Source organism: Bradyrhizobium sp. BTAi1 (assembly GCF_000015165.1).
Lineage (GTDB): Bacteria > Pseudomonadota > Alphaproteobacteria > Rhizobiales > Xanthobacteraceae > Bradyrhizobium > Bradyrhizobium denitrificans.
The window spans coordinates 506,380-967,752 of sequence record NC_009485.1 but is presented as its reverse complement, the minus strand read 5'-3'; the positions used below and the strand labels follow the sequence as shown (position 1 = coordinate 967,752).

Below are 461,373 nucleotides of genomic sequence, written 5' to 3'. Positions count from 1 at the left end.
CGCCGGCATCGCAGCGTCCACCCGGCAGCGCCCATTGGCCGCCATGGCTGCGCAGGACGGCGGCGCGCAAGGTGAGCAGCAGCGTGGTAGCGCCGGTCTCGTGATCAGGGGCCAGCGCGATCGCCACCGCCGCGCGCTTCAGCGCCGGTGCCGACACATCGTCGCCACGACGTGCAAAGCCGGCGCAGCAGCTTGCAATTTTCCGCCTTGTGGCATCGTCGAACGGCAGCAGCATGTGCCTTGACTACACCAGGGCCGCGGCGGATGAAACGACCTGCAGCCGGAACCGGCGACGCAGCGAAGGCGAACAGGGAAGGTGTGACAGATGACCAAATCGGCCGCCGCAAGGATGACGTCCGACGGCTGGGACATCGTCGACACGTCCGGCTTCCTGCATCTGATCGGTCCGCTCTGGCAACGTGTCCTCGATGGCGCCCACGAATATGCCATCGTCACCGAGGACAAGCATCACAATCGTCGCGGCCTCGTCCAAGGCGGCGTGATCATGACCTTGGCCGACCGCAGTTGCGGCATGACCGCCCGCTACGCCGCGGGCAAGGAGCACATGGCGACCGTCCAGTTCGACACCCATTTCGTCGAGGCCGGCAAGATCGGTGAGACCTTGGTGTCGCGGCCGCATGTGGTGCGGATCACCCGCAGCCTGGTGTTCATCACCACCGAGGTCACGGCAGCCAGCCGGGTGATCGCGATGGCCTCGGGCGTGTTCAAGATCTTGAAGAGCGAGTGAGGCTGCGGCCTCTCCACGTCAGGGCGAGGCGCGCAGCGACGAATCCGTCCGGAGTCCCTCCGCGGACGCGATCCTGGATTGCTTCGCGGCGCTCGCAATGACGCGCTGAGACGGCTATCGTAGTTCCCCGTCCGCGGACGGTGAGGGTCTGTCAACGAGGCAAGAATGCAATATCGCCAGCTCGGCCGTTCCGGCCTGAAAGTGTCGCCGATCTGCCTGGGCACGATGATGTTCGGCGGCCCGACCGACGAGGCGACATCGGCGCGGATCATCGCCACGGCGCGTGACGCCGGCATCAACTTCATCGACACGGCCGACGCCTACAACAAGGGCGCATCGGAGGAGGTCGTCGGCCGCGCCATCGCCGCCGAGCGCGACCGCTGGATCGTCGCCACCAAGCTCGCCAATCCGATGGGCGATGACCCCAACCGCGCCGGCCTGTCGCGGCGCTGGGTGCTGCAGGCCGCCGACGAGAGCCTGAAACGGCTCGGCACCGGTCACATTGACATCTACTATCTGCACAAGGAGGACCACGCGACACCGCTGGAAGAGACCGTGCGCGCGATGGGCGACCTGCTGCGCGCCGGCAAGATCCGCTATTTCGGCGTCTCCAACTATCGCGCCTGGCGCGTCGCCGAAATCTGCAATCTGTGCGACAGGATGGGCATCGACCGCCCGGTGGTCAGCCAGCCTTATTACAACGCGATGAACCGGATGCCGGAGGTCGAGCATCTGCCGGCCTGCGGCTATTACGGCCTCGGCGTGGTGCCCTACAGCCCGCTGGCGCGCGGCGTTCTCACCGGCAAATACAGCCCCGATGCACCGCCGGACAAGGAGACGCGCGCCGGCCGCAACGACACCCGGATGATGCAGACCGAGTGGCGGCCGGAATCCTTGCGGCTGGCGCAGGAGATCAAGCGCCATGCCGAGGCCAAGGGTTTCACGGCTGGGCAGTTCGCGGTCGCCTGGGTGCTGAACTCCGCTTTCATCAGCTCGGTGATCGCAGGTCCGCGGACCGAGGCGCAATGGGACGACTACATCCGCGCGCTGGACTATCCCTACGCCGCCGACGACGAGTCGCTGATCGACGGCCTCGTCGTCACCGGCCATGCCTCGACGCCCGGCTATAACGATCCGGCCTATCCGATCGAAGGCCGCAAGCCGCGGAGAAACTGAGATGGAGGAGGATCGCTACGGCCTGGAGCTGTCGACCGCCTCGGCCGAGGCAGCAACCGCCTATCGCGACGGCGTCGATCTGCTGCTCGCATTCTGGCCCGGCGCAACGGACGCGTTCGAGCGCGCGATCATGCTTGATCCGGATTTCGCGCTGGCGCATGCGGCCCGCGCGCGCATCCATGCCATCTATCAGCAGCGCGGGCCGGCGCTGCAGACCATCGCGCGGGCGCGTGAGCTTGTCGCGAAACGCGGCACGGCGCGCGAGCAGAGCCATGTCGCGACATTGGCGCTGGCCATCGAAGGCCGCGGCGCGGAGGCGCTGACATCGACCTTGACGCATCTTGCGAGCTGGCCGCGCGATGCCATGGTCATGGCGTTGCCGCTCGGCGCGTTCGGCCTGCTGGCCTTCTCCGGCCGCATCGATCACGACGCCGCCCGCCGCGACCTCTGCGAGCGCTTCGCCGCCGAATACGGCGAGGATTGGTGGTTCCTGTCCAATCACGGCTGGGCCCTGACCGAGGCCGGCGAGGTTGCGAAGGGCCGCGCCATCACCGAGCGCAGCTTTGCGCTGCGCCGGCACAATGCCTATGCCGTGCATGCGCTGCTGCATGCCATGTTCGAGGACGGTGCGCTGAACGAGGCCGATGCGCTGGTCGAGAATTGGATCGGTGACTACGACCACACGGGCATGCTGCACGGTCACATCCGCTGGCACCAGGCGCTTGGCGCCCTGGACCGGGGCGATGCCGCGAGCGCGGTCGCGATCCACCTGAACGTGCTGAGCCCCGCCGTGAGCGCCGCGCCGCCGCTGAACACCCTGTCCGACTGCGCATCCCTGCTGTGGCGCCTGAGCATCGAAAACCATCCGATCGCCTTTGAGCTGTGGGAGGAGATCGGCACCTATGCGAGGACGGGGTTTCCGACCTCGCGGCTGCCCTTCGTCGAGATGCATCGCGCGATGGTCTCGGCGGTGACCGACGACGATATCGCCCTGAACCAAAGGCTGCGCTCGTTCAAGGCGCCGCCGGCAGGCGGGAGCTCGCCGGCTGCCCCGCTGCTGCCGCGGCTCTACCTGGCGTTCCAGGCGTTCTACAACGAGAACTATCGGGTTTGCGCCGAGCAGCTCGCACCGGTTCAGGCGGAGATGGCCCGCCTCGGCGGCAGCCATGCGCAACGCCAGGTGATCGAGGACACCTACATCCTGGCGCTGATCCGCAGCGGCGCGCTGGCGAAAGCGCGCCAGCTCATCGATGCCCGCCTGCATCGCCGGCCATCGGCGCGCGATACGCGCTGGCGGGCGCTCACCGAGGCCTGAGCCGCCTACCCCTCGGTCTCCAGCCCCGTCGGCATCGGCACGTTTTCGGGCTGCAGCTTCACGCCGGCAGCGAGCGCCACGGTCTCAAGCAGCGCCGCAAAATCCTTGTCCAGATAGCCGGCGGGATCAGCCTGCAGCGAGGCGGCGCCGACATGGGCCTGCAGCGCTTCGCGTGTCGCGGCCGCGACCGGCATCGCGACATCGAGCTGGCGCGCCGCCGACAGGCCGAGATCGAGATCCTTGCGCAGCAGCGTCGGCGTGAAGGTCGTGGTCCAGTCGAGATTGACCAGCGCGTTGCTCTTGTATTTCGTGAAGGTCGATCCCATCACGCTGGCATTCATGAAATCCAGAAAGGCATGGCGCGGCACGCCGGCCTTCTGCGCCAGGATCGTGATCTCGGCGAGATTCTGGATCACGACGCCGAGGAACACATTGTGCGCGATCTTGCAGATGCGCGCGAGCTCGCCCTCGCCGACATAGGACACGCCGGAGACGGCGATCTTGGCGAGATAGGGCGCGATGATCTCGAACGCCGATTCCGGCCCGGAGACCACCGACGACAGCTTCCCCGCCTTGACGCATTTGCCGTTGCCGGACACCGGCGCACGAACGAACGCGCAGTCGAGCCGCTTCAGTCTGGCGGCGATCGCCTCCGACTGCTCGATGCCGATCGAGGAGCAGTCGACCAGGATCCTGGGCCGCGGTCCGAGGCTCGACGCCACGAGGCCGTTGTCGCCGAAATAGACCTGTTCGAGATCCTTGCCGGTCGACACCATCGAGAACACGATGTCGCACGTCGCAAGATCGCTCGGACGGTCGACGATCACGCCGCCCTTCGCCGCCAGCGGCTCGGCCTTGGCGCGGGTCCGGTTCCAGATCGAGAGCTTCAGGTCAGCCTTCAAGAGACGTTCGGCCATCGGATAGCCCATGCGCCCCATGCCGATCCAGCCGAGCGAATGCGTTGCAGCCATGTGTCGTCTCCCCGTTGCTTCGCTCAATAGCGGTTGGCGATCGGCAGCTCTTCCGCGGGGAACAGCGTGATCACCTGGCAGCCTCTATCCGTCACCACGACCTCTTCCTCGATCCGTGCGGCCGAAAACCCGTCGGTCGCGGGACAGTAGGTCTCCAGCGCGAACACCATTCCCGTCTTGATCTCCATCGGATTGTCAAGCGAGACCAGCCGCGAGATGATCGGGCGCTCATGCAGCGCGAGGCCGAGGCCATGGCCGAATTGCAGGCCGAACGCCGCCATCTCCGAGGGGAAGCCGAACTCCTCCGCCGCCGGCCAGACCTTGGCGACGGTGTCGGTCGAGACGCCGGGCTTGATCAAGGCGATCGCATGGTCGAGCCATTCGCGGCAGCGCTTATAGGCGTCATGCTGCGCCGGGGTGGCGCGGCCGACATTGAAGGTGCGGTAATAGCAGGTGCGGTAGCCCTGGTAGGATTGCAGGATGTCGAAGAACGCCTGATCGCCAGGGCGCAGGATGCGGTCGGTGAAATTATGCGGATGCGGATTGCAGCGCTCGCCCGAAATGGCGTTGATCGCCTCGACGTCATCGGAGCCCATCTCGTAGAGCAGCTTGTTGGCGAGCGCGACGATGTCGTTCTCGCGCACTCCGGGCTTCAAATTCTCGTAGATCGAATGATAGACGCCGTCGACCATCGCGGCCGCCTGGTTGAGCAGCATGATCTCGTCGATGTTCTTGATCTCGCGCGCATCCAGCATCACCTGCTGACCGTCGACGACCTTCATCCCGGCCTTCTGCAGTTCGAAGAACATCGCGGTCTCGGCGAGGTCGACGCCGACCGGCATGTCGGCGACCCCTGCTGATCGCAACAGGCTCATCACCTCCTCGGCATGCGCCTTCATCAGGCCGACGGCGGGCGGCACGGTGCCGCGCATGCCGAGCATGCCGGCGCGGCAATTCTCCGGCGCCAGCCAGTCGCAGAACATCCGGTGATGCACGGCAGCCGAGCCGAAATCCCATACGATCGGCTCGCCATCGCCGGCGAGCAACGCGAACCGGCACAGCTTGTCGCGTTCCCATTCGCCGATCTTGGTTCCGGACACGTAGCGGATGTTGTTGACGTCGAACAGCAGCAGCGCGCCGCAGCCGGACGCCTTCAGCGCCGCGCGCGCCCGCGCCAGCCGATAGTTCCGCAGACGATCGAAATCGACGCGGCGTTCGAAATCCACCGAGACATGGCCATGCGCCGGGATGGCGCGGTTCCAACGCCAATGCGGATCGAGATGCTCCGGGCTGACCAAATGCGGCTTCAGCGCGCTTCCTGTCATGTGGACGCTCCTTCCCGAGGATTGCAATCGATTGCACGAGAGATTAGTGCATCCGCGAGAAATGTGTCAAGGTATTATAGGCAGGATTTGTCCAAGGGTGTGGCACCACGGAGCGGGAATGAGACACGGGGACCGCCGATCACTGACGGGCCGCGGGGCGACGGCGCCACGTCCCACCATCAAGGACATCGCAGCGCGCTGCGGCGTGCATCCCTCGACCGTGTCGCGGGCGCTGAGCCCGGCCATGAAGCATCTGGTCGCTGCCGACGTCGCCGAGCGGATCCAGGCCGAGGCCAACGCGCTCGGCTACCGGTTGAACATGGCCGCCAAGGGCCTGCGCACCGGCCGCAGCGGCCTGATCGGCGTGCTGGCGCCGGACATTGCGGATCCCGGCTTCCCCCCCGTTCTCTCGGGCCTGGCGGAACATCTCAACGCGGAGGGATATGCAACGATCGTCGTCGATGTCGGCACGGGTGGCTCGCAGCAGGATCTCGTCGACAGCCTGATCGCGCGCGGTGTCGACGGCCTGGTCCTGGCGACGGTGAGGCTGCACGACGACGTCGTGGCGCACTCCGTCGGAGCATCGACGCCAGTGGTGCTGGTCAATCGCGTCGATGCGGCCGGGGAGTTGCCGTCGGCGGCCAGCGACGATGCGGCCGGCATGCGGCTGGCGGTCGATCATCTGGTCGCGCTGGGCCATCGGCGGATCGGCCATGTCGCGGGCCCGCAGGAGATCTCGACCGGCGCGCGGCGACGCGCAGGCTTCGAAGCCAGCATCGCAGATTCCGGCTTGTCCCTCGGCGATGCCCCGATCGAGGCCGCCACCGCCTATACGCGCGCCGCCGGCCGCGAGGCGGGACTACGGCTTCTCGGCCGCAAGGCGAGGCCGACCGCCATCGTCGCCGCCAACGATCTGCTGGCGCTCGGCGTCTATGATGCGCTCGCCGCGAGCGGCCTCACCTGCCCGGCGGATGTCTCCGTCGTCGGCCACAACGACATGCCCTTCGTCGACCTGGTCTCGCCGCCGCTCACCACCGTACGGATCGCGCAGCGCGAGATGGGCGCGACCGCAGCGCGGCTGCTGCTCGCGCGCATCCGCAGTCCCGACGCCGCCAACGAGCATGTCGTGCTGCAGCCGGAGCTCATCATCCGCGCATCGACGGCGCGGCCGCGCTCCTGATCATCGCCGCGTAGCACGCGTGATCACCTGCCCGGCGCGCGCGTTCTGGTGCGTGCCCTGCCACCAGGTCAGCGCGCCATTGACGATGACGGCCTCGATGCCGGCGGCCGGCACGCAGGGGTCATCATAGGTCGCGGCGTCGCGCACGCGGGATGCATCGAAGATCGTGATGTCGGCGTGGTTGCCGACCGCGATCGTGCCGCGCTCCTTGATGCCGAAATTGCGCGCGGTCAGGCCGCTCATCTTCCAGACCGCGGTCTCCAGCGAGAACAGCTCGAGCTCGCGACAGTAATAGCCGAGCACGCGGGGGAACGTGCCCCACAGCCTGGGATGCGGCCGCTCGCCGAACGGCAGGCCGTCGGAGCCGATCATGGTCGGCTCGAAGGCCAGGATGGTCCGCACGTCGGCCTCGTCCATCGCGAAATAGATCGCAGAGGCGGGTTGCAGCCGCTTGGCCGCCTCCAGCCGGTCGACGCCCCAGGCGGCAGCGATCTCAGCAAGATCGCGGCCGGCGACCTCGGGATGCGGACCGGACGCCGCGACGACCACCTTCACCTGCAGCTTGGCCGGATCGGTGTGCAGCATCGTCGACGAGGCATTATAGGGATAGCAGTCGAGCGCGACGCATTGGCAGCTCATCGCCTTGCTGATCAGCGGCAAGGTCTCCTTGGTGCGGCCGAAATTGGCCGGCCCCACCACCTTGTGGTGCGAGATCACGACCTGGACATCGAGCGCCTTGCCGATCGCGAAGCTTTCCTCCAGCGATTGCGTCACCTGATCGGCCTCGTTGCGCATATGCGTCGCATAGACGCCGCCGCTGCCGGTCAGGGGACGGCAGACCTCGATGATCTCCGCGGTCGGCGCCGCCTCGGCCGGCGGATAGAACGTTCCGGTCGACACGCCGATGGCCCCCGCGTCGAGCGCCTCCTGAACATGGCTGCGCATCGCGCCGATTTCGCTGTCGGTCGCGGCGCGGCCGAGATCGCTCACGACGGACGCCCGCAGCGAGGTATGGCCGACCATCGGCGCGACATTGACCGCTGCGGGTGCCGCGCGCAGCGCCGCGACGTAGCCTGCAAACGACGCGAACTCGGCAACCTGGCCGCCGCCGGGCGACAGCAGGCCGAGCGGCATCGGCCGCGGCGAGCCGGGTTTCAACGGCGCGATGCTGACACCGCAATTGCCGGTCACCACCGATGTCACGCCCTGCGAGACCTTGCAGGTCATGCCGGGATCGACCAGCACCGCGCTGTCGTCGTGGGTGTGGGAATCGATGAAACCCGGCGCGACGATGCGGCCGGTGGCGTCGATCTCCCGCGCAGCCGTCCTGTTGTCCAGCGGGCCGATGACAGCGATGCGACCATCCGTGATGCCGACATCCGCCTGAAAGCGCGGCGCCCGCGTGCCGTCGATCACGGTGCCGCCGCGGATGATGAGATCGAAGGCGGGAGAAGTTGTCGGCAGGTCGGTCATGAGGTCACAGTCTCGCAGGGAACCGCAGGACTATCCGTGAGCCGTGCCGATGCGTCCAGCCGGATCGGCATGTGATCGGCGCCGGGCTGGGCTGCAATAGGACGCTGCGCGGCACCGTCGGCCTCCGCGCCCCCTGCAACACAGGATAGTGATAGGAAAGGCGCCCTGGCTTGATACGCCTCAATCGACGGCAACCTCGTTCGCGTGATGCTTCGCCAACAACTTGCGGAGGAACATCATGAAGGCCCTGGTCTATCATGGTCCCGGCCAGAAATCCGTCGATGAGCGGCCGAAGCCGACGATCCTCGAACCCGGCGATGCCGTGGTCAAAATCCTGAAGACCACGATCTGCGGCACCGACCTGCACATCCTCAAGGGCGACGTGCCGACCTGCACGCCGGGCCGCATCCTCGGTCACGAGGGCGTCGGCGTGGTCGAGGCGGTGGGCAGCGCGGTGCGCGCCTTCAAGCCCGGCGACCACGTCATCATCTCCTGCATCTCGGCCTGCGGAACCTGCGACTATTGCCGCCGCGGCATGTATTCGCATTGCCGCCATGGCGGCTGGATCCTCGGCAACAAGATCGATGGCACGCAGGCGGAATATGTGCGCACGCCGCACGCCGACACCAGCCTTTACCACGTGCCCCCGGGCACCGAGGAGGAGGCGCTGGTGATGCTGAGTGACATCCTGCCGACCGGGTTCGAATGCGGTGTCCTCAACGGCAAGGTCGAGCCGGGCTCGACGGTCGCGATCGTCGGCGCCGGTCCGATCGGCCTGGCGGCGCTGCTGACCGCGCAGTTCTATTCGCCGGCGGAGATCATCATGATCGATCTCGATGACAACCGGCTCGAGGTCGCCGCCCGCTTCGGCGCCACCAGCACCATCAACAATGCCGACGGCAAGGCGGTCGAGAAGGTGATGGCGCTGACACATGGCCGCGGCGTCGACACGGCGATCGAGGCGGTCGGCGTCCCCGCGACCTTTGTGACCTGCGAAGACATCATCGCCCCTGGCGGCACCATCGCCAATGTCGGCGTGCACGGCGTCAAGGCCGACCTGCATCTGGAGAAACTGTGGGATCGCAACATCGCGATCACGACGCGGCTGGTCGACACCGTGACGACGCCGATGCTGCTCAAGACGGTACAGTCGAAGAAACTCGAGCCGAAGCTGCTGATCACCCATCGCTTCAGACTGGACCAGATCCTCGATGCCTATGAGACCTTCGGCGCCGCGGCCAGGACCCATGCTCTGAAGGTTCTCATCGAGGCATAGGTCGGCTGATCAGGCTGTCCACGCTCACCCGGCCGGGCGCCGCTGCGCGACGATCTGCCGGTAGAGCTCGGCGTAGCGGCCAGCGCGATGACGCCAGGAGACGTCGGTCAGCATCGCGTTGAGCTGCATGCGGGTCCAGTTCGAGGCGTTGCTCCGCGCGGCGTAGAACGCGGCTGCGGCCCGCCGCAGCGTCTGATCGAGCGCCTCCGCGGTGACCGAGGCACATTTGAAGCCGGTGGCGGCGACGCCGGCTTCGGTCTCGTCGATCACGGTGTCGGCAAGCCCGCCCACCGCGGTGACGATCGGCAGCGCGCCGTAGCGCAAGGCGCAGAGCTGCGTCAGGCCGCAGGGCTCGAACCGCGACGGCACGACCAGCGCATCGCAGCCGGCCTGGATGAGATGTGCAAGCCCCTCGTCGTAGCCGATGACAACCCCGATCTGGCCAGGATAGCGCTGGGCCGCGGCGTGAAACGCGTCCCGCAGTTCGGCCTCGCCGTCCCCGAGCAGCGCCAGCTGGATGCCGCTGCCGACCAGGGTCGGCAGGCAGGACAGCAGCAAATCGAGCCCTTTTTGCGAGGTCAGGCGGCTGACGACGCCGAGCAGGAAGGTCTCAGGCGACACCTGCAGGCCCATCCGCGTCTGCAGCGCGGCCTTGTTGGGCGCGCGGGCCTCGAGCCGCTCGATGCCAAAATGCGATGCGATCGCCGGATCGCTGCCGGGATCCCACACCGCGGTGTCGATGCCATTCAGGATGCCGACGAGATCGGAGGCGCGCTGGCGCAGCAGGCCGCCCAGGCCCATCCCCTGCTCGTCGCTCTGGATCTCCCGGGCATAGGTCGGCGACACCGTGGTGATCTTGTCGGCGAATTGCAGCCCCGCTTTGAGGAAGCTGATGTCGCCATAATATTCGAGGCCATAGATCGAAAAGGATTCCGGCGGCAGCCCGAGCGGCGGCAGGAAGTGACGCGGAAAGCGGCCCTGGAACGCCAGATTGTGCACGGTCATCACCGTGCCGGGATGCGGCCGATGGCTGTAGAGCAGATAGGCCGGCACCAGGCCCGCCTGCCAGTCATGGCCGTGAACGATATCGGGCACGAAGGCCGGCACCGCGCCGAGCCCGATATAAGAGGCCGCACGCGCCAGCGCCGCAAAGCGGAAGGCGTTGTCGGGCCAATCCTTGCCCTCGGGACCCAGATACGGATTGCCGGGCCTGTCATACAGATGCGGCGCGTCCAGCACGAACAGATCGAGCGCGCCATGGCTGCCGCCGAGCAGCCTTGCATTGCCGCCGAAGAAGTTCGGCAGCGAGCTGATCTCGCTGACCTGCTCCAGCGCCAGCATCACGGCGGGATAACCGGGGATCAGGGTGCGGACCTCGACATCCTCGGCCATCAGCGCCCACGGCAGGGCGCCGACGACGTCGGCGAGGCCGCCGGTCTTGACGATGGGATAAACCTCGGACGCGACCGACAGAATGCGCAACGGCGTCATGAATTGAGCCCGTCGATCATCGGCTGGGTGATCAATGTGACCCCGTTCTCCGTCGTCCTGAATCGTTTGGCATCGAATTCCGGATCCTCGCCGACGACCAGGCCTTCCGGAATCTGCACGCCGCGATCGACCACGACATTCGTCAGGCGCGCATGGCGGGCGACGTTGACATAAGGCAGCAGCACCGCATTGTGGACCTTGGCGTAGGAATGCAGATGCGAGCCCGTGAACAGCAGCGAGCGTTGTACCTGGGCGCCAGAGACGATGCAGCCCCCTGAGACCAGCGAGCAGGTCGCCTCGCCGCGGCGGCCGTCGGTGTCATGGACGAACTTGGCTGGCGGCGTGATCTCGGAATAGGTCCAGAGCGGCCAGGAGCGGTCGTAGAGATCGAGCTCGGGCACCACATCCGTCAGGTCGAGATTGGCGGCCCAATAGGCATCCACCGTGCCGACGTCCCGCCAGTAGCTGGTCTGATCGTGACCGGCACGGACACAGGAGCGCGAGAACTGGTGGGCGACGGCGCGGCCGTTCTTGACGATGTAGGGAATGATGTCGCGGCCGAAATCATGATTGGAGTTTGGATCGCCGGCGTCGCGCTTCAGCTCCTCGAACAGGAATTTGGCGTCGAACACATAGATGCCCATGCTGGCGAGCGACTTGTCCGGCTTGCCCGGCATCGGCGGCGGATCGGCCGGCTTCTCGATGAAGTCGCGGATCGTGTCGTCCTCATTGATGTGCATGACGCCGAAGCCCGAGGATTCCTCGCGCGGCATCTCCAGGCAGCCGACGGTGACATCGGCGCGCTGGTCGACATGCTGCTGCAGCATCAGCTCGTAGTCCATCTTGTAGATGTGGTCGCCGGCCAGCACGACGATATATTTCGTGTTGTAGGTCTCGAGGATGTCGATGTTCTGGTACACGGCATCGGCCGTTCCGACGTACCACATCGTCTCGGAGACGCGCTGGCTCGCGGGCAGGATGTCGAAGCTCTCGTTGCGCTCGGGGCGGAAGAAGTTCCAGCCCATCTGCAGGTGTCGGATCAGGCTGTGCGCCTTGTATTGCGTGGCGACTGCGATGCGGCGGATGCCGGAGTTGACGGCGTTGGACAGTGCGAAATCGATGATGCGCGACTTGCCGCCGAAATAGACGGCGGGCTTGGCGCGCCGGTCAGTCAGCTCAAGCAAACGGCTGCCACGCCCTCCGGCCAAAACAAACGCCAGCGCGTGACGGGACAGCGGCTCGGTCCTGGCGGCGGGTGCCATCGTTCTCCTCCCTGCAACTCTTTGTCGCGTCATGGCTTCGGCGGCGGCCTCGGCTCCTCGCGCCGCGACCGGTCCTCTCATATGACGGGGGAACAGCCAACCAGTTCCCAATGACGAGTGCAATGGGTTGCTTCAACCCAGGTCATTCTCAGCCCAGGTCATTCCATGTCGCGGTCATGTCGGCCCATCGTGGCGGATCGGCGCCTTCGCGTGTGCAGGTCACGGCCGCGCAGGCCGCGGCAAAGGCCAGCACCTTGCGCAGCTCGGTGGCGGTCAGCTCCGCGAGCGCCGCCTTGCCAAGCCGGCCGAGCCGATGCAGCGCGAACAGGAGCCCGGCCTGAAAGCTGTCGCCGGCGCCGATCGTGTCGACGACCTCGACAGCGGGCGCCGCGACCTCGGCCGCACCGGCGCCGGCATGCCAGCCGAGCGCGCCTTTCGGCCCGCGGGTCACCACCACGAGCTTGGCGCCGCGCGCCAGCAGCGCTTCGGCGCGCGCCGCATAATCGTCATGGCCATGCAGATAGTCGAAATCGACATCCGACATCTTGATGAGGTCGGCCGACGCCGCAAAGCCGTCCATCTGCACGCGATAGGCCGCCTTGTCCTGCACCAGGTTCGGGCGGCAATTGGGATCGAAGGAGATCGTGACCCCGCCTTGCGTCGCGGCGATCAGGGCCCGGGTCTCCGCGGCGCCCAGATCATGAATCAGCGTGGTCGAGCCGACATGGATGGCGTCAATGCTGGTAAACGGAATGCTACCGTGACGGTAGGTCCATTTCCGGGCAGCCGTCTCCGCGTCATAAAAGGCGTATTGCGCTTCGCCACCGACGTGCCGCACGAAGGCCAGCGTCGTCTGATCGGCACTGCGGGTGGCATGGCTGAGATCGACGCCCGAGGCTTGCGCATGCGCGGCGATCATGCTGCCGAACAGGTCGGTCGAGATGCCGCCGACGAAGCCGGCCGGCGCGCCGAGCCGCGCCAGGCCGACAGGGACGTTCAGGCAGGACCCGCCGACCACCGGCCTCAGGCCATCACGCCCATCAGCCAACCGGGCCGGAACGAAATCGATCAGCGCGTCACCGCAGCTCAGGATCATCAGCGTGCCTCCAAACCGCCCCCATGCATCACGGAACGGCTGTCGCGATCAAGTGTCCGCAACAGGTCATGGACACGGCGCTTGCGGCGATGAAAGGCCGCAATGTCCGGATCGGTCGGATCGCTGAGGCGGCCGAGCGAGGACATCGACGCCATCGTCTCGCCGATGGACCGGAAGGTGCCGCTGGCAACCGCGCCGAGCATGGCCGCGCCGAGCAGCACCGGCTCCTGGGTGCCCGGCAGCGCCACCGTCAACCCGGTCGTGTCGGCCATGATCTGGCGCACCAGCGGGCTGCGGGAGGCGCCGCCGGCCATCACCAGAATCCGGCTGGTGACGCCATTGGCCGCAAAGGCATCCATCACGTCGGCGAGCCCATAGGCAAGGCCACAAAGCCCGGCCACGAACAGCCGCTCCATCGCGCCGATATCGGCGTCGAGATCAAGACCGGCGATGACCGCGCGCGAGGCGGGATCGGCATAGGGAGAGCGGTTGCCGAGGAATTCCGGAAGGATGTGAATGTCGCGGGCCAGTAGCGCCGCAGCGCCGACCTGGGGCGTGCGCGCCAGGATGCGCTTCTCCAGGAAGCTGATCAGGTCGAGCCCTTCGCCACGCGCGGCGGCGGTCGCGTCGGCAGCCGCGGGGTGTGAGCGCAGGAGATGGTCGACAGCCGCCCCCGCCGCAGACTGGCCGCCCTCGTTCAGCCAGAACCCCGGCACCATGCCCTGATAATAAGGTCCCCACACACCCGGCACGAAGGACGGTGCCCGCGTCGTCGCCATGATGCAGGCCGAGGTCCCCATGATGTAGGCCAGGCGATCGCAGACATCGACCTCGCCGCCATCCGACGCGCGGCCGCCGATGGCGCCGATCCCACCGGCATGAGCGTCGATCAGCGCCGCGCCGACTGGCGTGCCGGTCACGAGCCCGAGCTCCGCTGCTGCGTCCCGCGACAGGCCGTGACCGAGCGCCGTCCCCGGCGCAACGATCTCGGTGCCGATCCGGGCGTAGTCCTCCTTGACGAACTCATCGAGCCCGATGCGGTGGAAATAATCCGCGCTCCAGCGCGCCTCATGCGCAAGATAATTCCACTTGCAGGTGACGGTGCACATCGAGCGCGCCACGGCGCCCGTCGCACGCCAGGTAAGAAAGTCAGCGAGATCGAAGAAATGCCCGGCGCCGTCGAAGCTCGTCCGCAGATGCCGCTTCAGCCAGAGCAGCTTCGGCATCTCCATTTCCGGTGAGATCGAACCGCCGACATAGCGCAGGACCTCGTCCTTGGTCGCATTGATGTCGCGCGCCTCTGACAGAGCGCGATGATCCATCCAGACGATGACGTTGCGGGTGGGGTCGCCGGAACTGCTGACCGTGACCGGCGCGCCTTGGCGGTCCAGCACGACCAGCGAGCAGGTCGCGTCGAAGCCGATGCCCTTGATCAGCTCCGGCGCGATCGCTGCTTCTGCCAGCGCCGCTTTGACCGACGCACAGCACGCGCGCCAGATGTCGTCGGACGATTGCTCGACGACATCGCCGGCCTCATGCCAGGTCCTGATCGGATGCCGCGCCGCGGCAAGGAGGCGGCCGGCTGGGTCGAAGATGCCGGCGCGCGTGCTGGTTGTGCCGACATCGACACCGATAAAGGCCTGACGCATGTTTCACTCCCGTCTGTCGTTGACGGGAGTTTACCAGCAAGTATAGCCGCCATCGACAACGACGACGCTGCCGGTCATCAAACTTGCAGCTTCCGAAGCCAGGAACAGCACGACCGAGGCGATCTCCTCGACCTGGCCCATGCGGCCCATCGGGGTCCCACCAATCCAGGCATCATACATGCGCGGATTGTTCTTCACGAAGGCATTCAGGGGCGTCTCGATATAGGTCGGTGCGACCGCATTGACGCGGATGCCGCGGGCGCCCCATTCGGCCGCCAGCGACTTGGTCAGATGGTGCACCGCGGCCTTCGATGCGTTGTAGAAGCATTGCTCCTGCGGCTTGTTGACGATGAAGCCGGACATCGAGCCGATATTGACGATCGTGCCGCTCTTGGCCGCCAGCATGTGCTTGCCGAAGGCGCGGCAGCACCAGAACGTGCCATTGAGATTGACATCGAGCACGTTCAGCCAATGCTCGTCGGTGACGGTCTCGGCCGGCGTCTCGCTGCGCGCGATGCCGGCATTGTTGACGAGGATATCGACCTTGCCGTGGCGCGCGGCCAGATCGTCGGCGATCTGCGTCACCTGGGCAGAATTGGTCACGTCCATCAGCGCCGTCGCGGTGTCGAAACCCCTGGCCTTCATCGCCGCCTGCGCATCCGCCGCGGCTTTCGCATCGCGATCGGCGATCACCACATGCGCGCCCGCTTCGGCCAGCGCCTCGACGCAGGCCAGCCCAATGCCCTGCGCGCCGCCGGTGATCAACGCGGTCTTGCCGTCGAGTTTGAATTTTTCGAGATACATGGTCGTCGTCCGTTGTTGTCACTGACGTCCGGAGGGGACGTCACCTCTCATGCGAAGATCGCAAGTCCATTGTTGTCGAAGCGGTAGATCCGGCCCGGCTCGGGCCGCAGCGTCACGGCGTCGCCTGCGCCGAGCCGCTTCTCGCCGACGCAGCGCACGGTCAGCGTGCCCAGCGCACCGGCATCGACATAGAGAAAGGTGTCGCTGCCGAGATGCTCGGCAATCAGCACCTTGCCGGACCAGCCCTCGCCGCCGTCATCGACGACGGCGATGTGCTCGGGCCGCACCCCGATCGTCGTGGCGCCGCGCTGCGCAGCCTCGGGGCCGGTGATGAAGTTCATCTTCGGCGAGCCGATGAAGCCGGCCACAAACAAATTGGCGGGCTTCTGATAGAGCTCGATCGGCGAACCATATTGCTCAATCCGGCCGGCGTTCAGCACCACGATCTTGTCGGCCATGGTCATGGCCTCGACCTGGTCGTGAGTCACATAGATCGCCGTGGTGCCGAGTTGCTTCTGCAGCCGCGTCACTTCGAGCCGCATCTGCACGCGCAGCGCGGCGTCGAGATTGGACAACGGCTCGTCGAACAGGAACGCCTTCGGTTCGCGCACAATGGCGCGGCCGATCGCGACACGCTGGCGCTGGCCGCCGGAGAGTTCGCGCGGCTTGCGGTCGAGATAGGGCGTGAGGTTCAGGGTCGCGGCGGCCGCCTCGACCTTCTGGTTGATCTCGGCCTTCGGCAGCCCGGCCATTTTCAGACCGAAGGCGATGTTGCCGCGGACGCTCATATGCGGATACAGCGCATAGGACTGGAACACCATCGACAGGCCGCGCTTGGCCGGCGGCACGTCGACGACATTATGGCCGTCGATCAGGATGCGGCCGCCCGAGACGTCCTCGAGCCCGGCGATCAGCCGCAACAGCGTGGTTTTGCCGCAACCGGAGGGGCCGACAAACACCACGAAGGCGCCGTCGGGAATGTCGAGGTCGGCGCCCTTGATGATGTGGACCGGCCCGAACGATTTCTGCACACCTTCCAGCGTGATCCGTCCCATGTGAACCCAGCCCTTTCGTTACTTCACTGCGCCGAAGGTCAGCCCGCGCACGAGCTGCTTCTGGCTGAACCAGCCGATGATCAGGATCGGCGCGATCGCGAGCGTGGAGGCCGCCGACAGCCGCGCCCAGAACAGGCCCTCCGGACTCGAATAGGAGGCGATGAAGGTCGTCAGCGGCGCCGCATTCAGGGTCGACAGGTTCAAGGTCCAGAACGCCTCGTTCCAGGCCAGGATGAGATTGAGCAGCAAGGTCGAGGCCAGACCGGGGATCGCCATCGGCGTCAGCACGTAGATCAGCTCGCGTCCGATCGTCGCGCCATCCATCCGCGCCGCTTCCAGGATGTCCTTCGGGATCTCCTTGAAGTAAGTGAACAGCATCCAGATCACGATCGGCAGATTGCCGAGGCAGAGGATGAAGACCAGGCCGGTCCGCGTATCGAGCAGCCCCATGTTCTTGTAGATGAGGTAGATCGGCACGAGCACGCCGACCGGCGGCATCATCTTGGTCGAGAGCATCCAGAGCAGGATGTCCTTGGTGCGCTTGGTCGGCGAGAACGCCATCGACCACGCCGCGGGAATGGCGATCAGCATGGCAATGAGCGTCGAGCCGCCGGCGACGATCAGCGAGTTCAGCGCGTGATGCAGATAATCGCTGCGCTCCTGCACGGTGGCGTAGTTCTCGGTGGTCCAATGGAAGAACAGGAACGAGGGCGGCGTCGCGAACGCCTCCAGCTCGGTCTTGAAGCTTGCCAGCACCATCCACAGGATCGGGAAGAAGATGACGAAGCCGGCGAGCCATGCAGCCAGCGTGGAGATCGCGACATGACGTCCGGTGACCTTGCGCGCCATGCTGTTACGCCTCGAGGTTACGGCCGACGATGCGGACCAGGAAGAAGGCGACGATATTGGCGATGACGACCGCGACGAGGCCGCCCGCCGAGGCAGTGCCGACATCGAACTGGATCAGCGCCTGCGAATAGACCAGGAAGGCGATGTTGGTGGTCTGCAGCCCAGGTCCGCCGCCGGTGGTGACGAAGATCTCGGCAAACACGGTGAGCAGGAAAATGGTCTCGATCAGGATCACCACCGTGATCGGCCGTGCCAGGTGCGGCACGGTCAGATAGATGAAGCGCGACAGCGGACCGGCGCCATCCATCTCGGCAGCCTCCTTCTGCTCCTCGTCGAGCGACTGCAGCGCGGTGAGCAGGATCAGCGTCGCAAACGGCAGCCATTGCCAGGCGACGATGAAGATCACCGCAAGCAGCGGCGCATCGGTGAACCAGTCGATCGGCGTCATCCCGAGTGAGGTCGCGATCCACGCGAACAGGCCGGACACCGGGTGCATCAGGAGGTTCTTCCACACCAACGCGCTGACCGTCGGCATCACAAAGAACGGCGCGATCACCATCAGGCGGATGATGTTGCGGCCGATCACCGGCTGGTCGAGCAGGAGCGCCAGGGGGATGCCGAGGCCGATCGTGAGCAGCAGGACCGAGCCGACCAGGACCAGCGTGTTCTGCAGCGAGGCGAGGAAGGCGGGATCGGTGAGGAAATACTCGAAATTCTCTAAGCCGACGAAGCTCTCGGAGCCGGGATCGAGCAGGCTGTAATGCAGGGTCGAGAAGTAGACGGTCAGCGCCAGCGGCACGATCATCCAGATGAACAGCAGGATGACCGCCGGCGACAGCAGCGCCCGGGCGAGCAGTTGAGTCTGTCTGGTGGCCATGGTCACGGTCCTCGTTCACACAGTCAGCTGCATCGTCATTGCGAGCGAAGCGACTTGTCCGCCGTAGCTCGAAGAGCGAAGGCGGAAGCAATCCAGAGTCGTGGGAGGGGCTCTGAATTGCTTCGTCGCTTCGCTCCTCGCAATGACCCGGTGATCGCTTGGGGGTCCAACAAATAGACTCTCATCGCGACGCTCGGGCGAGGTGCCCGTGAATGTGCCCTCTCCCCTTGCGGGAGAGGGCATCACCGGCCCTTCCGCGTACGCAGTCGGGTGAGGGGTATCTATCCGCGAGCGATGCTGCTGGAGACATACCCCTCACCCAACCGAGCCTGTTGCGAGTTCCTACATGCCCTCTCCCGCAAGGGGAGAGGACGAATTCACAAGCACCGGCGTCGCGGCTGGCGCTCGGCGGTGTGCACTCTGCGCTTTGCCCACCCTACGCAGCTCGTATGCCGACCCCATCGGAGAGAAAATGCGGCCATCCCTGTGGGGAGGGATGGCCGCCAGTGATCAGCTCGGGAGGAGTTTCAGGTCGAGCTGATGCCGTGACGCGCCTACTTGATGTAGCCGGCGCGCTTCATCTCGCGTTCAGTGGAGGACTGCGCCGCTGCGAGCGCCGCATCGACCGTCATCGAGCCGGCGAGCGCCGCGGAGAACTGCTGGCCGACCGCGGTGCCGATGCCCTGGAATTCAGGGATGGCGGCGTATTGCACGCCGACATAAGGCACCGGCTTCACCGTCGGATGGCTCGGATCGGCCGCATCGATCGAGGCCAGGGTGATCTTCGCGAACGGGGCGACTTTGAGATAGTCCTCGTTCTTGTAGAGCGAGGTCCGGGTGCCCGGCGGCACGTTGGCCCAGCCGTCCTTCGACGCCACCAGCTTGGTGTAGTCCTTGCTCGTCGCCCAGGCGATGAACTTCTCGGCGGCGTCCGTCTTCTTCGAGCCGGCGGGAATCGCGAGATTCCAGGCCCACAGCCAGTTGGCGTTCTTGCCGAGGCCAGTGTTCGGCGCCAGCGCGAAGCCGACCTTGTCGGCGACCTTGGATTCCTTGGGATTGGTCACGAACGACGCCGCCACGGTGGCGTCGATCCACATCGCGCATTTGCCGGAGTTAAACAGCGCGAGGTTCTCGTTGAAGCCGTTGGAGCTGGCGCCGGGAGGTCCTGCGTCCTTCATCAGATCGACATAGGTGGTCAGCGTCTTCTTCCATTCCGGGGTGTTGAACTGCGGCTGCCATTTCTCGTCGAACCAGCGCGCGCCGAACGAATTCGACATCGCGGTCAGGAACGCCATGTTCTCGCCCCAGCCGGCCTTGCCGCGCAGGCAGATGCCGAACACGCCGCCCGGCTTGTCGGTCAGCTTCTTGGCGGCGTCGATGACGAAGTCCCAGGTCGGGCTCTCCGGCATCTTCAGCCCGGCCTTGTCGAACAGATCGGTCCGGTACATCACCATCGAGCTCTCGCCATAGAATGGCGCGGCGTAGAGCTTGCCGTCGACGGACACCGCGTCCTTGATCTTCGGCAGGATGTCGTTGGCGTCATAATCGGCGCCGAGCTTGTCGAGCGGCACCAGCCAGTTCTTCTTGGCCCAGATCGGCACCTCATAGGTGCCGATGGTGAGGATGTCGAACTGGCCACCCTTGGTGGCGATGTCGGTGGTGACGCGCTGGCGCAGCACGTTCTCTTCCAAGGTCACCCATTTCACCTGGATGTCGGGATTGGCCTTGGTGAACTCGCCGGTCAGGCCCTGCATCCGGATCATGTCGCCATTGTTGACGGTGGCGATGGTCAGGGTCGTCTCGGCCCATGCGGGCGCGGTGGTCAGCAGCGTGGCGGCGCCCATCAGGGCGGCGAGCGTGCGCGTCCGGGTGAAGATGGTCTTCACGGTGTCCTCCCTTCCCGTGTCTTTTGAACATATGCTCACGGGCTGAGCTGATGTTCACAACACTGGTCAGACTTTGTCAAGCATGGCCCGGCGCCCACAGGTTGCGCGCTGCAGCAGATCGATGATCAGGAATTGAAAAACAGCGTGATCGGCGCGGCGATCCGGCCATCGGATCGCCCGGCGGGTCAGCTCCCGGGGCCGGTCTCACTCATCCAGGATGGCGCGGGCCGTGGCCTCGTCCGTGATCAGGCCGTTGATCAGCCGCCCGACCAGCGCTGCCCGGATCGCCGGAATCTTGCCCGGCCCGACCGCCGCCGCGATCGTCATCGCGCGCGCGGGGACCTCCGGCGGAATGCTGGTGAGCCGGCGGTTGGTGCCGCCATCGATCAGCTTGCCCTTGGCATCATAGGCCCAGCCGGTGATCTCGCCGATCGCGCCAAGCCGCATCATCTCGGTGAGCTCGTCGCGGGTGACGAAGCCGTCGACATGCATCTGCGCCTTCTGGTCCATCTGGCCGATCCCGACCAGCTTGAGGTCGGCCTGATCCGCGACCGCCTTGACCTTGCCGATGGCATCGAGCCGGACCATGCGGTCACGCTCCTCTTCCGACCCCATCAGGAACGGCAGCGGCATCGGATAATGCCGCGCGCCGGTGCGGTCGGCGAGCCGGCCGACGGTATCGAAGAAGCTGGCCGAGCCGTCGGCGAGGATATTGCCGACCAGCGACACGATCTGGTGCTCCGGCCGGTCGATCGGCGTGACGCGCTCGACAGCGGCACGCACCGCCCGGCCGGTGCCGAGCGCGATGATCACCGGCGTCTCGGTCCGCAACGTGGTTTCCAGCAGGTTGGCGCAGCGCTCGGCGATGCCGGCGGCGCCCGATGGCGCGGCCGGATCGGTCGGCACCACCTCGCAATGCACCAGCGCGAAGCGATCTTTGAGGCGGCCCGCGAGCGCCATGCAGGAGGCGATGGGATGCTCGAGCCGGAAGGTGATCAGCCGCTCGGCGAGGCACAGCGACACCAGCCGCTGCGCCGAGGCGCGCGACACCTGCAGCATCCGCGCGATCTCGTCCTGGGTATGGCCGGCAATGAAATACAGCCAGCCGGCGCGGGCGGCATCGTCGAGCCGGGATTTGTCGCTGTCGCTCGCCGCCATGACCCCGCACCGTCTCCTTTTTTCTATCCGTCACACGCCTGAACGCGCGTGACCTGGATCGTCCGTCACTATGACATGGCCGTCACGCCGTCCGGAACCGGCCGCTCAGGCCATCCCCAGGCGACGCCGACGATCACCGCCAGACCAGATCATATGCCCCGTCGGTGAGCAATAGCTCGAGGGTTACGCTGGGTGAGGGCTCCTTAACGTCCGGCTGTCAGGCTTCTCGCCATGAAGATCGTCGACGTTCTCGGGTTGCTCCTTGCGCTTGCCGGTGTCGTGCTGGCGGCCGGCCTTCCCTATTGGCGGCTGTCCTCTGCCGAGCTCAACAGGGGGCAGTTCGCCGTCCTGCCCGGCGCGCTGCTGCTCGCGTTTCTGTCGCTCGTCCTGGTCCTGATCGACATGGCGCCGGTCCGGCGCATCGTCCAGGCGATGCTGCTCGCCGTCCCGATCATCGTCGGCGTCTCCATCGCCAAGGACACGGCGACCGACCCGACCTCGCACAATCTCTGGCCGCTCGAATTACTGTTCGCCGCGCTCGCCGGCGCCGCCATCGTGCTACCGGCGGTCGGCATCGGCCTGTCGGTGCGCTGGGCGCTGGCCCGGCTCAGCCCGCGCTGACGCGGTCGGCGCGGAACCCCGCCAGCCGCACACCGGCCGCGCATTCATGAGGGATGCCGGCGCGCATGCGACGCCCTAGCTGCAGAGCCATGGCTTCCCCCGCTCTCGTCAAACCCCGCCGCCCCGCCCCCGTGTTCGTCTGCCGCAAATGCCTCAAGCGCAGCGACGATGCGAAGGACATCAAGACGGCCATCAAGCGCGCGGCCGGACACGCCGCCTCGGCCGGCGGCAAGCCGCCGCGCGTGGTGATGACGAGCTGCTTCGGCCTGTGTCCGAAGCGGGCCGTCGTCGTCACCGGCGGCGTCGGCGCCGCGCGCGGAGACTATGCGCTCGTCTCGTCCCCGAACGACGTCCCCGGCGCGCTGCGGCTGCTGCAGCTCTCCCCGCATCGCTCGCCCTGAGCGCGGTGGATAGTGAACAAGACCTTTCGGAACTCGATCAAGTCTGACCGTCTGGCTTGACGCTTGCTTGAGGGGCCCCGGGCTTAGGTGAGGAGGCATCATCAGCAGCAAGCATCATGAGCCCGATCGCTTCCAACGCAGTCTCCGGCATGAACGCGGCCACGCGCCGGCTCGAAGTGTCGGCCTCCAACGTCGCCAATGCCAGGAGCACGGGCGCGCTGCCGGATGCGAATGGCAAGCTGCCGGCGGGCGCGCCGAAGGCCTATGACCCGCTCGAGCTGGTGCAGAGCGACGTCGCCGGCGGCGGCACCCAGACCACCATCACCAGAGCGAGCCAGGGCACGTCGGCGAGCTACGAGCCATCGGCGCCGTTCGCCAACAAGGATGGCCTCGTCGCCGCACCCAATGTCGATCTCGCCCAGGAGATGATCAGCCAGCTGGTCGCCAAATACAGCTTCGCCGCCAATGCGCGCGTGCTGAAGGCGAGCGACGAGATGAGCCGCATCGTCGTCGACATGAAGGTCTAGATGTCCGCTCCGAAACCGACGAGCAGCCGCGCCGAGGCATGACCGCCCCGCCCTCACGCATCCGTGATGGCCAGCTGAAATCCGACGCCCGACGCGCCGCGTAGCCAAGATGTGAGCAACCCGGCCGATCTCTCCCACTTGACCCGCCTCACGGCGCTGCTGCGATCCGCACGGGCCGCGCCACCGGGCGCAGGTCGGATTGCGACGGCCGTCCTGACCGGCCTCGTCTGCCACGCGCTGTTTGCGCTGGCCGTGCTGGCGATGATCGGCGCGATGTTCTTCGGCATGAGCGAGAGCTTCGGCCGCGTGCCGTGGCCGTGGGCGATCGTCGCAAACACCGCGCTGCTGCTGCAATTTCCGCTCGTCCATTCGCTGCTGCTCGGACCGGGCCGCCGCTGGCTGGCGCGCCTGGGACAGCATGGCGCGACGCTCGCCACCACGCATTATGCCGTCATCGCCGCGCTGCAGCTGCTGTGCCTGTTTGCGCTGTGGACGCCGAGCGGCATCGTCTGGTGGCGCGCCCAAGGCGGCGCCTTCGTGGCGCTGTGCCTCGCTTACGCGACCAGCTGGCTGCTGCTGATCAAGGCGAGCTGGGATGCCGGCGTCGAGGTGCAATCCGGCGCGCTCGGCTGGCTGTCGCTGGCGGCCGACCGGCCGCCGCGCTTTCCCGACATGCCCGAGCGCGGCCTGTTCGCGATCATCCGCCAGCCGATCTATCTGGCCTTTGCGCTGTCGCTGTGGACGGTGCCGGTGTGGACGCCTGACCAGCTCGCGGTCGCGCTGGTGCTGACGGCCTATTGCCTGCTCGCGCCGCGGCTGAAGGAACGGCGTTTCACGCAGATCTACGGCGCGCGCTTCCAGGCCTATCGCGCGCGCGTTCCTTATATCCTGCCGCGCTGGCCGGCGCGCGGAGAGCCCACGCCATGATGAACGCCGCCGCATTGCTCGTCACCGCGCTGCTGTTCGGCGGCATGACCCTGTTCGCGTTCGGCTTCGCGCCGTTCCTGTTCAGCGCGCTGCCCGCCGACACGACCCGCGCGGTGATCCGCCGCGCCTTCCCGCATTTCTATCTGTTCGTCATCGTGACGGCCGCCGCCGCCGGCGTGACGGCGCTCGCCGGCGACGAGCTCGCGGGCGGCGCCCTGGTCGCGGTCGCGCTCACCGCCGTGCTGGCGCGGCAGATCCTGATACCCGCGATCAACCGCGCCACAGATCATGGCGAAAAGCGCCGCTTTGCCCGCCTTCACGGCGCCTCGGTCGTGCTCACCTTGGTCCATATCGTGCTGAGCGGCGGCGTGCTGCTGCGTCTCGCGCAATGAGGACCGCAGCGGAGAAAGGACGACGACGATGCTCTACAAGGATGCCGTGAAGCCCGCCTTCGCTGCGACCGCCGAAGGTCCCTCGACCGTCGATCCGGCGGAGATCGCGCGGTTCTCTCGCCTGGCCGAGGAATGGTGGAAGCCGGACGGCGCGTTCAAGCTGGTGCACGCCTTCAACGCCGCGCGCGTGAGCTATCTCTGCGATCGCCTGCCGGCGCTGGTCGGCCGCGATGCCGCGGCCAACCTGCCGCTGGCTGGCCTGGAAATCATCGACGTCGGCTGCGGGGCCGGCATCGTCACCGAGCCCTTGTCGCGGCTCGGCGCGGACACGCTCGGCATCGACGCGTCGGAGCGCAACGTGCTCGTGGCGGCCGATCATGCGCGCCGGCAGAGCGCACTCGTCGCCTATCGTCACGCGCTGCCGGAGGACCTCGTCGCGGAAGGCGAGCGCGCCGACATCGTGCTGACGCTCGAAGTGGTCGAGCATGTCGCCGATCTCGGCCGCTTCGTCGGGCATGTCGCCGAGCTGGTGCGGCCCGGCGGCATCCTCGTGATCGGCACCTTGAACCGCACGCTGACCTCGTTCGTGAAGGCGATCATCGGCGCCGAATATATCCTGGGCTGGCTGCCGCGCGGCACGCATGATTGGCGCCGCTTCGTCAAGCCGGCCGAGCTGGAAGCGCTGCTCGCGCCGCATCGCTTCAGTCCGCTCGAGACGGTGGCCGTCGAGCTCAACCCGCTGACGATGCGCTGGCGCATCGGCGGCCGGCCCTCGACCAACTATCTGCAGATCTATCGCCGCATGCCGTGACATCTCCAAAAAGACAGACTCGCAGCCCGGATGCGCGAAGCCCGGAGGGCGGAGGCGGACGCGACATCCGGGTTCTCACGCGCTGTCGCCGGTGGACCCGGATGTCGCTATCGCCGACGCCGAAGCGGCGTCGGCTGGCGCTCATCCGGGCTATGAGGAGCCAGGTCGGAACCGGCGCTGCCACGCCTCGTCCTCAAATGCGTTGGCCTGCGGCAGTTGAAGGCGTCGTCCCACGCAGGAGCCGTACGGACCTGACGCAGGGGCAAATGCTTCACTCATCATCAACGCGACAGCACGGCCACCAGCCAGTGGATCAACGTGACGCCGCCGACCGGCGCCACGACCAGCAGCATCATGTTGAGGCCGATCAGAGCCAGCAGCAGCCTCTCCCCGCCGACCGACAGCCGCCGCTTCGGCGGTTCCGGCTTCGGTTCATGCGGCCAATAGCCGGGCAAGTCGACGAACATTGCGGCCTCCTCCATCGGTCCTGAACGCCAGGGCGCGCGCCTCGGATGATCTCATTCGCACCATGAGCATCCTGGCGCCGCGGAGCCATGGCCCGATCCGCCGGCGAGAGGAGATGTCCCTAGGCGCGTTTCGGGATCACGGTCTGCCCGGTCACCTCGGCCGCCGGCTCCCGGCTCAGCCAGCGATAGATGAAGCCGCCCGCGGCGCCGCCGAGCAGCGGCGCCACCCAGAACAGCCAGAGCTGCGCCAGCGCCCAGCCGCCGACGAACAGCGCCGGCCCGGTGCTGCGCGCCGGATTCACCGAGGTGTTGGTGACGTGGATGCTGATGAGATGAATGAGCGTCAGCGCGAGCCCGATCGCCAGCGGCGCAAATCCGACCGGCGCCTTGCCATGGGTCGCCCCCATGATCACGAACAGGAACATCATCGTCAGCACGAACTCGCTGAGCAGGCAGGCCCCTAAGCCGTATTTGCCGGGCGAATGCTCGGCATAGCCGTTGGCGGCAAAGCCGCCGGCGAGGCTGAAGTCCGGCGCGCCGCTGGCGATCGCATACAGCACGGCCGCGCCGACGACGGCGCCGATCACCTGCGCGATGACGTAGGGCAGGATCAGCCCGGTCGGGAACCGCCCGCCGCAGGCGAGCCCCACGGTGACAGCCGGATTGAGATGACAGCCCGAGATGTGCCCGATGGCATAGGCCATGGTGACCACGGTGAGCCCGAACGCAAGCGCCACGCCGAGCATGCCGATCCCGACATCCGGCACCCCGGCCGCGATCACCGCGCTGCCGCAACCGCCGAATGTCAGCCAGAAGGTGCCGATCGCCTCCGCCACGAGCTTATTGCTGTTGCCGTTCATCATCGCCTCCCTGGGTCGCGCGTGATTGGCTTGCGTCGCTTTCCCGACACGAGCAGATCAGCACTTCCGCAACCCAGAGTCAAAGGCGCTGTCACGGCTGCAGCGAGGGCGTTGCCTGCCTGGAGCCTTGGTCCCCCGGAGGAGACGAACATGGCGGCGCCGGGGAGATCGGTCCGGCGCGCTCACATCGCAAGTGGTCTTCCTCGTCGCGCGGGTCTTGGACCTTGACGCACAATCAGTCCCGTCTCGAGCACTCAGTCAGAGGCTCGCGCAGGATCGCCGCAGCGGCTCTAATGAAGCCCGAGCTCAAAGTTCATGTGCGATCGCATCGGGCGAACATCGGAGAAACAACAGGTCGTTCGTATGATGCACATCATCTCACGTAGAAATACGTAACATCGACAATCCTTCAATCGCCTTAGTGATCCCGAAACGACTCGCGTGAAGAGTCCGCCCGTCGGTTCCATGAGGCCTGATCGATCGACGCTTGATCGGCTCGTCAAGGCCCGCCTTCGGCAACGGCGCCGCCCTTCCCCCCCATCAACTGAGATCCGAAGTCAGCGCAGATCGAGCAGAGGTCTCGATGCGGGCTTTGTCACATGGAGATGCCATCGTGTTCCGCTCGAAGACCACTTCCGCCGCCGAAGCCCAGCTCGCAGCCCTGAGCCGTGCAATGGCCGTGATCGAGTTCAAGCTCGACGGCACGATCATCACCGCCAACCGCAATTTCCTCGATGCGGTGGGCTATGAGCTTGCCGAGATCGCGGGCCAACACCATTCGATGTTTGTCGCCCCCGCAGAACGCGACCATGCCGCCTATCGGGAGTTCTGGACATCGCTGAACCGAGGCGAATTCCACGCCGCCGAGTTCAAGCGCGTCGCCAAAGGCGAGCGCGACATCTGGATCGAGGCGTCCTACAATCCGGTCATCGACAGTTCGGGACGGCCGGTCAAGGTCGTCAAATACGCGACCGACATCACCCAGAAGAAGCTGCGGGCCATGACGGACTCCTCGAAGCTCGCCGCCATCGACCGGGCGCAGGCCATCATCGAATTCGATCTCGACGGCACGATCATCCAGGCCAACCAGAACTTTCTCGATAGTCTCGGCTATCGCCTTGCGGAGATCCAGGGCAAGCATCACAGCCTGTTCGTCGAGGCGGCCGTGCGCGACACGCCGGCCTACCAGGAGTTCTGGGCCGCGCTCGGGCGCGGCGAATACCAGAGCGGCGAATACAAGCGCATCGGCAAGGGCGGCAAGGAGGTCTGGATCCTGGCATCCTATAATCCCGTGCTCGACGACAAGGGCCGGCCGTTCGGCGTGGTCAAGTTCGCCAGCGACGTAACCGCACAGAAGCTGCGGAATGCCGATCTTGCCGGCCAGATCGACGCCATTGAAAAGTCGCAGGCCGTGATCGAGTTCAACATGGACGGCACGATCATCACCGCGAACGACAACTTCCTGGCGGCGGTGGGCTATGGCCTTGCGGAGATCCAGGGCAAGCACCACAGCCTGTTCGTCGAGCCGCAGGAACGGGACAGCGACGACTATCGCGCGTTCTGGGCTGGCCTGAACTGCGGACAATATCAGTCCGCCGAATACAAGAGGATCGGCAAAGGCGGCCGCGAGGTTTACATCCAGGCCTCCTACAATCCGATCCTCGACCTCAACGGCAAGCCGTTCAAGGTCGTCAAATACGCCACCGACGTCACGCCGCAGGTGCTGGTCCGCATGGGCAACGAGCGCGTCCGCGCGATGATGGAATCGGTCGCCGCCGGCGCCGAGGAGCTCAACGCCTCCGTGCGCGAGATTTCCGAGGCGATGACCAAATCCCGCGACACGGCGATGAGCGCCGTGGACCGCGTGGCCACGGCCGACGCACAGGCCCAGCGCCTGTCGGAGGCCGCCCAGGCGATGAGCGGAATTGTCGAGCTGATCAACGGCATCACCGGCCAGATCAACCTGTTGGCGCTCAACGCGACAATCGAATCAGCCCGCGCCGGCGAGGCCGGTCGCGGCTTTGCCGTCGTCGCCTCCGAGGTCAAGAACCTCGCCAATCAGGCCAAGCGGGCGACCGACAAGATCGGCGACGAAATCGAGAGCCTGAACGGCATCTCCGGCGACGTCGTCACCGCACTCGGCTCGATCAAGCAGGCGATCGTCAATGTCAGCGAGTATGTCACTTCGACGGCCGCGGCGGTCGAGGAGCAGAGCACGGTGACGAGCGAGATGTCCTCGAGCATGCAGCGCGCCGCCGCCGAGGCCCAAGCCTTGTCCGCCCGCGCCGCCTGATCGGACGTCGGCTGGGACGCGGCCGCCTGGCGGACGCGAGGGGCTGAGGCCACGGTGGCAGCGTGGTCCAAATGCATGCCGCTATTCAAACCGCCGGCCAGGCGATACCGTCGAGACCAGATTGGCGGCTGTCTTTGGCTGCTGTGGCCCGCGTCAGTCGACAACGCGGCCGTCAGGGGACGAGCGCGCATCTAGCTATCATATCACTAGATGGAGAGGAGCAGCGTGGGGTAGAGTTACAACTGTCTGAGCGGGGAACAACGATGAAATATGACGTTGAGGCCGACTGGCAGCTCTTGAACACCTGCAATTATCGTTGCCCTTATTGCTTTTTTGACAACGACACGCTCGGGGAAAAGATCAAGCCGGCGGCCTCGAACGAAGCCTGGCAGCACGCGTTCGACCGCTCCGGACTCACCTGGCTCCTCCATATGACGGGCGGCGAGCCGAGCGTCTATCCTGACTTCGTTGATCTCTGCGCGCGATTGACCGGTCGACATCTGCTCTCCATCAACTCGAACATGACATACAAATCGTGGCAGGATTTCGCGAGGAGGATCTCGCCGCGCCGCGTCAGCTTCATCAATGCGGGATTTCATCTTGCCGAACGCGAGCGCAAGAACGGATTGAAGCCCTATTTGGACAACGTTGAAAATCTGAAAGAAGCCGGCTTTCAGATCATGTCGTCGCTGGTCGCCACGCCCGAGGCCCTGGCGCGATTCGAAGAAGCGATCGATCTGCTTGCACCGATCGGAATGTTTCCGATTCCGAAAGTGCTGCGAGGACACCACGAGGGAAAGTCGTATCCAGGCGCCTACACGTCAACCGAGCGACGGACTTTCAGGCATTATAATGAAGCAGCGCGCGCCTTCTATGCACCAGCACTGAAGGACCGTGACGAACGCCCAACCGTCGACATGTTCGGCGACGACCGCATGCTCCACGGGACTCCCAACTATGATGGCTTGCGATGCGGAGCCGGCCGGCTTTTCTTTAAGATCGAACCGAACGGAGATGTCTTCAGGTGCGGCAATTCCCGCGCCTATGGCAATCTCTTGGACGGCACGTTTTGGCGCGAGGATCGAGCAGAACCGTGTGATAGCGTCCACTGCTATTACTTCTGCGAGAAATACAGCGAACGCCCTCCGCTCAGCCGTCGCCTGCATCGGCTGGCCAGAACCACCGTGCGGGAAGTCCTGCGCTAAGCTGCTGATCCCGCCACATCCGATCATGATCATTCGAGGCTGACTTCAAGATCGCAAGACACGCACCGTCATGTTGAATGCTCTTCTTCCGTAGCAGGCAGTGCAGCAGACAAGAACTTTCGCGTTAGCTCTGCCAACACGCCGCAACCGGTGCAGTCCATGCGACCCATGCCGAGGATTACGGGTCCGCCGCACCGTTCTCGCATTGGACAAGGCAATCGAGCCCCGCAAGCCGCAGCGCGACGGCGTCATCCATCACGCCGATCGCGGCGTGCAATGCGTCTCGGTCGCCTATCCGATTGCGCGAAGATGATAACAACACACGCTTCTTCGCGCTCACTGATGAGCGTAATTTAGTGCAGTCCAGTGCAAAAAACTCTTTGACGGCTCGACCCGGACCCGGTGCGCACCAGCGGCAGGTCACGCCGCCCGTGGCTTGTTCACCGTCTCGATCCGGTCGAGCGTCTTGCCGAGGCTGCGTTTCGCGACCTGGACGTCGTAGTCCGTCTGCAGGTTGAGCCAGAGCTCTGGTGTCGTATCGAGCGCCTTGGCGAGCCGGAGCGCGGTGTCGGCGGTGACGCCGGTCTGCTCGCTCGCGATCCGCTCGATCCGCGTCCGCGGCAGCCCGCACACTTTGGCAAGCGCGCCAGCGGACATCGCGAGCGGAATGAGAAACTTCTCGCGCAGAACCTCACCGGGATGCATCGGCTTCAGCTTCTTCGTCATCGCAGCGCCTTTTCTATGATGGTCCACGATCTCGACGTCCGCCGGGCCGTCCGCCGTCCAGATGAAGCAGACCCGGAATTGATCGGTGATGCGGGTCGAATGCTGCCCCTGGCGATCTCCCGTCAGCGCCTCCAGACGGTTGCCAGGCGGCGATCGCAAGTCGCCGAGACCAGCTGCAGCGTTGAGGTAGCGCAACTTTCGGCGGGCCATTTTCAGCAGATCGGATGGAAAGCCCTTCGGGTTCTCGCCGTCGAAGACAGCCTCGGTGATCTTGTCCCGGAAGCTTCTGATCATCCGCAATGATGTATCAATCCATGATACATTCGTCAAACAATGGCGATGTCTCGGAGTTGCTCGCGCTGATTCTACTAGCCCCCTGTCATCGGCCAGAGCATCTCAGCTCTGCACAAACTGCCCGTCGTGCTGATTCCCCTTGCGCCGTCGAGCAAATCACCTCCACGTTTCCGGCCATCCCGCCCGCACTGAGAGGGGCGTATCGCGATCGTCACGGGACGTTGCGGCGGGGAGTGGTGGCCGCGGGGCGACGCAGCACCTCAATGGGGTGCGGACGAACGTCGTCGTGCGGACGGTCAAGCCGTGTGGTCCCGACACCCCGACGCTGGTGTCTTGGTCGGCGACGATGCCGATGACGGGGGCAAGCAAGCCCGGTCCCCTGGGAGAGCGCGGAGCAGCCGTTCAAACCATCGCGCAGGGAAGGCCGGGTTGTTTCCGGCTGAGCCTGTGGTTCCTTCCCCGTGCTTATCTTTCGCACGGGGGCCGCGGGTGCCAGTCGGCACTCGGCCTTCCCTGCGCCCTCTCCATTGATGAGGACGCCCACATGCAGCAGAGCTCGGGCTGATCGGCCGCGAGGTTGCGGGTGCATGGGCGTCAACAAGGCTAAGGCTGCGACGAGCGGCGGGCTGTTTGACAGGGTTGATCAGGAGATCAGAGAGCGTGCCTCAAGCGAGACTTGGGGGGCTCAAACGCCCGGCTTCGCGAAGACGCTACGCCGGGCACGCTTCGCCCTTCGGGCTACGGCGCGGCTGCGCCACGCGTAGCCCGAAGGGCGAAGCGTGGTGCCCAGGGGCGGAATCGAACCACCGACACTGCGATTTTCAGTCGCATGCTCTACCAACTGAGCTACCTGGGCAGGTCTCGTGAAGGGCAAAAAAGCCCGGCGAGCCGGCGGGTTATAGTGGGACCGGACGGCGCTGTCTACCGCCCTGAGCGGAAGTTTTCACATTCCTTTTGCAGATGCGCAGCGGCGCCGTAAGCGCGCGGCCGTCAGCCGGCAGTGCCGGCGCAAGATCTTGAAAATACGGATCTATTCGACGTCATCCTCGTCGCCCTCGGTGGCCGGGATGACATAGGAACCGCTCAGCCAGCGATGGAGGTCGACGTCGCGGCAGCGCGACGAGCAGAACGGGCGCGACGCGTCCGCGGCGGGCCGGTTGCAGATCGGGCAGCGGCGGAGGGGCTTCGCGGTGGCGGTCTTGGAGCGGGTCGATTCGTCGGGCATCGGCGGCTATTTAGGCGGTGACGGCAGCCAATGCACCCCCCCTTGGGGAGAGGCTAGACGCCGACCGTGTTGAGCCAGCCGAAGCGGATCGGGAACCCCTCGCCGGCGAGCAGGGTCGTGGTCTCGTAGAGCGGCAGGCCGACGACGTTGGTGTAGGAGCCGACCATCTTCACCACGAACGAGCCGGCGATGCCCTGCACGGCATAGCCGCCGGCCTTCCCGCGCCATTCACCGGAGCCGATATAGGCCTGGATGTCGTCCTCGCTGAGCCGCTTGAAGCGGACGCGGGTCTCGACCAGCCGCTGGCGGAACGCCTCCTTCGGGGTCACCAGGGTGATCGCGGTGTAGACGCGGTGGTTGCGCCCCGACAGCAGCCGCAGGCACTGCGAGGCCTCGTCGACCAGATTGGCCTTCGGCAGGATGCGGCGGCCGACCGCAACCACGGTGTCGGCGGAAATGATGAAGGCGCCGCGCAGTTCGTCGTCGAGCTGGACGGATTTCAGCGCTGCATCGGCCTTGGCGCGCGCCAGGCGGTTGGCGCAGGCGCGCGGCAGCTCGCCGCGCTTCGGCGTCTCGTCGACATCGGCGGGACGCAGCGCATCCGGCTCGATGCCGGCCTGGTTGAGCAGCGCCAGACGCCTCGGCGAACCGGATGCAAGAACGATTTTGGGACGGCCGAGCATGCTGATTTCGCTAGGGGATTCGGAGGCTGTGGGGCGGGCGCGCGGAACCTATCGGAAGGGCTGCCATTCCACAACCCGCAGGGTGCGACAAGGCTGCGACGGCCTGCTCTACGAGCTCAGTTTGAGCGGGAGACGACGTTGGTATTTCGGTTCGATGACACCTGTGCTGGAACCGGGACCCTACAAGCCTGCCGGTCCCGGCTTGGCGAAGCGTTTGCGGATCCGCGCGAACAGGCCGTCGCAGACCTCGCGATAGGCGGCGAGCTTCTGCGCGCGATTGCCGTCGGTGGTGGTCGGGTCCGGCGTCGGCCAATATTCGACGTCGGCGGCGATGGTGCGGGTCAGCTCCAGGGCCTTGTGATGCGCCTCGGGCGAGAGGGTGATGATGAGGTCGAAGTTCAGCCCTTCCCAGTCCTCGAGCTCCTCGAAGGTGGTCGGCTTGTGCTGCGAGATGTCCTGGCCGAGTTCGGCCATGACGGAGACCGCGAACGGGTCGAGCTCGCCCTTCTTGACGCCGGCGGAGCGGACATAGACGGCCTGCGGGAACATCTGGCGCAAGAGGCTCTCGGCCATCGGCGAGCGCACGCTGTTCTGGCCGCAGGCGAACAGCACCGCCTGCGGCTGGCGGGCGCGCGGCGGCACCTCGGCCATGGGTCTAGGCGCCCTTGGCCGAACGGCTGGACGCGTGGCGGCCGGCCCGCCGCATCACTGGCCCTCGCCCTTCCAGTGCAGCACCGTGATCAGGGTGAACAGCCGGCGCGAGGTCTCGAAATCGACCCGCACCTTGCCCTTGAGCCGCTCCTGCAAGGTGCGCGAGCCCTCGTCATGGATGCCGCGGCGGCCCATGTCGATGGCCTCGATCTTGTCGGGCGTCGCGGTGCGGATGGCGTTGTAGTAGCTGTCGCAGATCATGAAATAGTCCTTCACGATCCGCCGGAACGGCGACAGCGACAGCAGATGCGTCACCACCGGCGTGCCGTCCTCCTTGCGGATGTCGAACATCAGCCGGTTGGCGGTGATGCCGAGATGCAGGGTGAAGGGGCCCTGGCCGTCGGCGCCCTCGGGCGCGAACAGGTTCTCCTCGACGAGGTCATAGATCGCGATCGCCCGCTCATGCTCGATGTCCGGACCGGAGCGGCCGATCGACTCCTCGTCGAGCGTCACCGCCACGATGCGATTGGTCCGGTCGTCGCCTGGCGGGTGCTGGGTCATGGCAGATTGAGGCGTATTCCCACGGAGCGTGAATGGGCGTCGAGACCCTCGGCCTTGCCCAGAGTCATCGCTGCTGGTCCCAGCGCGCGCAACTGCTCCGGACCGCATTTCAACAGCGACGTGCGCTTCATGAAATCGAGCACGCCGAGACCCGAGGAGAACCGCGCCGAGCGCGCGGTCGGCAGCACGTGATTGGAGCCGCCGACATAGTCGCCGATCGCCTCCGGCGTGTGCGCGCCGAGGAAAATGGCACCGGCATTGCGGACCCGGGCGGCGAAGGCATCGGGATCCCTGGTCATGATCTCCAGATGCTCGGCGGCGATGGCGTCCGCCAACGGCACGGCCTGGTCGAGATCCTCGACCTCGATGATGGCGCCGAAATCGGCCCAGGACGCGCCGGCGATCTGAGCGCGCGGCAGCGTCTTGAGCTGGCCTTCGACGGCGCGGGCGACGTCGTCGGCCAGGCGGCGGCTGTCGGTGATCAGGATCGATTGCGCGCTGGCGTCGTGCTCGGCCTGGGCCAGGAGATCGGCGGCGATCCAGTCGGCATTGCCGCTGTCGTCGGCGATGACCAGCACCTCGGACGGGCCGGCGATCATGTCGATGCCGACCTTGCCGAACACCAGCCGCTTGGCGGCGGCGACATAGGCATTGCCGGGCCCGACGATCTTGACGACCGGGGCGATCGTCGCGGTGCCATGCGCCAGCGCGGCGACCGCCTGGGCGCCGCCGACGCGGTAGATCTCGGAGACGCCGCCGAGATGCGCGGCGGCGAGCACCAGCGGATTGAGCTTGCCGTCGGGCGCCGGCACCACCATCACCAGCCGGCTGACGCCGGCAACCTTGGCGGGGATGGCGTTCATCAGCACCGAGGATGGATAGGCCGCGGTGCCGCCGGGCACATAAAGACCGGCGGATTCGATCGCGCTCCAGCGCCAGCCGAGTTCGACCCCGGCGGCGTCGGTGAAGCGCTGGTCCTGCGGCAGCTGCTTGAGATGGAAGGCTTCGATGCGGTCGCGGGCGAATTTCAGCGCGTCCAATGTCGCAGCATCACAGGCCGTCACCGCGGCCTCGATCTCGTCCGCGGTGACGCGCAGCGAGGCCGCGGTCAGCTCCAGCCGATCGAACTTGCGGGTCGCCTCGAGCAGCGCCGCGTCGCCGCGTTTGGCGACGTCATCGACGATGGCGCGGGCGGCGGCTTCGACGTCGGCGGAGGTCTCGCGCTTGGCGGCGAGAAACTGCCGAAACTGGGCGTCGAAATCGGCGTGAGCGCGGGACAGGCGAATGGGCATCTCTGGCACTTTCCGAAGGGGTGGCTGCCCCCGACCCCCTGCTCAATGGCGCGGCAGCGCGGGGCCGTCAACCCTTTGAAACCGCCCTACCCGGTCAGCGGCGGACGTCGTCGAGACCGTCTGACGTGCCGAGGTCATCCTCGCCGAGATCGGTCAGCTCGCATTCCAGGCATTCGACATCGAGTCGCAGCGCGCCGCCATGAGCGAACAGCAGCAGGGCGCTGCCGGCCGGCGGCTCGGCACCGATATGAAATTCGATGCCGATCAGCTCCAGCACCGTCTCGGGCGCGGCAAGGTCGATCCGGCGCGACTTGCAGGCCTGCACGCGGTCGAAGCGCAACGCGGCCAGGAGGCGGCGCGGCTCGCTCTGGCCGTGCAGCGCCTGGGCCCAGTCGAGCCGGTTCATGCCGATCACCAGCCGCTTCTCGGCCTGGCGCCAGATGATGTCGGCCGGCTGCACCCGCGCGTCCTGCACATGCGCGGAGATCACCGCGAGATCGTCGGCATCGAGCGCGATCAGTTTCAGCCGGTCGGTCACGGTCTCATCCTCTTGGCCCAGCCCTCACTCGCGGATGCGCTCGATCGTGGCGCCGCAGGCCTTCAGCTTGTCTTCCAGCCGCTCGAAGCCGCGATCGAGATGGTAGACGCGGTTGATCATGGTTTCGCCTTCCGCCGCCAACCCGGCGATGACCAGCGACACCGAGGCGCGCAGGTCGGTCGCCATCACCGGCGCGCCGCGCAGGGTCGAGATGCCCTCGATCCGCGCGGTCTCGCCATCCAGACTGATACGCGCGCCGAAGCGGGCGAGTTCCTGGACGTGCATGAAACGGTTCTCGAAGATGGTCTCGGTGATTTCAGACGCCCCCTGCGCCCGCACCATCAGCGCCATCAGCTGGGCCTGCAGGTCGGTGGGAAAACCGGGAAATGGCGCGGTCGCGACCTGCACCGGGCGGATGCCATGGCCGTTTCTGACCACGCGGATCCCCTCGGCATCGCTCGAAATCTCGGCGCCCGCTTCCATCAGCACGTCGAGAGCGGATTGCAGGAGCTCCGGCCGGGCGCCGGCGAGATGCACGTCGCCGCCGGTCATCGCGGTGGCGATCGCATAGGTGCCGGCCTCGATGCGATCGGGCAGCACCGTATGCCGCGCGCCGTGCAGAGCGTTGACACCCTCGATCTCGATCCGGGGCGTGCCGGCGCCGCTGATGCGCGCGCCCATCTTGTTGAGGCAGTCGGCGAGGTCGGTGATTTCCGGCTCGCAGGCCGCGTTGGTGATGACGGTCGTCCCCTTGGCGAGCGCCGCGGCCATCACCGCGACATGGGTACCGCCGACGGTGACCTTGGGGAAATCGATTCGACCGCCGCGCAGCCCACCCGGTGCCTTGGCGACGACATAGCCGGCGTCGATGTCGATGCTGGCGCCGAGCTTTTCCAACGCCATGATCAAGAGATCGACCGGCCGCGTGCCGATGGCACAGCCGCCGGGCAGCGACACCCGCGCCTCGTGCATCCGCGCCAGCAGCGGCGCGATCACCCAGAAGCTGGCGCGCATCCGCGACACCAGTTCGTACGGCGCGGTGGTGTCGATGATATTGGCGGCCGAGATCTGCAGCGTCTGGCCCTGGTACTGACCGTCGCCCGGGCGCTTGCCGACGGCCATGATGTCCACGCCGTGATTGCCGAGAATGCGCTGCAGCTGGGCAACGTCGGCGAGGCGGGGGACGTTGTCGAGGATCAGCGTTTCCGGCGTCAGAAGACCGGCGATCATCAGCGGCAGAGCGGCGTTCTTCGCGCCCGAAATCGGGATGGTGCCGTGAAGCGGGTTGCCGCCGACGATGCGAATGCGATCCATGCTGATCCTGCTGGGCTGATCGGGAAATTTGGCTGAGATGGGCGCAACAGGACCGACATTACGGCGATTTGATGAGTTCGCAACGGCAGGTGGCAGCCTCCGGGAATTCATCCCCCGGACTGTGCCATCGACCGCAGCGAATCACACCGGTGGCACCAGCGGATCGGCGAGAAAACCGTGCAACGCCGCCACCACCTGGGCGCCCTCGCCGATGGCGCCGCCGACCCGCTTGACCGAGCCGGAGCGGACATCGCCGACCGCATAGACGCCGGGCACCGAGGTCTCCAGCGGCGACACCATCCGCCCCGCATTCTGCTCCGACTGCGCGCCGGTCACGACGAAGCCGGCGCGGTCGAGCGTGACACCGCAATCGCCGAGCCAGCCGGTCGCTGGATCAGCGCCGACGAACAAAAACAGGTTGCGGATCTCGGCCGGTGCGTCTTCGCCCGACAGCCGGCTCCTGAGGGTGATGCGCTCCAGCCCCGTATCCGGACCACCGTCGAGCGCGACCACCTCGGTATTGAACAGGAGCTCGATGTTCGGCGTCGCCTCGATGCGCTCGATCAGATAGCGCGACATCGAGGCGGCAAGCCCGCCGCCACGGATGATCATCCGCACTTTCTTCACGTGGCCAGACAGAAACACCGCGGCCTGCCCCGCGGAGTTGCCGCCGCCGACCAGGGCGACCTCCTGGCCCACGCACAGCCGCGCCTCGATCGGCGAGGCCCAATACCAGACGCCGCGGCCCTCGAACTCCTTGATCCGGGCGAGATCCGGGCGCCGGTAGCGCGCGCCGCTGGCGACCACGACCGCGCGCGCCCGCACCTCGTCGCCGCCCTCGAGCGCCAGCACGAAGGCGCCGTTCTTGCGCTCGCAATCGAGCGCCGTCACCGACACCGGGATCATGATCTCGGCGCCAAATTTCTGCGCCTGGTTAAAGGCGCGCGCGGTCAGCGCGAGCCCGGTGATGCCGGTGGGAAAGCCGAAATAATTCTCGATGCGGGCGCTGGCGCCCGCCTGGCCGCCGAAGGCGCGCGAATCGAGCACGGCGACCGACAGGCCTTCGGAGGCGCCATACACCGCAGTGGCCAATCCCGCCGGCCCGCAGCCGACGACGGCGACGTCGTAGATCTTCTCGCCACGCGGACCGCCGATCATGCCGATGGCGCGCGCGAGCTCGGTCTCGCTCGGATTGCGCAGCACGCTGCCATCGGACACGACAACCAGCGGCAGGTCCGCCGGCGTCGGCGAATAGCGCGCGATCAGGTCGGCGGCATCGTGATCGACGGCGGGATCGAGCAGATGATTCGGAAAGCCGTTGCGGGTGAGAAAGCTCTGCAGCCGCGCGATCGCCGCGGATTGGGGCGAGCCGATCATCACCGGACCGCCGGCGCCACCCTGGATCAGGTTGACCCGGCGCAGGATCAGCGCCCGCATGATGCGCTCGCCGAGCTCGGCTTCGGCGATCAGCAGCGCCCGCAGCTTGTCGGGAGGAATCAGGATCACCTCGACATCGCCTTCCGCCTGGCCATCGACCAGCGCGACGCGGCCGGAGAGCTGGGCGATCTCGGCCAGAAACTGCCCCGGCCCCTGGTCGATCACCGGCGTGACGTGACCGAGGCCGTCGCGCTGGGTGATGGCAACATGACCACTGAGGATCACGAACATGCCGGGGCCAGGCTTGCCGGTCTCGAACAGCAACTCGCCGTCGCGATAGTTACGGATCTCGCCAAAGCCGCGCAGCCGGGCGATCTCCTGCGCCGTCAGCTCCGGAAAAGTCTGCTCGAATCGGGCAAAGCTCTTTGCCAGATCCACCCGCTGCGCCTCGGCCGCCGTCCCGTCATCCGCCTGCATCACGCACCCCTCTTCAAACTTGGCTCAACGCTTCGATTCGTCGGGGCCGCGCACGCCGGCCTTGTCCAGGCCGGCATCGGGCGCGGCCAGGATCTGGCTCCGTTCGCGGCTCTGCGCCTTGCGCCGCTTCAGATTTTCGCGCAGCGCCTGCTTCAGCCGCTCCTCGCGCGATCCCTTCGGCATTGGCTTGCTGGTCTGATCCGTCATCCCCTCCTCCGGTCCCTGACGTGGGGGCACAATTGATGCGGCGGGCGCGAAAGCCAAGAGGCGATGCGGCGCAGACGGTAAGTTCCGCGCCATCCGGCGTCGCCTGCCCGAATGGGGAGTTGCGGCGACAGCCACCGCCGGCCCGTGAATTCGGCGGCCGAGCCGAAAAATGTAGCCCAGACAGGCCATTTCGAACCGAATCCGGGGCCCTGAGCACGATTTTGACGAAGGCGCCCTGCGTCTTTCCCCGAAAACCGGGCGAGCCGCGCTTGCGCCCGCGGGGACCTTGTGGCAAGAACCGCCCGCGTTCGGGCGCGGCCTTCGGGCCTGATCCCCGCGAGTCCCTTCTGCTGCCGTAGCTCAGTGGTAGAGCACTCCCTTGGTAAGGGAGAGGTCGACAGTTCAATCCTGTCCGGCAGCACCATCCATGTTCCCCAAAATACCTGTCGCACCATCTCGGCCGCATGGTTCAAGACGCGCCGTGCTTGGGACTGCGAACGCCCACCGACCCGGGCGCGGCGCTCCTCACCATGAGACGCCGGCTCCGAAGCCGGCGCTGCACATTGGCCATGAGCAGCGTGCTCATGGAGAGCGGCGACGGGTCCATGAGGGACGACGGCGTCACTGCAGTTTTGAATCGGGACGCTCGCCACACCGGCGGAGCGCCCCCTCCCCCGCAAGCGGGAGAGGTGCACCGGGGTCGTGGCACGGGGCGCGCGTCCAACCGCAACATGGCCCTCACCCCTCAGCTCCGCTCTGTACTCTCAGCTCACCTCCGCCCCTCACCGCGGCAGCAGATTCTCCTTCGCCAGATCGATCACCTCGTCGCCGCGGCCGCTCATGACGGCGCGGATCAGCCAGACGCTGAAGCCCTTGACCTGTTCGAGGCCAATGGTCGGCGGCATCGACAGCTCCTGCCGGGCGGTGACCACGTCGAGCACCGCGGGGCCATCATGCGCGAGCCAGTCGGCGACCGCGCCCGGCAGTTCGCCGGGATCCTCGACGCGGCGGCCGTGGATGCCCATGGCCTGCGCCATCGCGGCGAAATCCGGATTCTCCAGATCGGTACCGTGCTCGACGAAGCCGGAGGCCTTCATCTCCAGCGCAACGAAACCGAGCGTGCCGTTGTTGTAGATCACGACCTTCACCGGCAGCTTCATCTGCTTCAGGGTGATGAGATCGCCCATCAGCATCGCGAAGCCGCCATCGCCGGACAAAGAGATCACCTGCCGCCCCGCTTGCGCGGCCTGGATGCCGATCGCTTGCGACATCGCATTGGCCATCGAGCCGTGCACCAAGGAGCCGACCAGGCGGCGGCGGCCGTTCATGGCGATGTAGCGCGCGGCCCAGATCGTCGGCATGCCGACGTCGAAGGTGAAGACGGCATCGTCCGACGCCGTCTCGCTGATCAGCCGTGTCAGATATTGCGGATGGATCGGCCGGCGGCCGGGCGTGCCGACGGCGAGATCATCGAGGCCCTTTCGCGCCGAGGCGTAGCGCGCGAGATTGTCGTCGAGGTGACGGCGATCGGACTTGGCCGTGAGCTTCGGCAGCAACGCGCGGATGGTCTCACCGACATCGCCGACCACGCCGACATCGAGCCGGGCGCGGCGGCCGAGCTGGCCCGGCCGGATGTCGACCTGCGCGATTCTGATGTCGTTCGGGATGAACTGCTTGTAGGGAAAATCAGTGCCGAGCATCACCAGCGTGTCGCAGCTGTGCATGGCATGATAGCCCGAGGAGAAGCCGATGAAGCCGGTCAGGCCGACATCGTAGGGATTGTCGTATTCGACATGCTCCTTGCCGCCGAGCGCATGCACGATCGGGCTCTGCAGCGTCTCGGCGAGTTGCATCAGTTCGGCATGCGCGCCGGCACAGCCGCGGCCGCAGAACAAGGTCACGCGCTCGGCGCCATTGAGCAGCGCCGCGAGTGCAGCGAGCTCCGGCTCGGCTGGCCGCACCACCGGCTTCGGCGGCACCAGGCCGACAGCCGGCGGCAGCGCCCGTTTCGGCGCAGCCTTCAACGCGACATCGCCGGGAATGACAATCACGGCGACACCGCGCTCGCCGGCTGCGGCGCGGATCGCGTTTTCCAGCACGAACGGCATCTGCATGGGATCGGAGATCAGCTCGCAATAGACGCTGCATTCGCGGAACAGGTTCTGCGGATGCGTCTCCTGGAAATAGCCGCCGCCGATTTCGCTCGATGGAATGTGCGCGGCGATTGCCAGCACCGGCGTGCGGCTGCGCTGCGCGTCATAAAGACCGTTGATCAGATGCAGATTGCCGGGACCGCAGGAGCCGGCACACACCGCGAGCTTGCCCGTGATCTGCGACTCCCCCGACGCCGCGAAGGCCGCGGCCTCCTCATGCCTGACATGCACCCAGTCGATCGTCTGGCGCACGCGCAGCGATTCGGTGAGCCCGTTGAGGCTGTCGCCGACGACGCCATAGATTCGTTTCACGCCCGCGATTTCAAGCGTCTCGACGATCTGGTCTGCAATGGTGGCCATGAGCGAATGAGTCCTTTCTAAAAGCCTTGGAGAGATGGGCTGGAGAGATGAGAAGCGCGCGGCTGATATCGGACATCACATCCGCCACGGCCCGCGCCGGCCAATCAAAAATTCGCGGCTAGGAAAGTTCCCGGGGATCGCCGCGCAGCGGCTTGGGGAAACACGGCAGGATGTCGAACGCGTGACATCGCCTCCTCGCGGCGCGCATGGCGTCCGAGCTTTGCTGCAGGACCGCCCTCTTTGAACATCAAGGGCGCAGGGAAGGCCGGGAGCCTGCCGCTCCCATGGCCCGCCTGCAGAAAAAGAATGCAGGCGGCAGTCACCACAGGTTCGGCTGGGGCATCCCGGCCCTCCCTGCGCGATGGGCTTACGATTTATACGCGCTCTCCCTGGGGACCGGGCTTGTTTGCCCCCATCGCCCGCGATGCGCCGAGCACATCAGCGAGCTTGACCTCAGCATCGGGAGGCCAGGACCACGCGACTTCGTCGTCCGGCATGTCACCAGCCGTCTCGCGCTGACGCGCCTTGGCGACACACCGGCCATCGCATCCCACACCCAACGCTCGTGACGACTCGCGAAGCGCCCCTCTTCGATGAGCGCGGGACGCCGGAAAATCTGGACGCGATTTGCCCGACGGGGCAAGCCGAAACTGTGCGACAAACTGGCACGACGGGCAGTTTGGGCATGGCGGGTATGCGGGACTACGGAGCCAAGGGAGGATTGAGCCGGCAGCTGAGCGGCGCGATAGCGTGTTACTCGACAGGCAGCCGCCCACACCATCCGAGTTGCGAGACTGACAAATGCTCCTGATCGATCACCTTCTGCCGAACTATCAGTTCTCCGAGCGGCACGAGACGCGCTTGCGCTCGTCCGTATTGCTCACTCAACAGCCAGGACAAGGAGAGAAATTCCTGCCCAGTCAATCACGACGCACGCCAAAACCACCGTGCTGCACAAACCGACCCGAGCTATCCGCCTGATGTTGGCTAGAATTGCGATCAACACAATGTTAAGAGGCGAGAACACGAGGACAAAGTAGATGGCCCAAAGATACTGCGATGATCCGTCCATCACGGTCCCCATGATCGTTACAATCCACGTTGAGAGTCCGATGACGATCCCGACGAACAAGGTCCATCGATAAGCCAGCGGGTGCAGGTCAAGAAAATACGTCGGGAACACGCATCCGATCGCAGCGATTGTCGAAAGATGATTCACCATCGGAATCGCGTTGAAAAATTCAGAGGCGCCCATGGGTCGTTTCCGAGCTGGCTCTTGCAGTCTCAAGGCGCAGCCAAAAACCATTGGGCGGCGACGTCGTCCGGCGGCACGGCACATCCCTGCAGCTCACGTCAGCTCCTTCAGGCCGGCCGGTGTTTCAATCTGCGCACGATAGCGCAATTGCGGGCCGGGCCTGATCTCAGGCGGACGATCCACCGGAAGCGCACGATAGATGGCTTGCAGCGCCGTTGGGTCCGGATATTCGAGCGTGAAAGACCTCAATCGCGCGCCGAGATCCGCGATGCCCGCCATTGCACGTGGCTTGCCGCGCCTGTCGATGATGGAGGGGACTGCACCATCGTGCGGTAACGAGCCATCCTCGGGAATGGTGAAATCGAATGACGGGTCGGCGTCCGGCAGCGCCACCTTTGCGCCGAACACATCTGGATGTCCGACCATGACCACATCAATTAAATCCGTCCGCGCGACCCAGCCGCGCAGGCGGCGCCCGTCGTTCCAATCCTCACGCACCCTCTTCTGATCATCCAGACCAAACCAGCGCGAGCGCCGCGGCATGGCCGCCTCGGGATCGACGGCCACGATTTCCAAATAGACCCCGTCGCCGAGCTGAAGCAGGTGATTGTGAGTCCCCATATAGTCATGGCGCCGCCCGAACGGAACATTGAGACCGAGGCAATAGCGAACATGCGCAACGCCCTCGGCGAGGCTCGGCGCGATGACCGTGAGATGATCGAGCTTCAGCATTCCTTCTTGCCTCACCGTCTCACAAATCAAAGTTCGTTGCAGCGACGTCGATAGCAGGCAGGCACTTACGTTGTCCGCTCAATGCGAGGGGATGGCGCGATCTCTTGCGCAGGCCATGTCGTCACATCTGAATGCGGCGTCCCATGAAAATTCTCGATCTTCTGGTCGATTCGCTTCTCGTCGATTCCGAGACATCTCCAGCGATCCGCCTGCAGCCCGCTATGCCTACATGTTCATCAGCTCTGCTGCCATGATGCCGGATCGTCACCCGAACGTCACTTGCTCCGCTGTGCCGCTGAAGTAGCATAGGGCATCGCAACAGGAGATATTCATGCGCCTTCCCATTCTCAGCCCGGACGCGTTGAGCGACGAGCAGAAGCCGCTCTATGCCGATATGAAGCAGGGCATTCAGGCGAGCTTCAAGGGCTTCGTCAACATCCGCGACGACGGCGCGCTGCTGGGCCCATGGAACCCGTGGCTGCGCGAGCCGAAATTCGGCAAGGCGGTGTGGGAGCTGGTGAAGACGATGGTGGACAAGCCGTCGCTGCCGGCGACGGTGCGCGAGGTCGCGATCCTGGTGACCGGCGCGCATTTCCGCTCCGCCTATGAGCTCTACGCGCATGTGCTGGTGGCCGAGCAGCGCGGCCTGTCCGACGACAAGCTCGCGACCATCGTCGCCGGCCAGCGGCCGGCCGATCTCACGAGGCCCGAGGCCGTCGCCTACGACTTCGCCTCTGCCCTGGTCAATGGCGGCGTGCTACCGGAGCTGACCTACAAGGCCGCGGTCGAACAGTTCGGCACCCATGGCGCCGCCGAGCTGTCCTATCTGGTCGGCCTGTATTGCATGGTGTCGGTCACGCTCAACACCTTCGACGTGCCGGTCCCGGAGTAAGCGAAGCTCGTTGCGTATCAAACGGCGGGGCGAACGCAAATGATGCCCGGCGTGTCCAGATCGTCATGGCCGGGCTTGTCCCGCCTGCGCGGCCGGATGACGTATCAAGCTCGCGTCAAGCCGCCCGCACCGAATCCAGGAAGCGGCTGACCTCGTCGCGGAGGCGGCAGCTCTGACCGGACAGCGACTTGGCGGCGGACAGCACCTGGGACGAGGCGGAGCCGGTGGCATCGGCGCCCTGGCGGACATCGGCGATGTTCGCCGACACCTGCTGGGTGCCATGGGCCGCCTGCTGGACGTTGCGCGAGATCTCGCGGGTCGCCGAGCTCTGCTCCTCGACCGCGGAGGCGATGGCGGACGCGATCTCCGACATCCGGGCGATGGTCTCGCCGATCTCCTTGATCGAGCCGACCGATTCCTGGGTCGCGCTCTGGATGCCGCCGATCTGCTGGCCGATCTCGCCGGTCGCCTTCGCGGTCTGCTCGGCCAGCGCCTTGACCTCGGAGGCGACGACCGCAAAACCACGGCCGGCCTCGCCGGCGCGGGCGGCCTCGATCGTGGCATTGAGCGCGAGCAGGTTGGTCTGTCCGGCGATCGCATTGATCAGTTCGACGACGTCGCCGATCCGCGCGGCGGCCTTGGCGAGCTCCGCGACATTGTCATTGGTCTTGCGCGCCTGCGCCAGCGCCTCGCTGGCGATGCGCGCGGAATCCTGCACCTGGCGGCTGATCTCGTTGACCGAGGAGCTCATCTCCTCGGCAGCTGCGGCGACCGAATGCACGTTGGTCGAGGCCTCCTCGGAGGCCGCGGTCACCACCGTTGCGAGCTCCAATGACCGGCCGGCCGTGGTCGTCAGCGAGGCAGCTGAGCGCTCCAGGTCGGCCGACGCCGATGACACGACGCCGACGACCTCGCCGATCGCCATCTCGAACTCGCGCGTGAAGCGCTCGACCCGCTGGCCGCGCTCGATCTTCGCCTGGGCTTCGGCGGCAGCCGCCTGCTCCGCGCGCTTCTTCTCGAGCAGGGCCTCCTTGAAGGTCTGCAGCGAACCGGCCATCGCGGCGATCTCGTCGTCGCGATCGCTGGTCGGCACGACGACATCGTCGTTTCCGGCGGCCATCTGGCCGATCAGCCCGGTGAGGCTCACGATCGGATTGATGACTCGGCGGCGCAGCAGAGTGGTAACGAGCACGAGAATGCCGAGCAGCGTCACGACCACGATCGTCGCCAGCGCGAGCATCATATAGGCCGTGTCGCGCGCGGCGACCGCCCGGTCGCGCGCCTCGGCGATCGCGGCGTCGCGCACGATGAAGAATTTCTGCACGGCCGGGACCACGGTCTCAGCCAGCTGATCCGCATTGAGAGAATAATTGAGGTCGCCGAGACCGGCCGCGATGTCCTTGTCGACGATCGGGATGGCGCGTCCAAAATAGGATTCGCGCGCGTCCTTGAAGGCGGCAAGCAGGCGCTCCGGATTGCCGAGCTGGTCGATGCCGGCCTCGAGACGCTCGCGATCGACCTCGGTGCGGCCCTGAGCGCGGTCCATTGCCGCCTTCTCGGCCGGGGTCACAGCCCGCCGCGCGCTGAGCGCGGGCGACAGAGCCGCGGCGCGGCCTCCGGCGGTGACACGCAGATCCTGCGCGGTGCGGGCCACGTCGAGCAGCGTGGTCAACGACGCGTCGGCATTGGCGATGTGGTTCTGCAGGCGGTTGAGGATCGGCTCGATGGCGAGGGCCACCTGGGTGACACCGGGGAGAAATCCCTTGATCACGGCCTGGTCGCGCGCGTTGAGCGGCACGTTCAACGCGGGGTCCACCTTGGACAGGATCTCGGACAGCTTGGATGAGGCCTGCTCCAGGCTGCGCATGATCTCCTCGCTGTCAGACACGTTGGCGAGCTGCGCGCGGGCCTTGGCGAAAGAGGCGTCCGCCGACTGCCTGATCTTGCGCACGCCCTCGAGCTGCGCGGGGGAGGCAGGACCCTCCTGGAAGATCGGCGTGATGTAGGGGGCGCGATGGCCGACGACGTCCTGCGCGAACAGCAGCACGGCGCCGAAGGCCTCGACGGTCTTGATGGCTTCAGCCTTGTCGTTGACGGCCCTGACCTGCTCGATGACCACTTGCGCGGCGGGCAGAATGGCCAGCGCGGTCACCGACAGCATGGATATTGCGAACAGACGGCCGATTTTCATCGTTGAATCCCGGTTTCGATCCGGCGACGCTACGGGCCGATCGCTTAAGTTTATGCTTAATTTAACCTCCGTATTTCCACGGGGTTTCCGGGCGAAGCCCGTGCCTGGGGCTGGCCCGAATCGCCCTACAGGTCGAAATTGGTCGGCAGCATCACGACGTCGCGGATGGTCATGCCGCGCGGACGGGTCAGCATGAACATGATGACGTTGGCGACTTCGGCGGGCTCCAGCAGGCTGCCGGACTCCCGCGCCTCCTTGAGCTTCTCGGCCGGCCAATCGGCGATCAATGCGGTCACCACCGGGCCGGGCGAGATCGCGCCGACGCGGATGCCGTGCTTGAAGACCTGGCGGCGCACGGTCTGCACGAAGCAGTCGATCGCCCATTTCGAGGAGGCATAGACCGGCTCCCACGGCGTCGGGTAATGCGCCGCCAGCGAGCTGGTGACGATGATGTCGCCGGAGCCGCGGTCGATCATGTGCGGCAGCGCGTCACGCACGTTTTTCATGACGACATTGACGTTGAGGTTCAGCATGCGGTCGATCGCATCCGTCCTGGCATCGACCAGATCGCCGCCAATGTAGCTGCCGGCATTGGCATGCAGGATGTCGAGCCGGCCGGCGGCATCGAGGATGCGCGGCAGCAGCGTGGCGCAATCGGTGGAATCGAGCAGGTCGATCACCACGGGGATCACGGCTTCGCCATGCCGCTCCCGCAGGCGAGCCAGCGCCGACGCATCGCGGTCGATCATCACGACGCGGGCACCGGCGGCCAGCATCGCCTCGCTGCTGGCGAGGCCGATGCCTGATGCGGCCCCGGTGACGGCGGCCACCTTGCCTTCGAGTTCCCTGGTCATCGCGTCCTCCCTGTGAGCGCGCACCCTAGCGCAATTCGCGCATGGCCGCCGCGTCTCTTTGGAGCCAATCCAAGGCCCGCGCGTTGCATTCCGGCCGCACGATGAAGAGTCCGATGGAGACGATCGACGCCTACCTCACCCGCAAGCATCAGGAGCTGCAGCTCTTGAACGCCTGCCTGCGCCGTCCCCATGCCGTGCCGGCGCCGCGCTCGGTCAGCGAGGTTGTCCGGCACAAGTTTCAGCTTGCCGCGGCGCTGAAGGCCGAACATGTGCTGACCGACTGGAGCGCAACCGAGACGGCCTGGGCCGATACGGATGATCACCACACCGGCCCGTTCGCGTTCAGCTATGACTATCAGCGCGCCGATCTCGACGTGCGCGGCCCGTCATTCTATGCGCAACAACAGAGCTCGGAATCCACCATCTACACGATTTCCGGCATGGCGGCGATCGCGGCGCTGCTGCTGGCGACGCGGCCGGTGCTCGGCGAGGCCGACCTGATGATGCTGCCGGGCTCCTATGGAGAGACCCAGGAGCTGATCGACGCGCATGCGCGGCATCTGCGCTCGGCGACGCTCCCAGACGACCTCGCCGACACTTTGGCGCGGCGATCGTCCGCGCCGCGGCTGCTGCTGCTCGATTCCAGCGCGACGGCGGCGCGCTTCGAGGCCGTGCTTCGCTGCGCACGCCCGGCGATCGATCTCCTGATCTTCGACACCACCTGCTTTGCCAATGGTTCGGGACGCATCCGCCGCGTGCTCGCCTGGGCGCGGCGCTGCAACGTGCCGGTCGCGATGCTGCGCAGCCACACCAAGCTGGATTCGCTCGGCGCGGAATATGGCCGGCTGGGCTCGGTGGTGTTTGTCGATTGGACGACCATCGCGCCCGGTCGCGTCGCGCTTCAGGCACTGACCGGAGAAACGCGCAACGCCGTCAGGCTGCTCGGCGGCGCGGCGCTGCCGGCGCATTTTCCGCCCTATGTCGGCATGGCGCCCTACCGGGATCTGACCAATAGACGAGTCGCCGCCATCCTGCGCAACAGCCGCCGCGCGCGGCGCCAATTCGCGCGGACGCTGCGCGGCCTCACCGCGGAGCTCGATTTCGCGCACGGGCTCTACGTGACCCTCGACAGTGACGCGCCGCTCGACGAGGCCAGCGCGCGGCGCGCGGCAGCGGCCATGAGCGAGGATCTGCGCCGCGCCGGCCTGCCGATCCGTCACGCCGGCAGCTTCGGCTTCGATTTCGCCGCGACCGAATGGTTTCACGACGCCACCACCGATCGCTACAGCGTGCGCGTCGCCGTGCCCGATCTGCCCGGCGCGCTCTGGGACGAACTGACGGATGCCATCGCGACCTGGTGGTCCCTGCATCAGGGACGATCTGCCGCGGCGTGACCGCGCGCGATGGCACGTGGTTTGCCTCTTCGACGGCACGCGATCACGCCGCAGGGGGTCCCATGAGCAGCTCGAAAACTCATCTGTCACGCCGGATCGTCCTCGGCGGATTGGGGGCTGCCGGACTGAGCGCATGGGCGCCGCGCGCGGGCTGGGCGCAGGGACGCGCCGAGACGCTGCTGGTGGTGCAGGAGCTCGGTCCCAATTCGCTGGACATGCAGGGCGTCGGCGCGAACCAGACCGTCAACGGGCTCGCCTGGAACTGCTACGACCGGCTGCTCAGCTACGCGGCCAAGACCCTGCCCGATGGCACCACCTCTTACGACCGCGCCGTGCTGGCGCCGGAGCTCGCCGAGAGCTGGGAGGTCGCCCCCGACGGCCTGTCCTGCACCTTCAAGCTGCGCAAGGCCGCGACCTTCCATGACGGCACCCCGGTCACGGCGAGGGACGTCAAATGGTCGTTCGACCGCGCCGTCTCGGTCGGCGGCTTCCCGACGTTCCAGATGTCGGCGGGATCGCTGGAGAAGCCGGAGCAGTTCGTCGTGGTCGACGATCACACCTTCCGCATCGACTACATCCGCAAGGACAAGATGCTGCTGTTCAACGTCGCGGTCGTCGTGCCCTTCATCATCAATTCGGAGCTTGCGAAGAAGAACGCCACGGCGGAAGACCCCTGGGCGCTGGCCTGGCTGAAGGCCAACGAGGCCGGCAGCGGCGCCTACAAGGTCGAGAGCTGGAAGCCCGGCACCGAGACCGTGCTGAGCCGCTTCGACAATTGGACATGCGGGCCGCTGCCGAAGATCAAGCGCGTGATCGCGCGCGACATCCCCTCCGCCGGCACCCGCCGCGCCATGCTCGAGCGCGGCGACGCCGATCTCTCCAGCGGCTTCGCGCCGCGCGATTTCGACCAGCTGATCAAGGAGGGCAAGGTCAAGGTGACGGGCGTGCCGATCCCCAACGCGCTGTGGTACGTCGCGCTCAACACCGCCAAGCCGCCATTCGACAATGTCAAGCTGCGCCAGGCGATCGCCTGGGCGATGCCTTATGAGCAGATCCAGTCGAGCGCATTCTTCGGCCGCGCAGTGCCGATGTATGGCGGCGCGAGCGAGGTGAGCAGGCCGGTGTGGCCGCAGCCCTTCCCCTATGTGACCGATCTCGACAAGGCCAAGGCGCTGATGAAGGAGGCCGGCTTCGAAGCAGGACTGGAGACGACACTGTCGCTCGACGCCGGCACCGCCACGGTCGGCGAACCCACGGCGATCCTGATCCAGGAGAACCTCGCCAAGATCGGCATCAAGGCCGCAATCGACAAGATCCCCGGCGCCAACTGGCGCACGACGCTGAACAAGAAGGAGCTGCCGATGGCGCTCAATCGCTTCAGCGGCTGGCTCGATTATCCCGAATACTATTTCTATTGGAATTTCCATGGCCGTAATTCGATCTTCAACATCTCGTCCTATCAGAGCAAGGACATGGACGCGCTGATCGAGACGGCGCGCTTCACCAATGACGCCGCGGAATATGAGGCGACCTTGAAGGCGTTCATCACGCTGTGCATGCGCGAGGTGCCGGTCGTGCCGCTCAACCAGCCGATCCACGACGTCGCGATGCAGAAGAACGTGAGCGGTTATGAATTCTGGTTTCACCGGGAGCCGGACTACCGGCAGTTCGCGAAGGGGTAGCTGTCAGTCAGGCGGAGGCTGACGGATGACCGGCGATGTGGCGACACCTCTCGCCACGGGGACGCTGCACCCTCTCTCTTTTAGAAGAGGGTGCGCCGTCGCTTTGGCTTGCCTATTCGCGTCACCGATATCATCGCTCCCTCGATGCGCGTCCCTTCACAGCCAGCCGCGCTTTCTGAACTGCCAGTACAGCACACTGCACACCGCGACGATGAAGCCGAGCACGGCGTAGTAGCCATATTGCCATTTCAGCTCCGGCATATGCTCGAAGTTCATGCCGTAGATGCCGGCCACCGCGGTCGGCACGGCGAGGATCGCGGCCCAGGCGGCGAGCCGGCGGGCGATGTCGGTCTGCTGCGCCTGGCCGGCCATCATGCTGGCCTCGAACACGAAAGCGAGGATCTCGCGCAGCGAATCCGCATCCTCCTCGGCGCGCTTGGCGTGGTCGAGCACGTCGCGGAACAACGGTGCCATCTCGGCATCGATCGCGACATTGTCGGCGTGCTCCAGCCGCTTGCAGACGTCGACCACGGGACCGACGGCGCGGCGCAGCCGCAACAGGTCGCGCCGGAGGCGATAGAGCCGGTCGACCTCGTGACGCGCCAGCGGGCGCTGCAGCACGACTTCCTCCAGCGTCTCGACCTCGGCCATGATGCTCTCGGTCACCGGGCGATAATTGTCGACGATGAAATCGAGGATGGCATAGAGGATGTAGTCCTCGCCCTTGGCAAGCGAGCCCGGGCAGCTCTCGCACCGCTCGCGCACCGCGCCATAGGAGGTCGAGGCGCCGTGGCGCACCGACACGACGAAGCCCGGGCCGACGAAGATATGCGTCTCGCCGAACACGATGTGATCCTGCACCAGCTGCGCGGTGCGCGCGACCACGAACAGCGCGTCGCCATAGCGCTCGACCTTGGGCTGCTGATGCGCCTTCGACGCGTCCTCGATCGCCAGCTCATGCAGGTCGAACTGGCGCGCGATCCGCTGCAATAAAGCGGCATCCGGCTCATGCAGCCCGATCCAGACCACGTGGCCGGGCCGCTTGCTCCAGGCGCCGGCGTCCTCAATCGCGATGTCAACGACGCGGCGACCGCCGGCGTAGACGCCGGCCGCGACCACCCCCGGCTCGCGTGGCCGACCCCGCCCCTGTGGGGCTGGGGCTTCGGCCGGCGCTGGCGTGGTTACATGGCGCATGCTGGCTCTCCGCTGTCGCCGGCAATTTTCCGCGCCCGGACTGGTCCGGTCAAGCTGCGCATCAGGTCACGCCGGTGGGGCCGTCGAGCAGCTGCCTGACGCGGCGGACCAGGTCGGTGCGGCGGTACGGCTTGTTGATGATCTCGAACTCGCCGATGTTCGCATCGGCCCGCTCCACCGCCGCATCGGAATAGCCGGTTGTGAGCAGCACCTTCAGCTTGGGCTGGCGCTTGCGCGCCTCGCGCGCCAGCACGGTGCCGTTCATGCCGCCGGGCATCACAAGATCAGTGAACAGCAGATCGAAGCGGATCTCCGAATCCAGCAGCTCGAGGGCGGTCGGCGCATTGGCGGCGATCTCCGTGCGATAGCCGAAATCCTCCAGGATCGAGCGCGCGAGTTCGGCCACGTCGGCGCGGTCCTCGACGATCAGGATACGCTCGCTGCCGGTGCGGTCCATCGCCATCTGCGGACGGATCGCGGGCGCCGCGATCTCCTGTTCGGTCGCCGGGAACAACAGCTGGACGGTCGTGCCGAGGCCGACCTCGCTGTAGATATAGGTGCTGCCACCGGACTGCCGGGTGAAGCCATAGACCATCGCGAGCCCGAGCCCGGTGCCCTTGCCCTCTTCCTTGGTGGTGAAGAACGGCTCGGCGACGCGAGCGAGAATGTGCGGCGGAATGCCGACGCCGTCATCGGACACTTTCAGCGCCACGTAGCGGCCGCCCTTGGGCACGCCGAACTGCACCACGTCCTCCTCGGAGATCTCCTTGTTCTCGGTGCGGATCGTGAGCGTGCCGCCATCGGGCATCGCGTCGCGCGCATTGACGAACAGGTTGAGCAGCGCGACCTCTGCCTGGGTCTGGTCGATCCGGCTGTTCCACAGGCCTGGCTGCGCCTTGACCGCAATGCGAACGCTTTCGCCGAGCGTGTGCCGCGCCATCTGCACCAAGGTTTCGATCATGTTGTTGAGGTTGATCGGCCGGCTGTCGAGCCGCTGCTTGCGCGCGAACGACAACAGCTGCTGCGTCAAGGTGGCGGCGCGGTTGGCGGCGGAGCGGATGTTCTCGACCGCGCGCCGATGCCGCGGCGCAAGCTCGCTTACGGCGCCCTGCAATGTCTCGGTATAGCCGATGATGACCTGCAGGATGTTGTTGAAGTCGTGCGCGATGCCGCCGGTGAGCTGTCCGATCGCCTCCATCTTCTGCGACTGCACCAGCGCGCTCTCGGCATCGCGCCGGCGCGACACGTCGAGCTGCGAGCCGAAGAAGTAGACCAGCTCGCCGGCGCGGTTGTAGACCGGGCTGATGAACAGCGCGTTCCAGAACGCCGCGCCGTTCTTGCGGTAGTTGAGGATCTCGACCGCAATGTCGCGACGACTCGCGATCGCGCTGCGGATCGCCGCGATCGTCTCCTGGTCCGTATCGGGCCCCTGCAGGAAACGGCAATTGGTGCCGACGATCTCGTTGAGCTCGTAGCCGGTCATTTCCAGGAACGCGCGGTTGGCGAACAGGATCGGATTGTCGCTCTGGCGCGGATCGGTGACGATCATCGGCATCCGCGTGGTCTCGACCGCGGCAAAGAAGATGTCATGGCGCTCCGACGACAGATCGGACGCATCGCCGCGGTCGACGACCGCGCGCGCCCGCTGCGGCTTCTCTTCTGACATGCTTCCCAGCTCCGCCTTTCCTTCTGCATGACGCGCACGGCCGCGCCGGACATCCGATGCAGCGCACCTTTTGATATGCCGCCCGAGGGGATCGGGTTCCCACTTGCGCCAGCGTGGCGCATATGCAGGGACGTGCTCACGAAATCGCGACGACCGGTCGCGGGAACGAAACCTGAGAAAGCCGCCGCCTCCTGCTCCGCTCGCGCCCATTCACGCCGGCCGCTGCTCGACGCGCCCGATGCAGACGCGCTACACCATCGTCTCGATCATCATCAACGGCAGGACTCATCATCATGGCAGAACAACGGGTCGCGCTGGTCACCGCCGGCGGCAGCGGCATGGGTGCGGCAGCAGCCCGCCGCTTGGCCGCGGACGGCTTTCAGGTCGGCATCCTCTCTTCCTCCGGGAAGGGCGAGGCGCTGGCGACCGAACTCGGCGGCCTCGGCGTCACCGGCTCGAACAAGTCGAACGACGATCTGAAGCGGCTCGTCGACGGCGCGATGCGCCGGTGGGGCCGCATCGACGTGCTCGTCAACAGCGCTGGCCACGGCCCGCGGGCGCCGATCCTGGAGCTGAGCGACGAGCAGTGGCACACGGGGCTCGACACCTACCTGCTCAACGTGATCCGTCCGTCGCGTCTGGTGACTCCGATCATGCAGACGCAGAAGAATGGCGCGATCATCAACATTTCGACCGCCTGGACCTTCGAGCCGTCGGCCATGTTCCCGACCTCGGCGGTGTTTCGCGCGGGGCTGGCCTCCTTCACCAAGATCTTCGCCGACAGCTATGCGGCAGACAACATCAGGATGAACAACGTGCTGCCAGGCTGGATCGACAGTCTCCCCGCCACCGAAGAGCGCCGCAGCAGCGTGCCGATGGCCCGCTACGGCAAGGCCGAGGAGATCGCCGCGACGATCGCCTTCCTCGCCTCGGATGGCGCAGCCTATATCACCGGCCAGAACATCCGCGTCGACGGCGGCCTGACACGCAGCGTGTGAGCCGGCCGTTGCGCAACACGGTCGGATACCACAGCGTCAGCGATCCCGACGACCGAGCCCGCTGGTGAGTTACGGCGTCGTGGCCAGGCTTGTCCCGGCCATGACGACGGAGGGGCGGGAGATTCTATCTCTGCCGGCCGTCGCTTGTCTCCGACCGCTCGAGCCTCAGAACATCTCGAAATATTCGCGCTGCTCCCAGTCGGACACTTCGGCGTTGAAGCGATCGATCTCGGCGGTCTTGATGAAGGTGTAGTAGTCGATGAAGGTGGCGCCGAACGCGTTGCGGAAGAAGGCGTCGGCCTTCAGCGCGTCGACGGCCTCGTGCAGCGATTTCGGCAGCAGGCTGGCCTTGGTCTCATAGGGCACGTCGGCGGATGGCCCCGGATCGAGCTTGCGGTCGACGCCGTCGAGGCCGGCCGCGATTTGCGAGGCCATGTAGAGATAGGGATTGGCGGCGGGCTCGCCGATGCGGTTCTCCAGCCGCGTGGCGCGATCGCCGGGTCCGCCGAGCACGCGGATCATGACGCCGCGATTGTCGCGGCCCCAGATCGCGCGGTCCGGCGCCAGCGAATAGGCGCGATAGCGCCGGTAGCCGTTGATGGTCGGGGTCGAGAACACCGCGGCGGCGCGCGCATGCGCGAGCAGGCCGGCCATGTAGTGACGGCCGAGCGCGGACAGCCCGTCCGTTTCCGACGTCATAAAGGCGTTGCTGCCGTCGCGCGCGACCAGCGACTGGTGCAGATGCCAGCCCGACGACATCACGTTGGGGATGCGCGGCCGGCACATGAAGGTGGCGTGATAGCCATGGCGCTGCGCGATCTGCTTCACGGCGCTGCGGAACAGCACCATCGTATCGGCGGGCTCCATCCCGATGCCGGGCTGCAGCACGAACTCGCATTGGCTCGGGCCATATTCAAGCTCGATCGAGCGCAAGGGCAGACCGAGCGCGGTGAGATTGGCCCGGATGGTCTCCAGCGCCGGCTGCATCTGATCGAAGCGCTGCTCGGTGAGGTACTGATAGCCCTGCGTCAGCAGGCTGACTGTTGGCGGCACGCCGGGCTGTCCGGGCGAGCCGGCATCACCCGGTGCAAGACGCGGATCTTCGACCTTGAAGATGTGGCACTCGACCTCGAGCCCGGCCTTGAACTGATAGCCGCGCTGATCGAGCGCCGCCAACGCGGAGCGGTAGAGATTGCGCGTGGCGAAGGGAACGGGCGCACCATTGGCGAAGTAAAGATCGCACAGCACCCATCCTGTCCCGGGCGCCCAGGGCAGCACGCGGAACGTGGTGGGATCGGCGACCATCAGCGCGTCGCTGCCGCCCTGCATCTCGCTCATGCCGAAGCCGCCGCCGGCCGTGAACACCGGAAACACCGTGCGATGCGAGGTGTCCTTGGCGAGCAAGGTCGTCGTGATCGAGCAGCCATCCTCAAGCGAGGACAGCGCGGCATCGACGGCCAGCGCCTTGCCGCGCAGGATGCCGTGCTGGTCGGGAAAAGAGAAGCGGATCGTCTTGAGCCCCTGCTCCTCGGCGATCCGGCGCATGCGCAGCGCGGCCTCCGTCTGCTCGGCCGACCACAATTGATGCTTTTGGACGAAACTCAACGATGGCTCCTGATCACGATGGCGATGCGTGTGAGCGAGTCCGCAGCCGTGCGGCAGGCTCGGTGCCGGCGTCGCCACGCTGGCGCAGGGCGATCGCATAGGGTGCTCCGGGTATAGCGCCCGTCTGTTTCCACGTCGTTATGGCCGGGCCTGTCCCGGCCATCCACATCGGCCAGCACCCTCGGAACGACGTGGATGCCCGGAACAAGCCCGGGCATGACGGAGCAACTAATCGACAAGCGTTGGTGGCACGATTGCCGCACGTCGTCAGAGGCGATCGCCCTGCCGCCCGCAGCGGAGATGCAATCCGGGTCTTGGGGTACAGGTCCGACCACTTGCTCGTCCCATGCGGCGGCCCCTCACCTCGACCCTCTCCCCGTGAAGAACGGGGAGACGGAGGGCAGTTCGGCCGGGGCCCGTGCGCGCCAGCTAATGCGGCTGATCGTCTTTCGAACACGTCCTCTCACTCCGCGGCGCTCAGATGCGGCGCGAGGCGGATGATATCGGCGGGCACCGGGGCCGCCCAGGGCGCGTTGCGGCGGCGACGGACGTCGACCTCCATCCAATAGGTCTCCCAACCGCGGGTCGGGCCGATGCCGTCCATCGTCGCCGGCCCCTGCACGCTGCGCGCCTCCGCCGCATCGAGAAACAGCATCGGCTTGTCGCCGGTCGCGACAGCCTCGATCTGCTCGCGAAGCAGACGACGATACTGAATGATCGCCTTGTCGGACTGACCGAGATGCTCGCGGGTGCGGTCCTGGATCCGGCCCATCGACTCCACCGCCCACTGGTCGTGCACGTTGATGTCGTTGCCCATGCCGGTATAGGTCGCGGTCGCCTGTTCGCGCGGATCAAAGCCGTAGTCGTTGCTCTTGTTCTTGCGCGAGCGGTATTCCGGCAGCTCATAGAGCTCCAGCCGCTGCGCCCGCATCTTCGCCTTGTCGACCGGCGCGCCATAACTGGTGAAGATCGCATACCAGTAGCAGGTCTCGTCATCGACCGGCACGTGCCACTGCGTGATCGTCATCTCCGTGCTCATCGGGATCACGAAGGCATGGGGGAACAGCTGATTGGTCACACGCACATGGGTGCGCTCGGCGTCGATCTCGCGCAGCGCGATGATGCGCAGGCCATATTCGGTGCGTTCGACATTGAGGATGGGGCGATCATACTCGCGCAACACCTTGGTCATCGGCAGTTCGCTGTCGGCGGAGGCGCCGCGGAACTGCTTGCCATAGGCGGTGGATGTATCCTCGTCCTCGAAGAAGCGATGCAGGAACGACGCATGGGCGGGATCGATGCCGACCTCGAGCGCCTGCAGCCAATTGCACTCGATCAGGCCCTTGAAGGCGAACGTATAGGCCTCCGGCGCGGTGAAGCAGTCGAGATCCGGGAACGCCGGCGCAGCACCGTTGCCGAGCCAGGCCCACAGGATGCCGCCCTTCTCGACCACCGGATATGCGCGCTGCTTGACGTTCTTGCACAGGGCAGAGCCGGCGGGCTCGGCCGGCGTCTCCAGACATTGCCCCTCGACATCGAACAGCCAGCCATGAAAGGCGCAGCGCAGGCCGCCATGCTCCAGCCGGCCAAAAGCGAGATCGGCCCCGCGATGCGGGCAATCGCGGTCAAGTAGTCCGTAGCGGCCCTGCTCATCCTTGAAGAGCACGAAGTCCTGGCCGAGCAGCTTGACGGCGCGAACCGGCCGATCGCCCGTGAGCTCGTCCACCAGAGCGGCCGGCTGCCAGTACATCCTCATCAGTTTACCGGCGGGCGCGCTGGGCCCGATGCGGGTGATGAGATCATTCTGCTCCTTGCTCATCATGATGGCCGTTCCTCCTGTGTCGTCGCATGTCGGGCGTTGAGCATCACGCGAACATCAAATATTGTGCGCTAGACGAACATATGTTCGCCAAGATTAGATTCGCTTTAAACGGGGAGAAGCGCAAGTGAAAAAGCTACAACCGAAGCCCAAGGGCCGACGTCAGGCAGCATCACTGCGGCCCAAAACAACAACAGCGGATCGTGTCAGGTCGATGCCGAAACTTAAGCGGACTGATGAGGAGAAGAAGCAGGCGCGCGGCGACGGGCCTGAGTTCGTGGAGGCGCTCGATCGCGGTTTGCGGGTCATACAGGCCTTCAGCCGCGAGGGGCGTCCAATGACACTCAGCAAGGCGGCGGAGCTCACTGGGCTTGCGCGCGCGACCGTGCGGCGCATCCTGCTGACGCTCAAGGCCTCGGGGCTGGTGCATGGCGACGACCGGCTGTTCTCGCTGACACCACGCGTCCTGCTGCTGGCATCGAGCTATCTCGCATCGAACCAGATCAACACGGTGATGCAGCCGTTGATGGATGCGACGGCCGCAGAGGCGCGCGAGGTCTGCTCGCTCGCCGTTCTCGACGGCGACGAGGTCGTGTTCATCGCGCGCGCGACCGCGACGCGGATGTTCTCCACGGGGCTCGAGATCGGCTACCGGCTGCCCGCTCATTGCACCTCGGTCGGCCGAGCGCTACTGAGCCGTTTGCCGGACGATCAGTTGCGCCAGACGATCGAGCGCACGGAGCTCAAAGCGATGACGCCGCAGACGACCACCGACAAGGAGGCACTGATCGCAGCGATCGACGCCGTCCGCAGCGAGGGCTATTCCGTGGTCGATGGCGAGGCCGAGCACGGCTTCCGCTCGATTTCCGTGCCGATCCGCCGCTATGACGGCGGCATCGTCGCCGCCGCCAATATCGGCGGGCATGTCGACCGCATCACGGTCGACGAAATGAAGGAGCGCTTCCTGCCGCTCCTGCAGCAGCTGGCCACGACCGCGCAGCCGCTGCTGGTGTAATCCCATCCGAACGGCGCCGGCCTCTCGCGGGGCGGCGCCGCCATCTCCTATCTGCACCTGCCGGGCGGCGTTGCGGACGAGAGCCGCGGCCGCCGCCGCACGCGTCGGATGTCCGCGTCGACCACGCCCGAGCGGCGGGTCCACGCGCTCCGGCGCCCTCCTGTCGGATCACACGCGCCGCAACCATGCTGATGCGGGAGGCGCGGCATGCGCGCCGTGACCGGCGCCGCGACCCGCTGCTGCACCATGAGCCAAACTCGGGCATGGCGTGATGACGACCGCGGACGTCGCCATCGCAGCGAACCTTGAGTAGCCCGACCTCATCACAGCCATCTATTAGTTGCGGATCGACATGTGGTCGAATTCTGTTCCTGGCCACCCGATAGCCACAACTAATAAATTGGACGCCGCCGCGCGCGCTGCCGGAGGCCGCCCGCCATGAACGTGATATTGTCGTGACGCCCGGAACCGATTGCCACGATTGCCACCGAGCTGCAGGTAATATGACGCTGATCATCCGAAGGTCGCGTCCGACACCGACGTCATCAGCTGCGTCGCGCCGCCAGCGAATGCGGTCGCCGCCACCAGAAAGCCGCGAGCCGCGCGGCCGCCCTTCATTCAGCATGCAACTGACGATCACCCACTCTCTCTGAGAGCATGCGCCGGCGCGCACGATCTCAAGGCGCAGAACAGCGCGCCCCTCTCTTAGTCCAGATGCACCAGGCTATAGACGTACGACTTCGCGCCTTTGCGGCTCACCCAATCGCCCTCCGGCGGCGCTGGGCCCTGCTGCGCCGGCAGCACGTTCCAGGGGCGGCCCATGCAGGAGTGGGACGGCTCATCCCACGCGACCCAGCCCCAGTCCGGCTTCCACACGATCCAATAGTCACCATCAGCGCGCTTGAAGCCGCTGCTGCCGTCCGGACGGCGGGCGCGAACAAAGCTGTAGACCAGATCGTCGCTCTGGCGGCGAAGCTCGAAGCGAACAACTTCGTTGGACATCGGCGGCATCTCGCGCGTAAATGGCACATCCGGCGAAAGACACCCTATTTGACGAGGGTCATGCCGCTCCAGGGGAAAAGCCATGGCTGAAACGCTGCCGCTCGTGCTGGTGCCCGGATTGATCTCCTCGCCGCGGATCTACGCGCCGGTCATCCCGGCGCTGTGGCGGCTCGGGCCGGTGATGGTGGCCAATCACATCCGCGATGACAGCATGGCCGCGATCGCACGCCGCATCCTCGTCGAGGCGCCGCCGCGCTTCGCGCTCGCCGGGCACTCGATGGGCGGCTACATCGCCTTCGAGATCATGCGCCAAGCGCCGGAGCGGGTCGCCAAGCTGGCCCTGATCAACACCCAGGCGCGGCCCGATACGCCGGAGGCCAGTGCCCGCCGCCGCACCATGATGACACGCGCCAAGGATGGCGACTATCACGGCGTCGTCGACGAGCTGTTCGCGGGTTTCGTGCATCCGTCGCGCCAGGACGATCCGCGGCTGCGCCAACTGGTGCACGACATGGCCGAGGAGGTCGGCGTCCTCGGCTTCATCCGGCAGTTGACGGCCATCATGTCGCGCCCGGATTCGCGACCGACCTTGACCGCGATCCGCTGCCCGACCCTGGTGCTGACCGCCGACACCGACAACACCATTCCGAACAGCCTGTCGAAGGAGATGGCCGACGGCATCAGCGGCAGCTGGCTGGTCGTGCTCGACAATTGCGGTCACCTGCCGCAGCCCGAGCAGCCGGAGGAGACCGCACAGGCGTTGATGGAATGGCTGCGGGGATGAGATGGCAATGCAGCTCACGCATCGCGTGAGGCACGCTCACACCTGCGCCTTCCCGACCCTTAGCCCATCCACGAACACATCGAGCAGCCGCAGCACGCTCTGCTGCCAGCCGGTCTGGTCGTGCATGTAGCACATGCCGATCAGGGCGCGGAGGACGTCGTCGGCGCTGATGTCGCTGCGGATCTCGCCGGCCTCGACGGCGCGGGCGAGCAAGGCCCCGATCGAGCGGGTGAGATGGCCATGCGAATAAGCGGCGAGTTCGGAGTTCGCGTTCATCACGATCGCCAGCGCCGCCATCATGCCCTTCTTGGTGGCGACGAACTGCACCGTCGAGCGTAGCCAGCGCCGAAGCGCCTCGACCGGAGACGGCTCGCTCTTCAGCGCCTCGGCCAGCTCCGAGAGCTGCTCGACCTCGCGGCGATACACCGCCTCGAACAGGTCCTCGCGGGTGGGGAAATGCCGGTACAGCGTGCCGATGCCGACACCGGCCTGGCGCGCCACGGCCTCCAGGCTCGCCTCGGCGCCGCCGACGCTGAACACCGCCTTGGCCGCCTCCAGCACGCGCTCGCGATTGCGCTGGGCATCGGCGCGCGGCTTGCGGCTGCGCTCTTGTGGTTTCGTCTCCATCTCACCAGCTCTTGATGACGGACCGTTCATGTCCCCTTGCTAAGCGGAGGAGCCCTCCGTATAACTAGACCTGCCACCCGGGACAGCCAACCTCTCCTTGCCGTCGTCCCGCGGTCGCTGGATCTGGACGGAGCCCCCGCCCGTAAGGCGGGTTCCGCTGCGATCCGATTAGGCCATCGCTTCGATCGGAACAACGCATGAATTGGACTGTCAGACTCACCGTCAACGGTGAGCCGCGAACGCTTGCGCTCGACGACCCCCGCGTCACGCTGCTCGACCTGCTGCGCGAGCGCCTCCACCTCACCGGCACCAAGAAAGGCTGCGACCGCGGCCAATGCGGCGCCTGCACCGTCCTCGTCGACGGCCGCCGCATCAATTCCTGCCTGACGCTCGCCGTCAGCCTGGACGGCGCCGCGATCACCACCATCGAAGGCCTGGCGCAGGGCGACCAGCTGCATCCGGTGCAGGAGGCCTTTATCGCCCATGACGCCCTGCAATGCGGCTTCTGCACGCCAGGCCAGATCATGAGCGCCGTCGGCCTGATCAGCGAGGGCCACGCCGGAGATGATCCGGAGCGCGTGCGCGAAGGCATGAGCGGCAATCTGTGCCGCTGCAGCGCCTATGTGGGCATCGTCGAAGCGGTGCTCGATGCGCAGGACAAGCTCACGGGCAAGACGGAGCGCGCGGCATGAACCGGTTCGATTATGTGAAGCCGGCGAGCGTCGCCGAAGCCATCGCGGCGGCCAGCGCGCCGGGTGCGGCCTATCTCGCCTCCGGAACCAACCTGCTGGATTTGATGAAGGGCAATGTCGTCAGGCCGGCACGGCTGGTCGACATCTCGCATCTCACCGAGCTCACACGCATCGAACATCGCGAGAACGGCGATGTCAGGATCGGCGCCCTGGTGCGCAATGCTGACCTCGCCTGCGATCAGAGCTTCGCACGCGACTTTCCAGCGATCGCCGAAGCGCTGCTGTCGGGCGCCTCGGCGCAGTTGCGCAACGCCGCGACCGTCGGCGGCAATCTGCTGCAGCGGACACGCTGCGCCTATTTCTTTGATCCGGCATCGGGCTGCAACAAGCGCACGCCCGGCGCCGGCTGCGACGCGCGGGAGGGCGACAATCATCAGCATGCCGTGCTCGGCTGGAGCGAGGCCTGCATCGCGACCAATCCCTCCGACTTCTGCGTGCCGCTCGCGGCGTTCGATGCGGTGGTCGAGATCGAAGGCCCGGCCGGCCGGCGCGAGATCGCGCTGGAGGCGCTGCATCTGTTGCCCGGCTCGACACCGGAGCGCGAGACGGTGCTTGACCCCGGCGAGATCATCGTCGCGATCCGGCTGCCGGCCGAAGCGCGCGCCTTCGCCAGGCATGCCCGCTATCTGAAGGTGCGCGAGCGCAATTCCTACGCCTTCGCGGTCGTCTCCGCCGCCGCCGGCCTCGTGATCGAGAACGGCACGATCAGCCACGCGCGTCTCGCGCTCGGCGGCGTCGCGGCCAAGCCGTGGCGCGCGCGCGAAGCGGAGGCGCTGCTCGCAGGACAGCCGGCCGGTCCATCGGCGTTTCAGCAGGCCGCCGCAGCGGCGCTGCGCGACGCCAGGCCGTCCGGGGACAACGCCCACAAGATCCCGCTCGCGCGCAGCCTGATCGTGCGCGCGCTGGCCGCTGCAGCACAGGGCACGCCATCGCGCATGCCGGCGCTGCCGGCCTCTCCCTTCTCCTCCGTTCCAGGAGTGCATCAATGACACCTGAGCTCAATCTCTCCCGCGATCCCGCCCATCTCCGTCACGGCTCCACGATCGGCCAGCCGCTGTCGCGCATCGACGGCCTGGCGAAGGTCACGGGCCGCGCGCGCTATGCCGCCGACAACAATCCGTCCGGCATGCTGTATGCGGTGCTCGCCGTCTCCAGCATTGCGCGCGGCCGGGTCGTGTCGCTCGATGTCGACGCCGCCAAGGCGCATCCCGGCGTGGTCGCGGTGATGACCTCGGCCAACCGGCCGCCGCTGCAGGCCGATCCCGACGGCAAGCCAAACCCGTTCGCGTTCCGCTTCGAAGCGCTGCAGAACGATCGCGTCCGCTACGCCAATCAGCCGATCGCAGTGGTAATCGCCGAGAGCCTCGAAGCGGCCACCGAGGGCGCCGCGCTGCTGGCGCCGCGCTATCAGGCCGAACCGGCGCGCATCGGGCTCGACACCGGCGAGGCCTATGTGCCGCCCGTCGTCGGCATGGGCTTTCCGGCCGAGAGCCATCACGGCGACGCCGCGGCCGCGCTCGCCGGCAGCGACAAGCGGATCACGGCGACCTATGAGACCCCGGCGCATTATCACAATGCGATGGAGCCGCATGCGATCGTCGCGGAGTGGCAGGGGGATCGCCTCATCATCGACACGCCGACCCAGGGCCTGGTGATGATGCGCGCGCGCCTCGCCGAGCTGTTCGGCATCGCCCCCGAGAACATCTTGATCCGCAGCCCCTATCTCGGCGGCGGCTTCGGCGGCAAGGGCCTGATGGCCGGCGCGCAGGTGCTCGGCATCCTCGCCGCCAAATTGGTGGACCGTCCGGTCAAGCTGGTGGCGCGCCGCGAGCAGCTCTACGGCCCGTTCGGCCATCGCTCCCCGACGCGGCAGACGCTGAAGCTCGGCGCGAATGCGGCGGGACAGCTCTCGGCCATCCATCATCATGCCCGGATCGCAACCTCGAGCTTCGAGGATTTCTACGAGGCAGCGGCGCATGTGACGCACACGCTCTATGCCGCGCCGGCGATCAGCACCACCTATGACGCCGTGCGCATGGACACGGGCACGCCGCTGTTCGTGCGCGCGCCGGGCATTGCGCCGGGATCGATCGCGCTGGAGAGCGCGGTGGACGAGATGGCCGAGGCCTGCGGCCTCGATCCGCTGGCGTTCCGCGTCAAGAACTACGCCGAGGTCGAGCCCGCCACTGGCAAGCCGTTCTCGTCCAAGGCGCTGCGCGACTGCTATACGCAGGGCGCGGAACGGTTCGGCTGGTGGGAGCGGCCGCTGAAGCCGCGGACGATGCGCGACAAGGACGGTTTCCTGGTCGGCTGGGGCATGGGCACGGCCACGTTCCATGCGCTGATGTTCGCCGGTCAGGCCCGCGCGGTGATCCGGCGCAACGGCAGCGGCGTGGTGGAGAGCGGCGCGCATGACATGGGCCAGGGCGCCTGGACCGCCTTCGCGCAGATCGCCGCCGACGCGCTCGCGCTCGATCTCGACCAGGTGACGTTCAAGGCCGGCACCTCCGACCTGCCCGATGCCGGCATCGCCGGTGGCTCGGCCCACACCGCAACCGTCGGCACCGCGATCCACAATGCCGGCGCCGCCGTGATCACCAAGCTCGCCGAGCTCGCCACCTCCGACCAGCGCTCGCCGCTGTTTGGCGCCGGCAATGCCGGCGTGATCGCGCGCAATGGCCGGCTGCTCCGGCGCGACGATGAGGGGCGCGGCGAGAGCTACGCCGAGATCCTCGCGCGCGCCGGCCTCGACGAGGTCGAGGGCTCCGGCGCGGGCATGCCGGACCCGGCTGCGAACGAGCACTACGCGATGCATTCGCATGGCGCCGTGTTCGCGGAGGTGAAGGTCGATCCCGATCTCGGTCAGGTGCGTGTCACCCGCATGATCGGCGCCTTCGCCGCCGGGCGGATCATCAATCCGAAGCTGGTGCGGAGCCAGCTCATCGGCGGCATGATCTGGGGGGTCTCGCTGGCGCTGCATGAGGAGGCAATCATCGATCACCGCTCGGGGCGGATCATGAACGCCAATCTCGGCGAATATCATGTGCCGGTGAATGCCGACATCCCCGCGATCGAGACGTTCACGGTCAACGAGCACGATCCGTTCGTAAACCCGCTGGGCATCAAGGGCGTCGGCGAAATCGGCATCACCGGCTCGGCGGGCGCCGTGGCCAATGCGGTGGCGCATGCCACCGGCATTCGGGTCCGACGCTTCCCGGTGCGGATCAGCGACCTGGTGCCACCGGTGAGCTGACACGCGACAGCGTGGGATGCGCCCTCCGCTCGCGAGCGCGCATCCCATTCTCAAGAAAATGATGCGATCGGCTCATGCCGCCTGTCGCGTGACCGACCGTCTGAACCAGTCGAGAAAAGCCTCGCGATTGGCGCCGGGGTCGAACTCGACATGCAGGGCGTCGTTGTCCCTGGCGCGAACAGAATACGCCACGCTGCCGGCGAAGCCGCTGAACTCCAGGGTGCCGCGATCGCCGATGCCCGGCTCAGGCTCGAGACGGAACCAGGCGCCGCCCTCGGAAATATCGACCAGATCGGCCTTCAGCGGGCCCTTGCGGTCATCGACCACCTTGATCGGCAGGTTCGATCTCAGCCGTGGCGAGCGGCGGCGGTCGGCTTCGTTGGTCGTCGTCCTGACCAGCTTCACCAGCGTCGCCCGCAGCGCGGTCAGACTCGATGCCACCTCGCCGATCGCGCCGCGCACCTCGACGGCCCGATCATTGACCATGCCGGCGTCCTTGCCGACATTGCCGATCTTGGCCGAGACATCGCGCGCCGCGTCAGCCGAAGAGCCGACCGACCGGCTGATTTCCTGCGTGGCCGCGTGTTGCTGCTCCATGGCGGCCGCAATCGAGGCGGCGACTTCGTCGATCTCCGAAATCTGGCTGCCGATGCCTTCGACCACATCCACGGTCGCCTGCGTCGTGGTCTGTACCTCGCCGATCAGGCGCGAGATCTCCTCGGTCGATTTGGCCGTCTGATCCGACAGCGACTTGACCTCGGCCGCCACCACGGCGAAGCCGCGGCCGGCATCGCCGGCGCGCGCGGCTTCGATGGTGGCGTTGAGCGCCAGCAGGTTGGTCTGCTCGGCGATGCCGCCGATCAGGTTGGAGACCTCGGCGATCTTGACCACCGCCTGCGACAGCGAGGCGATGGTGGTCTTGGCCTTCTCGCGCCCCGTCACCGCCGATTTGGTGATGGCGCTGGCGCGCGCGACCTGGCTGGAGATCTCGCGGATCGCCGAGCTCAGCTGCTCGGCCGCCGAGGACACTGTCTGTGCATTGGTCAGCGACTGTTCCGACGCCGCGGCGACGGACTGGGCATCGGCGGACAATTCATGCGCAAGTTCGGACAGGCCGCTGGCCACCGCCTCGACCTGGCGCGAGGCGCCTGCCGCCGCCTCGACCGACGTGCTGGTCTCGCGCTCGATCACATCGGCCATGTCGAGCATGGCCTTCTTCTTCAACCGGGCGGCCTCCTCGCGGTCGCGCTCCTGACGGTCGCGCAGGCTCGCATTCTCCTGCGCGTTGGTCTTGAACACCGCGAGCGCGCGGGCCATGGCGCCGATCTCGTCACCGCGTTCGGAATAGGCAATCTCGGCGGATAGTTCCCCCTGGGCAATCCGCCGCATCAGGCCGGTCATCCGCGAGAGCGGACGAACCACGCCGATCACCAACCCCGATATGCCGGCAACGACCAGGATCAGCACGATGCCGGCGACGCTCCAGACCACCGCGGAGATGCTGCGATCTTGCGCTGCCGCGGCGGCCTCCATGTCCGAGTTGAGCTTGTTCGCCTTCTCGACCAGGCGATCGATCAAGGCGCGATGCGCTGTGTAGGAATCGCTCAGCCGATCATAGGCCACATCCGCTTTGGCCATGTCGCCGGCGCGCAGCGCCGGGATCAGCTCGGCTTCCGCCGTCTGCCAGAACTTCCGGACCTCGCCGTCGGAGCGCTCGACCAGCAGCGACTTCAGCTCGGGCTCCAGCGCCGAACCGGTCCAAAAGGTCTTGCGATCCTCATAGTCCTTCTTCAGCTGCGCCAACCTCTTCGCATGCGCCTCCACGTTCTTGGAATTGCGCAGCGCCAATGTCGCCTCGAGATAGGCCTCGAGCACATATTCGGGCGGCGGCAGGATGTCGGCAACGAGATCATTGCCGAGTTTGATCTTGTCATAGAGCGGGCCGCCGACCTTCAACTCCCGCAAGGCATAGGCGCTGGTCAGAACGACCGCCCCGAAGCCGATGGCGAGCACGAGACCGAACGCTGCAATGACGGCGGAGATGGAGAGGCGCATCTTCATGTCGAGCGACACATTTCCGTTGGGGGATCCGGACGACACAAACGGCCGGTCCGTCCCCACCGCCCCCGGCGCAATCACCGCGAATGGTCGGTCCGGAACGGCCGGCGCCTGCCGAGAATGCGAACAGCTTGCAGAGCGATCGCTCAACGGAAGTAAATTTTAAGCTCCGTAGGAATGCGGCCCTACGCCGGTCAACGGTCCCGCATGGTTGCGGACGCGGCGGAGTTGGCGGTGGCAGTGCCGACAACGTTGGTCAACGCCGACTGCAATGACGACATGGTCGAGACGACTTGCGTGATCGCGGTACGAACCTGGACGGCACGATCGTTCACGGCCTGAGCGCCGCGACCGACATTGGCGATCTTGGTCGAGACGTCCTTGGCCGCCGCTGCCGACGCCGCCACCGAGCGGCTGATCTCGCCGGTCGCCGCGCGCTGCTGATGCATCGCGGCTGCAACCGAGGCCGCGACGACGTCGATCTCCGAGATCTGGCCGCCGATGCCTTCGACGGCCTCGACCGTCGCATTGGTGGCGCTTTGCACCTCCGAGATCAGGCGCGAGATCTCCTCGGTCGATTTGGCGGTCTGGTCGGAGAGCGATTTGACCTCCGCCGCGACAACCGCGAAGCCGCGTCCCGCGTCGCCGGCACGCGCCGCCTCGATGGTCGCGTTGAGCGCAAGCAGGTTGGTCTGCTGCGCGATCCCGCCGATCAGGTTGGACACCTCGGCGATCTTGTCGACGGCCTTCGAGAGCGATTGGATCGTGCTCGTCGCCTTCTCACGACCGGTCACGGCCATCTTGGTGATCGTCGTCGCGCGCGCAACCTGGCCCGCGATGCCGGATATCGCCGCGCTCAGCTGTTCGGCGGCGGTGGCAACCACATGCGCGTTGGACAGCGACAGCTCCGAGGCCGAAGCCACCGCGTTCGCATCGGCCGAGAGTTCGTAGGCCAGGCCGGACAGTCCGCCAGCGGCCGATTCCACATCGCGCGAAGCACCGGCCGCAGCGCTCACCGACGTGCTGGTCTCGCGCTCGATCGCCTCCGCCATGGTCATGAGCGCGCGCTGCTTCTCCTTGTCAGCCTCACTCCGGTGGATATCCTGCTTCTGCAGCCGGTCCTTCTCCAGCGCGTTGGTCTTGAAGACATCAAGCGCCCGCGCCATCGCGCCGATCTCGTCACCCCTTTCGGCATACGGAATCGCGGCCGCGAGGTCGCCGCCCGACAGCTGGCGCATCGTGCGCGTCATGCGGGCCAGCGGGCGGACCACACCATTGATCAGGCCGAACAGGCCCGCACCAACGACCGCAAAGACCAGGGCCGACAGCACCCCACCAAACCACATGATCCCGCTGTCGCGGCTCGCCGCCGTCGCCTCCATCGCCGCGATCATCTGATTGGCCCGCTCGACGATGCCGTCGATCACGGCCCGATGGCCGGAATACGCCGCGGTCAGACGCTGATAAGCGAGCTTCGCGGCCGGCATGTCGCCGCTGCGCAGCGCCGGCATCAGCTCGACCTCCAGCACCTGCCAGAACTTGCTGACTTCGGCATCGGACCGCTCCACAAGCTCGGCCTTCAGCCCAGGCTCCAGCCCCGAGCCGGTCCAGAACGCCCGGCGTCCCTGATACTCCTTCTTGAGCGTCGCCAGCCGTGAGGCCCGCGCATCCAGCGTGCTCGGATCGAGCACCGCCAGCGTCGCCTCCAGATAGGATTCGATCACGTATTCCGGCGGCGGCAGGATGTCGGCGACGAGGTCGTTCCCGAGCTTGATACTGTGATAAATCGGCCCGCCGACCTTCAGCTCCTGGACCGCGTAGATGGCGGTGGCGACCACCGCCCCCAGACCGATGGCCACGACCAAGCCAAAGGCCAGGATCAGCGCAGAGATCGAGAGCCGCGTTTTCATCGAGGTCGTATCCTTTGTGCGGAGAGATGTGCCGCCACGCCTCGGGGCGCCGTGCGGTGAACGGATGCAGAGGCAGCTCATGCTGCGGCGCATCAAGTCGACCGCACCATACGGAACCCTCTCTAATTTATGGTAAATAATAGGTTCCGTACAAACTCGCGATACTACGGGAATCGCAGCCTGCGATTGCAGATCTCTGACCTGGCGCAAGGCGCCGACAGGCATCTGCGAGCATCTATCGGAGATCCGCAGGAGCCTCCAGGAGATCCCATGTCGAAGCCCATTCCGGACAAAGCCGAGATCGCGCTCGAATATCCCGACAAGTTTTATGCCGGCACGTTCGAACGGTCGTCGCGTTTCGAAGCCCATCTCGAACCGACCGGATTGGCGCTGACCCTGGAACGGCCGGGAGCGGAGGACGTCCGCAAGTCGATCCACATGCACCTGAACTACGGGCTGCTCGCGGCGATCCTCACCGATATGGCCGCCGGCATCGGAGCGCTTCCCAAGGACGACGTTCATCGCCGCCAGCTCGAGGATGCGGTCGCCACGCTGCAGCAGGCTCTTAACGGGTCTTAACCCGTTGTGCCGCAGCGGCACAGATCTGCGCGTCGTCCCGACTTGCCACGGCCTTTGTTAGCGCTTTGCTAACTACGCGAAGATGTTGGATCGCGAATGGGGTGGGTTGGAAGGCACTGTGCTGCGCGAGTGACAGCATTTGATTCAAATTCGATCTATCTCCAACGCATCGACGGCGCGCAATGCGCGAGCCTTGTTAGTTGAGTGTTGGAGACCGCCATGAAGAAGATCCTGTTCGCAACCGTTGCGCTCGCCGCGTTGGCCTCGGCCCAGTCCGCCTTTGCCGCCGATCTCGGCGCCCGCTCCTATCCCTACGCCACCAAGGCACCGGCCTATGTCGCGCCGATCTACAACTGGACCGGCTTCTATCTCGGCGCGCATCTCGGCGGCGCGTTCTCGAGCGACAACAATTTCTCGGGCCTCGCCACCGGCAACAATTCGAACGGCCGCTTCCTGGGCGGCGTGCAGGTGGGTGCGGATTGGCAGTTCGCACCGACCTGGGTGATCGGCGCCGAAGGCCAGTACAGCTGGTTGAGCGGCAATGTCGGCGCGGCCTTCCCTGGCGGCTTCGTCTACACCAACAGCCAGCGCGGCCTCGGCTCGATCACCGGCCGCTTCGGCTACACCTGGGGACCGGGCCTGCTGTATGTGAAGGGCGGCTACGCCTATTCGGACAATAACGAGAAGGTGACGCTCGCCGGCAATCAGATCGGCTTCGCCACCAATGGCGACCACCGCAACGGCTGGACCGTCGGCGCCGGCATCGAATACATGTTCGCACCGAGCTGGTCCGCCAAGGCCGAGTACCAGTACTACAATTTCGGCAGCGCCACCTTCACGGCGCCCGCCGGACTGGTGCCGACCGGCAGCTTCACCACCGACGACCACACCTTCAAGGCCGGCGTGAACTATCGCTTCAACTGGGGTGCTCCAGTCGCCAGCCGCTACTGAGATCAAGGCGTCTAACAACAATAAGAAAGGGCCGGCAGCGATGCCGGCCCATTTGCTTGAGGACCATCGGCATGGAACTAATAACCGTTGCCACGCCGTTAATTCCCGCGCGACGAAATGCAAAAATGCACATATTTTCGGCGGGAACCGGGTGATTTCCCGGATTTGTTAACTGCCAGCCGCGATACTGCCCGCAAAGTTCAGCTCAAAGTAGCACGTAGCGGGGGAACCGGAGATGGCAGGTCGTTTCAGCTTCAGCACTGCGCTTGGTCGTCTGCGCCCCAGATGGGGCGTCCGGGGCAGTCTGTTCGCAGCCTTCGCCGTCATCGCCGGCATGGCGATCGCCATCAGCGTCGCGGCCGGCCTGATGCTGCGTCATATCGGCGGCACCATGGTCGAGCTGTCGAGCCGCGACATTCCGCGCCTGACTTCCAGCCTGCAGCTGCTCGCACAGAGCTCGAGCCTGGCCAGCCTTGGTCCCGCGTTGCTGGGATCGCAGAGCGAGGATGCGCTCAACGATCGGCTGAAGAAGATGCAGGAGATCCAGAAGGTCACCCAGCAGCGCCTCGCCGAGATCAGCGCGCTCGGCGCCGACAAGAGCGTGGTCGCCCCGCTGGCCGAAACCATCAAGAACATCAACGAGGCCAATCAGAGCCTGGTGTCAGCCGCACGCGAGCGCCTGACCGTCGCGGCGACCCACAACCAGCAATATGATGCGTTGCGCAAGGCGCAGGAGGAATTCACCAAGGCGGCGAACGAGCCGATGCTCGACGCCCAGACCCAGCTCAACGCCGTGCTCGGTGCGGCAGAAGTCTCGGCAGACGACGCCACAGCGGCAGCTCGGTTCGTCGAGCAACTCGGTAACGTCACCGCTTCCGGCAATCTGATCGTGGCACAGATGGCAGCGGCGCTCTCGGCCAATGACAGCGAGACACTTGATGCGATCGAGCGGCAGTTCAAGGACGCACTCGCCCAGTTGAAGTCGAATCTCGAATTGCTGCCGAGCGGCCGCGGCACCAAGGCGATCCAGGACGCTGCGCTGAAGCTCGCAGCGCTCGGCGAGGGCAAGGGCCGCGTGTTCAAGACGCGCGAGAAGGAGCTCGACTCCAACGACTACGGCCAGACGGTGCTGGAGGAGACCCGCAAGCTCAATGTCGGCCTCGAGATCAGCGTACAGCAGCTGGTCGAAGGCGTTCGCAAATCGACGGAAGTCGCCACCAGCACGGCGGGCCGCGACATCGAGCTGGCGACGCTCGGCATGGCCGCAGCCGGCGCCGCCACCCTGCTCGGGTCGGTCCTGTTCGTCTGGCTGTATGTCGGCGGCAACATCCTGCGCCGGATCAAGCGGCTGCAGCAGGCGATGCAGCTTCTGTCGAGCGGCGACCTCGATACCGAGATCCAGGCCTCGAAGCAGCACGACGAGATCGGCGCGATGGTCGATACGTTGCAGGTGTTCCGCGAAAACATGGTGCGTGCCCGCACCCTCGCCGCCGAGCAGGATCGCGAGAATGCCGCCAAGGCCGAGCGCGCCACACGCATGGAGACCCGGATCGCCGAGTTCGAGGCGACGGTGCGCAGCGCGCTGGCCAATCTGCAGAGCTCCGCCACCGCGATGCAGACGACGGCGCAGAGCATGTCGCAGACCGCCGATCAGTCCAATTCACTGGTCAACGCGGTGGCGGCTGCCGCCGAGGAGACCTCGGTCAACGTGCAGACCGTTTCGGCCGGAACCGAGCAGCTGTCGTCGTCGATCGCGGAGATCGGCCGCCAGGTCGTGACCTCGGCCCAGATCGCCAAGAAGGCGGTCGAGGAAGCGGGCGCCACTGACTCGACGATGCAGGGACTCGCCGATAATGCGAGCCGCGTCAGCGTCGTCGTCGACCTGATCCAGGCGATCGCCTCGCAGACCAACTTGCTGGCACTCAACGCCACCATCGAGGCGGCACGCGCCGGTGAGGCCGGCCGCGGCTTCGCCGTGGTCGCCCAGGAGGTGAAGAGCCTGGCCAGCCAGACCGCCAAGGCCACCGACGAGATCCGTACCCAGATCGCGGGGATGCAGCAGGTCGCCTCGACCGCCGTGTCGGCGATCCGCAACATCGGCGAGACCATCGCCGAGATCGACAACGTCACCACCGCCATTGCCGCCGCCGTGGAGGAACAGGGCACCGCGACCCGCGAGATCGCCCGCAACATCCAGCAGGCGGCCTCCGGCACCACCGAGGTGTCCAACAACATCACCGGCGTCTCCAGCGCTTCCGCCCAGGCCGGAACCTCCGCCAACGAGGTGTTGAGCGCCTCGGAGGCGCTGCGCCGCGAGGCCGACACCTTGCGCGCCGAGGTCGACGCGTTCCTGACCAACATCAGGGCGGCGTAGTCAGCATCCGGACCTCGCGCTTCGAGACGCCCGCCTGCGGCCGGGCTGATCAGGGTGAGAAGGGAAGGTCGTCGGCCCCGGCCTGCCGCGTCCCGGAATGCCGTCCAGCCATGTCTTTTTCGGCTGGCGCTCGCCCGCGGCGGCCGTTAATCGATGAGCATGACCAAGACCGAAACTGTTCATTCCTCCGCCGAGGCCCTGCGATATCCCTGGGAGCAGCATCCCGGAGAGGATCAGGTCGTGGAGGTCGCGACCGGCGTATTGTGGCTGCGGCTGAAACTGCCGTTCCGCCTCAACCATGTGAACATCTATCTGCTTGCCGACGGCGACAACTGGGTGGCGGTGGATTCCGGCTTCGGCAATGAGGAATCGATCGCCGCCTGGACGCGGCTGCTCGACGGTCCGCTGAAGCATGTGAAGATCAGCAGGCTGATCGTCACCCATTCGCATCCCGACCATGTCGGACTGGCGGGCTGGATCGTCGAGCGCTTCGCCTGCCCGCTGGTCATGTCGCAGGTCGAATATCTGCAATCGGTCTACCACCAGAATCGCGGCACCGAGGAGCGCCGCAACGCGCAGCGGCTGTTCTTCCGCCGCCACGGCATGGACGAGACCCTGACCGACAAGCTGCTCGGCCGCGGCCAGGAATATCTGCAGCGCGTCTCGGTGCTGCCGGCGTCCTACCGCCGCATCTCGCATGGCGACGAAATCCAGATCGGCAGCCGGCGCTTCAAGGTCATCACCGGCGGCGGTCATGCGCTCGACCAGGTCATGCTGTATTGCGCCGCCGACAAGCTGTTCCTCTCCGCCGACCAGGTGCTGAGCAAGATCTCGCCCAATGTCAGCGTCTGGGCGGTCGAGCCCGACCAGAACTCGCTCGGCGAATATCTGGCGTCGCTGGCGAGCCTCACCACCACCCTGCCCTATGACGTGCTGGTGCTGCCCGGTCATGGCGTACCGTTCTACGGCCTCAAGACCCGCATCAAGCAGCTTGCCGACCATCATGAGGAGCGCTGCCGGATGATCGCGGACGCCTGTCGCGAGCAATCCAAGACCTCGGCACAGCTGGTCCCGGTCGTGTTCCACAAGCATGTGCTCGACCCGCACCAGATGGGCTTCGCCGCCGGCGAGTTGATCGCCCATGTCAACTACATGCTGGTCGAGGGCCGCCTGACCAGCCAGGAGATCGACGGCGTGCTGCATTACCGGACGACCTGAGACCCGGCGCGCGGTCCGAAGATCCCCTTTCATCCACCGCTCAACCCGAACTAGAATGATCGGGTGGAGCGATCATGATCCATATTGCGCATATTTCAGACATTCATTTCGGACTGAATTTCAGCGCGGCTACGTGGCAGGCGGTCGTCGGCTGCGTCGTCGACTTCGATCCCCATATCATCGTGGTATCGGGCGACCTCGTCGACGATCCCTCGCCGGAGCATCTGCTGACCGCCAAGGGAGCGCTCGACACATTGCTGCGGCGAACCCAGGAAAGCTCGGACAAGCGTTGGGGCGATGGCCGCGGCCGCAAGGCCGAATTGGTCGTCGTGCCCGGCAACCATGACGTATTCGAAAGCGGCATCGCGATGGGGATGCCGCGGTTGAATTGGTTCGAGCGGATATTCTCCGGCGGAAACACGGCGCGGGCCGAGCAGGCGCTGCAGACGAAGCTCAGGACTGCGGTGCTCGATTTCGGCCCGCAGCCACTCGGACTGCCGGCCGGCACCCGCCCGCAGGACGCCGGCTGGGCCCGGAGGGCATGGGCACGAACCGTGGCCCTGTTCGGCGGGCGGGCCATCATGCCCTGGGACCAGGCCGATGACTTCGCCCGGCTATTGCCTGCCGCAGCGCCGCTGCCGCTGGTCCGCGTCGCCCGTTCGGCGCCGATCCTGCTCGCGATGTTCGACTCGAACGGGTCCGGCGGCAATCTCGGCGTGGCGACCGGCATCGTCGACAATGACGTGCTGCTGGCGCTGCCCAGCAAGCTGCAGCAGGCCAAAGAGAACTATGTGGCGCGCGTCGCCATCGTGCACCATCACGTCCTGCCGATCGCCTTTGCACCGAACGGGCACAAGACGACCGGCGAGCCCATGATGGTGTTTCGCAATGCCGGTGCCTTGCTGCGGATTCTCGCTAATCATCAGTTCGACCTCATCCTGCATGGCCATTGGCACAAGACGCAATTTGCCCGCATCGATTTCGGCGACGATTCGAGCGATGGCTACCCGATGGCGGTGGTTTCCGCCGGCAGCGCCGCCATGGCCACGCCGGACAACACAAACCACAACAGCATCAATCTGATCAGGATTGCGCCGACCGGCCAGATCGAGGTCAAGAGCGTGTTCTATGGTGCTGGCCAGTCGCCACGACCGGACGGCACGGCCGGTGCCGACTACCGCGTCTACAAAGAGCCGCTCGCGGCCGCGAAGCGACGCGCCCATGCTCGTGCCCGCGAGCGCCACCCGATCGAATGCGAGGCGCGCGAGCAGAGCTGTGAGATCACCGAGAATGGCGATCTCTGGGTGACCCATCGGATCAAGGGATTGCGTGTGCAGGGCGATATCGGCCGCTACGACAAGCGCCCGCTGGTCATGTATCTGCCGACATACGGCCATTTCGTGCAGGACACTCTTACCCTGGCCCCGGAGACGGCCAAGGCAGGTTTTGAGATCGTTCCGGCGTCCGACTATCCGAGGAGCGCGAGAGACGACCGGCAATGCGACTACTACTGGCTCAAATTTCCTGGCGGCGGCATCTCAAAGGGCGACAAGCCGGTGCCCTACGAGTTCAGCCATGGCTGCGCCAACTGCATGATGATGACGCAATGGGAGGCGGTCGAGCGGCTGGAACGGGGCACCCGAAAGCCGCGGCCGCAAGGCTTCGACCACGAATGGGTGGGGGTGCGCGTCACCTTTCCGGCGCGGACATTGATCCTGAAGGTGCGGTTTCCGCGGAGCCTGGGCCAGGTGCAGCCCGATGTCGAATGCCGGCGACCGCCGCGTTATCCCAACTACGAGATCGATCAGTGGGGCGATGCGAAGCTCGACGACACCACCGGCGCGCCGCCCGGGCTGGAGATCGACTCCGACACGTTGCACGAAGAAGCGCACGCGCTCAGCTACGATGCGCCATCGCAGACATGGAAGCTGGTGATCGAGCACCCGCTGGTCGGCTACCAATATTCGCTGCGCTGGCAGGTGCCGGGAGAGCCCGAGAATCGCACGATCGCCGGCAATACGCGGGAATGGCACCGCACGCTGCTCAATCTGGGCGATCGGATCGATGCGGGGAACACGACGGCTGACGACCGCGAAGCGATCAGGCAGTTCGACCTTCTGGTGCAGACCCTGGAAACGGAGCTGAAACTCGGCCGCGTCAGCCGGGACGAGAAGTGGACGATCGCGCTGATGGTCCACGACGCCGCGGATCTTGTCCTGAGGCCCGTCCTCAGCCGGCGCTCCGGGCCGCGGCGCGAGGAGTTGCCGCGGAGCTTCAGCATCCCTTATGGCGATGGCGTCAGCGGCGCCGCCTTCCAGCAGCGCCGGACCATCGCCTGGAGCCATGGTGGCGTCATCAGCGACCCCGAAGGTGTCGCAAAGTCGTTGATCACGCCGGTGCCGTATCCGCCGGCCGAGGCTGACGACGAGGCGGTCCACGTTCTCGCTTTGCCAGTCTATCATACCGGCACCGAGGACGCCCGGCGGCCTCCGCCCTGGGCAACGATCGGCGTGGTTACCGTCGATTCATCCTCCTATGCTTCTTCTATCAAGGACATGGACGATAAGCAGCGGTTGTGGCTGCGCACGCTGGCGCAGGCGCAGACAGACAAGATCATCCGGGCGGTGCGCGGCGAGCGCGACGAGACGGAGAGTTCATCACCTTGCGGCGCAACGGATAGACCACTATCGTAAAGGTCGTAAGCTGCGGGTGCACGACGCGTATCGATCCACGGGCTTTCGGGAGAAACCATGTTTCGTCTCAATCTTGGCGGCGGAGCCGTCGCCTTCGAAACCGAAGGCGAGGCAGATCGCATCGGCAGCGTCGATCCGGCCGAGCTGACCCGACGCGAATGGCCACCCGAGGTGGTGGCAAACATCCGGCGTTACCAGGAGCGGCTCGCCCATCCGGCGGTGACTTCGGTCGCGGATGAGCCTGAGAGCGGCGGCTGACAGATCGACCGGCGCCGCTCCGCAACGTCGCCACTCCGCAACGTCGCCACAATGCAAGCGCGGTTCGGCCGACATTGCCCCGCTTCGCGGCGGCCTTGGACAAATCGCCCAACTCCTGCCGTGGGATTCCGGCTCGACAGCCGCTCTGGAAACGCTCTAAGAAGGCTTTAGAACCCCGTCGCTTAGAGGGTCCGTTCCAGGCGCTGCGCTGCAGCGCAGCACGTCAGGTTTCGTGATGGACTACAGCCAGTACTTCAGTGCCGCCCTCGGTCGTCTGCATGATGAACGTCGCTACAGGGTTTTCGCCGATCTCGAACGCATCGCCGGCCGGTTCCCGCACGCGACCTGGCATTCCCCGAGCGGTCCGCGCAATGTCGTGATCTGGTGCTCCAACGACTATCTCGGCATGGGTCAGCATCCGAAGGTGGTCGGCGCGATGGTCGAGACCGCAACCCGCGTCGGCACTGGCGCCGGCGGCACCCGCAACATCGCCGGAACGCATCATCCGCTGGTGCAACTGGAAGCCGAGCTCGCCGATCTCCACGGCAAGGAAGCGGCGCTGCTGTTCACCTCGGGCTATGTCTCCAACCAGACCGGCATCGCTACGCTCGCCAAGCTGATCCCGGACTGCCTGATCCTGTCGGACGCGCTCAACCACAATTCGATGATCGAGGGCGTGCGCCAGTCCGGCTGCGAGCGCCAGATCTGGCGCCACAACGATCTCGCCCATCTCGAGCAGCTGCTGATCGCCGCCGGCCCCGACCGGCCGAAGCTCATCGCCTGCGAGAGCCTGTATTCGATGGACGGCGACGTCGCGCCGCTCTCGGCGATCTGCGATCTCGCCGAGCGCTACAAGGCGATGACCTATGTCGACGAGGTGCATGCGGTCGGCATGTACGGCCCGCGCGGCGGCGGTATCGCCGAGCGCGACGGCGTCATGCACCGCATCGACATCCTCGAAGGCACGCTTGCGAAGGCGTTCGGCTGCCTCGGCGGCTATATCGCCGCCAAGGGCGAGATCATCGACGCCGTGCGCTCCTACGCGCCGGGCTTCATCTTCACGACCGCGCTGCCGCCGCCGATCTGCTCGGCGGCCACTGCTGCGATCAGGCACCTGAAGTCGTCGAGCTGGGAACGCGAGCGCCACCAGGACCGCGCCGCACGCGTCAAGTCGATCCTCAATGCCGCCGGCCTGCCGGTCATGGCCAATGACACCCATATCGTGCCGCTGTTCGTCGGCGATCCCGAGAAGTGCAAGCAGGCCTCCGACCTGCTGCTCGAAGAGCACGGCATCTACATCCAGCCGATCAACTATCCGACGGTCGCCAAGGGCACCGAGCGCCTGCGCATCACGCCCTCCCCCTATCACGATGACGGCCTGATCGACCGCCTCGCCGAGGCCCTGCTGCAGGTCTGGGAACGCCTCGGCCTCGCACTGCACAAGAAGCCGCTGGCGGCGGAGTAGTTTTCGCTTCTGCTTTGGTGAGCGCACAGCCCCCCGCCGCCAAGGCGGTGCGCTCCCCTCCACGCAAGGGGGAGGGGAGCCGACCGGCCGAGCCGTAAGAGCTCGGCTCTCAACACGATGACGCGCGACATCCCTATTCCAGCGTCCGCCGCCACATCGCTATCGCCCCGCCTCCGGCAAAGCGCTAAGTTCGCATCCCGATCCACAGGGTGGAGCGACCGAGGAGTTCGCGCAAAGCCATGCTGCATGACTGGGGCGTGATCGCCGCTGCGTTCGGCTATATCGGCTTTCTGTTCCTGGTCGCCAGCCGTGGCAACCGGGCCGGCGACCGGCGGCCGTCGCGCTTGGCCGGGCTGATCTACCCGCTGTCGCTCGCCATCTATTGCACGTCCTGGACCTTCTTCGGCTCGGTCGGCTTCGCCTCGCGCAACAGCGTCGACTTCCTCGCGATCTATCTCGGGCCGATCCTGATGGTCGGCGCCTGCACGCCGCTGCTGCGCCGGGTGATCCAGCTCGCCAAGTCGCAAAACATCACCTCGGTGGCCGACCTGATCGGCGCCCGCTACGGCAAGAGCCAGGCCGTGGCGGCGACGGTGGCGCTGATCGCGATCATCGGCTCGGTGCCCTATATCGCGCTGCAGCTCAAGGCGGTGGCGTCGTCGCTCGAAACCATCATGGTCGACGACCGCGCCTTCGCTCATATCCCGATCGTCGGCGACATGGCACTGATGGTGACGCTCGCAATGGCGATCTTCGCGGTGCTGTTCGGCACCCGCCAGACCGACGCCACCGAGCATCAGCACGGGTTGATGCTGGCGGTCGCGACCGAATCGATCATCAAGCTGATCGCCTTCATCGCGGCAGGCGCCTTCGTCACCTTCTGGATGTTCTCGCCGGTCGAGCTGATCGAGCGCGCGATGAAGTCTCCCGAGGCCGAGCGCGCGCTGGAATATGTGCCGGGCATCGGCAGCTTCCTGACCATGACGCTGCTGTCGTTCTGCGCCGCGATGCTGCTGCCGCGCCAGTTTCACGTCAGCGTGGTCGAGAATGCCGACGACGCCGAGGTGTCGCGGGCGCGCTGGATGTTCCCGCTATATCTCGTCGCGATCAATTTGTTCGTGATCCCGATCGCGCTCGCCGGCCTCATCACCTTTCCGTTCGGCGCGGTCGACAGCGACATGTATGTGCTGGCGCTGCCGATCGAGGCCAACTCGCAATGGCTGTCGGTGCTGGTCTTCGTCGGCGGCCTGTCGGCCGCGACCGCCATGGTGATTGTCGAATGCGTCGCGCTGTCGATCATGGTGTGCAACGACATCGTCGTGCCCCTGGTGCTACAGCGCCAGCAGGAGCAGCGCGAGATCGGGCGCGACTTCGCAGGCTTCCTGCTCGGCACAAGGCGGATCGCGATCTTCGCCATCATGGTGATGGCCTATTTCTACTACCGCGCGCTCGGCACGACCCAACTCGCCGCGATCGGCCTGTTGTCCTTTGCCGCGATCGCGCAGCTGGCGCCGAGCTTCTTCGGCGGCCTGTTGTGGCGGCGCGCCACCGCGCGCGGCGCGATGGGCGGCATGCTGGTCGGCTTCGCCGTCTGGCTGTACACGCTGTTCATCCCGAGCTTCCTCGACACGTCCACGTCGGGCATTCTGTTCTTGCAGCATGGTCCGTTCGGGCTCGAGGCGCTCAAGCCGCAGGCGCTGCTCGGCACCGATCTGCCGCCGCTGCTGCATGGCGTGCTGTGGAGCCTGTCGCTCAACCTGCTCACCTACATCGTGCTGTCGCTGGCCCGGCAGCCGTCGTCGATCGAGCTGTTGCAAGCCGACCTGTTCGTGCCGGCAGAGCTGACGCCCAGCGCGCCGAGCTTCCGGCGCTGGCGCTCCACCGTGACCGTGCAGGACATCCAGACCACGGTCGGCCAATATCTCGGCCCCGACCGCGCCCGCGCCTCGTTCGAGGCGTTTGCCGCCCAGCGCAACCTGCCGCTCGATCCGGCCGCGCCCGCCGATTTCGAACTGCTGCGCCATGCCGAGCACCTCATCGCCTCCTCGATCGGCGCGGCGTCGTCGCGCCTCGTGATGTCGCTCTTGCTGCGCAAGCGCACGGTGTCGGCGAAGGCGGCGCTGAAGCTGCTCGACGACTCCCACGCCGCGCTGCATTTCAACCGGGAGATCCTGCAGACCGCGCTCAACCATGTGCGCCAGGGCATCGCCGTGTTCGACGCCGATCTGCAGCTGATCTGCTCCAACGGCCAGTTCGTCGATCTGCTCGGCCTGCCGCCGCATCTGGTGCAGATCGGCAGCCCCTTGAGAGAAATCCTCGAATTCATGGGCACGATCGGCGCGCCGACCTATGAGGACAGCGAGGCACTGCTGGCACGCCGGCTCGCCGCCTACACCACCGAGGGCGAGCCCTATCTCGAACGTCTCGCCGACCGCCACATGGTGATCGAGGTCCGCACCAATCGCATGCCGGATGGCGGCCTCGTCATCACCTTCACCGATGTGACGCCCTCCTTCGAAGCCGCCGAGGCACTGGAGCGCGCCAATGCGACGCTCGAAAAGCGCGTGCGCGACCGCACCGAGGAGCTGACGCGGCTGAACTCCGAGCTCGCGCTGGCCAAGAGCGCCGCCGAGGATGCCAACATCTCCAAGACCCGCTTTCTCGCGGCGGCCAGCCACGACATCCTGCAGCCGCTGAATGCCGCGCGGCTCTACATCACAAGCCTGGTCGAGCGGCAGACCGCTGGCGAGGAGTCGCGCCTGGTCGAGAACATCGACGACTCCCTTGAAGCCATCGAGGAAATCCTGGGCGCGCTGCTCGACATTTCCCGGCTCGATGCCGGCGCGATGACGCCACAGGTCTCAAGCTTCAAGATGGCCGATCTGATGCGCTCGTTGGAGATCGAATTCGCGCCGGCGGCGCGCGCCAAGGGCCTCGCGCTGACCTTCGTGCCGTGTTCGCTGCCGGTGGAATCAGATCGGCTGCTGCTGCGCCGGCTGCTGCAGAACCTCATCTCCAACGCCATCAAATACACGCCCAAGGGCCGCGTGCTGGTCGGCTGCCGCCGCCGCGGCGCATCGCTGCAGATCGGCGTCTGGGACACCGGCGTCGGCATCCCGCCGGTCAAGCGCGGCGAGATCTTCAAGGAATTCCACCGCCTCGAACAGGGCGCGCGCATCGCCCGCGGCCTCGGCCTCGGCCTTTCGATCGTCGAGCGCATCGCGCGCGTGCTCAATCACGGCATTGCGCTGGACTCGCAGCCCGGCCGCGGCTCGGCCTTCTCGGTGACGGTGCCGATCGCCAAGGCGGTCAATCACACCGCCGCCGTCACCAGCGCCACGCCGCTGGCAACGACGCCGATCTCCGGCGCGCTGATCGTCTGCATCGAGAACGACCCGGCCATTCTCGACGGCATGCGCACCCTGCTCACCGCCTGGGACGCCGAGGTGATCGCCGTCCCTGATCCGGAATCCGCCGTCGAGGCCATCGCCGCCCGCAACGGCGCCATCACGGGGCTCCTGGTCGATTATCACCTCGATCGCGGCAACGGCATCGCCGCCATCCGCGACATCCGCCGCCGCTTCGACGAGGCGCTGCCGGCGATCCTGATCACCGCCGACCGCAGCCCCCATGTCCGCGCCGCCGCCCGCGACGAAAACATCGCCGTGCTGAACAAGCCGCTGAAGCCTGCGTCGCTGCGCGCGCTGCTCGGGCAATGGCGGATCCAGCAGATGGTGGCGGCGGAATAGACCCGACCTGGCCCACGTCACCAAGCGAGATCTCGCCCCTGGTGGTGAGGAGCACCGCCTGCAGTGCCTCTTGCCCGCGGTCGCGGCGTGTCGGCGACCTCGTCAAGGCTGACCCTACAGCCAGGACGCGCAGAGGTGGCGCGTGACCGTCCCCTTCGCCGCTGGAACCTTGCCGCCCCGTCAGCCGTTTTTCGGCTGGGAGCGAACCATGACGATTGATCCATTTGCACCTTTGCTCAAGCGCCTGCGCCTGACGTCCGACCTTTCGCCGGAGGTCGAGCAGAGCATCCGGCGGCTTCCGATCACGATCAGGCGGATGGAGGGCGGGCAGACGATCGTCGCGACCGGCGACCGGCCCGCCGTCTGCTGTCTTATCGTCGACGGCTTCGTGCAGCGCTCGAAGATCGTCGGCGAGGGCAGCCGTCAGATTCTCGCGTTTCATCAGCCGGGCGACATCCCCGATCTGCAGAGCCTCTACCTTCACGTGCTCGACCATGAGGTCACGACGCTGGGGGATTGCACGCTGGGTTTTGTTCCGCACGATCCGCTGCGCGCAGTGGTCAGGAACAATCCGGACGTGGCCGAAGCGCTCTGGCGGGACACCCTGATCGATGCCGCGCTGTTCCGGGAATGGATCTGCAATGTCGGGCGGCGCGAGGCTGCGAGCCGGCTCGCACATCTGGTCGTCGAGGTCTACGAGCGGCTCGCCGCGGTGGGGCGCGTGACCGGATTGTCCTTCAAGTTCCCGGCGACCCAGGTCGTTCTCGCCGAAGCCATAGGAACAAGCACGGTTCATTTGAATAGAGTTCTACAGGAGCTTCGCACGAAGGGGCTGTTGGAGATCGAGCGTGGCGCGATCACGATTTTCGACCTCGAAGGACTGCGTCACGCCGCCGATTTCGACCCTCTGTATCTTCATCTGGATCCGGCTCTCTGATGCGCTACTTCTTCGACATTCGGGACGATTTCTACGCTGCGAATGACGATGACGGCGCAGACTTTCTTGACCCCGCCGCCGCCCGCCGCGAGGCGCTGAGGGCCGCGACCACCATCGCCGAGGACCTCTTCATCGCCAACGGATCGGCGATCAAGGTGACGGTGCGGGATGACGACGGCCCCTTGTTCGAGATCGTCGTCTACTTGAAGATGAAGGATCTGCGGTAGGCGCTGGCGGCCAGGGCATCATCACCATGGGCGATGCGGGCGGCCGCCGAACGCCTGCCCCGCCGTCCCGATCACCACCTGTGCGCGCCGGTTCAATGCCTGCCGGACGTCAACAAGGTCCGGAGCACGTTGTAGACGAACCAGAGAACCAGAAACGCGACATACACCGAGATATTCAGGTTCAGGTTGGACCGGAAGCCGGGCGCACGGACCTTGTCGTGCTTGGCCGAGGCTTGGATCGAGAGAATGTTCTGCTGCGCACATTTCACGAGGAGATCATAATCCTCGGCCTTGGCGCGCGGCAACGTCCACGTCTCGACGGTCAGCTCCTTGAAGCTGTCGACATGACGGCCGTCCACGCCGTACCGGCTGGTCAGCGTCAGCCCGGGCAAGGCATGGGTTTCGTCAGCTTTCGCTCGCGGCCAAGCGCGGGGCAGTTCGACGTGAAGCAGCCAGGAGAGCCGTCGGGGGCGTCCAACATAGATATCGTGCTCGCGGGCGGCCAGGCCGGCGCCCGACAAGTCCGTGCTGATATTGGATTCGACGAACTGCAGTTGAATCTTGTCCGGCGTGTCGGATGCTCGCCAGCAGTCACTGATCGTATATCGGGCATCCACGACGATCTTGTTCTGCAACTGATCATCCTGGATCGCGATCGCCGCGGACTCGGCCGCCGCCGGCCAGCTCGCCTGCAACTGACGCAGCAAGGCTCGCGAGAAGCCGGCCTCGCCCTCATTCGCAATCAGGTTTCTGATGTGGTCGGCGCCCCAGGCCGAAAACTCGAGGCTGCGATGCAGCGAGGCCGGAGATTGGCGCGAAGGACCGATGCGCCAATCATCGTGGCAATGGATGATATGCCTGACGGCTTGCTCGGGCAGCTTTTCCAGCTGCGAGGCGTCTGCGGCCAGCGGCAAGGCCCATCCGAGATGGGGCAGCTCGATCTGGTCGAGGCCACCGCCTTGCAGCGGCAGCGTCGGATCGAGCCAGTAGCTCTTGCCGTCGAGCCGGACACGCACGATGCAGTGATCGAACACGGCCGGGCTCGGCAGCACCCGGTCGAGCGTACGGCCATGCGTCGTGGAGACCAGGGCCGCGCAAGCCTCCAGGCCGAGGCGGCGCGCGCCAGCCACATAGAGGCGCGCTTTGTCCTTGCAGTCGCCGAACCGACCGGCCCAGATCGCATCGAGCTCGCGCGGCACCAGGCCGCCCTCTCCCAATGCGAGAAAGAAATAGCGCAATTCGCGCTGCACGAAGCGCAGCCACTCGGCCGCGCGTTGCGCCGGATCGGGATGGGCCGCACCGATCCGGTCGATCTCGTCGGCCAATGTCGCAGGAATCTCGGCGCTGTCATAGGCCGCCACCATCAGGCCCGCGACATCGCTCCATCCAACGAACTCGCTGAGCTGAAAGGCTGGGTCTTCGATCTCCCAGGACGGCGTCAACGGTGCGCTCGGGCCGCGCTTTCTCTGGCCGCGCAGACGTCGACAAATCTCCTCGATCTCGCCGGTCACGCTCACCGTTGCAGGCGGCGGATCGTTGAACTCCCTGCTGGCGATGGCGCGATCACGCCGCTTCAGCAGCCGATGGCGATAGTCGAAGCTCGGATTGGTCCCGTCGAAGGCCACCCATGATTGGTATTTGCCCTTGAGGATCGGCGTCTCGCCATAGAGTGAGCAGCTGAACTCCAGGATGTCGTTCGCCCTGACGTCCGGCACCAGGAAAGAGGCAGTGAGACGCCCGTTGAGCATCAGGCGCTCAATGTCCCGCTCGCGGCGAAAGACCTGGAAGCAACCAGGCCGTGCATGATCGACAGACTGATCGCCGCGCCGGATGCGCACCGCATGGACCTCGAGCCTCTGGTAGCCGGGATCGAACTCGATGACGATGTGGGACGCCCGCTCGGCGCCCTCCTTGGTCAGGATCCGCTGCGCGGTCCGGTAGCTCCAGCACAGCTCGGGGCCGGTGAGGTCGACCTGCATGTCGGAGAGCAGCCGGCAAACGCCATTGGCGATGGCCGACTCCTGATCGGGCGACGGCTCCGTCTCGTAGGGGACAAGGTCGACCCACGCCGGCACGGGTGCATAGCGAACCTCATCGACGCTGACCGTCGCCGACCCGCCGCGACCGCTCTCCCCGATATCGTTCACGACAACACGCCCCCAAACACGCCCGCTTGAGGTACAATCGTTCACGAAAACGTTCAAGCAAAGGCCGTGGGCAAAGGCGCCGAACGATCATCCGCTCATCGCTGCGGACTCGTCAGCCGCGCATCTCACTTCGCCGTGGGGACGAGCCATGTCCGGAAGAACGCAAGCACCTCGGCGTTGAACTCAGCGTGGAAGGCCGTACGGTCGAAACCCGGTGCATCGACGCAGAGCTCGGACTGCCCCTGGACCAGCGCCGGCGGACACAGGAAGAACGCGAAGTGGCCGGAGTTCGGCACCACGCGATAGTCGTGTGCTGCCGGAAGATTGGCGTCGACGAAAGCGACATGGCTGGGCAGCACGCCGTCGCCGCCGCGACTCGAGGCCCAGAGCTGAACTGGCGTCTTGATCGGGGCGAAGCTCGCGGGCGAGAGGAAGATCGCCAAGGGATCGGCGAGCACCGCAGCCTTGATCCGCGGATCATGCGTCAGCGGTTGCGATGGCGTTCGTTTGTCCAGGATCTCCTGGCAGAACAGTCTCCGGATTGGCTGACAATAATCGGACGCCGCTCCCGCCCAATCCGGATCGGCACCGAGCAGCACGAGCCCGGTGTAGCCGCCGCGCGAAAAGCCGAAGAAGCCGATGCGGTCGCGATCGATGTCGGCCGCGAAGGGCGACGGGCCGACCATGAAGTCGATCAGCCGCTTGATGTCGGCGGGCCGCTCGACGAACACCGAGAGATCGCCCGACCTGCTCCGATCCCGCGCGGTATCGCCAGGATGATTGATCGCCGCGACCACGAAGCCGTGGTCGGCAAGCGCCTCGGCCGTATCGCGATTGCTGAGCAGCGAACCGCCGCGCCCATGCGAGGCGACAACGAGCGGCAGATGCCCGCCCATGAGGGGGCAGTCCTTCACCCCCGTCAACGTGAAGCCGCCGCCGATGGGGATCTCGGTCGGCTGTTCCGCGCATGGATACCAGACCATGCCATGGATCTCCGGACCGTCGGACGCCGCGGCAATGTCGATCGCTCGCAGACCGGCGGCGTGCGTCAGCGTGGCAGTGAGACAGACGGCGAGGATCGAGAAGACTTGGCAGGCGCGGATAACAGCGAACATCGGGGTCCTCCTTGGCTGATGCATCTCGGGCGATGAGCCTACGGCACCTGCTTGACCTGTCCTGATCCCGAGACGTGCGAGTTGATCCGCGCCACCGTGCCGTGCAGCCGCACGACGGCGCTCCCGGAAACGGAGATGTCGGCATCCTGGCGCGGCGCGAGGTCGACGTCGCCGCTGCCGCGGACCGTTGCGCTGGCGCGATCGGCGACCAGCCGGCCGAGATCGGCACGCCCGGAGCCCGACGAGTCCAGCGACACCTCATGCGCCGTTCCGCCGGCGCTGACGGCGCCGCTGCCGTGCAGCGTGAGGCGCAGCGACTCCTGCTTGGCGTCGGCAAGCCTGAGATTGCCGCCGCCGTGCAGGTTCGCCGTGGCTGTCTGGGTGACCAGACGGCCGAGGTCTACCTGGCCGGAGCCGGCCGCTTCGACGGCGACGTCGCGGACGTCGCCGCTGGCCGTCACGGCACCGCTGCCACGCGCCGTGATCCGCACCACGTCCTGGTGGAGATCGGAGAGATCGAGGGCGGCCGATCCACTCACGGTCCATGCGGTGACCGCAGGGCCGGAGAGCTGGACGACGAGATCGTCCGGCTGGAGACAGTCGATCGCGTGGCCCCACTCGGCCGTGTCCCATGCGAGCTGGCCGTCCCGCAGGCGGACGTGCTCGACGATGTCGGCGTCACCGGTCACGCTCGCCTTGGGCGATGGCCCCGGCCTGAAATGCACCTGCGCCGGAATCCTGATCATGACGGCGTCGCTGCCTGACCAGGCCAGATCGGCCGTGCGACGCTCGCGCGAGCCGGTCTTGTTCGCCCCCGGCAGCGCGGTGCAGCTGCGCGATGCGCCCGCCCAGGAGGTTCTGACCCAAGAGAGGCCTGTCCAGGGCAGATCACCACCCTCGACCCAGTCCTGCGCCGAGGCCAGCGCGGTAATGACCCCGCACAGCCCGGCGACGCTTAGTGACACCATGGCAATTCGTCCGAGTCGTCCACTCATCGCGCACCCCTCTGATCTATGATTGAGCCAGGTCGTGTTCCGGCCTGAGCAGCCGGTAGTGCAGCCGGGCATAATTTCCGAGCATCCTCACCGCGGCATTGAGCGCCAGCAGCAGCAGCGCGCCGCAGCCGATGCTGCCGGCGACGAGCCCGATGCCAGCCACCGCCCGCAGCGCCATCGCGGCGATCGAGGCGAAGTGCCCAATCTTCAGGAGACTGAGCAGCAGCCCGAGGCCGACGATTCCGAGCACGAAGACGATGAGGCCGAGCGCCAGGGTCACCAGCAGGACGGCAAACAGCAGCGGCAACAGCAATAGGATGTCGACGGTGGCCAGTCCGCCCAGCGCCAGCAGCACGGCAGCGGAGTTGCCCAGGCTGCGGTGCGTCTCCCAATGGCGCAGCCCGGTTTCGGCGCGCAGCTCGCGCGCCAGCCGGCGCGGGTCGCCCAACGCCGCGGCCACCTCTATTTCGTCGCGCCCCGACGCGGCGGCTTCATCGAAATAGGACATGTAGTCCGCGACGATCTCGTCGATATCATCAGCAGGCAAACCGGCGAGACCATCCTTGAGGAGGCCCAGGAAGGCTGCGCGGTCCATCAGCGTTCTCCCAGCAACGTGTTGACGGCATCGGAAAACATGCGCCACTCGCGCTTCTGCGCCGCGAAGGCGGCACGGCCGGCGGGCGTGAGCCGATAATATTTGCGCGGCGGGCCGCTATTGGATTCGGCCAGACGGGTTTCGACCAGCTTGTCGTCCTGCATGCGCCGCATCAAAGGATAGATCGTCCCCTCGCCGATGCCCACGCCGGCGGACAGCGAGCTGGCAATCTCGTAGGCATAGCTCTCGCCCCGCGCCAACAGCGCCAGCACGCACAATTCGAGCGCCCCCTTCTTGAGCTGGACCTGCATCTGCTCTGTCATGACAGTAAGGTATCGCAAGGTACCTTGTTTTACAAGGTACCTGTTTATGAATGATCGAACGTTCGTAGGACGTACAGCCTGCAGCTCCCGAGGTCGCCCAGCGCATCGAAATCCCCGGCTCAGCAGACAGACATCCATTTCTGTTTTCCAGAAATAATGCTATCCCTGCATCGTCCCGTGCCCGCCATGAGGGGCGCTTCGCGATCGTCACGAACGTGGGGCGCGGGATGCGGTGGGCGCGCCGGGGCGCAGCGGACTTTGGCCTGCGGACGAACGATCCGGTGCGCACGGTCAAGCCGTGTGGTCCTGTCATCCCGGTGCTGATGCCAAGTCGGTGACGACGATGTTGCTGACGACGGGTTGAGCCCGCCGATGTGTTCGGCCAGACCTGTGGTGACTGCCGCCTGCTTTTTTTGCTGCAGGCGGGCCACGGGCGCGGCCAGCGCCCGGCCTTCTCTGCGCCCTCAGTTTTCCGGAGGGCGAATGATTGGCAAAACTCGGACGCTGATTGCGCCGCGAGGCGGGAAAAGCGTGGCGCGATGGATCGACCGAATGACTTGGTTTCGCGCTCAGCTCCGAGCCTGTGGCTTTCGCGCCGACGATGTCGCTCCTCACCCTGGGGAGCCCGCCGCGCGGGCGGGCGTCTCGAAGGGCGAGGCCCGGACAGGGGGCCTCATGGTTCGAGACGCGCCTTCGGCCGCTCCTCACCATGAGGGGGAGTTCTGCAACTCGCGCTACAGAGGACCAGGAACAGCGTGGCGTTGGAGAGGACCAGCGATCCCGCCGTGGAGACAGACCTTTTCCTCACGGACCGTCGCAAGCCACGTCCCCAGGACGGCCGCAAACAATTCGCCGAACTCAATCACTCGGTCGCATACCATGCATGCGGTTCAAGGTTGGCGACCGCCGAGATCAACAGGCGATCATCTCCTCACTTCCCCGTCGGCGCGTCCTGCCGCCAGGCGGAGCCTGCGATCTTCGCCGCGGCGATCACCGCCTGCGTCCGGCTCTCGACGCCGAGCTTCTGCAGGATGGCCGAGACATGCGCCTTGATGGTCGCCTCGGAGACGCCGAGCTCATAGGCGATCTGCTTGTTGAGCAGCCCCTGGGACAGCATCATCAGCACCCGCACCTGCTGCGGGGTCAGGGTGACCAGGCGGTCACGGAGCCTGGTCATCTCCGGATCGGCGCCGGCGGCAAGGTCGGTGTCGGGCGGCACCCAGACGTCGCCATCCATCACCTTCGTGATGGCGTCGCGCAGCGTGTCGACGCCGAACCGCTTCGGGATGAAGCCGGAGGCACCGAAATCGAGCGAGCGGCGGATTGTCGCGCCATCGTCGCTGGCCGAGACGATGACGACCGGGATCGCCGGATATTGCGCGCGCAGGTAGATGAGCCCGGAAAAGCCGGAAATGCCGGGCATCGTCAGGTCGAGCAGCACGAGATCGACCTCGGAATCCTTCTCCAGCAGCGTGGTCAGGTCTTCGAAGGAGCCGGCCTCGTCGACCACGGCCTCCGCGAGCACGCTCGTGACCGCCTGCCGCAGCGCGTTGCGGAACAGCGGGTGATCATCGGCAATGACAAGGTGGGTGGTGGCAGCCGCCATGAATTCTGACTTGACCTTACGACGCCGGCCACGCGCCTCAGCTGCACGCCGCCCGGCTTTTGTGAAATACTCGCCCGGCGACTGGTTGCATGCAAGCATGCAATTCCACTTGCAGGAAGAGCGGTTAATCTGCGCCTTGTGCGGCGCAACATCGGTAACGCGGCGACCGTTAGGCGAACTTGATCCGCCGCAATGTCCCCATGTTTCCGTGCGCCGCAGCCGCCAGGGCCGAAAGTCGTATTGGGCCGGGTTTCACTGCAATGTTACTTAAGCGCCAAGGTCTCCGCGACCAGCGCCGTCCAAGTCCGGCATGCGGGGACGAAACCATCAGCACAACGATCTTGGGGAGCGAATGCCAATGTCAACAATGGTCGCCACACAAGCGAGATCGGGAGGCATGACGAAGGACGAGCGCTTCGTCATTCTGGCGTCCTCTCTCGGCACTGTCTTCGAGTGGTACGATTTCTACCTTTACGGGTCCCTCGCCTCGATCATCGGCGCACAGTTCTTCAGTAGCTATCCGCCGGCCACCCGCGACATTTTCGCGCTGCTGGCCTTCGCCGCCGGCTTCCTGGTCCGCCCGTTCGGCGCCATCGTGTTCGGCCGCATCGGCGACATCGTCGGCCGCAAATACACCTTCCTGGTCACGATCCTGATCATGGGTCTGTCGACCTTCATCGTCGGCATCTTGCCGAACGCCGAGACCATCGGCTTCGCCGCGCCGGTGATCCTGATCGGTCTACGCCTGTTGCAGGGCCTCGCGCTCGGCGGTGAGTATGGCGGCGCCGCCACGTATGTCGCCGAGCATGCGCCGATGGGCAAGCGCGGCTACTACACCTCCTTCATCCAGACGACAGCCACGATGGGCCTGTTCCTGTCACTGCTGGTGATCCTGTTCACCCGCACCATCATCGGCGAGGCCGACTTCGCCAAATGGGGCTGGCGCGTGCCGTTCCTGGTGTCCGTGCTGCTGCTCGGTGTCTCCGTCTGGATCCGTCTGCGCCTCAACGAATCGCCCGTGTTCCAGAAGATGAAGGAAGAGGGCAAGAGCTCCAAGGCGCCGCTGACGGAAGCGTTCGCGAACTGGGGCAACGGCAAGATCGTGCTGCTCGCCCTGATCGGCGCCACCATGGGCCAGGGCGTCGTCTGGTACACCGGCCAGTTCTACGCGTTGTTCTTCCTGCAATCGATCCTGAAGGTCGACGGCTACACCGCCAACCTGCTCATCGCCTGGTCGCTGCTGCTCGGCACCGGCTTCTTCATCGTGTTCGGCATCCTCTCCGACAAGATCGGCCGCAAGCCGATCATCATGGGCGGCTGCCTGATCGCGGCGCTCACCTTCTTCCCGATCTTCAAGATGATCACCAGCAACGCCAACCCGGCGCTGGAGAAGGCGATCGAGTCGGTGAAGGTGGAGGTCGTGGCAGATCCGGCCGGTTGTGGAGACCTGTTCAACCCGGTCGGCACCCGCGTCTTCACCGCGCCTTGCGACACCGCCCGCGCCTTCCTGGCCCAGTCCTCGGTCAAGTACTCGACCGTTCCTGGCCCGGCCGGCTCCGGCGTGAAGGTCACCTTGAACGGCAAGGAAGTGCCCTACACCGACGCCAAGACCAGCAATCCGGCCCTGACGGCTGCGATCGCCGACGCCGGCTATCCGAAGGCCGGCAACCCGGGGATCGTGAAGATGGCGCATCCGTTCGACGTCTTCCGTCCGCAGGTCGCCGCGATCATCGGCCTGCTGTTCATCCTGGTGATCTTCGTCACCATGGTGTACGGCCCGATCGCCGCGATGCTGGTCGAACTGTTCCCGACCAAGATCCGCTACACCTCGATGTCGCTGCCCTACCACATCGGCAACGGCTGGTTCGGCGGCCTGCTGCCCGCAACGGCCTTCGCGATCGTGGCCTCGACCGGCGACATCTATGCCGGCCTCTGGTACCCGATCACGTTCGCCGTCATCACCGCGGTGGTCGGCTTCCTGTTCCTGCCGGAGACCAAGGACGTCGATATCCAGTCGACCTGATCACGATGCGAGCGGCGACCCCGCTCGCCTCTCTATTGCAGAGAACGGCCGCGGATCACTCCGCGGCCGTTCCGCATTTCAGCCGATGGGTCTTGTCTTTTGACTTCAGACCGCGCCGATGAACTGCAGCACCACCTCGCGCCGATGCGGACGCGCGCGATGCTCAATGAGATAGATCGCCTGCCAGGTGCCGAGCAGCATCCGGCCGTCCTGCACCGGTACCTGGAGCGAGACAGCGCTCAGCATGGTCTTGATGTGGGCCGGCATATCGTCGGGACCTTCGGTGTCATGCACCCAGCCGGCATTCTCCGGCGCCAGCCGCGCCAGCGCCGAGGTGAGATCGCGCAGCACGGTCGGGTCGGCATTCTCCTGGATCGTCAACGACGCCGACGTGTGCCGGATGAAGACCGTCACCGCCCCTTCTTTCGCGGAGATATCGCGCAGGAAGGCGTCGACCTCGCGCGTGAGATCACTGAAGCCGCGGCCCGGCGTCTGCACGGCCAGTGTCGAGGTCACGACCGTGGTGATGGGCACCGCCGCAGGCGCCGTCCGCGTGATGGATCGTGCGATCATGCGTCCAGCCTCCTCGACGCGGGGTCAGATCTTGCCCGAGACGTCCTTCTGCACCCGCGCGGCCATGTCGAGCAGCCGGCGCCAAGCCTGCTCCAGAAAGCCCATCATGCGCTCCATGTCCTGGTCGCTGGGCAACGGGATCTCGAGCTTGCGCGTTCCATCGGTCGATTTCGATTCGCCGGCTTTCGGCTCGGCCTTCTTCAACTGATCGGACTTTGGCAGCGCCTGGTCCTTCGGCAGCGGCTCGTCGATCTTGCCGGAGACGCTCTGATCGCGCGAAGCCAGCTGGGCTTTCAACTTTTCGTTTTCTGCCTGCAGCCGGCCGATCTCAGCATCCAACGCGGCCCGCTCGTCGGGAACGGCGTAGCACGCCCAGCCGGAACCGGCGTTGTTGTTGCAGGTCGAGACCGCACCGGTCCTGGTGTCGAGCCGGACCACGCCGTCCGGCGTCGTCGACATCGTGTAGCGCCCCTTGTCGCCATCGGGCGTGGTCTCTTCCGCAGCCCAGGCCTCTCCGCCCAGGCAGCTCAACGCCAGGAGCGCAATGAGGGGCCGCCGGTATGGCTTCGTGAGACTCATGGCTCGCTCTCCAGAATGCGGTCGCGATGGCCGCCATGCACGCTCATTTTGTGTCGCCGCCATGATGTTGCGCGAGGTGCGGTCACCTGCCACAGCTCGCACCTATGGCTCGGACGTATAGGCGGAGCGGCCGGATTTCAACGCGTCGGCCAGGAGCTCGAGCCGGTCCTGGCCCCAGAAGATCTCGCCGTCCAGCACATAAGCGGGCGAGCCGAACACATCGGCGGCGATGGCATCCTGGCGATTCTGCTCGTAGACCGCCGCGACCGCGTCCGACCCCGACTTGGCGACGAGATCGCGCCCGGGCAGTCCGGCCGCATCGGCCAAGCGCGTGATCACCTCGGCGTCCCCGAGATTGAGCTGTTGCTCCCAGATCGCCGGGAAGGCGCGCTGCAGATAGGGCTCCGGATCAAGCCCCGCCTGCATTGCGGCGATGACCACCCCATCCGCGAGCCGGGCGTTGAACGGCCAGTTCCTGGGCTGGAGATGAAAATCGAGCCCCCGCTTGTCGCGCCAGCGCTTCAGCTCGACGATACGGTAGCGCTGCCGCGCCGGATGACGCCGCGCCAGCGGCAGGCCGCCGGTCTCGGCGAACAGATCGAGCAGCATCACCGGCTTGACGGCCACGGCAGCGCCATGGCTGGCGGCAATGTCGCGGAACAGGCGATGACCGATATAGGCCCATGGGGATTGCAGCGAGAAATAATAGTCGATGTGGCGCGGCATGCGGAGTCCCACCCCGGTTCGGGTTCAGCGGCATCGGATCAGAGGGCTCCGGAGGACGCAAGATCGCAACCGCCGAGAACGCTGTTGATGCGGCGCGGTGACACCCGCGACCGATCTGACGAAAAAGCCGAGAAAACGAGCAAATTCAGGCATCTAACAGATCAACACGCAATCTTGACTTGGGGGGATGCGGTCAGTATGGTCCGCGCGGCTTTAAAGGGCGATGGGGCGCTATTTCCTGAAACTCGCAGCAACGGATCGGGTCTCCACAGATGTCGGATGGCACGAACGAGCGCAGCGGACCCGGAGATCGCGACAAGTCGCCTGATGAGGTTGCGCTTTCCGCAAGGCTCGGAAGTCTCGACCAGCGGTTGTCCCAAATGCGGGACGGCCGAAAGATCGGGGCTGATCAACCTGGAAACGGCAGCGGTGACACAGCAGCCCGGGCTTCGGCCATGGCGCGTGGACTGCGACTGTCCTCCGAGTTGATTGCCGGTGTCCTCGTCGGCGCGGTGCTTGGCTGGGGCTTCGACCGCTTGCTGTCGACATCGCCCTTCGGATTTATCGTGTTTTTCCTGCTCGGCTTCGCCGCCGGCGTGTTGAACGTGGTGAGATCTGCAGGCATAGCTCCCGACAGGTCCCGCCAATGAGACATGTGCGGCAGACCTCAGCGCGGAAGACAAACGAGTGAATTGCAAAGCGCCGGCGTGGCCGGTGAACAACTGAGACGCCACGCGGATGATCGATCCGATCCATCAATTCCACCTCAACAAGATCTTCACGATCGGCCATATCGGCAATCAGGAGATCGCCTTCACCAACTCCACCGCGTACATGCTGCTCGCGGTCGTCCTGATCGCCGGCATGATGCTGGCCGCCGGGCGCGCGCTCGTCCCGGGCCGGTTCCAGTCGGTGGTCGAGCTGTCCTACGAATTCGTCGCCAACACCCTGAGAACCAGCGCCGGCTCGCACGGCATGACGTTCTTCCCGCTGGTGTTCTCGCTGTTCATGTTCATCTTCGTCTCGAACATCGTCGGCATCATCCCCTACACCTTCACCGTCTCCAGCCACATCATCGTCACCTTCTCGCTGGCGCTCTTGGTGTTCCTGACGGTCATCATCTACGGCTTCTACAAGAACGGCCTGAAGTTCTTTAAGCTGTTCGTCCCCTCCGGCATCCCCGCGGTGATCCTGCCGCTGGTGGTCGTGATCGAAATCATCTCCTTCTTCTCCCGCCCGATCTCGCACAGCGTCCGTCTGTTCGCCAACATGCTGGCCGGCCACGTCACGCTGAAAGTGTTCGCGAGCTTCGTGACCATGCTCGGCGCGCTCGGCTTCGTCGGCAAGGTCGGCGCGCTGCTGCCGCTCGGCCTCACGGTCGCCCTGACCGGCCTCGAGCTGATGGTTGCGTTCCTTCAGGCCTACGTCTTCACGATCCTCACCTGCATCTATCTCAACGATGCTATCCATCCGGGCCACTGATCCGGCCCTCTCTACCAAACCCCTCAAAGGAGTTCGTTTCATGGATCCGGTTGCAGCGAAGTACATTGGCGCAGGCATTGCTTGCATCGGCATGGGTGGCGCAGGTGCCGGCATCGGCATCATCTTCGGCAACTACCTGTCGGCCGCTCTGCGCAATCCGTCCGCCGCCCAGGGCCAGTTCGGCAACCTGATTTTCGGCTTCGCGGTGACCGAAGCGCTCGGCATCTTCTCGCTGCTGATCGCACTGCTCCTGCTGTACGCCGTCTAAGACGGCCTGAGCCGGAGAGGAGAAGCCCGTGGCTGAAAGTCATGGCGAGGCCAAGGGCACGGCAAGCGCCCATACCGAGGCCGAAGGCGGGCACGGTTTCCCTCCCTTCCAGAAGGAAACCTTTCCCTCCCAGATCGTCTCGCTGGTGATCACCTTTGTTGCGCTGTACGTGATCGTCTCGCGTCTGGCGCTGCCGAAGGTGGGCGGTGTCATCGACGCCCGCCAGAAGGCGATCGACGGCGATCTGGCCGAAGCGCAGCGGCTGAATGATGAATCCGAAGCCGCGATGAAGGCGTATGAAAGCGAGCTGGCGGCAGCCCGCGCCCGCGCCCAGGCGATCGGCGCCGAGACCCGCGAGAAGCTCGCGGCCTCTTCGGACGCCGAGCGCAAGGCGCTGGAAGACAGCCTCGCGGCCAAGCTCGCGGCGGCTGAGAAGTCCATCGCCACCACGCGTGCGACCGCAATGAGCAATGTCCGCGGCATCGCCGCTGACGCCGCCAGCGCGATCGTGCAGCAGCTCACCGGTAAGGCCCCTGCGGGCAAGACGGTCGAGGCTGCGGTCGATGCATCATTGAAGGGAACAGCCTGATGCATTTGCTCGCTGATCCGGAGACCTGGGTTGCGATTGCCTTCGTGATCCTGATGGGCCTGTTCGCCTATCTCGGTGTCCACCGCACGGTCCTGAAGGCGCTCGACCATCGTGCCGAGCGCATCAGGAACGAACTGGAGGAGGCCAAGCGGCTGAAGCAAGAGGCGGCCAAGGTGCTCGCCGATTACAAGGCCCGCCGCGCCAGTGCCGAACGTGAGGCCGAGGAGATCGTCACCAGCGCCAAGGCGGAAGCTGAGCGCATTGCGGCGGACGCCAAGGCCAAGATGGAAGACTTCGTCGCCCGTCGCACCAAGGCCGCCGAGAGCAAGATCGCCCTCGCCGAGGCCCAGGCGCTCGCCGACGTGAGGTCCGCTGCGGCCGATGCCGCCGTCCAGGCCGCCGCGACCGTGCTGTCGCAGTCGGTCAAGGGCAGCCTCGGCGAAGACCTGGTGGCCAAGGGCATCGCCGAAGTCGGCCGCAAGCTGAACTGAGCCGCAGCCCGTCATCAAGCCAAGCTTTCGAAGGGCCGGTGCGATCCAAGCGCACCGGCCCTTCGCTTTTGAAATCCAAATCACGCGATCGACCGCAGGAAATCAAGATCGCGGTCGCCGCCGGCAAGCGCCGACGCGAGCCTTACTTCCGCTTCTTGCCGTGCGGCCGCTCGGGGGTCAGGGCCTGCGGGTCGAACCCGATATAGAACACGTAATTGTCGGCATTGGCGCCCGGTGGCGGCACCGGATAGACCATGTCCTCGGCCACGATCGTGAACGGAACGCTGCCGTCGCCGGTCATCTGGACGGTGGTTCGATAGGATTTGGTGGCGATCACCTTCTCGCCGATGCCCCCCTGGACCACAGCGATGCGCATCGGGATGTCGACCGTCGCGGGGGCACCGGCGGGACCGGCCACGACCCTGCCCTGGATCCCGATCTTGCCGACGATCTCGGCGCCGTTGAGATTGCACTCGCGCGCCGTCTTGGTGATGGACGCCTGGAAACGCACGTCGTTGCCGACCGCCTGCTTGCCGGGCGCTGCGACCGCATAGGTCGAGGCACCGGCGCGGATGCTCACCGGCGGGCAGCTCAGGCCCTCGGTCGGATCAACCGGCGGTCCGCCGCTCGCGGGCAGATTCTGCTGCTCCTTGTCATCGGAGCCGCCACCAAACAGGCTCTTGAAGCGGTCGGTCAGGGATTGGGCTGCCACCGGCGGGGCGGTCCCGGCCGCTCCCATCGCCAGCAGCACGGCTGCCAATGTCCCAACTCTCACCACGCTCGTCTGTCGCATCGTCTGATGTCCTCGGCTCTCGCCCGCCTCGCCCGCCAACGCCACACCGCCAAGCTCGGGAGCCTGACGGGACGGCGGCTGCACACCGGCGTCTATACCCATTTCAAGGCGCGGAACCAGTCCCCCTCCGCCACTCCTGCGTCCCTGTCGATCACATTCGCTAGCCGCGGAAATCCTCGTGCAGCAGGCCGTAGAGATAATGGTCCTGCCAGACCCCGTTGATGCAGAGATAGCGGCGCGCCAGTCCCTCGCGGGTGAAGCCGCACTTCTCCAGCACCCGAATCGACGGCGTATTGGTGGGGATGCAGGCGGCCTCGACCCGGTGCAGGTTGAGCTCGCCGAACAGCGTCGGCAGCAAGAGCCGCAACGCCGCCGTCATGTAGCCGCGATGCGCATGCGGCTGGCCCATCCAATAGCCGATGGTGCCGGCCTGGACGATGCCGCGCCGAACATTGGCGAGCGTGATGCCGCCGAGCATGGCGCCATCCTGCTCGCGGAATACGATGAACGGGTAAGAGCGATCGGCCGAGATGTCCTCCGCATAGCGCCGCAGCCGGCGGCGGAAACCGGACCGCGTCAGATCATCGGACGGCCAGATCGGCTCCCACGGCGTCAGGTAATCGCGGCTGAGCTCACGAAGCTGCGCCCATTGCGCGTAATCGGCCATCTGCGGCGCGCGCAGCATCAAGCCATTGCCGCGCGGCGCCAGCGCGGCCGGCCCGTTGGATGGCAAGCGAAACAGGGCCATCAGTGATGCTCCCCCTGCTCTTCAGCCCCCGACTCTCAGCGCCGGTCCGGCACACCACGTCGCGGCGAGCCGCACGAGGCTCGGCCTGTCCGGACTGGTGCTCAATGCAGCTGGGCCTTCGGCTTCGACCCGGTGAGAGCTTCGGCGAAAGTCACCGCCGTGTCCAGACCCCTGCCGCTGCCGAGCGCGACCACCGCAGGCTTGCTGCGTGCGAGCAGCGCACGAGCCGCATCGCGCGTGCTCTCGACACTGACGGCCTCGATCTTGTCGACCATCTCCTGCAAGGTCTGCGGCCGTCCATAGGCCAGGATATGGCGCGCCAGCTGCTCGGCGCGGGCGCTGCAGCTCTCCAGCGCCATCAACAAGCCCGCCTTCATCTGCGCCTTGGCGCGGGCCACCTCGGCCTCGCTCAGCGTTTCCACCGCGTTGCCGATGATGTCGACCACGACCTCCATCATCTCAGGCGCGTCGGCCGGATCGGTGCCGGTGTAGAGGCCGAAAAAGCCGGTGTCGCTGTAGGGCGCGTGGAACGTATACACGGAGTAGCAGAGCCCCCGGTTTTCACGCACCTCCTGGAACAGCCGGGACGACATGCCGCCGCCGAGGATGTTGGTGAACACCTGCAGCGAGAACAGCGACGGATCGGCCTGCGGCACGCCCTCGAGCGCCAAGGTCAGATGCGCCTGCTCGAGGTCGCGATGCACGACCCGCGAGCCGCCTTTGCCGAACGCGGCGGGCAGCGGTTTCGGCGCCGGAGCGCCATTGAAGCTGGCAAAACGCCTGGTCACATCCTCGACCACCTGCTGATGGTCGACGGCGCCGGCGGCGGCCACGACCATGTCCGGTCCGCGATAATGCGTGGCGAGATAGCCATGCAGCTTGTCGCGATCGAACCCCTGCAGCGTCTTGGCGGTGCCGAGCAAGGAGCGCCCCATCGGCTGATCCGGAAAGCACAGCTCATTGAGATGTTCGAACACGACATCATCAGGGGTGTCCTGGGCAGCGCCGATCTCCTGCACGATGACGTTCTTCTCGCGCTCCAGCTCCTCCGGCACGAAGGACGGATTGGCGAGGATGTCGGAGAGCACGTCGAGCGCGAGCGGCACGTCGGCCTTCAGCACGCGCGCATAATAGGCCGTGGTCTCGGTCGAGGTGCCGGCATTGAGATCGCCGCCGACCGCCTCGATCGCCTCGACGATCTCGCGCGCGCTGCGCGTGGTCGTCCCCTTGAACGCCATGTGCTCGAGCAGATGCGAGATGCCATGCTCATCCGGCTTCTCGTCGCGGCCGCCCACCCCGGCCCAGACGCCGAGCGCCGCCGTTTCCAGATGCGGCATCGTATCGGTGACGACGGTGAGCCCGGTCGGCAGCTTGGTGACTTCCACGCCCATCATGCAATTCCCTGCTTGGCGGCCCGGCTGACCGAACGGATGAATTTCTCTACCTCGGCCTGGTCGTTCCGCATGATCCTGATCTCCTCGCGCTTGGTCATCAGCCCGTCGAGCCAGACCGGCAGATGCGGCCGCATTCCGCAGGCGGCCTCGACCGCATCGGGGAATTTGGCCGGATGCGCGGTCGCCAGCACGATGTTCGGCACGGAGGTGTCGGTCCCGTCGCGGTCGGCCACGGCCAGCGCGACCGCCGTGTGAGGATCGACGAGATCGCCGGCCTCGCGGAACGCGGCGCGAATCGCGGCCGCCGTCTCGGTCTCGTCGGCGCGGCCGGCCTCGAAATCGGCGCGAACAGCCGCCAGCATTGCGTCGGGCAGCACGAAGCGGCCGGATTGCTTCAGGCCCTCCATCAGCCGCCGCACCGTGCCGGCGTCGCGGCCCCCGGCCTCGAACAGGAGCCGCTCGAAATTCGAGGACACCTGGATGTCCATCGAGGGCGACGCCGTCGCATGCACCTCGCGGACCTCGTAGATGCCGGTCGCAAGCGTGCGCGCCAGGATGTCGTTGACGTTGGTCGCAACGCGCAAGGTGCGCACCGGCAGGCCCATGCGCTTGGCGACATAGCCGGCGAAAATGTCGCCGAAATTGCCGGTCGGCACGGTGAAGTCGACCGCGCGGTGCGGCGCGCCGACGGCGACCGCCGAGGTGAAGTAATAGACGACCTGGGCGACGACGCGCGCCCAGTTGATCGAGTTGACGCCGGACAGTGCCACCGAATCACGGAAGCCGTGATGATTGAACAGGCCCTTCACGATCGCCTGGCAGTCGTCGAAATGGCCTTCGATCGCGAGCGCATGCACGTTGGCCGCGCCCGACGTCGTCATCATCCGCCGCTGCACCTCGGAGATGCGGCCATGCGGGAACAGCACGATGAGATCGGCATTGTCGCGACCGGCGAAGGCATCGACCGCGGCACCGCCGGTATCGCCCGAGGTCGCCACCACGATCGTGGTGCGCTCGCCGCGCTTGGCCAGCACATGGTCCATCAGCCGCGAGATCAGCTGCATCGCGACGTCCTTGAACGCCAGGGTCGGGCCGTGGAACAGCTCCAGCACGAACTGATGCGGCGCGATCTGGTCGAGCGGCACCACGGCCGGGTGGCGGAAGGTGGCGTAGGCCTCGTTGGCCATGCGGCCGAGCTCGGCGTCGGAGATCTCGCCGGCCACGAACGGTTTGATGACCTCGACCGCAACCTCCCAATAGGGACGGCCGAAAAAGCCGGCGATGGTCTCGGCCGACAGCTGCGGCCAGGTCTCGGGCACGTAGAGGCCGCCGTCCCGGGCGAGCCCGGTCAGCATCACATCGCAGAAGGTGAGCGCGGGGGCCTCCCCGCGGGTCGAAACATAGCGCGTCAAACCGCTCTCCTGACCTGCGTCATCAGGCCATAACCCGTTGATTGAACTCGAAATCGGAACTGCCTGGCGGCAACATGGTCCGGCACCATAATGGTTTTGGGCAGGCTGCGAAACCGGTTGTTGGGCCAGGAATGGTCACGAGGGCGGGTTACGGCGGGGTTACGGGCGAGTACAGGACGGGTGGCAGGCAACCTGTCGCGAGTCGACCGATGCCACTTCCCCGCTTCACTGTCATCGCCCGGTTCGACCGGGCGATCCGGTACGCCGTGCCGCCAATGGTCGACCGCACCGCGCCGCGGCGTCCTGGAGCCCCGCCTGCGCGGGGATGACTGCGGTAGATGTGGTAACCATGCGGGCCCCCGTCGAGATTGATCGTCGAAAGCACTGCTGGGTCCTCCGTCATTGCGAGCGCAGCGGCAAAGCGAATCAATCCAGGGCGGTGCGCGGGACTCTGGATTGCTTCGTCGCTGCGCTCCTCGCAATGACGTGGAGAGAGCCGACGACTTCACAGATCACCCGCCCGCGGCACGGTCTTATCCCGGTCCGCGCAGCTTTACCTTCTCGCGGCGCGATCGGCGCCCGAGCTTTGCGTCAATTCTCCCTCCGGATGTGGAGGGCGCAGGGAAGGCCGGACCTCGACTGAGGCCCGTGGCCCCCGTGCGAACAACAATGCACGGGGCAGGAACCACAGGTTCAGCCGGAGCGACCCGGCCTTCCCTGCGCGATGGTCTTCACACTTATAGGCAGTCTCCCTGGTGCGCCGGGCTCTCTGGCCACCATGATCCGCGCGGCGCATCGGCGCCGTCGCGAACGTAACACCAGCATCGGGGTGTCAGGACGCTGCCATTTCATGTCCGTACCGACACGCGCTCGTCTGGCGCATCCGGTCGCGGCCATCGCATCCCCCCTCACGTCCGTGACGACGCGTACGCCCCTCGCAACGAGGCGGGACGGCGACAGACAATCACGATTTCGGAAAAAATGAAACCAAAAATTTCTGCCCGGGCCGGCTGGAGAGGCCGAGCGCGTTGGACAGGCTGGCAAAAAGAGCATTTCGGCACAGGCGGATTTGTTAGTTCGCGATGCAGGCCGGCGCAGGTCCTGACGGCCCGTCGGGCGACTCAGGTCCGACGATGAGGGCAGCAGGCCTCGTCTTGCGATGCGAACCACGGAGCATCCCCAACCTCGGTGTCGTCCCGGGCAAGTTCGACAATGCGCCAGCGTTGTCGAACGCCGACCCGGGACCCATAACCACCGACCTCCGTGGCAAGCACGCCGTTGCTCCAGCCTGCCGCCCCACAATCGATCGGGGGTATGGGTCCCTGCGTTCGCAGGGACGACACTGGTGTGCAGGGCGACATCTCACACCGCACCGTCATTGCGAGGAGCGCAGCGACGAAGCAATCCAGACTACCTCAACTGAGGGACCTCGATTGCTCTGGCGCAACGGCGCCTCGCGGCTACCAGCGCCTGCGACATGCTCTCTCCAACGCAACGTTCTTCACTTGCATGCGCCGGAGGCTTAGACCTTCGCAGGCCCACATCCAGCGTGAGACACCGAATGATCATCCAGCACATCGCCGCCTTCACCGACGGCCCATGCGGCGGCAATCCGGCGGGTGTGGTCATCTGCGAGACGTTGCCCGAGGCCGCCACCATGCAGGCGATGGCGGCTGACATCGGCTATTCGGAGACGGCGTTCGCGGCGCCCATCGGCGACACATGGCGGGTGCGCTATTTCGCGCCGCAGGCCGAGGTTGATTTCTGCGGCCACGCGACCATCGCGCTCGGCGCCGCGCTCGCCAGGCATCAAGCCTCCGGCACGTTTGCGCTCACGCTCAATCATGCCGACATCACCGTCGATGGCCATCTCACGGCAACGGACTGGAGCGCATCGTTCCAGTCGCCGCCGACGCAGACGCGCGCCCTGCCGTCGGCGGCGCTCGACGAGACCCTCGCGCTGTTCGGGCTATCACAGGGCGACCTCGATCCGCGCATCCCGCCTGTCATCGCCCATGCCGGAATGGATCATCCCATCCTCGCGCTGCGCGACCGCAGCCGCCTCGGCGCCATCAGCTACGACTTTGCCCGAGGCGAGGCGCTGGCGCAGCGCGAACGCTTCTGCACTTTCGCCCTGGTGCACGCCGAGACGCCGCAACTCTTCCATGCCCGCAACCCGTTCCCGTTCGGCGGGGTCTACGAGGACCCGGCGACCGGCGCTGCGGCCGCAGCGCTCGCCGGCTATCTGCGCGAGCTGTCCTGGACGGCCGCAGCACCGATCGTGATCCGGCAAGGCGAGGACATGGGCGTGCCGTGCAGCCTGCAGGTCGATCTCGATGGAGCGCGTGGGGCGCCGGTCAGGGTGTCCGGCAGCGTGCGATCGATCCAGCCCGCGGCATAGTCCCGGCGGCTTAGACCGATCTGGCCTCGTCGGCCTTTGCGTCGGCCTCGGCGAACACCGCCTTGGCCGCAAACAGGCCGTTGAGCGCGGCGGGAAAGCCGGCATAGACCGCCATCTGCATGATCACCTCGGTGATCTCCTCGCGGCTGAGGCCGACGTTGAGCCCCGCTTGGATGTGCACCTTGAGCTGCGGGCTGGCATTGCCGAGCGCCGTCAGGGCCGCGATGGTCGCGATCTCGCGGCTGCGCAGATCGAGGCCGGGACGCGAATAGATGTCGCCGAACGGAAACTCGATCACGTAGGTCGCGAAATCCGGCGCGATGTCGGCGAGCGCCGCGATCACGTTGTGACCGGCTTCGCCGTCGATCCTATCGAGCGCGCGCCGGCCGCGCGCCAGGCGATCCTGATCGTGGTTGGCGCCGGATTGCGTGCCGCTCGTCGTCGTGGATTGGCCGGGCGCTGATTGCGTCATCGTCGTTCGTCCTCTCGCTGCTGCCGGCATAGCCGGCGATCTTGCCGTCGAGAACAAGAAGGCAGTCCTGCAACGCGGTGACATGCGCCCGGACCGCCTCGCGATGCCGCTCCAGCAGCCGACGCCGCTTCGGCTCAGTGGCGACGCCGCGCGCACGCAGCTCGGCATAGCGCAGCATGTCCCGGATCGGCATTCCCGTGGCCTTGAGACGGCCGAGGAATTCGATCCAGGAGAGGATCGTGGCGTCGTAGTCTCGCTGCCGGGCATGATCCCGAGCGGCCCTGGGCAGCAGCCCGATCCGCTCGTAGTAGCGGATCGTATGGGGCGTCAGCCCCGACTGCTTGGCCAGTTCGCCGATCTTCATGCGCGCCCGTCTCCATTCACGACGCCCGGCAGGCTACGGGTTCGAGCGCGCTCTAAGTCAAGCGTGAAAAATCAAGCGCCGTTCCGGCGCGTCCTCGCCCACACGGCGAATGCCGCGATCAGCGCGGCGGCGAGCGAGAACCAGGTCAAAGCGTATTGCATGTGCTCGTCGCGCAGATGCGGCGACAGCGGGCCGGGCTTGGGGATGCCGTTGTCGGGCACCGGCGTTTCGAGATCGATGTAGAACGGCGCGACCTCGCCCCAGCCCAGCGTCTTGGCCATCGCGAGGTGGTCACGGGTGAACCAGAGGCGCTTGTCGCGGCTTTCGGCGGCGGTCAGCCAACCGGCGGCTTCGGGAAAGCGCAGATAGCCGGTCAGCGTGGCCGGCTCGCCGGTGACGAGCTTTCCGACCTGGCGGTCCTGAATGCTGCGCTCCTGCATCGTGTTGGCGACAAAGCCGGCATCGATCACGATCGTTTCGCCGGTCGGCAGCCGCGCGGGGAGAAACGCCCAGGTGCCCGGCCCGGAGACATCCTCGCGCACGGCCGAGCCGGCGCTGTAGACCATCGCGTCCGGCAGCTTCGCGTAGGTGGCGGTGAAACTGACGCGGCGGAATTCGTCGCGCTCCGGCGTCAAGTTGCGCCAGTCGCTTTGCGGCGGCAGCGGCGCGGGCGCCGCGGTGACGCGGTCGGTGAGCGCGGCGATCAGCGCATGCTTGGCCGAGCGGCGTTGCAACTGCCAGACGCCGAGGCCGATGAACAGCGCGACCATGACGACGGTGAAGGCGGCAAAAGCGCGCGACGAGGTGGGGGAGCGGGTGGAGGTCATGAGGCGAGTCCGACGCTGCGCGCCTGCTTGAAGGCAAATGCGTTGACGCGGGTGAGGGAGCCCACTGACTTTGCCAAGCAGACGGTGCGCCCGCCTCCCCCTTGCGGGGAGGGGTTGGGGGTGGCCCAGCAAAGACTGCCGTTGGGGCTACCCCCCTCCCCAGCCGTCCCCCACGAGGGGGGAGGGAGCGCAGCGTGCGTGCGGCAACGGCCTTTGTCCCATTCAAGCGTGGTCAGCGGCGTGGCCCGCCTCACACGGGACGGACCGCCACGGCGGGACCCGAGCAGCGCTTCAAAACCGGGGCGAGCGTCCGCGGATGCCCGACACCTCATCGCGGCGTCTTGTCCACCAGCCGGCCGGGGGCGGCCTTGTGGTGGAACTGCAGCGCGATCAGCAGCGACTTCATGGCGCGCAGCGGCAGCAGGGTGGTGATCAGGATCAGCGGGCCCCACAGCGCGGCATGGACCCAGAATGGCGGCTGATACTTCACCTCGACGATCAGCGCGGCGCCGACCACGATCGCACCGGCGAGCATCATGATGAAGATCGCCGGGCCGTCACCGGTGTCGATGAAGGCATAATCGAGATCGCAGGCCTCGCAGCGCTTGCGCAGAGTGAGGAAGCCGTCGAACAGCTTGCCCTGGCCGCAGCGCGGACAGCGGCAGGCGAGGCCGCGCAAAATGGTCTGGGTCAGGGTGACGGGCGGATGCGTGATCATGATGACTTGCCTGCGTCGTGGCGGCCGTAACGAAAGGGGCGGCCGAACGGCCGCCCCTTTGTAACATGTTTCGCTGCAACCTGCGCGCCGCCGGCGCGCGCGGATGCGTCAATGCGCGCCGTGCGCCATCGTCTCGGCGCCGTGGCCCCAGACGTAGATGCAGACGAACAGGAACAGCCAGACCACGTCGACGAAGTGCCAGTACCAGGCGGCGAACTCGAAGCCAAGATGCTGCTTCGGCGTGAAGTGGCCGGCATAGACGCGCACCAGGCAGACCAGCAGGAAGATGGTGCCGACCAGGACGTGGAAGCCATGGAAGCCGGTCGCCATGAAGAAGGTGGCGCCGTAGATGTGGCCGGCGAACGAGAACGTCGCGTGGCTGTACTCATAGGCCTGCACGCAGGTGAAGGTCGCGCCGAGCAACACGGTCAGGATCAGGCCGTATTTCAGGCCCTTGCGGTCGCCCTCGAGCAGCGCATGGTGGGCCCAGGTCACGGTCGTGCCCGAGGTCAGCAGGATCAGCGTGTTGAGCAGCGGCAGGTGCCAGGGATCGAAGGTCTCGATGCCCTTGGGCGGCCAGACGCCACCGAACAGCGCATCGCGGGTCGCCTGCACCTCGTAGCCCGGATACAGCGCCGAGTTGAAATAGGCCCAGAACCAGGCCACGAAGAACATCACCTCCGAGGCGATGAACAGGATCATGCCGTAGCGGTGATGCAGCTGCACGACGCGGGTGTGGTCGCCCTTGTACTGGGCTTCCTTGATGACGTCGCCCCACCAGCTCGCCATCGTGTACAGCACGCCGATGGTGCCGATGCCGAACACGATCGGCGCGCCGGAGAACATCTTGTGCATCCAGGCGATCGCGCCGAAGGCCATGATGAAGGCCGAGACCGAGCCGACGAACGGCCAAGGGCTCGGATCGACGAGGTGGTAGTCGTGGTGCTTGGCGTGCGCCTCAGCCATGTCAAGTCTCTCCCCAGATCGGTGCCGGTCGCCCCAGCACATATTCGTGTACAAGCACAGGTCCCCGGATCGTGGACATCCGCGCGGTCAAAGGTTGCCCCGCGGTTTGTCCGGCTCGCCCGCGGCGACCGGCTTGGGCGCCTCACGGACGGGATAGAACGTGTAGGATAGCGTGATCGTCTTCAGCGAGTCGTTCTCGTGGTCGGCGGTGATCGCCGGATCGACATAGAACACGACCGGCATCTCGCGGGTCTCGCCCGGTGCCATGGTCTGCTCGGTGAAGCAGAAGCAGTTGATCTTCTGGAAATAGACGCCCGAGGTCAGCGGCGTCACATTGTAGGCGGCCTGCGCCATCGTGGTGCGCGCCGACTGGTTGGTGACCGTGTAATAGACCGTGACCACCTCGCCGATCGCGACCTCGATTTCGGTCTTCTCCGCCTCGAACTTCCAGGGCAGCCCGCCGGCGACATTGGTGTCGAAGCGGACGGCGATGCGGCGCGCCAGCGGCGCCGATGTCGGCGCCGAAGTTGCGACCTGGGTGGTGCCGTTGAAACCGGTGGCGCGGCAGAACCAATTGTAGAACGGCACTGCCGCATAGGACGCCCCGACCATCAGCACCACGACGGTGCCGCAGATGCCGCCGACGACAGCGTCACGGCCAACGCCACGCCGCAATGCCGGCGCCGCGGCCTGCTCGGCCGGTACGCGCGTCGGGGAGGTCTGATCGGTCTGCGCCATTGCGTCGTCCTGCATCACACCAGCATCTACATCGGCCGCTTCAGCACAGCGGGGCCCTTCACCATCGTCACCGCGAAGAACAGCACCACGAGCACGCCGAGCGCCAGGGCGATCGCGATCGAACGCCGCCGGCGGCTGCGCAGCTGCGCCTCGGTGAGGACGATGCCCTCTGGCTCATTCGGATCGGCCATCGCGGTCGCCATGCTTTCCAGTCTCGCGCCCCTTACCAGATCAACGGCGCGATCATGCGCGCGACCGCCTCGAGCCCGAGCGTCGCGAACAGCGCGAACAGATACAGGATCGAGAAGGCGAACAGCTTGCGGTTGGCGCGCAGCGATTGGCTGCGTTCGCGCTTGCGGAACACCTCAATCGCAAACCACAGCATGCCGGCGCCAAGCGCCAGCGAGACGACGCCGTAGACGGCGTCGAAATAGCCGAGCGGCCAGGGCGCGGCGGCAATCGCCACCAGGAGGATCGTGTAGAGCAGGATCTGCAGCCGGGTCGCATCAGGACCGGCAACGACGGGGAGCATCGGCACGCCGGCGCGGGCATAGTCGTCGCTGCGGAACAGCGCCAGCGCCCAGAAATGCGGCGGGGTCCAGAAGAAGATGATCAGGAACAGCAGCAGCGGCTCCGGCGCGATCGACCCGGTCGCCGCGACCCAGGCCACCACCGGCGGCAAGGCGCCGGCGGCGCCGCCGATGACGATGTTCTGCGCCGTCCAGCGCTTCAGCCACAGCGTGTAGATGACGACATAGAAGAAGATCGTGAACGCCAGCAGCGCGCCGGCATACCAATTGACCAGGATGCCGAGCGTCAGCACCGAGAAGAACGACAGGGTGATGCCGAAGGCCAGCGCCTCCTGGCGGGTGACGCGGCCGCGCGGGATCGGGCGGTTGGCGGTCCGCGACATCAGCGAATCGATGTCGCCTTCCAGCGCCATGTTGAGCGCGCCGGAGGCGCCGGCGCCGACCGCGATGCACAGCAGCGAGGTGATCGCGAGCACCGGGTGGAAATGGCCGGGAGCGATCAGCAGGCCGATCAGCGCCGTGAAGATCACGAGCGACATCACCCGCGGCTTCAGCAGCGCGAGATAATCGCCGACATCGGCTTCGGAGATCCGCGGACCGACGGCAATGGCGTTCTGATCAATGACCGACACAGCGATTCCAGACTTCAATTCAAAGCAGGTCTGAAGCGTTTTGCTTCACGGCAGCGGCGCGCGGCCATGCGCGCCGATCGATAGATCGACGCGGCGCCCGAGACGGTGCCGCGTCGCAAGAGTCGGGATCACTGCACCTTCGGCAGCACCTCGAACTGGTGGAACGGAGGCGGCGACGACAGCGTCCATTCCAGGGTGGTCGCGCCCGGTCCCCACGGGTTGGCGGCGGCCTGCTGCTTGCGCATGAAGGCGTCGACGACACCGTAGATGAAGATCAGGACGCCGACCGCCGAGATGTAGGAGCCGATCGACGACACCAGATTCCAGCCGGCAAAGGCATCGGGATAGTCGACGTAGCGACGCGGCATGCCGGACAGGCCGAGGAAGTGCTGCGGGAAGAACACCAGGTTCACGCCGATGAAGGTGACCCAGAAGTGCAGCTTGGCGATGCCCTCATTGTACATGTAGCCGAACATCTTCGGGAACCAGTAGTACCAGCCGGCGAAGATGGCGAACACGGCGCCGAGCGACAGCACGTAGTGGAAGTGCGCGACGACGTAATAGGTATCCTGCAGCACGCGGTCGACGCCGGCATTCGCCAGCACGACGCCGGTGACGCCACCGACCGTGAACAGGAAGATGAAGCCCACGGCCCACAGCATCGGCGCGCGGAACTCGATCGAGCCGCCCCACATCGTGGCGATCCAGGAGAAGATCTTCACGCCGGTCGGCACAGCGATCACCATGGTGGCAGCGACGAAATAGGCCTGCGTCGCCGACGACATGCCGACCGTGTACATGTGGTGCGCCCAGACCACGAAGCCGATGCCGCCGATCGCGACCATGGCGTAGGCCATGCCGAGATAGCCGAACACGGGCTTGCGCGAGAAGGTCGACACGATCTGGCTGATCATGCCGAAGCCGGGCAGGATCAGGATGTACACTTCGGGGTGACCGAAGAACCAGAACAGATGCTGGAACAGCACCGGGTCGCCGCCGCCTTCGGGAGCGAAGAAGGTGGTGCCGAAATTGCGGTCCGTCAGCATCATGGTGATCGCGCCGGCGAGCACCGGCAGCGACAGCAGCAGCAGGAACACCGTCACCAGCACCGACCACACGAACAGCGGCATCTTGTGCAGGGTCATGCCCGGCGCGCGCATGTTGAAGATGGTGGTGATGAAGTTGATCGAGCCCAGGATCGACGAGGCACCGGCGAGATGCAGCGACAGGATCGCGAAGTCGACCGCGGGTCCCGGATGGCCTGACGTCGACAATGGCACATACATCGTCCAGCCGGCGCCGACGCCGTTGGCACCCGGCTCGCCCTCGACGAAGGTCGACAGCAGCAGCAGCGCGAACGAGGCTGGCAGCAGCCAGAACGAGATGTTGTTCATGCGCGGGAACGCCATGTCCGGCGCGCCGATCATCAGCGGCACCATCCAGTTGCCGAAGCCGCCGATCATCGCCGGCATGACCATGAAGAAGATCATGATCAGACCGTGCGAGGTCACGAACACGTTGTAGGTGTGGCTCTCATGGAAGAGCTGCACGCCCGGATACATCAACTCGATGCGGATCGCGACCGACATCGCGCCGCCGATCAGGCCGGCGAACACGGCGAAGATCAGGTACATCGTGCCGATGTCTTTGTGGTTGGTCGAATACAGCCAGCGCCGCCATCCGGTCGGATGGTCGTGCGCGTGATCGTCATGGCTGCTATGGGTCGCTACGTTCGTCGCCATTGTCCAATCCTCAGTGTCCCCGGTGGACCGCCAGAGGCGGCCCTCAATTTCGCGTTTCGTCCCCGCGCTACTGCGACACGCCTGCGGCTGACGCGTAAGTGCTGGTCGGCGCGCTGGCGAATTTCTTCTTGGCGTCTTCGACCCAGGCGGTGAACTCCTGGTCGCTCACGACCCGCACCGCGATTGGCATGAAGGCGTGATCCTTGCCGCACAGTTCGGAGCACTGGCCGTAATACATGCCGACCTTGGTCGCCTTGAACCAAGTCTCGTTGAGACGGCCGGGAATGGCGTCGATCTTGACGCCGAAGGACGGGATCGCCCAGGAGTGGATCACGTCGGCGCCGGTGGTCTGAACCCGGATCACCTTGTTGACCGGCACGACCATCTCATTGTCGACCGCGAGCAGGCGGGGCTTCTTGTCCTGCGCCATCAGCGAGTCGAACTCGAACTTGCCATTGTCCGGGTAGGCGTAGCTCCAATACCACTGCTTGCCGGTGGCCTTGATGGTGATGTCCGCCTTCGGCACGTCGAGCTCGAGGAACAGCAGCCGGAACGACGGCACCGCGATGGTGACCAGGATCAGCACCGGGATCAGCGTCCACGCCACTTCCAGCAGGGTGTTGTGGGTGGTGCGCGACGGCACCGGATTGGCGCGCGCGTTGAACTTCACCACCACGGCGACGAGCAGCGCCAGCACGAACAACGTGATCAGAGTGATGATCGTCAGCAGCAGGCCATGAAACCAGGTGATGTTCTCCATCACCGGCGTGGCAGCTTCCTGCAGCTTGTACTCCCACGGCGCCGGCTGCCCCGTCTCCGCGAACGCCGACCCACCCCCGACGAGCGTCACGCCCGCCATGGCCAAGCCCAGCAAACGGGCACTCAATTGGCCTTTCGACACCTTCATGTCGTCGCGCTCCCTTCAGAACTTTCCCCCTCAGCGCACGCGCTGTTGAAGCGGTACGCTGTTGTGATCCGCGCTCCTGACAAATGGCCTTCGGGCGGATGCATAGAGAAGCACCTGGGCCAGTTCACTGGAATGACGAAATCTTTCTTCTCAAACCATAATTCTTGATCTATCGCAATGCAGTCTTGAGCCGGATTTCGCCGGGGGCAGGATCTGCAGCAACGCGCGGATTTTCCGAGAAATTGCGACGTTGCGCGATTTCGCCGACAACGAGCGCTTGACAGGCAAGCTGCGCGATGTAGGCAACGCGCAGCGGCCGTCTGCGAGGCTGATTCGGTGAGGCGCGGCGGCGCGACCGGGTGCGGCCATATTTCGTCGCGGTTCGTGCCGTAGGCTTCCGACGCTGTCCTCAAGACGCCATCATTGCCGTATCTTGGCGTCAGACGCGCAGATCACCCACAGGAAATTGGCATGGCACCGACCCGGATCAGGGTTTCAACGGACAGGACAGCTGACATGTCCACCCCAGCTGCGAATGACTCGCGCCGTTTGAGCACTGTTTGGGCCCGACTCACCACCGGCATGGTTGCCGCTGGCGCGGCGCTGAGCTTGGCGATGAGCCTGACCCTCACCACGTCCGGCGCGGCGCAGGCACAGGGCGCGGTGCGCTCGGTGCATGGCGATTGGCAGATCCGCTGCGACACGCCGCCGGGCGCGCAGAGCGAGCAATGCGCGCTGATTCAGAGCGTCGTCGCCGAGGATCGCTCCAATGCCGGCCTCACCGTGATCATGCTCAAGACCGCCGACCAGAAGAGCCGGTTGATGCGCGTGGTGGCGCCGCTCGGCGTGCTGCTGCCGTCCGGCCTCGGCCTCAAGCTCGACAACCAGGATGTCGGCCGCGCCGGTTTCGTGCGCTGCCTGCCGAATGGCTGCGTCGCCGAGGTGGTGCTGGACGACAAGCTGCTCGGCCAGCTCAAGACGGCGAAGACCGCGACCTTCATCATCTTCGAAACGCCGGAGGAAGGCATCGGCTTCCCGCTGAGCCTCAACGGCCTCGCCGACGGCTTCGACAAGCTGCCCTGACACCAAGCCGGCCTGACACCAGCAAGCGCTATCGCCGAACGCCTGACACATTGCCGTGAACGACGGCGATCGTTGGCGCGCGCCGAGCGACCGTATCGATCAGCGTCCCGTGTCGAGCGCCAGCGCCATCACCAGCAGCGTCTTGTCGAACCCGTCGTCGCGAGCCTCGCGCGGCTGCACCGCCTTCAGAACGAATCCGGCCTTTTGATACAGCCGGATCGCATCCGTATTGCTGCGGTAGACATTCAGCTCGACGCGCGAGAACCCGACCCGCCGCGCTGCCTCCAGCGTCGCCGCCATCAGCCGGGTTCCATTGCCCTGGCGCCGGAACTGCGGCAAAAGGCCCATGCCGAGCACGCCGACCCGGGCATCGATTGGCCCTGATTTCGGCGTCACATCGCACCAGCCGACCACATCGCCTGCCGACAACGCCACGAATTGCGGATATCCCTCCTGGATATTGTTCAGGATGAATGCCCGCGTGGAGTCGAGCGGTGGCGCCTGCACAAAGGACAGGTAGCGCCGTTCACGCGCGACAAAATCCAGCGTGCGGTGAAAGCTCTCGATGTAAGCGGCCGTGATTGGAACGATCTCAACCATGTCAATTCGGTAATCATCCAGCCCCTCGCGCCCCGACGTCAAAACAACTATCTTGGAATGACCGCTCCGACAACGGATTGACCCATGACGAATCCCGCCACCACCTCCCTGCTCGATCGCGCCAGTCTGGATCGTGACGCGGTCCGCAGCGAGATTGCGCGCGGCCTGGCCGGCGCCGACGACGGCGAGCTGTTTCTCGAATACAGCCAGACCGAGGCGCTGACCTTCGACAATGGCCGCCTGAAGCAGGCGACCTATGACACCAGCCAGGGCTTCGGCCTGCGCGCCGTCAAGGACGATGCGGTCGGCTACGCGCATTCCTCCGACGTCTCGCTGCCGGCGCTGATGCGCGCGGCGGACGCGGTGAGCGCGGTCAGGGGCGGCTATTCGGGCAACTTCGCCAGCCCGCCGCCGCATACGAATGTGCGGCTCTATGGCGACGACAATCCGCTCGACGCGCCGGGCTTCGAGAGCAAGGTCAAGCTGCTCGGCGAGATCGACGCCTATCTGCGCGATAAGGATCCGCGCGTGCGCCAGGTGACCGTGAGCCTCGGTGCGACCTGGCAGGTGGTCGAGATCATCAGGCCCGACGGTGAGAGCTATCGTGACATCCGCCCGCTGGTGCGCGTCAACGTCTCGGTCGTCGCTGGCCAGGGCGACCGCCAGGAGAGCGGCAGCAAGGGCTATGGCGGCCGCGAGGCCTATGCCCGCTTCATCGAGACCAAGGCATGGCGCGAAGCCGCTGATGGCGCGCTGCGCGAGGCGCTGGTCAATCTCGAATCCGTCCCCGCGCCGGCCGGCGAGATGGACGTCGTGCTGGGCGCCGGCTGGCCCGGCGTGATGCTGCACGAAGCCGTCGGCCACGGCCTCGAAGGCGACTTCAACCGCAAGAAGACGTCGGCTTTCGCCGGGCTGATGGGCAAGCCGGTCGCCGCCAAGGGCGTCACGGTGGTCGATGACGGCACCATGTCGTCGCGCCGCGGCTCGCTGTCGATCGACGACGAGGGCACGCCGACCAGCCGCACTGTGCTGATCGAGGACGGCATCCTGGTCGGCTACATGCAGGACCGCCAGAACGCGCGGCTGATGAACATGGCGCCGACCGGCAATGGCCGCAGGCAAGGCTATGCGCATGTGCCGATGCCGCGCATGACCAACACCTACATGCTGGCCGGCGACCGCGATCCGGCCGAGATCATCGCCTCCGTCAAGAACGGCATCTACGCCGTCAATTTCGGTGGCGGCCAGGTCGACATCACCTCGGGCAAATACGTCTTCCAGTGCACCGAGGCCTATCGGATCGAGAACGGCAAGGTCGGTGCGCCGGTGAAGGGCGCGATGCTGATCGGCAATGGCCCGACCGACCTCAACCGCATCAGCATGATCGGCAACGATCTGTCGCTCGACACCGGCATCGGCACCTGTGGCAAGAACGGCCAGGGCGTGCCTGTCGGCGTCGGTCAGCCGACGCTGCGCATGGATCGCATCACGGTGGGAGGCACGGGCCGATGAGCCTCGACAAGATGTCGGCCGAGAAGACCCTGACCAAGCCCGCGCGCAAAGACACCACCACCTGGGGCGGACAGCTCGCACAGCTCGCCGCCGTAGTCCTGGTCGTGTTCGTCGCCAAGGGCGCGATCGCCGAGCCGTTCTACGTGCCCTCGGGCTCGATGGAGCCGACGCTGCTGATCGGCGACGCGCTGCTCGCGTCGAAATTCCCGTATGGCTATGGCACGTCGTCGCTGCCGATGCAGATCACCTTGCCCGAGACCGGGCGGCTGTTCGGCGAGACGCCGAAGCGTGGCGACGTCGTCGTGTTCCGCTGGCCGGGCGACACCTCGCAGGCCTGGGTCAAGCGCGTCGTAGGCCTGCCCGGCGACCGCATCCAGATGCGCCAGGGCCAGCTCTACATCAATGGCGAGGCCGCCGCGCTGAAGCCGGACGGCATCGGCGACGCCGAGGACGACACCGGCCGCAACGAGCCCGCCTATCGCTATGTCGAGACGCTGCCGAATGGCGTGTCGCACCTGATCTTCAAGATGCGCGACAATGGCCGGCTCGACAACACGCCGGAAGTCACCGTGCCGCCCGGCAAACTGTTCGTGCTCGGCGATAACAGAGACAACTCCGCCGACAGCCGCGTCTCGTTGCGCGATGGCGGCGTCGGCCTGCTGCCGATCGACAATCTGGTCGGCCGCGCCGACGCGGTGGTCGGCTCGTGGGATCTCGGCTTCAAGAACCAGCCGGTGTGGGCCTGGCTGTCGGGCTTCCGGCTGGATCGTTTCTTCACCGCGGTGCGCTGAGCGCGCCGCACCGTGACCTTCGACGACGTCAGGGCCTTGGCGCTGGCGTGGCCGGAGGCCGAGGACGGAAAATCCTACGGCACGCTGGCGCTGAAGGTGCGCAACAAGATGCTGGCGCGGCTGAGGGAGGACGGCGCCAGCCTCGTCCTTCCGGGCATCCCTGCAGACGAGCGCGAGCTGCTGGTCGAGAACCGGCCAAGGCTGTTCTATTTCACCGACCACTACCGCGACCATCCGATCGTGCTGCTGCGCCTGTCAAATGCGCAGCGCGCGGACGTGGAGCCGCTCTTGCGCCGGCAGTGGCGAGCACTGACGTCGAAGAAGGCGCTCGCCGCGATCGATCGCGGCTGAAACCGGCTGCCCACCGGCGTACCTTTCGTGTATGAGACAGCGGCCGACAAACGCCCGTTCTCGACGTCATCGACGACCATGACCGAAGACGAATTCATCGCAGCCGCGCTGCGCAATCCCATCAATACGGCGATCATGCACGTGCTGCGCGAAACGGACTTGCCCGATGCGTGGATCGTCTCCGGCTGCCTGGTCCAGACCGTCTGGAACGTCCGAACCAGCCGTCCCGTCGACCACGGCATTCTCGACTACGACGTCTTCTACTCCGATCCCGACACGTCCTGGGAGGCGGAGGACGCCGTCATCAAACTTGTGGCGTCACTGCTTGCCGGCATTGACGCCAAGGTCGAGGTGCGCAACCAGGCCCGCGTCCACCTCTGGTATCCCGCCAAGCACGGCCGCCCCTACCCGCCGCTGACGCGCTCCACCGACGGCATCGACCGTTTCCTCACCACCAATACGCAGGTCGGCCTCCGGCCTGTGGCCGGCGGATACGAGGTCTATGCGCCCAAGGGCTTCGATGACATCGCGCAGATGATCGTACGACCGAATATCACGGCCAATTTTTCGGCGGCGAACTACGCGGCCAAGGCGTCGCGCTGGAAGGCGCTATGGCCGGAGATCACCGTGATCGCCGCAGAGGAATGATTCACACTTGGCTATGCGGAGCCACCGCTCTCCCCGCTTGTCATTCCGGGCGCGCGGTTTGTCCGCTGTAGCTCGAAGAGCGAAGCCCCGAATCCGTAACCACCAGCGTGAGTAATGATTCCGGGCTCGCGCCGCTGCGCGTCACACCCCGGAATGACACTGAGTTTGGTGCACTGTCGGTGCCCGAAGCGTCACCGTCGTAACGGCTTCCATCGGCAGATCGACGCTCTCCGGACGCTACCGCACCACGCCCGAGGTGAAGCCGGCCCGCCGCCGCGGCGGCTTGATCTCCTTTTTCAGGAAGCAGTGCGCCTCCTTGCCGGCATAGCCGGGCCGGGCGAAGGTCCAGGCGCGGCATTTGTTGTCGCCGGTGCAGGCGGCCTTGCAGATCTCCTCGGCGTCGGCGGCCTTCTCGTCTTTCTTGTCCGGCGCCTTGTCGCTGCTCTTGTCTGCGCCTTTGTCGACGGGCTTCTCGACCTTGTCGTTGGCCTTCAGGTCCGTGGTCTTGATGTCGAAGCTGCGATAATCGCCGCCGGGACGGTCGATCGAGGTTTCGACGGCGTCGTTGCGGATTTCGACGACGCCGGCGCCGCGCACGCCGGAGACGCAGCAATTGTCGGGCACCCGTGCCGGCACGCTGTTCTTCAGCCAGCACACCGCGCCCGCTTCCATCACGGTCGGATAGTTGAAGCTCCAGGCGCGACAGCGCCGGTCGTGCTCGCACAGCAGCGCGCAATCGGCCGGGTCGCCCGAGGCGATCGGCGCGCTCATATAGTCGCCGCCGGGACGATCGGAATAGGTCTGGGCGTCAGCTGGCTCCGGACGCGCGGCCGCGAGCAGGCACGCCAGTGCCCACAGCCACACCCCCATGAGGCGCCCCACGCGCCGCCGCTGAACCATCAGACCCATTGTTAGACTTGAGGTTTTCTTGAGTATTTTGAAGCGTCATTTGATCGCCACGAACCTGTATGGCGGATGAACGGCTCTCGCGGACACGACGCGCCCACGGCCACACCGGGGCGCGCCGGCGCCAGACCGGGCCGAAGACACAAACTGCAACAAAAAAGCCGGGCCCATCCGCCAATTCCGCCAAGCTTGGAACTCCGGCCCGGACGAAGAGCGGCGCGACGACGCTGCGGCATCCGAGCGGCCGGATGCGCCGAGCCCGCCCGGCTCAGCCAGGGCTGCGTCCGTCAGAACGCGTATTCGTCATAGGCCGGCTCGACCGAGCCGTGCCAGGGACCGTTGAACTTCTCCAGCATTTCCTCGGCCGGCGAACGGCCGGAATCGATGATCTGGTCGAGCGGCTCAAGATAGCGGCTTTCGTCGCGGCCGAGATGGTCGATGCGGCCGCGCCGGCGCAGGCCGTGATGCGCCAGGGTCAGGCATTCCTTGGCGACTTCGAACACGTAGCGATTGCGGATGCGCGCCTTGAAGCCCAGACGGGGCACGTCGTCGCGCAGGCTCTGGCGCTCGAACGCGGTCCAATCCTTGACCAGGTCCCAGGCGGCATCGAGGCTGACATCGTCATAGAGCAGGCCGACCCAGAACGCCGGCAGCGCCGGCAGGCGGCCCCACGGCACGCCATCGGCGCCACGCATCTCCAGATAGCGCTTCAGGCGGACTTCCGGGAAGATCGTGGACAGGTGATTGGCCCAGTCCGACAGGGTCGGGCGCTCGCCGGCCATCGCCGGATTCTTGCCCGCGAAGAAGTCGCGGAACGAGGTGCCGGAGACGTCGATATAGGTTTCGTCGCGCTTGACGAAATACATGGGAACATCGAGCGCGTAGTCGACCCAGCGCTCGAAGCCCATGCCGTCCTCGAACGCCCAGGGGATCATGCCCGAGCGCTGATTGTCGGTGTCGCGCCAGATCTCCGAGCGGAACGACAGATAGCCGTTCGGTTTGCCTTCAGTGAACGGCGAGTTGGCGAACAGCGCGGTCGCGATCGGCTGCAGCGCGACCGAGACCCGGAGCTTCTTGATCATGTCGGCTTCCGAGGAGAAGTCGAGATTGGTCTGCACCGTGCAGGTCCGGAACATCATGTCGAGGCCGTAGTGACCGACCTTCGGCATGTAGCCTCTCATGATCTTGTAGCGGCCCTTGGGCATCACGGGAATGTCTTCGCGCGACCAGGATGGCGTCATGCCGAGCCCGAGAAAACCGATGCCGAGCGGGGTCGCGATCTCGCGCACCTGCGCCAGATGCGCCATCAGCTCGGAATGTGTCTGGTGCACGGTCTCGACCGGCGCGCCGGACAATTCGAACTGACCGCCGGGCTCCAGCGAGATCGCGCCGCCGCCGGTCACGTCATAGAGCCCGATGATGTTGCCACGCTCCATGATCGGCTCCCAGCCGAGCAGGAGCTTCATGCCTTCAAGCAACGCACCGATGCCGCGCGGCCCCTCGTAAGGAACGGGACGGTGACCGTCGAGCGTGAACGGCGTCTTCTCGTGCTCGGTCCCGATGCGGTAGGCGGACGGCGGCTTCACGCCGGCTTCGAGCCACGCCACGAGCTCGTCGCGCGACTGCAGCGGGGTCATATCGATCTGGTCACGCGCCATGTGAGTCTCGGAGGAAGCGCGCGTCAAGGATCGCGCGTGGTGACAGGAAGGGCCGCGGACCCGAGGGGACCGCGGATGTGAAAGGGTACGAGTAACTCATCGGGTCGACGCGCCCTCTCCGGCAGAATAGGGAACGGCCTGACCGCAGGAGCAGCCGAGCCGATCGAGCAGCGCGCAGAGCTTGGCGGCGTCGGCATCCGACAGCTTGGAGCCGACATGCTTTTCGATCGCGGCCGAATAGGCCGACCACATCCGCTTCTGCAGCTCGCGCCCCGCCTCCGTGATCTCCACGAATTGGCCGCGCTTGTCCATCTTGCATTCGCGCCGGACAACCAGGCCTTCATCGACGAGACGGTCGATCAGCCGCGAGGTTGAATATTGCGGCAGCAGCATCTGCCGTTCGAGCTCAACCGGCCGCAGCTCCCCGGTCGGCGCGCGGGACAGCTCCAGAAGCGCATCATACCAAGCGAGCGGCGGGAAACCGGCCTTTTTCAGCTCCTGCTCGACGGCGTCCAGCACCCGGCTCTGGACCCGCATCAGGCGGATCCAGGCGGCGGTCGCCTCGGTCGATGGTTTGCGTTTCATGGGCCGGCTCGTATTCTCGATGTCCTCGTTCTAGCGCATTCGATGCAGCTGCATCAATCTTGACTATTCCATGCAAGTGCATTTAAGGGCCGTGTGTGAAGCCCGGTTCCACGAAAAACAACGGTCTCACGGAGGGAATACAAGATGAAGCTTTATTATTCACCCGGCGCATGCTCGCTCTCACCCCATATCGCCCTGCTCGAGGCCGGCCTGCCCTACGACCTCGTGAAGGTCGATCTCCGCGCCAAGACCCTGGAAAATGGCGACGATTATCTTAAGGTCAATCCGAAGGGCCAGGTACCGGCCCTGGGGCTGCCGAGCGGCGACATCGTGACCGAGGGACCGGTCATCGTCCAGATCATCGCCGACCAGGCTGCGGACAAGCAGCTCGCTCCCGCGCGCAACAGCGGCGAGCGTTACAAGCTGCTGGAATGGCTGAACTTCATCACCTCGGAGCTGCACAAGAATTTCGGCCCGCTGTTCTCGCCGGTGCTCGCCGACGACGCCAAGGCGTTCTTCAAGGACCGCGTGATGGGCAAGTTCAAGTATATCGACAGCCAGCTCGCGGGGCGCGATTACCTGATGGGCAGCCAGTTCACGGTCGCCGACGGCTATCTGTTCACCATCCTGACCTGGGCCGACCGGATGAAGTTCGACCTGTCGGCGCTGCCGAACCTCGTCGCCTACAAAAACCGCGTCGCCGCCCGGCCGAAGGTGCAGGAGGCGCTGGCGAAGGAAGGGCTGATGCAGGCGCGGTGAGCTGGCCAGACCTTTAAGAAGCGATCATTCAGCCGCGAAGTCAGTAAACTCCCCTCCCCCTTGCGGGGAGGGGAGCGCACCGTCGATGCGGTGCTATCGAGACTTCATCAGGCAGGCCGCAATCGTCAGGCCGCCGCCTTCTTCGGCGGGAAGCGGCCGTAGAAGGTTTCGCCCTTGGCGGCCATTTCCTCCAGCAGCTTCGGCGGGGCGAAGCGCGAGCCGTATTTCGCCGTGAAGGTGTGGCACAGCTCGACGAACTTCTTTGTCCCCATGAAGTCGATATAGGACAGCGTGCCGCCGGTGAACGGCGCGAAGCCGAAGCCGAGGATCGAGCCGACATCGGCCTCGCGCACGTCGGTGATGACATGGTCCTCGACGGTGCGCGCGGCTTCCACCGCCTGCACCACCAGGAAGCGCTGCTTCAGCTCCTCGACATCCAGCGTATCCGGATCGAGATGCTTCGGCTGCAGCTTGGCCAGATCCGGCCACAGGCTCTTCTGACCCTTGCCCTTCTCGGGATAATCGTAGAAGCCCTTGCCGTTCTTGCGGCCGAAGCGGCCCTGCTTCTCGACCAGCTCGACCATCAGCTTCTTGTGGTCCTGGTTGATCGCGTTGGGCCCGAGATCGTGCTCGGTCGCCTTCATGATCTTCAGACCGAGGTCGAGCGCGACCTCGTCCGACAGCGACAGCGGTCCGACCGGCATACCGGCCATCTTGGCGGCGTTCTCGATCAGCGCCGGCGGCACGCCTTCGAGGAACATCTCGTTGCCCTCGGCGATGTAGCGCATCACGCAGCGATTGGCGAAGAAGCCGCGGGAGTCGTTGACCACGATCGGGGTCTTACCGATGGAGCGGACATAGTCCAGCGCGGTCGCCAGCGCGACGTCGCCGGTCGCCTTGCCCATGATGATCTCGACCAGCATCATCTTCTCGACCGGCGAGAAGAAGTGGATGCCGATGAAGCGACCCTGGTCCTTGAACTCCTCGGCCAGCGAGGTGATCGGCAAGGTCGAGGTGTTGGAAGCGAAGATCGCGCCGTCCTTCAGATAGGCCTGTGCCTTGGCGTAGGTCTCGGCCTTGACCTTGCGGTCCTCGAACACGGCCTCGATCACGAGGTCGCAATCCTTCAACGCGGCGTAGTCGGCGGTCGCGGTGATGCGGCCCATGATCGCCTCGGCCTCGCTTGGCTTGGCGCGGCCCTTCTTGACCAGGCCGTCGATCACGCTCTGCGCATGCGCTTTGCCCTTGTCGGCGCTCTCCTGGTCGCGATCGATCAGCACGACATCGAGGCCGCCGCGGGCCGAGACGTAGCCGACGGAGGCGCCCATGAAGCCGGCGCCGATCACGGCGATCTTCTTGAGCTTGGTCGCCGGCACGTCCGCGGGGCGACGCGCGCCCTTGTTCAATTCCTGCATCGACAGGAACAGGCTGCGGATCATGGCCGCGGCTTCCTTCGAGCGCAGGATCTTGGTGAAGTAGCGCGATTCGACGCGCAGCGCGGCGTCGATCGGCAACTGCAGGCCTTCATAGACGCAGCTCATGATGGCGCGCGCCGCCGGATAATTGTCGTAGGTCTCGCGGCGGTAGATGGCGTTGCCGGCCGGGAACATCATCATGCCGTTCTTGGAGAACACTGGGCCGCCGGGCAGCTTGAAGCCCTTCTCGTCCCACGGCTGAACCGCCTTGCCGCCGCCCTTGATCCAGTCCTTGGCCGCCTTGATGAGATCCGCCGCCGGCACGATCGCGTCGACCAGCTTCAGCGCCTTGGCCTTGTCGAGCGTGAGCGCCTCGCCCTTCAACAGCAGGTTCATGGCGTCCTGCGGCTGCACGATGCGCGGCACGCGCTGGGTGCCACCGGCGCCGGGGAACAGGCCGACCTTGATCTCGGGCAGGCCGAGCCGCGTCTTCGGATTCTCGGCCGCAACGCGGTAGTGGCACGACAGGGTGATCTCGAAGCCGCCGCCGAGCGCGAGGCCGTTGATCGCGGCGACCCACGGCTTGCCGGACGTTTCCATCGCCCGGTTGATCTGCGAGAAGCGCCGGCTGGTGTCGAACAGCATCTGGTTGGCGGCTTCCTCGCCCTTGCTCTTCAGCACGTCGGCATAGAGGCGGTTCATGCCCTCGAGCATCGACAGATCGGCGCCGGCGCAGAACGCCTCCTTGGCCGAGGTGATGACGACGCCCTTGATGGCGGCATCGGCGGTGGTTTCCTTCACGAGAGCCTCGAGCTCATTCGTCGAGGTCTCGTCGAGCACGTTCATCGAACGGCCCGGAATGTCCCAGGTGATCAGCGCAATGCCGTCGGCATCGGTTTCCAGTTTGAAGTTCTTGAAGGCCATGTGGTGCTCCCTCGGTGCCAGCAGCCGGTCGGCGCGGCGTTGTCCTGTATTCGTAGGGTGGGCAAAGGCGCCCTTGCGCCGTGCCCACCCACAGTGTGGATGAAGAAGGCGGTGGGCACGCTTCGCTTTGCCCACCCTACGTTTGTTCGTTGCGCGTCATTGCGAGGAGCGAAGCGACGAAGCATTCCAGGGCTCGGGTCGGACTCTGGATTGCTTCCGCCTACGCCCAAGATGGCTTCGGCGGACGCGTCGCTTCGCTCGCAATGACGGCTTAGACCCGCTCGATGATGGTCGCGGTGCCCATGCCGCCGCCGATGCACAGCGTGACAAGCGCAGTCGCCTTGCCGGTGCGCTCGAGTTCGTCGAGCACGGTGCCGAGGATCATCGCGCCGGTGGCGCCCAGGGGATGGCCGAGCGCGATGGCGCCGCCATTGACGTTGATCTTGTCCTTGTCGATTTCGAACGCCTGCATGTAGCGCAGCACGACCGAGGCGAACGCCTCGTTCAGCTCGAACAGGTCGATGTCCGACGCCTTCATGCCGGTGCGCGCGAACAGCTTCTCGGTGACGTCGACCGGGCCGGTCAGCATCATCGCCGGCTCGGAGCCGATATTGGTGAAGGCACGGATTTTCGCACGCGGCTTCAGGCCGTATTTCTCGCCCGCCTCCTTGCTGCCGAGCAGCACCGCGCCGGCGCCGTCGACGATGCCGGAGGAGTTGCCGGCGTGATGCACGTAGTTGACGCGCTCGATCTCCGGGTGCGACTGGATCGCGACCGCGTCGAAGCCGCCCATCTGCGCCATCGCCGCGAAGGACGGCTGCAGCTGCGCCAGCGACTGCATCGTCGTCGACGGGCGCATGTGCTCGTCCTTGGCCAGGATGGTCAGGCCGTTGATGTCCTTGACCGGCACGACGGATTTGTCGAAGCGGCCCTCTTCCCAGGACTTGGCGGCGCGCTGCTGGCTCTGCACCGCATAGGCGTCGACGTCGTCGCGCGAGAAGCCGTATTTGGTCGCGATCAGGTCGGCCGAGACGCCCTGCGGCATGAAATAGGCTGGCACCGCCATCGACGGATCCATCGGCCAGGCGCCGCCGGAGGCGCCGATGCCGACGCGGCTCATCGATTCCGCACCGCCGCCAATGACGAGCTCATGCTGGCCGCTCATGATCTGCGCGGCCGCGAAGTTGACGGCATCGAGGCCGGAGGCGCAGAACCGGCTGATCTGCACGCCCGGGACAGCCTCGCCAAGGCCGGCATTGAGCGCGGCGAAACGGGCGATGTCGGAGCCGGCCTCGCCGACGGGGTCGACGACGCCGAGCACGACGTCATCGACGGCATCTTCCGGAATGTTGTTGCGGTCCTTGAGCGCCTTCAAGGGCACGGTGGCGAGCGCGAGCGCGGTCACCTCATGCAGCGCGCCGTCGGCTTTGCCGCGGCCGCGGGGAGTCCGTACGTGGTCATAGATAAAGGCCTCAGGCATCACGCCCTCCTCATCTGGTCATCTTCATGTGTTGTCAGTAGCGACGAGGGCCGGCGCGCGACGCATCGGCTCTCGTCTCGTCCTCAGAAGGCTTCCGCCGGCAGTTCCATCACAGTCGCGCAGCCGGCCTGCAGGCGGGCGAGATGCGCCGCCGTCTCGGGCAGGATGCGCTCCATGAAGAAGCGGCCCGTCACCAGCTTGGTGGTCAGATAGGTCGAGCTGTCACCCGCGGCAATCTTGTCCTGCGCCACCTTGGCCATCTTCGCCCACATGTAGCCGAAGGTGACCAGCGCAAAGAGATGCATGTAGTCGGTCGCGGCGGCGCCGGCATTGTCCGGCTTGGTCATCGCGTTCTGCATCAGCCAGGTGGTGGCCTGCTGCAGATGGCCGAGCGCGGTCGACAGCGGCGCGACGAACGGCTTCATCGCATCATGGCCGCCCTGCTCCTTGGCGAAGCTGCCGACCTCGTTGAAGAACGCCATCACGGCGCGGCCGCCGTCCCGCGGCAGCTTGCGGCCGACGAGGTCGAGCGCTTGGATGCCGTTGGCGCCCTCGTAGATCATGGCGATGCGCGCATCGCGCACGAACTGCTCCATGCCCCATTCGGCGATGTAGCCGTGGCCGCCATACATCTGCTGCGCGGCGACCGCATTGGCGAAGCCCATGTCGGTCATGTAGCCCTTCATGACCGGGGTCATCAGACCCATGTGGTCGTCGGCGGCCTGGCGGTCCTTCGGATCCTGCGAGCGGTGGGCGACGTCGCTCTTCAGCGAGGTCCACACCACCATGGCGCGCGCGGCCTCGTTGAAGGCGCGGATCGACAGCAGCGTGCGGCGCACGTCGGGATGCACGATGATCGGATCGGCGGCCTTGTCCGGCGCCTTGGGCCCGGTCAGCGAACGGCCCTGGATACGCTCACGCGCATAGGCGACCGCGTTCTGATAGGCGACCTCGGACTGCGCGAGCCCCTGCACGGCGACGCCGAGCCGGGCCTCGTTCATCATCACGAACATGCCCTGCATGCCCTTGTTCTCTTCGCCGATCAGCCAGCCGGTGGCATTGTCGTAGTTCATCACACAGGTCGAATTGCCGTGGATGCCCATCTTGTGCTCGATCGAGCCGCAGGTCACGCCGTTGCGCTGCCCCACGCTGCCGTCCGGATTGACCAGGAATTTCGGCACCACGAACAGCGACACGCCCTTGATGCCCGCCGGCGCACCCTCGATGCGGGCGAGCACGAGATGGATGATGTTGTCGGCGAGATCATGCTCACCGGCGGAGATGAAGATCTTGGTGCCGGAGATCTTGAAGCTGCCGTCGGCCTGGCGCACCGCCTTGGTGCGCAGCAGGCCGAGATCGGTGCCGCAATGCGGTTCGGTCAGGTTCATGGTGCCGGTCCATTCGCCCGCCACCATCTTCGGCACGTAGGTCTTCTTCTGCTCCTCGCTGCCATGCACGATCAGCGCCGCGGTCGCACCCATGGTGAGGCCGCCATACATCGAGAACGCCATGTTGGCGGAGCACTGGAATTCGTTGACCGTCTGGCTCAGCGTCACCGGCAGGCCCTGGCCGCCATATTCGGTCGGCGCCGACAGGCCGAGCCAGCCGCCCTCGGCGACCTGCTTATAGGCCTCCTTGAAGCCCTTCGGCGTGGTGACGCTGCCGTCATCGTGACGCTTGCAGCCTTCGAGATCGCCGACGCGATTGAGCGGTTGCAGCACCTCCTCGGCGAGCTTGGCGGCTTCGCCGATGATCGCCTCGCGGACGTCGGCCGAGGCATCGGAGAAGCCCGGCAGATTGTCGTAGCGATCGATCTGGAACACATCGTTGAGCAGGAAGGTCACATCTTCCACGGGGGCTTTGTAGATGGGCATCGGCGTCTCCGGCAGGAAGGCTGAAGTTTCAGACGGAATGTTTGGCGGACGCGGCGGGCAATGCAGGCCGCGGACTGTAGCGAGTTCTAAGGGCTTGCGGCAGCCGTAGCTTTGCGGCCGGTGGTCGCGTCACGATGGTTTGTTCATGGCGGCGAGCTGTTCGCCCATCAGGCGGTGCAGCAGATTGATCGCCTTGAGCGGGCGCACCATGACCTTGAAATGCGTGATCAGACCGGCGTCATCGAAGGTGATGATGTCGACTCCGTTGAGCTTGATGCCTTCGATCTCATTCTCGAATTCGAGCACGGCGCCCGTGGCGTTACGCCACTCCCCGACATACTTGAAGCCGGGACCGCCTAAGACTTTCTCTGCACTCGCGAGATATTTGAAGGTGATGTCGCGGCCGCGCTGCGGGGTATGCACGACGGGACTTTCGAACACGGCGTCCGGGTGCAAGAGCTCCCACAACCCGCCGAGATCGTGAGACCTCATATAGCCGTACCATCCGTCGAGGCCGGTCTTTGTCATTGGGCGTCTCCTCGGGGTGGAACAGGCCAGCACCACAACCACCCCATATGCACATTGACGCATATGCGTCAGTGTGCATAATGTCAAGCGTGGAACGGGGCAGACAACGATCAGAAAAACGGGAGCAGTTTCCGGCCATGGCCCTCGGCGACGCCATCCTTGCCTGCCTCACCGAACATCCCATGACGGGCTACGAGCTCGCCAAGACCTTCGATTCCTCGATCGGGTTCTTCTGGAAGACCGACCATCAGCAGATCTATCGCGAATTGTCGCGACTGCGCGATCGCGGCTATATCCAGGGCCGCGAGGTGGTGCAGACCGGCAAGCCGAACAAGCTCGTCTACACGCTGACGCCCGAAGGGCGCGCAGCCTTCCGCAGCTGGGCGGCACGGCCGAGTACGCCGGCCTCGGTCAAGGACGATCTCCTGGTTCGTCTCTATGCGCTGGGCGCGGCCGACATCGCTCCGATCCGGGCCGATCTGATGGCGCGGCTCGAACATCATCGCGACCGCGCCGAGCGCTACGATCGCATCCTCAAGAAGCATTATGCGGACGGCAGCGTTGCGCCGGCCGACATGGGCAAGCTGCTCAATCTGCGCCTCGGGCTGCGTCACGAGCGCATGGTGGCGGAATGGTGCGAGGAGGCGATCACCGCCCTGTCGGCCATCTCCAACAGCGGCAGCGTGCGGCCGCTCGATCCCCCCTCACGGGAAACTGCGGGCTGATGCGCCGGGCTTACGTGCGCCTGCAAAACTTATGACGGTGACGATGGTAAACTTAACCCGATATTTACCGTAAAAGCCAAAAGTCCGGACCTGGAGCAGACGATCTGCGCGGTTCCGTTCATCTTCTAATCCGGGACGCGTGGGGAGGCTGGAGGCGCTGGGTGGAGCGCTGGAAGCGGAACCGGACGAGACATGAATTCGCGCGTACCGTGGAGTAATGAAGGCATCGACCCAACCGTCCGCGAGAGGGCCGAGGCCGCGGCGCAGCGCGCCGGGATGACGCTGAACGACTGGATCAACTCCACGCTCGGAGCATCTGCTCCGCCCGATTTCCGCAGCAGCTATCCGCCGCGCGCCACGCCGCCGGCGAATCGCGATGCCCGTGAAGTCACCGACATTCATCAGCGGCTCGACTCCATCGCCCGCCAGATCGAGCAGATGTCGCGCCCGGTCGCGCGCAAAGACACGCCCCGCGACGAGCAGGGCGTCGCCCGTCAGCTCAACGAGGCCATTTCCCGGCTCGATGCCCGCCTGTCGCAGATCTCGACGCCGCTGCGCAAATCGGCCACCGAGGAGCGCTACCGCGGACCGGACGGCGTGGAGCGCGCGGCGTCGCAGCTCTATCGCCCGGCTCAACCATTGAACCCCGGCGCGTTCGACATCGCCGTCGCCGAGATCAGCGCCCGGCAGAGCGAGCTCGACAATGCGCGCGCCCTGCCGTCGCATCAGGCGCCGCCGACCGTTCCCGCGATGACTCCCGCCGCGGCACCGTTGATGACGCCACCGCCGGCCGCCGCGCCCGGCCCGGATTTTTCGCAGCTCGAACGCCACCTCCTCAAGATCACGAGCCAGATCGAGTCGCTGCAGCGGCCTGAGGACGGCATCGAACAGTCGATCGCCGGCTTCCGCAACGACCTCGCCGAGATCCGCCACGCCATCACCGAGGCAATGCCGCGGCGCGCGATCGAATCGCTCGAGAACGAGATCCGCTCGCTGTCGCGCCGCATCGACGAGAACCGCCAGAGCGGCGTCGACGGCCATGCGCTGGCCGGCATCGAACGCGCGCTGACGGACATTCGCGAGGTCGTGGGCTCGCTGAAGCCGGCCGAGCAGCTCGCGGTCTATGACGAGGCGATTCGCAATCTCGGGACCAAGCTCGATCTGATCCTGCGCGCCAATGACGACCCCGGCACGGTGCAGCAGCTCGAAAGCGCGATCACTGCCTTGCGCGCGATCGTGGCCAACGTCGCCTCCAACGATGCGCTGGAGCGGCTCTCGGACGATCTGCGGCAATTGTCCTCGAAGGTCGACCAGGTCACGCAGGCCCGCGACACGCACGACTCCTTCCACGATTCGTTTGCGGCGCTCGAGCAGCGCATCGCGGCACTGACCTCGACCTTGGAGAATCGCGAGCGGCCCGCCGCGGCACCTGACAATTCCGCCCAGATCGAGGACGCGCTGCGCGGCCTGTCGGACCGCATCGACCGGCTGCAGGTCGGCAATGACGGCTCGTCGGCGATCACCCATCTCGAGCAGCGGATCAGCTTCCTGCTCGAGCGGCTCGAGGCGGCCAACGATCCGCGCGGCGGCAATATGACCCGCGTCGAGGACGGGCTGCAGGACATCCTGCGCTATCTGGAGCGTCAGCAGGCGACCTTTGCCGCACTCGCCGAGAGCAGGTCGCAACGCGAGACGTCGCAGGACGGCGGCCTGATCGACGTCGTCAAGCGCGAGCTGTCGGATATCCGCTTCAGCCAGACCGAAACCGATCGCAACACCCAGGACTCGCTGGAAGCGGTCCACAATACGCTCGGCCACGTCGTCGACCGGCTCGCCATGATCGAGGGTGATCTGCGCAATGTGCGCGCGACCTCGAGCCAACCCGCCGCCATTCTGGCTCCCCCGATCGAGGCGCCGATGCCGGCGGCGCGCGCGCCTGCGCCGCAGACCTATGCCGAGCCGGCCCGGCCCGAACCGGCTTATCGGCCCGAACTGCCGAACCCGGCGACCGAGCAGCCTTCGGCGCAGATCGTGAGCCCGGCTGCCAACCAAGCGGCCTTCGCGGCAGCGCCGCGCGACTTCCATGCGGCGGCCGCCCCGGCCGCGCCTCCACCGCCGATCCCGCCCAAGGCGATCGCCGAGATCCTGGAGCCCCACGCGGCCCAGGCGGCGCGCCCGACCCCCATCGTCCCCGAATTGCCGCCGGATCATCCGCTGGAGCCCGGTACGCGTCCGCTCGGCCGCACCGCCTCCCCTGCGGAACGGATCGCGGCCTCCGAGGATGCGCTCAGCGAGCTTCCGGCCGGCAAGCGCGAACCGGTTTCGACCTCGAGCTTCATCGCGGCGGCCCGCCGGGCCGCCCAGGCGGCAGCCGCAGCCCAGCCGGTCGACGCGAAGAAGGCGGACAAGGCCAAGAAGGACAAGCCGAAGGCCAAGGAGCCCCCCAAGGAAGCCGTCAAGGACCTTCCAAAGGAAGCTGCAAAGGCCAAGATCAAGGACAAGCCGACGGTCGCCCTCACGGCTGAAGGCGACGAGGAGGTCTCGACGATCGGATCGAAGATCCGCTCGCTGCTGGTCGGCGCCAGCGTCGTCGTGATCGTGCTCGGCACCTTCAAATTCGCGATGTCGCTGCTCGACTCCGGCAGCACGCCACCGCCGATCACCCCGATGGAGAGCCAAGGTGAGGCGCCGCGCGCACAGATGCCGTCGGCGACACCGAGCCTCTCGCCGCGGCCGGCGACACCGGATCAGAGCGTCCCGTCATTGACCTCGCCGACGCCGATGGACCGTCAGTCCTACAACAGGTCGATGCCGACCGAGGCCGAGACCATCGCGATGCTCGCGATCCCGCAGGATACCGACAAGCAGGCAGCCGCTGCCGCCGCGCCCGACGTCACCGGCACGGTGCCGACCGCGGCCAACGGCCAGAAGCTCGGCCTCGTGCAGGTGCCGACGTCCGAAAAGCTGCCCGACGGCATCGGCGGGCTGGCGCTGCGCAATTCCGCCCTGAAGGGAGACCCGACGGCGGCCTACGAGGTCGGCGTGCGCTTCGCCGAAGGCAAGGGCATCGCCGCGAACTACGAGGAAGCGGCGAAATGGTATGACCGCGCCGCGCAGGCCGGACTCATTCCGGCGGTGTTTCGTCTCGGCACCTTCTACGAGAAGGGCCTCGGCGTGAAGAAGGACGCCGACATCGCGCGCCGCTATTATGTCGTCGCCGCCGAACGCGGCAACGCCAAGGCGATGCATAATCTCGCGGTGCTCGACGCCGATGGCGGCGGCAAGGGCGCGAACTACAAGAGCGCGTCGCAGTGGTTCCGCAAGGCGGCCGAGCGCGGTGTGGCTGACAGCCAGTACAATCTCGGCATTCTCTATGCCCGCGGCATCGGGGTCGAACAGAACCTCGCTGAATCCTACAAATGGTTCAGCCTCGCGGCGGCACAGGGCGATGCCGATGCCGGCCGCAAGCGCGACGATGTCGCCAAGCGGCTCGATGCCCAGTCGCTCGCCGCCGCGAAGCTCGCGATCCAGACCTTCACCGTCGAGCCGCAGCCGGACGACGCAGTCAATGTGCCGGCGCCCGCCGGTGGCTGGGACGGCGCCCAGACCATCGCCAGGGCGGCAGCCGCCAAGGCCGCCATGGCGAAGCGGACCGCAGCAGCGGCGCCACGCTGAGCGCCGTGCTCCGAGCCGCCGCCGGACATTGGGATGAAGACCGCCCGGCCGGGCGGCAAGATTCTGAACGCCCGCGCTCGCCCGCCATAGTGTCGCGCCGCCCATCCGTATAGCTAGGTGGGCGGACCATCATGGGGCGCCCGAGGGAGTGCGAGCGTGTCAGCCGAAGACGGACAGCAGGACGGGGCGCGCTTCCGGCAGTCGCCGACGGGTCCCCGCGTTGCGCCGCGGCCGGCCTCGACGGTGACCTCCGCTCCTCCGCCGCAGCCGCCGGACATGACCGACCGCCTTCCGTCAGGGGTCCGGTGGCGGCGGATCGGCTCGGTGATCTTCTTCGTCGCCATCGTGCTCGGCACCGGCATTCGCGCCTATCGCGACCTGTCGCGTCCCGATGCCTGGTCGTTCTGGAAGGATCAGTATGTGTCGCCCAGCCTGTCGTCGCGACTGATCGCCGACGCCGCGATTCCCGGACTGACGCCAAAGCGCGCCGTGCTCGCTGTTCGCGGCAGCATCGGTCCTGCGGCGGCGGGCTGGCTGCGCGCGCGCATCGACGAAGCGCAGCTGAAGCCCGGCGACATCGTGCTGCTGGCCTCGCCCGGCGGCAGTCTCGACCAGGGCGTGCTGATGGGCGAGATCCTGCGCGCTCATGGCCTCGCCACCGCCGTGGGGGCCGTGGACGATGCCGGCCGGATTCGCCCCGCCACCTGCGCCAGCGCCTGCGTTTTCGCCTTTGCCGGTGGCCAGACCCGGTACGGCCTCGATGGCTCGGCACTCGGCGTGCACCGGTTCACGTCTGCCGCCCAGGGCGAGGACGCCGTGGCCGATACGCAGCGCGTGACCGGCGCAATCCTCGGCTACATGACGCGGATGGGGGTCTCATCCCAGGTGATCGAGGCCATGTCGCAGACTCGCGAGATCCGCTGGCTCGACCCGAAGGACGCGGAGGCGATGAAACTGGTCAGCGTCCAGCTCAAGCCTCTGTGATCGCCGGCCGTCATCGGTCAATATATTCCATAAAATCAGATACTTAGGATGTCGCTGGATGATGAGCAGCGGCCGGAACATCTCTTGACGTATTGAAAAACACGTTTAATAAACATCAATAATAAACGCGTTTACGACTGTTTGGAGATGGCATGGCCCGGCCCGCGCTCACACCCGACGAACTCGACAGCACAAGGCGCCGCATCCTGGCGGAAACCGCGGCGATCGTTGCCAGCGAGGGCTATGCGGCGCTGTCGATGCGCCGCATCGCCAGCGCGATCGGACTGACGGCGGGAGCCCTCTATCGCTATTTTCCGACCAAGCAGCACGTGCTGATGGCCCTCTGGTCGGATGCCATTGCCGAGCTCGACGCCCGGATCGTCGCCATGGACGCCGCTCATGACCACGATGTCGATGCGATTGCCGGCATACTGAGGGCCTATGCGGAATTCGCCCTCGCCGATCCCGCCCGCTTCAGGCTGATGTTCCTCGAAAACGATCTCGGGCAGTTCGACGAACTCGCGCGCGAGCAGGACTTCTTCGCCTCCTATCTGCGGCTGCAGGCGCGCGTCGAGCAGGCGATCCGCGCCGGAGCGTTGCAGGCGATGCCGGCAGAGGCTGCGACGCAACTGCTGTGGGGCAGCGTCCACGGCATCGTCACGCTCGGGGTCACCGTCAACCAGATCGATTTCGGCGACCTGCTTCGGCTGGCCGCTACCGCCGCGGACACGATGCTCCGCGGCTTGTCTGTCCCTCCCTCAACGACGAGGTAAACTCCCCATGACGTTCAGTCGGCACGCGCCTTCAGGCGCCACCCTGTTGCTTGCCCTGTTCACACTGGCGGCCTGTCAAGAGCCGCCGCCGGCCGCTGAAAAGCCCCGCCCGGTCAGGACGGTCAAGGCAACGCCCATCGACGGCGGTGAAGAGATCACCCAGACCGGCGAGGTTCGTCCCCATGTCGAGACCGATCTCGGTTTCCGGATCGACGGGCGCGTCACCTCCCGCCAGGTCGAGATCGGAGCCAGCGTGCAGAAGGGCGAGTTGCTCGCCACGCTCGACGATACCAACGTCGCCAACGAGCTGCGTGCGGCGGAAGCGGATCTTGCCAGCGCCACGGCAGCGGAAAGCCTGGCGAAGACCACGCTGGAACGACAGCAGATCCTGCTCGACAAGCAGATCGTCGCCCAGGTCCGGGTCGATGAGGCCGACGCGAATTGGCGCTCGGCCAAGGCGCGCCTCGACGCGGCCGCCTCCGCGCTCGCCAATGCCAAGGCGCGGCTGAGCTACACGCGGCTGCTCGCGCCGGAGACCGGCGTGATCACCGCCATCGGCGCCAATGCGGGGCAAGTCGTGCCCGCCGGCCAGATGGTGGTCCGGCTTGCCTCGTCGCTCGAGCGCGACGCGGTGTTCAACGTCGCCGAAAGTGTGATCAACAACGCGCCGCCCGATATCGAGGTGAAGGTCACGCTCGTGTCCGATCCATCGGTGGTGTTGAGCGGACGCGTGCGCGACGTGAGCCCGACCGCCGATCCCTCGACCCGGACCTACCGCGTCCGCGTTGCCCTCCCCGACACGCCGCCGCTGTCCTATGGCGCCGTCGTGACCGGCTCGGTGCGCTATCTGGCCGGGCGCAGCATCGCATTGCCCGCCTCGGCGCTGACCGCTGAGAACGGACAACCGGCGGTCTATGTCGTCGAGCCGCGCAGCAAGACGCTCAAGCGCAAGCCGGTGACCGTCAGCCGCTACACGGCTTCGACCATCTACGTCACCTCCGGGCTTGCGGCCGGCGACGACATCGTCACCGCCGGCGTCAGCAAGCTGCGTCCCGACCAGATTGTCGCCTTTGATGGAGATGTGAAATGAGCGCGCCCGACACCCACTCCGGTCACGGCTCCGGCTTCAACCTCTCGGCCTGGGCGCTGCGCCAATCATCCCTCGTCATCTTCATGATGATCGTGGTGCTGCTGGCCGGCGCGTGGAGCTACACTAAGCTGACACGCAACGAGGACCCGCCCTTCACGATCAAGACCATGGTGGTGTCGGTGATCTGGCCCGGCGCCACCGTCGCGGACACGACCAACCTCGTCACCGACCGCATCGAGCAGAAGCTCGAAGAGACGCCCTATCTCGATCGGCTCGACAGCTATACGCGCGCCGGCGAGTCCGTGATCATGGTGAACCTGCGCGACGATACGCCTCCGCAGGCCGTCTCGGACGTCTGGTACCAGGTGCGCAAGAAGGTCGGCGACATCGCCCCGATGCTGCCGTCAGGCGTGCGCGGCCCGTTCTTCAACGATGAGTTCGGCGATACGTTCGGCATCATCTATGGCTTCACGGCCGAAGGCTTCTCCGATCGCGAGCTGCGCGACCGGCTGGACACGATCCGCGCCGAGGTGCTGCGCGTCAAGGATGTCGGCAAGGTCCAGCTGCTCGGCGTGCAGGAAGAGCAGATCGCGGTCGAATTCTCGCCACGCAAGCTCGCCGCCTTCGGCCTTAATGCGCAGCAGGTGATGAACGCGCTGGCGGCGCAGAACGCGGTGCAGCCGGCCGGCGTCACCCGCACCGGCGAGGAGAAGATCGCACTGCGCGTCAGTGGCGCGTTCGCCTCGGAGGCGAGCCTTCGGGCGGTGACCCTGCACGTCGCGCAGCGCTACGTGCCGCTGACCGACATCGCCACGATCAGCCGCATTCCAGTCGACCCGCCGGCGGCCGCGTTCCGCGTCAATAGCGAGAAGGCGCTCGGCCTCGCGATCTCGATGGCGCCGACTGGCAATCTCTCCGAATTCGGCGCGGCGGTCCGCGAGCGCATGACCGAGATCGGCGCCCGCCTGCCGCACGGTATCGACATGGTGGCGGTCGCCGATCAGTCGAGCGTCGTGAAGGATGCGATCTTCGGCTTCCTCAAGGTGCTGGTCGAGGCGATTGCGATCGTGCTCGCGGTGTCGTTCCTGTCGCTCGGCGCGCGCGCCGGCCTGGTCGTGACCTTCTCCATTCCGCTGGTGCTCGCAATGACCTTTGTCGGCATGGAGCTCGCCGGCATCGGGCTGCAGCGCATCTCGCTCGGCGCCCTGATCATCGCGCTCGGCCTCTTGGTCGACGACGCCATGATCACCGTGGAGGCGATGGTGTCGCGGCTGGAGGCCGGCTGGGATCGCGCCCGCGCAGCGTCCTATGCCTACGACTCCACCGCCTTTCCGATGCTCACGGGGACGCTCGTGATGATCGCGGGCTTCATTCCGGTCGGCTTCGCCGCCTCCAGCGCCGGCGAATACTGCTTCTCGCTGTTCATGGTGGTGCTGATCTCGCTGTCGGCGTCGTGGATCGTCGCGGTGCTGTTCTCGCCGATCATCGGCACCTGGATCCTGCCGAAGAGCATGGCCGCGCACGGCCATGAAGACGGCCGGATCGGACGCGCCTACAACCGGCTGCTCGAGCTCGTGCTGCGCCGGCCGGCCGCCACCATCATCGTCTCGCTGACGGCGCTTGTCGTCTCGGGCCTTGGCGCGATGCGGCTGGAGCAGCAGTTCTTTCCGCCGTCGGACCGGCCCGAGCTGCTGGTCAGCCTGACACTGCCGCAGAACGCCTCGTTCGAGGCAACCGATGTGCAGGCCAAGCGGCTCGAAGCCATGCTGAAGACGGATCCGGACATCGACCGCTTCTCGACCTATGTGGGCGCCGGCGCCATCCGCTTCTATTTGCCGATGGACGTGCTGCTCAGCAATGACAACGTGACTCAGATGGTGGTCGTGGCCAGGGATCTGGATGCCCGCGACCGGGTGAAGGCCAGGCTCGATGCCGCGTTCCGCACCGAGTTCGCCGACCTGATCACCCGCGCCAACCCGCTCGAATTGGGGCCGCCGGTCGGCTGGCCGCTGAAATATCGTGTCACCGGCCCCGATGTCGGCAAGGTGCGCGAGATCGCCATGCAGCTTGCGAACATCGTGGCCGGCAATGCCGAGACACGCGACGTCAATCTGAGCGCCGGCGAGCCGCAGAAGAGCGTCGAGGTCAAGGTCCGCCAGACCGAAGCGCGCGCCGTCGGCCTGTCGTCGCAGGACGTCGCTGCCGCGCTCGCCACGATCTTCTCCGGCAGCCCGGTCACGACGGTCCGCGACGCCAACCGGCTGGTCGACGTCGTCGTCCGCTCCGCTGGGCTCGAGCGCAACGATCTGGCGACCGTGGCCAATCTGCAGATCACCGGCCCCGACGGCGCGGCGATCCCGCTGCGCCAGATCGCTGACGTCGCCTATGGCGTCGAGGAGCCGATCATCTGGCGCCGGCAGCGGCTGCCGATCATCACCGTGCAGGCCGACGTCGACGCAGCCGTCCAGCCCGCCACCGTCTCGGAGGCGCTTTCGCCTGCCGTGGCCAAGTTCGCGGCGGGGCTGCCGGACGGCTATCGCATCGCCGAGGGCGGCGTGGTCGAAGAGGCGGCCAAGGGCAATGCGTCGATCTTCGCCGTCATCCCCTTGATGCTGCTGGTCATGGTGTCGCTGCTGATGGTCCAGCTGCGCAGCTTCTCGCGGACCGGCATTGCGCTGGCCATGGCACCGTTCGGCTTGATCGGCGTGGTCGGCGCGATGCTGCCGACCGGCACCGCGATGGGCTTCGTCGCCCAGCTCGGGGTCATCGCGCTTGCCGGCATGATCATCCGCAACGCCGTGATCCTGATCGAGGAGGCGGACATCAATGTCGCAGGCGGCATGGCCACCGATGACGCCATCAAGGCGGCCGCAAGGCACCGCGCGCGACCGATCCTGCTGACGGCGCTCGCCGCCATCCTCGGCATGATCCCGATCGCGCCGCAGGTGTTCTGGGGACCGATGGCCTTTGCGATCATCGGCGGACTGGCAGCAGCGACCTTGCTGACCCTGACCCTGCTGCCGGTGATCCTCTCGCTGCTGTTTGCGGCCGAAGCCCGCCGCCAGGAGGGCGCAGACCGGGCCGCCGCGCCGTCGGGACAGGCCGTCTGACCGGCGCGGCGAAAACTTCAGCAGCCGCGCTCCCGACCGGGCGCGGCTGCACCGTTTCTGACGCACAAAACCGACCGGGAATCCCTGATCCATTTGCCGCGGTTTTCGGCTATGCAGGATCACGGCACCTGCTTCGGACGCGCGGGATGCTCTAATGGACCGTTCGCAGGGCCGCGCGAATGCAGATTTACCTCCCGATCGCCGACATACCCGTCAACATCTTCCTGTTGCTGGCGATGGGCGCGGCCGTCGGCTTCGTTTCCGGCATGTTCGGGATCGGCGGCGGCTTCCTGATGACGCCGCTCTTGATCTTCGTCGGCATCACGCCCGCGGTCGCCGTCGCCTCGGTGTCCAGCCACATCGCCGCATCGTCGTTTTCCGGCGCGCTGTCCTATTGGCGGCGCCGCGCGATCGATCCCTCGCTGGCTTTGGTGCTGATGATCGGCGGCACGCTGGGCACCGCGCTCGGCGTGTCGACCTTCACGCTGCTGCGTTCACTCGGCCAGCTCGACCTGATGATCGCGCTGTCCTATGTCGCGCTGCTGACAAGCGTCGGCGGCGTGATGTTCTGGGAAGGCCTGCGCGCCATCATGCGGGCGCGCCAGGGCGCGCTGCCGACGGTGCGACGGCCGGGCAGTCACGTCTGGATACACGGCCTGCCGCTGAAGATGCGCTTCAAGCGATCCAAGATCTACGTCTCCGTCATTCCCGTCATCGGAATCGGGCTGCTCATCGGCTTCCTCGGCGCCGTGATGGGCATTGGCGGCGGCTTCATCCTGGTGCCGCTGCTGATCTATATCCTGCGTGTGCCGACCTCGACGGTGATCGGCACCTCGATGGTGCTGACGCTCGCGACCATGATGATTGCGACCATGCTGCACGCGGTGAGCAACCATCTGGTCGACGCCGTGCTGGCGCTGATCCTGATGGTCGGCGGCGTCACCGGCGCGCAATTCGGGGCCCGCGCCGGCCAGATGATCCGCGGCGAGCAGCTGCGGCTCCTGCTCGGCCTGCTGATCCTCGCGGTCGGCATCCGCTTCGCGGTCGAGCTCGTGATCCGCCCCGCCGACCTGTTCACGATCCGTGAAACCGAGCAGAGCCAATGAGGCCGCTTCGCACCGCCAGCACGACGCTGCTGCTGCTGCTTTCGGGAGCGGCGGGGGCCCACGCCGAGCGCCTGATCGCCTCCGTCTCCAATCACCGCGTCACGGTGACGCCAAATTATTCCGGCGAAGAGCTGGTGCTGTTCGGCTCGGTCGAGAAGGACGCGCAGACGCCAGCGAGCCGGTCCGCCTATGATCTCGTGGTCACCGTGCGCGGGCCGCGCGCCGACATGGTGACCCGGCGCAAGGAGCGCAAATTCGGCATCTGGATCAACACCGATTCCCGGCAATTCCTGAAGGTGCCCGGCTATCTCGCGCTGTTCGCCAACCGTCCGTTCGACGCGATGGCCGCGCCTGAGGTGCAGCGCCGGCAGCAGCTCGGCCTGAACAACGTCCTGCTGACCCAGCGCGTCGGGCCGGATTACGCCGACGTGGTGCCGAACGATGCGTTCCGCAGCGCCTTCATCAGGCTGCAGTCCCAGCATGGATTGTATCGCGAGGACACATCCGCCGTGACCTTCCTGACGCCGACCTTGTTCCGCACCGGCATTCCGCTGCCCGCGGCGGTGCCGATCGGCACCTATGAGATCGAGATCAAGCTGCTCGCCGACGGGGCGCTCGTCACCAAGTCCGAGACGGCGTTCGAGATCGTCAAGGTCGGCTTCGAACAGTTCGTAGCGACGTCGGCGCGGCAGAACGGTCTGGTGTACGGCCTGGTCACCACGGCAATGGCGCTGCTGACAGGGTGGATGGCGTCGATCGTGTTCCGGCGGGATTAGCCATTCTTCGGCGCCGGCGTGCGCGTCACCAGATAGATGCCGATGGCGACGGGGACGACGCCGAACAGGTCCTGCAACGCGACGTGCTCGCCGAGCACGACAAAGGCGAAGATCATCGCCAGCGGCGGCATCACGAAGTGATAGGCGCTGGCGGCGGTCGCGCCACACACTTTCAGGAGATGGAACCACAGCACATAAGCGAGGATCGAGCCCCCGAGCACGAGGAAGGCGAAGGCGCCGAGCAGTTGCGGATTCGGCACGATGTCATGAACGCTGGAGACGCTGAGCGCGACCGGCCACAGCACGAGGCCGGCGGAGAGGTTCTGGATGCCATTGCCGACCCACAGGCTGCCCTTCGGCGCGAGCTGCTTGAACAGGATGGTTCCGGTGACGATCGAGGCCAAGGCCGCCAGCGTGTAGAGAATGCCTTCGAGCTGGTCGGTCCCGACCGACATGCGGTGCCAGACGATCATCGCAACGCCGATGGTGCCGAGCGCCAGCCCTGCGACCTTGCGCAGGGTCAGCGGCTCGCCGAGCAGCAACGCGGCGAACACCGCGGTGAACACCGGATTGGCCGAGACGATCAGGCCACCCAGCCCGGCCGACACCGTCTGCAGCCCAGTGTAGCCGAGGCCGAGATACAGCGCGTTGTTAGCGATGCCGATGATCGCAAACACCGCGGCATCACGAAAGCCCATGCGCAGCTCGCCGCGAATGACGGGGACGAGCAGGATCAGGACGCCGGCGAGCGAAAAACGCGCTGCGAGCAGCAGCAAAGGCGGGCAATAGGTGACGCCGATCTTGCCGGCCACGAAGGCGAAGCTCCATAACAGGCAGAACAGGCCGATCTCGAGCGGCAGCAGGGTCGACTTCATCGGGGTCACGGCAGCCGGGGACGAAACAGACGACATCGGGGAACTCCTCTGGCGCCGATGTAGGGCTGTTCTTTCGCATTTGGAAATTAAATGATAGACTGAAACTCAGTGGATTTTTGAATGACGGTTCCCGATGCTCGACCTGGAGCTCTTGCGCAGCTTCGTCTCGGTGGTCGATGCCGGCGGCTTCACCCGGGCCGGCGAGCGCGTCCACCGCACCCAATCGACCGTCAGCCAGCAGATCCGGCGGCTGGAGGAGGACCTCGGCCAGACGCTGCTCAATCGCGACGGCCGCGCGGTGACGCCGACCGAGGCCGGCGAGCGGCTGCTGTCCTATGCCCGCCGCCTGCTCGCGCTCGCCGAGGAGGCCCGCGATGTCGTGGCGCGGCCGGGACCTGACGGCGCGGTGAAGCTCGGCATCCCCGAGGATTTCGCCGCCTACCGGCTGGCCAAGCTGCTCGCCGCGTTCTCGCGCGCCCATCCCAATCTGCGGCTCGACGTGCGCGCCGACCAGAGCCTCAACCTCAAGCGCGACATCGAGCGCGGCGAGCTCGACCTCGCCCTGCTCAAGCGCGGCGTCGACGACACCAGGGCAGCGATCGCCGCGTGGCCGGAGCAGGTGCATTGGGTGACCAGCAAGAGTCATCCCGTCAATCTCGACAGCGGCTCGCTGCCGCTGATCGGATTTCCGCTCGGCTGCATCTACCGCACCCGCGCGATCCATGCGCTGGAGAGCGCAGGGCGCGCCTGGCACATGGCCTACACCTCGTCGAGCCTCGCCGCCATCCAGGCCGCGGTCGCGGCCGGCATGGGCCTCAGCATCCTCTCGGAGATGTCGGTGCAGTCAGACCATCGCGTGCTGACCGCCCGCGAAGGCTTCGCGCCGATCGACCGCACCGAGGTGGCGCTGGTCGCCTCGCCCGATGCCAGCCCGGCGACGTTGCGCCTCGCCGACCGGCTGGCCGAGTTCTGCGACAAGGTGCAGGCGAAGGCGGCTTGACGGCTAGCGTCCGCGGCTTCTCTGACCATCGCGCCACGCGCACGGTACATGCCCTCCCCCGCTTGCGGAGGAGGGCTAGGGAGGGGGCCGCTCCAACGGCGGTGCCCGTGGCGCCCCCCCTCTCCAACTCTCCCCCGCAAGCGGGGCAGAGGGCGCAGCAGAAGTCTTGGCGGGCATGGTCGCGTCAGATTCAGACGTGCCGGCGCAAGATCACGAATCCAACTAATAACACCTCGCCGCGGCGATGCTGTGCAGGCGAGTATCCCCTAGCACGTGCGCGATGAAGGCGCGCTTCGGGAACAGTTTTGCGAACGCGGCGTCGCGCACGCTCAAGCCCCCGACATAGGCGCCGAAGGCCGGCATCACCGCGCGCTCGCCGTCGGAGACGAAGCAACGGCGCTCCAAGGTGCGCGCCCGCGTCGCCACCCGCGCCTTCGGATGCAGATGGCCGGCGATCTCGCCGCGCGCACCGGTCGGCTCGTGGCGGAACGTCACGGCACCGAGCGTGATCGCGTCTGCGACCTCGCCGCCGACGCCGCGTGGCGCCGGATCATGATTGCCGGTGATCCAGATCCAGTCGCGGCCGACCTGCAGATTGGCGATGCAGGCCCGGTCGTCGCCGGTGAGACGCTGATGTGCCTCGCGGTCATGAAAGCTGTCGCCGAGCGCGATCACAGTGCGGGGATCGTAGTGCGCGATCACGGCGGTAAGCCGCTGCAAGGTCGCAACCGTGTCGAACGGCGGCAGGAGGGTGCCGCGCGCGGCGAAGCTCGACCCCTTTTCCAGATGCAGGTCGGAGACGACGAGCAGGCGCTGCGCGTCCCACACCAGCGCACCGGAGAGATCGACCCGCAGCGCGGTCCCGGCGACGTCCATCATCCCCGATGAGCAGATCGTCCCCCGCAATTCCGCCTCGCTGCTGCTACCCCATCGCCTCCTTGACGAGTTCCTCGGCGGCCTCGGCCAGGAGTTCGTCGGCGGCCTCGCCATAGACGGATTCGCGGCCGATTTCCAGCATCACCGGCACCGCCAGAGGCGAGACGCGATCGAGCGGACGATGGGTGATTCGGCCCTCGATGCGCTTAAGCATATCACCCAGGCGGCGCAGATCGAGCAGGCCGGTGGCGGCATCGGCGCGCGCGGCGCGCAACAGCATGTGATCGGGCTGGTGCCGGCGCAGCACGTCGTAGACGAGATCGGTCGAGAACAGCACTTGGCGGCGCGTCTTCTCCTCGCCGGTGAAACGGCGCGGAATCAGTCCGGAAATGATGGCGCAGGAGCGGAAGGTGCGCTTCATCAGCGCGGATTCAGCGAGCCACGCTTCGAGATCGTCGCCCAGCATGTCCGGATCGAACAGCGCGGCGAGATCCAGCCGGCCTTGGCTCACCATCAGCGACATGTCGCCGAGCCCCCACACCGCCAGCGCATATTCATTGGCGACGAAGCCAAGCGGCCGGGCGCGCGCGCGCTCCAAGCGGCGCGTCAGCAGCATGCCGAGCGTCTGATGCGCGAGCCGGCCTTCGAACGGATAGCAGACGAGGTAATGCTTGTTGGAGCGAGGAAAGGTCTCGACCAGCAGCTCGCGCCGGGCAGGGATCCGCGAGACATCGGTCTGCAGCGCGAGCCAGTCGCGCACCTGCTCCGGCAATTGCATCCACGCCTTGCGATCGTCGAGCAGGCCGCGGACGCGCTCGGCGAGATAGGTCGACAGCGGGAACTTGCCGCCCATGTAGGATGGCACTTTCGGATCGGCGTCGTTGGCGCGCGACACGTAGACCTGATCCTCGGCCAGCGCCTCGTAGCGCACGATCTCGCCGCCGAACACGAAGGTGTCGCCCGGTGTGAGACCCTCGATGAAGTATTCCTCGATCTCGCCGAGCAGCCGGCCGCCGCGCGCGATCGCGCCGGTCGTCCCTTTGGCCCCGCCGCGCGAGCGCACCAGCCGCACCTTCAGCATCGCCTCCTCGACGATGGTGCCGACGTTCAAGCGATAGCTCTGCCGCACCTTGGGATTGGCGACGCGCCAGCGTCCCTTGGCGTCCTGCTTGATGCGCGCGAAGCGCTCATAGGTCTTCAGCGCGTAGCCGCCGGACGCGACGAAGTCGACGACATCGTCGAAATCGGCACGCGACAGCTGTGCATAGGGCGCGGCCGTGATCACCTCGGCATAAAGCTCATCGCTGGCAAACGGCTCGCCGCAGGCGCAGCCGAGCACGTGCTGGGCCAGCACGTCGAGCGCGCCGGTGCGCAGCGGCGGCGTATCCTGCGCATTGTCGGCGATGGCCTCGATCGCGACCGAGCATTCCAGCACCTCGAAGCGGTTGGCCGGCACGAGCACCGCGCGCGAGGCTTCGTCGAGCCGGTGATTGGCGCGGCCGATGCGCTGCATCAGCCGCGAGCAGCCCTTGGGCGCGCCGACATTGATGACGAGGTCGACGTCGCCCCAATCGACGCCGAGGTCGAGCGAGGATGTGCAGACCACGCCGCGGAGCCTGCCGGCCGCCATCGCATCCTCGACCTTGCGGCGTTGCGCAACGTCGAGCGAGCCATGATGCAGGGCAATGGCGAGATTGTCGTCGTTGATCCGCCAGAACTCCTGGAACAGCATCTCGGCCTGGCTGCGGGTGTTGACGAAGACGAGCGTGGTCTTGTTCGTCTTGATGAGCTCGTACATCTCGGCCAGCGCGTGCCGGGCACTATGGCCGGCCCAGGGCAGGCGCTCCTGCGTGTCCAGCATCTCGACCAGCGGCGGCGCAGCGCCCCCGGCGACGACGACGTCGGCGGCGACGCTGCTGCCATTCGGCTGCGGCACCAGAAAGCGCGCGAGCTGCTCCGGCTGCGCGACGGTCGCCGACAGGCCGATCATGCGCAGACCGGGCGCGAGGCGCCACAGCCGCGCCAGCCCGAGGGACAACAGATCGCCGCGCTTGGAGGTGACCAGCGCATGCAGCTCGTCCAGCACCACGCGCTGGAGCGAGGAAAACAGATGCGGCGCGTCGTCCGACGACAACAACAGCGCCAGCTGCTCGGGTGTCGTCAGCAGGATGTCGGGCGGATAGCGTCGCTGCCGCTGCTTGCGTGACGCCGGCGTATCGCCGGTCCGGGTCTCGACCTTGATCGGCAGGCCCATCTCGGAGATCGGCGCCTGGAGATTGCGCGCGATGTCGACGGCGAGCGCCTTCAAGGGCGAGATGTAGAGGGTGTGCAGGCCGGCGGGGCGGGCGATGGATCTGGCGGGCTGCTTCGCTGCGGTGTCGGCAGTTGCCGATTGCTGAGAAGCGGGCTGTTGCGGAGCGGATTCCACCATTGGCGCCGCCGCCGGCGGCCCCCCTCCTCGCCCCTCCCCCACGAGGGGGAAAGGAGTGGAGAGAGCGGCTTGCTTGGCGAGAGCCGATCGGTGCGGTGTCGCAACCGCGGAGCCGAGCTCCACCAGGGTCGGCAGGAACCCGGCCAGCGTCTTGCCGGCACCGGTGGGGGCGATCAGCAGCGCCGAGCGCTGCGCGCGCGCCTTGTCCAGCAGCGCCAGCTGATGCGCACGCGGCGCCCAGCCGCGCGCCGCGAACCATCTATTGAAATGGTCCGGCAGCGCGGCGCTGTCGTCAGGCGGGACTGGTGAGATGCGGGGCGGCACCGGGGGAAGGTAGGCAGTCGCCCGCGGTTCGTCGAGGCCCGAGGCAGCCGAGCCGCCGCGGGAAACACCGCTGGCATCCGGCCCTTGCTGGGGCGGACCAGCGCCTCCCCGATTTCCGCCGTCGTCCCTGCGAACGCACGGACCCATACCGCGGAATCCATCCGTGAGGCGCAACTGCAGTCATCGTCCCACCACGGCCGGTGGTTAGGGGGTCCTGCGTTCGCAGGGACGACAGCAGAATGTCAGGCTGCAGCTCTGCCCACCTCGTCACTGCGAGGAGCGCAGCGACGACGAAATCCAGGCTCTATCCGTAGAAAGACTCTGGATCGCGTCGCTGCGCTCGCGATGACGACTAAGCGCGCCCCCTACTCCGTCATCGGCTTCTCGGAGATGCTCCAATCCTTGCCGTCGAAGATCGAGATATAGAGCGTCTTCATCGGCGTGTAGTCATCGGGCGTATAAGCGAAATTGACGCCGTCGAGGAAGAAGGGCGAGTGGAAGCCGGCCAGCGTGGTGGCCTGCTTCAGTACATTTTCGCGGGTCAGGGTGTCGCCGCAGCGGCGCAGGATCTCGCCCATCGACACCGCCTGGCCATAGCCGGCATAGGCGATGGTGTTGTCGGGGTCGATGTTGGGCAGGTACTTGGCGCGCAGTGCCTCGAAACCCTTGACGTCCGGATCGTCCTTCCATTGCGGCACGCCGGCATCCTTGGAATAGCGGATGGCGACGATGTCCTTGGCGTTCTCGAGACCGGCAGCCGACAGGATCGAACGGCCGGTCGAGCCGGCAGACAGCAGCTGCAACGGCTTCCAGCCGAGCTCGGCCACTTTCCGGATCGACTGCGACGTCGCCTTGCCGGTGGTGATGTTGTAGAACACGTCGGCGCCAGACTTCGACAAATTGATCAGCTGCGAATCGACCGTCGGCTCGGTGAGATCATAGGTCTGCTCCATGATCACCTGGGCCTTGCCGCCGGCATCGGCCAGCACCTTCTTGAAGGGGCCGAGGAAGTCGCGGCCGAAATCGTCGTTCTGATAGAGGATGCCGATCTTGGCCTCGGGCTTCACGCTCAGCACATGCTTGGCGAGGATGCGCGCCTCAGTCGGATACAGCGGCAGTCCGGCCATGGTCCATTTGTAGTTCTTGGGATCGTTCCACTTCGAGGCGCCGGTGTTGAGGAGCAACTGCGGCACGCCCTTCGAATTGAGGTATTTGTGGACCGCAGTCTGCGGCGCGGTGCCGAGCGAGCCGTACAGAGCGAGCACCTCCTCCTGCTCGACGAGGCGCCGCGTCGCCTCGACGCATTTCGGCGCGCTGTAGGCGTCGTCCATGGTGAGGAACTTGACCTTGCGGCCGTTGATGCCGCCCTGCTCGTTGAGCATCTGGAAATAGGCTTCGCCGACGCGACCGAGCACGCCGTAGAGCGAGCCTGGGCCGGAATGCGGCACGGTCTGGCCGAGCTTGATCTCGGTATCGCTGGCGCCGGGATCGTATTTCTTTTCGGCCGCCCAGACATAGGGCGAGGCCATCGTCGAGGCACCGATGGTCGCAAGCGCGGTGGCGCAGAAATCGCGCCGCGTGAGATGTTTTTTCATTGTTGTCTCTCCCTGGACTGCCGGCATTTTTTGGCATCGGGAGAGCTGCGGCAAGAGCGAAGTTGCCGCATTCGACGCTGCGTGCAGCGCATTCAATAGCGTGTAGACTCAAGTCCTGGTCGCGACCACCGCAAGCCCGCGCACCGGCAGCTGTTCCTCGGTGCGCGGCGAGGCCGGTTCGAGATGCTTGAGCTGCAACCCGGTCGATTGGATGACGCCGCGGACATATTCCGCACCATGGGCATAGCGCAATCCCTTGCCCATGATCACCCCCTCACCATCATGGGTCTCCACGGTGAAGGTCACGAGCCCGCTGGGTCTCAAAACACGATGGGCCTCGGCGAGCACCGGGGCGAGATCGCCGACATAGACCATCGCGTCGGCAGCCAGGACGAGGTCGGCTGACAGGTCGGGCTGCCGCTGCAGGCCTGCCGTCATGTCGTCGACTTCGAGCGCGGCATAGAGCCCTGTTTCGCGCGCTTGCGCGATCATTCCGGCTGACAGGTCGATGCCGATGAAGCTGTCGACATTCTTGGCGAAGGCCGCGGCGCCAAGGCCCGTCCCGCAGCCGAGATCGATGGCGCGCTGAAAATAAGCCGGCTTCTTCTCGGCAACGCGCACCGCGAGCACCGCCTTGAACAGGATCGCCGGCGCGCGGTAATTGAGCCGCTCGATCAGCTCGGCCTCGAAGCGCGGCGCATATTGGTCGAACAGCGACCGCACATAGGCCTTGGGCATATCCGACAGCGGCGCGGCACCGAGCTGCATCAGCCGCACGCCGGCGCCGTGGCGGTCATCCGGATCGGCGGCGCAGGCGTTCTGGAAGGCGGTGATCGCCTTGTCCGTTTCGCCGAGCGCGATCCTGATCTGGCCGAGTTCGAACCATGCGGAAGCAAAGTTGGGGGCGACTTCGATGGCCTGCTCCATCACTTCGGCGGCCGCGGCCAGATCGCCCTTGAGCTGCAGGTCGCGGGCAAACTCGTAGCGGCGGTCGGCGATCAGGTCGCCGGAGGAGAGGAAGAAGCGGTGGGGCATTGGGGAACCACGGAGTCGTCATGGCCGGGCTTGCCCGCCCGCCGTAGCTTCAGCGAAGGCGGGACCCGGCCATCCATCATCGAACGAGTCATTCCAAAAGATGGATGCGCGGGTCAAGCCCGCGCATGACGAGTGGAGCGTTGAGAGGCTGAATTCTTCCAACGCGAGACCTATATGACCGCCATGCGTCCGCAAGACATCCTGCTGCCGGTTCCCGCCGGCCTGTGCTGCAAGGCCGGCGGCTTCCACATCGATCCCGTGCGCCCGGTCGAGCGGGCGCTGATCACGCATGGCCATTCCGACCATGCGCGGGCCGGCCACGGCGCGGTGCTGGCGACGCAGGAGACGCTGGACATCATGCGACTGCGCTACGGCGAGAATTTTGCCGGCAGCACGCAGGCGATCCGCTATGGCGACGAGATCCGGCTCGGCGAGGTCACGGTCAGCTTTTATCCCGCAGGCCACGTGCTCGGTTCAGCGCAGATCAAGGTGTCCTCCGGCGGCACCTGCATCGTCGCGTCCGGCGACTACAAGGATGCGCGCGATCCGACCTGCGCGCCGTTCGAGCTGGTGCAATGCGACGTCTTCATCACCGAGGCGACGTTCGGCCTGCCGGTGTTCCGCCATGGCGACGCCGCGGCTGAAGTGAAGAAGCTGCTGGCGTCGGTCGCGCTGTTTCCGGAGCGCGCGCATCTGGTCGGGGCATATTCCCTGGGCAAGGCGCAGCGCGTGATCGCGCTGATCCGCGAGGCCGGCTACGATGCTCCGATCTACCTGCATGGCGCGATGGAGAAGATCACGCGCTACTACCAGGACAAGGGCATCGCGCTCGGCGAGCTCAGGCCGGTGAAGGGCGTCAAGAAGGCGGAGCTTGCCGGCACCATCACGCTCGCACCGCCAAGCGCGACCTCCGATCTGTGGACGCGGCGTTTTCCCGATCCGGTGACCGCCTTCGCCTCGGGCTGGATGCGGGTGCGCGCCCGCGCGCGGCAGCGCGGCGTCGAGCTGCCGCTGGTGATCTCGGATCATGCCGACTGGGACGGGCTGACCGCGACCATCGCGGCGACCGGCGCCGGCGAAGTGTGGGTCACGCATGGCCAGGAGGACGCGCTGGTGCATTGGTGCCGGAGCAAGGGCCTCGCGGCACGGCCGCTCGACCTGGTCGGCTATGGCGACGAGGAGGAGAGCGAGGCGGCGGCCACGGAGGACGCCGAGGCATGAACCGCTTCGCCGAGCTGCTCGACCGCCTCGCTTATGAGCCGGGCCGCAACAACAAGCTGCGCCTGCTGACCGCATATTTCCGCGAGGCCGAGGACCCCGACCGCGGCTACGCGCTGGGCGCGCTGACCGGCGCATTGTCGTTCAAGCACGCCAAGCCGGCGCTGATCCGCGACCTCATCGCCGCCCGCACCGACCCGGTGCTGTTCGCGCTGTCGTATGATTACGTCGGTGACCTCTCCGAGACCGTCGCGCTGATGTGGCCGAAGGGCGGTGCGCATCAGCAGCAGCATGTCGCGGGGTCCCCCCCTCCCCAGCCCTCCCCCACAAGGGGGGAGGGAGCGCAGTTGCGCGTGGCGCTTGCACCTGGGATGCCATCGGCAATGGGACCAACGGCATCGACAGGACGTGCGGCATCCACCGCCGGCACGGCCTCGAACGTGGCTCCAACAGACATCCTCCGTTCCTCAGCGCCCGCCCTCTCCATTCCCTCCCCCCTTGTGGGGGAGGGTCAGGGAGGGGGTGTCCCCACGGGCAGTCTCCCGGAAGCGCTCCCACCAGGAGCTCACGCAGCAGGACACAACAATCCGCCACCCCCGACGCTCACCGAGGTTGTCACCACCTTGCGCACGCTCGGCAAGACCGAGATGCCGCGGCAGCTGGCGCAATGGCTCGACGAGCTCGACGAGACCGGACGCTGGGCGCTGCTGAAGCTGGTCACCGGCGCACTTCGCATCGGCATCTCGGCACGTCTCGCCAAGACCGCGGCGGCCGCGCTCGGCGACAAGGACCCGCATGAGGTCGAGCTGGTCTGGCCGGGGCTGTCGCCGCCTTATCTCGACCTGTTCGCCTGGCTCGAGGGCCGCGGCGACAAACCCGTCAACAGCGATCCCGCGCCGTTCCGGCCCGTGATGCTCGCGCATGCCGTCGAAGACGACGATTTCGAAAGCATGAATGCGGCCGACTACATCGCCGAATGGAAATGGGACGGCATCCGCGTGCAGGCGGTCAGCGGCCGCGACAGCGACGGATGCATCGTGACGCGGCTGTATTCGCGCAGCGGCGAGGACATCACACCGAGCTTCCCTGATCTGTTGCCATCCCTGCATCTGCCCGGCGCGCTCGACGGCGAGCTGCTGGTGGTGCGCGAGAAGCGCGTGCAGAGCTTCAACGTGCTGCAGCAGCGGCTGAACCGCAAGACCGTGTCGCCAAAGCTGATGAAGGAATATCCGATCCATCTGCGCGCCTACGACCTGCTCAGCGACGAAGGCAGCGATCTGCGCGAGCGGCCCTTCGCCGAACGGCGCGAACAGCTCGAGGCGTTCATCCGGCGGTTGGACGATCCGCGCGTCGACCTGTCGCCGACGATCGCCTTCGCGAGCTGGGACGAACTGAAAGCGGCGCGCGCCAATCCCGCATCGGCCGGCGCCGGCGACGATGCCGAAGCGGTCGAAGGCGTGATGTTGAAGCGGCGCGACGCGCCCTATCTGCCGGGCCGGCCCAAAGGACAATGGTGGAAGTGGAAGCACGATCCGCACATCATCGATGCCGTGCTGATGTATGCGCAGCGCGGCCACGGCAAGCGCTCATCCTACTACTCCGACTACACGTTCGGTGTGTGGACGGCGGGTGAAGCCGGCGATCAGCTCGTCCCTGTCGGCAAGGCCTATTTCGGCTTCACCGACGAGGAACTGCTGCAGATCGATCGTTTCGTCCGCCGCAACACCACCGAGAAGTTCGGCCCTGTCCGCCATGTCGTGCACGAGCCCGAGCAGGGGCTGGTGCTGGAGGTTGCCTTCGAGGGCCTGCAGCGCTCGCCGCGGCATAAATCCGGCATCGCGATGCGCTTCCCGCGCATCAACCGCCTGCGCTGGGACAAGCCGCCGCGGGATGCCGACCGGCTGGAAACGCTGGAACGCCTGCTGAAAAGCGAGACGGCGGGGTGACGCGGTGCCGCGTCTTCCGTGCGACACCGTCCCTGAATGGACAGGGCGCCGTCTTGTTTCTCGTCATGCCCGGGCTTGACCCGCCTGCGCCGCCGAAGCCGCTTCGGCGCGGCGAAGGCCCGGGCATCCATCCGTCAAGCAAGATGGTTGGCCGGGGCAAGTCCGGCCATGACGACAATTCACAGCCGAAGGTCCAACATCGCGGGAACATTAAATGCAAGTAACCCGCTTGCGGCGCTGAGGCGGGTTCCCCACCTGCCCTGCCGTGCTTTATAATCGCGGCACGAATCCGCCGGCGAACCGGCATTGGAGACGATGACATGTCGAATGACATCAGGGACTATCCGGCCCGCGCGCGCAGCTCGGATGGCCTGTATCGTTTTCTCGGCGGCTCGCCGCTGTCGGTGGCGTTCCGGCTGGTGCTGCTGTCGATCCTGGTCGGCGTGGTGCTGTCGGCGATCGGCTTCGATCCGCTCAACATCATCCACAGCATCCGGCTGCTGTTCATCCGGCTCTATGAGCTCGGCTTCGACGCCTTCAACTGGCTGTGGCGCTACTTCCTGCTCGGCGCGGTGATCGTGATCCCGCTCTGGTTCCTGTCGCGGCTGTTCGCTCCGCGCGGCAGATGACAAGACGCAGCCGATGCAGCTCCGCTTTGTCGGCTGTGGTGACGCGTTCGGATCGGGTGGCAGGTCCAACACCTGCTTCCACCTGACGGGCATCAGCACCAATCTGCTGATCGATTGCGGCGCCTCGTCGCCGCCGGCGCTGAAGCGGCTCGGCATCGCCTGCAACGATGTCTCGCTGATCCTGATCACGCACTTCCATGGCGACCATTTCGCCGGGCTTCCGTTCCTGCTGCTCGACGCGCAGTTCTCGAAGCGGACGCAGCCGCTGGTGATCGCGGGCCCCGCCGGCATCGCGACGCGGCTGACGCAGGTGATGGAGGCGCTGTTCGAGCATTCCTCGTCGACGCCACGGACATTCGAGCTGGCGGTGATCGAGCTCGCGCCGGAGTGCACGACGCGCTTCGGCGACATCGGCGTGACGCCGTTCGCGGTCGTGCATGGCGGTTCGGGCGGGCCGTTTCTCGGCTATCGCATCGCGGCCGAGGGACGCGTGATCGCCTATACGGCCGATACGGAATGGACCGACAGCCTGATCCCGCTGGGCCGCGATGCCGACCTGTTCATCGCCGAAGCCTATACGTTCGACAGGCCGGTCAAGAACCATCTCAGCCTGGCTGCGCTCGCGGCGCATCTCGACGCGATCAGGCCGAAGCGGCTCGTGCTCACCCATCTGGGCCCGGACATGCTCTCCCGGCTGGAGACCCTGCCGCATGCGGCGGCGCATGACGGTATGACGATTGATCTATAGCCTCATACCGGGAAGGCCGGCTAAGCTCGGGTCCTGACCGAGGCTGAGATCCGCCGCACCAGCGCGACGCATTGCGGGCCGGCCAAGCGAGCGAGCAGTCCGTTGCATTCACCGGGATTCAAGAGGCCGGCCATCACCAGCCGGCAGGTGTTCGACATCGCAGGGCCTGCGATGATCGCGAACCTGACCACGCCCTTGATCGGCATTGTCGCGACCACCGCGATCGGCCGGCTCGGCGCGCCCGCGATGCTCGGCGGCGTGGCCATGGCCTCGGTGATCTTCGACTGCCTGTTCTGGCTGTTCGCATTCCTGCGCGCGAGCACGCTCGCCTTTACCGCGCAATCGCTCGGCGCCGGCGAACGCGACGAGATGCTGATGGTCCTGATCCGCGGCCTGGCGCTGGCGGGGCTGGTCGGGCTCGGGCTGATCGCGGTGCAGGTGCCGCTCGCGGCGGTGCTGTTCGAGCTGATGGGCGGCAGCGAGGCCGTGCGCGGCGCTGCCCGGACCTATTTCATGATCCGGATCTGGTCGGCGCCGCTGGCGCTCGCCAACTATGTCCTGCTCGGCTGGCTGGTCGGCCTGGCGCGGGCCCGGCTCGCGCTCGCGGTGCAGGTCGCGATCAATCTGATCAACATGGCGGCGACCATCCTGCTGGTGCAGGTGATGGAGACCGGCATTGCCGGTGCGGCGATCGCCGCCGTGATCGCGGAGACCTTCGGGGTCGCGATCGGCCTGCTGCTGGCGCATCGGCTGGTCAGGCCCGCGGCTGCGCTGTCGCGGCGCGCGCTGTTCGACCGCGCCAAGCTGATGCACATGATGGCAGTCAACCGCGACATCATGATCCGCACCGCGGCGATGATCGTGGCATTCCTGTTCTTTACCTCGCAGGGCGCGCGCGCCGGCGACACGACGCTCGCGGCCAACGCAGTGCTGAACAATTTCCTGCTGGTCGCGGCCTTCTTCCTCGACGGGCTCGCCAACGCCGCCGAGCAGCTCTGTGGCTATGCCTATGGCGCGCGCAACAGAGACGCGTTTGCCGGCGCCACCCGCCTGGTGCTCGCCTGGGGCTTCGGCTTCGCGCTCGTTGTCGCCGTGGTGCTGGCGCTGTTCGGACCGGCGCTGATCGACGTGATGACGGCGAGTCCAGCCGTGCGCAGCGCCGCGCGCGACTATCTGCCCTATGTGGTGGCCTCGCCGCTGCTGTCGGTGTTCGCCTTCGCGTTCGACGGCGTCTATATCGGCGCCACCTGGGCCCGCGACATGCGCAACCTCATGGTGGCGGCGCTGGCCGTGTTCCTCGCGATCTGGTTTGCGCTGCGCGGCTTCGGCAATACGGGGCTGTGGATCGCGATGCTCGGCTTCTACGCCGCCCGCGGCGGCTTCCAGGCCGCGCGCTATCCAGCGCTGCTGAAGGCGTCGTTCGGCAAAGGCCCGGCTGGCCCAGCATCGTAAACTGTCATCGTCCGCAGGCGGACGATCCAGTACGCCGTGCCGTCTCGGTTCAATAACGGCCGCCGCGGCGTGCTGGATCCCCGGCTGCGCGGGGATGACAGCGGACAATGCCGCGACCGCTCGGCCACACCTAAACCGGCCAGTCCTCGGCGGTGATGGTCGCTGCGTCGGCGCCGACGATCTCCGAGAGCGAGTCACGCCCCGTGCGCAGCAAGGTCGAGGTCAGGTCGGCCTTGATGCTCTCGACCAGGCCGAGCCCTTTATAGACCAGCGAGGAATAGAGCTGGATCAGGCTGGCACCGGCGCGGATCTTGGTCAGTGCGGCGCCGCCGCTGTCGATGCCGCCGACGCCGATCAGCGGGAAGGCGCCTTCGACGCGGACGAAGGTCTCCGCCACCATGCGGGTCGACAGCCGGAACAGCGGCCGGCCGGACAGGCCGCCCTGCTCCTTGGCGCGCAACTGCTCGCGCAAACTATTCGGCCGCGCCAGCGTGGTGTTCGAGACGATCATGCCGTCGACGCCGCGCGAGCGCGCGACATGGACGACGTCGTCGAGTTCGGCCAGGCTGAGATCGGGCGCGATCTTGAGCAGCACCGGCGTGTCGCCAGCCTTGCGCCGGACGCGGTCGCGCGCCTCCAATACCTTGGACAAGAGCTCATTGAGCTGCGCGGCCTGCTGCAGATTGCGCAGGCCCGGCGTGTTCGGCGAGGAAATATTGACGGTGAAATAGCTCGCGACCGGCGCGAAGGTCTCGATCAGCCGGACGTAGTCGGCGACGCGGTCGGCCGAATCCTTGTTGGCCCCGACATTGACACCCACGATGCCGCCCTGATTGGCGCGGCCGGCAAGCCGCCGCAGCACGATCTCGGCGCCGTCATTGTTGAAGCCCATGCGGTTGACGACGGCCTCGTCACGCTCCAGGCGAAACAGCCGCGGGCGCGGATTGCCGCTCTGCGGCCGGGGCGTGACCGAGCCGATCTCGACGAAGCCGAAGCCGAGCCGCAGCAGCGCGTCGGGCACCTCGGCGTTCTTGTCGAAGCCGGCGGCCATGCCGACCGGGTTCGGAAAGTTGAGCCCGAAGGCGCGCACCGCGAGCTTGGCATCGTCCGGCCGTGGCTTGATCGCCGGCAGCAGCTTCAGGCCCTGAATGGCGAGCCGGTGCGCGTCCTCGGCGTCGAGCCAGCGCAACAGCGGCAGCGAGAGCTGATCGAAGGCGCGAATCACGGCGTGAGTTCCGGAATGTCGTGGCCGCCATCGGCCCGGCTGTGCATCTGGTGAACCGCAGTCACGGCGCCCACATCGAGCTCGCCATACAGATGCGGGAACAGCTCGTCATTGCGGGACCGCTCCCAGCGCAGCGCGGCGCCCAGCGCGTCGGCCTCGACCTCGACCAGGAACAGCGCGTTCTGCCCGAAGAAGTGCTTTCGCGCGGTCTCCGGTACCTGGGCCGCGGTCGAGAAATGGATGAATCCGTCGCGCAGATCGTCGGCGCTGCCGCGATAGACGCCCGACCGCTCCGCCTCGCGCCAGGCCGAAGCTGAGCAGATTTTGTAGATTTTGGGCACCTTCGCGCGATCCTGCTCGATCTTGAGTTTGCTGATGTTTTTCGGGATGCGGACGACCGTATCGGCAGGTGTCGGCGAACTCAAGCATCGATTGTCCCGCGGCGGCCGGCGCCGGCTCGGTGAAGCTGCCCCGTGTCATCACGGGTTCACCCGGATGTGGCCCGTTCCTCAGCAAGGATTAACCGAATTCGGCTCTTCTGAGGCTTGCGATTCGCGCTCGCGCTCAACGCTGCGCCGACGCCCCGCACCGATTGCATGCATCACACCCGTCGTTTTTGGAGATTGCCATGAACCGCCGCAACGCCTTGAAGGCCCTCGCCGGGCTCGCTCTCTGTCCTGTCTGCGCCCAGCCGGGCTTTGCCGCCGAGGGCGCGCCGCATTGGAGCTACGAGGGGGCGACTGGCCCCGCAAAATGGGGCGATCTCGATGCGGCCAACAAGGTCTGCAGCATCGGCAGCCAGCAATCTCCCATCGACATCGAGCACGCGACCCAGGCCCGCTTGCCCGACTTCAAGCTGAGCTGGGCGAAGACCGCCGACACCATCGTCAATAACGGCCACACCATCCAGCTCAACTTCGCCGACGGCAGCGGCACCCTGAAGCTCGACGGCACCACCTACAAGCTGCTGCAGGTGCATTTCCATCGGCCGAGCGAGCACCAGATCGGCGGCAAGAATTATCCGATGGAGGCGCATTTCGTGCACCGCGCCGCCTCGGGCGGGCTCGCCGTGGTCGGCGTGCTCATGACGACGGGCCGTCCCAATCCTGCCTTTGCGCAGATCGTGGCGACGATGCCCGACAAGGAAGGCCCCGCGGTCAAGGCCGATGCGCGCATCAATCCGAACCAGATGCTGCCCAACCGCCGCTCGTATTATCGCTATGCCGGCTCGCTGACGACGCCGCCCTGCTCGGAAGTGGTCGAGTGGCTGCTGCTGGCCGATCCGATCCAGGTGGCGGAAGCCGACGTGGCGAAATTCGCCAAGCTCTATCCGATGAACGCGCGTCCGGTGCAGAAGCTCGACCGCCGCTTTGTGCTGCAGGGGGTGTAGTCGACCGCCCGTGCGGGGCAAAGGGCACCGCCAAACATTACGCTCTCGTCCCGGCTCAAGGCCGGGACGACACCTTTTTTGAGGCCAGCAGCATGGCCATCACGCGGAGCGCGCCAGCGCGCCGTCGATCATCGCCACCGCGTTGTTGAGGCCGTAGACCGCGACGAAGGAGCCGAAGCGCGGGCCCTTCTCCTGGCCGAGCAGCACCTGATAGAGCATGTTGAACCAGTCCAGCGACACGCCGGGCCGGCCGTCCTTGCCCTTCTTGGCGTGGTCGAGGAACGGCTCGCGGCGGCCGATCTCATAGACCACGTTCTGGATGTCCTCGGCCGGCGCCTCCGCCGGCAGGTTCGACAGCGCATCGCGCAGGTCCTGCAGCGCCACGCGCTCGCCTTCGGTCGGCTCGCGGAACGTCTTCGTCGGCGCAACGAAGTCGCGGTAATAATTGATGGCGTAGCCGACCATCGCGTCGAGCTTGGGATGCGTCTGCGGCGTCACGCCCGGCCGGTAGCGGCCGATGAAGCCCCACAGGGTCTCGGCATTCTCGGCATTCGACGACGACACCAGCGTCAGCAGCAGTTGGAACGTCACCGGCATGTCGGCCTTCGGCGGCGTCCCGGAATGGATGTGCCAGACCGGATTGCCGAGCTGCTGCTTGGGGTCCTGCTTCGCAAAGCCTTCCAGGAACTGCTGGTAGTCGTCGACATTGCGCGGGATGACGTCGAAATACAGCCGCTTCGCCGCCTTCGGCTCGCGATACATGAACAGCGACAGCGATTCCGGCGACGCGTAGCGCAGCCATTCGTCGATGGTCAGGCCATTGCCCTTCGACTTCGAGATCTTCTGGCCCTTCTCGTCCAGAAACAGCTCGTAGTTGAAGCCCTCCGGCGGCGTGCCGCCGAGCGCCGCGCAGATCTTGCCCGACAGCTTCACCGAGTCGATCAGGTCCTTGCCGGCCATTTCATAGTCGACGCCGAGCGCGTGCCAGCGCATCGCCCAGTCCGGCTTCCATTGCAGCTTGCAATGCCCGCCGGTCACCGGAACGGTCATCCGCTCCTTGGTCTCGGGATCGTCATAGGAGATGGTGCCGGCCTTGGCGTCGTGCGCGACGATCGGCACGTACAGCACGAGGCCGGTGCGCGGGCAGATCGGGAGAAACGGCGAATAGCTCGCCGCGCGCTCCTCGCGGAGCGACGGCAGCATGATCGCCATCACCTTTTCCAGTCGCTCCAGCATGCGCAACAGCGCCGCATCGAACTTGCCGGAGGTGTAGTACTCGGTCGAGGACGCGAATTCGTAATCGAACCCGAACCTGTCCAGGAAGGCGCGCAGCCGCGCATTGTTGTGCGCAGCGAACGACGGATACTCGTTCGAAAACGGATCGGGGATGCGCGACAGCGGCTTGCCGAGATGGCTCGCCAGCATCTCCTTGTTCGGCACATTGTCCGGCACCTTGCGCAGGCCGTCCATGTCGTCGGAGAACGCCAGGAGCCGGGTCTTGATCTTGTCCTCGGTCAGCACGCGAAAGGCATGGCGCACCATCGTGGTGCGTGCGACCTCGCCGAAGGTGCCGATATGCGGCAGGCCGGACGGGCCGTAGCCGGTCTCGAACAGCACCTCATCCTTAGGGGTCTTCTTCAGCCGGTTGACGATCGCTTTCGCCTGTTCGAACGGCCAGGCGTTGGAGTTTTCGGCGAGCGCGCGCAGATCGCTCGGGCTGGTTGGGACAAGGTCGATCGTGGACATCTGAACTACCGGTTCTTCAAAGGAGCAGAAAACTAACACAAGGCGTCATCGCGAGCGAAGTGTTCAGCCCGGGGACATAGCTTACACCTGTTCGGGGACATAGTTGACACTTTTGGGGTCGCGCAAATCGATCGCTGCGATCTGATGCGCGGCAAAGAAAATTCCGAATTTTCCGTCCTGACTGAGCGGGCGAATAGCGAGCCGCTCGCTGCGAAAGGCTTGCGGGACTTTCCAGAGCCGTCCCTCGAAACTGACATAGGCCTTGGTGCTCGACACCGAACGGACGATCTCACCCTCGTCGTATTCCACCGTCGGAAGGCGATCCGGCATCGTTCGCGGGCTCGGCCGGTAGCGGCTCGCCGGCACATCGAAGTCGAGAGCCTCGTGGGGCCGGTCGAGATTGTAGACGGCCCGCCATTCGTCGAGCGCCCGCTGGACGTCGTCAAGGTCCCTGTAGCGCTTGAAGGCAAAGACTTCGGCCTTCAGGCTGCGGTGGAAGCGTTCGTTCTTGCCGCGGCCCTGAGGATGATACGGCCGGCTGTGGATCGTTCGAATGCCGAGCTTCAGAAGCCAGACCGTCAGCGCGGTCCAGGGGTCTTCGAGAGTAAAGCCCCAGGGACCACCATTATCGACGAACATCGCATCCGGCAGTCCATAGCGGCGGAACGTCGTCTCCAGATGTCCTTTGACCGTAGAGCCGCGCTCGTTGTCACACGCCGCCAGGCACACGGAGAAGCGCGAGTGGTCGTCCAGCGCAGTCAGCGGGTGACAGGACACGCCGTTCTCCAGCGCACTGTGCCCCTTGAAGTCCATCTGCCACAGCTGATTGGGCGCATCCTTCTCGAAGCGCCTGTACGGCTGCCCCGGCGTGCCTGCAGGCTCGCTCACGCGATCGTAGCGGCGCAGGATGGTGTGCACGGTGGATATCGCCGGGACAGTTTGCCCGTCGCGCGCGAGACGACGTGCGAGCTTGCGCGCGCCCCAGGTCGGGTGAGCGTCGCGCAACGCGACGATCTGCTGCTCAGTCGCAGCCGCCGTGCGCTCCGGGCTCCGATGCGGCCGCCGCGACCGGTCCGCCAGCGTCGTATCGCCGGCGTCATACCGCTGGATCCACTTGTAGCCGGTCTCGGCGCTGATGCCGAACTGACGGCACAGCTTCCGCCGGTTCACGCCCTCCTGCTTGGCAAGCATCACAAACTCTCGTCGCTGGTCCATGACAGACACCTCTCGCCACGGCATCGCTCGCCCCTTTGCTTGACGAATCGAGCCGATTTTGAGGTGTCAACCATGTCTCCGAACACCTGTCAGCCATGTCCCCGGGCTGAACAGAAGCGAAGCGATCCAGTCTTCGTCAGACCCTTGGATGGCTTCGTCGCTCCGCTCCCGCAATGACGGTGGATGCGCAGCGAAGATGGGCCCGGCGCGATACGCCTTTGCCCACCCTGGCGTGGAAACATCAGAACGGGCTGATCGAGAAATAGCGCAGCCACAGATCGGTGTAGCGGCCTTTTTCCCAGACCCGGAACAGCGCCCAGTTCAGGGCCTGGCGCAGCAGGTCATTGCCCTTGCGCACCCCGATCCCGACGCCCTCGCCGAAATAGCGGCTTTCGACGAAAGGTCCACCAGAAAAGGCGCAGCAATCGGCGGAATCAGTGCCGTTGACCCAGAACGCCAGCGAAATGCCGTCGCCGAAGATCAGATCGACCTCGGCCCGCCGCAACGCCTGCCGCAGCGCCTCATCATTCGGATAGGTCTTGATCTCGGCGTCGGTGAACATCGCCTTGAGATAGGCCTCATGGGCGGTGCCGGCGATCGCGCCGATCTTCTTGCCCTCGAGAAATTCCGGGCGGATCTCGGTCATGACGGCGTCGCGCCGGGACACGAAGCGCGCCGGCGCCCGGTAATAGGGATCGGAGAAATCCAGCCGCGCCCGCATTTGCGGCGTCACCGCCATCGACGCGATGATCGCATCGCCGCGGTTGGAGGAGAGCGCGTCCAGCAGGGTTTCGAAGCGGCGCATCTGGACGGTGCAGGTCACCTTGATCTCGTCGCAGATGGCTCGCGCCAGATCGACGTTGAAGCCGGCCGGATTGCCATCCGGACCGGTGAAGTTGAACGGGGGATAATCGGTCTCGGTTAGGAAGCGGATCACGGTGAGGCGGGAAAGATCCGGCCGCTCGGGACGGCGGCGCGGATCCCAAAAGCCGGGCACGGCCTGCGGCGCAGCCTCGACCGGCGGCTTGATCGGTGCCTGGGCATGCGCGTCCGACGCGGCACCGGCCACGCCAAGACAGAGCAGCAGGCCCGCAATGGCGGCGCGGGCGGTCCAGATCGACTTCGCAGCTTGTGACAAGACGGTCGGCATTTGCGGTCCCGAGGTCAGCGCGCCTTATAGACCATCCAAGCGCAAATTCGAGGCTGGATTCGGCTGGAAGACAACCCTCCGCCCTAAGCGTTAATGCTCAGAGGTATTTTTTCAGGTCGGCTGCCGCTTCCTCCGGGGTCCGCTTCAGGTTGAAAGGCGCAACGAACCGGCCATTGCGATCCATCAGATACACCAGGGCCGTATGGTCCATGGTGTAGTCGCCGTCCTTGAGCGGAACCTTCTTGGCATAGACGCGGTATTCGGTGAGCACCTTGGCGAGCACCTCGGGATCGCCGGTCAGCCCCTTCAGATGCGGATCGAAGCTGGAGAGGTAATCCTTCATCGTCGCCGGATTGTCTCGCTCGGGATCCACCGAGATGAAATAGGCGTTGACGCTGTCGGCGTCCTTGCCCATGGCGCGCAGCACCTCGGAGATCTCGAACAGCGAGGTCGGACAGACGTCCGGACAATGGGTGAAGCCGAAGAAGATCAGGGTTGGCCGTCCCTGCAGGCTCTGCTCGGTGACGACCGCGCCGCTCTGATCCGTCAGTTGAAACGGGCCGCCGATCGCGGCCGGCGCCGCGATATTCCGCCCGCCCCCCATGATCAGGAACATCAGTGAGAGCCCGACCACCAGGCTGGCGGCAAAGGCGCCGACGATGACGAGCGGGCGCGTGACATTACGCGGCATGCCGAGTTCCTTCACTCTCTTTCAGAAGCAGGCCCGAAGGCCGGCAGCCATGATCTCGAAGAACACAGCCGTCCCATACTTCCCCCACAGACCGACCGCCCCCGTCAGGAGAGCGAGCCCCGCAACGCCAGCCAGCACCGCCGTCAGGCGGCGGCTAGCCGCTGCGGACACGCTTCCTTGCGGTGCTGATTCTTGCGGCGCTGAAAGAGGCTGCATGATGGCCTGCTCATTCGGCGGGGCCACTGCCCCAGAATGGCACAAGCAGCCGCCCGCCTCTCGCCCTCTCAGATAGGCCGCAGCGACGAGCGAGGCAAGCGCTACGGGACCGAGGACGGTGACTTGGCCGGGGGAGAGGACGTCCGTTTAGTGCGCGGCGGACGCCTTGGCAGCCGCCGGCGACATCGCCGGGGCGTTCGGCGCCACCTGAGCCGGAGTTGGCGAGGAGGCCTGGGCATCCATGTAGCAGGGCTTGTACATCGCCTGCAGCTCTTTGCCCTTCAGAAAGATCATTCGCGGGGTCAGGCCGCCGCGCTGTGAGATCCAGCGGCGAATCGGTGACGGATACATCGAGTAGAGCATCTGGGTCGCCTCGGGATTGGTGACGGCCCGGCCGTTGGCACCGAAATCCCAGGCAGCATGGAAGCCGAGATTGGCATGCGAGGTGACGCAGATCTTCTCGTGGGGGATGGCACCCAGGACGATGGTGCAGGCCGAGGCGCACAGACCGTCGATGATGACGTACTCACCGGACGAGCGCAGCCCCTGATATTTGTCGACATAGGTACCGATCCGGCCACCGCGGTCATCGGCGATTCTGACAACGGCATGGCTCGCACCGACGCCGGACAGCAACAGAACAACCGCGAGCAACCCCGTCCAGAATTTCATGTCGAGCCCCAGTTCAACCCGGCGAAGCCGATCTGACCGACTGTGATGCGCTTCTTGTGATGCTTGGATTGCGCCGACCTTACCGACGCACCCCGCTCCCCAGAACCGGAACACGACAGTCAGATCCAAATCGCTAACGCAGCGTGTTTCGAGATCGCGTTTTTGTCCAGGACAGCGCAGCCAACAGAGCCAAATTCAGAGCAAGTGTTGCAAGCCGGCTGCACCAGCGGTTGCCGTAGCAAGAAAATCGCCCCACCCGGGTTCCGAGCATGGCCGGCGCGCCACGAGCAGGGCGGGAGCCCGCCATCATCGCCATATTGCACGACATGCGGATCACGGAGCGCAGAGCACCGGGGAATTACGGGCTTCGAAGCTCATGTCGGCCGCCCAGCGAGCGACGTGCGATCTCCGTTATCGCGCGCTCATGATGATCACGCTGCGGACAATCGTGCGTTGACGACATTTGCGCGGCCTGATCGCCGCACGGCGATTGCCGTCCTGCGGATCGACGACCCGACCGTCACCAAGCGCGAATCAGACCGACGCGCAGCCCGTCACGCTTCGTGGCCTGAGTCGCGGCACATTGCCGGCTGCAGTCGGTTGCAGCGCAACGCAGCCGACTTGCGCGGGCCAGGAGCGCGCAGCCGCAGCTCGGGGTAGACCTCGCTTGGACGGGACTCACTCGGACAGGAATCACTCGGGCTGGAATCGTCCCAACCTCCCGCCGAGGTCGTGGCTGAGGATGCAGTTCCCAACCATATGTCGCGCAGCGACTAATCGTTCGGCAAACGAATGCGTGCACCGAAGGTCACGAGTGCAGCATCGGCAGACCCGAGCTGGATCTGCCGGTCGGGGACTTCCTGGTAGCTACCGTCTTCAGTTTTCCTTAACGCATATTGCCAGACCGTTAACGTCTCTCCACGCGCCAACGCGTCGCGGATGCGGCTCGCGCCGGTGCCCGGCAGCTTGCGCAAATCATCGCGCATCATGCCGATCACCGTCGGGCTCTCGCCCCGATGCAGCTCGAAGAACACCATGCGATTGGGCTTGTCCTGCGGTTTGAGCACCGTATCGGCCGTGAACAGCACGAGACAGATCGCAACTGCGATCAATTTCCAAGTGTCGGACAACATGCAACGCGATCTCCGCACCGTCTCTGCGCGCTCGTATGCGCGGCGCAGCAGATCGGCAACTTACAGTTTCGTCATGCGATATGAGATGACTTCCGACGTAATCGATTCGCGACACGGCGGGCGCGATCATCGCCTCATCATCGTTCACAACATGGAGAGCACCGATGACCGACATCGCCGCCATCGCCGATAGCTACATCGCGCTGTGGAATGCGCGCACATCCGCACAACGGCGCGAACTGCTCGCGCGGCATTGGACCACCGACGCGACCTATGTGGACCCGCTGATGCGCGGCGATGGGCACACGGGCATCGAGGCGCTGGTGGCCGGCGTGCAGCAACGCTTCCCCGACTACAGCTTCAGATTGATCGGGGCGGCCAATGGCCATGGCGATTATGTCCGCTTTCGCTGGGAGCTCGGCCCGACAGGCGAGAGCGGTCCGATCGAGGGCAGCGACGTCGCGGAGCTGAAGGACGGCCGCATCCATCGGATCATCGGCTTTCTCGACAAGGTGCCGGAAGGCGCCTGAGACTCGTCGGCGACCGACAGCGCTCCGATCCGGAGCGCTGTCGCATCCGGATGCGATCGAGCCGTCCCGCTGGCGCCGATCTCCCATGCCCGAGCGCGGGGGCTGGCCATGCGCAATTGCGCTACGTCAAGGTCGGCCGCGATGCGCCGCTGCAAGAGCGGCGCATCGCGACACCTTCAGATCGCCGGAGACGGGCGTGCAGCAATCAGGTCCCATCGATCATCCCCCCGTGGCGGCCGGCGCGCTGGCCGACATCGCGACGCTGCCCGAGCTGTGGCGGTGGCGGTGCCTGCGGAGCCCCGACACGCAGGCCTATCGTCATTTCGACTCACGTCGCGGCGAATGGACCAGCCTCTCGTGGCGCGAGATCGACGCCGTCGTCGATCGCTGGCGGCAGGCGCTCGCGGCAGATGGATTCGGCCCGGGCGAGCGCGCAGCCATCCTGATGCCGAACGGCGTTGCGCATCTCGCGATGGATCAGGCGGCGCTGTCGCTCGGCCTGGTGCCGGTGCCGATGCACGCCGTCGATAATGCCGACAGCATCGCCTACATTCTCGCCGACTGCGGCGCCCGGCTGCTGCTGGTCGATTCGGACGAGCGCTGGAACGAGATCGCCGCCGTCGGCCAGGCGCTGCCCGACCTGAAGCGGATCATCTGTGCCGAGCTGCGCGCCAGCCCCGGAATGGCCGGCGACTCGCGCCTCAAGGCTCTGGACGCGTGGTTGGACGCGGCTGGCGACACCATGCCGCGCGACAATACCGTTCCCGTCGCGCCGCACGACCTCGCCGCCATCGTCTATACGTCGGGCACGACAGGCCGGCCGAAAGGCGTGATGCTGTCGCACGACAATGTCGTCTCCAACCTCAAGGCGATCCATCAGCGCCTCGCGGCGCGTCAGGACGATGTGTTCCTGTCATTTCTGCCATTGTCGCATACGTTCGAGCGGACCGCCGGCTACTACTACCCGATCGCGATCGGCGCCTGCGTCGCCTATGCACGCTCGGTGAAGCAGCTGGCGGAGGATCTGGTGGAGGTCCGCCCCACCATCCTCATTTCAGTGCCGCGCATCTATGAGCGGATCTTTTCCCTGGTCATGCACCACCGCGCGCTCGCCAACCCGATCGAACGGGCGCTGCTCGATCTGACGATCGCAATCGGCAACCGCCGCTTCGATGCGCAGCACGGCGGCGCGCAGCTCGGGACCTTCGATCGCCTCGCATGGCCGTTGCTCAAGCGCGTCGTCGCCGACAAGGTGCTGGCGCGGTTCGGCGGACGCCTGCAGGTGGCGGTCAGCGGCGGCGCGCCGATCGCCGAGCCGGTGGTGCGGCTATTCCTCGCGCTCGGGCTCGAGGTGCTGCAGGGCTACGGCATGACCGAGACCTCCCCGGTGGTCAGCGTCAACACGCCCGACGATAACGACCCGCGCACGGTCGGCCGCGCCCTGCCGGGCATCGAGGTTCGTATCGGCGACAATGACGAGCTGATGGTGCGCGGACCCAACGTGATGCTCGGCTATTGGCACCGGCCGGAGGAGACCGCGCGGATCAAGCAGCCCGACGGCTGGCTGCATAGCGGCGACCAGGCGCGCATCGACCACGGCCGCATCACGATCACCGGACGGATCAAGGACATCCTGGTGACGTCGACCGGCGAAAAGATCGCGCCGGCCGATCTCGAAACCGCGATCCTGACCGATCCGCTGTTCGAGCAAGCGATCGTGATCGGCGAGAACCGGCCGTTCCTGACCGCGATCGTCGTGCTCAACCCGAAGGGCTGGGCCGAGCAGCAGGCACGGCTCGCCGCCCATAGCCAGCGCGGGACCGAGGCCGAGGCAGCCTCCTTGTTGCGGCACATCGCGCGCGCGGTGAAGGCCTATCCGTCCTATGCGACGCCGAAAGCGGTGCATTGGACGCTGGAGCCCTGGACCGTGCAGGCCGGCCTGATCACGCCGACGCTGAAGAACAAGCGCCCGGCCATCGAGCGCGCCTTTGCGAAGGAGATCGAGGCGATCTATGCGAGGCGGCCGGTCGCGGCCGCGTAGCCACCGGCGCGGGTCGCCGCGAAAGCCGAAGCCAGAACGATCCGATCCATCCGACCATCGCAACAGGCTGATCCGAGGCTGGCGCTTCATCGCGCGATCGATCAAAGCGCCGTGCAGGCTGCCGCTGCAGGCGATTGTTATCGATATCACTGGCGATGTATCCTGGCGCGGAAGCGACCCCGCGCTGCCGCGCTTGCAACTCAGGCATGCGGGCATCTCACGTCCACCCCGGAACAAGCGCATGCAATGAAGCAGACCCGGACGACGATCAACCGGAGCCCGAGGCGGCCGGCGACCATGGCGGAGGTCGCGGCGCGGGCGGGGGTGTCCACGATGACCGTCTCGCGTGCCTTGAAGCGAGACGGGGCCGTCTCCGAGGAGACGCGGCGCCGCATCCTCGCCGCCGTCGAGGAGCTCGGTTATGTGCTGGATCTGTCGGCCGGCGCGCTCTCGTCGAAGCGGACCGGCTTCGTGGCCGTGCTGGTGCCCTCGATCAACAATTCCAACTTTGCCGACACCGCCCGCGGCATCACCGAGGTCATCGAGGACCAAGGGCTACAGGTGCTGCTCGGCGCCACGGACTACGACATCGAGAAGGAGGAGCATCTCGTCCAGACCATGCTGACGCGCCGCCCCGACGGCATCATCGTCACCGATGGCCGGCATACGCCCCGGGCACGCCGGATGCTGCAGGCCGCCGGCATTCCGGTCGTGGAGATCTGGGACCTGCCGGCTGAGCCGATCGATCACGTCGTCGGCTTCTCCAATGCCGAGGCGTCGCGCGCGCTCGTCCGTCGACTCTATCAGAAGGGCTACCGCAAGATTGGCTTCATCGGCGGCGCAAGCCGGCGCGACAGCCGCGGCGCCGATCGCAGGCTGGGCTATTTGCGCGCGATCGAGGAGCTCGGCCTGCCTGTCGGCCGCACCATCGCGTTCGGCGATCCGCCGATCTCGATGGAGCAAGGCGGTCAGGCCATCGTCCATCTGATCGAGCAATGGCCCGATGTGGACGCCGCCGTCTGCGTCTCCGACCTCTCCGCATTCGGCGCCATCATGGAGTGTCATCGCCGCGGCTGGGCGGTTCCGGGCCGAATCGGCATTGCCGGCTTTGGCGATTTCGAGGTGTCGCGCTGGGCCTGGCCGCGGATCACGACCGTCGCCGTGAATTGTCGTACCATCGGGCTGGAGGCCGGCCGCATCCTGCTGGGCGCACTCGACGACGTGCAGAGAAAGCGCACGCCGATGCCGGCGACGCTGATCGTGCCCTTCGAGGTGATCGAGCGCGAAAGCACCTGACCCTCATGATTCAACAGCGTTGACGACGCCGCTCAAAGCGAGGCGGTGATGCCGCCGTCGACATAGAGCACGTGCCCGTTGACGAAGGACGATGCAGCCGAGGCGAGGAAGATGCAGGCGCCGACGAGCTCTTCGACCTTGCCCCAGCGCCCCGCAGGGGTGCGTTTTTCCAGCCAGGCAGAGAAGGCCGGATCAGCCACCAGCGCCGCGTTGAGCGGCGTGTCGAAATAGCCAGGCGCGATCGCGTTGACCTGGAGGCCATGCTTCGCCCAATCGGTCGCCATGCCCTTGGTCAGGTTCGCCACTGCGCCTTTCGTTGCCGTGTAGGGGGCAATCGAGGGACGGGCGAGCGCGGACTGGACCGAGGCGATGTTGATGATCTTGCCGGCGCGCCGCCCGATCATATGGCGGGCGCAGGCTTGGCCGACGTTGAACACCGAGGCGATGTTGGTCTGCAGCAGGCGCTGAAACGCCTCGTCCGGAAACTCCTCGAGCGGCGCCCGATGCTGCATGCCGGCGTTGTTGACGAGAATATCGATCGGGCCGATCTCAGCCTCGAAACGATCGACCGCGGCTCTCGCAGCCGCATGATCGGTGACATCGAAAGCGAGCCTGCGTGATCCCGCAATCGCGCTTTCAGCGCGGGCGAGCTTCGTCTCGTCGCGGCCATTGAGCACGATTTCGGCGCCGGCCGCGGAGAGACCGTGCGCGAGCGCAAGGCCGATTCCTTGAGAGGATCCGGTCACCAGAGCACGACGCCCCGTCAGATCGAACAAGTCGACCGCCACCTGTGTCCTCCCGCCAATCGAACGCCGATGAGCCTCAACTATGTTATCGATAACAGGAGCTGTCAATCTCGCCTGGCGACGACCAGTGGCGGGGAATATCTTGGGCTGCCGGTTGGCGCCGCAGCAGGAGGAATCGGGGAAGGCTCGCCGCAAACCAGGAAATCAACTCTGAGGCGGACGCCGGACCGGTCGATGTCGACTGGAGCGGGCGAAGGGAATCGAACCCTCGTATGCAGCTTGGGAAGCTGCCGTTCTACCATTGAACTACGCCCGCACGGGCTCATGATTAGCCGAGAGCATGCGTTTCGCCAAGCGGCTTCTTGTCACCTGCCCCGGGCTTTCGCCGGCCGGCGACATCCCGCCACGCCACCTTTGCGTCTCGCCATTGTGATCGACAGTCCCGTCCATACTGGGAACGAATCGCGCCGATCACGCTTTCCCTGTCGAATTCGGCGCCGTCGCTCGCAACGGCGCGGCCGCCCGAGTCCCTCGGAGGGACGATCATGCGAATCCACAGCCACACCCTCACGGCCCACAAGGCAGACATTCTCGCGATCATGTCGCGCCCCGCCGCACTCGATCTTTATACGCTCGGCTGTGGTCTCTTTCTGATCGGTGCTCCCTGGCTGTTCGGCTTCGCCCACACCGCCGGCCGAGTCGATGCAGAGCTCGTCGGCGCAGCCGTGATCGCATTGTCGATCGCCGGGCTGGTCGCGTTTGCCGATTGGGAGGAGTGGTTGAAGGTCGCACTCGGCGTCTGGCTGATCGCAGCACCGTGGCTGCTCGGCTTCGTCCATAGCTCGGCGATGCATGTGAGTATCGCGATCGGAATCGCGGTCATGTTCCTGAGCCTGCTGGAACTGTGGCTGGCGCATGATCCTGATTTCGCTGATACGACGACCATATAGCTCGCCACGCTGCGCACTCCGCCTTGCAAGCAGATGAATGCGCGCCGCTCTTGCGCGAGCCAACAGACGTCTTCTCTCAGCGCACTTGACAACCACGACCCAAATCAGGGCAAACCCGCCTCCGTCGTGCCGCGCTGTTAACACGTTGTTAACACCATCAAGGCGGCGGTCGCGACAGGGTGTGGCGTGGGTTGGGGTGGCGTCATGAGGCTTGGGTATACGATCTTTGATACGGCGCTCGGCCGCTGCGGCATCGCCTGGAGCGACGCCGGGATCACCGGCGTGCAATTGCCGGAGGCGCGGGAAATCGAGACGCGGCGGCATCTGTTTCGACAATTCCCGGAGGCGCGGGAGCAGCGCCCTTGTGCGAACACCGAACTTGCCATCGAGGGCATCGTCGCCACGCTGCGCGGACGCGATGTCGACTTTTCCGACGTCGTGCTCGACCTCGAAGGCGTGACACCGTTCAATCAGCGCGTCTATGATTGCGTTCGCGGTATCCCGCGCGGTGAGACCCGCAGCGCCGAAGATATCGCGGACGAGTTGCACGTCCCCGAAGCGTTGCATGAGATCGCGCAGGCTTTGACCAACAACGCGTTCGTCCTGATCGTGCCCTGCCATCGCGTGCGCGACATCGGAGGCGGACTGGACAAGCCGTCTCCTAACAGCGGCATCATCTCCAAGCGGCGCCTGCTCTCGCTCGAAGGTGCACGGCCACATGCCGGCCTGACCCTGTTCGACGCCCTGCTCGCAGCCGATCGGCCGCGCGCGTCCTAGAGCCGGTCTCGCGCGCTTCGCCAGATTATCTCGCAGAGGCCCTGCTCTTTTCGGCCTGATGCGCTAGATTGGCGCCATGGCCGCGACCATCCTGTTCGAAAGCCGAGACGTAACCGTATCCGAGTTCCGCTGTGAAGCGGCCCGGGGCGCGCGTCCTTTTGTCGAGCAGTATGGCGGCTACTCGCTCTCTTATGTGCGCAAGGGCAGCTTCGGCTGTCATCATCGCGGCCGCCTCTTCGAGCTGGTGACCGGCGCGCTGCTGGTCGGATATCCCGGCGACGAGTTCATGTGTACACATGATCACGTCTGCGGCGACGAATGCCTGTCGTTCTCCTTCGATGGCGCGGTCATCGATGACATCGGTGGCGGCCAGGCATGGCAGGCCGGAGCGATTCCGCCGCTCCCGGAGTTCATCGCACTCGGCGAGCTTGCCCAGGCCATTGCCGCCCAGAAGCAGACGTTAGGGCTTGACGAAGTCGGTCACATGATCGCTGGCCGTTTCGTGGCGATCGTCACTGGCCGGGAGGAACGGCCGGCCCGCCCAAGCCTTCGTGACCGCCGTCGTGCCGTCGAGAGCGCCCTGTGGATCGACGACAACGCTCACGAAGACATCAATTTGGCGGAGACGGCGCGGGCCGCCGGCATCAGCCCGTTCCATTTCCTGCGACTCTTCGCAGCCACGATCGGCGTGACGCCGCACCAATATCTGATCCGGTCCCGGTTGCGGCGCGCGGCCCAGCGCCTGAGCGCCGAGGATACTTCGGTCACCGATATCGCTTACGATGTCGGCTTTGCCGATCTGTCCAACTTCACCCGGACGTTCACGCGTGCCGTCGGCGTGTCGCCGCTGAAGTTTCGCCGAGCCTCGCGTGGCGAGCGCAAGATTCTCCAAGAACGGCTCCGCCGCCATTGATTAGCTGATCCCGGAGCGTGCGCTGGCGCATGCGAAACACGGGAGACCAGCGATGTACGATCATATTGGACTCAAGGTCGGGAATCTCGACGCCAGTGTCCGCTTCTACGCGGCCGCCTTGGCCCCGCTCGGCCATATTCTCTGCTGCAAGGACGAGACCTCGGCCGGCATCGGACCGAAGGGCGAGCCGCGACTGTGGCTCTATCTCAACGGCAGCGCGGCCAAGGGCCCTGTCCACGTCGCGTTCCGCGCCGCCGACCAGGCGGGCGTCGCCCGATTCCACAGCGAGGGACTGAAGGCCGGCGGCCGCGACAATGGTGGTGCCGGGCCGCGCGCGGATTACAGCCCGACCTACTACGCGGCATTCCTGATCGATCCGGACGGCAACAACATCGAAGCCGTCTGTCCGTGAGACCGAAGCCAAGGCATCCATATAAGGGCATCCATCCAATGGCATCCATCTGCAAGGATATCCCGATCTCCGCATCGGCAGCCGCGGTCTGGGACGCCGTCCGCGACTTTGGCGCGGTGCATACGCGGCTGGCCCCCGGCTTCGTGATCGATACGAAGCGCGACGGCGACGTCCGCATCGTCAGCTTCGCCAATGGCAAGGTGGTTCGAGAGCATCTCATCGACTGCAGCGACGCACGACGGCGTCTCGTCTATGCCATCGACGATGCGCGCATGCAGCGGCACAATGCCTCGATGCAGATCATCCCCGACGGCGAGCAGCGCTGCCGCATGATCTGGATCACCGACGTTCTGCCGCACGACATCGCGCCCTCTATCGAGCAGCAGATGGAGCTCGGTGCGGCGGTCATGCAGAGGACGCTTGCCGATCCGGGCCGCTAGACGCCGATCAGCGCGATGACGGCGGAACGCCCTTCAGCTCGGCCGCCACGACGGCCGGGCGCAGTTCGGCGACCACCGGCTTCGGCCCCCAACGCGTCAGCATGACGCTGGCGAGAGTGAGCACGCCGAGCAGCACCATCGAGGAGGCTGCCAGCAGGAAGAACCCCGTTTCAGTCGCCGCGCCCGCCAGCAGATAGCTGCCGCCCGCGGCGATGAACACCAGCCGCACCGTTTGCACGAGCACGGGGCCGATCACCTTCGCCGCCCCCTGAGAGGCGAAATACAGCGCGATCGCGAGACCGATGAAGGCATACATCGGCGCGGCGATTCTCAGATAATGCGCTCCCGCCGCCCGCGCGCTCGGGTCCTGCGTGAAGATGTCGACCCACAATTGCGGAAAGATCGCGATCACGGTCGAGAGCGCCCCCACGGTGACGAACGAGACGAGCGCCGCCGTCCAGGCAATCCGGCGAGCCCTTGCGATCCGCTCGGCGCCGACCGCCATGCCGACCATCGGCACCGAGGCCATGCCGAACGAAAACGCGACGGTTGTCATCATGAATTCCAGGCGCGCGCCGATGCCGTAGCCGGCGAGCACGGCCGTGCCGAACGTCGCCAGCATATGCGTGAAGATCGCGATCGACAGCACCGATTGCAGCGGCGAGAAACAGGCGATCGCGCCGACCTTGAGGATATCGGCAAACATCGCGCGGCTGATCTTGAGACCGTACAGCTTCGGCCGCACACGGGCGCGTCCCGAGAGCAGATACCAGCCCATCACCGAGATGCTGGCGCTGAACGCGAGCAGCGCACCGGCCGCGACGCCGCGCATGCCGAGCCCGAGGCCCAGGCTCAGCGTTCCACCCAGCACGATCTGCAACACCGCCGCGTTCAGGATCATGAACGATGGCAGCTTCATATTGCCAGTGCCGCGCAGAATGCCCGCCATCGCGTTCATCAGCCACGGCAGGATGGCCCCACCAAAGAACACCTGCAGGTAGGCCGCGGCATGTTCGAGCACCGCACCGCGGCCGCCAAGCACTTGGAGCAGGCGGGGACCGAACATCAGCATCCCGACCATGAAGGTTGCACCGAAGCACAACGCGATCAGCAGCGCATGCGCCGCAAGCGTCGAGGCCCGCTCGGTGTCGCCGGCGCCGAGCGCACGCGCGATCGCCGAAGCGACGCCACCGCCCATGGCGCCGCCGGACATGGTCATCGTCAGGATCACCAAGGGGAAGACCAGCGCCATCGCGGCGAGCGCCTCGATGCCGAGCCGGCCGATATAGGACGTCTCAGCGATGACGACGCAGGTGCCGGCCGAGTTCGCAATGATGTTCGGCCATGCCAACGACAACAGTGTCCGCAGGATCGGTCCGTCAGACAACGCGCTGCGCGGCTGTCGTTCCGCTTGCTTCGGTGTGGCCCGCTCGACCGAACTTTCGGCGAGGCTGTATTCGGACATTTCGTCTCCCAATCCGATCCGCCGTGAAGAGCTGAGTTGTCATCGGGGCCGGAGCAAGGGTGTCTGTAGCACGACGCAGCAGAGCGCCACACGCGAGCTCGCTCATGGGGCTCTGACGAGGACGCAGACACGCGATGCAACTCTCGCAGATATCGCGCTGCAGCGAGGCATGCCTGATGCCATAGCGGCGCGCTCGGATTTGTGCGTGAGCATCGCACTCTCAGTCGATGTCGCAACTATGTGCGCACTTCACGCGCGCAAGACGCCGTCCTGCATGTCAGTCACCAACCCGCATCGGAGAATGACTCCTCATACAACCACAACGTTTGTTGACCAAATTCTATGCGGAGAGGCTCAAACATTTTGCTCGGCAGAAATGACCTACGGCCCCTATGATCCTACCGTGCAATGTTTACGGAGGAGCGCCGACATGCCGCCAAAAATACAACCTAAGGATGTTTTTCTGCCCGCTGAACTCGATATCTTTCGATCGACCGATTCGATCTTCGATCTGTGGGGCGACGGATTGGACTCGCTGCGGCAACTGATCGAGCTACAAAGTACCGCAACCGCGTCCACAGCGCTGACGGCCAGCTCCAGCAACCTCAGCAACGCCAGCGGCGCGGCTGCAGCTGGTGGCCTTTATTCGACCTATCTCGACCTCAGTGGCGCTGAACTCACGCCTTGGCACTGGGGCCTTCGGCTCCCGAGCACCGCGTCACGCGAACACACGTCCTTCGTCCACGACGGTGATCAAACGCTGCCCTCCGCCTTCGAGCAGAGCGCGGGCAACTATGGTCCCGGATGGTCCGTCAGCGCGCTGGCTGCGTCTTCGGGCGAGACGTCTTCTCCGCTCACCGCCTTGATGGACGCCCTTGCCGGCCCCATCCCCAGCACCACGGCTAAGGCCGGCGAAACGTCAGGCATCTCAATCCTTGCCCCCTTCACCGACAACTGGACCTTCTTCGCCGCTGAAAGGGAAGCACCCGCAAATAGGCATGATGCCGTTGCCGTCGCGCCGCATCACGACGTTGCCGCGCACACCGATACGGTCGGCGCGCCAGCCCTCGACACGGCTCCGAGTGTATCCAAAATCTCGGCCGGAAGCCCGACGCCGGCAACGCAAAGTCAGACATCGCTCTTGCACCAGGCGTGGTCGAACGGAGACACCATCGACACCACCGGCAAGGTCGGAGCCACGCCTCAACAGCTGCGTCAAGCGATGGACCAGACTGCGGCCAGCGGGGACGGAAAGGGAATCAAGATCGGCCTGCTGTCGGACAGCTTCGATTTCCTGAAAGGTGCCGATGCTGACAAAGCGAGCGGCGCGCTGCCATCGTCGGTCGAGATCCTCAAGGAGGGGACGTCCGGAATCGACGAGGGCCGCGCGATGCTGCAGATCGTGCATACGATCGCGCCGGGCGCGAGCCTCGCCTTCTACAGCTCACCTGGGAGCGAGCAGGACTTCGCGGACGGAATCCGCAAGCTCGCGGATGCCGGGTGCAAGGTCATCTGCGACGACATCTTCTACTATCACGAGCCGATGTTCCAGAACGGCCCGATCGCCAAGGCGATTCAGGAGGTCGTCGCGAAGGGCGTGACATACGTGACCCTTGCCGGGAACAATGACGGCGCCGGCTATCAAGGTGCCTGGAAAGGCGTATCGGGTGCATACGGCGGCATGACGTTCAAGAACGCCATGAGCTTCAATGGCAGCATTGTTCAGAATATCACCGTCGATCCCAAGCCAGGGAGCGAGACGCCGCTCCTGCTGTGGTGGGACGAGGCTTACGGGCAGGCGAAGGCCAACCTGCAGATCCATGTTTTCCAGGACGGCAAGTGGCAGGGAACGACCAATCATATTCGCTTCGGCGTTCCCAACGATCCATGGACTGAGTACTTTTTCGACAAGCCGGGCACCTACCAGGTGGTGATCGACAACGCCTCCGACGTCGATCCGGGCATCATCAGGGAGGTAGCGGCTCACAACGGCCGCCACTACGCCACGCTGCAATATTCCAACATCGGAACCGTCTACGGCCATTCCATGGTGCCGGGCGCGATCTCGGTGGGCGCCGTCAACAGCGCCAATACGCCGCCGTTCGGAAGCGAGCTCGTCAATGAGCGGTTCTCGTCGTCAGGCCAGGGCACCCAGCTTCTCTTCGATGATCACGGCAACCGGCTGCCATTTCCCATTCAGCTCCATCCGGTGACTGTCTCGGGCGTCGACAATATCGCGACCACTGTGACAGGGCCGCTCAGCGACTTCTACGGCACCTCGGCCGCGACACCGACGGTCGCAGCACTCGCCGCGCTGATGCTGGCGGCAAACTCTCAACTGACGCCCTTCGCAGTGTCGGACGTCATGCAGCAGACCGCGCTGGAGATGAAGGACACGGATAAGGCCGGCGCCGGCCTGGTCCGCGTCGACCCCGCGGTCGCCGCCGCCAAAGCCTATGCCGACGTGCTGATAGAGTTCAGCGGCAACACCAGCCTGTCGCAGCACGGCATCAACTACTTCATCACTCAGATCGGAGGATGGGGCAGCATCGAGCTGAAATCCAACGGCAAACCGGTCATCGCCGGGCTACAGCAAGGCTGGGTTCCGATCGGCGCCGAAGCGACAGCGAACGGCTATCAGGTCGCGTGGAAGCTACAAGGGTCTGAACTCTACAGCGTCTGGACCGTCGACCCGCTCGGCAATCTCGTCAGCAAGCCGTTCGAGAAAGTGGCCGGCACGAGCGCCGAGCTCGAGACGGCGGAGCTGGCCTTCCATCAGGATCTCAACCATGATGGCGTCATCGGCGTGCCACTGAACCTCAATGCAGCCGTGGTCTGGTCGACCGGCTGGCGGGACAAGGCGCCCGCAAGCTATGACGGCCATAGCCTGACATTGAGCGCCTCGGCGAGCTATGATGGGCTGCACACGCTGGACCGCTTCCACTTCGCTGGCGACGGCAAGGGTGGAGCCACGATCAGCGTGGCGGGCGCAGGCACGGCGTCGGCCACCGCAAGCGTCGGCGATCCGTTGGTGCGATTCGACGCCGGGCATGATGCGTTCGTCTTCGCCTCGCATTTCGGGGATATCCGCATCACCGACTTCGATCCGGCGCGCAATACGATCGCATTCAGCCCGGGCCTGTTCGCAAGCCAGCAGGCTCTGCTGGCCGCGATCCATGACGATGGCCACGGCAACGCCGTGATTGCGGACGCGGCGCACGACACGTTGACGCTCGATCACGTTTCGGTCGCGGCGCTGCTGGCACATCAGTCGCAGCTGCATATCGTCTGAGGCAGAGAGCCGACAGCACAGCCCGGCGTCAATGGCGCCGGGCGTGCTCTTGACCAAGAGGACGATCTTCAGCTGCGGAAATGCTTGGAGAGCTTGAGCCCCTGGGCCTGGTAGTTCGAGCCGATGCGACTGCCATACATCGCATCCGGGCGCGCCAGCATCTTCTCATAGACGAGACGGCCGACGATCTGGCCGTGCTCGAGAATGAACGGCACCTCGCGCGAGCGCACCTCGAGCACGGCGCGCGCGCCCTGCCCGCCCGCACCGGCATAGCCGAAGCCGGGGTCGAAGAAGCCGGCATAATGCACGCGAAACTCGCCCACCAGCGGATCGAACGGCACCATTTCCGCGGCGTAGTCCGGCGGCACCTGGACGGCCTCTTTGGAGGCCAGGATGTAGAACTCGCCGGGATCGAGGATCAGGCTGCCATCGGGCCGCGCCTTGATCGGCTCCCAGAACTCCTCGACCGCATAGCCGCCACGGCGGTCGACATCGACCACGCCGGTATGACGCTTGGCGCGATAGCCGACATAGCCATTGGCATTGGCGCCCGACAGATCGACCGACAGCGCCACGCCGCCGGCGAGATCGGCATCATCGCGATCGACCAGCCGCTCGGCCCGATGCAGCGCGTTCAGCTCCGCCTCCGTCAGCACCGCGTCGCGGTAGCGGAAGCGGACCTGGGACAGGCGGGAGCCTTCGCGCAACAAGACGGGAAACGTCTTGGGACTGATCTCGGCATAAAGCGGGCCATGATAGCCGGCGCCGATCATGTCGAAGCGGCGGGTGCCGTCGGCGATCACGCGGGTGAACACGTCGAGGCGGCCGGTCGAGCTCTTCGGATTGGCCGCAGCCACGATATCCTTCGGCAGCGCCAGGCTCTCCAGCAGCGGCACGATGTAGACGCAGTTGGTCTCCAGCACCGCGCCATCCGCGAGCGCGAACTCATGCAGCTTCAGCTCGTCGATGCGTTCGGCCACCGTCGATCCCGGCCCCGGCAAAAAGCTCGCGCGCACCCGGTAGGCGACGTCGCCGAGCCGCAGGTCCAGGCTCGCCGGCTGGATCTGGCTCTCGACGAAATCATATTCGGGGATGATCAGGCCGGCCTCTGTCATCGCCACGATCATGCGATCGGGCAGGATGCCATGGGCGTCGGGAGGGAGCGAAAACGGCAAGACCTGATCCTTTGCAGGCGCCGGAACGGCGGCTTATCGAGCCTATATAGGGTCTTTTTACCGGTTATCCGATGGCTGGCTTGACGGAAAGGTCGGTTACGACTAAGAGCAGCACTTATCCCGTGGTGATTTGAGCCGGCCGGCTTGCAGCCACGTTAAATAAGTCGCTAAACAGGCCGGGGACGAATGTGATCCCGGCCGTGAGGAGTTATCCCAGGCCGGTTTTTTTGTGCCCGTCGCCGGAGGCGGCGGTCACGATGGAGGTCACATGTCGAAGTCCCCCGCGAAGGCGCCCGCGTCGTTCGCCCAATATCGCCCCGAAACCCGGCTGGTGCATTCCGGCAGCTTGCGTTCCGAATTCGGCGAGACCGCCGAGGCGCTCTACCTGACGCAAGGTTTCGTCTACGCCACCGCCGAGGAATGCGAGGCGCGCTTCAAGGGCGAGGATCCCGGCTTCATCTATTCGCGCTTTTCCAACCCGACCACGGCGATGTTCGAGCGCCGCATGATCGAGCTCGAAGGCGCCGAGGCCTGCCGTTCCGCGGCCACCGGCATGGCTGCAGTGACCACCGCGATCCTGGCCCCGCTGCGCGCCGGCGACCACGTCGTTGCCGCGAAGGCGCTGTTCGGCTCCTGCCGCTACGTCGTCGAGGACCTGCTGCCGCGCTACGGCATCGAGTCGACGCTGGTCGACGGGCTCGATCTCGACCAGTGGCAGAAGGCGGTCCGGCCGAACACGAAATCGTTCTTCCTGGAGAGCCCGACCAATCCGACGCTCGACGTGATGGACATTCCGGCGATCGCCGAGATCGCGCATGCCCACGGCGCGCGGCTGATCGTCGACAATGTGTTCGCAACGCCGATCTGGCAGAGCCCGCTCGCGCTCGGCGCCGATGTCGTCGTGTACTCCGCGACCAAGCATATCGACGGTCAGGGCCGCTGCCTGGGCGGCGTGATCCTGTCGTCGGAGGCCTTCATCGCCGAACACATCCACAATTTCATGCGCCAGACCGGCCCGTCGATCTCGCCCTTTAACGCCTGGGTGCTGCTCAAGGGCCTGGAGACGCTGGCCGTCCGCGTTCGCGCGCAGACCGAGAACGCGGCGAAGGTTGCGGATTTTCTCGCGACGCATCCGAAGATCTCGCGGCTGATCTATCCGGGCCGCGAGGACCATCCGCAGGCCGCGACCGTCAGGAAGCAGATGCGCGCCGGCTCGACCCTGGTCGGCTTCGAGGTCAAGGGCGGCAAGGCCGGCGCGTTCCGCACGCTTAACGGCCTCAAGCTCGCGCGCATCTCCAACAATCTCGGCGACTCCAAGACGCTGGTCACGCATCCCGCGACGACGACGCATCAGCGGCTGTCGCCGGAGGCGCGCGCCGAACTCGGCATCAGCGAAGGCTTCATCCGCTTCTCCGCAGGCCTCGAACATGCAGACGACCTGATCGCGGATCTCGACGCCGCCCTGGGGGCGGCGTAGCGAATGGCGAATAGGGAGTAGCGAAGAGCAGGATAGGACCTCTTCCCTATTCGCTACTCGCGATTCCCTATTCGCCGCTCATCACATCGGCCGGTAGGTCGGCACATTGGCCGGGGCGTTGACGCCGAGCTTGACCTGACCGACCGAACGGATGATGTCGTCGCCAAGCAGCTGGGCGAAGCAGGCATAGCCCCAATCGCTCATGTGCAGGCCGTCCGAGATCACGAACTCATTGATCGGGATCGCCTGGCGCTCGTGCCAGTCGCGCATCACCTCGAAGCGCGGGAAGATGCCGGCGTGATGCAGCTCGGCAATGCGGCCGAGCAGCTTGTTCATGCGGCTGGCATTCTCGGAACGCTCATTGACGCGCGGCGAATATTGCAGATCGACCAGCACGACGTCGGAGGCCGCCGCCTGAAGCTTGGCGACGCCATCCTCGACCAGCTTTGCGGTTTCGGCCGGATCGAGATCGCGCAGCACGGCATTGGTCCCGACCTGCCAGATCACGAGATCGGGATGATGATCGATCACCGACGTCTCGAGCCGCTTCATCATCTCCGGCGCGTCCTCGCCGCCGACGCCGGCGTTGATGACGCTGATGTCGGCCATCGGATATTGACGGCGCAATTGCGCCGCGAGCCGGTTCGGATAGGTGTAGTCCGGCGCACTCGCACCATAGCCCTGCGTGGAGGACGAACCGAACGCGACGATGACGACCGGCAGTCCCGAAGCCAGCTTGTTGGCCACGTGCGGCAGCGAGATGAAGTTCTTCTTGGCCACACCCTTCGGCGGCAGGCACGGCACGCGGTTGAAGATGTCGGTCGCCGACTTCGCGACCTGCTTGACCTTGTCGATCGCCCGATCGGTGATGCTCCTCTGCTGCGACGCGGGTTGCGTGGCCGCGACAGGCTGAGCGGGCGTGCCCGGCGCGCTGATCTCCGGCGTCGCGGGCTGGGTCGGCGGCGACGATGGCTGAGCGGCGGCCGACGGGCGCACCGCGGCGATCTGGCCGGATCCCTGGCTGCCGGCCTGGGCCAGCGTGATGTGGCCGATGGTCGGCCGGAGCTCACCGATCGAAACGGTCTCTGCGTCAGGCGCAGGCGGGGCAGCGCCGTCGGCACGCGCCAGTTGCGCGCTCATCGAGAGCGCGAGCACCGTAGCGACGACGGCGGACAGCGTCTTCCAATGTCCGGATACGCGGTCTTTACAGGGGGAAGTCATGAACAAGACGGATCCTAGTTCTGCTGTGCCGGCCCGAGATGAGCCGCGTCGATGATGAACTTCGACAGCGCCCGGCCGAGACAGTCGTGAACCTGCTTGGCCAGCTCGATCCCGTGCGTCGGATTGAACAGGTCGAAATCGCCCTGCTCGTTCCATTGCCGCATGATGGCAAAGCGATCGAACAGCGGAATGTCGCGCTGCTGCGCCACCACCCGCATGTTGTCGATATAGGGCGGCACGGAGATCAAGGTCTCCGTGCGCGGGCTGTATTGCAGGTTCATCAAGATGACATCAGCCCCCGCATTCTGCAGCGTCGCGACACCGTCATTGACTGCCTGACGAAACTCATCAGGATCGATGGACCGCATGGCGTCGACCGTACCGGTTTGCCAGATGACCAAATTAGGCCTTTTTCCTTCCACCAGTTTAACAAAATTGGCAGCCGTTTCCTCTGCTGTTTTCTTCGGCTGCAGCTCGACGCTGATATTGACGGGGACGGACGGCAGCCTCTCTTTCAGGGCCGCCTGCAGCCGGGCGGGGTACGCATTGGCGTCGGAGGCGCTGACAATGGCGGATGAGCGGCTCCCCACCACCAGAATATCAAGCGGACGGCCATTCTTCACGGCATCTGCAACTTTTGAGAGTGGGCTCTCGGTCGTCAGCAGGTAGGCCGGCACCTCGCAGTTTTGCGGCGCATCTTCGGCCCGCGCGACTCCGGCCAGCGAGATCGCCAGCGCCGCGACACCAAACCTTAACCACGAGACGGACTTCATCAGCCCCCTCCCGCCATATCAGCGTTGCTGCGCGCACCCTTCCGCGCCGCACCCTTATCGGCCTCACGCTTGTACCACGAAATCAGCGAGGCAACTCCCCACATGGCGAGAATGCCACTCAGACTGATCAAGGCGTGCATCATGGCGCCGCCGGACACTTCGGCAAGTACGAAGTGTCCGGCAAACGCCAGAAACACGCCGAGACAGAAGATCTCCAGCGAGTGTTGCCCACAAACAATCAACGGACGCAGCCAGCGCGACTTCAGCGGCGGCCAATCCTTGGGCAGATAATGGACGGTGAGCGCTGCGAGTGCGAGGAAATGGGCAAAACGCAACACGTCAAGGTCTGTTTTGTCGATCGGATACATCCATTGCTCGATTCGCCGTGGCATCAGATGGCCGAGCTGCGGGATGTACCAGGTCAGCGTGACGAAGAACGCCGCCACCAGATAGGCGACGCAGATGCCGAGCGTGACCGGGGAGTTCAGGATGCGTGACATACGCTTGGCACCGCCCAGCGCACACCACGCGCCGAACACGAACAGCAGCTGCCACGCAAACGGATTGAAGGCCCAGAAGCCGTTCGGATAGGCCGAAAGATAGAGATCGAATTCCCAGGTGACCGCGTAGAGCACGACCGATAGCCCGAGCGTCACGTCAGGGCGCCAGCGCATCAGCCACAGGATCAGCGGCAAGAACAGCATCAGCACGATGTAGAGCGGCAACACGTCCATATTGACCGGACGGAAGCGCAGGATCAGCGCCTGGACGATCGTCACGTCCGGCTGCTTCAGGAAGTCCATGATCCCCATCTCTTCGGTGTAGAGCGGGTTCTCGAAGCTGGTCGCGACGTAGGAGATCTCGGCGAGGAAGATCGTGAACAGGAAGACGTGGGCGACGTAGATCTGCCAGACCCGGCGCAGGATGCGCGCGGTGGCGACGATGAAGCCGGCATCCTGCATCGCCCGCCCATATACGAAGGCCGCGGTGTAGCCGGAGATGAAGATGAAGATCTCGGTGGCGTCGGAGAAGCCGTAATTGCGGATCGTGAACCAGGTCAGCAGGTTCGGCGGCAGATGGTCGATGAAGATCAGCCACAGGGCCAGCCCGCGAAACAGGTCCAGCCGCAGCTCGCGCTCGCCGACCGCCGGGAAGGTGATCGCGGGGGCCGCGACGCTCGCGGGCGCAGCCGTCTCTGCCGGCGCAGGCGGGGCAGCGGCTCCGGGGACGGACGGTCCGGCAATGCGATCGGCAATCGACGTCATCAGGCACCACGTCAAGGCTGCCCGCCCGGGAGGCACGGCAGAGGGAATGTAGGGCTGCGCAATTTTTGCGCAAGCGATGAAGGACTTATCAGCTCGGCCGTGCCCCGGTTTTTGATCGACGCCGGGGCCTGGCCCGGGGGCGTCAATTCAAGATCCGGTTCCGGTTCTGATGGCGACCGCGTGACGCACAACCCGATCGCTTCGCCACCCCATACAACCTGCGCCGGACGTCACGGTCTCCGGTCCCGACCAAGGACCGGCGTGCGCGAACGGCGGAGTCCGCGATTCTGGTGCCATAATCTGGAACTGTGTTGAAAGCTGGGTGGGCCCCGGATTGGTTCCCCGGCAAGTTTCCGCTACAATGCATTCATGTACCGCGCCGTGACTCGCCAGATCGAAGTGACCGTCGAACCGAACTTTCTGCCCGAGAAATCCTCGGTCGCGGATGGCCGCTGGTTCTGGTCCTATACCGTCGTCATCACCAACACCGGCGAGGACACGGTGAAGCTGCGCAGCCGGCACTGGATCATCACCGACGGGGTCGGCCGGCAGCAGGAGGTCCGCGGCGAGGGCGTGGTCGGCGAGCAGCCAGTGCTCGCGCCCGGCGAGCGCTTCGAATACACCTCCGGCGTTCCGCTCACCACCGCGTCCGGCTTCATGGCCGGCTCCTACCAGATGGAGAGCGCGAGCGGCGAGCAATTCGATATCGCGGTGCCGGCGTTTTCGCTCGACAGTCCGGATGGCGGCAAGAGGGTGCTGAACTAGCCGCAGCGGGATCCGGTTCAGTTAACGCCCGATCGTGCGCCCCCGCGTTTTCCAGATCAGCGCGACGGGCAGATTGATGGCGCGCCGCGGCGGATTGCACACCGACGATGACGAATTCACGAGCTCTGTCCGGCGCGGGCGGGACGCTTCACATCACGCGGATCGGCGCGGTGAAGCGTACGGCGCGGCCGGCCGGCCAGAACGCCTCGATCACGACCATGTCCATCCCTGTATAGCCGCGTTGGGAGACGTAGACGGCCTGCACGCCGGGCACACGGCGGCGATTGCAGGCGCTGCGCACATTGTGGTCGGGGAAGGTTGGATAGAATCCGGCGCGGCGGATAGTGACCTTGCCATGCTCGGGCTCCTGGATCACGCGCAGCACGACCTCGCCGGCGGCGGTGCAATCCGGGTTGGTAGCGCCGGCCTGATACAGGATCACCGGCCTGCCCGACAGGACGAACTTCGTGGCGGCTTGCGCTGCGCCCGGCGACGCGAGCAGACCGGACACGAGCAGACCCATCACGACCAACACCACACGCATTCAAATCCCCCGCACTGACTTTCGCGTGGAACTTAGCCGCGGAGGTTGCGTCCGTCGAGGGTGTTCGGACGATGTGAGATCGCGTGCGAACGACGAACGATCCGCGACGTTCGAGGCTATCAGAGCGGCTGACTGCTCAGACGACGCGAATGGCGATGGTGGTGCGCTGGGCGCGGCCGTTCGGAAAGAACACCTCGATGACAACGAGATCGTCGCCGACATAACCGCGCTGCGACACGTAGGTCACGAGCACGCCGGCCACCCGGCGCGCGTTGCACGCGCTCCGCAGATTGACCGCCGCGTAGTTCGGAAACACCCGGGTCCTGCGGATCGACACCTTGCCGTGCTCAGGTCCCTGCGCGACGCGAACCTCGACATTGCCGAGCGCGCTGCAATCGGGATTGACCGACGTCGCGTTGAACAGGATCAGTTGCTTGCCGGATGGGATGACCCTCTCGGCATGCGCCGCCACTGCGGACAGCAGCAGCCCGACCACGACCAACAAGATGCGCATTCTGTGATAGCCCCCGGCACGCCATTCCCCGGCCGAACTTAGCCGCAGAGGTTGAGTGCGTCGAGAGCCGTTTCAATGCCGCGCGATGCGCGCGAACGAGGGACCCTCGCGCATATCGCATAGACAGAGGGCCCCGTTGCGTCGGAAGCATTGGGTCAAGCGCCGCGCCCGCCGCATCCGGGCCGCATGTTAGTTCTCCGTCACGCCCGCTTCATGCGGGGTGAACTGATAGACCGAGGAGCAGAACTCGCAGGTAACGACGACCTTGTCGTCCTTGACCATGTCGGCGCGGTCCTGCGCGGAGAAGCTCTTCAGCATGTTGGCCACGGCATCGCGCGAGCACGAGCAGCGTGCCTGCAGCGGCACGAGGTCGAACACGCGGACGCCGCGCTCGTGGAACAGGCGATAGAGCAGACGCTCGCCGGACAGCGCCGGATCGATCAGTTCGACATCCTCGACGGTGGCAACCAGCGACTGGCCCTCGACCCAGGCCTCGTCCTCCTCGACAGCGTGCAGTTCGGTGCCCTCGGGCGCATCGCCGGGATGCAGATCGGCCTGACGCAGACGCTCGGGCGCCTGCGGCAAAAACTGCGTCAACAGACCGCCGGCGCGCCAGCGCAGCTTGCCGCCGCTCCACTCCTCGCCGACGGCGAGGCGCACACGGGTCGGGATCTGCTCGGAGCGCAGGAAATATTCATGCGCGGCCTCCTCCAGGCTGCCGCCGGTGAGCGCGACGAGGCCCTGGTAGCGGCTCATGTCGGGCCCCTGGTCGATGGTCATCGCCAGATGGCCCTTGCCGAGCAGTGCGCCGGAGTCCTTCGCCTCCGAGAGGCGCGCCTGGTCGTAGCGCGCATAGGCGCGCAGGCGGTCGGGCGCCTGGAAGTCGACCACCAGGAACGACACCGGCCCGTCGGTCTGGGTCTGCAGGATGAAGCGGCCGTCGAATTTCAGCGACGAGCCGAGCAGGGTCGTCAGCACGATGGCCTCGCCGAGCAGCTTGCCGACCGGCGCCGGATAGGCGTGCTTGGTGAGGATGTCGTCGAGCGCCGGCCCCATGCGGGTGAGGCGCCCACGCAGATCGAGGGCGGACACTTCGAACGGCAGCACGGCGTCGTCGACCGGCACGGCCGAGGGTGCCCGGCCGGTATCGAGATGGATGTCGTTGTCGGGGGAATTGGATGTCATCGGGCGTATTTGGGGATGATGCGGGCAAAGTGAAGGGGGTTGTGGAACTAGCGCATATGGCGGGCTCCGTAGGTAGAGGGTGCACCGAGTATGCCGCAACGTCTCTCGAACCAACATTGAACTGCTCGATTGGCAAATGCGATCGATCAGCCCCAACACGGCGCTCATGACTGCGTCCTCTCCCCCCTGTGGGAGAGGGCTACACCGGCAGAAGCTCCAAGCTCGCGCGGGTGAGGGGTTCGTGCCGCAAACTCAGGCCTGCGCTCGGGGCAACCCCTCACCCGCATTCGCGGCTGCTCGCTTCTCACGCCACTAGCACGCTATGATCAGCACCCTACGCCCGTTCGCCGAAGCACCAGGCCAGAATGCCCTTCTGCGCGTGCAGGCGGTTTTCGGCTTCATCGAAGACGACGGACTGCGGGCCGTCGATCACCTCGTCGGTGACCTCCTCGCCGCGATGCGCGGGCAGGCAGTGCATGAAGATCGCTTCAGGCTTGGCCAACGACATCAGCTTGGAATTGACCTGATAGGGCTTCAGCAGATTATGTCGGTGCTCGCCGTCCTTGTCGCCCATCGACACCCAGGTGTCGGTGACGACACAGTCGGCGCCGGTCACCGCCGCCTCCGGGTCGTGGCCGAGATGGATGTCGGCCTTGGTGGCGCGAATGAAATCCTTCATCGGCTTGCCCGGCGACAGCTGCGGCGGCGTGGCGACGTTGAGGCGAAACTTGAAGCGCTCGGCGGCGTGCGCCCAGGAGGCCAGCACGTTGTTGTCGTCGCCGGTCCAGGCGACGGTGCGCCCCTCGATCGAGCCGCGATGTTCCTCGAAGGTCATCACGTCGGCCATCACCTGGCAGGGATGCGAGCGCCGCGTCAGGCCGTTGATGACCGGCACGGTGGCGTGCGCAGCCAGCTCGAGCAGCGCCTCATGGCTGAGGATGCGGATCATGATCGCATCGACATAGCGCGACAACACCCGCGCGGTGTCGGCGATGGTCTCGCCGCGACCGAGCTGCATCTCGGTGCCGGTCAGCATGATCGCCTCGCCGCCGAGCTGGCGCATGCCGACATCGAACGACACGCGGGTGCGCGTCGAGGGCTTGTCGAAGATCATCGCCAGCACCTTGCCCTCGAGCGGCTTCTTCGCGGGCTCGTTGGCCTTCAGCGTCTTCTTCATCCGGCTGGACAGCGCCAGCATGTTGCGCAGCTCCTCGACCGGCATCTCGGTGAGATCGAGGAAGTGACGCGGCGTATTGGCCATGGTCTTGCTCATGATGCGGCCGCCTGCTTCGCAGGACCGCCCGACAGCGCCGCGCAGGCGCGATCGAGCATCTCGACCGACTGTTCGATTTCAGCTTCGCTCACGATCAAGGGCGGCAGGAAGCGCACCACATTGTCGCCGGCGCCGACGGTGAGTAGCTTCTGCTCGCGCAAGGCCGCGACCAGATCACCGGACGGCACCACCGCCTTGACGCCGATCAGCAGGCCCTCGCCGCGGATCTCGGAGATGATGTCGGGATGACGATCGACCACGGCGGCGAGCTTCTGCTTCAACAGCAGCGACATTCTGCGGACATGCTCGAAGAAGCCGGGCGCCAGCATCACATCGAGCACGGCATTGGCTGCGGCCACCGCCAGCGGGTTGCCGCCGAAGGTCGAGCCGTGCGAACCCGGCGTCATGCCCGAGGCTGCCTCGGCCGTTGCCAGCACCGCGCCAATCGGAAAACCGCCGCCGAGCGCCTTGGCCAGCGACATCACATCAGGCGTGACACCGAGCCAACGATGCGCGAACAGGTCGCCGGTGCGCCCCATGCCGGTCTGTACCTCGTCGACAACGAGCAGGAGGCCGTGATCGTCGCAGAGCTGGCGCAGCGCCTTGTAGAAGGACAGCGGCGCCGTGCGCACGCCGCCCTCGCCCTGCACCGGCTCGATCAGGATGCCCGCGGTGTGCGGACCAATCGCCTTCTTCACGGCCTCGAGGTCTCCGAGCGGAACCTGATCGAAGCCATCCATCGGCGGACCGAAGCCTTCGAGATATTTCGCGGAACCGGTGGCGGCGAGCGTCGCCAGCGTCCGGCCATGAAACGCACCCTCGAAGGTGATGATACGATAACGCTCGGGATGCCCCTTGGCGGCGTGATATTTGCGCGTGATCTTGATCGCGCCTTCCATCGCCTCGGCGCCGGAATTGGCGAAGAACACGTAGTCGGCAAAGCTCTGTTCACACAGCCGTGCTGCAAGTCGTTCGCCGTCGGGGCTCTTGAACAGGTTGGACATGTGCCAGAGCTTGGTCGCCTGCTCCTGCAGCGCCTTCACCAGATGCGGATGCGCATGGCCAAGCGAATTGACAGCGACGCCGGAGGTGAAGTCGAGGTAGCGATCGCCATTGGTCGCGATCAACCACGCGCCCTCGCCACGCTCGAAAGCAAGATCGACCCGGGCGAATACGGGGAGCAGATGCGTAGCGGCAACACTGGTCATGACAATCACATGAGCTGACGGGCTGGCCGAGACACGCGCCCTGCGGCGCCATCGCATCAGGGACCCCACCCTGGAAAACAAAATGTGCCGCCTTTTCAAGGCGGCACGTGCACCTATTGTATGCGGGCGGCGCTTGGAGTCAACTACGCGTCAGCTGATCCGCGCCATGGTGACCGTGACATTGCGGATGCATGACACAGCTCAAGACGGATCACAGGGAACCACGGAATGTGTGGACTGTGGCCTCCGACTCTTGCGCGGGAGTCACGCCATATTGTAGCGTTTTCAGCGTCGAGTACGACATCTCGTGCGGCAGTTCCGATCCCTCTAGAAGTTCTTTGTTCGCGTAACGTCCGGGTGCTTCACGCGCTCCCGGCGAGGGATAAGGGATTCTGCCGTCAGGGATTTTCTTGAGACAGATATCGCAGCGCCGTCCCAGAATTGGCCGGCGCAACGCGAAGGGAAAGGTTCGATGACGGTACTGACCTGGTCCGACGATCGCGTCGAGCAACTGAAAAAACTCTGGGAAGCCGGGCTTTCGGCCAGCCAGATCGCCGCGGAACTCGGAAACGTGACGCGCAACGCCGTGATCGGCAAGGTGCACCGGCTGGGTCTGTCAGGCCGCGCCAAGAGCCCGGCGACTGCAGCCCCGCGCCAGCGCAAGGCGGCCCGTCCGGCTCAACCGATGATGCGGGTGGCGCGTCCGGTGGCACGCGGCAACACCGCGCTCGCTCAGGTTTTCGAGGTCGAGGCAGAGCCCGATCCAGTTGCATTCGACAACGTCGTGCCGATGAACCAGCGGCTGTCGCTGCTGGAGCTCAACGAGGCCACCTGCCATTGGCCGGTCGGCGATCCGTCGAGCCCGGATTTCTTCTTCTGCGGCGGCAAGGCGCTGGCCGGCCTGCCCTATTGCGCGCAGCACTCGCGCGTCGCCTATCAGCCCGCGGCCGATCGTCGCCGCCAGCCGGCGAAGTCAAGCCCACGCTGAGAGCCCGGCACGCACGGGCGATGAGGTTGGATCCGCATCGCCCCACGCGCTTCACCTCCCCGGCCTCAATTCACAATGGCCGATGAGGATCGACCCGGCACACGCCGGCTGGGCGCGCCTCGGTGGACTACGCCGCTCGCGCGGGCTTCGACTGCGGGAAGCACGCCGTGAAGGCAGCGCCCTTGCGCGGAACGCTTTCGATCAGCAGCCGGCCGCGATGGCGGTTGAGAATGTGTTTCACCAGCGACAGGCCGAGCCCGGTGCCGCCCTGCGCGCGACTGTCACCGACATCGACGCGATAGAACCGCTCGGTCAGGCGCGGCAGATGCTCAGGCGCGATGCCCGGGCCGAAATCGCGGACCTTGACCCGGATTTCCGGCGTCCCTTCGCCGGACACCGCCTGCTCCAGGGACACGATCACGCGCCCCCCCGAGGCGCCATATTTCAGCGCGTTCTCGATCAGGTTCTCGAACACGCGCAGCAGCTCCTCGCGATCGCCGGCGATCGTCACCGGCGCGTCCGGCAGGCTGGTCTCGATCTCCACCTGCCGCTCGCGCGCCAGCGGCTCGAGCCCATCGGTGACCTGGCGAATGATGGCGACCATGTCGACCATGGTGTGGGGCTGAACATGCGCCGACAGCTCCACCCGCGACAGCGACAGGAGGTCGTCGATCAGCCGCGCCATGCGGGTGGCCTGGGTATGCATGATGCCGAGGAAACGCTCGCGCGCCTTGGCATCATCCTTGGCCGGCCCCTGCAGCGTATCGATGAAGCCGGACAGCGCCGCGAGCGGCGTGCGCAGCTCGTGGCTGGCATTGGCGACGAAATCGGCGCGCATCTCCTCGACCCGCCGCAGCGGCGTCAGATCGTGGAACGTCATCAGCATGCATTTGTCGGTGCCGCCAAACGCCGTGGGCACCGGGACGGGGGTGATGATCAGCTCCGTCCAGCGATCGACCGGCACGTGATCGTGATAGGTGGCGCGCCTCAGCTCGGTCGAAGCAATCGCCTCGCGCAGCGCGGTGATGATCTCGGGCGTACGCAGCGCGAATTGGGCCAGCTCGCCCTTGCGCAAGGCGGGCGCGAGTTGCGCCGCCGCCGCATTGAGATGGATGACGCGTCCGGCGCGGTCGAGCAGCACGGCCGGCACCGGGATGCCGGCCACCACGGCGCTGACCGCGGCGGCCTCGACCGGGTTGGCGTGGCGCTCCTCCTCGCGTTTGGCCACGGCGCTGTGCAGCCGCCACGGCACCAGGGCCGCCCCCGCAATGCATAGGAATACCGCCAGCGCCCGGAACGGCAACAGCTCGTCGAGCAGCACCAGCCCGGTCAGGGCCAGCGCGGCCGCGAGCAAGATGATCGCGGAATGGCGCAGCCGGTCCGGCCAAGGGGCGAAGAATGTCGGGGGAGCGTCCGAGGGAGAGTCAAGAGCCATCGCGTCCTACTCGTCTCCCATTGTTGCTTTCAGGCTCCGGAATCGCTGCGCTTCCTCACATAAGCGGCTTCGGGCGGGGGGCTCGGATCGAGGCTGAGCGCCGCCTGACGCAACCGCTTCGACCTCGCGCTGATGATGACCTCCCGAAACGTCAGCAAGATTACAGAAATGAGGAAGGGCGCCAAATAATACAGCATCCGGAACAGCAGCATTCCGGCCAGCAGCTCCTCACGGTCCATCTGCCAGAGCCCGACCAGCATCGCGGCGTCGAACACGCCGAGCCCGCCGGGCGAATGGCTGGCGAAACCGAGCAATGTCGCGGAGACGAAGATGACCGCGACCACGACGAAGCCGAGATTGGGCTCGTCCGGCACCAGCACATACATCGCGAGCGCGCAGAAGCCGAGATCGACAATGCCGATCGCGATCTGCAGCAGGGTCAAGGGGCCGCCCGGCAGCACCACGGTCCAGGGCCCGCGACCGACGACGCGCGGCTTGGTCCAGACCCAGGCGACATAGCCCATCAGCCCGACCAGGATGGCGATGGCCGCCAGCCGGTTGACCCAGGGCGGCAGCTGGTCGATCGAGGCCGCCGCCTCCGGATGGTAGCTGATGCCGAGGCCGAGCACGGCCGCATTGCCGAGCCAGAAGGTGAGGCCGGCGAGAAAGCAGATCTTGGCGACATCGATCGCGTTCAGCCCATGCGCCGAATAGATGCGGTAGCGCACCGCGCCGCCGGTGAAGACGCTGGCGCCGACATTGTGGCCGATCGAATAGCTGGTGAACGCGGCGAGCGCATTGACGCGGTACGGCACATGGTCGTGGCCGATCGTGCGCACCGCGAACAGATCGTAGAATGTCAACGTGAAATAGCCGGCCGCGACGAACAGCGCGGCCAGCGCGATCTGATGCGGCTCCGTGCTCTTGATGGCCTCGAGCACCTCGTAAGTGTCGATGCCGCGCAGCATGTGATAGAGGACGTAGCAGGCAATCGCGATGACGGCGATGCTGATCAGCACACCGAGCTTGTGCAGGACTTGCTTCTCGCGCAGAAACGTGGCCGCTCCGCGTATGGCTTCAAGCATCTACACCTCTAACCGTGACAACATCACGATGACTGGGCTCGGCACGGGGCCCGAAAGCCGCCGCATCACCTGCGCATACAACGCCCTGGTAGCGCGTTTCGACGCATTGGGGAACACGGGCCATGTGAACCGAAACCACCGCATGGCTATACTTAGCAGGCTTCGCGGAAATGCGATGCACCGTTTTGCCGCACATGCGGCGAAGCTGCGGCGCCGACCAACTTGCGGATCCCCGGTTAAACTTCGGTGAGGAGCACCGCTCTCCGGGCTTTCCGGGGGGACGGGGATGGCCATGATCAGACGATAAGCGTCCGCTGCCGCTTTGACAGGCTCGGACGTCGTCAAACCTTCGTGTCTGCAGAGCACCGTCGGCCTTGCGCCCGCGATGACGCGGCGCAGCGCGAGCCGGGGCGCGACGCCTCGCCGGAGAATGGTCGCACGTCCCGCGGCGGCCGGACGGAGGGGATTTGCCGTCCCGAGGGGCTCAGGCAGCGGATTTGGTCCGCATGCTGCGGACCACGACCAGGGCGCGCAGCCAGGTGCCGATGGCGCAGCCGACCAGATAGGGCACGAACAGCAGCAGCAGCAGCTCGAGCCAGTAGCCGGCCCGGCCGGGGATCAGGCAGGCCACGGCGGCACCGACCAGGATGGCCGCGAGCGCCGACAGCAGCAGCATGACCGGGCGCGACACGCCGGGAGCCCGATGCACCACGGCCACCCACCCCATGGCGAGCCCGATGGCGAAGGCGCCGGCCAGCCAGCCCCAGTGGAAGGCAACAAGATAGGCCATGTCGTCACCTCACCAGGAATTCGATGCGCCGGTTCTGCGCCCGGCCGTCGCCGGTGTCGTTGGAGGCGACCGGCTGGGCGCTGCCATAGCCGACCGCCGTGAAACGCTCGGCCGGCAGCCCCGCCTTGACGAGATAATCCACCACCGCCTGGGCGCGCTTTTCCGACAGCGCCTGATTGGCCGCCGCGTCGCCTTCGGCATCGGTATGGCCGGCGATCTCGACATTGGCCGCGGGACAGCGCATCGCGATCTCGACCAGGCGGTCCAACAGACCGGTGGAGTCGCGATCGAGATCGCTGCGGCCGGTCTCGAAGCGGATCCGGGCCTTGCCGAGCAGGTCGGCGAACAGCTGCTGGCACACCGTCGGATCGACCGGGGCCGCAGCGGGCTTGACGGTGATGTCGGCCTTCACCTGCCAGCCCTGCGGCACGTCCTTGGCGAGCCCGGTGCGGATCTGCCCCGCGGCCGCATCGTACAGCGCATCGCCGGAGATCTTGATGTCGCGATCCGACACGACCAGCGTGCCGGTCGACAGCCGCGACAGCGCGCCAAGCGCCGGCACCACCGCATTCACGAAATTCGCCGGCGCACCGACGCTGTTCTTGAGATTGTCGACGACCTTCTCGCTGAAGAATTTGCGCGACGACGAGCCGACCACGACAGCATGGATGTTCTCGTCGGGCACATTGCCCGACAAGGTCACCGTGACCGCCACCGGGTCCTTATAGGCCTGGAAGATGTAGGGCGGCGCCTTGACCTCATTGCTGGCGACCTTGAAGCCGTCCGGCAGCTTGGCCAGCGCCGCCGCGATGGCCTCGCGGCCGCCGAGCTCGCGCGCCATGCCCGTCAGCGACACCTCGCCATCGGAGATCGTGAACTTGCCGTCCTTCAGCCGGCCGATCTGGCCGATCAGCAGCAGCGCGGCGTCCTCGAAATGCGGCGGCGCGCCGCGCGCCAGGCTCATCTGATCCGCGACCTCACCGCCCTGCAGTGCGGAGCGCGTCGCCTCCACCAGCTTGCCCTTGAGCGCCGGCAGCGGCGCATTGCCGCCCAGGGTGACGCGGACGACATCGCGTTCGACCGACCACACGAAGGGCTTGGCTTCCGGCACCAGCCGGGTCTCGTCATTGACGAGGCGCACGCCGGGCACGGCATCGACGGCCGCCACCGCGTCACGGCGACCGGCCTCCGAGAATGCATTGGCACGCAGCGCCACGTCGCGGCCGTCGACCGTGATGCTGGTCTTGTCGAGCACGGAGCCCTTCAGTGCGGCTGAACTGCGGCCGGCGAGATCATTTTCCAGGGGAACGGTGCTGGTCCAGGCCGCGAAGCCCCAAAGCACGACAAGCGGGATGACGCCGGGCCACCATTTGCCGCTCCACCTGAAAAGTCCGCGCATTCGTCATCCGTCGCATCGAGGAAGCAGAGAGAAAACAAACCCTTGCATGCCTGTCAAACCGAAATGAGACGAGATTTCCGGTATCCTGTAAGGCCGCGGCTAAGGTTTTCTTCAGCGGTTTGTCGGTAACGTTGTCCCGACCACCCACCGGGCCGCTTATTTCAGATGAGGCGATTTCGCAAAAGTTTTATTCGCGCCGGCCTGGAAGCGCTGTATCTCAGCGGCGCGCATGTCTGGTTGCGCCCGATTTTCTCCGGCGTGGGCGCGATCTACACGCTGCATCATGTGCGGCCCCGCCGCACGGCAGAATTCCAGCCGAACTGTCATCTCGAAGTCACGCCCGAGTTCCTGGGCCAGATGCTGTCGCATCTGCGCGACCATGAGATCGACATCGTCACGCTCGACGAGCTGCACCGGCGCCTCGTCTCGCAGGATTTCTCGCGCCGGTTCGCCTGCTTCACCTTCGACGACGGCTATCGCGACAACCGCGATTTCGCACTGCCGGTCATGCGCGCTTTCGGCGCCCCTTTCACGATCTATGTGACCAGCGATTTCGCGGCCGGTGTCGGACGGCTCTGGTGGGTCGCATTGGAACGCCTGGTGGCCAAGGCGCAGCAGATCGAGGTCGAGATCGGTGGCCTGCGGCTCCGGCTCGACGCGTCCACCCAGAGCGCCAAGTGCGCGACGTTCCAGCGCCTGCACGATTGGCTGCGCTCGCTGCCGAGCGAGCATGACATCCGGCGCGAGATCAGCGCGCTGTGCGCCGAGCACGGCATCGACGAAGCGGCGATTTGCCGCGAGCTCTGCCTGTCCTGGGACGAGCTGCGCGCGCTGTCCGCCGAGCCGCTCATCGAGATCGGCGCGCACACCGTGAGCCATTGCAGCCTCGCCAAGCAGACCGAGGAGATGGCCCGCAGCGAAATCACCGAGAGCCGCGCGCGGATCGAGGCCGAATTGCAGCGGCCGGTGCTGCACATGGCCTATCCCTATGGCGACCGCGCGGCGGCCGGGCCGCGCGAATTCGTGCTCGCCGCGGCGAGCGGCTACAAGACCGCTGTGACGACCCGTCCAGGCATGATCTTCCCGGAGAGTGCCGATCACCTCACGGCGCTGTCGCGCGTGTCGCTGAACGGCCACTACCAGGACCCCCGCGTGCTGCCGGTGCTCACCTCCGGCGCCGCCACCGCGATGTGGAACGGCTTCCGCCGCATCGACGCGGCTTAGACCGTCCAGCGTTCAGCACGACCGCGCCCGTCTTCTCGCGACTGCGTCTCACTTGACAGTGGTGACAGGCAGCCTCCACAAGCGCAGCCGATAAAGAAAGGGAGGCACCATGCTCAAGAACCTGTTCTCACTCGATGGGCGCATCGCGCTCGTCACCGGCGGCTCGCGCGGCATCGGCAAGATGATCGCAGCCGGCCTGCTCGCGCAGGGCGCTGCGCGGGTCTACATCACCGCGCGCAAGGCCGGCCCGTGCGAGGAGACGGCCAAGCAGCTGACGGCCGAATATGGCGGCGAATGCATCGCGCTTCCGATCGACATCTCGACGATGGCCGGCATCGATAGGCTGGCGGCGGAGATCAAGCAGCGCGAGCCGAAGCTCGACATCCTGGTCAACAATGCGGGCGCGGCCTGGGGCGCGGATTTCGACGAATTCCCGGAGAGCGGCTGGGACAAGGTGATGAACCTCAACGTCAAGACGCCGTTCTTCCTGACCAAGGCGCTGGCAGCGCCCTTGCGTGCAGCCGCGAGCGCGGAGCGTCCGGCGAAGGTCATCAACATCGCCTCGATCGACGGCATCTTCGTCAATCCGCTGGAGACCTATTCCTACGCGGCCAGCAAGTCGGGGCTGATCCATCTGACGCGGCGCATGGCGGCGAAGCTGATCCACGACCACATCGTGGTGACCGCGATCGCGCCAGGACCGTTCAAGTCGGACATGAACAAGGCCGCGCGCGACCATGAGGACGAGGTCGCCAAGCGCGTTCCGGCGGGGCGCATCGGCACCGACGAGGACATGGCCGGCACCGCGATCTTCCTCGCTTCGCGCGCGGGCGACTACGTGGTGGGGAATACGATCGCAGTCGACGGCGGCATCGTCTACGCGAACCCGGGCATTCCGGGTGCGGGCTGGGATAGTTGAAAGAGGGCGATTAGCGATTAGCGATTAGCGATTAGCGATTAGGTCATATCCCTATTCGCTACTCGCCACTCCCTATTCGCACCTCATCAGGTCTCGATCTTCACGTATTCGAAATCGCCCGGCTTGTTGTCGATGCCGACCTTCGGCGGGGCGATCCAGGAGGCGTATTCGCCGATCTCGGTGACGGGCCTCATCAGCGAGGTGATGTAGGCGCCGTCATCGGTCGAGGGCAACCAGTCGCCCTTGCGCTTGGCCCACGTGCCCTCGTCGATCAGGATGCCGTCGGGCGTCGCATGCACGTCCTTGAACTCGCCGATGGCGCGGTGGAAGGCGACGTGCGGCAGCTTGAGCTGGAAGTCGTAGCCGGCGGTGGTGATGATCTTGTTCCAGCGCAGCAGCCCCTTGATGCAGTCCTGCGAATAGTCATCGCGCAGGCGCATATTGAGCGCGGTCAGCGCCGGCTCGTCGACCAGCTTGATCTCGCCATCGACGAACTTCAGGACCGGATAGGTCGAGTTCTTGAGCTGGTGATCGTCCTGGATCTGGGTCTCGTGATAGCGCCCCTTGATGCCGGCATTGAAGGCGTTCGCGGCGTTGGTCGAAACCTCCGAGCCGAACAGATCCAGCGACAGCGTGTAGTGCAGGTTCAGCTTCTTCTGGATGGTCGGCAGATCGATGACGCCGAGCGCGCGCACGCGTGCGATGTCGGTGGGATCATCGATGCCGGCGGCGCGCATTGCGTCGACCGTGCGCTGGATGACGCGGCCGACACCGGTCTCGCCGACGAACATGTGGTGCGCCTCTTCGGTGAGCATGAAGCGGCAGGTGCGCGACAGCGGATCGAAGCCGGACTGCGCGAGCGAGTGCAACTGCATCTTGCCGTCGCGATCCGTGAAGTAGGTGAACATGAAGAAGGACAGCCAGTCCGGCGTCTTCTCGTTGAAGGCGCCGAGCATCCGCGGGCTGTCCGCGTCACCCGAGCGGCGGCGCAACAGCTCGTCGGCCTCCTCGCGGCCGTCGCGGCCGAAATATTTCTGCAGCAGATAGACCATCGCCCAAAGGTGACGGCCCTCCTCGACATTGACCTGGAACAGATTGCGCATGTCGTAGAGCGACGGCGCAGTCTTGCCGAGATGGCGCTGCTGTTCGACCGAGGCCGGCTCGGTGTCGCCCTGGATCACGATCAGGCGGCGCATCAGCGCGCGATATTCACCGGGGACCTCCTGCCAGGCCGGCTCGCCATAATGCTCGCCGAACGGGATCTTGCGGTTCTCTTCCTGCGGCGCAAGCAGAATGCCCCAGCGATAATCGGGCATCTTGACATAGTCGAACTTCGCCCAGCCGCGCGGATCAACCGAATAGGCCGTGCGCAAGTAAACCAGCGACTGCTGGAAACCCTCCGGGCCCATATCGTTCCACCAGTCGACATAGCCGGGATGCCAGCCCTCCAGCGCCTTGAGGACCTGACGGTCCTCGGCCAAATTCACGTTGTTGGGGATCTTGGTGCTGTAGTCGACGTTCATGATATTCATATTCATCGCCGTGCTCCCTGGCGGGGCGAATAGCGAATGGCGAGTAGCGAATGGAGCAACGGCCCGCTTCGCAACACCCCCATTCCCTATTCGCTACTCCCTATTCGCTCTTCTCTGCTCGCTCAGACTCTTGTCATATCGTAGTTCGGCCGCTCGCCGGTGCCGTAGCGCCGGAGCGCGCCCTCCTCGCCGACCGCGTTGGGGCGCTGGAAGATCCAGTTCTGCCAGGCGGTGAGGCGGGCGAAGATCTTCGATTCCATCGTCTCGGGACCGGCGAAGCGCAGATTCGCTTCCAGACCCGTGAGACTGTCGGGCGAGAAGCTGGCGCGTTCCTCGAGAAAGACGCGGATCTCGTCCTCCCAGTCGATGTCGTCGAGCGCGAAGGTGACGAGCCCGAGCTCCTCGGCCTCCTCGGCCTCAAGCGGCTTGCCGACCTGCTCGTGCACGCGCGCGAGCCCGTTGGGATCGTCGAGGAAGCGCGACTGCAGCCGGGTCAGGCCGTGGCTCATCGGATAGGGGCCGAAATTCATCGCCGACAATTCGATCGCCGGCGCCGGACGGTTGTCGCCCTGGATGGTGCCGATCAGCATGTAGGAGCGGTCCGAGGCAAACACGAGCTCGGCGAGCGTCCCCGCGAAGCAGGAGCCGGGCTCGACCAGCGTCACCAGCGTGCGCGACGTGACGTCGATGCGCTTGAGCACGCGCTTCCAGTAATGCCGGATCTCGTTGACCAGCCAATGCGTCTTGTTGTCGTCCAGGAACGCATCATAAGCGAAGACCTGGGCGCGGTCGCCATGCGACTTGAACACCAGCATCGCGATGCCGAGCTCGTTGATGCGCAGGTGCAGGATGGCATCATCCAGCTCGCGCGCGACCTGCAGCGGCCAGAACGAAGCGCCCTGCCCGATCATGCCGTCGATATCGGCCGGCGGCGCGGCTTCAGGCGCCGCGATGGTGATGGTCGCGATCCGCGCCGTGCGGTCGATGTCGACGTTGACGAAGCCGTAGCGCACGCTGGTGGCGTCGATCACGCGCTTCAGCGGGGTAAGCTCGACGCCCTTGCCGCTGCCGTTGCGCTTGGAAGCGGCCGCAAACTCCTTGGCGCGCTCGGCCACCTTGGCCTCGACCTTGGAGTTCGGCGCGATCTCGTCGACCAGCCGCCATTGCACGGCGCGCTTACCCTTGACGCCCTCCTCCGTCGTGCAGAACGCGTCCGCGCGATCGCGGCGCACCTTGCGCTTGTCGACGACACGCGTCAGGCCGCCGGTGCCCGGCAGCACCGCGAGCAGCGGCACCTCCGGCAACGACACCGAGGACGAGCCGTCATCGGCCAGAATAATGTGATCGGTGGCGAGCGCGAGCTCATAGCCGCCGCCGGCCGCGGTGCCGTTCACGACCGTGATGAAACGCTGGCCCGAATTCTCGGATGAATCCTCGAAGCCGTTGCGGGTCTCGTTGGTGAATTTGCAGAAATTCACCTTGTGGGCATGGGTGGCGCCAGCGAGCATGCGGATGTTGGCACCGGCGCAGAACACACGCGGCTTGGCCGAGCGCAGCACCACGACCTTGACCTCGGGGTGCTCGAAGCGCAGCCGCTGCACGGCGTCGGCGAGCTCGATGTCGACGCCGAGATCATAGGAATTCAGCTTGAGCTGGTAGCCCTCGAACAGGCCGCCATTCTCGTCGACATCCATGGCAAGCGTCGCCACCTCGCCGTCGACCGACAGCTTCCAATGACGATAGCGGGAGGGATCGGTCTGGAAATCGATGAACGTCTTGCCTCCCGCGAGCACGCGGTCTTCCCCGGCCATGAGTCACCCTTGCGTTGGTGGGCTTATCGTTAAGATGCACAATAATTCATGTTAAGACCTGCGTCCACCGCAAAAAGCCGAAACATGCATTTTGTTTCATGTTCCGGACAGCGAGGCGGGCAAGGTGGCCGCGGCGAAATCGGCGATGACGCGCAAGGTGGCGTCCGGCGCCTCGCGATGCGGGGAATGGCCCGTCTTGGGCAGCATGGTCACCTCGACCGGGCAGTAGCACTCCTCCTGGATGATCTCGACCTGGCGGATGGTGCCATACTGGTCATCGATCCCCTGGATCACGGCGACCGGCACGCGGATGTAGGCGAGAGCGTCGGTGATGTCCCAGGCGCGGAAGGCCGGATCCAGCCAGGCGCCGTTCCAGCCGTAGAACGCGTTGTCGACATCCTTGTGCCAGCGTCCGAGCTTGGCGCGCAGCTCGGTGGTCTCGTAGGCGGACTTGATCGCCGCGATCGAGGACACCGAGACGTCCTCGACGACGACATGCGGCGCGATCAGCACGATGCCGTCGAGCCGATGATCGGCGTGGCTGCCGGCATAGATCGCGGCGATGGAGGCGCCGTCGGAATGGCCGACGAGCAGGCCGCGCTGGAGGCCGATCCGGTCGAGCAGTTCCGGCAGCACCTCGCAGGCCTCGCGCTGCATGTAATCGAGCGGCCGAGGCAGCGACACCGGGCTCGAGGCGCCATAGCCGGCGCGCGAATAGGCAAATACGGCGGCGCCGGTGGCTTGCTGAAGCTTGTCGGGGAAATCGCCCCACAGGCCGACGGAGCCGAGGCCTTCATGCAGCAGCACAATGCATGGTGCATCTGACGGCAGCGGACCGATCAGGCGATATTCGAGCTGGGCGGAATTGATGGCGAGAAAGCCCTTGGCCTGGAGCGTCATGCGCTGCCCTCTCCTTCGTCATGGCCGGGCTTGACCCGGCCATCCACATCTTTCTTCCTCGCAGGGGAATGGATGGCCGGGTCAAGCCCGGCCATGACGACAGCGACAAGCAGAAGCCAACTACGAGCCGGACCCCTCGCGCAGCTTGAAGCGCTGGATCTTGCCGGTTGCGGTCTTCGGCAACGCGTCCACCACCTCGATCCAGCGCGGATATTTCCACGGGCCGATCTTCTGCTTGACGTGCTCCTTCAGCGCTTCGTGCAGCGTTTCGCGATCCACGCTCGGCCTCAGCACAACATAGGCCTTCGGCTTCAACAGCCCTTCCGGATCGGCCTCCGGCACGACGGCCGCTTCGAGCACCGAGGGATGGGTGATCAGTGCGCTCTCGACCTCGAACGGCGACACCCAGATGCCGGAGACCTTGAACATGTCGTCGGAGCGGCCGCAGAACGTGTAGCGCCCCTCGGCGTCGCGGACATATTTGTCGCCGGTGCGCGTCCAATAACCCTCGAAGGTCGCGCGAGTCTTGTGGCGCTGATTCCAATAGCCTTCGCCGGCGGACGGCGCATGCACCAGCATCTCGCCGATTTCGCCATCCGGCACGTCCTGGCCGGCCTCGTTGACAAGGCGCACCTGATAACCCGGCACAGGACGGCCCGACGAACCGTATTTGATGTCACCGGGGGCGTTAGAGAGGAAAATGTGCAGCAGCTCGGTCGAACCGACGCCGTCGAGGATATCGACGCCGAACCGCGCCTTCCAGGCATGACCGACGGATTCCGGCAGCGCCTCGCCGGCCGAGGTGCAGATGCGCAAGCCGCTGCCGGCCGTCTCATGGCGCAGCGACTCATCGTGCAGCATGGCCGCAAACAAGGTCGGCACACCGTAAAAGATCGTCGGGTTGTAGCGGTTGAGCAGCTTGAACATCAGCGCCGGCGTCGGCCGCCCAGAGTTGAGGATCGTGGTCGCACCGACCGACAGCGGAAAGGTCAGCGCATTGCCGAGTCCATAGGCGAAGAACAGTTTGGCTGCGGAAAAGCAGACATCGCTCTCGCGGATGCCAAGCACCTGCTTGGCATAGGTCTCCGCCGTCGCAGCGAGATTGCCATGCAGATGGCGGACGCCTTTCGGCATGCCGGTGGAGCCGGAGGAGTACAGCCAGAACGCCGGCTCGTCCTCATGGGTCGCGACTGTGTCGAACTGATCGCTCTCGCGCGCGAGCTCCTCGGCGAGCAGCTTGTGGCCGAGCGCATGGCTGCCGGAGACGACCACGCAGTCGAGATCAGGCATCCGCCCGACGATGTCCTTCACCACCGGATAGAGCGGCTCGGAGACGAACAACACGCGCGCGCGGCAGTCCGCAAGCACATAGGCGTATTGTTCGGACGTCAGCAGCGTATTGAGCGGCACGGGCACAATGCCGGCGCGCATCGCGCCGAGAAACACCGCGGGGAAATCAACCGTATCGAGCATGATCATCGCCACGCGCTCTTCGCGGCGGACGCCAAGGCGTCGCAGCATGTTGGCGACACGGCAGGTCTGCTGCTGCAGGCCGCGATAGGTCAGCTCGGAGATTGTGTCGGTGTAGGCGAGCTTCTCGCCACGGCCCGCCTCGACATTGCGGTCAAGCAACCATGACACCGCATTGTATGACCCCACGGCGTCCCTCCCCCGATATTTGAATTATAATTCATAGAAGGCCACCAACATCGCTTGCTGTCAATCCTTCCCGGCATTATGTTTCCTAGTCACAAGAGTGCCTCAGGGATATGACGCGAGACAGCGACGCCCCGCGCGACGACGGCCAGTCCGCGGCCGAGACCGACTTCCTCGACCAGCTGGGCCAACGGGTGCGGCGGATGCGCGGCCTTGCCGGCATGTCGCGCAAGGTGCTGGCCCAGGTTTCCGGCATTTCCGAACGCTACATCGCCCAGCTCGAAAGCGGCAAAGGCAACGTCTCGATCGTGCTGCTGCGCCGGATCGCCAACGCGATCAACGCGCCGCTCGACGACATCATTCCCGGCAGCGAACCGTCGCCGGACTGGCCGGTCATCCGGGACCTCCTCAAGAAAGCGAGCCCGAGCCAGATCGCCGAGGTCAAGGATCTGCTCGCGGGCGGCGCGTCGGCGCCGCTGCGGCGTTCGTTCTCCGGCATCGCACTGATCGGCTTGCGCGGTGCCGGCAAATCGACGCTCGGCAAGATGCTGGCGGAACGGATCGGCTGGAGCTTCGTCGAATTGAACAAGGAGATCGAGCGGCAGAACGGTCTGTCGGTTGCGGAGATCATCGCGCTCTATGGCCAGGAGGGATTTCGCCGCATGGAGCAGGCGGCGCTGCAACAACTGCTTGCGCGCAAAGAGCTGATGGTGCTGGCGACCGGCGGCGGCATCGTCTCCGAGCCCGTCACCTTCGACCTGATCCTCAACGCGTTCTACACGATCTGGCTGAAGGCCAAGCCGGAGGAGCACATGGCGCGCGTGCGCGGCCAGGGCGATCTGCGGCCGATGGCCGATGATCGTTCGGCGATGGCCGAGCTGCGCAACATCCTGGTGAGCCGCGAGCCGCTCTATGCGCGGGCCAATGCGGTGGTCGACACCGCCGGACTGACGGTCGAAGCGGCCGCGGCGCGGCTCAGCGAGGTGGTGCAGCCCGTCATCGCCAACGAGGCGCGGATGTTCGCGCGGGGGTGAGCTGGTCCTTCGGCATTTTAGAAATCAATCAGTCACGCTTTCAAGGTCATTCCGGCGGATTTGTCACTGCGCAGACGCAAAGCCACCGTGGGGTGGCGATTAACCGGAATCCCGAAGTGATCAAGACCCGACACAAGGTTCCGAGTTCAATACGTTCGGCCTTGCCCTGAAATGACAAGAGCGGCAGGCTGAATCAGCCACCCGTTGCGGCGATCGCGCGGTCGTGCGCTTCGAGGATCGTCTTCAGCTTTTCCTTGGTGTCCTGCACGTCAGCGCCGGTTTTCTCGTCCAGCAGCAGGCGGTTGAGCGCGCTGTGAGTCAGCCGGTTGGCGACCCATTTGCGCTCAAAGCCGAGCTTTGACTGCACCGTCGAGATGATGGTCACGCAAAGCGACAACACCGTCGCCACGGTCTTCGCATCAAAACCGAAGATGGCGCTGCTGGTCTGCGATAGCACCGCAGCCGTGGCACTGAACACCACGACGCAGACCGTGGATCCGTGATTGGCGAAGCTCCACAGCTTCTGCCCCCGGTTGCTCCAGCGCAGCGCATCGCTCAGTGTGCGCGCGACGAAATCCGCGCCCGCTTCCTGCCCATGTCCGTTGGCCATCGTTCCCTCCCCAGTCGCGCCGGCTGGAAGACCGACACAGCCCATGATTGAGGGACAATCCAACGACAATGTCCGGCTTCGCGCAAGCACGAGCCGGCCGTGTGAGCGGAAGACGTCGCAGATCAGCCCCGGGTCTCGAGCTCCCGCAGCTCCGCATAGGTGAGCGGCGTCAGCCCGGCGCCATCGAAATAGATGAAGCGCAGACGACGCCGGCGGGAGATGAAGTTCGACGGCAGCGGATCGTAGCGGAAGGTGCCGCCGCCGAGATGCGGCGTCAGGCTTCCGACATCGGTGAGCGCATCGATCTCGACACGCAGCAGCTTGAGGCTCGCACCGTCGCGCAGGATCTCGAACGGAATGCGCGCGAGCCGCAGGAAGCTGGTCGGATCGGGCGCGGCGATGAAGCCGTCGACGAAAGCGGCTTCGACCTTGTCGAGATCCGGCTCGACCACCGCGACAGGCCTGGCGCCCTCCGGCTGATGCGGCGTCTGCCACTGCACGGGAGAGCGGCCGTGCGGATGGTTATGCCCTGGGCCGTGCGGCGGGTGATCGTGATCATGAGGATGATCATGATCATGCGAATGGCCGTGGTCGTGATGATGATGGCCGTGATGGTGGTGATGATGACGCATCGCGGGCCTCAATAGCTGACCGGCTTGTTGATGATGTGCTTGTGGCTGCCGAGCTTGCCATGCGCGACCATCGAGCCGAGCGCTTCCACGACGACGCGGACGCCGATCAGCGCGGTGATGTCGGAGGTGTCGTAGGGCGGCGAGACCTCGACCACTTCGAGGCCGCACAGGCCCTCGGCCGCGACGAGGCCGAGCAGCTTCAGCGCCTCGCGCGGCAGGAAGCCGCCGGGCTCCGGCCAGCCGGTGCCAGGCACGAAACCGCAATCGATGGAGTCGACGTCGAACGAGATGTAGACGGCGTCGGCGTCCTTCCAGGCCAGTTCGAGTGCGATCTCGGCGGTCTTCTCCAGACCGATCTTCTCGATGTCGGCGATGGTCAGCACATTGGTGTTGCGCTTGCGCGCGACCTCGACGCCCTCGCGCGGCACCTGCCAGCCGCCGATGCCGAGCTGCACCAGATTGGTCGGCGACACGTTCGGCAAATTGGTCGCCCAGTACCAGGGCGTCGTGTGCATGCGCTCGTCGAGATCCTTCTCCTGGATATCGATATGGCGGTCGAAATGGATGATGCCGATCTTCTTGTCGGTGCATTGCGCGATGCCGCGCACGCAGGGGAAGCCGATCGAGTGGTCGCCGCCGAGCATGATCGGCAGCGCGCCGGACGAGAACACATGCGCGACGCCGCGGCTGATCTGGTCGAAGCTCTTTTCCAGATTGGCGGGAATGGTGAAGACGTCGCCGGCGTCGCACAGGGTCATCTGCTCGCGCAGGTCGACGCCGAGCTCGTAATTGTAGGGCGTGTAGAGCGCGGAGATGCGGCGGATGCCCTGCGGTCCGAAGCGGGTGCCTGGGCGATAGGTGGTGCCGGAATCGAAGGGGATGCCGATGACCGCGGCGTCATATTTCCCGACGTCGCGGACGTTCTCGACATAGGGCGCCTTCATGAAGGTGTTGATGCCCGCGAAATGCGGCAGCTCGCCGCGTGCGAATGTGGGGATGTCGCGATCGGTCAGCGTGTCGGCGCCGGGCAGGCCCATGTCGAGCGCCCATTGCCGCTCCTTGCGCCAGCCATTGCTTGGCAGCTTGCCTTCGGCCTCCAGCGCCTGCCAGCCTTGCGTGGCCATCTTGTCGAAGTCCGGATGGTGACGGCGCAGGCTCCGGCGATGACCTTGTAATCCGGCATGGCGCGTGCGGCGCATGGCTGGGAACGACATGAAGACTCTCCTTCGTTTCTTTCGACGTTTCTTGGGGCTGACTATTGCGCCGCCTGCGCGCTGGCACGGATGAAGCCGAGCACGGGCACAGGACTCTCGCGGGTGAGATCGAGATCGTAGGTGATGCGGGCGCCGAACCGTTCGGGCGCCTGCGGATCCTTGCGGGGACGGTCGAGCGCGATCAGCCGCGTCGCCAGGCCGAACGCCTCCTTGATGTCGTGGGTGACCATCACGATGGTCATCTTGTGCTCGCGCCACAGCGGCTTGATCAGCGCATGCATCTGCGCGCGGGTGCCGGGATCGAGCGCGCCAAAGGGCTCGTCGAGCAACAGCACGCGCGGCTGCTTCGCCAGCGCCTGCGCGATCGCCAGCCGCTGCTGCATGCCGCCGGACAGCGCGCTCGGATATTTGTCGCAGTGAGCGCCGAGACCAACGGCGTCGATCAGCGCGCGGCTCTTCTCCACCGCCTGCCTGCGCGCTGTGCCGAACAGCCGCGCCGTGAACGGGCGCGCCGCGAGCTCATAGCCGAGCAGCACATTGCCGAGCACGGTCAGATGCGGGAACACCGAATAGCGCTGGAACACGATGCCGCGATCGGGCCCCGGCTCGGCCGGAAACGGCTCGCCGTCGAGCAGCACGGCGCCCTGGCTCGGCCGCTCCTGGCCGAGGATCAGCCGCAGGAACGTGCTCTTTCCCGCGCCGGAGGGACCGACGATCGACAGGAAGGTGCCGGAGGTGATCTCGAGATTGACGCGCTCGAGCACGACCTGGTTGCCGTACTCGACCCAGACGTTGCGGAAGGACAGCGTGCTCATCAGCGGCTCGCTCCCGCATACGCCCAGGGAAAGGCGCGCTGGCCGAACCAGATCAGCGCGTAGTCGAAGATGTAGGCGAGCAAGGTGATCCAGACGACGTAAGGCAGGATCACGTCCATCGACAGATAGCGCCGAACGAGAAAGATGCGATAGCCGAGCCCGACATCGGAGGCGATGGCCTCCGCCGAGATCAGGAACAGGAAGGCCGGCCCGATCATCAGGCGCAGGCCCTGGATCAGCCGTGGCATGATCTGCGGCAGCACCACGCGGATCGCGACCTGCCAGGTTGAGGCGCCCAGCGTCTGCGCCTTGATCAGCTGCTCGCGCGGCATGTTCTGCACTTCCAACGAAAGATCGCGGACCAGCGTCGGCGTGACGCCGATGATGATCAGCACCACCTTGGAGAGCTCACCGAGGCCGAACACGATGAACAGCACCGGCAGCACCGCCATCGGCGGGATCATCGACAGCACCGCGACCAATGTGCCGAAGCCGGCGCCGGCGATCGGCAGCAACCCGATCGCAAGCCCGAGCACGAGACCAATCACCGCGGAGATGCCGAGCCCGAGGGCGAGGCGCTGCAGACTCGCCGCGGTGTCCGACCACAGCACGTAGTCGCCGGAGCGGCGATCCGGCTCGGTGGCGAGCCGCTTCGACGTCGCGACCATCTCCGAGACCGGCGGCAGCAGCTTGTCGTCGGGATTGTCCGCGCGCCGCTGCGCCGAGCCGACCACGTAGATCAGGGCGATCAGCAGGAACGGCAGGAACGCCAGCAGCAGCCGGCTGCCCCGGTTCGGAACGACGTTCATGGCACGCGGCATTGCGAAGCTCCCTCAATCCTCTCCATGGCGCGATGGTCACGGTGTGCAGCGCCGACCTTGGAGCTCACCCTCTCCATGAGCACGCCGACAGCGTGTTCATGGTCAACGTGCAGCACCGGTCTCGGTGCCGGCCCCTCATGGTGAGGAGCCCGCGTAGATGGGGTAACGGGCCGACCACCCGAGCGGCACGCTCACTCCTGCGCTATTTGGGAGCGCGTTCGCGTGCCGCCCGGTTGGCGGAAAGGTGGTCGTCCCTCAAATTGATGGTGTTCAACGGAGTCGGGCAAGCCCGCTCCTCGCATCATTAGGGGACGACCATGAACCACTATGCCGGAATTGACGTGTCTTTGAAATCCTCGGCGGTCTGCATTGTCGATGGGGCGGGCAAGATCGTTCGGGAAGCGGCAGTCGAGAGTGAGCCGGCAGTCTTGATCGGCTGGTTCAAGCAGTTCGGCATCGAGGTTGAGCGGATCGGTCTGGAGGCAGGGCCGCTGTCGCAATGGCTGTATGCGGCGATGCAGGAGGCGGGTCAGCGGGTCGAACTGCTGGAGACGCGGCACGTGCGTGACGCCTTCAGGGCGATGTCGGTGAAGTCCGACCGCAACGATGCAAGGGGTATTGCCCAGCTGATGCGGCTTGGCTGGTTCCGTCCGGTTCATTGCAAATCGATCGAGGCGCAGGAGATGCGTGCGGTTCTTACGGCACGCAAGCTGCTGCAATCGAAGCTGCACGACGTCGAGAACTGTTTGCGCGGCGTGCTACGGGGCTTCGGCTTGAAGGTCGGCAAGACCACCGATCGCAGCTTCGCGACGCGAATCGAGGCGCTGGTGGCTGGCCATTCGGGACTGACGCTGGTCGTGCAGGCGCTGCTCGAGGCTCATACGGTGCTGCTGCGCGAGTTCAAGAAGCTGGACAAGCAGGTGCAACAGCTCGCGAAGGCGCATCCGCAGGCCAAGCTGTTGATGACCACGCCGGCCGTCGGCCCGATCGTCGCGCTGACCTACATGTTCGCAATCGACGACCCCAAGCGCTTCCGATCCTCCAAGGCGACAGGCGCGCATTTTGGCCTCACGCCGAGACGGTACCAGTCCGGCGAGACCGACTATAGCGGCCGCATCACGAAGGTCGGCGATGCGTCGGTGCGCGAGGCGCTCTATCAGGCGGCGCATATCATGCTGACCAAGCCGGTCAAGAACTGCTCACAGCTGAAGAGCTGGGCGATGCGGGTCGCCAGGCGCGCCGGCCCGCGCAAAGCCAAGGTGGCTCTGGCGCGCAAGCTTGCCGTGATCCTTCACCGCATGCTCGCCGACAACATGCCGTTCAACCCCGCGGCCAAGGCTGCCGCGACCTAGGGGAGCATCGATCGAGTTCTGGGCGGGCCACGACACCAGGCTCTCCCCGAGCAGGGTCCCTTCGCCGGGACGATGGATCCGGTCAGGCCGCCATCCGGGCAGTCGGTTCAAAACCACGCTCTCCGTAGATTGGCCGGCCGGTTCCTCTTACGCAGCCCAACAGGTGGCGGCCATGCGCCGACCCCGTACAGAAGCAAGGGCCCGGCGAGAGGACATGCAGAATTGGGATTGACAAACCAAGGCCCGTTACAGAAGCCCGGATGAGCGAAGCGACATCCGGGTTCCCACGCGACGCCTCGTGAGACCCCGGATATCGCGTCCGCCTTCGCCCTCCGGGCTTCGGCTTCCGCTCATCCGGGCTACGATCCGCCCCCTCATGGTGAGGAGATGGGTGAGCGCCGTCTCGCCCATGAGGCCCGGTCGGGGCCTCGTCCTTCGAGACGCTTGCTACGCAAGCTCCTCAGGATGAGGGGAGATGCTGTTGGCACGACGATGGATGGATCAGAGCTTCCCGTCGGCGGCCATCTTCATGTAGGTCGGGTCGAACCGCAGCTTGACATTGGTGGCCGAGCCCAGCGCCTTCGACGGCGTGGAGATGCCGACCGCATCCTTCGACTTCACGTTCTCGCCGAGCAGATTGTGGTCGAAGCAGAAGGTGCGGACGTGATCCATGATCTTCGGCAGCTCCGGCCCTGTCATGAAAGCAAGCGCGTCCTTCGGCTCGTAATACATGAACGTGGTCTTGAGCTGGGTCTCGAAGCCCGCGAGATCGGTGCCCGACAGCTTGGCCATCGCCTCGCGCGCGGCCCTGCCCTTCTCACTCTGGTCCTTCATCAGCGCGATGGTCTCGTACCAGATGCCGACCAACGCCTTGCCGAGCTCCGGATTGTCCTTGAGCGTGGCGCTGTTCACGACCAGGAGATCCTCGATCTCGCCCGGGATCTTGCTGGAGTCGAACACCAGCGTTGCGCCGGGCTCGGCCTTCACTTCGAGCAGCTGCGGGTTCCAGGTGACGACCGCGGTCGTGTCCGGCGACTTCGCCGCCGCGACAATATCGGCGTCGGACGTGTTGACCGTCTTGATGCTCTTTTCCGAGAGCTTCACGGTCTCCAGGCCGCGCGCCAGCAGATAATGCGACACCGAGAGCTCGACGAGGTTGACCTTCTGGCCCTTGATATCTGCCAGGGTCTTGCCCTTCTTCAGCACCACGCCGTCATTGCCGTTGGAATAGTCACCCATGATGATGGCCGACGTGTCGACGCCGCCAGCAGCCGGAATCGTCAGCGCATCCATGTTGGTGACGGTCACGCCGTCGAACTTGCCGGCGGTGTACTGGTTGATCGATTCGACGTAGTCGTTGATCTGGGTGACCTTGATCGAGATGCCGTATTTATCGGCCCATTTCTTGACGATCCCGGATTCCGCGGCATAGGGCCACGGCATCCAGCCGACATAGATCGTCCATGCGATGTTGAATTCCTTCTTCTTCTCAGCGAAGGCCGGCGACAGCGATGCGGTCGCCAGGGTCGATGCCGCGAGCAGGGCAACAAACAGATTTCGTGCTTTGAACATGTCCAGTCCCTCATCGGTTTTGTGACCTGCGGACTGGCAAAGACAACCTCGAGCCTGCCAAGCGCGGCCACTGAGGTCTCCCGGGTTTTTATCCCGCCGTGCACCAGGGCTCTCCCCTGGCGGCTGCTCTCGGACCAGCGTTCTCATCGAGAGAACCGGAACCCTAGCTGCCAACTCTGAACATGAGATCAGCAATCCCCGTGCCAGAGAAAAATGCTTGCGATTCAACACGAGCAATCGCACGCTGTGCCCAAGAAATTGGCAGCACGAATTGAAGTTGGGCGATGGGACCATCGGCCGGCGTGAGTCATGTGCCGGGCATGAACCCGACGGCGCACGCAGGCGACCTCATCAGACCAGCATCAACCGACACGCTTTTTGGGGTTTCGTCGACATGATCAGGTTGTCCCGGGTCGCACTTGCATCGGTTCTGGCTTTGAGTCTCTCCGCCGGAGCCGCCGTCGCGCAGAACGCGCCTGCCGCCGATGCGCCGGCCCAACCTGCCCCGGTCCAGCCCGCGCCCGCCGCAAGCCCCGCCCCGGACGCAACGCCCGCACCGGCCGCCTCGGCCGACAAGACGGGTGACGCCAAGCCGGCCAAGGAGGCGACTGCGCCGAAGCAGAAGCGCACCAAGACCAGCACGCGCAAGGAGGTGGAGGACTCACTGCGCAGCGGTACCGTGCCCTCGCGCTACCGCAGCCGGGTGCCGAAGGAGTATCAGAAGTACATTCCATTCGCGCGCTGACGCGCCGCTCAGGGCGGTGTGAGCTTCACGATCACGCCGACGATCAGCATGAAGGCAAGACAGAGCAGTGTCTCGATGTCGGGGTGGTTCGACCAGAAGCCGCGCCGGCCGGATACCGGCTTGTTCTGCGCCTGGATGTCGATCGGATGCGCACGCATTTGCTCGACCTTTGATAAAAGGCAAAACAAACTACTACCTTGAGAGAATAGGCGCGGTCGGGGCGCATCTCAATGCGAAAAAACGGCGCATGTCAGCTTGGCTGCCGGATTCGGCGACGAGCAAGCTGGCAGTGAGTTGCTCCGCCATGCCCCGGCTCGTCCTGGGCCTCCACGCCGTGCGCAGGATGCCGAACGACGTGGATGGCCGGGACAAGCCCGGCCATGACGACGTGGAGCCAGACAGGTACAAAACTCTGACTTTTTATGCGGGTCGCCCCCCCCCCCCCCGCAAGTCGGGGAGGTGCAGACCACGCCTGCCACAGAGAGTGACTATCAAATCCCGAGATAGCGGTGTTGCAGCTCGGGCTCGGCCATCAGCTGTTCAGATGTTCCGTGCCAGACCGTACGGCCCCGCTCGATAATGTAGTGGCGGTCGCAGATGCGGGTGAGATGCTCGACGTTCTTGTCGATCACCAGGATCGACTGCCCGCGCGATTTGAGCAGCGACAGGCAGTTCCAGATCTCCTCGCGGATCAGCGGCGCCAGGCCCTCGGTCGCCTCGTCGAGGATCAGCAGCTTCGGATTGGTCATCAGCGCACGGCCGATCGCCAGCATCTGCTGCTCGCCGCCGGAGAGCTGGTTGCCCATGTTGCTGCCGCGCTCGGCGAGCCGCGGAAACAGCGCGTGGATCTTGTCGAGCGTCCACGGATCGGCGGCGCCGAGCCGGTTGGTGGAGGCCGCCACGAGATTTTCGGTGACCGTGAGGTTCGGGAAGATCTGCCGCCCCTCCGGCACGAGGCCGATGCCGAGTTGGGCGATCCGGTAGGACGGCAGCTTGCGCGTTTCCTGGCCGCTGAAACGGATCACTCCGGCGCGGGCCTGGGTCAGGCCCATGATCGAGCGGATCGTGGTGGTCTTGCCCATGCCGTTACGGCCCATCAGCGAGACCATCTCGCCGGGACGGATCGCCAGCGACAGACCGAACAGGACCTGGCTCAGGCCATAGCAGGTCTCGATACCGTCGACCTCAAGCAGCATGGCGCTTGTTCCCTGATCAACCATGGCCGACCACCACGTGCTGATCGCCGAGATAGGCGCGCTTGACCTCTTCGTTCTGCCGGATCTCATCCGGTCTGCCCGAGGCGATGATCCGGCCATAGACCAGCACCGAGATACGATCGGCCAGCGCGAACACCGCCTCCATGTCGTGCTCGACCAGCACGATCGAGACCTCTTTGCGCAGCTCATTCAGCAGCTTCACCATGCGCTGCGACTCGGTGACCCCGAGGCCGGCCATCGGCTCGTCGAGCAGCAGCAGTTGCGGCTTGGTCGCGAGCGCGACCGCCAACTCCAGCTCACGCTGCTCGCCATGGCTCAGCTTGGAGACGAGCACGTCGGCGCGGTGGCCGAGGCCGACGCGCTCGAGCGCGGCGCGCGCGGCATCGCGCAGCGTCTTCTCCTTGCGCGCATTGGCAAAGAACCGGAATGAGTGCCGGCCGTCATGGGCCTGCGCCGCCAGCGCGACATTGTCCGCCGCAGTGAAGTCGGTCAGCAGCGAGGTGATCTGGAACGAGCGCGCGAGCCCCAGCGCGCTGCGCTTGTAGGCCGGGAAATGCGAGATGTCGCGGCCCCCTAAGAAGATGCGACCCGCATGCGGCGCGAGATGGCCGGTGAGCTGGCTGATCAAGGTGGTCTTGCCGGCGCCGTTCGGGCCGATGATGGCGTGGATCTCGCCCTTGGACACATCGAGGCAGACGTGATCGGTGGCGACGATGCCGCCGAAGCGGCGGACGAGATTGTCGACGCGAAGCAGCGGTTCAGCCACGGTTCAATCTCCCGAGCATGCCCATGATGCCGCCGCGGCCGAACAGCACGATCAAAAGCAGCAGCGGCCCCATGATCAGCGCCCAATATTCGGTGAGCTGCGACAGCACCTCCTCCAGCACCAGGAACACGACGGAGCCGACGACCGGCCCCATCAGCGTGCCCATGCCGCCCAGGATCACCATCACCATCAGATCGCCGGAGCGGGTCCAGTACATCACGGCGGGGCTGACGAAATCGGTGTTGTTGGCAAGCAGCGCGCCGGACAGTCCGCACAGCATGCCGGCAATGACGAAGCAGGCGAGCTTGTAGCGCTTCGACGGGAAGCCGATCGCCTGCATGCGCTGCTCATTGGAGCGCAGCCCCTGCAGCACCAGGCCGAAGCGCGAATTGACGATGCGCCAGATCAGCACCACGACCGCGAGCAGGCAGAACAGGCAGAGATAATAGAACTGCACACGGTTGCCGAGATTGATCAGGCCGCCGAAATCGCTGCGCTTGTAGACGGTCAGGCCATCGTCGCCGCCATAGCGGGCGAGGCCCGAGGCGACGTAATAGGCCATCTGCGCGAAGGCCAGCGTGATCATGATGAAATAGACGCCGCGGGTGCGCAAAGACAGCGCGCCGATCACCAGCGCATAGAGCGCCGAAACCGCGATCGCGACCGCGAACTGGGCCCAGCCGGAGCCGATGCCCTCCTGCGCCAGGATGCCGACGGCGTAGCCGCCGATGCCGAGATAGGCGGCATGTCCAAAGCTCATCATGCCGCCATAGCCCATGATCAGGTTCAGGCTGACGGCCGCCAAGGCCAGGATCACGATGCGGGTGAACAGCGTGAGGATGAAGATGTTGCCGGTGAGGTTCGAATAGACCGGCAGCAGCACGAGGCCGGCCACGACGAGGACCGCCACGAGGGTCGAGACGTTGAGCTGGGATTTCATCTGCGGTTGGCCGGGAACAGACCTTCAGGCCGCGCCACCAGCACGATCGCCATCAGGAGATAGATCAGCATCGACGACATTGCCGGCGCCGCAGTGGAGGCCGCGGCCGAGTTCAGCACCTGGCGCAGCAAATTGGGCAGGAAGGCGCGGCCCATGGTGTCGATGAGGCCGATCATGATCGCCGCGATGAAGGCGCCGCGGATCGAGCCGATGCCGCCGATCACGATCACGACGAAAGCGAGGATCAGGATGTTCTCACCCATGCCGATCTGCACGGTGAGGATCGGCGCCTGCATCAGCCCGGCGAGGCCGGCGAGCGCGGCGCCGAGCCCGAACACCAGGGTGTAGAGCAGCTTGATGTTGATGCCGAGCGCGCCGATCATCTCGCGGTTGGAGGCGCCGGCGCGGATCAGCATGCCGATCCGCGTCCGCATCACGCCGAGATACAGCAGCAGTGCCACCAGCAGCGCCACGACGATGATCGCCAGCCGATAGGCAGGATATTGAATGCCAGGCATGATCGTGACCGGGAACGCAAGCCACGACGGCAGCGGCAGCGCCAGTCCCGCAGGCCCCCAGATCAGCCGAACCGCCTCGTTGAAGAACAGGATCAGGCCGAAGGTCGCCAACACGTGGTCGAGATGGTCGCGCCCATAAAGATGCCGGAGTGCCGTGAATTCGAGCACGATGCCGAGCAGAAGCGTGGCACCGAGCGCCATCACGGCGCCAAGCACGAAACTGCCGGTCCAGGCCACGAAGGTCGCCGCGAAATAGGCGCCCATCATGTAGAGCGAGCCATGGGCGAGGTTGACAAGATCCATGATGCCGAACACCAGCGTCAGGCCGGCAGCCAGCAGAAACAGCAGCAGTCCGAACTGCAGCCCGTTCAGGAATTGTTCGACGACGAGAAGCATGCCCCTCACTTCACGCTCAAAAAGACGGCGGCAGAACCGTGTCAGGAGCTGCCGCCATGCCCGTCCGGATCTTAGAACGGAGATGTTTTAAGCTTCAAGCAAATTCCAGGCCGGTTCACGCTCCGGCCGGGAGTTCTTCTGCTTATTTCATCGGGCACTTGTCGTGGAAACGGTCCTGGTCGTTCTCGACGATGGTGGCGACCGTCTTCAGGGACAGCTGGCCATCGGCGTCCTTGACAACGTCCTGCAGGTAGAAGCTCTGGATCGGGATGTGGTTGTTGCCGAACTTGAACGCGCCGCGCAGCGACTTGAAGTTGGCCTTCTCCATCTCGGCCTTCATAGCGTCCTTCTTGGACGTATCGCCCTTGACCGCAACCACCGCGCTGTTGATCAATTGCGCGGCATCATAGGCCTGGGCGCCGTAATAGGTCGGGCGCAGGCCGGTGTACTTCTTGCGATAGTCGGCGACGAAGGTCTTGTTCTGCTCGTTCGGCAGGTCGTTGACCCATTCCTGGGCGCCGGGCACGCCGATCGCATTGTCCTTCTGCAGCGGCAGCGACAATTCGTCGACGGTGAACGCCGTATAGAGCGGCATCTTTTCCTTCAGGCCAGCCTGCACGTATTGATTGAGGAACTGCACGCCGGCCGCGCCAGGATAGAATACGAAGATGGATTCTGCGCCCGAGGCACGCGCCTTCGACAGCTCGGCCGAGAAGTCGAGCTGGCTCGGCCACACCGTATATTCCTCACCGACGATCTGGCCCTTGAAGGTGCTCTTCAGGCCGGCCAGCATGTCCTTGCCAGCCGCATAATTCGGGCCGATCAAAAACACCGACTTGACGCCCTTCTGGTTCATATAGAGGCCCATCGCGGCGGGCGTCTGGTCGTTCTGCCAGGAGGTCGAGAACACGTAAGGCGAGCACAATTCGCCGGCGAGCTGCGACGGCCCAGCATTGGCCGAGATCAGGAAGGTCTGGGAATCCACGGCCGTCTTGAGCGAGGCCAGCAGCACGTTCGACCAGATGTAGCCGACGATGAAGTCGACCTTGTCGGACTGCACCAGTTTCTCGGTCTTCTGCTTGCCGACGTCGGGCTTCTGCTGGTCGTCCTCGTAGATCACCTCGACCGGCTTGCCGTTCATCTTGCGGCCGAGATGGTCGAGCGCGAGCTCGAACGAATTGCGCATGTCGTTGCCGATCACCGCCGTGGGACCGCTGAACGTCGAGACGAAGCCGATCTTGATGGTGTCGCCGGCAAAGGCCGTGCTCGAAAACAGCAGCGCCGCGGCACCTGCCAGCCAGAAGCTCGTCTTCATGATCTTCCCTCCCCTCATCACGTCGTTCTTATCGTTGTTACGTCACTGGCACGCGGCAGAGCGACAAGCGGCGACGTTTCGTCGCAGCGCTTCATAGCACGATCGTCGTTTCGCGCACCCTCGATCCATGCACCATAATTCCCGGAAACGGGCAAAGGCAAGAACTATAGTGCCTGTTAAGGATACTGCAGCACAGTACAGTCGGCCGCAGAGGCAAAAGCCCAGGAGGGGCGAGATCACGCCCAGGAGCCTTCATGGCCGGGCGTGTCCGGGCCATCCACGTCTTTCGAGGACCGCCGCACGACGTGGATGCCCGGGACACGCCCGGGCATGACGGAGCAACTGATCAGCAGTTTCAGATGTCATGTGCTCTTCCGACGGGGTGAAGACGAACCGCTCTACTTCACCAGCGCGCACCCACCGTCCGCGATCGGCCGAAACGCCTGGTCGGCCGGGATCGTCGAGACCAGCCGATAGTAGTCGTAGGGATATTTCGACTCCTCGGGCTTTTTGACCTCGAACAGGTACATCGGATGCACGACGCGGCCGTCGGCGCGGATGGTCACGTCACCGAACAATCTGTCCTTGCCCTTCACCGTCTTCATCTGAGGTACGACGTCCTTGGCATCATCGCTGCCGGTCGCCGCGACGGCGTTGAGATAAGCGAGCGTGGAGGCGTAGACGCCGGCCTGGTTGCCGCTCGGCATCTTGCCGTTCATGCCGGGACGCGCCGCGAAGCGCTTGGCGAAGGCGCGGGTGTCGTCATCCATGTCCCAGTAGAAGGCTTCGAGCAGCTGCAGGCCCTGCGCCGCCTTCAGGCCCATGCCATGGATGTCGTTGATGAACAGCAGGAAGGCGACCAGCGACTGGCCGCCCTGCTGGATGCCGAACTCGGACGCCTGCTTGACCGCGTTGATGGTGTCGCCGCCGGCATTGGCGAGCCCGATCACCTTGGCCTTCGAGCCCTGCGCCTGCAGCAGGAACGAGGCGAAGTCTGTGGTGCCGAGCGGATGCTTGGCCGAGCCCAGCACTTTGCCGCCATGCTTCTCGATGTAGCTGGTGGCTTCCGCCTCGATGCCCTGGCCGAGCGCGTAGTTGACCGTGATGAAATACCAGTCCTTGCCACCGCGCCCCATCATCGCGGCCGCCGTGGTGTTGCCGGTCGCCCAGGCATCGTTGACCCACTGGATCGTATTCGGCGAGCAGGCCTTGCCGGTGAGATCGGAGCTCGCGGTGGAAGAAGCCAGGAAGGTCATGCGGCTGTTGCGCAGGAGCTCGTTGACGGTGAGCCCCACGGCTGAGTTGGGCACGTCGACGACAGCATCGACCTTGTCGACATCGAGCCATTTGCGGACGATCGCCGAGCCGACATCGGCCTTGTTCTGGTGATCGGCATAGACGATCTCGACCTTGATACCCTTGCCGCCACCGTTGAAATCCTCGGCCGCCATGCGCGCGGCCTCGACCGAGCCCATGCCGTTCGTGTCCTGGAAGATGCCGGAGATGTCGTTGAGCACACCGACGCGCACGACATTGTCCGAGATCTCGCCGGCGGATGCTGCCGCCACGCCGAACGATGCGACCAGCGCGAGCGCACACGTCTTGAATTGCGTCATGATGTTCCTTCCCCTCTTGCTTGTTTTCATTGTTGTCGGTGCCGAAAGAAATCAGCTCTGCCGGTCCGGAATGCGGACAACGAGCCCGGCGAGCGCCGGCTGCACCTTGATCTGGCAGGACAGCCGGCTGTTCGGCCGGCGCTCGGCCGCGGTGCCGTCGAGCAGCGCATCCTCGTCGTCGGAGACCGGCTCGAGTTTCGAGGTCCAGGCGTCGTCGACATAGACGTGGCAGGTGGCGCAGACGGCGTTGCCGCCGCATTCGGCGACGATGCCGTCGACGCCATGGGTGAGCGCGGCCAGCATGACGGTGGCGCCGTCCTCGGCTTCGACCGTCTCGCTGCGGTTGTCGGGATGAATGAAGGTGATCGTGGTCATGGGACAGCTCAGGCTGGAGTGAAGGTGACCGGCAGGCTCTCCAGCCCGCGCAGCGTGTTGTTGTAGCGGCGCTTCGGCTCGTCGCTCATCGTGATCGCGCCGACTTTGCGGGCGAGCGCGGTCAGCACCGCCTCGCCTTCGAGGCGCGCGACGAGTTGGCCGACGCACATGTGGATGCCGGAGCCGAAGCCGACATGGCCGGAGACCTTTCGGGTGATGTCATAGCTGTCCGGCCGCTCCCAGCGGCGCGGGTCGCGGTTGGCCGCGCCCAGGAACATCAGCACCTTCTCCCCTTCGGGGATCACGACACCGCCGAGTTCGACATCGCGCGTCGTGGTGCGGAAGAAGGTCTGCACCGGACTTTCGAAGCGCACCGCCTCCTCGAACGCGTTGCGGGCCAGCGCCGGGTCGGCACGTAATCGCGCCCATTGATCGGGAAAACGGGCGAGGCAATAGACCGCGGCGCCGATGCCGTAGACGGTCGTGTCGAGGCCGGCTGAGAGCAGCGAACGCACCAGCAGCGGCGCCTCGGCCGGCGTGATCTCGCCGCTGTCGCTGAAGGCGTGGATGCAGGCGCCGAAGCCGCCCGGCGTGAGATTGTCGCGCTGGCACTGCGCGGTGACATAGGCCTGATGCGGCGCCGAGCGCTCGATCGCCTGCTGGCGCAACTCGTTCGGCGGCCCGAACGCGTTGAACACCAGGCTGGCATAGGGAATGAGATGCTCGCGGCCCTCCGGCTGGAGGCCGAGCGCATCGGGGAACACCGACAGCGGATAGGCTTCGGCGAGATCGGGAATGGCGTCGAACGAGCCGCGGGCCACGAGTTCGTCAACCTTGGCCTCGGCCGCGGCCATGAAGCCGTCGCGCAGCCGCTTCATGACCGCCGGCGACAACACCTTGCTCAGCACCGCGCGCGTGCGCGTATGCGCCGGCGGATCCGCCTCCAGGATCAGGCTCGGCGGACGCCACGGCGTCTCCTTGGCGAAGTCGCTGAGGCCCACGCCGCGGCTGGAGCAGAAGGTCAAGGGATCGTTCAGGACCGCATAGACCTCGGCATAGCGCGCGACGCCATAGACATTCCATCGATCGAGGTAGACCACGGGGGCCGCCTCGCGCATCTGCTGGTGCGCAGGATAGGGATCATCGAAGAACGAGATCGCAAACGGATCGATGCCGAGATGCGGAATCGCGGGCGGCGACGTGCCGGCCGCGCCTGCGGAAAGACCTGGTGGGTTCATGCGTTGCTCCCGAAGTTTGGCCTTGTCATGCGGCTTTTCCTATCCCTATGACTGGCGATGCATGGACGTTGGGGGTCATGAGCGAGAAAATCAGAACGCCGCGCAAAGCGCCGCCGCGCGAGCCTGAGGAACACGGCCTCACGCTCGACCTCGACCGCTATGTGCCGGCCTTCATCACCTTCATCGCCAACAAACTGTCGAACAGCGCGACCGCGTTCTATCAGCTTAATTTCGGTGTCAACGTCACCGAATGGCGGATCATGTCGCTGCTGGCGATCGAACCCGGCATTCCGGCGTCGCGCATCTGCAGCGTCATCGGTTTCGACAAGGGTCCGGTCAGCCGCACCCTTGCGCTGATGAAGGACCGCGGCCTGATCGCGATCCGCAACGATCCGCAGGACGGCCGCAGCCATTCGATATCGCTGACGGCCAAGGGCCGCGCCACCCATGACAAGGTCATTGTCGCCGCACTGGAGCGCGAGCGGCGACTGCTGGCATGTCTCGACAAGAATGAGCAGGAGATGCTGATCGCGCTGCTCCGCCGCATTCACGACAATCTCGACGCCGTCACCGGCGCGAGCTGAGCCGTCTCGGATCGATCGGTCCCGGAGCGGATCACCGCAGCTTGGCCGCCTGTCGGCGCGCACGCAAGCGATCGCGCCTGCCGCGAGCAGGCAGCGCATGACGTTTCCATTCCCTGTGCAAGGCGCAAGCCCTCCTGCGCCTTCTTTTCTTCACGGTTCGAACGTTCCACATATTGGTTGCTTTGGCAACTATAAACTTTGCAGCGGAGGGACCGCTGCGGCGCGATGTCTCAACTTTTAGCCATCCGCGAAGGCGGCCGGAAATGTCGCGTTGCTACGACTGTCGATCAGGTCCGCCCGTTGCGGCGCGGAATGCGGGAGCAGCGGATGTTGGGCTTCTTCTTCGGTTTCAATGCGCGTCTCGGACGGTTGCAGTACTTCCTGGCCTCTCTCGGCCTCGGGGTCGGCTCGGCGATCGTTGCGACCGTGGTGGTCGTTGCGCTGGCCGCAATTCCCAAAATGCCCGGCCTGGTCCTGGGCGGGACGATCGTGGTGCTGATCGCCCTGTTCCTGTGGGCGAACGTGATGCTGCAGGCGATGCGCTTCCGCGACATCGGCTGGGACCCGGTCTGCGTGATTCCGGGCTGGATCGCCGCCATGGTGCTGGATTATGTCGTCGCCGGCCGGTTCCCAGACTATGCGTTGCCGGGATCACACCACGGCACATGGGTCGGCGCGCTGATCAATCTCGGCCTCAGCATTGCGCTGCTGTTCTTCCCGAGCGGCGCCGACGACGCATCGTCCGGCGGCCCCTCCATGACCCGCACGCCACCGACGTCGGGCCGCGGTAGCCGGGTCCCGGCCACCGAGGCGCGGCTCGCGCGCATCACCGGCGGCGACGCCGGCCGCGGCCTCTACTGATCACGCCGGCCCGATAGTCGGGCGCTATCGCACCATAGCCAAGACGGGCTTGAAGCAACCCAGGCTTGGCGTGTTGAATTGAAGCCGGGGCGCAGCAGCGAGAACCAGCTTCATGACGGGTCAGGCCCAGAATCCGCATCACGTGGTCATCGTCGGCGCCGGTTTTGGCGGCCTCGAAACGACGTACCGGCTGGCCGGCGCGCCCGTCCGCATCACGCTGATCGACCGCCGCAACCACCATCTGTTCCAGCCGCTGCTCTACCAGGTGGCGACGGCCTCGCTGGCGACCTCCGAGATCGCCTGGCCGATCCGGTCGCTGGTGCGGAACCGGCCGGAGGTGACCACCCTGTTCGCGAGCGTCAAGGGCATCGACGCGGCCGGCCGCCGCGTGCTGTTGGAAGACGACACTGACGTCGCCTATGACACGCTGGTGCTCGCGACGGGCGCCCGCCACGCCTATTTCGGTCATGACGAATGGGAGCCGTTCGCACCGGGCCTGAAGACGCTCGAGGACGCGACGACCTTGCGGCGGCGCATCCTCGTCGCATTCGAGCGCGCCGAGCGCGAGCGCGATCCGGCCCGGCGCGCGGCCTGGATGACCTTCGTGATCATCGGCGCAGGGCCCACCGGCGTCGAACTCGCCGGCACCATCGCCGAGTTGGCGCGCTCGACGCTGCCGCCGGATTTCCGCAGCATCGATACCCACGAAGCCCGCGTGGTGCTGATCGAGGCGGGACCGCGGGTGCTCGGCGGCTTTCCGGAAGACCTCTCGGCCTACACGCTGACGTCGCTCGAGCGCATCGGCGTCGAGGTCGTGCTGGGCCAGGCGGTGACCGAATGCACGGCGGACAGCGTCGTCTATGGCGGCAAGCGGCTGGATACGCGCACCCTTATTTGGGCGGCCGGCGTGCGCGCCTCGCGCGCGGCGGAATGGCTCGGCGCGCCGGCGGATCGCGCCGGCCGTCTGCAGGTCGCGCCGGACCTCACCGTGCCGGGCCACCCCGAGATCTTCGCCATCGGCGACACAGTGACGATCGCCGCCTGGAACGGCCAGCCGGTGCCCGGCATCGCGCCGGCCGCGAAGCAGCAAGGCCGCTACGTCGCGGAGGCGATCAAGGCGCGGCTTGCCGGCCGCACGCTGCGGCCGTTCCGCTACCATCACGCCGGCAGTCTCGCCCAGATCGGCAAGCGGCTCGCGGTGATCGATTTCGGCTGGATCAAGCTGCGCGGGGCCCTGGCATGGTGGATCTGGGGGCTCGCCCACATCTATTTTCTGATCGGCCTGCGCAATCGGCTCAGTGTCGCCCTGAGCTGGCTATGGATTCACGCCCGCGACCAGCGCGCGGCCCGCCTGATCACCCAGGGCAGCAGCAAGGTGATGGATTGAAGCCGATTATTATTTAGGCAAATCGCCTGCTTCGCAGGACAATTCTGCCAAGCTCGTGCCGAGCGGTTGCTGCAAATCACTGAAAACGAACAATTTTCAACGAGCTGCCAGTTCCGGCCAATGTACACAATGGCACGTGGCTTGCTACGTTCGCAGCAGGATCGGCGAAGCGGAGCGCAAGGACATGGCAAGCCAGACATCGGGCTCTCGACGGCGGAGCGCTTCGTGACCGAAACCGTCGCCGAGATCGTCGCCGCCCATCGGGCCGGCCTGACGACCCCCAAGGATACGATCGCACGCTGCTACGCGCGGATTCGCGCGCATGATGACCCTGCCATCTTCATCAGCCTGCGCGACGAAGCGGATGCGATCGCCGAGGCGCAGCGGCTTGCCGGCCAGGACGCCGCGGCACTGCCGCTGTTCGGCGTGCCCGTTGCGGTCAAGGACAATATCGACGTCGCGGGACTGCCGACGACAGCCGCATGCCCGGCCTTTGCCTACACGCCGACCCGCGATTCCACCGCAGTGGCGCGGCTACGCGCCGCCGGCGCCATCATCATCGGCAAGACCAATCTCGACCAGTTCGCCACGGGCCTCGTCGGCGTGCGCTCGCCCTATGGCATCCCGACCAATCCGGTACGCGGCGATCTGGTGCCGGGCGGATCGAGCTCCGGATCGGCGGTCGCGGTCTCGGCAGGGCTCGTGCCGCTGTCGCTCGGAACGGATACGGCGGGCTCCGGCCGCGTTCCGGCCATGCTCAACAACATCGTCGGGCTGAAGCCGAGCCTCGGCATGATTTCGACCGCCGGCCTGGTGCCGGCCTGCCGCACCCTCGACTGCATCTCGGTGTTCTCTTTAACGGTCGATGATGCGGTCGCAGCGCTCGACGTCATGGCCGCGCCGGATCCGCTCGATCCGTTCTCGCGCGACCGGCCGCTCGGCGCGGTGACGGCATTTCCGCGCGGCGTGAAGCTCGGCATTCCCCGCCCGGGACAACTGATCTTCTTCGGCGACAAAGCCGCCGAGGCCGCTTACGGCGCCGCCGTGGCGCGCTTCGTCAAGCTCGGCGCCGAACTCGTCGCATTCGACCTCGAGCCGTTCTACGAGACGGCACGGCTGCTCTATGAAGGCCCCTGGGTCGCCGAACGCTATCTCGTGATCCGCGATCTCCTGGCGTCCGATCCCGACGCGATCCATCCGGTGACGCGCGAGATCACCATCGGCGGCGCACGCGGCAGCGCGGCCGACACCTTCGCCGCGCTGTATCGGCTGCAGGCGCTGCGCAAAGTGGCCGAGCGCACCTTCGCCGCTGTCGATGCGCTGGTGCTGCCGACCGCGCCCACCGCCTACACCACTGCGGAGGTGCTGGCCGATCCGATCCTGCTCAACAGCCGGCTCGGCACCTACACCAATTTCGTCAATCTGCTCGATCTGTGCGGACTGGCGGTGCCGGCTGCGATGCGCAGCGATGGCATTCCGTTCGGCATCACGCTGCTGGCGCCGGCCGGACACGACGCCGCGCTCGCGAGCCTCGGGCGCGCCTTCCATGCCGACACCGCGCTGCCGGTGGGCGCCAAAGCGACACCGCAGCCACCGCTCGCGGCCGTATCGCCATCGCTACATGGCGACGAGATCGCGATCGTGGTGGTCGGCGCGCATCTCTCCGGCATGGCGCTCAATCACGAGCTGACCCGTCTCGGTGGCCGTCTGCTGGAAGCAGCCAGGACCGCACCGGACTACAAGCTCTATGCGCTGCCGACCACGCCGCCCAAGCCCGGCATGCTGCGCATCGAGGCCGGCAAGGGGGCGGCGATGGAGGTCGAGCTCTGGGCGCTGTCAGCCGCCGGCTTCGGCAAGTTTGTGGACCTCATCCCGCCGCCGCTGTCGATCGGCACGATCCGGCTCGCCGACGGCCGCAGTGCCAAGGGCTTCCTGGTCGAGCCTGCAGCGCTTGATGGCGCACGCGACATCTCGGAGTTCGGCGGCTGGCGCGCGTATATGGCGCAGAAGAGCTGATCGACGTTAGTTTAGCACCGTTATTGCGGTGGAGCTCGTCTACACCGACACCGCGTAAATCTCGTACTCGCCGCGCACCAGCTCGATATGGGCTTTCATGGCGCTGGCCGCGCCAGCCTTGTCGCCACGCAGGATGGCCACGACGACGCGATCGTGTTCGGCATGCGACTTGGCGAGGCGGCCGAGATTGCGGAACTGGGCCCGGCGGAACGGCTGCACGCGCACCCGCGTCGCCAAGGTGATCTCGGCGATATAGGCATTGTGCGCGCCGGCATAGATCGCGTTGTGGAAGCGCTCGTTCACCTCGTGGAAGCGCTCGGGATTGCCGGCATGGCTGAGATTGCGCAATTCCTCGTGAATGGCTTCGAGCCGCTGCCGCTCGACCGGCGTCATACGTTGCGCTGCGAGGCCGGCGCACAGGCCTTCGAGCTCGGCCATCGCCTCGAACATCCCAGTCAGCCGATCGACGGAGGGCCGCGCCACCACTGCGCCGCGATGCGCGCGCGCCTCGATCAGGCCGGATGCCGCGAGCTGGCGCAGCGCTTCGCGCACCGGGGTGCGCGAGACGTTGAAGCGCTTGGCGATCTCGGTTTCGTCGAGCGGCGCACCGGGCGCCAGCGCACCGCGCACGATATCGTCGGCGAGCTGCAGGCGCAGCTCCTCCGCGCGAGTGATCTTTGCGACCGCTGGCGGCGCGCGATCGGCGCGCGGCCCATCAGGATCGCGGGCGGGCCGCTGCTGCGTCCGCGGCGGAAGATCGTCCAGGCTCATGCCTCAGCCGCCTTTTGCTTCATCGATGATGCTGACATGGGCAGCGACGATTCTCCAGCCCTCCGGGAACCGAACCCAGGTCTGCATCTGGCGCCCGACCTTGCCGGGCGCGCTGTCGCGATAGAACAGGGTCGAGGCCACCGCAGTGTCGCGGCCATAGGCGGTGATGATGGTGCGCGCGGTGCGCCGCATCAGGCCCGCCGGCGAGCGCGCGGCGCGAAAGGCCGCGATCTCGCCATAGCCGTACAAGTTCTCACCGATGCCGTAGCGCAAGGTGCGGGCGTCCTTCCGGAACAGCTCGTCGAGCACGGCGACGTCGTTGCTGACGAGCGCCTGTTCATAGCGCTGGAACTGCGCCGTGACTTCGGCAACGACGTCAGGCAGATCGACTTCCATTCTCCAGGACTCCTCTCGGGGCCGGCGCAGCGGCGACGCCACGCTGTTGCAAGGCGTGGGCCACGCGCAATGCGACATGTTCGCACCAGGGCGCAGCGATAATCTGCACGCCGATGGGCATCGGCTCGAGCGGAATCGGCACGGCGACGACCGGGAGCCCGATGAACGAGATCGGCTGCGTGTGGATGCCGATATTTGCGCGCACGGGCAGCTCGACGCCGTCGAGCATGAAGGTCGCCTGCCCGAGCTTCGGCGCGATGCAGGGCGTTGCCGGCGCGATCAGCACGTCGACCGATGTGAACAGCTCCAGCACCTTGGCGCGATACCAGCGACGGAACTTCTGCGCGCGGTCGACCAGCGGCGCCGGAATCATCGCGCCGGCGATGAGACGGTCGCGCACCGCCGGATCGAAATCATGAGGGCGCGTGCGCAGCCGGTCGAGGTGCAGCGAGGCCCCTTCGGTGGTGCTGATGACATAGGCCGCAGCGCGGGCGCGCGCGGCTTCCGGCACCTCGATCACCTCGGTCACCTTCAACGCCGCCGCAACACGAGCGACCGCTTCGGCGGCTTCGGGAAACAGGTTCGTCTGGAAGTGACCGCCAGCAAGGCCGATGCGCAAACCGTCGAGTTCTTGCGACAGCAATCCGGACACAGGCTCCGCAGGGCGCGTCGTGCACGCGGCGTCGTCCGGATCGGGCCCCTGCATCGCGTCATAAGCGAGCGCGAGATCCTCGACCGAGCGCGCGAACGGGCCGAGATGATCCAGGCTCATCACAAACGGAAACGAGCGCGCGCGCGACAGCCGGCCATAGGTCGGCTTGAGACCGAAGATGCCGCAGAACGACGAGGGCACGCGGATCGAGCCATTGGTGTCCGAGCCGAGCGCGATCGGCACCAGGCCGCCGCCCACGGCGCTGCCCGATCCGCCCGACGAGCCGCCGCTCATCCGTGTCGGATCATGCGGATTGCGCGACGGGCCATCATGCACGTTCTCGCCGGTGAAGTCGTAGGCGTATTCGCCCATGTTGAGCGCGCCGACCAGGACCGCGCCTGCGGCCTCCATGCGCGCGATCAGCGTGGCGTCGCGTGCGGCCGGCGCACGGTCGCGGTTGATCTTGGAGCCTGCACGGGTCGGCAGCCCCTCGACATCGAACAGGTTCTTCACGGCGAACGGCACGCCAGCGAGCGGGCCGACAGATTTGCCGGCCGCGATCGCCGCGTCGATCTCAGCCGCCTTGGCGCGTGCGCGCTCGGCCGTGACATCGGTGAAGGCGTTCAGCACGCCATCGCGCGCAGCGATCCGCGACAGCGCGGCCTCAGTCGCCTCCTTGGCGGAGAGCTTGCGGGTGGCCACCGCGGCGGCGATGGCGCTCGCGGTCATGTCGGCAGGATCAAGCGGTGAAGACACTGGCAGGCTCGGCTTCATCAGGCAGGGGGAATTCGTCGACCAGCTTCGCCATTTTCAGCGACACGTCGAGATTGGCGCGGATCGCCGGACGCCAAGCCTCTTCGATCGGCAGCCCCAAGGCGCGCCCGACCGCGTCGATGTAGTCATCCCATGGCTCGGCCATGCACCTCTCCCCTCAATGCACCGGCAGCGGCGGATGCGGAATCGCGGTCAGCAGCTCGCGCGTATAGTCATGCTGCGGATCTCCTAGCACACGTTCGGAGCTGCCTTCTTCGACGATTCGACCCGACCGCATCACGATCACACGATCGCACAACAGCCGCACCACGTTCAAATCATGGGAGACGAACAGATAGCTCATGCCCAATTGCTGCTTGAGGTCCTGAAGCAGATTCAGCACGACCGCCTGCACGGAGACGTCGAGCGCCGCCGTCGGCTCGTCGAGGATCACGAGCTTCGGGTGCAATGCGATCGCACGTGCGATGCCGACGCGCGCCTTCTGGCCGCCCGAGAGTTGATGCGGAAAGCGGTCGAGCAGGTTGAGCGGCAGACCGACCATGCGCGCGAGCTCTTCGCACCGCCCGCGCAGGGCGTCGCGCCCCTTGATGTCGCCGAGTTGCAGGATCGGATCGGCGATCGCACGCGCCGCGGTGAAGCGCGGGTTGAGGCTGTCGGTCGGATCCTGGAACACCATCTGGATGCGGCTGCGCAGCGGCAGCCGGGCGAAGGCCTGCGGCAGGATGTTGCCGATCTCCTCGCCGTCGAAGCTGATGCGGCCCGAGGTCTGGTCGAGCAGACGCATCACCATCATCGACGTGGTCGATTTGCCGCAGCCGGACTCGCCGACGAGGCCGACGCTCTCGCCATGGCCGACGGTGAAGCTGATGCCATCGACGGCACGAAACATCTCGGGCTCGACCGCCGGCTTGCGGCCGAACAGTCTTGACAATGTCGGCGATCCACCCTGGCGCGGATATTCCTTGATGAGCTTGTCGATGAGAAGGAGCGGCCGCGCAATTCCGGCACGCGCCTCGTCCCTCCCGCACTGCTCGTCCGCACCACTTCGCTCGTCCCCCCCGGGCTTGACCCGGGGGTCCATCAGCTTCGACGACTCTTGCGCAACGGGATGGATCGCCGGGTCAAGCCCGGCGATGACGGACTGTGCATTGGGCGACGTCTCCTCCTCCGGCAGCAGTTCGCGCAGGGACACGCCGAGACGCGGCGTCGCACGCATCAGCTTGCGCGTATAGGGGTGCTGCGGGTTGGCGAAGATGTCGGCAGCCTTGGCGGTCTCGACCACCCGCCCCTTCTCCATCACGACGACGCGGTCGCAATAGGCGGCGGCAAGTCCCAGATCATGCGTGATCAGGATCGTCGACATGCCGCGGCTCCTGGTCAGCTCGACGACGAGATCCATCACCGCCTTCTGGGTGGTGACGTCGAGGCCGGTGGTCGGCTCGTCGGCGATCAGAAGCTGCGGATTGCAAGCCAGTGCCAGCGCGATGACGACACGCTGGCACATGCCGCCGGACAATTCGAACGGATAGGCATGGTAGCGCTCGCGCGGACGGGCGATCTTGACCTGCTCGAGGGCAGCGATCGCCTTCTCCCCGCGATCGCTGGCCGCGGCCTGCGCGTGCTGCTTCAGCACATCCTCGATCTGCTGGCCGACCTTGCGAATCGGATTGAGCGCTGCGCGCGGATTCTGAAAGATCATCGAGATCTCGCGTCCGCGCAGGTCGCGCACCGCGCTCTCGTCGGCCGCCTTGACGTCGACGCCGGAAAACATCACCGAGCCCTCGGCAATCCGGCCTGCACGGTCGAGAATGCGCATCACCGCATACGACGTCACCGACTTGCCCGAGCCGGATTCGCCGACGATCGCCAGGGTCTCGCCCTTGGCAACGGAGATGTCGACATGCTGCACGGCCTTGACGATGCCGCGACGGGTGGAGAACTCCACGGTGAGATCGCGGACATCGAGCAGCGGCTGGGCGGTCATGATGCTCTCCAATCACACAGACCGTCATGCACGGGCTTGACCCGCGCATCCGTCAGACTGACGAAGGTTTGCTTGAAGGGATGGATTGCCGGGTCAAGCCCGGCAATGACGAGGTTATTCCTTGGCAGGTAGCTCATCGCCTTACGTCCTGCGCTGCGGGTCGGCGATGTCGCGCAGGCCGTCGCCGAGCAGGTTGAAGCAGAACACCGCGATCATCAGCGCGAGGCCGGGAAACAGCGCGATCCACCATTCGCCCGACACCATGAAGGAGGCGCCCTCGGCGACCATGATGCCCCATTCCGCGGTCGGCGGCCGCACGCCAAGGCCGATGAAAGACAAGCCGGCGGCATTGAGAATCGCGTAGCCCATGGTGAGCGACATCTGCACGATCATGATCGGCATGATGTTCGGCAGGATATGACCCAGCAGAATGCGCATCTCGCTGTTGCCCGACAGACGCGCCGCCTGCACGAAGCCGGCGTTGCGGCGGACATTGGCCTCGGCACGCGCCACACGGGCATAAAGCGGAAAGTTCACGATCGCGGTGGCGATGATGATGTTCTGCACGGTGTTGCCGAGCGCGGCCACGATCCCCATCGCCAGCACGAACAGCGGGAACGCCATGATGGTGTCGGCGATGCGGCCGACGATGCGGTCGGTCCAGCCGCCGAAAAAGCCGGCCGCGACTCCCGCAAGCCCGCCCATGAAGAACACCAGCGCGACCGAGGCGACCGCGATGAACGTATCGAGCCGGGCAGCCACCACGACACGGCTGAAGATGTCGCGGCCGAGCTGGTCGGTGCCGAACCAATGCGCCGCAGACGGCGGCTTCAGCGCCGACGCTGTGTCGCTGGCGAGCGGATCATACGGCACGATCCACGGACCGAAGATCGCGGCGAACAGGATCAGCACCAGCAATCCGAAGGCAAAGCCGGTGACCTTGTTCTCGGCGAGCACATAGCGGGTGTGCCCGATCAGGGCGGCCAAGCCGGAGGTGCGGGCGACGGCGGGTTCGACGGTCGGCGCGACAGAGCTCATCCTTCCAGCCTCACACGGGGGTCGATGACGCCATACAGAATGTCGATGACCAGGTTCAGGAGGACGTACATCACGGCCATCGTCAGCACGAAGCCCTGCACCGGCGCGAAGTCGGAGGCGATCAGCGCCTCGACCGCGTAGGAGCCGATGCCGGGCCACGCGAACACTTTCTCGACCAGCACGTTGGCGCCGAGCAGGAACGAGAACACCATCGACAGCGTGGTGATGACCGGCAGCATCGCGTTCCGGAACGCGTAGGTCACCGTGACCGTGGCGGGTGACAGGCCGGAGGCCCGCGCCGTCCGCACGAACTCCGACGACAGCACCTGCAGCATCGAGGCGCGCGTCATGCGCGCGATCGGCGCGAGCGAAAAGATCGCCAGGGTCGCAGCCGGCAGGATCAGCTGGCTCAGCGCGGAACGGAACGCCTCGGCGTCGCCTGCGATCAGCGTGTCAATGAGATAGAAGCCGGTCACGGCGTTCGGGGCGCTATAGAACACGTCGAGACGGCCAAGCGGCGCCGGCGACCAGCCGAGCCGGAAATAGAACACGTAGACCAGCACCAGCCCGGTGAAGAACACCGGCAGCGAGACGCCCGCAGTGGTGACGACACGGCAGGTGTGATCGATCCATGACCCCGGCCGCGTCGCGGCGAGCACGCCGAGCGGCAGCGCGATCGCGACCGACACGAGAAGACCGAGCAGGGTGAGCTCGGCCGAGGCCGGCAGGCGGTTGCGGATTTCGGTCGCGACCGGCTGGCCTGTCGTCAGCGAGCTGCCGAGATCGCCATGGGCGAGATCGACCGTGTAGCGGAAGAACTGCTCGACCAGCGGCTTGTCGAAACCGAGCTTCTTGCGAATCTGCTCGACGGCCTCCTTGGTGGCCGCAGGACCGGCAAAATACGCCGCGGGATCGCCGGGCAAGGCGCGCGTCAGCAGGAAGGTGACGATCACGACGCCGATCAGCGAGGGAATCGCGAAAGCGAGGCGCTTGGCGATGAGACTCAACATGTCGATCGCTCCGCGCACTTGGCCTGCGGATGGCGCATAGAGAGTGGCGAATAGCGGTCCAGAGCGCTCGGCTGCGGATCATCCTCCCTTAGCATTCGCCGCTCTCCATTGCCCTATTCGCTGCTCGCCACTCGCTCCTCGCCCATCTCACCCCTTCACCAGCGCACGATAGTCCAGCCGGCGGTGGAACCAGTACTGATAGCCGGAGATGTTCTTCTGCATCGCGACGTTGACGAAGGGCTGGTACAGCGGGATGCGCGGCACCTCGGCGAAAGCCAGATCAACGAAACCCTTCACGTCGGCATCGTAGGTCGCCTTGTCGCCGGTCGCGGCGGCGTCGCGCGCGCCGTTGATGAGCCTGTCCATCTCCGGTGACTTGTAGCTCATCGTGTTGAACACGGAATTGTTGCCGTGATAGCACCAGTAGAAAAAGTACTCGGGATAATCGAGCCAGCCCGAGAAGATGTTGGTGAAGAGCGGCATCTCCTTCTTGTTCAGCTCGGTGCGCCAATTGGCGCCGGGCACCTTGTTGATCGTGGTCTTGATGCCGAGCTGGGCGAGGCTTTCCTGCACCAGCACGCACAAGGGCTCGTTGACCTGCGCGAAATTGAGATCGAAGGAGATCGTGGTCTCGAAGCCGTTGCCGTAGCCGGCCTCGGCCAGCAGCGCCTTCGCCTTCTCCATATCGGTGGCATATTTGGTCGGCTGCGGCCACGCCACCTCGGTGGCCTTGTCGGCGGCAGCCCCGAACATCGGATTGGCGAGGCCGAACATCACGGCATCGATAATCTTCTGATAGGGCATCGCATAAGCGAGGGCCTGGCGCACCTTGGGATTGTCGAATGGCGGCTTGGTGACATTCATGCCGATGTATTGAATGCCGTTCGAGATCGGCAGCGAGACCACGCTCAGCTTGCCGTTCGCCTTCATCTCCTGGAAGTCCTTGTTCGGCAGCTCATAGGAGATGTCGGCGTCGCCGCGCTCGAGCAGGGCCCGCCGGTTGCCGGCCTGCGGCACCATGCGCCAGATCACGCGCTTGATCTTCGGCAGCGGCCCGCACACCCAGTCGTCGTTGCGCTCCATGACGACTTCGGTGCCGGCGGTCCACTTCGTCACCTTGTAGGCGCCGGAGCCCGCGGTCTGCTGCTTGGTGAATTCGAGGCCCCAGGGATCCTTGTCGGTGGCGTTCTTCTTCACCAGTTCCGAGTTGACGACGCAGGGTACGATCACGGCGAGATCGGGGATCGTCAGGCGATCCTTCTTCAGGAAGTCGACGCGCACCGTGTGGTCATCGACGATGACGAACTGTTCAGGCTTGGTCAGCGAGCCCGCGCTCATCTGGAAGGTCGGAAAGCCGCCGACGCTGACGGCCCGGTCAAGCGACCATTTGACGTCCTTCGCGGTGACCGGCGTGCCGTCGTGGAATTTGGCATTCTTCCGCAGCCTGAAGGTCGCGGACATGTCGCCGATGGTCATGTCCTCCGCAAGTTCGGGCTTGAACTTGTCGCGGTCGTAATACGGCACGCCGCCCGGGCCGCTTTTCATCTCATGGCTGATCAGGCGGTCGTAGCAGTTCCAGGAGACCTCGTAGCCCGGCACGTTGGTGCCCACGCCGTGAATATCGAGATTGTTCGGCCCGCCCTCGGACACGATCAGCAGCGTCTCGGATCGCGCATCGGCCTTCGCGGCCGACATCACCGCGGGCGCCACGGGCAGCGCGGCGCCGGCAGCCAGACCGGATACGGACTTCAGAAAATCGCGACGCTTCATCAAATGCTCCCAGGGAATACAACCGACGGGGCAAGAGGTCGCAAGCTTCGTGCCAATCCACCATCATGGCTAAGTCATTGAAAATTCGAGATACAGGTTGCCGTGTCCGGGCTCCCCCCGGAACAATTGCATACAAAGCTACAGAATTGCTTATTTATTGAGCTAACGTTGCCGACTGCGACGAATCTGCACACTGGCTGCAGGCCGCCTGCTGAGCCACCTCTGGTGTCAGATCACTCCGGCCAGATCAGCGCCTGCAATGCGTCGAAAGTCCCAGCCCGGAGCGGCCAATCCGGAATGGCGATGTGCCGGAGCGGATCGCTGGCCTGATGCAGCAGCATCAGAAACAACAGCCGCCGCTTCAGCTGCCAGGTGACCTGACCCGGAGCCAAGCCATAGCCTTCGAACAAGGCGCGCATGCGCGCCGCGTGCCCAGCCGCGAGAAACGCGCTCGGCCCGAGCAGGTCGTATTCACCGAAACCGGTCATGACGTCGCCGAAGTCGAACAGGCCGCTCACGCGCCAGCCATCGCCGACAGGCGAGAGCATGAAATTCTCAGGAATGTACTCGCCGGTGAGAATGACGGACTGCGGATCTCGCGGCAGCTCATCGACGGCTTCGTTCAGCAGATCATCCAGGACTGCAAGCAGCGCTGGCGGCAGCCCGAGCCGCTGATGGCGGGCGCGGCACCCGGCCAGCTGCATCTGCAGGAAATCAGACCAGCGCGGGCCGAGCGTGAGCAGTTCGCCTGGCGAGACCTGTTGCACATCGGCGATCAGGCGGCCGAGCTGCCGCAAGAGACGCGGCTTATCCGCTTCTGCAAGGAGCGGCCAGACCTCCGAAGCAGCAACACCTTCGAGCCGGCTCATGATCAGATAGGACCACCCCTCGCATTCACCATGATGCAGCAGCTCAGGCGTGGCGACATCATCGACGCGACCGCCGAGGACGCGCAGCGTTGCGCGCTCCGAGAGAAACTTGGCCCGATGGAAGGACGGAAAGATCTTCAGGACCAGTTGGTCGTTCAATGCGGCGACGAGATTCGTTCCCGCCCCGAACGGCACCAGCTGCGCGCCGTCGTAGCCCTCAGCGCGAACGATCTGCTGTGCGGCCGGCAGCCAATGCGCCTCGTCGGCACGCAGGCGCTTGAGCTGCACAACATCGGCAATCGGCGGCAGCGTCGTCATCAACGATCCGGGCTGGCGCGCTCGAACTGGCGCAACAGACGGTTGCCGCGCTCGACGGCGGCGTCGAGCGCGGCGTGGGCCGACTTGCGGCCGCTGAAGGCCTGCTCCATCTCGTCCTCGATGGCGTCGCGGATCAGCACGAAGGAGCCGAGCCGAAGCCCGCGCGAATTCTCGGTCGGCGGATGCAGCGTCACCTGCTCGATCGAGATCGCGGTGCCGGGATTGCGATCGTAGAACCCTTGCGCACGCGTGAGATCGAACGCGGCCTGGGTGATCGGCAGATAGCCCGTGTTCTGATGCCAGGCCGCCTGGATGTCCGGCCGCGACAGATAGGCGAAGAACCTGGCGACCCCCTTGTACTCGGCGGCCGGACGGTCGCGCAGCACCCAGAGCGTTGCACCGCCAATGATCGAGTTTTGCGGCGCACCGGCGACATCGGGCCAATACGGCATCATGCCGTAACCAACCGCGAATCTCGAATTCGCCTTGATGTCGGCACGTGTCGCCGAGGACCCGATGAAGATGCCGCATTCGCCTCTCTGAAAGCGCGGCTCGGCCGCCTGGCCGCGACCGCCATAATCGAAGACCTTGCTCTTCTGCCATTCGGCAAGCTGAGCGATATGGCGGACGACGTGGGGATTGTTGAAGATCAAGGCGGCGTCGAGTCCCGCAAAGCCATTGGCCCGCGTGGCGATCGGCAAATTATGGAAGGCAGAAAAGTTCTCGATGTTGATCCAGGCCGGCCACGAGGTTGTAAAACCGCAGGCCATGCCGTGCTCGCGCAGCCGCTTGGCCGCCCTGCCAAGCTCCGGCCACGTCTTGGGAGGGACATCGGGATCGAGCCCAGCGGCACGAAACTGATCCTTGTTGTAGTACAGGATGGGGGTGGAGGCATTGAACGGAAACGACAGCATGTTGCCGTCGGCATCGGCGTAGTAGCCGGCAACCGCCGGCAAATAGGCCGATGGCGAAAAGGCTTCCTGCTCGTCCTGCATCAGCTCGAACACGGGATAGATCGCGCCTTTGGCTGCGGTCATCGTGGCCGTTGCAATCTCATTCACCTGCACGATCGCCGGCTGGCTCCGCGACCGGAACGCAAAGATGGCGGCGGTGACGGTCTCCGTGTACGTCCCCTTATAGGTCGGCTGGATATGATAGTCGTGTTGCGACGCGTTGAAATCGGCTGCGAGCCTCTCGACCTGCTTGCCGAGCTCCCCCGACATCGCGTGCCACCAGATGATCTCGGTCGCGGCCTGAGCCGACACCGCCCCGAGCGCATTGCAGAGCAAGACAACGACGCAGAGAAGACGCAGGACGATCGTCACCGGAGGCCAACTCCATTTCAAATAATCAGCTGCTAAAATAAGCAACCGCGCCCCATGCCTAAACCCCATCCGGCCGGCCCGGCGAACTATCAACCAACAGCTGCAACAACTTATGAACAAACCATTGACGCGTATCGCACACGCGTCAGAATGGCCTTATAGCACCTGTTCGTGGACGCATTGAACCTTTTCATCGTCAGGCCGACCTCAACAGCAAGGGGAACATGTTGCCTGTGTACCGCGCCTGCCTTCCGCGGATCTCGATCATGAACGTGACGCCGGTGTGGAGACGGGGCGGGACGAAAGCGGAGCGTCGTATGCTGGCTGCGCGCGGCGGCCGTCACGGCTGCCAGTGTGCAACGCGATTGGCTGCGCTGCACCATGCAGGTCCAACGCCGCGAGTGCCGCGTCCGCCTCGGTTCGCACCGGGCAGCGCGAGGTAACGTCGTGGAACCAGCCGAGACGCGGAGTTCCGTCGGACCATCGGTCAGCCTGATCGCATCGGGCCGGGCCAGGGTCGTTCGCGTGCTGCGGGCTGTGCCGATCCGTTGGCGTATCCTGTCCATTGCCGCCCTCAACTCCGCTGTCGTGATCGTCCTCGCGGCGCTGATCTGGAACGGAGCGAAGGTGCTGGGAACCGCCTGGGACGATGTCCGCCAGGTCCGCGAATCCGACAAGGTGCTGGCACTGCTGGAAAGCGAGACCAGCCGGCTGCAGAACCTCATTCACCGCTACATCAATCAGCCGAGTCCAGAGCTGTTCGCCGAGATCCTGCTCTTGCGCGAGGCGGTGCTGGGCACCCTCACCACGCGCGCGTCGACCGACCCGATGCTGTCGGGATCGGCCGAAGAGCTCGAACGCGTCACGGTGCGCTTTCTCGACGGTTTCGGCGAGTTGCGCAGCCTGCAGGCGACGATTGCCAAGACCTATGACGAGGAGGTGCTCGGTCCCGCCCGAGACATCGCCGGGCTCTATTCGGTGATCGAAGGCGCGACCGGTCATCGCGACGCGCAGATCTGGCCATCGCTCGGCAAGTCGCGGGAGGCCTTCACCGCGATGCTGGTCGCGGCCAATTCCTACTACCTCTCGCTGGCCCCGGCGTCGGCGGAGGATGCGCGCCGCAACACCGAGACGATCGAGAAGACCATTCCGGTGATGTCGGAGCTTGCCGACAACGACCTGCAGCGCCTTGCGCTGCAGCGGCTGTCGGCCCGTACCGCGGCGCTCCGGGAAGGCTTTTCCAAGCTGACCGGACAGCTGACCAATCGCACGGAATTGCTGCGCAACACCATCGACGCCAGTCAGGCCGAAACCATCGCCGCCATCGACGGCCTGTCGGTGAAGATGCGGCAGCATGAGCAGAAGGCCCAGGCGACCTTCGATCGGACATTGAGCGATATTTCCCGACGCGTGCTGTCGATCGCGGTGATCTTTCTCGGCATCATCCTGTCCGCAGGCGTGCTGATCGCACTCTCGATCCGCCTGCCGTTGCAGCAGATCATGGCGTCGATGCGCGCGATCACCATCGGCGACTACGACCGAAAGGTTCAGGGCACCGAGGCGCGCGACGAGGTCGGTTCGATGGCCCGCGCCGTCGAGATCTTCCGCCAGAACGCGATCGCCAAGCGCAAGACCGAAGACGAGCTGCGCAACGCGAAGGAGAAGGCCGAGAGCGCCCTGCTCGAGCTCAATGCCGCGCAACGGAATTTGATCGATGCCGAGCGCCTCGCGGCGCTGGGAGGGCTGGTCGCCGGAGTGGCGCATGAGGTGAACAATCCGATCGGCATCAGCCTGACGGTGGCCTCCAGCTTTGCGCGCCGGGCGGAGATGTTCGAAGCGATGCTGAAGTCGCCGGAGGGCGGCCTGCGGCGATCGCAGCTCGAGGAATTCGTGCGCTCCTCGCGCGACGCGTCCGAACAGCTGGTCGCCAACCTGCAGCGCGCCGGCGAGCTGATCCAGTCGTTCAAGCAGGTCGCCGTCGACCGTTCGCATGCCGAGCGACGGACTTTCATGCTGGGCGAGGCCACCGACCAGATCATCACGAGCCTGAAGCCGGTCCTCAAGCGGGCGGCGATCACGCTTGCGGTCGACGTGCCCGAGGGGCTGCCGATCGACGGCTATCCGGGGTCCTATGGCCAGATCCTGACCAATCTGTTTCTCAACGCGGTCAACCATGCCTTCGCCGACGGCCGCGCCGGCACCATCTCGATCACCGCGCGGCCGCGCGGCGCAGATGACATCGAGATCATTTTTGCCGATAACGGCGCCGGCATGACGCCCGACGTGCAGCGCCAAGCCTTCGATCCGTTCTTTACCACGCGCCGGAATGAAGGCGGGACGGGGCTCGGGCTGCATATCGTCTACAATCTGGTAACGCAGCAGCTCGGCGGCCGCATGATGCTGGAGTCCCGGGTGGGACAAGGCACCACCTTTCGGATTACCATGCCGAGGGTCGCCAAGGGCGGCGCCGAGACAGCAATAGGTGACGGAACGACGCAATGGCCGAACAGGACGATGTCCTCCACCTGATCGAGGATAGCGGAGTTGACCAGGACGACCATTCGGCCCGGAAGTGGAAGATCGCCGTCATCGACGACGATCATGCGGTGCATGAGGGCACCCGCTTTGCGCTGTCCGACTACAATCTGAACGGACAGGGACTGGAGATCCTGTCGGCCTATTCCGCAGCGGAAGGCCGCACCCTGATGCGGGAGCATCCGGACGTCGCGGCCGTGCTGCTCGACGTCATCATGGAAACCGACGTCGCCGGCCTCGAGCTCGTGGAATATATCCGCAATGAGATCCGGAACGAGACGGTGCGCATCATCCTGCGCACGGGACAGCCGGGCCAGGCGCCGGAGCGACGGGTCATCGTCCAGTACGACATCAACGACTACAAGGCCAAGACCGAGCTCACCGCCGACAAGCTGTTCACCTCGCTGACCGCGGCGCTGCGCAGCTATCAGCAGCTCGAGCGCATGGTGCAGACAAGGCGCGGCCTGGAAATCATCATCGACGCCGCATCGACGCTCTACGACTTCAAGTCGATGCAGCGGCTGGCGGAGGGCGTGCTGACGCAGATGGCGTCGCTGCTGAACGTCGATTGCGCCGGCATCCTGGTGCTGCGCGACGACGGCAGCCAGGCGGAGGATTTCTCGGTGCTGGCCGGCTCCGGCTGCTACAGCCGCTTCTCCGGCGCGGCGACCTCGCGCGCGCTCGATCCCGAGCTGCGCGACATGGTCGAAGCCGCGTTCCGGCAGCGCGCGAACGAGTTCGCCGACCAGCGCACCGTGCTCTATGTCCGCACCGGCTCCGGCCGCGAGGTCGTGGTGCTGCTTCAGGCGGAACGGCAGCTGTCGGAGACCGACCGCTCGCTGGTCGAGATCTTTTCCAGCCGGCTGTCGATCGCCTTCGACAATGTGATCCTCTATCAGCAGCTGCACGAGGCCAACACCCAGCTCGAAGACCGCGTCGCCCAGCGCACCCGTGCGCTGATGCAGGCCAATCGGCGGCTCTCGGCACAGTGGCTGCGGTTGCAGCGCGCCAACGGCTTCAAAAACGAGATCCTCGGCACCGTCGCCCACGACCTGAAGAATCCGCTCGGCGTGATCCTCGGCCGCACCGAAATGCTGACCGAGCTGATCGCGACCGGCGCCTCCAGGGACGGCGTCACCACGCAGATCGAGCACATCCGCGACGCCGCCAAGCGGCTGACCTCGATGGTCGACCACCTGATCTCGGACGCCATGGCCGATGCGTTCGACATCACCATCCGACGCGAGCCGGTCGACATCGCCGCGCTCGTGCGCGAAGTGGCCGAGGCCAACCAGCCGCTGGCGCTGAACAAGCAGCAGGTGATTGCGGTGTCGGCGCCGCCGCATCTGTCGACCATGTGCGACATCGATCGCATCCGCGAGGCGATCGACAATCTGCTCAGCAACGCCATCAAATACAGCCCGATCGGCGGCAGGATCACCGTGAATGCCGCAGATGATGGCGATAACACTTTCATCGCCGTCACCGATGAGGGCGCCGGCCTGTCGCCGGAGGATCTCGGCCGGCTGTTCGGCCGGTTCCAGCGGCTGTCGGCAAAACCGACCGCCGGCGAGAGCTCGACCGGCCTCGGCCTGTCGATTGTCAAACGCATCGTCGACATGCATGGTGGAGAGGTAACGGCCAAGAGCGATGGGCCGGGATCGGGGTCAACCTTCACCATCACACTGCCTGCGGCCGAGTTGTCATGAGTCAGAGCCAGCACATCATCATCGTCGACGACGAGGCCCCTGCCCGGGAGATGGTGGGCGATTACCTCAAGATGCACGGCTTCACGGTGACCCTGTGCGATGGCGGAAAGAGCCTGCGCAGCGCCATCGACACCGGGCCCGCCGATCTCGTCGTGCTCGACCTCAACATGCCCGAAGAGGACGGTCTGTCGATCATCCGCGACCTCAAGGGCCGCACCAACATCCCGGTCATCATGCTGACGGCGACCGCCAGCCCGATCGACCGCGTCGTCGGCCTTGAGCTCGGCGCCGACGATTATGTCGCCAAGCCGTGCGAATTGCGCGAATTGATGGCGCGGATCCGCTCGGTCTTGCGTCGCAGCGGCCCGGCCAAGGCTGCCGCATCCGCCAGTGCGGAGGTTGTCGAGGCCAAGGCCAAGGATCCGCAGCTGGTCCGATTCGGCACCAAATGGCTGGACCTCGACGCCCAGGCGCTGCGCGACGATGAAGGCAATGAGCATCCGCTGACGGCCTCCGAGTTCGGCCTGCTCAAGGTGTTCGCGGCCAATCCGAAGCGGGTGCTGTCGCGTGAACGGCTGCTGGAACTCGCCAATGCCAGGGATGCCGAGGCGTTCGACCGGGCCGTCGACCTGCGAATCATGCGGATCCGCCGCAAGATCGAGCCCGATCCGGCCAAACCGGCCGTGATTCGCACCATCCGCGGCGGCGGTTACCTGTTTTCGCCGGCCGGCGAGAAGGCCTGAAGCGGCCGCGAACCGTCGGTCGCAGCCGGACCGCAGTTCCGTATATTGGAATCGGGCACAATTCCGCCACGTGTGTTTCGCGATGTGCGGCGCGACGAAACATTTCTTCGCTGCGACGAAACCATTTTCCCATTTTCGTGCAGACGTCCCGAAACCGGCACTCCGTAACAATCCGCCCCGTCGAAACGCCGCAAGGGGGCGGCGGAACGGGAGAGTGCCATGCAGAACGTCGTTGCCATCAATTCCGCTGCCAGCCAGGGCATCATCGCGGCCCAGGCGACCACGGACGACATGCTCCTGGAGAGCATTGCCGATGGCGATCGCACCGCGATGCATACGCTTTATGCGCGCCACAATGTGCGGGTCTATCGCTTCATCCTGCGCATCGTCCGCGACACCACCATTGCCGAGGACCTCGTCAGCCAGGTGTTCCTGGACGTCTGGCGCACCGCCAAGCAGTTCGAGGGCCGCTCGCAGGTCTCGACCTGGCTGCTGTCGATCGCCCGCTTCAAGGCGCTGACCGCGCTGCGTCAGCGCCGCTTCGAAGACATCGACCAGGACGAGGTGCGCGAGATTGCCGACGACGCCGACACGCCGGAAACCTCGCTCGAGCGCGCCACCACCAGCGCGATCCTGCGCGCCTGTGTCGCCAAGCTGTCGCCGGCCCATCGCGAGATCATCACCCTGATCTACTATCATGAGAAGTCGGTGGAGGAGGTCGGCCAGATCATCGGCATCCCGCAGAGCACGGTGAAGACGCGCATGTTCTATGCCCGCAAGCACCTTGCCGAACTCCTCCGCGGCGCCGGCGTGCACAGCATCGCCGCCTGAACGTTGATGACCGTCGGGGCTGCGGTCCCGGCGGGTTCCCGTGACACCAAGAAAATCGCCGAACGAAACAATTGAAACAATCGGCGAAATCACCTCGAAAACTTCGGCCGCTACAAGATCCCCCATCGACCGAGCGTCAGTCCCCCAGCTGATCTCGGTTTTGAGCGAGCAAATTCGAGGATACCTCCACCTTCCAGGTTGCTCAGAAGACCCGGCGGATGCCCCCGCCGGGTCTTCGTCGTTGTGGATCCATGCGGTCCCCACAATGTCCGCGTAGGGCGATTTGACCATTTGATATCGACCGTCAGCGGTGCAATCTTCCGTCATGGGGCCATGCTAAGAGCTCCAGCGGCAATGACGGACGGTGCGGATGTTCGGTTTGGATGCGGTGGAGCTGGCGCGCGCGCAATTCGCCTTCACGGTCACCTTCCACATCATCTTCCCCGCCTTCTCGATCGGGCTTGCCTCCTACCTTGCGGTGCTCGAGGCGCTGTGGCTGTGGACCGGCCGCGACGTCTATCTCAACGTCTTCAATTACTGGCTCAAGATCTTCGCCATCGCCTTTGCGATGGGCGTCGTGTCCGGCATCGTGATGTCCTATCAGTTCGGCACCAACTGGTCGGTCTATTCCGACAAGGTCGGACCGGTGATCGGCCCCCTGATGGCCTATGAGGTGCTCACCGCGTTCTTCCTCGAAGCCGGCTTCCTCGGCGTGATGCTGTTCGGCCTCAAGCGCGTCGGCCCCAAGCTGCATTTCCTCGCCACCCTGATGGTCGCGGTGGGCACGCTGATCTCGGCATTCTGGATCCTCTCGGCCAATTCCTGGATGCAGACGCCGGCCGGCTACGCCGTCAACGCCGACGGCCAGTTCGTCTCGGTCGACTGGCTCAAGGTGATCTTCAATCCGTCCTTCCCCTACCGCCTCGTCCACATGGTGCTGGCGGCCTATCTCACCACCTCGCTGGTGGTCGGCGCCGTCGGCGCCTGGCACCTGCTGCGCAATCCGCATCTGCCGGGGCCGCGCGTGATGTTCTCGATGGCGATGTGGATGGCCGCGCTGGTGGCGCCGCTGCAGATCCTGGTCGGTGATCAGCATGGCCTCAACACGCTCGAGCACCAGCCGGTGAAGATCATGGCCATGGAGGGCCATTTCGAGAGCCACAAGGACGGCGCGCCGCTGTATCTGTTCGGCTGGCCCGACCAAGCGAAGGGCGAGCTGAAATGGGCGATCGGCATTCCCAAATTCGGCTCGCTGATCCTCAAGCACCAGATCGACGCGCCGATGGCCGGGCTTGACACCGTGCCGCGCCAGGACTGGCCGCCGGTGCCGATCACCTTCTGGTCGTTCCGCATCATGGTCGGGCTGGGAATGCTGATGCTGGCGCTCGGCCTGTTCAGCCTGTGGGAGCGCTGGCGCGGGCGGCTGTACATCAATCGGGGCCTGCACCGCTTTGCGATCGCGATGGGGCCGGCCGGCTTCGTCGCTGTGATCGCCGGCTGGGTGACCACCGAGACCGGCCGCCAGCCCTTCACCGTGTACGGGCTGCTGCGCACCGCCGATTCCGTGTCGCCGCTGGCCGCACCGGCCGTCGGCGCGTCGCTGCTGGCCTTCATCATCGTGTATTTCATCATCTTCGCAGCCGGCGTGCTGTACATCCTGCGCCTGATGGCCGAGCCGCCGCATGCCGGCGAGGCGGGACCGAGCAGCGAGCCGCCGCTCCGCAGCGCCGGCGTGACGCCGGCGGCGGGCGTGGTGCAGGGAGCGATCGGATCATGAGCGTCGCCGTCGATCTCGCCACCCTGTGGGCGTTCATCATCGCGCTCGCGGTGTTCATCTATGTCGTGATGGACGGCTTCGATCTTGGCCTCGGCATCCTGTTTCCGCTGTTTCCGGGCAAGCAGGACCGAGACGTCATCACCAACACCGTTGCGCCGGTGTGGGACGGCAACGAGACCTGGCTCGTTCTCGGCGGCGGCGGGCTGATGGCGGCCTTTCCGCTCGCTTACGCCATCCTGCTGCCGGCCCTGTACGCGCCGCTGATCGCGATGCTGATCGGCCTGATCTTCCGCGGCGTCGCCTTCGAATTCCGCTGGCGCACCCGCAGCACACGCAATCTCTGGGACATCGCCTTTGCCGGCGGCTCGTGGGTCGCGGCGCTGGCGCAGGGCATCGCGCTCGGTGCCATCCTGCAGGGCGTGCATGTCGAGGGCCGGCATTATGCCGGCGGCTGGTGGGACTGGCTGACGCCGTTCAGCATTCTCACCGGCGTTTCGCTGGTGGTCGGCTATGCGCTGCTCGGCGCCACCTGGCTGATCCTGAAGACCGAAGGCGATCTGCGCGACAAGGCCTACCGCATCAGCTGGATTCTGCTGGTCCTGATGCTGCTGGCCATCGCCGCAGTCAGCCTGGCGACGCCCTTGCTGACGATCCAATATGCGCAGCGCTGGTTCAGCTGGCCCGCGATCATCCTGACCGCGCCGGTGCCGCTCGCCGTTATCGGCGTCACCGTGCTGCTGATGAAGAATCTGGCCCAGAAGCACGACGGCTGGCCGTTTTTCCTTACACTGGCGCTGTTCTTCCTGTCCTATGCCGGTCTCGGCATCAGCATGTATCCCTTTATCGTGCCGCAGAGCATCACGATCTGGCAGGCAGCGGCGCCCGAGCGCAGCCAGCTGATGATGCTGCCCGGCGTGCTGGTGCTGGTGCCGCTGATCCTCGGCTACACCGCCTGGGCCTATTGGGTGTTTCGCGGCAAGGTCGGCCACGACGCGGGCTATCATTGATGCCGCGCCCAGCTCCACCACCCGCGCCGCTCGCTTGGCGTCTCGCCTGGTTCGCAGGCCTGTGGCTTGCCGGCGTGGCCACCGTCGCCGCGGTGGCGTTCGTGCTGCGGCTCTGGATGAAGCTGGGATGACAGATGGGCCGCTTCGCTCGCCTTGACTTTGCTGCCAAGATGTTCCTGAAATTTGGCGGGTGGATTTGATCGGGCGAGCTTCGCAGGGGTCCGTTGAGGAGAGCTTTGAATGCCGAGTTTTCGTCGCCTGCTGTGGGCCACCAGCGCCATCATCGCGCTGGCGCTGTCGACATCGCATAGTTTCGCGCAGTCCGAGGATCCCGGCGACCAGCCCGGCCTGGTGGCCGATGACGGCTACGAGCTCGACCCCGAATGGCGCAAGCAGGTCGTCTACTACCGCACGACCGAGCCGCCGGGCACGATCATCGTCTCGACGTCCGAGCGCCACCTCTATCTGGTGCAGCCTGGCGGGCGCGCCATCCGCTACGGCATCGGCGTCGGCCGCGACGGCTTCCAGTGGCAGGGGTTGCTGTCGATCACCAAGAAGGCGGAATGGCCGGATTGGACGCCGCCGCCGGAGATGATCCAGCGCCAGCCCTATCTGCCGCGCTTCATGGCGGGCGGCCCCGGCAACCCGTTGGGCGCACGCGCGATGTATCTGGGCACCACCGTGTACCGCATTCACGGCACCAACCAGCCCTGGACCATCGGCACCAAGATTTCCTCCGGCTGCTTCCGTCTGGTGAACACCGATGTCGCCGACCTCTACGACCGCGTCCCCGTCGGCACCAAGGTCGTCGTGAAGCAGAAGCCGGAGCTGTGACGGCGGCCACGGCCGCCGAACATCCAGCCATCGCTTTGTCCTGACATTTTTCGAAAGAGATTGATCATGCGCAGTTTCCGAGGCGGCCTGCTGATCGGGCTCGCCGTCGCTGTCCTCGTTGCGGCCCTCGCCGTCACCTATGAGATGTACGACACCCGCACCTTGAAGCGCACCGTGCGCCGCGGCGAGGTGCTGTGCGGCGTCAATGCCGGCCTGCCGGGCTTCTCGATCCCCGACGACAAGGGCAACTGGACCGGCTTCGACGTCGATTTCTGCCGCGCCGTGGCGGCCGCGATCTTCGACGACCCGAAGAAGGCGAAGTTCGTCCCGCTCGACGCCAATGAGCGCTTCAAGGAGCTGCAGAGCCGCAAGGTCGACATCCTCTCGCGCAACACCACCTGGTCGATGGCGCGCGAGCAGAACTACGATCTCTATTTCCCCGCGGTCGCCTATTATGACGGGCAGGGCTTCATGGTGCCGCGGTCGCGCAAGCTGGAGACGGCGCTCGATCTCAATGGCAGCAAGGTCTGCGTCCAGGATTCGACCACCAACGCGCTCAATCTCGCGGATTATTTCCGCGCCAACAACATGAAGTACGAGGAGATCAAGTTTCTCAAGCTCGACGACGTCCTCAAGGCCTATGACAGCGGCAAATGCGACACCTTCACCGCCGACGTCTCGCAGCTCTACGCGCTGCGTCTGGTCCTGACCAAGCCGAACGACCACGACATCTTGCCGGACATGATCTCCAAGGAACCGCTTGCGCCGGTGGTGCGCCAGCGCGACGACGACTGGATGATGATCGTGAAATGGACGCTGTACGCGATGATCAACGCCGAGGAGCTCGGCGTCACCTCCAAGAACATCGACGAGGCGCTGAAGTCGAAGAAGCCGGACGTCATGCGGCTGGTCGGCAATGAGGGGACCTACGGCCAGGACCTCGGCCTGGCCAAGGACTGGGCCGCGCGAATCATCCGTCACGTCGGCAATTACGGCGAGGTCTATGAGCGGAACATCGGCAGCGAGTCGAAGCTGAAGATCCCGCGCGGCATGAACCAGCTGTGGAACGCCGGCGGCATCCAGTACGCACCGCCGATCAGGTAGGAGTTGGATTTCGATCGTCGGCCCCTTCTCGATTCGCGCGCCTCTCGCCGCGCGCTCGGTTCGCCCTCTCCCAGAAGGGGAGAGGGCGCAGTCATGAGCACCGCGATTGACCTTTGTCTTGGCGCGCTGTGAGTACGACACCACGTCGAACCCCACACGACAGCCATCATCGTCCTCGCGACGCCCCGCGCGTCCGAGCTTTGCCAGATTCTCGCACCCTTCCGAAATTCGAGGGCGCAGGGAAGGCCAGGTGCCGACTGACACCTGCGGCCCGCCTGCGGAAAAAAATGCAGGCGGCAGGAACCACGGGCTCAGCCGGTGCGACCCGGCCTTCCCTGCGCGATGGTTTTCACGCTTATGGCGCGCTCTCCTCGGTGCGCCGGCTTTCTGGCCACCGTCACCGGCGCGGATCATCGCCGCCGATTTGGCATCAGCATCGGGATGCCGGGACCACGTGCTTTCACGTCCGCATCGCAATCGTTCGTCGGCGCGATCCCTCGCGCTGCGATCCGACACGGCCATCGCATCACCGGCCCACGTTTCGTAACGATCGCGAAGCGTCCCTCTTGTGGGCGGTGACGGCCCCGAATGTGCGGCCGATTTGCCCGACGGCACAACGCCCGTCGGGTTGCGACAAAATGGCACGACGGGCACAGCGAATGCTCGGACGGCACGATGAGTCGCGCTGATTCAGGCCTCTGCCGCGCTTCGCACGTGGTGCCGTTCACGAACTCACGAGTTCGTGAACGCGATCTCAAATCCATCCGACCGCAGCGATCGTAACGAATTCGACCACTCCGGTCAGGGTGATGCGACCTGGACAACGGGGCGAAGAAGGGCCGCTGATCCTTTTTGCGCATCAGCCAACTCATCAGTTCTAGTCACAAGGAAAAATTCGAATGACGCTGGGATTTCGTTCGTTCGTGGCCGGCGCGATCATGCTGGGCGCTCTCTCCGTTTCCGCAACCGCAGCACGCGCTGCCGACATCGTCGATACGGCGGTCGCCGCGGGTCAGTTCAAGACGCTGGTCGCTGCAGCAAAGGCTGCGGGGGTCGTTCCAGTGCTGAAGAGCAAGGGCCCGTTCACCGTGTTCGCGCCGACCGACGCAGCCTTTGCCGCGCTGCCGCCCGGCACGGTCGAGGATCTGCTGAAGCCGAAGAACAAGGGCAAGCTCGCGGCGATCCTCAAATATCACGTGATCCCGGGCGCGGTGAAGTCGGGCGACGTCGCCGGCAAGAAGCTCAGCGTCAAGACCGCGCAGGGCCAGAAGGTCGACGTCGACGGCACCTTCTTCGGCGTGCAGGTCAACGATGCCCATGTCGTGCAGGCCGATATCGTCGCCTCCAACGGCGTCATCCACGTGATCGACAAGGTCCTGCTGCCGCCTGCCAAGGCGCCGATGCATCATTGATCGTCTGACGAAAGCGCGCCATCGATGATGGCGCGCTCTCTGCGACGTTCGGCGCTGACAGTAGATCGTTCCGTAGCGTCGATTGCTTTGATATCAACTCTCTCTACCTCATGGCCGGGCCCATCCCGGCTATCCACGTCGACCGGCGATCGCGAATGGACGTGGATGCCCGGGCATGACCAGCGGCTAGATTTCAATACCCCCTGAGCTGCGCCAATTGCGCGGCGTGATAGTTGGCGTCGCCGAGCAGTTCCTCGCAGACCCGCGCGCGCTTCATGAAGAAGCCGATGTCGAACTGGTCGGTCATGCCCATGCCGCCATGCATCTGCACGCCCTCCTGCACCGCACGGGTCGCGGTCGTACCGGCACGGGCCTTCGCCACGGCGACGGCTGCGGTCGCACCCGCGGGATCGGCATCGAGCGCCTGCAGCGCCTTGAGCACCGCGGCGCGGGTGATCTCGATCTCGATATAGAGCTGCGCCGCACGATGCTGCAGCGCCTGGAATTCGCCGATCGCCTTGCCGAACTGCTTGCGCTCCTTGAGATAGGCGACCGTGCGGCCGAACACCTCCTCGCTCAGGCCGACCATCTCGGAGGCCACGGCACCCCGGCCGAGATCGAGCACGCCGCTCAGCACGGCCGCACCGCCATCGACCTCGCCCAGCACATGATCCGCGGTGACCTCGACATTGTCGAAGCTGATCCGCGCCGCGTTGTGCGCGTCGACCATGATGGTGCGCTCGACCGCAATGCCCTTGGCCCTGGGATCGACCAGGAACAGCGTCAGACCCTCGCGCTCGCCGGGCGTGGCGGCGCTGCGCGCGACCACCAGCAGCAGATCGGCGACATGGCCGTCGACCACCATCGCCTTGCTGCCGCTCAGCTTGAAGCCGTTGCCTGAGCGCGTCGCCTGCAGCGCCGTATGCAGCGGGCGATGCTTCGCGGCCTCGTCGAGAGCGAGCGCGGCGATCAGCTGACCGCCGGCGATCTTCGGCAGATATTCCGATTTCTGCGCCGCGGAGCCGGCGCGCGTGAGCGCGGAAGCCGACAGCACCGAGGTGGCCAGGAACGGCGACGGCATCAAGGTGCGGCCGATCTCCTCCATCACGATTCCGGCCTCGACCGCGCCCAGGCCGGAGCCGCCGTGTTCTTCGGGAACGAGCAGGCCGGCAAAGCCCATCTCGGCGAAGGTGGCCCAGAGCTCACTGGAGAAGCCGGTCGCGTCGCGCGTGTCGCGCAGCTTGCGCAGATGAGCCACCGGCGCGTGATCGGAAATCAGACCGCGCGCGCTGTCGCGCAGCATCGATTGTTCTTCGGTGAGCAGGAGAGGCATGGCGGCTGTCCAGTGTCGGTGTTGGTTGTAAGCGAAGCTCTTTCAGCGCGTCATTCCCGGGCTTGTCCCGGCCATCCACGTCTTTCCTCGCGCGGAGGAACGCGGATGCCCGGGGCAAGCCCGGGCATGACGGAGTGTGCGGCGAACTATGCCCCCGGCAGATCGAGGATGCGCTTGGCGACGATGCCGAGCATGACCTCGGAGGTGCCGCCTTCGATCGAGTTGGCCTTGGTGCGCAGCCAGGCGCGCGGACGGGCGCCTTCGCCGGAGCGCTCGCTCTCCCATTCCAGCGCGTCGATGCCGCCTGCCGACATCAGGATCTCGTGGCGGCGTTTGTTGAGCTCGGTGCCGTAGTACTTCATCGCCGATGAGAAGGCCGGATGGCCCTGCCCCGCTTTGGCGAGATCGACCATGCGCTCGGCGGCGGCCGCCAGCGCGGCCTCGTCGACATCGAAGGTCGCGATCTGAGCGCGCAGCAATGCGTCGTCGAGCCGTCCCTGCCCATCGCTGCCGACCGAATCCGCCGCGACCTGGCCGAGCGGCCGGCTGCCGCCGCGCTCGCCCATGCCGGAGATCATCGCGCGTTCATGCTGCAACAGATATTTCGCGACGTCCCAGCCGCGATTGACGGTGCCGACCACGTTGGCCTTGGGCACGCGGACATTGTCGAAGAAGGTCTCGCAGAACGGCGAGCGGCCGGAAATAAGAAGGATCGGCTTGGTCGACACGCCCTTCGAGGTCATGTCGAACAAGATGAAGCTGATGCCGTCATGCTTCTTGGCCGTGGGATCGGTGCGCACCAGGCAGAAGATCCAGTCGGCGTAGTTTGCGTAGGAGGTCCAGATCTTCTGGCCGTTGATGATGTAGTCGTCGCCGTCGCTCTCGGCACGGGTCTGCAGCGAGGCGAGGTCGGAGCCGGCATTCGGCTCGGAATAGCCCTGGCACCAGCGGATGAGACCGGCGGTGATCTTCGGCAGATGCTCGCGCTTCTGCGCGTCCGTGCCGTATTTCAAGAGCGCCGGCCCGAGCATGGAGATGCCGAACGAGGTGATCGGTGCGCGGGCGCCGATCGCGGCCATCTCCTGGCGCAGGATCTTGGCCTCTTCGCCATCGAGACCGCCGCCGCCATATTCCCTGGGCCAATGCGGCACGGTCCAGCCCTTGTCGCGCATGCGCTCGAACCAGATGCGCTGCGGCTCGGAGGAGAATTTCGCGTTGCGGCCGCCCCAGAACGTGTCCTCCTCGGAGGTCATCGGCTGGCGCATCTCCGGCGGGCAATTCGCCTCGAGCCAGTTGCGCGTTTCGCGGCGGAATGTGTCGAGATCGGCCATGTCTGGTCCTCGCGCGTTTCCATGAAGGCTGTCGTTGACGAGACCTAACCTCAGCCCTTGTTGGAATTCAACATCGATGTCGCCGCATCGGGCCGCGCCCTCGCCTTATCAGGCGTTCTATGATCATGATGCCGCCGCCCGAAATATGAGGACACGACCATGCGCCTGAAACTTCTTTCGCCTGGCGAAATGAGCGCCGACCAGCGCCAGACCTATGACGAGTCGATCGCCAGCAAGCGCGGCTCGCCGCCGCCGCCGATGATGGCCTGGCTGAACAGCCCGGAGATGGCGCGGCACGCGACACGGCTCGGCGCCTTCCTCCGCTACGACACGGTGTTTCCGGCTGCATTGTCGGAAATCGCGATCCTGGTGACGGCGCGGCACTGGACCGCGCATTACGAATGGTACGCCCATAAGCGCCTCGCGCTGGCTGGCGGATTGAACATCAAGATCATCGACGCCATCCGCGACCGCCGTACGCCGGAGTTCTCCGATCCCAAGGCGCAGATGATCTACGACGTCGCCAAGTCGCTGCACGAGGGTCATGGCCTGACGGATGCACTGTATGCCGAGGCGATCGCCCTGCTCGGCGAGCGCGGCCTGGTCGAGATCATCGGCCTGTGCGGCTACTACACCATGGTGTCGATGACGCTGAACGCGTTCGAGTTCGACCTGCCGGAGGGCGAGGTGTCGGAGCTGAAGTAGTCAGCGTCGGTCAGCCACTCCTATTGCGACGATGCCGGTGCGCTCCCCTGCCCCCGGCGGGGAGGGGATCGCACTGAGCGTGCCGCTCGACTGATGTTCATCGCTATCAGCGTTCCGCCGCGCCCGCCGCCACCACCCGCCGCTTCGACGACCACACCAGCGCCAGCACGCAGAGGCCGAGCAGCACCGGCGGGAACACCACCATGTTCACCGCGGACCAGCCGAAATGAGCGAGCAGTTGGCCGGATGAGAACGAGCCCAGCGCCATCAGGCCGAAAATCAGAAAATCGTTGAAGGCCTGCACCTTGTTGCGCTCGGCGGACGTATGCGTCTCCAGCACCAGCGCGGAGGCGCCGACGAAGCCGAAATTCCAGCCGACACCGAGCATCACCAGGGTCGACCAGAAATGCATGGCGGTGAGGCCCGACAGGCCGATCATCGCCGCGACCGCCTCCAGCCCCAGGCCCAGCGCGACGATGGTCTGCGCACCGAAGCGCGCGATCAGCGATCCCGTGAAGAAGCTCGGGCCGTACATCGCGACGATGTGCCATTGCAGGCCGAAATTGGAATCCGACACTGTGAGCCCGCACATCTGCATGGCGAGCGGCGCCGAGGTCATCACCAGGTTCATCACCGGATAGGCGATGGTGCCGCACAGCGCCGCAGCCAAGAAGCGCGGCTGGCGCACGATCTCGAACAGCGGCCGGCCGCCATGCAGATCGGCCGCCTCCGGCCTGGGCAGATCGACGCCGGCGACGATGCCCATCGCGATCAGCGCAATCGCAGCCTGCACCAGATAGCTGAAGGCGAACAGATAGGGCGCCCAGACATCCATGGTCCATTGCACAAGCTGCGGACCGAGCAGCCCGGCGAAGATCCCGCCCGCCATCACCCAGGACACCGCCTTCGGCCGAAACGCGGCGCTGGCGCCATCGGCGGCGGCGAAGCGGTAGGATTGCGCGACGGCGCCATAGAGCCCGCCCAGGAACGTAGCCAGGCAGAACAGCGCGAACGAGCCGCGCAGCACCGCGAGACAGCCGAGCACGCCGGTGAGGAAACCGCAGCCGGTGCCGATGAGAAACGCGACGCAGCGGCCGAAGCGCCGCGAGATCGCGCCGGTCGGCAGCGTGCCGGCCGCGAGACCGACCACATACATCGAGATCGGCACCGTCGCGAGCGAGATGCTGGGCGCGATGGTGGCGCCGACGATCGCGCCGGTGGCGAAGATCACGGCCGAATTGGCGCCCGTCAGGGCCTGTGCAACCGCGAGGCGGGCCACATTGCGCGCCGCGCGGGCATCGTCGGAGGTGTCTTCGGTCACGGTCAGGTCGATCATGTCGGTGTCCGGATGCGCGGGCGCGCTCCTGCTGCATGGAGTGGCCGCACTATTGCGGGAAGCCCACGCCCGAGGCAACCGCCCGCAACGGAGACAAGCCATGCAGCGAGATGCGTGATTCGACAGCCCCGGCCGGCGCGGCTAATCAAGCCGGCGGTATTCTCGCGTCAATGGCGCCTGCGGAGTTTGAGCCATGTCAATCGACGATCGTCCCACCCTCGCCGCGCCGGACGATGATCCGTATCTGTGGCTCGAGGACATCGAGGGCGAACGCGCGCTGGCCTTCGTCGCGGCGCAGAATCAGCGCACGCTCGCCGCGTTCGGCGGTGCGGGTTTCGAACGCGATCGCGACATGCTGGCTGCGATCTTCGATCGCTCCGACAACATCCCGTTCGTCAGCCGCCGCGGCGCGCTGCTGTACAATCTTTGGAAGGACGCGGCGCATCCACGGGGCTTGTGGCGGCGCACGACCCTGGCCGAATTCCGCAAGGCGGAGCCGCAATGGGAAGAACTGCTCGACCTCGACCGCCTGGCCGCCGACGAAGGCGAGGACTGGGCGCTGAACTGGGTCTCGACCCTGCCGCCCGCGCACGAGCGCGCGATGCTGGCGCTGTCGCGCGGCGGCAGCGACGCGGTGGTGCTGCGCGAGTTCGATCTTGCGGCGAAGCGCTTCGTCGCCGATGGTTTCACGCTGACCGAGGCCAAGGGCGGTGTCGACTGGCTCGATCAGGACACGCTGCTGCTGGCGAGCGCCTTTGGCCAGGGCATGGCGACACCGTCGGGCTATGCACGCACCATGCGGCTGTGGCGGCGCGGCGAGCCGATCGAAGCCGCGAAGGTGATCTTCGCGGCCGAGAACAGCCAGTCGGTCTGGGTGCGCGCCGGCATCGATCGCAGCGTGACGCCGGCGCGGGTGTGGTTCACCGAGGGGCTCGACTTCTTCAACCATCATCTGTGGCTCGGCGACGCGAGCGGCGCGGGCATCAAGCTCGACCTGCCGACCGATTGCTGGATGACGGCGGATGGCAACTTTATGGCGGTCAAGCTGCGCCAGCCCTGGACCGTGGGCGACGTGACTCACGGCGCCGATGTGGTGCTCGGCATCCGGCTGTCGGCGTTTCTCGACGGCGTGCGCGATTTCGTTCGGGTGTTCGAGCCCGGCCCGCGCCGCGCGCTGCAGGGTCTTTGCTGGGCCGGCGGTCGGTTGGTGCTGTCGATCCTCGACGAGCTCAAGCCGCAATCCGAAGTGTGGACGCCGTCGGCGCAGGGCTGGAGCTGTCAGCGGCTTCCCGGATTGCCCGAGCTTGCCACCGTCAACGTCTGGCCGCTCGATGCCTACGAGCTGACCGGCAATGGCGACTTGCTCGCCAGCATCCAGGATCCGCTGACCCCGCCTTCGCTGCAGCTGATCGAAGGCTTCGGCGCGCCGGCCGTGCTGAAGCAGGCGCCGCGCACCTTCACCGCCGAGGGCTGCGTCGTCACGCGGCACGAGGCGATCTCGGTGGATGGTGTCGGCATTCCCTATACGCTCACCGGACCGGCCAGGCCGACCGGCGACGCGCCGGTGTATATGAGCGCCTATGGCGGCTTCGGCCACAGCATCCGTCCGGTCTACAATGCGGCGCTCGGCAAGCTCTGGCTGGAGCGCGGTGGCACCGTCGTCGAGGCCAATATCCGCGGCGGCGGCGAATTCGGCACCGCCTGGCACGATGCCGGCCGCTTCGCCGGCAAGCGGCTGGCGCATGATGATTTCGCCGCCGTCGCCGCCGATCTCGTCCGCCGCGGCGTCACCGTGCCGAAGCGCATCGCAGCCCAAGGCGGCTCCAATGGCGGCATCCTGATCACCAACATGCTGGTGCGCTATCCCGAGCGCTTCGGCGCACTGTTCTGCACCATCCCGCTGATCGACATGCGCCGCTACACCAAGCTGCTCGCCGGTGCGAGCTGGATCGCCGAATATGGCGACCCCGACAAGGACGAGGATTGGGGCTGGCTGCAGACCTACTCGGCCTATCACATGGCGCAGCCAGGTCAGCCCTATCCGCCGATCCTGATCGCGACCACCCGGCGCGACGACCGCGTGCATCCCGGCCACGCCCGCAAGATGACGGCCAAGCTGCAGGCGATGGGCTACGACACCTCCTTCTACGAGCCCGCCGCCGGCGGCCATGGCTACGGCACCGACAACCGTGAGCGCGCCAGCTTCATCACGCTGGGCACGCGGTTCCTGGCGCGGCATGTCGGGCTGGAGATGGATTAAGCTGACCTCTCCGCCGTCCTTGCGAGGAACGAAACGACGAAGCAATCCAGAGTCCCAACCCGGCCCTGGATTGCGTCGCTCCGCTCGCAATGACGGTGAGTGGGTCAGGACCCACGTGCGAACACCAGGATCATGTTGTTGGCAGGCATCTCGACCGTCTCGCGCAAAGCGAGGCCATGACGCGCGGCGAGCGCTGCGACATCGGCGATGTCGCGCACGCCCCATTGCGGATTACCTTCGCGCAAGGACGTATCGAACACCGCATTGCTGACGGCGGTGTGCTTGCCGTCGCGCTTGAACGGGCCGTAGAGCACGAGCAGGCCGTCCGGCGACAGCAATCGTCCGGCGCCGGCGAACAATCCCTCGGCCACGGACCACGGCGCGATGTGAATGACATTGGCGCAGAAAATGGCGGAGAGCGACGCAGGCCCGCCCGCCGCCTGGAACGCCGCGACCCAGCCGGGGTCGGCGAGGTCGATGCGCTGCACGTCGCGGATGTTAGCCAGGCCCGCATGCTTGCGCCAGGCCGCAATGCTCTTGAGATGGCTCTCGTTGAGGTCACTCGGCCACCAGACGAGATCGGGGCGCTCCGAGGCGAACTGCACGATGTGCTGGCCAGTGCCGCTGCCGGCCTCCATCACGTCGCCGGAACGTCCGGTGAGCAGACGCGCCAGCACCGCCCAGATCGGCTGGTGGTTGCGGTGGAAGGCGGCCGCGTCCAGCCGTCCGTCCGGTTCCACCGGCCGCCCGTCCCGGCCGAATTCCACGACATATTCCGCCATGCCCGAACCTCCCGGCCGCCGGATGAACGGCGCCATTAACCGCGTTGCGCGGGGCACCATACCCGCATTGTCAGCCGATGGTCTTTATGCTTTGCAGCCCCTATATTGCCGCGATCACCGAGACGTCGGAACTTCACCTTGATCACATCCGTTCTGCGTACCGCCCTGGCGCTGGGGCTTTCGCTCGCCATGTCCGCGGCGGCGCACGCCCAATCCGGGGCCGCCGAGGGCCAGAAGCTCGCTTTCGACCGCGGCAAGGGCAACTGCCTGACCTGCCACGAGATCAAGGGCGGCGACCTGCCCGGTTCGATCGGCCCGAAGCTGGAGAACCTCAAGGGCCGATATGACCGCGCCGAGCTGACCGCGATTCTCAACGACGAGACCACGCGCAATCCGCTGACGGTGATGCCGCCCTTCGGCCGCAACCGCATCCTGACCGAGCAGGAAATCAGCGCCATCGTCGATTTCCTGCAGACCCTCTGATTCTGCGCTTTGGAGACCCTGCCATGACTGCCTCGTTCGGCCCGTTGGCCAACCGCCGCCTGCTCCTGAAGGGCGCGGGCCTGGTCGCGCTGATCGGCCTCGGCAATGCCGTGCTGCACGCGGCGCCGGCATTTGCCGCGACCAACGACAACAAATATCCGGAAGACGCCTTCAGGCAGAAGAACGCGACCGACGCGATCAAGGCGCTGTATGGCCGCGACCACGAGGCCTCGGACAAGATCAAGCTGGACGCGCCCGAGATCGCCGAGAATGGCGGCGTGGTGCCGATCGCGGTCACCACGACCCTGCCCGACGTCACCTCGATCGCCTTCATCGTCGCTGAGAATCCAAACGCGCTGGCGGCGTCCTACAAGATCCCCGAAGGCACGGTGCCGGCGGTGGCGAACCGGCTCAAGATGGCCAAGACCTCCAGCGTGATCGCGCTCGTCGAATCCGGCGGCAAGCTCTACAGCGCGACCAAGGAGGTCAAGGTCACCGTCGGCGGCTGCGGCGGCTAGGGACAGGAGATCATCATGGCATCGAGCATCCGCGTCCGCGCAATCCTGAACGGCGAGATCGCCGAGGTGCAGACCCTGATCCAGCATCCGATGGATACCGGCCTCGTCAAGGACGCCAAGGGCGAACTGATCCCGGCGCACTACATCCAGCAGCTGACCTTCGTGCACAAGGACAAGACCGTGTTTCTGGCCGATTGGGGCACCGCGGTCTCCAAGGACCCCTATGTCAAATTCGCCTTCAAGGGCGCCGCCAAAGGCGACGAATTGAAGGTGAGCTGGGTTGACAACAAGGGCGCCACCGACAGCCTGACGGCGACCATCCAATGAGCGCGACGCGCCTCATTCTCTCTGTCGCGCTGGCTCTCGGTCTCGGTGCATCCGCCGTTGCGGCGGCCGACAGGCCCGATCCGGTCGCGGACGCCAAGGCGTTCCAGGACTACTTCGTCAAGAAGTTCCCGAAGGTCGCGTTCGACGATTTCGTCAACGGCCCATACTCGATGAACGCCGACATGCGCCGCCAGTGGGAGGAGAAGGAGCAGTTTCCGCCTTACGAGTTCGCGCTCGAGGCCGGCAAGGAGATGTTCGCCAAGCCGTTCAAGAACGGCAAGACCTATGCCGACTGCTTCCCGAATGGCGGCATCGGCATCCGGCAGAATTATCCGTATTTCGACGACAAGGAAGGCAAGGTCATCACCCTCGAGCTGGCCTTGAACCGCTGCCGCGAAGCCAATGGCGAGGCGCCCTACTCCTACGTCAAGGACGAGATGGCCTCGTTGACCGCCTACATGGCGTTCACCTCGCGCGGCAAGCGCTTCGACATCAAGATCCCGGATGATCCGCGCGCGCTGGAAGCCTATGAGAAGGGCAAGGAGTACTTCTACACCCGCCGCGGCCAGTTGAACTTCTCCTGCGCGAGCTGCCACGTACAGAGCCCAGGGGAGCGCATCCGTGCCGAGATCCTGGCGCCGGCGCTCGGCATCCTCAACGCGATGCCGATCTACCGCTCGGAATGGAGCGGCATGGGCACGATCAGCCGGCGCATCGTCACCTGCAACAGCCAGACCCGCGCCGTGCCGCTGGAGCCGCAGTCGGACGAATATCGCAACCTCGAATATTATCTCTCCTACGTGTCAAACGGCCTGCCGGTTTCAGGACCGGGAGCGCGGCCGTGAGAGCTGCCATGAAAGCTGCCATGACTCCACACGTCATGAAAAAGATCGTCTTCGCCTTGATGGTGGTCGCGGTCGGCGCCGGCTCCGCGCGGGCCGCGTCGGAAGCCGACTATCTCACGGCTGTCGCGGCGGCCGAGAGCGCCAACAAGGAAGCCGGACGTCTGCGCAACCAATGGACAGTGACCCAGGCCGCCCTCACCGCTGCCAAGAAGGCGGCGGATGCCGGCAATTTCGATCAGGCCGTCAAGGCTGCACAGGAGGCGGAGGCGCTCGCCAAGGCCTCGATCGTCCAGGCCACCAGCGAAAAGCAGCGCTGGAAGGACATGGAGATCCGCTAGGACGCTGGCCATGACGATGCGGCGCCGTGATTTTCTTAGAGTGTCGGGTGCCGCTGCGCTGGCCGCGCCGGCGCTGCTGCGCAGCGTCCGCGCCGCCGAGACCGTCAGCCTCTACGACGTCGAAAAGTTCGGCAATGCGCGCATCCTGCACATGACCGACACGCATGCGCAGCTCAAGCCGGTGTATTTCCGCGAGCCCAGCGTCAATATCGGCATCGGCGAGATGTGGGGACGGCCGCCGCATCTGGTCGAGCGCGCCTTTCTCGAACGCTATGGCATCCGGCCCGACAGCGCCGAGGCCTATGCCTTCACCTCGTTCGAGTTCGAGAAATATTCCGGCCGGTTCGGCCGCATGGGCGGCTTCGCGCATCTGAAGACCTTGATCGACAAGCTCCGCGCCGATGTCGGCGACCGGCGCGCGCTGCTGCTCGATGGCGGCGACCTCTGGCAGGGCAGCGGGCTCGCCAACGCGATGCACGGCGCCGACATGGTGAGCGCGGCCAACCTGCTCGGCATCGACGCGATGACCGGACATTGGGAGTTCACCTATGGCGAGGAGGCGCTGCGCGCCAACCTCGCGCGCTTCAAGGGCGAGTTCCTGGCGCAGAACGTGTTCCTGACCGAGGAGGCGGCGTTCAACGACGCCAAGGCGTTCGATCCGGGATCGGGACGCGTCTTCAAAGCGTCCATGATCAAGGAGATCGGCGGCGCGCGCATCGCCGTCATCGGACAGGCCTTCCCCTACGTGCCGGTCGCGCATCCGCGCCGCTTCACGCCGGACTGGACCTTCGGCATCCGCGAGGAGGAGTTGCAGAAACTGGTCGACGGATTGCGCGGCGCCGACAAGGTCGATGCCGTGATCCTGCTGTCGCATAACGGCATGGATGTCGACCTCAAGCTGGCAGGCCGGGTCACCGGCATCGACGTGATTCTCGGCGGCCACACCCATGATGCCGTGCCGCAGCCGGTCGCGGTCAGCAACGCCAAGGGCACGACCTTGGTCACCAATGCCGGCTCGAACGGCAAATTCCTCGCGGTGCTCGATCTCGACGTCGGCAAGGGCCGCGTCGCCGATGCGCGCTACCGGCTGCTGCCGGTCTATTCGGAGTTGCTGAAGCCCGACCCTGCCATGCAGGCGCTGATCGACCAGACCCAGCAGCCGCAGGTCGCCGCCTGGAGCGAGAAGCTCGCGACCTCGGACCGCTTGCTCTATCGACGCGGCAATTTCGAGGGCCCGACCGACGACATGATCTGCGAGGCGTTGCGCAGCCAGCTCGATGCGGAGATCGCGCTGTCGCCCGGGTTCCGCTGGGGCACGACGTTGATCGCCGGCCAATCCATCATGCTGGAAGACGTGCTGGCGCAGACGGCGATCAGCTATCCCGAGACCTATGTGCAGCGGCTGACCGGCGCGCAGATCAAGGACGTGCTGGAAGACGTCTGCGACAACCTGTTCAACGCCGACCCGTATCTGCAGCAGGGCGGCGACATGGTGCGGCTCGAAGGCCTGTCCTACCGCTGCGCACCCGCCGAGGCGATCGGCCGGCGCATCTCGGACCTCACGCTCGCCAATGGCCGGGCGCTGGAGCCGGGCAAGACCTACAAGATTGCCGGCTGGGCGTCGATGACGGCGCAGGACGGCAAGCCGGTATGGGAGGTCGTCGCGACGCATCTGCGCAGCGTCGGCCTGACCTCGGCGGGAACAAGCACCGTCACGCTGTCCGGCGTGGACGGCAATCCCGGTTTTGCAGCGCCGTCCTGAGGCGCGCTGCGCCGCAACGCGGAGCGCGTCATCGAAGGATGTTGGTGGCGCGGCGCACAGCGTGCTGTAATCGGCCGCATAATCCGAATCGGAGGATGCGTCATGATCTTCCGCCAATTGTTCGACAGCGTCTCCGGCACCTACAGCTACATCCTCGCCAGCCGCAGCGGCGGCGAGGCGCTGATCATTGATCCCGTGCTGGAGAAGGTCGATCGCTATTGCCAGTTGCTGCGCGAGCTCGATCTGCGCCTGGTCAAGGCGGTCGACACGCATCTGCATGCCGACCACGTCACCGGCCTCGGCGCGTTGCGCGACCGCACCCATTGCGTCACCATCATGGGCGAGCAGACCAAGGCCGATGTGGTGGCGATGCGCGTGGCCGAAGGCGACAGGATCGCGATCGAGGGCATCAGCCTCGCGGTGATCTACACGCCGGGCCACACCGACGATTCCTACAGCTTCCTGATGGGCGACCGCGTCTTCACCGGCGACACGCTGCTGATCCGCGGCACCGGCCGCACCGATTTCCAGAACGGCGATGCGCGCCAGCAATATGAGTCGATCTTCAACAAGCTGCTGCGCCTGCCGGACGACACGCTGGTCTATCCCGCGCACGACTACAAGGGCGATACCGTCTCCACCATCGGCGAGGAGCGTCGCTACAATCCGCGCCTGCAGGTGCGCTCCGTCGACGACTACGTGGCGCTGATGGCCGGGCTGAACCTTCCCAATCCGAAGATGATGGACGTCGCGGTTCCCGCCAATATGCGGGTCGGCCTGCACCAGGACGAGCTTGCCAAACAGGGCCTGGCGCTGTCGGCGCGCGAGGCGATCGCATGCCTGGGACGCCCCGACGTGCTGCTGGTCGATTTGCGCGAGGCATCGGAGCGCGCCAGGCACGGCACCCTCGCGGGTGCGCTGCATGCGCCCTATCCCGCGATCGAGGACAGTCTGAAGCCCGGCGGCATGCTGCGCGAGGTCGCCGCCGCCACCGGCCGCCGCATCATGTTCTTCTGCGCCTATGGCGAGCGCTCGGCGATGGCGGTGCAGAGCGCGCAAGCGGCGGGGCTTACCAACACCGCGCATATCGAGGGCGGGCTCGATGCGTGGAGGAAGGCTGGCGGACCGGTCGAGCAGTAAGCGGTCAATGAACTCTGGACTGTCCCCCCGACGGCACCGCACATTGCGCTGTCGTCCCGGGCAAGTCCGATGACGCGAAGCGTCGGCGGGCGCAGACCGGAGGCCCATACCGCGTGATCTGTCTTGTGGCACGCTGCATGTTGAGCCTGTCGTGCCACAGATATCCGCCGGTGGGGATGAACCTCTGTCGGGAGGGGCGATGGGCCTGCCACTCAGGACGCTGCAACGGCGCGGATCGCTTGGCGATTGTCGCGAACGCCAGCCAGCCGCGCAGGTGCCATGCGCCCGCGTTCATGGACAATGAACCGCAATCCGATAGTGTGTCGTTGTGTCGCGCGCCCTTTGCGAGGGGCCTTGGCGGTTTCTCGGCGGTCTCTTGGCGATCTGCCGGCAACGCGCCCTCCAGTTCCATCGCTGACGCCGGGAGCCAAACGGATCGACCATGGCTGACGTTCTCGCCGCATCGCAACATACCGGTGCTCCGGTCCGGGCCGCCTCCTCGCTGCGCACGCTGGCGCTGATCTCGCTCGCGCACTGGGTCAGCCACCTGCACATGCTGGTGCTGCCGATGCTGTTTCCCTACCTAAAGGAGAGGCTCGGCGTCGGCTATGTCGAGCTCGGCTTTCCGCTCACGGTGTTCGCCGTCGTCTCCGCGCTGACCCAGGCCCCGGTCGGCTATCTCGTCGACCGCGCAGGCGCGCGCCGGATCCTGCTGCTCGGCCTGACGCTCGGCGGCCTGTCGCTCGCGTTGCTGGGGATCTACCTGACCTATGCCAGCCTCGTCGCCTCGGCCGTGCTGCTGGGCCTCGCCAATGCCGTCTATCATCCCTCCGACTACGCGCTGCTGTCGGCGCACATGGAGGAGAGCCGGATGGGCCGCGCCTTCGGCGTGCACACCTTCGCCGGCTATCTCGGCGGCGCCGTCGCGCCCGCGATCATGGCGGCCCTGGTCACCACGGTCGGCGGCTCCGGCGCGCTGATCGCGGCCGGCCTGGTCGGTCCGCTGGCAGCGCTGCTGCTGCTCGCCGGCAATGTGCCGGAGGTGCCGCCGCATCCGCATCACACCAAGGCCGACGGCACCCGGGCCAAACAGCCCAGCCTGCTGACGCCGATGCTGATGCTGCTGACCGTGTTCTTCATGCTGCTCAGCCTGTCCAACGCCGGCATTTCCAGCTTCGGCGTCGTGGCCTTCATGAACGGCTACGGCATCTCGTTCTCGACCGCCAACATCGCGTTGACCGCGTTCCTCGGCGCCAGCGCCATCGGCGTGCTCGCCGGCGGCCAGCTCGCCGATCGCATCCGTCATCACAACCTTGTCGCGGCCGTCGCCTATGCGATCAATGCGGTGCTGGTGCTGATCATCACCTTCGTGAGCCTGCCCGCTGCATTGCTGATCGCGATCATGCTGGTCGCAGGCTTCATGAGCGGCGTCATCGCACCATCCCGCGACATGCTGGTGCGCAATGCGGCGCCTGCAGGCGCGGCCGGCCGCGCCTTCGGCATCGTCTCCACCGGCTTCAATTTCGCCGGCGTCGTCAGCCCGTTGCTGTTCGGCTGGATCATGGACATGAACGCGCCGCGCTGGGTGTTCGGCACCTCGGTCGTGTTCATGCTGCTGACCATCGTGCTCGCGTTCTTCACCGAGCCAAAGAAGGCGAAGGCTTAAGTCTCGCTGCGACGGGCATGAACGCAACGGATGCTGGCTCGCGCGTCAGCGTCATCTCGCAATGCTGCCGTCCGCTCGCGCATGTTGACATCATCTCTCGTCCGCCGATGATATCCCCAAAACAACACGATCCGGGGAAGACACGCCATGACGCAGCCAGATCTCGTGATCCGCGGCGGAACCATCGCCGACGGCTCGGGCGGCGAGCTCCATGAGGCCGATGTCGCAATCGCGAACGGCCTCATCGTCGAAGTCGGCAAGATCCAAGCGTCCGGCCGCGAGGAGATCGACGCACGCGGCAAGCTCGTGACGCCCGGCTTCGTCGACGTTCACACCCATTACGACGGCCAAGTGACGTGGAGCCACGACATCTCGCCATCGTCGCAGAACGGCGTCACCACGGCGATCATGGGCAATTGCGGCGTCGGCTTCGCGCCATGCCGGCCGGCCGATCACCAGCGGCTGATCCAGCTGATGGAAGGGGTCGAGGACATTCCCGAGCCGGTGCTCGAGGCCGGCATTCCCTGGGAATGGGAAAGCTTCCCGGACTACATGGCGTGGCTCGGCAGACGCGAATTCGATCTCGACATCGGCGCCCAGCTGCCGCATGCAGCGTTGCGCGTCTATGTGATGGGCGAGCGCGGCGCGCGACGCGATCCTGCCACGGCCGACGACAACCGCGCGATGGCCGTGCTGGCGCGCGATGCAGTCAAGGCCGGCGCGCTCGGCTTCTCGACCTCACGTACCCTCAACCACCGGACATCGACCGGCGACTACACGCCGACCTTGATAGCCGGCGAGGACGAGCTGACGACGATCGCCGAGGCGATGCAGAGCGCCGGGCGCAGCGTGCTGCAATTCGTGTTGGACATCTCCACTATTCATGAAGACCTGCCGATGATGCTGCGCATCGCGGACAAAACGAGATGCCCGATCTCGTTCTCGGTGACGCAGAACGACCGCGCGCCGCAGCGCTGGAGGCAGACCCTGGCCGAGATCAACAGCGCGGCCGCGCGCGGCCTGTCGGTGACGGCACAGATCGCCGCGCGCCCTGTTGGCCTGCTGCTTGGGCTGGAGCTGTCGCGCAACCCGCTGCAGACCCATCCGAGCTATCAGGCGATCGCGCATCTGCCGCTGGCCGAGCGTGTCGCGCGGATGCGCGATCCGCAGCTGCGCGCAGCGATCCTGAGCGAACAGGCCCGCGCGACCGACGATCCGCTGTTCTTCAGGCCGAACTACGACAAAATGTATCTGCTCGGCGATCCGCCGGATTATGAACAGCCGCCGGAACAGTCGCTCGGCGCCCGGGCCCGTGCGCGCGGCTGCCGGCCGGAGGAGCTGGCTTACAACGCGATGCTGTCAGACCAGGGGCGCGGCATGCTCTACGTCCCGTTCCTGAACTATTCCGACGGCAATCTCGACGCCACCTATGAGATGCTGCGCGATCCGCGCAGCGTGCCCGGCCTCAGCGATGGCGGCGCGCATTGCGGCATCATCTGCGATGCGAGCTTCCCGACCTATCTGCTGACGCACTGGACGCGCGACCGCAAGCGCGGTGACAAGCTCTCAATTCCCTTCGTCGTCGCGGCGCAGTCGCGCAAGACCGCGCTCTCGGTCGGTCTCGACGATCGCGGCCTGATTGCCCCCGGCTACAAGGCGGATGTGAACGTCATCGACTACGGCCGGCTGCATCTGCATCCGCCCAAGGTCCATTACGACCTGCCGGTCGGCGGCCGGCGGCTGATGCAGGAGGTCGACGGTTATGACGCGACGATCGTCTCGGGGGTGGTGACGCGCCGGCACGGCGAAGCCACCGGTGCGAGGCCGGGGCGGCTGGTCAAGGGCGCGCGCAGCGGCGTGCAATAGAGGGAGGCAACCTCCCGCCGCATCGCCAAGATGCGCGTCTCACATTCGATGTCATTCCGGGCAAGTCCGGCAACGCGAAAGCGTTGGCGGATGCCGCCCCGGCCCTCTACACCACAGCGGATCTGGCTGGGACGCAAATGGTCGGCGACCGTGACTCGAACAACTCCCTGATGTTATGGATCCCGGATCTGCGCGCGCGTCGCGCGCGCTTGTCCGGCACGACGCCGAGAACGTGGTTGGCAGCCTCTCGCCCGCAGCTCCACGATACTCATCTGTCGCGCCCCGCCCAGCTACGGCTCAGGCGAATTCCGGCGCGACAGCCTGATGCGCCTGCAGGCGCGCGCGCTCGGTGTTCGGCCAGAGCAGCGCAAGCCCGGTGAGGCCGGCGATCACCATGATCACGGCGTTGATGGTGAAGCCGGACATGTAGCCGTCGAGCAGACTGCCCGAGGCCTGGATCATCTTGCCCATCACCACCGGCGCGATGATGCCGGCGAGCGTGTAGAGCGCGCCATAGATGGCGATGACGGCGCCGCGCTGGGACACCGGCGTGAACTCACCGATCATCGGCGCGCAGACGACATAGATCGACCCGCACAGCCCCGAGCCGACGACGAGCAGCGCGATCCGCGTGGTGGCGCCGTCGACATGCGGCATCGCCGCCATCAGCATGCCGCCGAAGATCAACGGCGTCGCCCCGAGCACCCCGCGGGCCATGCGCGTCGAGACGCCCCGCGCCATCAGCCGCTGCGACAGCCAGCCCGTGGTCATCACCACGCACGCACCGAACACCCAGGGCAGGATCGAGATGAAGCCGGCCTGCTGCTGCGAGAAACCGAGCCCCTTGACCAGGAACGGCGTGAACCAGGTGAGCCCGAGCGACAGCGCCCAATAGGCGCCGAAGGTCGCGGCGACGCAGCCGACGAAGGTGCGCGACGTCAGGAGCTGCAGATAGGGCACGCGCTGCTCGCGCAATCCGGCAAGTTCGATCTCAGCCAGCGGCCCTTCCTGGCCGAGCCACAGCCATGCGGCGCTCCACATCAGTCCGACGATGCCGAGTGCTCCGAAGGCGTAATGCCAGCCATAATTCACGATCACGAAGTTCAGCGCGGGCACTGCGAGAATGACGCCGAAGGCGGAGCCCTGCGACAGGATCGCGGTCGGCATCGCCCGCTTCTCGTCGGGAAACCATTTGTAGATCGCGTGGACGGCCACCGAGGCCGCGGGCCCCTCGCCGGCGCCGAGAATGATTCGGCAGATCAGGAGCGTGGTGAAGCCGACGCTGCCGACCATCGGAAACTGCGCCACCGCCCAGACCAGCGCCAGCACCAGCAGGACCCAGCGCGTCGGCACCTTGTTGACGATGAAACCGACGACGATGGCCGAGATCGAAAACAGAAAGAAGAAGGAGGAGCCCAGCAGTCCGAACTGCTCGGCTGAGAGGTTGAGCTCGGTCATGATCGGCACGCCAGCGAGGCCGACCACGATCTTGTCGGCGAAATTCACCAGCATGAACAGGAACAGCAGGAAGGTGACCTTCCAGGCTCCCTTCGGCGTCGCTGCCGGTCTCGTACGGGATGTGCCTTGAAGCGTCGTCGGCGCGGCCATGTTTCTTCCCCGTCATTGTTATGATCCGCCCCTGTTGTTCGGGCGTTTTGCCGATGCTACCCACGAAGCGGCGCCACAAGCAACCAGCTCGCGAGCTAAGTTGTTGCTGCAACGCAAGAATCATCCCTCTGGGGCTGCGCAGGGGAACTTGCGCAACCTGGTCACGAGCGAGCTGCCATCACATCATGGGCGTTGCCAAGAACGAGCGGATGATGTTCGCGTTGGCCCTTGTTATGTTGTGACGCAACAACCGCGATCAGGCTCGTGCTCAACATCCGTCATCTTACCAAGTCCTATCGATCCGGCGGCGAGCCGGTCAAAGTCCTGCGCGGCGTCGACCTCACGGTCGCCGCGGGCGAGCGCGTGGCGCTGACGGGGGAATCCGGCTCCGGCAAGAGCACGCTGCTGCATCTGATCGCCGGGCTCGACGCCGCCGATGGCGGCGACATCCTGCTCGAAGGCGCCTCGATCGGCACGCTGGACGACGCGGCGCGCGCAGCGATCCGACGCGAACGGCTCGGCCTCGTGTTCCAGCAGTTCAATCTGGTGCCGAGCCTGTCGGTGGCAGACAATCTCAACTTTCAGGCCCGGCTCGCCGGACGCCACGATCCCGCCTGGCACACCGAGCTGGTCGAGCGGCTCGGGCTCAAGCCATTGCTCAAGCGTTATCCGGAGCAATTGTCGGGCGGCCAGCAGCAGCGCGTCGCGATCGGCCGCGCGCTGGCGGTCAGGCCCAGCCTGCTGCTCGCGGATGAGCCGACCGGCAATCTCGACGAGGACACCGCCGACGAGGTGATGGCGCTGACGCGCGACCTCGTCGCGCGCACCGGCTGCGGCTTCCTGATGGTGACGCATAGCGCACGGCTGGCGGCGATGCTCGACCGCCAGGTTCACCTGCATGCCGGACGCGTCGCATGAGACGCGCATTGTGGATTCTTGCCGTGCTGCTCAGTCATTGGCGCCGGCATCCAATGCAGCTCGCGACGCTGCTGATCGGATTAATCTCGGCGACGGCGCTGTGGAGCGGTGTGCAGGCGTTGAACCAGCAGGCGCGCAATTCCTATGACCGGGCGGCAGCGATCTTCGGCGGCGCGCGCACGCCGATGCTGGTCGCAAGCGACGGCAAGATGCTGCCGCAGAGCGTGTTCGCCGAGTTGCGCCGCGCCGGCTGGCCGGTGTCGCCGGTCGTCGAAGGCCGCGTGCAGCTCGATGGACATTCCATCCGATTGCTCGGGATCGAGCCGTTCAGCATTCCCCGCGAGGTCGGCGCCGCGCCGAGGGTCGGACGCAGCGAGCTCGAGGCGTTTCTGACGCCGCCGCATCGCACCCTGATCTCGCCGGAGACGCTGGCGGATCTCGGACTGAAGGAGGGCACGGCGCCGCGGCTGAGCAACGACGCCCTGCTGCCGCCGCTGATGGCGCAGCAGCAGCTCGCGCCCGGCGTGCTCGTCGTCGACATCGGCGACGCGCAGCGGCTGCTCGGCAAACAGGGCCAGATCTCCCGGCTCCTCGTCGGTCAAACACCGGGCAAGCGGGAGCCGCTGAAGAGCTTCGCAGGCGGCCGGCTGCAACTGGTGCAGCCCGAGGCCGAGACCGATCTGGAACGGCTGACCGACAGCTTCCACCTCAACCTCACCGCCTTCGGGCTGCTGTCCTTCGTGGTCGGTCTCTTCATCGTCAACTCCGCGATCGGCCTCGCCTTCGAGCAGCGGCTGCCGGTGCTGCGCACCTTGCGCGCCTGCGGCGTCTCGGCCCGGCAGCTCAACAGCGTGCTGATCGGCGAGCTCGTCGCCTTCGCGCTCGTCGCAGGTCTTGTCGGCCTGGTGTGCGGCTACATCATCGCCGCGGCGCTGCTGCCGAATGTCGCCGCGTCGCTGCGCGGTCTCTATGGCGCGCAGGTGCCCGGCGAACTCAGCTTGCGGCCGGAATGGTGGGTGGCCGGCCTCGCGATCAGCGTCGTCGGCGCGCTCGCCGCCGCAACGACAAGCCTGATCAAGGCGATGCGGCTGCCGATCCTGTCGACCGCGCAACCCTATGCCTGGCAGGAGGCGCAGCGGCGCTGGCTCAAGCTGCAGAGCGCCGCGGCGCTCGCCTTCTTCGTGGCTGCCGGCCTGCTGCTGTGGCTCGGTCAGTCATTGCTGGCCGGCTTCGGCGTGCTCGCGGCGCTGATGCTCGGCGCCGCTCTGCTGCTGCCGGCGATCCTGGAGATCGTGCTGCGGCTCGGCGAGCGCGGCGCACGCGCCGCACTGGCGCAATGGTTCTGGGCCGACAGCCGCCAGCAGATTTCGGGCCTGTCGCTGGCGCTGATGGCGCTGCTGCTGGCGCTCGCCGTCAATGTCGGCGTGGCCACCATGGTGGAGACCTTCAGCCGCACCTTCCTGGTCTGGCTCGATGGCCGGCTCGCGGCCGACGTCTATATCAGCGCGGCCGACGAAGCGCAGGCGCGCGACATCCAGGCCTGGCTGCGCACGCGGCCCGAGGTGCGGGCGGTGCTGCCGGGCGGCCGCGCCGAGATCCAGCTCGCCGGCGCCCCGATCGACGTGCTCGGCCTGCCCGATCACGACACCTACCGTGAGCATTGGCCGCTGCTGCAGGCCGGCAGCGACGCCTGGAAACAGCTGGTGCGCGGCGACGGCGGCTTCGTCAGCGAGCAGCTTGCGCGTCGGCTGCATCTCGCGATCGGCGACTGGATCGACATTCCCGCGCCGACCGGCGATTGGCGCATCAACGTCGCGGGCATCTATGCTGATTATGGCAATCCGAAGGGACAGGTCACGGTGAACGTCGCCGCGCTCACGCGGCGCTTCCCGGCGACGCCGATCACCCGCATGGCGGTGCGTGCGGCGCCGGCCGACGTGCCGGGGCTGATCGCGGCGCTGACCGACAGGTTCGGCCTCGATGGCCGCAACGTCGTCGATCAGGCCACCGTGAAGCAGGAATCGAAGCAGATCTTCAACCGCACCTTTGCGGTGACCGGCGCGCTCAACACCTTCACGCTCGGCGTCGCTGCGATCGCGCTGCTGACCAGCCTGCTGACCCTCGCCAACTCGCGGCTGCCACAGCTCGCGCCGCTCTGGGCGATCGGGCTGACGCGCCGGCGCCTGGCCGAGGTGGAACTGCTGAAGACGCTGTCGCTCGCCGGCCTCACCGCGCTGCTGGCGCTGCCGCTCGGGCTTATGGTGGCATGGTGCCTGATCGCCATCGTCAATGTGAAGGCGTTCGGCTGGCGGCTGCCATTCGACGTGTTTCCGCTGCAGCTGATCCGGCTGTTGATCGTCACGCTGGTCGCGGCTCTGATCGCCTCGCTGCTGCCGGTGCTGCGGCTGGCGCGGATGCAGCCGGCCCAACTGGTCAGGACCTTCACCATTGAGCGCTAGAGCCACCTTGACGCGACGCCACCTGATCGGCGGGCTCGGCCTGCTGGCGCTGCCGCGCCTTGCGCGGGCACAGGGCTTTGCGGGTCTGAGCGATAGCGCGGACGGCTTTACGCCGGTCAGGCCGGGCAAGGCCTTCAGCTTCCCCGCCGACCACGCTCCCCATGACGATTTCCGCATCGAATGGTGGTACGTCACCGCCAATCTCAGCGACGCCGGCGGCAGGGCCTACGGCCTGCAATGGACGCTGTTCCGCTCAGCGGCGCGGCCCGGGCCGCAGGCCGAAGGCTTCGACAATCAGCAGCTCTGGATGGCGCATGCGGCGGTGACGCGCGCCGACAGCCACCGCTCGACCGAGAAATTCGCGCGCGGCGGCATCGGCCAGGCCGGCGTCGAGGGCAAGCCGTTCCAGGCCTGGATCGACGACTGGCAGCTGCGCGGCACCGGCGCAACTGATGATCAGACGCTGGCCCCCCTCGACATGACGGCGAGTGCGGCCGACTTCTCCTATGCGCTGCATCTGGAGGCGGACCGTCCGGTGGTGCTGCAGGGCATCGACGGCTACAGCCGCAAATCCGAGCGCGGCCAGGCGTCCTACTATTACAGCCAACCCTTCTATCGCGCGCGCGGCCGCATCATCTTCGACGACACGCCGGTCGAGGTCACAGGGATGGCCTGGCTCGACCGCGAATGGAGCAGCCAGCCGTTGGCGTCCGACCAGAGCGGCTGGGACTGGTTCGCGCTGCATTTTGCGGGCGGCGAGAAGTTGATGCTGTACCGGATGCGGCAGGGAAACGGCGACTACACGTCGGGCACCTGGATCACCGCCGACGGCGCCGCGCGTCAGCTCGGTCCCGACGGCATCGCGATGAGGTCGACGGAGACGGTCGCGATCGGCGAGCGCAAACTGCCGGTCGGCTGGCGCGTCGAGATTGCGGCGCTCGGCATTGCGATCGACACCGCCCCGCTCAATCCGAAGGCCTGGATGGGCACGCGCGTTCCGTATTGGGAGGGGCCGATCAGCTTCAGGGGCAGCCACAGCGGGGTGGGCTATCTCGAGCTGACCGGATATTGAGAAGGCTTAACGGGGGAAACAAGCATGTACCACTTCACCGCGATCGTCACCGTGCTCGCGCTGCTGCTGTACTTCTACATGTCGATCCTGGTCGGGCAGGCCCGCGGCAAGTTCGGCATCAAGGCGCCGGCCACGACCGGCAATGCCGAGTTCGAGCGCGTCTTCCGCATCCACATGAACACGCTGGAATGGCTGCCGATCTTCCTGCCGGCGCTGTGGCTGTTCGCGATCTATGTCAGCGACGCGATCGCGGCGCTGCTCGGCCTGGCCTGGATCGTCGGCCGCGCGATGTACATGACTTCCTACGCCAAGGCCGCGGAGAAGCGCGGCACCGGCTTCGGCGTGCAGGCGCTCGCCGCCTTGGCGCTCCTGGTGGGCGCGCTGATCGCCATCGTCTGGCGGATGCTGCAGGGCTGATTGCCACACATGGCTGCCGTCCCGACATTCGCCGGGACGGCAGCGGGGCGAGGCGGCTTACTTCGTCAGCGGGCAGCCGCTGTCCTTGGCGGAGAAGAACGCCTTGTCGCCGGGCACCGTGGCGAGCTGCTTGTAGTAGTCCCACGGCTTCTTCGATTCCGACGGCTTCTTGACCTCGAACAGATACATGTCGTGGACCATGCGGCCGTTGGCAAGCACCTTGCCCTGCGCGAACGCATCGTCGACCGGCAGTTCTTTCAGCTTTGCAGCCACCGCGTCGGAGTCCTTGGTGCCCGCAGCCTTCACGGCCTTCAGATAGGACAAGGTCGCCGAATAGGTGCCGGCGTGGATCATGCTCGGCATCCGGCCGGTGCGCTTCATGAACCGCTCGCTGAAGGCGCGGGCCTTGTCGTCGTGATCCCAATAGAAGCCCTCGGTCAGCACCAGCCCCTGCGCCGCCTCGAGCCCGAGGCCGTGCACCTCCGACAAGGTCATCAGCAGGCCGGCCAGCTTCTGGCCACCCTTCACGATGCCGAACTCGGCGGCCTGCTTGATCGAGTTGGTGGTGTCGAGGCCGGCATTGGCGAGCCCGATGATCTTGGCCTTCGAGCTCTGCGCCTGCAGCAGGAAGGACGAGAAGTCCGACGAGTTCAGCGGGATGCGCACCGAGCCCAGCACCTTGCCGCCCTTCGACGTCACGATGTCGCTGGTGTCCTTTTCCAGTGCATAGCCGAAGGCGTAATCTGCGGTCATGAAGAACCAGCTATCGCCACCGGATTCGACCAGTGCACCACCGGTGCCGACCGCGAGCGCGCGGGTGTCATAGGCCCAATGGAAGCCATAGGGCGTGCAGGCATCGCCCGTGATGCGCGAGGTCGCAGCGCCCACCACGATGTCGATCTTCTTCTTCTCCTTCGACAGGTCCTGGATCGCGAGCGCGACCGAGGAGGTCGTCAGCTCGGTGATCATGTCGACCCCCTCGGTGTCGTACCAGCGCCGCGCGATCGACGAGGCAAGATCCGGCTTGTTCTGGTGGTCGGCGGTGACCAGCTCGACCTTCTGCCCCAGCACCTCGCCGCCGAAATCCTCGATCGCCATCTTGGCGGCCTCGACGGAATATTTGCCGCCGTAATCGGCGTAGACGCCGGACTGATCGTTGAGAATGCCGATCTTGACCTGGGCCGAGGCCGGCGCCGCCACCATCAGCGCGCCAACCGCAGCAAAAGCCAGCAAGCTCGATTTCATATCGTCTCTCCCGGAGTTTTTTGGTCTTGAGAAGTCATTCGTTTTGGAATGCGCCGTCATGTTATGCCAGAACCCCGGCTGCGCCCATCCCTTCCCGCCTCAGCCAATGGAATGAAAGGCGTGTTGAGGGCTCCCGGCTCCTCCGCTACAGTCACGTCCAAGCAATAAGCGGCCGTCCTGCGGGATGGTGCATGCGGCAGGAGACAGCCTGAGGGCGTGAGGCGGGCGTTGCCCCGTCCCCGCCAGTGCGCTCGCCTGTTCTCCCTCATGCACTCTCCTGCAAACCGAACGGCAGACATTCGCAGGGAGGACTCATGTACACCGGCAAGCACGCCCGGCTGCGCCCGCTGCAGCCCGCCTTCATCATGGCCTCCACCGGCGAGGCAGTGACCTATCGCGAGCTGGAGGCGCGCACGAACCGCCTGGCCCATTTGTTCCGCCAGCGCGGGCTGCGGCGGCTCGATCACTATTCGATCTTCATGGAGAACAACGACCGCTATCTCGAGGCCTGCGGCGCCGGCGAGCGGTCTGGGCTGTATTTCACCTGCGTCAACTCCTACCTCACCCCTGGCGAGCTGGCCTACATCCTCAACAACAGCCGGTCGCGGCTGCTGATCACCTCGGTCGCCAAGCTCGGCGTCGCGCGCGAGGCGCTGCAGGAGGCGCCCGGCATCGAGCTGTGCATCGTCGTCGACGGGCATCCGGATGAATTTGGCGCGAGCGAGCGCATCGTCGGCCTCGCGGAGGCCACCGCCGGCCTGCCGGCAACGCCGATCGCCGACGAGAGCGTCGGCACCGCGATGCTGTATTCCTCCGGCACCACGGGCCGGCCCAAGGGCATTCTCCGGCCGTTGCCCGAGCAGCCGCCGGTGCAACAATTGCCGATCTTCGATTTTCTCGAGAGGCTGTGGCGCTACCGCGAGGGCATGATCTATCTGTCGCCGGCGCCGCTCTATCACTCCGCACCGCAGGCCGCCGTCAACCTTACCATCCGCAGCGGCGGCACCGCCATCATCATGGAGACGTTCGATCCGGAGCGCTACCTCCAGCTCGTGGAGCAATGGGGCATCACCCACACCCAGCTGGTGCCGACGATGTTCTCGCGCATGCTGAAGCTGCCGGAGGAGGTGCGCAGCCGCTACGACCTGTCGTCGCTCGAGGTCGCGATCCATGCCGCCGCGCCCTGCCCGGCGCAGGTCAAGGAGGACATGATCCGCTGGTGGGGACCGATCATCCACGAATATTACGGGGCCACCGAAGGGCTCGGCTTCACGGCCTGCGACAGCGAACAATGGCTCGCGCATCGCGGTACCGTCGGCAAGGTGCTGTTCGGCGACCTGCACATCCTCGACGAGGCCATGCAGCCCTGCCCGGTCGGCACCGCCGGCACGGTGTGGTTCAAGACCGGCTCGCCGTTCGAGTACTTCAACGATCCCGAGCGCACCAAGGACGCGCGCTCGGCCGACGGCACGATGAGCACCGTCGGCGATGTCGGCTATGTCGATGCCGACGGCTATCTCTACCTCACCGACCGCGCCACCTTCATGATCATCTCGGGCGGCGTGAACATCTATCCGCAGGAATGCGAGAACCTGCTGATCACCCATCCCAAGGTCGCCGACGCCGCCGTGTTCGGCGTGCCCAATCCGGATCTCGGCGAGGAGGTGAAGGCGGTGATCCAGCCGATGTCCGGCATTCCACCCAGCGCCGAGCTCGAAGAGGAGCTGATCGCATTCTGCCGACAGTCACTGTCGCGCCAGAAGGTGCCGCGCTCGATCGATTTCGAGAAGGAACTGCCACGGTTGCCGACCGGCAAGCTGTACAAGCGCCTGCTACGCGATCGCTATTGGGGCAACAAGACTTCGCGGATCGTGTAGGACACCCGGGACGGCGTTGATCCTGGTCAAGCGCGCGGCGACACCTGGGGCTATGCTTGTGCGATTGCGACAGCAGCCCTTTTCGCGAGATCACGACATGCGCGCTCATCAGATCATGACGAGATCGGTCATCACCGTGACGCCGGGAACCCCGGTGGCCGAGGCGGCGCGGATCATGCTCCGCAATCACATCGGCGGACTGCCGGTGGTCGATGCCGCGGGGCGACTGGTCGGCATGGTCACCGATGGCGACTTCCTCCGTCGGGCCGAGCTCGGCACCGAGCGGAAGCAGGGCCGCTGGCTCGACCTCCTGGTCGGACGCGGCCGCATCGGCGCCGATTTCGTCCATTCCCATGGCCGCACCGTCGGCGACATCATGAGCCGGCCTGCGGTCACAGTCAGCCCCGATGCGAGTCTCGCCGAGATCGCCGCGATCATGGAGAAGCGCAGCATCAAGCGCCTGCCGGTCGTCAGCGGCGAGCAACTGGTCGGCATGGTCACTCATACCGACTTCGTCCAGACCCTCGCCGATCTCGCGACGGCGGTGCCGGGCCCCACCCCCGACGATGACGGGCTCCGCACGGCCATCCTCGACGCGCTCGACCAGGCCGCCTGCAAACACTGCCGCTTCAATGTCGTCGTCCGCAACGGCGTCGCGCATCTCACCGGTGCGGTGCGCAACGACCAGGAGCGGGCAACCGCGATCGTGGCGGCCAAGAGCGTTCAGGGCGTCCGCGACGTGCGTGACCATATGTGGGTCTACCCGCCGCCGGAGGAGGAGTTCGGCGGCGGCGATATCGTCTCGCTGCAGGATCAGCCGTCGACCGACGACGACCAGCCGCTGTGAGGAGTGCCGCCCGTGCGTCGAGCCACCGCGTTGTCGATCATGGCGCTGCTGCTGATGGCGACGGTTCCCGGGAGGGCGGAGAACACCGATCATGGGCGTCAGCTCGCGGAGCGCTGGTGCGCCGCGTGCCATGTCGTCGGCACAGAGACCCCCAAGTTCCGCCGCGCCCGGCCATTCGTGGCGATTGCGACCAAGCCGGGCCTGACGAAGGAAACACTGGTCCAGTTCCTTCTCCTGCCTCACGCCACCATGGCTAACAATCCACTCACAGCGGCGGATGCAGCCGATCTCGCGAGCTACATCCTCAGCCTCGGCCAGTAAGCGTCGGTAGCCCGCTCGGCCGAGCGGAATCCAAAGTTCCGGCGCGACGCTGGTGCTTGCGAATGGGTAAAGCCGCCGCCGCAGACCGCCTCCGCGCCGCGACCTCCCGAACCTTTCAGGGAGGTTTCGGCGGAACAAAATCGTCAGATCGACGTTACAGGTGATCGCCGCGATGGGCTGGAGCACGTCGCAGCGACCGCTATCGGCCACGGCCGTGTTCCCTGTCCTCGTTGCCGGAAAACCAACAACAAGCAACGAACGAGATAGCCCTTGCATTCGTACACAAACAAGTTGGTAATCGGGTGTGCGGCATCCTCTCCGTCGTCCCGTTAGCAAGGAGCCCGCCACGTGCACGGAATGCCCGGCGCCTCCCCCATGGCCCATGTGAGCGATCACGACACGGCTCATCTCGCCGCGATCGTTGCCTCGTCGGCCGATGCGATCCTGAGCACGACCACGGACGGATCCATCCGCAGCTGGAATGCCGCCTGCGAACGGATGCTTGGCTATAGCGCAACGGAGATGATCGGCAGGCCCGTTGCGGACATCATTCCCGCTGAACTGCACGAGCAGGCGCGCGACATTCGAGACCGGATCGCGACGGGCGAATCGGTCGAGAGCTTCGAGACGGTCCTGCTCAGCAAACAGGGCCGGCCGATCGAGGTGTCCATGACCTATTCGCCGGTGCGCAACCCGCAGGCGGCTGTGGTCGGCATTTCGGCGATCATCCGCGACGTGACCTTGACCAAGAAGGCCGAACGCGGCGCCGCCATGCTGGCCGCCATCGTCGCCTCGTCGTCCGACGGCGTCGTCAGCAAGACCCTGGACGGCACCATCACCAGCTGGAACAAGAGCGCCGAGCGCATCTTCGGCTTCTCGGAAGAGGAGATGATCAACCGCTCGATCCGCACCATCATCCCGCTGGAGCGCCAGGCCGAGGAGGACCGCATCCTCGCCACCGTGGTCTCCGGCGAGATCATCGACAATTTCGAGACGATCCGCCTGCGCAAGGACGGCGCGTTGATCGACGTGTCGGTGACGGTCTCGCCGGTCCGCGACTCCCATGGCCGCATCATCGGCGCGTCCAAGATCGTGCGCGACATCACCGACAAGCGCCAAACCAGGGAGCAACTGCGCACCTTGCTCGCCGAGGTCAATCATCGCAGCAAGAACCTGCTGTCGCTGGTGCAGGCCATCGCCCGGCAGATGACACGCCGAGGCCGGCCGCTCGATCTCGAACGCTTCCTGCAGCGCCTGCAGGCGATCGCGAGCAATCAGGATCTCCTGATCCAGAACGACTGGCGCTTCATTCCGCTCGGCGGCCTGGTCCGTTCCCAGCTCGGCGCGTTCAGCGACCTGGTCGGCAACCGCATCGCGATCGACGGCCCGGAGATCGAGTTGACGCCGGAAGCGGCGCAGGCGATCGGCATGGCGGTGCACGAGCTCGCGACCAACGCCGCCAAATATGGCGCGCTGTCCAATGACGACGGACATGTCACGCTCCGCTGGGTCCGCGACGGCGACGACTTGGAGATGATTTGGCGCGAAAGCGGCGGCCCCGCGGTTTCGCCGCCGACACATAGCGGCTTCGGAAGCCGCGTGATCTCCGACATGGTCGGGGCCGGGCTGGATGGGATGGTCGATGTCGATTTCGCGCCCGCCGGACTGCGCTGGCACCTGAGATGCCCCCTGCAACGCCTCAGCCGCGGCAGCATCCATGCCCGTCGCTGACAAGATCAATGTCCTGATCGTCGAGGACGATCCCATGATCGGCTTCGATCTCTCCGTCGAGCTGGAGGAAGCAGGCTTCAACGTCGTTGGTGTCGCGCCGACGGTCGCGAAGGCGCTGCATCTCCTGGAGCGACAGCGTTGCGATCTCGCCGTGCTCGACGTCAATCTCGGCCAGGAGACCTCGGCACCGATCGCCCGCGCCTTGATCGCCGCCGGTGTGCCCTTCGTCGCCGTGACCGGCTATGCCGTCGACCAATGTCCGGAAGAATTCGCCACCGCGCCGCTGCTTTCGAAGCCGTTCCAGACCGCCCGGCTGGTGGCGACGTTGAAGCGGCAATTGCACCAGTGAGACTGGCCGGTACCCGCGCTGGCAACGGAAGCAAGGCCTGCGCCAGAGCGATTCTGGGTAGGGCAGTTGCCTTACAGATAAGCCCGTTCAATGCTCACGCCGCGATCTCCACCACGATCCGGCCCGTCGTCACCTGATCGCCCTCGGCAACCTCGATCGCGGTCACCGTTCCGGCGAGGCCGGCGGCGTGGACGTGCTCCATCTTCATGGCTTCCAACGTGATGACCGGCTGCCCCACCGCGACGCGATCACCGAGCTTGACCAGCACCGCCACCACGCGCCCGTTCAAGGCGGCGCGCACCTTGCCGTCGCCACCGGCGGCTGCGGAGGATTGCGGTGCAGCCAGCGTGAGGTCGCGGAGGGCCAGCGTCTGACCGCGATGTTGCACGAACAGCTGATCGCCGTCACGCACGAAGCGCGCGCTCTCGGTGATGTCGCCGCGACGAACGCGAATCATATCGCCGGACAACGAGATGACCTCGCAGCCATGTTCGGTCCCGTCACACGTCACGCGATAGCTGCCATCGCGCTCACGCAACAACTCAGCGTCACGAACCGCGCCACCGATCTCGAAACGCAACGGCGTCGCGAAGCTTGCGGCCAGCGAGCGGCCACCGCCGACGGGATGCGCAAGTGGATGGCTGACGGAGAGCACGAGTGTAGCCAGCGCAACGTCAGCCGCAGCGACGGCCGGCGCGTTCAAATCATCGCCGTGCGCCGCGATGAACGCGGTGGTCGCCTTGCCGGCAACGAACGCCGGATGACGCAGGCATGACAGCAAGAAAGCCTGGTTCGTGGTGACGCCGAGCGCCGCCGCCTGCTCAAGTCCGACCATCAGCCGCGCCCGCGCCTCCTCGCGAGACGCGCCATGACTGATCAGCTTGGCGATCATCGAATCATAATATGGCGGGATCTCCGCACCTGATTCCAGCGCATGTTCGACGCGGATTTCCTCCGGCATCTGCCACAACGCCATCCGTCCGGATTGCGGCATGAAGTCCTGCGCGGCATCCTCCGAGCATAGCCGCACCTCGATGGCGTGGCCCTCGAGCCTGATCTGCTCCTGACGGAGCGGCAGCGGCTCGCCCGCAGCGACACGCAGCTGCCATTCCACGAGGTCGAGGCCGGTCAGCGCCTCGGTCACGGGGTGCTCGACCTGCAGACGCGTGTTCATCTCCATGAAGTAGAATTGGCCGTCACCATCGAGCAGGAATTCCAGCGTACCGGCGCCCTCATAGACGAGCGCCTTCACGGCCTGCACCGCCACCGCGCCCATGCGCGCGCGCAGCTCGGGACCGACGGCGGGCGACGGCGCCTCCTCGATCAGTTTCTGATGCCGGCGCTGCACCGAGCAGTCGCGCTCGCCGAGATGGACGGCGTTGCCATGGCTGTCACCAAACACCTGGATCTCGATGTGGCGCGGATTGGCGATCGCCTTCTCCAGGATGACGGTGCCGTCACCGAAGGCCGCAGCCGCCTCCGAGCGCGCGCTGCGCAGCATGTCCAAGAACGCATCTGCATCGCTCACCAGCCGCATGCCGCGTCCACCGCCACCGGCGACCGCCTTGATCATCACGGGAAAACCGATGCGGCGCGCTTCGCGCAGCATCGCCTCGTCGTTCTGGTCCTCACCTTGATAGCCGGGCACGCAGGGCACGCCGGCGCGCAGCATGATGTCCTTGGCGCCGGCCTTGTTGCCCATCGCGGCGATCGCGTCAGGCGATGGCCCGATGAACACGAGGCCCGCATCCGTGCACGCCTGCGCAAAATCCTCGTTCTCGGCGAGGAAGCCATAGCCGGGATGCACGGCATCGGCGCCAGTGGCCTTTGCCGCCGCGATGATCGCAGCGATGTTCAGATAGGATTGCGCCGGCGGCGGCGCGCCGATGCGGACGGCCTGGTCGGCGAGCCGCACATGCGGTGCGTCTTGATCCGCATCGGAATACACCGCCACCACGCCATGGCCGAGCCGCCGCGCGGTGCGCATGACGCGCAGCGCGATCTCGCCGCGATTGGCGATCAGCACCTTGTGGAACGGCCTGCGCGACATCGCCTTCACCTCTCCGCTCATGGCCTGGCCACCGAGAACTGCATGCGCTGCGGCTCACGCGCCTCAGCCTCGCGGCAGATCGCCAGCACCTCCGACAGCACGGCGCGGGTGTCGCGCGGATCGATCACGCCATCGTCGAGCACGCGGGCGGAGGTCGCGAACACGTCCATCTGGCTGTCGAACACGCTGACGATCTGCGCCTTCATGGCGTCGAGCTTCTCGCGCTCGACCGGCTTGCCGCGGCGCGCCGCGGCCGCTTCCGTCACGATCGCCATCGTCTCGGCCGCCTGCTCGCCGCCCATCACGGCGGTCTTGGCATTCGGCCAGGAGAAGCAGAAGCGCGGATGGAAGCCGCGGCCGCACATGCCGTAATTGCCGGCACCGAACGAGGCGCCGCAATAGATCGTGATCTGCGGCACCGTCGCCGAAGTCACCGCCTGGATCATCTTGGAGCCGTGCTTGATCATGCCGGCCTCCTCATAGGCGCGGCCGACGATGTAGCCGGTGGTGTTGTTGAGATAAAGGATCGGCGTCCGGGTCTGACAGCAGGCCTGGATGAAATGCGTCGCCTTGTTGGCGCCGGCGGGATCGAGCGGGCCGTTGTTGGTGACGATGCCGATCGCCTGGCCCTCGATGCGGGCATGGCCGCACACCGTGGCGGGGCCGTAGTTCGGAGACATCTCGACGAAGTCGCTGTCGTCGACAATCCTGGCGATGACCTGGCGCATGTCGACGGGGCGCTTATGGTCGAGCGGCATGATGCCGAGCAGTTCCTCCTGGTCGTAGCGCGGCGGCTTCGCCGTCGTCGCGTCACGCGATGGCCGGTCCCAGTTCAGCTTGCCCATGATCTCGCGGGCGATGCGCAAAGCGTCGCGGTCGTCCTCGGCAAGGTAGTCGCCGAGACCCGAGACCGAGGTGTGCATCTCGGCGCCGCCGAGCTCCTCCTCGGTGGCGATCTCGCCGGTCGCGGCCTTCAAGAGCGGCGGCCCGGCGAGGAAGGCGCGAGTGCGGCCGCGGACCATGACGATGTAATCGGACAGACCGGTCTGGTAGGCGCCCCCCGCCGTGGAGGAGCCGTGCGTCACCGTCACGACCGGCAGTCCCGCCGCCGACAGCCGCGCGAGATTGCGAAAGATGTTGCCGCCACGCACGAAATCCTCGACGCGGTAGCGCAGCAGATTGGCGCCGGCGCTCTCGACCAGCTGCACGTAAGGCAGCTTGTTCTCCAGTGCCAGCTCCTGCACCCGCAGGGTCTTGTCGAGGCCGTAAGGCTGCAGCGCGCCGGCATCGATGCCGGCGTCGTTGGCCGACACCATGCAGCGCACGCCGGAGACGAAGCCGATGCCGGCCACGACGCCACCGCCCGGCACGCTCTTCGCCGGGTCCGGCACATCGAACATGTAGCCAGCCAGGGTCGACAGCTCCAGGAACGGCGCGCCGGGATCGAGCACCAGCGCGACGCGCTCACGCGGCAACAGCTGGCCGCGCTGATGGAAACGATCTTTCGCCGCAGCGGAGGCATTGCGCGTCCGCGCCTCGAGATCACGCATGCGCCCGATCAGGCCGAGCATGCCGTCACGATTGGCCTGGAAGGCGGCGCCGGTGGGAGAGATGGTGTTGTCGATGATGGCCATAAGCAACAAGCTCGCTATTGATCGTCATTCCGGGACGCGCGGCTTGTCGGCCGCAGCTCGAAGAGCGAAGGCGGAAGCGCGAGCCCGGACTCCATACTCACGATCGTGGTGATGGATTCCGGGCCTGGCCTTTCGGACCATCCCGGAATGACGAAGGAGTTGGTGGAGCGGCTCACGCGCTCTTCGCCGCGAAATGGTCGCCATAGGCCTGGCGCAGCTCGACCTTGCGCAGCTTGCCGGTGGCAGTCATCGGCATCTCCGCGAGCACGCGGACGAGCTTCGGCACCTGGAAGCCGCCGAGCGACTTGCGGCAATGCTCGAGCAGTTCAGTCTCGCTCGCCTGCGCGCCCGGCTTGAGCTTGACGAAGGCCGATACCGCCTCGCCCCATTGCGGATGCGGCAGGCCGACGACAGCAGCGTTCTGCACCGCCGGATGCGCCAAGAGGGTCTCCTCGATCTTGACCGAGGCGACGTTCTCGCCGCCGGACTTGATCATGTCCTTTTTGCGGTCGAGGAACAGCACCTCGCCATTCTCGATCACCGCGAGATCGCCGGTGTGGTGCCAGCCGAATTTTCGCGCGTCCTCGGTCGATTGGGGGTCCTTGTAGTAGCCCATCATCACGTTGGGTCCGCGATGCACGAGCTCGCCGATCTCGCCCGGCGGCAGCAGATTGCCGGCATCGTCCATGATGGCGGTTTCGTTGACGAACAGCGACTCGCCCCAATAATTGCCGAAGCGGTTGAGCTGGACCTCCGGCCGCGACATCGTCGTCGCCGGATACATCTCGGTCTGGCCGCTGGTCAGCACGAAGTTCGGGCACAGCTCCTTGATCGCACGCTCCAGCAGCGGCCGGCCCATCGGCGCCATCGTATAGAGACAGGTGCGCAGATACGAGAGGTCGAACTCCTTGCGACGCGGATGATCGAGGATGGCCTGATACATCAGCGGCAGGCCGACGAACACGGTCAGGCGGTCGCGCACGATGGCCTCCATGCAGGCCACCGGATCGAAGCCGCGCATCAGCGCCATGCGGCCGCCGACCGAGAGATAGCTCAAGAGCAGCACATGGCCGGCGCAATGGAACAACGGGAACTGCCCGGTGATGCCGTCATCGCGCGACAGCTGCATCTCGATGCAGTTGCTCATGACCGCCATGACCACCGCGAGATGGCAATGCATCGCACCCTTCGGCCGCGACGTCGTGCCGGAGGTGTAGATGATCATCGCGAGATCACGATCGTTGATCGCGATATCCGGCTCGATCTCAGACTGGCCCTGGATCAGCTCGTTGAAGCTGGCGAGCTCCGCCGCCTTGGCCGTGCCGGTGAGGTCGATCGCGATCAGCTCGGCGCCGCGCTTTTCCAGCGCCGCGCGCCGCTCCGGCTGGGCGTGGAGATTGTCGTCGATGATGGCGAAGCGGACCTCGGCGTGACCGAGGATATAATCCATGTCGGCCGGGCCGAGCATGGTATTGATCGGCACCCACACCAGCCCGGCCCGATGGATGCCGAACAGGGCTTTGACGAACTCGATCGAGTTGTTGCAGACCGTGGCGATCTTCTCACCCGGCTTCAACCCCTTGGCGACGAGGTAATTGGCGAAGCGGTTGGCGTCACGCTCCAACTCGGTGAACGTGACCTGGCGGCTGCCGTCAGTGATCGCGACGCGCTCCGGAAAGCGCCGCGCCGCGCGCTTCAAGAGATCGCCGATCGCGACCCGGCCGATGCGGCCGGGTCCGGCTACGCCGCCGGTGGCGTCGAGATTGGTCATCATTCTAGTCCCTCTCCATCCGCGTCATTGCGAGCGCAGCGAAGCAATCCAGGGCGTCACGCGCAGCTCTGGATTGCTTCGCTGCGCTCGCAATGACGGAGTATCCGGCGTCAGTTGATTGTCCCAAACATCTGCCGCGCCTCGGCGGGGCTGGCGATCTCGCGGCCCGCGCGCCGCGCGCAGGCGGCGATGGCCTCGATCAGCTGGCCGTTCGAGGTCACCTTGGTGCCGTCGGCGAGATAGAACGTGTCCTCCAGGCCGGTGCGGAGATGGCCACCGAGTTCGGCGCAGCGCTGATGCAGCGGCCAGATCTCGGCGCGGCCGATCGCGGTGACCTGCCAATGCGCCTCCGGCAGCTTCAGCCTGAGCAGGATCGGCAGCAGTTCGGGATCGGCGGGCATGCCGGAGGCCACGCCCATCACGAAATTGTATTCCAGCGGCCCGCCATACATGCCGGTCTGGCGGTACATGCCAACGCAGCGCACGATGCCGACATCGAAGCACTCGAACTCCGGGATCGTGTGCGCGTCCTTCATTGCGGCGAGATAGTCCTCGATCTTCTCGACCGAGTTGTCGAACATCATCGGCGGCCATGCCCAGCTGTTGTCGGCCTTGACCTTCAGATAGTTCAGCGAGCCTGCATTGCAGGCCGCGATCTCCGGCCGCGTCTCCCGGATGCAATCGAGCGCCCCCTGATAGTTCGGGCCCGACACGCCCGAGGTGTGATTGATGATCACGCCCGGACAGGCCTCGCGGATCGCCTGCTGAATCTCGCGGGAGACACTCACCTCCCATGACGGCAGATGACCCTTGCCCGGCGCCTGCTGGCGCAGATGGATGTGCATGATCGCAGCGCCGGCGTCGAAGGCGCGGCGCGCCTCGCGCGCCATCTCCTCGGGCGTGACCGGCACGTGATGCTGCCGGGGATCGGTGAGCACGCCGTTCAGCGCGCAGGTGATGACGGCTTTATTGCTCATGGCACTCGTTCGATAGGCTGCACGTCGCAGCGCGATGCTGATCCGGGTCACATATGATGATGTCCAGGCCAAATCTGCTTGCGTTGACTCGCTGGTTGGAAGCACCGCAACCCGGTATTGCTCTGCATCAAGCCGGCAGCCGGGATCAGCGATAAGCGGTTCCTGCTACTTCATCACAGGACGTGCAATGCCGATCGATACACAACCAGCGCCAGCCGCCTCGCTTGGCCTGAGCGCCGCCGAAGCGGCGCGGCGGCTGCAGGCGGAGGGCTTCAACGAGCTGCCGCAGGCCGGCGCGCGCTCGATCGTCCGGCTGATCGCCGATGTGCTGCAGGAACCGATGCTGCTGCTGCTGTTGGCGGGCGCCGGGATCTATCTCGCGCTGGGCGATCTGGCCGAGGCGCTGCTCCTCGGCGTGTTCGCCTCGGCCTCGGTCGCCATCACCATCGTGCAGGAGGCACGCACCGAGCGGGTGCTGGAAGCGCTGCGCGACCTGTCCAGCCCGCGCGCGCTGGTGATCCGCGACGGCGAACGCAGCCGCATCGCCGGGCGCGAGGTGGTGCGCGGCGATGTCATCGTGCTCGCGGAGGGCGACCGCGTCGCGGCCGACGCGGTGCTGCGGCAATGTGACGATCTGCTGACGGATGAATCGCTGCTGACCGGCGAGTCCGTGCCGGTCCGCAAACGGCCGGCCGCTGACGCCGCGATCGACGTGGCCGCAACGGCTGGCGGCGACGATCAGCCCTTCGTGTTCTCGGGCAGCCTCGTGGTGCGCGGCGGCGGCATTGCCGAGGTGATCGCCACGGGACCGCGCACGGCGATCGGCAGGATCGGCCAGTCGGTCAGCACGCTGGAGACCGAGACTCCGCGCCTGCGGCAGCAGACGCGACGTCTCGTCATGGCGTTCGCGATCGGCGGCGGCATCGTGGTGGCGATCACGGTCGTGCTCTATGCGCTCTATCGCGGCGGCTGGCTGGAGGGAATTCTGGCCGGCATCGCCTTGGGCATGTCGATGCTGCCCGAGGAGTTCCCGGTCGTGCTCACCGTGTTCCTCGCGATGGGCGCCTGGCGGATCTCGCAGGCGCGGGTACTGACGCGGCGCGCCGCGGCGATCGAATCGCTCGGGGCAGCGACCGTGCTGTGCACCGACAAGACCGGCACCCTGACGCAGAACCGCATGATGGTGGCGCGGCTGGTGCGTCCCGACGGCGAGGGTCTGCACCCCGCCGGTGCAACGCCGGAGGCGGTGACGGCGGCGTTCCGCGATCTCGTCGCCACCGCCGTGCTCGCCTGCGACCCGCAATCGCATGATCCGATGGAGCGCGCCCTGCAGGCGCTCGACACCGAAGCGATCGTCGGCGCCACCCTGCAACGGCGTTACGGCCTGCGTCCGGATCTGCTCGCCATGACCAATGTCTGGTCGCGCGACGGCGCGACGGTCGTCGCCGCCAAGGGCGCGCCGGAGGCGATCGCGACGCTCTGCGGTCTCGGCGGCGCCGCGCTGGAGGCGTTGCAGGCGCGTGTCGAGACCCTCGCCGCCGAAGGACTGCGCGTGCTAGGCGTCGCCGAAGCGAGCTGGCGCGACGAGGCGCTGCCGGACACCCAGCAGGGCTTCACGTACAGCTTCTGCGGCCTGGTCGGCTTCGCCGATCCGCTGCGGCCGGAGGTCGCCGATGCCGTCGCGCAATGCCGCTCCGCCGGCATTCGAATCATCATGATCACCGGCGATTATCCGGCCACGGCGGCGGCGATCGCGCGGCAGGCCGGGCTCGATCCTGAGCGCGTCATCACCGGCGCCGAGCTGTCGGCACTCGACGACGAGACGCTGGCGCAGGCGGCGCGCCGGCCGACGGCGTTTGCGCGCATCATGCCGGAGCAGAAGCTGCGCATCGTCTCGGCGCTCAAGGCCGATGGCGAGATCGTCGCGATGACCGGCGACGGCGTCAACGATGCGCCGTCGCTGAAGGCCGCCCATATCGGCATCGCGATGGGCGGGCGCGGCACCGATGTCGCGCGCGAGGCCGCCGCGATCGTGCTGCTCGACGACGATTTCGGCTCGATCGTCAAGGCGGTCCAGCTGGGCCGGCGGATCTACGACAATCTGCGCAAGGCGATGAGCTTCATTCTTGCGGTGCATTTCCCGATCGCCGGGCTGGCGCTGCTGCCGCTCGTGACCGGCCTGCCATTGCTGCTCGGCCCGGTGCACATCGCCTTTCTCGAGATGATCATCGATCCCGTCTGCTCGCTGGTGTTCGAGGCCGAGACCGAGGAAAGCGACATCATGCGGCGGCCGCCGCGCGATCCGCAGGAGCCGCTGCTGCCGCGCCCGCTGGTGCTGTGGGGCGCGCTGCAGGGCATCCTGGCGATGGGGGTGACCGGAGCCGTGCTGCTGCTGGCGAGCCGGGCCGGCATGCCCGCCGACGAGATCCGCGCCTTGGTGTTCTTCGTGCTGGTGTCGGTGATCGTCAGCCTGATCTTCGTCAACCGCTCGTTCTCGAGCTCGCTGCGCGACGCGCTGCTGCGGCCGAATCGGGTGCTGCTGCTGGTGATCGGCTTCGTCATCGCCGTGCTCGCGACCAGCCTGACGCTGCCCGCCGCAACGGCGCTGTTCCGGTTCGGCCCGCTGCACGCCGACGATCTGATGCTGACGGCAGGCGCCGCCATCGCGACGCTGATCGTGCTCGAACTGTCGAAGTTCCCGCTGCGCGCCGCCCTCACGCGGCGCGCCGCGAGACCCGATCAGGTCAAGGCCGCCTCGCCGGCGCGGTAAATCGCGAGATCGCGCGAGCCAGAGAAGATCGCGCGCGGCTTCAGGCCATAGAAGCGGCGGATCGAATGGCTGAAATGGGTCGAATCGGGATAGCCGATGTCCTGCGCAAGATGTGCGAGGTTGAGATCCTGGTTGGCGTAGTTCAGCAGATGCCGCGCGCGTTTCCAGGCCCGGAACGAGCGGAAGGAGATGTCGGTCTCCTCCTTGAACAGATGCAGGAAACGCGAGGTCGACAGCCCGACCGCCGCCGCGCAGCTCTCGGCGGTGGCTGGCTCGCCGGAGAAACGGCTGATCAGGCCGATCGCCTTGACCACGCGCGGGTCGAGCGAACGCTGCGGCAACACCTCGCCGAAGCACAGCCGATCGAAGATCGCGCTGGTGACGTCGCCGCTCAGCGGCCGCTGCACCAGCTCCTCATAGGCGGCGCGGATGCGGCAGCCATAGGCCTCCGCCTCGCGCGTAACTTTGCTGGCGAAACGATCCAGCGTGCCGATCGGCACGCTTTCCGGCTCGATCGTCACGACGATCACGGTGCGATAATCGCTCTCGATCGTATGCTGCTTGTTGGGCGGCACGACCAGCAGCTCGCCGCAGCGCTCCTCGCCCCCCTCGGGCAGCAGCCGGAGGCTGCCGGTAAGCGCGACGTAAATGTGGAACGCACCCGAGCAGCGCTGGCGCGGACGGCCGAGCAGCCCGGCGTAGAAGACGCGCTCGGGCGTGATCAGCATGAGATGGCCGGAGTCCCGGCGGGTCACATCCATGGTCTTCCTCCTGAGGCGCGGCTCTGTTGGCCGCTTCTTTGGTGGAGGACCATAGCGCAATTCGCGCCGCTGTCATCGGCTGTCACCGCCGATTTTTGTCGCGGTTAATCGTCGCTATGAGCGATACTGGTCATGGCCGGACGCGCGGCGTGATGCCCTGCTCCACGCCGGCGCGCTGCTCGGCTGTACGGGCCCGCAGATAGCCATCGCGCTGCTGCAGCCGCGCCCAATAGCCGGCCACATTCGGACCGAAGTCCTTCGACAGCCCGATCGTCTCGGCGAGGCGCAACGCGTAGCCGATCACGATGTCGGCTGCGGTGAAACGGCCGGCGCTCAAGAACTCGGCAGTCCGCGTCGCTGCCTCGACCGCGCGCAGCCGGCCCAGAAACCATTTGGCATAATCGCCCGCCACCTGCGGCGAGCGTCGCTCATCCGGCTCGAGCTGACCGTATCTCAGCACCAGCGTCTGCGGGAACGTGAGCGTCGCGTCGGAGAAATACATCCAGTTCAGGAACGTGCCGTAGTCCTTCTCCTCAGGTCCGACCATCAGCGGCGTCGGGCCATGCTTGATGCCGAGATAGTGGCAGATGCCGGAGGACTCCGTCATCCTGGTCTCGCCGTCGATCAGAAACGGGATCGTCCCGAGCGGATTGATGGCGAGATAGTCCTTGGCCAGCACCCGCGGCGGGAACGGCAGCATCTTCAATTCATAGGCGAGCCCGAGCTCCTCCAGCATCCACAGCGGGCGGAACGAGCGGGCGCCGTCGCAATGATACAGCGTGATCATCAGGCGTTCCCCGCTTTGCCGGTGCCGGGCAAGGTGCCCATCATCTTGCACAGGATCGTCAGCATCACCTCGTCGGCGCCGCCGCCGATCGAGGTCAGCCGGGCGTCGCGATAGGCGCGGCTGACCGGCGTCTCGTTCATGAAGCCCATGCCGCCCCAATATTGCAGGCAGGCATCGGTCAGCTCGCGACCAAGGCGGCCGGCCTTGAGCTTGGCCATGGTTGCGAGCCGGGTGACGTCCTCGCCGGCGATCAGCGCTTCGGCGGCCCGATAGATCAGCGCGCGCAACAGCTCGACCTCGGTCTGCATCTCCGCGAGCTTGAAATGGACCACCTGGTTGTCGAGCACGCTGCGGCCGAACACCTTGCGCTCGCGGGTGTATTCGATCGTCTTCGCGATGATGTATTCGTGCGACTTCAGGCAGGCCGCCGCGCCCCACAGCCGCTCCTCCTGGAACTGCAGCATCTGGTAGGTGAAGCCCTGTCCCTCCTCGCCGACCCGGTTGCGCTTGGGCACGCGCACATTGTCGAAGAAGATCTGCGCGGTGTCGGACGAATGCATGCCGAGCTTGTCGAGCTTGCGGGCGATCTGCACGCCCTTGGTCTTCATCGGAACGATGATCAGCGACTTGTTGCGATGGACCGGTCCGTCGCCGGTGTTGGCGAGCAGGCACATCCAGTCGGCCTGGGTGCCATTGGTGGTCCACATCTTGCCCCCGTTGATGACGTAGTCATCGCCGTCGGAGCGGGCCGTGGTCTTGATCGAGGCGACGTCCGAGCCCGCACCGGTCTCCGACACGCCGAGGCAGACCACCGCATCGCCGGAAACCGCGGGCGCCAGGAATTCGCGCCGCAGCTCATCCGAGCCGAAGCGCGCCAGCGCCGGCGTCGCCATGTCGGTCTGCACCCCGATCGCCATCGGCACGCCGCCGCAAGTGATCGCGCCAAGCTCCTCGGCCATCATCAGCGCGTAGGAATAGTCCAGCCCCTGGCCGCCGAATTCGACCGGCTTGTTGAGGCCGAGAAAGCCGAGGCTGCCAAGCTTCTTGAACAGCTCATGCGCGGGGAAGATGCCGGCCGCCTCCCATTCGTCGACGTGAGGGTTGATCTCGGCAGCGATGAACTTCTGCAGGATGCGGCGCGGTTCGTCGTGGTCGGCGGTGAAGAGCATCTCAATTCCTCTCGTCATTTCTGGGCGCGGCGGCAGACACCAAGATGCATCGGGGCCTCATGGTTCGGGACGCTCCGCGCTCAACACTCGTTCATGACGCTGCGGCCCGGACGCGGTGCTCCTCACCATGAGGATCCTTCGTCCATGTCGCCGCAACAAAAGTCCTCGTCCTGAGGAGCCCGCCGCAGTCGGGCGTCTCGAAGGACGGCCGCATAGTGACAACCGGCCCGACCAGCTCCATAGGCATTCGAAGCAGGATCGTCACAATCCCATCTGGCGGCTGGCCAGGTCCTTCATGATCTCCTCGGTGCCGCCGCCGATCGCGTTGACCTTGACCTCGCGGTAGATGCGTTCCACGCGAATGCCGCGCATGAAGCCGGCGCCGCCGAAGATCTGCACTGCCTCGGAAGCGCAACAGGCCATGGTCTGCGTCGCCTGGTTCTTCATCATACAGATCTCGGCAACGGGATTATCGCCCTGTTCGAGCCGCCACGCCAGCATCTCCAGCATCGCCTGCGAGGCCGCCACGCGCTGCGCCATGTCGACCAGCTTGTGCCGGATGACCTGATGCTGCGCCAAGGGCTTGCCGAAGGTGTGCCGCTCCTTGGCATAGGCGATCGCATCCTCCAGGCAGACGCGGGCGAACGCCGTGCAGCTCGCCGCCATGCCCATCCGCTCGCTGTTGAAATTGTGCATGATCAGCTTGAAGCCCTGCCCTTCCTCGCCGATCAGGTTCTCGATCGGCACCCGGCAGCCGTCGAAATGCAGGGTGGCCGTATCCGACGCCCACCAGCCCATCTTGTTCAGCTTGGTGCGCGTCAGCCCGGGCGTGTCGCCAGGAACGAGCAGCAGGCTCACCCCGGACGGCCCTGGGCCGCCGGTGCGCACCGCGACGGTGATATAGTCCGCGCGCATGCCCGAGGTGATGAAGGTCTTCTCGCCGCTGACGACATAATGATCGCCATCGCGGACGGCCTTGGTCCGGAGATTGGCGACATCCGAGCCGCCACTCGGCTCGGTGATCGCGAGCGCCGAGATTTTCCGTCCCGCAAGGATCTCCGGCAGCACCCTGGCGCGGACCTCCGGCCTCGCCGCGCGCGCGATCGGCGGCGCACCGATCGAATGGCTCATCAGGCTGGCGCTGACGCCGCCGGCGCCCGCACGGGCCAGCTCCTGCGAGGCGACGATGTGCATGAACTGGTCGGCCGGGACACCGCCGAACTCCTCCGGAAAGCCGAGTCCGAGCAGGCCGATCTCGGCGGCTTTCGCGTACAGCGCGCGCGGGAACTCACCGGCCTCGTCCCACGCGCTCGCGAACGGGGCGATCTCCTTCTCGACGAATCGCCTGACCACGTCGAGGAAGGCCTCGTGCTCGGCCGTGTAGAACGGACTCTTGGTCATCGGTGCCGGAGCTCTGGTTGCTGCTTCGTCAGAATGGCCGGAAGCGGCGGTAACGCCTTGCGTCGAGTGGCTGACTGCTGAAATCGCGTGCAGCGGGGACGCGTCGGTTGCCCGCCAACAGCGCCTTGACGCAAGACAGTGCAATGCACACACCGGCCCACTCGGGCCAAAGGCCTTGCGCGCATCGCCCCTCGTCAATGGGACGCGCAGATAAGACCAGCGCATCGCGATCAAGGCGGCATCAGATCGCCTGATACCAGGAGGGAACCCCGTGCCTGTACGGTATTACGACTGGATTGCGCATCATGCCCGGCGCACGCCGGCCAAGACCGCGATGGTCGATCTCGGCAGCAACCGACGCTTCACCTATGCGGAGTTCGATGCCCGCGTCGGGCTCCTCGCCAGTCATCTCCGCGACGTCTGCGGCGTCGGCAAGGGCGATCGCGTCGCGGTGCTGGCGCTGAACGCGACCGATACGCTGGAGGTGCAGTTCGCCTGCTTCCGCGTCGGCGCGATCTTCGTGCCGCTCAACACCCGGCTGACAGTGCCCGAACTGCAGTTCATCGTCGGCGACGCTGCGCCCAAGGTCATGATCCATGATGACGACCTCGCCGATACCGCGCAGAGCGTCAGCCGGCTGTGTGGTGTCGCGACGACACTGCGCTACGGCGCCACCGGCAGCTACGAGCAGGCGATCGCCGCGGCGAAGCCGCTCGCCACGATCGAGCCGGTCACGCTCGATGACGTCTCGACCATCATGTACACGTCGGGCACCACGGGCCAGCCCAAGGGGGCCATGATCACCCACGGGATGACGTTCTACAATTGCGTTAATCTCGGCGGCCCGGCCTATATCACGCCGTCATCGGTTCTGCTCACCGTGCTGCCGCTGTTCCACACCGGCGGGCTCAACTGCTACACCAATCCGGTGATGCATGTCGGCGGCACCGTGCTGATCATGCGCGCCTTCGATCCCGGACTGGCGCTGCAGCTGATCAGCGATCCCGCCCGAGGCATCAATGTGTTCTTCGGCGTGCCCGCGATCTATCAGTTCATGGCGCAGCATCCGGCGTTCGCGACCGCCGATTTCAGCCGGTTGGTGATCGGTGGCGTCGGCGGCGCGCCGATGCCGGTCCCGCTGCTCCACACCTGGGAGGCGCGCGGCGTCGCGCTGCAGCAGGGCTACGGCATGACCGAGACCTCGCCCGCGGTGCTCGCGCTCGACCGCGAGGATGCCGGGCGCAAGGCCGGCTCCGCCGGCAAGCCAGTGCTGCATACCGAAGTGCGCATCGTCCGCCCCGACGGGACGGATGCCGACGTCGGCGAGCTCGGTGAGCTCTGGGTCCGTGGACCGAACGTGACACCGGGCTACTGGAACAGGCCGGACGCCAACCGGTCCTCGTTTACCGACGGCTGGCTGCACACCGGCGATGCCACGCGCGTGGATGACGAAGGCTTCTACTACATCGTCGACCGCTGGAAGGACATGTACATCTCCGGCGGCGAGAACGTTTATCCGGCCGAGGTCGAGAACGTCCTGCACCAGCTGGGCGCGGTGGCCGAGGCCGCCGTGATCGGCATCCCCGATCCGCAATGGGGCGAGACCGGCATGGCGATCATCGCGGTGAAGCCGGGGCACACGTTGAGCGAGGCTGAGATTCACGCCCACTGCCAGGCCAATCTCGCCCGCTTCAAATGCCCGCGAACGGTCCGCTTCGTCGACGCGCTGCCGCGTAACGCCACCGGCAAGATCCACAAGCCGACGTTGCGCAAGAGCTTTGCGACGGCGTCAGCGGTCGACCTCGTCCAGCAGGCGTCGTGACCATCCCATGCCCAGCGAGAGCTGTGCATGACTGCTCAACAAGACCCATAAGACCAACCAGAGGAAGCCCAGGGAATGTTGCCGATGACGACCAGGACTCTGCTCTCTCTCGCGGCCGCGGCCGCCTTCTCCGTGCTCGCGAGCCAGAGTGCGCTCGCCCAGAAGAAATACGACACCGGGGTGACCGACACCGAGATCAAGATCGGCAATGTCGAGGCCTATAGCGGCCCGGCCTCGGCCTACGGCATCATCGGCAAGACCGAGGAGGCCTATTTCAAGATGATCAACGATCAGGGCGGCATCAACGGCCGGCGGATCAACTTCATCTCCTATGACGACGGCTACAGCCCGCCGAAAACGGTCGAGCAGGTCCGCAAGCTGATCGAGAGCGACGAAGTGTTCTTGGTGTTCAACGCGCTGGGCACGCCGACCCAGACCGCCGTGCAGAAATATCACAACGCCAAGAAGGTACCGCAGCTGTTCCTGGCCACCGGGGCCAGCAAGTGGAATGAGCCGAAGGAATTCCCCTGGACCATGGGCTTTCAGCCCAGCTACCGCGTCGAGGCCCGGATCTTCGCAAAATACATTCTCAAGGAGAAGCCGAACGCGAAGATCGCAATCTTCTATGCCAATGACGATTTCGGCAAGGACTACCTGCTCGGCATCAAGGAGGTGCTGGGCGACAAGGCCAAGACCATGATCGTCGCCGAGGAGAGCTACGAGACATCGGAGCCCTCGATCGATGCCCATATCGTCAAGGTCAAGGGCACTGGCGCGGATGTATTCGTCAACATCGCGACGCCAAAATTCGCGGCGCAGGCGATCAAGAAGATCGCCGAGCTCGACTGGAAGCCGATGCACCTGATGACCGACGTATCGATCTCGATCGGCGCCGTGATGAAGCCAGCCGGCCTTGACGCCTCCGAGGGCGTGCTCTCCGCCGGCTACCTCAAGGACCCGTCGGATCCGCAGTGGAAGGATGACGAGGGCATGGAGAAGTTCATGGCCTTCATCGACAAGTACATGCCCGGCGCCAACATCTCCGACGCCAATCTTGCCTATGGCTATGCCGCGGCGCAGACGATGGTGCAGACCCTGAAGCAGTGCGGCGACAATCTCACTCGCGAGAATGTCATGAAGCAGGCCGCCAGCCTGAAGGACTTCGCGCCGGATACGCTGATCCCCGGCATCAAGGTCAACACCGGTCCCAACGACTTCGCCCCGATCGAGCAGCTGAAGATGATGCAGTTCAAGGGCGGCAAATGGGACCTGTTCGGCGACATCATCAGCGCGGATGTCGGAGGCTAGGCTGACGCGCGATGCAGCGTCGATTGCAGCTGCGGTGGACGACCGGAGCGAACGCCGACAGGCGTTCGCGTGCCTCCCCTCACCAAGCGGGGTGCGCAGTGATCAGTCCCGCCCAGCGGGCGCCAGTCCAGGCAAGCCGTGAGGCGCGATGTCATCGACCAGGAGCTCCGTCATTGCGAGCGTGAAGCAATCCAGGGCGACGCGAGGACTCTGGATTGCTTCGCTGCTGTTCGCAATGACAGCGGTTCGTTGTGTGCTCTCACACGTCACGGCACGCCCTGCACGAACAGCGCAAACGGCTCCTCGAGCGTCTTGCGCAGGTGCTCGCGATACAGCGCAAAGTGTGGATCGTCAGCACCGAGCCGGCCGAAGCTCGGCGCGACGACATTGCGCAGCGGCAACAGCGCGACGGGGGCCGCGATGGGCGTCAGCAGCGAGCCGCGGCCGGCGAGCAGCGTCGTGATGATGCCGTACATCTCGCCGGTGATGGTCGGGCGCGACACCGTGATCAGGCGGTGCTGGCCGTGGCGGTTGGTGACCAGGTAGACGAAACCGGACTGGTTGGGCACGGCGACCTCGCCGAACTGCGTGAACGCCGCATCCAGCCGCGCGCCCTCGCGAAACACCAGGGACGAGGCCGCATCGTCCCAGACGATGTCGGTGCGGTAGGCGTAGATCGCCTCCTTGTCGCCGAATGACGGCCGCAAAGTGACATAGGTGCCTTCGATCCACTCCACCGCCCGCCGCGAATAGGAGCCGAGGCTATCTGGCGCGATGCCGCCACTTGCGCCTGGTGCTGCAACTGGCGGGCTCGGCGCCTTGCGCAAGGCCATCCCGAGCGCCTGCTCGAGCCGGACGATGGTCGCGAGCGTGAACGGACGGCGGCCGCCGAGCGCCTTCTCCAGCGTCGACAGACTCAGCTTCGCCTGCTCCGCCAGCGCCTGCCGTGACATGCGGCGGCGCGCGATCTCCTCGCGGATGGTCTCCGCCACCTGCCGGCTCAGCTCGTCCGACAGCTCGTTCTCCGGTATCGACATGCGGTCCCCTGCTGCGTGGCGTTGCCCCTTCTAGCAGACGGACAAATCAGCACAAACCCGCACAGATCAGCCGCGCGCTTGGCCGGCACCGGACAATGCCGGGCGGACGGGGGCCGAACAAGACCGACCATTCCGCTCGCGGCGACGGGGCACCGCGCTCAATCTCGGCCTGCCCTATCCTGTTCGTTGCGGAGCCACCGATGAGTGAGACGATCGACTACGACATCCGCCGCAGTGCCCATCCGATCCGGTCGTGGATCGTGACCATGCTGCTGTTCCTGTTGCTGCAGGCCGCCGCGGTGCTGCTGGTCGGCTTCACGGCGCTGTTTCTCAGCATCACGCCGGGTTGGTCGGCCGAAGGCCCGCCAGCTCCGCTGACCAAGCCGCGCGACGCGCGCTCCGGCGCGCTGCTGTTCAAGTCCGACGCGGGCTATGCCGAGGCGCCGCGGCTCGGCATCGATGTCGACATCATCGTCTCCGGCCCAACGGCGCGGGCGCGCGTGACGCAGCTGTTCAGGAACACGAGCTCGCAATGGATGGAGGCGGTCTATGTCTATCCGCTGCCGCCGGATAGCGCGGTCGATACGCTAAAGATGATCGTCGGCGATCGCGTCGTGATCGGCGACATCAAGCCGCGCGAGCAGGCCAAGGTGATCTACGAGCAGGCCAAGCGCGACGGCAAGACCGCCGCGCTGACCGAGCAGGAGCGGCCGAACATCTTCACCAACTCGCTCGCCAATATCGGCCCCGGCGAGACCGTGCTGGTGCAGATCGAATATCAGCAGCCGGTGGCGCAGGTGGATGGCGCGTTCTCGCTGCGGGTGCCGTTGGTCGTCGCGCCGCGCTACAATCCCGCGCCGATCGTGCAGAGCGTCGACCTGCGTCCCGGCAGCGATGGCTGGAGCGCCGCAAGCAATGATCCGGTGCCGGACCGCGACCGCATCTCGCCGGAGGTGCTCGACCCCGCCAAGACCGATCCGGTCAATCCCACCAAGATCACAGTGCGGCTGCAGGCCGGATTCGCGCTCGGCGAGGTCAAGAGCCATCATCACCAGGTGACGATCGACAGCCCCGATGCGAAGACGCGGATCGTGACCCTGGCCGAGGGCGTGGCGCCGGCCGATCGTGATTTCGAGCTGACCTGGAAGCCGGCTTCTGTCGCCATGCCGTCGGTCGGCCTGTTTCACGAGCAGGTCGGCGATGCCGATTATCTGCTCGCCTTTATCACGCCGCCGGCGGTCGCGGCGTCAGCGCAGCGCCCGCAGCCGCGCGACGTGATCTTCGTGATCGACAATTCCGGCTCGATGGGCGGCACCTCGATCCGCCAGGCCAAGGCCAGCCTGCTTTATGCGCTGGGACGGCTGCAGCCCAATGACCGCTTCAACGTGATCCGCTTCGACGACACGATGACGGTGCTGTTTCCATCCTCGGTGCCGGCCGACGCTGAACATGTCGGCAGCGCGACCAGCTTCGTGAGCGCGCTCGAGGCGCGCGGCGGCACCGAGATGGTGCCGGCGATGCGTGCGGCGCTCACCGACGACGGCAGCGACAGCGACCGCGTGCGCCAGGTGGTGTTCCTGACCGACGGCGCCATCGGCAACGAGCAGCAGCTGTTCGAGACCATCACGGCGATGCGCGGCCGCTCGCGCATCTTCATGGTCGGCATCGGCTCGGCGCCCAACACCTACCTGATGACGCGCGCCGCCGAGCTCGGCCGCGGCGCCTTCACCCCTATCGGCTCGGTCGAGCAGGTCGAGGAGCGCATGCGTGACCTGTTCGCCAAGCTGGAGAATCCGGTCGTGACTGGCCTGACCGCCACGTTTTCCGAAGCCTCCGCCGACCTCACACCGGCTGTGCTGCCGGACGTCTATCGCAATGAGCCGCTGGTGCTGGCCGCCAGGATCGACCGTCTCGCCGGGTCGCTGCAGCTCAAGGCGCGGATCGGCGATCAGCCATGGACCATCACGCTGCCGCTCGCCGGCGCCGCCGCGGGCAAGGGCCTGTCAAAACTGTGGGCCCGGCGCAAGATCGGCGATGCCGAAGTGGCGAAGACGATGCGCCAGATGACGCCGGAAGAATCCGATGGCGCCATTCTCAGGCTGGCGCTGGACCATCAGCTGGTCACGCGCCTGACCAGCCTCGTCGCCGTCGACAAGACCCCGCGGCGCCCCGACGGCGAGCCGCTCAAGCTCGCCGAGCTGCCAATCAACCTGCCGGCCGGCTGGGACTTCGAGAAGGTGTTCGGCGAGCGCAGCCGGATGCCGGGCGTGCCGAAGGAGCGCCGTGCCGAAGCGGATGGCGACGTCCAGTTCGCCGCGCTGAAGCGGCCGGTCGTGCCGACGGCGCCGGCCACAATCACCCTGCCGAAGACGGCGACGAATGCCGAGCTGAGCATGCTGCTGGGGCTCGGAATCCTGATGCTGGAACTGATTTGGCTCATCGCTATCCGGCGACGGACAGCCAACTAAGGGGCACTGTCGATGCGAGCGCAGCGAAGCAATCCAGGAGCTGCGTCCACGACTCTGGATTGCTTCGTCGCTTCGCTCCTCGCAATGACGAAAGGAGAGAGGATGCCCCGCTGTGTCGTCCCGCTCGTAGTCGCGCTGGTTGGCCTCGCCCTCTTCGGCCACGGCGCCCTCATCCATGCCAAGGCGATGGTCGCGCAGGTGCTGCTCGACAGGGCCTTCAGCCAGACCATCGCCACCGGCCATTCCGTCAAGCCATGGTCATGGGCTGACACCGTCCCGGTGGCGCGTATCGACGTGAAGCGACTCGGCGTCTCCACCATCGCGCTGGCCGGCTCCAGCGGCCAGGCCTTGGCCTTCGGCGCCGGCCATGTCGAGGGAACAGCGGAGCCGGGGGAGCGCGGCATCGCGGTCTTTTCCGCGCATCGCGACACGCATTTCCGCTTCCTGCGCGACGTCAGGATCGGCGACGAGATCGAGGTCGTCAGGCGCGACGGCAAGACTTTTCGTTACCGTGCCGACGCGTTCAGCATCGTCCGCTTCGATGCCTCCGGCATCGATCCGACGACGGACAATCCGGAGCTCGTGCTCTCGACCTGCTGGCCCTTCGATGCGCTGACACAGGGGCCGGAGCGCTACGTGCTGCACGCCACGCTGATCGCCGCGCGATGAACGAGCACGGCCAGCCAAAGGGAACCAGGCGCCGGATGAGCATTTGTCAGCCCGCCTGCTCCGTGAGATGATACGGCGGAGTCAGTCAGGCTCACATTCCAAGCGCTTCCGCCATGCATTCCCAGATCCAATATCTGCCGATCACGCCCGCCTTCTTCGCGATCCTGGTGCTGGCCTTCGGTGCGCTGATCGTCCTGATCCAGCTCGGCATCCTGCGCTACGCCTATATGAAGCTCGGCGTCAGCTCGGGCACCGCAATGCTGCTGCTGTTGGGATCGCTGGTCGGCAGCTATTTCAACATCCCGATCACCATGCTGCCCGGACCGGTCGCCCGCTCCGGCGAAGTCATCGACTTTTTCGGCATGCAATATGTCGTGCCGCTGGTGCATCAATGGCCCGGCACCCTGCTCGCGGTCAATATCGGTGGCGCCGTGATCCCGACCATCATGTCGACCTATCTCGTGCTGCGCTACCAGCTGTGGCTGCGCGCTGTCATCGCCGTGCTGGTGATCGCGGTGATCATCCATGCCATGGCGACGCCGGTGCAGGGCGTCGGCATCGCCGTGCCGGTGTTCGCACCCGTCGTCGTCACCGCGATCCTGGCCTTCCTGCTGTCGCGCGAATATGCCGCGCCGCTGGCCTATATCGGCGGCTCGATGGGGACGCTGGTCGGGGCCGACCTGATGAACCTCGACAAGATCGGCAGCCTCGGCGCCCCCGTGGCCTCGATCGGCGGCGCCGGAACCTTTGACGGTATCTTCCTGACCGGCATTCTCTCGGTGCTGCTGGCCGGCCTCGCCGCCCCGTCCCGACCCGGGCTCGCGCGCTGAGCTTTCAACAGCGCGGCTTAACGGCTAAAATCGGCCGAGGCAGCGGCGGACACAAATGCGCGCGATCAATCTCATTGTTGGAACCCTGACGATCGCGGCGGTGGCGGCTGGCATCAGCGGCCTGCTGATCAAGCAGAAGTCGCGCATCGCCCAGCAGCGCAGCGTGATGCGGGTGGTGTTTGACGGCGGCTCGGCGGCCGGCCTGCGCAAGGGCGGCCCGGTCAATTTCGACGGCGTGCAGGCCGGACAGATCCTCTCGATCAATCTCGAGAGTCCGCGCCGGATCGTCGCCATGATCACGCTCGACAAATCCGCGCCGATTCGCAAGGACACCACGGCCGGCATCGAGTTCCAGGGACTCACCGGCATCGCCGCGATCTCGCTGGTCGGCGGCGCACCGACGGCGCCGCCGGTGCCGCTCGATCACGACGGCGTGCCGGTGCTGACAGCCGATCTCAAGGACCAGGAGACGATGGTCGAGACGGTGCACAACATCGATAAATACGTCGTCAGCAACGCCCCGGCGATCAAGGAGGCGCTGCAGAGCTTCCAGTCCGAAACCGCCGCGCTGCAGGAGAAGACGGCAGCAATCGACGCCGCGATCGACAAGGCCGAGGACATCTTCAAGGGCTTCGACACCCTGGTGACCAAGATCGACGGCACCATTCCCGGCTTCGCGGACGGCAATCCCGGCCAGCTGTTCGACCAGATCAAGTCGATGCGCGAGCTCGTCGACAGCTTCAAGCGCAAATCCGCCAAGGTGATCGACGACAGCCGTAAGACGCTGGTCGACATCAGCGACGGCGCGAATGCGATGAGCGCCAAGTTCGGCGGGCAGCCCGCACCGGGACCGCGCCGCGTGCCCGCGTCACGCTGAGGGACGGCGCATCGCGCCGCCCATGGCTTTCACTCAGTGGCTGATCATCCATGGCCGCGCCGTGGGAAAGCCCTTGGCGCCGCTCTTGGATTTGGTCATCAGCCGCGGCGACTTCTTCGGCGAGCAGCAGCCGCAGCCCGGCCCGTGCTTCGCCTTGTATTCTGCGAGCGTCTGCGGCGCGTGGCGGCTGCGTTCGTTGGTGGCATGCGCCGTGCGCCGCTCCGCCGGCATGCAGGCGAAGGCGGGCGCGGTGAGGATCACGCGCGGCGCCATATCTGCACATTGCGGGCAGACCTGCGGATCATCACATTCGGACATCGGTCGCATGTCGGTGAACGGCCCGCATGCATCACAGAGATATTCGTAAACCGGCATTGTCTCGTCTCCTGCGCAACGATCGTCTCCAAGTCCCGCGCGGCGGATGCGGGGCGGCAAATCCGCTGCCGTCCCGCACCCATCGCGCAGGGAGAAGAATTACTTGTCCGGCGAGATCGGCATCTGGATATCGCCCTTGATGTGCTTGATCGGCCCGGCCGCCGACGGCATCACGTCGAAGTCGAAGATCTCCGTTGGCAGCCAGAGCGTCGCGCAGGCATTGGGCACGTCGACGACACCGGAGATGTGACCCTGCACCGGCGCGGTGCCGAGGATCGAGTAGGCCTGGGCGCCCGAGTAGCCGAACTTCTTGAGGTACTCGATGGCGTTGAGACAGGCCTGCCGGTAGGCGATGTGGACGTCGAGATAATGCTGCTTGCCGGCCTCGTCGACCGAGATGCCCTCGAAGATCAGGTAGTCGCGATAGTTCGGCGTGATCGGCGACGGCTTGAAGATCGGATTCTTGATGCCGTATTTGGCCACACCGTCCTTGATGACGTCGACCTTGATGTGCAGCCAGCCCGCCATCTCGATGGCGCCGCAGAAGGTGATCTCGCCGTCGCCCTGGCTGAAATGCAGGTCGCCCATCGAGAGACCGCCGCCGGGCACATAGACCGGGAAGTAGATCTTCGAGCCACGCGACAGGTCCTTGATGTCGCAATTGCCGCCATGCTCGCGCGGCGGCACAGTGCGCGCGCCCTCGGCGCCGATCTTGGCCTTGACGTCGCCCTTGGCCTGGCCGGCGTGGGCGGTCGGCGCGAATGGCGGATTGGCGAGGCCCGGCACGCGGGTCGGGTTGGTCGCAATCAGCGCGGTCTCGCGCTCATTCCAGGTCGCGAGCAGCTTCGGATCGGGCAGACAGCCGATCAGGCCGGGATGAATCAGGCCGGCGAAGTTGACGCCGGGCACGTGACGCGACGAGGTGTACAGGCCCTTGATGTCCCAGATCGACTTCTGGGCCAGCGGGAAGTGATCGGTCAGGAAGCCGCCGCCATTCTGCTTGGAGAAGAAGCCGTTAAAGCCCCACAGGCTCTCCTTCAGAGGACCGACATCGAGCAGGTCGACGACCAGGAGGTCGCCGGGCTCGGCGCCCTTGACGCCGATCGGACCCGAGAGGAAGTGCACGATCGACAGGTCGATGTCGCGCACGTCATCGGCGGAGTCGTTGTTCTTGATGAAGCCGCCGGTCCAATCATAGGTCTCGATGATGAAGTCATCACCGGGATTGACCCACTCGACCATCGGAATGTCCGGGTGCCAGCGGTTGTGCACCTTGTCGTTCTCGTAGGCCGACTTGGTGAGATCGACCTTGATCAATGTGTCTGGCATCAGAAGCTCCCCTTTTACCTGCTTGGACGGAGTGGTTAGACGGACAGATATTTCGAGACCTGCGCGGCATCGACCTGATCGCGCGGATCGTCACGGACGATCTCGCCGTTCTCGATCACCAGCACGCGGTCGGCGATGTCGAGCGCGAAGCTCAGCACCTGCTCGGAAACGACGATCGACAGTCCCTTCTCGTCGCGGATGCGCTTCAGGGTGCGCGCCATCTCCTTGATGATCGACGGCTGGATGCCCTCGGTCGGCTCGTCGAGCAGCAGCACCTTCGGCTTGGTGGCGAGCGCGCGCGCGATCGCGAGCTGCTGCTGCTGGCCGCCGGAGAGGTTGCCGCCGCGGCGGCCCTTCATCTCCAGCAGCACCGGAAACAGCTCATAGATGTCACCGGGCACCTCGGACTCGCCGGAGACGACGAGGCCGGTCTCGATGTTCTCCTTGACCGTCATGGTCGAGAAGATCATGCGGCCCTGCGGCACATAAGCGAGTCCCTTGGCGACGCGCTCATAGCTCTTCAGCCCGGACAGCTCGGTGCCGTTCATGTCGATGGAGCCGCTCTTGGACGGCAGGATGCCCATCAGCGATTTCATCAGCGTGGTCTTGCCCATGCCATTGCGACCCATGATCGCGACGATCTCGTTGGGCGCGACTTTGACGTTGAGGCCATGCAGCACCTCGCTCTGGCCGTAGGCGACATGGAGATCGGAGATTGCGAGCATCACGCCTATTCCCTGTTCGTTGCTTCGACGAGCTGTCTGTTCTCCCCTCCCCCTTTCGGGGAGGGGTTGGGGGTGGCTCCGGGCGAGACCGCCGTTGTGGACCCCCACCCCCGACCCCTCCCCGCAAGGGGGAGGGGGGCGCAGCGAGGGTGTGGATGGACTGATGTCTCGAACATCGGCTCAATGCCCGAGATAGACTTCGACGACCTTGGGGTCGTTCTTGACCTTGTCCATCGTGCCTTCGGACAGGATCTGTCCCTGGTGCAGCACCGTCACTTTGTGAGCGATGTCCTCGACGAACTTCATGTCGTGCTCGATGACCAGCACCGAGCGGTCCTTGATGATGCGGTTGAGCAGCTCGGCGGTCTTGGCGCGCTCGCTGACGCTCATCCCGGCGACGGGCTCGTCGAGCATCAAGAGGTCCGGGTTCTGGATCAGCAGCATGCCGATCTCGAGCCACTGCTTCTGGCCATGGCTGAGCTCGGCGGCCGAGGTCTTGAGACGATCCTTGAGGAAGATCATCTCGGCGACCTCCTCGACACGATCCTGCACGGTCGCATCGCGCTGGAAGGTCAGCGAGCCGAATACGGTGCGGCCGCGCGGGAACGAGATCTCGAGATTCTCGAACACGCTGAGATCCTCGAACACCGAGGGCGTCTGGAACTTGCGGCCGACGCCGGCCTTGACGATCTCGTTCTCGCGCAGCTTGGTCAGCTCCTTGCCGCGAAACTGGATCGAGCCGGAGGTCGCTTTGGTCTTGCCGCAGATCAGGTCGAGCACCGTGGTCTTGCCAGCACCGTTCGGGCCGATGATGACGCGGATCTCGTTCTCCTCGACATAAAAGGAGAGATCGTTGACCGCCTTGAAGCCGTCGAAGGAGACGGTGAGCGCCTCGACCGCGAGCAGGAAGTCCTTGGGCTGATGACCGATGAGCATCGCTGTGTCCTCACTCTGCGGGGGCGCCGTTGGCGACAAGGCCGCCATTGCCGGATTTCTTGCTGCGCGACGCCAGCAGCCGGTCGATGCGCGGCTGCACATAATCGCCCCAGATGCCGGCGAGACCGTTCGGGAAAGCGAGGACGACCGCGATGAAGAGCGCGCCGAGGCCAAACAACCAGAGCTGCGGGAAGGTCTCCGACAGGCTGGTCTTGGCGAAGTTGACCAGCAGCGAGCCGTAGACCGCGCCAAAGATCGACAGCCGGCCGCCGACCGCGGTGTAGATCACCATCTCGATCGAGGGCACGATGCCCACGAAGGACGGCGACATGAAGCCGACCTCGAGGGTGAACAGCGCGCCGCCGACCGCGGCAAAGACCGCCGCCGCACAGAAGGCGAAGATCTTGAAGTTGGCGACGCTATAGCCGGAGAAGCGCACGCGATCCTCCTGTTCACGCATCGCCACCAGGATACGGCCGAGCTTGGTCAGGCGGATGAACTGCGCCACCAGGATGGCGACGAACAGGAAGAACACCTCGACGAAATAGAGGATGTACTTGGCATGATCGGTACGGATGTCCCAGCCGTGCAAGGTGCGGAGGTCGGTAATGCCGTTGATGCCGCCGGTGTAACCCTGCTGTCCCACGATCAGGATCGTCATGATGGCCGCGATGGCCTGGGTGATGATCGCGAAGTAGACGCCGCCGACCCGCCGCTTGAACATCGCCGCGCCGATGATGAAGGAGAAGATCGCCGGCACCAGGATGATTGCCGCAAGCGCGAATGGAAAACTCTGGAACGGCTTCCAGAAGAACGGCAGCTGGGTCAGCTGATTCCAGTCCATGAAGTCGGGGATGCCAGGCGTCGACTGGATCTTGGTGTTGGCGACGCTTGAGGCCTCCAGCTTCAGGAACATCGCCATGCAGTAGCCGCCAAGGCCGAAGAACACGCCCTGCCCCAGGCTGAGAATGCCGCCATAGCCCCAGCACAGCACCAGGCCGATCGCGACGAAGGCATAGGTCAGATATTTCGCGACCAGGTTCAGGCGGAACACATCCAGCGCCAGGGGCAGGATGACGACGAGCAGGAGCAGCAGCGAGACGAAGCCGATGAGTTCTGATCGGTTGAAAAAGCGCGAGTTGATGATCATGGCCGTGCTTTCTTGTTGGACTGCCGGAGCTGGCTCATTTGCGGACCTTGAGGGCGAACAGCCCCTGCGGCCGCATCATCAGGATGGCGACGATCGCCAGCAGCGTCAGCACCTTGGCCATCGAGCCGGACATGAAGAACTCCATGGTCGACTGCGCCTGGGAGATGGTGAAAGCCGACGCAATGGTGCCGAGCAGGCTGGCGGCGCCGCCGAACACGACGACCAGGAAGGTGTCGACGATGTAGAGCTGGCCGGCGGTCGGACCGGTCGAGCCGATCATCGTGAAGGCGGAGCCGGCGACGCCGGCGATGCCGCAGCCGAGGCCGAAGGTGTAGCGGTCGACCTTCTCAGTGTTGATGCCGACGGCGCCGGCCATCACGCGGTTCTGCACCACGGCGCGGACCTGGCGACCCCAGCGCGACAGGAACAGCACATAAGCCACGACGATCGTGATCAGGATGGTCAGGCACATCACGAACATGCCGTTGATCGGGATCTGGATCGCATCGGTGGCCTGCCAGGAGCCCATCATCCACTCCGGCAGCTCGACGCCGACCTCGCGGGCGCCGAACACCGAGCGATAGGCCTGCTGCAGGATCAGGCTGAGGCCCCAGGTCGCGAGCAGCGTATCGAGCGGCCGCTTGTAGAGCCGTCGTATCATCGCCCATTCGACCAGCATCCCCAGGGATCCGGAGGCGATGAAGGCCAGCGCCATCGCGACGAAGAAGTAGCCGGGAAACAGCGCGGGCAGGAAACTCTGGAAGGCGTTCGACGTCATCCAGGTGACGTAGGCGCCGAGGATCATGAACTCGCCATGCGCCATGTTGATGACGCCCATCTGGCCGAAGATGATGGCAAGCCCCAGCGCCATCAGCACATAGACCGAAAACAGGATAAGGCCCGCGAAGCCCTGCATCGCGAAGATGGCCCCGAGGTCACCGATGGAATAGTCACCGAACATGATCCGTCCTCTCGTGATGCGGGCTGGAAAGTGGATCGGCTCGCGAAGTCTGACTCCACGACCGGGATCTTTCCCTCCCCCCTTGTGGGGGAGGGCTAGGGAGGGGGTCCCCACGACGAGCTGCGGGTGCGATCCGCCCTCCCCCCCCCCCACAAGGGGGGGAGGGAGCGCACTTCTTGTGCGGCGACAACGTCGCTTCATGGGCTCATCGCAATGAAGCGCGAGGCGCCAGACTTACTGATAGCCCTTCGGGAACGGATCGGGCTCGACCAGATCGGCGGTCTCGTAGATCAGCTCGTACTGACCGTCCGCCTTGGCACGGCCGACGCGGGTCTTGGACCAGAGATGGTGGTTCTCGTGGATCCGCACATAGCCTTCCGGCGCACCCTTGAACTCGATGCCCGGGGAGGCGGCGGCGACCTTGTCGACATCGAAGCTGCCGGCCTTCTCCACCGTCAACTTCCACAGCCACGGACCGAGATAGGCCGCCTGGGTGACGTCGCCGATGACGGTCTTCTCGCCCCACATCTTCTTGAACGCCGAGACGAATGCCTTGTTGTTGGCGTTGTCGAGCGACTGGAAGTACTTCATGCAGGCATAGGCGCCGGCGATGTTCTCACCGCCGATACCGTCGATCTCGTCCTCGGTCACGGAGATGGTGAGCAAGGTCTGCTTCGACATGTCGATGCCGGCCGCCTTGAGCTGCTTGTAGAACGCGACGTTCGAACCGCCGACGATGATCGCGTAGATCACGTCCGGCTTTGTCAGCTTGATCTTGTTGATCACCGAATTGAACTGGGTGTGGCCGAGCGGGAAATATTCCTCGCCGACGACCTTGGCGCCCTGCAGATGTCCCTCGATGTGCTTGCGCGCGATCTTGTTCGAGGTGCGCGGCCAGATGTAGTCGGAGCCGAGCAGATAGAAGGTCTTTGCCCCCTTGGTCTTGTTGACCCAGTCGAGGCCGGCGATGATCTGCTGGGTGGCTTCCTGGCCGGTGTAGATGACGTTCTTGGATTGCTCGAGGCCTTCATAGAAGGTCGGATAATACAGCATGCCGTTGTACTGCTCGAACACCGGCAGCACCGCCTTGCGCGAGGCCGAGGTCCAGCAGCCCATGACGGCGGCGCACTTGTCGTTGACCAGGAGCTTCTTGGCCTTCTCGGCGAAGGTCGGCCAGTCGGACGCGCCGTCTTCCTGGATATACTTGATCTTGCGGCCGAGCACGCCGCCGGCGGCGTTGATCTGCTCGATCGCGAGCTTCTCGGCCTGCACCGAGCCGGTCTCCGAGATCGCCATGGTACCGGTGACCGAATGCAGAATGCCGACCGTCACCTCACTATCAGTGACTGCAAGTCCGGTCGTGTTGACAGCAGAGGTTGCGGGGCCGGCGCCAAACGACGGCCGCGGCAACATCGTCAGCGCCGGGAGAGCTGCCATTCCCATCAGCAATTGGCGCCGAAGCGGCGACTTCAGGCCTTTTTCAGTTTCGTCTGACATGAGCACCCCATTCATTGGTTCGAGGACACGCTTTGGGTCGGACGAAGGATGGCGCGCTTCCTGCACTGCACGGATACGCAAGATTGCGTATACTGCACCGCAAAAGCGCGACGTAGGCTCTACGCAGATCTTGCGAGGGGTGGGACAGAGCGTGCGGGACAACCGCTTCGCGGTCAGGAGTTCGAGAGTGGCAGGGCGGCAGCGGATCGACCGCGTCAGGCGCCAGTACAACCAGTGGGTCGCCAACCAGACGTTGGAGGACTACGCACTTCGTTTCACGGCCAAGAGCGCGCGGCGCTGGTCCGCCGCCCGCGTGGCCAACACCGCGCTGGGCGCGATCTCGTTCCTGGCGCTGGAGGCGATCGGAGGCACCATCACGCTGAACTATGGCGTGACCAACGCCACCGCGGCGATCCTCATCGCCAGCGTCATCATCTTCTGCTGCGGCCTGCCGATCGCCTATCATGCCGCCAAATGCGGCATCGACATCGACCTGCTGACGCGCGGTGCCGGCTTCGGCTATATCGGCTCGACCGTGACGTCGCTGATCTATGCGTCGTTCACCTTCATCTTCTTCGCGATCGAGGCGGTCATCCTGGCGTCTGCGCTGGAGATGTGCTTCGGTATCCCGCGGCCGGTCGGCTACCTGATCAGCGCGGTCGTCATCATTCCGCTCGTCACCTATGGCATCACGCTGATCAGCCGGTTCCAGCTTTGGACCCAACCGCTATGGGTCGTGCTGCACATCCTGCCGTTCGCGGCGATCGCCTATGCGAGCCCGCACTCCTTCGCCGAATGGCAGCAGTTCCCGGGCGAGCATGGCGATCCGGCCGGGCATCTCGACCTGGCGCTGTTCGGCACGGCCGCGGCCGTGGTGTTTTCGCTGGTCGCCCAGATCGGCGAGCAGGTCGACTTCCTGCGCTTCCTGCCGCGCGACCGCCGCACGTCCAGCCGGTCTTGGTGGATCGCGCTGCTCTCGGCTGGCCCGGGCTGGATCGTGCTCGGCGCGCTCAAACTGCTGGCGGGGTCGTTCCTCGCCTTCTTCGCCCTGAGCCACGGCGTGTCGGCAGAGCGCGCCGCCGAGCCGGCGCACATGTACCTCGAGGCGTTCCGCTACGTGCTGGCGCAGCCGGACCTCGCCCTCGCCTTGACCGGCACCTTCGTGATCCTGTCGCAGATCAAGATCAACGTCACGAACGCCTACGCCGGTTCGATTGCCTGGTCGAACTTCTTCTCACGGCTGACCCACAGCCATCCCGGCCGCGTGGTGTGGTTGGTGTTCAACGTCGTCGTGGCGCTGCTGTTGATGGAGATCGGCGTCTACAAGGCGCTCGAGCAGACGCTGGCCCTGTACTCCAACATCGCGATCTCGTGGGTCGGCGCTCTCGTGGCCGACCTCGTGATCAACCGGCCGCTCGGGCTGCGGCCGCCGCAAATGGAGTTCAAGCGCGCTCACCTGTACGACATCAATCCGGTCGGCGTCGGCGCCATGACCATGGCGACCATCGTCTCGATCAGCGCCTTCTACGGTCTGTTCGGGCCGACCGGAAAGGCGCTGTCGACCTTCGTCGCGCTCGGCGTTGCGCTCGTCACCGCCCCGGCGATCGCCTATCTGACAGACGGGAAATACTACCTGGCACGCAAGCCGAAGCGGAGCTGGCAGAACATCGAGCAGATCCAATGCTGCATCTGTGAGCATCATTTCGAGCCAGAGGACACCACCTCCTGCCCGGCCTATGCCGGCCCGATCTGCTCGCTCTGCTGTTCGCTGGACGCACGCTGCCACGATCTTTGCAAGCCGCATGCGCGCGCGCAGGCGCAGGTCGCCGCGGCGCTCAGCGGCATGCTGCCGCAATCCGTGCTGGCCAAGATCAACTCGCAGTTCGGGCATTATGTCGGCGTGTTTCTGACCTCCGCCGGGCTGGTCGCGCTGACGCTCGGCATGATCTATCTGGAAACATCCGCCGCATTGCCCGGCTTCAAGGGCATCATCTCCGACGTTCTCTGGAAGGTGTTCTTCGCCCTCTCCATCATCATCGGTGTCGTGACCTGGCTGTTCGTGCTGGCGCAGCAGAGCCGCCGTGCGGCCGAGGCCGAGACGCGGCGCCAGACCCAGCTCTTGATCCAGGAGATCGAAGCCCACAAGCGCACCGATGCCGAACTGCAGCGCGCCAAGGAGGTGGCGGAATCGGCGAACCTCGCCAAGAGCCGCTACGTGGTCGGACTCAGCCACGAACTACGCTCGCCGCTGAACGCGATCTCCGGCTATGCGCAGCTGCTCGAGCAGGATACGAGCCTCGCGCCGAAGCCGCGCGACCAGGTCCGTGTCGTCCGGCGCAGCGCCGATCATCTCTCTGGACTGATCGACGGCATTCTCGATATCTCGAAGATCGAGGCCGGACGGCTGTATCTGTCGCGCGACGAGGTGCGTCTCAGCGAGTTCCTCGACCAGCTCGTCGGCATGTTCCGGCTGCAGGCGGCAGCGAAAGGTATCGATTTCGTGTTCAAGCGTCCGGCCGTGCTGCCGCTTGTGGTCTACGCGGACGAGAAACGGCTTCGGCAGATCCTGATCAACCTGTTGTCGAATGCGATCAAGTTCACCCAGGAAGGCAGCGTCCAGTTCGTCGTCCACTACCGCAGCCCCGTCGCCGAATTCGAGGTGATCGATACTGGCCCCGGCATTCAGCCCGATGACCTGGAACGTATCTTCGCTCCGTTCGAGCGCGGCGCGCTCGGTGCGGCGCAGCCGCAAACGGGCACCGGCCTCGGCTTGACCATCAGCCGGCTGCTCGCCGGCGTGATGGGCGGCGACATCAAGGTGGAAAGCAAGGTCGGTCTCGGCAGCACGTTCAAGGTGAAGATCCTGCTCTCCGAGGTGACCAATCCGACGCGGCACGCGCCTGTGAAGGCGCCGGTCGCGGGTTATCTCGGCCCACGCAAGACCATCCTGATCACCGACGACGATCCCGTCCACCGCGACCTGCTGCGAGAGGTGTTGACCCCGCTCGGCTTCATTCTGCTCAGCGCACCCGACGGGCCGTCCTGTCTGGCATTGGCGCAGCACTGCCAGCCGGACCTGTTCATCCTGGACATCTCGATGCCCGGCATGGACGGCTGGACCGTCGCCGAGACCTTGCGCAGCAGCGGCCATCATCAGGCGCGCATCCTCATGACATCGGCGAGCGCGCTCGAGGCTCATGGACGCCCGCTGGCGCAGCCGTTCCATGACAGCTATCTGATGAAGCCAATCGACATTCCGCGGCTGTTGGAGGCAATCCGACAATTGCTGAAGCTCGATTGGAGCTATCAGACCGACATTCCCGTGGCACAGCCGCGCTGGCGGCCGGAAACCGGATCACGGCCGCCGCCGAGATATGTCGAGGAGCTGATGGGCCTCGGCCAGATCGGCTATATCAGGGCCATTCAGCTCAAGCTTGACGAGATCGGCAGCGCGCACCCCGAGCATGCCGACTTCGTCGCCCAGATGCGCACGCTGATCGACCGTTTCGACCTCGATCAGTACATGGCAACTCTGAAGACCCTGCACGCCTATGAGCACTGACAGCAAGAAGCGCGATGTCGCGCTGGTCGTCGACGACTCGCCGGAGACGCTGCGGCTGCTCACCGACGCGCTCGATGGCGCCGGCATGACGGTCATGGTCGCGCTCGATGGCGCGGCGGCGATGCGCATCGTCGACCAGATCACGCCGGACATCATCCTGCTCGACGCCGTCATGCCCGGCATCGACGGCTTCGAGACCTGCCGCAAGCTCAAGCGCGAGGCCGGCCTTTCCAACGTGCCCGTAATCTTCATGACCGGGCTGGCCGACACCGAGCATATCGTGCAGGGCCTCGAGGCTGGCGGCGTCGACTATGTCACCAAGCCGATCGCGGTCGAGGAAATGCTGGCGCGGATCCGCGTGCATCTCGCCAACGCAAGGATGACGCAGAGCGCGCGTGCGGCGCTCGACGTTTCAGGCCGCTTTCTGCTCGCGGTGAACCGCGAGGGCCGCTTGATGTGGGCGACCCCGCAGGCGCAGCGTCTGCTCTCCGACAGCCTTGGTACGGCCGAGGAGCTCGTGCTGCCGGACGCGTTGCGGCAATGGTTGGACCAGGCGCAGAAGGGCAAGGGCGGCACCAAGCCGATGGCGTCGGTCCCCGACCATCCGGAGTTGCGCCTGTACTACATGGGCGGTGCCGGCCCCAACGAATTCCTGCTGCGGCTCGCCAAGGAATCGTCGGGCGAGCTGCCGAAGGAGTTCTCCAGCGAGTTCGGTCTCACTGTACGCGAGTCGGAGGTGCTGTCCTGGCTGTCAAAGGGCAAGACCAACCGCGACATTGCGCAGATTCTCGGACTGAGCCCCCGCACCGTCGACAAGCATCTGGAGCAGATCTACGCCAAGCTCGGCGTCGAGAACCGCACCGCGGCAGCTGCAATCGCCACCGGCCTGACGCGGCGGGAGAGCTGAGGTACGTTCAGCGGTCGCTGACAACTCACAACGTCATCCCGTGCAAGCTTGTCGACGCGCAGCGTCGCCAGGCTTCGCCGGGATGGCACCGGATTTTAGCGCGCGACGGGGCACGACTGCGGCGGCTCACCCGTACACGAACGCCGGATCATCCAGATCGATGGCAGGAATCTGGTCCTTTTCGCTCCAATAGTCCTGGCTATGCTGCCATTCGGGCTTGTCGCCGCGCTTGGGCAGAAGATGCATGTTGCGCATCATGTAGCCCGGATTGAAGTTCTCCGGATCGATCCAGGGCAGCAGCGGCATGTTGTGGTCTTCCGGGCGCAGAGTCGGCGTGACCTTGTGCACACCCTTCTCCTTCATATGGGCGAGCAGTCGGCAGACGAAGTCCGCAACCAGATCGGTGCGCAATGTCCAGCTGGCGCGGAAATAGCCGAACACCCAGGCCAGATTTGGCACGCCCGTAAACATCATGCCGCGATAGGTGACGGTGTCGGCGAAGTCGAGCGGCCTGCCGTCGATCGTGAACGCGATGTCGCCGAGCACGCAGAGATCGAAGCCAGTCGCCGTGACAATGATGTCGGCCTTGAGCACATCGCCGGACTTCAGCTGGATTCCGTCTTCGGTGAAGCGCTCGATCTCGTCGGTCACGACGGAAGCCTTGCCGCTCTTGATGCCTTCGAACAGGTCGGCATCCGGCACGAACGCAATGCGCTGCCGCCACGGGCGGTAGGTCGGCGTGAAGTGCTTGGCGGTATATTCCGGTCCGAGGATCGCGCTGATCTGCCCGATCAGCTCCTTCTTCACCTGATCCGGCTCGCTGAGGCAGCGCTTGGTGAACCAATCCTGCTCGAACAGGATCTTGCGCCTGACGATCTCGTGGATCCACTCCTCCTTGACCTGCAATCGGCGCAGCTCCTCGGCCAGCTCGATGGCGTTGCGGCCGATGCGGAAGTAGGTCGGCGAACGCTGCAGCATGGTGACATGCGCGCATTTGCCAGCGATCGACGGCAGGATCGTTGCCGCAGTCGCGCCGGAGCCGATGACGACGACGCGCTTGTCCGCGAGATCGAGATCCTCCGGCCAGCTTTGCGGATGCACGATGCGGCCCCTGAACTTTGCCATGTCGGGCCACTCCGGCGTGTAGCCTTTCGAGTGGCGATAGTAGCCTTGGCACATCCAGAGGAAATTCGCCGTGACGGTGACGGGCTCCTGATCCGTGCCCTTCACCGCGTGAACCGTCCAGAGATTGGTCGCGCTGGACCAGCTGGCTGACAGGATGCGATGACCGTAGCGGATGTGACGGCCGAGGTCGTTCTCGTCGATCACGTCGCCCATATATTTGAGGATCTCTTCGGCCGTCGCGATCGGCGGTCCGACCCACGGCTTGAAGCTGTAGCCGAACGTATGCAGATCGCTGTCGGAGCGGATGCCGGGATAGCGATGCGTGCGCCAGGTGCCGCCAAAACTGTCCTGGCTCTCCAGGATGACGAAGCGGGTCTCCGGCATCTGCCTGGCAAGCTGATAGGCACTGCCGATGCCCGAGATGCCGGCGCCGACGATCAGCACGTCGAAATGTTCAGTCGCCTGAGAGGACGCAGCCTCCCGGATGGGCGCGATGACGTTCATTGTTGTCCTTGGACGGTTGTTGTTTCCTCGCGTAACAGGCTGAACCTGATCACGACAACGGTCAACCCGTCGCAGCGCGCCGCCTCATGGCGGCGATGCCGTCAATTTCCGCCGAGCGGCATGCCCCATTGCCGCGCGGTCTGCAGCACCCACTCGCGATACAGCGTGAGCGGCGTGACGCCGGTCATGCCGCCGCAGCCGTCGCCCAGATTTGGCCCGGTCGACCATGAGACCACGCCGATCAGGACCGGCCCCTGCGCCTGCGTCTCGAATGCAGGCCCGCCGGAATCGCCGGTGCAGCCGCCAAGGCCGGGCTTCGCGCCCTGCGTCGCCGGATCGACGAGCCGGATCTGCAACGTGCCCGGTCTGCCGGTCGCGACCAGCGGCGCGGCGCGCACCACGCCGCCGCTTTTGCCATCACCCGGAATCGCGACGCCGATGCCCGCGACCGTGAAGATATTGCCGGCCGCCAGCGGCGATTGCGGCACGCCCAGCACCGCCGCAACGCGCTCCGGCGCAGGAGCCGCCAACTCCAGCAACGCGACATCGGCCGTGGCGCGATGTGCGAGAATGGATTGCATGCTGAAGCCCGGATGCACAGCCACGCGCCGCACCGTCTTGAGGGCCGGCTTGCGCTCGCGATCATATTCCACGATGCGATAATCGACGCCCGGCTGCACGCAATGGCCCGCGGTCAGCACCAGCTTCGGCGCGATCAAGGCGCCGCTGCAGAAATTACCACGCGAGCCGACGATGGTGACGACGGATCGCCCGACGCCATCGGTCACAGCCGGCGCATTGCCGACGATGGCGGCGGCCGGGGAAGAGACCAGCAGGGCGGTGACAGCTGTGACGGCGAGGATCTTCATCGCGGCACACATAGCCGCTGGCGGCGATATCGCCAAGCGCGGCGTCCCATGATAGCGATCATCGGCAGATCGAGCGAGGATGAGAGTATCATGGTCGAGGCGGTGATCTTTGATTTCGGTGGCGTCATGACGACATCGCCATTCGAGGCGTTTGCGCGGTTCGAAAGAGAGCGCGGCTATCCTGCCGACATCATCCGGAACACCAACGCCGCCAATCACCTCGAGAACGCCTGGGCGAAGTTCGAGCGCGCCGAGATCGATCTGGACACGTTCGACCGGCTGTTCGCCGAGGAGTCGCTGGCGCTCGGCGGCGCCGCGGTCAGCGGCCGCGAGGTGCTGCCGCTGCTTGCCGGCGATCTCCGCCCCGAGATGGTCGAGGCGCTCCGCCGGATCAAGTCGGAGTGCAAAACCGGCTGTATCACCAACAATCTGCCGGCCAACGCGATCGGCAGCCAAAGCGGGCGCTCCTTCTATGTCGCCGAGGTGATGGCGCTGTTCGACCACGTCATCGAATCGGCCAAGATCGGTTTGCGCAAGCCCGATCCGCGAATCTATCAGATGATGATCGAGGCGCTCGGCGTCAATCCGACCGATTGCGTCTATCTCGACGATCTCGGCGTCAACCTCAAGCCAGCGCGGGCCTTGGGCATGACCACGATCAAGGTGATCAGCGCATCGCAGGCGATCACCGAGCTCGAGGCCGCGACCGGGCTCAGGCTCACTTAGTTCGCCGCGCTGCTCCGCTCCGGAAATGCCGCCGCCAGTGCCGCGCCGTCGGCCTGCAGGACGCCGCGCTCGGTGATCAATCCCGTCACCAGCCGGGCCGGGGTAACGTCGAAGCCGTAATTCGCCACTGGCGATCCCGGAGGAACGATCCGCACGGTCTCGATGCGACCGTCCGCCGTGCGGCCGGTCATCTCGGTGACCTCCTGGGCGCTGCGCTGCTCGATCGGAATCTGCCGCCCCTCGCCGACCGCGAAGTCGATCGTCGGCGATGGCAGCGCGACATAGAACGGCACGCCATTGTCGTAGGCCGCGAGCGCCTTCAGATAGGTACCGATCTTGTTGCAGACATCGCCATTGGCCGCGACGCGGTCGGTGCCGACGATGGCGAGATCGACCATGCCGTGCTGCATCAGATGGCCGCCTGTATTGTCGGGGATGACGGTATGAGCCACCCCGTGATGACCGAGCTCCCAGGCAGTGAGCGAGGCGCCCTGGTTGCGCGGCCGGGTCTCGTCGACCCAGACATGGATCGGAATGCCGCGATCATGCGCGAGATAGATCGGCGCCGTCGCCGTGCCCCAGTCGACGGTCGCGAGCCAGCCGGCGTTGCAATGGGTGAGCACGTTCACGACCTCGCCCGGCGTCTTGCGCGCCGCGGCCGCCTCGATCAGCGCGAGGCCGTGCTTGGCGATGCCCTGGTTGATCGTCACATCCTCGCCGGCGATGTCGACCGCGCGCGCATAGGCGGCGTCACGCCGCTCCGACGGCGCCAGCCGGCGCAGCATCGTGCGCATCGTGTCGAGCGCCCATTTGAGATTGATCGCGGTCGGACGCGTCGCGATCAGCATCTCATAGGCGCGGTCGATGCCCGGATCGGAGCGGTCGTCGCGCATCGCCAGCGCCATGCCGAACGCGGCGGTGGCGCCGATCAGTGGCGCACCACGCACCAGCATGCTGCGGATCGCGTCCGCCGCCTCCTCGCAGGTCGTGATCTTCGCCAGCACGAATTCATGCGGCAACCGGCGCTGATCGATCGCGCAGACAGACCAGCCGTCGGCATCGAGCCAGATGCTGCGATAATGCTTGCCGTCGACCTTCATCGCCCGCCCTCAGCTCAGTTGCGCAGAACGCGGCCGGCGACCGCATCGAGTTTTTTCAGCAGTTCGGGATCGCGCGCTTCGGGCGCGGTGATCAGGGCGGTGTCGAGGGCTCGATCGGAGCCGATCGGGCACGGCTCGTGCTCGCGCGGAAATTCGCGGGCGAGCCGGGCCACCAGTCCCTTGGCCTTGTCGGCATTGGTGGTGAGCACGCGGATGATGTCCTGCACCGTCACCGCATCATGGTCCGGATGCCAGCAATCGAAATCCGTCACCATCGCCACAGTCGCGTAGCAGATCTCAGCCTCCCGTGCGAGCTTGGCTTCCGGCATGTTGGTCATGCCGATGACGGAATAGCCTGCGGATTTGTAGGTCATGCTTTCGGCATAGGTCGAGAATTGCGGCCCCTCCATGCAGACATAGGTGCCACCGCGCGCGATCGCGATGCCCTCGGCCTCGGCCGCAGCCGCCAGATGAATGCGCAGCCGCGGCGAGACCGGATGCGCCATCGAGACATGCGCCACGCATCCTTTGCCGAAGAACGAGCTCTCACGCTTGTAGGTGCGATCGACGAACTGGTCGACCAGCACGAAGGTGCCGGGCGGCAGCTCCTCCTTGAAGGAACCGCAGGCCGACAGCGACACCAAGTCGGTGACCCCGGCACGCTTCAGCACATCGATATTGGCGCGATAGTTGATGTCGGACGGTGACAGCCGGTGCCCTTTGTCGTGCCGCGGAAGGAAGACGATCGGCAGTCCCGCGATGGTCCCGCGGCGCAACGGCGCCGACGGCTCGCCCCACGGGCTTGCGATCACCTCCTCGCGGGCCGCTTCCAATCCGGGCAGATCATAGATGCCCGAGCCGCCGATAATCCCAAGCACAGCCTTTGTCATATGACCCTCATCGCCAAGCAGAGCAAGAATGCCAGCTCCGGGAGGAATTGGGAACAGCACCCATCCGAAGCCATGATGACCGGTCGGTCCCCATGCTGTCGGCCGCCGCTGCCGGATGGATCGCGCTCGGGCCCGCCGTCTGCTACATTGACGGGACAGTCCCGCTTTGCAAGGTCCCGATGGCCCGACGCACCGGCAGCGCCGATCTTCCACTCCATTCCGGGCGCGTCCCGGCCTGGCTCGGCACGCGCATGGCCACGCTCGGCGCCATCATCACCCAGGCGATCGTGCATCATTATGGCCGCGACGAATTCCTCAGCCGGCTGTCGCATCCGTTCTGGTTCCAGTCGTTCGGCGCCGTGATGGGCATGGACTGGCATTCCTCTGGCATCACCACGAGCGTGATCGGTGCGCTGAAGCGTGGGCTGAAGCCGCTGTCCGGAGAGCTCGGCATCTATGTCTGCGGCGGCCGCGGCGAGCATTCGCGCAAGACGCCGGACGAGCTTCGCCTGCTCAGCGACCGGCTCGGCCTCGATGGCGAGGATCTGGTGCGCACCAGCAAGCTCGTCGCCAAGGTCGACAGCGCCGCGGTGCAGGACGGCTTCGATCTCTATCTGCACGGCTTCTTCGTCACCGCCGACGGCAGATGGACCGTCGTGCAGCAGGGCATGAATGGCGACGCCCGCCAGGCCCGCCGCTACCACTGGCATTCGCAACAGCTGGCGGATTTCGTCGACGCCCCGCACAGCGCGATCGACGGCCCCGCCCAGGGCGAGATCGTCAATCTCACCGACCGACGCGCCGCGGTTTCGCGCAAGGCCCAGCTCGAGCTGCTGACCGAGTTCGGACCGGACCGCCTCGTCACCGAGTTCGCGCGGCTCAGCACGCCGGAGCCGGCGCAGGGCCTGCTGCCGCACCTCATCATGCCCGCCCATCACGATGTCAGGCCGAAGGACGTGTTTGCGCGCCGGCTGCACGGCACGCTGGCGGCGGCGGCCGAGCGCGGGCCGGTGGACTTCCCCGAGCTGCTGCTGACGCCCGGCGTCGGTGCGCGCACCGTGCGTTCGCTCGCCATGGTCGCCGAGGTCGTGCATGGCGCGCCGTATCGGTTCACGGATCCGGCGCGGTTCTCGCTGGCGCATGGCGGCAAGGATCGGCATCCTTATCCCGTTCCCATCAAGGTCTATGACGAGACCATCCGCGTGCTCAAATCGGCGGTGGGCCAGGCCAAGCTCGGCCGCGACGAGGCGATGTCGGCGCTGAAGCGGCTCGACGACCAGGCCCGACGGCTCGAGCGCACGGCGTCCGGCCCATCGCTCGACGCCTTCATCGCCACCGAGCGGGCTGCGTCGCCTGATCTCGACGGACGCTCGGTGTTCGGCTGGGAGCGCGATCTCATTCAGCGCACCGGCGAGGCTTGACGGCATGTCGGCGCGCAGCGCGGGCGTGCTCGCCTTTCGCCGAACCGGCGGCCAGCTCGAGGTGCTGCTGGTGCATCCAGGCGGGCCGTTCTGGCGCAACAAGGATCGCGGCGCCTGGTCGATTCCGAAGGGCGAGTTCGGCGCCGGAGAAGACGCCGAGGTGGCGGCGCGGCGCGAATTTGCCGAGGAGCTCGGCACCGCGGTGACCACGCCACTGATCGGGCTCGGCGAGATCAAGCAGCGCGGCCGCAAGGTGGTCGAGGCGTTCGCTGCCGAGGCCGATCTCGATGCCGATGCCATCGTCAGCAACGAATTCGAGCTGGAATGGCCACCACGCAGCGGCCGCATCGGACGCTTTCCCGAGGTGGACCGCGCCGCCTGGTTCGGCCTCGCCGAGGCGAGAGAACGCATCAATTCGGCGCAGGCCGTGCTGCTCGATCGTCTCGCGGAGATCGTCGGCGACGGGTGAGGTGTCTCCCTTCGCCGCCGGGCTCACGCCGCGCGAACGTTGCCGAGGAATCGGCCGGTCTCGGTCTTGAGCTGATCCGATTGGCTGCCGAGCTGGGCCGCCGCGCTCAGCACCTGCGCCGCCGCCGCGCCGACCTGACCAGAGGCCTCGCGGACGCCGACGATGTGCTGCATGACGCCCTGGGTGCCCTGGGCTGCCTGCTGGACGCTACGCGCGATCTCCTTGGTCGCGACGCCCTGCTCCTCGACCGCAGCCGCGATAGTCTCGGTGATCTCGTTCATCTGACCGATCGTGCTGCCGATGTCGCGGATCGCGGTGACGGTAGAGGTCGTCGCATCGCGGATCGCCTCGATCTGGCTGGTGATCTCCTCGGTCGCCTTGGCGGTCTGCGCCGACAGCGCCTTGACCTCGTTGGCGACCACGGCGAAGCCCTTGCCGGCTTCGCCGGCGCGTGCCGATTCGATGGTGGCATTCAACGCCAGCAGGTTGGTCTGGCCGGCGATGGTCTGGATCAGCGCCATCACCTCGCCGATCTTCTGCGAGGCATGAACCAGTCTGTTGACCATCGCTTCGGTCTTGGCTGCCTGCTCCACCGCGTTCTGTGCGATCGACGATGATTGCGTGACCTGCTTGGCAATCTCCTGGATCGATGACGACAGCTGCTCGGCGGAGGCCGACACCGTCTGCACATTATTGGCCGTCTGCTCGGCGGCCGCAGCCACCTTCGCGCTCTGGTCGGTCGTGCCGGAGACGATGCCCGACATCGATTTCGCCGACGTCTGCAACTCGTCGGCCGCGCTCGCGGTGGTTTGGATCACGCCGCCGATCGAGCGTTCGAACTCGTCGGCGATGCGCGCCAGCACCGTGCGGCGCTCCTCGGCCGTTCGCTGCTTGGACTGCTCCTGCTCGGCACGGATCCGCTCGCTGTCGGCAAGATGATCCTTGAAGATCTGCAGGCTGCGCGCCATGCGCCCGATCTCGTTTCTGCGGTCGGTGAACGGCACTTCGACAGCCAGATTGCCCTTGCTCAGTTCGTCCATCACGGCACAGGTCTGGTCGAGCGGAGCGACGACGCTGCGTCCGAGCCCGAAGGCGACGATCGCGGCCACCAGCAACCCCGCCAGAGCGCCTCCACCGGCCCAGAGCGCGCGCTCGAGCACGGCGGCATCGACATCATCGACATAGACACCGGCCTGCAACGCCAGCATCTTGTCGCCGCTGCCATAGGCCCCGACATACGACATCTTCGGCAGCTCGGTATTTCCCCCGGCTCGCGGCACCTTGTATTCGACGAAGCCGCCGCCGGCGCGCGCCGCGCTCACGATGTCCTGGATCAGGAGCTTGCCGGTGGAATCCTTGTAGCCCCAGCGGTTGACGTTGATGTATTCCGGTTTGGCGTGGACATAGGTGACGCCGGCATCGGCGGGTCCGGTGCCATACACACCGAGATAATCCGAATACGGCCCCCAGCGCATGGCACCGATCGCCGCGAAGGCCTGTTGACGCGCCTGATCCGCCGGGATCTTTCCAGCGGTCGCCGCAGCATCATAATAGCTCAGCACCTTGACGGCGGATTCCACGAGGCTGCGGACCATGGTCTGCCGTTCCTCGATCACGGTTCGACGCAGCATCAGGATTTGCATGGCCGAGACGGCAAACAGTGCGATCGACATCACGGCGATGATCGCCGCCAGACGCTGATAGACAGTCAGGTGTCGCATTTTCTGGTTCTCGTTGGATATGCTGTATGCACGATACCAAGCGCACATTAATTGTTTGCTATGCGCGGAAGCGCGCCGGACCAAACTAATTAGTCTTTGGGATGACGATCCTCCGCATGGGCACTCTCGCTTTGGCGAGCAAACAAAAAGTTCCATTGATGGTAGCAGAAACCAACCTAGGTTAATTCGCCGGCGTCGCGCCCGTTGGTTCTCTTACCGAACGCCGAAAGAGTTCCATTCGCCAGTCCGCGCCATCGCGTCCTCGCGGCGCGCCAAGCGGCCGAGTTTATGCAGCGAAGCCCTCGAACCGTGAGGGTGCAGGGAAGACCAGGTCTCGGCTGGTTCCTGCGCCCCCCGTGCGAAAGGAAGGGCACGGGGCTGGAACCACAGGTTCAGCCGGATCATGATTTCCGATAAAACGAAATAAGAAATCTGGGCGCGCACCCATGGCCGAGCCGAGGTGCTTGCAGCTCCGAATGAACTTCGTGCCTGGGCGCACAACGAACACGGCGCTGTCACGTCGTGTGAGGCGCCGCCGGCAGCGCCCCCCCCCGGCCGGACGGGCGAATCAGCCAAGCGCCTCGTCCGAAGCATGATCCGGACGGGAACCGGCTGCCGATGAGATCGCGAAGCGCATCATGATTCAAGATGCGGTCGCGCGGGACGGCCGACGCTGCCGCAGGAGCAGCAGCATCGCGACGGCCGCGCAGGAGCACACCAGGCTCAACGCCAGCGGCGCGTTGCTGCCGTAGCGGGTCAGGAGCTCGACCAGAATCGGGGCGGCGACCGCTGACAGCAGGTTCATCGGCAGACCGATCTGGGCGGAGGCTTTGGCGAACGCCGCCTTGTCGTAGAACACCAGCGGCATGGTGGCGCGCGCAACCGCAAGCGCGCCACTGCCGAGACCGTAGATCAGCATGAACATGGCAATCGCGGCATGTGAGCCATGGCTCAGCATCAACAGCAGCATCGCGGCCGGCAACGCCAGGCCGGCAACGATCGCGGTGGTGATGCCGTCCCAGCGGCCGCCGCCGAGAAAATCGATCACGCGGGCGCTGATCTGGATCACGCCGAGCAGCGAGCCGAAGCCGATCGCTTCCGCCGCCGACAAGCCCTCCGCCTTCAGCAGCTCGATCAGGACGGCGCCCATGCCGAAGGCGACGAAGGCGTTGAGACCGGAGGCGCCGACCAGCAGATAGAAGGTGCTTCGCGCCGGGACGGCCACGGGTCCGGACTCCGTGGCACCGGTCGCCGGCGACAGATGGTCGTGGACCCGTCGCGGCAGCAGGAACACGAACAGCGGCAGCGATACCGCGAGCAGCAGACCGCTATAGAGCAGGCAGGTGGTGCGCCAGCCGACATGGGCTGACAGCGCCGAGGTAATCGGCCAGAAAATGCTGCTCGACAGCCCCGTGACCAGCATCAGGGCGCCGATCGCGCTGCGCGCCCGCAGGCCCGCGACCTCGTTGAGCACGATATAGGAGGCGGTCGAGAGCGTCGCGCTGCCGGCAATGCCGAGCAGCAGCCAAGCCGCATAATAGGACAAGGGACCCTGTGCAGCGGCCAGCAGCGCATAGCCGGGGGCCGCGAGCAGCGTGCCCGCAATCATCACCCGGCGGCCGCCATGCTTGATGAACGGCCGCGCCAAGAGCGGCGAGCACAGCCCCATGGACATGTACAGCACCGTCGTGCTGGCGAAAATCGCGGTCAGGTCCATGCCGAGATCCGCCGCCATCGCCCGGCCGATGACCGCCGGCAGGCTCAGCGTGCCCCAGGCGATCAGCTGCGTAATGGCCAGAACGATCAGAACGCGCAGCAGAGCGGGGTCGGCGATGACGGGCGGCATGGGGGATGTTGGCAGAGCGGGGAGCGCGCCGGCACCCGGCGCGACCATGCTTTTAGAGCATTCGGACCGAGGCCAGACCCGCTGTTTCGGAATTGCCACCCAACGCGGATGGGGGTGCTCGCCTCATGCCGACGCCGCAACGGCCGGGCGCAGCAGCCGGAGCAGCAGCAGCATGAGCAGGGCCGCCGACGAGCAGATCAGGGTCAGGCTTAACAAAGTGTTGCTGCCGAAGCTGGTCAGCAGGGCGGCCATGACCGGCGCTGCCGTGGCGGAGAGCAGGTTGAGCGGGAGCGCAATCTGCGCCGACGCTTTGGCAAACGCCGCTCCATCGTAGAATACAAGCGGCATGGTCGCACGTGCCACCGCCAGCGCACCGCTGCCGAGCCCATACACGACAATGAACACCGCCACAGCGCCGGCAGAGCCGCCCCACACCATCAGCAGCAGCATCGCCAGCGGCAGAGCAAGGCCTGCGGCAAGCGCGGTTGTAATCGCGTCCCAGCGCCCTCCTCCCAGCAGATCGAGGGCACGGGCGCTGATCTGGATCACCCCCAGCATCGAACCGAAGCCGATCGCCTCCAGCGCCGTCAGTCCCTCCACCTTCAACAGCTCGATCAAGACCGCGCTCAGTCCCATCGTGACGAACGCATTGAGGGCGATGGCAGCGGTCAAAAGATAGAATGTGCCTTGGCTGGGCTCCGGCCGGGCCATCGCAGAACCGGCATCCGATGCAAGCGTCGGTTGCTCGTTGCGACGCTTTGGCAGCAGCGCCGCAAGAAGCGGCAGCGAAACCAGCAGCAGCAGGGCGGCATAGACAAGACACGTGCCGCGCCAGCCAAGCTGGGCGGCGATCACCGCGCTGACCGGCCAGAAGATGCTGCTCGACAAGCCGGTCACGAGCATCAGGGCTCCGATGGCGCGCCGCGCACCAGGGCCGGCGACCTCGTTGAGGACGACATAGGCAGCGGTCGACAGCGTCGCGCTGCCGGCCACGCCGAGCCCAAGCCAGGCGATGTAATACGAGATCGGCCCTCGCGCAGCGGACAGCATCGTGAACCCCGCCGCGGCGACGAGCGTACCGACCATCATGACCCGTCGGCCGCCGTGACGCGCGAACGACCGGGCCAGCAAGGGCGAGCACAGGCCGATCGCCACGTACAGCACCGAATTGCCCGCAAACACCGCGCTCAGGCTCAGCCCGAGATCCACGGCCATGTCGCGACCGAGCACGGCCGGCAAACTGAGGGTGCCCCAGCCGATCACTTGCGTGATGGCCAGAACCGCGAGCGCGGTCAGGATGTTTCGGTCTGAGATCAACGGTCGGCCTCTTCAGCTCACGCCTTCGGGCCAGCAACCTAGATCTCGACGATGACATCCCGGACGGCCTGAGGGCCGCCGCTGATTAGAACCTCTCGATTTTGAGCGCTGCGCGCGAGCCAGTCATGCGCGCGACAGGCGGGTTTGACCGCCCCGTCGCTCTGGGCCGGCGCGTCGATCAGAACAGCGCATTCTCGGTCATGAACCTTGCATGCGCATTGATCGTCAACTGAGAGCGCGGCATGGAGGTCTGGCGCCGCGGATGATCGAGCAGGTGACACGCGTACATGTGCCCATACCAGGATCGTGGCCCTCCAGGACGCCTGTCGCTGGGCAGGCTGCGATCTCGATCGATCTTCCGCAGCGCGTGAGCCTCGTTGAATTCGTTGATGGCGGCGAGCTCGCCCGCCCAATGATTGGCGAAGAAGAATCCGACATCGTCGAAATACATGCTCACGGCCGGGAGATAATTCAACACGTCGCCGTCGAACAGCTTCAGCGCAGACATCGTGGCGGAATAGATGTCGACGTCGACCGAAACGAAGCCGACCGGCACCTGCGGATTCAGCTCACGGACAAAGGGCCCGATGGTCTGCTCGATGTCGCCCCAGATGATCGTCGCGCGCCCGGCAAGGCGCCGTTCAAGCGTCGCACGGTCCTCCATGGTGAAATCGCCGGCATTCCAAATTTCCGGATGGTCCTTGGGACCGCGGAGCTCGGGCAACCCCGCTCCGGTGTCGAAGCCGTAGATCTTGAAGCTGACGCCAGTCTCCTGGGATATGAGGCCCGCGAGGTCGGACATGTTGATGAGACCCGCGCCGCTCGCCACGCCGAATTCGACGATCGTGACCTGGTCATGGCCGAAATAACGCGCGGTGTCCGCCGCTCTCAGCATGCCATAGGCATAATTGGGCCGACCAACGAGGCCGTACCGCTCCCGGGTTCTGAAGTCTCCTGTACGCGACACCCAGGATCTCTCGCCGAGCGCCATCGTCCACAGCCGGCGCAGGACGCGCGTTCCGATACTCTTGTCTGTCATCAGTCAGATCTGCCGCGCAAAGATACGCCGGAGTCCGCGCTTGGCGATCCTCACCTGCTCCAACACGGTTTGCTTGGCGCGATCGGCCGGCATCAAGATCATTCCCTTCATTCGCTCTTCGGGGCGGGCTTTGAATATGGTGCTGTGGGCGACGCCGGACCAATGAGCCGGCGCCTCGCGCGTGTAGTAGTAAGTCGCGAACGACCGCCGCGGATTGGGAGCGGCCGGCGAGACCGGAATCACGCCGTGGAAGCTGACCTCGTTGGTTTCGAAAATGACGCAGCGATTGAAGATCGGCGCGAATGTGGCCTCGCAGCTTCGAACCTCGGCATCGTAGAGCTGAAACTGGCCGCCCCACTCCTCGCGCCATGGATCATTCAAGTAGATCAGGAGATTCAGGCGTCGATGGAGCTTACGATCTTCGAGGTAGTTGAAGTCGACATGGACGTCGAGGCGCCCGCCGGGGCCGGTGATGTGAATGCCGCCACCGACCAGTTGATCATCGGCGAGCAGATCTGGCATGTCCGTGATGTAAGCCAGATCGGACAGAAACTGGGGAGACGCCAGCACCTGATGAAGCTCGGCGACAGCAGGCGCAAATTTTGAACTGTCGGTGATCTGGATCTTCTTGCGCTCATTGACCGACCGGAACGCCCGGCCGATCTGTAACGCAGCATCGAATTCGGGGTAGCCCTCGGCCACGGCCCTGGCGTCTGCTTCTGGCAGGAAGCCGTCAATCTTGATCCAATGAACGGGCTTCGCAGCGAGAAAACGATGCCTGAGCTCCTCCTTGTCGAGACGCTCAAAAGGATTCTTCACGGAAACTCTCCTAAGTCAGGCCTTGAGGAGACGAAACAGAAGGACCGGTCACTTCAGATGGATCGGCAGGATGAGCGCTGGAAACGCGACTGGCTCGACACGCCCACCGGACTGCAATTTCAGCAAGAGATTCGACAGAAGATCAGGCACGGTTCGATCGTGTTGATCGATGATCCCCATGCAAGACGTATCAGCGCACAGAATCACGAAGAGAGAACGATGCAGAGAAGATCTACGCGAGCCGCGACTAACAAGCGGCGGGTCGAACGGCGGCTGCCCCCCCAGAAAAGACGAACGACAATCGGCAAGAAATCAGCAAAACAAACACGATCAGAGTAGCTCAACTGTCCTGGAGCGACAAGCTGTTGACCGGCTGAGCGAGCGACTCCCCTGTGAATCGGCTCGACGACAAGCCTGCGGCGCACCGAGGACTCCTAATGCATGTGGCGCAACTGCGAACGACGCGGATCTGGCGGCGAGCCGTCGGCAGGGTGGATGGATACCTCTTGCGCCGCGGCAAGACGCACCAAGGCGCCATGACTGAGCGCATCGGATCGGACGCGCTACGATGTCCGGCTGAGCGAGGCCATTCGCGAGACCGGCCGCGAGGCGCCGGCGCATCCGACACCGCAACAGGTCTGGGACGCGCGCGGCCCCGCCGTCGCGCTCAAGGTCGGCTGGCTGCAGCCCGACGATATCTCACCGTCCGCGGTGTTCCGACGCGGCGGCGATGGTGACCGGGGGCGAATATGAAGTGAACGGCGGCGGCAGCGCCAGGGATGTGTGAGGCTCCGCGCGTCAGCCTAGCGCCACGTCACGCGCAGGCTCGGCGAGCCACGCCACCTCGGGCAGCGCCATCAGCGCTGGCCTGGCAAAGTAATAGCCCTGGAACAGGTTGATGCCCGCCGAGCGCAGCACCGTGAACTCCGCTTCGTTCTCCACGCCCTCGGCGAGCACCTCGATGTCGAGCTGGCGGGCCATCGCCGCCACGCCCGATACGATCACCTGCTTGGCCGAGGATCGGTGAATGTCGCGCAACAGCTCCATGTCGATCTTGATCAGATTGGGCTGCAATCGCGCCAGCAGATTGAGGCCGGCATAGCCGGCGCCGAAATCGTCGAGCGCTGTCCAGAAGCCGAGCTCCTTGTAGCTCTTGACGATACGCTCGACATGATCAGGGCTCGCCATGCGCTCGTTCTCGGTGAACTCGAACATCAGGTTCTCAGCCGGGAAGTTGGCGCGCCGGGCCGCCGCCAGCGACTTCTGAATGCAGGCCCGGGGCTCGTAGACCGCGTTGGGCATGAAGTTGATCGACAACCGCGCCGCGGGGTCCGTGAACAGCCGTCCCGCCGTCTCGATCGCCAGCACCCGCGCCGACTGGTCGAACCGATAGAGCTGGGCGTCCGTCAATTGGGAGATCACGCTGTGAGCGCCCTCGCCCGCCGGTCCGCGGACCAGAGCCTCGTAGCCCCAGACCCTGTGCGCGCCGACATCGACGATCGGCTGGAACGCCATCTTGAAATCGAACGGCAACTCGGTTCCGTCAGCGCAACCCGTGCATGCTCCCGCCATGCGATCCTCTCCAGTTCGATCCGCAAAGGTACGGAGGGGACGTTAACAAACAAACAAGGATGAGCCTCGCGACGCGCCGGCAAACGGATCTCGCGCGCCCGTTGGCTGGAACGCCCGGTGACAGCTCACCGCGCCGCGAGCCAGATGCCGAGCGCCACCAGGAACGACACCGCATAGAGCGCGGCGACCAGCGGGAACGCCGCCTCGATGCCGTAGAGCTGCGTCGCCACGACTCCGGCGATGATTCCGCTTGCGGACGCGCCCTGCTGCAGCGCCTGGGCAAGACCCAAAGCGGAGCCCTGTCGATCATGGGCCGCTGCGGCCGACACGAGGGCGAGAAGCAGAGGCGTGGTTCCGCCGAGCAACATGCCCCAGATGAAATAAAGCAGCGCGAACAGGGCGACGGAATCCGTGCCGCCCGCCAGATATGTCACCAGCGCACAAGCCGCAGCAATCAGCCCATTTGCGCCGAGCACGTCGCGTGGCCTTCGATGCTCGACCAGCCGGGCCCAGAATGGCGCAGCGACGACGAAGCCGCAGGCCAGCAGCCCATAGATCACGCCCATCATCCAATGCCGGGCGCCGAAGATCTGGCTCATATACAGCGAGAACGGAACCTGCAGCACCATGCGGCTGGCCAGCAGCATCGCCATCAGGATCAGGACCGCGGGGATCGAAACCGCGCCCGCCGCGCCGGGCGCCGCAACAGGCTCGCGATGGAGAGGAGCGACAGGCGCCGCGCGCGTCGGCATGGGCAGGCTCAACCAGGCGAGCGCGGCACAGAGCGCACAAATCGCGGCGGCGGTCAGGTTGACCGCCGCGAAAGGCATGCGATCGAGAATGAGGCCGCCGAGGAATGCGCCGCCCATCGAACCGACATTGGTGGCGATCTGCAGCCAGGCGAACAGGCGCGCGCGATCCTTTCCGCCGGTGATCTGCACGCCATAGGCCTGAGCCGGCGCGATATAGCCGGCGCAGCCGCCCTGCAGCGTGCGCAGCGCCACGATCGTCCACACATCCGCGGCCGCCGCGACGAGCAACTGCGTGACCGCGAGGCCAATCAGCGCCCGGACCATCATCAGCCGGTTGCCGTAGCGATCACCCATCCGCCCCCAGAAGGCGCTGGTCACCGACATTCCGATCATCGGGCCGAGATAGACGCCGATCCCAGCCAGACCAAAAGCTCCCTCCGACGGACTGAGCAGCTTGATCTGGATCGGCCAGAACGGGCCGCTCATTTCCATGGCGCCCATCGACACGAATTGCAGCCCGAACAGCAGACCGACGACGGGACCGAAGCCGCGCAGCGCGGCGGACGCGGACGTCATGCCAGATCCGCCACCGGATTCGGCAATTCGTGCTCGACGCGATAGTCGCGGTAGCGCTCCAAATGCATCCGCAGCACCGAACGCGTGGGCCATGGCTGCTCGAGAAACGCCTTGCGTTCGTCCAGCCAGAACGCGTCCGACAACATGCGCGGCCTGAGCGCGTCGAAGGCGCTCTCGATCTCCTCGCGCAGGATATGCCATGGCGTGGTGTGCGCGAACAAATAATGCTCATCCAGGCAGAGCGCCACCTCATGCAGGTGGCAGACGAAGCAGGCATCGATGACGAACGAGCGCACCAGGCTGATATCGTCATCAAAGGTCGTCGGCAGAATGCCCTCGCGCGTAAACGGCTCGATCCGATGGCCGCGTTGCTGGAACAGCGGCGCAAAGCTGCGGCCATCGCCGAAGTCGCGGATCAGAAGTTTGCGCGGGCGGCCGGTGGCGTCGAACAGGACCGAGCTGTTCTGCTGATGCGCCTCGAAAGCCACGCCATAGAGCAGATACATCGCAAGTACCGGCCGCACGACGATCGCGGCATAGGCGCGGAAGAATGCCACCGGCGCCGCTTCACTCTGGTCGCCAGAGCGCGCAATCAGTTCGCAGAGCAGCGGCAGGCCATCGATCGGGCTTGCCGTCAGAAGCGCGGCCACGGTGACCGGCAGCAGACCATCATGGCGCGCCAGCGCGTCGGAGTTGCGGTAGACGACGGAGAGGAAGCGACCCGGATGCTCATCGCCAGTCGTGGGATGATGCAGGATGGCGCCGAGTTCCTCCGTGAAGATCTCCAGACTGTCCTGAAGCTCGGGCTCTTGCGACAGGATGTCGGCGATCAGACGGCTGAGCCGCGGTCCCATATGGATCGATTTGGCCTGCAGCGTCCGCTGCTCGCTCGTCATCCAGATCGCCACCGGCAATTTGATGAAGGGGCGCGGCTGCGTACTGAACGGCAGCATCGTGCGGAACGACATCGACGGCAGGGTCACGATGTCCGGACCATCCGGATCGAACACCCCGGCTGCGATCTCGGCGGCAAATTCGCGCCGCACGAAATGGTCGAGGTGCCAGATGTGGACCGGCAGCGGCAGCCAATCATCGGCCGATTGGCCGCGTTCGTGCAATCCTTTCACCCAGTCCTGCCAGAGATCGGGAAAGTTCTGCGCGAACCAGTCCGCATAGCTTTCGACATGAGGCATCTTTTCGACATAGGCCCATTGCTTGCGCAGCGCGCCCACGCGGACGCGAACGCGCGCCCCGAATTCCGGCGACAGGGCGGCGACGTCGTCCGGCGCCAGATTGGGCTTGGCCTTCCACGTCGGATAGAACGGATGGCCCTCCAGCGCCCCCCATTGATCGAGCGTCATCGCCGCCAGATGCGACGGCAGGCTGTCGGCGAGATAGGCCAGCAGGCCCGGTTCGCCCGCATCGGCCACCTGCGTCCGCAACTCCGCGCTCCAGCTGTCGCGGTGACGCCGCGCCATGGCGTCATTGCGCATGCTGTCCTCGACGTCGCGGATCAGCGTCGCGACGCCATCCGGCGCCGGCGAGATCGCCAGCGCTGGCGCCACAAGCGTGATGAGCTCGGCGGGACCATCGATCCGGCGCCGGCGGCCGGCCTCATCCACGACATCGATGGCGCCGCGATTGCGCAGGGTTCTGGCCGGCGCGCGCCTGAGGTCGCTGAAATGCAGCACGAGGCGTTGCTGCCACAGCGGGAGCCATGCCTGGTTGGCATCGTGCGCCCACAGCAACGCTTCAGCATCGAGCAGACGCTCGGCGAACAGACAGCGGACGAGCCGGTTGAGCGCATTGCGCGACGCGTTCGCGCGCAATCGCGCCCCGTCAACCTGGACCTCGGCATCGGCAGCGACACCGGGCAATGTCTCATCCATCAGACGTCCTCCGGCCAGTTGGCGGGCAAGCAGCTCGGCACACCGGCGGTGAACCCGCCGTGATAGTTGAGCGCCCAAGTGTAGGTTTTCGCGATCGACGGCGTGGCAACCGCGAGCCGTGCGGCCAAGGCCACGAGCAGTGCCTGGCCGCAGGCGATGTCCTCGTGAAAGGCGCGGCTGGCGCGATCGATGACGAACCCGGGCCCGTCCGGATTGGCGACGAGCGGCGCACGAATGCCCGCATAGGCCCGGTTGGTCCGCAACAGCGAATACATCGTCCGATCGTCCGCGATCTGGGCGCCATAGGCCTCGATCAATTCCTGGCGGAGCGGTTTCACCGAGCTGAGGTCGATGCCAAGACGCGCTTCGGCCGCCTTGCAGATGGCCTGGTTCTCGGCGTCACAGGCCTCGAGCAGTTCGGCTCCGGCGCGCGGGCAATCGCTCCACCAACGAAGCGGACCGTCGAACGGCTTGTTTTCCCAAGGTGCACCGGGACCGATCAGGGCATAGAGCACAGCGGGATGCATGAGCGCGTTGCCCGGCGTCAGCGTGATCTCCAGGTAGTTCTGGAGGAGCAGCACCGGAGCGTCGTAGAGACGTGCCAGCATCGCCTGCAGCTCGGCCCCGTTCGTCGCGCTGTCGCGGCCATGAAGCGCTGCGAACAGCTGCGACTTCGCGCCTCCGATGCGCACCTGCTCGCCCGCGACCAGATCGAACGCCGTATGCGGCACGTCCTTCATGCCCCAGATCACCACATTGTCCATCCCGGCCAGCGCCTGCGCCGCAAGCCAGTTGAAGCCGCAGAAACCGGGGATCGCACCGACATGGACCCGCTTGTCGCGGGGCAGGTGGGGAGCGATCTGCTGCAGCAGCGCCGGGCGTGCATGGGCCGGCTGCGTCACGATGACGATGTCCGCATCCCTGAGCGCCTCGCGCGGATCGGTGCCGACGTGATCGGGGCGCCCGCTCAGGACATCGCCATCGCGGGTATGGGCGCGCCAGATCTGGTCGCCGCTCGCCCACCGCTCGGCGACATCGGCTGCCCCTGTCAGGACCGACACGCTGACGCCGGGCCGCTGCTTGAACAGCACGGCGTTCGCATGCCCGGTGCGGCCCGCACCGCAGATGGCCACCCTCATGCTGCACGCGCCCGGCCCGGGAGCCAGGCCTCGAGCTGCATGGCGACGGCCGGATCCAGCAGATTGCGCTTGGCCATCCAATCATCGTCGAAGATCGAGCCGAGATATTTCTCGCCGCCATCAGCGACCGGCGTCAGCACCGTTCCGGACAATTTGCCGGCCGCGATGAATTCGAGCGCCTTGTAGATCGCCCCTCCGGTCGATCCTCCGACCAGGAGCCCGTAGCGGCGCGCGATGAATCGTGCCGTTTCGAACGCCTGCGTGTCGGTGACCTGCACGCCTTCATCGATGCACGAATAATCGAGCACCTTGCCGATGTCGTCTCCTGCCGGTGTTCCCGTGCCGGACTGATAATAGGGATGGCCGGGCTTGCCGAACACGATCGAGCCCGCAGGTTCGACGGCGACGGTGCGGACCGCGGGATTGAGCTTCTTCAATCGCTGCGCGATTCCCGTCATCGAACCGCCGGTGCCGACGCAACCGACATAGGCGTCGACGCCGTCCGGAAGCTGCGTCAGAAGCTCCTCGACAAAGCCGGCATAGCCGGCCGGATTCGCCGGATTGTCCGACTGATTCATAAACAAGGCGCCGGGAAGCTGGGCACCGAGTTGCGCCGCCAGCCGCTGCCGCGCCACCACCGCCACCTCGTCCTCCCGGTAGTCGCCTTCGACATAGCGAATCTCGGCGCCCAGCGCCCGCATCATGCGGATCTTGTCTGGGGCGGCGTGGTGATCGACGACGGCGATGAAGCGGAGACCCAATTCCAAGGCAATGATCGCCAATCCGATTCCGGTGTTTCCGGATGAGGATTCGACGATCGTGCCGCCCGGCGGCAGCCGGCCGTCCTCGAGCGCGGCAAGCACCATGCTGCGCGCCATCCGGTCCTTCATCGAGCCGCCCGGATTGTTCTTCTCGAGCTTGAGCACCAGGCTGGCATTCCTGTTCGGAACGGCAATCGGCATCACCGGCGTCTGGCCGATCAGCTGGCTTACGGTCGTGCAGAGCATTGTGCCTCTCCTATGTATCGGGAATCAGCGTGAGTTGCCCTTTGCCGTCCTGGGCGACGCAGAGGCGGTTCGGCATCGGGTGGCGGTGGAACTGATTTTCGAGCAGATCCATCTGGTAGCCGGCAGTATTGGCGTAGACGAGAAGATCTCCCGCTTGCGGAGCGACCGGAAAGGTCAGCCAGCGGTTGGAGAGCACGTCGTCATCCAGGCAGCTATGTCCCGCGAGATAGGCTCTGATCGGCGGAGCGCCGGCCGGGCGCGCGTCGCGCGGAATCAGGATCGGGTCGACCAGGAATTCGGATCGGAACCAGGTTTCGCATGCGCTGAAGCTGCTGCCCTCCACGAAGAGGACATGCGCATCGCAGGCCAGTGCCTTCACGCGCGTCACCCGGAAGACCGACAGCGCCGCGTGATCGGCCAGCGCCCGCCCCGGCTCCATCGCCAGCACCAGCCCTTCATCGGTCAGATAGTCCGCGATGCTGCGACCGTCGGCCAGCGGCGCGCGCAGCAGACAGCGCAGCCAAGTGGCCGCAGAGAGCCTGCCGCCATAGGGATAGAACGAAGCCGGCACCTCGCGCGTGCGATAATCCTCGGGCGCCTGTGCCGCGAGATGCGCCTGATAGACGTCATGATCGACATACTGGGCCGGAAGCCCGCCGCCGATGTCGATCATCCGCGGCGAGAAACCGCGTGCGCGGCATTCGCCGATCAGGCCGGCAACCTCGTCGATCGCCTGCGCGCGCGACGGCCAATCATAACCGCCCAAGTGAAAGTGCAGCCCATCGAGGCGCAATCTGCGCTCGTCCGCGATCCGCGCCAGGCAACGCCGAATGGCGGCGGCCGGCATGCCGAAGCGGCTTTGCGCCTGGCTGTGAGGGCGCAACCGCAACAGCACCGGGCAGACCGGCTCGCGTTCGTCCGACGGCAAGCTGCCGATGAGATCGTCGAGCTCCTCGGGCGAATCGACCGAAATGAGCGCGTTCGCTGCAATGAGCTCGCGGTGGAACGCGGCCGTCTTCGCCGGCCCGGTCGCCACGATCTGCGCGCCGTCCGCACCGACGCGCCTTGCCTCGCGCAGCTCATAGAGGCTCGACACGTCGATGCCTGCGCCGGCGCCCAGCGCGGCGGCCAACAGCGCCGGCGACTTGTTGGCCTTCGCTCCATAATAGATCGCGTGCGCGACGCCGCTATCCTGCAGCACACACTTGAGCGACGCGATGTTGCTCTGCAGCTCTTCAGGCCAGATCAGATGGGTTGGGGAGCCATGATGCGCGATCCAGCCGTGCAGGATCGCGCCGTTTTCGGTGAGCAGCGCCAGGGCGCCGGACCTCAGAAGAGGCGGCAAACATGCGCCAAGCTTGTGGCCGTGCAACAACATCACCCGGCTCTCTCGAGGTCAGCTGGTGCAAGCCTGGCCGGCGCAGGATGGCGCAAGGCCTCCAGCGAGAGGCTGCAGCTCGGCAGGCCCTGGTCGACGATGTGTCGCGTCGTCTTGCATGGAAAGGTCCGGCCGCTGCGCGCCATCGCAAAGATGCATGCGGGTGTGATCGTCAGATCCGGCCGCCAGCTCTCCAACCGCACGACCGTGTAGTCCAGCGGCACCACCGGGATGAACGCCAGTCGCAGGCGACGTGCCACCGTGAGCCGATGGTGGCCGTCCATGACGAACAGCGCGTCCTTCTCAATGGTAATGGGAACAGTCCAGATATCCTGGCGGAGGATCTGCGCCTGCAGCGCGATGACCCTTTCGGGATCGACGTCCTCGGTTGGAATCAAGCTTTCGGGCGATACGAGGCGGACTTGCATCTCGATCAACTCGATCTCCATCTGACCCAGCGGCTGTTGTTCACCACGTCCTTGGAGCAGAGCCGCGACATTGCCCCGAGGCGCCAGCTGCGAGGGCAAGCCGTGGCGCCCCGCACAGCGATGGAGGAGGCGAGGCACGACCATGCGCCTCACCGAGCCGCAGACGGATCGTTGCGGTATCCATGATCGTGCTTCGCTTACGTTCCGGCTGACGAGCGACGCGGCAACTACATGTCCACGCTCATCGACAGCAGGTAGGTGCGCGGCGCACCGAGGAAGAAAGTCCCGAATGACGCCACGCTTGACCAGTAGCTCTCCCCGGTCACGTTCTGGATATTCGCGCGGAGCACCGTCTTTTTGCCGTTGATCATCGTTGTGTAGCGGGCCCCGAGGTCGAGCCGCGCCCAATCCGGAATGGACTGGCTGTTGCCCGCATCGATGAATTGCTTGCCCGTATAGATGACGGCGCCGTTCAAAGTGAGCCCTGCGACCCACGGCAGGTCCCATTCGAGGCCAAGATTGGCCTGCAGGTTCGGAACGCCGATGGGGGTATGGCCCACATTGGACGCGACCGCGCTCTTGGTCAGGGTCCCATCCAGAATCGCCAAGCCTCCGAGCACGCGGACGCTCTGCGTGAGTTCGCCGGCAACGTTGAGCTCGATCCCCCGTACCCTTTGCTCGGCGGTGGCCGCGAAGCGCCCCGCAAACAGCTCCCCGCTCGCCTTCGAGATCTCGAAGCCGCTGAGAGTGGTCGCGAGCCGGCCGAAATCGACCTTGATGCCGGCCTCATATTGTCTTGCGACATAGGGAGCGAGAACCTCGCCGAAATTCGAAGCTTGCTGCGGCGCGACGTCACCGCGGCTGAGGCCTTCGATGTAGTTTGCATACAGAGACAGGTGCTCCAAGGGACGGATCACGAGGCCAACCACGGGCGTGGTCGCGCTCTTGTCGTAGGACGACGTCAGCGTTCCAACATTGGACAGATAATTATTCGCCTCGATACCCTGGCGCCGGACGCCCAGGGTCAACAACACGCGCTCGTCGAGCACTGACAGCGTATCAGCGACCGACACGCCAGTGAGCGTGCTGTCCGAGAGCCGCGGACGCCCCGGCATATCGTTCACGAACTGAGTGGCACCGAGGCTCGGACTGTAGATGTTCGAGGTGACAAGCGTTCCGTTGGTCAAGCGCCGGTACAGCTCGTCATGATAGACCGAAGCCTGGACAGTCAGGGCATGGTGAACAATTCCGGTGTCAAATCGCGCGCGGAATCCGCCATCATAGGTGTATCGATCGATGTTCAGCCCAAAGAATTGCGGCGTCGACGTGGTATCGCCACGCGCATTGATGATCGTCGGCAGGCCGAAGAAGCGTGACACATCGGTTCGCGAGCCGCCGATATCGCCGAACAGCGTGACCTGATTGCTCAGATCATATTCGTTCCGCCACAACACGGATTTGTCGTCGATGCGCGACCATTCCCAGGGCTGGGTGACATTCAACTTGCCGTCCGGCGCCTTCGGCACCTGCACACCGGGAGCCATCAGGAAAGGCCGTACGGGCGCGTCGAACCGATCGGTCTGGGCGAGCAGATAGAGCCAGGACCTGTAGCGCTGGCCTTGGTAGTCGAGGGCAAGCGAGCCAACGCCGGTCGTCTCAGACTGACGGTCGATCGGCGTATCACCGCCCCGCAGACTGCCGCTCGCGCGCACGCCCCATTCCCGCCCGGCACCATAGCGTCGCGCGACGTCCCATTGCCCTCCGAACCGGGCGGTCGAGCCGTAATCCAGCGTGAAGCGGGTCAGATCCTCCCCGGCGCGCTTGGGCACGACATTGATGACACCACCGACGCCGCCATTCGGCGCGGCGCCCGACAGCGCAGCCGAAGGCCCTTTGAGCACCTCGATGCGCTCGATATAGTCGGTGAACAGCCGATAGGTCGGCGCGATTCCGTAGAGGCCCTCGAAGGCGAATTCCCCGCTGTTGCCTTCGCCGATCGGAAAGCCGCGAATGTTGAAGGAGTCGAGCACACCGCCGCCCGGATGAGTGCTGCGCACGGAGGGATCAAGGATCAGCGCATCCGCCGCTGTCGCGGCCTGCCGGTCCCGGATCAAATTGTCCGTATAGCTGGCGACATTGAAGGGCGACTTCATCGTAGGGACATTTCCGAGCAGCCCCACGCGTCCCCCGAGAGCGACCTGACCGCCGGCAAAGGCCGGCGCGACGCCGGGCGATGACGCCTCCGGTGCGCGATCAGCGCGTGACGGGGGCGGCGGCGCGCTGCGCCGCGAGGCGGACCGAGTGCGTGCGGGAGGCCGCTTGGCTGGCACGGCGCGAGTCGACCGAGCCGTGGGGGCATCAACCGTCACGGGCGGCAGCGCCATTTCAGCCTGCGGCTGAGAATGGGCGGGCATCTCGAACAACGTCACTCCACCCAACAAAGTCGCAACAAATGGAGCTACTGCTCCCCCCACGCGAGTACGCCGCATTCCCACCAAACTCCCCAACACAGGCCAGCATGCCGCATTGATCCCACGATCGGCCTGCGGTGACCGCGGATAACGAGTCGACTCGGCATCTGCTTCTGAGGACGCTGATCACGCTGCGGTCGGCTTCCTTAGAAGCTTACCCGCTAAGGTAGCGTTCACGCCGACAAACCGATCACAGATTGCCCTTACTTGTTTACCGCTTTGCTTAGGGCGACATTCGAGCGGCCGCAACGCAAATGCGTTCGCGACTAATTAGAATGCCTCGACGATCGATCATCTAATTATCTGACCCTATCGTTTAGATTCATCCTAAGGCGCGCCACGGGACATACTTCCCGAATGTACGCATGGCATTTTCCCGGAGACGGACGATGTCTAAACGATGCAGCGCATTTGAAGATGCCGCCAAACAGATGCCACGCCGATGAGTTGCGTGCATCGAATCTGTCTCAATTTGATTGCTGCGTGCAGGGGACCGATTTCCCGGAGCGCGCCTATGCGCACGGCCTTCCCGGCGGAAGTCAGCCGCTGCGAGGACGCCTTAGGCTCATCTCGGCGATGGCGGCACTCAGCTGAGCCTTACGCAACACAGCCGAGCAGAGGCATCGCTTCGCGATGACTCAGCATGATTGTCGAGCTCGATTGCGGTGAACTCACGACGTCGAAAGTGACATTTCGGTGAAACGGATCGAGCGACCACCCCCGCCACGGCATGAATGGGATCACACGGCCTCGGAGATGATTGCAGCACGATCGACGTTAGGCAGCATCTATCGATGCCGGCAGGGCATTCGGCGCATTCTCATGCGCGCAGCACAGGACTTGATAGCTGCACCTCGCCAGCGCCGCCTGACGGCAGGCAGGACAGGTGCTGAGTTGTCGATCAGGTTAGAGCTGGCCTTTCAGAGCGATGATCCACCGATCGCGATGAACAGGATCTCTCGCGCGGTCAAGATTGCGAAGCGGCCGGCGATGCCTCCAATCCGGCTTCCGCCGCTTTCGAATCCAAGTCGGCAATCCTTGGAAGCTCGCGTCCAATCCTCATCACAGGAGAGACTCGACGCGAAGCCGCCGCGATACCTCTTGCGCCAACGCAACGGCACACGTCATGCCAGGCGATTCGATGCCGAATAGATTGACGAGCCCTCCAACGCCATGGTCGGACGGCATGTCGACGACCCAATCCTGGGAGGCGCCAACAGAGCCGATTTTGGCGCGTATCCCCGCATAGGACGGCTGAAGACTCGCGTTGGGAAGACCGGACCAGAATTTTCGAATTGCAGCGTAGAATCCTTCGGCCCGCGCCGGCGGCACGTCATAGGACATCCGCTCGACGAGTTCGACATCCGGGCCGAATTTGGCGCTGCCGTCAACGTCCAGGGTCAAGTGAACACCAAGACCGACGCTGCCGGGAACGGGGTAAACCAGCCGGTTGAATGGGACAGGAGCCGTGCAGGTGAAGAAGTGCCCCTTAGCCAGATAGTGAGGCGGCACACGGTCGGCAGGATAACCTTCCAGACAAGCGGCAAGCATCGGCGCCTCAACGCCCGCGCAATTGAGCAGCAACCGGCACTCCAATTGGACCATGCCCTCCTCAGCCGCCAGCCAGAGCCGCCAACCAGCAGTCCCCAGTTCGCCTCGCACCACACGGCAGCTCATCGCGAATGACGCACCTGCGGCTTCGGCCTCGCCGCGCAACGACAACAGATAGGCCAGCGGATCGATGACGCCGGTCGACGGCGACAGAATGGCCGCGAAGCACGACAATTGAGGCTCCAACCGCCGCGCCTGGTCCGCATCGAGAATCTCGAGTCCGTCGACCCCGCATTCGGCGCCGCGGGCGGCGAGCCGCTGCAGGCCAACCACCTCATCTGCGTTTGCCGCGACGACAAGCTTGCCGACCTTCTTGTGCGGGATGCCCCGGCTCTCCGCGTAGCGATAGAGATCCCGATTGGCCCCGCAACACAGACGCGCTTTCAGACTGCCGGACGGGTAGTAGAATCCGGCATGGATCACCCCGCTGTTGCGCGACGACTGATGTTGCCCATGGCGCTTCTCGCGTTCGATGACCAGCACGTCGCGCCCGGCGGACGCCAGCTCCCGAGCCAGCGCAACCCCCACGATGCCCGCTCCAACGATGACAGTGTCCACCTCATACGCGTCATTCATCCGTCATCTCCGATGCTCGCTTGAGCCATGCAGCCAACGCGCACGCTCTCGATCTGCGAAGCGCCGTTGAAGCCGTCTTCCTGCCGCACCGGCCCGACCCGGCTCGCGCTGCGTGCCGGCGTCGTGAATGCGGGGGCGCCTTCTCTCAGGAGAACTGAGCCGCCACGAGGGAGGCAATGTCGGCGACCGGCCGCTCATGAAGACAACTGATCCGTTCATTCCGACCCAACGACGGAAACGCCGAACGCACGAGCGGATCATGACCGGGGACGACCCGATGCAGCTCGCCGAGCGCAAGTCGTTCGATATCGTCGAAGGCACGCAGCGCCTGCGGGAAACTATCCAGGATGGGAAATGGGCTCCGCCGGCTGTAGTTGGCCCAGAAGTGCGCCGCATCCGATGCAAGCACGATGACGCCACGTTCGGTGGTCACCTGCAGCGCCAGGCTCCCCGGCGTATGCCCGCCCACTTTCGCGGCCACGATGCCAGGGAACAGCGTCTCCCGATCGGCGGAAATGAGCCTCAGCCGCCCGGCGAACAGCAGCCCCAACACGTTCTGAATATCGGAGACGTCGTAGATCTTGCTGACCTGCGGATACAGCATCGCGGGACCGGTGCAATAGGCGAGCTCTTCATCGTGCACGAACACTCTCGCATTCGGAAACTCACTGAGCGCACCGGCGTGATCCCAATGCAGGTGGGTCATGACAAGATCCGTGACACTCGCCGGCGCGATCCCGAGCTCACGAAGCAGCACCCCTGGCAATGCGTGCATCACCCTGCCGCGGCGCTCAGCCGCACGGCCCAGGAAACACGTGTCGACCACGATGGCGCGATCATCTCCACGGATCACCCAGAAGAAATAATCCTGGGGCATCGCCGTATCGACATCGGCAGGCAGCGCATCGAAAAAGAAGTTCTTCCCCACCGTACGATGCGGATCGGACGCCACGTGGAGCGCAAAAACCTCGTACACCAGTCTACTCCATCAGATCGGACCACGACGTCCATCAAGACCATTGATGCAAGACTAAGACGGCCGCGAACCGTTCAGAAGCTATATCTGGCTCTATCATGCAGCGTCGATCCCAGCGGATTTGTCGTCCGATGTCCGGTGCTGTGATCGCCTGATATCGAAGCGAATATATAGTTCGACCTTCGCGACCAACGACACGCGCGTTTGCGACATCATGGCGATCCGCCCGCACCTCGCCGGCGCTGGCTGCAGCTCAATGCCATCGACAGCAGCAGATGTCCCAGCGCAAATGGCGACCGAGCTTCACTGGTGCAGGTTGTGAATGCGGGTTGTGAATTTCAAGCCGTGTCGCGCGAACGCATCCGCAGTCATCGGAGGCCGCGCGCCGTCTGCGCATCGCACAGACGAGCGCCGCCGCCGCAGACTTGCGCGCGGCCGGCGCCGGTCTCACAGCTCTCGCGCGCGCTCCCCGTCGAGCGGCACTCCCTCAATGCCGCGCAACGCCCGATGCCTCGCGGTCACGCGCGTCGGTCATGCGACGGGGACCCGACGCTCACGCAGCGCGAGCGCGCCGATCGTCACGCCGACCGCAACCGCGATCCAAGCAGCGACATACCCGCCGAGATCGGCAATCAATCCAAAGAGCGGCGGCGAGAGGCTGATCACGACGAGGTTGAGCGTCATGGCGAAACTCACGGTCGCAGCCACCGCCTCTTTCGGTGCATTTTCGCCCACCTGGAGCAGCCAGACCGGATACCAGCCGATGCCGGCGAGACCGAAGGCGGCCAATAGCGGCACCAGCAGGCCGGTCGAGGCCCCAGCGGGCAGCATCAACAGGGACAGCGTGAGACCCGCGCAGGAGATCATCAGCCAGCGCAGCGTTCGGGTGCGCCGCCCGGGCCAGAGCCGGTCGCTGATCGAGACCAGCGATACGCGTCCCACTACGCCTACGATCTGAGTCAGCGCGAATAACGACGAAGCCGTCAGGAGCTGCGCCTTGACGGCCGACGCGAGGTACACGACGACGAAGGTCGAGAAGGTGTACTGGAATCCCGCCATGATGGCGCCGGCGGCCAATGTCGCCTTGAATCCAGGTGTCTCGTTGATGATCTTGACGAGAGCGAAGAACGGAATGCGCCCCTTTGCGCCACCTTGGGGCGGCAGATCCCGATCGCGGTGCAGGGCGAGGAAAAGCAACGCACCGGCCATGCCGATGCCGGCCTGCACGAGGGTGACGTTGCGCCAGCCGGCACTGATTGCAAGCGCCGGAAGCAGCAATGCCGCCGCCGCCGTTCCCAGCGGCAGGCCGGATTGGCGGATGCCCATGGCGAAGCCGCGCTCGCTGGGGGGAAACCATTTGAGGATCGCGCGCGTGCCGCCAGGCTGCACCGATGCGTAGAACGCGCCGAGCGCCACCAGACCAAACAGAAGCCCGACATAGCTGTCGACAAAATGTCCGATCGCGAATGATACGGCACTCATCGCCAGCATGGTGACGCCGACGACCACGCGCTCGCCATAACGATCGATCGCCGTGCCCAGCGGGATCATGGAGAGGATCTGCCCTCCATTCATGGCAGCAAGCAGCGCCCCGGTCTGCGCCTCGCTCAGGACGAACGCCTCCCGCCAGAACGGCACCATCACATAGGATCCCTGCGACACGACCGAGGCGGTTGCCTGCGCCATCGACGCAACGACGAGCACGATCCAGCGATACCCGATCTGCCACGATGCCTTTTGCGGAAGCGACTGATCGACCTCACTCATGCGCGTTTCCCGACCGCCATTGGATCCCCCGGCTCGCGAGCGAGCTTGTTCGATAGCCGCGCCTGTTGCGGCAGATTACCCAGCACGGCCATTACCAGGGCATCCTCGGATGAACACCGAAACGCGTGATCGCTCCAGGCCGGCACGAGCAGAAGGTCGCCCGCCTGGACCGGCGCCTCATCGCCGCCGTCGCCAAACCAGACCACACCATGGCCGGACTGGATGATGAAGAGATGCCACCATGAATGAGAGTGCAGCCGCGTCGACGATCCCGCCGGCACGACCTGAACGGTCATCGAGAGTCCGTCCATGATCGTGAGCCCATCGATCGTTCCCGTGCTCGAGAGAGCAACGGTCCCGCGCTCGTCCTTATCAGCTGCATCCAGAACCTTGAGCAGATCCTTTCTTCGCCACAGCACGGGAGGCCGAGCGACGTCGGCGTCGAAATGCGCGCGATAATCCGCATAGCGGACGTAATCTCCCACCCTGAGCGACATGCTTCACTTTCTCCCTTCCGACCTGGGCCAGGTGCTGATCGATGGTCAGGTGGCACTGCGGCCTCTTCAATGGCTCGCTCGACCGAATTCCGACGCGCTCAGACCTGCGCCGCGCCGGACCTCCACAGCAAGCACCGCCGCAGCGCTGGTCGAGATCGATGAAGCCCGCCCGAATGCAGCACGCGGCTGCTCCATATAGGAGACGATTGCTGACAATCGGAAGCAATATTTGATGCTATCTGCGATTGTATATTCCAAACGTTGGTGACCGCGATCGCCAACGGAGCCCTGCGCTCTGCTGATATGACCGGACGGGAACGGGTTCGAGGCGTGTTGATCGGAGACTCCTGCCGCTGACGAGGCGCCAGCGGAAGCAACGCGTGAGTCCTGACGGCACATCACCGCGTAGGGAGGTGAGTGGCACACCGGGACCGGCCATCGGCGATGCTTCCACCCGCGTCGAGCCAGAGCCATATGCAGCTTCATTTCAAGTCCAATCGCCATTGACCTTGCCGCCATGAACGCGACCGATGAACGCAGACAGATGGGCCCAGGCGCACCCGCGTCTGAGGCCCACGACGACTGCTCAAGCCGTGGGGAGTCGTATCGCTCCGACGCTTCGAACGAGCATGGGCGCACGGTTGACAGTCATCGAGCGCGTGCGCCCCTCTTTGATCAGCGCACCGAGGCGTTCGTGAAGATCACGGATCTGATCGTCCAGCGCCTGCTTCGCGGACATCGCATCGTGCGTGACCAGGCTGTCACGAAGCCATCTGATCGGCTCCGTCATCTCCGCACGGCCGCTGTCGTCCTCGAAATACAGCCTCCTGACGAAGCGCGTCTGCTCCATCAGCCGGACAATGTGCTCACACAACACGTCGTTGTCCGGCAGGCGCGCGATATTCATGAAGTTCGCATCGGCCAACCGGAACAGATCCTGCTCGTCCAAACCGCCCTGCTCGGCCCGGATGGGCCAGCGCTCCGGCTTCGCCCGTGCAATTGCGTCCGTCAGCAGCGTGAAGAGAAGATCGAGATTGCCGCGCATCTGATCTTCGCAGAGCGCCTTCGCCACGTAGCCGCGGTTGGGCAGCGCCTCGATCAGGCCCTCCCCAGCCAGGCGGGCGAGAGCTTCCCGGACCGGCGTCGCACTCGACGACAGAAGAGCGGCGAGATCCTCGATATGCAGCTGCTGCCGCGGCCAGAATGCATAGTCGAGACACATTTCTCTAAGAGTTGGATATACTTTGGCTCTTCGCTTCAAAAGCGATCTGTCGAGACTCTGCACAAGCTCCTCCGGAGCATTTCGATCGTCACGCTCGCGCTCCCGCTGATGGAGCGACCGCTCGATCATGATGATCAATTGTGAAACAGGTTCTATGACCGCCCCACCATTCGACTGACGGTCACTCTCCTGCGCGGAACTCATCTCCTGCAAAAACTTGTCCGAACTCGGGCAAAATTAACTTTACTCGACCTAAAGTTGCGACAAAACTGCACGGGCGCCGTCAATGCCGGCTCGAAACCTGTCGAATTGCGGCAGCGACCGACGGAAGGTTCCCCGCATTGAGCGCCGCCAGACAGATCCGCCCATCGGCCACCGCGTGAACCGCGTGGTCGACTCTCAGCCGCTCGATCTCGGTGCGGGTCAGGCCTGAATACGAGAACAGCCCGCGCTGCGCCTTGATCGGCGCGAAATTTGCTCCTCGATTGCCGCCAGCGAGCTGGTCGACGAGCTCAGCCCTCATCAGCAGGATACGCCGGCGCATGGCATCGAGCTCGTCGATCCACGTCGTCTTCAATTGCGGATCGCCCAGAACCTCGGCGATGAGGAGAGCTCCGTTGCTTGGCGCGCTGGAATATAACGCCCGTGAGACCGCGCGAGCGCGTTCGCCGACGAGTGCCGCCTGGGCCTCGCTCTCGGTAACCACGAACAATAATCCAACACGCTCTCCGTAAAGAGAGAACGATTTCGAGAAAGAGACGCTGACGAAAATCAGATTGCACGATTGAGCTATGATGCGAACCGACTGCGCGTCGGCCTCAAGCCCTTCGCCAAATCCCTGATAAGCCAGATCGATGAAGGGAATCAGGCCGCGATCCGCCAGCACCTGCGCGATGTGATTCCATTGCGCCGGCGTCGGATCGAATCCCGTCGGGTTGTGGCAACACCCATGAAGCACAACGACGGTGCCCCGGGGAAGACGACCGAGATCCTGAAGCATGCCGTCGACATCGATGTTGCAGGATTCGACGTCGTAATATCTGTAGCTCGAAACCCGGGCCCCGACAGCGCGAAAGATTGCTTCGTGATTCGGCCAGCTCGGATCGCTGATCGATGCCATCGCGTCCGGCGCGATCGCTCGGGCGAGCTCCGCTCCGATGCGAACGGCGCCTGTACCACCGACAGTCTGGATCCACGCCGTGCGCCGGCGCAGATCGTCCGCCTGGTCTTCGCCAAACACGACCGGCATGGCCTTGTTCTTCAGATCGACCAACCCCTCCGCGGGCAGATAGGGCCACGGCCGGTTGCGCGATCGAAGGCGATGATCAGCCTCGCGCACCGCTGCCAATTGAGGAATCCGGCCTTCCTCGTCATAGTACATGCCAATGCCGAGATTGACTTTGTGAGGCCTGGGGTCTTCCGCAAACAGTCTGGCCGCCAGCATGACAGCATCGGGCGGCGTTGGAGACAGATTGATCAACATCGCTTGCATCCCCTCTCACAGAGCCACAGACGATAGGTCGCGAAAGCATCTTGGGCAACCTAAGAATGTATCAGAGAAGGACAACTATTCGTTAATCCGACATGGCATGGTCGGCAGCAACAACTATCAAGCCGTGCGGCATGTCTGATTCGAAGGACATCGAATCAACGAGATCGCCCTTAGGAAGAACATTCCGCAAGGGACGGATAGGCGCTTAGTTTTTTTCAGTCGACGGCCATCGGATGGCTGTGATCGGGGCGCGGCCGGAATCAATTGAATGCCGATTACGGCTTTGTCCAGGCATATCAGTCAAGGCTGATGAGGTGACGATTCCGATCGCGTGAGGACTGCACGATTCCCCGATCGTCGAATTGAGACGATTGCAACATGCTCATGATCTTCAGCAGAGCCAAGTGCATCTCGTGCATCGTCGGGAGCGCAGACGTCACGCGCGGTCCGGCTCCTTCTCTCGCCCACAGCGCGCTGGCGATCACGTCGTCTTGTCGCCTTGCGCTCCTCAATTCGATGCATCGCTGAAGGGCCGTTGTCATCATCGAGAATGCGGCACCTGCCCCTGACCGTCGGGCGAAGACAATCCACGAAATCGCGCGAGGCGCCCTGGATGGGGCCGAGGCGGCTTGCACGACCGGATTCGGTCGGGGACATGCCGGGGACGCGAGATCCTTGGCAACCGATGCTCTGCAGTGCACGTCATCCGCCTGCGCGCATGTCTCGTCTCGCCGGGCGATCATCTTACGGTTTGAATTCTCCGCCGAAAACGTGCTGTAATGGATTTCAGTGATTACGATTGGATATGGCTCCAAATGCCATCGCTTGATCCCGAATCTGTAGAAGCATTTGTTCTGACCGCGGAGTTGCGGAGCTTTACACTTGCGGCCCAGAGCTTGAACACGACGCAGGCCGCCGTGAGCTTGAGGATCAAACGGCTCGAAGAGCGACTTGGACAGCGCCTGCTCGACCGGACACCGCGCAAAGTGAGCCTGTCCCGCGAGGGTGAGAGATTTCTCGATCCCGCGCGCGAGCTCGTGAATGCCTACAAGCGTGCGCTCGCCGCGCTGTCTCCCCGAACCATCCGGCTGACGCTCGGGATCACGCATCATCTGGTCGGGCCTGGACTTCCCGTGGCACTGGAGCGGGTCGGTGGAAACGATCCCAATCTCGTGCTCGATCTCCGGATCGGAGATACGCGCGGCTTGCTCGAGCTCCTCGACAGCGGGAAGGTGGACGCCGCAATCATCCTGCGGCACGGCGAGAACCGCCGCTCGGGCGAGCGGTTGTTCAATGAGCGCTTCTCCTGGTTTGGCTCGCCCGATCTCAAGGTGGGACGATCGGAGCCGTTGCCGATCGCAATCCAGCCCGAGCCCTGTCAGGTGCGCGAACTAACGGTACGAGCCTTGACGAGGGCCGATATTCGCTGGCGAGAGGCGATCGTTGGCGGCGGCGCAATCGCGGTGGGCGCCGCGGCGACCGCGGGATTGGCAATTGCCGCGATGGCCCGAACCGCGATGCCGGCAGGGGTCATCGACGTGACTCAGCGCTTCCATCTGCCACCGCTCCCGGAGAGGGAAGTCGTGCTGCATTCAAACGCCCGAACGGCCGCATCACGACAGGTGCTGTTCACCGTCGCTCGCGCGATTCAGACTGCAGCGCAGCCGACAGCAGACTAGCGCGCTGGCGGTCTTGGCCGGCGAACGCTTCGCGGCCAGTGTGCCCGAGCAGACCACCGCGACGACATTCTGCGCGTTGTCAATCATTGCGCGTGCGGCGCACCGTTGCCGCCACGCCATTCCCGGACGATCTTTGCGCACCGCGCTGGCAAGCAAACATCCGGAGTCAGCTGGCTGCGCGCAATGTCCGACCTCTGAGCAGTGAGAGCGCGCTGACGGCCACCGGCAGGACGAGCGCGATCCACGCAACCGCATAGCCGGATTGATCCACCAGAAGACCAAAGATGAACGGCCCGGTCGCCATTGCGATCATGCACAAGGTCGTCGCCAGGCTAACGGTCGAGGCAATCGAACTCCGCGGCGCCATTTCGGCAACCTGCAGAAGATAAAGCGGAAACCAGCCGATACCGAACACGCCGAGGAGGATGAGAAGCAACACGATGGCCGCTTGCGGGGTTCCGGCCTCGAGCAGGGCGAAGCTTCCGACGGTCGCGGCCGCGATCATCATCGTCCAGGCCAGAGACCGGATGCGCCGGCCGGGAAACCAGCGGTCGCTGAGCGACGGCAGCAGAATGCGGCCAGGTATTCCAAGCAGCTGGGCAAACGAGAACAAGGAAGCCGCGGTCTTGACGGATAGGCCGAGACCGCTGGACAAGAACCCGATCACATGCGCCGTCAGGGTGAACTGCAATGCAGACATCGTTACGCCAGCCCACAGCACCGGCCAAAAGAGCGGATCTTGTCCCACGGCTTTGAGCAGATCTCTCAGCGGCAGGACCCGCTCCGTCGCGCTCATCGGCTCCAACGGCTCGCGGTAGAATGCCCAGAACATGGCGCCACCGGCGACGGCGACGCTTCCGAGAAGAAGTGCCGAGGCGCGCCACCCATAGGCATAAGCCGTCAGCGGCAACGACACCGCCGCCAGCGCCGTTCCGAGCGGAACAGCGGCTTGACGAAACCCGGTCGCCAGACCGCGCCGATGCGGAGGAAACCAACGGATGATCGCGCGTGTGCCCCCCGGCTGAACTGCCGCATAGGTCATGCCAAGGAAGGTCATGCAGGCCAGCGTCGCCCAGAAGCTGGTCGCGAGGCCGGCACATAGGAAGGCGGCGGCGCCCATTCCCAACATCATCAAGGAGACGACGATCCTCTCGCCATGACGGTCGATCGCCTTGCCGAGCAGAAACATGGTTATGATCTGGCCGCCGTTCATGAACGTCACAGCCAGCGACGCGACGGCCAACGAGATATCGAAGGCCTCGCGCCAGATCGGCACCATCACGTAGACGCCCTGAGCCACAAAAGAGCCAGCGGTCTGTGCCGCAACGGCGATCGCAAGCACCGTCCAGATATTTGTCGGCGCCGTCTCAACGGACTGCGACTTGCCGGCCACGATCGTCATCATTGCTCCTCTGCCACGCGACCCTACTAATCGGCGCCTGGAATGAAAGCTCGCGCCCGGAGCTTTCAGTGATAACGCTTTGATATGCCCGTCGACCCTGACCGAATCTGACGGACGCGGACCAGCCGTCAGCCCGCAACGCAGGTCTGCCGACGGACAAGACGATCTGCGCGACGCGCCCTGTCGCGCAGGCTTGCTGTGACCTGCGATCAGCGGCAACCGACTTGAATCAAGGCTCGCTTAGGACCAGACAGTCTGACGGCGCGGCGACGCGGCGCATCCAACCTCGCGTATCCGCGACCAGCCCTCGCTGGATTTCGGATATGGCCTGCGACAGCCGCTTCGCCAGGCTCTGCGCCTCCCCGGCGGCCGCCAATCGATGTTCGCGCCCCCGCCGGGCGATGACGCCGACCGGAGCGACGTGAACGGCTGTGCCACTCAGGAACACCTCATCAACATCACCTGCATCGATCCCGCTCAGCAGCTCCGTAACCGAAATTTCCCGTTCGATCGCGCTCAGGCCCCAGTCTCGGGCCACTTGCAGGATCGTCTCTCTCATCACGCCCGGCAGAATGCGACCGTTGAGCGGCGGCGTGAGCAGGTCGCGCCCGCGGCGAACGAAGACATTCGTGATCCCCGCCTCCTCGATGAACTCACGTTCAACCGGATCCAGCCAGAGAACGTTGTTGAAGCCGCTCCTTCGCGCTGCTTCGAGCGCGATCAATGTTCTGCCGTAGTTTCCCGATGTCTTCGCATCTCCTCCGCCGCCGGGCGCCGCGCGGGCAAAGTCCTCGCTCACCATCAATCTGAACGGCGCCATGCCGTCGCGGTAGAGCGCGTCCACGGGCGTCGCGACAATGAAGAACAGGTAAGTCGTCGATCTGCGCACACCGAATGCCGCTTCGTCGGCGACCATGACCGGTCGCAGATACAGCGACGATTCCGCGCCAGCCGGCACCCAATCGCGTTGCGCGTCCACCAGGGTGCTCACTGCCTCGATGAACAAGCCCTCCGGCATCTCGGCCATCTCCATGCGCCGTGCAGAAGCGCGGAAGCGCGCCGCGTTGCGATCCGGTCGAAACAGCGCGATCGAGGCGTCGGGGGATCGATATGCCTTCATCCCCTCATAGATCGCCTGGCCATAATGCAGCACCAGCGCGCATGGGTCGAATGCGAGCGTCCCATAGGGGACCAGGCTCGGCTTTTCCCAGCCAGTCCCGTCGCTGTACCGACAGAGCACCATCGCGTTGGTCATATATTTGCCGAACCCCAGAGCACCGCCGAGATGCGCAAGGGGCGAGCGGGCATCTTGTTGCATCACCGCACCCCTTCTTCAGCCAGGACTTCAGCTTGAGCCGCCGCAGCATGCGGCGCTGCTCCCGATGCGAACGACGCGAGGAGATCATCCACGAGTCGCGCAGCATCGGCCAGTTGGCTCGAGCGCCGGCCGGGCCGCGGGAGTGCATGGGTATGAAAGCGCGGCCCTTCGGTGACGAAGCCGATTCCCCAGATGCTTCGATTTGGTGATCCGTCAGCTCGCAGCAGCCGCAGGCCGCGATCCACGTCGAGACCGTGCGGATGATAGTTGCCGTTGCAGAATGGCCGGGCGATGCCCCGCTCCACCAGATTTCGCGACAACGGCCGAACGTCCTCGAGCGGTCGGTGACCAAACACCCGCGCCGTGACGAGAACGTCACCAGCGACGCACTCCTCTTTCGATCCGAACGTCGTCTGAACCACGAAGCGCGCAAGACCTTCATCAAGGCGAATCCTGGCTCCCGCGCCGCCTGCCCAGTCGACCACGCCGGCCTCGATCAGGGCCAGCAATTCAGCGTTGCGCCTCAAGGGCGGACCGAATGTGATCCGATTCGTCAACGGAACAAACACCTCGACGACGTAACGATGGGACTCCGGCGTCAGTCCGCCGAACTCGATGGCCGCAGACAGACCGTCTCGGAGATCCCGGATGGCATCCGTCGCCGCTTTCAACGGGCTGTCCACATTGCCTCGGACGGCCTCCGCCAAATCGTCGCGCAGGTACTTCACGACGCGTGATCGCAATTCACTCAGTCCGCCGCAAGACAACAGCTCCTTCGGCTCGAAGATCCGGTCGATGATCGCGTCTTCCGTCGGCGTGGGCCGGAAGTCCTCCACATCGATCTTTCGCCGCTGCTCGGCGCACCGATACGCGAACGCCATGTCCTTCCGGATCAGCGGCAGGATGTCGGTCAGGAAGTCGAGCTTCCCCATTCCGCCGGCGGCAGATCGCGCCCGAATGGCGTCGACAGCTGGTCTGGTGAGGAATTGAGCGACATGCCCTCCGTCGACCCCCTTCTGGTTGACCCCTCTCGCTCCGTAGGGAAGCGACTGGCGCGAGAACAGACGAATGAGCGGTTCCTCGCCGGAACGGATGTAGCGCAGCCCGCCGCCTGTCTCGACGAACCCGCCTCCTCGACCGGCGGTCAGGTCGGCAATGACATCGTACGCCGTCAATCCGAGACCCTGAACGAGCACCACGTCGGACCGGGAGATCTCCGCCAATCGCGAGGTGGGGTACGGATTGCCGATGTATCTGAGCCGACTGTTTCGCGACCGATTACGTGTCACGAACGACTGGATTTTGAGCTCTTCGGGCGAGGGCTGGAGCTCGCAATGCCCCGTCGCGATGATCAACGCGTCCCACGGGATGCGGTCACCGTTTTCGAGATGCACGCGGCGCGGATGCTCCGAGACGTCGATGGCGGTCGTCCGGTGGTGTTTCACCGTCATCGCTTTCGGCGCTCGCTGCAGCACCATCCTGAATGCGTCGCGGAGATACTCGCCCAGCATGGCGCGCGGAAGATAATCGAGCTCTCCGATCTCCTCACCTCCGGCGGCCTGACGATACTCGGTGCCGAACCGGCGGTAACCCTGACGACGCGCCCATTCTGTGAAGGACGGCCCGCTCGGCGGCGACTTTGGCTCGAGCCTGTTCGTCGGCGAGAACATCGTCACCTGTGACGCAAGCGTATTCGTGAGCAGTTGGCTGGACTGATTGGCGACATGCACGCCGGCGCACGGCTCGCCTGGATCGATGAGATGCACCACGACACCGGGAAGCGCCGAGTCTGACGACAACCGCCAAGCCAGATGTTCGATCACGTTGAGCGCGCGCGAGCCGGCCCCGATGATTGCGACCGATATCTCACTCATGTCCGACCTCCTCGGCTTCCAGGCGATGTTCGCCGCTTCTCTGCGCCAAGAGCTCGGCGTACGGCCTGTCGAAAAAGAAGCCGTCTTCGCCTTCGGGGGGCACGAGCTCGTTGATCCAGGCCGCATCTGCAGAATATTTGGCCAGGAATGGCCGATGCAGCCACTCCTTGCGCCTTGCCTGCAGGAACGACAGCACGAAATAGTCGTCATTTCCGATCGCAAGCCGGCCGAGAACGTGGATCTTGCCCGGCCCCGCGCTCATGACCGGCCCGCGCGCCGTGCGGCAAATCCCCGACACCGCGGCAGCGGCCGCCTGGTAGATCGCCAGCGCGCGATCGAGGCTGATGCGGAAGTAGTGGTTCGCGCCGGTATCGCGCTCGACGAACATGTAATACGGGATCATTCCCATCGCGACCTGGTCGCGCCAATTGCGACGCCACACCGCGACATCATCGTTGACATGGCGCAGCACCGGACTTTGCGTGCGGATCACCGCACCGGACCTTCTCAGCGCCTCGACGGCCCGATGAACCGGCTCGGGCGTCAGCTCACGCCAGTGATTGACATGCGCCATGACAGCGACCTGCTTTCCTGAATCGGCGACCCGAACCAACAGCCGGTTCAGTTCCTCCGCCTCCGCGCCGACATAGAATCGCTGCGGCCAATACGACAAAGCCTTGGTGCCGATACGGATGTTCGTCACATGTGAGAACTCCGGCGCCAGCAGCGGCTCGAGGTAATCGGCCAGCCGCCGGCTGCTCATGACGAACGGGTCCCCGCCCGTGAGCAGCACATCCGTGATGTCGCGACGTGTCCGCAGATAGGCGTAGAGCCGCTCTCCGTCCCGCGCCTCGAACCGGTCGACGGCCGAATCCACAAACTGCGGCCATCGAAAGCAGAACGAGCAATAAGAGTGGCAGGTCTGGCCCTGCTTGGCAAAGAACAATGCCGTCTCGTCATATTTGTGCTGCACGCCTTCCAGGGAGGCCCCTTCGAACAGCGGAACATTGACGATCTGGTCGGAGCTGTGCGGATTCATGTCCGCACGGATACGCTGCACTTCGGCGGCGATCGCGACTTCATCCCCTCGCTCAAGAAGATCATCAAGGACCTCCCGATCGCCATCCTGCAGCATGTCTGGATGCGGGAAGACCAACCGGAACATCGGGTCATCCGGAGCCGCCCCCCAATCGATCAGATTGTCGAGGACGTAACTGTTGACCTTGAACGGAAACACCATTGCCGCGAGATGGATGCCACGAACCAGACGCGGCGGCAGAGACTTGAGCTGCGGCACCTGCGACAGGCGATGGTTGGTGTAATAGATCAATCGCTCCGGTGGTTGCGCGACATGTGGCTGCATTCCGGTCGTACGAGGGAGATCAGAGACCTGTAGCATGCGTGCGGCCCTTTCCAATTGGATCAGTGCAAGGCGATGATTGACGTCCATCAGCCGTTCTGAAGTTTGCGAGATCAGCCTGCTGCGGCATATTGCTGAGGTTCAAGGTGACGAATGGTTCGGCACCATCATTGCGAAGCTCGTGGACGCACCAGGCCGGGATCAACACGACGTCGTTCCGCATCATACGGATCGCCTCGCGGCCATCACCGAAGCCGACGATGCCCGATCCACTCTGAACGACGAACACGTGCCACCACGCATGGGAATGACGCGGAGTCTGCCCGTCGACCGGCAATGACTGCACCGCAAAGGAGATGCCGGGAACGACCTCGCCCGTCGCGTCACTCGCGGCTGTCGACAGCGCCACGAGCGAGATGCCACGAATCTCGGCGCCAACCCTGGTCTCAAGCTCAGCGGCCGTTCGACTCCAGCTCCACGCGACGGGCTCGGTGGTTCTGCTCTTCAACGCGTCGCGAAGGACGCCATAAGCCAGGTAACACCCCTCATTCATCATCGCATCCTCTGTCAATCATGCCGGAAGTCGCGCAACGAGGTCGCCGTCGAGACGGCGACCTCGAACGCTCAGCTCAGCCAGTAGCGCGTGAGGTGACGCGCCTGGTCGGCATAGCGGCCACGGCCGTGCATCAGGCGATGGTTGTTCCAGACGAGCATGCAGCCGTCGGGAATAAGGACCGGGATCAGGTTGCGGCTGAAGAACGCCTCCCCTTCTTCCGCGATTTGCCCGAGCGGATCGGACGGATCGTCGCCGACGCGCCTGACTTCGATCGCATCCGGGTTCACATTGCCGTAACGAAACAAATTGTAGCTGAACCTCAGCACCGGCTCGCCTGCGACGGTGGCGCGGATCGGCGCGCGGAGCGATGACCTGGTCTCATCGCCCGGTGTCGCGCTGGACACGAATTCGACCTCGTTGTTCTGAGACCAACGCCGCAGATCGGGGCTCAGCGCCTCGTCGTAGAAGCGAATGCCGTCGGCGAGGAGCGTCTGTCCATTTCCACAACGCGCCTGCCGGTGACAATAGAGCGCGAGATATTTCGGCGGCGGCATGAAGCCTGGCGCCTCCGTATGCGCGCCGAGCGCATTCATGCTCTGACTATAGGGTGCATCGTCATAGCCTGGCCGGTAGGTGACATCGAAACTAACGCGCCCGTCATATTGCGGCACGATCGTCCCAAGCCGCCGAAGCGTCACAGCCGGATCGGCATCGATCTCACCTGATGCAAGAACCGCCCATCCACGGCTCGCCAAGAGTGTCTGGAATTGCAGGAAATCACTGGATACGAGGTGCTCGGCCATTCGTTACGCTCCTGAACAATTGCAGTCATGAGCCGACGCTAGGTTGCACCTCGCCGATTTGATAGTGATTTTTGAAGTTATATGAGCCCACACATGCTACGCGATATTCGTCTCGATCATTGATGATCAGCGAAGCGGATATGGCGCGAAATATATTCGAAGCCGGCGTTCACTCCGAAGCATGGAAGCCCTATCCTACCAACACGCCAATCAGAGGATTAGTTCTGTGAGCCATCTGGTACTTTATTTTTGGCCGGGCGCATGCTCGATTGCAGCCCATATCGTTCTCGAGGAGACAGGGCTGACTTTCGAGGCCATCAAGGTCGACTTCGCCGCAGGCAAGCAACGAGAACCGGACTACTTGGCCATCAATCCGCGCGGCCGCGTTCCGGCGCTTGCGACGCCCTGGGGAATCCTGACCGAGACACCAGCGATACTGCGCTATCTGACAGCCGCAGGGACGCATCCGACGCCGGCCTCGCGGCTTTGGCCGACCGAGTCGCGAGCGGATGCCCGTTGCGCCGAGTGGTGCTCGTGGCTCGCATCGACCGTGCACGTCACCTACGCGCATATCAGTCGCGCCGAGCGCTATGCTGACAGTCCCGAAGGCAAAGCAGAGGTGGTCCGGAAGGGGGTCGAATCGTGCAGGCCGCTCTGGCAGGAGATCAACGATCGCCTGAGCGCCAGCCCCTGGGCGCTCGGCGACACCTACAGTGTCGTCGATCCCTATCTCCAGGTATTCTGGAACTGGGGACGCGGTCAACGTCTGCGCTATGATATGGCAACCGACTTCCCCGCTTGGACCGACCATGCGCGGCGCCTCGCCGAAAGGCCTGCGGTCCGGCGCGCGTTCGCACGGGAGGGCCTCGCTCTGCCTGAATAGCACCTCTTATCGCGTCTTCGGCACGCCGGGCTGCGTCGGTGCTGATTGCCGCCCCTTTGTCAGCCCCCACGAGGCGCGCCGGCTTGCGAATCCAGAGCTGACTTTGCTGGCACAACCGACGGGCCAGATACGAGGACCGGACAGGAGTGGGCATGTTCAACCGTGTTTGGCTCCTTCTTCACCGTGCGGGGCCCCGATCAGAGGTTCAGTCCCGCCGACGGATCCGCCGCCAGCGACCTCTGCTTGAGGAGATGTGCGAAGCCGTACTGAACACGCCGATGCTCATGATGTAGCCCTGGCAGCTCGCGCGTTTCGACCACCACCGCCGGCCCGCACCAGCCCGCGATGAAACGCACCAGCCGCGTTGATCAACTTGACGTCTCGCGGCGCCCGGCGCCGAGCAAAAGCTCGAACGCCTGCGAGCTTTGATCAGAGCGTCGACGGAGAGAGCTAACTTCCGCCACGCCGCGGCTCTCCGCCGACCAACGACTGATCGGCTTATACGGACGCTTCATCGGATCGACGATGCTTGCCGAGGACAGAATCAGGTGAGCGTTCTCGACAGATAGATGAACGAATATCCGTCGACCTGGGCACGATGCGTTTCAGAGAAGCCGCGCGATTTGTAGAACGGCATTGTTTCCGGAAACTTCTCGTTGGTGTAGAGACGCAACTCAGGGAGATTCCGACGCCTGGCCTCCGCCTCGGCAAAATCGATCAGCGCGTGACCGAGTCTCCTGCCTTGAAATGCAGGAAGAACGGCAAGATTGCGCATCATCAGGTGATCATCCTTCGGCAGAAGCGTGATCATTGCAGCCACTTCGCCAGAATGCTCCAACACATAAGTGTTTCCTTCCCTGATCCAGGCGAGATAGTCATACGACATCGGCGCTGGCGCCTTCACCATGCGCGGCACGTATTTTCCATACGCCGCCTGAGCGATACGTGTCAGCTTCTCAGCGTCATCCGGCCTCGCCTGCCTCATGGCATTGGCGGGCCTCGCAACTGCAGTGCCAAGATTGGTACTCAAGCCACTCTCCTGTCGTTGAGCAAGTCGGAGCGCATGACGTCCTCGGGCAGCGGACTGCGGCCTCTTCCAGGACGTGGTCGCATGAGGTGGCACCGGACGGACGGCAGATGTGGACCGCGGGCGCCAGACTTGGGATGGGACAAAGCGTGTCGTCGGACGAACGAAGCAATTTGATTTCAAGCTTCCGGACTGACGCGAGGAGCTTTATTCCAATCGCGTTCAACCTGGATCGGCGCGATCTATTATCCTCTACAGCTGACCTACGAGGCAGGACAGGCAGCGTAGCCGACCGCGCGCTTGCTCACAATCGCGAACGCACCATATATTTCTTAGTCGCATCCGGCCCTGTATTCCGGCGAGCGCCAAGTCTCGGCGCATTTCGGGGTGGCCGGCTTTCAAAGATGTAAGCGGTCGGCTTCCGAGTGTTGATTCATACTTCAAGTGCCATTGGGCTGCGCTCGGTTCTGCGGGAACGCACTTATTTGCTCATTACGTCCCTCATATTTTCTCCAAGGCGACCTTAAAAGCAGAAACAAGATCCGCTTGAAGAGCCTGTTCGAGGCTCTTCGAAAGGTACATGCCCAAAGAGCGTGTCAATCCGAAGTCGTCGAGGGGCCCGGCTGATAGTTCGGTAATCATACTCAATGGAGCGATTGTTATACCATTCATGGATTTACAGCCTCCATAGCGCGCTGGTCCTGATTCGTCTTGAGGACCACGTTCAGGCGAACTCCTCTCACGGTGAGGATGTCGTGTCCGTCCCGGCTGCGCTCGCGCAAAGCAACATCGATGTCGGGCTGCAATGTGTACGCATCCGACGAGCGCCGTCTTGTCTGATGCGGTATATTTCGCGAAGCGTGTGACCTTAAGTCTAGCTTTAAGGTCATCAGGCGATGCGGGTCGAGGTTTTAGGCGGGTTGGAGCGGCGGCGGCGCTGGTCGCAAGATGACAAGGCGCGGATCGTCGAGGAAACCCTGGTACCGGGCGCCAAGGTGACAGATGTTGCGCGCCGCAACGGTGTCGCGGCCAGCGTCGTGTTCACCTGGCGCCGCCAGGCCCGTACGGTCGTGAATGACGGGCCATGTTTTGCGCCGGTGCAGATCGCCGCAGCGGTGGCACCGAGCGCGGAAGAAGCGAAGCCGCTATCCAAAGATGACCGACGGTTGCAGCCCATGCCGACCGCGCGGAGTGGCTTGATCGAGATCGATCTTGGCAACCGGCGACGCATCCGGGTGGATGCACAGGTTGATCCCGAGGCGCTGGCGCGGGTGCTCGACGTGCTTGAGCGCCGATGATTGCCATACCGGGTAATGTGCGGGTGTGGCTTGCGACCGGCCATACCGATATGCGGCGCGGATTCCCGAGCCTGGCACGTCTGGTTCAGGAGAGCTTGAAGCGGGATCCGCACGTTGGTGATCTCTATGTTTTTAGGGGCCGTCGGGGCGACCTGATCAAGATCATTTGGCATGACGGCCAGGGCGCGTGTCTCTTCACGAAGCGGTTGGAGCGCGGCCGCTTTCTGTGGCCATCGGTGGCGGACGGCGTTGTCACGATCAGCGTTGCGCAACTATCCTATCTCTTGTCCGGAATTGATTGGCGGATGCCGCAGGCAACCTGGCGGCCGCAGGCTTCCGGATAAGCTGTGGCTTTTTGACTCACGAAGGAAATCCGGCGGGATTTTTAGCGGCGAATATGATTGATTTGTCGGTGTGACGATGTCCTCCGATCCGCTTCCCGCCGATCTTGCCGCTGCGCATGCGATGATCCTTGCGCAGCGCGAGCAGCTGACGCTGGCCAAGAGCGAAGTGACCGTCGGCCGCCTGGAAATCGAGCGGCTGAAGCTGATGCTGGCCAAGGCACGGCGCGAGCAGTTCGGGCAATCTTCTGAACGCGGCAGGCTGCTGGTCGAGCAGCTTGAGCTGGCCATCGAGGATCTTGAAGAGACCCAGGCCGAGCAGGAAACCAGGGCCGAGATCGCGGCACCTGAAGCCGCCAAACAGAAGCGCGCACAAAATCCGCGGCCGCCGCGACGTCCCCTGCCAGATAATCTGCCGGTCGAACGTATCGTCGAACCCGCGCCTTGCGCCTGCGGTAAGTGCGGCAGCGAGCGGCTGCACAAGCTTGGCGAGGTTGTATCGAAGACCCTTGAATGCGAGCCGCGGCGCTGGAAGATCATCGAGCACGTCCGCGAAAAGTTCTCCTGCCGGGACTGCGAGGCGATTACCGAGGCGCCGGCACCGTCCCATCCGATCCCGCGTGGCTTCGCCGGGCCGAGCCTGCTGGCGATGGTGCTGGTCAACAAGTTCCTGCTGCATCAGCCGCTGAACCGGCAGAGCCAGACCTATGCCCGGGAAGGGATCGAGATCGATGTCTCGACCCTGGCGGATCGGATCGGGGCCTGCGTGGTGGCGCTCGCCCCAATTATTGAGGCTATCCGGACTCATGTCATGAGCGCGGAACGCATCCATGCCGATGACACGACGGTGCCCGTGCTGGCGAAACTGAAGACTGTCACCGGCCGGATCTGGACCTACGTTCGCGACGACCGGCCGTTTGGCGGTCGGGATCCACCGGCGGCGGTGTTCCATTACTCGCGCAGTCGTGCCGGGGAGCATCCGCAAGGCCATCTTGCCGGCTATGTGGGCCTCATGCAGGCCGATGCCTTTGATGGATACAACCAGCTCTACATGGCTCAAAGGAAGCCGGCTCCGATCGTTGAAGCGGCTTGCTGGAGCCACGGCCGGAGGAAGTTTGTCGACCTGGTAAAACAGGGAGAGGCGCCGGTCGCCAGCGAGGCGGTGCGTCGTATCGACATGCTGTTCGAGATCGAGCGCAGCATTAATGGCAAAACCCCGGAACAGCGGCTTCTCGTACGCCGTGAACGATCGCGGCCGCTCGTTGCCGAGCTTGAAATCTGGATGCGCCAGCAGCAAGCGTTACTCTCCACCAAGAACGACACCGCCAAAGCGATCAACTACCTCTTCAACGGCTGGGCAGCGTTCACCCGCTTCCTCGACGACGGTCGCGTCTGTCTTACGAACAACGCCGCCGAACGAGCGTTGCGGGGTGTGGCGGTCGGAAGAAGGAATTGGACCTTTGCCGGTTCAGACGTTGGCGGCCATCGGGCTGCCGCCGTCTATACCTTGATCGAAACTTGCAAGATGAACGACGTCGATCCGCAAGCCTGGCTCGCGGACGTGCTGGCCAGGCTTCCAGATCACCCCGCGAACAAAGTCAACGAATTGCTTCCCTGGAATTGGAAGGCGAACCAACGGTCAAAGGCCGCCGTTGCTGCCTGAGCGCTTCGCGGTAGTCATCGTGCCTGGGGTGCTGGCCGGATGCGTACTGCAATGTCGCGAGGCTTTGTTGTAAAGCGGTTACGCATTGCATCTTGGTGGTCGAGAGGACGCCGATTTTTATGCGGCGACGGCTTTGGCCACGCCTGAACCCGACCTTGGCTGCTTCGCATTCCTTCAATATGCGCGCCGCCTTGGCATGGAACGATTCTCCCGGAAGTGTCGGACGCATCTCGCCACGCATTCCCTCGAGGAGCGCCAACGAACCAAGATGGACCTCGGGACGTTGCGGAGACGCGAGAGGATTGTCGCCCGACCGATGATCTCCTTCTGATCGCGACGTCGGGAAGTACTGGGAAGCCAAAGATTGTTCGGCTGAGCCACGCAGCCGTGCTCTTTAACGCCATAAAGCGTCTTCACAGCCTCGGGCTGTCAGGACCATTCCAGGCGCTGCAAAGTCTCGGATTGAGCTATAGCTACGGCCTGATTTCGTCGTTCTTGTCGCCACTGGTCGTCGGTGGGACAGTGGTACTTCCCCCACGCGGCGACATCACCGACCTGAGCCAAGCGATCGAAACGGGCCGACTGGCGGTCGCCCTGATGACCCCGGCCTTGATCGAGCACCTGGTGAACACAGGATCACCGACGCAACTCGCTGTGCTCGGCGAGATCCGGCGTCTCGGGATCGGTGGTGACGCCTGCCCGCCGACCAGTCATTGCGTTGATCGGCACCGAATTGACGACCGTAGCGCCGGGATTGCTGGCGTCCGTATCTCCGGCGGCGCGGCGCAGCGATCGCGTTGAAGCTGCACCGCACCAACGTCGTTGTTCCGTAGCGGCTGCCTCGTTGCGCCATCCTCTCAGCCGTGCTGCCGGCTGTGTGCCCTACCGCGCGAGCGGTTTAGTCCTGTGACCCGTAGCAGACGTGGAGAGACACGCCGGCATAGGGCCGATTGTGAGCCAACGCGAGCTTCGTTCAGAGGAACTGGCTATGCTGCCTTGGGCGGCATAGCCACCCAAGGCAGCCAACTCGCTCAGGATTGAAGCTCGATGTCGCCAGGTCGCCATGTCTTGTCGAAGAAAGCCTGAAGCGGACCGTACAGCCGCAACAGGATATTCCAGCTTGCTCCGGGGACCGTCTGAGCCCAGTTATCCTCCAAGCCAGCGGGTGCTTTGGGTCCAAAATATATATCAACCGAGCCGTCCGGGTTGATTTTCAGCTTCTTGTTCTGGCTGCTTACGCTAGGAAAGCGCTGGTCTGTCTGGAGCATCGAGCGCGTCTGGTTGTCGTAGACGATCACCGACCAAAAGTTCTTGATCGGGATGTTCGGTGGCAGATGCAGCCGATAGTTCTTACCGCCATCCAGGACGGTCTTCTTGGCATCGACGAACATCGCCAGGTATTGCGAGCCCTCGCCGACGCTCCTCGAATCCATCGCAGGCGTCACGCCGGTCGCGTAGAAGAAGAAGCCGGAATACGCGTTCAGCAATCGCGCGCCGTTCTCCTCGAACTTGTAACCCCCGACAAAACCTAAACGCCAGTTTCTATCCGAATACCAGTAGCCATCGGCGCCGCGCCACCTGTACATGATCGCCCGCGCCGTCGCGTCGCCAACAATTGCCGCTTCGGCCAGTATTTTCTGCATCCGTTCGTCAGGCGCAAAAGGCTTACCCTTCATGATGCCGACTGAAGCCCAGAACCCCAAGGTCGTCGCGTCGACGTCGTCGGTTGGCTCCTCTTGTACAACCTTGTTCAGTAACGCCCAGTATGGATAGTCTGCGGGCGCTACCATATTGAATGGCTTGCCCGACATATCCACGAAATTGAGCTTTGGCGGATTTGTTTCGCCGAGGCGATAGATCTTTGTATGCTTCTTGACGAGATCAACACCGGGCTTTGGATCATCGCCGACCAGGAAACTGCGCCATGCAATCCAGGTGAGATATGACCCTGGTCGCAGGACGAAATAGCCTGAGGGGACCCGGCCCTTGTAGCCGGGCGGCAGCACCAGATACTTTCCGCCCTTACCCTTGTCCGGGCCAACGAGCCCGATGTCACCGACCCACCTGTACCACATATCATTGGCGAGCCCGAGCACGTTCGGCGGAGCTTCAACGACGAGCGGACCGCCGCGCAGGTCGAGCCAGAACCAAGTGTAAGGCGTGTTGTTGTTGGCGGTGAGCTCGACTGTCCGGGCATCGACCATGGTTTCCCAAATCGGTACTGTCGTATTTGCCGGACCGACCGCGAGGATGCCATCGCGGTTCCCCACCTGGTTCACCACCGGGAGCGCCAGCAGGTAGGCTTGAACAGCTCGTTGAAAGTCGAGATTGTCGTAAAGCCTATCGACGCTGGCTTGATCGGGAAAGCCGCCAAAGAAGTTCAGCCTACCCAACCGAGTGTCCACACTGTCCGGTATCGCGACCCCCGATGGCATAGAGGTTGAATACTTCAAATTGGGTACAGCGGGCGCGCCCGTTAGCATCTCAGCAAGCGCCGGCCCAGGCTTTATTCCCGCAGCTACGACCGCGGTCAATGCACCAGAGCAAAGGAAGTCGCGTTTCGTCCACATCGGGGAATTCTCCGTTGGAGAGCCCTTGCTGATTAATCGCTTGTGGCGCGATCATATTGATATAACTCAATCACGTGGCTCCCTCGCGGGACGGCGTCGAATGGTGTTCCCAGCGTCAGCTGACAAGCTGGCTGGGTACCAATTTGGTCTCGGTTGTGATGCCGAAGAGCCGGCTGTCGCTATCATCCCGGAGGTCCAGATCGAACCGCACATTGCGTCGGATGAAAGCCGACGCCGACGCCAGGTTCAAGAGCTGCGCGCCTCCAAGGAATTGTTCCTCGAGCCGTCCAGAGTCTCTCTAATTGCTTGACCGATGTGAATGGTCGCCGACATTGGGACTGAACGGGGTGGTCGCGGCCAGCGAACTTGCGAAGATGGTTCAAGTCAGCGGGGCATCCGCGGTCATTCTCGTCATGGCATCCGGTAAACCAAGACTGCGCGACTGCATTGCCGGAACTCCGAAGCCGACTCGCATCTCATCGAGCGGCCGAACTGCGAACAGACACTCGCGTCTATCTTGCGGGCGGAGACGCGATGCGACGGAGTTCCTGAATAAGCGCTGCCAGCTCCTTATCGCTCGGCGCAATCGCAGCAAGCTGCTCGGCATAGCGGAGCGCCGACGTCGCGTCCCCAGACATCCGACTGAAGGAGATGAGCGCCTGCAAAATCTGACTATCGTTTGGATGGGCGCGCAAGGCGTCCTTCAGAACACTCACCGCCGCCTCACGGCGACCGCTGGAATGCAGAGCGATGCCGTAGACGTAAACATAACGTTGACGCTCCGGCTCCAGTTCCGCTGCGCGAGCCAACGCGTTGAGTGCATCGTCCGGCCGTCTGAGGCGTGTCAATGTCAGGCCAAGGGAGTAAAAAAGCGCGGCGTCGCGCGGCGACGCCACGAGCGCTGTGCGCAGGACCGCTTCACCTTCGCCGTCCTGGCCGCGCTGCCGATAGAGGTCGGCAAGGTTGATTGCGGCCGTCGCGTAATGCGGGCTTAGCCTCAGTGCGGCCCGGTATTCGGCCTCGGCCTCTTGCGGTCGGTCGCGCTGCAACAAAAAATTCCCAAGAGCGGTCCGAGCCTCCGGCCGCTCCGCGTTGGAGCGCTGGGCTGCGATGAACTCAGCCGCCGCCAGATCGAAGCGTGCACGATCCGCCGGCTGCTGACTTCGGACTGGCATATTGGCCAGCAGAGCAACGGCTCTGATGCGAACGCCGCGGCTGGGATCGGACAAAAGCGGAGACACGAACGACCAGATCTCAGCGGCGGGCACGTTTTCCAGCATGTCCAGCGCGCCGAGCCGCACCATAGGATCGGGATCACCAAGCGCGGCGCGGGCCGTTGAAATGTCCGCTCGCGTCATGCGAGATGCCAATTCGCCAAGCGCACTGGCACGCGCTACGGCCGGCGCGCGGCGATCCGAGGCCAGCTCCGAAAGAAGCGCCGCCGCGTCTGTGCGGTTGATCCGGGCGGCATGAAATATCGGTCCGTAACTTTGAAAGCCCTTGCGATCAGCTCCGTACCATCGCTCAATCGCCGCTGCGGCCCATTGTGCCGACTGATCGCGATGGCAGTCGTTGCAGGCGTTCGCCGTTCCCAAGGCCACAGATTGATCGGGTCGAGGAACCCTGAACGCGTGATCGTGTCTGGCATCGATCGACATGTAGGTCCGGGTCGGCATGTGGCACGAGATGCAGGTCGGCGCGGGGTCGACGCCCGCATGCTGGCGATGCTTCACATCAGCGTATTTGTTCGATGCGTGACATTGCAGGCATGTACCTTCGCCTGAGAGGCGAAGCCCTCCGCTGTGCGGCTCATGGCAATCGCTGCAGCTGACGCCGGCCGCATACATCTTGCTTTGCCTGAAGGGTGTGTAGTTATACGGCTCCTCGACATCGCGGATCTGTCCGTCGACATCGAACGTGTTGCGCGAGAGCGCTTCGACCGCATGGGTCTCCGATAATGAATGTCCGGGAATCCAGCCTTCATGAAAGGCCGCCCGACGCGCGTGACATAGGCCGCAAGTCTCGACCTCTTTGCGGAGGGCTGCGGGCTCGGAAGAGCGCTGCACGTTGCCTGTCTGAGGCTCGATTGACCAAGTGATGCCGTTGCGCTCATCAAGATGCACCAGCAATCCCTTGCTCGAGTCCTGGCGCCTGCCAAACGGCAACCAGCTCTGCTGCTCGTGCGCCCAACTGACGTGGCGCGAGCCCTGTCCATGACATGCCTCACAGCCCACACTGATCTCCGTCCACGTCGTCGCGAACCGATCCTTCTCCGCATCGTAGTTCTTGCGCACACCAGTGGAATGGCATTCCGCGCACATGAAGTTCCAGGTCTGGTTCAATCTGGTCCAGTGCAGAACATCATCGTGCCTGATCGCTTCATTTGCCGAGAGATGAAACCATCGCTGGCCACCTCTATCACTAGGTCGGCTGTCCCATGCAATCGGCAGGACCTGGAGGCGGCCGTCCGGGAACGGAACGAGATACTGCTGCAGCGGATCGACGCCGAAGGTATATTTCACTTCGTAGACGGCCAGCGCTCCGTCGGGACCATCGGTCTCCACGAAAAACTGTCCATTCTTACGGAAGAAGCGGGACTGCACACCGAAATAGTCAAAACGCACGTCGTTGAAATTGCCGAGCACCGTCCCGTCGGTGGCGTGCTGCATTGCCCCCTTGTGCTGAGACGCCATCCACAGCCGTGCCTCCGTCTGGTGACAGCCAGCGCAGGCGTTGCTGCCGACATAGGTAGCAATCTCAGGGGCCGGCGAAGCCTTGTTCTCGAGCGAGAGAAAGGCAATCCAAGCCAGAATGGCAGTCGTTGCCATCAAGCTGGCCGCCCAGAAAAGTCCAGAGAATCCCGAGTTCCATCGTCGTGGCTCTGGTTCCCGCAACGATGCCTCTGGCGATCTCGCAGGGAAATTCGCCACTGGCTGATGAGTCGATTTGCGCCGCCTGCGTGCCAACAGCCAATCCTATAGAGATGAAGTCAGCCGGCCATCAGCCATATCATCGGTGGGACCCAGAGGGTGTCAAGTGCAGCGAGCTGCTGCGGCCGGCGTCGGCCTGATGGAACTCAGCTCAGATGTGATGATTGGGCCAGCGGCTTGATCTTCCGCAATGTATGTCGCGCTCATTGCGCTAATTTAGTCATTGATAAAAAACTGGAGGACGCCACAATGAAGCGATCGAGTGCACTCGCGATCTTGCTCACAAGTGGATTGGTGGCCGGCTTTGTGGCAGCGAGCACGGAAAAAGCCGGCGCGGTGGTGTACTGCCAGTACATCGAATATCCGGTGGGGTGCATTGTTCGGCCTGGTGTCGTTCTGCGACCGCGACCGGTCGCACGCGCGGTGGTACGGCCTGGCGTCGGTGCACCTGGTATCGGCGTGCGCGCCGGTACGCCGATGAATCGTGGCGGTCCCGTCAATCGCGTCGGTCGACGCTGAACCGGCTCAGTGTTTGGCTGGCCTGCCAAGCCAAACAGGTTCAGATATTCGGCGTTTTGCTGCATCTGGCGCCGACCGTGGCAGTCGACCGATGCATTTAGCAATTCAATGGCGCGAAGACGTGAGCTGTTTTCAGTCGCGCCTTGCAGGTTTACTTTGGTCTGGTCTGGCTTCTGTTGTTCGTTGCCAAGAGCGTCGGCCCAATCGGGATCATCATGTTGGAGATCATCTGGGTACGTGCGTCGCTTGCCTACCCAGACGCCGCGAACGGCAGCATATCGCGATGCGGCGCAAAGGATCAAAAGCGTTTTGACAGAATAGGCAATCCAATTGTCATTTTCATTCAGCCAGGAGCGCGTCATGTGTAGGGACTCTTCGGATCAATTGCTGTCTCCGAATCGAGATAGCACAAGGGTGCGCTTGACAGGTCGGGTAGGCGTGATCCGTGCGATGGTCGCCTTGATGCTCATCGCGCCGGCGATGGTCGCTCCTGCCTTGGCGCAGTCCTTGGCGCAGTCCGTCGTACCGCCAGGTGTCGTACTACCCACCGATCGTAGCGTTCTGCCGATTCCTGAACCCGCATATCCGCACAGCACGGTGCTGGATGTTCGCAACGCCGGCGCGCCGCCGCCGCGTTTCGAGATCAAGGCGCCCTCACAGGCTCCGAACGTGCTGATTGTCCTGATTGATGACATGGGCTTCGGCCAGTCGTCGGCATTCGGTGGCCCAATTCACATGCCGACAGTCGAGCAACTTGCGAGTGGCGGATTGCGATACAATCAGTTCCACACGACGGCGTTGTGTTCACCGACCCGAGCAGCCCTGCTTTCCGGCCGCAATCACCATGTGAACAATTTCGGCTCGATTGCCGAGACAGGCACCTCATTTCCGGGCCAGACCGGTCAGCGTCCTAACAACGTTGCGTCAGTCGCTGAGATGCTGCGTCTGAACGGCTACAGCACCGCCCATTTCGGCAAAAATCACGAGACGGCCGCCTGGGAGGTCAGTGCTTCGGGACCGACGGATCGCTGGCCAACCCGCCAGGGATTCGACAAGTTCTATGGTTTCATGGGAGGCGAAACCAACCAGTGGGCCCCACTGATCTACGATGGCACGACGCAGGTCGAGTTGCCAAAGGATCCTAACTATCACTTCATGACGGATATGACGGACAAGGCCATAGCCTGGATGAAGTCGCAGAAATCGCTGACTCCTGACAAGCCGTTCTTCATGTATTTCGCTCCGGGGGCGACCCATGCGCCTCATCACGTGCCCAAGCAGTGGATCGCGAAATATAAGGGCAAGTTCGACCAGGGATGGGACGCATTACGCGAAGAGACTCTGGCACGGCAGATCAAGCTCGGCGTCGTTCCTGCGGGCACCAAGCTCGCACCTAAGCCGGACGCCATTGCGGACTGGGCCAAGCTTAGCGGTGACGAAAAAAAGCTGTTCACGAGGCAGATGGAGGTATTTGCCGGTTTCGCCGAATATACCGACACCGAAATCGGACGCTTGGTCGACGCCATCAAAGCCACCGGCCAACTCGACAATACGCTCATCTTCTACATCGTTGGCGACAATGGCGCGAGTGCCGAGGGTGGCATGAGCGGAATGTTCAACGAGATGACCTATTTTAACGGTGTGCAGGAGACCGTTCAGGACGTGCTCAAGCATTACGATGAGCTGGGCGGGCCAAACACTTACAGCCACTACGCAGCCGGCTGGGCGGTTGCTGGCGACACGCCGTTCACCTGGACCAAGCAGGTCGCGTCGAGCTATGGTGGTACCCGTAACGGAATGGTGGTGTATTGGCCGAAGGTGATCAGGGCCAAGAACGAGGTGCGGACACAATGGCACCACGTCGTGGACATCGCACCAACCATCCTGGAAGCAGCAAGTTTGCCGGAGCCTAAGAGTGTGAATGGCACCATCCAGGTGCCGATCGAAGGCACCAGCATGGTCTACTCGTTCGACGCCCCCAAGGCGGAGAGCACCCATAAGACGCAGTACTTCGAGATCTTCGGCAACCGCGCAATCTATCATGACGGATGGCTCGCGGGCACGATCCATCGTGCGGCTTGGGAGACCAAGCCTCGACGTCCACTCGATCAGGATGTCTGGGAACTGTACGATACCCGGTCGGACTTCAGCCTGGCGAACGACTTGGCGGCGAAGGATCCTGACAAGCTGAAGGAGATGCAAGACCTCTTCATGAAGGAGGCAGAAGCAAACTCTGTGTTGCCTCTCGACGACCGTACCCTCGAACGGGCCAACGCGGCACTGGCTGGGCGACCGGATTTGATGGCAGGCCGCACGAGTCTCACGGTGCACGAAGGCATGGCGGGAATGTCGGAGAACGTCTTCATCAACATCAAGAATCGGTCGCACACGATCACGGCCGAAGTCGACATTCCGAAGGGTGGCGCCAACGGCGTGATCCTTGCACAAGCCGGGCGGTTCGGCGGCTGGAGCCTTTATCTGAAGGACGGCAAACCGACCTACACCTACAACTTCCTCGGCCTGGAACGGTTCACAGTTAGCGCGAAGCAGGCAGTGCCCGCCGGAAGAGCAACAATCCGGTTCGAGTTCGCGTATGACGGCGGTGGCGTCGGCAAGGGTGGCCTCGGCACTATCATCGTTAACGGTCGGAGCGTTGCGACCGGGCGGATCGAGCGTACTGAGTTTGGGGTTTTCTCGGCGGATGAAGGCGCTGATGTCGGTGCCGACGAGGGGACGCCCGTCACCGAAAGTTACAAGGTCCCGTTCAAGTTCACCGGCAAGATAGCGAAGGTGACGATCGATCTGCTCGACATGAAGAAGGCCGATATTGAGGACGCGAAGCGGGCTCGAAAGGCCGCCTTGGTCAAGAAAGGCCTCTCCGATTGAAGGAAGTAGCCGATGCTTCGGCCGCAACAAATCAGTGCCCCAAAGGCTGAACTGGTGCGGCCGCCCCCCCTGCAATCGTAGAGAACTGGATTGGAGCGAGCCGCAATGACGTCGCCTGAAAGTCTGAATTCCGGATCGAGATTGTTCTCGCGGCGACCGACAGCGGTCGTCGCGGTTACCGTCGTTGCCCTACTGTCTCCGCAGGCCGCACGCGCCGACGAAAGCGGCATCTCGTACTGGCTGCCGGGCCTGTACGGCAGCATGTCGGCAACGCCGACCACGCCGGGCTGGTCGATCGCCGCGATCTATTATCACGCCAACGCAGGGGCGTCAGGAGCAGCAGCCGCGTCGCGGGAAGTCCAGATCGGACGATTGTCAACGGCCGTTGCAGTCGATCTCAACGTGGTCCTGCGCGGGCAAGCCGACCTGATGCTCATCGCGCCGACCTATACATTCGCAACGCCCGTGCTCGGTGGTCAGTTGTCGGCGACGCTGGCCAGCATCTACGCGCGAAATTCAGCCAGCATAGCAGGCACACTCACAACTGCGGTTGGCCCGATCTCGATCACGCGTAACGGGTTGCTGGAAGAAGCCGTCACCTCGTATGGAGACCTCTACCCAACCGCGAAGCTGAAGTGGAATACTGGCGTTCACAACTTCATCGTTTACGGTACGGGTAATATCCCGATAGGCGATTATAGTCCCAACCGATTGGCCAATATCGGCCTTGGTCACGGCGCCGTTGACGTCGGTGGCGGCTATACTTACTTCAATCCCGCCACCGGACTTGAACTATCAGGAGTCGGCGGCCTCACCTATAATTTCAAGAACCGAGACACACAGTACCAGAGCGGCGTCGATTTCCATTTCGACTGGGGCGCATCTCAGTTCCTGTCGAAGCAGGTCTTTGTTGGCTTGGTGGGATACGTCTATCAACAGATAACAGACGATTTCGGTCAGCCGGCCGTTCTTGGCAGCTTCCGATCGCGGGTTTTTGGCATCGGTCCACAGATCGGCTACGCTTTTCAGATTGGAAGTAACCAGGCGTTCCTCGGCGTGAAGGGATATGGCGAGTTTGCGGCTCAGAATCGGCCGTCGGGTTGGAACACTTGGCTCACTTTCTCGATATCGGAGGCTGTCCCGGCGAGCATCGCGACACCTACGAAGCACCCGATGCACAAATAAGATGGCGATCAACGAAACGGTCCGCCGCCTCAATCGGTGCTAGGGTCCGTACTCAATTAGGAGTGTCGGCGTAGGCTGAGTTGCGATTCAAGGCGTCCGAATCGCGGGAGGCCTTGATGAGGTAGCAACTTTTTGGTTGAGCGATGTGGAATGGAGACGGCTCGAACCGCTGCTCCCGCGGGGGCGGCGCGGTGCGCGTCGGGTCGCCGTCGCGCAGGAGTGCCGCGAACGCGTCTTCAGCTGCGAGCGCCGGTCTCTCCGCCGACATTGCCGTGACCCAACTGAGCGGGACCTTGCGGCCAATGATGCGCTCGCCTGCATCGGTCTGGAGGCGATAGACCCGCGTGGACTTCTGAGGGATGCGCTTCCAGATCAGCAGCAGGAGCCCGGTGACGAGGTAGATCGTGCTGGTCGTGAACGCTGGGATGGATGCGAGTTCCGCGCTGGAGCCGGCCTTGAGCTGCACGCGATCGGCCTCGACCCAATCATGCTCGGCTAGGGCGTGGACTCATAAACCCTGGTCCAGAGGCGGGTTGAGCCGAGTGCGACTGCCGCGAGAAAGTTGCGAGCGAGCTTGTCGAAGCGGGTCGCGATGCGCCTGAAATGCTTGAGCTTGCAGAAGAAGCGCTCAACAAGATTGCGCTTGCGGTAGATGCGGCGGCTGACGGAGCGTTGGACCACTCGCTGGCTGGTGGAAGGAATATGAGCCCTAGCTCCGCGGGCTCTGATCATGTGCAGGAGGGCATCGGCGTCGTAACCACGGTCGGCCACAACATCACGGCATTTGAGCCCTTGGAGCAGAAATGGCGCGGCACGCAGATCGTGGGCCTGCCCCGGGGTTAGCATCAGCCGGACCGGCAGTCCGTTCTCGTCGACGACCGCATTGATCTTGGTGCTCAGTCCTCCACGAGAACGGCCAATGGCGTGATCCTCGCCCCCTTTTTACCCCCAGCGGCGTGCTGATGGGCGCGGACGATAGAACTGTCGATCAGCGCCATCGACTGCGGCGAGCGTGCTGCCAACACCTCGAAAATTTGGACCCAAACACCTGCCTTGGCCCAGCGGTTAAAGCGATTATAGACCGTCGTGTAAGGGCCATAGCGTTCCGGAAGATCTCGCCAGGGCGAGCCTGTCCGCAGCACATAGAAGATGCCGTTGAGAACCCGCCGGTCGTCGACCCGACCGACACCGCGTGGCTTATTCGGCAGCAAGGGCTTGATCAAAGCCCATTCTCGATCGCTCAGGTCAAACCGCGCCATGTCTACCCCCAAATCACCTAAGGGGAGTGAATCACTGTTCGTCAGCTAACGGAATCCATTTATGAGTACAGAACCTAGTCGAAAACAACGTGACAGTCCAGGGTGAACGCAAGGCCCTATTTGTCTTCAAGAAGTGCATGGCGGAAAGCGGCGTGCCGCTCAAATAGCTAGCGGAAATCAGTGGCACACTGTTTGTACGGTGCCGAGCCCCGCGCCGACCGATTGGCATCTAACAGTAGGCGGGATAATGTTCGGTGCAGGCGCTTGGTTATCAAGAGAGCTAGGAGAGACAACGGTAGTAGCAGGACCAGATGATGGGACGCTTGGGACTGTCGGCGGTGTATACCGACTGAGAATGTCATAAGCGCGATAGTTGTTCCTCACGCAATCGTCGAATGACTCCTGCTGCTGCTCTTTCGAGGTCCGCAGTTGGCATTGCCTTTGGGCATCGGCCCAATTGCGTTCAGAAAGCGTTGGTCCGCATCCTGAAACAGCGATGGCAGCAAGAGCTAGCCAACCTGCTTGATGAATATGCATGGTGGGCCCCCGCCCCTTCTTTCGAGTGTGACACCCTGCGGTAGAGACTATCCGTGGTTCGCTCGGCCGCACAACCGCCCGCAATTGGGGGCCAAATTGGGGACCGATCTGCAAAATCCGGAAAATAAACTTTATTATACAATAGTTTAGGAGATATTGCTGGCGGAGAGAGTGTCCGCCTGATGGATGGCAAAACATTCATAATTTCAATGTCGTACGGCAATGAGCTGGGCACAGCCCACAAATCGAGCAACAACTGGGATCGGCAAACCGCTCTGAGAGGTAGATCAATGCTGCCGTAACTCACTTACGCCCTGCAAGGCGGCTCCGTGTCCGAACGAAGCGCTCAGGTTCCGATGAACCACCAAGGTCGCGGTCTAAGCCCGATACTCGCATCTGGCGGGCGAGTAGTGCTATCTGCCCAATCTCTCAGGGCAAAGCGCCGCCGGATCGCCTTTATCTGCTGGAGGACGCCATAGAGATCACCGAGCGTCGCCTCCCGTTCGAGCCATTCGACCAGCGTCCCTTTGTCTTCCCCGCGCAAAACGAGGCGCCTACCTTCGGGCGGTTGATGCGCGATCTCCTCGCGCGCAGGCCTGAGATTACGATGGGCGGAATAGAATCGATCAAGGCAAGATACGGTAAGTAGATCTTCGATGACCCACTCATCATCGCATGCGCCCATTGCATTTGAACGATCGAGAACTAGGGCAGGAAAGCCCTGGTCACGCACCTTAGATTCTCCCATCTTACCATCTGCATCGGCATCAAACATAAAGAGTTCCAAGCTCGGGCTGCGATTGCACCTTTGGAGCGCGGCTTCCACCTGAGCAACTCCCCCAATGGCCTCAATGTGAATGCCGTCGAGGAGTCCCGGAGCATCCGCAGCAGCCAAACGCTCTGCTAACCGAATCATTGCTGCGTCCGTGCTGCCTTCGACCCAAAGGCGCCGCAGATGAGGGGCTAATCTATCCGGTTGGGGGGAGAGTGCCCGGTAGATCTCGGCAGCACTCAGCGCCTCTCCCGGCCGCAACGCCGATTGGACTCGCAATGAACTCGCCAACCGGTTGCCGGCCTCCCTAGCTAGACTACTCGTCGTAAGCTTCGTTACGTCGATGCAAGTCCCAAATAGGGCATTCACATCCAAGCGCGCGAAAAGATCAATAGCTGCTTGCCTTTCGTCGCCCTCCTCAATGCTATTCAATGTTGCCCATACCGCATCGACTACATGGGCGGCCTTTTCGAGTGGCCTTTCAGAGAAAGGTGCAAGAATGACCGCTTCAATTCGGTCGGGCGTAACCTCAGAACCGGCAAATTGCGGCGGCCAAAGGAGGATCAACGATCCCAAGATCGAGGCAAAGCCCTGCTGAGCCTTTGGAAGCGGCGGCACCTCAGTCAGAACATGGATGATCTTACCACTATCCCGCGCGTTTCGCGCATCCCGCGCCCATATCCCCCAAGAGTCGTTTGATAACTTAATCTGCAAGCCCAATTCCGCTCCGAGCCCGACAATGGCTGAGGCAATCATCCGTCGCTCATCATCATCGTCCGACAGCAAAGCGACTCGGAGCGCGTCTTTGCTGCCCGCCGCAATCTCTGACAATCGCGCTTCTATTCGCGTCAGCGTTTCTCTCAGTTCGCCGGAGCCGCAGATGACGCGCTCCTTTCCGAAGGCGAACGATACAGAGTCACCAGCCCCTTCGAGCATAGACGCAATGGCGCCGATAACAAGGTCCCCCGTCATGGCCCGCTCTCAAGTTAAGGGCGCGGGGCTGCGTAGCGCACGCGCCGTCCACCGAGGACCGATCGCCATAGGCCCGCGATAGTTTAGGGCGACATAGACTTCGACGAGATCACCTTGTTTCAAATCGATCGCTTCGCCAGCTTCAAGGTACCGCCGCCACAAAGTGGTCTCGACGTCGAGCTCTCGGATATAGACCGTATAGTCTTCTCGCTCCCCCCTTCGCCGCACCAATGCGCGGAACGATCGCGGGATAGCGTCCGACGTCGAGATCAGTATGAGAGGTTCAAATTGCCGCTTGCGAGGCCTACCGATGAAAGATGTGAGCGATTGCAGTATTCGACGCGCCTCAACAAGGTTCCCCAATTGAAGAAGGGCAAGTGATAACCAGAAGCCAATCGCAGGATCAAACTCTCGGCCAAGCTCAAGTCGACGTTGTTCTATGCGCTGGAGGTTGCGCCACTCTTCGTCACTAGCTCCTATGAGGAGGGGGCCTTTGTCCAACGTGCGCAATCCGAGATGCACACCAACCCAAAGACGATGAAGCAACACAACACTTCGTTCGTTCTCAAACGCTGCAGGATATCTGGCAAGCGTGTCGAACGCCGACTTTGCGGCTGCCACCGATCTAATCTGATTGGTCACTGGATCGATCGCCTCCATGCGCAGGACGTGAGAAAGGGCGGCGAGATCCCCATCTTCTGCCTCGGCTAGCGCCTGCTCTTTGGCAACCTCTAGCTGGCCCGTGACATAGAGATATTCGCGCTGGCGAGCGCTTTTACGCTCCTGTTGATCCTGGGGAAGCTCGCTTAGTTCGGAAGCTAGATCGAAGAGCGTTCCAAGCTGATCGACTGCGTTCAAATACTGCTGCCGCGCTTCGGGAAGTTGACGCTCGCTTTGCCAGGCTTGCGCCAAGCGATAATAGACAAGCGCGGCTGCATCAAAGGGATGCCATTGGTCTTGCAGCGCTTGGGCGCGTTGCGCTGCAGCCAACGCTGGCGTAGCTATCGTCTGTGCCGCAAGGAGATTACCTTGCTCGATCCGGACCTGCATCTGCCTTCGTAGCGTAGTCGCATAGGAGGTTAGAATGGACGCGAGCAGTTGGTCGCGCGAAGGGTTGCGCGGCTTTTTCGCAATCTGGTCGCGCGCGTTCGTCAGCAGCAGGCGACTCCTATCGAGGATTTCTTCGGTTTCGCTGACAGGCAGATTGCCCCTGTCTGCTCGTTCTCGGAGTACAATTGCCTCCAGCATTAGCATTTGCGCCGATTGGACGCCTTTGACCTGACGAAGATCGGAAAGGATATCGCCAAGCTGACGAAGGTCTTCGACACTTCCAAACTCGCCCCGGAACGAGCCGCGAGGACTCACCGATCTGAGCAAACCATGGAGAAAAGCCGGCCAATGCGAAAGGCCGTTATCATCGGGACCGACCGGCCAAGCAATCGAGTTCGCGAATGCCTGTAGTTCACGAAGCACGTCCCGCGTTCCACCCACCACGTGGGTGCGAAGCGCACGAGCGATCGCTGGATTGACAATTGCGAGCGCGATATCGCCATCCGCGTCGAACGTGACTTCGGTTAAGAACCCATGTTCTTGCGCTACAACTCGCACATCCTCATAAGCAGCAAAGAGCTGGGGAAAACGTCTTCCTAGTAAGTCCAGAGGCATGACGCGGTCGAGCCATGCGAACGCAAAGATAGCGCTCATTAGGTTGCGGGCCTCTTCAATGTGCTCGCGGTCAGGAGCTAAGGGCGCCTGGTTTTCGCTCAACTTGGCAGGCTGACCCGCCTTAGCAAAAGCCGCAATAATGGCTTCGCCTAGCGCTCCGCGCTTAACGTCTGGTGGCCGCTTTCGAAGGGCCTGAGCCAGACTTGGGACGAAACGGTTAAAGTCAGAGCGTAGAACCTGCCCAAGCCCTTCTCGGGCGTCGACACTCAAGCGGTCGAGCATACCCAAGAACCCCTCTGTTCCGGCCTCCCGCTGCAGAACCTCCGCGTCAATCGCAATTCCGACGCTCTCAAGGATTGTTCCGAGGTCACTCAGTTCTTTCGGGTTGAGTTGGTAGTCCAGCGTGATCTCATCGCCTATACGCTCTTCCTCTTCATCACTCACCGGAGAAGATGAAACGGCGGTCGCGACGACGATGGATCTGCGTCCAGCTCGAACTAGCCGCTCCTCCAAGCGCTCAACATTTTCGCGAGCAACCCCGTCGACCAAGAGAACTACCAGATCGATTGCGCCAGCGTCCTTCAACCGCTGCTCAGCCAGCCGCATTATTTGCTCGATCGCGAACGCATCTGGCTCGTCAACCGGCGAACTCAAATGAGCAACGGGCCAACCTTCTTCTCGCAAACGGACACCTAACCAGTGGAGTCCCGTGGTGCGCCCGCTACCTGGAAGGCCTTTCAACCAAATAGGGCCTTCCGAGCGGCGCCCCGTTGGCCGCGCTGCAGCCCCGCTTACGCGACCCACACGCAAGATTACGGCCTCAAACAGCTCTTGGTAAGCTTGGCGAGCCAAGCAAAACTCCCCCACGAATGTTTGGTAATCGGCGCGCAGGCGGGGTGTTCGAAGGAATTTGCGAAACGCTCTTAGTCGCTCATCGCGCGTCGCAGGGGTGACCTGCCCTGGGCGATCGCCTAATATGTCAAGATGCCGCCGCACATCGCGAAGTTCTTCAGCCCGGAACGTGGCGACTTGCCTCCCGCCGTTCTTCGTAGAACGAGCCGTGACTAACAAGTCATCGGCTCTCAGGATGTCCGGTACAGCTTGTGGCTCTTCAACACGTGCCTTGTGAAGGAGTTGGGCTAAGCTAGAACGCAGTATGACAGCTCCTGGCAGCGAATCACGAAGCCATGCAGTGTCATCGACCTGCGGTTCGCAGAGAACCACCTGGGCGTCGTCGATTCCTTCTAAAGACGCGACAAGATCTTCCCGGTCTAGAGCATCAGCGCTGCCCACACCTGCTATAATTACATAGTGAGCGGGTCCGACTGCGTCTTTCAGGCGCTCTAGAACGCGGGGCTGCATCAATCGTGTTGCGCGCGACCACCTATTCGCTTCAGGCAAAACACCATCGGGTGATGTTGGGCTTGAGAAAAGGGAAAGGTGCATCACTTCTAGAGTTGTTGGGCTCCTAACTAGACTGTCAGCATCTGCATCATCAACAAACCGTCGACGAACTCGCCGCGCGGCCGGTGCCGCTGCTTCCAGCGCGCGCACCAATCTCGTTTCAAGCGCGCTAGAAATCACCAGCGACCAGGGTAATTGCGCAATCTCAACGTGAACGCTATCTGGATCGGACTCACGGAGCCTACTTACCTTGTCCAGAAAGTCACGGGTGGGTCGCAGCAATGCTTTGCTAAGGCTCTCTGCGGCAGACTCTTGGATTAGCGCCTGAGTATCGCCGCCTACAAGCTCCTGGCCGACGATCAACGCGGCCCTACCTTGCCATATAGCGTCAAAAATGTGTCTCGGGAGATCTACCATGCGAATGACATCCTATGGGCCGCCAAGGAGCGAGGCGACTTCCATTCATTCTCCAAATAAAGCGTAATTGAATCAACCCAAAATTGGGCGAGATGGTCGTTGCATAGATCGATTGCGCAGCGCACTCGGGGCACGAGGAGAGCGGCCCGGCACGCGTGAGCAACCGGCGCTCAAAGGGTATCACCCCGCGAGATCGCACGCCGGCTGCTCTGGCGCTGAGTACTGCATCGGAAATGTGGTCCCTGACGCTTGCGGCTAGTGCTTCACTCTAGCAGATACCGCCTTGGCCTCGGGGAATAGGCTGTGGCTATACTCTTGTTATGGTTTGGGGCCGCGCGGGCGGAGCATTGGAGCGCCGTCATCGGGAAATTCCTGTGTGCTTGGGGACGAACTCACCCTTGCGAGATCTTCGCGCCTCGGGCGAGCGTCACGATGCGCTTCCGCACGGCAACCAACCCAGAGCCGATCCAAGAAATAGCGAGCCTTAGAGTATTCTTGTCATTTTCTGGTATTGATGAAGGCATGGCTTTTGCCCAGTCCGGACGGCTAGGCAACAGCCGATGAAATCTGCGGGAAAGAGCCTCAGGACGTGAGTAGATGTCTCTTCTGGATTACCTGAAGCCTAAAGATAAGCACCTGGTGATGGACCTACTTGCCGAAGCAGGCGTAGATGTTGCCGCGTGGAAAAACTACAAGGGCCCGCCAGCGGCCAATCCGAAGTATTGTTACAACTGGTCCTTCGAGCAGCCCGATGAACTGGTGGCGGTTTGCATCTGGCACAGAGGTCTAAAGCTGGAAGGCTCCTCCGTCGTCCACAGGAGCAAACCCAGGAATTATGGCGCAGTCGGCACATCGCCAAGCGAGGTCGTTTGGAATCGGCGCGCCGAGGCATTCGACCAATCTCTGGAATTGGCATATCGGCAGCGACTTCCGGTTAGGGTGATTGTCGTCGACGGCGAACAACGAGACCCCAAAGCAACTAAGCCGTCGGCCTCGAAAGTACATGCACGGCTTCTCGATCCGGAGCCTTGGGCGGTCACCGAATACAACTATAGAACTGGCGAGAGACTGCTTGTTCGCGGCGCGAAACCCGGTGGGTCGCCGGTGGAGTCGGCAGATCGGGAGATGGCATGGTTTGAAGGGTCTAGAAAACAAAAGTTCGTGTACCATCGGCAAAGGGAGGGCCGTGCTCGTCGCGAGAAAATTAGAGATACTTTAGCGAAGAGTGGCGGACGCCTCGTCTGCGAGGTCGAAAACTGCGGTTTCGACTTCAAAGAACGCTACGGCCCGCTCGGTGAAGGCTATGCCCAAGTCCACCATCTCGCCCCCTTGAGCAATTCGCCTATCGGCGGCCGGACGGTTAAGCTGAGGGACTTGGCCATTGTCTGCGCAAATTGCCACGCGATGATCCACATAGGCGGGGAGTGCCGCCCCCTCAAAGGTTTGATCGCATAGCAAGCGCCTAAATCATTTGGAATTCGTATGCTGCAGATAATAGACGAGGTTCGGGTAGTCCGGCGGCCTTTTCCTTACTCGCGTTGAGAGACCACATTCTAGAATCTCCGCCCTGCTCCGCAGTCGTTCATAGGTGCGGAGATGCATTCCTCGTGGCCGCTCCGGAAACGGCACAGAGAGTGATGCAATTCCACCGACGCGGAGGCGCAGCTTGCAGGCCTCGTAGTGCCGCCGAGCCCGAGTGCTCTTGCATTGGCTGGCATAGACCGGATCGCCTGCACACTTGCGACAGCAATATCCCGCCAATGCCCTAACGAGTATTGCAACGCGCTTTTGGCAAAAGGGGCAATGCATCCAAGGTCTAGCCCCGCCGTAATGGCACGGGGTCCAGGATACGAGAATCCGTTGAGGGACCATATGATGGCGCAGTTCTAACTGGATCAGATATTGGTAGGCACGCATTCGATCAATGCGCGGCCACAGCAGCGCTGGAGTAAGGCTAACCAAACTCTCGCCCAAGATACCGGCCCGTTGAAGCTCGCGCACGTCGAGGCGATCCACCCCAAGCTGTTCGACGGTGAGCCGACCACGTCGCTTTTTTCGCGTCATGGTATTATCCGGGATGCGCGTTCAAACATCGTCGTTCACTCGAACCATCTGGGCTGTCGCGCAGTCGTCAGACCGTAGGCTTATGGATTTTGCGGTGGATCGTGACGACGCCTTTGCCGTGATCGATCGCGGCTGCTACGTCGGTAAGCGCTACTACTGGGCGTCCCCCTAATAGCCAAATTAGCCCCGCTTGATCGTAGCGCGACAACCTACAATAATTCGGTCCCGGCTGCTTTGGCGCCTCGTGCAGACCAAACAAGTCCTGGACCGACCACTTCAGCCTAAGAGCCTGGTCGCCCCAATGCGCGACAAAGCGGCGGCCATCCGTAGTGGCCTGCTGCCAATCCTTCAGCGCGACCCAGTCCGGACACCTTCTCTCCAGGGTTGCCAACGCATTCGCAAGTTCGGACGAGCTGCGACCAAAGCGACGAAAGCGACCAAAGTCAGCGCCGCGAACTCCAGATGGAAGACTTCGTTCCCTTTGAGCGCTTTTGTCGCGCAGCGCGATCTCTGCTTCGGCGCGCTTCAGGATTTCCAGATACCGCCCCATGGTTCATGCTCCGTTGATGTACCAAGTCTCGGCCGGACGGCCGCCCGTGCTTGCGCTCGACCATCTCACGAGACCCTTGCCTGCCAACAAGGCCAGGGCGGCGTTTATGCGATCCGCCGTCTTGTGCTTTCCGAGCACGTCGCGGATCAGGGTTCGTGTCAGACCGACACCGCCAGCATGCCTCAACGCCGCTAGAATCTCGTCAGCCACGGGATCTCCCAACAGCCTGCCAAAGACCCTCGCTGCCGAAGCATCGCAATATTCCCAAACAGCAAGCGCCGCCTTGAGGTGCTGAGCATCGATCGCGTCGTGGCGATCGAGCAACGCGTAGGCCAGCGCTAGACGAATGGTCTGAGCCTCCGCACGGGCCGTCACCGCACCTAGCAATCCCGGCTGTTCGGCCGACAGATGCGCGTAGACTGACTCCCAGAGCTGGCGCGCGGAGTCGGTCATCTCGACCCGGCCCACCCGCTTGGCGAAAGCGACTGCCTCCTTCATCCGCTCAGCCAGGATTAACGTTTCGGCCTCGTCGAGGCTACCACCGTGCGGCAGGCATTTCGAGCGACGCACCGCTACAAAAAGGAATCGATTGGCAAAGCCGTTTGCCGCCTCGGTGCGATTGATCCGGGCGCGCAGCTCATCCTCGGTGATGTGGCCGATGATCGAGATGTGTGGGTCAGTCGCGCACAACGGAGAGTTCCTGGTCAACGTCGAGAGCTTGCCTCCGTCCCAGGCCTTGCGGACGATGGATGATAGAGTATTGCCCGGCCGCTCCATGACAGCCAGGGCGCTACTGAACTCCGCCTCTGACACCATGAGCCGCTTATCGGCCACGCCGGGATCGACGACGCGGAGCTCCTGCGCCTTCGGGTCCCATTGCTCGACTTCGTCCCGGACTTCCGCGATCAGCCCCTCGCCAGAGGAAAGGCCGCCTTTCATACGCTCATTGAGCCACACCTCGTCAGCCATCTGCATGATGGACCGGGCGCGACTGCCCGACGTTCCCTTACGGCCCTTGGCGCTCTGCCCGACCAAAACACAAAAGAGGTTCAGGTGGTGCTGATCGGCCTCGACTTGATAGTGGGGCAACCTGCCGACCACGTTGCCGAACATGACCAAGACTTGGATCAGGATGGCGACCGGGTCGGCCTCGGTGTGTGGCGCGATAGTGCTCACCACGTCGCCGACCAGTCCGTGGAATGCCGCATCGTCGATCGCTGGCCACTGATCTCCTCCCGACCATGGCACACTCCCGCTTTGTTCGATGTCAACGTCAGCGTCGGCGGCGCGCGTCTGTGCCTTTTTGACGTTCATCGCGGTCCCCCCTTGCTGGGATTGCGGGTCGAGGACATGACCGCCGCGCTCTCGCCCGGTGGCGTCAGCAACCGCGAAAGCGACTCGTAGAGCACGAGACGACGACGACCGACTTGCACGGATTGAAGAGTGCCGTCGCTGATCAGACTCCAGACTGAGGTGGCCCCGAGCCCCGAAAGTGAGCAGGCCGTTGGCACTGTCACCGTGATCGGCCGGTCGATCTCAACCGGTGACGAGATAGCCGCAGAAGATGTAGTTGTAGCTTTGGGGGTTCGCATGACGCACCGCTCCGCTCGATGGACGCCGACCGCAAACAAGCAGGTCGACAAACCGACCAGCCGCGACAGTCGCGGAGGTCGTGGGTTCCATCGCCCGGCGCGGGCGACTACGAGCGTCAGATCGGCGCGATCAGCGCAAGGGCCAGATAGCAAGACCAGCCACAAAGATAGCCGGTAGGCCACGGACCAGCAAGGTCAAACCCGCATGAGGATGAACTCTCGCGATGATCCGTCGCGACGATCTGCGCGGTATTAGATGAGGGGTACTGACACGTGAAGGCGGACAACAACATCAATGGCGACAGGCCTGGGTCCCTCTAAACACGAGCGGGTCCCTCGGCTGTATTGGCGGGTCCCCCGTCGCCTTCCGGACCCAGTTCTAGGATTGTGGCCTCGACAGCGCCGTTACGTTGCCTCGCTTCTCCTGCGGCATGGCCGTGCAAAAGACCGACCACTGCTGCATCAACCGCCGCCGACGTTCAAACAAGTCGGTGCGACTGTAGGCGGCGACGGTCTTGTCGCTGACCGTATGTGCCAGCGCAATTTCAGCGACCTCCGCGGGAAAATTCGTGCGCTCGGCGACCCAGTCGCGGAAACTGGAGCGGAAACCGTGTGCCGTCAGGTCATCCCTGCTCATCCGTCGCAGCAACATCAGGAACGCCATATTCGAGAGCGGCTTGCCGTGCTTGGCACCGGGGAATAAGAACCCATCATCGGCGTGCCGCAGCGCATAGGTCTCTTCAAGGATGGCCAGCGCGCGGGCAGAGAGCGGAACGCGATGCTCCCTGCCAGCCTTCATCCGCTCGCCTGGTACTTGCCATGTCTTGTCGTGCCGGTTCACCTCGGTCCAGCGAGCGCCGATGACCTCACCAGTTCTGCCGGCGGTAAGGACGAGAAATTCGAGAGCACGGGCCGCAACGCCTTCTTGCTGGCGCAAGTCGGCTAGGAAGCCCGGCATCTCGCCGTATGGTAACGCGGCATGATGCACGACCCGACGGACCTTCGCAGTCGCAGGCAGGAGTTTGTCCAGATGGCCCTTCCATCTGGCCGGGTTCTCACCGGTCCGGTATCCACGAACTCGCGCCCAGTCGAGCACCCTTTCGATCCTCTGCCGGACCCTGCTCGCAGTCTCAGGCTTATCCGCCCAGATCGGCTCCAAGACCTTCAAAACCAGTCCCGTGTCGATCGTCTGCACGGGCAGTGCGCCGACGACCGGACTGGCATAGGTCGCTAAGGTCGATTCCCACTGGGCGCCGTGCTTTGCGTTCCGCCAACCGGCGCGATTGGCCTTGATATAGGCGGAACAGCACTCGTCGAACGAGATCGCCTTTGCGGCTTCCAGGCGTTGCTGTATCCGGCTGGCACGGCGGGTCTCGATCGGATCGACACCGTCATGGCGTAGCCGACGAGCATCCAGGGCCCTACCGCGCGCTTCCTGAAGGCCAAAGAGCGCGACGGGCCCCAATCCCATCCAGCGCGGCCTTTTATTGAGCATGAACCGGAAAACCCAGTTCTTGGTGCCGTCCTTCGTGACGCGCAGATAGAGCCCGCCGCCGTCGGCGTACATGCCCGCCTCCTTGAGCTTCTCCACCTTCAGAGCCGTCAGCCTTCCGAGCACCCTGGCCATGTCCACAATCCAGACCACAAATGGTGGGCGGATTATGGCGAAGGACCGCGCACGCGTCCAGAGGAGCATGCGGTAAAAACTTCAGGAATACCGGAGCTTTAGTGACCAGCCGCGAAGTGCGACGAAGAACGGCGAATGAAGGCAGTGGCGGAGAGAGTGGGATTCGAACCCACGGTACGGTTTCCCGCACACACGCTTTCCAAGCGTGCGCCTTAAGCCACTCGGCCATCTCTCCGGCGGCCCTCTCTTGGCGGGGTCGGCGGCGTTTTGCAAGCCGGGTCGCGGCCTTTCCGACCAAATTTCCTCCAAATCACTGATAAAAATCACCAATCGGCCGCCGCTGCCGGCCGGATCAGGGCTGTTTCGGGTCCGGACGGCCGGTGATGAACCCTCGGGCCCGACAGCGCGACCACTGATTTGCGGCTCCATCGGTCGGAGCCTCGCGAGGACCTGCTATGCCGTCAACCGGCCATTTTCGCGCGCTCGTCGCGCTGTCCTTGGTGCTTGGGGCTGTGGCGGCGCCGCTTGATACAGCGCGGGCCGATCAATGCACCCGGCAGGGCGTCGACGTGACCTGCGACGACGGCCGCAAAGGTATCTGGCAGGGCGACGCGATCCTGTGGCCGGACGGCACCAAGTCCAGCCTGAAGCCACACCCGTCCGTCATCGTCGGCAACAAGGCCTCCGTGGTGGTCGGTCCGGGCGTCTTCGTCGGTCAGGGAAAGGGCATGGTGCCGATGGACAATCCGAGCTCGCCGAACAAGCTGCGCTGCGCCGTGCTGGACGGCGTGGCCTATTGTCATTGACGCCGCCGAGACCCGACGCGGCGGCCCATCCGGGTCAGTGATAACGCGCGCTCGATGACGCCAGGCGACTGCTGAGGAGGCCCGCGGGCGCGGTCGGCAGAGGCGCGATCTCGGCGGTCTCCGGCGCGTCGCTATCCTGCAGCGCCTCCAGGAAATCCGTGAACCATTGCTGGATGGAATGACGGCGCAACTTCGTCATCATGATCTCATAGCGCATCCGGCGCTCGTTGAGCGGCATCGACAGCGCCATCGCGATGGTACGCGCCATGCCGTCGATGTCATGCGGATTGACCAGCAGAGCGGCATCGAGCTCATTGGCGGCGCCGGCGAATTTCGACAGCACCAGCACCCCGGGATCGACAGGGCTCTGCGCGGCGACATACTCCTTGGCCACGAGATTCATGCCGTCGTGCAGCGGCGTCACCACGCCGACCTGCGCGCTGCGATAGAGTCCGGACAGCACGCCCTGCCCATAGCCCTTGTTGAGATAGCGGATCGGCGTCCAGTCGGCCTCGCCATGACGGCCATTGACCTCGCTGACGAGGCGCGCGACGTCGCTCTGAAGATTGCCATAGGCCTCGATGGATTCGCGTGACGGCGTCGCGATCTGCAACAGCGACGCGGCGCGCAGCAGCGTCGGATGCATCGTCCACATGCGGTCGAACGCGGTGATGCGGTTGACCAGCCCTTTGGAATAATCGAGCCGGTCGACGCCGATGGCGAGCTTTTCGCCATGCAGGCTGCGGCGCAGTCGCGACACGTCCGGATGCGACGCGGCCTTGGCCGCGGATGCCGCGAACTTGTCGGCGTCGATGCCGATCGGGAACACCGCCAGACGCGTGCGGCCATGGCGCGACTTCACGACGCCATCCCGCACCTGCAGGCCAAGATCAGCGCGAATGCAGGCGCAGAAATTGTCCCGATCGTCCTCGGTCTGGAAACCGATGAGATCGTAGGCCAGCATCGCGGTCACGAGATCGCGGTGATTCGGCACGCTGTCGATGACGCTGCGCGCGGGCCACGGCGTATGCAGGAAGAAGCCGATCGGGCTCTTCACGCCCAGCGTGCGCAGTTCCACACCGAGCGAGAGAAAATGATAATCCTGAATCCAGAACAGGGTCTCAGGCTTATGAAACCGCAACAAGGCACGCGCGACGAACGCATTCACCTCGCGATAGGAGCGATAGTCGTCATGCGAAACGCTGATCAGATCGCTGCGTGAATGCAGCGCCGGCCACAGCGCAGAATTCGCGAAGCCTTCGTAGTAGCCGGCATAATGCGCGGCCGGCAGATCCAACAAGGCCAACGCGCCCTGGCCGAGCTGCTCGATCTGCGCAATCGGTTCCATCTGCGCGCCATCACGCACACGACCTGAGGAACCGACCCAAACTGCCCCAGAATTTTCCACTACGGGCAGCAGAGCTGCCGCAAGTCCGCCGGTCATTGGCTCATTGGCTTTGCCACGCGCCACCCGATTCGAAACCACGACGAGGTTCACAGCTCCCCTCCTGTTGGTCAGTGTCGGTTAACAGCTGTTCATCAATATGGTTCCGGGTCACCCTTTCAACCAATTGAAACCAAATTCGGGCAGCGGCGCGGTAGAATCAGAGCGCCGATCAAGTCAGAGTATTTCTAATCGCAAGCAAAGGTGCGATATGCGAACCAGCGGCAGCTGGAACCGAGCAGATGACGACGAGTTCAGCGCGATGCCGCGGACTGACCTTCGCGTTGCGCGAGTCGTGCGAGAAACGCGCGCACATCGTCCGGCGAATCGAAATGTCCATCGACACCAAGGGCACGCCGGCCGACCGAGAACGACAGGCCGGCGAAATCAGGCATGATTGCGAACACCGATTCGTCGGTCACGTCATCGCCGATGAAGAACGGCTTGCGCCCCTCGAACGGCGCACGGCGCATCAGCTCGCGCACACCGGTCGCCTTGGTGAAGCCGGCGTGCTTGATCTCGCACACGCATTTGCCCGGTAATACCTCGATCGGCGCGCCCGGCAGCTCCGCGCGAATGCGCGACACCTCCTCATAGATTGCCGCCTCGGCCTGCGGCGCGAGACGATAATGCAGGGCCAGCGAGTAGCCCTTGTCCTCGAGCAGGATGCCGGGGCTGAGCTTGGCAATCGCCGCCAGCCTGCGCTTGAGCTCCTTGTCCATCGGCGGCGCCTGAACGGCGTCGGCCTCGTTGCCGCTGCCGAGCCGCATCTCCGCACCGTGGCCACCGACGGCGGGATAGATCTCCGGCGCGAAGATCAGGTCGATGTCGTTGAGCGAGCGGCCGCTGACCAGCGCCAGCGCTCCGGCGGTTCGTTGCAGCAAGCTATTCAGCGTCTCGGCGAGCCCCGGCGGCACCCATACCTCGCGTGGCGTCGGCGCGAGATCGAGCAGCGTGCCGTCGATATCAAGAAGGATCGCCACCTCGCCGAGATGCGGCACCAGGCTGGCGGGCGCGGGCACGATCTCGGGGGGCGCGCTGGCGGCCGCGGGTGGTTGCGTTGCAATCAGCTTCGAAACGTCGGACATGCCAATCTACTCCATCACGGCGAGCGGGCGCGCCACGTCTTCGAGCGATTTCCGCTCGGCCGCGACCGCATAGCGCGAGGCGACGAGCGCCGCCACCACCATCAGCGCCGCGCCGAACAAATAGCCGGCGAACACGGCGCCGCGCGCGCCGCTGTCGAGCAGCGCACCGAACAACGCCGGTCCGGCGACACCGCCAAGACCGGTCCCGATCGCGTAGAACAAGGCGATCGCAAGCGCCCGCACCTCGAGCGGAAAATTCTCCGACACAGTGAGATAGGCCGCACTCGCCGCAGGCGAGGCGAAGAAGAAGATCACCATCCAGGCGGCCGTCTGCGTCTGCGCGCTCAAGACCCCGAGGGAAAACAGATAGCCGGTGAGCGCGAGCAACACCCCCGAGACACCATAGGTGAAGGTGATCATGGCGCGACGACCAAGTGTGTCGAACAGGCGGCCGAGGAGCAGTGGCCCAAGCACGTTGCCGGCCGCGAAGGGCAGGATGTACCAGCCGACATGATCCGCCTGAATGCCGTAGAAGTCGGTGAGCACCAAGGCGAAGGTGAAGAAGATCGCGTTGTAGAAGAAGGCTTGCGCAATCATCAAGGTGAGACCGACCAGCGAGCGCTGGCGGTAGACCGAGAACAGCGTGCGCGCGACCTCAAGGAGCGGGGTGTGGTCACGCATGCGCAGGCGGATCTTCGGCAAAGATTTTGCCCGCTCCTCGCGATCATGGCCGGTCACGTCGCGCTCGATTGCAGCGACGATGTCGTGGGCCTGCTCGGGATGGCCATGGATCATCAGCCAGCGCGGGCTTTCCGGAATCCACATCCGCATGATCAGCACCACGAGGCCGAGGCCGGCGCCGATGCCGTAGGCCAGACGCCAGCCCATGTCAGCGCTCGCCACCTCGGGATCGAGCAGAACGATGGCACCGACGGCCCCCAACGCGGCACCCAGCCAGAAGCTGCCATTGATCATCAGATCCGTCCAGCCGCGGTAGCGCGCCGGGACGAGCTCCTGGATGGTCGAGTTGATCGCCGTATACTCGCCGCCGATGCCCGCGCCGGTGAGGAAGCGGAACAGCGCATAGACCGCGACATTCCAGGACAGGGCCGTCGCCGCGGTCGCAGACAGGTAGAGCGCGAGCGTGATGAAGAACAGTTTCCTGCGGCCGATGCGGTCGGTGAGCCAGCCAAAACCGAGCGCGCCCAGAACAGCACCGGCCAGATAGGCGCTGTTCGCCAGGCCAATATCGAGATTGGAGAAGTGCAGCACCGGACTCTGCTTCAGCGCGCCGGACAGCGCGCCCGCGAGCGTCACCTCGAGTCCGTCGAGCACCCAGGTGATGCCGAGCGCCAGCACCACGCGGGTGTGAAATCCGCTCCAGCGGAGATCGTCGAGCCGCGCAGGAATGTTGGTCTCGATAATGCGGTCGTGCTCAGGCAGCTCGCGCGCGACACCGGCCGATTGCGGCGCCGGCGTGACGATGCGGAGATCGGGTACGGGTGCCTGTCGGGGTGCCATGGAATCCCAATGCGATGGCGCAGGTCGCACCGCATGCTAGACCGGAGAGAATGAAGCAAATGCGGCAGCGAGCCGCCGCCGCTGCGACCCAACGTCTCGTTTGGCACGGGGTTCCCGGAACGGGGCGGGAACCCTACTCGCCCCCAGTTACGGGTCTCGTTGGTGAAGCCTCCCGATGGGCCTCAATCAAAGTGTCGTCCCGGGCAAGCGAGCGCGACCCGGGATCCATACCGCGTGATACCTGAGTGAGCCGCACAACTGACACCACCCGCCAAACCTCTGCGGCGGATGGGTCCCCGCTTTCGCGGGGACGACAGCAGAATGCTGGGCGGACTGGAGCCACCTCGCGGGCAGTTATGGGCCGACCAGCCTAACTTCGTTCCGGCGCGCCCTATGCCGCGCGAATATTCGCCATGAAGCGGTTGAGCTCCTCGCGCAGCCTTGCGCTCTGCGACGACAGCGACTTGGCCGAGCGCAGCACCTCTTCCGAAGCCTCGCCCGTTTGCGTCGCGCCGCGATTGACCTCGGTGATATCGGAAGCCGCGGCCTGCGTGCCGGCCGCGACGCTCTGTACGTTCCTCGCGATCTCCTGGGTCGCGCCACCCTGCTGCTCGACGGCGGTCGCAATCGACGAGGCGATCGTGGAGATCTGGCGAATCGTGCCGCCGATCTGCTTGATCGCGGTCACCGACTCCTGGGTCGCAGCCTGCATGCCGGAGATATGGTTGGAGATGTCATCGGTCGCCTTGGCGGTCTGCTCGGCCAGCGACTTGACCTCGGAGGCGACGACCGCGAAGCCGCGGCCGGCATCCCCGGCCCGCGCCGCCTCGATGGTGGCATTCAGCGCCAGAAGGTTGGTCTGCTCGGCGATCGCCGTGATCAGCTTGACGACGTCCCCGATCTCCTGCGCCGCCCGCGACAGCTTGCCGATGCGTCCGTCGGTCTCCTCGGCCTGGCTCACCGCGGATTCGGCGATGCGGTTGGACTCGCGGACCTGTCGTCCGATCTCGCTGACCGAGGCCGACAGCTCGTCGGTCGCACTGGCGACCGAGTGGATCCGGCCTGCGGCCTGGTCCGAGGTGCCGCTGACCCGGCTGGCCAGCGACTGGGTGGTTTCCGCGGTCCTGGTCAGGGTGGAGGCGGCATGTTCGAGCTGCTCCGCAGAGCTCGACACGTTGGACACGATGGAGCCGACCGCAGCCTCGAATTCGTCGGCAAAACGGATCAGCTCGGCCCGGCGCGCCGCGCCGGCGGCCTTGTTCTGGGCATCCTGGGTCGCGGCGTCGCGCTCGGCCTTCGCCACGGCCTGAACCTTGAACTCCTCGACGGCAGCGGCCATCTCGCCGATCTCGTCGGCGCGGCCGAGCCCCGGCAGGCGCACATCGAAATTGCCGGAGGCGAGCTCGCGCATCGCCTTGCACATCGTGATCATCGGCTTGGAGATGCCGTTGCCGAGCATCAAGGCCAGCGCGGCGCCAAGGGCAAGGCCACCGACGGCCAGGATCGCGATCAGCCGCTCGATCTCGGCGATGGTGGCATTGGTGGCGGACTCGATGCGCTGCTGGTCGGCGGCAAGGTCCGATCGCAGCCCGTTGGACAGACCGAGGATCTCGGTGGCCGCGGTGCCCATGTCCTGGACCAGTTTCGCCAGCGCCTTGGAATTGTCCGCGAATTTGATGAAGGCGGCGCGGTACTGCTTGATGAGGTCACCGAGTTCGGTGACACGCTGCGTCACCTTCTCGTCATTGGCGTAGATCGTGACCAGCGACGTCTCCAGGAAGCGCGTCCGTGCGATGGCCCCATCGGCCGTCTTCGGATCGGGTTTCGCGATGAACGTGCCGACCAGCGCGGAGGCGGTCAGATACTGACCGGTCAGGTCCTTGGCGGTGGTCTGCACGGTCGGCAGGCCGGCGAGCGCGGCCGTATCGGCCAGATCGTCGAACTTATAGCGGATCTTGTTGCCGACGATGCCGATCTGGTCGGTGGCCAGCTTGGCATTGTCGCGGGTCAGGTTGGCGATCTCGGAGAAGATCTTGGCGAAGGTCTGAAACTGCGCCTGCAGCTTGCCGAGCTGCGCCCGCCGCTCCGCGGCGCTGGCGGCCGCCAGCGACTTGTCGATCGCCGCCAGCAGCGACTGCTGCGCTGCCATCGCGGCGGCCTCGTCCTCGGGCTTGCCGGTCAGGGCAAAATAGCGCGCGAGCGCCTGGTAGGAGATGAGCTCCCGGTCGATGGTTCTGGCCGCATCGGCCTCGGAGACACTGGCCCGATAGGAGGCGACGGCGGCCGCGACCTTCTCGAACCCGAGATAGGCGAACCCGATGCTGGCCGCAGAGATCGCCAGCACGACCGCGAAGCCGAGAAAGATCTTGGCACGGAAACGCAGGGTCAGAAAATTGCCACGCCGCGACTGCGGCGCCAGATGCGCAGACATTCCCACCCCCGACAGGCCAGCCTTTATTGTGGCCGGTGTCCCTCCACCCGGCGTGGCATACACCGGACTGTGATCAAAACTACGTCACAATGGCTAAGGGTGAGTAAATGGGCAGTGACCGCAGATACCCCGGCCGATAGCGCTGCAACTGCCAGTCCTCGCATCAGGAGATGCGACCGAATCGCCGATGGCGCGCGCAAGACGTCGCAATGACATCGAAGACGAAAATTCGAGTTGCAAAGTCCTGAAGGCGCTGTTTCTAATCAGAATAAGAATAATTCATCGGGAGGTTACTCGTGTCGACAGTCAAATTGACAGTGAACGGCAAGGCGGTCTCGGTCGAGGTCGAGGATCGCACCCTGCTCGTGCACCTGTTGCGGGATCATCTGAATCTCACCGGTACCCATGTCGGCTGTGACACCAGCCAATGCGGCGCCTGCGTGGTCCATATCGACGGCCGCTCCGTGAAGTCCTGCACCGTGCTCGCAGCCCAAGCCGCCGGCGCCAACGTCACCACCATCGAAGGCATCGCCAAAGGCGACGAGCTGCACCCGATGCAGGCGGCCTTCCGCGACAATCACGGCCTGCAATGCGGCTATTGCACGCCGGGCATGATCATGTCGGCCATCGATATTGTGCACCGCCACGGAGGCGAGCTCGACGAGGCTACGGTGCGTGAGGAACTGGAAGGCAACATCTGCCGCTGCACCGGCTATCACAACATCGTCAAGGCCGTGCTCGACGCCGCGGGGCGGATGAAGGTCGCCCAGGCTGCCGAATAAAGGCCGCGGGACGGACCCGTCGGCTTCGACGTCTTTCAATCAATACCGAGACCACGACCGCTGCGCGCGATGGCCGCGGCGGGACAACAAACTCCGATAGGGGAGAGATTTGCATGGGTATGGAAGGCATTGGCGCGAGCGTCGTCCGCAAGGAGGACAAGCGTTTCATCACCGGCAAGGGCCGGTATGTCGACGACATCAAGCTTCTGGGCATGACCTATGCCCATTTCATCCGCAGCCCGCACGCCCACGCCAAGGTCAAGAGCATCGACTCCTCGGCTGCCGAGGCGATGCCGGGTGTGGTCGCGGTCCTCACCGGCCGGCAGATCGTCGATGACAAGGTCGGCAACCTGATCTGCGGCTGGGCCGTCACCTCCAAGGACGGCTCGCCGATGAGGATGGGCGCATGGCCGGCGATGGCGCCGGAGACCGTGCGGTTCGTGGGCCAGGCCGTCGCCGTCGTGATCGCCGAGAGCAAGAACCTCGCGCGTGACGCCGCCGAGGCGGTCGTGGTGGAATATGAGGAGCTGCCGGCGGTGGCCGACATGCCTTCCGCGCTGAAGCCCGGCGCGCCGCAGCTGCATCCAGAGGCCCCCGGCAACGTCGTCTACGACTGGCATATTGGCGACGAGGCTGCGGTCAATGCCGCGTTCTCCAAGGCCGCCAACGTCGTCAGCCTGGAGCTCACCAACAACCGGCTGGCGCCGAATGCGATGGAGCCGCGCGCGGCGATCGCGGACTACGACGCCGCAGAAGAGCACTTCACGCTCTATACGACGTCGCAGAATCCGCACGTCGCCCGCCTCGTTCTGTCGGCGTTCTACAACATCGCCCCCGAGCACAAGCTGCGGGTGATCGCGCCCGACGTCGGTGGCGGCTTCGGCTCCAAGATCTTCATCTATCCGGAAGAGATGGTGGCGCTGTGGGCGTCCAAGAAGGTCGGCCGCCCGGTGAAGTGGACCGGCGACCGCACCGAGGCGTTCCTGACCGATGCGCATGGTCGCGACCACATCTCCAAGGCGGAGATGGCGTTCGACGCCGATAACAAGATCCTTGGTCTGCGGGTCAAGACCCACGCCAATTTCGGCGCCTATATGTCGCTGTTCTCGTCGTCGGTGCCGACCTATCTCTACGCGACCCTGCTGTCGGGCCAGTACAACATCCCGGCGATCTATGCCGAGGTGATGGGCGTCTATACCAACACGACACCGGTGGACGCCTATCGTGGCGCCGGCCGTCCCGAGGCGAGCTATCTGTTGGAGCGGCTGGTCGAGACCGCGGCGCGTCAGCTCAAGGTCGATCCGGCCGAGCTGCGGCGCAAGAACTTCATCACCCAGTTCCCGCACCAGACCCCGGTGATCATGGCCTACGACACCGGTGACTTCAACGCCTCGCTCGACGCGGCGATGAAGGCCATCGACTATGCCGGCTTCCCGGCGCGCAAGGCCGCCGCCAAGGCGCAGGGCAAGCTGCGCGGCATCGGCCTGTCCTGCTACATCGAGGCCTGCGGCATCGCGCCGTCGAAGGCGGTGGGCAGCCTCGGCGCCGGCGTCGGTTTGTGGGAGTCGGCTGAGATCCGCGTCAACCCGGTCGGCACCATCGAGGTGCTCACGGGATCGCACAGCCACGGCCAGGGCCACGAGACCACCTTCTGCCAGCTGATCGCGGAACGTCTGGGCGTGCCGATCAGCCAGGTCTCGATCGTCCATGGCGACACCGACAAGGTGCAGTTCGGCATGGGCACTTATGGCTCGCGCTCGGCCGCCGTCGGTCTGACCGCGATCCTGAAGGCGATGGAGAAGGTCGAGGCCAAGGCCAAGAAGATCGCCGCCCATGCGCTGGAGGCATCTGAAGGCGACATCATCATCGAGAACGGCGAGTTCAAGGTGACCGGCACCGACAAGTCGATCGCCCTGCCGATGGTCGCACTCGCCGCCTACACCGCGCACAATCTGCCTGACGGGATGGAGCCCGGATTGAAGGAGAGCGCCTTCTACGATCCGACCAACTTCACCTTCCCGGCCGGCACCTATATCTGCGAGCTCGAGGTCGACCAGGCCACCGGCAAGACGTCGTTCGTCAACTTCGTCGCGGCTGACGATTTCGGCCGACTGATCAACCCGATGATCGTCGAAGGCCAGGTCCATGGCGGTCTTGTCCAAGGCATCGGCCAGGCGCTGCTGGAGCACGCTGTCTATGACAGCAACGGCCAGCCGGTCACCGCGTCGTTCATGGACTATGCGATGCCGCGCGCCGACGACGTGCCGTCATTCAAGCTGAGCCACACCACGACCCTCTGCCCGGGCAATCCGCTCGGCGTGAAGGGCTGCGGCGAGGCTGGCGCGATCGGTGCCTCGGCGGCCGTGATCAACGCGATCACGGATGCGATCGGCAACAACAAGCTGGAAATGCCGGCGACGCCGGACCGCGTCTGGCACGCGATCCACGGCAACGCTTGAGACGATTGGAGGAGCAACCATGTACCAGACGACTTATCATCGTGCCTCCTCGGTCGACGAGGCGGCGGCGCTGTTCGCCAAGGGCAGCGAAGCCAAGTTCCTCGCCGGCGGCCACACTCTGCTTCCGGTCATGAAGCAGCGTCTCGCCTCGCCGTCCGACGTCATCGACATCGGCAAGATCAAGGACCTGATCGGCGTGCAACTGTCCGGCGACACGCTCGTGATCAAGGCCGCGACCACCTACTACGACATCATGACCAATGCCGACGTGCAGAAGGCGATCCCCGCGATCTCCTATCTCACCTCGGTGCTCGGCGATCCCGCAGTGCGTCACCGTGGCACCATCGGCGGCTCCATCGCCAACAACGACCCGGCGGCGGACTTCCCGGCGGCGCTGATCTCGCTCGGCGCAACCGTGAAGACCAACAAGCGCGCGATCACGGCGGATGATTTCTTCAAGGGCCTGTTCACGACGGCGCTTGAGGATGGCGAGATCATCACCGAGGTGGCGTTCCCGGTGCCGGAAAAGGCCGGCTACGCGAAGATGCGCCACCCGGCGTCGCGCTTCGCGCTGACCGGCGTGTTCGTCACCAAGACCAAGGGCGGCGATGTCCGCGTCGCCGCCACCGGCGCGTCGCAGAGCGGCGTGATGCGGGTGCCGGCGATCGAGGCGGCACTGAAGTCGAACTGGTCGGCATCGGCGATCGACGGCGTCACCGTGTCGGCATCAGGCCTGCTCAGCGACATCCATGGTTCGTCCGACTATCGCGCCAATCTGGTGAAGGTGATGGCGCAGCGCGCGGTGCAAGCGGCGGGCTGAGCGCGCGACGCGGATCATTCCGCATCACGGCACGACAAATTCCACACGGCGCGCAGCGATGCGCGCCGTTTTGCTTTGCGGCATACGGCGCGCTTGCGTTGGCCTGATACACGCGGGACAATCCAGGATCAGAAAACGCCAATCGCAGCGCGTGGAGATCGAGCCGGTCTCGTCGTGACAGCGCGATGAAACAAGCCAAGGACACAAGGACGTGCTCGACAAGACCGCACCACACACCGGGACCCGCGCCACTGGCCCGCTCGCAGGCTTTCGCATCGTCGAATTCGCGGGCATCGGTCCGGGACCGTTCGCCTGCATGCTGCTGGCCGACATGGGCGCGGAGGTGGTGACGCTCGATCGCGTCGGCGCGCGCAAGACCATGAAATCGGTCGCCGGCCGCGGCCGCAAGGTCATCGAGCTCGACCTCAAGGACAAGGCCGTCATCGCTGACGTGTTGGACCTGCTCGCCGGTGCCGATGCCCTCATCGAAGGTTTCCGGCCCGGCGTGATGGAGCGGCTCGGCCTCGGCCCCGAAATCGTGCTCGCGCGCAATCCGAAACTGGTCTATGGCCGCATGACCGGCTGGGGCCAGGCGGGACCGCTGGCGCAGGCGGCGGGGCACGACATCAACTACATCTCGATCACCGGCGCGCTGGCGGCGATCGGCCCGAAGGAGCGGCCGGTGCCGCCGCTCAATCTGGTCGGCGATTTCGGCGGCGGCGCGCTCTATCTCGTGGTCGGCGTGCTCGCGGCACTGCTGGAGGCCTCGAAGTCCGGCAAGGGCCAGGTGGTGGACACCGCGATGTGCGACGGGGCCGCGTCGCTGCTCGCGATGTTCTTCGACCTCACCGCGATGGGCCGCTGGACCGAGGGACGCGAGCGCAACTTCCTCGACGGCGGCGCGCATTTCTACGGCGTCTACGAATGCGCCTGCGGCAATTTCATCTCGATCGGCTCGATCGAGCCGCAGTTCTACGCGCTGCTGCGCCAGCACGCCGGCCTCTCCGATCCCGCCTTCGAGGCGCAGATGGATCCGCGCGCCTGGCCGGCACTGAAGGAGAAGCTGGTCGCGGTGTTCAAGAGCAAGACGCGCGAGGAGTGGTGCGCCATCATGGAAGGCACCGACATCTGCTTCGCCCCGGTGCTGACGATGTCGGAAGCCCCGAAGCACGCCCACATGGCCGCCCGCGGCGTGTTCGTCGAGCGGCACGGCGTGACACAGCCGGCGCCAGCGCCGCGCTTCTCGCGGACGCCGTCGAATATTCGCGAGCCTGAGGTGACGGAGATCGGCGCCGTGGTGAACGCGTGGAAGGCGGGGCGATAAACGATAGCGGTGCGGCAGTGCCGATGAAGCACTGCCGTAGCAAGCTTATGAGTTGACGACGCTCGCGCCTCCACATCGGTGTCGTCCCCGCGAACGCGGGGACCCATAACCACCGGCCGTCGTGTGGCTAAGATCGTCTGACACCGTGCTCCGACCGACGGGTCACGCGGTATGGGTCCCGGGTCGGCGCCCGACGCCGCTGGCGCGGCGTCAGGCTGGCCCGGGACGACACTGTTTGTTTGGCTTGTTTGGCGACGCACGGCCTCCCACGCAGGCCGTCATTGCGAGCGAAGCGGCGAAGCGAAGCAATCCAGGGGCGCTGCGACGAGAATCTGGATTGCTTCGTCGCTGCGCTCCTCGCAATGACGGATAGACCTACTCCGCCGCCTCCACCTTCAGCACACCGCGACGGATCTGGTCCTCCTCGATCGACTCGAACAGCGCCTTGAAGTTGCCTTCGCCAAAGCCGTCGTCGCCCTTGCGCTGGATGAACTCGAAGAAGATCGGCCCGATCGCGTTGGCCGAGAAGATCTGCAAGAGCACCTTGGTGTGGCCACCATCGACGACGCCTTCGCCGTCGATCAGGATGCCGTTCGTCTTCAGCCGCGCGATGTCTTCGCCATGGCCGGGCAGTCGCGCATCGATCCGCTCGAAATAGGTGTCGGGCGGCGACGGCATGAACGGCAGGCCTGACGCGCGCAGGCCTTCGACCGTGGCGTAGATGTCGCGGGCGCCGCAGGCGATGTGCTGGATGCCCTCGCCGCGATAGACCTTCAGATATTCCTCGATCTGGCCGGAGTCGCCCGCGTCCTCGTTGATCGGGATGCGGATCTTGCCGTCAGGGCTGGTCAACGCACGCGAGAACAGGCCGGAGGCGCGACCCTCGATGTCGAAGAAGCGGATCTGCCGGAAGTTGAACAGTCTCTCATAGAAGCCGGTCCACACATTCATGCGGCCGCGACGCACGTTGTGAGTCAGATGGTCGATGTAATAGAGGCCCGAGCCCGCCGGCCGCGGATCGCGGGCCCCGAGCCAGTCGAATTCGAGATCATAGGCCGAGCCCTTGGCGCCGTAGCGGTCGACCAGATACAGCACGCTGCCGCCGATCCCCTTGATCGCGGGAACGTCGAGCGCCTTCTGCGAAGGCTGCAGATCCGCCGGCTCAGCCCCGAGCGCGACCGCCCGCGCATAGGCTTTCTTCGCATCGACCACGCGGAACGCCATCGACGGTGCGCAGGGACCGTGCGCGGCGACGAAGTCGTGGCCGTGGCTGCCGGGCTCCTCGTTGACGAGATAGTTGATGTCGCCCTGGCGGTAGACCGTGATCGCCTTGGTCTTGTGGCGGGCGACCGGAGCGAAGCCCATCAGCTTGAACAGCGCGTGCAGCTGAGCCGCATCGGGATGGGCGTATTCGACAAACTCGAAGCCGTCGGTGCCCATCGGATTGTCGGCAGAGAGGGTGGCAGGCGGCGCATCGTGCGGAAACGGACCCATCGGCGGAGCTCCTTTGGCTGACCTGCGTTATGATCCCTCGGATTGGGCGCATGGAGCATGCAAACCATTGTCATTTTCGCCAGGATATGCACGATCCGTGCATGATCTGAGGAAAATACGCATGATTTCCGTCGACAGCTTCGATCTCCGCCTCCTCGCCGCGCTGCAGGATGACGGCCGGCTGACCAACCAGGAGCTGGCGGAGATCGCCGGCCTCTCCGCCTCGCAATGCTCGCGACGCCGGATGCGGCTGGAGGAGGACGGGGTCATCGCAGGCTATCGCGCGCAGCTCGCCAGCCAGGCGCTCGGCTTCGAGCTGATCGCCTTCATCCAGATCACCTTGGCGACGCATTCGCCCGACAACGCGCAAAAGTTTCGCGCACTGGTGAACCGCGTCGACGAGATCCAGGAGGCCTATGCGCTGACCGGGGATTCCGATTATCTGCTCAAGGTGGTGCTGCGCGACCTCAAGAGCCTGTCCGACATCGTCAACAACGTGCTGATGCCGCATCAGAGCGTGGCGCATGTGCGCTCCTCGATCGTGCTCGACCGCATCAAGGAGAGCGCGAAGCTGCCGCTGGCCGCGCTGCCGCGCAGCTGAGCGCGTGGCGCAAATCGAGGGAATTGCGGCCTCCACATCGCGGCACGGCTTTGCGACACTGCGCGGGCCAGACCATCAGCGAGACGACCATGGCGCTGCAGCTTCGCCCCAACTGTGAGTCCTGCGACAAGGACCTGCCGCCCGCCGCGACGGACGCGCGCATCTGCTCCTACGAGTGCACCTTCTGCGCCGATTGCGTGGAAACAAGGCTGTTCAACGTCTGCCCGAACTGCGGCGGCGGCTTTGCCCCGCGGCCGATCCGTCCAGCCCACGAATGGCGACCGGGCGCCTGCGTGACGAAACAGCTGCCGTCGGACAAGCGGGTGCATCTGAAGTATGCGGCGGAGGACGTTGCCGCTTTCGTGGCTCGCGTGAAGGACGTTGCTCCAGATAGCCGCTAGACCGCCGTCATTGCGAGCGTGAGCGAAGCAATGAGAGCTAACCCGCTGGAACGATCGTGCCCTCGACCTCGCCGAAGCCGACGCGATAGCCCTGTCCCTGGCACCAGCCGCGCATCACGAGCGAATCGCCGTCCTCGAGGAACGTGCGCGTCACACCGCCCGGGAGTTCGACTGGCTCGCTGCCGTTCCAGCTGATCTCCAGCAGGCTGCCGCGCTGGTGCTTCTCGGGACCAGAGATGGTGCCCGATCCCAGGAGATCACCGACGCTCATGGCGCAGCCGGACGACGCATGGTGCATCAGCTGCTGCACGCTCGACCAGTACATGTATTTGAAATTGGTCTGCGAGATGCGCTGTGGTGCGTTACTGCCGGAGGCGCGCAGGGCAACCTCGAGCGCGAGATCGTAGTTCTGCGCATGCGCCTGCTGCAAATAAGGCAGCGGCATCGGGTCCTGGACCGGCCCCTGTACGCGGAACGGCTCCAGCGCCTCGCGCGTGACCACCCAGGGGCTGATCGAGGTCGCGAACACCTTGGCCTGGAACGGGCCGAGCGGCACATATTCCCATTGCTGGATGTCGCGCGCGCTCCAGTCATTGAGCAGCACGAAGCCGAAGATCATCGCCTCCGCCTGCGCCTCGGTCAGCATCTCGCCGAGCGCAGACGATTGGCCGATGACGACCCCCATCTCCAGCTCGAAATCGAGCCGCTTGCACGGGCCGAAACTCGGCACTTCAGCGCTCGGCGGCTTCAGCTGCCCGCGCGGCCGGCGCACCGGGGTGCCCGACACGACCACGGTCGAGGCGCGGCCATTATAGCCGATCGGCATGTGCAGCCAGTTCGGCTGCAGCGCATTGTCCTTGCCGCGGAACATCACGCCGACATTGGTGGCGTGTTCCTTTGAGGAGTAGAAATCGGTGTAGCCGGCGACATCAAATGGCAGATGCAGCCTGACATCCTTCTGCAGCAGCAGTGCCCGGCTGCGCAGCGGCTTGTCGTCGCGCAGCCGCGGATTGTCGTGGCGCAAGAGAGCACTGATCGCGGCGCGGGTCTTCGTCCACACCGCTGGGCCGAGCGCCATGAAGGCGTTGAGCGAAGGCTGCGCGAAAACCTCATAGGCCGGCGACAGATCGAGCAGGCCTTCATCCTCGAGCACGGCAAGATCGAGCACGACATCGCCAATGGCGACACCGACGCGTGGCTTGGGCGAGTCGGCGGCGGAGAACACGCCATAGGGTAGGTTCTGGATCGGGAAGTCCGACGCCGGATCGACCGGGATGAAGGAGCGGAGCGAGGGATCGTTGGGGTGGGTCAAAATGCTTCTCCAAACCAAGTCGTCATGCCCGGGCTTGACCCGGGCATCCATGTCTAACCGGACGGGACGGAAGTGTCCTGGATGGCCGGGTCAAGCCCGGCCATGACGGCGTTGACATCGTTGTCTCTAAGGCCGGTTCGGATCAAAACGCTTTTCCAGTCCGTTCCAGCAGTCCGCGTAATCCGGCTGCAGTGTGCTGGACTCCGCCGCATGCTTGGTGATCCGCTGCGGGAAGCGGGTCTCGAACATGAAGGCCATAGTGCCCGTGAGCTTCACCGGCTTCAACTCGCCATTGCTGGCGTGATCGAACGCCTCGCGATCCGGTCCGTGCGGCAGCATGCAATTGTGCAGCGACATGCCGCCGGGAACGAAGCCCTGCGGCTTGGCGTCGTAGACGCCGTAGATCAGGCCCATGAATTCGGACATGATGTTCATGTGATACCATGGCGGACGGAAGGTGTTGTCGGCCACCATCCAGCGCTCGGGGAAGATCACGAAGTCGATATTGGCCGTGCCGGCCGTTTCCGACGGCGAGGTCAGCACCGTGAAGATCGATGGATCGGGATGATCGAAACCGATGGCGCCGACCGGCGAGAAGGTTCGCAGATCATATTTGTATGGCGCGTAGTTGCCATGCCAGGCGACGACGTCGATCGGCGAGTGCTTCAGCTCGGTCTTGAACAGCGCACCGCCCCACTTCACGTAGAGCTCGGTCGGCGTGTCCTTGTCCTCATACGAAGCGACTGGCGTCAGGAAGTCGCGGGCGTTGGCGAGGCAGTTGGCGCCGATCGGGCCACGCTCCGGCAGGGTGAAAGCCCCGCCATAATTCTCACACAGATAGCCCCGCGCCGGCCCTGCCGGAAGCTCGACACGGAACTTGACGCCGCGCGGGATCATGACGATCTCGCCGGGCGCGGCATCGATGCGGCCGAACTCGGTGACGAACAACAGGCGTCCCTGCTGCAGCACGAACATCAGTTCGCCGTCAGCATTGTAGAAATGCTGATCGACCATCGACTTGGTGATGACATAGACATGCGCGGCCATGCCGGACTGCGTCGCGGCGTCGCCCGCCGTCGTCATGGTCTGCACGCCCTGCAGGAAGGTGACCTCACCGGACGGCACCGGTGTCGGATCCCAGCGCAGCTGCTGCACCGTGATCTCCTGCTCGTGGCACGGCGCCGTGCGCCACAGCCCGGCGTCGACCTTCGCGAAGCGGCCGGAGTGCTTCACCGAAGGACGGATGCGATACAGCCAGGAGCGCTCGTTGGAGCCGCGCGGCGCGGTGAAGGGCGAGCCGGAAAGCTGCTCGGCATAGAGGCCATAGGCGCAGCGCTGCGGCGAGTTACGGCCGATCGGCAGCGCGCCGGGCAGCGCCTCGGTCTCGAACGAATTGCCAAAGCCGGACATGTAGCCCGGCGTAACCTGCGCCGAGGCGCGGCTGAGCTGGTCAGGCGATGTATTGATGTTCATCATCCTTCTCCTTGCAGGCGGGCCCACATCTCGCGGTCGCGCTCGGCGGTCCAGATCACGGGATCGTCGATGCCGCTGGCCTCGTCATAGGCGCGCGACACGTTGAACGGCAGACAATGCTCATAGATGGCGAAGCTCGCGAATTTCGGATCCATGACCTCGCGCGTCGCCGCCATCGATTCCTTCAGGCTGCGCCCTTTGGCGACCGACATCTCGGCGGCGCCATAGAGCGAGGTGACGAAGTCACGCGTCATCGCGATCGCCTCGCGCACGGTGGCTTCGCCCTTCAGCGCGTCGCCGCGCCCGGGCGCGATCGCCTTGGGATTGAAGTCGCGGATCTCGTTCAGCGTCGACGGCCATTCGCGCAGATAGGCGTCGCCGCAATAGCAGGCCGAGTGATATTCGATGAGATCGCCGGAGAACATGACCTCGGCGTCCGGCACCCAGGCGACGATGTCGCCCGACGTATGGCCCGCGCCCAGCTGAATCAGTTGCACCTCGCGCTTGCCGAGATGGATCGTCATCTCGCCTTCGAAGGTCAGTGTCGGCCAGGTCAGGCCGGGAATGCTCTGCGCATCCTGGAACAGCCGCGGGAAGCGGCCATACTCCGAATCCCAGTCCTGCTGTCCGCGCTCGACGATCAGCCGGTGCGTCTCCTGCGAGGCGACGATGCCTTGCGCGTGATAGGCCGAGGCGCCGAGCACGCGCACCGCGTGATAATGCGACAGCACGACATATTTGATCGGCTTGTCCGTGACCGTCTTGACGCGTTCGATGACCTTGTTGGCCATCGCGGGCGTTGCCTGCGCGTCGAACACGATGCAGCCATCGTCGCCGACGATCACGGCCGAGTTCGGATCGCCCTCGGCCGTGAAGGCATAGAGATCCGGGCCGATCTCGGAGAAGGTGACCTTCTTCTCCGCGAGATCCGTGGTGGATGCGAAACCCTTCGCCATCAGTTCATTCCCTATGTCTGTCGCTATTGCTGCTGCTGTTGTTGCTGCTGAACGCTGTCGATCATGCGGCCTTTCGCCAGCGTGATCGCCTCGCGTAACACGGTGATGTCGCCGATGTGATTGGCGAGGATCAGGACCAGCGCCGCATCGAGATCGGCGCTGTCCTTCTCCGAGAGCCCGCGATGCGCCTCGACGACGGCGCGGAAGGCGTCGTCGGGCTTGGCGAAATTCGAGGCGGTCGAGAGTGCCATCATCTGCTCCCTCAGTTCAGGCCGGACGCGCGCGCCACGGCGGCCGCGATCGCTGCCCGCGTCGGATGCCGGAAGCGGGCCGCGACGTAGCCGTCGGGACGGAGCAGATAGGCGGTGCCGGGCTTGGCATCGTAGCGTTTCCCAGCGAAGCCTTCGGCGTCCGCGAATCCGTCATCTCCATCAATCCGAACGACGCCCACCTCGTCGGGCGCATCGACGTCCCCGCCATTGGCGAAAGCCAGCAACGTGAAGCGCCGGCCCAAGACATTGAACGCATCGGTGAGATGAAGGTGCCGTCCATCGGTCGCTTTGAGCGGCGCATCCAGCATCGAAGTTCCCGGACAAGGCCCGCCCTGCCATTCCTCGGCATCGGCCGTCGACAGCGGCGTCTCATAGACCGAGGGCACCGAGAGCCGGCCGCCATTGACCATGCGCTTGCCGAACTCGGTCTCCTTAGCCAGGGACAGCACCGCCTTGCGCAGCCGCGCCTCCTGCGCGCTGACCGGCGCCATGAAATCGGTGGCACGGGTCGATTCGCGGATGTTCTCATCGGCCGCGGCGCTGCGCTCGATGTGGTAGGTCTCAAGTAGCTGCGATGGCGAGGTTCCGCGCAGCACGCGATCGAGCTTCCAGGACAGGTTCTCCGCATCCTCGAGACCCGAATTGGCGCCGCGGGCGCCGAACGGCGAGACCTGATGCGCGGAATCGCCAGCGAAGATCACGCTGCCATGGATGAACCGCTGCATGCGCCGGCACTGGAATTTGTAGATCGAGATCCATTCGAATTCGAACTCGTCATGGCCGAGCATGCGTGCGATGCGCGGCCGCACGTTCTCGGGCTTCTTCTCGACCTGAGGATCGCAGTCCGGGGTCAGCTGCAGATCGATGCGCCAGACGTCGTCGGGCTGGCGATGCAGCAGCGCCGAGCGACCGGCATGAAACGGCGGATCGAACCAGAACCAGCGCTCGGTCGGAAACTCCGCGGTCATCTTGACGTCGGCGATCAGGAACTGATCCTCGAACACTTTGCCGGAAAAGCCTGCGCCGACCATCTGGCGCAGCGACGAGCGGGCGCCGTCGCAGGCCACGACATATCGCGCCGACAGCCGATAGGGGCCGTCGGGAGTCTCGATCGTCAGGACGGCGCGATCATTGCGCTGTTCCAGCGCGGTCACCTTGTTGCGCCAACGCAGCGAGATCTCCGGCAGTTCGTTGACGCGATCAACGAGATACGCCTCGGCGTAGAATTGCTGCAGGTTGATGAAGGCCGGCCGCTTGTGTCCCGGCTCCGGCAGCAAATTGAACTGATAGAGTTCGGACGGCCCGTGGAAGATGCGACCGACGTTCCATACCACGCCCTTGTCGACCATGCGGTCGCCGACACCGAGCCGGTCCCAATAATCCAGCGAACGCTTGGAGAAACATATCGCGCGCGAGCCTTCGCCGATCCGATCGGCATCGTCCAGCACAACGACCGCGTGACCACGCTGCGCGAGATCAATCGCGAAGGACAGGCCCACCGGGCCGGCGCCCACGACGACGACCGGATGTTCGGCCGGCGCGGCCCGATCCTGATCGCCGTGCCGGTGATAGCCGAACTGAACCTTCGCGTGGCTTGCGCCCTGCCCCGGATTGACCTGCACCATGGCTTGCTCGCCTTGTGGTTTCTTGAGCTGTCGAAGCGACGAATTTCGAAGCGACCGACATTTCCTCGGGTGAGCGCGACTGGCATCTTGCCAGATAGTCTCACCTGCAACTATTCTAAAGCCGACGGCCTCGGCCGCGTCAACACAAAAATCGGAGCGCGAGCGTGGCAAATCCCGCCGACACGGCGTCCAGGCGCCAGCCCAAGCCGGTTGAAGCCAGCCGAAATGCCGCAGCGCCACATGCGGAGGAGCGGCTCGATCTGTTCAAGTTCGCGCCATTTCGGCTGAACCGCCTGGCGGCGGAGGTCAGCGCCGCGCTCGCCAGCGAATATCGCGAGCGCTACGGCCTCGACATTCCCGAATGGCGCGTGCTGGCGACGCTCGGGTTTCGCCGCGAAGCCTGCAGCGCGCAATATGTCGCAGAGTGCACGCGCACGCATAAGTCAACGATCAGCCGCGCCGTGACCGCGCTGTTGGAGCGGCGCCTGATCGAACGCGTCGAGAATGCCGAGGATCGGCGCGAATTCCGCCTGCGCCTCACCCGCAAGGGCAAGACGCTGTACGAGGAACTGATTCCCCGGCTGCAGCAGCGCGAGCGCGAGATCATGGCGTGCCTGTCAGCCGACGAGCGCAGGGCATTCGACCGCCTCATCGGCAAGATCGAGGCGAGCCTCGACCTGATCCAGACCAGCGAGGAGGCGGACGCGAAACAGGCCTATTAGGAGCATGATCCGCCATCGCGAAAACCGGTCGTCCGAAACAATCACGCTCAACAAACAAAACGCAGCCTGAGGCGGCGCCCAGGTGATCACGAGGATGATCGCCGGCGCTCCGCAGGCACATCGACAGGCGCGGTGCTCTCCCCGCGCCAGCGCAGGATCTCCATCGCCAGCACCGGGTGATTGAAGCCCTTCAGATGCAGATCGTCGATCGGCCGCGCATCGACCGACTGGTCGACCACGCCATAGACCCGGCGCGACACGATCACCTGCCCCGCTTTCGCTTCATCGCACAACCGCGAGGCAAGGTTGGTGACGCTGCCGATCGCCGCATATTCCAACCTGTGCTCGAAACCGACCTGGCCGAGCGTGGCATAGCCGAGCGCGATGCCGACGCCGAAGCCCAGACTGTGGCCGCGATTCTTCCAGCGCTCGGTCAGCTGGCCGATCTCGTCGCGCATTTCGAGCGCCATCTTCACCGCGCGCGTGGTGTGGTCGTCGAACGGGATCGGCGCATTGAACAGGATCATCACGCCATCGCCGGCATAGCGATCGAGCGTGCCTTCATATTTGAAGATCAGCTTGCCGAGCGCGGCGTGATATTCGCGCAGCACGTTCATCGCCTCTTCGGGCTCGGTCGTCTCGGTGAACGCGGTGAAGCCGCGCAGGTCGCAGAACACCACCGTGACCTCACGGCGGTGGCTTTCCAACAACGCATCATGACCGTCGGAGGATGCGATGATCTGCGCGACCTGCGGCGCCAGGAAGCGCTCGAGCCGGCGGATGCGCTCGATCTCGCCAAGCTGCTTCTCGACGCGCTCTTCCAGCGACTTGTTCCATTCGCGCAGCTGCTCGGTCTGTTCCCTGAGCTTTACCGCCTGCTGCTGCACGGTATCGTGCGCCAGCGCCAGCTCGCGGCCCTTCTGATCGACCTCGGTGAACAGCCGCGCGTTGCGCATCGCCAGCACGGCCTGATGGGCGAAGGTGCGCATCACACCGATCAGATTTGGCGAAAACGCGCCTGCGGATCGCCTGAGCACCACCAGCGCGCCGAGCACGCCCTGCTGATCGACCAGCGGCGTGAACAGAACTGCATGAAAGCCGGCGGCGATCGCGACGTCGCGCAGCGGATGATCCGGGGCGCTTTCGAGTTCCGCGATCGCGATCGGCTCACCGCTGCGGATCGAGTCGGCCAGCAGGCTCGTCGCGCCATCCAGCATCGTGTGCGCGCCATCCTGCGCCCGCTCGACGCCTTTGGCCTCGACCAGCCTGAACCGGCGTTCGGCAGCCTCGTAGGAGTAGATCAGCACGGCGTCGGCCTGGGTGATCTCAAGGGCGCGCGCCGCCACGGTCGGCAGCACGGCGTTGAGATCGAGCGAGGAGGCCACCGCCCGCCCGACCTCTTCCAGCACCTTCAGCTCGTTGATCGAACGCGCGAGATCTCTTGTGCGCTCCTCGACCTTGGCTTCGAGCACGGCGTAGGATTCGGCAAGCTGGCCGGCCATGCTGTTGAACTGATCGGCGAGTTCCTCCAGCTCGTCATGCGTCTTCACTTCGATGCGCTGGGCGAAATCTCCGGCCCCGAGCTTCCGCGCGCCCATCCGCAAGGCGGTGATCGGTACGAGCATGCGGCGGGCCAGCAGCGAGCCGGCGAGCGTCGCGACGGCCAGTCCGAGCGCGATCAGCAGCGCGCCGCGCAAAAGCTGGTCGCGAATCGGGGCCAGCGCATGCGCCGTGGATTGCTCGAAGAACACGGCCCAGCCGAGCTTGGGCAGCACGGCGGCAGCCGACAGCACAGCGCGCCCATCACTGTCGGTCCCGGAATTCAGCGACTGGCCATCGGGCGTGAGCACCGCGGCGACCTGCGGCAGCCTGGCAAGGTCCTGGCCGACAGCCGGTCCCTTCGCCGAACTCGCCAGCACCTGCCCGCGCGGATCGACCACATAAGCGATGCCGACTTTTCCGACCTGCGCCTCGGTCATGAAGTCTTCGAGAAAGTCGAGGTCGATATCGGCCACGGTGACGCCGGCATTGAAGCCGGAATGCGCGACCGAGATCGACATCATGGGCTGCGCGCCCTTGAAGGTCACAGCCGAGAAATTGCTGCCGTGAGTGACCGTGTCGGTGAAGCGCAGGTCGCGGGACAGATCGTTGCCGGAGGAGAACGCAATCGAGGTGCGCGAGACCCGAAGCTGCTCGCGCCCCTGGCCATCGAGCTGATAAAGCTGCCGCACGGCCGGAGCCTGGCTCAGCAGCTGCACATAGTCGGCGCGCCGCAGCTCCAGCGTATTGGCGCTCGCCCGCGTGACCCAGCTGATCTGTCGTTGCAGGTCCGAGAGCGCCTGGTCGATCCGCCGGGCGCTCGCATCGGCCTTTTCCGCCATCGCGGCGGTCAGGCTCGCCTTGGTGGATTGGTAGCTGATCCAGGTTTCCGTCGCACCATTCACGGCCAGCACGAAGACAACGAGGCCGACCAGCGACACCACATATTTGGCGAACAGACCCTGCCGCAGCGACCAGCCTCTCTCCTCGACCCCGCTCATCCGGACCCCTCGCGCGCAGCGACCGATCAAGCCTGCCGGACGAGCGCGTTCGTTGCCGTGTTGCGCGACAACGGCACTTCACAAACAGGACCGTTCCCACGCTGAGACGGTCCGCCGTGAACACCGTTTAGCACAGAATGACGCGGCAGAACCGGTCGTTTCGGACATCATTCGGTGCGGACCGCGGTGTAAGCCGCCGCGAACATCCTCGGCCATTGGGACGCGCACGTCATCCACCATTCGGATGATACCGCAAGGGTCTGCGGCGTCATATTACCTGTTGAAGATGCGCTTCAAGACATCGTTCATTGGCTGACTGTCCGGCGCGCCGTCCATCGCGGCATCCGGCGGGTTGCCCGACGCCGAGGCAGCGTCCTGGCCAGCGTCCGTCGCCGGGGGTTGCGCGGCCCGGGGAGACTGCAGCAGCGGTGCGGCGCTTTCCGACGGGTTCAGGGTACGGCCTCGGCTGCGGCCCTGCGGCGGCGCGCCTTGCTGCAGACCCTGCTGAATCAGATTGCCGATCGCCGCGCCGAGCTGCCCGCCCAGCACATCGGATTGCCCTGTCGTCGGCGCCTGCCCGCTCGGCGCCGCTGCCGAAGGCCCGCCATTCGCGCCAGCCGTACCGGTCGGGGCAGAGTTGCCGATCAAGCCGCCGAGGCCGTTGATCAGGTTGTTGAGTCCCGCATTGTCCTTGCCGAACAGGCCCTGACCCATCTGCTTGAGCTTGGCGTAGGCAGCGTCGGGATTGTCCAGGATGCCGGCCATGTCGGGGTAGAAGCGCGGCTGGCTCCAAGGGCCGTCGATCACCACGGGAATGCCGAGCCCGATCGGATCCGAGTTGCGGCCCTGCCCCTCGGTGGTCATCACCAGCTTCGGCTCGACGCGCATGGCCAGCACGCGATTGCCGAGATCGATGGTGCCTGCGCCAGTGACCTTCACCAGCGGTCCGATCAGATTGAGATCGCCGGTCGCGGCCTGACCACGCTCGACCTGAAAGGAGGCCGACAATTGCGTGAGATCGGTCGTGAGTTCCTTCGAATCCTGCCAGCCGGACAGCGGGTTGGAGGTCAAGGAACGGATCATCTGCGCGACATTGATGCCGCGGATGGCGCCATCCTGGAACAGCAGGAACGCCGAGCCGCTCAGATTGCTCATGATGGCCTGCTGGCTGGCGCCGCTCGACCGCAGCGCCAACTTGCCCTGCAGGCGTGCGTCGAGCCTGTCGAAACCGGCGAGGTTCTGCAGCAACGGCAATGCTCGGATGCCGACCACGTCGCAATGCATGGCGTAGGCCGGATTGCCGGTGGAGGCATCGATCACGACCTCACCGCTGGCCTGTCCGTCATAGGCACCGAGATTGGCGACGGTCGCCTTCAGCACGCCGCCGGCCAGCGACGATTCGACCTCCAGCGGGCCGAGGCGAGCACCGGCGACTCCGACGTCGGTCGCCGACAGCTTCACGCGGGCATCGACGTAGTTGAGGCCGCGCAGGTCGATGGCCGCCGTGCTCCATCCCGAAGCGCCGGCGTTGCGTGGCGCGGCAGGACTGCCGAGGTCGAGCCGCCGCACATCCAGATCAAGTTTGACGAGTGGCTTGCTGGCGACATCGACCGAGGCCCAGCCGTTGAAATCACCGCCGCCGAGGGTGCCGCTGAGCCCGTTGATCATCACCAACGGTCCATTGAGGCGCAGGTCGGCGCGGCCGGCCAGAACACCGCGGAAGGCATCGGCCATCTCGAGCTTGAACTCGACCGGCAGGGTCTGCCGATCAATCGGCATCCCCGGGGCCGTCGAATTGACCTCGAAGCTGACGGGACGGTCGCTCGCCCGGGCCGTACCGGTGAGCTTGATCCTGCCGTCCCCGCCCAGCGATGCCGTCGCGCCAATGCCGTCGATGCGATTCTCCACGCGGTCGCGCGGATTGGACAGGATGACAGCCCCGTCTCTGATCGTGACCCGCTCGATCCGGATGGACGGCGCGGCGTCCGACTTTGCCGGAGCGCGGTTGCGCGGCGCATTGTCGCGCAGGCGTTCACGCAGCAGCGGCAAATACAGCGTAGGCTTGTCGACGATGACCTCGGCAATGTCGGGCCGGCCCGACCAGAGGCCAGACAGCGCCATATCTGCCTGCAGCTTGGCGACGGTCAGCCGGTTGTTGCCGTCTCGGTCCTTCGGATCGAGCAGCGTGATGTCGGTCAGCGTCGCATGCAGCGATGGCCACAGGCTGATGCTCGCGGAGCCGGCGATGCTCAAACGATATCCGGTGTCACGCTCGACGCGGTCCTGGATCGCCGCCGTCACAACACTCGCCGGAAGGCCAAAGGCAAGCGCCAGGACGAGCACGACGGCGACGGCGCCAACCAACCCGCCTGCGATCTTCAATGCTTTCATGTCGATGTCCCATTCGCGACGTGCGAGCGGTCTACACGGGTTAGCGTGCGGCAACGCCGACCCGGTTCAATCCGATATCTATCCCAGATGCCGCGGACTGCTCCAGGAGCGGCGAAAATAGTCGTAAGCACGTGCGTCATTATGTGACTTATGACACACTTCTGCCCGAGCGGTTTATGTAACTGGGGCTTTCAAACCATTGCTGAAGGTATAGTGATGAGCAAGCAGGCCGAATTTGCGGTCATTCTCAAGATGAACCCGATGTTCGCGGACCTCGGCGCCGACGAGCTGCAGCGCTTGTCGAACCTGTGCCATACCCAGCATCTGTCATCGGGCGAGGTGCTGTTCCAGAAGGGCGATCCCGGCAACGCCCTGTTCGGAGTCCGGCGCGGCCAGATCCGCATCGAGACCGGCGCGACGGACGGCAGCCGGCTCACCCTCAATTTCATGGGCCCTGGCGACCTGTTCGGAGAGGTCGCCGTGCTCGACGGACAGGAGCGCACCGCCGACGCCACGGCCGGAGAGACGACCGAGCTGTTCGTGCTCCGCCGCGAGGATTTCCTCAGCTTCCTCGAGCGCGAACCCAAGGTCGCGATCAAGATCATCCAGCTGTTGTGTCAGCGCATCCGCTGGCAGAGCGAGCGGATGGAGGAGTCGGTGCTGCAGCCGCTGCCGATCCGACTCGCACGCCGGCTCTGTGCACTCGCGGAGGATTTCGGCTCCGAGGTGCATATCTCGCAGGAGCAGCTCGGCATCTTCGTCGGCGCGGCGCGCGAGAGCGTCAACCGCCAGCTTCAGGCGTGGCGCAAGGACAAGATCCTGGACCTGCAACGCGGCCGGATCCTGCTGCATGACCTGACCAAGCTCAACACCATCGCACGGAACGAGTAGACTCAGCCCAACCTCCACCGACGTCGCTGCGCCCTGATGATGCTTTGTCCGTCGGACTGCACGCCACGCTCGCGAGAACCATGTCCGCTCCGCGTCCACTCTGTGACCGGAACCGAGCGCTGTGCATCGCTCGGTGTCCGCAGCGGCCAAACATGATCGCAATTGGGCCACGGCACCTCACAATTTGCGACATGAACTCTTTTTAACAGTTCTAACAGGGGTCAATTCGGCAGCCATGAGCGCCATCCACCTGCGCGTCGAACGCGCGGGGCGGAGTTCGCGCGCCAGAACCTAGGGTGGAAGTGAGTTCATGAGTCTTGCGTGGCCGGCAATTGGGATCGAGACCAGCGGCTCGATCCCGCGCTGGCGCAGAGCCCTTGCGATCTGGATCGACGCCGTCGAGGACGGTTGGGCCGTGCCGGCACTGATCGCAGGCTTCGTCGCGGTCTGGATGATCTATTTCTCGATCGCCTATGTCGGCGGCGACCTGCACCAGGACGTGATCGAGACATGGTCGCTCGGGCGCAGCTTCGCCTGGGGTTCGAGCAAGCACCCGCCTTTGATGGGCTGGGCCGCGCGCGCCTGGACGAGCGCGTTTCCGTTGACGAACTGGTCCTTCAACCTGCTGGCGCTGACCAACGCCGCGGCAGGCCTCTGGGCCGTGGACTTGATCACGCGGCGGTTCGCGCGCGACGACAAGCGTCTGATCGTGTTGCTGCTGCTGATGCTGCTTCCCGTCTATCAGCTGCACGCGCAGCGCTTCAACGCCAACGCGGTCCTGCTGTCGAGCTGGCCGCTGGCGACCTACTGTTTCCTGCGCTCGTACGAGACCCGCAATGTCCGATGGGCCATCGCAGCCGGCCTCGCCGCGGCACTGGCGATGCTCGGGAAGTACTACTCCATCTTCCTGATCGCCAGCTTCGCGATCGCCGCGCTGTGTCACCGCGAGCGACGCGCCTATTTCGCCTCGTCGGCGCCGTGGGTCGCCGCGCTGTCCGGCTTGGCCGCACTGACGCCGCATCTGATCTGGCTCGGCATGACCGGGGCACAACCGTTCTCGCACGCCATCACACATCACGTCGGCAAGACGGGTGCGGCTGCCCTGATCGAAGGCGGAGGCTTCTTTCTGGCGATGGCCGGCATCGGCGGCATTCCCGGACTGATCTGGCTCGCGATGACACGCCCCCGTCCAGCCCGCGTGCTGAACGATGCCCTCAGTCTTGGCGCCGGGCTCCGCCTGCTGGCGATGATGAGCATCGGCACGGTCGCCCTGCCCGCCCTGACCTCGGTCGTGTTCGGCACCGACATGCCGCCATTATGGGGCCTGCAGGGCGTCTTCCTGTTTGTCATCGTGATCGTCTGCGGGGCGAGCTACCAGCCCTCCCGCGCCGCGACGATCAACCTCGCCGCGGCGACGATCGGCATCGCCGCATTCGCCGCGACCGTCGCAGCCCCCCTTCACGCGCTGTACCGCAACTATGTGCCGCTCAGCGAAGGCCGCAACTTCTACCAGCCGGCTGTGGCGGAGCTCGATCGCCTCTGGCAGTCGGTCTCGAGCCGTCCGCTTGCCGCCGTGGGCGGCGATGACGGGCTCGCCTTCGCGGCCGCATTCTACAGCCCGGATCATCCCCGCTATGAGATAAGCCTCGTGCATCCGTACGAGCTGCAAACTCCGGCCGCGGCGCTGACCGCGCAGGGCTGGTCCGCCTTGTGCTACGACACCGACATCTCCTGCATCTCGGGCATGAGCGCCGTCGCGGCGCGGGCGCGGCGGTCGGTGCGCGCCGAGATTTCGCTGCGCACCAAGCTGTTCGGCTGGCCCGGAGCGAGCCAGCGCTTCGTCGCCATCATCGTGCCGCCCGAGACCAGCCCACCAAGCGAGCCCGCGCCGAATGTCGCCGACGACGTGAGCGCGCAACGGCGTCAGCCGATCACGGCGAACTGAGCGCCCCCCGCGCCTGGATTCTCACTCCGCCGCCGGCGACACTACCGAGGGCCGCGGCCTCTGGGCGTGTCCGCCCTCCGCGTCGTGGCCCGGCTCGTCCGTTCCGTCAGACACGATCAGCCGGCGGCCGAGCCGTCCGAACAGCGTGCTGAGATCGTCCATCACCAGGAACATCGCAGGCACAAACAGAAGCGACAGGACTGTCGAGAACACCAGCCCGCCGATCACGGCCAGCGCCATGGGCGAACGGAATTCGCCGCCCGCGCCGACCGCGAGCGCGCTCGGCATCATGCCCGCGACCATCGCGATCGTGGTCATGACGATCGGACGGGCCCGCTTCATGCCGGCATCGATGATCGCCTCGTCGCGTCTGGTGCCGGCATGGATCGCCTCGACGGCGAACTCGACCAGCATGATCGCGTTCTTGGTGACGATGCCCATCAGCATCATCATGCCGATATAGACCGGGATCGTGAGCTGCTTGCCGGTCAGCATCAAGGCGCCGATGGCGCCGCCGATCGACAGCGGCAACGAGAACAGGATCGTGATCGGCTGCAGGAAGGTGCCGAACAGCAGCACCAGCACCGCATAGACGATCATCAGCCCCGCCGTGATCGCCGTGATGAAGCCGGACGCCAGCTCGTTCAGGCTCTCGGCATCGTCCGACGGGATCAGCTTGACGCTCGCCGGCATGCTTTTCCGGACCGGCAGGTCGTCGATCTGCTTGGTCGCATCGCCGAGCGCCGCCAGCCCGACGAGATCAGCCGAGACCGTGGCCTGCCGGCCGCGATCGTAACGGCTGATGCTGGTCGGGCCCTGATCGAGCTTGATGTCGGCGACCACCGCCAGCGGCACGCCACCCTTCTCACCATACTGGCCGAGCGGCACGCGCAGCTGTTCGAGGATCTTCACATCGCCCCGCGCGGCATCCTCGAGCTGGACCCGGATCGGGACCAGGCGGCCGCCCGCATCATATTTCGCCAGCGCAGGCCCGACATCGCCGATCGTCGCGACGCGAATCGTCTGCGACAAACTCTCAGTCGACACGCCGAGGCGCGCGGCCAGATCGGCGCGCGGCTGCACCCGCAATTCCGGCCGGTCGAGCGACGTGTCGGACACCACGTTGGAGATGATCGGGATCCGCTTCATCTGCGACGCAAGTTCGCTGGCGACATTGTCGACCAGCTTGGGGTCAGACCCCGTCAGCACCAGCTTGATCGGTCGCAGACCGTTCTCATCCGTGAACCAGAAGCGGATGTCGGGGATGGTCTCGAGATCCTTGGTGATCGCGAGTTCGAGCTCCTTCTGGGTGATCTTGCGCTCGGTCTTCGGGGTGTAGTTGACGATCATGCCGGCGCGGCGAACCTCCATCGCCCCCTGCAGCCTGCCGCCGTCGACAAAGACGCTGCGCACCTCGGGCCGCTTGCGCAGCCGCGCCACGATCTCCTCGGTGACCTTCTCGGTGTAGGCGAGTTGCGCGCCGGGCGGCAGCTCGATTGCGAGCAGCGATCGCGCCGCGTCCTGCGCCGGCAGGAACCCTTGCGACAGCAGGGTCGTGCTCCAGATCGAGGCAGCGAAGATGCCGATGCCGAGCAGCACCGTCACGAAGTAGTGTTGCACCGACCAGGTCACGATGCGCTGATAGGCGCGCAGGATGAAGCCCGGCGGCGGATCCTCGTGATCGTGATGCTTCATGAAGTAGGCCGCCAGCATCGGCGTGACGAACCGCGCGGCGAGCAGCGAGAAGAACACCTGCACCGAGACGGTAATGCCGAACTGCTTGAAGAACTGGCCGGCAATCCCCGACATGAAGCTTGCGGGCGCAAAGATCGCAATGATGGTGAGGCTGATCGCGATCACCGCGAGACCGATCTCGTCCGCGGCATCCAGCGCCGCGCGATAGGGCGACTTGCCCATCCGCATATGGCGCACGATGTTCTCGATCTCGACGATCGCGTCGTCGACCAGAATGCCGGTCGACAGCGTGATCGCCAGGAACGAGACCATGTTCAGCGAGAAGCCGAGGATATCCATCGCCCAGAAGGCCGGGAAGATCGACAGCGGCAGCGAGATCGCCGCGATGACCGTCGCCCTGAAGTCCCGCAGGAACAGCAGCACGATGATGACGGCAAGAATCGCGCCCTCGAACAGGGTCGAGATCGCAGCCTCGTAATTGCCCTTGGTGAATTCGACCGAGGTATCGATCAGCCTGAGATCGACGTCGGGATGCGCGGCCTTCACCTCGTCGATGCGCTTCTGCACGGCCGCAGCGACGACCACGTCGCTGGCGCCTTTGGCGCGCTTGATGCCCAGCGCCACCACCGGCTCGCCGTTGAAGCGCGCGAAGGTGCGGCGATCGGCGATCGTGTCGGTGACGGTGCCGAGATCGGCGAGCCGCACCTCGCCGCCGCCGAACAGCGGGATCATCGTGTTCGACAGCTCGTTCAGCGTCTTGGCCCCGGCAAGCGTGCGGATCGCCTGATCGTTCTTGCCGATCTCGGCCCGGCCGCCGGCGACGTCGACATTGGTGCCGCGCAGGCTCTGGCTGACATTCACCGCCGTGAGGCCCATGGCCTGCAGACGGTCGGGATCGAGCGAGACCAGGATTTCGCGTTCGACGCCGCCGATGCGCTCGACCTGGCTGACGCCGCGGACGCCCTGCAGCTCGCGCTTGACCACATCGTCGACGAAGAAGGACAGTTGCTCCGGCGTCTTGCCTGGCGAGATCGCCGCATAAGTCACGATCGGCAAACCGATCTTGTCGACGCGCGAGATCAACGGCTCGGTGACGTTCTGCGGCAGGTCGGAGCGCACCCGAGTCACGGCGTCCTTGACGTCGTTGATGGCGCGATCCGTGTTGGTCTCGAGCGCGAACGTAATCGTCGTGACCGAGAGGCCGTCGGTGATCAGGGACTGGATGTGGCGCGCGCCCTCGACGCCGGACACGCCGTCCTCGATGATCTTGGTGACCTGGGATTCAAGCTCCGACGGCGCCGCGCCGAACTGCGCCACCGCGACCGAGATCACCGGAATGTCGGCGTTCGGCAGCCGCGTCACCGCGAGCTTGCTGAAGCTCATCCAGCCAAGAATCAGGAGAATGAGCGAGAAGAGGATCGACGGCAGCGGGTTCCGGATCGACCATGCCGAGATATTCAGTGCCATCAGCGTACCCGCGTGCGATCGATGTCTTCGGCGAACATGGTCTTGATCTGGTCACCATCATGCAGCGAGCTGCCGGCGTCGGCGACCACGATCTCACCCTCCGCGAGACCTTCCAGGATCTCGGTCGATGTGTCGGACACCAGGCCGACCCGCACCCTGCGGGTCTCGATCGTGTTGCCCTTCACGACCTGGATGGTGAGATGATCGATCGCCGTATTGGGAACGGCGACGCCGCAGCTCCGCCTGGCGTCGATATTGGCGCGGGCGAACATCCCCGGCTTCAGCGTTGCGCTGCTGGTCAGCGTGATGCGGGCGTGGCCCAGCTGGGTCGAGCGATCGACCTGCGGCGCCACCACGCGGAGGCGGCCGATGATGTCGGGCAGATTATCGCGCGTGATGCGCGCGGGCAGGCCCGGGCTGAGCTTCAGGAGGTGAACGCTCGGGACTTCGGCGTCGAGTTCCAGCTCATTGTTCACGGCAATGCGGAACATCGGTCCGGCCTGGGGGGAGGCGGGCGCGCCGGCGATGGTACGGACCTCGGTGACGACGCCAGCCGCCGGCGCACGCAGCGACACCGGCCGGTTTGCGGCAGCAGCCGGCGCCCCCGGCTGCGGCGGGGGCGGCGTCAGGCGGGCCAGCTCCTGATTCTCCGTGACGGTGTCGCCTTCCTTGACGAGGACATCCGTCACCCGCGATCCCTCCTGGTCGGCGCCGACGACGGCTTCGCGGCGGGGAACGACAAACCCGGTGACCCGGACGAGATCGGAGAAGCAGGCCTTCACCGCCTTCGTCACCAGCACCTGCGCCTGCATCGGCGGCTCCTCGGCGGCCGGATGCGAGCGATGCTCGTAGGTGTAATAGCCGGCGAACAAAGCCACGAAGATGATCGCGCCGGCTACGGTTTTGAGGGATTTTGGCAGCTTCATCGAAGGCTCGATCCGGTCGGCGCGAAGTGCGGTTTCACGAGTGGGCGGCGCCGGCTGCAAACGCAGCGCGGGAGGTCCCGACGAGACGATGCGCCCCGCAAGACTGCGGGACGCATCCGGTCAACTCGATCTCTGGCCACGCAACCCCCGTCGGCGCTATGCGGACGCCGAACTACTTGGCGGCCGCCGTCTTGCTCTGCATATTGACCACCTGGACGCGGCGGTTCACCTCGGCGAGCGGCTGGCTCGGATCCTTGAGCTTGCTCTTGCCGTAGCCCACCGTCACCAGATCGGCGCCGGCAATGCCGAACTTCTCGACCAGATAGCGCTTGATCGAATCGGCGCGGCGCTCCGACAGATCCTGATTATAGGCATCGCCACCCGCGGCATCAGTATGCCCGGCCACGACGAAGGTCGAGCCCTTGAGGTCGGGACTGGTCAGCGCGCGGCCGAGCGCCTGCACCGATGCGAGCGACTTCTGGCTGATATTGGCGGAATTGTAGTCGAAGGTGATCTCGAGATCGATGTTCGGCTTGGACTTGGCGACCGCCGCGATCTCCTCGCGTTCTGCCGTCGACAGCGAGCGCGTCGAACGGCCGCGGATGCTCTGCAGGAACTTGTCCTGTTCCGGCGCTGCGGCAGGCGCCGCTTCGGACGGCGGCGACAGCGACAGTCCGCGGGTCAGCGGCTTCTTGGGTCCGGCCAGCGCCCGGACGATCTGGTCTTCGGTGACATCCTCGGCAGCCTTGGCCGCGGTGACGCTCAGCGCGGCCGCGGCGCTCAGCGTTACGGCCACGAACAGGCCCGTCAGGCTGGCAGCGTAGGTCGACTTCGTCTGCGATACGGTCATTTGCCAATCCCTCCTCGCGCATGATCGGCGCGAACGCATGGTCCGGTCCCGTCGCGACACCACGCTCGCGACCCGGCTGTTCGCGGTTATGTCGGTCCGGCGCGCCGCATGGTTCGAGGCGGCCGACGCATGCGCGCAAAAATCAGCGCACGCCGTAGCTTTCGAACTCGCGGACGATATTGGGATCGATCGCCTTGGCGTTGGCGATGTCGAGCGCGCCCTCCTGCGCCGCGCCGTTGCGCTGCTTGGCTAGGCCTCGCCCATACAATGATGACGTCAGCCGCGGGTTGATCTTCAGCGCCGCGTCGAAATCGGCGATCGCGTTCTTGGTCGCGCCGCTCTTGAGGTTGACGAGCCCGCGGCTGTCGAGCGCATCGACGAAATTCGGCCGCAGCCGGAGCGCCTCGTTGCAGTCGCGCAACGCCGCCTGCAGCTCACCGACCACGGTGCGCGCCCAGCAGCGATTATTGAGGGCCTCGACATCCTTCGGATTGAGCCGGATCGTGTCGTCGAAATCGCGGATGGCCTGCGCATAGGCGCCCTTGCTGGCATAGACCTGGCCGCGCCGGTAGAGCGCGCCGGCGTCTTCCGGATTGGCAGCGATCTTGGCCGTCAGGCTCTTGATGGTCGGGTCCTCGGCGAAGGGATCCTGCACCGGCGGCGCGGCCGTTACGTTGGTGGCCGGCGCGGTGGTCGTCGGCGCGGTGGTCGCGATGACGGGCGACGGGGTCGGAACCGGCGGCGGCGGAACAACGGGCGGCGCCGGCGGCGCATCCGCCTTCTGGACCGGCGGGGGCGGAGGTGGAGGTGGCGGCGGGAGCGGCGGCGCCACCACGACCTGGGTCGGCGTGGGGGTCGGCGTCGGAGCCGCGACTGGCGCCGTGCTGCTCTCGACCGGCGGAGTGGGCCGCACGCCGCCTGCGCCCGGCACGAAGGAGAAGTCTTCGGCGAGCGAGGATGAGATCCACGGCACCTGCTCGCTGCGCGAGGCGCGGGTCACGCCGACCCGGGTGCGGTTCAGCGTCTCCTCCGCGGTCAGATCGGGAACGCGGATTTCCTTCAAGAGCTCCTGCACGAACAGGCTGCGGTCGCGGCCCGTATCGGACACGACCGCCGACAGCGCCGCCGAGTACATGACCAGGGTACCACTTGGCGCAATGACCGGCGCCAGTCCGGACGAGGCGGTGCGGAAGCGGCGCTCATAGGGATTGCGGCGGGACGCATCGAGCAGCGCGATCTTGACCCCGGCGCCGCGGCTGTTGATCTCCTGCAGCACCTGCTCAAGGCTGATGCCGTCGCGTCGGACATCGGCCTCCTGCCAGATCTGCGCATCAACCGGAATCATGTAGCTGGTGCGATTCGACTGGATGCCGAAGCCGGAGAAGAACACCAGCGCCACCGAGCCGGGCTTGATGCTGCCATAGAGCCGTTCGAGCCCGCGGCGCATCGCTTCGCCGGTGGCGTTCTCCAGCGTTTCGACCGTAAAGCCGTCGCGCTTCAACTCGTCGGTGAGGTCGCGCGCATCGTTGATCGGCTCTTTCAACGGCGCTTCGGCATCCGGGTATTTCGCATTGCCGATCACCAGCGCGATGCGATCGCCGGCCGCCAGCGCGGGACCAGAGAACGCCACGGCAAACATCAAACCGAGCAGCAACAGCAGGCGAGCAGTCATCACGATGGCGGTCCAGCGGTCCAGCAATCAGGCGCCGTCCAGCTTGCGCCGCGGCGACCTTAACCCACGCGTCAGGCATTATCAAATCGCCGTGACGACTCGTCAACCGCTTGGGCCGGTTGAAGAATCGCCACGGCAGGCGGATCTCGGCGGCGTCTTTCGATCGCCACAGTCGGAACATGCAACGAAGCAAGGCGAACGCCAGTGAGGCGCCTCACACTGTGTCGGGCCGCCGGTCGATCCGGTTCGCGCGCCGCAGCGATTGACGCCGCCTGCCCGCGGTGGCTCGATGCCCGCCAATGGCCATCAACGAGACGGGCATCATGGGGAACGCCGCCGAAATCTACGCGCTGCGCTATGCGACGATGTCGCCGCGCATGCCGAGCATGAACTTCCTGCAGCCGGATCCGCACGAGGCGGTCGCGCAGGACCTCGATTACTTCGTCTGGCTGATTCGCAGCGCAGGGCGCGACATCCTGGTCGACACCGGCTTCAACGCCGCCGAGGCCCAGGCGCGCAACCGCAAGCTGACCCGCAACCCGGTCGATGCGCTCGAACTGTTCGGCGTGAACGCCGCCGATATCCGCGACATCATCGTCACCCATCTGCATTACGACCACGCCGGCAATCTCGACCGTTTCCCGCATGCGCGGTTTCATCTGCAGGAGCGCGAGATGGCCTATGCGACGGGACGCTGCATGTGCAACGGCCTGCTGCGGCACCCGTTCTCGGTCGAGCACGTCACCACGATGGCGCGCCATGTCTATGGCGAGCGCGTCACGTTTCACAGCGGCGACGGCGAGATCGCCCCCGGCGTCACCGTGCACCGGGTCGGCGGTCATTCCGACGGGCTGCAGGTGGTGCGCGTCGACACCGCGCGCGGACCCGTCGTGCTCGCCTCCGACGCAGCACATTACTACGCCAATCTGCAGCGCCGCAGTCCGTTTCCGATTGTCTACAATGTCGGCGACATGGCGCTGGGCTGGGAGATCATCGAACGGCTCGCGGGACATCCGGACCGGTTCATCCCAGGGCACGATCCGCTGGTCACCGAGCTCTATCCGCGCGTCAACGAAGCTGCCGATGCCTACGCGCTCCATGTGGCGCCGTCGCGGTCGTTTGCGCGATAGCGGCGCGCCACAATCAGGTGAAGCATGAGCGTCGCGTCCACCGTCCCGACGCATGGCTGAGTTTGCCGTCGTCATCGCCCCGGCTCGACCGGGTGATGGCACCTGTATCGACCGCAGGAGCCGTCCAAACATGACATCGCGCCCTCGCGGCGCATGTCGCGTCCGAGCTGTGATCATTGCGACACCCTCTTCGAGACAAGGGCGCAGGGAGGACCAGGCCTCGGCTGAAGCCTGCGGTCCGCGTGCAGCAAAACAAGCACGCGGCAGAACCACAGGTACAGCCGAAACGACCCGGCCCTCCCTGCGCGGTGGCTTTACGGATTATACGCAAGCTCCCCGGTGACCGGGCTTGTTTGCCACCGTGGCGACAAAGCGCGCTTGGCGCCTTGCGCGGACCTCAGCGTCGGGAGGCCAGGACCCTGCGACTTCACCGTCCGCGACATGGCGTACGTCGGCGTGCCCAGCACGCTGCACCACATCGCGGCCATCGCATCCCACCCCAACGCGTCGTGACGTTCGCGAAGCGCCCCTCGTCAATGAGGCAGGACGGGCGGAACTCTCCACCCGATTTGCCCGACGTCGCAAGCGATTTCTTTTTTCCAGAAGCTCTGGACAGCCCAAATCAGCTTAAACTCACGAGACAAATTCGGCGATGAGGTGCTGCGGCGTGAACGCGCGCGATCTTGCCGCGGCACACCTCCGATCTGCTGTCTCGAAACGATTGGATGCCAAAGCGAGCAAAGGAAGAGACGATCGGCAAAGCAAATCGGCGGCCACCGCTGTGAGAGAAGGATCTGTCTGCATGGACGGCGCATCGAAGGTCGTCGGCATCGTCGGGTCACGGCACTTTCCGAGCCGGGCTCTGGTCGAATCCTTCGTGACCTCGCTGCCGTGCGACACCTGCGTGGTCTCCGGCGGCGCGCAGGGTGTCGACACGTGGGCGATCGAGGCGGCGCGGAGTCTGGGCTTGCCGACCTTGATCATTCAGGCCGATTGGAAACGGCATGGCCGGAAGGCTGGCCCTCTCCGTAATGCTGAATTGGTTCGGAGAGTCGACGAGATCGCTGCCTTCTGGGATGGTCGCAGCCGCGGCACGCTCAATACCGTGATGCTCGCGCTGCGGGCCGGGCTGCCGGTGCGAATCTTTGGTGAGAACGGCGAGATCCTGGCGACGGACTTCGTCGTCAAGGAAGCCGAGCGCCGCGGCGTCGTCGCGGCCATGAAAGCGCCAGGTGCCGGCGAGGGCGATCCGTAGCCTTGCGCGTTGCCGGGAGTTGCGCAGCCGCGAGGAAATTCGGGCTCGTTCAATCAACGACGGCGCTGAACGTCGCGGCCGGCTGGCGCGACTATACGAGGACGCGGGTCGGCTGGCCCGGCGGCGGCGCGTCTGCTATTCGGACGCAGCCGTTCGAATGGATCGGGTTCGCGAGGATCGGTTTCGCATGAGACATGCCGCAATTGCCGCCACGTCCCGCCGGATGCCGATGCTCACGGCGCTCGGCCTCCTGGCATTGGGCGCGGCCGCGAGCCCGGCCATGGCGGCCGAGGACACCGCGCCCAGAGGCGCCGCGGTCAGCGTGCTCAAGGCGGCCAAGGCCTGCTTCGACAACACCGTCGAGGTGTCCGGCATGGTGCTCGCCCGCGACGAGACCGCGGTGCGGCCGGACCGTCCCGGACTGAAAGTCGCCGAGGTCCTGGTCGATGCCGGCGACACCGTCACCGCCGGGCAGAACCTGGCGCGGCTGACGCCGCCCGAGGGCGGCACGATCATGGTCCAGGCGCCGGTCGCCGGGACCATCCTGACATCCACCGCCACCATCGGCGCCTTCGCCTCCGGCCGCGGCGAGGCGCTGTTCTCGATCATTGCCCGCAACGAATATGACCTGGTGGGCTTGGTGCCGAGCGCGCAGATCAACCGGCTTGCGGTCAACCAGACGGCGCGGATCCGGATCGTCGGCGCCGGCGAGGTCGACGGCAAGATCCGCCGCATCGCGCCCACCGTGGAGCCCAACAGCCAGCTCGGCCAGGCGTTCATCGCCATCACCGGCAACGCCCGGCTGTTGGTGAATGCGTTCGGCCGCGCGGTCATCAAGACCGGCCAGAGCTGTGGCGTCGCGCTGCCGCTGACCGCGATCCTGTATGATCCCGACGGGACCGTCGTGCAGGTGGTCCGCAATCAGCGGGTCGAGACCAAGCGGGTCGAGATCGGCCTGATGGCCGGCGGCCAGGTCGAGATCCGCGACGGGCTCAACGAGGGCGAGGTGGTCGTCGCCCGCGCCGGCGCGCTGTTGCGGGAAGGCGACCCGGTGCGGCCGGTGCTCGCGAGCAACTGACGGGCGGCGACGTGGCAAGGCGCGCCGCTGGCCGCTCGGCGAAGGTCGGGAGCCGCTGCGGCGTGCGCGGTGGGCTCCCTCTCGCCGCGGGCGGCGGGGGCGGGGAGAGGCGCAGACCGAGCAAGTCGCACGGGTTTGCTGCCACTCGTGAAGAGCGGCAGCCGGTACAAATCAGGAAGATCGTTGGAGAGCGGCCGAGGCTCAGCTGCCGGCGTTGGCGACATCGGCGCTGAGGCGGATGTCCTCGACCAGCGACGATGACACGGTCGGCACCTGCTCGCCGTCGGAGCTGCGCGCGATCGCATTGCGGGTCTTGTTGAACACCGTCTCGGCGCTCGGGCTCTTGCCGAGCTGATTGAGCAGCTCCGAGACGAGCACGCTGTTGGCCTGCTGCGGGTCGTCGAGCACCTTGCCGGGCGTCGCCGACGACATGATCAGCGCGTTGGCGGGCGCGTTGATCGGCGCGAGGCCATGCGAATAAGCGCGGAAGCGGCGCTCAAAGGGATTGCGGCGCGAGGCGTCGATCACGACGAGCTTGGCCCGGGCGCCCTTCTCGCTGACGGCGTCGAGCACCCTCTCGATGCTGGTGCCCTCGCGACGGACGTCCGCTTCCTTCCAGATCTTGGCATCGGTCGGGATCATGTAGCTGTCGCGGCCCGCCTGGATCGCGTAGCCCCCGAAGAACAGCATCACTACCGAATCCGGTTTGATTCTCGCGGTCAGGCGCTCGACCGCGCGGGCCAGATCGTCCTTGCTCGCGTCCTCGACCACGTCGACGTCGAAGCCGCCGCGGCGCAGCGCGCCGGTCAGCGCACGGGCATCATTGATCGGCTGGGCCAGCGGCGCGTTGGCGTCGGGGTAGTGACCATTGCCGATGACGAGCGCGAGCCGCGCGCCGTTGCCGGTCGATGCAACGCCCTGCTCGGCGGCGGCAGATTTCGGGGCTTCGAGCGAGCGCTTGTTCAAGGCAGCATTCGCGCCGATCGCGAGCGACACCGTGCAGAGCAACGCGGCGGCGATCACGGCCGAACGGCGGGAGAAGGAAGGCTGCCTTGCGGTCATCACGTCAATCCTGGTCCGAGCCTGTCCATGCGGCACCAAAGGATCGCACCTTTGGGTCGCGCGGGCGCCTCTGAGGTTTGAGGGGTTGCGAGACGATGTGTCGTCGAATTGCGCGCAATTTGCGGCACCGCAACGAAGAAAGGCTTAACCCGAACCCGCAAGCAGGGCAACATCCAAACACCGTTGACTTTTCAAGCACTTGTAAATCAAGGAAAATTTAACCATGGCGCCGTTCTCCAAAGGGTCTCCGCGGGACCGCCCGAATGCCACATTGCGGCCAAATCGCCGGTCGGAGCCGTGATCCCGGTCACGTTGTCTTTGCCCGCGCAGCATGCCAGTTTGACGGGTGCATGCGTGTGACGAGCCGTTTGCCGGGCGTTTCGAGCAGCGCATGCCATTGATCCCGCCTCGACAACCCGCGAGTCCCATTTTGAGTTTCCAGTATTTTGCCGGCGCGGCCTGCCGCGCGCTGACGGCCCGCAAGGACGGTCCCTCACTCTACGAGGTCTGCGATCCCATCCTGCGCCAGCCCGGCCGCGGCGACCCGCATCTGGCCAAGTTCTACCGAACCGCGCTCGGCAATCCCGCACTGCGCGCTCTGTTGCGCCGGGCCGGCCTGCCGGAGTTGAAAGAGCCGGCGCGCCTCGCGGCGCTGCGCGAGGCGCTGGTGCTCGCCCGCGACAATCCGACGCCGGACTGGGGGGCGGTCGGCCGTCCGATCGCCGAACTGGTCGACAGCATCGCGCTGCGCCATCCGGCGCCGCCGCGCCGGACGACCGCCGTCACGATGCCGCCATCCAGCGAGATCGACCGCGTGATCCGGGCCTGCGGCGCCGACCTGCTCGGCTCCTACGCGCGCAACGGCTTCATTCCGACCTACGCCGCCTTCAACCTGATCGGCGATCCCGATCTCGGCGGCCGCGAGGTGCTGATGGCGCTCAAGGGCCTCGACGCCCGCGGCTACAAGAACTCGACCTTGCTGTTCAACCTGGCCCGCGTCTTCATCGCCCGTTCGCCGGCCGCGGCGGTGATTCATCCGCCGTGGCGCGGCATCGCCGAGCCGATGTGGGAGCCGGTGCAAATCCGCCACCGCTCGGCCTATTACGACGCCTTCTTTACCGAGGCGCTGCTGAGCTACGTCGAGACCGGCCTGGCCTCGCCCGATCAGACGCTGGCGGCGCGCGGCGCGATCGGCGACATGGTCGCGTTCTGCCTCGCCACGAGCCGCGAGGAGGTGCGCGGCGCGGACGGCAAGAGCTACAACGTCGTCACCGCGCTGGCGCCACCGCCGCATCCGCGCTTCTCGCGCTTCTTCACCCAGATCAAGCAGGATCTCGGCTTCGGCGTTTACGTGCCCGATTGCGACACGACGGCGTGCTCGTTTTCGGCGGCGACGCAGGCCGGCTCGGATGATCCGATCCTCGCGCAGCCGCTGGTCGACTTTTATGCCGGCTATCAGGTCCGCGCCGGCAGCAACGAGCCGCGGGTGACGGTGCCGATCAACGACAATATCGACTATGAAGGCGGCATCGCGACCTGGATCGACAGCCTGGCCGGCGAGCGGCCCTATGGCAACGACCTCGATCCGACCTTGAATCTCGACGTGCTCGAAGTCTCGTTCCGCAACCTGTCGCGCTGGCAGATCCTCGAGACCGAGGGCCGGCTCGACGTCGTCAGGCGGATCGTCGGTTTCCAGCAACGGCTGGTGATCAGCGGCGCCTTTGCCGATCCGCGGTCGCACATCTATTATCTGCCGGAGCTGTATTGCGCCTATTTCGGCCGCTGCTACCACGCCTTCATGGCGCTGCCGCCGGCCGCGCGGCAGGCGATCGATCCCGACGGCGCATTCGAGCTGATCCGGTTGCGCGTGCTCGCTTATGTCGAGGACGAGCTGATCGGCCGCGAGATGAACCCGTTCGACGCGGCGCTGGCGCTGATCGCGCTCGGCCATCTCGGCGGCGCCGCCGCGAGCTTCGCTCCGGCCGTGCATTGCATCGTTGCAGCGTTCGGCGAAGGCGGCCGGCGGCATCCGTACCGCGCCTATGAGTGGAACAAGATGAAGACCCCGACCCGCATCCTGGTGGGCGGCCCGGAGGTCACCTCGGCCTTCGTGCTGATGGGGCTGGCGTTGGCGCGGCGGGTTGTGGCGCGGTGAGGGAGCTCGCCGCCGTCGCGGCGACCGCGCGGGTCCAGCTCCCGGGAGGGCCGGCCTCTTAAAATTCCGCCACCATCGCGCGAAGTTGAGCGGCTCACGCGATCACGGCGCTGGAACCGCCAGGCGATCCGCCGCACAATCGTGTGCATTGTTCCAGCCGAGGATGAACACGCCCCCTTGATGCCGATGAAAACAGTTTCCCTCGCCCTGCTCCTGCTGCTGCCGTCGCTTGCTCACGCCGCGGAGATCACCGGCATTCCCAAGATCCGCGAGGCCGACGGGATCACGATCGGCACGACGCGGATCCGGCTTGGCGGCATTGACGCGCCGTCGGTCGATCAGCTGTGCCTGAACAAGGATGGCGAGCGCTGGACCTGCGGAGTGGCGGCGCGCGACGAACTGATCAAGCATGCCGACGGCAAGAGCTGGGTGTGCCATCCACGCGCGATCGACCGCCGCGGCCGCCAAGTGGCGCGCTGCGATGTCGATGGCGAGGACATCCAGAAATGGCTGGTGCGCAACGGCTGGGCGCTGGCCTATCGCACCGTCTCGCACGACTACGAGCCCGAGGAGGCAGAGGCCCGCACGGCCAAGGCCGGCATGTGGCAGGGCGCCTTCATCGCGCCATGGGACTGGCGGGTGCGCAACAAGAAGACCACGATCCTCGGCGCCACCAAGCCGCCGGAGAGTGCCCGCAACATCCTGCTCGCCTCGGCCTCGGGCCCGGTTGCGCCGTCACCCGACTGCACCATCAAGGGCAATGTCAATAGCGCCGGCGAGTGCATCTATCACACGCCGCAGAGCCGCTGGTACGCCCAGATCAAGATGCATGTGTCGAAGGGCACGCGCTGGTTCTGCTCGGTCGAGGAGGCCGAGGCCGCCGGTTGCCGCGAAACCCGGCGCTGAGGCTACGCTGCGCCGGCCGGCCGGGGCATGCCAGCCCCCCGGCTTCTCCGGCTTTTCAGACGCGGCCGCGCCACGTACAAACGGCTCGGGCCGAGCGCCTGCGACGGCCCGCCATCACCCCGACGCCAATCGCAAGACCACATCGCCAAGGACACCGACTATGACCGTTCGCGCGGGCCGGGAATTTCTGGCCATCCCGGGACCCACCACGATGCCCGACGAGGTGCTGCAGGCGATGCACCGCCCGGCGCTCGACATCTACTCCAAGCAGATGGTGGAGCTGACCGACGGCCTCATGGCCGATCTCGGCCGCCTGTTCGCCACCAAGGGCAAGACCTACATCTATATCGCCAACGGTCATGGCGCCTGGGAAGCCGTGCTGTCCAACGTGCTGTCGCGCGGCGACAAGCTGCTGGTGCTGGAGAGCGGCCGCTTCGCGATCGGCTGGGGCCAAGCGGCGCGCGCCATGGGCGCCGAGATCGAGGTCCTCAGAGGCGACTGGCGCCGCGCGGTGCGGCCGGCCGAGGTCGAGGCGCGGCTGCGCGCCGACCGGGAGCACACCATCAAGGCGATCGTCGTGGCGCAGATCGACACCGCCTCCGGCGTCGTCAACGACGTCGAGGCGATCGGCCGCGCGATCAAGGCGAGTGGCCATCCCGCGCTCTACATGGTCGACACAGTGGCGTCGCTCGGCTGCATGCCGTTCGAGATGGATGCGTGGGGCATCGACGTCGCGATGTCCGGCTCGCAGAAGGGCCTGATGACACCGCCCGGACTCGGCTTCGTCGCGGCGAACGCGCGCGCGCTCGAGGTGCATAAGCGCGCCAATATGCGCACGCCCTATTGGGACTGGAGCGAGCGCGAAGGCGCCGAGCACTATCGCAAATATGGCGGCACCGCGCCGGTGCATCTGTTGTTCGCGCTGCGCCAGGCCATCGACATGCTGTTCGCGGAGGGGCTGCCGCACGCGTTCCGCCGGCACCAGCTGCTCGGCGAGGCCGTGCGCCGCGCCGTCGCCAAATGGGGCGAGGGCCAAGTGATCGGCTTCAACATCGCCGATGCCGCCGAGCGCTCCAATACGGTCACCACCGTGCTGGTCGGCGGCGGCTATGATCCCGCCGTGCTGCAGAGCTACTGCAAGGAGCAGTGCGGCGTGGTGCTCGGCACCGGGATCGGCGATCTCAGCGGCAAGGCGTTCCGCATCGCCCATATGGGCCATGTCAATGCGCCGATGGTGCTGGGCACGCTCGGCGTGATCGAAATGGCGCTGGTGGCGTTGAAGATCCCGCATGGCCGCGGCGGCCTCGATGCCGCGATCCAATGGCTCGGCGAGAGCGTCAGCGCCTAGCCTTTTGCAATCGCTGCGGGTGGATCGTCGCTCAGAAGCCGTAGCAGCGCTTCAGTTCGTTCCACGCGTAATACGGGCTGTCGTCCTTGACCGGAAAGCAGCCCTGCTTGAAGGCGATCTCCTTCTCGTCATAGAGCATGCGGACGAGCAATCGACCGTCGGTGGTCCGAAAGGCATCCCATTGGATGTTGGCGCTGAACGACGCGACGTCCCGTCCGGTCCAGCCATTGTGGTCGTCGAACATCACGCCGAGGGGCTGCTGGGTGGCGCTGTGCGGCAACTTCAACAGCGCGGCGAACGGAATGACCGTCTCGGCGTGCGCGAACCGCAGCCGGGCGGCCTCATGCAGGTCGCCGGCGGCGATCCGGTCCATTGCGGCAACGAAGTCGTCGACAAGCGGCTTGGCCATTGCGAAGGTGATCGTGCGCCCGGCAAAACCAGGCCCCTTCTCGTAGAAGTCGTCGGTGTCGCTGACGCGCGCAAACTGGTCGGCCTCGTCGGGGGAGAGGAACGGAGTGAGGGTGATCGGCCCGGAGCCATCTGCATTCAGCGCCGGAGCCTGCTGAAACACACCGTAAACAGCAAGGGCGACGTCGACGCTGTTCGGTGTCGCCGGGCCGTCCTCGGCGTTCGGTTTCACCGTGACCATACCCGCGTCGAGCGCCGCGACGATTTGCACGCCGACGAGCGGGGTCAGCAGTTCGCGGGCCGCGGCTGCCGTCTTCAGAGCCAGGCGGACGGCTTTCTCGGCGGCCAGCAGGTCGGGGTCTCGTTTCTTGTAGGCCTGGTAGGCCGCGTTTTCCGGCTGCTTGAAGAAATACAGCGTGGTCGGATCGGAAACCGGCGCCTTGATGAGCTTCGCGGCCCAGGGAACGGACTGGCCGAGCGACAGTGCGAAGATCTCGCTGCTGTCGATAGCGCGGTCCTTGCCGGAGTTTATCACCGTGATCGTCCGGCCTTGGCGGGCTGCGTCGGCAAACAGTCCGGGCAGCCGTTGCGCGAGCCGCTCGGCGAGCTGCTTTTGCTCGCTGCGACCTCGGGTGCTCAACTGACCAAGGCCCACAGCGTCGTTAACCTTCTGTAGCGCGGCTGTGCGCCGCGCGAGTGTGGCACCCTTTTCGGTGAGTGTGCCGGCAGCCTTCGCCGCGTCGAGCACCTGGAGGACGACGGCGAAGTCGTCGTCGCTGGTCGCCGCGCGTGCGCCGTGCCGGGCAAGCAATTGAGTGAAGACCGGTATGGCCCCGGCGGGAGGTGGGGTGAGATCGTGCAGCCCGCCCCTCGGACCGTAAGGGGTCTTCGTCGCGAGGGCGTTCTTGTGGAAGTCGCCGAAATCGTCCGGGTCCCAGGGGGCGACCTGCGGGATTGCACCGACCGGCGCGGGGGTCGTCGTGAGTGTTCCGGCGCCGCCGGACGCAGCGGACGTGATTGCTGTCGAGTTGCTCGCTGCCCGCGAGGCCGCCGTCCCTGCGCACGGAAGCACGGCGATCGCCGCGATGGCAACAGTCAGGCGGGCGAGCAACGCGCCCGCGCGGAATGGTATCATGATCATGCGTCAGCAGTCCCACCTTGGCGTCGCCAAAAAAAGGCGCTCGGCCGCAGGCCTCCACCACGATTGCGTGAGCAACGCGGGCGCGCCCAGGGCTGGTCCGCATCCGCGGATTTTCACGGGATGTCGCCCCACCCGGCGCAGCGCCGATCGCTAACGCCTTTTTTCGCCGCGAGATGACCGTATGGCAATTCGCCATCTGCCGCCCATATCTCGGGAACCCATTTCAGCATCATCGAGGACCTGAGTGACACAGCCGATCAACGCCACGATCGCCGCGCCGGTGGCGCCGCGCCGCAGCCATTCCTTCACGCGCCACGGCATCACCGTCCACGACGACTATGCCTGGCTGAAGGATGCGCGCTGGCAGGAGGTGCTGCACGATCCCTCGCTGCTCGACGCCGACATCAGGGCATATCTCGAAGCTGAGAACGCCTATGCCGAAGGCGTGCTCGGCCACACCGCGCCGTTGCAGAAGAAGCTCGTGGCGGAGATGCGCGGCCGCATCAAGGAGGACGATTCCTCGGTGCCGTCGCCGGACGGGCCCTACGCCTATTTCCGGAAATATCGCGAAGGCGGGCAGCACGAGCTGTTCTGCCGCATGCCGCGCCATGGCGGGGCGGAGACGATCGGGCTCGACGGCGACGCGCTCGCCAAGGGTCATGACTATTTCAAGTTCGGCGGCAGCCGGCATTCGCATGATCACCGGCTGGTCGCCTGGAGCGCCGACACCAAGGGCTCGGAATATTTCACCCTCCGCGTCCGTGACTGGGATAGCGGACACGACCTCGACGATCTCGTCGAGGAGAGCGATGGCGGCGTGGTGTGGTCGCGCGACTGCAAGAGCTTCTTCTACGTCAAGCTCGACGACAATCACCGCCCGATGCAGGTGTGGCGGCACAGGCTCGGTACCCAGCAGTCGGACGACGTGCTGGTGTATGAGGAGAAGGACACCGGCTGGTTCACGCATGTCCATGAATCGACCTCCGGCCGGTTCTGCGTCATCGCCGGCGGCGATCACGAGACCTCGGAGCAGCGGCTGATCGATCTCGATGCTCCCGAAGCGCCGCCGCGTCTGGTGGCCGCGCGGGAAGACGGGGTGCAATATGCGATCGCCGATCGCGGCGACGAGCTGTTCATCCTCACCAATGCCGACGGCGCCATCGACTTCAAGATCGTGACCGCGCCGCTGGCGACGCCGGAGCGCGCCAATTGGCGCGACCTCATTCCGCATCGCGCCGGCATCTATGTGCTCGACCACGATCTCTACGCCGGGCACCTGGTGCGGCTGGAACGCGCCAATGCGCTGCCGTCGATCGTGATCCGAGACCTCGCCTCGGGCGAGGAGCATGCGATCGCGTTCGACGAAGGCGCCTATTCGCTCGACGCGATGGGATCCTACGAGTTCGACACGACGAATCTGCGGTTTTCCTATTCGTCGATGACGACGCCGTCGGAGGTCTATGACTACGACATGGTGACGCGCGCGCGAACCCTGCGCAAGCGGCAGGAGATTCCGTCCGGGCACAATCCGGCCGACTACGTCACCACGCGCATCATGGCCAGAGCGGACGACGGCGCCGAGGTGCCGGTGTCGCTGTTGCACCGGCGCGACTTCAAGGCCGATGGGTCGGCGCCGCTGCTGCTCTACGGCTACGGCTCCTACGGCATGGCGATGCCGGCCTCGTTCTCCGCCAACCGGCTGTCGCTGGTCGACCGCGGCTTCGTCTATGCCATCGCGCATATCCGCGGCGGCACCGACAAGGGCTGGGGCTGGTATCTCGACGGCAAGCGCGAGAAGAAGACAAACAGCTTCGACGATTTCGCGGCCTGCGCCCGCGCTTTGATCGCGGCGAACTACACCAGCGCCAGGCGCATCGTCGGCCATGGCGGCAGCGCCGGCGGCATGCTGATGGGCGCCGTCGCCAACCGTTCGGGCGAGCTGTTCGCCGGCATCGTCGCCGAGGTGCCGTTCGTCGACGTGCTCAACACCATGCTCGACGACACCCTGCCGCTGACGCCGCCGGAATGGCCCGAATGGGGCAACCCGATCGCGAGCGAGAAGGACTTTCGCACCATCCTGTCCTACTCGCCCTATGACAATGTCGCGGCCCGGCCTTACCCCGCGATCCTCGCGATGGCCGGACTCACGGACCCGCGCGTCACCTATTGGGAGCCGGCGAAATGGATCGCGCGGCTGCGCGCGACCATGACCGGTGGCGGTCCCGTCCTCCTGCGCACCAACATGGGCGCCGGCCATGGCGGCGCCTCCGGCCGCTTCAACCGGCTCGACGAGGTCGCGATCGTCTACGCCTTCGCGCTGTGGGCGGTCGGGCTGACGGAGAAGGCTGCGGCCTGACGCGTCGGTCGCGGTTCAAGCCGCGTTGCGGCCGCGGTTCACGCTTGCGTCGCGCAGGCGGGCAAAGAAGGCCTGCACTTCGGCGGCGAGCGCATCGGCGGCGCTCGACACGCTGCCGGAAGCGCCGAGCACGTGATCGGCGGAGCGGTTGGTCTCGCGGATGGCATCGCCGACGGTGGTGATGTTGCTCGCGAGCTTCTGGGTGCCTGCGGCCGCCATCTGGACGTTCTGCGAGATCTCGCGCGTGGCAGCGCCCTGTTGCTCGACCGCGGTCGCGATCGCCGAGGTCACCTCGTCGATCTCACGCATCGCCAGGCCAACCTCCTTGACGGACGCCACCGCATTGCCCGTGGACGTCTGGATGCCCTGAATATGCTGCGCGATCTCCTGCGTCGCCCGCGCGGTCTGCTCGGCCAGCGACTTCACCTCCTGCGCGACCACGGCAAAGCCGCGGCCGGCATCGCCGGCACGGGCCGCCTCGATGGTCGCATTGAGCGCGAGCAGATTGGTCTGCGCAGCGATGGCCTGGATCAGATCGACCACCGAGGAGATGCTCTGAGCGGCCTGCGCCAGCCCCTCGATCTCGCTCTCCGAGCGCGCCGTCACCGAGCCGGCCGCACGCACCGTGGTGTTGGCGCGCTCGATCTGGCGGCCGATCTCCTGGATCGAGCTGGCGAGTTCCTCGGCCGCGGACGCGACGGTCTGCACGTTGGAGGCGGTCTGCTCGGATGCCGCGGCGGCGGCCGACGCCTGCTCCGTGGCCTGGCCGGCCACCCCGGTCAGCGTCTTGGCGGTATGCGTCATCTTGCCGGCATTGTCGCCGACAGTGCCTAGCAGTTGCTCCGAGGCGGCACGGAACTGCGCGACCGCCGCTTCCATGTTGCGGCTGGTCGCCTCGCGCAGCTCGGCGGCCTCCGCCACTTCCTTCGCGGTCTTCTGCTGCGCGATGACGTTGTCACGGAAGCGGGCCACCGATTTGGCGACATCGCCGATCTCGTCGCCGCGCCGGGCGTCGAGGAATTCGACGTTGGTGTCGCCGCCGGACAGCCGATCAGCATCGCGGACCAGCGAGGTCAGCGGCGTGCTGATGCTGCGGGCGATCAGGATGGCAATCGCAATGCCGAGCAGGCCGGCAAGTACGGCCAGGGTCTGCTGCATCGCTGTCGCCGAGCTGATCCGCTCATGGGTCTCCGCCAGCGTCGCGGCGAACGAAGCGCGAATGTCCTTCTCCGCGCGGTCGATGATCTCGATCGCGGCGGCCGTGAGCGGCGCCACGTCCTTGTAGTAGACCTCATCACCACGCAGCATGCTGGCGGAGGTCTTGTCGAAGGCCTCCGCGTAACGGCCGAGGCCCTGCTTGACCTCGTCCAGCAGCTTGGCCTGCGCCGGCGCGAGTTCGCGCTTCTCGAGTTCGGCGACCTGCGCCATCGCCTTGCCGAGATTGCTCTTGAAGGTATCGCGGCCCTTGGGATCGCGGGTCGCCAGGAAGCGCCAATTGGCGACACGCACCAGCAGCACCCGGCTCTCCAGCGCCCGCGCCGCGTCCGCGAAGTCGCTGGCCTGCATCGCGTCCAGGAATTTCTGCACGTCGGCGGTCATCTTGTCGCCTTCGGAAAACAGCGCCGTGCGGCCGGTCGAATAGACCTTGACCGCCCCGCCGAGGGCCATGCGGGCCTCCTGAATGGCCGCGATGCTCTTCTGCAGCTGCCGCGCGCTGTCGCGTTGCAGGTCGGAGCCGGCCTCCTTGGCGCTCTGCTCCAGCATCGTCGCGGTCGCACCGAGACGCCGCTCGGCCTCGGCGAAGGACGCCTCGTCATTGTCGAACTGATAGCGCAGCAGAGCCCGGCGAATGGCCTGGAGCTCGCTCGATATCTTGACGACGCCGATCGCGTTCTCGGCCTGGGTGCTCAGCCGCTCGACGCGCTCGGAAGTCGCGCTGGATTGCCAGAGGCCGAAGCCGGCCATCAAAAGCCCCAGCGCGACCAGCACACCGAAACCACCATACAAACGCGTCTTGATCTTCATACCGCTCACGCCCGTGGACTGATTGTTTGGGACCTGCGCGGAGTTGTAGCTCACACGCGGCTCTCGTTTTCCGCGCGCGACGAACACGACCACCAGATCGTCACGCGGACGATCGATCGGTATGTGAGTGCGTTTAAGGGAGCGTGAACTTGGAGCGCGCTGCGCTACGAATTGAGGGGCAGATCGTGCTTAGATTATCAGCAAAATCACGCTCAGGTAGCTTCGATCTACATAGACGTAGTTGAGCGTGCCGCGCCGACGACACGGTCGGCGCCTGATGCAGAGACCGAACGCGTCAGCGCCCGTTCCTGGCCCGCCAGGCCGCGAAGTCCTGCGGGGTCTGCGGATCGGTCGGCGGATAGAGGCCGAGGATGGAGCGGCCTTGCGCGACCTGGTCAGCGACGAAGTCCTCGAACGCCGTCATCTCGAAGGTCTCGTCGGCGATCTCATCGGCGATGCCAGCTGGGATGACGATGACGCCATCGGAGTCGCCGAGAATCACATCGCCGGGAAACACCGGGGCATCGCCGCAGGCGATCGGGCCGTTGATCTCGATCGCATGATGCAAAGTGAGATTGGTCGGCGCGCTCGGGCGCTGGTGAAAGGCGGGAATGCCGAGCTTGGCGATCTCGGCGGAATCCCGGAAGCCACCGTCGGTGACGACACCGGCGACGCCGCGCTGCTGCAGGCGGCTGACCAGGATCGCCCCAGCCGACGCCGCCCGCGCGTCCTTGCGGCTGTCCATCACCAGGACAGCGCCGGGCGGACATTCCTCCACCGCCTTGCGCTGCGGATGGCCGCGATCCTTGAACACCTCGATCGTATTGAGGTCCTCGCGCGCCGGGATGTAGCGCAGCGTGAACGCCTCGCCGACCATCGTCGGCTGCTGCGGGCTGAGCGGATGAACGTTCTGGATGCACTGGATGCGCAGGCCGCGCTTGAACAGCGCGGTGGCGACGGTGGCCGTCGACACGGTCTTGAGCTTGTTGCGGGTGGCGGTGCTGAGTTTGGTCATGTCCTGCTCGCTGCGCTCCCCTCCCCGCTGCGGGGAGGGGCAACCGGACGCGGACGCGGCCGGCTTCGTTAGGAGACGCCGAAGCAGAGCGCTTCGGCTATGGGTGGGGTCCACATCGGCGGTGTCGCTTGGGGGTACCCCCCTCCCCAGCCCTCCCCCACAAGGGGAGAGGGAGCGCACCGCGGTTGGGGCGAGAACACGGCCTCGCCACAGCACGAACTAATAGATCGCGGGCTCCCCGATGGGGGCGCCGAAACTGGTCTCGAGGAAATCGAAATCGCAGCCATCATTGGCCTGCTTGATGTGGCGGGCGAACATCCACCCATAGCCGCGCTCGAAGCGCGGCGCGGGCGGCTGCCATTCGGCGCGGCGACGCGCCAGTTCGTCTTCTGGCACGTCGAGATCAATCGTGCGCGCGGCGACGTCGAGCGTGATGAGGTCGCCATTGCGCACCAGCGCCAGCGGACCGCCGACATAGGCTTCCGGCGCGACGTGCAGGATGCAGGCGCCATAGGAGGTGCCGCTCATGCGCGCGTCCGACAGCCGCACCATGTCGCGCACGCCCTGTTTCACGAGCTTGGTCGGAATCGGGAGCATGCCCCATTCCGGCATGCCCGGTCCGCCTTGCGGGCCAGCATTGCGCAGGATCAGCACGTGATCGGCTGTCACGTCGAGATCGGGATCGTCGATCGCCTTCTTCATCGACGGATAGTCGTCGAACACCAGCGCCGGGCCGGTATGCTTGAGGAACCGCGGATCGCAGGCGGAGGGCTTGATGACGCAGCCGTCCGGGGCGAGATTGCCCTTGAGGACGGCGAGCGCGCCTTCGCGATAGATCGGGTTGGACTGCGGCCGGATCACATCGTCATTGTAGACGCCGGCGTCGGCGATATTGTCGCCGAGGGTGCGGCCATTGACGGTGAGGCAGCCGAGATGGAGATGCTCTTTCATCCGGCTCATCAGCCCGGGCAGCCCGCCGGCATAGTAGAAATCCTCCATCAGATAGGTGTCGCCGCTCGGCCGGACATTGGCGAGCACCGGCACCTTGCGGCTGGCGGCCTCGAAATCGTCGAGGCCGATATCGGCGCCGGCGCGGCGCGCCTGCGCAATCACATGGATGATCGCGTTGGTCGAGCAGCCCATCGCCATGGCCACTGCGATGGCATTCTCGAACGCCTGACGGCTCTGGATCTTCGCGGGCGTCAGATCCTCCCACACCATCTCGACGATGCGGCGGCCGCATTCCGAGCTCATGCGGATGTGCTCGGCATCGGCAGCCGGAATCGAGGACGCGCCCGGTAGGGTCATGCCGATCGCTTCGGCGATCGCGGTCATGGTCGACGCCGTGCCCATGGTCATGCAGGTGCCATGGCTGCGGGCGATGCCGGCCTCCATCGCGCTCCAATCGGCGTCCGACAGTTTTCCGGCGCGGCGCTCGTCCCAGTATTTCCAGGCGTCGGAGCCGGAGCCGAGCGTCTTGCCCTTCCAATTGCCGCGCAGCATCGGCCCTGCGGGGAGATAGATCGCCGGCAGGTTCATGCTGGTGGCGCCGAGCAGGAGCGCCGGCGTGGTCTTGTCGCAGCCGCCCATCAGGACGACACCGTCGACGGGATGGCTGCGCAGGAGCTCCTCGACATCCATCGCCAGCATGTTGCGATAGAGCATCGTGGTCGGCTTCAGGAGCGACTCCGACAGCGACAGCGCCGGCAACTCGATCGGGAAGCCGCCCGCCATCAGCACGCCGCGCTTGACGTCGTCGACGCGCTGCTTGAAGTGCATGTGGCAGGGCTGCGCATCGGACCAGGTGTTGACGATGGCGATGACCGGGCGGCCCTTCCACTCCTCCTGGGCATAGCCCATCTGCATCACGCGCGAGCGGTGACCAAAGGAGCGGAGGTCGTCTGGCGCGAACCAGCGCGCACTGCGCAGCTGATCGGGTTGCTTTTGCTTGGTCATGATTGGGTGCCCCAGGTCAGCACGGTCTTGCGCTCGATGGTCCGGAAGATCAGGTTCTCGACCACGAGACCGATCAGGATCACGGTGAGAAGTCCGGCGAACACGGCGGGAATTTCGAGCAGGTTGCGGTTCTCGAAGATGAACCAGCCGAGGCCGCCCTGCCCCGATGAGACACCGAACACCAATTCAGCCGCGATCAAAGTGCGCCAGGCGAAGGCCCAGCCAATCTTGAGGCCGGTGAGGATGGCGCCGAACCCTGCCGGAATCAGGATGCGGATCACGTAGGAGAAACCTGTCAGGCCGTAATTGCGGCCGACCATGCGCAGCGTGTTCGAGACGCTCTTGAAGCCCGAATGGGTGTTGAGCGCGACCGGCCACAGCACCGAATGGATCAGCACGAACACGAGGCTGCCGCTGCCGAGCCCGAACCAGATCAAGGCCAGCGGCAGCAGCGCGATCGCCGGCAGCGGATTGAACATGGCGGTGACGGTTTCGAGGAAGTCGGTGCCGATGCGGGTCGAGATCGCCAGCACCGTCAGGATCGCCGCCAGGGCGATGCCGGCGGCATAGCCCATGAAGAGCACCTTCAGCGAGGTCCAGGCGCGCATCGGGATGGTGCCGTCGCGGACCTTCTCCCACAGTGCGGCGATGGTGTCGGAGAAGGTCGGGAACAGCAGGGGATTGTCGAGATAGCTGCCATAGGCCTGCCAGATCGCGGCGAGCACGACGATGATCAGGCTCTTGCGCACGAAGCCGTCGTTCCACAGCAGCTCGAACACGCTCAGCTTGCGCGCGACATCGGCAGCCGACGCCGCACTCGGCGTCGACGTATCGCGCAGGATGATCTTGGCGTCAGCCATTGGAGCGGCCCTCAATGTGCCGTTGCAGGTTCAGAAAACAGGAGATCATGGATCTGCTTCTCCAGGCGTGCCGCGCTGCCGTCCTCGGCCGAGACCTTGTCGACATCGATGACCTCGGCCTTGACGCGGCCCGGATGCGGCGACAGCAGCAGGATGCGGTTGCCGATCTTGATCGCTTCCGCAATCGAATGGGTCACGAACAGCACCGTGAATTTGGTCTCGCTCCACAGTTGAAGCAGCTCATCCTGGCAGGTCCGCCGCGTCAGCGCATCGAGCGCGGCGAACGGCTCGTCCATCAGCAGGATGTCCGGCTCCATCGCCATGCCCCGGGCAATCGCCACGCGCTGCTTCATGCCGCCCGACAGCGTGTGCGGATAGGCATCGACCACGCGCGTGAGCCCGACCTTCTCAATGTACGCGCGGGCGCGGCTCTCGGCCTCCTTGCGCGGCATGCGCCGGGCCGTCAACAGCGGGAACATGACGTTGGCGAGCACGGTCTTCCACGGCAGCAGCTGGTCGAACTCCTGGAAGATCATCATGCGATCGGCGCCGGGACCGGTAATCTCGCGGCCGTTGATTTTCATCCGGCCCTCGCTCGGCTTGATGTAGCCGCCGACGGCCTTCAGCAGCGTCGACTTGCCGCAGCCCGACGGACCGAGCAGCACGAAGCGGTCGGAGCGGTCGACGGAGAAGCCGACGCGCTCGGTCGCCGTGATCACGGCACTGGAGGTCTTATAGCGCAGCGTGACGCCATCGACATCGAGGAGCGCGGACATCAGTTGCCCTTCAGGTCGTGTGCCACCGGCAGATAATAGTCGGTCCAGGCCTTGGGCTGAGTCTTGATGGTGCCGATCTTGGCGAGATGGGTCGCGAACTTCATCGTACCCTGCGGCTCGAGGTTCCACTCCATCATGCCGGGTTCCTTGAGCCAGGCCAGCAGGTCCTCCGTCGACGTCTTGTCGCCGGTGATCTCCTTGTAGATCTCGACCGCTGCTTTCGTGTCGCTGCGGATCAGATCCTGGGCCTCCTTGGTGGCGTCGCGCACCGCCTGGATGATCTTCGGATTGGCGTCGGCGAACTTCGTGGTGGTGAAGAACTGCGCCTGGCTGAGCGGCCCGCCCATCACATCGGGCGAGTTCAGCACGACATGCGCCCCCGGCACGTTCTTCATTTCGAGGAACGTATAGGGCGGGATCGAAAAGTGATTGTGCACCTCGTGCTGCGGATTGGACAGCGCCGTATAGGCGTCGGGATGACCGAGCTGCACCGTATTGGCGTCGAGCTTATTCCACTGGTCGGCGCCGAACGCCTCGGCGGCGGCGATCTGCAGCACGATGGCCTGGGTCGAGACCTTCACAGTCGGCACCGCGATCTTGTCGGTCGGGCCGAAATCCTTGATCGACTTGATATGGGGATCACGGCTGATCAACGTCATCGGCTGCGCCGAGGTGGCGACGATGCCCTTCACGCCGCCACGGGTGCGGTCCCACAGCAGCAGCAGATTGCCGGTGCCGGTGTTGAGGATATCGACGCTGCCGGAGAGCAGCGCATCGGTCTGCGCACCACCGCCGGAGAAGGTCAGCCATTTGGTCGTCACGCCGGCAAGACCGAGCGCGGCGGCATGCTTCTCGATCAGCTTCTGCTTCTCGATGATGTGGCTCGGCATGTAGAAGATGCCGGGCTGGCGTGACAGCGAGACTTCGGTCTTCTGCTGCGCCGCAGCCGCAACACTCCACGTCGTCGCAGCCAAGGCGGCCAGCAGACCTGCGGCTCGTGTGGCCGAGCGCCCGAAACTCATCAACATATGGGACATCCCTCCTCGCACGCCGGCTCCTTCTTGACGGCCGGTCGATAGATGCACTAATGCATTAGTGCATCTCTGACAAGCTCTCTTTGCTCGGCAGCGACATCAACGTCCACGATTGAGCTCCATGGCTTCCCTGCCCGCGCCGCATTCTGCCTCCGGCTTCCAGGACCGGCTCGATCCGAGCCGGCGCGCGGCGCCGCAAGTGTTCGAACGGCTGCGCGACCAGATCATCGCGCTGGTGCTGCCGCCGGGCGCTCCGCTGTCACGGGTCACGCTGCAGGCCGAATTCGGCCTCAGCTCGACACCGATCCGCGACGCCCTGATGCGGCTCGCCGAAGAGGGCCTGGTGGAGGTGTTTCCGCAGCATGCGACACTGGTCAGTCGGATCGACGTCGGGCGGGCGCAGCAGGCGCAGTTCCTGCGCCAGGCGCTGGAGCTTGAGATCGTGCGGCTCCTCGCGTTACAGCCGGCCATCGCACCGGTCGATGAGCTCAACGGGCTGATTGCCCAGCAGCGGCGGTTTGCGAAGGATGGCGATTTCGCGTCCTTCACTGTCGTCGACAACGCCTTCCACGAGCGGCTCTACACCGCCGCCGACAAGCAGGAGCTATGGCTGCTGGTGCGCAGCCGCAGCGGCCATATCGACCGGCTGCGGCGGCTGCATCTGCCGTCGCCCGGCAAGGCGCAGACGATCCTGCGGCACCACAAGCAGATCGTCGACGCGATCGCGGCCGGCCAGCCGGACGCCGCGCAAGCGCATCTGCGCGAGCACCTGACGGGCACGTTGAGCGATCTCGCGACCATCCGCGGACGCTGGCCGGACTATCTCAGCGGATAGCTTCGTCCTCGAACGCGCCCGCTATCACGCCGCCTGCCCACGCCTGCGGCCGGCGCCCGAATTGGCGCGGCGCTCGGGGCCCTGATAGTTCGGATCGTCATCGACACGGCGGTCGAGCGGACCGCTGCGCAGCCGGATGAAAAAGTCCTGGACCTCGGCTGCAAGGTCCTCGGCCACCCGCGACACGTTGTTCGAGGCATCGCGGACGCTCGCGGCGGACTGGCTGGTCTCCTCGATCGCGCCGCTGACGGTCGAAATGTTCGAGGCGAGCATCTTGCTGCCCGAGGCCGCCATCTGAACGTTCTCCGTGATCTCCCGTGTCGCCGCGCCCTGCTGCTCGACCGCGCTGGCGATGGCGGTCGTGACGTCGGCCATCTGGCGCATCGCCGTGGAGACCTCCTTGACCGAGGCGACGGCGTTGCTGGTCGAGTTCTGGATGCCCTGCACGTGCTGGCCGATCTCCTGGGTCGCCTTGGCGGTCTGCTCCGCGAGGGACTTCACCTCCTGCGCGACGACGGCAAAGCCGCGGCCGGCCTCACCGGCACGGGCCGCCTCGATGGTCGCATTCAGCGCCAGAAGATTGGTCTGAGCCGCGATCGCCTGGATCAGATCGACGACGGTCGAGATGCTCTGGGCCGCCTGGGCGAGACTTTCGATCTCGGCTTCCGACCGCGCCGTGGTCGCATTGGCATTGCGCACCGTGGTGTTGGAGAGCTCGATCTGGCGGCCGATCTCGACAATGGAGCTCGCAAGCTGTTCAGCCGCCGCCGCGACGGTCTGCACGTTGACTGCGGTCTTCTCCGAGGCGCCGGCTGCGGAAGCGGCCTGCTCGGTGGCGTGACCTGCGATCCCCGTCAGCGATTCCGCGGTGCTCCTCATCACGCCGACATTGTCGTCCACCTCGGACAGCAGCTCCGTCGATTTGGCGCGGAAGGCCTCCACGGCCTCTTCCATGTTGCGGTTCATCGCTTCGCGCGCCTCGGCTTCACGAACATAGTTTGACGACGCCTGCTGCTGCGCAATCGCAGTGTCGCGGAAGATCGCCACCGCCTTCGACACATCGCCAACCTCGTCGGCCAGCTCCGCGGTCCTGAACTCCACCGTCGTATCGCCCTCCGACAGGAGAACGGCGTCGGCGACCAGCTCCTGGATCGGCCGCGTAATCGAGCGCGCGACCAGGATCGCGATGCCCAGTCCCAGCAGCAGCCCAACCCCGAGCAGCGTCCACTCGGTGAACAGGAGCCGATCGATCAGCGCCGCGACGTCCGTCGACTCCTTGACCAGCAGATCCTGCTGGTTGGTCTTGAGCCCGCCACCGAACGTACCGTCGGGCCGCTTCTTGCCGTCCAGCAGGTCGAGCAGCTTGTTGGCCCGCGGCGTCGCCTCGGTCGCGAGCAGGTACACCGCCGCATTCCATTGCGGCGACTGGCGGATGGCGAAGATCCTGTCCGGCAGCGGCGCGAGCGCCTCGCTCGCCTTGCTCACCTTGTCGAAGGCGGCCTTCTGCGTCGACGTCAACAGATCCGTCTGGGACCTGATGGCCGCCACCGCGTTCTTGTAGTTGGTATAGGGAGCGGCGAATTTGTCGCGATCCGATACGTCGCCCGATGCCACGTACAGCCTCAGCTGCGAGCCGGCTGCGGCGAGATTGCCGCGGAGATCGGCCATCGTCTTCAACAGGCGCTTCCGTTCCGGGGTCGCCTCCAGTGAATTCTCCTCATCGATCATCCGGGTGACCTCGGCGAACATCGTCGCGATCAGCGGCGACGCCTCCGCGCCAAGCAGCTTCGTCGCCGGATAGGCTTCGGCGGTAAAGGCAACGCTTTCGGCCTTGTCCTGGGCGGTCCGGAACTCCGCGACCAGCGGCTTGACTTCGGCCCACAACGCCCGGTTCTCAGGAAGCGCGAACTTGTCAGCGAGGCGGTCGAACTGCTGGACCGATGTGTCGAACTCGGCCCACAGCGCCGCCCGGCGCTGCTTCATCTCGGGATCTCCCGTCAGCAGATATCCGCGCAGGGCTGAAAGCGTCGCATGGAGATCGGCGACCAATTGGGTGCTGGTGATGGCGACGGGCGATCTCAGCGTGACGACCTTGCTGAATTTCGCCGACAGGTCGGAGACGGCGTAGGCCGAATAACCCACGGAACAAGCGAGCAACACGCAAAGCAGACCGAAGCCGGCGAGCAGCCGGCTCTGAATCCTCAATTTCGAAATGTAGCCAAACATTGAACTCCCCCAACAATTCAACTCAGCCCGTCCTGCACCACCGGGCAGTCCGACTCACGCTGCGCTTTTTCGCCGTCCGGACAAGGAGGCGATGTAGTTCTGCCGACGCTCCGGTCCCCTGTAGGCCGCATCATCCTCCTTGCGACGATCCAATGGGCCGGTACGAAGCTTGACGAAGAAGCTGCGGACCTCCTCCGCCAGGCGCTCGGCCGCCTCAGAGACCTGACCGGAGGAATCGGACACCTGATCGGCGGAGCGATTGGTCTTGCGGATCGCTTCGCTGACCGTGGCGATGTTCGACGCCAAAGTGTGCGAGCCGGACGCAGCCATCTGCACGTTCTGCGAGATCTCGCGCGTCGCGGCACCCTGCTGCTCGACCGCACTGGCGATCGCGCCAGTGACTTCGTCGATCTCGCGCATCGCAACACCGACCTGCTTCACGGACGCGACGGCATTCCCGGTCGAGGTCTGGATGCCCTGAACGTGTTGCGCGATCTCCTGCGTCGCCTTGGCGGTCTGCTCCGCCAGCGATTTCACCTCCTGCGCGACCACCGCGAAGCCGCGGCCGGCTTCTCCGGCGCGCGCGGCCTCGATCGTCGCATTGAGCGCCAGCAGGTTGGTTTGCGCTGCGATCGCCTGGATCAGGTCGACCACGGAGGAGATGCTCTGGGCCGCCTGCGCCAGGCCCTCGATCTCGCTTTCCGAACGTGCCGTCGTGGTGTTGGCCGAACGCACCGTGGAATTCGAGCGGTCGATCTGACGTGCGATCTCCTGAATCGAGCCTGCCAGCTCCTCGGCGGCCGCGGCCACGGTCTGGACATTCGCGGCCGTCCGCTCCGACGCGTCAGCCGCTGCGTCGGCCTGCTGCGTCGCATGGGTTGCAATCTCGGTGAGCGCGCCGGCGGTCTGCTTCATCCTGCCGGCATTCTCGCCGACCCTTCCGAGCAGCCCTTCGGCCGCTTGCCTGAACTCCTCGACAGCCTGCTCCATATTGCGGTTGGCAGCGTCACGCTGCTCCGCGGCAGCACTGACCTCCTTGGCAGCCTGTTGCTGCGCCAGAACGTTGTCGCGAAACTTGGCCACGGCGCCCGCCAATTGGCCGATCTCGTCGCCACGCCGCGCGCCCAGAAATTCGACCGATGTATCGCCCGCTGACAGCCGCCCGGCCTCATCCGCGAGCACGCGGACCGGACCGACAATGCTGCGGGTGATCAACACCGCGCAGAGGGCGCCGACCAAGGCCGCGATGAGCGCCGTCGTCAGCTGCACCTGTGACGAGGTCGCGATCAACCCGCTGGTCTCCTCGATCGTCGCGCTATAGGCCGAACGGATGCCGCTCTCGACCTTTTCGATGCGGTCGATCGCGCTCTTGGTGAGCGGCCCGATCTCGCCGACCAGGATCTCATGGCCCCGCAGCAGGCCGCTGGAGGCCGTCTCGAAGCTGCCGGCATATTTGGTCAGATCGGCTTTGACCGTCGCAACCAGCGGAGCCAACGCGGGTGCGAGGTCCCGCTTCTCCAACTCGGCAAACTGCGCGCGCGACCGCGTCAGCTCGGCCTGGAATGCCTCGCGCGGCTTGACATCGGATGTGGCAAGATGCCGCCAGACCGCGATGCGCGCCGCAACAATGCTCGTCTCCAACGCTGCAATCGCCGCAGCTTCACGCGACGCCTGGGCGGCCTCCACCAGCTTGCGCAGATCGGCTGCCAATCGGTCGCCGTCCTCGAACAATGCATCGCGACCGGCGAAATAGGCCTGCAGAACGCGGCCCAGCGCCAGACGCTTTTCATTCAAGGACGCGATTTCCGGCTGCAGCACGCGATAGGCTGCAAGGCGCTCCTGCGACACCGTCCGACGAATCGTCGCCTCAAGAGTGGTGGCGGCGCTTGCCAGCCGCGTTTCCGCCTCGCCATAGGAGGCCTGGTCACGATCCATCTGATAACGGAGCAGCGCCCGCGACGCGGCATGGAGTTCGCCGGCAATCCTGACCACGCCGATCGCGTTCTGTGACTGATCGGCCATGCGCACGACCTTCGCCAAGATGAAGTCGAGCTCCCGATACGCAAAGGCAGCCGTCGCCAGCCCAACGGCAACCAGCACACCGAAGCCGAGCGACAAGCGAGCTCCGATCTTGATCTTGCCGAACATCATCTCACCTCGTCCAAGATAGCAGGTCGTTGAAAATGTACCCAAAGGTTGCGCAATCAATCCGGCCACGCCGATACAAGCATGACGGGAACCATGGTAACTCTTCTATTGATCCGATTAAGCGAATGTGAAGCGTTCCGCCCGTACAACTACGGCGCGAGTGCCTCAAAGGGAGGCAAGGCTGGAGGTTTGAGCAAGGGGGCTGCGCTGGAGCGTCGCGCCGGCCGAAAACGCCCCAATTTTCCGGTGATCATTGCTCCGGCCTGGTCGGAACGGGTGACAGGCGCGGGGAAGCGCTTGCGGCGCGACGCGAATTGGGCAAAACCTTTACAACTGACCGTTGGTCTTGCCGCCAGCATTCGGGAGACACGGACCGTGGCGAAGATACTGGTCGTAGACGACGATCCGGTCATGCAGATGACGATCCAGCGGCTGCTGCAGCAGGCCGGCCACGCCGTGACGGTGGCGGACGACGGTCAGAAGGCCATCGCCAGATTTCAGGGCGAGAGCTTCGACCTCGTTGTCATGGACATCTTCATGCCGGGCATGGACGGCTTGGAAGCCATGCGCCTGATCCTCAAGCACGCTCCGAGCACGCCGATCCTGATGACCTCGGGGCGTCCGAACACCCCGAACTCGATCTCGGAGCCTGACTATCTTACCATGGCCACCAAGCTGGGGGCGGTATCGGCGCTGCCGAAGCCGTTCAAGCCGGCAGCTCTCTTGGCGATGGTCTCCGATTGCCTGGAGCGCGGAGGGACGAACGCGGCTCCATCCCGGCCAGGCCCCGATGCTGTTCCGAACGCCTGACAGCAGAATGGGCCAGCAGCCTGGCCGGGCCGGGTCGCCTGACGGCCGCGAGGCGCTCGGCCTGGGCCGGCGCCTGACGCTCACGACGCGGCTCGCCATTGCGATGATCCTGCTGGTCGCGATGGCCGTGTTCGCTGTCGGCTGGCTTGGCTACCGCAGCCTCGAAAGCGCGCTGCTGCCGCGTGCCCTGGACCGCATCGAAGCGCATTCGCGCCTGATGGCCACCGAGCTCGAGAACTATGTCGGCGGCGCCCGCAACGATCTCAACGGCTATCGCGCCTCGCCCAATCTCGCCACGCTCATTCGCACGCTGAAAACGGGAGGCCCCGATCCGCGCGAGGGTCTGTCGGCGCAGTCGTGGCGCGAGCGGGTCGCCATGCGCTATTTTGCCGAGCTGCAGGCCAAGACGACCTACGCGATGGTCCGCCTGGTCGGGATCGAAAACAATTATCGCGAGCTGATCCGGGTCGACCGGCTAGGACCCGGCGGCACGGTTCGCATCGTTCCCGAGAATGAGCTGATCACACGCGGCGATCGCAAATATATCACGGAGACGCTGCAGCTCGCGCCCGGCGGAATCCGCGTGTCGCCGATCATTCTCGACGGCAACACGACGGACCCGAAGACCGGCGTCCCGATGCTCTGCGTGGGCACGCCCGTGTTCTCGCCGGACGGCAAGCCATTTGCCATTTTGATGCTCGATCTGGACATGCGGCCGATCTTCGCACATCTGCGTTCGGCGGCGCGCCCGGGCGCTCAGCTCTACGTCGTGAACGCTCGCGGCGACTATCTCTTCCATCCCGAGTCGGACCGCGAGTTCGCCTCGAAGCGCGGCGGATCGACGCGGTGGCAGGACGATTTTCCGAGCCTGGCGAGCGCGACCGGCTCGACCCAGGGCTTCGCACGGATTCTTCACGACGACGCGAAGCGTCCGGGCGGCGTGGCCTTCGCTCCGGCGATGCTCGCCGGGCAGGAATGGGTCGCAGTGATCGAGACGATCCCGAACACCGCCTTCATGGCGCCGGCGCTCGCCATTCGGAAGACGGCGATCGAGGTCGGATTGATCGCGATGCTGTGCGCGGCCGCCCTCGCTTTCGTCGTGGCGCGGTCGCTGACACGTCCCATCAATCAACTGACCCAAGCCGTCGAAAGCGTGGGGCGCGGCGAGTCGGTGAAAATTCCGCTGGAGGCCGTCGGCGAGACCGGGGTCCTGGCGCGGGCGTTCGCGCGGGTCCTGGAGGAGGTCCGCGCCAAGACCGCGGAGCTCGAACGCGAGGTCCAGGAACATTACCTGACGGAGGCGGCACGCGATCATTTCGCGGCGCGCGAGCGGCTGTACAGCGCCGCGGTCGAATCCTCCAATGATGCCATCGTGACCCTCGCGCTCGACGGCACCATCACGGCCTGGAATCCGGCCGCCGAGACCATGCTCGGCTACGCCGCCGAAGAGGCCGTCGGCCGCCAGGCAGATTTCGTCGTGCCCGCCGACCGAATGGCCGAAGCCCAGGACATCCTGCTGCGCGTCGCACGAGGCGAGCGGATCCAGCATTTCGAGACGGTGCGTATTCGCAAGGATGGCGAGCACATTCTTGTCTCGCTCAGCGTCTCCCCGATCAAGTCACCCACCGGACAGATCATCGGCGCATCCAAGATCGCGCGCGACATCACCGAGAGTCGCAAGACCGAGCAGGCCCTGCGTCAGCAGACGGAGGAACGCCGGCGGATCTTCGAGACATCGCAGGATCTGATCCTGATCACCGACCGCAGCGGCATCTTGGTGCAGGTCTCGCCGAGCGTCGAGGCCATTCTCGGCTATACGCCTGCCGAGATGATTGGCCGCAACGGCGCTGACTTCATCCATCCGGACGATCTGCAGAAGGCCCGCGACGAACTACGCGCGTCCCGCCATGGGCTGAGCCCGCGCAACTCCGACGGTCGCTACGTCCATAAAGACGGCCGGGTCGTCACCCTATCCTGGACCTCGAACTGGTCGGAACCGGTGCAGCGGCATTTCTTCATCGGGCGCGACATGACCGAAAGCCGGCTGGCGCAGGAGACCCTGCGCGAGAGCGAGCAGCTCGCCCGCAACATCATTGAAACGGCGCTCGACGCGTTCGTTCAGGTCGACGCAAAGGGCGCCATCCTCAACTGGAACTCCCAGGCCGAGAAGATCTTCGGTTGGCCGCGCGCCGAAATCCTCGGCAAGGACGTGTTCGATCTGATCACGATCGACGACGAAGGCGAGGAACTGCGTTCCGCGCTCGGTCGCATCGTGCTGACCGGAGAGGCCAGCGCGCTCGGGATCGGCCGTCGGCGCGAGGTCATCGTGAGGCGCCGCGACGGCCGCGACTTCAAGGCGGAAGTGAGCGTCACCGCGCTCAAGACCCGCAACGGCTTTGTCTTCAACGGTTTCTTCCGGGACCTGACCGACAAGATCGCCGCCGAGGAGCGCATTCGGCAGTCAGAGAAGATGGAGGCGATCGGCCAACTCACCGGCGGCATCGCCCACGACTTCAACAATATCCTCACCGTGATCACCGGCACCATCGAGATTCTCGCTGCCGCTGTCGCCAAGGAGCCGCAGCTCGCGGCCATCACCAGGATGATCGACGAGGCCGCCGCCCGCGGCGCCGACCTCACCCAGCATTTGCTCGCCTTCGCGCGCCGGCAGCCGCTGCAGCCGCGCGAGGTCGACGTCAACATGCTGGTCATCGACACGGCGAAGCTGCTGCGACCGACGCTCGGCGAGCAGATCGAGATCGAGTCGGTCTTCCAGGACGAGACCTGCGCGGCCCATGTCGACCCCAACCAGCTTGCCACTGCGATCATCAACCTCGCGCTGAATGCCCGCGACGCGATGCCGAGCGGCGGCAAGCTGATCTTGGAGACCGGCTGGGCCGACCTCGACGAGAACTATGCGAGTCTCTACGATGACGTCCGGCCCGGGCGCTATGCCATGATCGCGGTCAGCGACAGCGGCAGCGGCATTCCGGCAGCCATCATCGACAAGGTCTTCAATCCGTTCTTCACGTCGAAGGGCCCAGGCAAGGGAACGGGGCTCGGACTGTCCATGGTATACGGCTTCGTTAAGCAGTCCTCCGGCCATGTCAGGATCTACAGCGAAGAGGGACACGGCACCACGATTCGCATGTATCTTCCCCCGGGTCGGGAGGGCGTGGCGATACCGGCCGCGAGCGCCGCCCCGGCGATCGAGGGCGGGCACGAGACGATCCTGGTGGTCGAGGACGACCGGCTGGTGCGAGGTTACGTGCTTGCCCAGCTGCATGCGCTGGGCTACGCGACCCTTGAGGCCGCGAATGCCGCCGAAGCCCTCGCGATCGCCAATGGCGGTGAGCGCTTCGATCTGTTGTTCACTGACATCATTATGCCGGGCACGATGAATGGACGGCAGTTGGCCTCAGAAATCCAGCGGCTTCGCCCCGGACAGCGCGTGCTCTTCACGTCCGGATACACGGAGAACGCCATCGTCCATCATGGACGGCTCGACGAGGGACTGCTGCTGCTGCCGAAACCGTATCGCAAATCCGAGCTGGCCAAAATGATTCGGACTGCGCTCACATCGGACTAGGCCGGTCAGCCGCCGACCCAGAGAACGGAAGCGAATGAGCCCGCCGGGGCCCCGGTTCCGAGCCAGCAGCAGGCACCCCACCGGCCAGACGCCTGTTCCGGCGTGCATTCCCAGGATAGGAACGCAGCCCTCATTTGTTAATTGGTACGCGACGCCGTCATCACGATGCGGATCAGATCGGCGGCATTCCGCGCTCCAAGCTTCTTCATGATGTTGGCGCGGTGGTCCTCAATGGTACGCGGGCTGATGCCAAGCGTGCGACCCGCCTCCTTGTTCGAAGCACCTGCCGTGAACTGTTCCAGCACCTCGCGCTCGCGCCGCGTGAGCGGTTCGCGTCCGGGGAAATGCAGCGACCCGATCTTGGGCGAAGCATTCTCCTTCTGTCGGCGTGCGAAGGCGCCGATCGCTTCGTTCAGGCGGGCCACGATCTCGCTGCCCCGGAACGGCTTCTCGATGAAGTCGAGGGCGCCGTATTTGATGGCGTTCACAGCCATCGGAATATCTCCTTGCCCGGAAATCATGAAAATGGGCGCGGGATAATCCTCGCCGTGAAGTTCCCGGAGAATGTCGAGGCCCGACTTTCCGGGGATATGCACGTCGAGCAGGATGCAGGCGGGCGTCCGGCTTCGCGCAACGGCCAGCAGCGCCGCGCCATCCGCGAAGCAGATAACTTCGTAGCCACCGGCCGACAAAACCATCGAGAGTGTGTCGCGTACGGCCGGATCGTCGTCGACGACAAAAATCTCACCGCGGGAATTTGCTTGTTCAGCCATGGGCGATTGCTCTTGCAAAGGAGAAGAAACAATGAAAACGCGTCTTATGATACCACACTCAGCAGGCGTTTTGAGCACCCGTATTTGTACGGTTTGTGATCCTAACCCACAAGTAGTAGCGGCGGATCACTCTCCGAGATCACGAGAACACGAACTCGCCGCGATCTCAAGACGCTCTTTGAGCGCCTCGTGCTGCCGTGCAAAACACATTGGCGCCGCGCAAATCATGATCAAGGTCAAATTTCCAAGTCGCGTTCCCAAGTCCCGTTCCCAAGTCCCGTCCCCAGGTCGCGGCCGCGCTCCAGGTCAAAACGCATGATCGCTGCACCCGGACCACATCGATGAGGGGCTGAGACGGTCCGTACTCTGCACAGCATCCGACACAACAGGCCGACGTCTCGTCGGACTGCCATTGTTTTCATCAAATGCGGACGAAACTGGGAAGATGCATCTCATCGAGGCGGCTCGAAACAGCGGCACGCACCTCTGTCATGAGTTCAGGATCGATGTTTCGCGGCAACACTCTCGGCGGCCACGCCGCCCCAGGTGTGTACAACTGGCAAACCCAACGCTGTCTTGCCGAGATTGGCCAGGAAGATTCGAAGTGCGGCCAAATCGACCGGCTTGGGCAGGCTCTGCAGGTCAATGCCAAGCGAGCGCGCATAGAGCCGGGCCGCGATTCGCCGCGCCGCATCCATCCCGCTGATGACGATGACCGAACCCGCGAACCGGCTATCCGCAATGGCCTTGAGGACCTCAGTCCCGTCTCCGTCTTCCAGCATCAGATCGAGGGTCACGCAATCGAAGCGCTTGTGGCCGATCTCGCGGATCGCCTCAGCGCAGCTTGCGACCACCGTGACCGCGTGGCCAGCCTGCTTCGCTGCCAGTGAAATCAAGGTTCGTTGGGACGCATCGTCGTCGACGACCAAGAGCTGCAGCGCACGCCGGTCGCCCTCCTCCGCGGCGTCCGGGCGGCGACTAGCAAGTTCCGAACTCATGACCGACATGGGCCGTTCCTGGAAAGATTGACTGACCGTTTCGTCATACACATCGGACCCTGCGCTGGCGTAAATCAGTTCCGGAAAAACGGACACAGACCTTAGCAATTGCGCAGGAAACCAGCCCGGTGGGCCAGTTCCACGAGAAAACGACGCCAACCTGGCTGAAGCCCGCGCAGGCTGCCGGGCCACACGCGTAGGCTAGCTCACTGTGGCTTCCTGACCTGACGAAGCACCGCTGCGCTTCTTCTTGTTCTTGCCCTTGATGAATTGGATGTCCATCTCGGCGCCGTTGACCCGGACCAGTTCGCAACGGCGATAAGCGAGCCCCGTCGAGGAGAGCAGCAGAAAGAACTCCTTCAGATTGAGGCCCTGGATCGATCCTTCGACGGTCAAGACCGCGTCATTGTCCGAAATGGCGTTGAGCTGGCAATCGCGTCGCCATGTCCCGTCGATGCCCATGATGCAGACATCGTAGCCTCGGCTGAAGGTGACGCGCTCCGTACCCTTGTTCTCATCAGACATCTTTGTGTCCTGTCAGTCTGCATTAAAGGCGGCTTAGTTTCCTGCGGCCGCGACCCGGGGCATTCCCGGCGCCGGTGGCTTGGCGGAGGAAGCGGCACCGCTTGGACGATACAGGCCGCGCCGATCAGCCAGCGGCTTGAAAACGTCGGTGAGGCCGACCACGGTTTCCGCCGCACCCAGCACCAGGAACCCGTCCGGCTCCATCTGCTTGGCGAGCCGGTTGAAGATATTGATCTTCGTGTCCTGGTCGAAATAGATCAGCACGTTGCGGCAGAAGACGACGTCGAAGGTCCCCAGCTGCGAAAAATCGTGCAGCAGGTTGAGCTGACGATGCTGCACCATGCCGCGAACGTCGGAATTGATCTGCCAGAGCTCACCGGCCTGCTTGAAGTACTTGACCAGAAGCTGGATCGGCAGACCGCGCTGTACCTCGAACTGGCTGTAGAGTCCGGCCTTCGATTTCTCGAGCACTTCCTGCGAGAGATCGGTCGCGAGAATCTCGACGCGCCATCCATTGAGCGCGGCGCTCATCTCCTTGAGCGACATCGCCAGGGAATAGGGCTCCTGCCCCGTCGAGCATGCGGCGCACCAGATCCGGATCGACTTGCGACCGGCGCGCGCCTTCAGCAGCTCCGGCATGATCACGTCGCGGAAATGATCGAACGGGACCTTGTCACGGAAGAAGAACGTCTCGTTGGTCGTCATGGCCTCGACGACCTGGCTGATCAAGGCGCTCGACCCGTCCTTCAGCTTCTGGACGAGATCGCTGATGCTGGCGAGGCCGGCCTTGCGCGCAAGAGGAAGCAGGCGGCTCTCGATCAGATATTGCTTATCGGCTGACAGGTCGAGACCGGACTTGTCTCGGAGCAGCTTGCGCAGGAACTCATAATCTGGCTGGTTCACGGACGGCCTCTTCTGGGCAGAGGAAGGGATCAGGCGGACTCGGCTGACATTGCCTGGATGAGACCAACTTCCTGGAACTTAGCGGCGACGATTTCCTTGTCGAACGGCTTCATGATGTACTCGTTGGCGCCGGCATTCAGCGCGCGCGAGATATGATCGATGTCATTCTCCGTGGTGCAGAACACCACCTTCGGGCCCTCGCCTCCGGGCAGCCGGCGCAAACGACCGAGGAAATCATAGCCGTCCATGACCGGCATGTTCCAGTCGAGCAGAATCGCCTCGGGCAGGCTCTTGGTGCAGAGCTCCAGCGCCTGCTCACCATCTTCCGCCTCGACGACCGAGAAGCCCAGCTCCTCAAGGATACGGCGCGCGATCTTGCGGACCACGCTGGAGTCATCCACGACCAGACAGCTTTTCATTTTGATCTCCCCTATGGGATGGTTGAGAGGCTAGGCGGCGATAGCTGCCTTGGGCAGAAGCTCGAGTACGCGATCGACATCGAGGACGACCATCAGCTGGCCATCGAGGCGGTGGACACCACCGGCGAATTTGGCCATGCGCGGATCGAGGTTGACGGGATTTTCCTCCCGGCTCGCCTCTGGCAGCCGCAGCACCTCGCCGATCTGATCGATCAGCAGGCCATAGGACTCGCCGCGCAGGTCGACGCCGACCGCCATCGGCGGCTTGCCGTCGTCGGCCCTGGCAAGGCCGAGCCGCGCCCGCATGTCGATCACGGTGACGATGCGGCCGCGCAGATTCAGCACGCCGGCGATCTCGGCCGACGACAGCGGCACCCGCGTGACACGCTCCGGCATGAACACGTCCTGCACCCGCGAGATCGGCAGGCCGAACAGCTGACCGCCGATGACGGCAGTCACGAATTCGGAGGCCGCGCCGTCAGTGGCTTCGATCTTACTGCTCATCGCACGCTACTCCTGCCGGTTGCTGTTACGCGGCGCGCCGGTTGGCTTCGGCCCGCGCCCGTTCCTCGATCTGTTCCTTCAGCGCCGCGATCAGACCAGGCCGGTCGAACTTGGCGATGTAGTCGTAGAGCCCGGCCTGGCGGCCGCGCTCGATCGCCGCCGGCGACACCAGCGACGATACCGCGATGACCGGCAGCTGGTTCAGGTTCTGGTCCGAGCGGATCGCCTCGGCGAATTCGAAGCCGTTCATCTCCGGCATCTCGATGTCGGTGACGACGATGTCGAACGTATGCCCTGAGCGCAGCGTCGCGAGGCCTTCGATGGCGGAAGCCGCCGTGCGCACCTTGTAGCCGGCCGACTTCAGGACCGGCGCCAGCATGTTGCGGAAGAACGGCGAGTCATCGACCAGCAGCACCGACTGCGTCTGCGCCTCGGTCGCCATCTCCTTGCGGATGAACCAGTCGGCGAAGGCCATCGGCAGGAAGTGGCCGACGTCGATGACTTCGGTCGCCTGGCCCTTGATCACGGCCGAGCCGAGGATGCCGTCCTTGGCGCCGGAGACCTGGATGTGGAGTCGCTCTTCCACGATGTCGATGATCTCGTCGACGACGAGGCCCATCGCGCGAGTCTCGTCGGCGAACACCAGGATCGGCTGCGAGCCCGTGGTCTGCACCGAGACGCCTTCCATCTGCACCAGCGGCATCAGCTGATCGCGGTACTGCACCATGTAGCGGCCGTTGGAGATCTCGATCTTGTCGGCCGCGATCTCCTCCAGCCGCGTGACGAGCGCCAGCGGCACCGCCTTGGGCTGCGCCGTGCCGGCGCGGAACACCAGGAGCGAGGTGAGCTGCTCGCCGCCAACAGCATGATGCGCCGCATGCTCGTCGGCGACCGCCTGCGAGGCCGAGCCGGCGGCGCCGAGCGCCTTGGCGATGCCGTTCGGGTCGATGATCATGATGACCGCGCCGTCGCCCAGGATGGTGTTGCCCGAGAACATGTCGATGTGCCGCAGCTTGGTCGACATCGGCTTGACCACGATTTCCTCGGTGTGGAACACGCAGTCCACCACGATGCCGAAGGTCTGGTTGCCGACCTGCGTCACCACGATGAAACCGTTCTCCGGATCGGTCGACGAGCCGTCGTCGATCTTCAGGAGCTTCTTCAGATGCATCAGCGGCAAGAGCTTGTTGCGCAGGCGCAGGACGGCGGTGTCCTTGATGCGCTCGATGCGGTGCTCGGAATTGGCGCGCGCGCGCACCAGCTCGACGACAGCCAATTGCGGGATCGCGAAGCGGTCGCCGCCGGCTTCCACGATCAGCGCCGAGACGATGGCGAGTGTCAGCGGGATCTTGATGGTGACGGAGGACCCCTCGCCGGCCACCGACTTGATATCGATGGTGCCGCCGATCTGGTCGATATTGGTGCGCACCACATCCATGCCGACGCCGCGGCCCGAGACCGAGGTGACGGCGGCGGCCGTCGAGAAGCCCGGCTCGAAGATGAATTTGTGGATCTGCGCTTCCGTCATCTTCTCGAGCTCGGCCTCGGTGACGAGACCGTTCGCGACCGCCTTGGCCTTGATGCGCTCGGTGTTGAGACCGCGGCCATTGTCGGCGATGCAGATGATGATGTGGCCGCCTTCATGATAGGCGGAGAGACGGATCGTGCCCTGCTCGGCCTTGCCGCTCGCGGCGCGCTCGGCCGGCGTCTCCAGGCCATGATCGGCGGAGTTGCGCACCATGTGGGTGAGCGGGTCCTTGATCAGGTCGAGCACCTGGCGGTCGAGCTCGGTGTCGGCGCCGTGCATCTCGAGCTCGATCTGCTTGCCGAGTTCGGTCGCGAGGTCGCGGACGATGCGCGGCAGCTTCTGCCAGGCATTGCCGATCGGCTGCATGCGCGTCTTCATGACGCCCTCCTGCAGCTCGGCGGTGACATTGGACAACCGCTGCAGCGGCACCTTGAACTCGGTGTCCTCGTTGCGGCGGGCGATCTCGAGCAACTGGTTGCGCGTCAGCACCAGCTCCGAGACCATCGTCATCAGATGTTCGAGCGTGTCGACATTGACGCGGATCGACTGGTTGGCGACCTTGTCGCTCTCATGCACCTCGCCATCGGCATTGGCCTTGGCGCGCGCCGCCTTTTTGGGGGCTTCGGCTTTGGGCTCCGCCTTTGCCTCGACCTTGGCCGGCTCGGCCTTCGGCGCGGGCGCGGCCGCTTTGGGCTCCGGCGCCTTCTCATGCGCGGGCGGCGTCTCGATCGCAGTCTCGCGGAAGGCGCGCTCCAGCTCGTCGAGCGACACCTCGCCCGGACGCAGCGGACGCTCCAGGGTCTGGTCGATCAAGGAGCCCTGCGTCACCGCGGGCGCAGCCGGCGGCGCTGCGGGCGCGGCCGGCACCAGCGGTGGCGGCGCCGCGCCGGCGGCCATCGCGGCCATGCCGCGCTCGACCATCGCCTCGAGCTCGCTGATCAGATCGCGGTCTTCGCCTTCCGGCTCGGACTCATTGGCCTCGAGCTGCGCCAGCAGGTCCTTGATGCGGTCGATGGTGGTGAGGATCAGCGTCACGGCCTCGCCGGTCACCGGCATGCCGTCACGGAATTTGCCCATCAGGGTCTCGGCGGCGTGCGCCAGCGCTTCGAGCCGCGGCAGGCCGAGGAAGCCGCAGGTCCCCTTGATCGTGTGCACCAGGCGGAAGATGTTATCGAGGATCTTGGCGTTGTTCGGCTCCTGCTCGAACCGCACCAACTGATTGTCGACGGTGTCCAGGCTCTCGCTGGTCTCCGTCAGGAACTCACGCAACAGGTCATCCATCAAACTGGCCTTCCAAGAATTGGCGCTGCGATCGCCGGGCGACCGCTGATCGTGTCATCGACGGTCGATCCGGAGCCACCACCATGCAGCTCGGCATCGAACCCGGCCGTCGGTTGGCTCGGCTCAACGGACTTTCCTCCGTGCCATCGTTAGGCCGGGCTTTTCTCCGTCCCGTTAATTTTAATGTCCGTGCAAATACGGAACCGCAGCCTGCGTTGGAGATCCGAGCGGATCGGTTCGCAGGTCCGGGGGACTTCAAGGCGACACCTCGACCGGCGCGATGGCCGGGCTTTCGCACTGGATCAGCATCCTGATCGCCTTCAACGCCTTGTAGAGAGCTCCCTCCGCAACATGGCGGTCCACAGTCGCGGCAAGAGCGGCGGCGTCCGGAACGGACTCCCGCAATTCGTTCATGCAGGCCAGATAGGACGCGCGATAGCGGATCGCGTCGTTCTTGAGATACATGGTCTGGACGCAGTGATAGAGGCGCTTTGCCGGCGTGTCCGCCGTTTCGGCAGAGACGGTGTCGCGCTCGCGGAGGATCGGCACATCGCCTTCGACGATGAAGCGCGCGCGCGTGTTCGAATTGATGATGACGCTGTCGCCGATCACGATCCGTTCGAACGGCTTCAGTTCGACCCGCAGCGGCATCCCCTGGATCTCCTCTCGGGAGCGGCACCGCCGGCGGGCTGTATCCTCGTCGACAGGGATGGCTGTTACGGCCGGTCCGCGGCTTGCTCGCGGAAACCGGCGCCAGCGACCTCGCACGAGACCGGCGTGAATCCCGGATAGTTGAGCCGAAAGCGGCGGGGACCAGCCCCGCCGCCTCCGATGTCGATTGAACTGCTGCGCCTTAGCGCAGGAGCTGCAGCACGCTCGCCTGCGACTGGTTGGCGAGCGACAGCGCGGACACCGCGATCGACTGGCGGGTCGACAGCGCCTGGCTGTTGGCCGCTTCCTCATTGGTGTCGGCCAGAGTCAGGTTCGACGAACCGGTCTGCAGCACGTTGATCAGGTTCTTGTTGAAGTCCTGACGGACCTGCACCACCGACAGGTTCGAACCCAAGGTCGACGCCTCGTCCCGGAGCGTGGAGCTCGCGGTGTTGAGCACCTTGATCACCTTGTTCGCCGAGTTGTTGTCGAGGAAGTCGGTGCCCGAGGTCAGGGTCGACAGACCCAGGCCGCCGGTGTTGAAGGTCACGCCGGTGATCGACAGCGTGGACTTGCCGGTCTCGTTGAAGGTCAGCTTCAGCGTGTCGCCGTTCAGCAGGTTGATGCCGTTGAACGACGCGTCGGCTGCCGTCGTGTTGATCTGCGCCAGCACGTTGTTGTACTGCGCAACCAAGCTTGCACGCTGCGACTGGGCGGTCGCATCAGCCACCGGAGCCGCCGCCGTCAGGCCGTTGAAGGACTGGCTGGAGGCCGCCGCCGTACCACCGATCGCACCGATCGTCGAAGACGCTGCGTCGTTGGTGGTCGTGATGGAGATCTTACCGGTCGCGGAGGCGACAGTGGCCTGCAGGTTGTTGGCCGCAAGCTTCGCGTTGAGATCGTTCAACGAGTTGACCTGCCCTGTCCCAAGACCGAACGTGACACTGGTCGCCGTGCCACCTCCTGTGGCGGCGATTGTCAGCGTCTGCCCGGACAGGGAATTGCCGACCGCGCTGAGACCGAGCTTGGCCAGCGACGTACCGGACAATGTCAGCCCTGCCGCCGGCGGCGTCAGCGTGATCGCGCCAGCCGTGATCGACGAGGTGACGCCGGTCGCGCTCTGGATGGTCGACAGCAGGTTCGTAACGGTGTCACCGACGCCGATATTGGTGCCGGACGAGGACGTGCCGGCGATAAAGGTGAAGGTGGTGCCGTTCACGACCAGCGTGTCGCCGGTGGTGATGCTGGACGCCAGGTCGTTCGACGAGGTGCCCGGGGTACCCGACAGCTTGGTGGAGCCGGTGATCGCCACGGCGGTCGAGGTGTTGTCGTTCAGTACGGCGGAGCCGGTGACGGCAGTGGTGCTGGCACCGATCAGACTGGTGGCGGTCGCACCGGTCAGCGCAGCCGACGTCACGGTCGACTTGGTGGAGTAGCCGACGGCGCTCTGCAGCACCTGGTTGGCGATCGACTTGGCGCTGTCGACGAGCTTCTGCAGCGAGGTGATGCCGGTGTTGGCGGCCTGCAGAACCTGCACGCCGTTGCCGATACCATCGAGCAGATTGGAGATGTCGGAAGCGCGGTTGTCGAGTCCCTGCGCGGTGAAGAAGTTGGTCGGGTTGTCGAGCGCCGAGTTGACCTTCTTGCCCGTGGAGAGGTTGTTCTGCGTGGTGGCGAGGAGCTGCGCCGTCGACTGGAGCGAGAGCAGATTCTGGCGCACCGACGCCGAGAGTACGATACCTGACATTGTCATTCCCTTCTGGATGAACACGAGTAAACATCGCCGCACCGTTCTGTCGGCGATGGTGCAGACTGGTCCGCGGAATCCTACCCGTTCGTTAAATCCAGCCCGTTGCAGCCCGGCGCGCGGGGCGCGGCCGGCGTTAATCCTAATCGGCCGCTAATCAATGCAATGAAATGCAGATGAATCCGCGAACATTTCTGCCACGACACACCCAATACGCGCAGAAACTCGTTCCGCCCCTTGGGGCAGGCCAGGCCATGTTAGGATGTCGCTAACTATGAGACGGGTTGGACCCGCTGTCGCGCTTCAGTCCTGAACTGCACAGGGCAGAACGATCTCGACGCTTGCGGCAGAACCATCGGAGGCTTTCAGCGCGAGTTGCCCGTTCGACCGCATGACGAAGTCGGTAACCATGCGGATATCCGGAAACATCCGCTCCGCGGGGATGATCGCCGCGGCGGTCGCGGTCGCTGTCACCGTAATCAGCACGTTGGATGAAGCTCCGTCGGAGTCGTCGCCCTCGGCGGCAGCGATGGCCTTCGCCAGGATATCGAGCTTGCCGCCATTATCGATCGTCGGTCGAGCCATGATCGCAAGACAGAGCAGCGCAGCCATCAACTGGCCGGGATCGGCAAACACCGCGGGCACCGCCGGCTCGATCGATGTCGTGACCTCGACATCGGTCCCCAATGTCGGCCGCAACAGACGTCCGACGTCGATCAGCAGCTCGCTCAGTTCGACCGCGCATGGCCGCGGCGGCCGCCCGCGCGCGAACGACAGCAGCTGGGCCGTCATTCGGGCCCCGCGAGTCGCGGCCTCGTCGATCAATCGAGCGACGGCGGCGAGCTCAGGCCTGTCCTCGACAGCCTCGGCGAGAATGTCGATCGTCCCGGTGATCACGGTGAGAATGTTGTTGAAGTCGTGCAGCAGGCCGCCGGCAACCTGGCCGACGATCGCGAGACCGGGGTTCGGCTCGATGGTGACCGGCTTGGCGGCGTTCGCGTCCTCATTGTGATGGCCGGCTTGTTGCTGGGTCGGGAGCGCCATGAGTCTCAAGGTACCTGCGATTGAAGATGATTGGCTTACTAACTGTCAACAAGCACGCACGAACGACGGCGCGGCAGTGCGCATCCATGCGGCCGCGATGTTGGCCTTCATGGCTGATCAGCGATCACGCCCAGAAGCCCACATCATCAGCTTCGAACGATCTGCGGCTTACTGACAAGCTGTCCCGGCACGCCTCCTCAAGAAACCGGCTGATGCCGGCACATCACATTGAAGAACGCACCCGGTTGCAAACGATCCGTCAAACGAATCAGCGCATTTCTCTGCGATTTTGGCTCCAAGATGACCGCTGTCAATTGTGCCTAAGACTGTGAAAGCGATCGCAGGCGCGACGCAACCGGAACTAGTACAGCCTTTTCGTTTTTTTGGAACGGGCCTTGGCATGGAGTCCCTGGACAGCCGCCACCATCAATAGCCAGACCAGCAGGACGCTATGCAGATTGTATACAGGCTGCGCTCAACGCTCGAAAGCGCTCAAACGTGCGAGCTGATGGCAGCACGGCGCCGCCTCTGCACATCAACGAGCACAGCCATGCGGTTGCATGCCGCGAAGACTGATGTCCTGGTTGTTTTTTCTTGTCAGCGGATAGCACGCGGTTCTATGGAACCATGAGTGGATGAGATCTGCGAGGCACCGTTACCGCAATGCAGGAGATGGCTTTGGACCTTGGCTTGCGTTCTCCGAACGGCTTCCTTTCGTCGCTGTCCGACGAGGATTTCGAGTTGATCCGCCCCTACCTCCGGACGGTGGATCTGGTCCAGGACTCGGTTCTCGCCGAGGTGGGCGAGAAGCTGTCTCGGATTTACTTCCCGCATCGCGGCGTCATCTCGCTGGTCGTCAACCTTGCGCGTGGAGAACGCGTCCAGGTGGCGATGATCGGCCGAGATAGTTTTTTCGGCAGCATGTCGCTGCTCGGAGGAGCTGAGTCGTTGGTGCTCAACACCGCGGCGGTCCTCGTCCCGGGGGCCGCGTCGGTGGTCGACATCGAGCGAGTGCGGAATGCGGCCGAGCAGAGCGGGACGTTCCGCGCACAAATGCTGAGACATGCTCTTGCTGTATATCTGCAAAGCCAACAAACCGCCGGCTGCAATGCCGCCCACACGGTTGAGTCACGTCTCGCCCGTTGCCTCCTGCAGACCCACGACCTTTCGGGCGGCAACAAGCTCTACATCACGCAAGAGTCGCTGGCCCAGATGATTGGCGCGCGGCGCAACAGCGTGTCGCTGGTCGCCAGCACCCTGCAGCAGGCCGACTTCATCCACTACAGCCGGGGCCACATCGAGATCATCGATCTGGAGGGGCTGAAGAAGACAGCCTGCGAATGCTACGGCACGGTCAAGTCCCAGTATGACCGGCTGATGCGGTGCCACCCCTGATCCTGGCCTGGCACGACCAGACGGGCGCTACCGGACGGAACGTTCCGTACAACTACGGACCACGGGCCCAACGACATCCTTGGCCCGGGCGGAATTAACGCGCTGTTCAACGGGCGCTGATAATTGTCGCGTTGCTGACGAGCGCGAGTTCCAAAAAAGCGTCGAATAATTTTCGTGCTGAAATATCTCGCCCGTGTTCGGCTTTTGACCAAACGCGCGGAGTAATGACATGGCCTTTGATCTGTCGATGCCGATCCTGGTGGTCGATGACTACGCCACTATGATCCGGATCATCCGCAACCTGCTGAAGCAGCTCGGATTCGAGAACGTCGACGACGCCACTGATGGATCCGCCGCACTCGCCAAGATGCAGGCGAAGAAGTACGGCCTCGTGATCTCGGACTGGAACATGGAACCGATGACCGGCTACGACCTGCTGCGTGAGGTCCGCGCCAGCCCCGAATTGTCCAAGACTCCGTTCATCATGATTACGGCGGAATCCAAGACCGAGAACGTCATCGCCGCCAAGAAGGCCGGCGTCAGCAACTACATCGTCAAGCCATTCAATGCGGCGACCCTCAAAACCAAGATGGAAGCCGTGTTCGGCCCGGCCGAATAGTGCCCGTCTTCACCGGATCAGCATAGCGGCCGGAGCGCCCCCTCCGGCCGCTTCGTTTTTCAGCTCGCCTTCGCAGCGCGCTCTGGATCGTGGCGCGCGGGTCTCCCGCGACGCACGCCTCCTGCCGCGCGGTCGCCCCGTAGTTGTACGGAAGCCAAAATTTACGAGGGGGTCAGAGCCGGACGCTAGACCAGTTCCTGTTGCCGAGAACCGCGCTCGGGGTGGCAAGGGGACGATGAATTCATGCGCAACGAGCTCCTCGTGATCGAAGATGCCGACGTGCATCTCTCCATCCTCAGAAAGATTGCGACCCAGGCCGGCTTCAACACGACGGGCGTAAGTTCGGTTGACGCAGCTTCCACCATCCTTCGAACGAGGCACTTCGATTGCGTCACGCTGGATCTGTCGCTCGGCGAGCGATCCGGCACGGAAGTGCTCCAACGGCTCGCCGAGCTCAAATATCGCGGCCCTGTTCTCATCATCAGCGCCTCCGAGAACGACAGGCTCGACGCCTCGGTACGCATCGGCAATTTTCTTGAGCTGAACGTCTGCCCACCGTTTTCGAAGCCGATCAATCTGCCTTTGCTTCGGCAGACGCTCAAGCAGATCGCGAGCGAGACCGATCGCCAGAAGCTGGTCCGACGGCAGGCTGGTAGAGGATGATGGACAAGAAGAAACGCGTTCTGGGTGCGCCGGCAGCAATCGCGCTCATCCTCATCTGCATCATCGCCGGCAGCAATCTGTTCTTTCTCACCAACCTGCGCGAGAACGCGCTGTTGCACGCCGAGGAGGATCTCAGCCGGCACAGCCTGACGCTCGCCGAAAACGCTGACCGCTCGGTGAAGTCGGTGGATCTCGTGCTGTCGAGCGTGAGGGACTATCTGGTGCGCGGCGGCGCCATCGACGCAGCGACCTACGGCAAGGTCGCCGCGGACTACCAGACCCATCTGCTGCTCAAGGAGAAGATCGCCGGACTTCCGCAGATCGATGCGGTGACGCTGATCGACGCGCAGGGCCGGCTGCTCAATTTCTCGCGCTACTGGCCCATACCTGACGTCAACATTTCCGACCGCGATTACTTCAAGGCGCTGAAGGGCGACTCGGCGCTGCGCAGCTACGTCAGCACGCCCGTGCAGAACCGTGGAGACGGCACCTGGAACATCTACTTTGCGCGACGGCTGGACGACGGCAAGGGCGAGTTCATGGGGCTGCTGCTCGGTGCCATGTCGGTCCCCTATCTCGAAAACTTCTTCGGCTCGACGGCGCTGGGCCTCGATGCCTCAGTTTCGCTGATCCGCGAAGATGGCATCCTGCTTGCCCACTTCCCGCCGACCAGCGAGATCGGAAAGTCGACCTCCGGCTTCGGCCAGCGCGCGCTTGCCGCCGGCGGTGTGCTGCGTGAGCTCTCGGGCCGGACCGGCGAGATGCGCCTGCGCGCGGCGAAGATGCTGCCAAGCTATCCCGCCATGATCGTCGTATCGGTGCCGGAGCAGCACGTCCTGAAGGCCTGGCGCGCGATGGCAACGCTGCTGGTCATCATGTCGCTGGTGAGTGCCACCGCAGTCCTCGCAGCGGCCGTCCTGATCTCCCGTTTGTGGGAACGGCATGAACACCTGATCGATGCGGCTGAGGCTGCAAATGCGGCAAAATCGACCTTTGTCGCAATGATGAGCCACGAGATCCGCACGCCGATGAACGCGGTGCTCGGACTCGCCACCACGCTGCTCGAGACCAACCTCGACCCCGAACAGCGCCGCTCGGTGGTCGCGATCCATAATGCGGGCGATAATCTGCTCGAGATCCTCAATGACATCCTCGATTTCTCGAAGCTCGAATCGGGGCAGCTGTCGCTGGAGGACATCGCATTCTCCGCCGAGGCGCTGGTTCACAACACGCTGAGCATCATCGGCCCACGCGCCTCGGCCAAGGACCTCAAGCTGAGAAGCGTGAATGACCCTGCAGTACCGCCGGCGCTGGTCGGAGATGCAGGACGCATTCGTCAGATCCTGCTGAATCTCGTATCCAATGCGGTGAAGTTCACGGCCGCCGGCGAGGTCGTGATCACGACCCGTTGCCTCGCCAAGGACGACGCGAAGGCCACGGTCGAATGGACGGTCACCGATACCGGAATCGGTATCGCGGCCGACAAGATCGGCTCGCTGTTCGCGAACTTCGTTCAGGCCGACAACTCGATCAGCCGTCGTTTCGGTGGATCGGGACTGGGACTCGCCATTTGCAAGCGGCTCACCGAACAGATGGGCGGCGAAATCGACGTGACCTCGACGCTGGGACGCGGCTCGACCTTCTCGTTCCGCCTGACGTTGCCCATCGCCGAAGCCGTCGCGGTGCCCGAGCAGAATGACGACAGCATCTATGCTGCCCTGCAGAGCCGCATCGCCGCCTATGGCCGGCCATTGCGCGTTCTGGTCGTCGACGACAACCCGACCAACCGGCTCGTCGCCACCAAGATGCTCAAGGATTTCGACATCCAGACCGACACCGCCTGCGACGGGGCCGAAGCGGTCACGGCGGCAAGCCGCTTCAACTATGACTTGATCCTGATGGATGTGCGGATGCCGGAGATGGACGGCTTCCAGGCAACACGAACCATCCGCGCGCGCGGCGAGCGCCGCTCGAACGTGCCGATCATCGCGTTCACTGCGAATGCCTTCATGGAAGACATCCGCGCCTGTCGCGAAGCGGGAATGAACGATTTCGTGGTCAAGCCGGCCCGCAAGAAAGCGCTTGTCGAAGCCATTTTGCGCGTGCTGCCGGCCCGCACCCTGGCAATCGAGACCATCGCCTCGGACGCGCCGCCGCTCGCCCCGGTGGAACAGGACGACATGCCGGCGGAGTTTTCGGCCGAGGCAGAGATCCCCGCTGAACCGGCGCTCGACCGGGAAGCCTTCGCGGAGCTGGTGGGCGAAATCGGCGACGACGCCGCGCAAGAGATTCGCAATGTCTTCTTCAGCGAAACCGATGCGCGCTTGAAGCTGTTCCGGAAACTGTCGCTCGATAGCGAGCGCATCAAGATCGGCCGTGAGGCGCATTCTCTGAAGAGCGCAGCCGGAACGTTCGGCTATCGGCGGCTCGCGACCTATGCACTCGCGCTGGAGAAGAGCGCACCCCGCCTGTCGCCGAGGGAATATTCCGAGCTGCTCGACAACATCGATGCCGCCTATGAAGCAGCTCGAGCACAGGAGCTGCAATACTGAGGGAGCGCGGGCCTGCAGCCAGGGACGCGCACTCATCCGGCA

General features: G+C 65.1%; 383 protein-coding genes, 4 tRNA genes, 2 pseudogenes and 2 riboswitches (1 of these 391 only partly in view). Of the genes and pseudogenes, 159 read left to right on the top strand and 230 right to left on the bottom strand.

What is annotated here, in order from left to right:
• Positions 1-235, bottom strand: the start of a protein-coding gene (locus BBTA_RS04400; protein WP_012041237.1) for a CoA pyrophosphatase. Its footprint begins 395 nt before the window's first position; the window shows 235 of its 630 coding nt (coding positions 1-235); it begins with the start codon at positions 233-235; the stop codon falls past the left edge of the window.
• Positions 236-325: 90 nt separating this feature from the next.
• Between BBTA_RS04400 and BBTA_RS04395 the strand changes: the two genes are divergently transcribed.
• From BBTA_RS04395 to BBTA_RS04385, 3 genes are all read left to right on the top strand, one after another.
• Positions 326-748, top strand: a complete 423-nt coding sequence (locus tag BBTA_RS04395; RefSeq protein WP_012041236.1) for a PaaI family thioesterase — start codon at positions 326-328, stop codon at positions 746-748.
• Positions 749-913: 165 nt separating this feature from the next.
• Positions 914-1,924 (top strand): aldo/keto reductase, encoded by a 1,011-nt coding sequence (locus BBTA_RS04390; protein ID WP_012041235.1) that lies wholly within the window; start codon positions 914-916, stop codon positions 1,922-1,924.
• 1 nt (position 1,925) lies between these two features.
• Positions 1,926-3,239, top strand: a complete 1,314-nt coding sequence (locus tag BBTA_RS04385; RefSeq protein WP_012041234.1) for a tetratricopeptide repeat protein — start codon at positions 1,926-1,928, stop codon at positions 3,237-3,239.
• A 5-nt stretch (positions 3,240-3,244) separates the two neighbouring features.
• Here the strand turns inward: BBTA_RS04385 and BBTA_RS04380 are convergent, their stop codons facing one another.
• Positions 3,245-4,210 (bottom strand): NAD(P)-dependent oxidoreductase, encoded by a 966-nt coding sequence (locus BBTA_RS04380; RefSeq protein ID WP_012041233.1) that lies wholly within the window; start codon positions 4,208-4,210, stop codon positions 3,245-3,247.
• A gap of 23 nt (positions 4,211-4,233) precedes the next feature.
• Positions 4,234-5,535: a Xaa-Pro peptidase family protein gene (locus tag BBTA_RS04375; RefSeq protein WP_012041232.1), complete on the bottom strand. Its 1,302-nt coding sequence runs from the start codon at positions 5,533-5,535 to the stop codon at positions 4,234-4,236.
• Between the two features lie 118 nt (positions 5,536-5,653).
• Here BBTA_RS04375 and BBTA_RS04370 point away from each other — a divergent pair, with 118 nt between their 5' ends.
• A complete protein-coding gene (locus BBTA_RS04370; RefSeq protein ID WP_083780595.1) occupies positions 5,654-6,715 on the top strand; it encodes a LacI family DNA-binding transcriptional regulator in 1,062 nt (353 codons plus the stop codon).
• Here the strand turns inward: BBTA_RS04370 and BBTA_RS04365 are convergent, their stop codons facing one another.
• Complete coding sequence (locus BBTA_RS04365; protein ID WP_012041230.1) at positions 6,716-8,188, bottom strand: amidohydrolase family protein; 1,473 nt, start codon at positions 8,186-8,188, stop codon at positions 6,716-6,718.
• A 238-nt stretch (positions 8,189-8,426) separates the two neighbouring features.
• On the opposite strand from BBTA_RS04365, the gene BBTA_RS04360 reads away from it, so the two are divergent.
• Entirely contained in the window at positions 8,427-9,464 is a 1,038-nt protein-coding gene (locus BBTA_RS04360) for a zinc-dependent alcohol dehydrogenase family protein (protein WP_012041229.1), read from the top strand.
• A gap of 24 nt (positions 9,465-9,488) precedes the next feature.
• Here the strand turns inward: BBTA_RS04360 and glgA are convergent, their stop codons facing one another.
• The 10 genes from glgA to BBTA_RS04310 form a co-directional block, all read right to left on the bottom strand.
• Entirely contained in the window at positions 9,489-10,955 is a 1,467-nt protein-coding gene (gene glgA / locus BBTA_RS04355; RefSeq protein WP_012041228.1) for a glycogen synthase GlgA, read from the bottom strand.
• Positions 10,952-12,217, bottom strand: coding sequence for a glucose-1-phosphate adenylyltransferase (glgC, locus tag BBTA_RS04350; RefSeq protein ID WP_012041227.1), 1,266 nt, complete (start codon positions 12,215-12,217; stop codon positions 10,952-10,954). The genes glgA and glgC overlap by 4 nt, the downstream gene beginning before the upstream one ends.
• A gap of 148 nt (positions 12,218-12,365) precedes the next feature.
• Positions 12,366-13,313 carry a carbohydrate kinase gene (locus BBTA_RS04345; protein WP_012041226.1) on the bottom strand — a complete coding sequence of 316 codons (948 nt, stop codon included), beginning with the start codon at positions 13,311-13,313 and terminating at the stop codon, positions 12,366-12,368.
• Positions 13,313-14,962 (bottom strand): FGGY-family carbohydrate kinase, encoded by a 1,650-nt coding sequence (locus BBTA_RS04340; protein ID WP_012041225.1) that lies wholly within the window; start codon positions 14,960-14,962, stop codon positions 13,313-13,315. Before BBTA_RS04340 ends, BBTA_RS04345 begins: the two co-directional genes overlap by 1 nt.
• 30 nt (positions 14,963-14,992) lie before the next feature.
• The gene (locus tag BBTA_RS04335) at positions 14,993-15,766 is read right to left on the bottom strand and encodes an SDR family NAD(P)-dependent oxidoreductase (protein WP_012041224.1); all 774 of its coding nucleotides are present in this window, start codon (positions 15,764-15,766) and stop codon (positions 14,993-14,995) included.
• Positions 15,767-15,813: 47 nt separating this feature from the next.
• Positions 15,814-16,821, bottom strand: coding sequence for an ABC transporter ATP-binding protein (locus BBTA_RS04330; protein ID WP_012041223.1), 1,008 nt, complete (start codon positions 16,819-16,821; stop codon positions 15,814-15,816).
• Between the two features lie 18 nt (positions 16,822-16,839).
• On the bottom strand, positions 16,840-17,670 hold the full coding sequence (locus BBTA_RS04325) for a carbohydrate ABC transporter permease (protein WP_012041222.1): 831 nt from the start codon (positions 17,668-17,670) through the stop codon (positions 16,840-16,842).
• Positions 17,671-17,674: 4 nt separating this feature from the next.
• Positions 17,675-18,547, bottom strand: a complete 873-nt coding sequence (locus BBTA_RS04320; RefSeq protein WP_012041221.1) for a carbohydrate ABC transporter permease — start codon at positions 18,545-18,547, stop codon at positions 17,675-17,677.
• A gap of 554 nt (positions 18,548-19,101) precedes the next feature.
• Positions 19,102-20,391, bottom strand: a complete 1,290-nt coding sequence (locus tag BBTA_RS04315) for a sugar ABC transporter substrate-binding protein (protein ID WP_049795467.1) — start codon at positions 20,389-20,391, stop codon at positions 19,102-19,104.
• A 246-nt stretch (positions 20,392-20,637) separates the two neighbouring features.
• Positions 20,638-21,591, bottom strand: a complete 954-nt coding sequence (locus tag BBTA_RS04310) for a sugar-binding transcriptional regulator (protein WP_012041219.1) — start codon at positions 21,589-21,591, stop codon at positions 20,638-20,640.
• A 231-nt stretch (positions 21,592-21,822) separates the two neighbouring features.
• On the opposite strand from BBTA_RS04310, the gene BBTA_RS04305 reads away from it, so the two are divergent.
• The 6 genes from BBTA_RS04305 (at position 21,823) to ubiG (ending at position 25,270) form a co-directional block, all read left to right on the top strand.
• The gene (locus BBTA_RS04305) at positions 21,823-22,212 is read left to right on the top strand and encodes a hypothetical protein (protein ID WP_012041218.1); all 390 of its coding nucleotides are present in this window, start codon (positions 21,823-21,825) and stop codon (positions 22,210-22,212) included.
• 89 nt (positions 22,213-22,301) lie between these two features.
• On the top strand, positions 22,302-22,613 hold the full coding sequence (locus tag BBTA_RS04300; protein ID WP_041750319.1) for a hypothetical protein: 312 nt from the start codon (positions 22,302-22,304) through the stop codon (positions 22,611-22,613).
• Positions 22,614-22,729: 116 nt separating this feature from the next.
• Positions 22,730-23,140 carry a flagellar basal body rod protein FlgC gene (locus tag BBTA_RS04295; protein WP_041750318.1) on the top strand — a complete coding sequence of 137 codons (411 nt, stop codon included), beginning with the start codon at positions 22,730-22,732 and terminating at the stop codon, positions 23,138-23,140.
• Positions 23,141-23,278: 138 nt separating this feature from the next.
• Entirely contained in the window at positions 23,279-24,067 is a 789-nt protein-coding gene (locus BBTA_RS04290; protein WP_244424324.1) for an isoprenylcysteine carboxylmethyltransferase family protein, read from the top strand.
• The gene (locus BBTA_RS04285; RefSeq protein WP_012041214.1) at positions 24,064-24,459 is read left to right on the top strand and encodes a DUF4149 domain-containing protein; all 396 of its coding nucleotides are present in this window, start codon (positions 24,064-24,066) and stop codon (positions 24,457-24,459) included. The genes BBTA_RS04290 and BBTA_RS04285 overlap by 4 nt, the downstream gene beginning before the upstream one ends.
• Positions 24,460-24,487: 28 nt before the next feature.
• On the top strand, positions 24,488-25,270 hold the full coding sequence (gene ubiG / locus BBTA_RS04280; RefSeq protein ID WP_012041213.1) for a bifunctional 2-polyprenyl-6-hydroxyphenol methylase/3-demethylubiquinol 3-O-methyltransferase UbiG: 783 nt from the start codon (positions 24,488-24,490) through the stop codon (positions 25,268-25,270).
• A 281-nt stretch (positions 25,271-25,551) separates the two neighbouring features.
• On the opposite strand, the gene BBTA_RS04275 is transcribed toward ubiG, so the two are convergent.
• Together BBTA_RS04275 and aqpZ are read right to left on the bottom strand one after the other, a co-directional pair.
• Positions 25,552-25,737: a hypothetical protein gene (locus tag BBTA_RS04275; protein WP_012041212.1), complete on the bottom strand. Its 186-nt coding sequence runs from the start codon at positions 25,735-25,737 to the stop codon at positions 25,552-25,554.
• A gap of 119 nt (positions 25,738-25,856) precedes the next feature.
• A complete protein-coding gene (gene aqpZ / locus BBTA_RS04270; protein ID WP_041751218.1) occupies positions 25,857-26,597 on the bottom strand; it encodes an aquaporin Z in 741 nt (246 codons plus the stop codon).
• 673 nt (positions 26,598-27,270) lie between these two features.
• On the opposite strand from aqpZ, the gene BBTA_RS04265 reads away from it, so the two are divergent.
• Together BBTA_RS04265 and BBTA_RS04260 are read left to right on the top strand one after the other, a co-directional pair.
• Complete coding sequence (locus tag BBTA_RS04265; RefSeq protein WP_371260200.1) at positions 27,271-28,890, top strand: PAS domain-containing protein; 1,620 nt, start codon at positions 27,271-27,273, stop codon at positions 28,888-28,890.
• A 263-nt stretch (positions 28,891-29,153) separates the two neighbouring features.
• Complete coding sequence (locus tag BBTA_RS04260) at positions 29,154-30,095, top strand: radical SAM protein (RefSeq protein WP_168167861.1); 942 nt, start codon at positions 29,154-29,156, stop codon at positions 30,093-30,095.
• A gap of 420 nt (positions 30,096-30,515) precedes the next feature.
• Here the strand turns inward: BBTA_RS04260 and BBTA_RS41210 are convergent, their stop codons facing one another.
• The 12 genes and pseudogenes from BBTA_RS41210 to BBTA_RS04205 form a co-directional block, all read right to left on the bottom strand.
• A complete protein-coding gene (locus BBTA_RS41210; protein WP_244424454.1) occupies positions 30,516-30,821 on the bottom strand; it encodes a HigA family addiction module antitoxin in 306 nt (101 codons plus the stop codon).
• Positions 30,822-30,848: 27 nt separating this feature from the next.
• A pseudogene (locus BBTA_RS41205) lies at positions 30,849-31,115 on the bottom strand (type II toxin-antitoxin system RelE/ParE family toxin); the annotation flags it as partial.
• Between the two features lie 780 nt (positions 31,116-31,895).
• Positions 31,896-31,971, bottom strand: a tRNA-Phe gene (locus BBTA_RS04250).
• A 174-nt stretch (positions 31,972-32,145) separates the two neighbouring features.
• Positions 32,146-32,340 (bottom strand): DNA gyrase inhibitor YacG, encoded by a 195-nt coding sequence (gene yacG, locus BBTA_RS04245; RefSeq protein ID WP_012041207.1) that lies wholly within the window; start codon positions 32,338-32,340, stop codon positions 32,146-32,148.
• Positions 32,341-32,393: 53 nt separating this feature from the next.
• Positions 32,394-33,023 carry a Maf-like protein gene (locus BBTA_RS04240; protein WP_006613056.1) on the bottom strand — a complete coding sequence of 210 codons (630 nt, stop codon included), beginning with the start codon at positions 33,021-33,023 and terminating at the stop codon, positions 32,394-32,396.
• A gap of 180 nt (positions 33,024-33,203) precedes the next feature.
• Positions 33,204-33,674, bottom strand: a complete 471-nt coding sequence (locus tag BBTA_RS04235) for a low molecular weight phosphatase family protein (RefSeq protein WP_012041206.1) — start codon at positions 33,672-33,674, stop codon at positions 33,204-33,206.
• 54 nt (positions 33,675-33,728) lie between these two features.
• The gene (locus BBTA_RS04230; RefSeq protein WP_008962298.1) at positions 33,729-34,235 is read right to left on the bottom strand and encodes a UPF0262 family protein; all 507 of its coding nucleotides are present in this window, start codon (positions 34,233-34,235) and stop codon (positions 33,729-33,731) included.
• Positions 34,232-35,527 carry a histidinol dehydrogenase gene (gene hisD, locus BBTA_RS04225; protein ID WP_012041205.1) on the bottom strand — a complete coding sequence of 432 codons (1,296 nt, stop codon included), beginning with the start codon at positions 35,525-35,527 and terminating at the stop codon, positions 34,232-34,234. Before hisD ends, BBTA_RS04230 begins: the two co-directional genes overlap by 4 nt.
• A gap of 94 nt (positions 35,528-35,621) precedes the next feature.
• Positions 35,622-36,065 carry a DUF2948 family protein gene (locus BBTA_RS04220; RefSeq protein ID WP_012041204.1) on the bottom strand — a complete coding sequence of 148 codons (444 nt, stop codon included), beginning with the start codon at positions 36,063-36,065 and terminating at the stop codon, positions 35,622-35,624.
• Between the two features lie 24 nt (positions 36,066-36,089).
• Positions 36,090-37,379 carry a UDP-N-acetylglucosamine 1-carboxyvinyltransferase gene (gene murA / locus BBTA_RS04215; protein ID WP_012041203.1) on the bottom strand — a complete coding sequence of 430 codons (1,290 nt, stop codon included), beginning with the start codon at positions 37,377-37,379 and terminating at the stop codon, positions 36,090-36,092.
• A gap of 141 nt (positions 37,380-37,520) precedes the next feature.
• Complete coding sequence (locus BBTA_RS04210; RefSeq protein WP_012041202.1) at positions 37,521-39,233, bottom strand: FAD-dependent oxidoreductase; 1,713 nt, start codon at positions 39,231-39,233, stop codon at positions 37,521-37,523.
• A 24-nt stretch (positions 39,234-39,257) separates the two neighbouring features.
• On the bottom strand, positions 39,258-39,440 hold the full coding sequence (locus tag BBTA_RS04205) for a hypothetical protein (protein ID WP_012041201.1): 183 nt from the start codon (positions 39,438-39,440) through the stop codon (positions 39,258-39,260).
• A gap of 349 nt (positions 39,441-39,789) precedes the next feature.
• On the opposite strand from BBTA_RS04205, the gene BBTA_RS04200 reads away from it, so the two are divergent.
• Positions 39,790-39,864 (top strand) — tRNA-Thr (locus tag BBTA_RS04200).
• 358 nt (positions 39,865-40,222) lie between these two features.
• On the opposite strand, the gene poxB is transcribed toward BBTA_RS04200, so the two are convergent.
• From poxB to BBTA_RS04180, 3 genes are all read right to left on the bottom strand, one after another.
• Entirely contained in the window at positions 40,223-41,953 is a 1,731-nt protein-coding gene (gene poxB, locus BBTA_RS04195; protein WP_012041200.1) for a ubiquinone-dependent pyruvate dehydrogenase, read from the bottom strand.
• Between the two features lie 880 nt (positions 41,954-42,833).
• On the bottom strand, positions 42,834-43,208 hold the full coding sequence (locus tag BBTA_RS04185; protein ID WP_041750316.1) for a hypothetical protein: 375 nt from the start codon (positions 43,206-43,208) through the stop codon (positions 42,834-42,836).
• Positions 43,209-43,301: 93 nt separating this feature from the next.
• Positions 43,302-43,940: a VOC family protein gene (locus tag BBTA_RS04180; RefSeq protein ID WP_041750315.1), complete on the bottom strand. Its 639-nt coding sequence runs from the start codon at positions 43,938-43,940 to the stop codon at positions 43,302-43,304.
• A gap of 331 nt (positions 43,941-44,271) precedes the next feature.
• Here BBTA_RS04180 and BBTA_RS04175 point away from each other — a divergent pair, with 331 nt between their 5' ends.
• Complete coding sequence (locus BBTA_RS04175) at positions 44,272-44,832, top strand: carboxymuconolactone decarboxylase family protein (RefSeq protein WP_012041197.1); 561 nt, start codon at positions 44,272-44,274, stop codon at positions 44,830-44,832.
• A gap of 115 nt (positions 44,833-44,947) precedes the next feature.
• Here the strand turns inward: BBTA_RS04175 and BBTA_RS04170 are convergent, their stop codons facing one another.
• Positions 44,948-47,023 (bottom strand): methyl-accepting chemotaxis protein, encoded by a 2,076-nt coding sequence (locus BBTA_RS04170; RefSeq protein WP_012041196.1) that lies wholly within the window; start codon positions 47,021-47,023, stop codon positions 44,948-44,950.
• 125 nt (positions 47,024-47,148) lie between these two features.
• Positions 47,149-47,877, bottom strand: coding sequence for an SDR family oxidoreductase (locus BBTA_RS04165; RefSeq protein ID WP_012041195.1), 729 nt, complete (start codon positions 47,875-47,877; stop codon positions 47,149-47,151).
• Between the two features lie 113 nt (positions 47,878-47,990).
• Between BBTA_RS04165 and BBTA_RS04160 the strand changes: the two genes are divergently transcribed.
• Together BBTA_RS04160 and BBTA_RS04155 are read left to right on the top strand one after the other, a co-directional pair.
• On the top strand, positions 47,991-49,271 hold the full coding sequence (locus tag BBTA_RS04160) for a hypothetical protein (RefSeq protein WP_041750314.1): 1,281 nt from the start codon (positions 47,991-47,993) through the stop codon (positions 49,269-49,271).
• A 62-nt stretch (positions 49,272-49,333) separates the two neighbouring features.
• On the top strand, positions 49,334-50,953 hold the full coding sequence (locus BBTA_RS04155; protein ID WP_012041193.1) for an ABC transporter substrate-binding protein: 1,620 nt from the start codon (positions 49,334-49,336) through the stop codon (positions 50,951-50,953).
• Between the two features lie 156 nt (positions 50,954-51,109).
• Here BBTA_RS04155 and BBTA_RS04150 read toward each other — a convergent pair whose 3' ends face one another.
• The gene (locus BBTA_RS04150) at positions 51,110-52,147 is read right to left on the bottom strand and encodes a magnesium and cobalt transport protein CorA (protein ID WP_012041192.1); all 1,038 of its coding nucleotides are present in this window, start codon (positions 52,145-52,147) and stop codon (positions 51,110-51,112) included.
• Between the two features lie 61 nt (positions 52,148-52,208).
• The gene (locus BBTA_RS04145; RefSeq protein ID WP_012041191.1) at positions 52,209-53,813 is read right to left on the bottom strand and encodes a hybrid sensor histidine kinase/response regulator; all 1,605 of its coding nucleotides are present in this window, start codon (positions 53,811-53,813) and stop codon (positions 52,209-52,211) included.
• 293 nt (positions 53,814-54,106) lie between these two features.
• Here BBTA_RS04145 and BBTA_RS04140 point away from each other — a divergent pair, with 293 nt between their 5' ends.
• Positions 54,107-54,811 carry an SDR family oxidoreductase gene (locus BBTA_RS04140; protein WP_012041190.1) on the top strand — a complete coding sequence of 235 codons (705 nt, stop codon included), beginning with the start codon at positions 54,107-54,109 and terminating at the stop codon, positions 54,809-54,811.
• Positions 54,812-54,976: 165 nt separating this feature from the next.
• On the opposite strand, the gene BBTA_RS04135 is transcribed toward BBTA_RS04140, so the two are convergent.
• Positions 54,977-56,416, bottom strand: coding sequence for a glutamine synthetase family protein (locus BBTA_RS04135; protein WP_012041189.1), 1,440 nt, complete (start codon positions 56,414-56,416; stop codon positions 54,977-54,979).
• A gap of 463 nt (positions 56,417-56,879) precedes the next feature.
• Positions 56,880-58,238, bottom strand: a complete 1,359-nt coding sequence (locus tag BBTA_RS04130) for an aromatic ring-hydroxylating dioxygenase subunit alpha (protein WP_012041188.1) — start codon at positions 58,236-58,238, stop codon at positions 56,880-56,882.
• Positions 58,239-58,449: 211 nt separating this feature from the next.
• Between BBTA_RS04130 and BBTA_RS04125 the strand changes: the two genes are divergently transcribed.
• Positions 58,450-59,250, top strand: coding sequence for an IclR family transcriptional regulator C-terminal domain-containing protein (locus BBTA_RS04125; protein ID WP_041750313.1), 801 nt, complete (start codon positions 58,450-58,452; stop codon positions 59,248-59,250).
• A 705-nt stretch (positions 59,251-59,955) separates the two neighbouring features.
• On the opposite strand, the gene BBTA_RS04120 is transcribed toward BBTA_RS04125, so the two are convergent.
• Positions 59,956-60,252 carry a hypothetical protein gene (locus BBTA_RS04120; RefSeq protein WP_012041186.1) on the bottom strand — a complete coding sequence of 99 codons (297 nt, stop codon included), beginning with the start codon at positions 60,250-60,252 and terminating at the stop codon, positions 59,956-59,958.
• Between the two features lie 82 nt (positions 60,253-60,334).
• Between BBTA_RS04120 and BBTA_RS04115 the strand changes: the two genes are divergently transcribed.
• Positions 60,335-61,036, top strand: a complete 702-nt coding sequence (locus BBTA_RS04115) for an alpha/beta fold hydrolase (protein ID WP_012041185.1) — start codon at positions 60,335-60,337, stop codon at positions 61,034-61,036.
• Positions 61,037-61,072: 36 nt separating this feature from the next.
• Here the strand turns inward: BBTA_RS04115 and BBTA_RS04110 are convergent, their stop codons facing one another.
• A complete protein-coding gene (locus BBTA_RS04110) occupies positions 61,073-61,663 on the bottom strand; it encodes a TetR/AcrR family transcriptional regulator (protein ID WP_012041184.1) in 591 nt (196 codons plus the stop codon).
• 197 nt (positions 61,664-61,860) lie between these two features.
• Here BBTA_RS04110 and BBTA_RS04105 point away from each other — a divergent pair, with 197 nt between their 5' ends.
• The 3 genes from BBTA_RS04105 to BBTA_RS04095 are packed head-to-tail and all read left to right on the top strand — an operon-like array spanning position 61,861 to position 65,668.
• Positions 61,861-62,355 (top strand): (2Fe-2S)-binding protein, encoded by a 495-nt coding sequence (locus BBTA_RS04105; protein WP_012041183.1) that lies wholly within the window; start codon positions 61,861-61,863, stop codon positions 62,353-62,355.
• Positions 62,352-63,404 (top strand): xanthine dehydrogenase family protein subunit M, encoded by a 1,053-nt coding sequence (locus BBTA_RS04100; RefSeq protein WP_012041182.1) that lies wholly within the window; start codon positions 62,352-62,354, stop codon positions 63,402-63,404. Before BBTA_RS04105 ends, BBTA_RS04100 begins: the two co-directional genes overlap by 4 nt.
• A complete protein-coding gene (locus BBTA_RS04095) occupies positions 63,401-65,668 on the top strand; it encodes a xanthine dehydrogenase family protein molybdopterin-binding subunit (protein ID WP_012041181.1) in 2,268 nt (755 codons plus the stop codon). The genes BBTA_RS04100 and BBTA_RS04095 overlap by 4 nt, the downstream gene beginning before the upstream one ends.
• A 72-nt stretch (positions 65,669-65,740) precedes the next feature.
• Here the strand turns inward: BBTA_RS04095 and BBTA_RS04090 are convergent, their stop codons facing one another.
• Entirely contained in the window at positions 65,741-67,729 is a 1,989-nt protein-coding gene (locus tag BBTA_RS04090; protein WP_012041180.1) for a methyl-accepting chemotaxis protein, read from the bottom strand.
• A 191-nt stretch (positions 67,730-67,920) separates the two neighbouring features.
• Positions 67,921-69,636, bottom strand: a complete 1,716-nt coding sequence (locus tag BBTA_RS04085; RefSeq protein WP_012041179.1) for a methyl-accepting chemotaxis protein — start codon at positions 69,634-69,636, stop codon at positions 67,921-67,923.
• Between the two features lie 270 nt (positions 69,637-69,906).
• On the opposite strand from BBTA_RS04085, the gene BBTA_RS04080 reads away from it, so the two are divergent.
• From BBTA_RS04080 to BBTA_RS04035, 10 genes are all read left to right on the top strand, one after another.
• Positions 69,907-70,215, top strand: coding sequence for a hypothetical protein (locus tag BBTA_RS04080; protein WP_012041178.1), 309 nt, complete (start codon positions 69,907-69,909; stop codon positions 70,213-70,215).
• A 219-nt stretch (positions 70,216-70,434) separates the two neighbouring features.
• Positions 70,435-71,166, top strand: a complete 732-nt coding sequence (locus BBTA_RS04075) for an outer membrane protein (RefSeq protein ID WP_012041177.1) — start codon at positions 70,435-70,437, stop codon at positions 71,164-71,166.
• Positions 71,167-71,401: 235 nt separating this feature from the next.
• On the top strand, positions 71,402-73,540 hold the full coding sequence (locus BBTA_RS04070) for a methyl-accepting chemotaxis protein (protein WP_012041176.1): 2,139 nt from the start codon (positions 71,402-71,404) through the stop codon (positions 73,538-73,540).
• Between the two features lie 159 nt (positions 73,541-73,699).
• Positions 73,700-74,758 carry an MBL fold metallo-hydrolase gene (locus tag BBTA_RS04065; protein WP_012041175.1) on the top strand — a complete coding sequence of 353 codons (1,059 nt, stop codon included), beginning with the start codon at positions 73,700-73,702 and terminating at the stop codon, positions 74,756-74,758.
• A 74-nt stretch (positions 74,759-74,832) separates the two neighbouring features.
• A complete protein-coding gene (locus BBTA_RS04060; protein ID WP_012041174.1) occupies positions 74,833-77,451 on the top strand; it encodes a metallophosphoesterase in 2,619 nt (872 codons plus the stop codon).
• A 57-nt stretch (positions 77,452-77,508) separates the two neighbouring features.
• Complete coding sequence (locus BBTA_RS04055) at positions 77,509-77,709, top strand: hypothetical protein (RefSeq protein ID WP_012041173.1); 201 nt, start codon at positions 77,509-77,511, stop codon at positions 77,707-77,709.
• Between the two features lie 235 nt (positions 77,710-77,944).
• Positions 77,945-79,174, top strand: a complete 1,230-nt coding sequence (gene hemA, locus BBTA_RS04050) for a 5-aminolevulinate synthase (RefSeq protein ID WP_012041172.1) — start codon at positions 77,945-77,947, stop codon at positions 79,172-79,174.
• A 239-nt stretch (positions 79,175-79,413) separates the two neighbouring features.
• Positions 79,414-82,923 carry a PAS domain-containing hybrid sensor histidine kinase/response regulator gene (locus tag BBTA_RS04045; RefSeq protein ID WP_012041171.1) on the top strand — a complete coding sequence of 1,170 codons (3,510 nt, stop codon included), beginning with the start codon at positions 79,414-79,416 and terminating at the stop codon, positions 82,921-82,923.
• Positions 82,924-83,131: 208 nt separating this feature from the next.
• Positions 83,132-83,860, top strand: a complete 729-nt coding sequence (locus BBTA_RS04040; protein WP_041750312.1) for a Crp/Fnr family transcriptional regulator — start codon at positions 83,132-83,134, stop codon at positions 83,858-83,860.
• Positions 83,860-84,087 carry a hypothetical protein gene (locus BBTA_RS04035; RefSeq protein ID WP_012041169.1) on the top strand — a complete coding sequence of 76 codons (228 nt, stop codon included), beginning with the start codon at positions 83,860-83,862 and terminating at the stop codon, positions 84,085-84,087. Before BBTA_RS04040 ends, BBTA_RS04035 begins: the two co-directional genes overlap by 1 nt.
• A 92-nt stretch (positions 84,088-84,179) precedes the next feature.
• Here the strand turns inward: BBTA_RS04035 and BBTA_RS04030 are convergent, their stop codons facing one another.
• From BBTA_RS04030 to BBTA_RS04005, 6 genes are all read right to left on the bottom strand, one after another.
• On the bottom strand, positions 84,180-86,234 hold the full coding sequence (locus tag BBTA_RS04030; protein ID WP_012041168.1) for a DUF3857 domain-containing protein: 2,055 nt from the start codon (positions 86,232-86,234) through the stop codon (positions 84,180-84,182).
• Between the two features lie 125 nt (positions 86,235-86,359).
• Complete coding sequence (locus BBTA_RS04025) at positions 86,360-87,349, bottom strand: dienelactone hydrolase (RefSeq protein ID WP_049795295.1); 990 nt, start codon at positions 87,347-87,349, stop codon at positions 86,360-86,362.
• Between the two features lie 38 nt (positions 87,350-87,387).
• On the bottom strand, positions 87,388-88,317 hold the full coding sequence (locus BBTA_RS04020) for a GIN domain-containing protein (RefSeq protein ID WP_244424322.1): 930 nt from the start codon (positions 88,315-88,317) through the stop codon (positions 87,388-87,390).
• Positions 88,318-88,360: 43 nt separating this feature from the next.
• Positions 88,361-88,939 carry a DUF1700 domain-containing protein gene (locus BBTA_RS04015; protein WP_012041165.1) on the bottom strand — a complete coding sequence of 193 codons (579 nt, stop codon included), beginning with the start codon at positions 88,937-88,939 and terminating at the stop codon, positions 88,361-88,363.
• Positions 88,939-89,262 (bottom strand): PadR family transcriptional regulator, encoded by a 324-nt coding sequence (locus BBTA_RS04010; RefSeq protein WP_041750310.1) that lies wholly within the window; start codon positions 89,260-89,262, stop codon positions 88,939-88,941. The genes BBTA_RS04015 and BBTA_RS04010 overlap by 1 nt, the downstream gene beginning before the upstream one ends.
• A gap of 931 nt (positions 89,263-90,193) precedes the next feature.
• Positions 90,194-90,868 carry a response regulator transcription factor gene (locus BBTA_RS04005; RefSeq protein ID WP_012041163.1) on the bottom strand — a complete coding sequence of 225 codons (675 nt, stop codon included), beginning with the start codon at positions 90,866-90,868 and terminating at the stop codon, positions 90,194-90,196.
• Between the two features lie 352 nt (positions 90,869-91,220).
• Here BBTA_RS04005 and BBTA_RS04000 point away from each other — a divergent pair, with 352 nt between their 5' ends.
• Positions 91,221-92,891: an MFS transporter gene (locus BBTA_RS04000; RefSeq protein WP_012041162.1), complete on the top strand. Its 1,671-nt coding sequence runs from the start codon at positions 91,221-91,223 to the stop codon at positions 92,889-92,891.
• A 105-nt stretch (positions 92,892-92,996) separates the two neighbouring features.
• Here the strand turns inward: BBTA_RS04000 and BBTA_RS03995 are convergent, their stop codons facing one another.
• The 3 genes from BBTA_RS03995 to BBTA_RS03985 all read right to left on the bottom strand — a co-directional run bounded on the left by BBTA_RS03995 (position 92,997) and on the right by BBTA_RS03985 (position 94,769).
• A complete protein-coding gene (locus BBTA_RS03995; protein WP_012041161.1) occupies positions 92,997-93,464 on the bottom strand; it encodes a secondary thiamine-phosphate synthase enzyme YjbQ in 468 nt (155 codons plus the stop codon).
• A 24-nt stretch (positions 93,465-93,488) separates the two neighbouring features.
• Entirely contained in the window at positions 93,489-94,043 is a 555-nt protein-coding gene (locus BBTA_RS03990) for a hypothetical protein (protein ID WP_012041160.1), read from the bottom strand.
• Between the two features lie 102 nt (positions 94,044-94,145).
• The gene (locus BBTA_RS03985) at positions 94,146-94,769 is read right to left on the bottom strand and encodes a 2-hydroxychromene-2-carboxylate isomerase (protein WP_012041159.1); all 624 of its coding nucleotides are present in this window, start codon (positions 94,767-94,769) and stop codon (positions 94,146-94,148) included.
• A gap of 272 nt (positions 94,770-95,041) precedes the next feature.
• Between BBTA_RS03985 and BBTA_RS03980 the strand changes: the two genes are divergently transcribed.
• From BBTA_RS03980 to BBTA_RS03960, 5 genes are all read left to right on the top strand, one after another.
• Positions 95,042-95,419, top strand: a complete 378-nt coding sequence (locus BBTA_RS03980; RefSeq protein ID WP_041750308.1) for an AtpZ/AtpI family protein — start codon at positions 95,042-95,044, stop codon at positions 95,417-95,419.
• Positions 95,420-95,507: 88 nt separating this feature from the next.
• Positions 95,508-96,251 (top strand): F0F1 ATP synthase subunit A, encoded by a 744-nt coding sequence (locus BBTA_RS03975; RefSeq protein ID WP_012041158.1) that lies wholly within the window; start codon positions 95,508-95,510, stop codon positions 96,249-96,251.
• A 40-nt stretch (positions 96,252-96,291) separates the two neighbouring features.
• The gene (locus BBTA_RS03970) at positions 96,292-96,519 is read left to right on the top strand and encodes a F0F1 ATP synthase subunit C (protein WP_006615622.1); all 228 of its coding nucleotides are present in this window, start codon (positions 96,292-96,294) and stop codon (positions 96,517-96,519) included.
• A 28-nt stretch (positions 96,520-96,547) separates the two neighbouring features.
• Positions 96,548-97,108: an ATP synthase subunit b 2 gene (locus BBTA_RS03965; protein WP_012041157.1), complete on the top strand. Its 561-nt coding sequence runs from the start codon at positions 96,548-96,550 to the stop codon at positions 97,106-97,108.
• A complete protein-coding gene (locus tag BBTA_RS03960) occupies positions 97,108-97,599 on the top strand; it encodes an ATP synthase subunit b 1 (RefSeq protein ID WP_012041156.1) in 492 nt (163 codons plus the stop codon). The genes BBTA_RS03965 and BBTA_RS03960 overlap by 1 nt, the downstream gene beginning before the upstream one ends.
• Before the next feature lie 142 nt (positions 97,600-97,741).
• On the opposite strand, the gene BBTA_RS03955 is transcribed toward BBTA_RS03960, so the two are convergent.
• The 4 genes from BBTA_RS03955 to thrC all read right to left on the bottom strand — a co-directional run bounded on the left by BBTA_RS03955 (position 97,742) and on the right by thrC (position 101,946).
• Positions 97,742-98,359 carry a hypothetical protein gene (locus BBTA_RS03955; RefSeq protein WP_012041155.1) on the bottom strand — a complete coding sequence of 206 codons (618 nt, stop codon included), beginning with the start codon at positions 98,357-98,359 and terminating at the stop codon, positions 97,742-97,744.
• 193 nt (positions 98,360-98,552) lie between these two features.
• Complete coding sequence (locus tag BBTA_RS03950) at positions 98,553-99,140, bottom strand: GNAT family N-acetyltransferase (protein WP_012041154.1); 588 nt, start codon at positions 99,138-99,140, stop codon at positions 98,553-98,555.
• 101 nt (positions 99,141-99,241) lie between these two features.
• Positions 99,242-100,531, bottom strand: a complete 1,290-nt coding sequence (locus BBTA_RS03945) for a pitrilysin family protein (RefSeq protein WP_012041153.1) — start codon at positions 100,529-100,531, stop codon at positions 99,242-99,244.
• Entirely contained in the window at positions 100,531-101,946 is a 1,416-nt protein-coding gene (gene thrC, locus BBTA_RS03940) for a threonine synthase (protein ID WP_012041152.1), read from the bottom strand. The genes BBTA_RS03945 and thrC overlap by 1 nt, the downstream gene beginning before the upstream one ends.
• A 1,561-nt stretch (positions 101,947-103,507) precedes the next feature.
• On the opposite strand from thrC, the gene BBTA_RS03935 reads away from it, so the two are divergent.
• Positions 103,508-104,347 (top strand): PhzF family phenazine biosynthesis protein, encoded by an 840-nt coding sequence (locus BBTA_RS03935; protein ID WP_041750307.1) that lies wholly within the window; start codon positions 103,508-103,510, stop codon positions 104,345-104,347.
• Positions 104,348-104,357: 10 nt separating this feature from the next.
• On the opposite strand, the gene BBTA_RS03930 is transcribed toward BBTA_RS03935, so the two are convergent.
• The 10 genes from BBTA_RS03930 to coxB all read right to left on the bottom strand — a co-directional run bounded on the left by BBTA_RS03930 (position 104,358) and on the right by coxB (position 112,243).
• Positions 104,358-104,819 (bottom strand): carboxymuconolactone decarboxylase family protein, encoded by a 462-nt coding sequence (locus BBTA_RS03930; protein ID WP_049795294.1) that lies wholly within the window; start codon positions 104,817-104,819, stop codon positions 104,358-104,360.
• Positions 104,716-105,183, bottom strand: a complete 468-nt coding sequence (locus BBTA_RS03925) for a MerR family transcriptional regulator (protein WP_012041149.1) — start codon at positions 105,181-105,183, stop codon at positions 104,716-104,718. Before BBTA_RS03925 ends, BBTA_RS03930 begins: the two co-directional genes overlap by 104 nt.
• A 71-nt stretch (positions 105,184-105,254) precedes the next feature.
• Positions 105,255-106,010 carry an SURF1 family protein gene (locus tag BBTA_RS03920; protein ID WP_012041148.1) on the bottom strand — a complete coding sequence of 252 codons (756 nt, stop codon included), beginning with the start codon at positions 106,008-106,010 and terminating at the stop codon, positions 105,255-105,257.
• A 328-nt stretch (positions 106,011-106,338) separates the two neighbouring features.
• Positions 106,339-106,728 (bottom strand): DUF983 domain-containing protein, encoded by a 390-nt coding sequence (locus BBTA_RS03915; protein WP_012041147.1) that lies wholly within the window; start codon positions 106,726-106,728, stop codon positions 106,339-106,341.
• A 108-nt stretch (positions 106,729-106,836) separates the two neighbouring features.
• Positions 106,837-107,694, bottom strand: a complete 858-nt coding sequence (locus BBTA_RS03910; RefSeq protein WP_012041146.1) for a cytochrome c oxidase subunit 3 — start codon at positions 107,692-107,694, stop codon at positions 106,837-106,839.
• Between the two features lie 87 nt (positions 107,695-107,781).
• Positions 107,782-108,432: a cytochrome c oxidase assembly protein gene (locus tag BBTA_RS03905; RefSeq protein WP_012041145.1), complete on the bottom strand. Its 651-nt coding sequence runs from the start codon at positions 108,430-108,432 to the stop codon at positions 107,782-107,784.
• A gap of 26 nt (positions 108,433-108,458) precedes the next feature.
• Positions 108,459-108,635: a hypothetical protein gene (locus BBTA_RS03900; protein WP_012041144.1), complete on the bottom strand. Its 177-nt coding sequence runs from the start codon at positions 108,633-108,635 to the stop codon at positions 108,459-108,461.
• 20 nt (positions 108,636-108,655) lie between these two features.
• Positions 108,656-109,594 (bottom strand): heme o synthase, encoded by a 939-nt coding sequence (locus tag BBTA_RS03895; protein WP_012041143.1) that lies wholly within the window; start codon positions 109,592-109,594, stop codon positions 108,656-108,658.
• A gap of 128 nt (positions 109,595-109,722) precedes the next feature.
• Entirely contained in the window at positions 109,723-111,336 is a 1,614-nt protein-coding gene (gene ctaD, locus BBTA_RS03890; protein ID WP_012041142.1) for a cytochrome c oxidase subunit I, read from the bottom strand.
• A 67-nt stretch (positions 111,337-111,403) separates the two neighbouring features.
• On the bottom strand, positions 111,404-112,243 hold the full coding sequence (coxB, locus tag BBTA_RS03885) for a cytochrome c oxidase subunit II (protein ID WP_012041141.1): 840 nt from the start codon (positions 112,241-112,243) through the stop codon (positions 111,404-111,406).
• Between the two features lie 471 nt (positions 112,244-112,714).
• On the opposite strand from coxB, the gene BBTA_RS03880 reads away from it, so the two are divergent.
• Positions 112,715-113,326 (top strand): invasion associated locus B family protein, encoded by a 612-nt coding sequence (locus BBTA_RS03880; RefSeq protein ID WP_012041140.1) that lies wholly within the window; start codon positions 112,715-112,717, stop codon positions 113,324-113,326.
• 99 nt (positions 113,327-113,425) lie between these two features.
• Here the strand turns inward: BBTA_RS03880 and BBTA_RS03875 are convergent, their stop codons facing one another.
• Positions 113,426-113,926, bottom strand: a complete 501-nt coding sequence (locus BBTA_RS03875) for a GNAT family N-acetyltransferase (RefSeq protein WP_012041139.1) — start codon at positions 113,924-113,926, stop codon at positions 113,426-113,428.
• An 84-nt stretch (positions 113,927-114,010) separates the two neighbouring features.
• On the opposite strand from BBTA_RS03875, the gene tldD reads away from it, so the two are divergent.
• From tldD to BBTA_RS03855, 4 genes are all read left to right on the top strand, one after another.
• A complete protein-coding gene (gene tldD, locus BBTA_RS03870) occupies positions 114,011-115,438 on the top strand; it encodes a metalloprotease TldD (RefSeq protein ID WP_012041138.1) in 1,428 nt (475 codons plus the stop codon).
• An 11-nt stretch (positions 115,439-115,449) separates the two neighbouring features.
• Positions 115,450-116,229 carry a signal peptidase I gene (lepB, locus tag BBTA_RS03865; protein WP_041751214.1) on the top strand — a complete coding sequence of 260 codons (780 nt, stop codon included), beginning with the start codon at positions 115,450-115,452 and terminating at the stop codon, positions 116,227-116,229.
• Between the two features lie 12 nt (positions 116,230-116,241).
• Entirely contained in the window at positions 116,242-116,580 is a 339-nt protein-coding gene (locus tag BBTA_RS03860) for an MmcQ/YjbR family DNA-binding protein (RefSeq protein ID WP_041750306.1), read from the top strand.
• Between the two features lie 78 nt (positions 116,581-116,658).
• Entirely contained in the window at positions 116,659-117,228 is a 570-nt protein-coding gene (locus BBTA_RS03855) for a nucleotidyltransferase family protein (RefSeq protein ID WP_012041135.1), read from the top strand.
• Between the two features lie 237 nt (positions 117,229-117,465).
• Here the strand turns inward: BBTA_RS03855 and BBTA_RS03850 are convergent, their stop codons facing one another.
• The 3 genes from BBTA_RS03850 to BBTA_RS03840 all read right to left on the bottom strand — a co-directional run bounded on the left by BBTA_RS03850 (position 117,466) and on the right by BBTA_RS03840 (position 120,377).
• Positions 117,466-118,098, bottom strand: coding sequence for a PAN domain-containing protein (locus BBTA_RS03850; RefSeq protein ID WP_041750305.1), 633 nt, complete (start codon positions 118,096-118,098; stop codon positions 117,466-117,468).
• Between the two features lie 323 nt (positions 118,099-118,421).
• Positions 118,422-119,792 (bottom strand): glutamate--cysteine ligase, encoded by a 1,371-nt coding sequence (locus tag BBTA_RS03845; RefSeq protein WP_012041133.1) that lies wholly within the window; start codon positions 119,790-119,792, stop codon positions 118,422-118,424.
• Positions 119,793-119,888: 96 nt separating this feature from the next.
• The gene (locus BBTA_RS03840; RefSeq protein ID WP_012041132.1) at positions 119,889-120,377 is read right to left on the bottom strand and encodes a MarR family winged helix-turn-helix transcriptional regulator; all 489 of its coding nucleotides are present in this window, start codon (positions 120,375-120,377) and stop codon (positions 119,889-119,891) included.
• Between the two features lie 144 nt (positions 120,378-120,521).
• Here BBTA_RS03840 and gstA point away from each other — a divergent pair, with 144 nt between their 5' ends.
• A complete protein-coding gene (gene gstA, locus BBTA_RS03835) occupies positions 120,522-121,136 on the top strand; it encodes a glutathione transferase GstA (protein WP_012041131.1) in 615 nt (204 codons plus the stop codon).
• 125 nt (positions 121,137-121,261) lie between these two features.
• Here the strand turns inward: gstA and BBTA_RS03830 are convergent, their stop codons facing one another.
• The 4 genes from BBTA_RS03830 to BBTA_RS03815 form a co-directional block, all read right to left on the bottom strand.
• Positions 121,262-123,475, bottom strand: a complete 2,214-nt coding sequence (locus BBTA_RS03830) for a 3-hydroxyacyl-CoA dehydrogenase NAD-binding domain-containing protein (RefSeq protein WP_012041130.1) — start codon at positions 123,473-123,475, stop codon at positions 121,262-121,264.
• A gap of 271 nt (positions 123,476-123,746) precedes the next feature.
• Positions 123,747-124,955, bottom strand: coding sequence for an acetyl-CoA C-acetyltransferase (locus BBTA_RS03825; RefSeq protein ID WP_012041129.1), 1,209 nt, complete (start codon positions 124,953-124,955; stop codon positions 123,747-123,749).
• A gap of 83 nt (positions 124,956-125,038) precedes the next feature.
• On the bottom strand, positions 125,039-126,829 hold the full coding sequence (locus BBTA_RS03820; protein WP_012041128.1) for an acyl-CoA dehydrogenase C-terminal domain-containing protein: 1,791 nt from the start codon (positions 126,827-126,829) through the stop codon (positions 125,039-125,041).
• Positions 126,830-126,958: 129 nt separating this feature from the next.
• Positions 126,959-127,357 (bottom strand): nuclear transport factor 2 family protein, encoded by a 399-nt coding sequence (locus BBTA_RS03815; protein WP_012041127.1) that lies wholly within the window; start codon positions 127,355-127,357, stop codon positions 126,959-126,961.
• Between the two features lie 137 nt (positions 127,358-127,494).
• Here BBTA_RS03815 and BBTA_RS03810 point away from each other — a divergent pair, with 137 nt between their 5' ends.
• The 8 genes from BBTA_RS03810 (at position 127,495) to BBTA_RS03775 (ending at position 139,596) form a co-directional block, all read left to right on the top strand.
• Positions 127,495-128,082 (top strand): PadR family transcriptional regulator, encoded by a 588-nt coding sequence (locus tag BBTA_RS03810; RefSeq protein ID WP_012041126.1) that lies wholly within the window; start codon positions 127,495-127,497, stop codon positions 128,080-128,082.
• A 192-nt stretch (positions 128,083-128,274) separates the two neighbouring features.
• Complete coding sequence (locus tag BBTA_RS03805) at positions 128,275-131,757, top strand: tetratricopeptide repeat protein (protein ID WP_012041125.1); 3,483 nt, start codon at positions 128,275-128,277, stop codon at positions 131,755-131,757.
• Between the two features lie 156 nt (positions 131,758-131,913).
• Positions 131,914-132,741, top strand: coding sequence for a hypothetical protein (locus tag BBTA_RS03800; protein WP_012041124.1), 828 nt, complete (start codon positions 131,914-131,916; stop codon positions 132,739-132,741).
• Between the two features lie 152 nt (positions 132,742-132,893).
• Positions 132,894-133,514: a TetR/AcrR family transcriptional regulator gene (locus BBTA_RS03795; protein ID WP_012041123.1), complete on the top strand. Its 621-nt coding sequence runs from the start codon at positions 132,894-132,896 to the stop codon at positions 133,512-133,514.
• Between the two features lie 7 nt (positions 133,515-133,521).
• Positions 133,522-134,604 (top strand): efflux RND transporter periplasmic adaptor subunit, encoded by a 1,083-nt coding sequence (locus BBTA_RS03790; RefSeq protein ID WP_012041122.1) that lies wholly within the window; start codon positions 133,522-133,524, stop codon positions 134,602-134,604.
• Positions 134,601-137,714, top strand: a complete 3,114-nt coding sequence (locus BBTA_RS03785; RefSeq protein WP_012041121.1) for an efflux RND transporter permease subunit — start codon at positions 134,601-134,603, stop codon at positions 137,712-137,714. The genes BBTA_RS03790 and BBTA_RS03785 overlap by 4 nt, the downstream gene beginning before the upstream one ends.
• Before the next feature lie 179 nt (positions 137,715-137,893).
• Positions 137,894-138,820 (top strand): sulfite exporter TauE/SafE family protein, encoded by a 927-nt coding sequence (locus BBTA_RS03780; RefSeq protein WP_012041120.1) that lies wholly within the window; start codon positions 137,894-137,896, stop codon positions 138,818-138,820.
• The gene (locus tag BBTA_RS03775; RefSeq protein ID WP_012041119.1) at positions 138,817-139,596 is read left to right on the top strand and encodes a TIGR02186 family protein; all 780 of its coding nucleotides are present in this window, start codon (positions 138,817-138,819) and stop codon (positions 139,594-139,596) included. The genes BBTA_RS03780 and BBTA_RS03775 overlap by 4 nt, the downstream gene beginning before the upstream one ends.
• On the opposite strand, the gene BBTA_RS03770 is transcribed toward BBTA_RS03775, so the two are convergent.
• Positions 139,593-140,507, bottom strand: coding sequence for a DMT family transporter (locus tag BBTA_RS03770; protein ID WP_012041118.1), 915 nt, complete (start codon positions 140,505-140,507; stop codon positions 139,593-139,595). The genes BBTA_RS03775 and BBTA_RS03770 overlap by 4 nt on opposite strands.
• Before the next feature lie 97 nt (positions 140,508-140,604).
• Here BBTA_RS03770 and BBTA_RS03765 point away from each other — a divergent pair, with 97 nt between their 5' ends.
• Complete coding sequence (locus tag BBTA_RS03765) at positions 140,605-141,471, top strand: LysR family transcriptional regulator (RefSeq protein WP_012041117.1); 867 nt, start codon at positions 140,605-140,607, stop codon at positions 141,469-141,471.
• Between the two features lie 222 nt (positions 141,472-141,693).
• Here BBTA_RS03765 and pdeM read toward each other — a convergent pair whose 3' ends face one another.
• The 4 genes from pdeM to BBTA_RS03745 all read right to left on the bottom strand — a co-directional run bounded on the left by pdeM (position 141,694) and on the right by BBTA_RS03745 (position 147,732).
• Positions 141,694-142,347, bottom strand: a complete 654-nt coding sequence (pdeM, locus tag BBTA_RS03760; protein ID WP_244424453.1) for a ligase-associated DNA damage response endonuclease PdeM — start codon at positions 142,345-142,347, stop codon at positions 141,694-141,696.
• A 46-nt stretch (positions 142,348-142,393) separates the two neighbouring features.
• Positions 142,394-145,102 (bottom strand): ligase-associated DNA damage response DEXH box helicase, encoded by a 2,709-nt coding sequence (locus BBTA_RS03755; RefSeq protein ID WP_041750304.1) that lies wholly within the window; start codon positions 145,100-145,102, stop codon positions 142,394-142,396.
• Between the two features lie 365 nt (positions 145,103-145,467).
• On the bottom strand, positions 145,468-146,697 hold the full coding sequence (locus BBTA_RS03750; protein WP_012041114.1) for an ABC transporter substrate-binding protein: 1,230 nt from the start codon (positions 146,695-146,697) through the stop codon (positions 145,468-145,470).
• A 108-nt stretch (positions 146,698-146,805) separates the two neighbouring features.
• A complete protein-coding gene (locus BBTA_RS03745; RefSeq protein ID WP_012041113.1) occupies positions 146,806-147,732 on the bottom strand; it encodes a class I SAM-dependent methyltransferase in 927 nt (308 codons plus the stop codon).
• 174 nt (positions 147,733-147,906) lie between these two features.
• Here BBTA_RS03745 and BBTA_RS03740 point away from each other — a divergent pair, with 174 nt between their 5' ends.
• The 5 genes from BBTA_RS03740 (at position 147,907) to BBTA_RS03720 (ending at position 153,725) form a co-directional block, all read left to right on the top strand.
• Entirely contained in the window at positions 147,907-148,953 is a 1,047-nt protein-coding gene (locus tag BBTA_RS03740; protein ID WP_012041112.1) for a ligase-associated DNA damage response exonuclease, read from the top strand.
• Positions 148,950-150,896, top strand: a complete 1,947-nt coding sequence (locus tag BBTA_RS03735) for an ATP-dependent DNA ligase (RefSeq protein ID WP_012041111.1) — start codon at positions 148,950-148,952, stop codon at positions 150,894-150,896. Before BBTA_RS03740 ends, BBTA_RS03735 begins: the two co-directional genes overlap by 4 nt.
• A 320-nt stretch (positions 150,897-151,216) precedes the next feature.
• Positions 151,217-151,525: a DUF6460 domain-containing protein gene (locus tag BBTA_RS03730; RefSeq protein WP_012041110.1), complete on the top strand. Its 309-nt coding sequence runs from the start codon at positions 151,217-151,219 to the stop codon at positions 151,523-151,525.
• A gap of 13 nt (positions 151,526-151,538) precedes the next feature.
• The gene (locus BBTA_RS03725) at positions 151,539-152,273 is read left to right on the top strand and encodes an MBL fold metallo-hydrolase (protein WP_012041109.1); all 735 of its coding nucleotides are present in this window, start codon (positions 151,539-151,541) and stop codon (positions 152,271-152,273) included.
• A gap of 147 nt (positions 152,274-152,420) precedes the next feature.
• Positions 152,421-153,725, top strand: coding sequence for an MATE family efflux transporter (locus tag BBTA_RS03720; protein ID WP_012041107.1), 1,305 nt, complete (start codon positions 152,421-152,423; stop codon positions 153,723-153,725).
• A 130-nt stretch (positions 153,726-153,855) separates the two neighbouring features.
• On the opposite strand, the gene BBTA_RS03715 is transcribed toward BBTA_RS03720, so the two are convergent.
• Positions 153,856-154,950, bottom strand: coding sequence for a quinone-dependent dihydroorotate dehydrogenase (locus tag BBTA_RS03715; RefSeq protein ID WP_012041106.1), 1,095 nt, complete (start codon positions 154,948-154,950; stop codon positions 153,856-153,858).
• Positions 154,947-155,291 (bottom strand): DUF952 domain-containing protein, encoded by a 345-nt coding sequence (locus BBTA_RS03710; protein ID WP_012041105.1) that lies wholly within the window; start codon positions 155,289-155,291, stop codon positions 154,947-154,949. The genes BBTA_RS03715 and BBTA_RS03710 overlap by 4 nt, the downstream gene beginning before the upstream one ends.
• Before the next feature lie 287 nt (positions 155,292-155,578).
• On the opposite strand from BBTA_RS03710, the gene BBTA_RS03705 reads away from it, so the two are divergent.
• Entirely contained in the window at positions 155,579-156,340 is a 762-nt protein-coding gene (locus BBTA_RS03705) for a carbonic anhydrase (protein WP_012041104.1), read from the top strand.
• 99 nt (positions 156,341-156,439) lie between these two features.
• Here the strand turns inward: BBTA_RS03705 and BBTA_RS03700 are convergent, their stop codons facing one another.
• The 6 genes from BBTA_RS03700 to BBTA_RS03670 all read right to left on the bottom strand — a co-directional run bounded on the left by BBTA_RS03700 (position 156,440) and on the right by BBTA_RS03670 (position 163,163).
• Positions 156,440-158,086, bottom strand: coding sequence for a lysine--tRNA ligase (locus BBTA_RS03700; protein ID WP_012041103.1), 1,647 nt, complete (start codon positions 158,084-158,086; stop codon positions 156,440-156,442).
• Between the two features lie 81 nt (positions 158,087-158,167).
• On the bottom strand, positions 158,168-159,325 hold the full coding sequence (locus tag BBTA_RS03695; protein WP_083780592.1) for an IS481-like element ISBrsp4 family transposase: 1,158 nt from the start codon (positions 159,323-159,325) through the stop codon (positions 158,168-158,170).
• Between the two features lie 217 nt (positions 159,326-159,542).
• Positions 159,543-160,451 (bottom strand): transporter substrate-binding domain-containing protein, encoded by a 909-nt coding sequence (locus BBTA_RS03690; RefSeq protein WP_012041101.1) that lies wholly within the window; start codon positions 160,449-160,451, stop codon positions 159,543-159,545.
• Between the two features lie 97 nt (positions 160,452-160,548).
• The gene (locus tag BBTA_RS03685; RefSeq protein ID WP_012041100.1) at positions 160,549-161,142 is read right to left on the bottom strand and encodes an SCO family protein; all 594 of its coding nucleotides are present in this window, start codon (positions 161,140-161,142) and stop codon (positions 160,549-160,551) included.
• 363 nt (positions 161,143-161,505) lie between these two features.
• Entirely contained in the window at positions 161,506-162,030 is a 525-nt protein-coding gene (locus tag BBTA_RS03675) for a hypothetical protein (protein WP_012041098.1), read from the bottom strand.
• A 773-nt stretch (positions 162,031-162,803) separates the two neighbouring features.
• On the bottom strand, positions 162,804-163,163 hold the full coding sequence (locus tag BBTA_RS03670; protein WP_012041096.1) for a hypothetical protein: 360 nt from the start codon (positions 163,161-163,163) through the stop codon (positions 162,804-162,806).
• A gap of 164 nt (positions 163,164-163,327) precedes the next feature.
• Between BBTA_RS03670 and BBTA_RS03660 the strand changes: the two genes are divergently transcribed.
• From BBTA_RS03660 to BBTA_RS03650, 3 genes are all read left to right on the top strand, one after another.
• On the top strand, positions 163,328-163,693 hold the full coding sequence (locus BBTA_RS03660; protein ID WP_012041095.1) for a nuclear transport factor 2 family protein: 366 nt from the start codon (positions 163,328-163,330) through the stop codon (positions 163,691-163,693).
• A gap of 196 nt (positions 163,694-163,889) precedes the next feature.
• Entirely contained in the window at positions 163,890-165,734 is a 1,845-nt protein-coding gene (locus tag BBTA_RS03655; RefSeq protein WP_012041094.1) for a long-chain fatty acid--CoA ligase, read from the top strand.
• Positions 165,735-166,031: 297 nt separating this feature from the next.
• Positions 166,032-167,030: a LacI family DNA-binding transcriptional regulator gene (locus BBTA_RS03650; protein WP_041751211.1), complete on the top strand. Its 999-nt coding sequence runs from the start codon at positions 166,032-166,034 to the stop codon at positions 167,028-167,030.
• Between the two features lie 32 nt (positions 167,031-167,062).
• Here BBTA_RS03650 and BBTA_RS03645 read toward each other — a convergent pair whose 3' ends face one another.
• Positions 167,063-167,818: an SDR family oxidoreductase gene (locus BBTA_RS03645; protein WP_012041092.1), complete on the bottom strand. Its 756-nt coding sequence runs from the start codon at positions 167,816-167,818 to the stop codon at positions 167,063-167,065.
• A 200-nt stretch (positions 167,819-168,018) separates the two neighbouring features.
• Positions 168,019-168,092 (bottom strand) — tRNA-Gly (locus tag BBTA_RS03640).
• Between the two features lie 229 nt (positions 168,093-168,321).
• Between BBTA_RS03640 and BBTA_RS03635 the strand changes: the two genes are divergently transcribed.
• The 5 genes from BBTA_RS03635 (at position 168,322) to BBTA_RS03615 (ending at position 171,268) form a co-directional block, all read left to right on the top strand.
• Complete coding sequence (locus BBTA_RS03635; protein WP_012041091.1) at positions 168,322-168,726, top strand: SPW repeat protein; 405 nt, start codon at positions 168,322-168,324, stop codon at positions 168,724-168,726.
• A gap of 204 nt (positions 168,727-168,930) precedes the next feature.
• Positions 168,931-169,503: a methylated-DNA--[protein]-cysteine S-methyltransferase gene (locus BBTA_RS03630; RefSeq protein ID WP_012041090.1), complete on the top strand. Its 573-nt coding sequence runs from the start codon at positions 168,931-168,933 to the stop codon at positions 169,501-169,503.
• 76 nt (positions 169,504-169,579) lie between these two features.
• Positions 169,580-170,416, top strand: coding sequence for an AraC family transcriptional regulator (locus BBTA_RS03625; protein WP_012041089.1), 837 nt, complete (start codon positions 169,580-169,582; stop codon positions 170,414-170,416).
• Between the two features lie 52 nt (positions 170,417-170,468).
• Positions 170,469-170,828 carry a VOC family protein gene (locus BBTA_RS03620; protein ID WP_012041088.1) on the top strand — a complete coding sequence of 120 codons (360 nt, stop codon included), beginning with the start codon at positions 170,469-170,471 and terminating at the stop codon, positions 170,826-170,828.
• 38 nt (positions 170,829-170,866) lie between these two features.
• Positions 170,867-171,268, top strand: coding sequence for an SRPBCC family protein (locus tag BBTA_RS03615; protein WP_012041087.1), 402 nt, complete (start codon positions 170,867-170,869; stop codon positions 171,266-171,268).
• A 7-nt stretch (positions 171,269-171,275) separates the two neighbouring features.
• On the opposite strand, the gene BBTA_RS03610 is transcribed toward BBTA_RS03615, so the two are convergent.
• The gene (locus BBTA_RS03610; RefSeq protein WP_012041086.1) at positions 171,276-172,733 is read right to left on the bottom strand and encodes an MATE family efflux transporter; all 1,458 of its coding nucleotides are present in this window, start codon (positions 172,731-172,733) and stop codon (positions 171,276-171,278) included.
• A gap of 274 nt (positions 172,734-173,007) precedes the next feature.
• Here BBTA_RS03610 and BBTA_RS38035 point away from each other — a divergent pair, with 274 nt between their 5' ends.
• Positions 173,008-176,025 (top strand): S8 family serine peptidase, encoded by a 3,018-nt coding sequence (locus BBTA_RS38035; protein WP_168167860.1) that lies wholly within the window; start codon positions 173,008-173,010, stop codon positions 176,023-176,025.
• A 68-nt stretch (positions 176,026-176,093) separates the two neighbouring features.
• Here the strand turns inward: BBTA_RS38035 and BBTA_RS03600 are convergent, their stop codons facing one another.
• Positions 176,094-177,200, bottom strand: coding sequence for a 2'-deoxycytidine 5'-triphosphate deaminase (locus tag BBTA_RS03600; RefSeq protein WP_012041084.1), 1,107 nt, complete (start codon positions 177,198-177,200; stop codon positions 176,094-176,096).
• A 112-nt stretch (positions 177,201-177,312) separates the two neighbouring features.
• Positions 177,313-177,392: riboswitch (SAM riboswitch) on the top strand.
• 76 nt (positions 177,393-177,468) lie between these two features.
• On the opposite strand from BBTA_RS03600, the gene BBTA_RS03595 reads away from it, so the two are divergent.
• The gene (locus BBTA_RS03595) at positions 177,469-178,677 is read left to right on the top strand and encodes an O-succinylhomoserine sulfhydrylase (RefSeq protein WP_012041083.1); all 1,209 of its coding nucleotides are present in this window, start codon (positions 177,469-177,471) and stop codon (positions 178,675-178,677) included.
• A gap of 81 nt (positions 178,678-178,758) precedes the next feature.
• Here the strand turns inward: BBTA_RS03595 and BBTA_RS03590 are convergent, their stop codons facing one another.
• From BBTA_RS03590 to BBTA_RS03580, 3 genes are read right to left on the bottom strand one after another with little or no spacing between them, the layout of a single operon-like run.
• A complete protein-coding gene (locus BBTA_RS03590; RefSeq protein ID WP_012041082.1) occupies positions 178,759-179,898 on the bottom strand; it encodes a GDSL-type esterase/lipase family protein in 1,140 nt (379 codons plus the stop codon).
• 14 nt (positions 179,899-179,912) lie between these two features.
• Positions 179,913-180,671, bottom strand: coding sequence for a hypothetical protein (locus tag BBTA_RS03585; RefSeq protein WP_012041081.1), 759 nt, complete (start codon positions 180,669-180,671; stop codon positions 179,913-179,915).
• Positions 180,671-181,936, bottom strand: a complete 1,266-nt coding sequence (locus BBTA_RS03580; protein ID WP_012041080.1) for an OpgC domain-containing protein — start codon at positions 181,934-181,936, stop codon at positions 180,671-180,673. Before BBTA_RS03580 ends, BBTA_RS03585 begins: the two co-directional genes overlap by 1 nt.
• A gap of 369 nt (positions 181,937-182,305) precedes the next feature.
• Between BBTA_RS03580 and apaG the strand changes: the two genes are divergently transcribed.
• Complete coding sequence (gene apaG / locus BBTA_RS03575) at positions 182,306-182,701, top strand: Co2+/Mg2+ efflux protein ApaG (RefSeq protein WP_012041079.1); 396 nt, start codon at positions 182,306-182,308, stop codon at positions 182,699-182,701.
• A 148-nt stretch (positions 182,702-182,849) separates the two neighbouring features.
• On the opposite strand, the gene BBTA_RS38030 is transcribed toward apaG, so the two are convergent.
• The 5 genes from BBTA_RS38030 to BBTA_RS03550 form a co-directional block, all read right to left on the bottom strand.
• On the bottom strand, positions 182,850-183,245 hold the full coding sequence (locus BBTA_RS38030) for a hypothetical protein (protein ID WP_049795292.1): 396 nt from the start codon (positions 183,243-183,245) through the stop codon (positions 182,850-182,852).
• Between the two features lie 136 nt (positions 183,246-183,381).
• A complete protein-coding gene (locus BBTA_RS03565) occupies positions 183,382-183,759 on the bottom strand; it encodes a hypothetical protein (protein WP_012041077.1) in 378 nt (125 codons plus the stop codon).
• Positions 183,760-183,948: 189 nt separating this feature from the next.
• Positions 183,949-184,944, bottom strand: a complete 996-nt coding sequence (locus BBTA_RS03560) for an Hsp33 family molecular chaperone (protein WP_012041076.1) — start codon at positions 184,942-184,944, stop codon at positions 183,949-183,951.
• 334 nt (positions 184,945-185,278) lie between these two features.
• Positions 185,279-186,205, bottom strand: a complete 927-nt coding sequence (gene argF, locus BBTA_RS03555) for an ornithine carbamoyltransferase (RefSeq protein WP_012041075.1) — start codon at positions 186,203-186,205, stop codon at positions 185,279-185,281.
• Positions 186,206-186,213: 8 nt separating this feature from the next.
• The gene (locus BBTA_RS03550) at positions 186,214-187,425 is read right to left on the bottom strand and encodes an aspartate aminotransferase family protein (protein ID WP_012041074.1); all 1,212 of its coding nucleotides are present in this window, start codon (positions 187,423-187,425) and stop codon (positions 186,214-186,216) included.
• Between the two features lie 472 nt (positions 187,426-187,897).
• On the opposite strand from BBTA_RS03550, the gene BBTA_RS03545 reads away from it, so the two are divergent.
• Positions 187,898-188,413, top strand: coding sequence for a GcrA family cell cycle regulator (locus BBTA_RS03545; RefSeq protein WP_012041073.1), 516 nt, complete (start codon positions 187,898-187,900; stop codon positions 188,411-188,413).
• A 127-nt stretch (positions 188,414-188,540) separates the two neighbouring features.
• On the opposite strand, the gene BBTA_RS03540 is transcribed toward BBTA_RS03545, so the two are convergent.
• The 4 genes from BBTA_RS03540 to BBTA_RS03525 form a co-directional block, all read right to left on the bottom strand.
• On the bottom strand, positions 188,541-189,848 hold the full coding sequence (locus BBTA_RS03540; protein ID WP_012041072.1) for an ATP-binding protein: 1,308 nt from the start codon (positions 189,846-189,848) through the stop codon (positions 188,541-188,543).
• A gap of 29 nt (positions 189,849-189,877) precedes the next feature.
• The gene (locus BBTA_RS03535; protein ID WP_012041071.1) at positions 189,878-190,933 is read right to left on the bottom strand and encodes a lysylphosphatidylglycerol synthase domain-containing protein; all 1,056 of its coding nucleotides are present in this window, start codon (positions 190,931-190,933) and stop codon (positions 189,878-189,880) included.
• A 484-nt stretch (positions 190,934-191,417) separates the two neighbouring features.
• Positions 191,418-191,723, bottom strand: coding sequence for a hypothetical protein (locus BBTA_RS03530; RefSeq protein WP_012041070.1), 306 nt, complete (start codon positions 191,721-191,723; stop codon positions 191,418-191,420).
• 4 nt (positions 191,724-191,727) lie between these two features.
• Positions 191,728-193,122 carry an OmpA family protein gene (locus BBTA_RS03525; RefSeq protein WP_012041069.1) on the bottom strand — a complete coding sequence of 465 codons (1,395 nt, stop codon included), beginning with the start codon at positions 193,120-193,122 and terminating at the stop codon, positions 191,728-191,730.
• Positions 193,123-193,287: 165 nt separating this feature from the next.
• Here BBTA_RS03525 and BBTA_RS03520 point away from each other — a divergent pair, with 165 nt between their 5' ends.
• Together BBTA_RS03520 and BBTA_RS03515 are read left to right on the top strand one after the other, a co-directional pair.
• Positions 193,288-194,346: a polysaccharide deacetylase family protein gene (locus BBTA_RS03520; protein ID WP_012041068.1), complete on the top strand. Its 1,059-nt coding sequence runs from the start codon at positions 193,288-193,290 to the stop codon at positions 194,344-194,346.
• A gap of 109 nt (positions 194,347-194,455) precedes the next feature.
• Entirely contained in the window at positions 194,456-195,265 is an 810-nt protein-coding gene (locus tag BBTA_RS03515; RefSeq protein WP_012041067.1) for an SDR family oxidoreductase, read from the top strand.
• Between the two features lie 86 nt (positions 195,266-195,351).
• Here the strand turns inward: BBTA_RS03515 and boxB are convergent, their stop codons facing one another.
• The 4 genes from boxB to BBTA_RS03495 all read right to left on the bottom strand — a co-directional run bounded on the left by boxB (position 195,352) and on the right by BBTA_RS03495 (position 201,149).
• A complete protein-coding gene (boxB, locus tag BBTA_RS03510) occupies positions 195,352-196,803 on the bottom strand; it encodes a benzoyl-CoA 2,3-epoxidase subunit BoxB (RefSeq protein WP_041750301.1) in 1,452 nt (483 codons plus the stop codon).
• Between the two features lie 116 nt (positions 196,804-196,919).
• Positions 196,920-198,608, bottom strand: coding sequence for a 2,3-epoxybenzoyl-CoA dihydrolase (gene boxC, locus BBTA_RS03505; protein ID WP_041750300.1), 1,689 nt, complete (start codon positions 198,606-198,608; stop codon positions 196,920-196,922).
• 96 nt (positions 198,609-198,704) lie between these two features.
• A complete protein-coding gene (locus BBTA_RS03500; RefSeq protein WP_012041064.1) occupies positions 198,705-199,508 on the bottom strand; it encodes an alpha/beta fold hydrolase in 804 nt (267 codons plus the stop codon).
• Positions 199,509-199,628: 120 nt separating this feature from the next.
• A complete protein-coding gene (locus BBTA_RS03495) occupies positions 199,629-201,149 on the bottom strand; it encodes a benzoate-CoA ligase family protein (RefSeq protein ID WP_012041063.1) in 1,521 nt (506 codons plus the stop codon).
• A 128-nt stretch (positions 201,150-201,277) separates the two neighbouring features.
• On the opposite strand from BBTA_RS03495, the gene BBTA_RS03490 reads away from it, so the two are divergent.
• Positions 201,278-202,198: a helix-turn-helix transcriptional regulator gene (locus BBTA_RS03490; RefSeq protein WP_012041062.1), complete on the top strand. Its 921-nt coding sequence runs from the start codon at positions 201,278-201,280 to the stop codon at positions 202,196-202,198.
• 193 nt (positions 202,199-202,391) lie between these two features.
• On the opposite strand, the gene BBTA_RS03485 is transcribed toward BBTA_RS03490, so the two are convergent.
• From BBTA_RS03485 to BBTA_RS03465, 5 genes are all read right to left on the bottom strand, one after another.
• Entirely contained in the window at positions 202,392-202,808 is a 417-nt protein-coding gene (locus tag BBTA_RS03485; protein WP_041750299.1) for a DUF4231 domain-containing protein, read from the bottom strand.
• A 122-nt stretch (positions 202,809-202,930) separates the two neighbouring features.
• Entirely contained in the window at positions 202,931-203,308 is a 378-nt protein-coding gene (locus BBTA_RS03480; RefSeq protein ID WP_012041060.1) for a hypothetical protein, read from the bottom strand.
• Positions 203,309-203,448: 140 nt separating this feature from the next.
• Entirely contained in the window at positions 203,449-204,654 is a 1,206-nt protein-coding gene (locus BBTA_RS03475) for an agmatinase family protein (RefSeq protein WP_012041059.1), read from the bottom strand.
• Between the two features lie 41 nt (positions 204,655-204,695).
• Positions 204,696-205,469 carry an ABC transporter ATP-binding protein gene (locus BBTA_RS03470; protein ID WP_012041058.1) on the bottom strand — a complete coding sequence of 258 codons (774 nt, stop codon included), beginning with the start codon at positions 205,467-205,469 and terminating at the stop codon, positions 204,696-204,698.
• Complete coding sequence (locus BBTA_RS03465; protein ID WP_012041057.1) at positions 205,469-206,290, bottom strand: ABC transporter permease; 822 nt, start codon at positions 206,288-206,290, stop codon at positions 205,469-205,471. The genes BBTA_RS03470 and BBTA_RS03465 overlap by 1 nt, the downstream gene beginning before the upstream one ends.
• Before the next feature lie 317 nt (positions 206,291-206,607).
• On the opposite strand from BBTA_RS03465, the gene BBTA_RS03460 reads away from it, so the two are divergent.
• Entirely contained in the window at positions 206,608-207,642 is a 1,035-nt protein-coding gene (locus BBTA_RS03460; protein WP_041750297.1) for an IS110 family transposase, read from the top strand.
• Positions 207,643-208,143: 501 nt separating this feature from the next.
• On the opposite strand, the gene BBTA_RS03455 is transcribed toward BBTA_RS03460, so the two are convergent.
• Positions 208,144-209,214, bottom strand: coding sequence for a putative urea ABC transporter substrate-binding protein (locus BBTA_RS03455; protein ID WP_012041055.1), 1,071 nt, complete (start codon positions 209,212-209,214; stop codon positions 208,144-208,146).
• A gap of 75 nt (positions 209,215-209,289) precedes the next feature.
• A riboswitch (guanidine-I (ykkC/yxkD leader) is annotated at positions 209,290-209,392 on the bottom strand.
• A 216-nt stretch (positions 209,393-209,608) separates the two neighbouring features.
• On the opposite strand from BBTA_RS03455, the gene BBTA_RS38025 reads away from it, so the two are divergent.
• A complete protein-coding gene (locus BBTA_RS38025) occupies positions 209,609-209,959 on the top strand; it encodes a hypothetical protein (RefSeq protein WP_012041054.1) in 351 nt (116 codons plus the stop codon).
• A gap of 8 nt (positions 209,960-209,967) precedes the next feature.
• Here BBTA_RS38025 and BBTA_RS03445 read toward each other — a convergent pair whose 3' ends face one another.
• The 9 genes from BBTA_RS03445 to BBTA_RS03405 all read right to left on the bottom strand — a co-directional run bounded on the left by BBTA_RS03445 (position 209,968) and on the right by BBTA_RS03405 (position 218,340).
• The gene (locus tag BBTA_RS03445) at positions 209,968-210,117 is read right to left on the bottom strand and encodes a hypothetical protein (RefSeq protein WP_012041053.1); all 150 of its coding nucleotides are present in this window, start codon (positions 210,115-210,117) and stop codon (positions 209,968-209,970) included.
• A 333-nt stretch (positions 210,118-210,450) separates the two neighbouring features.
• Entirely contained in the window at positions 210,451-211,155 is a 705-nt protein-coding gene (locus BBTA_RS03440; RefSeq protein ID WP_012041052.1) for an ABC transporter ATP-binding protein, read from the bottom strand.
• A 16-nt stretch (positions 211,156-211,171) separates the two neighbouring features.
• Entirely contained in the window at positions 211,172-211,942 is a 771-nt protein-coding gene (locus BBTA_RS03435) for an ABC transporter ATP-binding protein (protein ID WP_012041051.1), read from the bottom strand.
• Positions 211,935-212,882 (bottom strand): branched-chain amino acid ABC transporter permease, encoded by a 948-nt coding sequence (locus BBTA_RS03430; RefSeq protein WP_012041050.1) that lies wholly within the window; start codon positions 212,880-212,882, stop codon positions 211,935-211,937. Before BBTA_RS03430 ends, BBTA_RS03435 begins: the two co-directional genes overlap by 8 nt.
• Positions 212,879-213,796 carry a branched-chain amino acid ABC transporter permease gene (locus BBTA_RS03425; RefSeq protein WP_012041049.1) on the bottom strand — a complete coding sequence of 306 codons (918 nt, stop codon included), beginning with the start codon at positions 213,794-213,796 and terminating at the stop codon, positions 212,879-212,881. The genes BBTA_RS03430 and BBTA_RS03425 overlap by 4 nt, the downstream gene beginning before the upstream one ends.
• A 142-nt stretch (positions 213,797-213,938) precedes the next feature.
• Positions 213,939-215,111: an ABC transporter substrate-binding protein gene (locus tag BBTA_RS03420; protein ID WP_012041048.1), complete on the bottom strand. Its 1,173-nt coding sequence runs from the start codon at positions 215,109-215,111 to the stop codon at positions 213,939-213,941.
• Positions 215,112-215,509: 398 nt separating this feature from the next.
• Positions 215,510-216,727 (bottom strand): ABC transporter substrate-binding protein, encoded by a 1,218-nt coding sequence (locus tag BBTA_RS03415; RefSeq protein WP_012041047.1) that lies wholly within the window; start codon positions 216,725-216,727, stop codon positions 215,510-215,512.
• A gap of 51 nt (positions 216,728-216,778) precedes the next feature.
• Positions 216,779-217,102 (bottom strand): 2Fe-2S iron-sulfur cluster-binding protein, encoded by a 324-nt coding sequence (locus BBTA_RS03410; protein WP_012041046.1) that lies wholly within the window; start codon positions 217,100-217,102, stop codon positions 216,779-216,781.
• 8 nt (positions 217,103-217,110) lie between these two features.
• Positions 217,111-218,340 (bottom strand): cytochrome P450, encoded by a 1,230-nt coding sequence (locus BBTA_RS03405; protein WP_012041045.1) that lies wholly within the window; start codon positions 218,338-218,340, stop codon positions 217,111-217,113.
• A 77-nt stretch (positions 218,341-218,417) separates the two neighbouring features.
• Between BBTA_RS03405 and BBTA_RS03400 the strand changes: the two genes are divergently transcribed.
• From BBTA_RS03400 to atzF, 4 genes are all read left to right on the top strand, one after another.
• The gene (locus BBTA_RS03400) at positions 218,418-218,924 is read left to right on the top strand and encodes a MarR family winged helix-turn-helix transcriptional regulator (RefSeq protein ID WP_012041044.1); all 507 of its coding nucleotides are present in this window, start codon (positions 218,418-218,420) and stop codon (positions 218,922-218,924) included.
• 327 nt (positions 218,925-219,251) lie between these two features.
• A complete protein-coding gene (locus tag BBTA_RS03395; RefSeq protein ID WP_041751208.1) occupies positions 219,252-219,785 on the top strand; it encodes a DUF805 domain-containing protein in 534 nt (177 codons plus the stop codon).
• Between the two features lie 112 nt (positions 219,786-219,897).
• Entirely contained in the window at positions 219,898-221,172 is a 1,275-nt protein-coding gene (locus BBTA_RS03390) for an NAD(P)/FAD-dependent oxidoreductase (protein ID WP_012041042.1), read from the top strand.
• A 225-nt stretch (positions 221,173-221,397) separates the two neighbouring features.
• Positions 221,398-223,188 carry an allophanate hydrolase gene (atzF, locus tag BBTA_RS03385; RefSeq protein WP_041751207.1) on the top strand — a complete coding sequence of 597 codons (1,791 nt, stop codon included), beginning with the start codon at positions 221,398-221,400 and terminating at the stop codon, positions 223,186-223,188.
• A 39-nt stretch (positions 223,189-223,227) separates the two neighbouring features.
• On the opposite strand, the gene BBTA_RS03380 is transcribed toward atzF, so the two are convergent.
• The 11 genes from BBTA_RS03380 to ugpB all read right to left on the bottom strand — a co-directional run bounded on the left by BBTA_RS03380 (position 223,228) and on the right by ugpB (position 234,095).
• Positions 223,228-223,959 (bottom strand): GntR family transcriptional regulator, encoded by a 732-nt coding sequence (locus tag BBTA_RS03380; RefSeq protein ID WP_012041040.1) that lies wholly within the window; start codon positions 223,957-223,959, stop codon positions 223,228-223,230.
• Between the two features lie 3 nt (positions 223,960-223,962).
• Entirely contained in the window at positions 223,963-224,355 is a 393-nt protein-coding gene (hpxZ, locus tag BBTA_RS03375) for an oxalurate catabolism protein HpxZ (RefSeq protein ID WP_012041039.1), read from the bottom strand.
• On the bottom strand, positions 224,336-225,736 hold the full coding sequence (locus tag BBTA_RS03370; protein ID WP_041750295.1) for an AtzE family amidohydrolase: 1,401 nt from the start codon (positions 225,734-225,736) through the stop codon (positions 224,336-224,338). The genes hpxZ and BBTA_RS03370 overlap by 20 nt, the downstream gene beginning before the upstream one ends.
• A gap of 10 nt (positions 225,737-225,746) precedes the next feature.
• On the bottom strand, positions 225,747-225,926 hold the full coding sequence (locus BBTA_RS03365; RefSeq protein WP_012041037.1) for a DUF4089 domain-containing protein: 180 nt from the start codon (positions 225,924-225,926) through the stop codon (positions 225,747-225,749).
• A 12-nt stretch (positions 225,927-225,938) separates the two neighbouring features.
• Complete coding sequence (locus BBTA_RS03360) at positions 225,939-227,765, bottom strand: ABC transporter ATP-binding protein (protein ID WP_012041036.1); 1,827 nt, start codon at positions 227,763-227,765, stop codon at positions 225,939-225,941.
• On the bottom strand, positions 227,762-227,902 hold the full coding sequence (locus BBTA_RS40625) for a hypothetical protein (RefSeq protein WP_168167859.1): 141 nt from the start codon (positions 227,900-227,902) through the stop codon (positions 227,762-227,764). The genes BBTA_RS03360 and BBTA_RS40625 overlap by 4 nt, the downstream gene beginning before the upstream one ends.
• Before the next feature lie 4 nt (positions 227,903-227,906).
• A complete protein-coding gene (locus BBTA_RS03355; RefSeq protein ID WP_012041035.1) occupies positions 227,907-228,803 on the bottom strand; it encodes an ABC transporter permease in 897 nt (298 codons plus the stop codon).
• Positions 228,800-229,813 (bottom strand): ABC transporter permease, encoded by a 1,014-nt coding sequence (locus BBTA_RS03350; protein ID WP_012041034.1) that lies wholly within the window; start codon positions 229,811-229,813, stop codon positions 228,800-228,802. Before BBTA_RS03350 ends, BBTA_RS03355 begins: the two co-directional genes overlap by 4 nt.
• 147 nt (positions 229,814-229,960) lie before the next feature.
• Positions 229,961-231,583, bottom strand: coding sequence for an ABC transporter substrate-binding protein (locus tag BBTA_RS03345; protein ID WP_041750294.1), 1,623 nt, complete (start codon positions 231,581-231,583; stop codon positions 229,961-229,963).
• A 233-nt stretch (positions 231,584-231,816) separates the two neighbouring features.
• The gene (locus BBTA_RS03340) at positions 231,817-232,770 is read right to left on the bottom strand and encodes a phosphotransferase (protein ID WP_012041032.1); all 954 of its coding nucleotides are present in this window, start codon (positions 232,768-232,770) and stop codon (positions 231,817-231,819) included.
• Positions 232,770-234,095 (bottom strand): sn-glycerol-3-phosphate ABC transporter substrate-binding protein UgpB, encoded by a 1,326-nt coding sequence (gene ugpB, locus BBTA_RS03335; RefSeq protein ID WP_041750293.1) that lies wholly within the window; start codon positions 234,093-234,095, stop codon positions 232,770-232,772. The genes BBTA_RS03340 and ugpB overlap by 1 nt, the downstream gene beginning before the upstream one ends.
• A gap of 537 nt (positions 234,096-234,632) precedes the next feature.
• Between ugpB and BBTA_RS03330 the strand changes: the two genes are divergently transcribed.
• From BBTA_RS03330 to BBTA_RS03290, 10 genes are all read left to right on the top strand, one after another.
• A complete protein-coding gene (locus tag BBTA_RS03330) occupies positions 234,633-236,624 on the top strand; it encodes a sensor histidine kinase (protein ID WP_049795464.1) in 1,992 nt (663 codons plus the stop codon).
• Entirely contained in the window at positions 236,594-238,339 is a 1,746-nt protein-coding gene (locus tag BBTA_RS03325; RefSeq protein WP_012041029.1) for a DUF3369 domain-containing protein, read from the top strand. The genes BBTA_RS03330 and BBTA_RS03325 overlap by 31 nt, the downstream gene beginning before the upstream one ends.
• A complete protein-coding gene (locus BBTA_RS03320) occupies positions 238,336-239,082 on the top strand; it encodes a response regulator (protein ID WP_012041028.1) in 747 nt (248 codons plus the stop codon). The genes BBTA_RS03325 and BBTA_RS03320 overlap by 4 nt, the downstream gene beginning before the upstream one ends.
• 219 nt (positions 239,083-239,301) lie before the next feature.
• A complete protein-coding gene (locus tag BBTA_RS03315) occupies positions 239,302-239,913 on the top strand; it encodes a sigma-70 family RNA polymerase sigma factor (RefSeq protein WP_012041027.1) in 612 nt (203 codons plus the stop codon).
• Between the two features lie 370 nt (positions 239,914-240,283).
• Positions 240,284-241,690 (top strand): cytochrome ubiquinol oxidase subunit I, encoded by a 1,407-nt coding sequence (locus BBTA_RS03310; protein WP_041750292.1) that lies wholly within the window; start codon positions 240,284-240,286, stop codon positions 241,688-241,690.
• Positions 241,687-242,697 (top strand): cytochrome d ubiquinol oxidase subunit II, encoded by a 1,011-nt coding sequence (cydB, locus tag BBTA_RS03305; protein ID WP_012041025.1) that lies wholly within the window; start codon positions 241,687-241,689, stop codon positions 242,695-242,697. Before BBTA_RS03310 ends, cydB begins: the two co-directional genes overlap by 4 nt.
• Positions 242,697-242,828 carry a DUF2474 domain-containing protein gene (locus tag BBTA_RS39660; RefSeq protein WP_085972577.1) on the top strand — a complete coding sequence of 44 codons (132 nt, stop codon included), beginning with the start codon at positions 242,697-242,699 and terminating at the stop codon, positions 242,826-242,828. Before cydB ends, BBTA_RS39660 begins: the two co-directional genes overlap by 1 nt.
• 109 nt (positions 242,829-242,937) lie before the next feature.
• Positions 242,938-243,531 carry a L,D-transpeptidase gene (locus BBTA_RS03300; protein ID WP_012041024.1) on the top strand — a complete coding sequence of 198 codons (594 nt, stop codon included), beginning with the start codon at positions 242,938-242,940 and terminating at the stop codon, positions 243,529-243,531.
• A gap of 66 nt (positions 243,532-243,597) precedes the next feature.
• Positions 243,598-244,635 (top strand): amino acid ABC transporter substrate-binding protein, encoded by a 1,038-nt coding sequence (locus tag BBTA_RS03295; protein ID WP_012041023.1) that lies wholly within the window; start codon positions 243,598-243,600, stop codon positions 244,633-244,635.
• An 899-nt stretch (positions 244,636-245,534) separates the two neighbouring features.
• Positions 245,535-246,047 carry a fasciclin domain-containing protein gene (locus BBTA_RS03290; protein ID WP_172235312.1) on the top strand — a complete coding sequence of 171 codons (513 nt, stop codon included), beginning with the start codon at positions 245,535-245,537 and terminating at the stop codon, positions 246,045-246,047.
• Positions 246,048-246,240: 193 nt separating this feature from the next.
• Here the strand turns inward: BBTA_RS03290 and BBTA_RS03285 are convergent, their stop codons facing one another.
• On the bottom strand, positions 246,241-247,380 hold the full coding sequence (locus tag BBTA_RS03285; protein WP_012041021.1) for an acyl-CoA dehydrogenase family protein: 1,140 nt from the start codon (positions 247,378-247,380) through the stop codon (positions 246,241-246,243).
• Positions 247,381-247,526: 146 nt separating this feature from the next.
• Positions 247,527-248,711: an acyl-CoA dehydrogenase family protein gene (locus BBTA_RS03280; protein WP_012041020.1), complete on the bottom strand. Its 1,185-nt coding sequence runs from the start codon at positions 248,709-248,711 to the stop codon at positions 247,527-247,529.
• Between the two features lie 159 nt (positions 248,712-248,870).
• Between BBTA_RS03280 and BBTA_RS03275 the strand changes: the two genes are divergently transcribed.
• Complete coding sequence (locus BBTA_RS03275; RefSeq protein WP_012041019.1) at positions 248,871-249,416, top strand: carboxymuconolactone decarboxylase family protein; 546 nt, start codon at positions 248,871-248,873, stop codon at positions 249,414-249,416.
• Between the two features lie 106 nt (positions 249,417-249,522).
• Here BBTA_RS03275 and BBTA_RS03270 read toward each other — a convergent pair whose 3' ends face one another.
• A complete protein-coding gene (locus BBTA_RS03270; protein ID WP_012041018.1) occupies positions 249,523-250,752 on the bottom strand; it encodes an MFS transporter in 1,230 nt (409 codons plus the stop codon).
• A 193-nt stretch (positions 250,753-250,945) separates the two neighbouring features.
• On the opposite strand from BBTA_RS03270, the gene BBTA_RS03265 reads away from it, so the two are divergent.
• On the top strand, positions 250,946-253,012 hold the full coding sequence (locus BBTA_RS03265) for a prolyl oligopeptidase family protein (protein ID WP_012041017.1): 2,067 nt from the start codon (positions 250,946-250,948) through the stop codon (positions 253,010-253,012).
• A 104-nt stretch (positions 253,013-253,116) separates the two neighbouring features.
• Here BBTA_RS03265 and BBTA_RS03260 read toward each other — a convergent pair whose 3' ends face one another.
• Positions 253,117-253,794 carry a DUF938 domain-containing protein gene (locus tag BBTA_RS03260; RefSeq protein ID WP_012041016.1) on the bottom strand — a complete coding sequence of 226 codons (678 nt, stop codon included), beginning with the start codon at positions 253,792-253,794 and terminating at the stop codon, positions 253,117-253,119.
• Between the two features lie 189 nt (positions 253,795-253,983).
• On the opposite strand from BBTA_RS03260, the gene soxX reads away from it, so the two are divergent.
• The 9 genes from soxX to BBTA_RS03215 all read left to right on the top strand — a co-directional run bounded on the left by soxX (position 253,984) and on the right by BBTA_RS03215 (position 262,739).
• Positions 253,984-254,277 carry a sulfur oxidation c-type cytochrome SoxX gene (gene soxX / locus BBTA_RS03255; RefSeq protein ID WP_012041015.1) on the top strand — a complete coding sequence of 98 codons (294 nt, stop codon included), beginning with the start codon at positions 253,984-253,986 and terminating at the stop codon, positions 254,275-254,277.
• A 23-nt stretch (positions 254,278-254,300) separates the two neighbouring features.
• Positions 254,301-254,795 carry a thiosulfate oxidation carrier protein SoxY gene (soxY, locus tag BBTA_RS03250; RefSeq protein WP_012041014.1) on the top strand — a complete coding sequence of 165 codons (495 nt, stop codon included), beginning with the start codon at positions 254,301-254,303 and terminating at the stop codon, positions 254,793-254,795.
• A 15-nt stretch (positions 254,796-254,810) separates the two neighbouring features.
• Positions 254,811-255,122 (top strand): thiosulfate oxidation carrier complex protein SoxZ, encoded by a 312-nt coding sequence (soxZ, locus tag BBTA_RS03245; RefSeq protein ID WP_012041013.1) that lies wholly within the window; start codon positions 254,811-254,813, stop codon positions 255,120-255,122.
• Positions 255,119-255,967 carry a sulfur oxidation c-type cytochrome SoxA gene (soxA, locus tag BBTA_RS03240; protein ID WP_012041012.1) on the top strand — a complete coding sequence of 283 codons (849 nt, stop codon included), beginning with the start codon at positions 255,119-255,121 and terminating at the stop codon, positions 255,965-255,967. The genes soxZ and soxA overlap by 4 nt, the downstream gene beginning before the upstream one ends.
• 35 nt (positions 255,968-256,002) lie before the next feature.
• Positions 256,003-256,305: a hypothetical protein gene (locus tag BBTA_RS03235; RefSeq protein WP_041750291.1), complete on the top strand. Its 303-nt coding sequence runs from the start codon at positions 256,003-256,005 to the stop codon at positions 256,303-256,305.
• A 10-nt stretch (positions 256,306-256,315) separates the two neighbouring features.
• On the top strand, positions 256,316-258,067 hold the full coding sequence (gene soxB / locus BBTA_RS03230) for a thiosulfohydrolase SoxB (RefSeq protein WP_012041010.1): 1,752 nt from the start codon (positions 256,316-256,318) through the stop codon (positions 258,065-258,067).
• A gap of 102 nt (positions 258,068-258,169) precedes the next feature.
• Positions 258,170-259,207: an MBL fold metallo-hydrolase gene (locus BBTA_RS03225; protein ID WP_012041009.1), complete on the top strand. Its 1,038-nt coding sequence runs from the start codon at positions 258,170-258,172 to the stop codon at positions 259,205-259,207.
• 442 nt (positions 259,208-259,649) lie between these two features.
• A complete protein-coding gene (locus tag BBTA_RS03220; protein ID WP_012041008.1) occupies positions 259,650-260,873 on the top strand; it encodes an MFS transporter in 1,224 nt (407 codons plus the stop codon).
• A 147-nt stretch (positions 260,874-261,020) separates the two neighbouring features.
• A complete protein-coding gene (locus BBTA_RS03215) occupies positions 261,021-262,739 on the top strand; it encodes an amidohydrolase family protein (protein ID WP_012041007.1) in 1,719 nt (572 codons plus the stop codon).
• Positions 262,740-263,036: 297 nt separating this feature from the next.
• On the opposite strand, the gene BBTA_RS03210 is transcribed toward BBTA_RS03215, so the two are convergent.
• Positions 263,037-264,347, bottom strand: coding sequence for an MFS transporter (locus BBTA_RS03210; protein ID WP_012041006.1), 1,311 nt, complete (start codon positions 264,345-264,347; stop codon positions 263,037-263,039).
• 264 nt (positions 264,348-264,611) lie between these two features.
• On the opposite strand from BBTA_RS03210, the gene BBTA_RS03205 reads away from it, so the two are divergent.
• The 4 genes from BBTA_RS03205 to BBTA_RS03190 are packed head-to-tail and all read left to right on the top strand — an operon-like array spanning position 264,612 to position 269,213.
• Positions 264,612-265,265 carry an ABC transporter ATP-binding protein gene (locus BBTA_RS03205; protein ID WP_041750290.1) on the top strand — a complete coding sequence of 218 codons (654 nt, stop codon included), beginning with the start codon at positions 264,612-264,614 and terminating at the stop codon, positions 265,263-265,265.
• The gene (locus BBTA_RS03200; protein ID WP_012041004.1) at positions 265,262-267,724 is read left to right on the top strand and encodes an ABC transporter permease; all 2,463 of its coding nucleotides are present in this window, start codon (positions 265,262-265,264) and stop codon (positions 267,722-267,724) included. The genes BBTA_RS03205 and BBTA_RS03200 overlap by 4 nt, the downstream gene beginning before the upstream one ends.
• Positions 267,714-268,796 carry a lipocalin-like domain-containing protein gene (locus tag BBTA_RS03195; protein WP_012041003.1) on the top strand — a complete coding sequence of 361 codons (1,083 nt, stop codon included), beginning with the start codon at positions 267,714-267,716 and terminating at the stop codon, positions 268,794-268,796. Before BBTA_RS03200 ends, BBTA_RS03195 begins: the two co-directional genes overlap by 11 nt.
• A 24-nt stretch (positions 268,797-268,820) precedes the next feature.
• A complete protein-coding gene (locus BBTA_RS03190; protein ID WP_012041002.1) occupies positions 268,821-269,213 on the top strand; it encodes an MAPEG family protein in 393 nt (130 codons plus the stop codon).
• Positions 269,214-269,270: 57 nt separating this feature from the next.
• Here the strand turns inward: BBTA_RS03190 and BBTA_RS03185 are convergent, their stop codons facing one another.
• Positions 269,271-270,458, bottom strand: coding sequence for an ABC transporter substrate-binding protein (locus BBTA_RS03185; RefSeq protein WP_012041001.1), 1,188 nt, complete (start codon positions 270,456-270,458; stop codon positions 269,271-269,273).
• Positions 270,459-270,772: 314 nt separating this feature from the next.
• On the opposite strand from BBTA_RS03185, the gene BBTA_RS03180 reads away from it, so the two are divergent.
• From BBTA_RS03180 to BBTA_RS03160, 5 genes are all read left to right on the top strand, one after another.
• On the top strand, positions 270,773-272,335 hold the full coding sequence (locus tag BBTA_RS03180; RefSeq protein WP_012041000.1) for an AMP-binding protein: 1,563 nt from the start codon (positions 270,773-270,775) through the stop codon (positions 272,333-272,335).
• Positions 272,336-272,432: 97 nt separating this feature from the next.
• Positions 272,433-273,182: a CBS domain-containing protein gene (locus BBTA_RS03175; RefSeq protein ID WP_012040999.1), complete on the top strand. Its 750-nt coding sequence runs from the start codon at positions 272,433-272,435 to the stop codon at positions 273,180-273,182.
• A gap of 12 nt (positions 273,183-273,194) precedes the next feature.
• On the top strand, positions 273,195-273,503 hold the full coding sequence (locus BBTA_RS03170; RefSeq protein ID WP_012040998.1) for a c-type cytochrome: 309 nt from the start codon (positions 273,195-273,197) through the stop codon (positions 273,501-273,503).
• Between the two features lie 348 nt (positions 273,504-273,851).
• A complete protein-coding gene (locus BBTA_RS03165; protein WP_012040997.1) occupies positions 273,852-275,234 on the top strand; it encodes a sensor histidine kinase in 1,383 nt (460 codons plus the stop codon).
• Complete coding sequence (locus BBTA_RS03160; protein WP_083780588.1) at positions 275,221-275,583, top strand: response regulator; 363 nt, start codon at positions 275,221-275,223, stop codon at positions 275,581-275,583. The genes BBTA_RS03165 and BBTA_RS03160 overlap by 14 nt, the downstream gene beginning before the upstream one ends.
• Before the next feature lie 94 nt (positions 275,584-275,677).
• Here the strand turns inward: BBTA_RS03160 and BBTA_RS03155 are convergent, their stop codons facing one another.
• The 4 genes from BBTA_RS03155 to BBTA_RS03140 form a co-directional block, all read right to left on the bottom strand.
• Complete coding sequence (locus BBTA_RS03155; protein ID WP_012040995.1) at positions 275,678-277,633, bottom strand: acetyl-CoA carboxylase biotin carboxylase subunit; 1,956 nt, start codon at positions 277,631-277,633, stop codon at positions 275,678-275,680.
• A gap of 17 nt (positions 277,634-277,650) precedes the next feature.
• On the bottom strand, positions 277,651-279,267 hold the full coding sequence (locus tag BBTA_RS03150) for an acyl-CoA carboxylase subunit beta (RefSeq protein WP_012040994.1): 1,617 nt from the start codon (positions 279,265-279,267) through the stop codon (positions 277,651-277,653).
• 172 nt (positions 279,268-279,439) lie between these two features.
• Complete coding sequence (locus tag BBTA_RS03145) at positions 279,440-281,038, bottom strand: AMP-binding protein (RefSeq protein WP_041751204.1); 1,599 nt, start codon at positions 281,036-281,038, stop codon at positions 279,440-279,442.
• Between the two features lie 110 nt (positions 281,039-281,148).
• A complete protein-coding gene (locus BBTA_RS03140; protein WP_012040992.1) occupies positions 281,149-282,015 on the bottom strand; it encodes a 3-keto-5-aminohexanoate cleavage protein in 867 nt (288 codons plus the stop codon).
• 187 nt (positions 282,016-282,202) lie between these two features.
• Here BBTA_RS03140 and BBTA_RS03135 point away from each other — a divergent pair, with 187 nt between their 5' ends.
• Positions 282,203-284,785: a cation-translocating P-type ATPase gene (locus BBTA_RS03135; RefSeq protein ID WP_012040991.1), complete on the top strand. Its 2,583-nt coding sequence runs from the start codon at positions 282,203-282,205 to the stop codon at positions 284,783-284,785.
• Here the strand turns inward: BBTA_RS03135 and BBTA_RS03130 are convergent.
• The 4 genes from BBTA_RS03130 to BBTA_RS03115 form a co-directional block, all read right to left on the bottom strand.
• On the bottom strand, positions 284,755-285,546 hold the full coding sequence (locus BBTA_RS03130; protein ID WP_012040990.1) for an AraC family transcriptional regulator: 792 nt from the start codon (positions 285,544-285,546) through the stop codon (positions 284,755-284,757). The two genes, BBTA_RS03135 and BBTA_RS03130, sit on opposite strands and share 31 nt — an antisense overlap.
• A 130-nt stretch (positions 285,547-285,676) precedes the next feature.
• Positions 285,677-286,333 carry a glutathione S-transferase family protein gene (locus BBTA_RS03125; RefSeq protein ID WP_012040989.1) on the bottom strand — a complete coding sequence of 219 codons (657 nt, stop codon included), beginning with the start codon at positions 286,331-286,333 and terminating at the stop codon, positions 285,677-285,679.
• The gene (locus BBTA_RS03120) at positions 286,333-287,502 is read right to left on the bottom strand and encodes an acyl-CoA dehydrogenase family protein (RefSeq protein WP_012040988.1); all 1,170 of its coding nucleotides are present in this window, start codon (positions 287,500-287,502) and stop codon (positions 286,333-286,335) included. The genes BBTA_RS03125 and BBTA_RS03120 overlap by 1 nt, the downstream gene beginning before the upstream one ends.
• Before the next feature lie 261 nt (positions 287,503-287,763).
• On the bottom strand, positions 287,764-288,903 hold the full coding sequence (locus BBTA_RS03115) for an acyl-CoA dehydrogenase family protein (protein WP_012040987.1): 1,140 nt from the start codon (positions 288,901-288,903) through the stop codon (positions 287,764-287,766).
• A 271-nt stretch (positions 288,904-289,174) separates the two neighbouring features.
• Between BBTA_RS03115 and BBTA_RS03110 the strand changes: the two genes are divergently transcribed.
• Both BBTA_RS03110 and BBTA_RS03105 read left to right on the top strand, forming a co-directional pair.
• Positions 289,175-290,725: a long-chain fatty acid--CoA ligase gene (locus tag BBTA_RS03110; protein WP_012040986.1), complete on the top strand. Its 1,551-nt coding sequence runs from the start codon at positions 289,175-289,177 to the stop codon at positions 290,723-290,725.
• Positions 290,726-290,800: 75 nt separating this feature from the next.
• Complete coding sequence (locus BBTA_RS03105; RefSeq protein ID WP_012040985.1) at positions 290,801-292,033, top strand: ABC transporter substrate-binding protein; 1,233 nt, start codon at positions 290,801-290,803, stop codon at positions 292,031-292,033.
• 266 nt (positions 292,034-292,299) lie between these two features.
• Here the strand turns inward: BBTA_RS03105 and BBTA_RS03100 are convergent, their stop codons facing one another.
• Entirely contained in the window at positions 292,300-293,070 is a 771-nt protein-coding gene (locus BBTA_RS03100; RefSeq protein WP_012040984.1) for a helix-turn-helix transcriptional regulator, read from the bottom strand.
• Positions 293,071-293,270: 200 nt separating this feature from the next.
• Here BBTA_RS03100 and BBTA_RS03095 point away from each other — a divergent pair, with 200 nt between their 5' ends.
• The 4 genes from BBTA_RS03095 to BBTA_RS03080 all read left to right on the top strand — a co-directional run bounded on the left by BBTA_RS03095 (position 293,271) and on the right by BBTA_RS03080 (position 297,914).
• Positions 293,271-295,538, top strand: coding sequence for a marine proteobacterial sortase target protein (locus tag BBTA_RS03095; RefSeq protein WP_012040983.1), 2,268 nt, complete (start codon positions 293,271-293,273; stop codon positions 295,536-295,538).
• A 102-nt stretch (positions 295,539-295,640) separates the two neighbouring features.
• A complete protein-coding gene (locus BBTA_RS03090; RefSeq protein WP_012040982.1) occupies positions 295,641-296,207 on the top strand; it encodes a class GN sortase in 567 nt (188 codons plus the stop codon).
• Positions 296,208-296,320: 113 nt separating this feature from the next.
• Positions 296,321-297,037 carry a DUF1614 domain-containing protein gene (locus BBTA_RS03085; RefSeq protein ID WP_012040981.1) on the top strand — a complete coding sequence of 239 codons (717 nt, stop codon included), beginning with the start codon at positions 296,321-296,323 and terminating at the stop codon, positions 297,035-297,037.
• A 55-nt stretch (positions 297,038-297,092) separates the two neighbouring features.
• Positions 297,093-297,914, top strand: coding sequence for an MlaD family protein (locus BBTA_RS03080; RefSeq protein ID WP_012040980.1), 822 nt, complete (start codon positions 297,093-297,095; stop codon positions 297,912-297,914).
• Positions 297,915-297,947: 33 nt separating this feature from the next.
• Here the strand turns inward: BBTA_RS03080 and BBTA_RS03075 are convergent, their stop codons facing one another.
• The 7 genes from BBTA_RS03075 to urtA all read right to left on the bottom strand — a co-directional run bounded on the left by BBTA_RS03075 (position 297,948) and on the right by urtA (position 304,887).
• Positions 297,948-298,289, bottom strand: a complete 342-nt coding sequence (locus BBTA_RS03075; RefSeq protein WP_012040979.1) for a zinc ribbon domain-containing protein — start codon at positions 298,287-298,289, stop codon at positions 297,948-297,950.
• A 99-nt stretch (positions 298,290-298,388) separates the two neighbouring features.
• A complete protein-coding gene (gene fmdA / locus BBTA_RS03070; protein ID WP_009031409.1) occupies positions 298,389-299,618 on the bottom strand; it encodes a formamidase in 1,230 nt (409 codons plus the stop codon).
• Between the two features lie 35 nt (positions 299,619-299,653).
• Positions 299,654-300,343, bottom strand: a complete 690-nt coding sequence (gene urtE, locus BBTA_RS03065) for an urea ABC transporter ATP-binding subunit UrtE (RefSeq protein WP_012040978.1) — start codon at positions 300,341-300,343, stop codon at positions 299,654-299,656.
• 180 nt (positions 300,344-300,523) lie between these two features.
• Complete coding sequence (gene urtD, locus BBTA_RS03060; protein ID WP_012040977.1) at positions 300,524-301,279, bottom strand: urea ABC transporter ATP-binding protein UrtD; 756 nt, start codon at positions 301,277-301,279, stop codon at positions 300,524-300,526.
• A 10-nt stretch (positions 301,280-301,289) separates the two neighbouring features.
• Positions 301,290-302,429 (bottom strand): urea ABC transporter permease subunit UrtC, encoded by a 1,140-nt coding sequence (gene urtC, locus BBTA_RS03055; RefSeq protein ID WP_012040976.1) that lies wholly within the window; start codon positions 302,427-302,429, stop codon positions 301,290-301,292.
• A gap of 34 nt (positions 302,430-302,463) precedes the next feature.
• On the bottom strand, positions 302,464-303,390 hold the full coding sequence (urtB, locus tag BBTA_RS03050) for an urea ABC transporter permease subunit UrtB (protein ID WP_012040975.1): 927 nt from the start codon (positions 303,388-303,390) through the stop codon (positions 302,464-302,466).
• A 234-nt stretch (positions 303,391-303,624) separates the two neighbouring features.
• The gene (gene urtA, locus BBTA_RS03045; RefSeq protein WP_041751202.1) at positions 303,625-304,887 is read right to left on the bottom strand and encodes an urea ABC transporter substrate-binding protein; all 1,263 of its coding nucleotides are present in this window, start codon (positions 304,885-304,887) and stop codon (positions 303,625-303,627) included.
• A 187-nt stretch (positions 304,888-305,074) separates the two neighbouring features.
• On the opposite strand from urtA, the gene BBTA_RS03040 reads away from it, so the two are divergent.
• Both BBTA_RS03040 and BBTA_RS03035 read left to right on the top strand, forming a co-directional pair.
• The gene (locus BBTA_RS03040) at positions 305,075-308,449 is read left to right on the top strand and encodes an ATP-binding protein (protein ID WP_012040973.1); all 3,375 of its coding nucleotides are present in this window, start codon (positions 305,075-305,077) and stop codon (positions 308,447-308,449) included.
• Positions 308,439-309,356, top strand: coding sequence for a response regulator transcription factor (locus BBTA_RS03035; RefSeq protein WP_012040972.1), 918 nt, complete (start codon positions 308,439-308,441; stop codon positions 309,354-309,356). The genes BBTA_RS03040 and BBTA_RS03035 overlap by 11 nt, the downstream gene beginning before the upstream one ends.
• A 126-nt stretch (positions 309,357-309,482) precedes the next feature.
• Here BBTA_RS03035 and BBTA_RS03030 read toward each other — a convergent pair whose 3' ends face one another.
• A complete protein-coding gene (locus BBTA_RS03030; protein WP_012040971.1) occupies positions 309,483-310,985 on the bottom strand; it encodes an NAD(P)/FAD-dependent oxidoreductase in 1,503 nt (500 codons plus the stop codon).
• Between the two features lie 101 nt (positions 310,986-311,086).
• On the bottom strand, positions 311,087-311,854 hold the full coding sequence (locus BBTA_RS03025; RefSeq protein ID WP_012040970.1) for a trypsin-like serine protease: 768 nt from the start codon (positions 311,852-311,854) through the stop codon (positions 311,087-311,089).
• An 87-nt stretch (positions 311,855-311,941) separates the two neighbouring features.
• Between BBTA_RS03025 and BBTA_RS03020 the strand changes: the two genes are divergently transcribed.
• A complete protein-coding gene (locus BBTA_RS03020; RefSeq protein ID WP_041751201.1) occupies positions 311,942-312,580 on the top strand; it encodes an HAD-IA family hydrolase in 639 nt (212 codons plus the stop codon).
• Here BBTA_RS03020 and mtnA read toward each other — a convergent pair.
• On the bottom strand, positions 312,577-313,680 hold the full coding sequence (mtnA, locus tag BBTA_RS03015; RefSeq protein WP_012040968.1) for an S-methyl-5-thioribose-1-phosphate isomerase: 1,104 nt from the start codon (positions 313,678-313,680) through the stop codon (positions 312,577-312,579). The two genes, BBTA_RS03020 and mtnA, sit on opposite strands and share 4 nt — an antisense overlap.
• Positions 313,681-313,694: 14 nt before the next feature.
• Positions 313,695-314,570 (bottom strand): S-methyl-5'-thioadenosine phosphorylase, encoded by an 876-nt coding sequence (locus tag BBTA_RS03010; protein ID WP_012040967.1) that lies wholly within the window; start codon positions 314,568-314,570, stop codon positions 313,695-313,697.
• Positions 314,571-314,749: 179 nt separating this feature from the next.
• On the opposite strand from BBTA_RS03010, the gene BBTA_RS03005 reads away from it, so the two are divergent.
• Positions 314,750-315,991, top strand: a complete 1,242-nt coding sequence (locus tag BBTA_RS03005; RefSeq protein WP_012040966.1) for a DUF763 domain-containing protein — start codon at positions 314,750-314,752, stop codon at positions 315,989-315,991.
• A 4-nt stretch (positions 315,992-315,995) separates the two neighbouring features.
• On the top strand, positions 315,996-316,460 hold the full coding sequence (locus BBTA_RS03000; protein ID WP_012040965.1) for an NUDIX domain-containing protein: 465 nt from the start codon (positions 315,996-315,998) through the stop codon (positions 316,458-316,460).
• A 23-nt stretch (positions 316,461-316,483) separates the two neighbouring features.
• On the opposite strand, the gene BBTA_RS02995 is transcribed toward BBTA_RS03000, so the two are convergent.
• From BBTA_RS02995 to BBTA_RS02905, 20 genes are all read right to left on the bottom strand, one after another.
• On the bottom strand, positions 316,484-318,181 hold the full coding sequence (locus BBTA_RS02995) for a methyl-accepting chemotaxis protein (RefSeq protein WP_012040964.1): 1,698 nt from the start codon (positions 318,179-318,181) through the stop codon (positions 316,484-316,486).
• Between the two features lie 643 nt (positions 318,182-318,824).
• Positions 318,825-320,027 (bottom strand): MFS transporter, encoded by a 1,203-nt coding sequence (locus BBTA_RS02990; RefSeq protein WP_012040963.1) that lies wholly within the window; start codon positions 320,025-320,027, stop codon positions 318,825-318,827.
• A gap of 123 nt (positions 320,028-320,150) precedes the next feature.
• A complete protein-coding gene (locus tag BBTA_RS02985) occupies positions 320,151-321,344 on the bottom strand; it encodes an MFS transporter (protein ID WP_012040962.1) in 1,194 nt (397 codons plus the stop codon).
• Positions 321,345-321,522: 178 nt separating this feature from the next.
• Positions 321,523-322,383, bottom strand: coding sequence for a hypothetical protein (locus tag BBTA_RS02980; RefSeq protein ID WP_012040961.1), 861 nt, complete (start codon positions 322,381-322,383; stop codon positions 321,523-321,525).
• Positions 322,384-322,386: 3 nt separating this feature from the next.
• Complete coding sequence (locus tag BBTA_RS02975; RefSeq protein WP_012040960.1) at positions 322,387-323,202, bottom strand: 2OG-Fe(II) oxygenase; 816 nt, start codon at positions 323,200-323,202, stop codon at positions 322,387-322,389.
• A gap of 48 nt (positions 323,203-323,250) precedes the next feature.
• Positions 323,251-323,382 (bottom strand): hypothetical protein, encoded by a 132-nt coding sequence (locus BBTA_RS41610; protein ID WP_256374691.1) that lies wholly within the window; start codon positions 323,380-323,382, stop codon positions 323,251-323,253.
• Positions 323,383-324,000: 618 nt separating this feature from the next.
• Entirely contained in the window at positions 324,001-324,774 is a 774-nt protein-coding gene (locus BBTA_RS02970) for an EAL domain-containing protein (protein ID WP_012040958.1), read from the bottom strand.
• Between the two features lie 125 nt (positions 324,775-324,899).
• A complete protein-coding gene (locus BBTA_RS02965) occupies positions 324,900-326,102 on the bottom strand; it encodes an MFS transporter (protein WP_012040957.1) in 1,203 nt (400 codons plus the stop codon).
• Entirely contained in the window at positions 326,099-327,991 is a 1,893-nt protein-coding gene (locus BBTA_RS02960) for an IucA/IucC family siderophore biosynthesis protein (RefSeq protein WP_041750289.1), read from the bottom strand. The genes BBTA_RS02965 and BBTA_RS02960 overlap by 4 nt, the downstream gene beginning before the upstream one ends.
• Entirely contained in the window at positions 327,991-329,130 is a 1,140-nt protein-coding gene (locus BBTA_RS02955; protein ID WP_041750288.1) for an NAD/NADP octopine/nopaline dehydrogenase family protein, read from the bottom strand. Before BBTA_RS02955 ends, BBTA_RS02960 begins: the two co-directional genes overlap by 1 nt.
• Positions 329,127-330,137 (bottom strand): PLP-dependent cysteine synthase family protein, encoded by a 1,011-nt coding sequence (locus tag BBTA_RS02950; RefSeq protein ID WP_012040954.1) that lies wholly within the window; start codon positions 330,135-330,137, stop codon positions 329,127-329,129. Before BBTA_RS02950 ends, BBTA_RS02955 begins: the two co-directional genes overlap by 4 nt.
• 10 nt (positions 330,138-330,147) lie before the next feature.
• The gene (locus BBTA_RS02945; RefSeq protein ID WP_041750287.1) at positions 330,148-331,515 is read right to left on the bottom strand and encodes a Y4yA family PLP-dependent enzyme; all 1,368 of its coding nucleotides are present in this window, start codon (positions 331,513-331,515) and stop codon (positions 330,148-330,150) included.
• Entirely contained in the window at positions 331,515-331,943 is a 429-nt protein-coding gene (locus BBTA_RS02940) for a ParB N-terminal domain-containing protein (RefSeq protein ID WP_012040952.1), read from the bottom strand. The genes BBTA_RS02945 and BBTA_RS02940 overlap by 1 nt, the downstream gene beginning before the upstream one ends.
• A gap of 227 nt (positions 331,944-332,170) precedes the next feature.
• Complete coding sequence (locus tag BBTA_RS02935) at positions 332,171-334,096, bottom strand: TonB-dependent siderophore receptor (protein ID WP_244424316.1); 1,926 nt, start codon at positions 334,094-334,096, stop codon at positions 332,171-332,173.
• 1,380 nt (positions 334,097-335,476) lie between these two features.
• Positions 335,477-336,601 (bottom strand): NAD(P)/FAD-dependent oxidoreductase, encoded by a 1,125-nt coding sequence (locus BBTA_RS02930; RefSeq protein WP_012040950.1) that lies wholly within the window; start codon positions 336,599-336,601, stop codon positions 335,477-335,479.
• Positions 336,602-336,746: 145 nt separating this feature from the next.
• A complete protein-coding gene (locus BBTA_RS02925) occupies positions 336,747-337,577 on the bottom strand; it encodes an N-acyl homoserine lactonase family protein (protein WP_012040949.1) in 831 nt (276 codons plus the stop codon).
• Between the two features lie 531 nt (positions 337,578-338,108).
• Positions 338,109-339,344 carry an MFS transporter gene (locus BBTA_RS02920; RefSeq protein ID WP_012040948.1) on the bottom strand — a complete coding sequence of 412 codons (1,236 nt, stop codon included), beginning with the start codon at positions 339,342-339,344 and terminating at the stop codon, positions 338,109-338,111.
• On the bottom strand, positions 339,341-339,841 hold the full coding sequence (locus tag BBTA_RS02915) for a cupin domain-containing protein (protein WP_012040947.1): 501 nt from the start codon (positions 339,839-339,841) through the stop codon (positions 339,341-339,343). The genes BBTA_RS02920 and BBTA_RS02915 overlap by 4 nt, the downstream gene beginning before the upstream one ends.
• Before the next feature lie 586 nt (positions 339,842-340,427).
• A complete protein-coding gene (locus tag BBTA_RS02910) occupies positions 340,428-341,267 on the bottom strand; it encodes a GntR family transcriptional regulator (protein WP_083780586.1) in 840 nt (279 codons plus the stop codon).
• Positions 341,268-341,346: 79 nt separating this feature from the next.
• A complete protein-coding gene (locus BBTA_RS02905) occupies positions 341,347-342,546 on the bottom strand; it encodes an amino acid aminotransferase (RefSeq protein WP_083780753.1) in 1,200 nt (399 codons plus the stop codon).
• 788 nt (positions 342,547-343,334) lie between these two features.
• Here BBTA_RS02905 and BBTA_RS02895 point away from each other — a divergent pair.
• The gene (locus tag BBTA_RS02895) at positions 343,335-344,234 is read left to right on the top strand and encodes a LysR family transcriptional regulator (protein WP_012040944.1); all 900 of its coding nucleotides are present in this window, start codon (positions 343,335-343,337) and stop codon (positions 344,232-344,234) included.
• Between the two features lie 166 nt (positions 344,235-344,400).
• Here the strand turns inward: BBTA_RS02895 and BBTA_RS02890 are convergent, their stop codons facing one another.
• The 6 genes from BBTA_RS02890 to BBTA_RS02865 all read right to left on the bottom strand — a co-directional run bounded on the left by BBTA_RS02890 (position 344,401) and on the right by BBTA_RS02865 (position 351,547).
• A complete protein-coding gene (locus tag BBTA_RS02890) occupies positions 344,401-345,636 on the bottom strand; it encodes an MFS transporter (protein WP_148221577.1) in 1,236 nt (411 codons plus the stop codon).
• Positions 345,637-345,865: 229 nt separating this feature from the next.
• A complete protein-coding gene (locus tag BBTA_RS02885; protein WP_148221388.1) occupies positions 345,866-346,954 on the bottom strand; it encodes a branched-chain amino acid aminotransferase in 1,089 nt (362 codons plus the stop codon).
• Positions 346,954-348,828, bottom strand: coding sequence for an FAD/NAD(P)-binding protein (locus tag BBTA_RS02880; protein WP_012040941.1), 1,875 nt, complete (start codon positions 348,826-348,828; stop codon positions 346,954-346,956). Before BBTA_RS02880 ends, BBTA_RS02885 begins: the two co-directional genes overlap by 1 nt.
• Positions 348,821-350,191 carry a KamA family radical SAM protein gene (locus BBTA_RS02875; RefSeq protein ID WP_201767750.1) on the bottom strand — a complete coding sequence of 457 codons (1,371 nt, stop codon included), beginning with the start codon at positions 350,189-350,191 and terminating at the stop codon, positions 348,821-348,823. The genes BBTA_RS02880 and BBTA_RS02875 overlap by 8 nt, the downstream gene beginning before the upstream one ends.
• 19 nt (positions 350,192-350,210) lie before the next feature.
• The gene (locus BBTA_RS02870; RefSeq protein WP_148221386.1) at positions 350,211-350,759 is read right to left on the bottom strand and encodes a cupin domain-containing protein; all 549 of its coding nucleotides are present in this window, start codon (positions 350,757-350,759) and stop codon (positions 350,211-350,213) included.
• Positions 350,760-350,812: 53 nt separating this feature from the next.
• Positions 350,813-351,547: a TauD/TfdA family dioxygenase gene (locus BBTA_RS02865; protein WP_041750283.1), complete on the bottom strand. Its 735-nt coding sequence runs from the start codon at positions 351,545-351,547 to the stop codon at positions 350,813-350,815.
• A gap of 181 nt (positions 351,548-351,728) precedes the next feature.
• Here BBTA_RS02865 and BBTA_RS02860 point away from each other — a divergent pair, with 181 nt between their 5' ends.
• Positions 351,729-352,430 (top strand): glutathione S-transferase family protein, encoded by a 702-nt coding sequence (locus BBTA_RS02860; protein WP_012040937.1) that lies wholly within the window; start codon positions 351,729-351,731, stop codon positions 352,428-352,430.
• Between the two features lie 544 nt (positions 352,431-352,974).
• Here BBTA_RS02860 and BBTA_RS02855 read toward each other — a convergent pair.
• Positions 352,975-353,460: a GNAT family N-acetyltransferase gene (locus BBTA_RS02855; RefSeq protein WP_148221385.1), complete on the bottom strand. Its 486-nt coding sequence runs from the start codon at positions 353,458-353,460 to the stop codon at positions 352,975-352,977.
• 893 nt (positions 353,461-354,353) lie between these two features.
• Between BBTA_RS02855 and BBTA_RS02850 the strand changes: the two genes are divergently transcribed.
• From BBTA_RS02850 to BBTA_RS38575, 4 genes are all read left to right on the top strand, one after another.
• A complete protein-coding gene (locus BBTA_RS02850) occupies positions 354,354-354,755 on the top strand; it encodes a transposase (protein ID WP_012040935.1) in 402 nt (133 codons plus the stop codon).
• Positions 354,752-355,099 (top strand): IS66 family insertion sequence element accessory protein TnpB, encoded by a 348-nt coding sequence (gene tnpB / locus BBTA_RS02845; RefSeq protein WP_012040934.1) that lies wholly within the window; start codon positions 354,752-354,754, stop codon positions 355,097-355,099. Before BBTA_RS02850 ends, tnpB begins: the two co-directional genes overlap by 4 nt.
• Before the next feature lie 76 nt (positions 355,100-355,175).
• Positions 355,176-356,759 carry an IS66 family transposase gene (locus BBTA_RS02840; protein WP_012040933.1) on the top strand — a complete coding sequence of 528 codons (1,584 nt, stop codon included), beginning with the start codon at positions 355,176-355,178 and terminating at the stop codon, positions 356,757-356,759.
• A 216-nt stretch (positions 356,760-356,975) separates the two neighbouring features.
• Positions 356,976-357,560, top strand: coding sequence for an AMP-binding protein (locus BBTA_RS38575; RefSeq protein ID WP_168167858.1), 585 nt, complete (start codon positions 356,976-356,978; stop codon positions 357,558-357,560).
• A 230-nt stretch (positions 357,561-357,790) separates the two neighbouring features.
• Here BBTA_RS38575 and BBTA_RS02830 read toward each other — a convergent pair whose 3' ends face one another.
• Both BBTA_RS02830 and BBTA_RS02825 read right to left on the bottom strand, forming a co-directional pair.
• On the bottom strand, positions 357,791-359,152 hold the full coding sequence (locus tag BBTA_RS02830; protein ID WP_244424314.1) for a DUF1254 domain-containing protein: 1,362 nt from the start codon (positions 359,150-359,152) through the stop codon (positions 357,791-357,793).
• 689 nt (positions 359,153-359,841) lie between these two features.
• Positions 359,842-362,157, bottom strand: a complete 2,316-nt coding sequence (locus tag BBTA_RS02825) for a tetratricopeptide repeat protein (protein WP_244424312.1) — start codon at positions 362,155-362,157, stop codon at positions 359,842-359,844.
• Between the two features lie 351 nt (positions 362,158-362,508).
• Between BBTA_RS02825 and BBTA_RS41200 the strand changes: the two genes are divergently transcribed.
• The 3 genes from BBTA_RS41200 to BBTA_RS02815 all read left to right on the top strand — a co-directional run bounded on the left by BBTA_RS41200 (position 362,509) and on the right by BBTA_RS02815 (position 366,849).
• Entirely contained in the window at positions 362,509-362,778 is a 270-nt protein-coding gene (locus BBTA_RS41200) for a hypothetical protein (protein ID WP_083780583.1), read from the top strand.
• Positions 362,779-363,228: 450 nt separating this feature from the next.
• Entirely contained in the window at positions 363,229-365,664 is a 2,436-nt protein-coding gene (locus tag BBTA_RS02820) for an arylsulfatase (RefSeq protein ID WP_083780582.1), read from the top strand.
• A 105-nt stretch (positions 365,665-365,769) separates the two neighbouring features.
• Entirely contained in the window at positions 365,770-366,849 is a 1,080-nt protein-coding gene (locus BBTA_RS02815) for a transporter (protein WP_049795289.1), read from the top strand.
• Between the two features lie 205 nt (positions 366,850-367,054).
• On the opposite strand, the pseudogene BBTA_RS41755 reads toward BBTA_RS02815, so the two are convergent.
• The 4 genes and pseudogenes from BBTA_RS41755 to BBTA_RS02790 form a co-directional block, all read right to left on the bottom strand.
• Positions 367,055-367,348: pseudogene (locus BBTA_RS41755) on the bottom strand (hypothetical protein); the annotation flags it as partial.
• Positions 367,345-368,108, bottom strand: a protein-coding gene (locus BBTA_RS38565; protein ID WP_244424310.1) for an IS5 family transposase whose coding sequence is annotated in 2 segments (ribosomal slippage) — positions 367,345-367,770 and positions 367,773-368,108 — 762 coding nt in all. Because the reading frame shifts where the segments join, the coding sequence is not laid out codon by codon here. The pseudogene BBTA_RS41755 and the gene BBTA_RS38565, both read right to left, overlap by 4 nt.
• Positions 368,109-368,991: 883 nt before the next feature.
• Positions 368,992-370,389 carry a hypothetical protein gene (locus tag BBTA_RS02795; protein ID WP_012040918.1) on the bottom strand — a complete coding sequence of 466 codons (1,398 nt, stop codon included), beginning with the start codon at positions 370,387-370,389 and terminating at the stop codon, positions 368,992-368,994.
• Between the two features lie 9 nt (positions 370,390-370,398).
• Positions 370,399-373,875 carry a hypothetical protein gene (locus BBTA_RS02790; RefSeq protein WP_012040917.1) on the bottom strand — a complete coding sequence of 1,159 codons (3,477 nt, stop codon included), beginning with the start codon at positions 373,873-373,875 and terminating at the stop codon, positions 370,399-370,401.
• Positions 373,876-374,472: 597 nt separating this feature from the next.
• On the opposite strand from BBTA_RS02790, the gene BBTA_RS38560 reads away from it, so the two are divergent.
• Positions 374,473-375,330: an HNH endonuclease gene (locus BBTA_RS38560; RefSeq protein WP_012040915.1), complete on the top strand. Its 858-nt coding sequence runs from the start codon at positions 374,473-374,475 to the stop codon at positions 375,328-375,330.
• 676 nt (positions 375,331-376,006) lie between these two features.
• Here BBTA_RS38560 and BBTA_RS02785 read toward each other — a convergent pair.
• The 4 genes from BBTA_RS02785 to BBTA_RS02770 form a co-directional block, all read right to left on the bottom strand.
• Positions 376,007-376,489 (bottom strand): hypothetical protein, encoded by a 483-nt coding sequence (locus tag BBTA_RS02785; protein ID WP_012040913.1) that lies wholly within the window; start codon positions 376,487-376,489, stop codon positions 376,007-376,009.
• Between the two features lie 3 nt (positions 376,490-376,492).
• Entirely contained in the window at positions 376,493-377,803 is a 1,311-nt protein-coding gene (locus BBTA_RS02780) for a DUF3987 domain-containing protein (RefSeq protein ID WP_083780581.1), read from the bottom strand.
• Between the two features lie 657 nt (positions 377,804-378,460).
• Complete coding sequence (locus BBTA_RS02775) at positions 378,461-379,708, bottom strand: site-specific integrase (protein WP_041751194.1); 1,248 nt, start codon at positions 379,706-379,708, stop codon at positions 378,461-378,463.
• A gap of 145 nt (positions 379,709-379,853) precedes the next feature.
• Positions 379,854-379,943: transfer RNA gene (locus tag BBTA_RS02770), tRNA-Ser, on the bottom strand.
• Positions 379,944-380,163: 220 nt separating this feature from the next.
• On the opposite strand from BBTA_RS02770, the gene BBTA_RS02765 reads away from it, so the two are divergent.
• Positions 380,164-380,514 (top strand): hypothetical protein, encoded by a 351-nt coding sequence (locus BBTA_RS02765; RefSeq protein ID WP_041750279.1) that lies wholly within the window; start codon positions 380,164-380,166, stop codon positions 380,512-380,514.
• Between the two features lie 34 nt (positions 380,515-380,548).
• Here BBTA_RS02765 and BBTA_RS02760 read toward each other — a convergent pair whose 3' ends face one another.
• The 4 genes from BBTA_RS02760 to BBTA_RS02745 form a co-directional block, all read right to left on the bottom strand.
• A complete protein-coding gene (locus BBTA_RS02760; RefSeq protein WP_041750278.1) occupies positions 380,549-382,012 on the bottom strand; it encodes a trehalose-6-phosphate synthase in 1,464 nt (487 codons plus the stop codon).
• A gap of 200 nt (positions 382,013-382,212) precedes the next feature.
• Positions 382,213-383,046 (bottom strand): trehalose-phosphatase, encoded by an 834-nt coding sequence (gene otsB / locus BBTA_RS02755; RefSeq protein ID WP_012040907.1) that lies wholly within the window; start codon positions 383,044-383,046, stop codon positions 382,213-382,215.
• A 6-nt stretch (positions 383,047-383,052) separates the two neighbouring features.
• Complete coding sequence (locus BBTA_RS02750; protein ID WP_012040906.1) at positions 383,053-384,567, bottom strand: MFS transporter; 1,515 nt, start codon at positions 384,565-384,567, stop codon at positions 383,053-383,055.
• A gap of 391 nt (positions 384,568-384,958) precedes the next feature.
• A complete protein-coding gene (locus BBTA_RS02745) occupies positions 384,959-386,998 on the bottom strand; it encodes a methyl-accepting chemotaxis protein (RefSeq protein WP_049795288.1) in 2,040 nt (679 codons plus the stop codon).
• 296 nt (positions 386,999-387,294) lie between these two features.
• Between BBTA_RS02745 and BBTA_RS02740 the strand changes: the two genes are divergently transcribed.
• The 4 genes from BBTA_RS02740 (at position 387,295) to BBTA_RS02725 (ending at position 392,383) form a co-directional block, all read left to right on the top strand.
• A complete protein-coding gene (locus tag BBTA_RS02740; RefSeq protein WP_012040904.1) occupies positions 387,295-387,780 on the top strand; it encodes a (2Fe-2S)-binding protein in 486 nt (161 codons plus the stop codon).
• Positions 387,781-387,893: 113 nt separating this feature from the next.
• Entirely contained in the window at positions 387,894-390,239 is a 2,346-nt protein-coding gene (locus BBTA_RS02735) for a xanthine dehydrogenase family protein molybdopterin-binding subunit (protein WP_012040903.1), read from the top strand.
• Positions 390,240-390,258: 19 nt separating this feature from the next.
• Positions 390,259-391,059: a xanthine dehydrogenase family protein subunit M gene (locus BBTA_RS02730; RefSeq protein ID WP_012040902.1), complete on the top strand. Its 801-nt coding sequence runs from the start codon at positions 390,259-390,261 to the stop codon at positions 391,057-391,059.
• Positions 391,060-391,270: 211 nt separating this feature from the next.
• Positions 391,271-392,383: a CaiB/BaiF CoA-transferase family protein gene (locus tag BBTA_RS02725; protein WP_012040901.1), complete on the top strand. Its 1,113-nt coding sequence runs from the start codon at positions 391,271-391,273 to the stop codon at positions 392,381-392,383.
• A gap of 375 nt (positions 392,384-392,758) precedes the next feature.
• Here BBTA_RS02725 and hppD read toward each other — a convergent pair whose 3' ends face one another.
• Positions 392,759-393,877, bottom strand: coding sequence for a 4-hydroxyphenylpyruvate dioxygenase (gene hppD, locus BBTA_RS02720; protein ID WP_012040900.1), 1,119 nt, complete (start codon positions 393,875-393,877; stop codon positions 392,759-392,761).
• 121 nt (positions 393,878-393,998) lie between these two features.
• On the opposite strand from hppD, the gene BBTA_RS02715 reads away from it, so the two are divergent.
• Together BBTA_RS02715 and BBTA_RS02710 are read left to right on the top strand one after the other, a co-directional pair.
• Positions 393,999-394,478 (top strand): Lrp/AsnC family transcriptional regulator, encoded by a 480-nt coding sequence (locus BBTA_RS02715; protein WP_012040899.1) that lies wholly within the window; start codon positions 393,999-394,001, stop codon positions 394,476-394,478.
• An 89-nt stretch (positions 394,479-394,567) separates the two neighbouring features.
• Positions 394,568-394,879 carry a DUF1272 domain-containing protein gene (locus tag BBTA_RS02710; RefSeq protein ID WP_012040898.1) on the top strand — a complete coding sequence of 104 codons (312 nt, stop codon included), beginning with the start codon at positions 394,568-394,570 and terminating at the stop codon, positions 394,877-394,879.
• A gap of 37 nt (positions 394,880-394,916) precedes the next feature.
• On the opposite strand, the gene fahA is transcribed toward BBTA_RS02710, so the two are convergent.
• The 5 genes from fahA to BBTA_RS02685 all read right to left on the bottom strand — a co-directional run bounded on the left by fahA (position 394,917) and on the right by BBTA_RS02685 (position 400,517).
• Entirely contained in the window at positions 394,917-396,191 is a 1,275-nt protein-coding gene (gene fahA / locus BBTA_RS02705; RefSeq protein WP_012040897.1) for a fumarylacetoacetase, read from the bottom strand.
• Positions 396,192-396,317: 126 nt separating this feature from the next.
• Positions 396,318-397,664 carry a homogentisate 1,2-dioxygenase gene (gene hmgA, locus BBTA_RS02700; RefSeq protein ID WP_041751193.1) on the bottom strand — a complete coding sequence of 449 codons (1,347 nt, stop codon included), beginning with the start codon at positions 397,662-397,664 and terminating at the stop codon, positions 396,318-396,320.
• On the bottom strand, positions 397,664-398,620 hold the full coding sequence (locus BBTA_RS02695; RefSeq protein WP_012040895.1) for an MBL fold metallo-hydrolase: 957 nt from the start codon (positions 398,618-398,620) through the stop codon (positions 397,664-397,666). Before BBTA_RS02695 ends, hmgA begins: the two co-directional genes overlap by 1 nt.
• A 23-nt stretch (positions 398,621-398,643) precedes the next feature.
• Entirely contained in the window at positions 398,644-398,871 is a 228-nt protein-coding gene (locus tag BBTA_RS02690) for a DUF2783 domain-containing protein (protein WP_041751192.1), read from the bottom strand.
• A gap of 11 nt (positions 398,872-398,882) precedes the next feature.
• Entirely contained in the window at positions 398,883-400,517 is a 1,635-nt protein-coding gene (locus tag BBTA_RS02685; RefSeq protein WP_012040893.1) for an FAD-dependent oxidoreductase, read from the bottom strand.
• Between the two features lie 164 nt (positions 400,518-400,681).
• On the opposite strand from BBTA_RS02685, the gene BBTA_RS02680 reads away from it, so the two are divergent.
• Positions 400,682-401,239, top strand: coding sequence for a MarR family winged helix-turn-helix transcriptional regulator (locus BBTA_RS02680; protein ID WP_012040892.1), 558 nt, complete (start codon positions 400,682-400,684; stop codon positions 401,237-401,239).
• Positions 401,240-401,325: 86 nt separating this feature from the next.
• On the opposite strand, the gene BBTA_RS02675 is transcribed toward BBTA_RS02680, so the two are convergent.
• Complete coding sequence (locus tag BBTA_RS02675) at positions 401,326-403,779, bottom strand: adenylate/guanylate cyclase domain-containing protein (protein ID WP_012040891.1); 2,454 nt, start codon at positions 403,777-403,779, stop codon at positions 401,326-401,328.
• 273 nt (positions 403,780-404,052) lie between these two features.
• The gene (locus tag BBTA_RS02670; RefSeq protein WP_012040890.1) at positions 404,053-406,170 is read right to left on the bottom strand and encodes an AsmA family protein; all 2,118 of its coding nucleotides are present in this window, start codon (positions 406,168-406,170) and stop codon (positions 404,053-404,055) included.
• Positions 406,171-406,386: 216 nt separating this feature from the next.
• On the opposite strand from BBTA_RS02670, the gene BBTA_RS02665 reads away from it, so the two are divergent.
• Complete coding sequence (locus BBTA_RS02665; protein ID WP_041750277.1) at positions 406,387-407,061, top strand: Crp/Fnr family transcriptional regulator; 675 nt, start codon at positions 406,387-406,389, stop codon at positions 407,059-407,061.
• 310 nt (positions 407,062-407,371) lie between these two features.
• Positions 407,372-409,006 (top strand): glycosyltransferase family 39 protein, encoded by a 1,635-nt coding sequence (locus tag BBTA_RS02660; RefSeq protein WP_012040888.1) that lies wholly within the window; start codon positions 407,372-407,374, stop codon positions 409,004-409,006.
• 21 nt (positions 409,007-409,027) lie between these two features.
• On the opposite strand, the gene BBTA_RS02655 is transcribed toward BBTA_RS02660, so the two are convergent.
• The 4 genes from BBTA_RS02655 to BBTA_RS02640 all read right to left on the bottom strand — a co-directional run bounded on the left by BBTA_RS02655 (position 409,028) and on the right by BBTA_RS02640 (position 415,616).
• Positions 409,028-412,168, bottom strand: a complete 3,141-nt coding sequence (locus BBTA_RS02655; protein ID WP_012040887.1) for an efflux RND transporter permease subunit — start codon at positions 412,166-412,168, stop codon at positions 409,028-409,030.
• Positions 412,168-413,094 (bottom strand): efflux RND transporter periplasmic adaptor subunit, encoded by a 927-nt coding sequence (locus BBTA_RS02650; RefSeq protein ID WP_012040886.1) that lies wholly within the window; start codon positions 413,092-413,094, stop codon positions 412,168-412,170. The genes BBTA_RS02655 and BBTA_RS02650 overlap by 1 nt, the downstream gene beginning before the upstream one ends.
• Before the next feature lie 172 nt (positions 413,095-413,266).
• Positions 413,267-413,944 (bottom strand): OmpA family protein, encoded by a 678-nt coding sequence (locus tag BBTA_RS02645; protein WP_049795287.1) that lies wholly within the window; start codon positions 413,942-413,944, stop codon positions 413,267-413,269.
• A 142-nt stretch (positions 413,945-414,086) separates the two neighbouring features.
• Positions 414,087-415,616, bottom strand: coding sequence for a caspase family protein (locus tag BBTA_RS02640; protein WP_041750276.1), 1,530 nt, complete (start codon positions 415,614-415,616; stop codon positions 414,087-414,089).
• Between the two features lie 323 nt (positions 415,617-415,939).
• Here BBTA_RS02640 and BBTA_RS02635 point away from each other — a divergent pair, with 323 nt between their 5' ends.
• From BBTA_RS02635 to BBTA_RS02620, 3 genes are all read left to right on the top strand, one after another.
• Complete coding sequence (locus tag BBTA_RS02635; protein ID WP_041751191.1) at positions 415,940-416,746, top strand: N-acyl homoserine lactonase family protein; 807 nt, start codon at positions 415,940-415,942, stop codon at positions 416,744-416,746.
• A gap of 667 nt (positions 416,747-417,413) precedes the next feature.
• Entirely contained in the window at positions 417,414-418,001 is a 588-nt protein-coding gene (locus BBTA_RS38020; protein ID WP_168167857.1) for a DNA-processing protein DprA, read from the top strand.
• A gap of 187 nt (positions 418,002-418,188) precedes the next feature.
• The gene (locus BBTA_RS02620) at positions 418,189-419,079 is read left to right on the top strand and encodes an efflux RND transporter periplasmic adaptor subunit (protein WP_012040881.1); all 891 of its coding nucleotides are present in this window, start codon (positions 418,189-418,191) and stop codon (positions 419,077-419,079) included.
• Positions 419,080-419,280: 201 nt separating this feature from the next.
• On the opposite strand, the gene BBTA_RS02615 is transcribed toward BBTA_RS02620, so the two are convergent.
• Positions 419,281-420,141: a caspase family protein gene (locus tag BBTA_RS02615; protein ID WP_041750274.1), complete on the bottom strand. Its 861-nt coding sequence runs from the start codon at positions 420,139-420,141 to the stop codon at positions 419,281-419,283.
• 430 nt (positions 420,142-420,571) lie between these two features.
• Between BBTA_RS02615 and BBTA_RS02610 the strand changes: the two genes are divergently transcribed.
• The 3 genes from BBTA_RS02610 to BBTA_RS02600 all read left to right on the top strand — a co-directional run bounded on the left by BBTA_RS02610 (position 420,572) and on the right by BBTA_RS02600 (position 424,550).
• Positions 420,572-422,296, top strand: a complete 1,725-nt coding sequence (locus BBTA_RS02610) for a hypothetical protein (protein ID WP_012040879.1) — start codon at positions 420,572-420,574, stop codon at positions 422,294-422,296.
• A 180-nt stretch (positions 422,297-422,476) separates the two neighbouring features.
• A complete protein-coding gene (locus tag BBTA_RS02605) occupies positions 422,477-423,202 on the top strand; it encodes a thermonuclease family protein (protein ID WP_012040878.1) in 726 nt (241 codons plus the stop codon).
• A 160-nt stretch (positions 423,203-423,362) separates the two neighbouring features.
• Positions 423,363-424,550 carry an alanine--glyoxylate aminotransferase family protein gene (locus tag BBTA_RS02600; protein ID WP_012040877.1) on the top strand — a complete coding sequence of 396 codons (1,188 nt, stop codon included), beginning with the start codon at positions 423,363-423,365 and terminating at the stop codon, positions 424,548-424,550.
• Between the two features lie 31 nt (positions 424,551-424,581).
• Here BBTA_RS02600 and BBTA_RS02595 read toward each other — a convergent pair whose 3' ends face one another.
• Complete coding sequence (locus BBTA_RS02595; RefSeq protein WP_012040876.1) at positions 424,582-426,099, bottom strand: histidine-type phosphatase; 1,518 nt, start codon at positions 426,097-426,099, stop codon at positions 424,582-424,584.
• A gap of 244 nt (positions 426,100-426,343) precedes the next feature.
• Between BBTA_RS02595 and BBTA_RS02590 the strand changes: the two genes are divergently transcribed.
• On the top strand, positions 426,344-428,455 hold the full coding sequence (locus tag BBTA_RS02590; protein WP_012040875.1) for a S9 family peptidase: 2,112 nt from the start codon (positions 426,344-426,346) through the stop codon (positions 428,453-428,455).
• 15 nt (positions 428,456-428,470) lie between these two features.
• Here the strand turns inward: BBTA_RS02590 and BBTA_RS02585 are convergent, their stop codons facing one another.
• The 6 genes from BBTA_RS02585 to BBTA_RS02560 form a co-directional block, all read right to left on the bottom strand.
• The gene (locus tag BBTA_RS02585; protein ID WP_085972671.1) at positions 428,471-430,480 is read right to left on the bottom strand and encodes a methyl-accepting chemotaxis protein; all 2,010 of its coding nucleotides are present in this window, start codon (positions 430,478-430,480) and stop codon (positions 428,471-428,473) included.
• Positions 430,481-430,775: 295 nt separating this feature from the next.
• On the bottom strand, positions 430,776-431,495 hold the full coding sequence (locus BBTA_RS02580; RefSeq protein WP_012040873.1) for a ribonuclease activity regulator RraA: 720 nt from the start codon (positions 431,493-431,495) through the stop codon (positions 430,776-430,778).
• Between the two features lie 219 nt (positions 431,496-431,714).
• The gene (gene araD, locus BBTA_RS02575; RefSeq protein WP_012040872.1) at positions 431,715-433,451 is read right to left on the bottom strand and encodes an L-arabinonate dehydratase; all 1,737 of its coding nucleotides are present in this window, start codon (positions 433,449-433,451) and stop codon (positions 431,715-431,717) included.
• Positions 433,448-434,311, bottom strand: coding sequence for an ABC transporter permease (locus BBTA_RS02570; protein ID WP_012040871.1), 864 nt, complete (start codon positions 434,309-434,311; stop codon positions 433,448-433,450). The genes araD and BBTA_RS02570 overlap by 4 nt, the downstream gene beginning before the upstream one ends.
• An 11-nt stretch (positions 434,312-434,322) precedes the next feature.
• Complete coding sequence (locus BBTA_RS02565; RefSeq protein WP_012040870.1) at positions 434,323-435,087, bottom strand: ABC transporter ATP-binding protein; 765 nt, start codon at positions 435,085-435,087, stop codon at positions 434,323-434,325.
• A complete protein-coding gene (locus BBTA_RS02560; protein ID WP_012040869.1) occupies positions 435,087-436,115 on the bottom strand; it encodes an ABC transporter substrate-binding protein in 1,029 nt (342 codons plus the stop codon). The genes BBTA_RS02565 and BBTA_RS02560 overlap by 1 nt, the downstream gene beginning before the upstream one ends.
• Before the next feature lie 127 nt (positions 436,116-436,242).
• On the opposite strand from BBTA_RS02560, the gene BBTA_RS02555 reads away from it, so the two are divergent.
• Entirely contained in the window at positions 436,243-436,956 is a 714-nt protein-coding gene (locus BBTA_RS02555; RefSeq protein WP_012040868.1) for a GntR family transcriptional regulator, read from the top strand.
• 24 nt (positions 436,957-436,980) lie between these two features.
• Here BBTA_RS02555 and BBTA_RS02550 read toward each other — a convergent pair whose 3' ends face one another.
• Positions 436,981-439,182, bottom strand: coding sequence for a methyl-accepting chemotaxis protein (locus tag BBTA_RS02550; RefSeq protein ID WP_012040867.1), 2,202 nt, complete (start codon positions 439,180-439,182; stop codon positions 436,981-436,983).
• 54 nt (positions 439,183-439,236) lie between these two features.
• Positions 439,237-441,333 (bottom strand): methyl-accepting chemotaxis protein, encoded by a 2,097-nt coding sequence (locus BBTA_RS02545; protein ID WP_049795285.1) that lies wholly within the window; start codon positions 441,331-441,333, stop codon positions 439,237-439,239.
• A 372-nt stretch (positions 441,334-441,705) separates the two neighbouring features.
• On the opposite strand from BBTA_RS02545, the gene BBTA_RS02540 reads away from it, so the two are divergent.
• The gene (locus BBTA_RS02540) at positions 441,706-442,140 is read left to right on the top strand and encodes a response regulator (protein ID WP_012040865.1); all 435 of its coding nucleotides are present in this window, start codon (positions 441,706-441,708) and stop codon (positions 442,138-442,140) included.
• A complete protein-coding gene (locus BBTA_RS02535; RefSeq protein WP_041750273.1) occupies positions 442,121-445,729 on the top strand; it encodes a PAS domain S-box protein in 3,609 nt (1,202 codons plus the stop codon). Before BBTA_RS02540 ends, BBTA_RS02535 begins: the two co-directional genes overlap by 20 nt.
• A 137-nt stretch (positions 445,730-445,866) precedes the next feature.
• Here BBTA_RS02535 and BBTA_RS02530 read toward each other — a convergent pair whose 3' ends face one another.
• The 10 genes from BBTA_RS02530 to BBTA_RS02485 form a co-directional block, all read right to left on the bottom strand.
• Positions 445,867-446,502 carry a response regulator transcription factor gene (locus BBTA_RS02530; RefSeq protein WP_012040863.1) on the bottom strand — a complete coding sequence of 212 codons (636 nt, stop codon included), beginning with the start codon at positions 446,500-446,502 and terminating at the stop codon, positions 445,867-445,869.
• Between the two features lie 497 nt (positions 446,503-446,999).
• Positions 447,000-447,509, bottom strand: coding sequence for a response regulator (locus tag BBTA_RS02525; protein WP_012040862.1), 510 nt, complete (start codon positions 447,507-447,509; stop codon positions 447,000-447,002).
• Positions 447,510-447,701: 192 nt separating this feature from the next.
• A complete protein-coding gene (locus tag BBTA_RS02520) occupies positions 447,702-448,025 on the bottom strand; it encodes a hypothetical protein (protein ID WP_012040861.1) in 324 nt (107 codons plus the stop codon).
• A 33-nt stretch (positions 448,026-448,058) separates the two neighbouring features.
• The gene (locus tag BBTA_RS02515) at positions 448,059-448,928 is read right to left on the bottom strand and encodes a protein-glutamate O-methyltransferase CheR (RefSeq protein ID WP_012040860.1); all 870 of its coding nucleotides are present in this window, start codon (positions 448,926-448,928) and stop codon (positions 448,059-448,061) included.
• Between the two features lie 29 nt (positions 448,929-448,957).
• Positions 448,958-449,347: a PleD family two-component system response regulator gene (locus tag BBTA_RS02510; RefSeq protein ID WP_012040859.1), complete on the bottom strand. Its 390-nt coding sequence runs from the start codon at positions 449,345-449,347 to the stop codon at positions 448,958-448,960.
• Between the two features lie 30 nt (positions 449,348-449,377).
• On the bottom strand, positions 449,378-449,851 hold the full coding sequence (locus BBTA_RS02505; RefSeq protein WP_012040858.1) for a chemotaxis protein CheW: 474 nt from the start codon (positions 449,849-449,851) through the stop codon (positions 449,378-449,380).
• Between the two features lie 25 nt (positions 449,852-449,876).
• Positions 449,877-452,660 carry a hybrid sensor histidine kinase/response regulator gene (locus tag BBTA_RS02500; protein WP_012040857.1) on the bottom strand — a complete coding sequence of 928 codons (2,784 nt, stop codon included), beginning with the start codon at positions 452,658-452,660 and terminating at the stop codon, positions 449,877-449,879.
• Between the two features lie 255 nt (positions 452,661-452,915).
• Entirely contained in the window at positions 452,916-453,311 is a 396-nt protein-coding gene (flbT, locus tag BBTA_RS02495; protein ID WP_012040856.1) for a flagellar biosynthesis repressor FlbT, read from the bottom strand.
• 202 nt (positions 453,312-453,513) lie between these two features.
• Positions 453,514-455,058 carry a flagellin gene (locus tag BBTA_RS02490; RefSeq protein WP_041751188.1) on the bottom strand — a complete coding sequence of 515 codons (1,545 nt, stop codon included), beginning with the start codon at positions 455,056-455,058 and terminating at the stop codon, positions 453,514-453,516.
• 303 nt (positions 455,059-455,361) lie between these two features.
• Entirely contained in the window at positions 455,362-456,102 is a 741-nt protein-coding gene (locus BBTA_RS02485) for a histidine kinase dimerization/phospho-acceptor domain-containing protein (RefSeq protein ID WP_012040854.1), read from the bottom strand.
• Here BBTA_RS02485 and BBTA_RS40620 point away from each other — a divergent pair.
• The 5 genes from BBTA_RS40620 (at position 456,101) to BBTA_RS02465 (ending at position 461,331) form a co-directional block, all read left to right on the top strand.
• The gene (locus tag BBTA_RS40620) at positions 456,101-456,277 is read left to right on the top strand and encodes a hypothetical protein (protein ID WP_168167856.1); all 177 of its coding nucleotides are present in this window, start codon (positions 456,101-456,103) and stop codon (positions 456,275-456,277) included. The two genes, BBTA_RS02485 and BBTA_RS40620, sit on opposite strands and share 2 nt — an antisense overlap.
• A gap of 503 nt (positions 456,278-456,780) precedes the next feature.
• Positions 456,781-457,497, top strand: coding sequence for a Crp/Fnr family transcriptional regulator (locus BBTA_RS02480; protein ID WP_012040853.1), 717 nt, complete (start codon positions 456,781-456,783; stop codon positions 457,495-457,497).
• A 229-nt stretch (positions 457,498-457,726) separates the two neighbouring features.
• Positions 457,727-458,116 carry a response regulator gene (locus BBTA_RS02475; protein ID WP_012040852.1) on the top strand — a complete coding sequence of 130 codons (390 nt, stop codon included), beginning with the start codon at positions 457,727-457,729 and terminating at the stop codon, positions 458,114-458,116.
• Between the two features lie 243 nt (positions 458,117-458,359).
• A complete protein-coding gene (locus BBTA_RS02470; RefSeq protein WP_012040851.1) occupies positions 458,360-458,779 on the top strand; it encodes a response regulator in 420 nt (139 codons plus the stop codon).
• On the top strand, positions 458,779-461,331 hold the full coding sequence (locus tag BBTA_RS02465) for a hybrid sensor histidine kinase/response regulator (protein ID WP_012040850.1): 2,553 nt from the start codon (positions 458,779-458,781) through the stop codon (positions 461,329-461,331). The genes BBTA_RS02470 and BBTA_RS02465 overlap by 1 nt, the downstream gene beginning before the upstream one ends.
• Positions 461,332-461,373: the final 42 nt, after the last annotated feature.

Coding starts and splice junctions, on each gene's coding strand:
- apaG (WP_012041079.1), top strand. CDS start 182,306: ATGTACCGCGCCGTGACTCGCCAGATCGAAGTGACCGTCGAACCGAAC.
- BBTA_RS04070 (WP_012041176.1), top strand. CDS start 71,402: ATGGCAGGTCGTTTCAGCTTCAGCACTGCGCTTGGTCGTCTGCGCCCC.
- BBTA_RS02950 (WP_012040954.1), bottom strand. CDS start 330,137: ATGCTCTGCACGACCGTAAGCCAGCTGATCGGCCAGACGCCGGTGATG.
- BBTA_RS04065 (WP_012041175.1), top strand. CDS start 73,700: ATGACCAAGACCGAAACTGTTCATTCCTCCGCCGAGGCCCTGCGATAT.
- BBTA_RS02940 (WP_012040952.1), bottom strand. CDS start 331,943: ATGCAAGTCCGCCTCGTATCGCCCGAAAGCTTGATTCCAACCGAGGAC.
- BBTA_RS03320 (WP_012041028.1), top strand. CDS start 238,336: ATGAGTCAGAGCCAGCACATCATCATCGTCGACGACGAGGCCCCTGCC.
- soxZ (WP_012041013.1), top strand. CDS start 254,811: ATGGCATCGAGCATCCGCGTCCGCGCAATCCTGAACGGCGAGATCGCC.
- lepB (WP_041751214.1), top strand. CDS start 115,450: ATGTCGGCCGAGAAGACCCTGACCAAGCCCGCGCGCAAAGACACCACC.
- BBTA_RS02565 (WP_012040870.1), bottom strand. CDS start 435,087: ATGTCCGCGCTCCTCGATGTCGATGGCGTCACGCTGCGCTATAAGACC.
- BBTA_RS03390 (WP_012041042.1), top strand. CDS start 219,898: ATGACGGGTCAGGCCCAGAATCCGCATCACGTGGTCATCGTCGGCGCC.
- BBTA_RS02880 (WP_012040941.1), bottom strand. CDS start 348,828: ATGAGTGAGATATCGGTCGCAATCATCGGGGCCGGCTCGCGCGCGCTC.
- BBTA_RS03685 (WP_012041100.1), bottom strand. CDS start 161,142: ATGCCGCGTAATGTCACGCGCCCGCTCGTCATCGTCGGCGCCTTTGCC.
- BBTA_RS04365 (WP_012041230.1), bottom strand. CDS start 8,188: ATGACCGACCTGCCGACAACTTCTCCCGCCTTCGATCTCATCATCCGC.
- BBTA_RS03485 (WP_041750299.1), bottom strand. CDS start 202,808: ATGGCCAACGGACATGGGCAGGAAGCGGGCGCGGATTTCGTCGCGCGC.
- BBTA_RS03260 (WP_012041016.1), bottom strand. CDS start 253,794: ATGGCGGAATATGTCGTGGAATTCGGCCGGGACGGGCGGCCGGTGGAA.
- BBTA_RS03220 (WP_012041008.1), top strand. CDS start 259,650: ATGGCTGACGTTCTCGCCGCATCGCAACATACCGGTGCTCCGGTCCGG.
- BBTA_RS04370 (WP_083780595.1), top strand. CDS start 5,654: ATGAGACACGGGGACCGCCGATCACTGACGGGCCGCGGGGCGACGGCG.
- BBTA_RS03000 (WP_012040965.1), top strand. CDS start 315,996: ATGTCGGCGCGCAGCGCGGGCGTGCTCGCCTTTCGCCGAACCGGCGGC.
- BBTA_RS04115 (WP_012041185.1), top strand. CDS start 60,335: ATGGCTGAAACGCTGCCGCTCGTGCTGGTGCCCGGATTGATCTCCTCG.
- BBTA_RS03140 (WP_012040992.1), bottom strand. CDS start 282,015: ATGAGCAATAAAGCCGTCATCACCTGCGCGCTGAACGGCGTGCTCACC.
- BBTA_RS02840 (WP_012040933.1), top strand. CDS start 355,176: ATGTCCTCCGATCCGCTTCCCGCCGATCTTGCCGCTGCGCATGCGATG.
- BBTA_RS02745 (WP_049795288.1), bottom strand. CDS start 386,998: ATGTCTGCGCATCTGGCGCCGCAGTCGCGGCGTGGCAATTTTCTGACC.
- BBTA_RS03750 (WP_012041114.1), bottom strand. CDS start 146,697: ATGAAAAAACATCTCACGCGGCGCGATTTCTGCGCCACCGCGCTTGCG.
- BBTA_RS03535 (WP_012041071.1), bottom strand. CDS start 190,933: ATGCTTGAAGCCATACGCGGAGCGGCCACGTTTCTGCGCGAGAAGCAA.
- BBTA_RS03225 (WP_012041009.1), top strand. CDS start 258,170: ATGATCTTCCGCCAATTGTTCGACAGCGTCTCCGGCACCTACAGCTAC.
- BBTA_RS03440 (WP_012041052.1), bottom strand. CDS start 211,155: ATGCTGCTTGAGGTCGACGGTATCGAGACCTGCTATGGCCTGAGCCAG.
- BBTA_RS03775 (WP_012041119.1), top strand. CDS start 138,817: ATGAGGCCGCTTCGCACCGCCAGCACGACGCTGCTGCTGCTGCTTTCG.
- BBTA_RS04345 (WP_012041226.1), bottom strand. CDS start 13,313: ATGATCCTGAGCTGCGGTGACGCGCTGATCGATTTCGTTCCGGCCCGG.
- BBTA_RS04160 (WP_041750314.1), top strand. CDS start 47,991: ATGGAGACGATCGACGCCTACCTCACCCGCAAGCATCAGGAGCTGCAG.
- BBTA_RS02580 (WP_012040873.1), bottom strand. CDS start 431,495: ATGACCAAACTCAGCACCGCCACCCGCAACAAGCTCAAGACCGTGTCG.
- BBTA_RS03190 (WP_012041002.1), top strand. CDS start 268,821: ATGTACCACTTCACCGCGATCGTCACCGTGCTCGCGCTGCTGCTGTAC.
- BBTA_RS02620 (WP_012040881.1), top strand. CDS start 418,189: ATGAGACATGCCGCAATTGCCGCCACGTCCCGCCGGATGCCGATGCTC.
- BBTA_RS03465 (WP_012041057.1), bottom strand. CDS start 206,290: ATGCCGCGTGCCATGAACGTCGTTCCGAACCGGGGCAGCCGGCTGCTG.
- BBTA_RS03675 (WP_012041098.1), bottom strand. CDS start 162,030: ATGAAATTCTGGACGGGGTTGCTCGCGGTTGTTCTGTTGCTGTCCGGC.
- BBTA_RS03795 (WP_012041123.1), top strand. CDS start 132,894: ATGGCCCGGCCCGCGCTCACACCCGACGAACTCGACAGCACAAGGCGC.
- BBTA_RS03690 (WP_012041101.1), bottom strand. CDS start 160,451: ATGCCGACCGTCTTGTCACAAGCTGCGAAGTCGATCTGGACCGCCCGC.
- BBTA_RS02955 (WP_041750288.1), bottom strand. CDS start 329,130: ATGAGGGTGGCCATCTGCGGTGCGGGCCGCACCGGGCATGCGAACGCC.
- BBTA_RS02645 (WP_049795287.1), bottom strand. CDS start 413,944: ATGACCGTATCGCAGACGAAGTCGACCTACGCTGCCAGCCTGACGGGC.
- BBTA_RS03340 (WP_012041032.1), bottom strand. CDS start 232,770: ATGACGACGCTGCCGCCGATTGCCGATGTTGTGCAGCTCAAGCGCCTG.
- BBTA_RS03135 (WP_012040991.1), top strand. CDS start 282,203: ATGCCGATCGATACACAACCAGCGCCAGCCGCCTCGCTTGGCCTGAGC.
- BBTA_RS04380 (WP_012041233.1), bottom strand. CDS start 4,210: ATGGCTGCAACGCATTCGCTCGGCTGGATCGGCATGGGGCGCATGGGC.
- BBTA_RS04095 (WP_012041181.1), top strand. CDS start 63,401: ATGACACCTGAGCTCAATCTCTCCCGCGATCCCGCCCATCTCCGTCAC.
- BBTA_RS02595 (WP_012040876.1), bottom strand. CDS start 426,099: ATGATCATGATACCATTCCGCGCGGGCGCGTTGCTCGCCCGCCTGACT.
- BBTA_RS03380 (WP_012041040.1), bottom strand. CDS start 223,959: ATGAGCCTGGACGATCTTCCGCCGCGGACGCAGCAGCGGCCCGCCCGC.
- BBTA_RS03315 (WP_012041027.1), top strand. CDS start 239,302: ATGCAGAACGTCGTTGCCATCAATTCCGCTGCCAGCCAGGGCATCATC.
- BBTA_RS02965 (WP_012040957.1), bottom strand. CDS start 326,102: ATGACGTCCGCGTCCGCCGCGCTGCGCGGCTTCGGTCCCGTCGTCGGT.
- BBTA_RS03215 (WP_012041007.1), top strand. CDS start 261,021: ATGACGCAGCCAGATCTCGTGATCCGCGGCGGAACCATCGCCGACGGC.
- BBTA_RS02920 (WP_012040948.1), bottom strand. CDS start 339,344: ATGAGTGAGGTCGATCAGTCGCTTCCGCAAAAGGCATCGTGGCAGATC.
- BBTA_RS04390 (WP_012041235.1), top strand. CDS start 914: ATGCAATATCGCCAGCTCGGCCGTTCCGGCCTGAAAGTGTCGCCGATC.
- BBTA_RS04325 (WP_012041222.1), bottom strand. CDS start 17,670: ATGGCGCGCAAGGTCACCGGACGTCATGTCGCGATCTCCACGCTGGCT.
- BBTA_RS03920 (WP_012041148.1), bottom strand. CDS start 106,010: ATGACCTCCACCCGCTCCCCCACCTCGTCGCGCGCTTTTGCCGCCTTC.
- BBTA_RS03590 (WP_012041082.1), bottom strand. CDS start 179,898: ATGACTTCCCCCTGTAAAGACCGCGTATCCGGACATTGGAAGACGCTG.
- BBTA_RS04120 (WP_012041186.1), bottom strand. CDS start 60,252: ATGTCCAACGAAGTTGTTCGCTTCGAGCTTCGCCGCCAGAGCGACGAT.
- BBTA_RS03975 (WP_012041158.1), top strand. CDS start 95,508: ATGATCGATCCGATCCATCAATTCCACCTCAACAAGATCTTCACGATC.
- BBTA_RS03275 (WP_012041019.1), top strand. CDS start 248,871: ATGCGCCTGAAACTTCTTTCGCCTGGCGAAATGAGCGCCGACCAGCGC.
- BBTA_RS02750 (WP_012040906.1), bottom strand. CDS start 384,567: ATGGCACCCCGACAGGCACCCGTACCCGATCTCCGCATCGTCACGCCG.
- BBTA_RS03400 (WP_012041044.1), top strand. CDS start 218,418: ATGAGCGAGAAAATCAGAACGCCGCGCAAAGCGCCGCCGCGCGAGCCT.
- BBTA_RS04175 (WP_012041197.1), top strand. CDS start 44,272: ATGCGCCTTCCCATTCTCAGCCCGGACGCGTTGAGCGACGAGCAGAAG.
- BBTA_RS04105 (WP_012041183.1), top strand. CDS start 61,861: ATGAATTGGACTGTCAGACTCACCGTCAACGGTGAGCCGCGAACGCTT.
- BBTA_RS04185 (WP_041750316.1), bottom strand. CDS start 43,208: ATGGGCGCCTCTGAATTTTTCAACGCGATTCCGATGGTGAATCATCTT.
- BBTA_RS04395 (WP_012041236.1), top strand. CDS start 326: ATGACCAAATCGGCCGCCGCAAGGATGACGTCCGACGGCTGGGACATC.
- BBTA_RS02650 (WP_012040886.1), bottom strand. CDS start 413,094: ATGAAGCTGCCAAAATCCCTCAAAACCGTAGCCGGCGCGATCATCTTC.
- boxC (WP_041750300.1), bottom strand. CDS start 198,608: ATGGCCGGGGAAGACCGCGTGCTCGCGGGAGGCAAGACGTTCATCGAT.
- BBTA_RS04150 (WP_012041192.1), bottom strand. CDS start 52,147: ATGCGCCATGTAACCACGCCAGCGCCGGCCGAAGCCCCAGCCCCACAG.
- BBTA_RS03810 (WP_012041126.1), top strand. CDS start 127,495: ATGGCCCTCGGCGACGCCATCCTTGCCTGCCTCACCGAACATCCCATG.
- murA (WP_012041203.1), bottom strand. CDS start 37,379: ATGGATCGCATTCGCATCGTCGGCGGCAACCCGCTTCACGGCACCATC.
- BBTA_RS03880 (WP_012041140.1), top strand. CDS start 112,715: ATGGCACCGACCCGGATCAGGGTTTCAACGGACAGGACAGCTGACATG.
- BBTA_RS02470 (WP_012040851.1), top strand. CDS start 458,360: ATGCGCAACGAGCTCCTCGTGATCGAAGATGCCGACGTGCATCTCTCC.
- BBTA_RS04275 (WP_012041212.1), bottom strand. CDS start 25,737: ATGTTCGTCGACTTGCCCGGCTATTGGCCGCATGAACCGAAGCCGGAA.
- BBTA_RS02695 (WP_012040895.1), bottom strand. CDS start 398,620: ATGGCGAAGGGTTTCGCATCCACCACGGATCTCGCGGAGAAGAAGGTC.
- BBTA_RS04305 (WP_012041218.1), top strand. CDS start 21,823: ATGAAGATCGTCGACGTTCTCGGGTTGCTCCTTGCGCTTGCCGGTGTC.
- BBTA_RS03080 (WP_012040980.1), top strand. CDS start 297,093: ATGCGCGCGATCAATCTCATTGTTGGAACCCTGACGATCGCGGCGGTG.
- BBTA_RS04060 (WP_012041174.1), top strand. CDS start 74,833: ATGATCCATATTGCGCATATTTCAGACATTCATTTCGGACTGAATTTC.
- BBTA_RS04320 (WP_012041221.1), bottom strand. CDS start 18,547: ATGGCCACCAGACAGACTCAACTGCTCGCCCGGGCGCTGCTGTCGCCG.
- BBTA_RS38025 (WP_012041054.1), top strand. CDS start 209,609: ATGATCAGGTTGTCCCGGGTCGCACTTGCATCGGTTCTGGCTTTGAGT.
- BBTA_RS02905 (WP_083780753.1), bottom strand. CDS start 342,546: ATGTTGATCAATCTGTCTCCAACGCCGCCCGATGCTGTCATGCTGGCG.
- BBTA_RS03145 (WP_041751204.1), bottom strand. CDS start 281,038: ATGACCAATCTCGACGCCACCGGCGGCGTAGCCGGACCCGGCCGCATC.
- BBTA_RS02820 (WP_083780582.1), top strand. CDS start 363,229: ATGGTCGCCTTGATGCTCATCGCGCCGGCGATGGTCGCTCCTGCCTTG.
- hemA (WP_012041172.1), top strand. CDS start 77,945: ATGGACTACAGCCAGTACTTCAGTGCCGCCCTCGGTCGTCTGCATGAT.
- BBTA_RS03500 (WP_012041064.1), bottom strand. CDS start 199,508: ATGACGCTCCAGGCCAAGGGCTTTCTCGCCATCAATTCCGCCCAGCTC.
- BBTA_RS03740 (WP_012041112.1), top strand. CDS start 147,907: ATGACCGCCATGCGTCCGCAAGACATCCTGCTGCCGGTTCCCGCCGGC.
- hmgA (WP_041751193.1), bottom strand. CDS start 397,664: ATGAACATCAATACATCGCCTGACCAGCTCAGCCGCGCCTCGGCGCAG.
- BBTA_RS03355 (WP_012041035.1), bottom strand. CDS start 228,803: ATGAGCTCTGTCGCGCCGACCGTCGAACCCGCCGTCGCCCGCACCTCC.
- BBTA_RS02685 (WP_012040893.1), bottom strand. CDS start 400,517: ATGGTGCAGGTCAATCCGGGGCAGGGCGCAAGCCACGCGAAGGTTCAG.
- BBTA_RS03910 (WP_012041146.1), bottom strand. CDS start 107,694: ATGGCTGAGGCGCACGCCAAGCACCACGACTACCACCTCGTCGATCCG.
- BBTA_RS03815 (WP_012041127.1), bottom strand. CDS start 127,357: ATGACAAAGACCGGCCTCGACGGATGGTACGGCTATATGAGGTCTCAC.
- BBTA_RS03990 (WP_012041160.1), bottom strand. CDS start 94,043: ATGAGTCTCACGAAGCCATACCGGCGGCCCCTCATTGCGCTCCTGGCG.
- BBTA_RS02995 (WP_012040964.1), bottom strand. CDS start 318,181: ATGCGACACCTGACTGTCTATCAGCGTCTGGCGGCGATCATCGCCGTG.
- BBTA_RS03085 (WP_012040981.1), top strand. CDS start 296,321: ATGCATTCCCAGATCCAATATCTGCCGATCACGCCCGCCTTCTTCGCG.
- BBTA_RS38560 (WP_012040915.1), top strand. CDS start 374,473: ATGTCTCTTCTGGATTACCTGAAGCCTAAAGATAAGCACCTGGTGATG.
- BBTA_RS03945 (WP_012041153.1), bottom strand. CDS start 100,531: ATGGGCGTGGAAGTCACCAAGCTGCCGACCGGGCTCACCGTCGTCACC.
- BBTA_RS03780 (WP_012041120.1), top strand. CDS start 137,894: ATGCAGATTTACCTCCCGATCGCCGACATACCCGTCAACATCTTCCTG.
- BBTA_RS03970 (WP_006615622.1), top strand. CDS start 96,292: ATGGATCCGGTTGCAGCGAAGTACATTGGCGCAGGCATTGCTTGCATC.
- BBTA_RS04025 (WP_049795295.1), bottom strand. CDS start 87,349: ATGTTCGCTGTTATCCGCGCCTGCCAAGTCTTCTCGATCCTCGCCGTC.
- BBTA_RS03410 (WP_012041046.1), bottom strand. CDS start 217,102: ATGACCACGATCACCTTCATTCATCCCGACAACCGCAGCGAGACGGTC.
- BBTA_RS03875 (WP_012041139.1), bottom strand. CDS start 113,926: ATGGTTGAGATCGTTCCAATCACGGCCGCTTACATCGAGAGCTTTCAC.
- BBTA_RS04170 (WP_012041196.1), bottom strand. CDS start 47,023: ATGAAAATCGGCCGTCTGTTCGCAATATCCATGCTGTCGGTGACCGCG.
- pdeM (WP_244424453.1), bottom strand. CDS start 142,347: ATGGACGTCGCCGGGACCGCGCTGCGGGTCGATCTCTCCGGTGCGCTG.
- BBTA_RS02550 (WP_012040867.1), bottom strand. CDS start 439,182: ATGTTTGGCTACATTTCGAAATTGAGGATTCAGAGCCGGCTGCTCGCC.
- BBTA_RS03520 (WP_012041068.1), top strand. CDS start 193,288: ATGAGGCGATTTCGCAAAAGTTTTATTCGCGCCGGCCTGGAAGCGCTG.
- BBTA_RS03235 (WP_041750291.1), top strand. CDS start 256,003: ATGAAAAAGATCGTCTTCGCCTTGATGGTGGTCGCGGTCGGCGCCGGC.
- otsB (WP_012040907.1), bottom strand. CDS start 383,046: ATGTCCGACGTTTCGAAGCTGATTGCAACGCAACCACCCGCGGCCGCC.
- BBTA_RS03425 (WP_012041049.1), bottom strand. CDS start 213,796: ATGCTTCTCGTCGTCGAACAATTCCTGAACGGGCTGCAGTTCGGACTG.
- BBTA_RS03120 (WP_012040988.1), bottom strand. CDS start 287,502: ATGCTCTTCACCGCCGACCACGACGAACCGCGCCGCATCCTGCAGAAG.
- BBTA_RS03295 (WP_012041023.1), top strand. CDS start 243,598: ATGCGCAGTTTCCGAGGCGGCCTGCTGATCGGGCTCGCCGTCGCTGTC.
- BBTA_RS03985 (WP_012041159.1), bottom strand. CDS start 94,769: ATGCCGCGCCACATCGACTATTATTTCTCGCTGCAATCCCCATGGGCC.
- BBTA_RS04130 (WP_012041188.1), bottom strand. CDS start 58,238: ATGATGAGCAAGGAGCAGAATGATCTCATCACCCGCATCGGGCCCAGC.
- BBTA_RS04090 (WP_012041180.1), bottom strand. CDS start 67,729: ATGAAGATGCGCCTCTCCATCTCCGCCGTCATTGCAGCGTTCGGTCTC.
- BBTA_RS03175 (WP_012040999.1), top strand. CDS start 272,433: ATGCGCGCTCATCAGATCATGACGAGATCGGTCATCACCGTGACGCCG.
- BBTA_RS03030 (WP_012040971.1), bottom strand. CDS start 310,985: ATGAACGTCATCGCGCCCATCCGGGAGGCTGCGTCCTCTCAGGCGACT.
- hisD (WP_012041205.1), bottom strand. CDS start 35,527: ATGCCCATTCGCCTGTCCCGCGCTCACGCCGATTTCGACGCCCAGTTT.
- BBTA_RS02915 (WP_012040947.1), bottom strand. CDS start 339,841: ATGTCGCTCAGGGTGGGAGATTACGTCCGCTATGCGGATTATCGCGCG.
- BBTA_RS04180 (WP_041750315.1), bottom strand. CDS start 43,940: ATGCTGAAGCTCGATCATCTCACGGTCATCGCGCCGAGCCTCGCCGAG.
- BBTA_RS04035 (WP_012041169.1), top strand. CDS start 83,860: ATGCGCTACTTCTTCGACATTCGGGACGATTTCTACGCTGCGAATGAC.
- BBTA_RS03545 (WP_012041073.1), top strand. CDS start 187,898: ATGACGGTACTGACCTGGTCCGACGATCGCGTCGAGCAACTGAAAAAA.
- BBTA_RS04010 (WP_041750310.1), bottom strand. CDS start 89,262: ATGACAGAGCAGATGCAGGTCCAGCTCAAGAAGGGGGCGCTCGAATTG.
- BBTA_RS04040 (WP_041750312.1), top strand. CDS start 83,132: ATGACGATTGATCCATTTGCACCTTTGCTCAAGCGCCTGCGCCTGACG.
- BBTA_RS03565 (WP_012041077.1), bottom strand. CDS start 183,759: ATGCGCATCTTGTTGGTCGTGGTCGGGCTGCTGCTGTCCGCAGTGGCG.
- BBTA_RS02535 (WP_041750273.1), top strand. CDS start 442,121: ATGCTGTTCCGAACGCCTGACAGCAGAATGGGCCAGCAGCCTGGCCGG.
- BBTA_RS03290 (WP_172235312.1), top strand. CDS start 245,535: ATGACGCTGGGATTTCGTTCGTTCGTGGCCGGCGCGATCATGCTGGGC.
- coxB (WP_012041141.1), bottom strand. CDS start 112,243: ATGAAGGTGTCGAAAGGCCAATTGAGTGCCCGTTTGCTGGGCTTGGCC.
- mtnA (WP_012040968.1), bottom strand. CDS start 313,680: ATGAAGGTCGACGGCAAGCATTATCGCAGCATCTGGCTCGATGCCGAC.
- BBTA_RS04335 (WP_012041224.1), bottom strand. CDS start 15,766: ATGTATCTCGAAAAATTCAAACTCGACGGCAAGACCGCGTTGATCACC.
- aqpZ (WP_041751218.1), bottom strand. CDS start 26,597: ATGAACGGCAACAGCAATAAGCTCGTGGCGGAGGCGATCGGCACCTTC.
- BBTA_RS02765 (WP_041750279.1), top strand. CDS start 380,164: ATGCCGTCAACCGGCCATTTTCGCGCGCTCGTCGCGCTGTCCTTGGTG.
- BBTA_RS03200 (WP_012041004.1), top strand. CDS start 265,262: ATGAGACGCGCATTGTGGATTCTTGCCGTGCTGCTCAGTCATTGGCGC.
- BBTA_RS04075 (WP_012041177.1), top strand. CDS start 70,435: ATGAAGAAGATCCTGTTCGCAACCGTTGCGCTCGCCGCGTTGGCCTCG.
- hpxZ (WP_012041039.1), bottom strand. CDS start 224,355: ATGGAAGTCGATCTGCCTGACGTCGTTGCCGAAGTCACGGCGCAGTTC.
- BBTA_RS02780 (WP_083780581.1), bottom strand. CDS start 377,803: ATGAACGTCAAAAAGGCACAGACGCGCGCCGCCGACGCTGACGTTGAC.
- BBTA_RS04240 (WP_006613056.1), bottom strand. CDS start 33,023: ATGCTCGGCCGTCCCAAAATCGTTCTTGCATCCGGTTCGCCGAGGCGT.
- BBTA_RS04330 (WP_012041223.1), bottom strand. CDS start 16,821: ATGGGACGGATCACGCTGGAAGGTGTGCAGAAATCGTTCGGGCCGGTC.
- BBTA_RS04140 (WP_012041190.1), top strand. CDS start 54,107: ATGGCAGAACAACGGGTCGCGCTGGTCACCGCCGGCGGCAGCGGCATG.
- BBTA_RS04000 (WP_012041162.1), top strand. CDS start 91,221: ATGCCAATGTCAACAATGGTCGCCACACAAGCGAGATCGGGAGGCATG.
- BBTA_RS03560 (WP_012041076.1), bottom strand. CDS start 184,944: ATGACATCCAATTCCCCCGACAACGACATCCATCTCGATACCGGCCGG.
- BBTA_RS02970 (WP_012040958.1), bottom strand. CDS start 324,774: ATGGCGGGAGCATGCACGGGTTGCGCTGACGGAACCGAGTTGCCGTTC.
- BBTA_RS03010 (WP_012040967.1), bottom strand. CDS start 314,570: ATGACAAAGGCTGTGCTTGGGATTATCGGCGGCTCGGGCATCTATGAT.
- BBTA_RS03005 (WP_012040966.1), top strand. CDS start 314,750: ATGGCCCGACGCACCGGCAGCGCCGATCTTCCACTCCATTCCGGGCGC.
- BBTA_RS03840 (WP_012041132.1), bottom strand. CDS start 120,377: ATGAAACGCAAACCATCGACCGAGGCGACCGCCGCCTGGATCCGCCTG.
- BBTA_RS03180 (WP_012041000.1), top strand. CDS start 270,773: ATGTACACCGGCAAGCACGCCCGGCTGCGCCCGCTGCAGCCCGCCTTC.
- BBTA_RS02875 (WP_201767750.1), bottom strand. CDS start 350,191: ATGCAGCCACATGTCGCGCAACCACCGGAGCGATTGATCTATTACACC.
- BBTA_RS03540 (WP_012041072.1), bottom strand. CDS start 189,848: ATGGCTCTTGACTCTCCCTCGGACGCTCCCCCGACATTCTTCGCCCCT.
- BBTA_RS04005 (WP_012041163.1), bottom strand. CDS start 90,868: ATGGCGGCTGCCACCACCCACCTTGTCATTGCCGATGATCACCCGCTG.
- BBTA_RS03350 (WP_012041034.1), bottom strand. CDS start 229,813: ATGTTGAGTCTCATCGCCAAGCGCCTCGCTTTCGCGATTCCCTCGCTG.
- BBTA_RS03265 (WP_012041017.1), top strand. CDS start 250,946: ATGTCAATCGACGATCGTCCCACCCTCGCCGCGCCGGACGATGATCCG.
- BBTA_RS02775 (WP_041751194.1), bottom strand. CDS start 379,708: ATGGCCAGGGTGCTCGGAAGGCTGACGGCTCTGAAGGTGGAGAAGCTC.
- BBTA_RS04295 (WP_041750318.1), top strand. CDS start 22,730: ATGAGCCCGATCGCTTCCAACGCAGTCTCCGGCATGAACGCGGCCACG.
- BBTA_RS03695 (WP_083780592.1), bottom strand. CDS start 159,325: ATGCCGTGGCGAGAGGTGTCTGTCATGGACCAGCGACGAGAGTTTGTG.
- BBTA_RS03745 (WP_012041113.1), bottom strand. CDS start 147,732: ATGCCCCACCGCTTCTTCCTCTCCTCCGGCGACCTGATCGCCGACCGC.
- BBTA_RS02895 (WP_012040944.1), top strand. CDS start 343,335: ATGGATTTCAGTGATTACGATTGGATATGGCTCCAAATGCCATCGCTT.
- BBTA_RS03445 (WP_012041053.1), bottom strand. CDS start 210,117: ATGCGTGCGCATCCGATCGACATCCAGGCGCAGAACAAGCCGGTATCC.
- BBTA_RS03650 (WP_041751211.1), top strand. CDS start 166,032: ATGGCGGAGGTCGCGGCGCGGGCGGGGGTGTCCACGATGACCGTCTCG.
- boxB (WP_041750301.1), bottom strand. CDS start 196,803: ATGAATATGAATATCATGAACGTCGACTACAGCACCAAGATCCCCAAC.
- BBTA_RS03670 (WP_012041096.1), bottom strand. CDS start 163,163: ATGTTGTCCGACACTTGGAAATTGATCGCAGTTGCGATCTGTCTCGTG.
- BBTA_RS03995 (WP_012041161.1), bottom strand. CDS start 93,464: ATGATCGCACGATCCATCACGCGGACGGCGCCTGCGGCGGTGCCCATC.
- urtD (WP_012040977.1), bottom strand. CDS start 301,279: ATGCTCATCGGTCATCAGCCCAAGGACTTCCTGCTCGCGGTCGAGGCG.
- BBTA_RS02500 (WP_012040857.1), bottom strand. CDS start 452,660: ATGGATGACCTGTTGCGTGAGTTCCTGACGGAGACCAGCGAGAGCCTG.
- BBTA_RS03185 (WP_012041001.1), bottom strand. CDS start 270,458: ATGAAATCGAGCTTGCTGGCTTTTGCTGCGGTTGGCGCGCTGATGGTG.
- BBTA_RS02525 (WP_012040862.1), bottom strand. CDS start 447,509: ATGTCGGTCATGAGTTCGGAACTTGCTAGTCGCCGCCCGGACGCCGCG.
- BBTA_RS02615 (WP_041750274.1), bottom strand. CDS start 420,141: ATGACCGCAAGGCAGCCTTCCTTCTCCCGCCGTTCGGCCGTGATCGCC.
- BBTA_RS03285 (WP_012041021.1), bottom strand. CDS start 247,380: ATGCCTCTCCTGCTCACCGAAGAACAATCGATGCTGCGCGACAGCGCG.
- BBTA_RS02825 (WP_244424312.1), bottom strand. CDS start 362,157: ATGGCAACGACTGCCATTCTGGCTTGGATTGCCTTTCTCTCGCTCGAG.
- BBTA_RS02735 (WP_012040903.1), top strand. CDS start 387,894: ATGGGTATGGAAGGCATTGGCGCGAGCGTCGTCCGCAAGGAGGACAAG.
- BBTA_RS02990 (WP_012040963.1), bottom strand. CDS start 320,027: ATGCCGCCCGTCATCGCCGACCCCGCTCTGCTGCGCGTTCTGATCGTT.
- BBTA_RS40620 (WP_168167856.1), top strand. CDS start 456,101: ATGAGTCTCAAGGTACCTGCGATTGAAGATGATTGGCTTACTAACTGT.
- BBTA_RS02980 (WP_012040961.1), bottom strand. CDS start 322,383: ATGACAGACAAGAGTATCGGAACGCGCGTCCTGCGCCGGCTGTGGACG.
- BBTA_RS02785 (WP_012040913.1), bottom strand. CDS start 376,489: ATGGGGCGGTATCTGGAAATCCTGAAGCGCGCCGAAGCAGAGATCGCG.
- BBTA_RS04235 (WP_012041206.1), bottom strand. CDS start 33,674: ATGGCCGAGGTGCCGCCGCGCGCCCGCCAGCCGCAGGCGGTGCTGTTC.
- BBTA_RS41200 (WP_083780583.1), top strand. CDS start 362,509: ATGAAGCGATCGAGTGCACTCGCGATCTTGCTCACAAGTGGATTGGTG.
- hppD (WP_012040900.1), bottom strand. CDS start 393,877: ATGGGTCCGTTTCCGCACGATGCGCCGCCTGCCACCCTCTCTGCCGAC.
- BBTA_RS03960 (WP_012041156.1), top strand. CDS start 97,108: ATGCATTTGCTCGCTGATCCGGAGACCTGGGTTGCGATTGCCTTCGTG.
- BBTA_RS02570 (WP_012040871.1), bottom strand. CDS start 434,311: ATGGCTGACGCCAAGATCATCCTGCGCGATACGTCGACGCCGAGTGCG.
- BBTA_RS03630 (WP_012041090.1), top strand. CDS start 168,931: ATGAGGCTTGGGTATACGATCTTTGATACGGCGCTCGGCCGCTGCGGC.
- ctaD (WP_012041142.1), bottom strand. CDS start 111,336: ATGGCGACGAACGTAGCGACCCATAGCAGCCATGACGATCACGCGCAC.
- BBTA_RS02555 (WP_012040868.1), top strand. CDS start 436,243: ATGGCTTCCCTGCCCGCGCCGCATTCTGCCTCCGGCTTCCAGGACCGG.
- BBTA_RS02485 (WP_012040854.1), bottom strand. CDS start 456,102: ATGGCGCTCCCGACCCAGCAACAAGCCGGCCATCACAATGAGGACGCG.
- BBTA_RS03850 (WP_041750305.1), bottom strand. CDS start 118,098: ATGGGGGTGTGGCTGTGGGCACTGGCGTGCCTGCTCGCGGCCGCGCGT.
- BBTA_RS38030 (WP_049795292.1), bottom strand. CDS start 183,245: ATGCGTGTGGTGTTGGTCGTGATGGGTCTGCTCGTGTCCGGTCTGCTC.
- BBTA_RS03620 (WP_012041088.1), top strand. CDS start 170,469: ATGTACGATCATATTGGACTCAAGGTCGGGAATCTCGACGCCAGTGTC.
- BBTA_RS04205 (WP_012041201.1), bottom strand. CDS start 39,440: ATGACGGATCAGACCAGCAAGCCAATGCCGAAGGGATCGCGCGAGGAG.
- flbT (WP_012040856.1), bottom strand. CDS start 453,311: ATGCCGCTGCGGGTCGAACTGAAGCCGTTCGAACGGATCGTGATCGGC.
- BBTA_RS03370 (WP_041750295.1), bottom strand. CDS start 225,736: ATGACCGCGAGCGCCATCGCCGCCGCGGTGGCCACCCGCAAGCTCTCC.
- tldD (WP_012041138.1), top strand. CDS start 114,011: ATGACGAATCCCGCCACCACCTCCCTGCTCGATCGCGCCAGTCTGGAT.
- BBTA_RS04015 (WP_012041165.1), bottom strand. CDS start 88,939: ATGGACCGCGCAGCCTTCCTGGGCCTCCTCAAGGATGGTCTCGCCGGT.
- BBTA_RS03150 (WP_012040994.1), bottom strand. CDS start 279,267: ATGGCCATCATCGACAACACCATCTCTCCCACCGGCGCCGCCTTCCAG.
- BBTA_RS02545 (WP_049795285.1), bottom strand. CDS start 441,333: ATGATGTTCGGCAAGATCAAGATCGGAGCTCGCTTGTCGCTCGGCTTC.
- BBTA_RS03735 (WP_012041111.1), top strand. CDS start 148,950: ATGAACCGCTTCGCCGAGCTGCTCGACCGCCTCGCTTATGAGCCGGGC.
- BBTA_RS03455 (WP_012041055.1), bottom strand. CDS start 209,214: ATGTTCAAAGCACGAAATCTGTTTGTTGCCCTGCTCGCGGCATCGACC.
- BBTA_RS03845 (WP_012041133.1), bottom strand. CDS start 119,792: ATGGCGCGTGACCAGATCGATATGACCCCGCTGCAGTCGCGCGACGAG.
- BBTA_RS02640 (WP_041750276.1), bottom strand. CDS start 415,616: ATGACTGCTCGCCTGCTGTTGCTGCTCGGTTTGATGTTTGCCGTGGCG.
- BBTA_RS40625 (WP_168167859.1), bottom strand. CDS start 227,902: ATGAGCTACCTGCCAAGGAATAACCTCGTCATTGCCGGGCTTGACCCG.
- BBTA_RS03980 (WP_041750308.1), top strand. CDS start 95,042: ATGTCGGATGGCACGAACGAGCGCAGCGGACCCGGAGATCGCGACAAG.
- BBTA_RS04045 (WP_012041171.1), top strand. CDS start 79,414: ATGCTGCATGACTGGGGCGTGATCGCCGCTGCGTTCGGCTATATCGGC.
- yacG (WP_012041207.1), bottom strand. CDS start 32,340: ATGCCCGACGAATCGACCCGCTCCAAGACCGCCACCGCGAAGCCCCTC.
- BBTA_RS03155 (WP_012040995.1), bottom strand. CDS start 277,633: ATGTCGCGCAGGCCGTTCCACAAGGTGCTGATCGCCAATCGCGGCGAG.
- BBTA_RS04085 (WP_012041179.1), bottom strand. CDS start 69,636: ATGAAAACGCGGCTCTCGATCTCTGCGCTGATCCTGGCCTTTGGCTTG.
- urtC (WP_012040976.1), bottom strand. CDS start 302,429: ATGATCATCAACTCGCGCTTTTTCAACCGATCAGAACTCATCGGCTTC.
- BBTA_RS38035 (WP_168167860.1), top strand. CDS start 173,008: ATGTCAGTCACCAACCCGCATCGGAGAATGACTCCTCATACAACCACA.
- BBTA_RS02890 (WP_148221577.1), bottom strand. CDS start 345,636: ATGACGATCGTGGCCGGCAAGTCGCAGTCCGTTGAGACGGCGCCGACA.
- BBTA_RS03855 (WP_012041135.1), top strand. CDS start 116,659: ATGACCGAAGACGAATTCATCGCAGCCGCGCTGCGCAATCCCATCAAT.
- BBTA_RS03415 (WP_012041047.1), bottom strand. CDS start 216,727: ATGACGCAATTCAAGACGTGTGCGCTCGCGCTGGTCGCATCGTTCGGC.
- BBTA_RS03930 (WP_049795294.1), bottom strand. CDS start 104,819: ATGACGCAATCAGCGCCCGGCCAATCCACGACGACGAGCGGCACGCAA.
- BBTA_RS03950 (WP_012041154.1), bottom strand. CDS start 99,140: ATGGCCCTGTTTCGCTTGCCATCCAACGGGCCGGCCGCGCTGGCGCCG.
- BBTA_RS03900 (WP_012041144.1), bottom strand. CDS start 108,635: ATGGCGACCGCGATGGCCGATCCGAATGAGCCAGAGGGCATCGTCCTC.
- BBTA_RS04165 (WP_012041195.1), bottom strand. CDS start 47,877: ATGACCAGGGAACTCGAAGGCAAGGTGGCCGCCGTCACCGGGGCCGCA.
- fmdA (WP_009031409.1), bottom strand. CDS start 299,618: ATGCCAGACACATTGATCAAGGTCGATCTCACCAAGTCGGCCTACGAG.
- BBTA_RS03525 (WP_012041069.1), bottom strand. CDS start 193,122: ATGCGCGGACTTTTCAGGTGGAGCGGCAAATGGTGGCCCGGCGTCATC.
- BBTA_RS03475 (WP_012041059.1), bottom strand. CDS start 204,654: ATGTCGTTCCCAGCCATGCGCCGCACGCGCCATGCCGGATTACAAGGT.
- BBTA_RS03820 (WP_012041128.1), bottom strand. CDS start 126,829: ATGCCCATCTACAAAGCCCCCGTGGAAGATGTGACCTTCCTGCTCAAC.
- BBTA_RS03100 (WP_012040984.1), bottom strand. CDS start 293,070: ATGTCGATACCGGAGAACGAGCTGTCGGACGAGCTGAGCCGGCAGGTG.
- glgA (WP_012041228.1), bottom strand. CDS start 10,955: ATGACGCCGTTGCGCATTCTGTCGGTCGCGTCCGAGGTTTATCCCATC.
- BBTA_RS03395 (WP_041751208.1), top strand. CDS start 219,252: ATGTTGGGCTTCTTCTTCGGTTTCAATGCGCGTCTCGGACGGTTGCAG.
- BBTA_RS03325 (WP_012041029.1), top strand. CDS start 236,594: ATGGCCGAACAGGACGATGTCCTCCACCTGATCGAGGATAGCGGAGTT.
- BBTA_RS04385 (WP_012041234.1), top strand. CDS start 1,926: ATGGAGGAGGATCGCTACGGCCTGGAGCTGTCGACCGCCTCGGCCGAG.
- BBTA_RS03035 (WP_012040972.1), top strand. CDS start 308,439: ATGAGCACTGACAGCAAGAAGCGCGATGTCGCGCTGGTCGTCGACGAC.
- BBTA_RS04020 (WP_244424322.1), bottom strand. CDS start 88,317: ATGGTGTCACTAAGCGTCGCCGGGCTGTGCGGGGTCATTACCGCGCTG.
- BBTA_RS03585 (WP_012041081.1), bottom strand. CDS start 180,671: ATGAAGTCCGTCTCGTGGTTAAGGTTTGGTGTCGCGGCGCTGGCGATC.
- BBTA_RS02795 (WP_012040918.1), bottom strand. CDS start 370,389: ATGACGGGGGACCTTGTTATCGGCGCCATTGCGTCTATGCTCGAAGGG.
- BBTA_RS02910 (WP_083780586.1), bottom strand. CDS start 341,267: ATGAGTTCCGCGCAGGAGAGTGACCGTCAGTCGAATGGTGGGGCGGTC.
- BBTA_RS02475 (WP_012040852.1), top strand. CDS start 457,727: ATGGCCTTTGATCTGTCGATGCCGATCCTGGTGGTCGATGACTACGCC.
- BBTA_RS02585 (WP_085972671.1), bottom strand. CDS start 430,480: ATGAAGATCAAGACGCGTTTGTATGGTGGTTTCGGTGTGCTGGTCGCG.
- BBTA_RS03490 (WP_012041062.1), top strand. CDS start 201,278: ATGACGCGAGACAGCGACGCCCCGCGCGACGACGGCCAGTCCGCGGCC.
- BBTA_RS02635 (WP_041751191.1), top strand. CDS start 415,940: ATGGGGAACGCCGCCGAAATCTACGCGCTGCGCTATGCGACGATGTCG.
- BBTA_RS03420 (WP_012041048.1), bottom strand. CDS start 215,111: ATGAAGACGAGCTTCTGGCTGGCAGGTGCCGCGGCGCTGCTGTTTTCG.
- BBTA_RS04055 (WP_012041173.1), top strand. CDS start 77,509: ATGTTTCGTCTCAATCTTGGCGGCGGAGCCGTCGCCTTCGAAACCGAA.
- BBTA_RS04125 (WP_041750313.1), top strand. CDS start 58,450: ATGCCGAAACTTAAGCGGACTGATGAGGAGAAGAAGCAGGCGCGCGGC.
- BBTA_RS03770 (WP_012041118.1), bottom strand. CDS start 140,507: ATGTCGTCTGTTTCGTCCCCGGCTGCCGTGACCCCGATGAAGTCGACC.
- BBTA_RS02655 (WP_012040887.1), bottom strand. CDS start 412,168: ATGGCACTGAATATCTCGGCATGGTCGATCCGGAACCCGCTGCCGTCG.
- BBTA_RS03345 (WP_041750294.1), bottom strand. CDS start 231,583: ATGAAGCGTCGCGATTTTCTGAAGTCCGTATCCGGTCTGGCTGCCGGC.
- BBTA_RS03470 (WP_012041058.1), bottom strand. CDS start 205,469: ATGAGCACGCTGTCCTTCCGCAACGTCTGGGTCGAGTACGGCAACCAG.
- BBTA_RS03405 (WP_012041045.1), bottom strand. CDS start 218,340: ATGAACCCACCAGGTCTTTCCGCAGGCGCGGCCGGCACGTCGCCGCCC.
- BBTA_RS02530 (WP_012040863.1), bottom strand. CDS start 446,502: ATGGCTGAACAAGCAAATTCCCGCGGTGAGATTTTTGTCGTCGACGAC.
- BBTA_RS04340 (WP_012041225.1), bottom strand. CDS start 14,962: ATGCGTCAGGCCTTTATCGGTGTCGATGTCGGCACAACCAGCACGCGC.
- BBTA_RS03915 (WP_012041147.1), bottom strand. CDS start 106,728: ATGATCACGCATCCGCCCGTCACCCTGACCCAGACCATTTTGCGCGGC.
- BBTA_RS02670 (WP_012040890.1), bottom strand. CDS start 406,170: ATGAAAGCATTGAAGATCGCAGGCGGGTTGGTTGGCGCCGTCGCCGTC.
- BBTA_RS03825 (WP_012041129.1), bottom strand. CDS start 124,955: ATGCCTGAGGCCTTTATCTATGACCACGTACGGACTCCCCGCGGCCGC.
- soxX (WP_012041015.1), top strand. CDS start 253,984: ATGTCCGCGGCGGCGCACGCCCAATCCGGGGCCGCCGAGGGCCAGAAG.
- BBTA_RS03130 (WP_012040990.1), bottom strand. CDS start 285,546: ATGGATGTGACCCGCCGGGACTCCGGCCATCTCATGCTGATCACGCCC.
- argF (WP_012041075.1), bottom strand. CDS start 186,205: ATGGCCAATACGCCGCGTCACTTCCTCGATCTCACCGAGATGCCGGTC.
- BBTA_RS02665 (WP_041750277.1), top strand. CDS start 406,387: ATGAGCAAGCAGGCCGAATTTGCGGTCATTCTCAAGATGAACCCGATG.
- BBTA_RS03765 (WP_012041117.1), top strand. CDS start 140,605: ATGCTCGACCTGGAGCTCTTGCGCAGCTTCGTCTCGGTGGTCGATGCC.
- BBTA_RS02600 (WP_012040877.1), top strand. CDS start 423,363: ATGACCGTTCGCGCGGGCCGGGAATTTCTGGCCATCCCGGGACCCACC.
- BBTA_RS03310 (WP_041750292.1), top strand. CDS start 240,284: ATGTTCGGTTTGGATGCGGTGGAGCTGGCGCGCGCGCAATTCGCCTTC.
- BBTA_RS03610 (WP_012041086.1), bottom strand. CDS start 172,733: ATGTCCGAATACAGCCTCGCCGAAAGTTCGGTCGAGCGGGCCACACCG.
- BBTA_RS04300 (WP_041750319.1), top strand. CDS start 22,302: ATGGCTTCCCCCGCTCTCGTCAAACCCCGCCGCCCCGCCCCCGTGTTC.
- BBTA_RS04145 (WP_012041191.1), bottom strand. CDS start 53,813: ATGTCAGAAGAGAAGCCGCAGCGGGCGCGCGCGGTCGTCGACCGCGGC.
- BBTA_RS02860 (WP_012040937.1), top strand. CDS start 351,729: ATGGAAGCCCTATCCTACCAACACGCCAATCAGAGGATTAGTTCTGTG.
- BBTA_RS02960 (WP_041750289.1), bottom strand. CDS start 327,991: ATGGATGAGACATTGCCCGGTGTCGCTGCCGATGCCGAGGTCCAGGTT.
- BBTA_RS03105 (WP_012040985.1), top strand. CDS start 290,801: ATGTTGCCGATGACGACCAGGACTCTGCTCTCTCTCGCGGCCGCGGCC.
- soxA (WP_012041012.1), top strand. CDS start 255,119: ATGAGCGCGACGCGCCTCATTCTCTCTGTCGCGCTGGCTCTCGGTCTC.
- BBTA_RS03025 (WP_012040970.1), bottom strand. CDS start 311,854: ATGAAGATCCTCGCCGTCACAGCTGTCACCGCCCTGCTGGTCTCTTCC.
- BBTA_RS04260 (WP_168167861.1), top strand. CDS start 29,154: ATGAAATATGACGTTGAGGCCGACTGGCAGCTCTTGAACACCTGCAAT.
- BBTA_RS04310 (WP_012041219.1), bottom strand. CDS start 21,591: ATGGCGGCGAGCGACAGCGACAAATCCCGGCTCGACGATGCCGCCCGC.
- BBTA_RS04315 (WP_049795467.1), bottom strand. CDS start 20,391: ATGGGCGCCGCCACGCTGCTGACCACCGCGCCCGCATGGGCCGAGACG.
- BBTA_RS03660 (WP_012041095.1), top strand. CDS start 163,328: ATGACCGACATCGCCGCCATCGCCGATAGCTACATCGCGCTGTGGAAT.
- BBTA_RS03580 (WP_012041080.1), bottom strand. CDS start 181,936: ATGACGTCGATTGCCGATCGCATTGCCGGACCGTCCGTCCCCGGAGCC.
- BBTA_RS03210 (WP_012041006.1), bottom strand. CDS start 264,347: ATGGCCGCGCCGACGACGCTTCAAGGCACATCCCGTACGAGACCGGCA.
- BBTA_RS02935 (WP_244424316.1), bottom strand. CDS start 334,096: ATGAAGTCGCCCTTCAATGTCGCCAGCTATACGGACAATTTGATCCGG.
- urtB (WP_012040975.1), bottom strand. CDS start 303,390: ATGTTCGGTGACTATTCCATCGGTGACCTCGGGGCCATCTTCGCGATG.
- BBTA_RS04210 (WP_012041202.1), bottom strand. CDS start 39,233: ATGCAGGCGGATGACGGGACGGCGGCCGAGGCGCAGCGGGTGGATCTG.
- soxB (WP_012041010.1), top strand. CDS start 256,316: ATGACGATGCGGCGCCGTGATTTTCTTAGAGTGTCGGGTGCCGCTGCG.
- BBTA_RS04100 (WP_012041182.1), top strand. CDS start 62,352: ATGAACCGGTTCGATTATGTGAAGCCGGCGAGCGTCGCCGAAGCCATC.
- BBTA_RS03095 (WP_012040983.1), top strand. CDS start 293,271: ATGAGTGAGACGATCGACTACGACATCCGCCGCAGTGCCCATCCGATC.
- BBTA_RS03635 (WP_012041091.1), top strand. CDS start 168,322: ATGCGAATCCACAGCCACACCCTCACGGCCCACAAGGCAGACATTCTC.
- BBTA_RS02945 (WP_041750287.1), bottom strand. CDS start 331,515: ATGTTGTTGCACGGCCACAAGCTTGGCGCATGTTTGCCGCCTCTTCTG.
- BBTA_RS03935 (WP_041750307.1), top strand. CDS start 103,508: ATGATCATCCAGCACATCGCCGCCTTCACCGACGGCCCATGCGGCGGC.
- BBTA_RS03730 (WP_012041110.1), top strand. CDS start 151,217: ATGTCGAATGACATCAGGGACTATCCGGCCCGCGCGCGCAGCTCGGAT.
- soxY (WP_012041014.1), top strand. CDS start 254,301: ATGACTGCCTCGTTCGGCCCGTTGGCCAACCGCCGCCTGCTCCTGAAG.
- poxB (WP_012041200.1), bottom strand. CDS start 41,953: ATGGCCACCATTGCAGACCAGATCGTCGAGACGCTTGAAATCGCGGGC.
- BBTA_RS02560 (WP_012040869.1), bottom strand. CDS start 436,115: ATGTTGATGAGTTTCGGGCGCTCGGCCACACGAGCCGCAGGTCTGCTG.
- BBTA_RS04230 (WP_008962298.1), bottom strand. CDS start 34,235: ATGACCCAGCACCCGCCAGGCGACGACCGGACCAATCGCATCGTGGCG.
- BBTA_RS02660 (WP_012040888.1), top strand. CDS start 407,372: ATGAGTCTTGCGTGGCCGGCAATTGGGATCGAGACCAGCGGCTCGATC.
- BBTA_RS04155 (WP_012041193.1), top strand. CDS start 49,334: ATGAGCAGCTCGAAAACTCATCTGTCACGCCGGATCGTCCTCGGCGGA.
- BBTA_RS02505 (WP_012040858.1), bottom strand. CDS start 449,851: ATGAGCAGTAAGATCGAAGCCACTGACGGCGCGGCCTCCGAATTCGTG.
- BBTA_RS02605 (WP_012040878.1), top strand. CDS start 422,477: ATGCCGATGAAAACAGTTTCCCTCGCCCTGCTCCTGCTGCTGCCGTCG.
- urtA (WP_041751202.1), bottom strand. CDS start 304,887: ATGTCAGACGAAACTGAAAAAGGCCTGAAGTCGCCGCTTCGGCGCCAA.
- BBTA_RS02730 (WP_012040902.1), top strand. CDS start 390,259: ATGTACCAGACGACTTATCATCGTGCCTCCTCGGTCGACGAGGCGGCG.
- BBTA_RS03785 (WP_012041121.1), top strand. CDS start 134,601: ATGAGCGCGCCCGACACCCACTCCGGTCACGGCTCCGGCTTCAACCTC.
- araD (WP_012040872.1), bottom strand. CDS start 433,451: ATGACCAAGCAAAAGCAACCCGATCAGCTGCGCAGTGCGCGCTGGTTC.
- cydB (WP_012041025.1), top strand. CDS start 241,687: ATGAGCGTCGCCGTCGATCTCGCCACCCTGTGGGCGTTCATCATCGCG.
- BBTA_RS03115 (WP_012040987.1), bottom strand. CDS start 288,903: ATGACCAAGAGTCCGTTCTACACGGCCGAGCACGAGGCCTTCCTCGAC.
- BBTA_RS02715 (WP_012040899.1), top strand. CDS start 393,999: ATGATTTCCGTCGACAGCTTCGATCTCCGCCTCCTCGCCGCGCTGCAG.
- BBTA_RS03460 (WP_041750297.1), top strand. CDS start 206,608: ATGAACCACTATGCCGGAATTGACGTGTCTTTGAAATCCTCGGCGGTC.
- BBTA_RS03925 (WP_012041149.1), bottom strand. CDS start 105,183: ATGAAGATCGGCGAACTGGCCAAGCAGTCGGGGCTGACGCCCCATACG.
- BBTA_RS03280 (WP_012041020.1), bottom strand. CDS start 248,711: ATGGCCGATCTCGACACATTCCGCCGCGAAACGCGCAACTGGCTCGAG.
- BBTA_RS03360 (WP_012041036.1), bottom strand. CDS start 227,765: ATGACCGCCCAGCCGCTGCTCGATGTCCGCGATCTCACCGTGGAGTTC.
- BBTA_RS02790 (WP_012040917.1), bottom strand. CDS start 373,875: ATGGTAGATCTCCCGAGACACATTTTTGACGCTATATGGCAAGGTAGG.
- BBTA_RS39660 (WP_085972577.1), top strand. CDS start 242,697: ATGCCGCGCCCAGCTCCACCACCCGCGCCGCTCGCTTGGCGTCTCGCC.
- BBTA_RS03830 (WP_012041130.1), bottom strand. CDS start 123,475: ATGGCCTTCAAGAACTTCAAACTGGAAACCGATGCCGACGGCATTGCG.
- BBTA_RS02865 (WP_041750283.1), bottom strand. CDS start 351,547: ATGGCCGAGCACCTCGTATCCAGTGATTTCCTGCAATTCCAGACACTC.
- BBTA_RS02690 (WP_041751192.1), bottom strand. CDS start 398,871: ATGGCACTCTCGACCGCCTCGAATTTCGCCAAGCCCGACGACGCCTTC.
- tnpB (WP_012040934.1), top strand. CDS start 354,752: ATGATTGCCATACCGGGTAATGTGCGGGTGTGGCTTGCGACCGGCCAT.
- BBTA_RS04375 (WP_012041232.1), bottom strand. CDS start 5,535: ATGACAGGAAGCGCGCTGAAGCCGCATTTGGTCAGCCCGGAGCATCTC.
- BBTA_RS02510 (WP_012040859.1), bottom strand. CDS start 449,347: ATGAAAAGCTGTCTGGTCGTGGATGACTCCAGCGTGGTCCGCAAGATC.
- BBTA_RS03270 (WP_012041018.1), bottom strand. CDS start 250,752: ATGATCGACCTGACCGTGACCGAAGACACCTCCGACGATGCCCGCGCG.
- BBTA_RS04265 (WP_371260200.1), top strand. CDS start 27,271: ATGGCCGTGATCGAGTTCAAGCTCGACGGCACGATCATCACCGCCAAC.
- BBTA_RS02490 (WP_041751188.1), bottom strand. CDS start 455,058: ATGTCAGGTATCGTACTCTCGGCGTCGGTGCGCCAGAATCTGCTCTCG.
- BBTA_RS02930 (WP_012040950.1), bottom strand. CDS start 336,601: ATGAATGACGCGTATGAGGTGGACACTGTCATCGTTGGAGCGGGCATC.
- glgC (WP_012041227.1), bottom strand. CDS start 12,217: ATGGCACCCGCCGCCAGGACCGAGCCGCTGTCCCGTCACGCGCTGGCG.
- BBTA_RS03300 (WP_012041024.1), top strand. CDS start 242,938: ATGCCGAGTTTTCGTCGCCTGCTGTGGGCCACCAGCGCCATCATCGCG.
- BBTA_RS03550 (WP_012041074.1), bottom strand. CDS start 187,425: ATGACCAGTGTTGCCGCTACGCATCTGCTCCCCGTATTCGCCCGGGTC.
- urtE (WP_012040978.1), bottom strand. CDS start 300,343: ATGCTCGCAATCTCCGATCTCCATGTCGCCTACGGCCAGAGCGAGGTG.
- BBTA_RS02885 (WP_148221388.1), bottom strand. CDS start 346,954: ATGCAACAAGATGCCCGCTCGCCCCTTGCGCATCTCGGCGGTGCTCTG.
- BBTA_RS04080 (WP_012041178.1), top strand. CDS start 69,907: ATGTCGAAGCCCATTCCGGACAAAGCCGAGATCGCGCTCGAATATCCC.
- BBTA_RS41210 (WP_244424454.1), bottom strand. CDS start 30,821: ATGACGAAGAAGCTGAAGCCGATGCATCCCGGTGAGGTTCTGCGCGAG.
- ubiG (WP_012041213.1), top strand. CDS start 24,488: ATGCTCTACAAGGATGCCGTGAAGCCCGCCTTCGCTGCGACCGCCGAA.
- BBTA_RS03905 (WP_012041145.1), bottom strand. CDS start 108,432: ATGGCGCAGACCGATCAGACCTCCCCGACGCGCGTACCGGCCGAGCAG.
- BBTA_RS03365 (WP_012041037.1), bottom strand. CDS start 225,926: ATGGCCGAGCCATGGGATGACTACATCGACGCGGTCGGGCGCGCCTTG.
- BBTA_RS04360 (WP_012041229.1), top strand. CDS start 8,427: ATGAAGGCCCTGGTCTATCATGGTCCCGGCCAGAAATCCGTCGATGAG.
- BBTA_RS02465 (WP_012040850.1), top strand. CDS start 458,779: ATGGACAAGAAGAAACGCGTTCTGGGTGCGCCGGCAGCAATCGCGCTC.
- BBTA_RS03160 (WP_083780588.1), top strand. CDS start 275,221: ATGCCCGTCGCTGACAAGATCAATGTCCTGATCGTCGAGGACGATCCC.
- BBTA_RS02710 (WP_012040898.1), top strand. CDS start 394,568: ATGGCGCTGCAGCTTCGCCCCAACTGTGAGTCCTGCGACAAGGACCTG.
- BBTA_RS03515 (WP_012041067.1), top strand. CDS start 194,456: ATGCTCAAGAACCTGTTCTCACTCGATGGGCGCATCGCGCTCGTCACC.
- BBTA_RS03705 (WP_012041104.1), top strand. CDS start 155,579: ATGAACCGCCGCAACGCCTTGAAGGCCCTCGCCGGGCTCGCTCTCTGT.
- BBTA_RS02520 (WP_012040861.1), bottom strand. CDS start 448,025: ATGTCTGATGAGAACAAGGGTACGGAGCGCGTCACCTTCAGCCGAGGC.
- BBTA_RS03700 (WP_012041103.1), bottom strand. CDS start 158,086: ATGTCCACGATCGACCTTGTCCCAACCAGCCCGAGCGATCTGCGCGCG.
- BBTA_RS41610 (WP_256374691.1), bottom strand. CDS start 323,382: ATGGGGATCATCGATCAACACGATCGAACCGTGCCTGATCTTCTGTCG.
- BBTA_RS03430 (WP_012041050.1), bottom strand. CDS start 212,882: ATGAAATCCCAGCTCAACGTCTCGACCCTCGTGGCGGTCCTCGTCGTG.
- BBTA_RS03625 (WP_012041089.1), top strand. CDS start 169,580: ATGGCCGCGACCATCCTGTTCGAAAGCCGAGACGTAACCGTATCCGAG.
- BBTA_RS03805 (WP_012041125.1), top strand. CDS start 128,275: ATGAATTCGCGCGTACCGTGGAGTAATGAAGGCATCGACCCAACCGTC.
- BBTA_RS03075 (WP_012040979.1), bottom strand. CDS start 298,289: ATGCCGGTTTACGAATATCTCTGTGATGCATGCGGGCCGTTCACCGAC.
- BBTA_RS03790 (WP_012041122.1), top strand. CDS start 133,522: ATGACGTTCAGTCGGCACGCGCCTTCAGGCGCCACCCTGTTGCTTGCC.
- BBTA_RS04285 (WP_012041214.1), top strand. CDS start 24,064: ATGATGAACGCCGCCGCATTGCTCGTCACCGCGCTGCTGTTCGGCGGC.
- BBTA_RS02815 (WP_049795289.1), top strand. CDS start 365,770: ATGACGTCGCCTGAAAGTCTGAATTCCGGATCGAGATTGTTCTCGCGG.
- BBTA_RS03090 (WP_012040982.1), top strand. CDS start 295,641: ATGCCCCGCTGTGTCGTCCCGCTCGTAGTCGCGCTGGTTGGCCTCGCC.
- BBTA_RS03595 (WP_012041083.1), top strand. CDS start 177,469: ATGTCGAAGTCCCCCGCGAAGGCGCCCGCGTCGTTCGCCCAATATCGC.
- BBTA_RS03530 (WP_012041070.1), bottom strand. CDS start 191,723: ATGGCCTATCTTGTTGCCTTCCACTGGGGCTGGCTGGCCGGCGCCTTC.
- BBTA_RS03725 (WP_012041109.1), top strand. CDS start 151,539: ATGCAGCTCCGCTTTGTCGGCTGTGGTGACGCGTTCGGATCGGGTGGC.
- BBTA_RS04110 (WP_012041184.1), bottom strand. CDS start 61,663: ATGGAGACGAAACCACAAGAGCGCAGCCGCAAGCCGCGCGCCGATGCC.
- BBTA_RS02850 (WP_012040935.1), top strand. CDS start 354,354: ATGCGGGTCGAGGTTTTAGGCGGGTTGGAGCGGCGGCGGCGCTGGTCG.
- BBTA_RS03125 (WP_012040989.1), bottom strand. CDS start 286,333: ATGATCACGCTGTATCATTGCGACGGCGCCCGCTCGTTCCGCCCGCTG.
- BBTA_RS03615 (WP_012041087.1), top strand. CDS start 170,867: ATGGCATCCATCTGCAAGGATATCCCGATCTCCGCATCGGCAGCCGCG.
- BBTA_RS02675 (WP_012040891.1), bottom strand. CDS start 403,779: ATGAGCGGGGTCGAGGAGAGAGGCTGGTCGCTGCGGCAGGGTCTGTTC.
- gstA (WP_012041131.1), top strand. CDS start 120,522: ATGAAGCTTTATTATTCACCCGGCGCATGCTCGCTCTCACCCCATATC.